441 protein-coding genes, 2 tRNA genes, 1 other RNA gene, 10 pseudogenes and 6 riboswitches (2 of these 460 only partly in view) are annotated in these 461,373 nt (G+C 42.5%); of the genes and pseudogenes, 338 read left to right on the top strand and 116 right to left on the bottom strand.

Features of this window, described 5'->3' with window-relative positions:
- Positions 1-926, bottom strand: the 5' portion of a protein-coding gene (gdhA, locus tag AC0VX1_RS26475) for an NADP-specific glutamate dehydrogenase (RefSeq protein WP_475469577.1). The gene continues 457 nt to the left of window position 1, outside the view; only the first 926 of its 1,383 coding nucleotides appear in the window; its start codon is at positions 924-926; the stop codon falls past the left edge of the window.
- 155 nt (positions 927-1,081) lie between these two features.
- On the opposite strand from gdhA, the gene gltC reads away from it, so the two are divergent.
- The 3 genes from gltC (at position 1,082) to AC0VX1_RS26460 (ending at position 4,696) form a co-directional block, all read left to right on the top strand.
- The gene (gltC, locus tag AC0VX1_RS26470; protein WP_057278254.1) at positions 1,082-1,987 is read left to right on the top strand and encodes a glutamate biosynthesis transcriptional regulator GltC; all 906 of its coding nucleotides are present in this window, start codon (positions 1,082-1,084) and stop codon (positions 1,985-1,987) included.
- A 406-nt stretch (positions 1,988-2,393) separates the two neighbouring features.
- Positions 2,394-3,386 (top strand): PTS sugar transporter subunit IIC, encoded by a 993-nt coding sequence (locus AC0VX1_RS26465; RefSeq protein WP_413008141.1) that lies wholly within the window; start codon positions 2,394-2,396, stop codon positions 3,384-3,386.
- Between the two features lie 110 nt (positions 3,387-3,496).
- On the top strand, positions 3,497-4,696 hold the full coding sequence (locus AC0VX1_RS26460) for a class I SAM-dependent rRNA methyltransferase (RefSeq protein WP_475469576.1): 1,200 nt from the start codon (positions 3,497-3,499) through the stop codon (positions 4,694-4,696).
- Between the two features lie 84 nt (positions 4,697-4,780).
- On the opposite strand, the gene AC0VX1_RS26455 is transcribed toward AC0VX1_RS26460, so the two are convergent.
- Positions 4,781-5,452 carry a lysoplasmalogenase gene (locus AC0VX1_RS26455; RefSeq protein ID WP_475469575.1) on the bottom strand — a complete coding sequence of 224 codons (672 nt, stop codon included), beginning with the start codon at positions 5,450-5,452 and terminating at the stop codon, positions 4,781-4,783.
- A 115-nt stretch (positions 5,453-5,567) separates the two neighbouring features.
- The gene (locus AC0VX1_RS26450; RefSeq protein WP_475469574.1) at positions 5,568-6,836 is read right to left on the bottom strand and encodes a dicarboxylate/amino acid:cation symporter; all 1,269 of its coding nucleotides are present in this window, start codon (positions 6,834-6,836) and stop codon (positions 5,568-5,570) included.
- Positions 6,837-7,002: 166 nt separating this feature from the next.
- Between AC0VX1_RS26450 and AC0VX1_RS26445 the strand changes: the two genes are divergently transcribed.
- The 3 genes from AC0VX1_RS26445 (at position 7,003) to AC0VX1_RS26435 (ending at position 9,311) form a co-directional block, all read left to right on the top strand.
- Positions 7,003-7,809 carry an alpha/beta fold hydrolase gene (locus AC0VX1_RS26445; RefSeq protein ID WP_475469573.1) on the top strand — a complete coding sequence of 269 codons (807 nt, stop codon included), beginning with the start codon at positions 7,003-7,005 and terminating at the stop codon, positions 7,807-7,809.
- 280 nt (positions 7,810-8,089) lie between these two features.
- A complete protein-coding gene (locus tag AC0VX1_RS26440; protein ID WP_475469572.1) occupies positions 8,090-8,845 on the top strand; it encodes a threonine/serine exporter family protein in 756 nt (251 codons plus the stop codon).
- 16 nt (positions 8,846-8,861) lie between these two features.
- Positions 8,862-9,311 carry a threonine/serine exporter family protein gene (locus AC0VX1_RS26435; RefSeq protein WP_413021670.1) on the top strand — a complete coding sequence of 150 codons (450 nt, stop codon included), beginning with the start codon at positions 8,862-8,864 and terminating at the stop codon, positions 9,309-9,311.
- A 105-nt stretch (positions 9,312-9,416) separates the two neighbouring features.
- On the opposite strand, the gene AC0VX1_RS26430 is transcribed toward AC0VX1_RS26435, so the two are convergent.
- Both AC0VX1_RS26430 and AC0VX1_RS26425 read right to left on the bottom strand, forming a co-directional pair.
- Positions 9,417-10,955 (bottom strand): solute symporter family protein, encoded by a 1,539-nt coding sequence (locus AC0VX1_RS26430; RefSeq protein ID WP_034316065.1) that lies wholly within the window; start codon positions 10,953-10,955, stop codon positions 9,417-9,419.
- 14 nt (positions 10,956-10,969) lie between these two features.
- Entirely contained in the window at positions 10,970-11,308 is a 339-nt protein-coding gene (locus AC0VX1_RS26425; protein WP_413021669.1) for a DUF485 domain-containing protein, read from the bottom strand.
- 225 nt (positions 11,309-11,533) lie between these two features.
- Between AC0VX1_RS26425 and AC0VX1_RS26420 the strand changes: the two genes are divergently transcribed.
- From AC0VX1_RS26420 to AC0VX1_RS26380, 9 genes are all read left to right on the top strand, one after another.
- A complete protein-coding gene (locus tag AC0VX1_RS26420; protein WP_413021667.1) occupies positions 11,534-12,502 on the top strand; it encodes an efflux RND transporter periplasmic adaptor subunit in 969 nt (322 codons plus the stop codon).
- Position 12,503: 1 nt separating this feature from the next.
- Entirely contained in the window at positions 12,504-13,244 is a 741-nt protein-coding gene (locus AC0VX1_RS26415; protein ID WP_413007709.1) for an ABC transporter ATP-binding protein, read from the top strand.
- Positions 13,192-14,361 (top strand): ABC transporter permease, encoded by a 1,170-nt coding sequence (locus AC0VX1_RS26410; RefSeq protein ID WP_475469571.1) that lies wholly within the window; start codon positions 13,192-13,194, stop codon positions 14,359-14,361. The genes AC0VX1_RS26415 and AC0VX1_RS26410 overlap by 53 nt, the downstream gene beginning before the upstream one ends.
- 108 nt (positions 14,362-14,469) lie before the next feature.
- Positions 14,470-15,141 carry a response regulator transcription factor gene (locus AC0VX1_RS26405; protein ID WP_034316054.1) on the top strand — a complete coding sequence of 224 codons (672 nt, stop codon included), beginning with the start codon at positions 14,470-14,472 and terminating at the stop codon, positions 15,139-15,141.
- 10 nt (positions 15,142-15,151) lie between these two features.
- On the top strand, positions 15,152-16,390 hold the full coding sequence (locus AC0VX1_RS26400; RefSeq protein ID WP_475469570.1) for a sensor histidine kinase: 1,239 nt from the start codon (positions 15,152-15,154) through the stop codon (positions 16,388-16,390).
- A gap of 115 nt (positions 16,391-16,505) precedes the next feature.
- The gene (locus AC0VX1_RS26395; protein ID WP_475469569.1) at positions 16,506-16,952 is read left to right on the top strand and encodes a hypothetical protein; all 447 of its coding nucleotides are present in this window, start codon (positions 16,506-16,508) and stop codon (positions 16,950-16,952) included.
- Between the two features lie 263 nt (positions 16,953-17,215).
- Entirely contained in the window at positions 17,216-18,400 is a 1,185-nt protein-coding gene (locus tag AC0VX1_RS26390; RefSeq protein WP_475469568.1) for a NupC/NupG family nucleoside CNT transporter, read from the top strand.
- Between the two features lie 149 nt (positions 18,401-18,549).
- Positions 18,550-19,509, top strand: a complete 960-nt coding sequence (gene msrB / locus AC0VX1_RS26385; RefSeq protein ID WP_413007717.1) for a peptide-methionine (R)-S-oxide reductase MsrB — start codon at positions 18,550-18,552, stop codon at positions 19,507-19,509.
- A gap of 22 nt (positions 19,510-19,531) precedes the next feature.
- Positions 19,532-20,386 carry an STAS domain-containing protein gene (locus AC0VX1_RS26380; protein ID WP_413007719.1) on the top strand — a complete coding sequence of 285 codons (855 nt, stop codon included), beginning with the start codon at positions 19,532-19,534 and terminating at the stop codon, positions 20,384-20,386.
- A gap of 49 nt (positions 20,387-20,435) precedes the next feature.
- Here AC0VX1_RS26380 and AC0VX1_RS26375 read toward each other — a convergent pair whose 3' ends face one another.
- From AC0VX1_RS26375 to AC0VX1_RS26360, 4 genes are all read right to left on the bottom strand, one after another.
- On the bottom strand, positions 20,436-22,088 hold the full coding sequence (locus AC0VX1_RS26375) for a glutamine--tRNA ligase/YqeY domain fusion protein (protein ID WP_053536958.1): 1,653 nt from the start codon (positions 22,086-22,088) through the stop codon (positions 20,436-20,438).
- 298 nt (positions 22,089-22,386) lie between these two features.
- Complete coding sequence (locus tag AC0VX1_RS26370) at positions 22,387-23,127, bottom strand: amino acid ABC transporter ATP-binding protein (protein WP_034316039.1); 741 nt, start codon at positions 23,125-23,127, stop codon at positions 22,387-22,389.
- Between the two features lie 11 nt (positions 23,128-23,138).
- Positions 23,139-23,804: an amino acid ABC transporter permease gene (locus AC0VX1_RS26365; protein ID WP_034316037.1), complete on the bottom strand. Its 666-nt coding sequence runs from the start codon at positions 23,802-23,804 to the stop codon at positions 23,139-23,141.
- Between the two features lie 26 nt (positions 23,805-23,830).
- The gene (locus AC0VX1_RS26360; RefSeq protein ID WP_053536955.1) at positions 23,831-24,610 is read right to left on the bottom strand and encodes a transporter substrate-binding domain-containing protein; all 780 of its coding nucleotides are present in this window, start codon (positions 24,608-24,610) and stop codon (positions 23,831-23,833) included.
- Positions 24,611-25,070: 460 nt separating this feature from the next.
- On the opposite strand from AC0VX1_RS26360, the gene purU reads away from it, so the two are divergent.
- Positions 25,071-25,973 (top strand): formyltetrahydrofolate deformylase, encoded by a 903-nt coding sequence (purU, locus tag AC0VX1_RS26355; RefSeq protein WP_034316032.1) that lies wholly within the window; start codon positions 25,071-25,073, stop codon positions 25,971-25,973.
- Positions 25,974-26,333: 360 nt separating this feature from the next.
- Here the strand turns inward: purU and AC0VX1_RS26350 are convergent, their stop codons facing one another.
- The 3 genes from AC0VX1_RS26350 to AC0VX1_RS26340 all read right to left on the bottom strand — a co-directional run bounded on the left by AC0VX1_RS26350 (position 26,334) and on the right by AC0VX1_RS26340 (position 28,962).
- On the bottom strand, positions 26,334-26,993 hold the full coding sequence (locus AC0VX1_RS26350; protein ID WP_475469567.1) for an SIMPL domain-containing protein: 660 nt from the start codon (positions 26,991-26,993) through the stop codon (positions 26,334-26,336).
- Between the two features lie 141 nt (positions 26,994-27,134).
- The gene (locus tag AC0VX1_RS26345) at positions 27,135-27,329 is read right to left on the bottom strand and encodes a YwbE family protein (protein ID WP_034316239.1); all 195 of its coding nucleotides are present in this window, start codon (positions 27,327-27,329) and stop codon (positions 27,135-27,137) included.
- Between the two features lie 112 nt (positions 27,330-27,441).
- Positions 27,442-28,962, bottom strand: a complete 1,521-nt coding sequence (locus AC0VX1_RS26340; RefSeq protein WP_475469566.1) for an FAD-dependent oxidoreductase — start codon at positions 28,960-28,962, stop codon at positions 27,442-27,444.
- A 706-nt stretch (positions 28,963-29,668) separates the two neighbouring features.
- Between AC0VX1_RS26340 and AC0VX1_RS26335 the strand changes: the two are divergent.
- The 3 genes and pseudogenes from AC0VX1_RS26335 to AC0VX1_RS26325 form a co-directional block, all read left to right on the top strand.
- Positions 29,669-29,867: pseudogene (locus AC0VX1_RS26335) on the top strand (ParB/RepB/Spo0J family partition protein); the annotation flags it as partial.
- Positions 29,868-30,337: 470 nt separating this feature from the next.
- Positions 30,338-31,534 carry an Alp7A family actin-like protein gene (locus tag AC0VX1_RS26330; protein WP_413021660.1) on the top strand — a complete coding sequence of 399 codons (1,197 nt, stop codon included), beginning with the start codon at positions 30,338-30,340 and terminating at the stop codon, positions 31,532-31,534.
- Positions 31,535-31,542: 8 nt separating this feature from the next.
- Entirely contained in the window at positions 31,543-32,085 is a 543-nt protein-coding gene (locus tag AC0VX1_RS26325) for a hypothetical protein (protein ID WP_413007725.1), read from the top strand.
- Positions 32,086-32,180: 95 nt separating this feature from the next.
- Here the strand turns inward: AC0VX1_RS26325 and AC0VX1_RS26320 are convergent, their stop codons facing one another.
- The gene (locus AC0VX1_RS26320; protein WP_057278233.1) at positions 32,181-33,473 is read right to left on the bottom strand and encodes an NCS2 family permease; all 1,293 of its coding nucleotides are present in this window, start codon (positions 33,471-33,473) and stop codon (positions 32,181-32,183) included.
- Positions 33,474-33,772: 299 nt separating this feature from the next.
- Between AC0VX1_RS26320 and AC0VX1_RS26315 the strand changes: the two genes are divergently transcribed.
- From AC0VX1_RS26315 to AC0VX1_RS26305, 3 genes are read left to right on the top strand one after another with little or no spacing between them, the layout of a single operon-like run.
- Positions 33,773-35,326 carry a DEAD/DEAH box helicase gene (locus tag AC0VX1_RS26315; RefSeq protein WP_475469565.1) on the top strand — a complete coding sequence of 518 codons (1,554 nt, stop codon included), beginning with the start codon at positions 33,773-33,775 and terminating at the stop codon, positions 35,324-35,326.
- A gap of 15 nt (positions 35,327-35,341) precedes the next feature.
- Complete coding sequence (locus AC0VX1_RS26310) at positions 35,342-36,256, top strand: phosphotransferase (RefSeq protein WP_475469564.1); 915 nt, start codon at positions 35,342-35,344, stop codon at positions 36,254-36,256.
- 33 nt (positions 36,257-36,289) lie between these two features.
- Complete coding sequence (locus tag AC0VX1_RS26305; RefSeq protein ID WP_475469563.1) at positions 36,290-37,477, top strand: class I SAM-dependent methyltransferase; 1,188 nt, start codon at positions 36,290-36,292, stop codon at positions 37,475-37,477.
- Between the two features lie 105 nt (positions 37,478-37,582).
- Here the strand turns inward: AC0VX1_RS26305 and AC0VX1_RS26300 are convergent, their stop codons facing one another.
- Positions 37,583-39,133 carry an ABC-F family ATP-binding cassette domain-containing protein gene (locus AC0VX1_RS26300; RefSeq protein WP_034316019.1) on the bottom strand — a complete coding sequence of 517 codons (1,551 nt, stop codon included), beginning with the start codon at positions 39,131-39,133 and terminating at the stop codon, positions 37,583-37,585.
- 216 nt (positions 39,134-39,349) lie between these two features.
- Between AC0VX1_RS26300 and AC0VX1_RS26295 the strand changes: the two genes are divergently transcribed.
- Positions 39,350-41,542, top strand: coding sequence for a DNA topoisomerase III (locus tag AC0VX1_RS26295; protein WP_475469562.1), 2,193 nt, complete (start codon positions 39,350-39,352; stop codon positions 41,540-41,542).
- 54 nt (positions 41,543-41,596) lie between these two features.
- Here the strand turns inward: AC0VX1_RS26295 and AC0VX1_RS26290 are convergent, their stop codons facing one another.
- The gene (locus AC0VX1_RS26290) at positions 41,597-41,761 is read right to left on the bottom strand and encodes a hypothetical protein (RefSeq protein ID WP_475469561.1); all 165 of its coding nucleotides are present in this window, start codon (positions 41,759-41,761) and stop codon (positions 41,597-41,599) included.
- A 562-nt stretch (positions 41,762-42,323) separates the two neighbouring features.
- Here AC0VX1_RS26290 and AC0VX1_RS26285 point away from each other — a divergent pair.
- Positions 42,324-42,842 carry a hypothetical protein gene (locus tag AC0VX1_RS26285; protein ID WP_475469560.1) on the top strand — a complete coding sequence of 173 codons (519 nt, stop codon included), beginning with the start codon at positions 42,324-42,326 and terminating at the stop codon, positions 42,840-42,842.
- Between the two features lie 448 nt (positions 42,843-43,290).
- Here the strand turns inward: AC0VX1_RS26285 and AC0VX1_RS26280 are convergent.
- A tRNA-Arg gene (locus tag AC0VX1_RS26280) sits at positions 43,291-43,364 on the bottom strand.
- Between the two features lie 229 nt (positions 43,365-43,593).
- Here AC0VX1_RS26280 and AC0VX1_RS26275 point away from each other — a divergent pair.
- The 20 genes and pseudogenes from AC0VX1_RS26275 to AC0VX1_RS26180 form a co-directional block, all read left to right on the top strand.
- A pseudogene (locus tag AC0VX1_RS26275) lies at positions 43,594-44,427 on the top strand (polysaccharide deacetylase family protein); the annotation flags it as partial.
- 98 nt (positions 44,428-44,525) lie between these two features.
- Positions 44,526-44,700: riboswitch (cobalamin riboswitch) on the top strand.
- A gap of 179 nt (positions 44,701-44,879) precedes the next feature.
- A complete protein-coding gene (locus tag AC0VX1_RS26270) occupies positions 44,880-45,845 on the top strand; it encodes an ABC transporter substrate-binding protein (RefSeq protein WP_098185042.1) in 966 nt (321 codons plus the stop codon).
- Positions 45,808-46,863: a FecCD family ABC transporter permease gene (locus AC0VX1_RS26265; RefSeq protein WP_283929708.1), complete on the top strand. Its 1,056-nt coding sequence runs from the start codon at positions 45,808-45,810 to the stop codon at positions 46,861-46,863. The genes AC0VX1_RS26270 and AC0VX1_RS26265 overlap by 38 nt, the downstream gene beginning before the upstream one ends.
- Before the next feature lie 6 nt (positions 46,864-46,869).
- Positions 46,870-47,619 (top strand): annotated as a pseudogene (locus AC0VX1_RS26260) (heme ABC transporter ATP-binding protein); the annotation flags it as partial.
- 6 nt (positions 47,620-47,625) lie between these two features.
- Positions 47,626-48,342 carry an adenosylcobinamide amidohydrolase gene (locus tag AC0VX1_RS26255; protein ID WP_413021684.1) on the top strand — a complete coding sequence of 239 codons (717 nt, stop codon included), beginning with the start codon at positions 47,626-47,628 and terminating at the stop codon, positions 48,340-48,342.
- Entirely contained in the window at positions 48,339-49,304 is a 966-nt protein-coding gene (cbiB, locus tag AC0VX1_RS26250; protein ID WP_413007737.1) for an adenosylcobinamide-phosphate synthase CbiB, read from the top strand. Before AC0VX1_RS26255 ends, cbiB begins: the two co-directional genes overlap by 4 nt.
- Positions 49,279-50,352, top strand: a complete 1,074-nt coding sequence (gene cobD, locus AC0VX1_RS26245) for a threonine-phosphate decarboxylase CobD (RefSeq protein ID WP_475469559.1) — start codon at positions 49,279-49,281, stop codon at positions 50,350-50,352. The genes cbiB and cobD overlap by 26 nt, the downstream gene beginning before the upstream one ends.
- Positions 50,325-50,900 carry a bifunctional adenosylcobinamide kinase/adenosylcobinamide-phosphate guanylyltransferase gene (locus AC0VX1_RS26240; RefSeq protein ID WP_475469558.1) on the top strand — a complete coding sequence of 192 codons (576 nt, stop codon included), beginning with the start codon at positions 50,325-50,327 and terminating at the stop codon, positions 50,898-50,900. Before cobD ends, AC0VX1_RS26240 begins: the two co-directional genes overlap by 28 nt.
- The gene (gene cobS, locus AC0VX1_RS26235) at positions 50,897-51,688 is read left to right on the top strand and encodes an adenosylcobinamide-GDP ribazoletransferase (RefSeq protein ID WP_475469557.1); all 792 of its coding nucleotides are present in this window, start codon (positions 50,897-50,899) and stop codon (positions 51,686-51,688) included. Before AC0VX1_RS26240 ends, cobS begins: the two co-directional genes overlap by 4 nt.
- Complete coding sequence (locus AC0VX1_RS26230) at positions 51,646-52,263, top strand: histidine phosphatase family protein (protein WP_475469556.1); 618 nt, start codon at positions 51,646-51,648, stop codon at positions 52,261-52,263. The genes cobS and AC0VX1_RS26230 overlap by 43 nt, the downstream gene beginning before the upstream one ends.
- A complete protein-coding gene (locus AC0VX1_RS26225; RefSeq protein WP_475469555.1) occupies positions 52,179-52,643 on the top strand; it encodes a bifunctional adenosylcobinamide kinase/adenosylcobinamide-phosphate guanylyltransferase in 465 nt (154 codons plus the stop codon). Before AC0VX1_RS26230 ends, AC0VX1_RS26225 begins: the two co-directional genes overlap by 85 nt.
- A gap of 14 nt (positions 52,644-52,657) precedes the next feature.
- Positions 52,658-53,242, top strand: coding sequence for a cob(I)yrinic acid a,c-diamide adenosyltransferase (locus AC0VX1_RS26220; protein ID WP_098864429.1), 585 nt, complete (start codon positions 52,658-52,660; stop codon positions 53,240-53,242).
- 2 nt (positions 53,243-53,244) lie between these two features.
- The gene (locus AC0VX1_RS26215) at positions 53,245-53,739 is read left to right on the top strand and encodes an ECF transporter S component (protein ID WP_413007747.1); all 495 of its coding nucleotides are present in this window, start codon (positions 53,245-53,247) and stop codon (positions 53,737-53,739) included.
- Positions 53,736-54,434, top strand: a complete 699-nt coding sequence (locus AC0VX1_RS26210) for an ATP-binding protein (protein WP_363929693.1) — start codon at positions 53,736-53,738, stop codon at positions 54,432-54,434. The genes AC0VX1_RS26215 and AC0VX1_RS26210 overlap by 4 nt, the downstream gene beginning before the upstream one ends.
- 185 nt (positions 54,435-54,619) lie before the next feature.
- Positions 54,620-54,889 carry a GntT/GntP/DsdX family permease gene (locus tag AC0VX1_RS26205; protein WP_413021682.1) on the top strand — a complete coding sequence of 90 codons (270 nt, stop codon included), beginning with the start codon at positions 54,620-54,622 and terminating at the stop codon, positions 54,887-54,889.
- 316 nt (positions 54,890-55,205) lie between these two features.
- Complete coding sequence (gene gntK, locus AC0VX1_RS26200; RefSeq protein ID WP_475469554.1) at positions 55,206-56,750, top strand: gluconokinase; 1,545 nt, start codon at positions 55,206-55,208, stop codon at positions 56,748-56,750.
- Between the two features lie 213 nt (positions 56,751-56,963).
- Positions 56,964-57,440 (top strand): Cys-tRNA(Pro) deacylase, encoded by a 477-nt coding sequence (gene ybaK, locus AC0VX1_RS26195; protein WP_034315977.1) that lies wholly within the window; start codon positions 56,964-56,966, stop codon positions 57,438-57,440.
- 89 nt (positions 57,441-57,529) lie between these two features.
- Positions 57,530-58,648 carry a PRK06851 family protein gene (locus tag AC0VX1_RS26190; RefSeq protein ID WP_057278215.1) on the top strand — a complete coding sequence of 373 codons (1,119 nt, stop codon included), beginning with the start codon at positions 57,530-57,532 and terminating at the stop codon, positions 58,646-58,648.
- A 166-nt stretch (positions 58,649-58,814) separates the two neighbouring features.
- Positions 58,815-59,681, top strand: a complete 867-nt coding sequence (locus AC0VX1_RS26185) for a Cof-type HAD-IIB family hydrolase (RefSeq protein ID WP_098185033.1) — start codon at positions 58,815-58,817, stop codon at positions 59,679-59,681.
- A gap of 27 nt (positions 59,682-59,708) precedes the next feature.
- Positions 59,709-60,797, top strand: a complete 1,089-nt coding sequence (locus AC0VX1_RS26180; RefSeq protein ID WP_475469553.1) for a PQQ-dependent sugar dehydrogenase — start codon at positions 59,709-59,711, stop codon at positions 60,795-60,797.
- 103 nt (positions 60,798-60,900) lie between these two features.
- On the opposite strand, the gene AC0VX1_RS26175 is transcribed toward AC0VX1_RS26180, so the two are convergent.
- A complete protein-coding gene (locus tag AC0VX1_RS26175; RefSeq protein ID WP_475469552.1) occupies positions 60,901-61,152 on the bottom strand; it encodes a hypothetical protein in 252 nt (83 codons plus the stop codon).
- 179 nt (positions 61,153-61,331) lie between these two features.
- Between AC0VX1_RS26175 and AC0VX1_RS26170 the strand changes: the two genes are divergently transcribed.
- Together AC0VX1_RS26170 and AC0VX1_RS26165 are read left to right on the top strand one after the other, a co-directional pair.
- Positions 61,332-61,751: a MarR family winged helix-turn-helix transcriptional regulator gene (locus AC0VX1_RS26170; RefSeq protein ID WP_053536927.1), complete on the top strand. Its 420-nt coding sequence runs from the start codon at positions 61,332-61,334 to the stop codon at positions 61,749-61,751.
- A gap of 18 nt (positions 61,752-61,769) precedes the next feature.
- Complete coding sequence (locus tag AC0VX1_RS26165) at positions 61,770-62,975, top strand: MFS transporter (protein WP_475469551.1); 1,206 nt, start codon at positions 61,770-61,772, stop codon at positions 62,973-62,975.
- Positions 62,976-63,126: 151 nt separating this feature from the next.
- Here AC0VX1_RS26165 and bshB2 read toward each other — a convergent pair whose 3' ends face one another.
- The 3 genes from bshB2 to pdxK all read right to left on the bottom strand — a co-directional run bounded on the left by bshB2 (position 63,127) and on the right by pdxK (position 65,192).
- Positions 63,127-63,792, bottom strand: a complete 666-nt coding sequence (gene bshB2 / locus AC0VX1_RS26160) for a bacillithiol biosynthesis deacetylase BshB2 (RefSeq protein WP_034315960.1) — start codon at positions 63,790-63,792, stop codon at positions 63,127-63,129.
- Positions 63,793-63,892: 100 nt separating this feature from the next.
- On the bottom strand, positions 63,893-64,240 hold the full coding sequence (locus tag AC0VX1_RS26155; RefSeq protein WP_034315946.1) for a YojF family protein: 348 nt from the start codon (positions 64,238-64,240) through the stop codon (positions 63,893-63,895).
- Between the two features lie 124 nt (positions 64,241-64,364).
- Positions 64,365-65,192, bottom strand: coding sequence for a pyridoxine/pyridoxal/pyridoxamine kinase (gene pdxK / locus AC0VX1_RS26150; RefSeq protein WP_170946897.1), 828 nt, complete (start codon positions 65,190-65,192; stop codon positions 64,365-64,367).
- Between the two features lie 370 nt (positions 65,193-65,562).
- Between pdxK and mobA the strand changes: the two genes are divergently transcribed.
- The 4 genes from mobA to AC0VX1_RS26130 are packed head-to-tail and all read left to right on the top strand — an operon-like array spanning position 65,563 to position 67,920.
- Positions 65,563-66,183, top strand: coding sequence for a molybdenum cofactor guanylyltransferase (mobA, locus tag AC0VX1_RS26145; protein WP_475469550.1), 621 nt, complete (start codon positions 65,563-65,565; stop codon positions 66,181-66,183).
- Positions 66,184-66,185: 2 nt separating this feature from the next.
- The gene (locus AC0VX1_RS26140) at positions 66,186-66,650 is read left to right on the top strand and encodes a molybdenum cofactor biosynthesis protein MoaE (protein ID WP_475469549.1); all 465 of its coding nucleotides are present in this window, start codon (positions 66,186-66,188) and stop codon (positions 66,648-66,650) included.
- Positions 66,643-66,876 carry a molybdopterin converting factor subunit 1 gene (gene moaD, locus AC0VX1_RS26135; RefSeq protein ID WP_034315925.1) on the top strand — a complete coding sequence of 78 codons (234 nt, stop codon included), beginning with the start codon at positions 66,643-66,645 and terminating at the stop codon, positions 66,874-66,876. Before AC0VX1_RS26140 ends, moaD begins: the two co-directional genes overlap by 8 nt.
- Before the next feature lie 24 nt (positions 66,877-66,900).
- Positions 66,901-67,920: a MoeB/ThiF family adenylyltransferase gene (locus AC0VX1_RS26130; RefSeq protein WP_053536922.1), complete on the top strand. Its 1,020-nt coding sequence runs from the start codon at positions 66,901-66,903 to the stop codon at positions 67,918-67,920.
- Positions 67,921-67,996: 76 nt separating this feature from the next.
- Here the strand turns inward: AC0VX1_RS26130 and AC0VX1_RS26125 are convergent, their stop codons facing one another.
- Positions 67,997-68,344 carry a YflT domain-containing protein gene (locus AC0VX1_RS26125; protein ID WP_475469548.1) on the bottom strand — a complete coding sequence of 116 codons (348 nt, stop codon included), beginning with the start codon at positions 68,342-68,344 and terminating at the stop codon, positions 67,997-67,999.
- Between the two features lie 135 nt (positions 68,345-68,479).
- Positions 68,480-69,913, bottom strand: a complete 1,434-nt coding sequence (locus tag AC0VX1_RS26120; protein ID WP_475469547.1) for a phospholipase D family protein — start codon at positions 69,911-69,913, stop codon at positions 68,480-68,482.
- 152 nt (positions 69,914-70,065) lie between these two features.
- Here AC0VX1_RS26120 and AC0VX1_RS26115 point away from each other — a divergent pair, with 152 nt between their 5' ends.
- From AC0VX1_RS26115 to AC0VX1_RS26105, 3 genes are all read left to right on the top strand, one after another.
- Positions 70,066-70,746, top strand: coding sequence for a uracil-DNA glycosylase (locus AC0VX1_RS26115; protein ID WP_057278207.1), 681 nt, complete (start codon positions 70,066-70,068; stop codon positions 70,744-70,746).
- A 270-nt stretch (positions 70,747-71,016) separates the two neighbouring features.
- Positions 71,017-71,274 carry a YwdI family protein gene (locus AC0VX1_RS26110; RefSeq protein WP_034315918.1) on the top strand — a complete coding sequence of 86 codons (258 nt, stop codon included), beginning with the start codon at positions 71,017-71,019 and terminating at the stop codon, positions 71,272-71,274.
- Between the two features lie 23 nt (positions 71,275-71,297).
- Positions 71,298-71,666 carry a DUF423 domain-containing protein gene (locus AC0VX1_RS26105; protein WP_475469546.1) on the top strand — a complete coding sequence of 123 codons (369 nt, stop codon included), beginning with the start codon at positions 71,298-71,300 and terminating at the stop codon, positions 71,664-71,666.
- Positions 71,667-71,971: 305 nt separating this feature from the next.
- Here the strand turns inward: AC0VX1_RS26105 and gerQ are convergent, their stop codons facing one another.
- The gene (gene gerQ / locus AC0VX1_RS26100) at positions 71,972-72,487 is read right to left on the bottom strand and encodes a spore coat protein GerQ (RefSeq protein WP_475469545.1); all 516 of its coding nucleotides are present in this window, start codon (positions 72,485-72,487) and stop codon (positions 71,972-71,974) included.
- A 415-nt stretch (positions 72,488-72,902) separates the two neighbouring features.
- Positions 72,903-73,652, bottom strand: coding sequence for a hydrogen peroxide-dependent heme synthase (gene hemQ / locus AC0VX1_RS26095; protein WP_053536913.1), 750 nt, complete (start codon positions 73,650-73,652; stop codon positions 72,903-72,905).
- A 236-nt stretch (positions 73,653-73,888) separates the two neighbouring features.
- Here hemQ and pta point away from each other — a divergent pair, with 236 nt between their 5' ends.
- Positions 73,889-74,875, top strand: coding sequence for a phosphate acetyltransferase (gene pta, locus AC0VX1_RS26090; protein ID WP_413021615.1), 987 nt, complete (start codon positions 73,889-73,891; stop codon positions 74,873-74,875).
- A 34-nt stretch (positions 74,876-74,909) separates the two neighbouring features.
- Positions 74,910-75,758 carry an octanoyl-[GcvH]:protein N-octanoyltransferase gene (lipL, locus tag AC0VX1_RS26085; RefSeq protein WP_057278205.1) on the top strand — a complete coding sequence of 283 codons (849 nt, stop codon included), beginning with the start codon at positions 74,910-74,912 and terminating at the stop codon, positions 75,756-75,758.
- A gap of 230 nt (positions 75,759-75,988) precedes the next feature.
- Here lipL and AC0VX1_RS26080 read toward each other — a convergent pair whose 3' ends face one another.
- Positions 75,989-76,735, bottom strand: coding sequence for an RsfA family transcriptional regulator (locus AC0VX1_RS26080; RefSeq protein WP_095390579.1), 747 nt, complete (start codon positions 76,733-76,735; stop codon positions 75,989-75,991).
- 269 nt (positions 76,736-77,004) lie between these two features.
- On the opposite strand from AC0VX1_RS26080, the gene AC0VX1_RS26075 reads away from it, so the two are divergent.
- The 3 genes from AC0VX1_RS26075 (at position 77,005) to AC0VX1_RS26065 (ending at position 79,311) form a co-directional block, all read left to right on the top strand.
- Positions 77,005-77,226 (top strand): YuzB family protein, encoded by a 222-nt coding sequence (locus tag AC0VX1_RS26075; RefSeq protein ID WP_048683566.1) that lies wholly within the window; start codon positions 77,005-77,007, stop codon positions 77,224-77,226.
- Between the two features lie 235 nt (positions 77,227-77,461).
- A complete protein-coding gene (locus AC0VX1_RS26070; RefSeq protein WP_034315900.1) occupies positions 77,462-78,769 on the top strand; it encodes an HD domain-containing protein in 1,308 nt (435 codons plus the stop codon).
- A gap of 32 nt (positions 78,770-78,801) precedes the next feature.
- Positions 78,802-79,311 carry a YwgA family protein gene (locus AC0VX1_RS26065; RefSeq protein ID WP_034315899.1) on the top strand — a complete coding sequence of 170 codons (510 nt, stop codon included), beginning with the start codon at positions 78,802-78,804 and terminating at the stop codon, positions 79,309-79,311.
- Positions 79,312-79,340: 29 nt separating this feature from the next.
- Here AC0VX1_RS26065 and AC0VX1_RS26060 read toward each other — a convergent pair whose 3' ends face one another.
- Positions 79,341-79,526, bottom strand: coding sequence for a 2-hydroxymuconate tautomerase (locus AC0VX1_RS26060; RefSeq protein WP_034315897.1), 186 nt, complete (start codon positions 79,524-79,526; stop codon positions 79,341-79,343).
- Between the two features lie 139 nt (positions 79,527-79,665).
- Here AC0VX1_RS26060 and AC0VX1_RS26055 point away from each other — a divergent pair, with 139 nt between their 5' ends.
- Both AC0VX1_RS26055 and AC0VX1_RS26050 read left to right on the top strand, forming a co-directional pair.
- The gene (locus tag AC0VX1_RS26055) at positions 79,666-80,340 is read left to right on the top strand and encodes a site-2 protease family protein (protein WP_194719487.1); all 675 of its coding nucleotides are present in this window, start codon (positions 79,666-79,668) and stop codon (positions 80,338-80,340) included.
- Between the two features lie 41 nt (positions 80,341-80,381).
- Positions 80,382-80,891, top strand: coding sequence for a YwhD family protein (locus tag AC0VX1_RS26050; protein WP_413021611.1), 510 nt, complete (start codon positions 80,382-80,384; stop codon positions 80,889-80,891).
- Between the two features lie 150 nt (positions 80,892-81,041).
- On the opposite strand, the gene AC0VX1_RS26045 is transcribed toward AC0VX1_RS26050, so the two are convergent.
- Positions 81,042-83,111 carry a transglycosylase domain-containing protein gene (locus AC0VX1_RS26045; RefSeq protein ID WP_413021609.1) on the bottom strand — a complete coding sequence of 690 codons (2,070 nt, stop codon included), beginning with the start codon at positions 83,109-83,111 and terminating at the stop codon, positions 81,042-81,044.
- Between the two features lie 207 nt (positions 83,112-83,318).
- On the opposite strand from AC0VX1_RS26045, the gene speE reads away from it, so the two are divergent.
- From speE to argS, 4 genes are all read left to right on the top strand, one after another.
- Positions 83,319-84,146: a spermidine synthase gene (speE, locus tag AC0VX1_RS26040; RefSeq protein ID WP_034315891.1), complete on the top strand. Its 828-nt coding sequence runs from the start codon at positions 83,319-83,321 to the stop codon at positions 84,144-84,146.
- Positions 84,147-84,160: 14 nt separating this feature from the next.
- Positions 84,161-85,039 (top strand): agmatinase, encoded by an 879-nt coding sequence (speB, locus tag AC0VX1_RS26035; protein WP_034315888.1) that lies wholly within the window; start codon positions 84,161-84,163, stop codon positions 85,037-85,039.
- Positions 85,040-85,291: 252 nt separating this feature from the next.
- Entirely contained in the window at positions 85,292-85,732 is a 441-nt protein-coding gene (locus tag AC0VX1_RS26030) for a YwiB family protein (protein WP_057278201.1), read from the top strand.
- A 3-nt stretch (positions 85,733-85,735) separates the two neighbouring features.
- Positions 85,736-87,406: an arginine--tRNA ligase gene (gene argS / locus AC0VX1_RS26025; RefSeq protein ID WP_475469544.1), complete on the top strand. Its 1,671-nt coding sequence runs from the start codon at positions 85,736-85,738 to the stop codon at positions 87,404-87,406.
- A gap of 49 nt (positions 87,407-87,455) precedes the next feature.
- On the opposite strand, the gene uvsE is transcribed toward argS, so the two are convergent.
- Complete coding sequence (uvsE, locus tag AC0VX1_RS26020) at positions 87,456-88,409, bottom strand: UV DNA damage repair endonuclease UvsE (protein ID WP_413021605.1); 954 nt, start codon at positions 88,407-88,409, stop codon at positions 87,456-87,458.
- A 28-nt stretch (positions 88,410-88,437) separates the two neighbouring features.
- Positions 88,438-89,640: a cardiolipin synthase gene (cls, locus tag AC0VX1_RS26015; RefSeq protein ID WP_413021604.1), complete on the bottom strand. Its 1,203-nt coding sequence runs from the start codon at positions 89,638-89,640 to the stop codon at positions 88,438-88,440.
- Between the two features lie 292 nt (positions 89,641-89,932).
- Between cls and AC0VX1_RS26010 the strand changes: the two genes are divergently transcribed.
- The 10 genes from AC0VX1_RS26010 to AC0VX1_RS25965 all read left to right on the top strand — a co-directional run bounded on the left by AC0VX1_RS26010 (position 89,933) and on the right by AC0VX1_RS25965 (position 103,836).
- Entirely contained in the window at positions 89,933-92,062 is a 2,130-nt protein-coding gene (locus AC0VX1_RS26010) for a (Fe-S)-binding protein (RefSeq protein WP_095678807.1), read from the top strand.
- A 198-nt stretch (positions 92,063-92,260) separates the two neighbouring features.
- Complete coding sequence (locus tag AC0VX1_RS26005) at positions 92,261-93,451, top strand: acetyl-CoA C-acetyltransferase (RefSeq protein ID WP_413021603.1); 1,191 nt, start codon at positions 92,261-92,263, stop codon at positions 93,449-93,451.
- A 33-nt stretch (positions 93,452-93,484) separates the two neighbouring features.
- Positions 93,485-94,336 (top strand): 3-hydroxybutyryl-CoA dehydrogenase, encoded by an 852-nt coding sequence (locus AC0VX1_RS26000; protein WP_048683542.1) that lies wholly within the window; start codon positions 93,485-93,487, stop codon positions 94,334-94,336.
- Between the two features lie 35 nt (positions 94,337-94,371).
- A complete protein-coding gene (locus AC0VX1_RS25995; RefSeq protein WP_063574644.1) occupies positions 94,372-95,508 on the top strand; it encodes an acyl-CoA dehydrogenase in 1,137 nt (378 codons plus the stop codon).
- Positions 95,509-95,534: 26 nt separating this feature from the next.
- Positions 95,535-96,674 (top strand): acyl-CoA dehydrogenase, encoded by a 1,140-nt coding sequence (locus AC0VX1_RS25990; RefSeq protein WP_034315870.1) that lies wholly within the window; start codon positions 95,535-95,537, stop codon positions 96,672-96,674.
- 108 nt (positions 96,675-96,782) lie between these two features.
- Complete coding sequence (locus AC0VX1_RS25985) at positions 96,783-97,415, top strand: TetR/AcrR family transcriptional regulator (RefSeq protein ID WP_034315867.1); 633 nt, start codon at positions 96,783-96,785, stop codon at positions 97,413-97,415.
- A 30-nt stretch (positions 97,416-97,445) separates the two neighbouring features.
- Positions 97,446-100,712, top strand: a complete 3,267-nt coding sequence (gene icmF / locus AC0VX1_RS25980) for a fused isobutyryl-CoA mutase/GTPase IcmF (RefSeq protein ID WP_475469543.1) — start codon at positions 97,446-97,448, stop codon at positions 100,710-100,712.
- A gap of 138 nt (positions 100,713-100,850) precedes the next feature.
- A complete protein-coding gene (locus tag AC0VX1_RS25975; RefSeq protein ID WP_475469542.1) occupies positions 100,851-101,021 on the top strand; it encodes a hypothetical protein in 171 nt (56 codons plus the stop codon).
- Between the two features lie 205 nt (positions 101,022-101,226).
- A complete protein-coding gene (gene rpoE, locus AC0VX1_RS25970; RefSeq protein ID WP_413007785.1) occupies positions 101,227-101,817 on the top strand; it encodes a DNA-directed RNA polymerase subunit delta in 591 nt (196 codons plus the stop codon).
- Positions 101,818-102,228: 411 nt separating this feature from the next.
- The gene (locus AC0VX1_RS25965; protein WP_048683527.1) at positions 102,229-103,836 is read left to right on the top strand and encodes a CTP synthase; all 1,608 of its coding nucleotides are present in this window, start codon (positions 102,229-102,231) and stop codon (positions 103,834-103,836) included.
- A 260-nt stretch (positions 103,837-104,096) separates the two neighbouring features.
- On the opposite strand, the gene AC0VX1_RS25960 is transcribed toward AC0VX1_RS25965, so the two are convergent.
- Positions 104,097-104,627 (bottom strand): DUF2529 domain-containing protein, encoded by a 531-nt coding sequence (locus AC0VX1_RS25960; protein WP_413007786.1) that lies wholly within the window; start codon positions 104,625-104,627, stop codon positions 104,097-104,099.
- A gap of 310 nt (positions 104,628-104,937) precedes the next feature.
- On the opposite strand from AC0VX1_RS25960, the gene AC0VX1_RS25955 reads away from it, so the two are divergent.
- The 45 genes from AC0VX1_RS25955 to spoIID all read left to right on the top strand — a co-directional run bounded on the left by AC0VX1_RS25955 (position 104,938) and on the right by spoIID (position 148,170).
- Complete coding sequence (locus AC0VX1_RS25955) at positions 104,938-105,309, top strand: response regulator (RefSeq protein WP_061465740.1); 372 nt, start codon at positions 104,938-104,940, stop codon at positions 105,307-105,309.
- 248 nt (positions 105,310-105,557) lie between these two features.
- Positions 105,558-106,415, top strand: a complete 858-nt coding sequence (locus tag AC0VX1_RS25950; protein ID WP_413021600.1) for a class II fructose-bisphosphate aldolase — start codon at positions 105,558-105,560, stop codon at positions 106,413-106,415.
- A gap of 162 nt (positions 106,416-106,577) precedes the next feature.
- The gene (fsa, locus tag AC0VX1_RS25945) at positions 106,578-107,228 is read left to right on the top strand and encodes a fructose-6-phosphate aldolase (RefSeq protein ID WP_413007787.1); all 651 of its coding nucleotides are present in this window, start codon (positions 106,578-106,580) and stop codon (positions 107,226-107,228) included.
- A 209-nt stretch (positions 107,229-107,437) separates the two neighbouring features.
- Positions 107,438-108,721: a UDP-N-acetylglucosamine 1-carboxyvinyltransferase gene (locus AC0VX1_RS25940; RefSeq protein ID WP_475469541.1), complete on the top strand. Its 1,284-nt coding sequence runs from the start codon at positions 107,438-107,440 to the stop codon at positions 108,719-108,721.
- A 98-nt stretch (positions 108,722-108,819) separates the two neighbouring features.
- Positions 108,820-109,782: a class II fructose-bisphosphatase gene (gene glpX / locus AC0VX1_RS25935; protein WP_034315852.1), complete on the top strand. Its 963-nt coding sequence runs from the start codon at positions 108,820-108,822 to the stop codon at positions 109,780-109,782.
- Between the two features lie 318 nt (positions 109,783-110,100).
- Positions 110,101-111,390 carry a transcription termination factor Rho gene (rho, locus tag AC0VX1_RS25930; RefSeq protein ID WP_034315849.1) on the top strand — a complete coding sequence of 430 codons (1,290 nt, stop codon included), beginning with the start codon at positions 110,101-110,103 and terminating at the stop codon, positions 111,388-111,390.
- A 148-nt stretch (positions 111,391-111,538) separates the two neighbouring features.
- Positions 111,539-111,739: a 50S ribosomal protein L31 gene (rpmE, locus tag AC0VX1_RS25925; protein ID WP_034315847.1), complete on the top strand. Its 201-nt coding sequence runs from the start codon at positions 111,539-111,541 to the stop codon at positions 111,737-111,739.
- A gap of 138 nt (positions 111,740-111,877) precedes the next feature.
- A complete protein-coding gene (locus AC0VX1_RS25920) occupies positions 111,878-112,483 on the top strand; it encodes a thymidine kinase (RefSeq protein WP_034315845.1) in 606 nt (201 codons plus the stop codon).
- Positions 112,484-112,672: 189 nt separating this feature from the next.
- Positions 112,673-113,122 (top strand): hypothetical protein, encoded by a 450-nt coding sequence (locus AC0VX1_RS25915; protein WP_475469540.1) that lies wholly within the window; start codon positions 112,673-112,675, stop codon positions 113,120-113,122.
- A 163-nt stretch (positions 113,123-113,285) separates the two neighbouring features.
- The gene (gene prfA / locus AC0VX1_RS25910; protein WP_048683507.1) at positions 113,286-114,356 is read left to right on the top strand and encodes a peptide chain release factor 1; all 1,071 of its coding nucleotides are present in this window, start codon (positions 113,286-113,288) and stop codon (positions 114,354-114,356) included.
- Positions 114,349-115,218, top strand: a complete 870-nt coding sequence (prmC, locus tag AC0VX1_RS25905) for a peptide chain release factor N(5)-glutamine methyltransferase (protein WP_475469539.1) — start codon at positions 114,349-114,351, stop codon at positions 115,216-115,218. Before prfA ends, prmC begins: the two co-directional genes overlap by 8 nt.
- Before the next feature lie 150 nt (positions 115,219-115,368).
- On the top strand, positions 115,369-116,301 hold the full coding sequence (gene spoIIR / locus AC0VX1_RS25900) for a stage II sporulation protein R (RefSeq protein ID WP_413021598.1): 933 nt from the start codon (positions 115,369-115,371) through the stop codon (positions 116,299-116,301).
- A 289-nt stretch (positions 116,302-116,590) separates the two neighbouring features.
- Positions 116,591-117,640 (top strand): L-threonylcarbamoyladenylate synthase, encoded by a 1,050-nt coding sequence (locus AC0VX1_RS25895; RefSeq protein ID WP_106027217.1) that lies wholly within the window; start codon positions 116,591-116,593, stop codon positions 117,638-117,640.
- A 74-nt stretch (positions 117,641-117,714) separates the two neighbouring features.
- On the top strand, positions 117,715-118,281 hold the full coding sequence (locus AC0VX1_RS25890) for a manganese efflux pump MntP (protein WP_048685870.1): 567 nt from the start codon (positions 117,715-117,717) through the stop codon (positions 118,279-118,281).
- 142 nt (positions 118,282-118,423) lie between these two features.
- On the top strand, positions 118,424-118,867 hold the full coding sequence (locus AC0VX1_RS25885) for a low molecular weight protein arginine phosphatase (RefSeq protein ID WP_034315834.1): 444 nt from the start codon (positions 118,424-118,426) through the stop codon (positions 118,865-118,867).
- 333 nt (positions 118,868-119,200) lie between these two features.
- Positions 119,201-119,647, top strand: a complete 447-nt coding sequence (rpiB, locus tag AC0VX1_RS25880) for a ribose 5-phosphate isomerase B (RefSeq protein ID WP_413007794.1) — start codon at positions 119,201-119,203, stop codon at positions 119,645-119,647.
- A gap of 59 nt (positions 119,648-119,706) precedes the next feature.
- Positions 119,707-120,300: a TIGR01440 family protein gene (locus AC0VX1_RS25875; RefSeq protein WP_413007795.1), complete on the top strand. Its 594-nt coding sequence runs from the start codon at positions 119,707-119,709 to the stop codon at positions 120,298-120,300.
- 371 nt (positions 120,301-120,671) lie between these two features.
- Complete coding sequence (locus AC0VX1_RS25870; RefSeq protein ID WP_053536892.1) at positions 120,672-121,913, top strand: serine hydroxymethyltransferase; 1,242 nt, start codon at positions 120,672-120,674, stop codon at positions 121,911-121,913.
- Positions 121,914-122,143: 230 nt separating this feature from the next.
- Positions 122,144-122,773, top strand: coding sequence for a uracil phosphoribosyltransferase (gene upp, locus AC0VX1_RS25865; protein WP_034315825.1), 630 nt, complete (start codon positions 122,144-122,146; stop codon positions 122,771-122,773).
- A 23-nt stretch (positions 122,774-122,796) separates the two neighbouring features.
- Entirely contained in the window at positions 122,797-123,939 is a 1,143-nt protein-coding gene (wecB, locus tag AC0VX1_RS25860; RefSeq protein WP_063574650.1) for a non-hydrolyzing UDP-N-acetylglucosamine 2-epimerase, read from the top strand.
- A gap of 83 nt (positions 123,940-124,022) precedes the next feature.
- The gene (locus tag AC0VX1_RS25855) at positions 124,023-126,251 is read left to right on the top strand and encodes a S8 family serine peptidase (RefSeq protein ID WP_475469538.1); all 2,229 of its coding nucleotides are present in this window, start codon (positions 124,023-124,025) and stop codon (positions 126,249-126,251) included.
- Between the two features lie 286 nt (positions 126,252-126,537).
- On the top strand, positions 126,538-126,906 hold the full coding sequence (locus AC0VX1_RS25850; protein WP_034315821.1) for an ATP synthase subunit I: 369 nt from the start codon (positions 126,538-126,540) through the stop codon (positions 126,904-126,906).
- 22 nt (positions 126,907-126,928) lie between these two features.
- On the top strand, positions 126,929-127,645 hold the full coding sequence (gene atpB / locus AC0VX1_RS25845) for a F0F1 ATP synthase subunit A (protein ID WP_034315819.1): 717 nt from the start codon (positions 126,929-126,931) through the stop codon (positions 127,643-127,645).
- A gap of 72 nt (positions 127,646-127,717) precedes the next feature.
- Entirely contained in the window at positions 127,718-127,942 is a 225-nt protein-coding gene (atpE, locus tag AC0VX1_RS25840) for a F0F1 ATP synthase subunit C (RefSeq protein ID WP_034315818.1), read from the top strand.
- Positions 127,943-128,092: 150 nt separating this feature from the next.
- Positions 128,093-128,608, top strand: a complete 516-nt coding sequence (gene atpF / locus AC0VX1_RS25835) for a F0F1 ATP synthase subunit B (RefSeq protein WP_034315815.1) — start codon at positions 128,093-128,095, stop codon at positions 128,606-128,608.
- Positions 128,605-129,141, top strand: a complete 537-nt coding sequence (locus tag AC0VX1_RS25830) for a F0F1 ATP synthase subunit delta (protein WP_034315814.1) — start codon at positions 128,605-128,607, stop codon at positions 129,139-129,141. The genes atpF and AC0VX1_RS25830 overlap by 4 nt, the downstream gene beginning before the upstream one ends.
- 24 nt (positions 129,142-129,165) lie before the next feature.
- Complete coding sequence (gene atpA / locus AC0VX1_RS25825; RefSeq protein ID WP_034315812.1) at positions 129,166-130,674, top strand: F0F1 ATP synthase subunit alpha; 1,509 nt, start codon at positions 129,166-129,168, stop codon at positions 130,672-130,674.
- Positions 130,675-130,711: 37 nt separating this feature from the next.
- Positions 130,712-131,572 (top strand): F0F1 ATP synthase subunit gamma, encoded by an 861-nt coding sequence (locus AC0VX1_RS25820; RefSeq protein ID WP_034315808.1) that lies wholly within the window; start codon positions 130,712-130,714, stop codon positions 131,570-131,572.
- A gap of 88 nt (positions 131,573-131,660) precedes the next feature.
- Complete coding sequence (gene atpD / locus AC0VX1_RS25815; protein ID WP_413007799.1) at positions 131,661-133,058, top strand: F0F1 ATP synthase subunit beta; 1,398 nt, start codon at positions 131,661-131,663, stop codon at positions 133,056-133,058.
- A 25-nt stretch (positions 133,059-133,083) separates the two neighbouring features.
- Entirely contained in the window at positions 133,084-133,485 is a 402-nt protein-coding gene (locus AC0VX1_RS25810; RefSeq protein ID WP_034315803.1) for a F0F1 ATP synthase subunit epsilon, read from the top strand.
- Positions 133,486-133,823: 338 nt separating this feature from the next.
- Entirely contained in the window at positions 133,824-134,198 is a 375-nt protein-coding gene (locus tag AC0VX1_RS25805) for an NADH-quinone oxidoreductase subunit A (RefSeq protein ID WP_475469537.1), read from the top strand.
- A 26-nt stretch (positions 134,199-134,224) separates the two neighbouring features.
- Complete coding sequence (locus AC0VX1_RS25800) at positions 134,225-134,701, top strand: NuoB/complex I 20 kDa subunit family protein (RefSeq protein WP_170946902.1); 477 nt, start codon at positions 134,225-134,227, stop codon at positions 134,699-134,701.
- Entirely contained in the window at positions 134,702-135,952 is a 1,251-nt protein-coding gene (locus AC0VX1_RS25795; RefSeq protein ID WP_475469536.1) for an NADH-quinone oxidoreductase subunit C, read from the top strand.
- Between the two features lie 5 nt (positions 135,953-135,957).
- Positions 135,958-137,055 carry an NADH-quinone oxidoreductase subunit D gene (locus AC0VX1_RS25790; RefSeq protein ID WP_034315793.1) on the top strand — a complete coding sequence of 366 codons (1,098 nt, stop codon included), beginning with the start codon at positions 135,958-135,960 and terminating at the stop codon, positions 137,053-137,055.
- A complete protein-coding gene (gene nuoH, locus AC0VX1_RS25785) occupies positions 137,056-138,063 on the top strand; it encodes an NADH-quinone oxidoreductase subunit NuoH (RefSeq protein WP_048685830.1) in 1,008 nt (335 codons plus the stop codon). It begins immediately after the preceding gene.
- A gap of 33 nt (positions 138,064-138,096) precedes the next feature.
- Positions 138,097-138,516: an NADH-quinone oxidoreductase subunit NuoI gene (gene nuoI, locus AC0VX1_RS25780; RefSeq protein ID WP_034315789.1), complete on the top strand. Its 420-nt coding sequence runs from the start codon at positions 138,097-138,099 to the stop codon at positions 138,514-138,516.
- Complete coding sequence (locus AC0VX1_RS25775) at positions 138,513-139,031, top strand: NADH-quinone oxidoreductase subunit J (protein WP_048685826.1); 519 nt, start codon at positions 138,513-138,515, stop codon at positions 139,029-139,031. The genes nuoI and AC0VX1_RS25775 overlap by 4 nt, the downstream gene beginning before the upstream one ends.
- Entirely contained in the window at positions 139,028-139,342 is a 315-nt protein-coding gene (nuoK, locus tag AC0VX1_RS25770) for an NADH-quinone oxidoreductase subunit NuoK (protein WP_034315785.1), read from the top strand. Before AC0VX1_RS25775 ends, nuoK begins: the two co-directional genes overlap by 4 nt.
- Before the next feature lie 34 nt (positions 139,343-139,376).
- Positions 139,377-141,248: an NADH-quinone oxidoreductase subunit L gene (gene nuoL / locus AC0VX1_RS25765; protein ID WP_475469535.1), complete on the top strand. Its 1,872-nt coding sequence runs from the start codon at positions 139,377-139,379 to the stop codon at positions 141,246-141,248.
- On the top strand, positions 141,245-142,768 hold the full coding sequence (locus tag AC0VX1_RS25760) for an NADH-quinone oxidoreductase subunit M (protein WP_413007806.1): 1,524 nt from the start codon (positions 141,245-141,247) through the stop codon (positions 142,766-142,768). The genes nuoL and AC0VX1_RS25760 overlap by 4 nt, the downstream gene beginning before the upstream one ends.
- A 3-nt stretch (positions 142,769-142,771) precedes the next feature.
- Entirely contained in the window at positions 142,772-144,298 is a 1,527-nt protein-coding gene (nuoN, locus tag AC0VX1_RS25755; protein ID WP_475469534.1) for an NADH-quinone oxidoreductase subunit NuoN, read from the top strand.
- 149 nt (positions 144,299-144,447) lie between these two features.
- A complete protein-coding gene (locus tag AC0VX1_RS25750) occupies positions 144,448-144,690 on the top strand; it encodes a DUF1146 family protein (RefSeq protein WP_034315776.1) in 243 nt (80 codons plus the stop codon).
- Positions 144,691-144,848: 158 nt separating this feature from the next.
- On the top strand, positions 144,849-145,598 hold the full coding sequence (locus tag AC0VX1_RS25745; protein ID WP_413021587.1) for a YwmB family TATA-box binding protein: 750 nt from the start codon (positions 144,849-144,851) through the stop codon (positions 145,596-145,598).
- Positions 145,599-145,630: 32 nt separating this feature from the next.
- The gene (gene murA, locus AC0VX1_RS25740; protein WP_034315774.1) at positions 145,631-146,932 is read left to right on the top strand and encodes a UDP-N-acetylglucosamine 1-carboxyvinyltransferase; all 1,302 of its coding nucleotides are present in this window, start codon (positions 145,631-145,633) and stop codon (positions 146,930-146,932) included.
- Between the two features lie 200 nt (positions 146,933-147,132).
- Positions 147,133-148,170: a stage II sporulation protein D gene (gene spoIID / locus AC0VX1_RS25735; RefSeq protein WP_223255874.1), complete on the top strand. Its 1,038-nt coding sequence runs from the start codon at positions 147,133-147,135 to the stop codon at positions 148,168-148,170.
- Between the two features lie 20 nt (positions 148,171-148,190).
- On the opposite strand, the gene AC0VX1_RS25730 is transcribed toward spoIID, so the two are convergent.
- Positions 148,191-148,616, bottom strand: coding sequence for a VanZ family protein (locus AC0VX1_RS25730; RefSeq protein ID WP_057278178.1), 426 nt, complete (start codon positions 148,614-148,616; stop codon positions 148,191-148,193).
- A 152-nt stretch (positions 148,617-148,768) separates the two neighbouring features.
- On the opposite strand from AC0VX1_RS25730, the gene AC0VX1_RS25725 reads away from it, so the two are divergent.
- The 8 genes from AC0VX1_RS25725 (at position 148,769) to AC0VX1_RS25690 (ending at position 155,341) form a co-directional block, all read left to right on the top strand.
- On the top strand, positions 148,769-149,752 hold the full coding sequence (locus tag AC0VX1_RS25725) for a peptidoglycan DD-metalloendopeptidase family protein (RefSeq protein WP_475469533.1): 984 nt from the start codon (positions 148,769-148,771) through the stop codon (positions 149,750-149,752).
- Between the two features lie 435 nt (positions 149,753-150,187).
- Positions 150,188-150,460 (top strand): sporulation transcriptional regulator SpoIIID, encoded by a 273-nt coding sequence (gene spoIIID / locus AC0VX1_RS25720; protein ID WP_034315767.1) that lies wholly within the window; start codon positions 150,188-150,190, stop codon positions 150,458-150,460.
- A 306-nt stretch (positions 150,461-150,766) separates the two neighbouring features.
- Positions 150,767-151,768, top strand: coding sequence for a rod shape-determining protein (mreB, locus tag AC0VX1_RS25715; protein ID WP_057278176.1), 1,002 nt, complete (start codon positions 150,767-150,769; stop codon positions 151,766-151,768).
- A 277-nt stretch (positions 151,769-152,045) separates the two neighbouring features.
- Complete coding sequence (locus AC0VX1_RS25710) at positions 152,046-152,885, top strand: flagellar hook-basal body protein (RefSeq protein ID WP_475469532.1); 840 nt, start codon at positions 152,046-152,048, stop codon at positions 152,883-152,885.
- 48 nt (positions 152,886-152,933) lie between these two features.
- A complete protein-coding gene (locus AC0VX1_RS25705; RefSeq protein WP_475469531.1) occupies positions 152,934-153,776 on the top strand; it encodes a flagellar hook-basal body protein in 843 nt (280 codons plus the stop codon).
- 168 nt (positions 153,777-153,944) lie between these two features.
- Positions 153,945-154,199 (top strand): DNA-directed RNA polymerase subunit beta, encoded by a 255-nt coding sequence (locus AC0VX1_RS25700; RefSeq protein ID WP_053087418.1) that lies wholly within the window; start codon positions 153,945-153,947, stop codon positions 154,197-154,199.
- Positions 154,200-154,327: 128 nt separating this feature from the next.
- Positions 154,328-154,756, top strand: a complete 429-nt coding sequence (gene fabZ, locus AC0VX1_RS25695; protein WP_034315755.1) for a 3-hydroxyacyl-ACP dehydratase FabZ — start codon at positions 154,328-154,330, stop codon at positions 154,754-154,756.
- Between the two features lie 270 nt (positions 154,757-155,026).
- Positions 155,027-155,341, top strand: coding sequence for a hypothetical protein (locus tag AC0VX1_RS25690; RefSeq protein ID WP_413021577.1), 315 nt, complete (start codon positions 155,027-155,029; stop codon positions 155,339-155,341).
- A gap of 113 nt (positions 155,342-155,454) precedes the next feature.
- Here AC0VX1_RS25690 and AC0VX1_RS25685 read toward each other — a convergent pair whose 3' ends face one another.
- Positions 155,455-155,889 carry a YwpF family protein gene (locus AC0VX1_RS25685; protein ID WP_413021575.1) on the bottom strand — a complete coding sequence of 145 codons (435 nt, stop codon included), beginning with the start codon at positions 155,887-155,889 and terminating at the stop codon, positions 155,455-155,457.
- 358 nt (positions 155,890-156,247) lie between these two features.
- Between AC0VX1_RS25685 and ssb the strand changes: the two genes are divergently transcribed.
- The 7 genes from ssb to AC0VX1_RS25650 all read left to right on the top strand — a co-directional run bounded on the left by ssb (position 156,248) and on the right by AC0VX1_RS25650 (position 166,647).
- Positions 156,248-156,610 (top strand): single-stranded DNA-binding protein, encoded by a 363-nt coding sequence (ssb, locus tag AC0VX1_RS25680; RefSeq protein ID WP_053536875.1) that lies wholly within the window; start codon positions 156,248-156,250, stop codon positions 156,608-156,610.
- Between the two features lie 445 nt (positions 156,611-157,055).
- The gene (locus AC0VX1_RS25675) at positions 157,056-158,060 is read left to right on the top strand and encodes an ABC transporter ATP-binding protein (RefSeq protein WP_475469530.1); all 1,005 of its coding nucleotides are present in this window, start codon (positions 157,056-157,058) and stop codon (positions 158,058-158,060) included.
- Positions 158,041-159,009: an ABC transporter ATP-binding protein gene (locus AC0VX1_RS25670; RefSeq protein ID WP_057278171.1), complete on the top strand. Its 969-nt coding sequence runs from the start codon at positions 158,041-158,043 to the stop codon at positions 159,007-159,009. Before AC0VX1_RS25675 ends, AC0VX1_RS25670 begins: the two co-directional genes overlap by 20 nt.
- Before the next feature lie 42 nt (positions 159,010-159,051).
- A complete protein-coding gene (locus tag AC0VX1_RS25665) occupies positions 159,052-160,668 on the top strand; it encodes an ABC transporter substrate-binding protein (protein WP_475469529.1) in 1,617 nt (538 codons plus the stop codon).
- 114 nt (positions 160,669-160,782) lie between these two features.
- Complete coding sequence (locus AC0VX1_RS25660) at positions 160,783-161,787, top strand: ABC transporter permease (protein ID WP_034316217.1); 1,005 nt, start codon at positions 160,783-160,785, stop codon at positions 161,785-161,787.
- A 12-nt stretch (positions 161,788-161,799) separates the two neighbouring features.
- The gene (locus AC0VX1_RS25655) at positions 161,800-162,702 is read left to right on the top strand and encodes an ABC transporter permease (protein ID WP_057278168.1); all 903 of its coding nucleotides are present in this window, start codon (positions 161,800-161,802) and stop codon (positions 162,700-162,702) included.
- A 207-nt stretch (positions 162,703-162,909) separates the two neighbouring features.
- Positions 162,910-166,647, top strand: a complete 3,738-nt coding sequence (locus AC0VX1_RS25650; RefSeq protein WP_440439337.1) for a S8 family serine peptidase — start codon at positions 162,910-162,912, stop codon at positions 166,645-166,647.
- A gap of 61 nt (positions 166,648-166,708) precedes the next feature.
- Here AC0VX1_RS25650 and AC0VX1_RS25645 read toward each other — a convergent pair.
- Positions 166,709-168,042, bottom strand: a protein-coding gene (locus AC0VX1_RS25645; RefSeq protein WP_475468889.1) for an IS3 family transposase whose coding sequence is annotated in 2 segments (ribosomal slippage) — positions 166,709-167,670 and positions 167,670-168,042 — 1,335 coding nt in all. Because the reading frame shifts where the segments join, the coding sequence is not laid out codon by codon here.
- Positions 168,043-168,764: 722 nt separating this feature from the next.
- Between AC0VX1_RS25645 and AC0VX1_RS25640 the strand changes: the two genes are divergently transcribed.
- Positions 168,765-169,181 carry a hypothetical protein gene (locus AC0VX1_RS25640; RefSeq protein ID WP_063574662.1) on the top strand — a complete coding sequence of 139 codons (417 nt, stop codon included), beginning with the start codon at positions 168,765-168,767 and terminating at the stop codon, positions 169,179-169,181.
- Positions 169,182-169,250: 69 nt separating this feature from the next.
- Here the strand turns inward: AC0VX1_RS25640 and AC0VX1_RS25635 are convergent, their stop codons facing one another.
- On the bottom strand, positions 169,251-170,696 hold the full coding sequence (locus AC0VX1_RS25635) for an aminotransferase-like domain-containing protein (RefSeq protein WP_475469528.1): 1,446 nt from the start codon (positions 170,694-170,696) through the stop codon (positions 169,251-169,253).
- A gap of 124 nt (positions 170,697-170,820) precedes the next feature.
- On the opposite strand from AC0VX1_RS25635, the gene AC0VX1_RS25630 reads away from it, so the two are divergent.
- Positions 170,821-171,429 (top strand): LysE/ArgO family amino acid transporter, encoded by a 609-nt coding sequence (locus AC0VX1_RS25630; RefSeq protein ID WP_413007825.1) that lies wholly within the window; start codon positions 170,821-170,823, stop codon positions 171,427-171,429.
- A 132-nt stretch (positions 171,430-171,561) separates the two neighbouring features.
- Here the strand turns inward: AC0VX1_RS25630 and AC0VX1_RS25625 are convergent, their stop codons facing one another.
- The 3 genes from AC0VX1_RS25625 to AC0VX1_RS25615 all read right to left on the bottom strand — a co-directional run bounded on the left by AC0VX1_RS25625 (position 171,562) and on the right by AC0VX1_RS25615 (position 177,531).
- Positions 171,562-174,534 (bottom strand): DEAD/DEAH box helicase, encoded by a 2,973-nt coding sequence (locus AC0VX1_RS25625; RefSeq protein WP_475469527.1) that lies wholly within the window; start codon positions 174,532-174,534, stop codon positions 171,562-171,564.
- Positions 174,527-176,152, bottom strand: a complete 1,626-nt coding sequence (locus tag AC0VX1_RS25620) for a hypothetical protein (protein WP_475469526.1) — start codon at positions 176,150-176,152, stop codon at positions 174,527-174,529. The genes AC0VX1_RS25625 and AC0VX1_RS25620 overlap by 8 nt, the downstream gene beginning before the upstream one ends.
- A gap of 485 nt (positions 176,153-176,637) precedes the next feature.
- Positions 176,638-177,531 (bottom strand): helix-turn-helix domain-containing protein, encoded by an 894-nt coding sequence (locus AC0VX1_RS25615; protein WP_057278160.1) that lies wholly within the window; start codon positions 177,529-177,531, stop codon positions 176,638-176,640.
- A gap of 547 nt (positions 177,532-178,078) precedes the next feature.
- On the opposite strand from AC0VX1_RS25615, the gene AC0VX1_RS25610 reads away from it, so the two are divergent.
- Positions 178,079-178,396, top strand: coding sequence for a hypothetical protein (locus AC0VX1_RS25610; protein WP_034315725.1), 318 nt, complete (start codon positions 178,079-178,081; stop codon positions 178,394-178,396).
- A gap of 28 nt (positions 178,397-178,424) precedes the next feature.
- Here the strand turns inward: AC0VX1_RS25610 and AC0VX1_RS25605 are convergent, their stop codons facing one another.
- Complete coding sequence (locus tag AC0VX1_RS25605) at positions 178,425-178,568, bottom strand: hypothetical protein (RefSeq protein ID WP_413007833.1); 144 nt, start codon at positions 178,566-178,568, stop codon at positions 178,425-178,427.
- Between the two features lie 468 nt (positions 178,569-179,036).
- Between AC0VX1_RS25605 and AC0VX1_RS25600 the strand changes: the two genes are divergently transcribed.
- The 3 genes from AC0VX1_RS25600 (at position 179,037) to AC0VX1_RS25590 (ending at position 185,022) form a co-directional block, all read left to right on the top strand.
- The gene (locus AC0VX1_RS25600) at positions 179,037-180,473 is read left to right on the top strand and encodes a hypothetical protein (protein ID WP_475469525.1); all 1,437 of its coding nucleotides are present in this window, start codon (positions 179,037-179,039) and stop codon (positions 180,471-180,473) included.
- A gap of 150 nt (positions 180,474-180,623) precedes the next feature.
- Positions 180,624-182,630, top strand: coding sequence for a penicillin-binding transpeptidase domain-containing protein (locus AC0VX1_RS25595; RefSeq protein WP_475469524.1), 2,007 nt, complete (start codon positions 180,624-180,626; stop codon positions 182,628-182,630).
- Positions 182,631-182,952: 322 nt separating this feature from the next.
- A complete protein-coding gene (locus tag AC0VX1_RS25590; RefSeq protein WP_475469523.1) occupies positions 182,953-185,022 on the top strand; it encodes a SpoIID/LytB domain-containing protein in 2,070 nt (689 codons plus the stop codon).
- 37 nt (positions 185,023-185,059) lie between these two features.
- On the opposite strand, the gene AC0VX1_RS25585 is transcribed toward AC0VX1_RS25590, so the two are convergent.
- Both AC0VX1_RS25585 and AC0VX1_RS25580 read right to left on the bottom strand, forming a co-directional pair.
- Positions 185,060-185,290, bottom strand: a complete 231-nt coding sequence (locus tag AC0VX1_RS25585; protein ID WP_475469522.1) for a hypothetical protein — start codon at positions 185,288-185,290, stop codon at positions 185,060-185,062.
- A 120-nt stretch (positions 185,291-185,410) separates the two neighbouring features.
- Positions 185,411-186,835, bottom strand: a complete 1,425-nt coding sequence (locus tag AC0VX1_RS25580) for an alkaline phosphatase (RefSeq protein WP_475469521.1) — start codon at positions 186,833-186,835, stop codon at positions 185,411-185,413.
- Positions 186,836-187,082: 247 nt separating this feature from the next.
- Here AC0VX1_RS25580 and secA (AC0VX1_RS25575) point away from each other — a divergent pair, with 247 nt between their 5' ends.
- The 3 genes from secA (AC0VX1_RS25575) (at position 187,083) to AC0VX1_RS25565 (ending at position 191,951) form a co-directional block, all read left to right on the top strand.
- Positions 187,083-189,461, top strand: a complete 2,379-nt coding sequence (gene secA / locus AC0VX1_RS25575) for a preprotein translocase subunit SecA (protein WP_475469520.1) — start codon at positions 187,083-187,085, stop codon at positions 189,459-189,461.
- On the top strand, positions 189,458-189,919 hold the full coding sequence (locus tag AC0VX1_RS25570) for an SLAP domain-containing protein (RefSeq protein WP_475469519.1): 462 nt from the start codon (positions 189,458-189,460) through the stop codon (positions 189,917-189,919). Before secA (AC0VX1_RS25575) ends, AC0VX1_RS25570 begins: the two co-directional genes overlap by 4 nt.
- 244 nt (positions 189,920-190,163) lie before the next feature.
- Positions 190,164-191,951 carry an LTA synthase family protein gene (locus tag AC0VX1_RS25565; RefSeq protein ID WP_475469518.1) on the top strand — a complete coding sequence of 596 codons (1,788 nt, stop codon included), beginning with the start codon at positions 190,164-190,166 and terminating at the stop codon, positions 191,949-191,951.
- A 20-nt stretch (positions 191,952-191,971) separates the two neighbouring features.
- Here the strand turns inward: AC0VX1_RS25565 and AC0VX1_RS25560 are convergent, their stop codons facing one another.
- The 4 genes from AC0VX1_RS25560 to tagD all read right to left on the bottom strand — a co-directional run bounded on the left by AC0VX1_RS25560 (position 191,972) and on the right by tagD (position 196,051).
- Complete coding sequence (locus tag AC0VX1_RS25560; protein ID WP_034315716.1) at positions 191,972-192,898, bottom strand: LCP family glycopolymer transferase; 927 nt, start codon at positions 192,896-192,898, stop codon at positions 191,972-191,974.
- Positions 192,899-193,162: 264 nt separating this feature from the next.
- Positions 193,163-194,203: a C40 family peptidase gene (locus tag AC0VX1_RS25555; protein WP_063574676.1), complete on the bottom strand. Its 1,041-nt coding sequence runs from the start codon at positions 194,201-194,203 to the stop codon at positions 193,163-193,165.
- A gap of 293 nt (positions 194,204-194,496) precedes the next feature.
- Positions 194,497-195,660, bottom strand: coding sequence for a CDP-glycerol glycerophosphotransferase family protein (locus AC0VX1_RS25550; RefSeq protein ID WP_475469517.1), 1,164 nt, complete (start codon positions 195,658-195,660; stop codon positions 194,497-194,499).
- Positions 195,653-196,051 (bottom strand): glycerol-3-phosphate cytidylyltransferase, encoded by a 399-nt coding sequence (gene tagD / locus AC0VX1_RS25545; RefSeq protein ID WP_034315711.1) that lies wholly within the window; start codon positions 196,049-196,051, stop codon positions 195,653-195,655. Before tagD ends, AC0VX1_RS25550 begins: the two co-directional genes overlap by 8 nt.
- 888 nt (positions 196,052-196,939) lie before the next feature.
- Here tagD and AC0VX1_RS25540 point away from each other — a divergent pair.
- The 5 genes and pseudogenes from AC0VX1_RS25540 to tagH all read left to right on the top strand — a co-directional run bounded on the left by AC0VX1_RS25540 (position 196,940) and on the right by tagH (position 204,849).
- Entirely contained in the window at positions 196,940-200,269 is a 3,330-nt protein-coding gene (locus tag AC0VX1_RS25540; protein WP_475469516.1) for a CDP-glycerol glycerophosphotransferase family protein, read from the top strand.
- Positions 200,270-200,365: 96 nt separating this feature from the next.
- Positions 200,366-201,904: a glycosyltransferase family 2 protein gene (locus tag AC0VX1_RS25535; protein WP_475469515.1), complete on the top strand. Its 1,539-nt coding sequence runs from the start codon at positions 200,366-200,368 to the stop codon at positions 201,902-201,904.
- 123 nt (positions 201,905-202,027) lie between these two features.
- Positions 202,028-203,233 (top strand): annotated as a pseudogene (locus AC0VX1_RS25530) (CDP-glycerol glycerophosphotransferase family protein); the annotation flags it as partial.
- Positions 203,234-203,236: 3 nt separating this feature from the next.
- Positions 203,237-204,034 carry an ABC transporter permease gene (locus AC0VX1_RS25525; protein ID WP_034315708.1) on the top strand — a complete coding sequence of 266 codons (798 nt, stop codon included), beginning with the start codon at positions 203,237-203,239 and terminating at the stop codon, positions 204,032-204,034.
- A gap of 17 nt (positions 204,035-204,051) precedes the next feature.
- Positions 204,052-204,849: a teichoic acids export ABC transporter ATP-binding subunit TagH gene (gene tagH, locus AC0VX1_RS25520; RefSeq protein WP_057278145.1), complete on the top strand. Its 798-nt coding sequence runs from the start codon at positions 204,052-204,054 to the stop codon at positions 204,847-204,849.
- A 38-nt stretch (positions 204,850-204,887) separates the two neighbouring features.
- Here tagH and AC0VX1_RS25515 read toward each other — a convergent pair whose 3' ends face one another.
- From AC0VX1_RS25515 to AC0VX1_RS25505, 3 genes are read right to left on the bottom strand one after another with little or no spacing between them, the layout of a single operon-like run.
- On the bottom strand, positions 204,888-206,054 hold the full coding sequence (locus tag AC0VX1_RS25515) for a glycosyltransferase family 4 protein (RefSeq protein WP_413021544.1): 1,167 nt from the start codon (positions 206,052-206,054) through the stop codon (positions 204,888-204,890).
- Positions 206,055-206,078: 24 nt separating this feature from the next.
- Complete coding sequence (murJ, locus tag AC0VX1_RS25510; RefSeq protein WP_413021543.1) at positions 206,079-207,605, bottom strand: murein biosynthesis integral membrane protein MurJ; 1,527 nt, start codon at positions 207,603-207,605, stop codon at positions 206,079-206,081.
- 4 nt (positions 207,606-207,609) lie between these two features.
- Positions 207,610-209,040 carry an O-antigen ligase family protein gene (locus AC0VX1_RS25505; RefSeq protein ID WP_475469514.1) on the bottom strand — a complete coding sequence of 477 codons (1,431 nt, stop codon included), beginning with the start codon at positions 209,038-209,040 and terminating at the stop codon, positions 207,610-207,612.
- Positions 209,041-209,151: 111 nt separating this feature from the next.
- Between AC0VX1_RS25505 and AC0VX1_RS25500 the strand changes: the two genes are divergently transcribed.
- The 3 genes from AC0VX1_RS25500 to AC0VX1_RS25490 all read left to right on the top strand — a co-directional run bounded on the left by AC0VX1_RS25500 (position 209,152) and on the right by AC0VX1_RS25490 (position 212,155).
- A complete protein-coding gene (locus AC0VX1_RS25500) occupies positions 209,152-209,895 on the top strand; it encodes a WecB/TagA/CpsF family glycosyltransferase (RefSeq protein WP_413021540.1) in 744 nt (247 codons plus the stop codon).
- Between the two features lie 18 nt (positions 209,896-209,913).
- Positions 209,914-211,017, top strand: coding sequence for a glycosyltransferase family 4 protein (locus AC0VX1_RS25495; RefSeq protein WP_475469513.1), 1,104 nt, complete (start codon positions 209,914-209,916; stop codon positions 211,015-211,017).
- A gap of 88 nt (positions 211,018-211,105) precedes the next feature.
- A complete protein-coding gene (locus tag AC0VX1_RS25490; RefSeq protein WP_475471894.1) occupies positions 211,106-212,155 on the top strand; it encodes a glycosyltransferase family 4 protein in 1,050 nt (349 codons plus the stop codon).
- A gap of 185 nt (positions 212,156-212,340) precedes the next feature.
- Here AC0VX1_RS25490 and AC0VX1_RS25485 read toward each other — a convergent pair whose 3' ends face one another.
- A complete protein-coding gene (locus AC0VX1_RS25485) occupies positions 212,341-213,363 on the bottom strand; it encodes an LCP family protein (protein ID WP_413007870.1) in 1,023 nt (340 codons plus the stop codon).
- A gap of 178 nt (positions 213,364-213,541) precedes the next feature.
- Complete coding sequence (locus tag AC0VX1_RS25480; protein ID WP_057278137.1) at positions 213,542-214,177, bottom strand: YigZ family protein; 636 nt, start codon at positions 214,175-214,177, stop codon at positions 213,542-213,544.
- A gap of 614 nt (positions 214,178-214,791) precedes the next feature.
- On the opposite strand from AC0VX1_RS25480, the gene AC0VX1_RS25475 reads away from it, so the two are divergent.
- The 21 genes from AC0VX1_RS25475 to sinI all read left to right on the top strand — a co-directional run bounded on the left by AC0VX1_RS25475 (position 214,792) and on the right by sinI (position 231,532).
- The gene (locus AC0VX1_RS25475; RefSeq protein WP_034315684.1) at positions 214,792-215,946 is read left to right on the top strand and encodes a sensor histidine kinase; all 1,155 of its coding nucleotides are present in this window, start codon (positions 214,792-214,794) and stop codon (positions 215,944-215,946) included.
- A gap of 33 nt (positions 215,947-215,979) precedes the next feature.
- Entirely contained in the window at positions 215,980-216,663 is a 684-nt protein-coding gene (locus AC0VX1_RS25470) for a response regulator (RefSeq protein WP_048687855.1), read from the top strand.
- A 186-nt stretch (positions 216,664-216,849) separates the two neighbouring features.
- Positions 216,850-217,692, top strand: a complete 843-nt coding sequence (locus AC0VX1_RS25465; protein ID WP_057278136.1) for a DegV family protein — start codon at positions 216,850-216,852, stop codon at positions 217,690-217,692.
- A gap of 113 nt (positions 217,693-217,805) precedes the next feature.
- Positions 217,806-219,206, top strand: coding sequence for an ATP-dependent helicase ComFA (locus AC0VX1_RS25460; RefSeq protein WP_413021538.1), 1,401 nt, complete (start codon positions 217,806-217,808; stop codon positions 219,204-219,206).
- Positions 219,199-219,891 (top strand): ComF family protein, encoded by a 693-nt coding sequence (locus AC0VX1_RS25455; RefSeq protein WP_413007874.1) that lies wholly within the window; start codon positions 219,199-219,201, stop codon positions 219,889-219,891. The genes AC0VX1_RS25460 and AC0VX1_RS25455 overlap by 8 nt, the downstream gene beginning before the upstream one ends.
- 99 nt (positions 219,892-219,990) lie before the next feature.
- Complete coding sequence (locus AC0VX1_RS25450) at positions 219,991-220,398, top strand: TIGR03826 family flagellar region protein (protein WP_057278134.1); 408 nt, start codon at positions 219,991-219,993, stop codon at positions 220,396-220,398.
- A gap of 236 nt (positions 220,399-220,634) precedes the next feature.
- The gene (flgM, locus tag AC0VX1_RS25445) at positions 220,635-220,898 is read left to right on the top strand and encodes a flagellar biosynthesis anti-sigma factor FlgM (protein WP_063595755.1); all 264 of its coding nucleotides are present in this window, start codon (positions 220,635-220,637) and stop codon (positions 220,896-220,898) included.
- Between the two features lie 80 nt (positions 220,899-220,978).
- Positions 220,979-221,467, top strand: coding sequence for a flagellar protein FlgN (locus AC0VX1_RS25440; protein ID WP_475469512.1), 489 nt, complete (start codon positions 220,979-220,981; stop codon positions 221,465-221,467).
- Between the two features lie 31 nt (positions 221,468-221,498).
- Positions 221,499-223,058 (top strand): flagellar hook-associated protein FlgK, encoded by a 1,560-nt coding sequence (gene flgK, locus AC0VX1_RS25435; RefSeq protein WP_475469511.1) that lies wholly within the window; start codon positions 221,499-221,501, stop codon positions 223,056-223,058.
- Between the two features lie 15 nt (positions 223,059-223,073).
- Positions 223,074-223,952, top strand: a complete 879-nt coding sequence (gene flgL, locus AC0VX1_RS25430; protein WP_475469510.1) for a flagellar hook-associated protein FlgL — start codon at positions 223,074-223,076, stop codon at positions 223,950-223,952.
- A gap of 44 nt (positions 223,953-223,996) precedes the next feature.
- The gene (locus tag AC0VX1_RS25425) at positions 223,997-224,575 is read left to right on the top strand and encodes a DUF6470 family protein (RefSeq protein ID WP_475469509.1); all 579 of its coding nucleotides are present in this window, start codon (positions 223,997-223,999) and stop codon (positions 224,573-224,575) included.
- Between the two features lie 8 nt (positions 224,576-224,583).
- A complete protein-coding gene (fliW, locus tag AC0VX1_RS25420) occupies positions 224,584-225,054 on the top strand; it encodes a flagellar assembly protein FliW (RefSeq protein WP_475469508.1) in 471 nt (156 codons plus the stop codon).
- Positions 225,026-225,259, top strand: a complete 234-nt coding sequence (gene csrA / locus AC0VX1_RS25415; RefSeq protein ID WP_034315661.1) for a carbon storage regulator CsrA — start codon at positions 225,026-225,028, stop codon at positions 225,257-225,259. The genes fliW and csrA overlap by 29 nt, the downstream gene beginning before the upstream one ends.
- Positions 225,260-225,397: 138 nt before the next feature.
- On the top strand, positions 225,398-226,327 hold the full coding sequence (gene hag, locus AC0VX1_RS25410; protein ID WP_413021531.1) for a flagellin Hag: 930 nt from the start codon (positions 225,398-225,400) through the stop codon (positions 226,325-226,327).
- Between the two features lie 854 nt (positions 226,328-227,181).
- The gene (gene flaG / locus AC0VX1_RS25405) at positions 227,182-227,544 is read left to right on the top strand and encodes a flagellar protein FlaG (RefSeq protein WP_413021690.1); all 363 of its coding nucleotides are present in this window, start codon (positions 227,182-227,184) and stop codon (positions 227,542-227,544) included.
- 14 nt (positions 227,545-227,558) lie between these two features.
- On the top strand, positions 227,559-229,070 hold the full coding sequence (locus AC0VX1_RS25400; RefSeq protein ID WP_475469507.1) for a flagellar hook-associated protein 2: 1,512 nt from the start codon (positions 227,559-227,561) through the stop codon (positions 229,068-229,070).
- A 24-nt stretch (positions 229,071-229,094) separates the two neighbouring features.
- Complete coding sequence (gene fliS, locus AC0VX1_RS25395; protein ID WP_283929631.1) at positions 229,095-229,496, top strand: flagellar export chaperone FliS; 402 nt, start codon at positions 229,095-229,097, stop codon at positions 229,494-229,496.
- Positions 229,496-229,840, top strand: a complete 345-nt coding sequence (gene fliT, locus AC0VX1_RS25390; protein WP_475469506.1) for a flagellar protein FliT — start codon at positions 229,496-229,498, stop codon at positions 229,838-229,840. The genes fliS and fliT overlap by 1 nt, the downstream gene beginning before the upstream one ends.
- A 252-nt stretch (positions 229,841-230,092) precedes the next feature.
- Positions 230,093-230,650 (top strand): ribosome hibernation-promoting factor, HPF/YfiA family, encoded by a 558-nt coding sequence (hpf, locus tag AC0VX1_RS25385; protein ID WP_475469505.1) that lies wholly within the window; start codon positions 230,093-230,095, stop codon positions 230,648-230,650.
- Positions 230,651-230,928: 278 nt separating this feature from the next.
- Complete coding sequence (locus tag AC0VX1_RS25380) at positions 230,929-231,111, top strand: hypothetical protein (protein WP_413021696.1); 183 nt, start codon at positions 230,929-230,931, stop codon at positions 231,109-231,111.
- 164 nt (positions 231,112-231,275) lie between these two features.
- Positions 231,276-231,361, top strand: a riboswitch (cyclic di-GMP riboswitch).
- Positions 231,362-231,391: 30 nt separating this feature from the next.
- A complete protein-coding gene (gene sinI / locus AC0VX1_RS25375; RefSeq protein ID WP_412996098.1) occupies positions 231,392-231,532 on the top strand; it encodes a DNA-binding anti-repressor SinI in 141 nt (46 codons plus the stop codon).
- 149 nt (positions 231,533-231,681) lie between these two features.
- Here the strand turns inward: sinI and AC0VX1_RS25370 are convergent, their stop codons facing one another.
- Entirely contained in the window at positions 231,682-232,005 is a 324-nt protein-coding gene (locus AC0VX1_RS25370) for a helix-turn-helix domain-containing protein (RefSeq protein WP_048684020.1), read from the bottom strand.
- A gap of 419 nt (positions 232,006-232,424) precedes the next feature.
- Here AC0VX1_RS25370 and secA (AC0VX1_RS25365) point away from each other — a divergent pair, with 419 nt between their 5' ends.
- The 9 genes from secA (AC0VX1_RS25365) (at position 232,425) to AC0VX1_RS25325 (ending at position 243,898) form a co-directional block, all read left to right on the top strand.
- The gene (gene secA, locus AC0VX1_RS25365) at positions 232,425-234,938 is read left to right on the top strand and encodes a preprotein translocase subunit SecA (protein WP_413021697.1); all 2,514 of its coding nucleotides are present in this window, start codon (positions 232,425-232,427) and stop codon (positions 234,936-234,938) included.
- 151 nt (positions 234,939-235,089) lie between these two features.
- A protein-coding gene (gene prfB, locus AC0VX1_RS25360; protein WP_413007897.1) for a peptide chain release factor 2 occupies positions 235,090-236,188 on the top strand; the annotation gives its coding sequence in 2 pieces (ribosomal slippage) (positions 235,090-235,152 and positions 235,154-236,188; 1,098 coding nt in all).
- A 156-nt stretch (positions 236,189-236,344) separates the two neighbouring features.
- Positions 236,345-237,208, top strand: a complete 864-nt coding sequence (locus AC0VX1_RS25355; protein ID WP_202313690.1) for a YitT family protein — start codon at positions 236,345-236,347, stop codon at positions 237,206-237,208.
- A 49-nt stretch (positions 237,209-237,257) separates the two neighbouring features.
- Positions 237,258-237,599 carry a cytochrome c551 gene (gene cccB, locus AC0VX1_RS25350; protein WP_098937340.1) on the top strand — a complete coding sequence of 114 codons (342 nt, stop codon included), beginning with the start codon at positions 237,258-237,260 and terminating at the stop codon, positions 237,597-237,599.
- Between the two features lie 292 nt (positions 237,600-237,891).
- The gene (gene ftsE / locus AC0VX1_RS25345; RefSeq protein WP_034309898.1) at positions 237,892-238,578 is read left to right on the top strand and encodes a cell division ATP-binding protein FtsE; all 687 of its coding nucleotides are present in this window, start codon (positions 237,892-237,894) and stop codon (positions 238,576-238,578) included.
- Positions 238,568-239,461, top strand: a complete 894-nt coding sequence (gene ftsX / locus AC0VX1_RS25340) for a permease-like cell division protein FtsX (protein WP_034309901.1) — start codon at positions 238,568-238,570, stop codon at positions 239,459-239,461. Before ftsE ends, ftsX begins: the two co-directional genes overlap by 11 nt.
- Before the next feature lie 93 nt (positions 239,462-239,554).
- On the top strand, positions 239,555-240,946 hold the full coding sequence (locus tag AC0VX1_RS25335) for a murein hydrolase activator EnvC family protein (protein ID WP_057278128.1): 1,392 nt from the start codon (positions 239,555-239,557) through the stop codon (positions 240,944-240,946).
- A 141-nt stretch (positions 240,947-241,087) separates the two neighbouring features.
- Positions 241,088-242,512 (top strand): S41 family peptidase, encoded by a 1,425-nt coding sequence (locus AC0VX1_RS25330; protein ID WP_475469504.1) that lies wholly within the window; start codon positions 241,088-241,090, stop codon positions 242,510-242,512.
- Positions 242,513-242,704: 192 nt separating this feature from the next.
- Positions 242,705-243,898 carry a PDZ domain-containing protein gene (locus AC0VX1_RS25325; protein ID WP_475469503.1) on the top strand — a complete coding sequence of 398 codons (1,194 nt, stop codon included), beginning with the start codon at positions 242,705-242,707 and terminating at the stop codon, positions 243,896-243,898.
- A 66-nt stretch (positions 243,899-243,964) separates the two neighbouring features.
- On the opposite strand, the gene AC0VX1_RS25320 is transcribed toward AC0VX1_RS25325, so the two are convergent.
- A complete protein-coding gene (locus AC0VX1_RS25320; protein ID WP_475469502.1) occupies positions 243,965-244,954 on the bottom strand; it encodes an ABC transporter substrate-binding protein in 990 nt (329 codons plus the stop codon).
- 190 nt (positions 244,955-245,144) lie between these two features.
- On the opposite strand from AC0VX1_RS25320, the gene AC0VX1_RS25315 reads away from it, so the two are divergent.
- Together AC0VX1_RS25315 and AC0VX1_RS25310 are read left to right on the top strand one after the other, a co-directional pair.
- Positions 245,145-246,149, top strand: coding sequence for a FecCD family ABC transporter permease (locus AC0VX1_RS25315; protein ID WP_106027015.1), 1,005 nt, complete (start codon positions 245,145-245,147; stop codon positions 246,147-246,149).
- Positions 246,146-247,201, top strand: coding sequence for a FecCD family ABC transporter permease (locus AC0VX1_RS25310; RefSeq protein WP_057278123.1), 1,056 nt, complete (start codon positions 246,146-246,148; stop codon positions 247,199-247,201). The genes AC0VX1_RS25315 and AC0VX1_RS25310 overlap by 4 nt, the downstream gene beginning before the upstream one ends.
- Before the next feature lie 56 nt (positions 247,202-247,257).
- Here AC0VX1_RS25310 and AC0VX1_RS25305 read toward each other — a convergent pair whose 3' ends face one another.
- Together AC0VX1_RS25305 and AC0VX1_RS25300 are read right to left on the bottom strand one after the other, a co-directional pair.
- Entirely contained in the window at positions 247,258-247,791 is a 534-nt protein-coding gene (locus AC0VX1_RS25305) for a YceI family protein (protein ID WP_053536834.1), read from the bottom strand.
- A 406-nt stretch (positions 247,792-248,197) separates the two neighbouring features.
- On the bottom strand, positions 248,198-250,456 hold the full coding sequence (locus AC0VX1_RS25300; protein ID WP_475471892.1) for an MMPL family transporter: 2,259 nt from the start codon (positions 250,454-250,456) through the stop codon (positions 248,198-248,200).
- 219 nt (positions 250,457-250,675) lie between these two features.
- Between AC0VX1_RS25300 and AC0VX1_RS25295 the strand changes: the two genes are divergently transcribed.
- From AC0VX1_RS25295 to AC0VX1_RS25250, 10 genes are all read left to right on the top strand, one after another.
- A complete protein-coding gene (locus AC0VX1_RS25295) occupies positions 250,676-252,259 on the top strand; it encodes a catalase (RefSeq protein ID WP_475471890.1) in 1,584 nt (527 codons plus the stop codon).
- 190 nt (positions 252,260-252,449) lie between these two features.
- Positions 252,450-252,680: a CsbA family protein gene (locus AC0VX1_RS25290; protein ID WP_034309928.1), complete on the top strand. Its 231-nt coding sequence runs from the start codon at positions 252,450-252,452 to the stop codon at positions 252,678-252,680.
- A 219-nt stretch (positions 252,681-252,899) separates the two neighbouring features.
- Positions 252,900-254,885, top strand: coding sequence for an excinuclease ABC subunit UvrB (gene uvrB / locus AC0VX1_RS25285; protein ID WP_413021704.1), 1,986 nt, complete (start codon positions 252,900-252,902; stop codon positions 254,883-254,885).
- Between the two features lie 6 nt (positions 254,886-254,891).
- Entirely contained in the window at positions 254,892-257,771 is a 2,880-nt protein-coding gene (uvrA, locus tag AC0VX1_RS25280) for an excinuclease ABC subunit UvrA (RefSeq protein WP_475469501.1), read from the top strand.
- Between the two features lie 530 nt (positions 257,772-258,301).
- Positions 258,302-259,402: a DUF4097 family beta strand repeat-containing protein gene (locus AC0VX1_RS25275; RefSeq protein ID WP_034311618.1), complete on the top strand. Its 1,101-nt coding sequence runs from the start codon at positions 258,302-258,304 to the stop codon at positions 259,400-259,402.
- Positions 259,403-259,919: 517 nt separating this feature from the next.
- Positions 259,920-260,855, top strand: coding sequence for an HPr(Ser) kinase/phosphatase (hprK, locus tag AC0VX1_RS25270; RefSeq protein ID WP_034309933.1), 936 nt, complete (start codon positions 259,920-259,922; stop codon positions 260,853-260,855).
- A 26-nt stretch (positions 260,856-260,881) separates the two neighbouring features.
- A complete protein-coding gene (gene lgt / locus AC0VX1_RS25265; protein ID WP_096339397.1) occupies positions 260,882-261,694 on the top strand; it encodes a prolipoprotein diacylglyceryl transferase in 813 nt (270 codons plus the stop codon).
- Positions 261,695-261,721: 27 nt separating this feature from the next.
- Complete coding sequence (locus tag AC0VX1_RS25260) at positions 261,722-262,666, top strand: nucleoside recognition domain-containing protein (RefSeq protein ID WP_475469500.1); 945 nt, start codon at positions 261,722-261,724, stop codon at positions 262,664-262,666.
- Positions 262,656-263,327 carry a pyrophosphatase PpaX gene (gene ppaX / locus AC0VX1_RS25255; RefSeq protein WP_057278119.1) on the top strand — a complete coding sequence of 224 codons (672 nt, stop codon included), beginning with the start codon at positions 262,656-262,658 and terminating at the stop codon, positions 263,325-263,327. Before AC0VX1_RS25260 ends, ppaX begins: the two co-directional genes overlap by 11 nt.
- Positions 263,324-263,842: an acyltransferase gene (locus AC0VX1_RS25250; protein ID WP_034309938.1), complete on the top strand. Its 519-nt coding sequence runs from the start codon at positions 263,324-263,326 to the stop codon at positions 263,840-263,842. The genes ppaX and AC0VX1_RS25250 overlap by 4 nt, the downstream gene beginning before the upstream one ends.
- Positions 263,843-263,882: 40 nt before the next feature.
- On the opposite strand, the gene AC0VX1_RS25245 is transcribed toward AC0VX1_RS25250, so the two are convergent.
- On the bottom strand, positions 263,883-264,026 hold the full coding sequence (locus AC0VX1_RS25245) for a YwzD family small protein (RefSeq protein ID WP_475469499.1): 144 nt from the start codon (positions 264,024-264,026) through the stop codon (positions 263,883-263,885).
- Positions 264,027-264,104: 78 nt separating this feature from the next.
- Complete coding sequence (locus AC0VX1_RS25240) at positions 264,105-264,653, bottom strand: class D sortase (protein ID WP_475471888.1); 549 nt, start codon at positions 264,651-264,653, stop codon at positions 264,105-264,107.
- A gap of 600 nt (positions 264,654-265,253) precedes the next feature.
- Here AC0VX1_RS25240 and AC0VX1_RS25235 point away from each other — a divergent pair.
- The 15 genes from AC0VX1_RS25235 to AC0VX1_RS25165 all read left to right on the top strand — a co-directional run bounded on the left by AC0VX1_RS25235 (position 265,254) and on the right by AC0VX1_RS25165 (position 278,827).
- Positions 265,254-266,438: an ATP phosphoribosyltransferase regulatory subunit gene (locus AC0VX1_RS25235; RefSeq protein ID WP_268591380.1), complete on the top strand. Its 1,185-nt coding sequence runs from the start codon at positions 265,254-265,256 to the stop codon at positions 266,436-266,438.
- Positions 266,431-267,060 (top strand): ATP phosphoribosyltransferase, encoded by a 630-nt coding sequence (gene hisG / locus AC0VX1_RS25230; RefSeq protein ID WP_034311625.1) that lies wholly within the window; start codon positions 266,431-266,433, stop codon positions 267,058-267,060. Before AC0VX1_RS25235 ends, hisG begins: the two co-directional genes overlap by 8 nt.
- Before the next feature lie 26 nt (positions 267,061-267,086).
- On the top strand, positions 267,087-268,376 hold the full coding sequence (gene hisD, locus AC0VX1_RS25225; protein WP_475469498.1) for a histidinol dehydrogenase: 1,290 nt from the start codon (positions 267,087-267,089) through the stop codon (positions 268,374-268,376).
- 89 nt (positions 268,377-268,465) lie between these two features.
- Positions 268,466-269,053, top strand: coding sequence for an imidazoleglycerol-phosphate dehydratase HisB (hisB, locus tag AC0VX1_RS25220; RefSeq protein WP_475469497.1), 588 nt, complete (start codon positions 268,466-268,468; stop codon positions 269,051-269,053).
- Positions 269,054-269,686, top strand: coding sequence for an imidazole glycerol phosphate synthase subunit HisH (gene hisH, locus AC0VX1_RS25215; protein ID WP_098185496.1), 633 nt, complete (start codon positions 269,054-269,056; stop codon positions 269,684-269,686).
- Positions 269,683-270,417: a 1-(5-phosphoribosyl)-5-[(5-phosphoribosylamino)methylideneamino]imidazole-4-carboxamide isomerase gene (gene hisA / locus AC0VX1_RS25210; RefSeq protein WP_034309946.1), complete on the top strand. Its 735-nt coding sequence runs from the start codon at positions 269,683-269,685 to the stop codon at positions 270,415-270,417. The genes hisH and hisA overlap by 4 nt, the downstream gene beginning before the upstream one ends.
- Positions 270,418-271,176 carry an imidazole glycerol phosphate synthase subunit HisF gene (gene hisF, locus AC0VX1_RS25205; protein ID WP_413021718.1) on the top strand — a complete coding sequence of 253 codons (759 nt, stop codon included), beginning with the start codon at positions 270,418-270,420 and terminating at the stop codon, positions 271,174-271,176.
- Positions 271,173-271,829: a bifunctional phosphoribosyl-AMP cyclohydrolase/phosphoribosyl-ATP diphosphatase HisIE gene (hisIE, locus tag AC0VX1_RS25200; RefSeq protein WP_057278112.1), complete on the top strand. Its 657-nt coding sequence runs from the start codon at positions 271,173-271,175 to the stop codon at positions 271,827-271,829. Before hisF ends, hisIE begins: the two co-directional genes overlap by 4 nt.
- A gap of 209 nt (positions 271,830-272,038) precedes the next feature.
- Positions 272,039-273,541, top strand: coding sequence for a tetratricopeptide repeat protein (locus AC0VX1_RS25195; RefSeq protein ID WP_053536816.1), 1,503 nt, complete (start codon positions 272,039-272,041; stop codon positions 273,539-273,541).
- 103 nt (positions 273,542-273,644) lie between these two features.
- Positions 273,645-274,592, top strand: coding sequence for a thioredoxin-disulfide reductase (trxB, locus tag AC0VX1_RS25190; RefSeq protein WP_475469496.1), 948 nt, complete (start codon positions 273,645-273,647; stop codon positions 274,590-274,592).
- Between the two features lie 557 nt (positions 274,593-275,149).
- Complete coding sequence (locus AC0VX1_RS25185; protein ID WP_053536815.1) at positions 275,150-275,608, top strand: NUDIX hydrolase; 459 nt, start codon at positions 275,150-275,152, stop codon at positions 275,606-275,608.
- 45 nt (positions 275,609-275,653) lie between these two features.
- Positions 275,654-276,553, top strand: a complete 900-nt coding sequence (rapZ, locus tag AC0VX1_RS25180; RefSeq protein WP_413000680.1) for an RNase adapter RapZ — start codon at positions 275,654-275,656, stop codon at positions 276,551-276,553.
- The gene (locus AC0VX1_RS25175; RefSeq protein WP_057278110.1) at positions 276,543-277,529 is read left to right on the top strand and encodes a gluconeogenesis factor YvcK family protein; all 987 of its coding nucleotides are present in this window, start codon (positions 276,543-276,545) and stop codon (positions 277,527-277,529) included. The genes rapZ and AC0VX1_RS25175 overlap by 11 nt, the downstream gene beginning before the upstream one ends.
- A gap of 66 nt (positions 277,530-277,595) precedes the next feature.
- Positions 277,596-278,549, top strand: a complete 954-nt coding sequence (gene whiA, locus AC0VX1_RS25170) for a DNA-binding protein WhiA (protein WP_034309971.1) — start codon at positions 277,596-277,598, stop codon at positions 278,547-278,549.
- Positions 278,550-278,569: 20 nt separating this feature from the next.
- Positions 278,570-278,827 (top strand): HPr family phosphocarrier protein, encoded by a 258-nt coding sequence (locus tag AC0VX1_RS25165; RefSeq protein WP_034309974.1) that lies wholly within the window; start codon positions 278,570-278,572, stop codon positions 278,825-278,827.
- 101 nt (positions 278,828-278,928) lie between these two features.
- On the opposite strand, the gene clpP is transcribed toward AC0VX1_RS25165, so the two are convergent.
- Entirely contained in the window at positions 278,929-279,534 is a 606-nt protein-coding gene (clpP, locus tag AC0VX1_RS25160) for an ATP-dependent Clp endopeptidase proteolytic subunit ClpP (RefSeq protein WP_034309977.1), read from the bottom strand.
- A 289-nt stretch (positions 279,535-279,823) separates the two neighbouring features.
- Here clpP and AC0VX1_RS25155 point away from each other — a divergent pair.
- The 9 genes from AC0VX1_RS25155 to eno all read left to right on the top strand — a co-directional run bounded on the left by AC0VX1_RS25155 (position 279,824) and on the right by eno (position 289,113).
- Positions 279,824-279,895, top strand: a tRNA-Arg gene (locus AC0VX1_RS25155).
- A gap of 314 nt (positions 279,896-280,209) precedes the next feature.
- Positions 280,210-281,547 (top strand): RNA polymerase factor sigma-54, encoded by a 1,338-nt coding sequence (gene rpoN / locus AC0VX1_RS25150; RefSeq protein WP_475469495.1) that lies wholly within the window; start codon positions 280,210-280,212, stop codon positions 281,545-281,547.
- 9 nt (positions 281,548-281,556) lie between these two features.
- Positions 281,557-281,805 carry a glutaredoxin family protein gene (locus tag AC0VX1_RS25145; protein ID WP_475469494.1) on the top strand — a complete coding sequence of 83 codons (249 nt, stop codon included), beginning with the start codon at positions 281,557-281,559 and terminating at the stop codon, positions 281,803-281,805.
- 139 nt (positions 281,806-281,944) lie between these two features.
- The gene (locus tag AC0VX1_RS25140) at positions 281,945-282,979 is read left to right on the top strand and encodes a sugar-binding transcriptional regulator (protein WP_034309980.1); all 1,035 of its coding nucleotides are present in this window, start codon (positions 281,945-281,947) and stop codon (positions 282,977-282,979) included.
- Positions 282,980-283,011: 32 nt separating this feature from the next.
- Complete coding sequence (gap, locus tag AC0VX1_RS25135) at positions 283,012-284,019, top strand: type I glyceraldehyde-3-phosphate dehydrogenase (RefSeq protein ID WP_034309982.1); 1,008 nt, start codon at positions 283,012-283,014, stop codon at positions 284,017-284,019.
- Positions 284,020-284,266: 247 nt separating this feature from the next.
- Positions 284,267-285,451: a phosphoglycerate kinase gene (locus AC0VX1_RS25130; protein ID WP_262870080.1), complete on the top strand. Its 1,185-nt coding sequence runs from the start codon at positions 284,267-284,269 to the stop codon at positions 285,449-285,451.
- Positions 285,452-285,497: 46 nt separating this feature from the next.
- On the top strand, positions 285,498-286,259 hold the full coding sequence (gene tpiA, locus AC0VX1_RS25125) for a triose-phosphate isomerase (protein WP_106027029.1): 762 nt from the start codon (positions 285,498-285,500) through the stop codon (positions 286,257-286,259).
- Positions 286,252-287,787 (top strand): 2,3-bisphosphoglycerate-independent phosphoglycerate mutase, encoded by a 1,536-nt coding sequence (gpmI, locus tag AC0VX1_RS25120; RefSeq protein WP_475469493.1) that lies wholly within the window; start codon positions 286,252-286,254, stop codon positions 287,785-287,787. The genes tpiA and gpmI overlap by 8 nt, the downstream gene beginning before the upstream one ends.
- 30 nt (positions 287,788-287,817) lie before the next feature.
- The gene (gene eno / locus AC0VX1_RS25115; RefSeq protein WP_034309992.1) at positions 287,818-289,113 is read left to right on the top strand and encodes a phosphopyruvate hydratase; all 1,296 of its coding nucleotides are present in this window, start codon (positions 287,818-287,820) and stop codon (positions 289,111-289,113) included.
- A 167-nt stretch (positions 289,114-289,280) separates the two neighbouring features.
- On the opposite strand, the gene AC0VX1_RS25110 is transcribed toward eno, so the two are convergent.
- Together AC0VX1_RS25110 and AC0VX1_RS25105 are read right to left on the bottom strand one after the other, a co-directional pair.
- Positions 289,281-290,111, bottom strand: coding sequence for a M15 family metallopeptidase (locus tag AC0VX1_RS25110; RefSeq protein WP_413021724.1), 831 nt, complete (start codon positions 290,109-290,111; stop codon positions 289,281-289,283).
- A 54-nt stretch (positions 290,112-290,165) separates the two neighbouring features.
- Positions 290,166-290,708, bottom strand: coding sequence for a hypothetical protein (locus AC0VX1_RS25105; protein WP_057278104.1), 543 nt, complete (start codon positions 290,706-290,708; stop codon positions 290,166-290,168).
- A gap of 177 nt (positions 290,709-290,885) precedes the next feature.
- Between AC0VX1_RS25105 and secG the strand changes: the two genes are divergently transcribed.
- The 6 genes from secG (at position 290,886) to AC0VX1_RS25075 (ending at position 296,581) form a co-directional block, all read left to right on the top strand.
- On the top strand, positions 290,886-291,119 hold the full coding sequence (gene secG, locus AC0VX1_RS25100; protein WP_034309999.1) for a preprotein translocase subunit SecG: 234 nt from the start codon (positions 290,886-290,888) through the stop codon (positions 291,117-291,119).
- A 141-nt stretch (positions 291,120-291,260) separates the two neighbouring features.
- The gene (locus AC0VX1_RS25095; RefSeq protein WP_098185506.1) at positions 291,261-292,007 is read left to right on the top strand and encodes an alpha/beta hydrolase; all 747 of its coding nucleotides are present in this window, start codon (positions 291,261-291,263) and stop codon (positions 292,005-292,007) included.
- Between the two features lie 30 nt (positions 292,008-292,037).
- Positions 292,038-294,395 (top strand): ribonuclease R, encoded by a 2,358-nt coding sequence (rnr, locus tag AC0VX1_RS25090; RefSeq protein ID WP_057278103.1) that lies wholly within the window; start codon positions 292,038-292,040, stop codon positions 294,393-294,395.
- Positions 294,396-294,463: 68 nt separating this feature from the next.
- Positions 294,464-294,931, top strand: a complete 468-nt coding sequence (gene smpB, locus AC0VX1_RS25085) for an SsrA-binding protein SmpB (protein ID WP_034310006.1) — start codon at positions 294,464-294,466, stop codon at positions 294,929-294,931.
- A 123-nt stretch (positions 294,932-295,054) separates the two neighbouring features.
- Positions 295,055-295,416: a transfer-messenger RNA gene (gene ssrA / locus AC0VX1_RS25080) on the top strand.
- A 190-nt stretch (positions 295,417-295,606) separates the two neighbouring features.
- A complete protein-coding gene (locus AC0VX1_RS25075) occupies positions 295,607-296,581 on the top strand; it encodes a nuclease-related domain-containing protein (protein WP_475469492.1) in 975 nt (324 codons plus the stop codon).
- A gap of 218 nt (positions 296,582-296,799) precedes the next feature.
- Here the strand turns inward: AC0VX1_RS25075 and AC0VX1_RS25070 are convergent, their stop codons facing one another.
- Together AC0VX1_RS25070 and fdhF are read right to left on the bottom strand one after the other, a co-directional pair.
- Positions 296,800-297,276, bottom strand: a complete 477-nt coding sequence (locus tag AC0VX1_RS25070) for a helical membrane plugin domain-containing protein (RefSeq protein ID WP_034310010.1) — start codon at positions 297,274-297,276, stop codon at positions 296,800-296,802.
- Between the two features lie 18 nt (positions 297,277-297,294).
- Positions 297,295-300,234, bottom strand: a complete 2,940-nt coding sequence (gene fdhF / locus AC0VX1_RS25065) for a formate dehydrogenase subunit alpha (RefSeq protein WP_475469491.1) — start codon at positions 300,232-300,234, stop codon at positions 297,295-297,297.
- A gap of 334 nt (positions 300,235-300,568) precedes the next feature.
- Here fdhF and AC0VX1_RS25060 point away from each other — a divergent pair, with 334 nt between their 5' ends.
- The 17 genes from AC0VX1_RS25060 to AC0VX1_RS24980 all read left to right on the top strand — a co-directional run bounded on the left by AC0VX1_RS25060 (position 300,569) and on the right by AC0VX1_RS24980 (position 316,861).
- Complete coding sequence (locus AC0VX1_RS25060) at positions 300,569-300,931, top strand: Na-translocating system protein MpsC family protein (RefSeq protein WP_096339376.1); 363 nt, start codon at positions 300,569-300,571, stop codon at positions 300,929-300,931.
- Positions 300,932-300,986: 55 nt separating this feature from the next.
- Positions 300,987-301,790: a formate dehydrogenase accessory sulfurtransferase FdhD gene (gene fdhD, locus AC0VX1_RS25055; RefSeq protein WP_377418919.1), complete on the top strand. Its 804-nt coding sequence runs from the start codon at positions 300,987-300,989 to the stop codon at positions 301,788-301,790.
- A 138-nt stretch (positions 301,791-301,928) separates the two neighbouring features.
- A complete protein-coding gene (locus AC0VX1_RS25050; RefSeq protein ID WP_413021734.1) occupies positions 301,929-302,801 on the top strand; it encodes a LysR family transcriptional regulator in 873 nt (290 codons plus the stop codon).
- A gap of 154 nt (positions 302,802-302,955) precedes the next feature.
- Positions 302,956-303,882 carry an AEC family transporter gene (locus AC0VX1_RS25045; RefSeq protein WP_413021736.1) on the top strand — a complete coding sequence of 309 codons (927 nt, stop codon included), beginning with the start codon at positions 302,956-302,958 and terminating at the stop codon, positions 303,880-303,882.
- Between the two features lie 159 nt (positions 303,883-304,041).
- Positions 304,042-305,067 carry a tripartite tricarboxylate transporter substrate binding protein gene (locus AC0VX1_RS25040; RefSeq protein ID WP_475469490.1) on the top strand — a complete coding sequence of 342 codons (1,026 nt, stop codon included), beginning with the start codon at positions 304,042-304,044 and terminating at the stop codon, positions 305,065-305,067.
- A 57-nt stretch (positions 305,068-305,124) separates the two neighbouring features.
- On the top strand, positions 305,125-305,580 hold the full coding sequence (locus AC0VX1_RS25035; RefSeq protein WP_475469489.1) for a tripartite tricarboxylate transporter TctB family protein: 456 nt from the start codon (positions 305,125-305,127) through the stop codon (positions 305,578-305,580).
- Between the two features lie 18 nt (positions 305,581-305,598).
- Positions 305,599-307,125: a tripartite tricarboxylate transporter permease gene (locus tag AC0VX1_RS25030; protein ID WP_413007943.1), complete on the top strand. Its 1,527-nt coding sequence runs from the start codon at positions 305,599-305,601 to the stop codon at positions 307,123-307,125.
- 79 nt (positions 307,126-307,204) lie between these two features.
- Entirely contained in the window at positions 307,205-308,797 is a 1,593-nt protein-coding gene (locus tag AC0VX1_RS25025) for an ATP-binding protein (RefSeq protein ID WP_377418925.1), read from the top strand.
- Positions 308,794-309,501, top strand: a complete 708-nt coding sequence (locus AC0VX1_RS25020) for a response regulator (RefSeq protein ID WP_459564391.1) — start codon at positions 308,794-308,796, stop codon at positions 309,499-309,501. The genes AC0VX1_RS25025 and AC0VX1_RS25020 overlap by 4 nt, the downstream gene beginning before the upstream one ends.
- A gap of 288 nt (positions 309,502-309,789) precedes the next feature.
- Positions 309,790-310,848 carry a Delta(5) desaturase DesA gene (gene desA, locus AC0VX1_RS25015; RefSeq protein ID WP_413007948.1) on the top strand — a complete coding sequence of 353 codons (1,059 nt, stop codon included), beginning with the start codon at positions 309,790-309,792 and terminating at the stop codon, positions 310,846-310,848.
- 93 nt (positions 310,849-310,941) lie between these two features.
- Positions 310,942-312,063 carry a sensor histidine kinase gene (locus AC0VX1_RS25010; protein WP_413007950.1) on the top strand — a complete coding sequence of 374 codons (1,122 nt, stop codon included), beginning with the start codon at positions 310,942-310,944 and terminating at the stop codon, positions 312,061-312,063.
- A gap of 12 nt (positions 312,064-312,075) precedes the next feature.
- Complete coding sequence (locus tag AC0VX1_RS25005; RefSeq protein ID WP_413007952.1) at positions 312,076-312,684, top strand: response regulator; 609 nt, start codon at positions 312,076-312,078, stop codon at positions 312,682-312,684.
- 105 nt (positions 312,685-312,789) lie between these two features.
- A complete protein-coding gene (gene msrA, locus AC0VX1_RS25000) occupies positions 312,790-313,311 on the top strand; it encodes a peptide-methionine (S)-S-oxide reductase MsrA (RefSeq protein ID WP_053536794.1) in 522 nt (173 codons plus the stop codon).
- Positions 313,312-313,469: 158 nt separating this feature from the next.
- Positions 313,470-314,165 carry a response regulator transcription factor gene (locus tag AC0VX1_RS24995; protein ID WP_413021746.1) on the top strand — a complete coding sequence of 232 codons (696 nt, stop codon included), beginning with the start codon at positions 313,470-313,472 and terminating at the stop codon, positions 314,163-314,165.
- A complete protein-coding gene (locus tag AC0VX1_RS24990) occupies positions 314,162-315,517 on the top strand; it encodes a sensor histidine kinase (protein WP_475469488.1) in 1,356 nt (451 codons plus the stop codon). Before AC0VX1_RS24995 ends, AC0VX1_RS24990 begins: the two co-directional genes overlap by 4 nt.
- A 64-nt stretch (positions 315,518-315,581) precedes the next feature.
- The gene (locus tag AC0VX1_RS24985; RefSeq protein WP_475469487.1) at positions 315,582-316,130 is read left to right on the top strand and encodes a PepSY domain-containing protein; all 549 of its coding nucleotides are present in this window, start codon (positions 315,582-315,584) and stop codon (positions 316,128-316,130) included.
- Between the two features lie 248 nt (positions 316,131-316,378).
- On the top strand, positions 316,379-316,861 hold the full coding sequence (locus AC0VX1_RS24980) for a tetratricopeptide repeat protein (RefSeq protein ID WP_475469486.1): 483 nt from the start codon (positions 316,379-316,381) through the stop codon (positions 316,859-316,861).
- A gap of 227 nt (positions 316,862-317,088) precedes the next feature.
- Here AC0VX1_RS24980 and shc read toward each other — a convergent pair whose 3' ends face one another.
- The 3 genes from shc to AC0VX1_RS24965 form a co-directional block, all read right to left on the bottom strand.
- Complete coding sequence (gene shc, locus AC0VX1_RS24975) at positions 317,089-318,984, bottom strand: squalene--hopene cyclase (RefSeq protein ID WP_475469485.1); 1,896 nt, start codon at positions 318,982-318,984, stop codon at positions 317,089-317,091.
- Between the two features lie 165 nt (positions 318,985-319,149).
- Positions 319,150-320,799, bottom strand: coding sequence for a M14 family metallopeptidase (locus AC0VX1_RS24970; RefSeq protein ID WP_475469484.1), 1,650 nt, complete (start codon positions 320,797-320,799; stop codon positions 319,150-319,152).
- A 218-nt stretch (positions 320,800-321,017) separates the two neighbouring features.
- Positions 321,018-321,359, bottom strand: coding sequence for a DUF1450 domain-containing protein (locus AC0VX1_RS24965; protein WP_231892147.1), 342 nt, complete (start codon positions 321,357-321,359; stop codon positions 321,018-321,020).
- A gap of 265 nt (positions 321,360-321,624) precedes the next feature.
- Here AC0VX1_RS24965 and AC0VX1_RS24960 point away from each other — a divergent pair, with 265 nt between their 5' ends.
- From AC0VX1_RS24960 to ltaS, 5 genes are all read left to right on the top strand, one after another.
- A complete protein-coding gene (locus AC0VX1_RS24960) occupies positions 321,625-322,575 on the top strand; it encodes an ABC transporter permease (RefSeq protein ID WP_053536781.1) in 951 nt (316 codons plus the stop codon).
- Positions 322,568-323,515, top strand: a complete 948-nt coding sequence (locus tag AC0VX1_RS24955) for an iron chelate uptake ABC transporter family permease subunit (RefSeq protein WP_048688138.1) — start codon at positions 322,568-322,570, stop codon at positions 323,513-323,515. The genes AC0VX1_RS24960 and AC0VX1_RS24955 overlap by 8 nt, the downstream gene beginning before the upstream one ends.
- A complete protein-coding gene (locus AC0VX1_RS24950; RefSeq protein WP_034310071.1) occupies positions 323,509-324,267 on the top strand; it encodes an iron ABC transporter ATP-binding protein in 759 nt (252 codons plus the stop codon). Before AC0VX1_RS24955 ends, AC0VX1_RS24950 begins: the two co-directional genes overlap by 7 nt.
- A gap of 210 nt (positions 324,268-324,477) precedes the next feature.
- Entirely contained in the window at positions 324,478-325,422 is a 945-nt protein-coding gene (locus tag AC0VX1_RS24945) for a siderophore ABC transporter substrate-binding protein (protein ID WP_475471886.1), read from the top strand.
- A 1,078-nt stretch (positions 325,423-326,500) separates the two neighbouring features.
- Positions 326,501-328,468 (top strand): lipoteichoic acid synthase, encoded by a 1,968-nt coding sequence (ltaS, locus tag AC0VX1_RS24940; RefSeq protein WP_475469483.1) that lies wholly within the window; start codon positions 326,501-326,503, stop codon positions 328,466-328,468.
- Positions 328,469-328,523: 55 nt separating this feature from the next.
- Here ltaS and AC0VX1_RS24935 read toward each other — a convergent pair whose 3' ends face one another.
- On the bottom strand, positions 328,524-329,144 hold the full coding sequence (locus AC0VX1_RS24935) for an RraA family protein (RefSeq protein ID WP_475469482.1): 621 nt from the start codon (positions 329,142-329,144) through the stop codon (positions 328,524-328,526).
- 198 nt (positions 329,145-329,342) lie between these two features.
- Here AC0VX1_RS24935 and AC0VX1_RS24930 point away from each other — a divergent pair.
- Positions 329,343-329,563, top strand: a pseudogene (locus tag AC0VX1_RS24930) (hypothetical protein).
- 637 nt (positions 329,564-330,200) lie between these two features.
- Here the strand turns inward: AC0VX1_RS24930 and AC0VX1_RS24925 are convergent.
- The gene (locus AC0VX1_RS24925) at positions 330,201-330,380 is read right to left on the bottom strand and encodes a hypothetical protein (RefSeq protein WP_034310080.1); all 180 of its coding nucleotides are present in this window, start codon (positions 330,378-330,380) and stop codon (positions 330,201-330,203) included.
- Between the two features lie 118 nt (positions 330,381-330,498).
- Between AC0VX1_RS24925 and AC0VX1_RS24920 the strand changes: the two genes are divergently transcribed.
- The 7 genes from AC0VX1_RS24920 to AC0VX1_RS24890 all read left to right on the top strand — a co-directional run bounded on the left by AC0VX1_RS24920 (position 330,499) and on the right by AC0VX1_RS24890 (position 337,537).
- Positions 330,499-330,828 (top strand): DUF948 domain-containing protein, encoded by a 330-nt coding sequence (locus AC0VX1_RS24920; RefSeq protein WP_413021759.1) that lies wholly within the window; start codon positions 330,499-330,501, stop codon positions 330,826-330,828.
- Positions 330,829-330,868: 40 nt separating this feature from the next.
- A riboswitch (guanidine-I (ykkC/yxkD leader) is annotated at positions 330,869-330,967 on the top strand.
- A 48-nt stretch (positions 330,968-331,015) separates the two neighbouring features.
- Positions 331,016-331,336, top strand: coding sequence for a quaternary ammonium compound efflux SMR transporter SugE (sugE, locus tag AC0VX1_RS24915; protein ID WP_034310082.1), 321 nt, complete (start codon positions 331,016-331,018; stop codon positions 331,334-331,336).
- Between the two features lie 54 nt (positions 331,337-331,390).
- Positions 331,391-331,915, top strand: coding sequence for a YhcN/YlaJ family sporulation lipoprotein (locus tag AC0VX1_RS24910; protein WP_475469481.1), 525 nt, complete (start codon positions 331,391-331,393; stop codon positions 331,913-331,915).
- Positions 331,916-332,060: 145 nt separating this feature from the next.
- The gene (locus tag AC0VX1_RS24905; RefSeq protein WP_278088640.1) at positions 332,061-333,569 is read left to right on the top strand and encodes a spore germination protein; all 1,509 of its coding nucleotides are present in this window, start codon (positions 332,061-332,063) and stop codon (positions 333,567-333,569) included.
- Between the two features lie 24 nt (positions 333,570-333,593).
- Positions 333,594-334,694, top strand: a complete 1,101-nt coding sequence (locus tag AC0VX1_RS24900; protein ID WP_063574737.1) for a GerAB/ArcD/ProY family transporter — start codon at positions 333,594-333,596, stop codon at positions 334,692-334,694.
- Complete coding sequence (locus tag AC0VX1_RS24895; RefSeq protein WP_475469480.1) at positions 334,691-335,773, top strand: Ger(x)C family spore germination protein; 1,083 nt, start codon at positions 334,691-334,693, stop codon at positions 335,771-335,773. Before AC0VX1_RS24900 ends, AC0VX1_RS24895 begins: the two co-directional genes overlap by 4 nt.
- Positions 335,774-335,857: 84 nt before the next feature.
- Entirely contained in the window at positions 335,858-337,537 is a 1,680-nt protein-coding gene (locus AC0VX1_RS24890) for a glycoside hydrolase family 13 protein (RefSeq protein WP_413007972.1), read from the top strand.
- A gap of 49 nt (positions 337,538-337,586) precedes the next feature.
- Here the strand turns inward: AC0VX1_RS24890 and AC0VX1_RS24885 are convergent, their stop codons facing one another.
- Positions 337,587-339,038 (bottom strand): amino acid permease, encoded by a 1,452-nt coding sequence (locus AC0VX1_RS24885; protein ID WP_413007974.1) that lies wholly within the window; start codon positions 339,036-339,038, stop codon positions 337,587-337,589.
- A gap of 96 nt (positions 339,039-339,134) precedes the next feature.
- Positions 339,135-339,318: riboswitch (Lysine riboswitch) on the bottom strand.
- Between the two features lie 257 nt (positions 339,319-339,575).
- Positions 339,576-340,538, bottom strand: a complete 963-nt coding sequence (locus AC0VX1_RS24880; protein WP_475469479.1) for a LacI family DNA-binding transcriptional regulator — start codon at positions 340,536-340,538, stop codon at positions 339,576-339,578.
- 630 nt (positions 340,539-341,168) lie between these two features.
- On the opposite strand from AC0VX1_RS24880, the gene AC0VX1_RS24875 reads away from it, so the two are divergent.
- The 5 genes from AC0VX1_RS24875 (at position 341,169) to AC0VX1_RS24855 (ending at position 345,991) form a co-directional block, all read left to right on the top strand.
- The gene (locus AC0VX1_RS24875; RefSeq protein ID WP_475469478.1) at positions 341,169-342,092 is read left to right on the top strand and encodes a metal ABC transporter solute-binding protein, Zn/Mn family; all 924 of its coding nucleotides are present in this window, start codon (positions 341,169-341,171) and stop codon (positions 342,090-342,092) included.
- Between the two features lie 12 nt (positions 342,093-342,104).
- Positions 342,105-342,860 carry a metal ABC transporter ATP-binding protein gene (locus AC0VX1_RS24870; protein WP_413007980.1) on the top strand — a complete coding sequence of 252 codons (756 nt, stop codon included), beginning with the start codon at positions 342,105-342,107 and terminating at the stop codon, positions 342,858-342,860.
- Between the two features lie 10 nt (positions 342,861-342,870).
- Complete coding sequence (locus tag AC0VX1_RS24865) at positions 342,871-343,794, top strand: metal ABC transporter permease (protein ID WP_475469476.1); 924 nt, start codon at positions 342,871-342,873, stop codon at positions 343,792-343,794.
- A complete protein-coding gene (locus AC0VX1_RS24860; protein ID WP_106027060.1) occupies positions 343,791-344,672 on the top strand; it encodes a metal ABC transporter permease in 882 nt (293 codons plus the stop codon). The genes AC0VX1_RS24865 and AC0VX1_RS24860 overlap by 4 nt, the downstream gene beginning before the upstream one ends.
- A 146-nt stretch (positions 344,673-344,818) precedes the next feature.
- Positions 344,819-345,991 carry an FtsW/RodA/SpoVE family cell cycle protein gene (locus AC0VX1_RS24855; RefSeq protein ID WP_063574744.1) on the top strand — a complete coding sequence of 391 codons (1,173 nt, stop codon included), beginning with the start codon at positions 344,819-344,821 and terminating at the stop codon, positions 345,989-345,991.
- Between the two features lie 82 nt (positions 345,992-346,073).
- Here AC0VX1_RS24855 and AC0VX1_RS24850 read toward each other — a convergent pair whose 3' ends face one another.
- The gene (locus AC0VX1_RS24850; protein WP_063574745.1) at positions 346,074-346,409 is read right to left on the bottom strand and encodes a spore coat protein; all 336 of its coding nucleotides are present in this window, start codon (positions 346,407-346,409) and stop codon (positions 346,074-346,076) included.
- A 13-nt stretch (positions 346,410-346,422) separates the two neighbouring features.
- Positions 346,423-346,701 carry a hypothetical protein gene (locus tag AC0VX1_RS24845; RefSeq protein ID WP_034310108.1) on the bottom strand — a complete coding sequence of 93 codons (279 nt, stop codon included), beginning with the start codon at positions 346,699-346,701 and terminating at the stop codon, positions 346,423-346,425.
- 148 nt (positions 346,702-346,849) lie between these two features.
- Here AC0VX1_RS24845 and AC0VX1_RS24840 point away from each other — a divergent pair, with 148 nt between their 5' ends.
- The gene (locus AC0VX1_RS24840) at positions 346,850-347,767 is read left to right on the top strand and encodes a proline dehydrogenase family protein (RefSeq protein ID WP_475469473.1); all 918 of its coding nucleotides are present in this window, start codon (positions 346,850-346,852) and stop codon (positions 347,765-347,767) included.
- A 49-nt stretch (positions 347,768-347,816) separates the two neighbouring features.
- On the opposite strand, the gene AC0VX1_RS24835 is transcribed toward AC0VX1_RS24840, so the two are convergent.
- Positions 347,817-347,951, bottom strand: coding sequence for a YuzL family protein (locus tag AC0VX1_RS24835; protein WP_072273724.1), 135 nt, complete (start codon positions 347,949-347,951; stop codon positions 347,817-347,819).
- Between the two features lie 209 nt (positions 347,952-348,160).
- Between AC0VX1_RS24835 and AC0VX1_RS24830 the strand changes: the two genes are divergently transcribed.
- The 22 genes from AC0VX1_RS24830 to AC0VX1_RS24725 all read left to right on the top strand — a co-directional run bounded on the left by AC0VX1_RS24830 (position 348,161) and on the right by AC0VX1_RS24725 (position 371,608).
- Positions 348,161-350,545 carry a 3-hydroxyacyl-CoA dehydrogenase/enoyl-CoA hydratase family protein gene (locus AC0VX1_RS24830; protein ID WP_475469471.1) on the top strand — a complete coding sequence of 795 codons (2,385 nt, stop codon included), beginning with the start codon at positions 348,161-348,163 and terminating at the stop codon, positions 350,543-350,545.
- A 71-nt stretch (positions 350,546-350,616) separates the two neighbouring features.
- On the top strand, positions 350,617-351,795 hold the full coding sequence (locus AC0VX1_RS24825) for an acetyl-CoA C-acetyltransferase (protein ID WP_048688201.1): 1,179 nt from the start codon (positions 350,617-350,619) through the stop codon (positions 351,793-351,795).
- 69 nt (positions 351,796-351,864) lie between these two features.
- The gene (locus AC0VX1_RS24820; RefSeq protein ID WP_057278067.1) at positions 351,865-353,652 is read left to right on the top strand and encodes an acyl-CoA dehydrogenase family protein; all 1,788 of its coding nucleotides are present in this window, start codon (positions 351,865-351,867) and stop codon (positions 353,650-353,652) included.
- A gap of 141 nt (positions 353,653-353,793) precedes the next feature.
- Complete coding sequence (locus tag AC0VX1_RS24815) at positions 353,794-354,150, top strand: arsenate reductase family protein (RefSeq protein WP_034310119.1); 357 nt, start codon at positions 353,794-353,796, stop codon at positions 354,148-354,150.
- A gap of 95 nt (positions 354,151-354,245) precedes the next feature.
- Entirely contained in the window at positions 354,246-354,629 is a 384-nt protein-coding gene (gcvH, locus tag AC0VX1_RS24810) for a glycine cleavage system protein GcvH (RefSeq protein WP_034310122.1), read from the top strand.
- A gap of 95 nt (positions 354,630-354,724) precedes the next feature.
- A complete protein-coding gene (locus tag AC0VX1_RS24805; RefSeq protein WP_057278065.1) occupies positions 354,725-355,090 on the top strand; it encodes a toprim domain-containing protein in 366 nt (121 codons plus the stop codon).
- Between the two features lie 3 nt (positions 355,091-355,093).
- Positions 355,094-355,402 carry a thioredoxin family protein gene (locus AC0VX1_RS24800; protein WP_053537408.1) on the top strand — a complete coding sequence of 103 codons (309 nt, stop codon included), beginning with the start codon at positions 355,094-355,096 and terminating at the stop codon, positions 355,400-355,402.
- A 145-nt stretch (positions 355,403-355,547) separates the two neighbouring features.
- Positions 355,548-355,655: riboswitch (SAM riboswitch) on the top strand.
- A gap of 99 nt (positions 355,656-355,754) precedes the next feature.
- A complete protein-coding gene (locus tag AC0VX1_RS24795) occupies positions 355,755-357,065 on the top strand; it encodes an O-acetylhomoserine aminocarboxypropyltransferase/cysteine synthase family protein (protein ID WP_475469468.1) in 1,311 nt (436 codons plus the stop codon).
- A 117-nt stretch (positions 357,066-357,182) separates the two neighbouring features.
- A riboswitch (SAM riboswitch) is annotated at positions 357,183-357,295 on the top strand.
- A 153-nt stretch (positions 357,296-357,448) separates the two neighbouring features.
- Entirely contained in the window at positions 357,449-358,483 is a 1,035-nt protein-coding gene (locus tag AC0VX1_RS24790; RefSeq protein ID WP_057278064.1) for a methionine ABC transporter ATP-binding protein, read from the top strand.
- Positions 358,476-359,144 (top strand): methionine ABC transporter permease, encoded by a 669-nt coding sequence (locus AC0VX1_RS24785; RefSeq protein WP_034310130.1) that lies wholly within the window; start codon positions 358,476-358,478, stop codon positions 359,142-359,144. Before AC0VX1_RS24790 ends, AC0VX1_RS24785 begins: the two co-directional genes overlap by 8 nt.
- A 15-nt stretch (positions 359,145-359,159) precedes the next feature.
- The gene (locus AC0VX1_RS24780; RefSeq protein WP_413007992.1) at positions 359,160-359,996 is read left to right on the top strand and encodes a MetQ/NlpA family ABC transporter substrate-binding protein; all 837 of its coding nucleotides are present in this window, start codon (positions 359,160-359,162) and stop codon (positions 359,994-359,996) included.
- A gap of 727 nt (positions 359,997-360,723) precedes the next feature.
- On the top strand, positions 360,724-360,954 hold the full coding sequence (locus tag AC0VX1_RS24775; RefSeq protein WP_096339331.1) for a YuzK family famiily protein: 231 nt from the start codon (positions 360,724-360,726) through the stop codon (positions 360,952-360,954).
- Between the two features lie 450 nt (positions 360,955-361,404).
- Positions 361,405-362,190 carry a Fe-S cluster assembly ATPase SufC gene (gene sufC / locus AC0VX1_RS24770; protein WP_148358289.1) on the top strand — a complete coding sequence of 262 codons (786 nt, stop codon included), beginning with the start codon at positions 361,405-361,407 and terminating at the stop codon, positions 362,188-362,190.
- A gap of 15 nt (positions 362,191-362,205) precedes the next feature.
- Positions 362,206-363,507, top strand: a complete 1,302-nt coding sequence (sufD, locus tag AC0VX1_RS24765; RefSeq protein ID WP_034310144.1) for a Fe-S cluster assembly protein SufD — start codon at positions 362,206-362,208, stop codon at positions 363,505-363,507.
- A complete protein-coding gene (locus tag AC0VX1_RS24760) occupies positions 363,507-364,736 on the top strand; it encodes a cysteine desulfurase (protein ID WP_048688225.1) in 1,230 nt (409 codons plus the stop codon). Before sufD ends, AC0VX1_RS24760 begins: the two co-directional genes overlap by 1 nt.
- Positions 364,726-365,154, top strand: a complete 429-nt coding sequence (sufU, locus tag AC0VX1_RS24755; RefSeq protein WP_034310148.1) for a Fe-S cluster assembly sulfur transfer protein SufU — start codon at positions 364,726-364,728, stop codon at positions 365,152-365,154. Before AC0VX1_RS24760 ends, sufU begins: the two co-directional genes overlap by 11 nt.
- 55 nt (positions 365,155-365,209) lie before the next feature.
- Positions 365,210-366,607: a Fe-S cluster assembly protein SufB gene (gene sufB / locus AC0VX1_RS24750; protein WP_053536753.1), complete on the top strand. Its 1,398-nt coding sequence runs from the start codon at positions 365,210-365,212 to the stop codon at positions 366,605-366,607.
- Between the two features lie 200 nt (positions 366,608-366,807).
- Positions 366,808-367,656 carry a DUF72 domain-containing protein gene (locus AC0VX1_RS24745; protein WP_475469462.1) on the top strand — a complete coding sequence of 283 codons (849 nt, stop codon included), beginning with the start codon at positions 366,808-366,810 and terminating at the stop codon, positions 367,654-367,656.
- 84 nt (positions 367,657-367,740) lie between these two features.
- The gene (locus AC0VX1_RS24740; RefSeq protein ID WP_475469460.1) at positions 367,741-368,568 is read left to right on the top strand and encodes a sulfite exporter TauE/SafE family protein; all 828 of its coding nucleotides are present in this window, start codon (positions 367,741-367,743) and stop codon (positions 368,566-368,568) included.
- Positions 368,569-368,584: 16 nt separating this feature from the next.
- Complete coding sequence (locus AC0VX1_RS24735) at positions 368,585-369,970, top strand: bifunctional metallophosphatase/5'-nucleotidase (protein ID WP_413021774.1); 1,386 nt, start codon at positions 368,585-368,587, stop codon at positions 369,968-369,970.
- Between the two features lie 61 nt (positions 369,971-370,031).
- Positions 370,032-370,334, top strand: a complete 303-nt coding sequence (locus AC0VX1_RS24730) for a YunC family protein (RefSeq protein WP_034310161.1) — start codon at positions 370,032-370,034, stop codon at positions 370,332-370,334.
- A 176-nt stretch (positions 370,335-370,510) separates the two neighbouring features.
- Positions 370,511-371,608 (top strand): HD-GYP domain-containing protein, encoded by a 1,098-nt coding sequence (locus tag AC0VX1_RS24725; RefSeq protein ID WP_475469458.1) that lies wholly within the window; start codon positions 370,511-370,513, stop codon positions 371,606-371,608.
- Positions 371,609-371,630: 22 nt separating this feature from the next.
- Here AC0VX1_RS24725 and yunB read toward each other — a convergent pair whose 3' ends face one another.
- Positions 371,631-372,380, bottom strand: a complete 750-nt coding sequence (gene yunB / locus AC0VX1_RS24720; protein ID WP_063574753.1) for a sporulation protein YunB — start codon at positions 372,378-372,380, stop codon at positions 371,631-371,633.
- An 86-nt stretch (positions 372,381-372,466) separates the two neighbouring features.
- Positions 372,467-373,450, bottom strand: coding sequence for a M23 family metallopeptidase (locus tag AC0VX1_RS24715; RefSeq protein WP_413021777.1), 984 nt, complete (start codon positions 373,448-373,450; stop codon positions 372,467-372,469).
- Positions 373,451-373,637: 187 nt separating this feature from the next.
- Here AC0VX1_RS24715 and lipA point away from each other — a divergent pair, with 187 nt between their 5' ends.
- On the top strand, positions 373,638-374,552 hold the full coding sequence (gene lipA, locus AC0VX1_RS24710) for a lipoyl synthase (RefSeq protein ID WP_034310172.1): 915 nt from the start codon (positions 373,638-373,640) through the stop codon (positions 374,550-374,552).
- A 39-nt stretch (positions 374,553-374,591) separates the two neighbouring features.
- Here lipA and AC0VX1_RS24705 read toward each other — a convergent pair whose 3' ends face one another.
- A complete protein-coding gene (locus AC0VX1_RS24705; protein ID WP_063574755.1) occupies positions 374,592-375,254 on the bottom strand; it encodes a YhcN/YlaJ family sporulation lipoprotein in 663 nt (220 codons plus the stop codon).
- A gap of 113 nt (positions 375,255-375,367) precedes the next feature.
- Here AC0VX1_RS24705 and AC0VX1_RS24700 point away from each other — a divergent pair, with 113 nt between their 5' ends.
- The gene (locus AC0VX1_RS24700) at positions 375,368-375,643 is read left to right on the top strand and encodes a YutD family protein (protein WP_034310177.1); all 276 of its coding nucleotides are present in this window, start codon (positions 375,368-375,370) and stop codon (positions 375,641-375,643) included.
- A 30-nt stretch (positions 375,644-375,673) separates the two neighbouring features.
- Here the strand turns inward: AC0VX1_RS24700 and AC0VX1_RS24695 are convergent, their stop codons facing one another.
- Both AC0VX1_RS24695 and AC0VX1_RS24690 read right to left on the bottom strand, forming a co-directional pair.
- A complete protein-coding gene (locus AC0VX1_RS24695; RefSeq protein ID WP_170946935.1) occupies positions 375,674-375,961 on the bottom strand; it encodes a cytosolic protein in 288 nt (95 codons plus the stop codon).
- Between the two features lie 70 nt (positions 375,962-376,031).
- Positions 376,032-376,298 (bottom strand): DUF3055 domain-containing protein, encoded by a 267-nt coding sequence (locus AC0VX1_RS24690; protein ID WP_413008005.1) that lies wholly within the window; start codon positions 376,296-376,298, stop codon positions 376,032-376,034.
- 343 nt (positions 376,299-376,641) lie between these two features.
- Here AC0VX1_RS24690 and AC0VX1_RS24685 point away from each other — a divergent pair, with 343 nt between their 5' ends.
- The gene (locus AC0VX1_RS24685) at positions 376,642-377,079 is read left to right on the top strand and encodes a DUF86 domain-containing protein (protein WP_048688255.1); all 438 of its coding nucleotides are present in this window, start codon (positions 376,642-376,644) and stop codon (positions 377,077-377,079) included.
- 24 nt (positions 377,080-377,103) lie between these two features.
- On the top strand, positions 377,104-377,871 hold the full coding sequence (locus AC0VX1_RS24680; RefSeq protein ID WP_034310188.1) for a TIGR01457 family HAD-type hydrolase: 768 nt from the start codon (positions 377,104-377,106) through the stop codon (positions 377,869-377,871).
- A 61-nt stretch (positions 377,872-377,932) separates the two neighbouring features.
- On the opposite strand, the gene AC0VX1_RS24675 is transcribed toward AC0VX1_RS24680, so the two are convergent.
- Complete coding sequence (locus AC0VX1_RS24675; protein ID WP_034311650.1) at positions 377,933-378,430, bottom strand: phosphatidylglycerophosphatase A family protein; 498 nt, start codon at positions 378,428-378,430, stop codon at positions 377,933-377,935.
- Between the two features lie 206 nt (positions 378,431-378,636).
- On the opposite strand from AC0VX1_RS24675, the gene yutH reads away from it, so the two are divergent.
- The 5 genes from yutH (at position 378,637) to thrB (ending at position 384,149) form a co-directional block, all read left to right on the top strand.
- On the top strand, positions 378,637-379,638 hold the full coding sequence (gene yutH, locus AC0VX1_RS24670; RefSeq protein WP_057278053.1) for a spore coat putative kinase YutH: 1,002 nt from the start codon (positions 378,637-378,639) through the stop codon (positions 379,636-379,638).
- Positions 379,639-379,743: 105 nt separating this feature from the next.
- Positions 379,744-380,658 carry a L,D-transpeptidase family protein gene (locus tag AC0VX1_RS24665; protein ID WP_475469453.1) on the top strand — a complete coding sequence of 305 codons (915 nt, stop codon included), beginning with the start codon at positions 379,744-379,746 and terminating at the stop codon, positions 380,656-380,658.
- A gap of 193 nt (positions 380,659-380,851) precedes the next feature.
- Entirely contained in the window at positions 380,852-382,150 is a 1,299-nt protein-coding gene (locus AC0VX1_RS24660) for a homoserine dehydrogenase (RefSeq protein WP_034310194.1), read from the top strand.
- The gene (gene thrC / locus AC0VX1_RS24655) at positions 382,147-383,208 is read left to right on the top strand and encodes a threonine synthase (RefSeq protein WP_057278052.1); all 1,062 of its coding nucleotides are present in this window, start codon (positions 382,147-382,149) and stop codon (positions 383,206-383,208) included. Before AC0VX1_RS24660 ends, thrC begins: the two co-directional genes overlap by 4 nt.
- Positions 383,205-384,149 carry a homoserine kinase gene (gene thrB / locus AC0VX1_RS24650; protein WP_475469451.1) on the top strand — a complete coding sequence of 315 codons (945 nt, stop codon included), beginning with the start codon at positions 383,205-383,207 and terminating at the stop codon, positions 384,147-384,149. Before thrC ends, thrB begins: the two co-directional genes overlap by 4 nt.
- Positions 384,150-384,341: 192 nt before the next feature.
- On the opposite strand, the gene AC0VX1_RS24645 is transcribed toward thrB, so the two are convergent.
- Complete coding sequence (locus tag AC0VX1_RS24645; RefSeq protein WP_034310199.1) at positions 384,342-384,578, bottom strand: NifU family protein; 237 nt, start codon at positions 384,576-384,578, stop codon at positions 384,342-384,344.
- 164 nt (positions 384,579-384,742) lie between these two features.
- Here AC0VX1_RS24645 and AC0VX1_RS24640 point away from each other — a divergent pair, with 164 nt between their 5' ends.
- Entirely contained in the window at positions 384,743-385,072 is a 330-nt protein-coding gene (locus AC0VX1_RS24640) for a YuzD family protein (protein ID WP_413021781.1), read from the top strand.
- Positions 385,073-385,143: 71 nt separating this feature from the next.
- Here AC0VX1_RS24640 and AC0VX1_RS24635 read toward each other — a convergent pair whose 3' ends face one another.
- Positions 385,144-386,211: an NAD(P)/FAD-dependent oxidoreductase gene (locus tag AC0VX1_RS24635; RefSeq protein WP_048687320.1), complete on the bottom strand. Its 1,068-nt coding sequence runs from the start codon at positions 386,209-386,211 to the stop codon at positions 385,144-385,146.
- Between the two features lie 289 nt (positions 386,212-386,500).
- On the opposite strand from AC0VX1_RS24635, the gene AC0VX1_RS24630 reads away from it, so the two are divergent.
- The 3 genes from AC0VX1_RS24630 (at position 386,501) to AC0VX1_RS24620 (ending at position 388,457) form a co-directional block, all read left to right on the top strand.
- Positions 386,501-386,737, top strand: coding sequence for a YuzB family protein (locus AC0VX1_RS24630; protein WP_034310204.1), 237 nt, complete (start codon positions 386,501-386,503; stop codon positions 386,735-386,737).
- A gap of 340 nt (positions 386,738-387,077) precedes the next feature.
- Entirely contained in the window at positions 387,078-387,440 is a 363-nt protein-coding gene (locus tag AC0VX1_RS24625; protein WP_063574759.1) for a HesB/IscA family protein, read from the top strand.
- 507 nt (positions 387,441-387,947) lie between these two features.
- Positions 387,948-388,457, top strand: coding sequence for a hypothetical protein (locus AC0VX1_RS24620; RefSeq protein WP_475469448.1), 510 nt, complete (start codon positions 387,948-387,950; stop codon positions 388,455-388,457).
- A 123-nt stretch (positions 388,458-388,580) separates the two neighbouring features.
- Here the strand turns inward: AC0VX1_RS24620 and AC0VX1_RS24615 are convergent, their stop codons facing one another.
- On the bottom strand, positions 388,581-388,766 hold the full coding sequence (locus AC0VX1_RS24615) for a hypothetical protein (RefSeq protein ID WP_475469447.1): 186 nt from the start codon (positions 388,764-388,766) through the stop codon (positions 388,581-388,583).
- Between the two features lie 674 nt (positions 388,767-389,440).
- On the opposite strand from AC0VX1_RS24615, the pseudogene AC0VX1_RS24610 reads away from it, so the two are divergent.
- The 4 genes and pseudogenes from AC0VX1_RS24610 to AC0VX1_RS24595 all read left to right on the top strand — a co-directional run.
- Positions 389,441-389,593 (top strand): annotated as a pseudogene (locus AC0VX1_RS24610) (SAP domain-containing protein); the annotation flags it as partial.
- A 60-nt stretch (positions 389,594-389,653) separates the two neighbouring features.
- On the top strand, positions 389,654-390,310 hold the full coding sequence (locus AC0VX1_RS24605; RefSeq protein ID WP_475469445.1) for a hypothetical protein: 657 nt from the start codon (positions 389,654-389,656) through the stop codon (positions 390,308-390,310).
- Between the two features lie 215 nt (positions 390,311-390,525).
- Positions 390,526-390,864, top strand: coding sequence for a YolD-like family protein (locus AC0VX1_RS24600; protein ID WP_475469443.1), 339 nt, complete (start codon positions 390,526-390,528; stop codon positions 390,862-390,864).
- A 152-nt stretch (positions 390,865-391,016) separates the two neighbouring features.
- A pseudogene (locus tag AC0VX1_RS24595) lies at positions 391,017-391,115 on the top strand (iron-sulfur cluster assembly accessory protein); the annotation flags it as partial.
- Between the two features lie 87 nt (positions 391,116-391,202).
- Here AC0VX1_RS24595 and AC0VX1_RS24590 read toward each other — a convergent pair.
- Together AC0VX1_RS24590 and AC0VX1_RS24585 are read right to left on the bottom strand one after the other, a co-directional pair.
- Positions 391,203-391,511 (bottom strand): hypothetical protein, encoded by a 309-nt coding sequence (locus AC0VX1_RS24590; protein ID WP_475469441.1) that lies wholly within the window; start codon positions 391,509-391,511, stop codon positions 391,203-391,205.
- A 133-nt stretch (positions 391,512-391,644) separates the two neighbouring features.
- Positions 391,645-392,637 (bottom strand): NAD(P)/FAD-dependent oxidoreductase, encoded by a 993-nt coding sequence (locus tag AC0VX1_RS24585; RefSeq protein ID WP_034310210.1) that lies wholly within the window; start codon positions 392,635-392,637, stop codon positions 391,645-391,647.
- Between the two features lie 474 nt (positions 392,638-393,111).
- Between AC0VX1_RS24585 and AC0VX1_RS24580 the strand changes: the two genes are divergently transcribed.
- The 4 genes from AC0VX1_RS24580 to AC0VX1_RS24565 all read left to right on the top strand — a co-directional run bounded on the left by AC0VX1_RS24580 (position 393,112) and on the right by AC0VX1_RS24565 (position 396,479).
- On the top strand, positions 393,112-394,326 hold the full coding sequence (locus AC0VX1_RS24580; protein WP_098864800.1) for an NAD(P)/FAD-dependent oxidoreductase: 1,215 nt from the start codon (positions 393,112-393,114) through the stop codon (positions 394,324-394,326).
- Between the two features lie 202 nt (positions 394,327-394,528).
- Positions 394,529-395,008, top strand: coding sequence for an NUDIX domain-containing protein (locus tag AC0VX1_RS24575; RefSeq protein WP_053537405.1), 480 nt, complete (start codon positions 394,529-394,531; stop codon positions 395,006-395,008).
- Between the two features lie 107 nt (positions 395,009-395,115).
- Positions 395,116-395,433 (top strand): YuiB family protein, encoded by a 318-nt coding sequence (locus AC0VX1_RS24570; RefSeq protein ID WP_034310217.1) that lies wholly within the window; start codon positions 395,116-395,118, stop codon positions 395,431-395,433.
- Positions 395,434-395,786: 353 nt separating this feature from the next.
- Positions 395,787-396,479 (top strand): 3D domain-containing protein, encoded by a 693-nt coding sequence (locus tag AC0VX1_RS24565; RefSeq protein WP_048687644.1) that lies wholly within the window; start codon positions 395,787-395,789, stop codon positions 396,477-396,479.
- A 60-nt stretch (positions 396,480-396,539) separates the two neighbouring features.
- On the opposite strand, the gene AC0VX1_RS24560 is transcribed toward AC0VX1_RS24565, so the two are convergent.
- Together AC0VX1_RS24560 and AC0VX1_RS24555 are read right to left on the bottom strand one after the other, a co-directional pair.
- Positions 396,540-397,328 (bottom strand): cobalamin-binding protein, encoded by a 789-nt coding sequence (locus AC0VX1_RS24560; protein ID WP_413021786.1) that lies wholly within the window; start codon positions 397,326-397,328, stop codon positions 396,540-396,542.
- 9 nt (positions 397,329-397,337) lie between these two features.
- Positions 397,338-397,820, bottom strand: coding sequence for a divergent PAP2 family protein (locus AC0VX1_RS24555; RefSeq protein ID WP_034310222.1), 483 nt, complete (start codon positions 397,818-397,820; stop codon positions 397,338-397,340).
- A gap of 268 nt (positions 397,821-398,088) precedes the next feature.
- Here AC0VX1_RS24555 and AC0VX1_RS24550 point away from each other — a divergent pair, with 268 nt between their 5' ends.
- Positions 398,089-399,594: a leucyl aminopeptidase gene (locus AC0VX1_RS24550; RefSeq protein WP_475469438.1), complete on the top strand. Its 1,506-nt coding sequence runs from the start codon at positions 398,089-398,091 to the stop codon at positions 399,592-399,594.
- Positions 399,595-399,647: 53 nt separating this feature from the next.
- On the opposite strand, the gene AC0VX1_RS24545 is transcribed toward AC0VX1_RS24550, so the two are convergent.
- A complete protein-coding gene (locus tag AC0VX1_RS24545) occupies positions 399,648-400,019 on the bottom strand; it encodes a YuzC family spore coat inner layer protein (RefSeq protein WP_413021790.1) in 372 nt (123 codons plus the stop codon).
- Between the two features lie 254 nt (positions 400,020-400,273).
- On the opposite strand from AC0VX1_RS24545, the gene AC0VX1_RS24540 reads away from it, so the two are divergent.
- The 6 genes from AC0VX1_RS24540 to AC0VX1_RS24515 all read left to right on the top strand — a co-directional run bounded on the left by AC0VX1_RS24540 (position 400,274) and on the right by AC0VX1_RS24515 (position 405,159).
- Positions 400,274-401,023: a GTP cyclohydrolase II gene (locus AC0VX1_RS24540; RefSeq protein ID WP_413008026.1), complete on the top strand. Its 750-nt coding sequence runs from the start codon at positions 400,274-400,276 to the stop codon at positions 401,021-401,023.
- Positions 401,024-401,036: 13 nt separating this feature from the next.
- Complete coding sequence (gene ribD, locus AC0VX1_RS24535) at positions 401,037-402,131, top strand: bifunctional diaminohydroxyphosphoribosylaminopyrimidine deaminase/5-amino-6-(5-phosphoribosylamino)uracil reductase RibD (RefSeq protein WP_413021792.1); 1,095 nt, start codon at positions 401,037-401,039, stop codon at positions 402,129-402,131.
- 23 nt (positions 402,132-402,154) lie between these two features.
- Entirely contained in the window at positions 402,155-403,252 is a 1,098-nt protein-coding gene (locus AC0VX1_RS24530; RefSeq protein ID WP_475469436.1) for an FAD-dependent monooxygenase, read from the top strand.
- Positions 403,253-403,267: 15 nt separating this feature from the next.
- Positions 403,268-403,831, top strand: a complete 564-nt coding sequence (locus AC0VX1_RS24525; RefSeq protein ID WP_413021794.1) for a 5' nucleotidase, NT5C type — start codon at positions 403,268-403,270, stop codon at positions 403,829-403,831.
- 115 nt (positions 403,832-403,946) lie between these two features.
- A complete protein-coding gene (locus AC0VX1_RS24520; protein ID WP_323596151.1) occupies positions 403,947-404,345 on the top strand; it encodes a hotdog fold thioesterase in 399 nt (132 codons plus the stop codon).
- Between the two features lie 94 nt (positions 404,346-404,439).
- Entirely contained in the window at positions 404,440-405,159 is a 720-nt protein-coding gene (locus AC0VX1_RS24515) for an MOSC domain-containing protein (RefSeq protein ID WP_413008032.1), read from the top strand.
- Positions 405,160-405,212: 53 nt separating this feature from the next.
- Here AC0VX1_RS24515 and mnhG read toward each other — a convergent pair whose 3' ends face one another.
- From mnhG to AC0VX1_RS24480, 7 genes are read right to left on the bottom strand one after another with little or no spacing between them, the layout of a single operon-like run.
- Entirely contained in the window at positions 405,213-405,551 is a 339-nt protein-coding gene (gene mnhG, locus AC0VX1_RS24510; protein ID WP_413021798.1) for a monovalent cation/H(+) antiporter subunit G, read from the bottom strand.
- Positions 405,535-405,807 carry a Na(+)/H(+) antiporter subunit F1 gene (locus AC0VX1_RS24505; protein WP_370023645.1) on the bottom strand — a complete coding sequence of 91 codons (273 nt, stop codon included), beginning with the start codon at positions 405,805-405,807 and terminating at the stop codon, positions 405,535-405,537. Before AC0VX1_RS24505 ends, mnhG begins: the two co-directional genes overlap by 17 nt.
- Positions 405,808-405,818: 11 nt before the next feature.
- Positions 405,819-406,295, bottom strand: coding sequence for a Na+/H+ antiporter subunit E (locus AC0VX1_RS24500; RefSeq protein WP_413000798.1), 477 nt, complete (start codon positions 406,293-406,295; stop codon positions 405,819-405,821).
- A gap of 6 nt (positions 406,296-406,301) precedes the next feature.
- Positions 406,302-407,783, bottom strand: a complete 1,482-nt coding sequence (locus tag AC0VX1_RS24495) for a Na+/H+ antiporter subunit D (protein ID WP_475469433.1) — start codon at positions 407,781-407,783, stop codon at positions 406,302-406,304.
- Positions 407,776-408,117, bottom strand: coding sequence for a Na(+)/H(+) antiporter subunit C (locus AC0VX1_RS24490; protein WP_095390925.1), 342 nt, complete (start codon positions 408,115-408,117; stop codon positions 407,776-407,778). Before AC0VX1_RS24490 ends, AC0VX1_RS24495 begins: the two co-directional genes overlap by 8 nt.
- The gene (locus AC0VX1_RS24485) at positions 408,117-408,539 is read right to left on the bottom strand and encodes a Na(+)/H(+) antiporter subunit B (protein WP_413021803.1); all 423 of its coding nucleotides are present in this window, start codon (positions 408,537-408,539) and stop codon (positions 408,117-408,119) included. The genes AC0VX1_RS24490 and AC0VX1_RS24485 overlap by 1 nt, the downstream gene beginning before the upstream one ends.
- Positions 408,536-410,941: a Na+/H+ antiporter subunit A gene (locus AC0VX1_RS24480; RefSeq protein WP_475469431.1), complete on the bottom strand. Its 2,406-nt coding sequence runs from the start codon at positions 410,939-410,941 to the stop codon at positions 408,536-408,538. Before AC0VX1_RS24480 ends, AC0VX1_RS24485 begins: the two co-directional genes overlap by 4 nt.
- A gap of 317 nt (positions 410,942-411,258) precedes the next feature.
- On the opposite strand from AC0VX1_RS24480, the pseudogene AC0VX1_RS24475 reads away from it, so the two are divergent.
- A pseudogene (locus AC0VX1_RS24475) lies at positions 411,259-411,830 on the top strand (DUF5366 family protein).
- A 35-nt stretch (positions 411,831-411,865) separates the two neighbouring features.
- Here AC0VX1_RS24475 and AC0VX1_RS24470 read toward each other — a convergent pair.
- The 5 genes and pseudogenes from AC0VX1_RS24470 to AC0VX1_RS24450 form a co-directional block, all read right to left on the bottom strand.
- The gene (locus tag AC0VX1_RS24470) at positions 411,866-412,069 is read right to left on the bottom strand and encodes a hypothetical protein (RefSeq protein WP_475469429.1); all 204 of its coding nucleotides are present in this window, start codon (positions 412,067-412,069) and stop codon (positions 411,866-411,868) included.
- Complete coding sequence (locus tag AC0VX1_RS24465) at positions 412,032-412,544, bottom strand: penicillin-binding transpeptidase domain-containing protein (protein ID WP_413021816.1); 513 nt, start codon at positions 412,542-412,544, stop codon at positions 412,032-412,034. Before AC0VX1_RS24465 ends, AC0VX1_RS24470 begins: the two co-directional genes overlap by 38 nt.
- A gap of 110 nt (positions 412,545-412,654) precedes the next feature.
- A complete protein-coding gene (locus tag AC0VX1_RS24460) occupies positions 412,655-412,942 on the bottom strand; it encodes a hypothetical protein (RefSeq protein WP_475469427.1) in 288 nt (95 codons plus the stop codon).
- Positions 412,926-413,057, bottom strand: coding sequence for a hypothetical protein (locus tag AC0VX1_RS24455; RefSeq protein WP_082609402.1), 132 nt, complete (start codon positions 413,055-413,057; stop codon positions 412,926-412,928). The genes AC0VX1_RS24460 and AC0VX1_RS24455 overlap by 17 nt, the downstream gene beginning before the upstream one ends.
- A gap of 46 nt (positions 413,058-413,103) precedes the next feature.
- Positions 413,104-413,414: pseudogene (locus AC0VX1_RS24450) on the bottom strand (transglycosylase domain-containing protein).
- Between the two features lie 525 nt (positions 413,415-413,939).
- Here AC0VX1_RS24450 and kapD point away from each other — a divergent pair.
- On the top strand, positions 413,940-414,563 hold the full coding sequence (kapD, locus tag AC0VX1_RS24445) for a 3'-5' exonuclease KapD (RefSeq protein WP_034310264.1): 624 nt from the start codon (positions 413,940-413,942) through the stop codon (positions 414,561-414,563).
- A 37-nt stretch (positions 414,564-414,600) separates the two neighbouring features.
- On the opposite strand, the gene kapB is transcribed toward kapD, so the two are convergent.
- Entirely contained in the window at positions 414,601-414,987 is a 387-nt protein-coding gene (gene kapB, locus AC0VX1_RS24440) for a kinase-associated lipoprotein KapB (protein WP_034310268.1), read from the bottom strand.
- A gap of 178 nt (positions 414,988-415,165) precedes the next feature.
- Here kapB and AC0VX1_RS24435 point away from each other — a divergent pair, with 178 nt between their 5' ends.
- The 4 genes from AC0VX1_RS24435 (at position 415,166) to AC0VX1_RS24420 (ending at position 417,617) form a co-directional block, all read left to right on the top strand.
- Complete coding sequence (locus AC0VX1_RS24435; RefSeq protein WP_034310270.1) at positions 415,166-415,756, top strand: peptidylprolyl isomerase; 591 nt, start codon at positions 415,166-415,168, stop codon at positions 415,754-415,756.
- 336 nt (positions 415,757-416,092) lie between these two features.
- Positions 416,093-416,317, top strand: a complete 225-nt coding sequence (locus AC0VX1_RS24430) for a hypothetical protein (protein WP_034310272.1) — start codon at positions 416,093-416,095, stop codon at positions 416,315-416,317.
- 168 nt (positions 416,318-416,485) lie between these two features.
- Positions 416,486-416,962 (top strand): GNAT family N-acetyltransferase, encoded by a 477-nt coding sequence (locus tag AC0VX1_RS24425; RefSeq protein ID WP_034310275.1) that lies wholly within the window; start codon positions 416,486-416,488, stop codon positions 416,960-416,962.
- Positions 416,963-417,002: 40 nt separating this feature from the next.
- Positions 417,003-417,617: a PH domain-containing protein gene (locus tag AC0VX1_RS24420; protein ID WP_095390929.1), complete on the top strand. Its 615-nt coding sequence runs from the start codon at positions 417,003-417,005 to the stop codon at positions 417,615-417,617.
- Between the two features lie 40 nt (positions 417,618-417,657).
- Here AC0VX1_RS24420 and AC0VX1_RS24415 read toward each other — a convergent pair whose 3' ends face one another.
- The gene (locus tag AC0VX1_RS24415) at positions 417,658-418,515 is read right to left on the bottom strand and encodes a manganese catalase family protein (RefSeq protein WP_475469424.1); all 858 of its coding nucleotides are present in this window, start codon (positions 418,513-418,515) and stop codon (positions 417,658-417,660) included.
- A gap of 143 nt (positions 418,516-418,658) precedes the next feature.
- Between AC0VX1_RS24415 and AC0VX1_RS24410 the strand changes: the two genes are divergently transcribed.
- Complete coding sequence (locus AC0VX1_RS24410; protein ID WP_034310284.1) at positions 418,659-419,414, top strand: TraR/DksA C4-type zinc finger protein; 756 nt, start codon at positions 418,659-418,661, stop codon at positions 419,412-419,414.
- A 40-nt stretch (positions 419,415-419,454) separates the two neighbouring features.
- On the opposite strand, the gene AC0VX1_RS24405 is transcribed toward AC0VX1_RS24410, so the two are convergent.
- Positions 419,455-420,639, bottom strand: coding sequence for a MalY/PatB family protein (locus tag AC0VX1_RS24405; protein WP_475471881.1), 1,185 nt, complete (start codon positions 420,637-420,639; stop codon positions 419,455-419,457).
- A gap of 94 nt (positions 420,640-420,733) precedes the next feature.
- On the opposite strand from AC0VX1_RS24405, the gene AC0VX1_RS24400 reads away from it, so the two are divergent.
- Positions 420,734-420,994 carry a DUF1871 family protein gene (locus AC0VX1_RS24400; RefSeq protein WP_048882924.1) on the top strand — a complete coding sequence of 87 codons (261 nt, stop codon included), beginning with the start codon at positions 420,734-420,736 and terminating at the stop codon, positions 420,992-420,994.
- A 277-nt stretch (positions 420,995-421,271) separates the two neighbouring features.
- On the opposite strand, the gene AC0VX1_RS24395 is transcribed toward AC0VX1_RS24400, so the two are convergent.
- Positions 421,272-422,114, bottom strand: coding sequence for an alpha/beta fold hydrolase (locus AC0VX1_RS24395; RefSeq protein ID WP_413024687.1), 843 nt, complete (start codon positions 422,112-422,114; stop codon positions 421,272-421,274).
- A gap of 304 nt (positions 422,115-422,418) precedes the next feature.
- Between AC0VX1_RS24395 and AC0VX1_RS24390 the strand changes: the two genes are divergently transcribed.
- Positions 422,419-422,919, top strand: a complete 501-nt coding sequence (locus AC0VX1_RS24390; RefSeq protein ID WP_034310292.1) for an Lrp/AsnC family transcriptional regulator — start codon at positions 422,419-422,421, stop codon at positions 422,917-422,919.
- Positions 422,916-424,085: an aminotransferase gene (locus tag AC0VX1_RS24385; protein ID WP_034310296.1), complete on the top strand. Its 1,170-nt coding sequence runs from the start codon at positions 422,916-422,918 to the stop codon at positions 424,083-424,085. The genes AC0VX1_RS24390 and AC0VX1_RS24385 overlap by 4 nt, the downstream gene beginning before the upstream one ends.
- 158 nt (positions 424,086-424,243) lie before the next feature.
- On the opposite strand, the gene AC0VX1_RS24380 is transcribed toward AC0VX1_RS24385, so the two are convergent.
- Positions 424,244-424,597 (bottom strand): helix-turn-helix domain-containing protein, encoded by a 354-nt coding sequence (locus AC0VX1_RS24380; protein WP_057278025.1) that lies wholly within the window; start codon positions 424,595-424,597, stop codon positions 424,244-424,246.
- 140 nt (positions 424,598-424,737) lie between these two features.
- Positions 424,738-426,081: a sodium-dependent transporter gene (locus tag AC0VX1_RS24375; RefSeq protein ID WP_053536716.1), complete on the bottom strand. Its 1,344-nt coding sequence runs from the start codon at positions 426,079-426,081 to the stop codon at positions 424,738-424,740.
- Positions 426,082-426,424: 343 nt separating this feature from the next.
- Here AC0VX1_RS24375 and yugI point away from each other — a divergent pair, with 343 nt between their 5' ends.
- Positions 426,425-426,829: a S1 domain-containing post-transcriptional regulator GSP13 gene (gene yugI, locus AC0VX1_RS24370; RefSeq protein WP_034310304.1), complete on the top strand. Its 405-nt coding sequence runs from the start codon at positions 426,425-426,427 to the stop codon at positions 426,827-426,829.
- A gap of 136 nt (positions 426,830-426,965) precedes the next feature.
- On the opposite strand, the gene AC0VX1_RS24365 is transcribed toward yugI, so the two are convergent.
- Positions 426,966-427,199 carry a DUF378 domain-containing protein gene (locus AC0VX1_RS24365; protein WP_034310308.1) on the bottom strand — a complete coding sequence of 78 codons (234 nt, stop codon included), beginning with the start codon at positions 427,197-427,199 and terminating at the stop codon, positions 426,966-426,968.
- A 203-nt stretch (positions 427,200-427,402) separates the two neighbouring features.
- On the opposite strand from AC0VX1_RS24365, the gene AC0VX1_RS24360 reads away from it, so the two are divergent.
- From AC0VX1_RS24360 to AC0VX1_RS24350, 3 genes and pseudogenes are all read left to right on the top strand, one after another.
- Positions 427,403-428,566, top strand: coding sequence for an iron-containing alcohol dehydrogenase (locus AC0VX1_RS24360; protein WP_095390937.1), 1,164 nt, complete (start codon positions 427,403-427,405; stop codon positions 428,564-428,566).
- 147 nt (positions 428,567-428,713) lie between these two features.
- Positions 428,714-430,060, top strand: coding sequence for a glucose-6-phosphate isomerase (locus AC0VX1_RS24355; protein ID WP_475469419.1), 1,347 nt, complete (start codon positions 428,714-428,716; stop codon positions 430,058-430,060).
- Between the two features lie 241 nt (positions 430,061-430,301).
- Positions 430,302-430,654, top strand: a pseudogene (locus AC0VX1_RS24350) (cytochrome c biogenesis CcdA family protein); the annotation flags it as partial.
- A gap of 203 nt (positions 430,655-430,857) precedes the next feature.
- On the opposite strand, the gene AC0VX1_RS24345 reads toward AC0VX1_RS24350, so the two are convergent.
- Both AC0VX1_RS24345 and AC0VX1_RS24340 read right to left on the bottom strand, forming a co-directional pair.
- Positions 430,858-432,191, bottom strand: a protein-coding gene (locus AC0VX1_RS24345) for an IS3 family transposase (protein ID WP_475468889.1) whose coding sequence is annotated in 2 segments (ribosomal slippage) — positions 430,858-431,819 and positions 431,819-432,191 — 1,335 coding nt in all. Because the reading frame shifts where the segments join, the coding sequence is not laid out codon by codon here.
- 319 nt (positions 432,192-432,510) lie between these two features.
- Positions 432,511-433,791, bottom strand: a complete 1,281-nt coding sequence (locus tag AC0VX1_RS24340) for a M20 family metallopeptidase (protein ID WP_475469417.1) — start codon at positions 433,789-433,791, stop codon at positions 432,511-432,513.
- 412 nt (positions 433,792-434,203) lie between these two features.
- Here AC0VX1_RS24340 and AC0VX1_RS24335 point away from each other — a divergent pair, with 412 nt between their 5' ends.
- Entirely contained in the window at positions 434,204-434,608 is a 405-nt protein-coding gene (locus AC0VX1_RS24335; RefSeq protein WP_057278022.1) for a YugN-like family protein, read from the top strand.
- Here AC0VX1_RS24335 and AC0VX1_RS24330 read toward each other — a convergent pair.
- Positions 434,605-435,597 (bottom strand): potassium channel family protein, encoded by a 993-nt coding sequence (locus tag AC0VX1_RS24330; protein WP_475469415.1) that lies wholly within the window; start codon positions 435,595-435,597, stop codon positions 434,605-434,607. The genes AC0VX1_RS24335 and AC0VX1_RS24330 overlap by 4 nt on opposite strands.
- Before the next feature lie 244 nt (positions 435,598-435,841).
- Positions 435,842-437,128 (bottom strand): glycoside hydrolase family 18 protein, encoded by a 1,287-nt coding sequence (locus AC0VX1_RS24325; RefSeq protein WP_145506576.1) that lies wholly within the window; start codon positions 437,126-437,128, stop codon positions 435,842-435,844.
- Between the two features lie 165 nt (positions 437,129-437,293).
- Here AC0VX1_RS24325 and AC0VX1_RS24320 point away from each other — a divergent pair, with 165 nt between their 5' ends.
- Positions 437,294-437,503, top strand: a complete 210-nt coding sequence (locus AC0VX1_RS24320; protein WP_034310322.1) for an alpha/beta-type small acid-soluble spore protein — start codon at positions 437,294-437,296, stop codon at positions 437,501-437,503.
- 60 nt (positions 437,504-437,563) lie between these two features.
- On the opposite strand, the gene AC0VX1_RS24315 is transcribed toward AC0VX1_RS24320, so the two are convergent.
- Complete coding sequence (locus AC0VX1_RS24315; RefSeq protein WP_475469412.1) at positions 437,564-438,307, bottom strand: glycerophosphodiester phosphodiesterase; 744 nt, start codon at positions 438,305-438,307, stop codon at positions 437,564-437,566.
- Between the two features lie 153 nt (positions 438,308-438,460).
- On the opposite strand from AC0VX1_RS24315, the gene AC0VX1_RS24310 reads away from it, so the two are divergent.
- The 4 genes from AC0VX1_RS24310 to AC0VX1_RS24295 all read left to right on the top strand — a co-directional run bounded on the left by AC0VX1_RS24310 (position 438,461) and on the right by AC0VX1_RS24295 (position 442,751).
- Positions 438,461-439,288, top strand: a complete 828-nt coding sequence (locus tag AC0VX1_RS24310) for an undecaprenyl-diphosphate phosphatase (protein ID WP_475469410.1) — start codon at positions 438,461-438,463, stop codon at positions 439,286-439,288.
- Positions 439,289-439,661: 373 nt separating this feature from the next.
- Entirely contained in the window at positions 439,662-440,984 is a 1,323-nt protein-coding gene (locus AC0VX1_RS24305) for an APC family permease (RefSeq protein WP_063574788.1), read from the top strand.
- Positions 440,985-441,128: 144 nt separating this feature from the next.
- Positions 441,129-442,322: an MFS transporter gene (locus AC0VX1_RS24300; protein WP_413022949.1), complete on the top strand. Its 1,194-nt coding sequence runs from the start codon at positions 441,129-441,131 to the stop codon at positions 442,320-442,322.
- A gap of 99 nt (positions 442,323-442,421) precedes the next feature.
- Positions 442,422-442,751: a hypothetical protein gene (locus AC0VX1_RS24295; protein ID WP_034310337.1), complete on the top strand. Its 330-nt coding sequence runs from the start codon at positions 442,422-442,424 to the stop codon at positions 442,749-442,751.
- 107 nt (positions 442,752-442,858) lie between these two features.
- Here the strand turns inward: AC0VX1_RS24295 and AC0VX1_RS24290 are convergent, their stop codons facing one another.
- The gene (locus AC0VX1_RS24290) at positions 442,859-443,002 is read right to left on the bottom strand and encodes a hypothetical protein (RefSeq protein WP_158226130.1); all 144 of its coding nucleotides are present in this window, start codon (positions 443,000-443,002) and stop codon (positions 442,859-442,861) included.
- 143 nt (positions 443,003-443,145) lie between these two features.
- On the opposite strand from AC0VX1_RS24290, the gene AC0VX1_RS24285 reads away from it, so the two are divergent.
- From AC0VX1_RS24285 to AC0VX1_RS24275, 3 genes are all read left to right on the top strand, one after another.
- Positions 443,146-444,009 (top strand): STAS domain-containing protein, encoded by an 864-nt coding sequence (locus tag AC0VX1_RS24285; protein ID WP_475469408.1) that lies wholly within the window; start codon positions 443,146-443,148, stop codon positions 444,007-444,009.
- 188 nt (positions 444,010-444,197) lie between these two features.
- Positions 444,198-444,635: a hypothetical protein gene (locus tag AC0VX1_RS24280; RefSeq protein WP_191929959.1), complete on the top strand. Its 438-nt coding sequence runs from the start codon at positions 444,198-444,200 to the stop codon at positions 444,633-444,635.
- A 263-nt stretch (positions 444,636-444,898) separates the two neighbouring features.
- On the top strand, positions 444,899-447,268 hold the full coding sequence (locus AC0VX1_RS24275; protein WP_475469406.1) for a penicillin acylase family protein: 2,370 nt from the start codon (positions 444,899-444,901) through the stop codon (positions 447,266-447,268).
- 54 nt (positions 447,269-447,322) lie between these two features.
- Here AC0VX1_RS24275 and AC0VX1_RS24270 read toward each other — a convergent pair whose 3' ends face one another.
- Entirely contained in the window at positions 447,323-447,538 is a 216-nt protein-coding gene (locus tag AC0VX1_RS24270; RefSeq protein WP_082196631.1) for a hypothetical protein, read from the bottom strand.
- On the bottom strand, positions 447,531-448,154 hold the full coding sequence (locus tag AC0VX1_RS24265) for a sigma-70 family RNA polymerase sigma factor (protein ID WP_413022956.1): 624 nt from the start codon (positions 448,152-448,154) through the stop codon (positions 447,531-447,533). The genes AC0VX1_RS24270 and AC0VX1_RS24265 overlap by 8 nt, the downstream gene beginning before the upstream one ends.
- 156 nt (positions 448,155-448,310) lie before the next feature.
- Between AC0VX1_RS24265 and AC0VX1_RS24260 the strand changes: the two genes are divergently transcribed.
- The 4 genes from AC0VX1_RS24260 to AC0VX1_RS24245 all read left to right on the top strand — a co-directional run bounded on the left by AC0VX1_RS24260 (position 448,311) and on the right by AC0VX1_RS24245 (position 454,339).
- Positions 448,311-448,475, top strand: coding sequence for a YvrJ family protein (locus AC0VX1_RS24260; RefSeq protein ID WP_081088496.1), 165 nt, complete (start codon positions 448,311-448,313; stop codon positions 448,473-448,475).
- 401 nt (positions 448,476-448,876) lie between these two features.
- Entirely contained in the window at positions 448,877-449,704 is an 828-nt protein-coding gene (locus tag AC0VX1_RS24255) for a GNAT family N-acetyltransferase (RefSeq protein ID WP_413022958.1), read from the top strand.
- A 42-nt stretch (positions 449,705-449,746) separates the two neighbouring features.
- Positions 449,747-450,205: a DinB family protein gene (locus AC0VX1_RS24250; protein ID WP_475469404.1), complete on the top strand. Its 459-nt coding sequence runs from the start codon at positions 449,747-449,749 to the stop codon at positions 450,203-450,205.
- Between the two features lie 315 nt (positions 450,206-450,520).
- Positions 450,521-454,339 carry a bifunctional 2',3'-cyclic-nucleotide 2'-phosphodiesterase/3'-nucleotidase gene (locus AC0VX1_RS24245; protein ID WP_475469402.1) on the top strand — a complete coding sequence of 1,273 codons (3,819 nt, stop codon included), beginning with the start codon at positions 450,521-450,523 and terminating at the stop codon, positions 454,337-454,339.
- Between the two features lie 149 nt (positions 454,340-454,488).
- Here AC0VX1_RS24245 and AC0VX1_RS24240 read toward each other — a convergent pair whose 3' ends face one another.
- Positions 454,489-454,773 (bottom strand): TspO/MBR family protein, encoded by a 285-nt coding sequence (locus AC0VX1_RS24240; protein WP_413022971.1) that lies wholly within the window; start codon positions 454,771-454,773, stop codon positions 454,489-454,491.
- A 158-nt stretch (positions 454,774-454,931) separates the two neighbouring features.
- Here AC0VX1_RS24240 and AC0VX1_RS24235 point away from each other — a divergent pair, with 158 nt between their 5' ends.
- Complete coding sequence (locus tag AC0VX1_RS24235) at positions 454,932-455,795, top strand: DUF4349 domain-containing protein (RefSeq protein ID WP_475469401.1); 864 nt, start codon at positions 454,932-454,934, stop codon at positions 455,793-455,795.
- 46 nt (positions 455,796-455,841) lie between these two features.
- Here AC0VX1_RS24235 and AC0VX1_RS24230 read toward each other — a convergent pair whose 3' ends face one another.
- From AC0VX1_RS24230 to AC0VX1_RS24215, 4 genes are all read right to left on the bottom strand, one after another.
- Positions 455,842-457,209 (bottom strand): amino acid permease, encoded by a 1,368-nt coding sequence (locus AC0VX1_RS24230; protein WP_057278004.1) that lies wholly within the window; start codon positions 457,207-457,209, stop codon positions 455,842-455,844.
- 265 nt (positions 457,210-457,474) lie between these two features.
- The gene (locus AC0VX1_RS24225) at positions 457,475-457,633 is read right to left on the bottom strand and encodes a hypothetical protein (protein WP_156500228.1); all 159 of its coding nucleotides are present in this window, start codon (positions 457,631-457,633) and stop codon (positions 457,475-457,477) included.
- A gap of 201 nt (positions 457,634-457,834) precedes the next feature.
- Positions 457,835-458,182, bottom strand: a complete 348-nt coding sequence (locus AC0VX1_RS24220) for a phage holin family protein (protein ID WP_057278003.1) — start codon at positions 458,180-458,182, stop codon at positions 457,835-457,837.
- Between the two features lie 1,106 nt (positions 458,183-459,288).
- The gene (locus AC0VX1_RS24215) at positions 459,289-460,179 is read right to left on the bottom strand and encodes a TetR/AcrR family transcriptional regulator (protein ID WP_057278002.1); all 891 of its coding nucleotides are present in this window, start codon (positions 460,177-460,179) and stop codon (positions 459,289-459,291) included.
- Positions 460,180-460,797: 618 nt separating this feature from the next.
- Between AC0VX1_RS24215 and katA the strand changes: the two genes are divergently transcribed.
- Positions 460,798-461,373: the start of a catalase KatA gene (gene katA, locus AC0VX1_RS24210; protein ID WP_413008080.1), read on the top strand. The gene runs 879 nt beyond the window's last position; the window shows 576 of its 1,455 coding nt (coding positions 1-576); the start codon lies at positions 460,798-460,800; the stop codon falls past the right edge of the window.

Raw genomic sequence — 461,373 nt, 5'->3', positions numbered from 1 at the left:
GCATCGACATACTCGCTTAAACGTTTTCGTTCCACTTCTTTTAGACGTCTGACTGTATCAAGATTCAGGCCATTTTCATCATATATGTAGCCATTGGAGTCGCTGCATGCAACAACTTTAGCGCCTAGCTGTGTAGCTTTTTCAATGGCATAAATGGATACATTGCCAGACCCAGAGATAACGACAGTGCTGCCATGGAATTGTAACCCTTTGTCTTTTAGCATTTCTTCGACAAAGTAAACCGTTCCATATCCAGTCGCCTCTGTACGGGCCAAACTTCCGCCGTAACTTATGCCTTTACCGGTTAAAACACCGGCATGATAGCTGCCTTGCATCTTTTTATACTGACCGAACAAGTAACCGATCTCCCTTGCACCGACTCCGATATCACCAGCCGGTACGTTTGTATCAGGGCCTATATAACGAGATAGTTCCGACATGAAGCTTTGGCAAAAACGCATGATTTCCGCATCCGATTTTCCTTTTGGATCGAAGTCCGATCCGCCTTTACCCCCACCGATCGGCTGGCCAGTAAGCGAGTTTTTAAAGATTTGCTCGAAACCAAGAAACTTTATGATGCTGGAATTGACAGTGGGGTGGAAACGGAGACCGCCTTTGAATGGTCCGATTGCACTGTTGAATTGCACACGAAAACCACGGTTGACTTGAACATTTCCCAGGTCATCAACCCAAGAGACACGGAAGGTGATCATTCTTTCGGGTTCTACAAGCCTCTCCAATATCCCGCTTTTCATATATTCTGGATGTTTTGCAAAAACCGGGACCAATGAAAGGAATATCTCCTTTACGGCTTGATGGAATTCACTTTCGTGAGGATTACGTTCCTTTACCTGCGCGTATACTTGACTTACGAACTCTCTGGCAACCTGCAATTCCTCATGTTCGACTTCCTGTGAAGTGGTCATTGTTTTCTCTCCTTTAGTTAAAGTCATAAAATATTAAATAGGGTAAGTCTATCGGTTTTTATATGATACTTTCATGATATAATTTAAGAATGAAACGAACAATCTGAATATTAGATAAATAACATGCTGTTTTGATATGAAAGAGGGAGCTTAGATTGGAATTAAGGCAAATTGAATATTTCATTGAAGTGGCAAAGCGTGAACATATGACGGAAGCAGCAGTGGATTTGCATGTTGCCCAGTCTGCTGTCAGTCGCCAAATATACAATTTAGAAGAAGAGCTGGGTGTGCCCTTATTTATCAGGGAAGGCCGAAAGATTAGATTGACGCCTATAGGCCATACATTTTTATCTCATATGGAACAAGCTATGGATATAATCAATCGTGCCAAGCGTGAGATGGCCGAAAGTCTGGATCCGGAAAAAGGGACAATCCGCATTGGCTTTCCCAGCAGTTTGGCTTCTTATGTATTGCCAAGGGTCATTTCCGACTTCAGGGAAAGTTACCCCCAGGCGAAATTCACATTGAAACAAGGTTCCTATCGCTACCTGATAGATTCTGTGATTAAAGGAAACATTAACATGGCCTTGATTGGCCCCCTGCCGGTGAATGAAAAGAAAATCAAAGGGGAAACGTTGTTTATTGAGAACTTAGTTGCCCTTCTGCCAGAAAGCCATCCTTTGGCCCTGAAGAAATCACTATCCTTGAATGAGCTTCAAGGAAATCCGTTCATCTTATCTCCAAAGGGTTATGTTTTAAGGGATCTCGTTATGAAAGCTTGCAAATTGCATGGCTTTGAACCGGAAGTGGCATTTGAAGGGAAAGATACTGATGCCATAAAAGGCCTGGTGGCGGCAGGTCTGGGTATAACTTTGATACCTGAGATTTCCTTAGTCGATAGCTTGCCGCGTTTTACGGTTAGATTGCCGCTGGAGGAACCTTCCGTTACCAGGGCTGTAGGAGTCATCGTTCCGACTGATAGGGAACTGATGCCAACGGAGAAATTATTTTACCAATATTTGAAGGACACTTTTGCCAAATTGGAAGGATTTCAAAAATAGGATGATATTTATTAGAAAAGGCATAAATACAGCTAATGAGAGAATCCTTAATCGGGTTCTTTTTTTTGTCGCAAATGCTCCAAAATATTTCCATGTAGGCATCCTTAAAAGGGGGTAACTTATTTTGAAATAATGAATTATTGATTTTTATTGAACAGTAATGTGTTAAACCTTTATTTTTGAAAGCGCTTTTATTTTTTTAGAATAAAAATATTACTTACATTATCAGAAAATTCATGTTATTATACGAACAGACATTAACAGACATTCAGGCAGCGGTACGATATACTTATTAGGCTTTTTAAAAGAAGACCTTTATTTTTTTTCGATTTTCCTAAATTGAATATTCTGATAATTTATAAGGAGTGGAGATATAGTGAGCAGGAAAGAATACATCAGCGATCGAATGTACAAGGCATCAACGGGGATAGCCAACGCTGTTTTGGTTACATTAGGGATCGGGTTATTGTTTGAATCCATAGGGGGATATTTAGGTTGGGAGGTCTTTCTGGCAATAGGCGGGGCCGCGAAGGTCTTGCTGGCACCAGCTTTAGGAGCAGGAATCGCCTATCAGCTAGGAGGAAATTCATTAATTATTTTTAGCGCCATGGCTTCAAGTGCTGTTGGAGGTGCTGCCATTCACAAAACGGCTGAGGGTGCCTTCACGATTGTTACGGGCCAGCCGCTAAGTGCTGTCTTGGCAGCGGTGATTGCAACATATATAGGTAAGCGCATAATCGGCAAAACGAAGTTGGACATCATGGCCATCCCAATGGGTGCCGTTCTTGTCGGTGGAGTTTCGGGATATGGCCTGGCTCTTGTCACCACTCCGCTCCTAACATGGATAAGCAGTCAAACTACTGCTGCGGTCGAGGGTTCTCCCTTAATCGGTTCCATGGTCATAGCCTTGGTATGGAGCATTTTATTGATGACACCGGCGTCTTCCGCCGCATTGGCGATCGCCCTGCAATTAGATCCTGTTTCCAGTGCTGCAGCCCTAATCGGATGTACGGTTCAGTTTGTCGGGTTCACTGTCATGTCTTATAAAGATAATGATATGGGCGGGTTCCTGGCGCAGATGGTCGTTACGCCAAAAGTTCAATTTCCTAACTTAATCAAAAAACCATTATATGTAGTTCCGCCTTTTGTGGCGGCAATCATCTGTGCACCTATCGCTACCTTGGCATTCGATTTTCAAGTGCCGTATGAGCTTGGAGGCATGGGGTTAAGTTCAATGATTGCCCCGATTGCCATCATAACAGGTCAGGGGTTATACACATTCTTGACTTATGTGGCAGTGGGGATGGTATTGCCAGCTGTGATCACACTTGCCTTACATCGCGTATTGAAGATGATGGGTAAAGTTAAGCCAGGCGATCTTCATTTGGAAGTTTCATAATCAAATTTTTCTTGGAAACCAGCCAGGTTAAGGAACCGGGCTGGTTTTTATTTATAAGGGGATTAGGGTAAAATGGGGAGGAAAGCATTTGCAAAGATAGGATGATATAGATGGGAAAAGAAATCGATATAAAAGTGAAAGCTAAGTTCGTGAGTAAAATCAGCAAGGGTTTGCCCTTGATTGTTAAAGAGTCGATAGCCAATCTTAATGACCTTCAGGAAGAGGGATCCTTGGTGCGCTTGGTGGATGAGAACAACCGCTTTCTGGCAAAAGGATATTATGGCATACAGAATAAGGGCTATGGCTGGATATTGACCCGAAGAGAGAATGAAAAGATCGATCAATCCTTCTTTAACGGAAAAATCCAGGCTGCATATGAATTCCGAAAGTCTTTTTTTGAAGATGGGGAGACTACAGCTTTCCGCTTGTTTAATGGGGAAGGTGATGGAATTGGCGGTTTAATCATTGATCATTATGATGGTCACTATGTCATTAGCTGGTATAGCAAAGGAATATATTCCTTTAAGGACTACATCATTAAGGCATTGCAGGAAACGGTCGAAGTCAAATCGATTTATCAGAAGAAACGCTTTGATACAAAGGGGCAGTACGTGGAAGAAGACGATTTTGTCATGGGCGAACAGCCGGAATTTCCGCTTATTGTAAAGGAGAATGGAGTCCATTTTGCTGTTTATCTGAATGATGGCGCAATGGTCGGTGTCTTCCTTGATCAACGCGATGTCAGAAGGAAAATCCGCGATGAATACGCAAAAGGGAAAACGGTGTTGAATATGTTCTCCTATACGGGGGCATTCTCCGTGTTTGCCGCTTTAGGCGGTGCTGTTAAAACAACGAGTGTCGACCTGGCGAATCGAAGTTTACCAAAGACGATCGAGCAGTTCAGTGTGAATGGCATAGATCCCGAAGCTCACAATATCGTGGTGATGGATGTTTTCAAGTATTTTAAATATGCGGTGAAGAAAGCCTTGAAATTTGAAATGGTCATCCTTGATCCGCCCAGCTTTGCCAAATCGAAGAAGTTTACTTTCAGTGCCGGAAAAGACTATACGAATCTACTGAAGGATACCATTTCCATTACGGAAGACAATGGTGTCATTATCGCCTCAACTAATTGCAGTACGTTCGACATGAAAAAATTCAAAAACTTCATTGATGTTGCTTTCAAGGAAATGAATGGAAAGTATGAGATCATGGAACAATTCTCATTGCCGGCTGATTTTAAAACAATTCCTGAGTATAAGGAAGGGAATTATTTAAAAGTAGTCTTCATTAAGAAAATTAAAGGATAAGATAAGGCGTCCACAGTTCAAGCAGAACTGTGAATGCCTTTTTTATAATGAAAATGTTTCATGTGGAACGATGGGACATTAGATTCACTGGATAGGCCGTTCACTTTTCAAACCTCTCGATACATGAAAGGAAGGTTTCCTGCGAATGCTGTTAGCGATGCAAAACTGTGCTGCATAGTAGGTAAGCATGATCAGTGGACCTGAAAAGGCAACATCATCGATAAACTTGTTCCAAGATAAAATGGAGTCTGAAATCATGAAGAGGAGCCCGCCGATGATTGCGGCCGCATTGCCGGTCATAAATGCTGCCCAGCCCATAAGGGAGATGACCGTTACATAGCAGATCACAGGGATGATGAGGTTATGTTCACCTTTTTCGATTAATGAATGTAGCATTTCACGGCTAATCCAAGTGGAGTAAATGCTAATCGGAAGAATCGTCGCAAATCGGAGCCATGAAAAGTTCCATCGTCCAAAGAATACCGAAATATAGAAAAGGTGGCCGATCAAGAAGGCGGAAAGCCCGATGACGAACCAAATCAACAAACCATCTCCAAACATGCAAAAGAATAAACCAAGAAGGATTAAGGATTGGTAATGACCCCGTCTTCCTACAGTAGTGCGGGCGTAGAGCAAAATCAATAACATGGGGAGTACCTTGAACAGTATTTTTATGATCAAAGGCTCTTCCGGTATAAGAAAAATATAGGATAGTCCCGTGATAAGGATTGCCGCAGGTAGGCATTTCATTAACATTCCATTCCCTCCTTCAATCTTTAATTCTATGCAAGGGGAAGGAACCCCTTGTCAAAAGTCGTGAAAATGAAAAAACTGGCCCCTGTTTTAACCAGGAGCCAGTCAGTCATAAGAATCATACGGCTGAGTTTTCTTTAACGAAAGCTTGTTTTAACCAGTTTTTCCCCTCAACAAGCCTTGTGACAAGCATGGCACAAACCGTGTTTCCTGTTGAGTTAAGCAATGTAGCGGGAGCATCGATGATTGTGGATATAACGGCAATGATAGGCAGGACTTCCACAGGGAAGCCGAATACGCTAAGAATCAACATTTCCCCAATCATGCCTCCCCCAGGAATGGCACCCATAACAGCTCCAACCAAAAAGGCAACAACAAGTATACTTAAAATGCTTGAAATGCTTGTCATATCCTTTCCAAATAAGCTGAATAGGAAAACGATTTTCAATACACCGCCGAATACCGAACCATCTTTATGAGTGTTGGCTCCGAGTGGGATGACAGTCTCCGCTATATCCTTAGGCACGCCCATTTTCTTGACTGATTCCAGGTTGACTGGAATGGACGCGGCACTTGAACAAGTTGCGATGGCTGTAATGGATGGTGTCAGGGCATTTTTCCAAAATAGTTTAACTCCATCTTTCCCGCCGGCGATAAAGGCATACAAAGTGAAGAAGCCGAAATAATAAATCAAGGCCAAGACTAGATAAAGAATGAAAGTGCGAGCATATCCTTCTAAAATCTGAGGCCCAAGCTGCCCGATAATCGCCGCAAAGTAAGCGCCAAGTCCAATTGGCGCATAGTACATGATGATTTTGACGACCTTCATCATGACAGCTGTACCTGCTGTCAAAAACTCAGTAATCGGTCTTGCTTTCTCACCAGCCAGTGCAGTGGAAAGTCCGATTAATACTGAGAAAACGATAAGCTGAAGCATATTGCTTCTGGAGAACAGTTCTGGAAAATCGGAAACGGTTACAGTGCTGACCAGTTGACTGAAGAAGGAAACTTCTTCGATGGTCTCTTCAGGGGAACTGTTTTCCATCAGTTCTTTAATGGCTGTCGTATCAGTGCCCTCCAACGGATTGACGATGGTTGTCCCAATAAATCCAATGACGGCAGCTAAAGCGGCTGTTGTCAGGAAAACGAGAACGATACTTCCCATGATTTTTCCGAGACGCTTCATTCCGCTCATATTGGCAATCGCTGAAGCAATGCTGAAAAATACCAATGGCACGATGATCGTGAACATCAGATTTAAGAATAAGTCCCCTAGCGGCTGTATGATCGAGGTTTTCTCCCCGAAAACCACGCCCGCTATCCCACCGATAATGATGGCAGTGAGCAGTATTAAAGAGGATCGATAGTTTTTGATAAAGCTCTTCATTTAAATTCCGTCCTTTCAGGATGAAGATATCAATAAAAATATACTTCATTATCAACTCTAAAATCGGGTTTGACAATATTTTTTTATAGGAAGGAATGTTAAAAGAATAAAGGCAATAAATAATAATGGGGGATGGATGGTGAAAATATCGAGAAGGAGGGATAGAATGGCATTTGTTGAGGTGGAAGAAGGCGTTCGGTTATTTTATGAAGAAAAGGGCCAGGGGAGACCGATTATCTTTATCCATGGTGTGTGGATGAGCAGCCGGTTCTTTAAAAGGCAGCTGCCGTACTTTTCTGGAAAATATAGAACGATATTGCTTGATTTAAGAAGTCATGGCCAGTCAAATCATATACATTACGGAAATACGGTCTCCGTTTATGCAAAAGATCTTCATGCGTTCATAGGTGAACTGGGATTAAAGGATGTCATACTTGTAGGCTGGTCGATGGGGGCATTTGTCGTTTGGGATTATCTTAAGCAATTCGGTGAGGGAAATGTTCATTCAACTGTGATTGTGGATGAATTGGCCTCTGATTTTAAGTGGCCCGATTTTCATATCGGTGCATTTGATATGGAAACGTTGATTGCCTTCATGACAGAAATTCAAACGAATCGTACCCCATTTTTGAATAAATTCCTTGATTCCATGTTCAACAATGAATTATCTTCAGAGGATGCAGGCTGGATGCTTGGGGAAGTGACCAAAATGCCGGAATCCATTGCTGGCAGCATTCTATTTGACCAATCGATTGTGGACTATCGTGACTTCTTGCCAGCAATCAATGTACCTACACTTCTCTGTTTTGGAAGGCATGAAAAAGTCATTCCTGTAGCAGCTGGGGAACATTTGCATAAAAACATTCCGAATTCCAAACTAGTAATCTTTGAAGATAGTTGCCATTGTCCGTTCATGGAAGAAAGCGATTTGTTTAATGAAACCGTGAATTGCTTCATTCAAAAGGGAGTATAGTCGTACAGGATAGGAAAAGGGGGATGCAGTGACCGTGTCTGCACTCTTTTAATTATGGATATAATTGAATTTTCTTCTAACTAAATGGTTTCGGCATGGAATAAGGGGAATACTGGTATTAGGGGATAGTAGTGAAGGTTAATGGAATTGATAAATTAAATAGGTAATATTTATATATCCTTTTCATAGGAATTGGGCTATTATGAGGTGGATTTAAATTGGTGTGATCATTTATCTGTTATTGAGCGAAACTCATGCAGGAAGTAATGGAGAGGATAAAATGGATGATCGTTTACCATACAATGAAATTATAGATGTATGTTTACTTGCGGGGAAAATCATGCTTCAGAACGGAGCGGAAACATCAAGGGTGGAAGATACGATGGTTAGAATCGCTGCAGCATTTGGGTGCGGTGAATCACACAGTTTTTCAACCCCTACAGGAATTATTTTTTCGCTGGATGGCATGCACCCAGCTTCAAAATTGATCCGGGTTTCCCAACGATCTACAGATTTACATAAGGTGACGCTGGTTAATAGTATATCCCGAAGCATTTCCAGCAAGGAAATGACACCGGAGGAAGCATATATACGGTTAAAACAAATCGAAAAGGCCGGGATGGGGTATCCCATGTGGGTGCAGATCTTTGCTGCATTTATAGCGAGCGGCTGCTTTTTAATCATGTTCCAAGGACAGTGGAGTGATTTCATCTGGTCCTGCATAGCTGGAGGAATGGGATTCTCATGCCTGCTTTATTTGCACAGGTTACTGGAAGTCCGTTTTTTTGCTGAATTCATCGCCTCTTTAGTCGTAGGATTAGTGGCTATGTTCTTTGTCCAGATTGGAGCAGGGAGTAATTTGGACACGATAATCATCGGAGCGGTGATGCCGCTTGTGCCAGGACTATTAATAACGAATGCAGCCAGGGATTTAATTGCAGGGCATTTGGTTTCGGGTCTATCCAAGGGTGCGGATGCTGGTTTGACTGCTTTAGCCATTGGGGCAGGAATATCGGCCGCGTTTGTTTTCTTATGATTTTAGGGGAGGAAGAATGATGATTGCACAGCTTATTACAAGTTTCATTGCCTCAGCCGCCTTTGGAGTCATCTTCAATGTACCAAAGAATTCATTGTTTCAATGTGGTTTCGTAGGGATGTTGGGGTGGATCTTATACTATGCTCTGGTTGAAAATGAGATAAACAGCATCATTGCAACATTAGCGTCTGCATTTATCGTTGCGGTCATCAGCCAGTATTTTGCTAAAAGATATAAAACGCCGATCACGATTTTCAATGTATCGGGAATCATCCCCCTCGTGCCTGGAGGTTTGTCGTATGATGCGATGAAGCACTTTGTCGGAAATGATTTTTATGTCGCCGTTCAGCTGGCAGCCAAAGTTTTCATGCTGGCTGGTTCCATTGCGATGGGACTGATCTTTGCAGAAGTCATGAACCAGTTAGTAACTAAGTACAATAGAAGGAAGGTAAGATTGAGAAGTTAACGGGAATCTTCCTGATGAGTATGTTCTGAATAAAGAGAAAGGAGAGCAGGCCGAAGCCTGATCTCCTTTCTCTTTTTGATATTTTAAAATAATAATGAATCTAGTTTATATAGGATCTTTCATCCCAGTGTTGGCAGTAACCAAAATTTCGTCGAATTTTTTGGCATCAGCTTTCTTGCTTGACAGAAGTGTTCCGGCGATGGCTGCGATAAAACCAATCGGGATGGAGATGATGCCTGGGTTGGCAAGCGGGAATAATGGTTCCCCAACGAATATTGCCGCTCCCTCCACCGGAGACCAGACATTGGGACTTAGGAATACAAGCAATAAAGAACTGACCAGTCCAACTAACATGCCTGTTACAGCCCCAGTCGTGTTAAAACGTTTCCAGAATACCGTGAAGACAATGATGGGCAGGTTGGCACTGGCAGCGACAGCAAAGGCGAGTGAAACAAGGAAGGCGACATTCATGTTTTGGGCAAATAAGGCCAGGATGATGGAAAGGATGGATACTCCGATGGATGCCCAACGAGCAGCAACGACTTGTTCTTTGTCGGTGGCTTGACCTTTCCGGATGATGTGGCCATAGAAGTCATGGGCAAAAGCAGATGCTGCCGATAGAACGAGACCTGCCACAACCGCTAAAATGGTAGCGAAAGCAACGGCAGAGACAAAGGCGAACAGGAAGTCTCCCCCAATGGCTTCTGCAAGCAGCGGAGCAGCCATATTGCCGGCCGCATTAGCGGCTATGATCTTGTCATAACCGACAAAGGCTGCCGCTCCAAAGCCGAGGAAAATGGTCATTATATAAAAGATGCCAATGATCCAAGTGGCATATACTACTGACTTTCGGGCTGTGATGGCGTCTTTCACCGTAAAGAAACGGATAAGAATGTGAGGTAGTCCAGCCGTACCGAGTACAAGCGCTAAATTAAGGGATAAAGTATCCAATGGATCCTTGAATTTGTTACCGGGGTTAAGGAAATCCCCGCCCAAAGGGGTGGCTGTTTTCATCTGCCTGAACATCTCGATCACGCTAAAGTCGAATTTCGCCAACACGATGATGGAGATGATGAATGTCCCTGCCATCAATAAAACGGCTTTAACGATTTGGACCCAACTGGTGGCCGTCATACCGCCGAAAACGACGTATACGGTCATTAAAATACCTACAATGATGACGGAGTAAAGATAATCAATTCCAAGTAAGAGTTTTATAAGGGCACCTGCACCGACTAATTGGGCGATCATATAAAAGGTTGAAATCGAAATGGTGTTAAGGGCAGCAACCCCGCGTACTTTCTTTTCATTGAAACGGGCAGCGATCATGTCCGCCAATGTATACTTGCCAAGGTTACGAAGCGGTTCGGCCACAATATAAAGAACGACCAGGTACGCAACCAGAAAACCTATGCTATAGAAAAAACCGTCAAATCCGGAGAGTGCGACCATGCCGGCTATTCCCAAAAATGAGGCGGCGGACATATAATCTCCCGCAATGGCCCAGCCATTCTGCCAGCCAGTGAGGCTGCTGTCCGCCGTATAAAAGTCCGCGGTCGTTTTGGTGCGCCGTGAAGCAAAATAGGTAATGACCAATGTTAGTCCGACAATGATAAGAAATAATATAAAAGCAAGAATATTCATTGTGAATTCACCTTTTATCCTTTCGCTTCTTTAACGATTTTTTCTACTAATTGGTCAAATGTCGCCGCTTTTCTGGAATAGAGGATGCATAATGTCCAGGTCATGATAAATTGGGCGAAGGCAAAAATCCAGGCCCAGCTGATTGCCCCGAAGGCAATTGAGTTAAGAACTTTAGAATAGGAAGTTAGTATGGGTAGGGTGAAATAAAAGACCATGAAAAAGATGGATAGCGGCACGATGAAATTGCGTTTTTTCCTTAAGAGTTCTTGAAAAGATTGTGATTGGACGATCTTGGTGTAGTCCGCGGAAGCGCTTGCCTCGGTTTCCTTAGCGATTGAATCGTTTGATGCCAAGTTGGTTCCCCCTTCATCATCATTGATTTGGTTTTCATTACCAATTTCCGATAACAGTATCAGTATATATTTTTCAGAATATATTGTAAATTTAAATGCTGAAATTAAAGTTTTTTTCGTTCGACATAGTTTTTTCTTTTTACGCACAAGCAAAACCATTAAGGAAAAGTTAAGCTTCTTTCACGATACTGGTTTCAACGAAGGAAACCTGAAAGGAGAAAAGTGATGAAAAAGTTGATAGTGATAGGTACGGTTTTAGTGCTGGCGATTGGGGGAAGCGTTTGGTTTTTCATGAAGGACAATGCTGAGCCTGTCATTGCGAAATCGGTGACGGCTACAGTTGAAAAGGGAGATCTTGAAGTGCAAATAAGCGGTTCCGGATCGGTCGCCGCAATCAATAGTGAGGACATTACATCTTCCGTAACGGGTGAAGTGGACGAAGTCCTTGTAGAGAAGAATGAATTGGTTGAGAAAGGTGATGAACTTATTACCTTCACGGATGGAAGTGACCCGATAACGGCCCCATTCGATGGTACCGTTACAACAATGGAAGTTGAAGAAGGGGATCGTGTATCGAGCAATGAAGTGTTGGCACATGTCACGGATTATAAAAAATTGAAAACCACGATCAGTGTTGATGAATTGGATGTTCCAAGTGTTAAAAAAGGACAAACGGTTGATATTAAAGCCAGTGCCTTTGAAGATGAAACGTTTACAGGGGAAGTAACCAGTGTAGCAAAGGAAGGTACATATGAGAATGGAGTTTCTTCATTCGATGTCACTATCAAAATTGACAAACCCGGCGATATAAAAATTGGGATGTCGACTGAAGTGAGCATTTTGACGAATAGTGTAAAAGATGCCTTATATGTTCCGATTGAAGCAGTCCAAATCGACGGGGAAGAGAAATATGTGAATATACAACAATCCGGTACAACTGAAGGAGCTGCCAGTACAAAGAAAGTGGTTGAGACTGGAATCAGCAACGATAGATATATTGAAATAACTTCAGGGCTTGAAGAGGGACAGTTTGTTTCCTTGCCTATCACCATCAATGAAAGCTCCACTGGCAGCGGCGGCGAAGGAATGAGGGGAGGCCAAGGAGGCGAGATAAGAATGCAGAGCGGCAGCGGAATGCCAAGCGGCGGGATGCCAAACGGTGGCGGAATGCCGAGTGGAAAGGGAGGTCAGTAAAATGGCGAAACCCATCATAAAAATTAAGAACATGTCTAAATCATATGAATTAGGCGGTGAAACGGTCAAGGCACTTCAGGATGTCTGTCTTACAATCGATAAAGGCGATTTCATTTCGATCATCGGTCCTTCTGGGTCAGGGAAATCGACGTTCATGAATATGATTGGCTGCCTTGATAAGCCTGACATAGGTGAATATCTTCTTGATGGTAAAGAAGTGGAAAAGATGAAGGATAATGAGTTAGCTGACATTCGTAATATTAAAATAGGGTTCATCTTTCAAAATTTCAACCTGCTGGCAAAACTGACAGCGTTGGAGAATGTCGAACTTCCCCTGGTTTATAGAGGGGCAAGCGTGAAGGAAAGAAGAGAAGTGGCCAATGCGTGCCTTGATATGGTGGGCCTTGGTGACCGGAAGAATCATCTGCCGACCCAACTGTCGGGTGGACAGCAGCAAAGAGTTGCGATTGCAAGGGCACTTGCCGGTAATCCTCCCGTTTTATTAGCGGATGAGCCGACGGGGGCGCTTGATAGTAAAACGAGTAAAGAAGTGCTGCAGATGCTGAAAGAATTGAACGGGAAGGGACAAACAATCATTCTTATAACCCATGACTTGGAAGTGGCTAAAGAAGCGACTCGTGTCGTCCGGATACAGGATGGTCAGCTATTTGAAAACGGGGGTGATTGGATTGAATCTGAGCGAATCAATGAAGATGGCAATACGCAGTATCAAAACCAATAAAGTCAGAGCATTTTTAACCATGCTTGGGATCATAATTGGAGTTGCCTCCGTAATCGTTCTGGTTTCGATTGGGCAGGGTTCTTCACAGTCCGTTCAGGAGGAAATCAATAGCCTGGGAACGAACCTGATAACGGTAAGTGTCACGGATACCGACTCCGTGGAGCTGACCGATGATACAATTGAACAGTTTAAAGAGCTGAGCGGGATATCGGAAGTGGCGTCTGTGGTCACTGGACGCGTTTATGCCAAGAACGGAGAAGCTACGGCGCAGGTTTCAATGACCGGTGCAACTTCTTCCTACTTATCAGTCAGGGATCTAGAGCTCAGTCAAGGCCGGTTTTTGACGGATATGGAAACGGAATTACGCTCCAAGGTCGTTGTCCTGGGGTCGGATACAGCCACCACGCTTTTTGAAAATCAAAAAGCCGTGGACCAGAACGTGCTTATCGGCGGTGTTTCCTATCGCGTGATCGGTGTCCTGAAATCGGTAGGCACCTCAATGGGATCGAGCGGGGATGATGTCATCATTGCACCTATCACCACTGCCGAAAGGGCTACAGGCAGCACGACAATCGGAACTGTCTATTTAAAAGCGGAGAACGAGAATATCATGGATTGGGCAATGTACCAGGTACAAGGTGCGATGACTACATCATTCCCAGAACAGAGTGATAACTACTCGGTGTCCAATCAAGAAGATCTGATGGATACAATGAGCTCTGTATCGGACACGTTCACACTTATGCTTGGCGGTATTGCCAGTATTTCGTTACTGGTAGGCGGAATCGGGATCATGAATATCATGTTGGTTTCCGTCTCGGAGAGGACAAAGGAAATCGGGATCAGGAAAGCAATTGGGGCAAATCGGAAGTCGATTCTTCTTCAGTTCTTAATTGAAGCGATGGTCCTGAGCTGCTTCGGGGGACTGTTGGGAGTTGGAATTGGCTTGGGAATCGCAAAATTGATTTCAGCTTTTTCAAGTTTAACGATTAGTTATTCATGGACGGTGACATTGTTTGCCTTTTTATTCTCCATTTTAATCGGGATAATGTTTGGTGTATTTCCCGCCAATAAGGCATCCAAATTAAATCCAATCCAGGCACTGCGTCACGAATGAACATACCATTTTGAAAGGAAGCAGGCATTAAAAGCCCGCTTTCTTTTGCATATGAAAAAGGATAAAATCAACATATATCACAATTGAGGCGGTTGGGAGGTACCCTGCATGAAGGTTTTGGTGGTAGAAGATAATGTTTCATTATTAGAGTCGATCCGACAGATTTTGACGGATGAATATGAAGTCGATACAGCGGATAATGGGGAAGATGGGCTATTCATGGCTCAACAAAGTATTTACGATATCATCATTTTGGATGTAATGCTTCCGGGAATCGATGGATTTGAAATCGTACGGAAAATCAGGGAAGCAAAAATAGATACAAGTGTCTTGTTTTTGACGGCAAAAGATGCACTTGAGGATCGTGTCAGAGGGTTGGAAATGGGTGGCGATGATTATTTAGTCAAGCCGTTTCAGGCACCGGAACTTAAGGCCAGGATTCGTGCCCTGCTTCGAAGGAGTGGCATTATTTCGCTAGAACAGCATGTGAAATACCGTAATATTGAACTGTTGGAAAAAGAAAAGGATATTTTGGTTGATGGAAAGGTCATTAAAATGACCTTGAAACAGTTTGAATTACTGGAATACCTGATTCAAAATAATGGTAAAATATTGACCCGTGAGCAGATTTTCGACCGCATTTGGGGGTTTGATTCAGATACGACGATTGCCATTGTGGAAGTGTTCATCCATCACCTTAGAAAAAAATTGGAACCTTTCAATTATCATAAAGATATTCAAACCGTTCGGGGTATTGGTTATATGCTAAAACAACCATAAGGGGATCATTATGTTCCAAAAAACAAGGCTTCAACTAACAATATTGAATTCTATCGTCTTTATTGTCTTAATAGCCATATTAAGCAGAACGATTTATTTCTATACGGAAGACCAGATCTATAAGGATGTCAATGATTCACTTATAAAGGATTACCGGGATTTCAATAATGGCGGCATGCCAGGCGGACGTCCGCAAGGTGAGTTTCTCTTAGGACCGGGGCCAAGCGTCATCGTTTGGGGGCCGGATGATACGATCATTGAGCCAAGACTGAGTGTAGATAATTTTTTTAAGGTCAATGAACAAAAATTTTTCCCTAAAACTTTTGATGACATTGAAGAAATTTCAGTGAATGGATATACGTATCGGGCCCTTTCCACCCAGGTCGATACAGGGTATGGAGAGATGGCCGTACAATTCATCAGGAATGTGGATACAGAAAAGGAAATGCTCGATCGCTTGCTGCTCATATTGTTTGTTGGTGGAGGAATTGGAAGTCTAGTGGCGGTGGGCGCTGGCTATCTTCTGGCAGGACGGGCCTTGATCCCGGTCAAGAAATCCTGGGATCAGCAGCAGCAGTTTGTCTCGGATGCTTCGCATGAAATTCGAACGCCGCTTGCTGTCATTCAATCGCGGGCTGATTTGCTATTTCAATCACCTAACGCGACAATCGAGGAAAAAGCCGTTGATATATCCATCATTTCGAAAGAAGTCCGCCGATTGAATAAGCTTGTTAACGGACTTTTGACCTTGACCAGAACGGATTCGAATCAAATGGAGGTTAAGAAATCGAACTTTTTCCTTGATGATCTACTTATGGATATCGTGGAACAGTATACGGATATAGCTTCTTTTCAAGAGAAATCAATCATTAGCCATGCTCCCGAACAGGTAGTGTTTCATGGGGATAAAGAGAGAATTCATCAGCTATTGGTGATCTTGGTGGATAATGCCATGAAATTCACCGAGGAAGGCGGGGAGATTTCCCTTTCCTGCATCAAGAATGCTTCATCCATCATTCTTACTGTAGAAGATAATGGAATAGGCATTCCACAGGAAGAACTCCCCTTGATTTTTAATCGTTTTTACCAAGTGGAGCAATCCCGTTCGGCAAATGAAGGCTCTGGCTTAGGTCTATCCATAGCCCAATGGATTGTAAACACACATCAAGGGAACATCAAGGTTACAAGTGAGCAGAATGAACGGACCCGTTTTGAAATCACTTTTCCGAGAAATCAAAGGAAAAATTAGCTGACATCCAATACGAAAAAGACCCTTACTTTCTTCCTTGCTGCTTAAGGAAAAATTAAGGGTCTTTTTAGATAATCATCTTATAAATACATTTATTTTCGGAGGAGAATCATTGATGAAAAGACTTGGTAGGTTACACTTTTTGGTTGGAATATTGGTTTCGGTCCTCTTAATGGCCCAAGCAGTCATCGGGATCATGATGTATGTGGATGGCAGCGGCAATGAGCCCATGAATCGACAGGCGGTGATGAGGCAGCCTGCCGACGGAAACACAACAGAATCGGATTCGGAGGAATCGGCTAATAGCAGTACGGAGACAGATGATTCATCGATGGAAACGGCAACTAATGATACGCAGGGCACTCCACAAGGGGGGCCTAATGGTTCCGGGACTCCAGGAGAAATGCCAAGCGGCGGAGGTTATCAAGGCAGAGACTCTTTTGCTGGGAAATTCATCGACTTTTATCAAGGGGCAGGTGGCTTGGCCGCATCCATCATCATCTTTGTAATCGGGGGGGCAGGATTAGCGACAACGGTGATTACAAGAAAAACAGCTGCCTGAATAGTCGATATTATTTAGGCAAGAGAAGGTTCCTTTCGAAGTGAGCCTTCTTTTTTAATTCACGAAACCCATTATTGTCACTAATTGTTATTTTAAAAAGGGAAATAATAATTGCACTAAAAAAAATATTAGTTTAATATAGACTTCTGGAGAGGTACGTACATGTATTTTGGATGAAAGAGAAAACGTTTGCATAAATTATTTGAGGGTATCCTACTATTAATGCACGAACATTAAATTCACCCTTAGTGGAGGCAGAATATATGAAATTTCTGATTGCAATTTTAGGACTGCTTATTGTTTTTGGACTAGCTATCTTAGTCAGCAGTGACCGGAAGAAAGTTAAAATAAAACCGATCATCCTCATGTTGGTCATTCAGCTTGTTTTAACTTATTTATTATTAAACACGAAGTTTGGCTTAGTGATCATCAATTCAATTGCCGATGGTTTCGGAAAACTTTTGGAATGGGCAAATGAAGGGATCACCTTTGTATTTGGCGGGATTGTAAATGAAGGAGCATCGCCCTTCTTTTTAAATGTCCTTCTTCCTATCGTATTCATCTCCGCATTAATCGGGATTTTACAGCACTTCAAGATCCTTCCGTTCATCATGAAGTGGATTGGATTCATTCTAAGTAAGGTGAATGGGATGGGTAAATTGGAATCTTACAATGCGGTTGCATCAGCAATAGTAGGCCAATCCGAGGTTTTCATAACCTTGAAAAAACAACTCGGTGCCATTCCGCCATCTCGCATGTATACGCTTTGTGCATCAGCCATGTCAACTGTATCGATGTCGATTGTCGGTGCTTATATGACGATGATTGAACCAAAGTACGTTGTGACGGCCATTGTTATTAACATGTTTGGTGGATTTATCATCGCATCCATTATCAATCCTTATACCGTAACGGATGCAGAGGATATTCTCCCTGTTGAAGAAGGGGCAGAGAAGCAGTCTTTCTTCGAAATGCTTGGGGAATATATCATGGATGGGTTCAAGGTTGCCATCACTGTAGCGGCGATGTTAATTGGTTTCGTTGCTTTAATCGCCGGGATCAACAGCATATTCGACATGATTTTCGGCATCAGCTTCCAAGACATCATGGGGTATATCTTTGCACCGTTTGCCTTTATCATGGGTATACCGATTTCAGAAACCGTGACTGCTGGCGGAATCATGGCGACGAAACTGGTAACCAATGAATTCGTTGCCATGCTGAGCTTAGGGGAAGCATCAGCTGCCTTGAGCGAAAGGACGATAGGGATCGTTTCGGTTTTCTTGGTTTCATTCGCCAATTTCTCATCAATTGGTATCATTGCCGGTGCAGTCAAAGGACTTCATGAAAAACAGGGAAATGTTGTAGCCCGTTTCGGCTTGAAGCTGTTATATGGCGCGACTCTTGTCAGCATCCTATCAGCGATCATTGTAAGTGTGATACTTTAAATAACGGATTTAACACAAAAGGGCACTTGGGTTTACTCCTAAGTGCCTCTTTTATATTTGTTACGCAAGGTAGAGTTTTTGAATTTGAAGGTGCTTGGCTTGCTGATATATAATACATAAAATGACAGGAGTGAAAGGGGAGTTTTAGGATGACGATGGATGGAAATGAAACAGCTATCTTTGCAGGAGGCTGCTTTTGGTGCATGGTTGCTCCCTTTGATGAAATGGACGGTATCATTTCAGTGACATCAGGTTATACAGGCGGTGATTTTGCCGCTCCAAGTTATAAACAAGTGATTACCGGTGCGACTGATCATGTTGAAGCGGTTCAAGTGGTATTCGATCCATCAATCATTTCCTATAAAACGTTATTAGAGATATTCTGGCAGCAAATCGATCCAACAGATGATAATGGACAGTTCTCGGATAGGGGAAAGCAATACAAGGCAGCCATTTTCTATCTTAATGAATGTCAGAAACTGGAGGCAGAACAATCGAGGGAAGATTTAATGATGAGCGGGCGGTTTAAGAAACCTATTGTTACGGGTATTCTACCCTCGGGGGAATTTTACGCCGCTGAGGAATATCATCAAGAATTCTATCGAAAAAACCAATTTCGCTATGCATTGTACCGTAAAGGCTCAGGACGGGATGCTTTCATTAAAGAAAATTGGCCTAAGGATAATGCACACCTTAGAAAGACCTTAACGGAGAGTCAGTTTCATGTCACCCAGGAAAATGGCACGGAGCCGCCTTTCGATAATGCTTATTGGGATCACTTTGAAGAAGGCATTTATGTGGATGTCGTTTCTGGGGAGCCCCTATTCAGTTCGCGGGATAAATATGATAGCGGTTGTGGGTGGCCAAGCTTCACGAAGCCCATCATGTCGGCAAGTGTTAATGAAAAAATGGATCTCAGCCACCGAATGACCCGGACCGAGGTGCGCAGCAGGGATGCCGATTCACACCTTGGACATGTTTTTCCTGATGGTCCAAGTCCTAAAGGCACGAGATATTGCATAAACTCTGCGGCCCTTCGATTCATCCCCAGAAATGAAATGGAGAAAGCGGGATATGGAGATTTAATAATACTATTCAAAATGAAATAACTAGGGAGACAGGGGAACACAAATGGATAAAATAGATGAAAATTTATATCGATATATCCTTGATAACTCGTCTAAGATTACGGAAAACTGGCTGGCTTTAAGGGAAAAGCAGTCTGGGTCGATCTATTCAATAGATTCTAATGAGGAAATCGAAAAACTGCTTAGGGAACAGAATACATGGACCATCAAGACAGTGACGAGTGCTTTACTTGATGATGAAACTGCTTTTATTGAAACGATGGAGCAGTGGGCCACACTTGTCGCGAAGAGCAGGGTTGAATCGGTTACCCCCATTTACGAAGTGTTGGAAGCGCTTAATAAGGTGCGTGAAACATATTGGGCATTCATCACTGATTATATGCTCATGGATACGAAGATAACGAAAGAAAAAATCATCCGGTGGAGCCGGCTTATTAATCGTGCCTTCGATCAATTGAACCGTGAGTTCACCGAGCAGTATTACCTTTTGACAAAAGAACGTTTGTCAGCTCAACAGGAGCTGATTAATGAACTGGGCGCACCTGTCATTCCCATTGTTGATGCCATTGCGGTATTGCCGTTAATCGGTGAAATCGATACCTATCGGGCAAAGGAAATTTTGAATGGGACTCCAAGCAAATGCATTAGCAAAAATATCACCCACTTATTCATCGATTTATCGGGAGTCTCCCTTTTGGATACGATGGTTGCCCAACAAATCTATCAATTGATAAGTACCCTGAACCTGTTAGGCATTCAATCGACCATTTCCGGGATTCGACCTGAAGTGGCCCAGACATCGATTCAGTTAGGCCTTGATTTCAGTCAGGTTTCGACACATAGTACTCTTAAACAAGCCCTTTCCAAACAAGGGATCAAGCTATACGAGAAAAAATGATAAATGAAAAGAACCAGATCCGCTAGGAATCTGGTTCTTTTTCGTGATTCTATAACTTGAATGAACTTTTCAATCCGACGATTTGGTTGAAGACCAAGTGATCGGCCGCAGTGAGTTTTGAATCAACATTATAATAGCCATGCCTGAAGAATTGGAATTTATCCTGAGGCTTAGCATCTTTCATGTTAGGCTCGACAAATCCTTGTAAAATTTCGATAGAATCAGGGTTTACCCGGTCCAGGAATGATTTTTCTTCCTCTTCATCATTTTCCTTATCCAAGATTAAAGGCTGAAAGTTGCGGAATTCTGCTGAAACCGCTTGTGAAGCTTCGACCCAGTGCAATGTACCTTTCACTTTACGGCCAGTGAAGCCCGATCCGCTTTTCGTTTCAATATCGTATGTGCAGCGAAGTTCAATGACGTTACCGGCTTCGTCCTTAATCACTTCTTCACATTTAATGAAATAAGCATGCTTCAAACGGACTTCATTGCCCGGGAAAAGTCGGAAATACTTTTTCGGCGGGTTTTCCATGAAATCGTCCTGTTCGATATATATTTCACGTGAAAACGGGATTTGGCGTGTACCCATTTCCGGTACTTCCGGATTGATCTCAGCATCCAGCCACTCTATCTCGCCTTCCGGATAGTTGGTGATGACCACTTTAAGCGGGTTCAGGATGGCCATAGTCCGTGGAGCCTTCAGCTTTAAGTCTTCCCGCACGAAATGATCAAGCATTTGAGAATCTACGATACCGCTTGTTTTGGCGACACCTATCTCTTGGCAGAATGCACGAATCGCTTCTGGTGTATACCCGCGTCTCCGCAAGCCTGAAACAGTAGGCATCCGCGGATCGTCCCAACCGTCCACGAAGCCCTCATCGACAAGCTGCTTCAGTTTTCGCTTGCTCATTACTGTGTTGGTCAGGTTAAGACGGCCAAATTCATATTGCTTTGGTTTGCTTTCCATTTCACAATTCTCAACGATCCAGTCATAAAGAGGGCGTTGATCTTCGAACTCAAGCGTACAAATGGAGTGTGTGACTCCCTCGATGGCATCTTCAATCGGGTGGGCAAAGGCATACATCGGGTAGATGCACCATTTGTTGCCGGTATTATGGTGTTCAGTATGGGAGATACGGTATATGACGGGATCACGCAAATTAATGTTAGGTGAGCTCATATCGATTTTTGCACGCAATACTTTTGCGCCGTTTTCGAATTCGCCGCTGCGCATCTTTTCAAATAGTTCAAGGTTTTCCTCGACGGTTCTATTGCGGTAGGGGCTGTCTTTTCCCGGCTCTGTCAGCGTTCCGCGATATTCACGGATTTGGTCGGCATTAAGGTCGTCCACATATGCCAGTCCTTTATTGATGAGCAGCACAGCTCTTTTATACATTTCATCAAAATAGTCGGAAGCGAAGAAAAGGTTATCCCAGTCGTAACCGAGCCATTTTACATCTTCCTTAATGGAGTTCACAAACTCAATATCCTCTTTCAATGGATTCGTATCATCGAAACGAAGGTTAGTTTTCCCATTGAAATCATCAGCCACCCCAAAATTCAAAATGATTGATTTGGCATGCCCGATATGTAAATATCCGTTCGGCTCAGGAGGGAAGCGGGTGATGACATGATCATGTTTTCCGGACTCTAGGTCATCTTTTATAATATTTTTAATAAAATTCGAAGAGTTATTTTCCAACTGAATTCGACCTCTTTCATTTATATACTTCTTTTAATTTTACCTGTATATATACCATAAATACAGATATTTTTCCATGTTCGAGCCGGAATCACGGTTTATCTGAAACAATTCATCAAGTATTTAGTTTGTACAATCCGAGCGGAAATATCCCTGAAACTTTGATCATGTAATTTAGGGAACGACCTAACTGGATATTAAAGAAACAAATTAGACCCTTTTCATCTAAAAAAGCAATACAGGAATTCATGCCTGTATTGCATATAAACTCGCTAGCAGTCAGATTTTAGAATTAAAATCAAAAGACTGTCGTTTGCAAAAATTCTTTTGTACGTTCTTCTTTTGGATTGGTGAAGAATTCTTTTGGCGGTCCGCTTTCGACAACCCTCCCATTATGCATGAAGACAATCCAATCCCCGACCTCACGTGCAAAGCTCATTTCATGTGTAACGACTACCATTGTCATCCCTTCCAAGGCAAGTTCCTTCATCGTGGCAAGAACTTCACCCACAAGTTCGGGATCCAGAGCCGAGGTAGGCTCATCAAAGAGCAGGATATCAGGTTTCATGGCAAGGGCGCGGGCGATGGCAACACGCTGTTTCTGCCCGCCTGAGAGCTTGCTTGGATAGACATCCGCTTTATCTGATAAACCGACTTTGGCAAGCAATGTCTTTGCTTCTTCAATCGCTTGGGCCTTAGGGACTTTTTTGACGTGTGTCGGTGCTTCGATGACATTTTCCAGTACGGTCATATGCGGGAAGAGGTAGAAATGCTGAAATACCATTCCGACTTTCTCGCGGATTTTATTAATATCATGGGTACCAGGATTGATTTCCGTTCCTTCAATGAGGATTTGGCCGCTGTCTTTCTTCTCTAAATAATTCAAACAGCGGAGCAGGGTGCTTTTTCCGGAACCGCTTGGTCCGATCAGACAGACAACATCGCTGTCGAGTACCTTCATATCGATATCTTTAAGTACATGCAGGTTTCCATACGATTTATTTAAATTCCTAATGCGAATCATTTCTTTTTGTTCCATTTCAATTCCCCCTATCGATCACTGATGGACAGTTTCTTTTCGAATAAATTGACGATAATGGTCAGGAAAGCCACTAGAATCAAGTAGTAGACCGCTACAATCAATAAATAAGTCATTTCATCGAAATTATTCGAGCCCAACGTAGTGGCTACATTAAACAGCTCATTCATGGATATGAAAGCTGCCAGTGATGAATCCTTCAGTCCGATGATGAATTGGTTGCCAAGCGGCGGCAATGCGCGGCGGAAGGCTTGAGGCAAGATGATTCTCCTTAAGGTGAGCGAATTGCTCATGCCAAGGGAGCGTCCGGCCTCCATTTGGCCTTTGTCGATGGATTGAATCGTACCACGTAAAATCTCTGAGATATAAGCTCCATTATGGAAAGCCAGGGCAAGTGAGGCCGCCCAGAAGTCCGGCAGTAAGAAGAGATTGCTGATACCGAAATAGAGTATGAATATCTGTACGATTAAAGGCGTTCCCCGTACCAGGAATACATATGTATCTGAAATCCATGCAAGAATTTTTATATTGGATATTTTTAATAGGGCAAATAGCAAACCGATGAAGATACCCACCAATATGGAGACTACCGTCAGTTCCAATGTAAGGAGCATGGCCCGGATGAATACGTCCGAGGAGCTAAATAATGTATCAAAAAAATGTGAAAAACTTGGCAATGTAATGACTCCCTTTCTATCAATCTTTATTCAGGCTTAGTTGTGATGTCTTCACCAAAATACTTTTTGCTGATTTCCGCAAGCGTTCCATCTTCACGGAGGTTTTCAAGAGCTTCGTTGATGCGTGCAAGCAGCTGAGGGTTGTCGTCAGGCAGTACGATGGCCTGTTCGCTTCGTTCGATCAATTGCCTTCCTTCGATGTCGAAACCTTCCTTGGTCGCTTCCTTGCCGGTTACGAAGTCGGTGATGACGGCATCATGACGTCCTCCGCTCAATGCCTTCAGGGCGGTGATATCACTGTCATAGGTTTTTACATTGGTTGTATATTTTTCTGCTGTCGTTGCGTACGTGGAGCCTTTAGAAGCCGCAACTTCCTTACCCTTTAAATCTTCAACCGTTTTAATATCACTATCCGGGCGAACGAAAATTTGAGGACCTGAGTAGTAATAAGGGGTGGAGAAGGCAACATGTTTACTTCGTTCTTCATTGATTGTATGGCTGGCAACCGCGGCATCTGCCCGACCGGTTTTAACACCTTCCACAATACCTTTGAACTTTATCCGTTTAGGCACAGGTTCTAGGTCGAGTTCCTTTGCAATTGCATCGCCAACTTCAATATCGAATCCGGTTACGGTCATGTCATCATTGACATAACTGAATGGCTTGAATTCACCTGAGGCAGCAAAAACAAACTGGTCCTCATTGATCAGCTTACTCCCGTCCTCCAGCTGGTCCTTTTCGGCACAGCCGGACAGAAGACCAAGGACAGCCAGAATGGATACAATGAATGTAACGGATGATTTCATGATAATTTCATTTCCCCCTTTGAAAAAAACTAATAGAATGGTCTATACCCTTATGAGGCAATGAATAACCTTATTAACTATGGAAAATAAAACTGAAACCAAATAGGCTGTCCAGCACATACCGACATTTCATCCAAGAATCCCCCTTTACTATGCATTTCATAAAGGTTCTCGGCCTTTGCCTTCATTTCCTTCCAAATTACATGTAATTTCCTGAAAAAGTGACAAAAAATACTTAATAGGAGAAGAAATTTTGAAACAATTCAGGCTGATGATGTATCTATCGAAAGCGAAAAACTGATGATAACCGTATCTAATGATGGGATGGGATAAAACTGTGGAGTATTTTAGGCAATGTTGATTTTGTCTACCAACAAAGTCCCGATTTGATTGACTGACTTTAATTTCGGACATGAATTGAAGTATAATATAGCAAAATAGAAGAAGGGCAGTTGGGAAAATGGTTAGCAACTTTGTGCAAGAGCAGTTACAGGAATATCGCGAAAGAAATCAAGATAGAGGCCGTTTAATTATAAAATGTCCGGACCAGCCGGGAATTGTTTCGACAGTTACGGCTTTTCTTAAAGAATATGATGCAAATATTGTTGAATTGAGTCAGTATTCGATGAATCCTGAGGGTGGTACCTTTTTCACCAGGATCGAGTTCGATTGTCCAGGATTGAATGACAAGGCAGCGGATATGCAACTGGCATTCCAGGAAGTTTCGACAGCATTCTCGATGCAATGGACATTTAATCATGTGAGTGATCTGAAGAGGACGGCAATCTTCGTTTCGAAGGAACCCCATTGCCTTCTGGAATTGCTATGGGAGTGGCAAAGCGGGGATTTATTGGCTGACATTGCACTGGTCATCAGCAATCATGAAGATACGAGGGAAATTGTCGAATCGATGGGCATCCCGTTTTATTACATTCCTGCAAATAAGGATATACGTAAGGAAGTGGAGACTAAACAGCTTGGACTTTTGGAAGAATTCAAAGTGGACCTTATTGTATTGGCCAGGTATATGCAGATATTGACGCCGGACTTCGTAGCGGCCCATCCGAACAGGATCATCAATATCCATCATTCATTTTTACCTGCCTTCATTGGAGCACGGCCTTATGAACGAGCTTATGACAGAGGTGTTAAGCTGATTGGGGCGACTTCCCATTATGTGACGAATGATTTGGATGAAGGTCCAATCATCGAGCAGGATATCGAACGTGTGGACCATCGTGATTCTGCCGGGGATATGAAGAAAATCGGTCGTTCTGCTGAACGCCGGGTGCTGGCACGTGCCGTTAAATGGCATTTGGAGGACCGCGTCATTGTTCATGAAAATAAAACGGTAGTCTTTTAAAATGAAAAACCCCCCTTTGGGTTGCCAAGGGGGGGTTCCGTTTGCACCCATCCTAGAACCATGATTTTAGTGGAATACTGAATTATCCTGCATGTTTTTAACTTGATTATAGGAATGAAACCCTTACTAGATTGAAGAAATTTGTAACACTCCTGCCGAATAACTGACTAGCTGAGACCCCGGGAACGCTTGCCGGCGAGGAGGCTTGGCAGACAGTCGGCGGAAAGGGAGCGGATTTTTGAAATCACCTGGAACCTTTTTAACCGAATTGAAAGTAAATTAGTTCTCCTCTAATTTGTCAGCAGTCTGAATCCCCCTTTAGGTTAAGGGGGGGGGTTTTAGGATGGAATTAAGTGAGTGCTAGTACGAGTATTCCACCCTTACTGAGGCAGTTATGTTCAATTCACCAGGCTGAATTGGGGTAGTCGCCATTTTTGAAAGAGTACTTGTTTGAAAAAGCATCGGAGTTGCCGTTTCAGATAGTTCTTCAACCCTATTAGGGACTGGGTTCAATGAGATTCTTAGCGTTCGAGCCATGGAAAGAGCCTTTTCGTATGCATTTTTTAAAGCGAGAGAAAGTGCCTGGTTATAGTATGCATCTGGATTGGATAAAGAGAAGCGGATGCTGGTGATTGAATTGGCGCCGCTTCTGACGGCCGTGTCGATTATGCTGCCTATTTTCTCGATGTCGGTCGTTTGGGCTTGTATAATGTGCTGGACTTTGTAGTTCTTGAACAATTCCTTTCCGTCAATATAATCATATTGTGGATCGATTCTGTAATCACTCGTTTTCAATTGCTCTTCGGGAATGCCTGCGGATTTAAGTGATGCGATGACATTTGCGATTGCTTGGGAATTGGCTTGCTGGGCCTTTTGCGGGTCCTCATCCTCCGTTATGACTCCAAGGGTGATCGTGGCTTGATCCGGAGCAGCAGATAGCGTCTCTGAGCCGGAAACTTTCAATATATGTTCATCGGTGCGGTAATGATCCCTAAAGGGGGCATTGTATTCTTGATTCATTTTGACACCAGCCTTTTTATAGAGATAATCTCACCCCTATTGTACGAATTATGAATGGGAAACATGATTGAAATATCCCCCTTTGTCATTAATCCATCGAACAATCACACAAAAAAACACTCGGCCTGGACCGAGTGCACATTACTTATGAATGACTTGAACCCTGCCTACCTGGCCATCAGTCAATCTTACTTTAATTCCATGAGGGTGGGTGCTGGAGTTGGTTAAAATATCCTTTACAGTGCCGCTTGTCAGCTTTCCGGTGCGTTGATCTGCTTTAAGTACAATATCCACAGAGGCACCTGGGGTAATATCTTTCCGGTTTTTACCGTTCATGTTCGATTCATTCCTTTTCAGAGTTATTTGCAGCCATTCAACCATGCAGTAACTTCAGTATAAGGAAAACGGCGGGCCCAGTCGACTATTAGATAAAATCACAAATTGGCAGTCAGCGAATTTTCTTCAATGGTTCGACAGCAGGGCCATTTAACACTTCACCAGCGATGGAGTAGCGGGAGCCATGGCATGGGCAATCCCAAGTACGGTCGCCGCTATTCCAGGCAACTTCACACCCCATGTGTGTACATGTGGAATCAACAATATGAAGCTGGCCATCATGGTCACGGTAACACCCAGCTTTGTCTCCATCCACCTTCACGATTGCTCCTTCATCAATTCCTATGTCTTCCGGCGTTTTATGATTGACAGCCAATTTGCCTTTGATCAGATGCTTCGCCACATCAGCATTATCTTGAAGAATATTCTTCACGCCTTTTAAACGGGCAGGATCATACAATTCCGCATACCGGTTATCTTTTTGCAAAATCCGGTCAGTTAAGATCCTGGCGGCAATCGATCCATTCGTCATTCCCCATTTCGCAAAGCCGGTAGCTATCAGAACGTTTTGTTGGTTGGCTGTCACTGGACCGACGAAGGGGATATTATCCGGTGTCACGATATCCTGTGCCGACCAGCGGTAGGGAATGTCTTTCACATCGAAATACTGGGCACTGAAGTCCTTCAGTGCTTCATAATGCTCGATCGTTGATATTCCCTGGCCTGTTTTATGGCCATCTCCGCCAACAAGTATAAGTTTTTCCCCATTGTCCAATTCCGTATAGCGAAGGGAGCGGCTAGGGCTGTCTGCACTGTAATACATCCCGCCTGGATACTCCTGTTCAGTCCTGATGCCAAGCACATAGGACCTACTTACATGAACACGGGCAAAGTATAAGCCCTTTTCATCATTGAAAGGGAAGTGGGAGGCCACGATAACCTGATTGCATTTGATGGAATGTCCCGTATCAGTCAGAACGGTTGGTGGATCGCCATCTTCAATTTTCATTGCCGTTGTCCGTTCATAAATGGTGCCTCCTGCATCGAGAATTGTCGAAATGAGGGCCGTTAAATATTTTAATGGGTGAAACTGTGCTTGATCTTTCATTATCACAGCAGCTTTACATGGAATGGAGAAAGGGATATTCTCCGCATAATCCCCCCGAATGCCAAGTTTTTGATAAGCTCTCAGTTCTTTTTGGATTTTGCTTATATATTCGTCCGTATTTGCGTACACATAGGCATCCTGTGCAGTCAAATTACATTCAATGGAATGTTCTTCTACCAAGTCTTTAATCAGCTTCATTCCATCTGTATTGGCTTCATAATAAAGCTTGGCATTCTCTTCGCCATGGTCAGTGATCAACTGGTCGTAAATCAGGCCATGCTGGGCCGTGATTTTTGCTGTAGTGTGTCCTGTCGTTCCAGTAAGGATTTGGCCTGCTTCAATCAGTGTGACTTTTACACCTTGTTTAGCAAGTAGGTAAGCAGATGTGATTCCGGTAATTCCGCCGCCTACTATTAAGACGTCAGTGGTTAGATCTGTATCTAGTTTAGAAAAAGAAGGGAATGTTAACGCACTGCGCCAATAAGGTTCCGGAAATCGGGGAAGGTCTGTATTTTTTTCAGTCATTTGAATACCTCCATACAGTTCATTAGTGAATCGTCCATTTATTACCATACCCAAATTCGCTATTTATACGCTTATTTTTGTAAGAAGAAAGACTAAAAAAATACATTATTTGGTTTGTTTACAATTATGTATACGTGTAAACAAAAATAGATACTTTGTACACAAATATGTATACATGTTTACAAATGTGTACACATGGCTATATATAAGGTGTATACATATTTGTTCCTATTGTAGACAATTTGAAAACAATTCGACAAATATAGCTACAACTTATGAAGGATTGACTATAGTGGAAACTTTTTCAACTTCCAGAATAGTGGAGAGGAGGGCCGTTAAATACTTTAAAGGGGTGAAACTGTGCTTGAATATGGAAGAATTACAGGGAAGGAGAAAGGGATTTTTTCTGCATAATCCCCGCGAATGGCTAGTTTCATAGGCTTTTGGTTCTTTTGGGATTTTCCATTTATATTTGCGTGAATATAGGTATCCATTGCAGTCAAATTACATTCAATGCAATGTTTTTCTTCATAAGCCCATTCTTTCTGCATTGGCTACATATTATAGTTTGGCTTTCTCTTCACCATGTTTTAGTGAACAAAAAAGTCGTAAACCAGTCATGCTGTGGTGTGTCCCGTTGTTCCGTTAAGGATTTCACCAGCATCTATCAGTGTAACTTTAATACCTTGTTCCCTGTAATTCCGCCGAAGGACTGACACCGATTGAAGAAGCTTTGGCTTATGGAAAACTATTGGAGCTGCATAGTTTAACGCAAGAAGCTCTGGCACAAAGACTGGGAATAGGTCAATCTACCGTGGCGAATAAGCTTCGGCTGCTTAAGCTGCCCCAGGAGGTTCAGGATGCACTTTCTTCAAAAGCAAATTACGGAACCCCATGCCCGCTCGCAGACGTCAGTGGTTATATCTGTATTTAGAAAATGAAGGGGGATTTAACGCACTGCGACAAATGTGTTCCCGAATTTGGGAAGTTTCTGTATTTTTTCAGCCATTTGAATACCTCTATACAGTTCATTATTGAATCGTCCAATTATTACCATATCTAATATCTGCTATTTATCCGCTGATTTTTGTAAGAAGAAATATTTTAAAAAATACATTATTTGGTTTGTTTACAAATGAGTATACATGTAAACAAAAATAGATACAATGCAAACAAAAAAGTATACATGTTTACAACCAAGTACACATAGCTATTTATAAGGTGTGTACATATTTGTTCCTATTGTAAACAATTTGAAAACAATTCGACAAATATAGCTACAACTAATGAAGGATTGACTAACGTGAAAACTTTTCCTATTCTTAAAGGGAATGCTTCACTTAAATTTTTTCCATGAAAAAGGGGATGTTTTTAGATGAGTTCTAGAATCGCAGCAGTAGACGTAGGAAATGATGCTATCAAGGCTATTTTTGGAAAGCTAGAGTCTGAACTATATATACCGAATGTCATTGCAAAAGACATAGAGGACCGTCCGGTCATTGGGATTGAGGAACTTGATGAAAAAAACCCATTGGAAGGGATTCATATCAGGGTCCATTCACCGGCTCTGCAAGACAATAATGCGATTTATCGCGTTGGGAACTTGGCGACAAAAAGTGATAATCCTACCGAATTGGATTTAGGAAGCAGTAAATCGGAAGAAGATCAAACATTAGTCATGCTTTTTGCGGCTCTTGCATTAGACGCTGCCAAGTTGGGGGACAACGATACATTCAAAAAAGTGAATAACGTTGTGGAAGCCAACTATACTCTTGGAACAGGGTTGCCACTTCGGGAGGTTAAAGAAGGGAAAGACGTCGGGTACCGCTCGAAATTACTTGGTTCAGTCCACCAGGTGGAATTTTTAATTACTCCTAAATACCAAGGCTTGAAGGTTAATATCAAATTTGATGAAGTGAAAGTCTATCCAGAGGGTTTTGCAGCATACATAAATTTGGTCATGGATAAAGATTTGAATATCATTAATCGTGAATTAATAGATAGAAGAATACTGATTCAGGATATCGGTGGATTATCGACGGATATCGCTGTCATTAAAAATCGTAAAGTTGACGATGACAAAGCGCAAGGATTCAATTTGGGAGTAGCTGAAGCCCTTGAATCGATTCGCGAAGAAATCAGGAAGAAACATGGTGTCGAGTTGGATAGCAGGCGCGACGTCGTTGAAATCATCACGAAGAAAAATGATCGCAATCATATTATGGTTCGCGGAAGCCGGACAAGCGTTCATGATATCGTTGACCGTATTTTGGGAGAACTGGCCAAAAAGCAATATCGCCACCTGCGAAATGTATGGCAAAAAAACTCACAAACGGAAATCTGCTATTTTGTAGGCGGGGGATCGATTGTCTTGAAAGATTACTTGAAAACCTTGAATCAAAATTTCGATGGCTACAATATAGACTTTTTCGAAGATGAGCGGGAAAGCGTTTGGATGATGGCAAACGCCTATTATAAATTGATTTCGGATTTTAATCGCCGCCGGAATGCAAAGGAACAGAATCAGTCCCAGCAAAAGAAGAAAGAACAAAGAACGGGTTCCATTAAATAGGTGAGAGAATGAAAAAAACAGCTTCTTCTGAAATTAAAAGAGGGCAAGCCATCACTTTTCGTATCCCTTCGGATGTCTCAGACTATACGTTAAGACAGCTGCAGAAATTGAAGGAAACGGAAAGAAGGAATTTTTCCAGTAAAATTGCTGAGTATGTTCTCGATGGAGTCGGGCAATCCACCCATCAGGATCGGGAAATGATTGCCCTGCCCATGCCGAACAAGTTAAGCAAATCTCAGCGTGATTGGCTCAAGCATTCCCACTCAGAAGCTATGCTTGGAACGATTATGTACCACCTTTTATCCGATCCTTTACGCGCTACGGCCTTGCTTGCCTCTTTGAATAATAATGTATTGAGTGAGGAATTGTATGTGCAGGCCGAGCCCGGGGAAAAGGAACCCGTGGAGGTCCAGGAGGACCTGCCTAAGAAAGATTTGGATGACTTTGATTGGAATTTGAATGAACCCTCACAACAAGAGGAAGAAACAGAACCTGAAGAGGAAAATCTTGACGATCTCCTGGGTGATTTTCTTGATCAAATGAACCAGTGAATATATAGGAGGATATCTGACGACAAGTTGGATATCCTCCTTTTTCTTTGCAGGGGATAAAAAAAGAGGAACCCCAAGGATTCCTCTTAAGATGATCAAGCCAGGAAAATCAGTTGGTAAAGGAATAAAACGGCAAACATGTACACGAACGGATGCACTTCACGGAATTTGCCTCTTGCCATTTTTAAAATGGGGTAGGCGATGAATCCGAGTGCTATCCCGTTGGCGATGCTTGATGTTAAAGGCATGGCGACAATGACCAAAAAGGCTGGAAATGATTCATCAAAGTGTGTCCAGTCAATTTCATTAATGCTTTTAATCATCATGCTTCCGACGATGATCAAGCTAGGTGCCGTGATTGCCGCTACATTTGAGACAGCTCCTATCAGCGGACTGAAAAAGGCGGTTATTAAGAATAGGATGGCCACCACCAACGCGGTTAAACCTGTCTTGCCGCCCGCTCCTACACCAGCTGATGATTCAACCGAGGCAGCGGTCGGGCTTGTGCCGAACATGGCGCCGACAGTAGTGCCGATCGAATCTGCAAAGAAGGCACTGCCTGATTTTTCAAGCTTGTTCTCCTTCAGCAATCCAGCTTGACGGACAATGCCCAATAAAGCACCGGTCGTATCGAAAAGCATGACAAGCAAAATGGAGAAGACGACGCCATAAAGCCCATAGTTAATCACATCGGCGATAGATGTGATTGGATTGGCAACTATTATCCCTTCAGGTAACGAAGGGGTGGAAACCAGGCCGTTAATTTCCAATTGGCCTGTAAAGAAAGCGATTATGGCAGTCACGATCATTCCGATGAATATCGCTCCCTGCACATTGCGAACGATCAGCACGATCGTTATGACCAAACCAACCAATGTAAGTGCCACACTGGGATCCCTGAAGCTTCCAAGAGTAACCAGGTTGGATTCATGCTGTGTGACGACACCTGACAAACGAAGTCCGATGAAGGTAATGAAGAGCCCGATTCCGGCACTGATTGCATGCTTTAAGTTATTAGGGATGGCCTCAATCAATTTTGAGCGGAAAGAGGTTAGGGATAAAAGGATAAAGATGATACCGGTAACAAAGACTGCAGAGAAGGCAACTGTGTATGAGATATCATGGGTTCCCAATACCGAGTATGCAAAATAAGCATTCAATCCCATTGCCGGGGCTATGACAATTGGGTAATTGGCTAAAAGGGCCATGCATAGTGTACCGACTATTATTGCGAGTATGGTTGCTGTGAATGCTTGGTCGAAGGGAACACCAGCATCAGAAAGGATCATGGGGTTTACAACGATGATATAAGCCAGTGTTAAAAAGGTTGTAAGCCCCGCAAGTACTTCCGTTTTAATATTTGAATTCCGTTCTTTTAATTTAAACATGCGGTCACTCCTTTTTTATATACAAAAAATCCTTGCAAAAATCTACAAGGAGGAGATGCTTACCCTTTTTCAAGTAAGTAGCTCGATAGATGGTAATAAATCTTATAAATTATATTAGAAAAATAACTAAAGTACAATAGGATGAAAAATTTTAAGGTACAGGTTTTCTCGAAAATAGATAATGATATACTAACAAATAGCTTAGACTAAGGATAATGACTTGAAATGAAGGAAGCTGTTACCATTTAAGTGGATTTATCAGTAAATTAAATGAAGAAATTCAGAAAGTAGGCCCATACATGACAGAATTCATCGACCTTGGCGTCAGCCCGGCGATTAACAACATATTAAAGCAAATCGGAATATCCGTCCCTACCCCGATTCAGGAGAAATCGATACCCGATATCCTTGCTGGTAGGGATGTCATCGCGAAGGCGCAGACAGGGACGGGGAAGACTTTGGCCTTTTTACTGCCAATCCTGGAAAAAGTCGATCCCGCCGCATCCCACATACAATCACTGATCGTCACGCCAACAAGGGAATTGGCATTGCAAATCACTGCTGAATTGAAAAAATTCGCTGATGAAATCGAAGGACTTCAAGTGCTTGCAGTTTATGGCGGACAGGATGTCGAGCAGCAAATGAAAAAGCTGAAAAGAAACATCTCCGTGGTGGTCGCCACGCCCGGCAGGTTATTAGATCATTTACGAAGAGGCACCATCGATCTCTCACAAACTGGAACGCTTGTGCTGGATGAAGCTGATCAAATGCTTCATATTGGGTTTTTACCAGAAGTGGAAGAGATCATGGAACAGCTTCCAGAGGAGCGCCAAACGCTGCTCTTTTCAGCGACGATGCCAGAACAGGTTCATCAATTGGCTAAACGCTATATGACTAAACCATTAACTGCCGCTGTGAAGGCTGAGCAAGTAACGGTCGAGAAAATCAGGCAGCTTGTCATCGAGACGACCGATCGTGCCAAACAATCTTCATTAATCAACATGATAAAAGAAGAACAGCCATACCTTGCAATCATATTTTGCCGTACAAAACGTCGCGTTTCGGTATTGAATGATGCCCTGAAGGCAGCTGGATTCAATTCTGAAGAGCTTCATGGTGACCTTTCACAGGCAAAGCGGGAACGTGTCATGAAAAACTTCAGAGACGCAAAGCTTCAATATTTAGTGGCGACGGATGTTGCTGCACGAGGGCTTGATGTAGAAGGCGTGACCCATGTGTTTAATTACGATGTTCCCGAGGATGCAGAAAGTTACATCCACCGAATCGGGCGGACGGGCCGTGCGGGTGAGAATGGCTTGGCTGTCACCTTCATAGCAACGAAGGATCTTCAGCTATTAAGCGATATTGAAAAAGGGATCTCCATGAAAATCGAAAGAAGGACGATTGAAGGAGTGAAAATGTTCCAACCCGATGAGGTGAGGCAAAAAAGGAAGCGTCATGAAGACCCTTCCGATGAGGGTACTCGCCGCCCGCGTTCGGGAGGGGGAAGGAAACATCGGGAACGGATTGATACGAGAGGACCGAATCGGGGCAGTCACCGTTCTGTAAATCAAGCGGACAATCGTGAAGTCGAGAGGGAGAAACCACGTGGAGGTCGGATGGAAAACAGCCGCGGGCCTATACGTGAGGATTCACGTGGAGTTCGTTCGGAAAACGGCCGCGGACCAAGGAGAGAGAATCCGCGGGGTGGCCGCTCGGAAGACGGCCGTGGACAAAAGCGTGACAATCCACGAGGAGGTCAAAGGGACAGCCGCAGATCAACTAGTACACAAGGGGCAAGCAATCGCAGAGGTGGATCTGGCAGCAGCCCCAATAGAGGGAGAAACCGGTAAAAGGGGGAGACGGGAGTGAACAAGCCTTGGTTGGCAGAATATCCAGTTTCTCTGGAACTGGCAGGGAAATTGATTATGCTGCAGTTTCCGGAAATTGAGATGAAAGAGATCAAGCAACTTGGGGAGGGTTTCGATAACACGGTCATACAAATCAATGGGCAATTTGTATTCCGTTTTCCCCGCCGCCCTATTGCAGTTACGTTGATTCAGGTGGAAAATCAGCTTTTGCCTTCCATTGCAGGCACTTTTCCGCTTGCTATCCCTGAACCTATCTTTTTTGGGAAACCAAGCACGTTGTATCCTTATCCTTTTACCGGTTATAAAATGGTGAAGGGACACTTGCCTGTAGAAGGAACAAAAGCAAAAAAGGTCGAATCGGCAAAAAGATTTGCCCGATTTTTGAAGGTTCTTCACAGTTTTCCTGTCGAAAAGGCTAAGCGTTTAGGTGTGCAGCCTGATGGGATGATGAGGCTTGATGTCCCCTATCGAAAGAAATCACTTATTGAAAATGTCTCGAATCTAATAAAGCTAGGATACTTTGAACAGGCGCATGCAGTTAAGGATTTTGTTGAAACCTTAGGTGAAGATGAATTGGATGTTCAGCATCCGATTTCGCTCGTTCACGGAGACATCCATATCCGGAATGTTTTACTTGATGACGAAGGCGTTCTCGCAGGTGTCATTGATTGGGGAGATGTCCATATCGGGAATCCAGCCATTGATTTCTCCTTTTTATACAGTTATTTCCCAAAAGAGGTGCGTAGTGCTTTTTTCGAAATCTATGGTGAAATCGAAAAGGAAACAGAGAGCCTAGCCCGGTTCAGAGCCATATATATGCTTGTTACATTACTCGTTTATGGCCTAGATCGCCACGATGAAGAGCTGATTGCCATTACGAGTACCGGTTTGAAATTTGCTATAGAAGAATAATTGTCACGTTCTTTTGATGTTTAGGAGGTACATATGAAGGCAAGTTATTATCATACAATCACATTAATGGCGAACATATTGGATCAAGCTAATATTCCCTACCAATATACAGGTCGATCTGCGCTTTTCGTACAAGGAGTGGATATCGATAAATATAAGAAAATCAGCATGGATGTACAATGGGATGTCTTTAATGAGGCTTTGGATCTTTTTTCCGAATACGCGCCAACAAGGCCTGAAAGAAGTCCTGAGACTGCATTCTTTCTAATGGATGTCGAGGGGATTTCTGTCACTGTTCGCTGCCGGTTTAACACGACCATTAAAACGGACCCTTATCGTTTATCCATAAAGATGGGGGATATGGAGGTTTGGTGCAGGTCGTTATACAGCTATTTATACGAAGAAGAAATGAGAAAGTTCAGTGCCGAGATTCATGCTTACTTATCAGCCGAGCAGAAGGGGTTCACAGCGGAAAATGAACAAGCCTGGAACCAGAATAATTATTTAGCGCTTGTCAATCGTTATGGAAATCCCGTTGAATTGGCATCAAAAATCAAACAAAACCCAAAATGGAGACTGCACCCTTTTTATAAATATATGGGGGAAATATCCGGCAAAAAAATCACACATTTGATGGGATCGAACGGTGTGAAGGCAGTTGCACTGGCCATATTGGGAGCAGAAGTGAAAGTTGTTGATTTTTCCCAGGAAAACGCAATGTTTGCAAATGAACTGGCAAGTGGCGCCAGTGTCTCCATCGAGTATATCGTTTCGGATGTCCTTTCGCTATCATCCGAGCATGAATCAGGGAATCAGGATTTGGTTTTAATGGAGCTAGGTGTACTTCATTACTTAATAGATCTGCAGCCGTTATTTGAAAAAATTAAAAAGATGCTGAAACCTGGAGGCCGATTCGTACTGCATGAATTTCATCCGATTTCAACAAAGCTCATTACTTCAAATGGTAAAAAACATAAAATAACAGGCAACTATTTCGCCCCGGCAATCGAAAACAATGAGGTCGCTTTTTCGAAGCATATGCCGGATGAAGAAAAAGGGAGCCTTTCAAGAGTTGTACAGCGTAAATGGACAATCGGGGAACTTATAACGTCAATTGGTCAATCAGGGCTCGTTATTAAAGTGCTCGAGGAAGAACCGAATCATAAATTCCATGATATCGGTCTTCCGAAAACATATACCTTGGTGGCGGAACGAATTTAAGCTGCGTGATGAGGGAATGAAAGCTGACTGAAGGAGCGTTTTCAGTCAGCTTTTTATTTATTCCACAATAAAGGGGATGCCGCTTCTGCAGCATCCCCGAAATAATTAATTTTGGGCCGACCATTCCTCTACATCCCATACTTTGGTTACCCAATCTTCATAGAAATCAGGTTCATGGCAAACAAGGACAATCGTTCCTTTATACTCTTTCAATGCACGTTTCAGTTCTTCTTTTGCAACGACATCCAAATGGTTTGTAGGTTCATCGAATAACAGCCAATTGCTTTCGGTAAGCATGAGTTTACAAAGGCGCACTTTTGCTTGTTCCCCACCGCTTAAATGGCTCATCGGACGTGTAATGTGCTCGTTTTTCAAACCGACACGGGCAAGAATCGCACGTACCTGCGGTTGGTCCAGATGCGGAAATGCATTCCATACTTCATCGATCGGCGTCGTATCGCCTGCTTTCACTTCTTGTTCAAAATAAGAAGAAAAAAGGAAATCGCCAAGTGATCTTTTACCGCCTAGAGGATCGATTTTACCCAAAATCGTTTTTAATAGAGTGGATTTACCAACTCCGTTACAGCCGACCACGGCAATTTTTTCTCCCCGCTCGATGGTCATGGACAACTTCGGAAGCAATGGGCGGTCATATCCGATTTCCAGATCTTCACCTTCAAAGACATAACGGCTGCTCGCACGTGATTCTTTAAAGTCAAAGGTAGGTTTCATTGCAGTTTCCGGACGATCGATGCGTTCCATGCGATTCAATTGCTTTTGACGGCTCTTTGCCCGTCCGGTCGTTGAATAGCGTGCTTTATTCTTTGCAATGAAATCTTCCTGCTTTTTAATGAATTCGCGCTGTTTTTCATAGGCGTTAATATGTTGGTTTTTATTCAATTCAGCCAGCTCAAGGAATTTTTCATAAGTTGCCGTGTAACGGGTCAGTTTAGAAAATTCAAGATGGAAGATGACGTCGACGACGCCGTTCATGAACTCGGTGTCATGCGAAATTAATAAGAATGCATTAGGATATTCCTTTAAGTAGCTGCTCAGCCAGCGGATATGCTCCACATCCAAGTAGTTCGTCGGTTCATCTAGGAGCAGTACTTCAGGCTGTTCCAAAAGTAGCTTGGCTAGTAAAACCTTTGTCCGTTGTCCGCCGCTCAGGGCAGAGACATCACGGTCCAAACCGATTGCATCCAACCCTAAACCGCGTGCCGCTTCTTCAATTTTAATATCCAGATTGTAAAAACCGCCGGCTTCCAGCTTGTCCTGGATTTCACCCATTTGTTCCAAGAGTTCTTCAAGTTCCTCCGGAGTGGCCGTACCCATTTTCTCTGTAACTTCATTCAGTGCTTTTTCCTGCTCGAATAAAGGTAAGTATGCATCCCGTAAGACGTCGCGAATCGATTTACCTTTTGAAAGTATCGTATGTTGATCAAGATAGCCATATTCGACACCAGGTGTCCATTCGACCCGGCCATCATCATGGATGAGTTGCCCTGTAATGATATTCATCATCGTTGATTTCCCGACACCATTTGCCCCGACCAGACCAACATGTTCACCTGCCATCAGGCGGAATGATACATCCTTGAATAAAGTACGGTCGCCAAAGCTGTGTGCTAATTTATCTATAGAAAGTAAGCTCATTTTATATTGAACCTCCCAATTAATTTGAAAAAATCCCTACGTTTCATCATACTAAAATCTGCACGGGAATGCTATCTAATCTATTAATTTACATATATGTGGGTACGGGGAATCCTTAAAGTGAACCAACCGATCCAATGCGATGGTGCATTATCGCCCTGTCATAAATTATATGAGATAATAGAGGAACCAGTTTAAAAGCGAAAGGATGTTAATATGAGTAAAACAGTCGTACTGGCCGAGAAACCTTCGGTCGGCAGAGATATAGCAAAAGTGTTGAATTGCGGGAAAAAGGGGAATGGCTTTTTTGAAGGCGATCAGTATATCGTCACTTGGGCACTGGGTCATTTGGTTACCCATGCAGATCCGGAATCTTATGATGAAAAATATAAAACGTGGCGCCTTGAGGACCTGCCCATGTTGCCGCCTGCTTTGAAATTGGTCGTGATCAAGCAATCAGGCAAACAGTTTCAATCGGTTAAAACACAATTGAATCGCAATGATGTCAAGGATGTCATCATTGCAACGGATGCAGGCCGTGAAGGGGAACTTGTTGCACGCTGGATTCTCGAAAAAGCGAATGTGAAGAAGCCGGTCAAGCGGCTTTGGATTTCCTCTGTAACGGATAAAGCGATCAAAGATGGATTTAAAAATTTGAAAGATGGCAAGGAGTATGAAAACCTATTTGCCTCTGCTGTAGCAAGGGCGGAAGCGGACTGGATCGTTGGGATGAACGCGACGCGTGCCCTAACGACCAAGCACAATGCCCAATTATCCTGCGGGAGGGTCCAAACGCCGACACTTGCGATGATTGCAAAAAAAGAAGAGGAAATAAAACAGTTCCAGCCTAAGAAATATTATGGCGTTTCGGCAATTGCAGAACCCAATTTGCGCCTCGTCTGGCAAAATGCCCAATCAAAAGATATCCGCACATTTGATAAAGACAAGGCAGAAAAGGTTCTTGCAGCCGTTAAGGGGAAAAGTGCAGAAGTGGTTGAAGTGAACAAGGCACATAAGAAAAGTTTTTCCCCTTCTTTATATGATTTAACAGAACTTCAACGGGACGCCAATAAGAAATTCGGCTATTCGGCGAAGGAGACGTTATCGATCATGCAGCGCTTATATGAAAGCCATAAGGTCTTGACTTATCCAAGGACGGATTCACGCTTTTTATCAACGGATTTGGTTGATACGCTAAAAGAAAGATTACAGGCTGTAAGCATTAAACCATATGCCCAGTATGCATCGAGGATCCTGCGCAGCCCGATTAAAACAAATAAATCGTTCGTGGACGATAGCAAGGTTTCTGATCACCATGCAATCATCCCCACTGAGCAAACGCCGCTGCCGGGAAAACTGAGCGACAAAGAATCGAAAATCTATGATTTGGTCGTTAAAAGGTTCCTTGCTGTATTGATGCCGCCTTTTGAATATGAACAAACGACCCTCACCGCAAAAATGGGGCAGGAGATGTTCATGGCAAAAGGGAAGGTCATCCTGAAGTCAGGTTGGAAGGAAGTTTATGATCACCAATTCGATGAGGAAGAAGCTAAAGAGGGCCTTGCGGAGCAACTGCTTCCGAACGTTCAAAAAGGTGACAGTTTAACCATTTCGACTGTGAAACAAACAGAGGGTGAAACGAAACCGCCGGAACCATTCAATGAGGGGTCGCTTCTTTCGGCAATGGAGAATCCCGCTCGTTTCATGGCAGGGGAAAGCAAAGAGCTCATCAAGACTCTTGGTGAAACTGGCGGGATTGGAACTGTTGCAACACGTGCGGATGTCATTGAAAAACTGTTCAATAGCTTCCTGATCGAGAAGAGAGGAAAGGGCCTTCATGTCACCTCGAAAGGAAAACAACTTCTTCAATTGGCACCTGAAGACTTGCGTTCTCCAGCTTTGACAGCTCAATGGGAGCAAAAGTTAACTGCGATAGCAAAAGGAAAGCTGCCAAAACAGGCTTTCATCGGCGATATGCGCTCCTACGCCAAAAATATCGTCCATGAAATCAAAAATAGTGACCAAAAATTCAAGCATGATAACGTGTCAGGAACGAAATGTCCTGATTGCGGCAAGCTGATGCTGGAAGTGAATAGTAAAAAGGGGAAAATGCTTGTCTGTCAAGATCGTGATTGCGGCCACAAAAAAAGTGTTTCACGTGTAACAAATGCCAGATGCCCGCAATGTCATAAAAAGATGGAAATGCGCGGTCAAGGAGAAGCACAGACATTCACCTGTAAATGCGGTTTTCACGAAAAACTATCTTCTTACAATAAACGAAGAGGGCAAAATAAAAATCAAAAAGTATCCAAAAATGAAGTATCCAATTATATGAAAAAGCAAAATAAAGATGAGCCGATCAATACTGCATTGGCAGATGCCTTGGCGAAACTGAAATTCGATAAATAAATGAAAAAGGATGGAGCAATCGCTCCATCCTTTTTCGGTATATTCCTGCTTCGACTAAATTTCATTCAGTACGGTGCCATGTAATTCATATTCAAGTGTTTTGTCATTGTGTGTGTGTTTATCCGAATCTATTCGTATGAGCGTACTGAATGGCTTCTGATCACCCGGACTGAAAATTGCTTCATCATTCTCTGGATTCCATAGGCTGTAAATACTCATGATCGTATCTTCCTCCTTTGGATGAGAAGACTAGTAATTCCCATACTTGATTATCTTCCAACTCTTCAATTGACTCTAACGCTGATCACCGGGACTAAACACCGCTGCGTCATTCTCTTTGTTCCATTGGCTTCTGATTGTACTCATCATGCACTATCATCTCCTTTGGTGAGAATGTCTTACAGTATTTGTATACCCGGATGGGACAGGTTAAAACATTTATTTTAAAAAAAGATATAATTTTATTCAGATAACGTAACGTTTCAATTGCAGCGTTTCTCTATGCAATCCTGCGTACCTACCCAGGTCCGGCAACGTTGAAAGAAGTTAAATTTTTTCTTTCTTACTCACCTTTCCACGATGTTACCTACAGTTAACATCAAAGCTTTTTTATCATTTCTCGCCAAAGTTTTCTATATAATCGTCGTCCTTTAACTGTCCTATAATTAAGGAGATTCAGTACACCAAAAAATGTTTAAAACACGAATCTTCATCTAAACAACAGGACATTAATGCTGAAATCAACCAGTTAGAAAAAACTTATGGTTTTGAAACAGTTGACTTGAATGATTCAACAGTAACTATTAATCCAACAGAATTAGAGTTTGATACAACAGAAGAATTTGAAGAATTCGTAAAAGGTCTTCAAGAAGAAGATGAAATTGAAGTTAATGAAGAAATTTCAGTTTCTGAAGATGAAGAAAACTCCGGTGGAATGCAAACTTTTGCTACTACAAAGAGTGGCTCAAAACTTTTGAACTGGTGGTCACCAGTTCAAAATGGGAAAATCGTACTAGGTTCATACAAGAATATTCGAATAAAATACAAATATAAATTGGTTAATAAAAAACCTCAGCTTGTATCAGTTTCTAATTACGATTCTTACTTAACTGGAATTAATTTGGAAGTTGACTGGTTACATAAAGGCGGGAAGGCATCCTTCAGTAAAAAGAACAGTACAAAAGATACTGCTAACATAACTGTTGATGGGGTTTATGTGCTAGGTGTTATAATTGCAGGACACCCTATTGGATTTAAATGGAATGGTTCGTGGAAACGCTCTTTAACATTAAAGAAATAGAAGTGATTAATTTTCAATAAAATGAATTTAGGGGTTTATCAGTCTGTATCACTGATAAACCCCTTTTACTATAGTCAAACAAGAATTTTCGAAAATATCCTTTTCACTTCACACATATTCGCCTAATGTTCGCTGTCGGACACCTTCAGCAACTTTTGCACGTAGAAAAATATCTAAGGCTTCATGCAGTGTGTATTCAATCGTGAAACTTTCCGTAGTCTTATTGGTCAATTTCCGTTCCTTTAACGCTGTTTAATAACGTGTTTTTTCATGAAAAAAAGCACCTCCAAACATAGAAAAATAATAGTGATATGGAATATCACTGTTTCCTACGTACAGAAATGCTTTTATCCTACATACAATTTCCGGCTTTTACGGTCATACCAACAGAAAAAAACCCTGCTACAACACGGAGAAACCGCATTATAACAGGGCTTATAAACTTTAGCGTCCCAGATAGGAATCGAACCTACGACCTACAGCTTAGGAGGCTGTCGCTCTATCCTGCTGAGCTACTGGGACATATTTTAAAGTCGACGACTTATTTATTATATTTCTTATAGGCAAACTTTTCAAGCTAATAGCACATACTTATGAAAAAAAATCCTCATAAATGTTTAGCGTGACGCTAAGCTTTCGTTTTCCCTCTTTTTTCATCAAATGGAATACTTTATTGTTCATTGGTTTTCTGGTACTATTATACTATAAAAAAATCAGGAGAATGATAGTGAAAAAATATAGAGTGTTAAGGATGGCGGCATTGCTGGGGGTTTTGATTTTACCTGGATGCTCACAAGGGATTTTAGAGGGGATAGGCACAAAGACGGCTGCACCGATTGCGGAAGATGACATTGAAGTGGCCGAAGCGGCTGAGAATGGGACAGGGCAGGATTCGGAGGGGCAAATCGATACGGGAGGCTGGTTAAAGGCCGAGTCCCCGGTCCAGCTTCCGATATTGATGTATCACAGTATTTCTGAAGGGAATGGCCTTCGGGTTCCAAGGGAGGAATTCCGATCACAGATGGCTTGGCTTCGGGAGAATGGTTACTATACATTATCCACTGAAGAAGCATTCCTCGTTTTAACCGAGAATCGGATGCCAAGTGAGAAGTGCGTCTGGATTACTTTTGATGATGGCTATACAGATAACTATACGGAGGCCTTCCCGATATTAAAAGAACATGATATGAAAGCAACTGTCTTCATGATCGGGAAGTCCATTGATAAAGGTCATCACCTGACTGAAAATCAAATGTTGGCGATGAGCAGGGATGGGATTTCAATTGAAAGCCATACCATCAACCATTTGGAGCTGAACCGCATGACGGCAGAGCAGCAAGAAGCGGAAATGGTTCAGTCGAAGGTGCTGTTCGACCATATCCTCGACCAGAACACGACAGTGCTTTCCTATCCGGTTGGCCGGTATAACGAAGAGAGTCTCAGGCTGTCAGAAGAAGCTGGATACAAGATGGCAGTCACTACCGAACCTGGGGGAGCTTCAAGCGACCAAGGGATGCATGCTCTGCATCGAGTTCGGATTTCACCAGGGTTATCGATCAATGGGTTTGCGTCGCTGATTGAAAATGCTTCAAAGCATTGGTGGAAGGGGCATTTCGCACTTGTTCAGAAAAATCATATAATAATCGATTCTTACATGGTGTATAATGAAGGCAGTGAAAATTATATACATATGAACGATTTGGTGTCTTAATGACTTAAAAGGGAAGTTGGTGAAATGCCAACGCGGTCCCGCCACTGTATATGGGAGCTGACGGCTGTGTACCACTGTATGAGATATGGGAAGGTGCCGTTGACGATGACCATGAGCCAGGAGACCTGCCAGAATTCGTACACCTGTAACCTACGCGGATGGGAAGGTGTGTGGCAGACCCTAAGAAAGAGTCCGTATTGATATTGTTGCCATGCAAGCATCTTCCGTTTAACGGGAGATGCTTTTTGTTTTGGGGAGTATCTTCCAGTATTGGTTTTCTCTGTTAGGTATGAAGAAATTAAATAAAAAGATTGTGGGGAATGAAAATGAAGAAGATTTTTGGTCTGATACTGTTAATGTTGCTTACTGCAGGTATGATGGTAGGCTGCGGTGGTGCTGCTGATGAAGGAAAAGAAAAAGAGCAAACGAACCATGCTCAACACGAAGCTTTCCCGATTACGATTAAAGATGCAAGTGGGGAAAAAGTTACGATAGAAAAAGAACCGAAGAAAATCGTTTCGTTGATACCAAGTAATACGGAAGTGGTCTTTGCACTTGGTTTGGGTAAAAAGGTCGTTGGTGTTTCCGACAATGATAATTACCCGGAAGAGACGAAAGAAATTGAAAAAGTTGGCGGAATGGAAATGAACACGGAGCTGATTGTCTCCATGAAGCCTGACCTTGTTCTTGCGCATGCATCAAGTGCCCATAATTCAAATGAGGGTTTACAGCAGCTTAAGGATGCTGGAATAGATGTGCTCGTAGTCAATGATGCACAAAGCTTTGACCAGGTCTATGAATCTATTGAAATGATTGGAAAGGCAACGGGAGAACATGATAAGGCAAACGAAATCGTTGCGGATATGAAAACGAAGCTCAAGGATATCCAGGAAAAAGCCAAATCCGTAAAGAAAGAGGATAGGAAGACCGTTTTAGTGGAAGTTTCGCCTTCACCGGAAATATACACACCTGGAAAAAATACTTTCATGAATGAGATGCTTCAGATTATTTCAGCGGATAATGCGGCTGCTGAATTGGATGGTTGGGCAAAAATTGATGAAGAGTCGATGATTGCTGCAAATCCTGATGTCATCATTACAACGTATGGTTATTATACGAAAGATGCAGTAAGTGAAGTGAAGGCCCGAAAAGGATGGCAAGACGTAAATGCTGTTAAGAATGGCCAAGTCTTTGATGTCCATTCTGATTTGGTGACCCGTTCCGGTCCACGCTTAATAGAAGGAGTAGAGGAACTTGCCAAAGCAGTCTATCCGAACCAATTTGACAACTAAATGGGCGTTTGCTTATTTGATTGCGTTGTTGATTTTGTTATTCGCAATGACGGTAGGCATTTCCTTTGGTTCGGTGCCAGTTCCGATTCCCGTACTTATACAAATAATCGGCAAGGAGATTTTCCACTTGCCGATTTCTGCCGATCCGGATGTGATGCTTACGAATATCGTGATGAACATCCGCTTGCCGCGGGTGCTGCTCGCTGGTTTGGTTGGGGCATCACTTGCGATTGCGGGTGCGGCTTTTCAAGGACTGCTCCGGAATCCGCTCGCTGATCCTTACACATTAGGTATTTCATCAGGAGCATCGGTCGGCGCCGTATTGACGATATTTTTGAATATATCACTGCCATTCATCGGTTTATATACTCTTCCGGCATTGAGCATCTTATGTTCAGTGCTCACGATGCTCTGCGTACTGACTTTTGCAAAAAGAATGGATCGGTCGATGAAAGTGGAAACGATCATTTTAACGGGAATCATTTTCAGCTCGTTTTTAAGTGCCTTCATTTCATTGATGATTGCGCTGACGGGTGATGAATTAAGACAAATCATCGGCTGGCTGATGGGAAGTGTCTCAATGCGCGGCTGGAATTATATCGTAATCATTTTGCCGTTTTTTATCATTGGTTCGTTGACCTTGATCATGAATACAAGTGAATTGAATGCGATGACTTTCGGGGAAGACCGGGCAAAACACTTAGGTGTGAACGTCAAGCGGCGGAAAATGTGGATCTTGATAGCCGGTTCGACATTGACAGGGGCAGCCGTTGCCGTTTCAGGGGCGATTGGTTTTGTAGGATTGGTCATTCCTCATTTTGTCCGAAAGATTTGGGGACCTGACCATAAACATTTGCTTCCGTTGTCATTGTTGATAGGAGGCGGATTCTTGATATTGGCCGATTTTGTAGCACGAACGATCATTGCCCCATCGGAACTGCCGATCGGGGTGATCACCTCACTTATCGGGGCACCTGCATTTGCGCTGATTTTATTAAAGAGACGGAGAGAAGGGTAAAAACGGATGCTTGAAGTAAAAGGGTTAACAGGTGGATATCACAACAAAGCTGTTTTGGACTCTGTCTCTTTTGATGTACATAAAGGGGAATTATTCGGGATTCTTGGTCCTAATGGCAGCGGGAAAACGACGCTTTTAAGTATGCTTAGCGGGGTGCTCGATTATAAAGGCGGAAGCGTACGGATAAGCGGCAGGGATTTGAAGGATTATTCGTCAAAGCAACTTGCACAGGTCATTGCCGTGCTCCCTCAACATTCCTCATTAGCTTTCTCCTATACAGTAAAAGAGACGGTCTCGCTTGGGCGATATGCCCATCAATCAGGTTGGTTCCATAGTTGGTCCGCAGAAGATGAATCGATTGTCCAGCGGGTGATGGAACAAACGGGAGTAGCTGATTTTCAGGATCTTCATTTTGATCGATTATCAGGGGGGGAAAGGCAGAGGGTCCTGCTGGCACAGGCCCTTGCCCAAGAGCCGGAAATCCTTTTTTTGGATGAACCTACGAACCATTTGGATCTTTCCTATCAAAAAGATCTTCTTGATCTAATGAGGAAAATGGCAAAAGAGCAGAAGTTGACCGTTATTTCAATTTTTCATGATTTGAATTTGGCTGGATTATATTGTGATCGGCTTATGCTGCTTGAGAAAGGGCAGATTCAGGTTGTTGATGTGCCGAATGAAGTGCTTCAACAGGAACGGATTCAGGGTGTATATCATACGACGATCGAAAAACATCCGCATCCCGCCCTTCCGAAACCGCAAATGTTCATCGTTCCGGAAAAGCATGGCCAGGATACCATCCCGTTGGAAATTGATGATTCTTATTTGACAGTCGGATCTGAGATGATTCAATTGAAGTCTCCGATTCCGCTTAGAACGATGTCTTCTGGAGTGACCGGTTCGGGGACGGGCTGGCATAAGTATTTTGTGAATAGGCACGTCCATCATGGTTATGATTGCGAGGATCATCATGTTGAAATGGCCGACTATTTAACAACTCATGGTTTTGAGCCTCAGGAAACGGTAGGGATGATGACAGCTGTCTTTCTCGATACGGTCGCATTCAAGCTATTAATAGCTGAAGACTTCTCGGTTTTTATCATTGTGACGGCCGGTGTAGGGAATGCCATCGACGCTTCATTAGCTGACCGGCATTCTTGGAGTTCCGATCCAGGAACGATAAATACATGGATATTCGTAAATGGGCATTTGGCAGAAGAGGCATATATCCACAGTATAGTGACTGCGACCGAGGCAAAAGTAAAAGCGCTTCATGATTTGCATGTCATGGATAAGGTGACAAATACTTGTGCAACAGGAACATCGACAGACAGCATTTTGATTGCGGCAACTCAAAGAGGGGCAAAGCTTCAATATGCAGGCACCATCACTCCGTTAGGGAAGCTGATCAGCCGAGGTGTATATGATTGTACAGTGGAAGCATTGACGAATAATCGGAAACGGATTGAGGAATTATGATTTATCATCATCTTTTTGCGGTTACGCTGGCGTTCTTCTTTGATTTATTAATTGGAGATCCGCCAAGTTGGCCGCATCCAGTCAAATGGATAGGAACGATGATTAGCAAGTTGGACCTGATATTCAATAAAGGGGCATATAAGAAACGGAAAGGGCTCTTCATGTTGATCATCGTCCTATCGGCGGTGTTATTGATTACAGTTCTTACCGTTTATTTGGCTTATCTAATCCATCCGCTTGCAGGTATCCTTTGGGAAGCTGTTGTCATTTCCACAACGATAGCTCAGAAGGGCTTGAAGCAAGCCGGGATGGATGTTTGCCTTCCGCTTAATGAACGGGATTTCCCTGAAGCGAGGGTAAAGCTTTCCTATATCGTTGGCCGTGATACGGCTGATCTTGATGAGTCAGAAATCGTCAGGGGAACCGTGGAAACCGTAGCGGAAAATACCAGTGATGGAATTACAGCGCCATTATTTTGGGCAGCTATCGGCGGTGCGCCGCTCGCGATGGTGTACAGGGCGATTAATACCTGCGATTCCATGGTAGGGTACAAGAATGATAAATATGGGCAATTCGGATGGGCTTCAGCCAAGCTCGATGATATCGTCAACTGGATACCCAGCCGCCTCACCGGATTCCTGATGTTGCTGAGCTCGAAATCCGCCTATCATGGATTCGGCGCCAGATGGAAGATATTATTCAATGACGCAAAAAAACATCCAAGCCCGAATAGCGGGTGGTGTGAAGCAGGCGTTGCGGCCACTTTGGGAATCCAGCTTGGAGGCAGGAACACGTACAAAGGAATTGTTTCCGACCGTGCGAGGATGGGAGTTCCGCTTGTTCGATTGGAAGCAAAACATATACCACAAACGATTACCATCATGCATCGGTCATCTTTTCTATTTCTGCTGATGCTATGGTTAGGGGGAATTATTCTTGACGTTACCTTCTCATGGCTCTAATCCTCATTATCTTTATGAAGCGCTGGCAATTGAAATGCCTGAATCGGTTCTCGACTTCAGTGCTAACATCAACCCATTGGGTCCGCCTTTACGCATAAAGGAACAGTGGTCTGGGTTTTTCGAAGGAATCCTTCAATATCCAGATCCGCATGCCATTGAACTGACAAAATCCATTGCAAAAAAAGAAGCTCTTCCTGAGCAATCCGTTTTGGTGGGGAACGGTGGTGCTGAAATCATCATGCTGGTAGCGAACGGATTAGCCAATCAAAGGGTGCTGATCATACAGCCGGCATTTGCGGAATATGCTGAAGCTTGTTTGGCAGCAGGTTGTAAGGTCGATTTTCACCAGCTTAATGCTCCTGGGTGGCAATTGGACCTGGAAAGATTGATTCCGCGATTACCCGAATATGATGCCATTTTCTTATGTACGCCTAATAATCCGACGGGAGTTTCATTTAAGCGGGATTCAGTTAGGGAATTGATCATTGAATGCCAAAAAGCGGATTGCCTGATTGTCCTGGATGAGGCTTTTTATGATTTCACGGAGGATGCCTTTAGTTATGCTTCTTTAATCAATGCATTTCCACATTTACTCATACTAAGATCAATGACTAAAATCTTTGCGATCCCAGGTTTGAGACTAGGCTATTTGCTTGCGTCACCTGACATCATAAAACGGGTAAGAAATTATAAACCGCATTGGAGTGTCAACCATGTGGCACTTGAAGTAGGGAAAATCTGTCTTGCAGAAGAAGCCTATATGAGAAAAACAAGAGACTATATTGCATGGCAAAAGCAAAAACTATTCCGGTTTTATGAGGAGCAGGGGTTGGATGTCTCCGATAGCACAGTTAATTTTTATTTGGTGAAAGATGAATCTTTATCCCTTTTACCCTTTTTGCTAAAAAAAGGAATCGTACCGCGCCATACCTATAATTTTCCGGGTTTGGATGGAAGGTGGCTTCGGTTTGCAGTGAAGAGTGAACATGATAACGAAGCACTGATGGAGGGGGTAAGACAGTGGAGAAAGCAAGGCTCTGTTTTATAACCGGAGGTGTCCGTTCTGGAAAAAGCAGCTTCGCGGAAAGAAAAGCCCTGGAGTATGCACTCCAGATGGATGGGAACTTGCATTACCTCGCCTGTGGCCGAGTCAGTGACGCTGAGATGGGTGAACGCATCCTTAGGCACCGGAAAGATAGGGAAAGCAGCCCGATTGCGTGGAAGACCTCCGAATACGCAACGGATATTACAAGAATAGGGGCGGATATTGATCAGGATTCCATAATTATGCTCGATTGTCTGACAACCCTGCTCGATAATGAACTATTTGGCCCTGGCCTTCCGCTTGAAGAAGAATTCTTAAATAGTGTTTTTTCAAAAATAATAACCGGGATCAATGAGATAAAAAAACAATCCAATTGTTTAATTGTCGTGAGCAATGAATTGGTGCAGGAACCGATTTTCCAGGATGATTTCCTTCATATATACGGAAAAACACTGGGATTGCTTCATCAAACGATCGTCGGGCTGGCCGATGAAGCCTATCTAGTGGAAGCGGGAATTCCATTGCAAAAGAAAGGGGGCATGCAGGAATGAGCGGAGTGATTGGATTTTTAATTAACCTGCAGTTCTTTACGGTCTTTCCAATAAAGAAGCAGCTTCCGATGGAGAAGAAATATATTCACCGTGCCATTCAAACCTTTCCATTAGTAGGTCTTTTGCTAGGCTTGATATTGGGCGGCGTTTTGTATGCACTTGTGGAATGGACCCCATTGTCATCGCTTTCGATTGCCTTTTTCCTTTGGTTTTTGACCATGGCATTAACGGGAGGTTTGCATCTCGATGGCTGGATCGATGCAAGTGATGCTTTTTTTTCCTATCAGGATAAAGAGCGGCGATTGGAAATCATGAAGGATTCCAGGACAGGTGCATTCGGTGTCATCTCCGTCATAGTCCTATTGGCCGCCCGGTTTCTATTTATCTATGAAATTGTCGAAAGGGTAAATGAATGGACATACTTCTTGATCATGGCCCTTCCGCTCTTAAGCAAATGTGTGATGGGTTATTTGCTCATCCGGATGCCGCTCGCTAAAAAAGAGGGGCTCGGTGCTTTTTTTCAAAGTGCAGTGATGAAAAGCAGTTTGCCCATTTATTGGCTGTACCTCCTTGTAAGTCTGGCGTTTGCCTGGATCATCGATTTTAAGCTTGTCCCCTTATTTTTCATCATGTGTCTGGCTGCGGTGTTTTTCCTGGTATATATGAAACGTAAAATCCTCAGTTGGTTCGGTGGGATAACGGGGGATGTACTGGGGGCATCCGTGGAAGGGGTTGAGCTTTGGTTATGGCTGATATTGTGGCTATTACACTACTTCGCCATGGGCTGACAGTAGCGAATGAGCGAAGGGCCTATTTAGGCTGGACGGATTCTCCATTAAGTACCGAAGGAGAAAAGGAAATATTGGACTTAAGGGGTTCTTACCCACAGTATGAAAAAATTCACAGCAGTGATTTGCCACGCTGTGTGGAAACTGCACGACTTCTGTTTCCAGATGCAGTTCCGCTCAAAAACCCTTCGTTCCGTGAGATGAACTTCGGCAATTGGGAAGGAAAGACGTATCAAGAGTTGAAGACAGATGGAGAGTATCTTAATTGGCTGGAACGTCCCATGGAGGCACTGGTGCCTGGGGGTGAAAGTTATCCGGCATTTTCCGAACGTGTGAATAATGGCTGGAAACAATTGATTGCCTGTAAGGAAAACCGCTTTGCCCTAATGACGCATGGAGGGGTAATCCGTGATTTATTGGCCCGCTATGCCCCGCAGGAAAAGTCTTTTTTTGATTGGGGAATTTCCCATGGCAGGGGATATGAGCTCATATGGGAAGACCGGAACAGCTTAAGGAGGGGAGAACGCTGCACTTTGTTACAGGAGGCGCCTATAATGGGAAAACTAAGTGGGTAAAGCAATTGTATGGTTTGGAAAATGATGTCCTTTGGTTATCCGGTTATCGACAAGAACAGCCGGAATTGATTGATTTCCAAGGCAAGACTGTTATATTGCAAGGATTGGATGCATGGATTCAACGCGATGCAGAAGAGCTGGATTCAGATTCGATTCGAAGAAGATGGAAGGAAATCATGGCTGATTGGCGAATATGGGAGAATGAAAGGGATGAACACCGCTGCATTGTGATAGGTTCTGATATTTCCAAGGGAATAGTCCCGATGGAAGCAAGAGACCGCAGATGGCGTGATGCCTGCGGATGGGTCTATCAAGATGTAGTATCCATATCAAAGCGCGTTGATATCATCTGGTATGGAATTAACCAGCGAATAAAGTAGAGGAGGTAATTGTGATGAAAATCTATACACGTACAGGGGATAAGGGACAAACCAGCGTAATCGGAGGTCGGCTTGACAAGGATGACATCCGTGTTGAATCTTATGGAACGGTGGATGAAGTGAATAGCTATATCGGTCTTGCGGTGACAGAATTGGATCCTGCGATATTTACGGATGTACTGGCCGATCTAGAGAAAATCCAGCATGAGTTATTTGACTGCGGCGGAGATTTGGCAACTGTTTCTGAGAAAGCCCCGCAAAAGCTGACGGATGAGGCCATTACCTATTTGGAAGAACGGATAGATGCCTTCATACTTGAAGCGCCGGAATTGGAAAAGTTTATCCTGCCTGGCGGTTCAAAAGCGGCTGCAACGATTCACATTGCCCGAACCGTGACAAGAAGAGCAGAACGGCTGGTCGTTTCATTGATCAAGTCGGGTGCGGCCGTTTCACCATTATCACTTCAATATTTAAATCGTTTGTCGGATTACTTCTTTGCTGTTGCACGTGTGATCAATTTCCGTCTTGGTGTAAAAGATGTGGAATATATCCGCAGCGCAAATGTGTTCCGGGGAGGGAAAAGAAAGGAAAAAGAGTAAACATGGATGTAAGAAAAATTAGTGCAATTGCTATATTCGTCGCCTTATCGGCGGTAGGGGCAATGATTAAAATCCCTTCACCGATCGGAAGCATCGCTTTGGATAGTTTTCCGGCCCTTTTGGCGGCTGTCATACTTGGCCCGGTATCGGGGGCTATAGTTGCTGGGCTTGGTCATATCATTTCAGCGTTCATCGGCGGCATGACACTTGGGCCATTCCACTTTTTGATCATGGTCGAAATGGCTGTCCTGACATGGATGTTTAGCATTTTATATATAAACGGGAAAAAAGTAGGCGCATTTTTCCTCTTCTTTATCAGTAATGCCTTCGTTTTGGCCCTGCCTTTCGCATTTCTGATCAGCCCTGGCTTTTACACGTTATTGGTTCCGGGCTTAACGGTGGCGACGGCGGTAAATGTAGTATTGGCAGTCCTTTTATTGCCGCGCTTGGAGCCTGTTTTGAAAAAACTCATTTTTAAAGATGGATTAGCAGAATGAGTGATTCATTGATTTTGCCATTTTCCGAATCAGATTCCTTGATCGTCTCAAGTGACAATAGCGGCGGGATCGGGCTGAAGGAAAAAGATCTTGTCCATGTCCCTTATGAGGTCGTTGGATATTATTCCTTTCGGGTTGCCGTCATGGAATGCCTGGGCGTTGGCGGAAGACCCGTATCCGTCGTACTAAATAATTTCTGCGGTGATGAAGCCTGGGAGGACTTGACCAGGGGTGTCAGGAAGGGGCTGTATGAATTGGGAATGGAGGATCTTCCCATCACTGGCAGCACAGAAAGTAACATGCCGCTTCTTCAGTCGGCACTTGGTCTTATGGTGATTGGTAAACGAGTGAATGAACGTGTTAAAAAGCAACAGCCCTTACGGAAAATCGCTCTGATCGGCAGGCCGCTCGTTGGAGAGGAAGTTATGGAACAGCAAGAATGGGTCGCACCATTATCTTTATATAAAAGCTTATGTGAAATGGTAGGTGTTCAGGCACTTCCAGTCGGCTCAAAAGGGATAGCGTATGAATGGGGACATCTTGATCAAAGTGGTGAAGGTGTTTCTATGCATATAAGCAATAAAGTCGATATTGAAAAATCATCAGGACCATCAACCTGCTTCCTCATTGCCTATCCTGAACAACTGGAGGAAGAAATCAAGCAAAGATCCGGTCCTCTTTTTATTGGCGGTTGATCGATCCAAGACTGAATCAGGCATCGAGTTTAGTTCATAATGAACGGGTTCGATGCTTTTTTCATTGAGATCTTACCTTGATGGATTCCTTTCCTATTTAGGGTGAATGCTTGAATAAGACGTTTGGTTTATTTGGATAGGTGGGCTTGTTGCCCGGTTTTATCATACCAAAGTAAAAAAAACCCATTATTGCCTTACTTCTCGCTTCCGTCACTTTAGGGATCATCACAGGTATGGATATTCGGGATGTTGCAGATGCTGTTCAGACAGGGGTAGGTATTACTCTTGGTAATGTTGATCGGAGCTTTGGTGAAGATTCAACATGGAATGATGGGTTGATTTCATTGGAAAACCAATCATTGCGCCTAATGGTTTCACTCTTTACATTAGGTTGCGCTAGAGGTTTTAATAAAGGGGAGCAAAACCAATTCATGTCCGCTGCCTCCATCATCTAGATTATTGGGGCGGGCGGTGCATTTAAAAATGTATGGCAAGAGCTGGTGAATGAAGCCATTGCAAGTCAGTCTAGCGACATCCTTTGATTTGTTGGGCTGGCTCGTTACAGCCATGATAAAATCTGCTGTCCTGGTGTTATAGTAAATTGCCGGTCCAATACTCCATCACATGTGAATGGAGCAGATTTTGGATGGTCAGCAGTCGCACATACGATAAAGACTTGAACGGTTATGGAAATGACTATATCAGTCGTTTCACTTATCCTAATCTTACTATTGAATTCAATTGTTTAAGAGAAAGGAGCATGATGTATATATGAAGCATTCAGGTTATATGATGGGGATCGATATTGGAACGACGAGTACGAAAGTTGTTCTTTTTTCAAAAGGGGGGGAAGTTGTCCAATCTTGTTCAAGGGGATATCCTCTGCACAGTCCAACTCCTTCCGTTGCGGAACAAGATCCCGAAGAAATTTATAAAGCGGTCATCATTGCTATAGGTGAGGTCATGATTGCAAGCGGAATAGAAAAGCAAGAACTGGGATTGATATCGTTCAGTTCGGCGATGCATAGCTTGATCGCCATGGGTAAGGACGGCAACCCGCTGACGAATAGCATTACATGGGCGGATAATCGAAGTGTTGCCTATGCGAGGAAACTGAAGGCTTCGGAACAGGGGATGCAATTGTATCACAGGACCGGAACGCCTGTTCACCCGATGTCCCCAATCACGAAAGTAATGTGGTTAAAAAATGAGCACCCCGGAATTTTTAACGAAACGGACAAATTTATAGGAATTAAAGAATACATCATCTATAAATTTTTCAATGAGTATGTAATGGATTATTCACTCGCTTCTGCAACGGGCATGTTCAACATGAATGACCTGAATTGGGATGAAGAGGCACTCACCATTGCTGGAATCGGGGATGATAAGCTGCCGATGCTTGTCCCTACAACGCATATCCTCTCAGGTTTAAGTGAGGAATTAGCTTCAAAAATGAACATTCATGCTGGTACACCGTTTGTGATTGGAGCGAGTGATGGCGTGCTTGCCAACTTAGGTCAAAACGCAATCAAGCCAGGCGTTCTGGCAGTGACAATCGGAACGAGCGGTGCGGTAAGAACCGTCAGTGACAGGCCGCTTACCGATCCCAAAGGCCGGACATTCTGCTATGCCCTTACTGAGAATCATTGGGTAATCGGCGGACCGGTCAACAATGGGGGAATCACCTTCCGATGGGCACGTGATCAATTGGGCCGTGTGGAAATCGAAAAAGCGAAGGCTTCGGGACAGGACTCCTATGAGATTCTGACGGATATGGCTTCTAATATTGCACCTGGTTCTGATGGGTTGATATTCCATCCGTATATGGCAGGGGAACGGGCACCATTATGGAGTGCCGATGCAAGGGGCTCCTTCTTTGGACTGGCGCTTCATCACACTCGTGACCATATGGTCCGGGCAGTACTGGAGGGTGTAATGTACAACTTGTACAGTGTCCTTATAGCCGTAAAGGAATTGACTGGTGCTCCCGAGAAGATTCATGCAAGCGGCGGATTTGTCCGTTCGAAGCTCTGGCGCCAAATCATGGCTGATATATTCAATCAAAACGTGACAATTCCAGAAAGCTTTGAGAGTTCGAGCTTAGGTGCCGCCGTTCTTGGATTATATGCTTTAGGCGAAATCGAAAGCCTTGATGAGGTTGAGGGTATGGTTGGTGAAACGAATGAACTTGTCCCGATCGAAGAGAACGTCAAAGTGTATGAAGAATTGATGTCAATTTATTTATCCGTAAGCAGGCAATTGGAAGGCGACTACAAGAGGATAGCGGATTTCCAAAGACGCCATTTAGAATGACTCTTAGGATGAATGAGCACTGTGCTTCAATTTGTCGAAAAGAGAGCGGACTTCAGCACACGACTGGAACTTTTTTTAATAAAAACTGAGGAAAACAGGCTTTTCCTCGAATATGTCTATAGTCTAAAAGCACAAATGCATAAGCACTGTGCTTTTCTTTTTGCCTGGTAATTAAAATGGTAAGATGGAATAAAACGATAAGGGGAATTTCTTATGGGAGCCAGTAAAACGAATGCAATGCGAATTCTTGATAACAAACGTATAGAGTATGGCATGATGAGTTATGATGCCCGCGATGGAAAAATTGATGGGATCACTGTTGCGGACAAGATTGGAAAAGCGCCAGAAACCGTTTTTAAAACGCTTGTCACCCATAACGGACCCCAGCAGCTTTACGTATTTGTCATTCCTGTAGCCACCGAACTAGACTTGAAAAAAGCAGCGAAGGCCGCAGGTGCAAAAAAAATTGAAATGCTTGCGGTTAAAGATCTGCAAAAATACACAGGGTACATTCGGGGAGGCTGTTCCCCGATCGGAATGAAAAAACAATACCCGACCTTTATCGATGAAAGTGCAGCAAACCTGACTGAAATCATCGTAAGTGGAGGGAAAATCGGTACACAGATCGTTTTAAAACCGTCAGAATTCCTGGAAGTCACACAAGCGGAATCTGCAGCCCTAATAAAATAAATTGTTTACCTTTAGGTATTCACCTATTAGGCACTTTTTTCATACGCTGTCTTGAAGATCACATCTTTATTGTGAGGGAGAGTGTGAAAGTGACAGGAAAAGTGATGAATTATTTTGCTGGAGGCAATACGGCTAAAGGTTTTTATAGTTTATATGATTCAAATTTAAAAGGTCTGGAAAGATTATTCATATTAAAAGGCGGACCTGGTTCCGGTAAATCGACCATTATGAAAAAAATCGGCCAAGAATGGCTGGATAAAGACTATGACATCGAGTATTTACATTGTTCGTCCGATAACGATTCCATTGATGGAGTAATCATACCGGCTTTGAAAATCGGTATCGTGGATGGGACTGCGCCGCATGTGATTGAGCCGAAGGCACCAGGGGCGATTGAGGAATATGTGAATCTTGGGGCTGCCTGGGATTCCCAGCAGCTGGCTTCTGAAAGAGCGGCCATCATAAAGTTGACGAATGCGAGAAGCAAGAGTTTCGAAAAAGCATATACCCTATTTGCTGAAGCATTAAAGATACATGATGAATGGGAAGACATTTACAAGTCAAATATTGATTTCGCAAAATTGAATGGGTTGACCAATAAATTGATTGAAAGCTTTTATAGAGATATCGTCCTTAATAAGAAGTCGGATGTTCGTCACCGATTCTTAGGTGCAGCTACACCAACGGGTGCAGTTGATTTCATACCCAATATTACTGAGGGAATACAAAAAAGGTACTTTTTAAAGGGGCGTCCAGGTTCAGGGAAATCAACGATGCTGAAGAAGATTGCAAAGGCTGCGGAGCAAAGGGGCTTTGATGTGGAAATATATCATTGTGGTTTCGATCCGCATAGCTTGGACATGGTAATCGTCCGGGAGGTGGGAATCGCCATCTTTGACAGCACATCGCCTCATGAATATTTCCCGAGTTGTGGAGGGGACGAAATCATTGATATATATAAAACGGCCATTTTGCCAGGAACAGATGAAATATATGCCGATCAATTAAAGGATGTTTCCACCAGGTATCGGACGAAAATGAATGAAGCGACAGCAAATCTGGCTAAGGCAAAAGAGCTGCATGACGAACTCGAAAAGATTTATGTAAAAGCAATGGATTTTACAGCCATCGATGATATTCAAAAAGACATCAATGAACAGATTACTGAACGGGCACAAGATGCCGATAGAAAAACGATTCTACATTAAGAAAATAAACTGCGCCTACCTTAAATAGGCGCAGTTTATTTATATACATAAAACGATTTTTTAACCCCTGAAGCCACATCAAGAATATATACGGGTTTGTTAAACGTGTTTATCCACGCCCTTTCGGTTAAAATAGGGATTATATTGAAAAAAGGGGCCGATTGAATTGATAAAGACGATTGCGATTGATATGGACGGAACATTGCTAAACAAAATGCAAAAGGTCAGTGAGGAAAATAAACAAGCAATCCTGAGGGCCCAAAGCGAGGGAGTGGAAGTGATCATTGCTACTGGAAGATCTTATGTGGAAGCAAGGTTCGCTTTAGATGAAGCAGGCATCGTTTGCCCTGTCATCTGTGTAAATGGTGCGGCCCTCTTCACGGAGGAAGGGGAGATTGCCGCTTCCAATCCAATGTCAGCAGCCACTGCTAAAATGGTCGCTGGATTCCTCGAAGAACAAGGGATTTATTTCGAAATATATACGAGTCAGGGGATTTATTCCAAAGACTATGAAAACGCAATATCCGTTTTGGTTGATGTATTCGTTACAGCCAATCCCGACATTGACCCTGAGGGTATGCGAAAATTTGCAGAGCAGCGTTTACAGCTGGGACAGGTAACTTCCATTTCCGATTATTCCGAGTTATTCAGCCGTTCGAATGAGGAATATTATAAAATTCTCAGCTTCTCAAAGGATTTAACTTTATTAAATCAAATTGCTTCGAAATTGGAAGGACAAGGAGTTACAGTCACATCATCAGGACGTGAAAATGTAGAAATCATGAGTGAAACGGCTCAAAAAGGTACGGCACTTGAAACATATGTGAATGGAAAATCTGGCTCGATGCAGGAAACCATGGCTATTGGGGATAATTATAATGATGTATCCATGTTTGAACGGGTAGGTTTGTCTGTCGCAATGGGAAATGCCCCACTCGAAATTAAAAAACTGTGTGATGAAGTAACAGGCAAGAATGATGAATCAGGCGTCGCAGAGGCCATTTTAAAGGTACTTAAACAGTCAGCCTATTAAACTCATGAATCAAAGGGGGAAAGAACATTGAAAAAAATGCTCTTATTTTTCCTTATGGCGACATTGTTTTTAACTGGTTGCAACATAAATGATGACGAAAGCAAAAACCAGCCGAATCCTGACAAGGAAGTGACAGGCACTTTAGGGGAAGATCCGGATGTGTTGGTAACGAAACTGCAGGCCCCGTGGTCGATTCAGAAGAATGGGGACATAATGTATGTGTCAGAGCGGACTGGTACAATCGTCGAATGGGACAAGGATAAGATGACACGGCAAAAGGTCAATCTTAAAAAGACATTGTCGGCTAAATCGGAAGCTGGATTGCTTGGATTTTTGCTAGCTCCCGATTTCTCTAAGAGCGGGCAAGCTTTCGCCTATTATACTTATGAAGAGGGCGGGAATTCCATCAATCGCATCGTCATTTTAGAAAAAAATGATGATATATGGCAGGAGATGGAGACCTTAATCGACGGAATACCAAGCGGGGACTTCCACCATGGCGGCAGGATCAAGATTGGACCGGATGATAAGCTATATGCAACAACAGGAGATGCAAGAAAGTCTGAAATTGCACAGGACATAGAATCTTTAGGCGGGAAAATTCTGCGCTTGAACCTGGATGGCACCATTCCTAAAGATAATCCTTTCGGGAATTCATATGTCTATTCATACGGTCACCGCAATCCACAAGGTCTGGCTTGGGATGAAGCAGGACAGTTGTATGAAAGTGAGCACGGAGATTCGGCCCACGATGAATTAAATAAAATTGACCCCGGTAAGAACTATGGCTGGCCAGAGATACAGGGCGATGAGCAGAAACCGGATATGGTAAAACCATTGCTTCATTCCGGTGAAAATACATGGGCTCCTTCAGGCATGGCCTATTTTGACGGAAAGCTTTATTTTGCAGCCTTAAGGGGAGAAGCGCTAAAGAGTTACGATGTAAAGAGCGGAAAACTGACCAATATCATAACGGGCTCAGGAAGGATACGTGATGTATTCGTTGATGAAGAATTCATATATTTCATAAGCAACAATACGGACGGCCGAGGAATTCCTGATGAAAAGGATGATAAGCTATATCGTCTGCCGCTATCTCGGTTAAATATGCCTTGATGTTATCAATGAGCAGAAAAGAAGCATATATTTGGGAAACCTCGCCAATAGCGGGGTTTCCTTTTTGTGTATGGCACCAAATTCACGAGTAAAAGCGCAAAATTCACGAATAACGCCCAAACTCAAGAGTAAAAGCATGAAACTCACGAGTAAAGGTGTGAAACTCAAGAGTAAAAGCATGAAACTCACGAGTAAAGGTGTGAAACTCACGAGTAAAAGCGTGAAACTCACGAGTAAAAGCATGAAATTCACGAGTAAAGGTGTGAAATTCACGAGTAAAAGCATGAAATTCACGAGTAAAAGCGTGAAACTCACGAGTAAAAGCGTGAAACTCACGAGTAACGCCCAATCTCACGGGTAAACTCACGAGTAAAAGCGCGAATCCCCTGAAAAGGGTATTTTTTTGTCTCGGAAGTGGTGTAGAAGCTGAGGATACTGTGTCCCTACGATTGTTTTCGTTCTTCCTGAGGGCTAGACATTTTTATTGAATAGGTGTATAGTTACCTAGGTAACTACTTTACAGGAGGAATACCTTTGTCCTTTCAAAATGGTTTTTTTCATCATAACTTACAATTTTCAAGGTCATTTACGAAAAAGTTAAATGAACAATTGGCCAAGGTTGATCTTTATCATTCCCAATGGTCAATTGTATATTATCTGAGTCAGTTCGGCTGTTCTACGCTTGTTGAAATAAGCACTTATTTAGATGTGGAGAAACCGACGGTAACTAGGACGGTAAACCGGCTGGAAGAGCTTGAGTTGATTGAACAAGTTCCAGGAAAAGATAAACGGGAACGGAGAATACAGTTAACGGAGTCAGGTTTAAGGACTTATCAAGAGGCCAAAAAGGTAGTTGAGGAATTTGAACTTCAATTAATGAGCGGTTTGGCTGAAGAAGACCGGGAGGCAACGTTACGTACGTTGATTTTCCTGAAGGAAAAATTAAAACAATAGTAAGGAAGAAGGATTGAAATGAATCACAAACCGAAATTGTGGACGAAAGACTTTCTGATTGTTTCGTCTGTGAACTTTTTTCTATTTTTAACTTTTTATGTCCTGATGGTGACATTGACCATTTATACGATGGATAATTTTAATGCGTCGCAAGCACAAGCAGGGCTTGCTTCAAGTATTTTTGTTCTGGGGGCTGTGCTTGTCAGACCGATTGCTGGGAAAAAAATTGACAAGATCGGCCGCAGAAAGATGTTGCTTGGCTCGTTGGTTCTATTCCTGATCGCATCCATCGGCTATTTCCTGGTGAATAGTTTATCCCTCTTATTGATCGATCGGTTTATTCAAGGTTTTGCTTTTGGCCTTGCCACTACGGCAACTGGAACGATTGCTGCGGATATCATTCCGAATGAAAGACGCGGGGAAGGTACGGGTTACTTTGCCATGAGTACCAACTTGGCAATGGCATTCGGTCCGTTCATTGGATTGCTGATAACACAGCATTTCAGTTATTCCATCATTTTCTATGCAGCCTCCTTATTTGCCGCATTTTCTTTAGTTGCATCATTATTCATGAATGTGCCTGAGGGGGATAAGGGCGGAGCTTCGCCACAAAAAGGATTTAAAATCAGCGATTACTTTGAAAAAAGGGCACTGCCCATTTCCATTTTTATCGGGTTTGCCGGATTTACCTATTCGAGCATCTTGTCCTATTTAACGTCTTTTGCAAAGGAAATGGATTTAATGGATGCGGCGAGCTTCTTCTTTGTCGTTTTTGCTGTTTTCCTTTTGGCGTCCCGTCCGTTTACAGGACGGATGTTTGATGTGAAGGGGGAAAATGCAGTTATTTACCCATCGCTCTTACTATTTGCCGTCGGTATGGTCATCCTCAGTCAATCCCATCATGGTATCACGCTTCTGATTGCCGGCGCCTTGATCGGAGTGGGGTACGGTACATTCCAATCAAGCTGTCAAGCGATTTCCATCAAGGAAGCCCTATCAAATCGTATGGGATTAGCCACATCCACATTTTTTACAATGTATGACTTCGGTATTGGTGTTGGTCCATTCCTATTGGGATTCCTTATTCCATTTACAGGGTTCAAAGGGTTATTCATAGGAATGTCGGTTTTTGCATTCGTACTTATTGGCATTTATTACTTGGCACATGGAAAAAAAGCCTCAGCAAGAGTGAAAATGCAGCATGAGGAACGCTTGTCTGCCTAAATTTTTTCAATAGGATTGTATAAAAAGAAGAATTTTGGGGATGCTTATATTATGATTGATTTTCCAAAGTATCCCCCTTTTCTCCGCCTGTAATCCAACAGGCGTTTTTTTTATGCCATAAACAAAGAAAACCGCCTTATTGGCGGTTTTCTTAAAATTTATAGGTCCATAATCTTTCTTTGCGGATCCAGTCCAGGAAATCTGCATCCTGATTTTCGAATTTCTCTTTCCAATCGATCACCATTGCTTCCGTTTGCGAACGGTGGGCAGTGAATGTGGCTACCTTTTTTTCTTCGACGGCAGTGATATCATGGACGATGTCGGGCTGTCCCAATTCGTCAATGCAGTTATTCGAGAAGGCGACACAATGAAGTTTAGGTCTCTCTTTCTCTTCCATTCTCTCCACGGCCCGAACTACAGCCCGTGCTGTCGCTTCATGGTCCGGATGGACACTGTATCCTGGGTAAAACGTAATGATCAATGAAGGATTCAATTCATTGATGGCATCGGTGAATAATGAAGTCAGCTTTTCATCGTCTTCGAATTCAATCGTCTTATCACGCAATCCAAGCATGCGTAAATCTTGGATGCCGATCGCATTTGCTGCATCGATTAATTCCTTTTTACGAATTTTAGGAAGCGATTCCCTTGTTGCGAATGGAGGGTTTCCTAAATTACGTCCCATTTCTCCTAAAGTTAAGCATAAATAGGTGACAGGAGTGCCCGCTTCTCTATGAAGGGCAAGCGTTCCGGAGACCGAGAAGGCTTCATCATCGGGATGTGGGAATATAACTAATACATGGCGTTCTTTTTCCAAGGTATATTTCTCCTTCCGTACTACTTACAGTAAGTATGTTTATCGGTGAATGGGAGTTTTCATCGGAATCATCATATGATATATATCAAGCAAGTTGTCATCATTCAAAGGGAGTGGGACTGAGCTGCATGGAGACAGCAAGCTTTCCGGAAAAATCAAGGCCTGCCAATAGCAATCTCCCCTGTTCATCCATTTCGAAGTGGTTAACGCCTTCTGCATATACCCAGCCAATATTGAGCTTCAAGCCGATGCGATAGGGTCCATCCCCAACTATCTTGCCATGTTCATACTGAATAAAAGCGTTACGAATATAAGCACCTGCCGAGAAGAAAGCTTCATCTACATGAGTGGCATAGGCGCCATTTGTCGTTTCAAGGTGAAGATATACATCTTGTCCGGCGAAAGAATCAATGGCATTTTGCACCTCTGTACGGTCTATAGGTTTCATTCGATAATTTCCTCCTTAACTGGGCGGCTAGATAAGCTTTTCCTTCTTTCTATTTTACTAGATAAAAACAAAAAAAGCGAAAAAGGCCGCTCGATGAATTTGAGCGGCCATTAAACTTGATGTTTTATTTTTGTGTTTTTTCCGCAACCCCATATTTATGGTATGCGCCATGATTGACGGGTCCGACATAGTCATTCATTTTCCAAGAATGGCGAACCGCTTCGGTGATGAAGTCTTTAGAAACGAGGATAGCTTCACGCGGGCTTTTCCCTTCAGCCAATTGAGCTGCAATGGCGGCAGAAGATGAACAGCCGGCACCATGTGTATTGGTCGTTTCGATTTTTTCCGATTCAAGGATTTCAAATTCTTGTCCATCATATAAAAGGTCGATGGCTTTATCATGATCAAGCTTATTACCGCCTTTGATCAAGACATATTTTGCACCAAGTGCATGAATCTTTTCAGCTGCAGCCCTCATATCATCAATCGTCTTGATAGGAGCAGTTCCCGCTAACTGAGCGGCCTCGAACAGGTTAGGTGTGACTACAGTTGCACGTGGAACAAGCAGTTCGCGCAGTGCTACAGCCGTTTCAGGGTGCAATACTTCATCTTCACCTTTACATACCATAACTGGATCGATTACGACTTTGTCCAGCTTCAACTCATCTATTTTACGGGCAACAAGTTCAATGATTTCCACTGATCCAAGCATTCCTGTCTTCATGGCATCAATGCCTATTGATAGAATCGTTTCGATTTGGGCTTCCAAAACTTCGACCGGTGTAGGGAATACATTATGGGCCCAGCCATTCTTCGGATCCATCGTCACGATTGTCGTTAAAGCGGACATACCGTAAACGCCGAATTCTTGGAATGTCTTTAAATCTGCTTGAAGACCTGCGCCGCCGCTCGAATCAGATCCGGCAACTGTCATAGCTCTTTTCATAGTCATTATGTGACCTCCTCAGGAGAATTAGATATCGATATTATCAGCATACCAGTTAATATCCTATTTTTAGAATATACCAAAATTTCTTTTATGTAAAACTTAGTTTTCAGCCTACTATGAGTGTCTTGGCGAAGGAAGGGCAATCGCCTCGTATAAGTCATTTTTCGAACCTGTAATTAAGGAAATTGGATGGATGTCAGCATGCACTTTTAGCTTTGGACCCTGCCTCCAACTTTTGATGGACAAAGCAAAGGTTGTGAAAGTGTCATTATTTTCAAATTTGATTTAAAATATTTAAATATAGTGGAGACACATTTAGTATAGCTTTTCCGTTCGATGCTGGATTAAACCCAAAAAAGGGAGGTTGATTTCTATGGAGTGGACCATGTTGCTTTTAGCTGGCGGGAAATCAAGCCGTATGGGAGTGAATAAGGCACTTTTGACCGTAGGCGGCGTTGTGAACATTTCAAGAGTGGCATCCGAGTTGAAAAAGGTGTCAGAAAACATTATGGTCATTACGAATACATTTGAAGAATATCATTTTCTGCAACTTCCGCTCATTCCGGATTTACATAAAGATCAAGGACCTCTTGGTGGATTGCATGCAGGGCTGACCTCATCGAAAACGGAGCTTCAGTTCCTTGCAGCGTGCGATATGCCGTTTGTGAGTGCAGCTGCCATAAAGGATATCATTACCCATTATGAACCTGGATTCGATGCTGTCATTCCAGAAATAAATGGCAGGCTCCAGCCGCTTTTTGCTGTTTACCATAAAAGGTGTCTTCCTGTACTGACGGAGTGTTTATTAAAACATGAATTAAAAATGAGTCTATTCTTGGAAAAGATCTCGGTGAAAATCATGAAAGAAACCGACTTTACGTTATACCGCGAAAATCCTGAACAATTTCACTACCTTTTTTTCAATATGAATACGAGGGAAGATTATCAAGAGGCAGATTATATTGATCAAACTGAATTATATAAAGGATGGTAGACATGAATTATAATATTTCAAAAGAGCCGATTGTCATCCAGGAAGTGATTGATAAAGTAGTCAGTCGAAATGCGGGTGCCGTCACGACTTTTATTGGTACAGTGAGGGAGATGACGAAAGGAAAAAAGACCCTCTTCTTAATTTACGAAGCGTATGTACCGATGGCCATCAAGAAATTGGAGCAAATCGGATCTGAGATCAAGGTGCGTTGGCCTGATGCAGAAACGGCGATCACCCATCGTGTAGGTAAACTTGAAATCACGGATATCGCAGTGGTTATTGCCGTTAGTACACCACACCGAAATGATGCATATGAGGCCAATAGGTATGCGATCGAAAGAATTAAAGAAATCGTCCCGATTTGGAAAAAAGAACATTGGGAAGATGGGGAAACCTGGGTAGGAAACCAGTTGGAAACCGTTCCATATCCATCAGGGAAACCGGAAGAGGGGGATATTGATGATTAATGTACTTTTATTTGCCCAATTGAAAGATGAGCTAGGCAAAGAGACTGTTTCAATAGAAGGAAATGGAATGAGTGTTGCCCAGCTAAAAGGAAAGATGAAGGTGGATTTTCAATTGGAAGGTCTTGAAACCGTGATGACAGCGGTCAATGAGGAATTTGCTGATGATGACACGATTTTATCTGATGGAGATACAGTTGCTTTCATTCCGCCAGTAAGTGGAGGGTGAAGCGTCCGGAAGGGAGGGCTCACGGTGAAAGAGCGATATTCAAGGCAAACTTTATTCGCCCCAGTTGGTGAAGGGGGCCAATTGAAAATTATGAAGAAGCATGTCTTGCTTCTTGGTGCAGGGGCTTTGGGATCTGCTAATGCCGAGGCCCTTACTCGTGCAGGAGTAGGGAAGCTTACCATTGTCGACAGGGATTATGTCGAGACCAGTAATTTACAGCGCCAACAAATGTATACGGAACGGGATGTCGCGGAGAAACTGCCAAAAGCAGAAGCGGCAAAGCGTCATTTATTGGATATCAACCATGAAGTTGAAGTGAATGCCATCATCATGGATGCAACTGCCCAGAATCTCGAACAGCTGCTTGGTGATGTTGATTTGATATTGGATGCAACCGACAACTTTGAGACACGGATGATTATTAATGATTTATCACAAAAGCTTCATATACCGTGGATTTATGGGGCATGTGTGGGGAGCGTGGGCATGACTTTGACGATCCTTCCCGGGCAGACTCCATGTTTGCACTGTTTGCTTAAAGCGATCCCGATTCAAGGAATGACCTGTGACACAGGAGGGATCATATCACCAGCTGTTACGATGGTAGTGGCACACCAAACTGCCGAGGCTTTGAAAATCCTTGTTGAAGATTGGGAATCGGTACGGCCTGCACTAGTTTCTTTTGATCTGTGGAGAAATCAATACCAAACCGTTAAATTGACAAAAGCGAAAAAGAAAGATTGTCTCTCATGCGGAGAGCAGAGGACATACCCCTTTTTAACAATGGAAAATGCAACGAAAACGGCTGTTCTTTGCGGGAGGGACACTGTACAGGTAAGACCGCCAAAACCTCTGGAACTGCAACTTGAAAAATTAGCCAAAGATCTGGACGGCAGCGGTTATTTGGTGAAATTCAATCCATTTCTTCTCTCCTGTGAAAAAGCTGGGGAACGTATCGTCATTTTCAAGGATGGCAGGGCGTTGATTCACGGTACGAAGGATATGGTCCATGCAAAGGCCGCGTACCAAAGCATCCTGGGATAATGCTCATAAAAAAACGAGGCCCCAGGTTTTGGGGCCTCGTTTTTTTATGAATCCATATAGGGTAATGGTACGGGTTTTAGTGTGTGACCCCGTCTTTGTTATCTTGTTTGGAAGCAACGATGACTACTTTTCCCTCGTCAAGAACTTCCTCGTAACGCTCTGCCTCCATATCACTAAGGCCAAGGTTGCTCATTCGATTACGAAGTTCATCTCCGCGAGATTTAAAGAGATTTCCGACGGTATCAAGGAAACCTTGTTCCTGCATGCCTACACCTTCTGTATTTGTATTCTCGGTAAGGTGTTTAGAACGGGTTTTATCATGGGCAAACAAATATACATCGTCTTTCGTATAACCTGATGTAACTAATTCATCGATTTTTTCCTTTGCTTGTAAACCGTTTTCTACTACATGTACTTGATACATATAAACTCCTCCTTGAATTTCATTAAGATTTTCTTGAAAATAGGTAAATAGAATCTTGCTTATTACAGTTTCTGATTGGCTATAGTAGTATATATCCTCATTTGGGCCCTGTTAAACATTTATCTCAACGAATATTTAGTAAGTGGTGAAGCGGAATACCTTCTGTATGCGGTAGGTCAAGTACTTGAAGACAGGCAGTTTCTTTTGGTATTCACTGTAATCCACCGTGTATGTTCCGTTTTGATTTGTCCAGAGTCTATGGAAATAGCTGTCGACATCCTTGGAAACGTCCGCATCATTTGGAGCATGGATTTCAACATTCGCTTCAAGGTTATAGTCATCTAGATTTCGTGAAGTATAATTAGCCGATCCTCCAAGAATGACCGTTTCATCAGCCTTTTGGATCATCATCAATTTTGTATGGAACTGTTCTTTATCTGTTTTATACCAGCGAATCGAGATGTTTTCATCCCCCAGTTTTTCGAATTCGGCGGCAACCGGAAGATTGGGCAGCCCGATTTTTTCACTTCCGAATGCGTTTTGATTCGGATCCAATATCATTTCAATCTTCACACCCCGTTTAGCTGCATCCGTTAATGCCTCGACAACCTCGCGATCGGCAATGTAGAACATGGCAAGATGGATCTTGTCACCATTTTTGGCATCCTTAATTGCCTTTAGGACATGTTCATTGATTTTTCCTTCCGTTAGCAGTTGTACTGATATTGGCCCTTTATCAGCTGGTTTCTCCTTGAACTCAGGAAATGACTTTGGTCCTCCCGAGAATTTCGAAGCGGCTTCTTCGGCTTTAACGAAATCGCCGATGATATTCCCGTCCATCTGGAAGGCAATATTGGAGTGGAAGGCGCTTGCGTCATGAGGATTGGCAGATGAGATGATGGCCGTTTTTTCAGTCGCGACCACTTTTCTGTGATTGGCTTTGATATTCATCAGTCTAAGATAAGAACGCAAGGTGACCTTTGGTGCGCTTTTAGCCATTGGATTGACAATCCAGCCTTTCCCGCTTTCACCGAACCATTGGAAAAAGGTCCGATACACACCTGAATAGAGAGGATTTGGATCCCGGAGGCGGTCTAAGTTGGTAACAATGACATCAATTTCATTTTTCTTCATCGTTTCCAATGCCTCTAACTGGTAGGCATTATAGGAAGTATTCACTTCATCAGTAATGAATATAATCTGGAGGTCAGGTTTCTTTTTCTTCTGTTCAATCAGATTATCCTTCAGCGTCTCGGTTAACTTCGGGAAGTTTATCTTTTCATCATAAAAAGCATTAAACAAAAACATATCGATTACGATATAAGAATCAGCCTCTTCTATGGCTTGATTTATGGTTTGGAAAATTCGCTGCTCATGTTGCAGATTCCCTTGTTCGTCGTGATAGGAAAGATTATAGATGAAATCGATTTCCTCGACATGATGAACCTTCCCTTCATAAGAAATGCCATCGGGAAGTGGCTTGTAGCTGTTATAGGCAATGACGATTGCAATGATGATCAAAATGCTGACAAGCAGATAAAATCGTTTTCTTTTGTACCACTTTTTCATAGGAAAGCCTCCAACATGGTTAAATTGCTTGCTAGCTTTCTATTTTCCCCTTTTTGGGGTATATAGAAACATAAATCGTAATCTATGGAAAAAGGCAAGGCGATGAAGTTTGATATAATATAGTTTCAAAAAGCGGAGAGGGGCTGTGGCAGATGGCAAAGCAGTTTTTAACAAATGATTGGTGGCCTCTATTGAAAGAGGAATTCAAAAAAGAATATTACCAGGAGCTATGGGAATTCATAAAGCAAGAGTACAGTCAGCAAGTCATTCATCCGGATCAGGACGATATTTTCAATGCGCTTCACTATACTCCTTTTGAAGATGTAAAGGTTGTCATCCTTGGACAAGACCCTTACCATGGCCAGGGTCAGGCGCATGGCCTTAGTTTTTCAGTCAAGCCGGAGGTGCGCATCCCGCCCTCTTTAAGAAATATCTTTAAAGAGTTACACACCGATCTTGGCTATGAGGTACCAGATAATGGTTACCTGGTCGAATGGGCAAAACAGGGAGTGCTTCTATTGAATACCGTCTTGACTGTCCGTGAGGGAGAGGCGCACTCACACCGCGGAAAAGGATGGGAAATCTTTACGAATCAAATTATTCGCCTATTGAATGACCGTCCGAAACCGGTTGTATTCATCCTGTGGGGGAAACCTGCTCAAACCAAAATCCCTTTGATTGATGAAGCCCGACATAAAATCATTAAGTCTGTACATCCGAGTCCGCTGTCGGCTTCCCGTGGTTTCTTTGGCACCAAACCATTTTCCAAAACAAATCAATTGCTGATGGAAATGGGGGAATCTCCAATTGATTGGAAAATCCCGAACCGATGATATCGGCAAGAGAACGAAACGGGTGAATTGTATGGCGTGCCGTCATTTCTATATAACTTGGGATCTCAGTTTTCCAAAAGGCTGCCGTGCTTTTCAATTCAAAACATCAAACCAGCCTTCTCTTGATGTCTTTCGTTCTTCAGGAGAGCCATGCTTGAAATTTCAAGCAAAGCCAATTAAAAGGTAGGAAATATGCAAGGTGTTTTCTTCTCTGATTTTTGCTATGCTAGTTATGATAGTTTTGACCTGTATATAGACGAGGTGGTAAAGTTGGATATTTCATCAAGACAAATGTTAGATAAAATCGAAGAGCTTGTTTTAAAAGCGAAACAGGCAAATTCAGAGGATAAGGTGCAAGGGTATGTAATGGCCATTAAGTCCCTTTGTGAAGTGATGGTTGATGAAAAAGCTGCGAACATCAGCATACAGAAGCCAATCACATTGACCCAGCCCGTCATGCCGGCTACACCGAATGTAGAACCGGTTAAAATGGATGAGGCCAATGGGGAGTCCTTGTTCGATTTTTAAATTAGGGAAGGGGAGCGAAATAATTGAAACTGTTCATCATTTTAGGTGCATTGAATGGGTTTATTGCTGTGGCACTTGGTGCATTCGGTGCACACGGCCTGGAAGGGAAAATTCCTGATAAATATTTGGAAACTTGGCAAACCGCTGTTCAATATCAAATGTTCCACGCGGTGGGTTTATTGGTGCTCGGTTTAATAGCTGGGAAAATTGATAGTCCGCTGATCAACTGGTCCGGCTGGCTTATGCTAATAGGAATTATCCTATTTTCCGGAAGCCTATTCGTTCTAAGCGTTACGCAAATCAAAGTCCTTGGTGCCATCACACCGCTTGGAGGAGTTTCTTTCTTGGTTGCTTGGGTCTTAATGATCATTGCTGCGTATAAATACTTGTAAGGTCAGCTGAGGCTGTAGACAAATTCGAAGAAATCGAGTTTGCCTGCAGTTTTTTTTATGGATTGTACAATTTGGACGTACATTACTGCTGCAGGCACTCGCTTATCCAGAGGCGGGCTCGCACCTTTTTCTCCAATCAACTTTGTTATTGCATATAGATAGAAACCATACCTGATGAGTTGAAGGTGGAATGTTTTCCGAACCTCTACAAACTGAGCTGATCGATCTTTTTGGAAAAAGTTTGCCTATATAAGAAGAGCCTCGGAATCAAATGGATTCCGAGGCTCTTCTTATATAGGATTTTTTTACCTTGGCGAATAGGTGGTAAGCCCAGTGCCTCCAAATGGATATTCATATTCGATTTCTTCATCGAACGTTATATAATCTAAGTATACCATCGGGATTAAGTATCGTTTTCCCGTTTGAGGATCGCTTATGATTAAGTGATCGCGTCCTGCAGCTTCGATGATTCCTTTGAAGATCTTGGCATTCCATTCCTTGTTGTTTTCAAACGTTGTATAAACAGTGGCCAATTTCCCTTTATTCAAACGCAAGATGTTCTCGATGTACGACTGTTCGACCGGAAGCATGCCAGGTATCTGAGGTCCGGAAGTGGCTGGACTCACCTGCATCGGCATTTGTTGTGGCGTGCCTCCCATAGTGGGCTGTTGTGGCTGGTATGGTGGTTGTTGGTATCCTTGCTGCGGGTAACCCTGCTGCTGGTTAGGATTCTGCTGTCTTAGTTCAGGCTCATTATTTTCATAGGGGTAATAAGGGCTTCCTCCGTACGGATAATTACCATAAGGATTATTTTGTGACATTGCATTCCCTCCTGAATTCAAGGTTTAGTTGATGCTTTGGAATTTGGATAATCCGAGAGTGTGGACTGGGAGAAACAGTGCGATTTATAGCGACCGGTAGTATTGTATATGTTTTCTGGACAATCCCCGGGTGGCTTAAAAAACCACAATGAATGTTAAGCGATACATAACGGCTGCCGTTCATGATATAAGCCATATCCTCTTGCCGGCTAATGAATAGAAGTAACGTTCCTTCACCTCGCTGGAGTCAGGAATTGCCTTGATCAATTTTCCTGAAGCTGAATGGGACTGTGAAAAAATAAATTCATCACTATTGAAAATGTATGGGGTGGGGATTGGATTTATTCCACAGCCGGGGAAAAAATAAAAAGGAGCGGACGCAAAAAAAGCTTCCGGAAACCGGAAGCCCTTCGTCTTAAACGTATAGGAATGAAGATACATTTTCTTCAGGCAGGATATTGCCTACAAAGAAAGAGCCAAATGCAGCGTATCGTGCACTCACTTCATCAAAACGCATTTCATAGATTAATTTTTTGAATTGAAGGACATCATCTGCGAATAGAGTCACGCCCCATTCATAATCGTCAAAACCGACAGAACCTGAAATGATTTGTTTTACTTTACCGGCATAACTACGGCCAATCAAGCCGTGGGAACGCATTAAGCCTTTGCGCTCTTCCATGGAAAGCATATACCAGTTATCATCGCCATCACGACGCTTGTCCATTGGATAGAAGCATACATGTTTCGCTTTTGGCAGTATCGGATAAAGTCTGGAACGAACATGAGGGTTCTGGTATGGGTCCTCACCATCTCCGCCAGCTAAGTAATTGCTTAATTCCACGACCGAAACGTATGAATAAGCGGGAATTGTATATTCGGCAAGCTTCGTTTTGTTGAATTCGTTTTCGATTGCATTCAATTCTTCCATGGTCGGGCGGGCAAACATAAGCATGAAGTCCGCTTTCTGACCAACGATGGAATATAGGGCATGGCTGCCTTCATTGTCGCTTTGTGTCATATTCCATTTATCCAGTAAACCTTGGAATTCCGAGATGGCCAATTGGCGTTCGTCACTTGATAGCGTTTTCCAGGAAGCCCAGTCGATCAGGCGGAAATCATGTAAACAATACCAGCCGTCCAGTGTTTGTGCTGCTTCACTCATTACAATCACTCCTAAGTCTTATTATAACTTTAATATAGCATAGTTTCAGTATAAGGATATTTATATCAACCCGCAAACACCACAGTTTTTCGGTGTTTCTGTAATTTTCAAATTTGCGGAGGGCTGGAATTTACCTGGCTGCTGGAGTATTCTTAAAAGAAGACGACAATGGATTTTACCGGATGGTTAAATATCGAAAAAATGGGGGAAACGTATCTAAAAAGGAGGAAGAGCCAATGAGTGATTTATTTGAAATATTGGAATCGAAAATTATGGGGCATAATTTAAAGATCGTTTTTCCGGAAGGGTTGGATGAACGGATTTTGGGAGCAGCAGGCAGGCTTGCCCAAGCTAAACTGGTGACACCGGTATTGATCGGGGATATCGGGTTTATTCAAGAGAAGGCAAAAGACTTAAAGATCTCCCTTGATGCAATCGAAATATATGATCCGAAGAATTATATCATGATGGATGAAATGGTTGAAGCGTTCGTGAAGGTCCGTGATGGTAAAGACACTGATGTACAAGCACGTGAAATCTTAATGGATGAGAACTATTTTGGAACCATGCTCGTCCATATGAAACTGGCACATGGAATGGTTAGTGGCGCAACACATTCTACTGCCGATACGGTTCGTCCGGCCTTAAAGATCATTAAAACAAAGCCGGGCGTCCAAAAGACCTCGGGAGTGTTCATCATGGTCCGGGAGGAAGAGAAATATGTATTCGCGGATTGTGCGATCAATATAAACCCGAGTTCCCAGGACCTGGCTGAAATTGCTATAGAAAGTGCGAAGACTGCATTAATGTTCGATATCGAACCGCGTGTGGCGATGCTGAGCTTTTCGACAAAGGGATCGGCAACATCCCCCGAGACCTTAAAAGTGGTTGATGCCGTCGATTTGGCAAAGGAAATGGACCCTGAAGTCATCCTTGATGGGGAATTTCAGTTTGACGCGGCCTTCGTCCCTTCTGTGGCAAGGAAGAAAGCACCGGATTCCCTTATACAGGGGGATGCGAATGTTTTTATTTTCCCAAGTCTCGAAGCAGGGAACATTAGCTATAAGATGGTACAGCGCTTGGGTGGCTTCGAAGCGGTTGGTCCGATCCTTCAGGGGCTGAATCGTCCGGTGAACGACCTTTCGAGGGGATGCAGTGAAGAGGATGTATATAAACTGGCTGTCATTACAGCTGCACAGGGATTTGTGGCGCAGTATCAATAGACAGCTTGAGGATTAAATGTAGAGGGAGATTCGTATGGGTGAGACAGATTCATTATTAATGCAGCAAGAGTGGAGGATTATTGATCAATCTTCCGTTGGACCTCAGTTTCCTGCTCTGGAGTCCTTTGCGATGGATGATACATTTTGCGCTTCCGTTGGGTCAGGTAAATCAGCGGCCGTAGCCAGGGCGTGGGTACACCACCGAACCATCGTCATGGGTATACAGGATACGAAGTTGCCTTTTCTTAAAAAGGGCTTGGATCATTTGGAGGAACATGGTTTCCGGGCCATCGTGAGGAATTCCGGAGGGCTTGCAGTCGTCCTGGATGAGGGGGTCCTTAATTTTTCGCTCATTTTTCCTGAAAACGAGCAGAAAATTGAAATCAATCGTGGATATGATGCGATGTGGGAGCTTGTCCAATTGATGTTTTCCGATTTCCCAGTCAAGATGGAGGCGCGGGAAATCGTCGGTTCCTATTGTCCTGGCAGTTATGATTTAAGTATAAATGGGCAAAAGTTTGCCGGTATATCCCAACGCAGGATCCGCAATGGTGTAGCGGTGCAAATCTATTTGTGTGTCAATGGAAGCGGGGCTGAACGTGCCAGTCTCGTGAAGGGTTTTTATGATGCAGCTAAAGGAAATGCAGAAACCAAATTCGCTTATCCTGATATCGTCCCTTCGGTGATGGCATCCCTAACCGAATTGTTGGGTGTTCAATTGAGCGTTCAAGACGTGATGCTCAGATTCCTTCAAGTACTGAAGGAACATAGCGAAAGGATATTTTCTGACACACTTTCCGCTGAGGAATGGCCGCTGTATGAGGCGTACTTGACGAGAGTGGTCGAACGCAATGATAAAGTGTTCGATGCATTAAAGGATTGATATGAAAAAAGCCGTTCCATTAAGTCAGGAATGGCTTCTTTCATTTAATACGACTTTAGCATTCACTGAAACTGTAAAAGGACTGTATGATAGGCGGGGATAGTATTCCTTCTTTCTTGAAACAATGAAAAAAAGAGCCTTGTTGGCTCCCTTTTTTCGGATAAAGAGGGGTGAAACGGCCTCTGGCATGTGGTTGATCTATATAACAGAACCCCACATTATCTTATTTATTACTCGGCCATTTTTTCCAAATTGCCATTCCGGTCCATCTTGAACTTCGTTGCCGGACGTTCCTCTTCCTCTAACAAGACCAGCTTTCTTGCTCGATTCATGATATTCATCAAAGTTTCATAATCTTCCTGCATCAAGCCGCTGTTTTGTTCTAGGTGGCTGATTTTATTCTCCAAATCTTCGTTTCGCTTTTTCAGTCCTTTAATTTCAAGCTTCAATCTTTCATTTTCGGTTTTTAATACTTCGGCTTGAAGCATGCGGCCGTTCATGGATTCCAAATAGGCGATGACGGCATCAAGGCTCATGGCCGATTCCAAAGTAACTGGTGTGTGCTGTGTCTTAGGAGTGAGGGCTTCTGCCACAACGAATTCCTCTGCTGCTTCATAATTGGCAGTATCGACTTCGGTATTCAACTCTAGTTCCTCCTCTTGTACATGGGGAACCATTATGTCGGAAATCGTTGGGGACGGCGGTGTATAAAGAAGCCGTTTTTTCCCTCCTTGATCTTTTCCGAGGATCCTTTGCCGCTGCTTACGCTGTTTCTTGGCAAGGGATAGCGCTTTATCATAATTATGGCGGACAACTGCATTCCAGCGGAATCCGCATGCTGCAGAGGTACGATTCAACTTATCTCCTACCTCTTCAAAAGCATTAAGCTGAGTGCTGCCTTCCCGCACATGGCGCAATACCGTTTCTGCCAAAAGCAAATCATCTTCTTCTGTCCAGGCGTCTTGACGAACCTTCATTTCTACATACTCCCTTTCTGGTAACTTTTAAAATAAATAACTATATAAAATATCGTGTGGCAGTGATTTATGGGTGTTCTACTAGCATTTTGGACAAAATATGGATTTTTTATACAAAAAGGTTAAAAGGATACTAGTTTTTTGATTAATTACATCATTTTTCACATCATTCAGCCCTCTTGATATTCATAAGTAGAAACGGTAAAATACCTTTTAGTCATATAAATGGATGAAATACAGTTTGTCATGGAAAGGATGGTGACCGGAGGATGTCCAATGAATTCAGAGTGTGCGATGACTGCTTGGCGGTAAACATAAAAACATTGATCCCGCGTCTTGAAAAGCTTGATCCCGACGCGAAAATTGAAGTGGGCTGCCAATCCTACTGCGGTCCTGGCAGAAAGAAGTCTTTTGCCTTTGTCAATAACCGTCCGGTTGCTGCACCGACAGAAGACGAGTTACTAGATAAAATCAATAAAAAACTAAAGTAGGATCCATGATATATAGGTAGAGTGGATTGTTTCTTATGATATATGGAACCAGTAATCATCACCCAGATTCGACACACTGCGGTGATTTTTTATTTCCTTATTTTCGAGACAAAACCAGACTGGAACTTCCGTTTTCTTACAAAATGCCCCCTCTTACTAGCGAGGTGGAAGTTAGGGTTTTTTGTCAAAACACGCTATAATGAGTGCATCGAGATTATGAAAAAGAGGGTAGTTCATGGGATATTCCGGCGAAAAATTACAAGAAGAAAAAGTATTCAAGGATCCGGTGCACCGATATATACATGTTCGTGACCGGGTTATATGGGATTTAATAGGGACGAAGGAATTCCAGCGGCTTCGTAGGATCAAACAGCTGGGTACGACTTATTTAACCTTTCATGGTGCGGAACATAGTCGGCTTAGCCATTCGCTTGGAGTATACGAGATTGTCCGGAGAATCGTGGATGATGTTTTCGAGGGCAGACCGGAATGGAAACCAGAGGAGCGGTTACTATCCTTGTGCGCAGCCCTCCTGCATGATTTGGGTCATGGTCCTTTCTCTCATTCTTTTGAAAAAGTGTTTGATCTGGATCATGAGCAATTCACGCAGCAGATAATCGTCGGCGATACGGAAGTGAATAAGATCCTCCTTAGAGTTGGGCGTGATTTTCCAAAAAAAGTGGCAGAAGTCATCGCGAAAACCTATAAAGGCAAATTAGTAGTCAGCCTGATTTCAAGTCAGATCGATGCTGATAGAATGGACTATTTACAGCGTGATGCTTATTTCACTGGCGTGAGTTATGGTCATTTCGATATGGAAAGGCTTTTGCGTGTGATGAGGCCAAGGGAAGAACATGCGGTCATAAAGCAGAGCGGGATGCATGCGGTTGAGGATTATATCATGAGTCGCTACCAAATGTATTGGCAGGTTTATTTCCATCCAGTTACGAGAAGTGCGGAGGTCATACTTACCAAGATCCTACATAGGGCGAAACATTTATATGAATCCGGTTATGAGTTTGCTCAAGAACCGCACCATTTTTATTCATTGTTCAAGGGAGAAGTGACTTTAACGGACTATTTGAAAATGGATGAATCGGTGATGCTCTATTATTTCGAAGCATGGGAAGAGGAAAACGATGCGATTTTAAAAGATTTATGCACTCGCTTCGTTAACCGTAAACTATTTAAATATGTGGAATTCCATCCGTCGAACAGTCAAATGAACAGATTGATGGAATTAAGGACGCTATTCAAGAAGGCAGGCATCGATCCGGATTATTATCTTGTCGTCGATTCCTCATCAGATCTGCCGTATGATTTTTACCGGCCAGGTGAGGAAGAGGAGAGACTTCCGATTCACTTGCTTAAAAATAATGGCGAAATTCGTGAATTATCACGTGAATCCGAAATTGTCGATGCAATTTCAGGGAAAAGAAGAACGGATCATAAGTTGTATTATCCAGCGGATTTATTGCGTGATGAATCTACGAAGAAAAATATTAAAAAACAGATCCGCAAGCTTTTGGAGCTATCGGATTAAAGTGGTACATTTTTGGTGAGGAGTGACGGGCCTTGTTTAAGGATCATGCAAACATTATCAATGCAATTTCTACTGCCGGTGAAATCTCGGGTCGGAAAAAATTACAAAAAATCGTTTATATCGCGAAGAAGCTGTCCTTCCCATTTCATGAAAAGTTTCAGTTTCACTTTTATGGACCGTATTCGGAGGAGTTGACCTTACGGATTGAAGAGCTCTGCGAAATGGGCTACTTGAATGAAGTAAGGGAAAAAAAAGCAGGCTATTATCAATATTGTTATTCGATAACGGATGCCGGCCAGGATTTCCTATCCATACAGGAAGTAGAGATGCCGGCACTTGAGGCATGCTTACAGGATATGAACGAACAGAATGCCAGGTTTTTGGAGCTGGTTTCAACGGTGCTATACTTCGACACGCTTGAAAAAGAGGAAGTCACCGAGAAAATTTTTACGCTGAAAAGCAAACAAAAATATACCCTTGAAGAAATTGATGAGGCATATGAATATATTGAGCAGTTAAAAACAAAAGCTAAGCCGAATTGATGGCTTAGCTTTTCCCCATTATGTAAATCTTATAGATCGCTTTTACGGACACCGGCTACTGCTAAATGATTTTTTGACATTTCTTCAATGAAAATCGTCACGGCTTCAGCTGGTGCTCCAGTTGTTTCCGTCACTGCTGCAGTCACCTTTTCGACTAAAGCCTTTTTTTGTTCGTCTGTACGGCCTTCAAGCATTTTGACTGTTACATATGGCATCTCTTTTCCCCCCTTCCTCTCTTATCTTGTAGTGTTTCACAATGGAAAAAGAATTGCAAGACACGGAAGTCAGAGTTTTTTCACTTCTTGAGCTTTTGATGTATACTAACGGTATTAAACATTGGGGGAGAAGCTATCGATGCAATTCTTGGAGCAAATAGAACGGTTTTTGGTTTATCCTTTGGAAAAGCTTCCATATGTCATTGTGTCACTGTTGATCGCATTTACGGTTCATGAATTTTCCCATGCGTATGTGGCCTATAAGTTCGGTGACCCGACAGCAAAGAATGAAGGGAGAGTCACGTTGAATCCGATTTCACACTTGGATCCGATCGGAACTCTGTTGATATTGATAGCCGGATTTGGTTGGGCGAGACCCGTACCGGTCAATCGTTTTCATTTCAAGAATCCAAAATTGGCAGGAGTGCTCGTCTCTTTTGCCGGTCCGTTCAGCAATTTGCTTGTTGCAATTTTGGGGTATTTGATTTTTTACGGGTTGCTGGCGGCAGGCGTTGGACCTGAGTTACCGTTTTTCGTCGAGCCCTTCTTAAATATACTCATAAATTTAAATGTCCTTTTATTTGTATTTAATCTGTTACCGCTGCCGCCTCTCGATGGTTATAGGATCGTTCAGGATCTTGTTTCAGCAGACTTGCGGGCAAAAATGACCCAGTATGAACAATATGGCTCCCTTATTTTTTTGATTCTGATCATCACACCGCTGAGTCAATATACAATTAGACCGATTTTGGATACTGGCATTAAATTTGTAGGAGGCACCTTGAGTCAATTTTTTTCACTTTTGTTTTTTTAACCAATAATAAGGAATGACAAACGATAAAGGGGGATATGAACATGGAAGAACAACCAAAGAAAAAGGTAGGCTTCAATATTATAAAAAACGACCCAACAGAAGGCCATGGCGGATATGGGGCAGGGGTATTAACACTCGATAATATTTCCCCGGTCATCATCGATGTGGATGCGGGTGAAGCAGAGGTCGATATCGGAGCGATGCATGCAAGAAGTGCAGTGGAAAAAGGGATCAAGTTCTTAAAGACTAAAGAGGAAGTCCCGAATGCCAAACCCTACTGGCTTGTTTGGGTGACCATTGAAGCCACTCAAAATGGTCCGCACTATGCAGGTGTGACAGCATGTGAAATGACGGTCGACAGATCAATTAGACGCGGTTACAAATCGCTCCCGGAGCATGTTAACCGGATGGATAAATCGCTAAAACGAAAGATCATCATTGAGGAAATGGACGATAAATCAAAACGTGTGCTTGCAGACTTCCTGAAAAACCATGATGCGGGAATGTGGGAGCGTTCTTCAGATCAGCTGAAGGATTCATTGACGGTTTGAATCTCGTTTGATGGATGAAATGTTAAGTTTAGTGAAAAATGCACTTGTAGGAAAGCGATAAAATCAGTAAACTTAAAGACAGCAGTTTAGTCACTGTGGAACTAGGACAGAAAAACCCCCGAAGCCTCTGCAGGCTTCGGGGGTTTTTCGTTATCCCCAAGGTTTTAAGATTTTCTTGTACCAAGGGGCCTTTTTAAGTTCTTCTTCTTTTGGGGCATGTTTCGGATTCTCACCCTTAAAGTGCTCGGCACAGTATTCGACAGGCTCGGTTCCTTTAACATAATAAGTCATTCTTGAGACGGGACAATCCTTTGTGGCCAATTTTCCGCTTACGGGATTCACGTTTACCCCGATTACGTTTTCGGTTTCCTTAAATGATTTTGCCGGTTTACCTTTTAGGCCCTTTTCCATATAGGAAGCCCAGATTTTCTTTGCATAGCCTTTTTCAGCAGGGATCTCGATCTTTTTGCCTTGGTCATATCCAGTCCATACTCCAGCTACGAGCTCCGGTGTGTAACCGATCATCCAGCTATCCGTCGGGGTGGATCCTGATTTGCCGGCATATGGGCGGGTCAGCTGGGAACTGATGGTGCTGCCGGTCACTTTCGTATAGCCATTTAACGTTTCATCGAAAACACCTGTAAGCATCTGGGTCATGACAAATGCCTTATCCTTATCCAGAATCTGTTCTGGTTTCTCCTTTTCATCAAAAATCACTTCACCTTTTTGATTTTCCACCTTTTTGATAAACACGGGTTCAACCTTCTTGCCGCCATTAGCCAGAATGCTGTATGCGTTCACCATTTCAATCGCCCTAACACCTGACGTACCGAGTGCCAGGGAAGGGACGGCATCCATCTTTGCTGTGATTCCGAATCGACGCGCCGTATCGACCAATGACTGTTCCCCAAGGAACAAATGCGTTTTTACGGCAAAGATATTATCGGAAAGAGCAATGGCCTGAGCCATCGTGATTTCGCCTTCCGCATACTGATGGTTATAATTATGCGGTGTGTAAGATGAGTGACCATCATCGAAAGAAAAGGTAGTTGTCTCGCTTTTCAAGGTGGTGGATGGTGTGAAACCATTCTCCAGCGCTGAATAGTATAGCAATGGCTTCATGGTTGAACCAGGCTGGCGAACGGCCTGTGTGGCCCGATTGAATGGAGACTCGGAATAATCTTTACCGCCGACCAGCGCACGGACCTCCCCGGTATCCGGATCCATTGCCACTATCGAGGCTTGAATGCCTGAAGACTTGGGTATGGTACTGGAAAGGACCTCTTCGGCAGCTCCCTGCTGGGTTTCGTCCAGTGTCGTATACACCTTAAGGCCGCCGAGCTCGATCGTCCGGTCATCTAAATGAAGCTGAGATTTTAAAGCCTGCTTGACGGCATCCTGGAAATAGGGAGCGGTCTTCTTGGTGACCGTTCCGTGTTCCCCTTTTAATGTAAGGGATGTTCGCAGCGCTTTCGCGATATCCTTGTCTGAAACGTAGTTTTTGCTTTTCATGGATTGCAGGACAACTTTCTGCCTAGATTTCGCTTTTTCAAAGTTATCCAATGGAGAATAATTTGACGGCCCTTTTGGTATTCCGGCCAGCATGCTCGCTTCAGGAAGAGTCAGATCCTTGGCATCCTTGCCAAAGTAATATTGACTTGCAGCTTGGGCTCCATATGCGCCATGGCCATAGTAAATCGTATTTAAATAGCCTTCTAGAATTTCCTTTTTGGAGTAGTTCATTTCTAAACGTATCGTATAAAAGGCCTCATTAAGTTTACGCGACCACGTTTTGTCATGCCCAAGAAACAGGTTCCGGGCATACTGCTGGGTAATGGTGCTTGCACCCTGGACCTTGGACATTGCCTTGATATCGGCAAGGATGGCACCGCCGATCCGCTTTATATCAAATCCATAATGAGTGTAAAATTGGCGATCTTCTACGGCGACAGTCGCTTTGATGAGCTGTGGTGAAATCGACTCCATTCCGGCCCAATAACGCTTCTGGCCATTATCTGTTTCACCGATCACATTTCCATCATCACTGTAATAGAGAGTGGACTGCGGCACGACCAAAGGAGGCGGACCTAATATTTTTGCGTAAATCAGTAAAGAGAGAAGCAATACAAAGAGTATTGTCAGCCCGATTGCGGCAAGGATAATGAAGGCCCGTACATATTTAGTTGTCCTTTTAAATCGTTCGCTTGGAATCAATTCCATTGCTTTCACCTCTCTTATCGGGTAAGAATCTAGTATCTATTACTATTATGGAAAAAAAAGAAAATTTTAAACATAAGAACTGCATTTAAGAAATTTATCTTGCAATTCTGCTAGATTCGTCTATAATTTTTCTAGCTAATGACTATACCGATTTTGGGGAACCTATAAGGTGACTGACAATATGAAATGGAAAAGGAGCGTTAATAAATGAGCATTTGGTTTACTGAAAAACAAACAGAGAACTTTGGTATTACGATGAAAGTGAATCGTACTTTACATACGGAGCAAACTGAGTTTCAAAAGCTTGATATGATTGAAACGGAAGAGTGGGGCAATATGCTATTGCTGGATGACATGGTAATGACTTCACAGCGCGATGAATTCGTTTACCATGAAATGGTAGCCCATGTTCCTTTATTTACCCATCCTAATCCAGAAAACGTTTTGGTTGTAGGTGGAGGGGACGGAGGAGTTATCCGTGAAATCCTTAAACACCCAAGCGTAAAAAAAGCTACATTGGTGGATATCGATGGGAAAGTCATCGAATACTCAAAGAAATACCTGCCGGAAATTGCAGGCATGCTTGAAGATCCGCGTGTAGACGTACAAGTTGGGGATGGCTTCATGCACATCGCCAAAAGTGAAAATGAATATGACGTGATCATGGTCGACTCAACTGAACCTGTCGGACCTGCTGTCAATTTATTCACAAAAGGTTTTTATGCCGGGATTTCCAAAGCTTTGAAAGAAGACGGGATTTTTGTGGCACAATCCGACAACCCTTGGTTTAAAGCGGACTTAATTCGCGATGTACAACGTGATGTGAAAGAGATATTCCCAATCACGAGCCTGTATTTAGCGAATATCCCGACGTATCCAAGCGGCCTTTGGGCGTTCACGATCGGATCGAAAAAATATAATCCATTAGAAGTGACTGAAGATCGTTTCCATGAAATGGAAACTAAATATTATACAAAAGAACTTCATAAAGCAGCATTCGTTCTGCCTAAATTCGTTCAAGATTTAGTGAAGTAAGGGAGGCATGGACCATGAAATTCGATGAAGCCTATTCAGGCAATGTATTCATTAAAAGCCACCCTGTTTTTGAGGAATCTGAAGCTGTGCTATACGGCATGCCGATGGACTGGACGGTAAGTTTCCGTCCGGGTTCTCGCTTCGGCCCTACCCGGATTCGTGAAGTTTCGATTGGTTTGGAAGAGTACAGCCCGTATTTAGATCGTGAATTAGAGGAAGTTAAATTCTTTGATGCCGGGGACATTCCATTACCATTCGGCAATCCGCAGCGCAGTATCGATATGATTGAAAAATTTGTCGACAGCTTGTTGGATGCAGGTAAGTTCCCGATGGGTATGGGAGGGGAACATCTTGTCACATGGCCTGTCATCAAAGCCATGTTCAAAAAGTATCCCGATATGGCCATCATCCATATGGATGCCCATACAGATTTACGTGAGGATTATGAGGGAGAGCCGCTTTCCCATGCGTCCATCATCCGTAAATCCGCAGAACTTATCGGCCCGAAAAATGTATACTCTTTCGGCATTCGTTCCGGTTTGAAGGAAGAATTCCAATGGGCAAAAGAAAATGGCATGCACATCTCTAAATTTGAAGTTCTTGAACCTTTGAAAGAAGTACTGCCGCAGTTAGCTGGCCGTCCTGTATATGTGACGATCGACATCGATGTTCTTGACCCTGCGCACGCGCCGGGAACAGGCACCGTTGATTGTGGAGGCATCACTTCCAAAGAGCTTTTAGCTTCGATTCATGAGATAGCACGGTCTGAAATAAATGTGGTCGGCTGCGATTTAGTAGAAGTCGCACCTATCTATGATCCATCCGAGCAAACTGCGAATACGGCGAGCAAGCTGATTCGCGAAATGATTCTAGGGTGGGTTCAAAAAGGTTAATGATGGAAGACTTGACTGTTCCTGTTTTTTAGCAGGAATGGTCTTTTTTTATCCATGGATAGAATTAAGGGCTCTTATCGAATAATTACGCCCAATGAGTCATTATTGCGTTAAAATCAAATGGATTGCAACAACTTGATTTCGACAGCACACTTTTGGTTTAACACTTTATTTTCCGCTCCAAGTTGAAACTTCCTTGAAGAATATTTATACTTATAAAGTTAAGAACGACATGATGAAGGAAGTGTAGCTTTGACTCTTCATGATATAGATAAGCATGCTATTAAAGTGACTTTACAGACAAAAATCAAGCACGGTTCAGAAACGGAAACGTATGAGCTGGTCACATTTGGTACAAAAATGTATAAAGGTGCAGATTTATATTTGCAATATAAAGAGGAAAATGAAACTGGTCAAACACAAACGACCATCAAGCACAAACCGGATGAAACGATCCTGCTTAGAAATGGTGCCATTAAAATGAGGCAGCTTTTCCGCCTGCAGGAAGCGACAAATGGGCATTACGAAAGTATATATGGCAGGTTAGGATTACGGACGACCGCGAAGAAGATCCATCATCAATGGGATGAGCAGTCCAAACAAGGGAAACTTGTCCTTAAATATACGTTACATATGCAGGGAAGCGAACCTGGTCAATATGAGATGACTATTTCCTACAAGGAGGAAGCATAACGCATGAATATAGTAAAAGAGGTACAGGAAAAACTGAAAGAAGAGATTAAAGCGGCAGTCATTAAAGCCGGTTTAGCAACGGAAGAGCAAATTCCGAATGTTGTATTGGAGCTGCCAAGAGATAAGACACACGGAGATTATTCCACGAATATGGCCATGCAATTAACGAAGATTGCAAAGAAAGCGCCAAAGATGATAGCAGAGGCAATCATCGAAAACTTTGACAATTCAAAAGCATCCATCGAAAAAATTGAAATTGCAGGACCGGGTTTTATCAATTTCTACATGAATAATGCTTATTTGACAGAACTGGTTCCTGTCATTTTGAAAGTGGATGAAGCATATGGGGAAAGTGACTTTGGTAAAGGCGAAAAAATCCAAGTGGAGTTCGTTTCCGCGAACCCGACCGGTGATCTCCATCTTGGTCATGCCCGTGGTGCAGCAGTAGGCGATACGCTATGTAATATCCTAGCTAAAGCAGGTTATGATGTTTCACGTGAATACTATATCAATGATGCAGGTAACCAAATCAATAATTTGGCCATTTCCATAGAAGCCCGTTATTTCCAGGCACTTGGCCTCGAAAAGGATATGCCTGAGGGCGGTTATCATGGCGAAGATATCATTGGCATCGGTAAGACGCTTGCAAGTGAGTATGGGGATAAATATGTAAATGCCGATGAGAAGGAACGTTTTGAATTTTTCCGTGAGTACGGCTTGAAATATGAAATGGAAAAACTGAAAACGGACTTGGGTAATTTCCGTGTCGGATTTGATGTATGGTACTCCGAGACATCCCTCTATCAAGACGGTAAAATTGATGAAGCACTTAAAGTGTTGAGGGAAAGGGGCCATGTTTACGAGGAAGATGGGGCTACATGGTTCCGCTCTACGGAATTAGGCGATGATAAAGACCGGGTGCTTATTAAGCAGGATGGGTCTTACACATATCTGACACCGGATATTGCCTATCACCGTAATAAATTGGAACGCGGCTTTGAAACGCTGATCAATATCTGGGGTGCAGATCACCACGGCTATATCCCTCGTATGAAAGCGGCGATCGAAGCATTAGGGTACAACCGCGAGCAGCTTGAAGTGGAAATCATCCAGCTTGTCCACCTGTACAAGGATGGCGAGAAAATGAAGATGAGTAAACGTACCGGTAAAGCAGTTACGATGCGTGACCTGATTGATGAAGTGGGTCTGGATGCAACACGTTATTTCTTTGCAATGAGAAGTGCGGATACCCATATGGACTTTGATTTGGATCTTGCCGTCTCACAATCCAATGAAAACCCGGTTTATTATGCACAGTATGCCCACGCCCGTATTTCCAGCATTTTGCGCCAAGGTGTGGAACAAGGGATCAGCTATGAAGGAGTCACTGATTTCTCTGCCCTATCTACTGAAAAAGAAGTGGAGCTTTTGAAGAAATTAGGAGAATTCCCGCAGGCAATAGCGGAAGCAGCCGAAAAACGGATGCCTCACCGTATGACGAACTATATATTCGACCTGGCCTCTACATTCCACAGTTTCTACAATGCAGATAAGGTTCTGGATGTTGAAGAAATGGTTAGAAGTAAGGCGCGTCTTGGACTGGTCAAATCCGTCCAAATTACGTTAAAGAATGCATTGGCCATCATCGGGGTTTCGGCACCGGAAAAAATGTAATGGGAAAAAGCGGCTGTTTCTAGCGAAACAGCCGCTTTTTTTAGGTTATTTAGCACTCAATGGCTCCGCCGCTCACCCTTTTTACACCTCGAATCTTAGCCATATCTTCAATCAGCTGCAACATTGCCCGATCCTTCATCTTGGCCTCGATCATGAAATCCGCGTCCTGTCCAAGATCCTTAAGCACTTTAAAAAGGGGCATGATGAAGTCCAAATCGATATAATCTGCATGCGAGCGAAATTCACCTGCCGATTTTGGGGATGAAATATGGATCTTTGGTACCGCCCCTGCTTGAATCCAAGTGGTGAACACCTCGGTGAGCAGCTCGTTAAGCGGCTCATCTGAAAGGTTTGCGAGATGATGGTGATAATCGAATACAAGCGGGATTCCCTCCCTTTTACATACGCCGAGGGTTTCAGATGCTGTATAGGTTTTATCATCATTCTCCAAAGTCATTCTTTCCTTGATGTGCATAGGCAGTGATTTAAGGTTGTCATGAACCCTTACAAGGGCGGACTCTTTATCACCATAGGCCCCACCGACATGGATATTGATGAAAGAGGTGTCAGCAATGCCCATTGCATCAAGCATTTTATAATGGAACTCCATATCTTTCACGGCATTTTGTGTGATCTCGGGCTTAGGGCTGGTGAACAGCGTAAACTGATTGGGATGAAAGCTGAGCCTCATCTTGTGTGCAGTGGCCCAATCGCCAAGCTGTTTCCACTCTTTCTTAAAAGGAGTGACGAAATCCCATTCGATTTCGGGATGTGTGGCTAAAGGAACAATGGAACTGGACATCCGGTATACTTCTATTTGGTGTGCCGTGTTATATTGAAGGACCCTTAAGGTATTTTCAATGTTCTGCCTTGTCACATCCAGGAGCTTTTCCATTCCTTTTTCTGCGCCAAGTGTGCTATATCGCTTGAAAGTAAGTGTCTTAGCCGGAGAAGCCTCCCATAAACAGGTGGCATTGGATACGAACCCAAATCTTATTTTCATTATATTTTTCTCCTTGAGCAAAGGGTTGTCAAAGAAAAGGAGAAAGGATGGAAGCCAGCGATTCTTTTGCTGATCGGACTACATTCATGCTGGAAAGAGCGTCCCCGTTCAGCGGCTTGGATTCGGCCAGGTCCACTGCCAATTCCTTTTCTACATCTTTTATAAATGTCCGGTCAAATACGGTGCAGTTCATTTCACTATTTAAAAAACAACTGCGTTTATCAAAATTAGCCGTACCGATATCACACATTATATCATCGATCAGCATCACTTTAGAATGATAGAACCCTCTTTGAAATTGCATGATTTCCGCCCCGTCTTTTATTAGTACCCGAAAATAGGGAAAAGAAGCTTCTTTTACAAGGGCGTGGTCTGAAATTTCAGGTACGATGACCGTAACGGAAACATTGCGTGCAAGGGCATCCCTCAATTCCTGAAATAAAGTTTCACTGGGAATGAAGTATGGAGTCCCGATAATGATTTTTTTAGTCGCTTGACGAATCATGTGTGTCAGTGACTGTTCAAGATCACTGCCATTCGAGACGACAAACTGATGGGCCTGCGTCCCGGGATTCAATGTCGGAAAATAGGCAGGCGTTCCTCTGTAATCCTCGTTTGTATCATAGAACCAATCCGAGAGGAAGACTTCCTGAAGGTCCTTTACACCTTCCCCGGTCATTTTTAAATGGTAATCCCTCCATGGGTTCAGCTTCTCCCCTTGGTTTATATACTCCTTACCGATATTAAAGCCGCCAAGATAGCCAATCTTTCCATCTATCACCGAGATCTTACGGTGATTTCTTTTTTGTATGGTATAGAAAAGGAAGGGGAGTTTCGGTTTAAAGCTGAAAGAAAAATGAACGCCGCTTTCAGTCAGCTCCTGAATGGTTTGGCGGGACATTTTTTTACTCCCTATCCAATCGACTAAAAGCCGCACTTCCACGCCCTCTTCCGCTTTTGACTGCAGTAACTTCAAAAAGTCCTTGCTGAATTTATCGTTTTTTACTATATAAAAAAGGATATGGATGGAATCCTGAGCTTGCCTGACTTCCTTGATATAATCTTCAAACAGGATTTTCCCTGATGTGAATACAGTTATTTCGCTATTCCGAGGCGGATATTTAATGTTGGTTGCGTGCTTCAAATAACGGCTATGCCCTACCTTAAGATCAACCCAGCACCAAGAGAAGATCAATAAAAATATAGAGGCAATCGTGGTGATTATCTTCAAAAAAAATCCCCCCTAAATGATTATATTTAGTTTGGCTCTAATTCCCTGTCAGTAACCATTAAAAAGGGGGAAAGGGTCTTCATTTTTTTTGAATGCGGAAGGGTAATGCATGGATTTGTCGAATTATATAATTAAGGGGCAGAAAAATTAAATGGTTTTTAAAAGAAAAAAGTTGACTGAATGCTCATTCATTATATAATGGAATTAATCAAATTTCAGAAAAATGCCAAATTTCCCATAATGGTACCTGGCATTTTGCAATTTACTAAAGAGGGGGAAAGACTGCATGGAAATGAATGGTTTACTGTGGATCAACTTAGTTGCATTCCTGCTTGTAACCGCTTACGCCGCCGGTTTGTTTATCTATTTGATAAAGACTCGTATTGCTTATATAAAACTTGGCAAAAAAGTGGAATTCGATAACCGTGTGAAAGATCGTCTTGTCAAAATAGGGGTGTATGTATTTGGACAGAAGAAGCTCTTTAAAGATAAAAAGAGCGGGATCATTCATGCCTTGTTATTTTATGGTTTCATATTAGTGCAATTTGGCGCACTTGATTTTTTCGTTAAAGGCTTAAGGCCGGGGTGGCATTTACCGTTCGGCCCTGTTTATCCGGCCTTTACTTTCTTCCAGGAAATTGTGACGCTTACCGTTCTTGTTGCAATCCTATGGGCGGCATACCGCCGTTATGTCGAAAAGCTTGTTCGCTTGAAAAGGGATTTCAAAGCAGGTTTGGTTGTCATCTTCATTACCGGTATCATGATCACTGTATTACTGGGGAATGGAATGGGAATGATCTGGCATGGACACGATGCAACCTGGTCAGAGCCAGTCGCATCGAGCATTGCATTTCTATTCGGCTGGATGGGGACAACAGCGGCAACCGTCGTTTTTTATGTAGCTTGGTGGCTGCATTTACTGATCATATTATCTTTCCTTGTTTATATCCCGCAATCTAAGCACGCTCATTTGATTGCCGGTCCAATAAATGTATTCCTTAATCGCCTGGACAATCCGGGGAAATTGAAACCGGTTGATTTGGAAGAAGAGATTCTCGACAAAGAAGGCAATCAATATTACGGTGCCAAATATATCGAGGACTTGACGCAATATCAAATGGTGGACCTCTATGCCTGTGTGGAGTGCGGCCGCTGTACGAATATGTGCCCGGCTACAGGTACCGGGAAAATGCTGTCCCCAATGGATATCATAATCAAGATGCGTGACCATTTAACTAATACAGGCGCTGCCGTTACAACGAAGCAGCCATGGGTGCCATCTTTTGTTTTTGGAAATACGAAGGGAAATAAGATCGCTCTGGCTGGTGCCGCGCAGGGGGTGCAGGAATCGGCTGCAGCAACAGAAGCATACAGTCCGAGCCTGATTGGCGAAGTCATTACGGAAGAAGAACTTTGGGCTTGCACCACATGCCGGAACTGTGAAGATCAATGCCCGGTAATGAATGAACATGTCGACAAAATCATTGATATGCGCCGTTATCTAGTGCTTACTGAGGGCAGACTTGATCCCGATGCACAGCGTGCCATGACGAATATCGAGCGTCAAGGGAACCCGTGGGGATTGAACCGTAAAGAGAGAGAAGATTGGCGAAGCCTTCGGGAAGATGTCAGCGTCCCAACCGTGAAGGAATTAAAAAAGGCAGACGAAGAATTCGAGTATTTATTTTGGGTGGGTTCAATGGGGTCTTACGATAACCGAAGCCAGAAGATTGCCCTTTCCTTTGCTAAATTATTGAATGAAGCGGGCGTCACATTTGCAATTCTCGGAAATAAGGAGAAAAACTCAGGGGATACTCCACGTCGATTGGGTAATGAGTTTGTTTTTCAGGAACTTGCCATGAAAAATATAGAAGAATTCCAGAAGAATGAAATAACGAAAATCGTGACGATCGATCCGCATGCATACAATATCTTTAAGAATGAGTATCCGGATTTTGGCTTGGAAGCGGAAGTGTATCACCATACTGAGCTGTTGGCCAAACTTGTCAGTGAAGGCAGGCTGGTGCCGCAGTATCCGGTGAATGAGACGATTACATTCCACGATTCCTGTTACTTGGGAAGGTACAATGAAGTATACAGCCCGCCGCGTGAAATCTTACAATCCATTGATGGAGTGAAACTTATTGAGATGGAGCGTAACCGTGAGAAGGGTATGTGCTGCGGAGCTGGAGGCGGTTTGATGTGGATGGAAGAAGAAACTGGAAACCGCATTAATGTCGCCCGTACCGAACAAGCGCTGGCCGTCAGTCCAACAGTGATCAGTTCAGGATGTCCTTATTGCCTGACCATGCTATCTGATGGGACGAAGGCAAAAGAAGTTGAGGAAAATGTTAAAACGTATGATGTAGCTGAACTACTCGAAAAAGCGGTCATTGGTGAAAATAAATCGATTGCCTCTTAATTTTAAATGGAATTGCCTGCTTCCTCTAAATGAGATTCAAATAGAAGCAGGCAATATTTTCAATATTTATAAACTAAATATTTTCATTTTTGAGAAAAATGTGTAATATAATTATAATATTAAGCGCTTACAACACTATTTTTTTAACTCCAAATTGAGCGAGCGTTCAATCAATGTTACTTATAGGGGGAAATAATGATGGCGAAAACAGTGATTATTAGCGGTGTGAGAACACCTTTTGGTAAATTCGGCGGTGGTCTTAGCAGTTTGACGGCATCACAGCTTGGTGGAATAGCAATCAAAGAGGCACTTGTTCGGGCAGGGATTGAAGGAAGCCAAGTGGACGAGGTCATCATGGGGAATGTGCTTCAAGCAGGCCAAGGCCAAATACCGTCCCGACAGGCAGCCCGTCATGCTGGATTGCCTTGGGAAGTGAAAACGGAAACCATTAATAAAGTATGCGCATCAGGACTTCGCAGTGTCACATTGGCTGATCAGATCATTCGCTTAGGTGAAGAAGAAATCATTGTTGCCGGCGGAATGGAATCGATGAGCAATGCACCTTATATCCTTCCAAAAGCAAGGTGGGGCCTAAGGATGGGTGATGGGGTACTGAAGGATACGATGATATCGGATGGACTTAGCTGCAGTTTTACGGGCGTCCATATGGGGACTTACGGTAACAGTACAGCCGAGGATCTTGAAATCACCCGTGAGGAACAAGATAACTGGGCTTATGAGAGTCACCAAAAAGCGATAAAAGCAATCGATGGCGGAATTCTTGCAGAAGAAATCATTTCCGTACAGGTGCCGGTCCGAAAAGGCGAACCAATTACCATCGAACATGATGAAGCCCCAAGAAAAGATACATCTGCCGGAAAGTTGGCTAAACTAGGTCCAGCTTTCAATAATGAGGGGACCATTACGGCTGGTAATGCACCAGGTGTCAATGACGGGGCGGGTGCTCTCGTATTGATGAGTGAGGAACGCGCTGAAAAAGAAGGGAAAACGCCTTTTGCCTATATTTTAGCTCATGCAGAAGTGGCAGTGGAAGCAAAGGACTTCCCTAAAACGCCAGGTCTGGTCATAAATGAACTTCTGAAGAAGACAGGTAAATCGATAGAGGAAATTGATTTATTTGAAGTGAATGAAGCATTTGCTACGGTTGCATTGGCCAGCGGGAAAATTGCCAACATCGAGCCAGGAAAAGTGAATGTAAACGGAGGGGCCGTAGCATTAGGTCACCCAATCGGGGCAAGTGGTGCCCGTATCATCATTACGCTGATGCATGAACTGAAACGCCGCGGAGGGGGATTGGGCATCGCAGCGATCTGTAGTGGCGGCGGTCAGGGAGATGCCATTTTAATAGAAGTGCCTAAGCAAGGATAATAGTTTCATAGATAAATGAGGAGGGATATTCCCATGGGCATTCAAAAAGTGATGGTCATTGGTGCGGGACAGATGGGATCTGGCATTGCCCAGGTCTGTGCAATGAGCGGTTATGAAGTTCTTTTACACGATTTAAAAGATGAGTATGTAGAAAAGGGTTTAGGGACTATTGCCAAAAACCTATCGCGGCAGGTTGAAAAAGGGAAAATGGAATCCGAGGAGAAGGATGCAATCCTTTCCCGGCTTACTTCCTCAACGAATTTGAAAAATGCAGCTGCAGTAGATTTGGTGATTGAAGCGGCAGTGGAAAACATGGAAATAAAAACAAGAATATTCGCCGAGTTGGATGAAATCACGCCCCGGCACGTCATTCTTGCATCCAATACTTCTTCGCTACCGATTACCGAGATAGCCGCTGCCACGAAAAGGCCGGAAAAGGTAATTGGCATGCACTTTATGAACCCGGTTCCAGTCATGAAGCTGGTTGAGGTCATCCGCGGCCTTGCTACAGCGGATGAAGTTTATCAAGAGGTTGAAAAGATGGCTGAATCCTTGAATAAGGTACCGGTGGAAGTCAATGATTTTCCAGGTTTTGTAGCGAATCGGATTTTGATGCCGATGATCAATGAGGCCATCTATACACTTTATGAGGGCGTCGCTACTAAAGAAGCGATCGACGACGTAATGAAACTGGGCATGAACCATCCGATGGGCCCGCTTACGCTAGCTGACTTCATCGGCCTGGATACATGCTTGTATATAATGGAAACCCTTCACCAAGGACTGGGAGACGATAAATACCGACCGTGTCCGCTGTTAAGGAAATATGTAAAGGCAGGGTGGTTAGGCAAGAAATCAGGACGGGGCTTTTATGAATATAACTAATCATGGAAAGATGTGCAGCCAGGGAGGGATGAAGGATGGATTTCAAATTTACCGAAGAACATGAAATGATGCGTAAAATGGTAAGCTCTTTTGCGGAGAATGAGATCACTCCTCATATCGAGGCAATGGAAACAGGCGTGTTTCCAAAAACGATTCTGCAAAAAATGGGTGAGCTTGGTTTGATGGGAATTCCGATTTCAGAAGAATACGGTGGCGCGGGTATGGACTTCATGTCTTATATCATTGCCATCAATGAGATTTCCAAAGTAAGTCCCACTCTCGGTGTCATACTGTCCGTTCATACATCTGTCGGCACAAATCCAATCGTTTATTTTGGAACGGAAGAGCAGAAGCGAAAGTATGTGCCTAAGTTAGCCGCTGGTAAAAATTTAGGGGCCTTTTGTTTGACTGAGCAAAGCTCAGGTTCCGATGCTGCGAGTTTGAAATCGAAGGCAGTGGCAGTAAAGGAAGGCGGACAATATCGAATAAATGGGTCCAAGGTTTTTATCACCAATGGCGGGGAAGCGGATGTGTTCATTGTTTTTGCCTCGACCGACCCACAGAAGGGAAGCAAGGGAATCTCTGCTTTTATTGTAGAAAAAGGGACGCCGGGCTTAATCATCGGTAAAGATGAACGTAAAATGGGCCTTCATGGTTCGAGCACCGTGCAGGTGACGTTCGAGGATATGAAAGTCCCTGCAGCCAATCTCCTAGGTAAGGAAGGGGAAGGTTTTAAGATCGCCATGGCCAACTTGGATGCTGGAAGGATCGGGATTGCCGCTCAAGCGCTAGGAATTGCTGAGGGTGCCATGGAACATGCTGTCCGATATGCAAAAAGCAGGGAGCAATTCGGAAAACCCATTGCAGAACAGCAAGGGATTGGTTTCAAACTGGCCGAAATGGCAACGAGCATAGAAGCTTCAAGGTTACTCGTCTATCGTGCGGCGTTTTTACGCTCACAGGGATTAAAGTCCGGTAAAGAGGCGGCAATGGCTAAGCTATTCGCTTCGAGGACGGCCGTTGAGGTGGCGATAGAAGCCGTCCAAGTGTTCGGGGGCTATGGATATACAACGGATTATCCGGTCGAACGATATTTCAGGGATGCAAAGGTAACTGAAATTTATGAGGGTACAAGCGAAATACAGAGAATGGTCATCAGTAAAAGTCTGTAATTACGAGAAATTTAGGAGGCATTGCCATGCAATTTAAACTAACTGAAGAACATGAAATGATCAGGAAAATGGTGCGCGACTTTGCCCAGAATGAAGTGGCTCCGACTGCTGCCGAGAGGGATGAAGAAGAACGATTCGACCGTGAAATCTTCGATAAAATGGCTGAACTTGGATTGACCGGGATTCCGTGGCCTGAGGAATACGGCGGAATTGGAAGTGATTACTTAGCGTATTGCATAGCGGTTGAGGAACTTTCCCGCGTTTGCGCTTCTACTGGGGTGACTTTATCAGCCCATACTTCGCTCGCAGGATGGCCAATATATAAGTTTGGCACTGAAGAACAAAAACAAAAATACCTTCGCCCGATGGCACAAGGTGAAAAAATCGGTGCATATGGCCTGACTGAGCCTAGCTCAGGCTCAGACGCCGGAGGGATGAGAACGACTGCAAAGCTTGTGGGTGATGAATATGTTATCAGCGGTTCCAAAATCTTCATTACGAACGGCGGGATTGCGGATACATATGTCGTCTTTGCATTGACGGATCCTGAATCGAAGCAAAAAGGAACGAGTGCTTTTATCATTGAAAAGGACTTCCCGGGCTTCAGTGTTGGTAAAAAAGAGAAGAAGCTTGGAATCCGTTCATCACCGACTACGGAAATCATCTTTGATGAGTGCCGTGTTCCTAAAGAAAATCTCCTTGGAAAAGAAGGGGAAGGCTTTAAAATCGCGATGATGACGCTTGATGGCGGCCGTAATGGAATTGCAGCCCAGGCTGTAGGGATAGCCCAAGGTGCATTGGATGCTGCGGTTGATTATGCAAAAGAGCGCGTCCAATTCGGCAAGCCAATTTCTGCACAGCAGGGAATCGGTTTTAAATTGGCGGATATGGCAACGGGTGTTGAGGCTTCAAGGCTATTAACCTATCAGGCAGCCTGGTTGGAATCAGTGGGTCTTCCTTATGGGAAAGAGTCGGCCATGTCCAAACTTTTTGCTGGAGATACAGCAATGAAAGTGACGACGGAGGCCGTACAGGTTTTCGGGGGCTATGGATATACAAAAGATTATCCAGTGGAGCGGTATATGCGTGATGCGAAAATAACCCAGATTTACGAAGGTACACAGGAAATTCAAAAGCTGGTCATCTCACGGATGGTTACTAAATAGGGTTGAAACTGTGGTTTTCCGATGAGGCTCTGCCTTTACCGGAATTCCCTTTTCAATTTCTTCAGAATATCAATGGTTGAATAATGGGCTTTCAAAAGGAGTTTGGAAATGGAAAAAAGAGAGGTTCTTGCATCTGTAAAGGATGAGCGGCTGGTTGAAAAAAGGCGTACTCAAATGATTAAAGGAGCGGTGACCCTTTTTAAAGAAAAGGGATTTCATCGTACGACTACCAGGGAAATTGCCAAAGCGGCAGGCTTTAGCATTGGTACATTATACGAGTATATCCGGACCAAGGAAGATATATTATATCTCGTTTGTGACTTTATTTATGATGAAGTCCAGGAAAAGCTTCAGAAGGAAATAGAACAGAGTGATGGGACACTTGAAAGCTTGAAGTTGACGATCGCCTATTTTTATAAAGTGATGGATGATATGCAGGACGAAGTGCTTGTCATGTATCAGGAAGTGAAGGCCCTGACGAAAGATGCTTTACCATATGTTCTGAATAAAGAACTTCGGATGGTGGGCATGTTCGAAAAAGTGATAACGAAATGTGTTGAGAATGGGGAGCTATCATTAACGGAAAAACAAATAAGCCTTGTTTCACATAACATTTTCGTACAGGGACAGATGTGGAGTTTTAGAAGATGGGCTTTGCATAAACAGTACACGCTTCAAGAGTATGTTGAACTGCAGACGCAATTATTGATTCAAAATGTATCGGGTTCCAAAGTGCACTGATATAAATAAGTTTCAATAAGGGGGAGCTAAATGAGTACAGTTGAGGTGTATAAACCGAAGAACCATATTAGATTCGTTACAGCTTCGAGTTTATTTGATGGACATGATGCATCCATCAATATAATGAGGAGAATCCTTCAGTCCAGCGGGGCGGAAGTAATTCACCTAGGCCATAATCGTTCGGTGGAAGAAATCGTGAATGCGGCCATCCAGGAAGATGTCCAGGGCATAGCCATGTCATCTTACCAAGGAGGACATGTGGAATATTTTAAATATATGTATGACCTGTTGATGGAAAAGGGAGCCGGGCACATTCGGATTTTTGCCGGCGGTGGCGGGGTCATCATCCCTAGGGAAATTAAAGAACTCCATGATTATGGGATTGCCCGTATCTTTTCACCTGATGAAGGGAGGGAATATGGTCTTCAAGGAATGATAAACGTTTTGATGGAGGAGTGTGATTTCTCGACAGTCAAACCATCCTTACAGGAACGTTTTGATGAATTGATTGCCGGGGGAACGAATGCCATTGCCCAATTCATTACCTTTGCCGAAAATAGACTCGATGTTTCACAGGAATCAGCGGCAGCGGTGGAGAGTCTTTTTGAGCAGATCAAGACTTCCGAAAAGAAGGTTCCTGTTCTGGGAATCACGGGGACTGGCGGAGCTGGAAAAAGTTCATTGACTGATGAATTGATACGAAGGTTCATTAACGAAATTCCGGACGAGAGAGTCGCCATTCTATCTGTAGACCCGACCAAACAGAAAACGGGCGGTGCCCTTCTTGGTGACAGGATCAGAATGAATTCGATCTTTTCAGAGCGTGTTTATATGCGGAGCCTAGCCACGCGCCATTCAAAAAGTGAGCTGTCTTTGGCGATAAAGGATGCCATTTCAGTCGTAAAGGCAGCAGGCTTCGATTTAATCATCGTTGAAACGAGCGGGATCGGTCAGGGTGATGCAGAAATTGCCGAAATATGCGATGTATCCATGTATGTAATGACGAGTGAATTCGGTGCTCCTTCGCAACTTGAAAAAATCGATATGATTGATTATGCAGACTTGATAGTCATTAACAAATACGAGCGCAAAGGTTCCGAAGATGCAAAAAACCAAGTTCAAAAGCAATACCAAAGAAGCCGTACGCTTTTTGATCAAGATCCATCTGAAATGCCAGTATACGGTACAATCGCTTCCCAATTCAATGACCCAGGCACCAATGCATTATTCGCTGCACTGATTGAAAAGCTTAATGAAAAATCAGGAACGGCTTGGAGTACGGCCTTTTCGAAAGAAGCGGATGTTTACAAGCAAAATGTCATCATTCCAACTGACCGCCGGTATTATTTACGTGAAATCAGTGATACGGTCAGATCGTATCATAAGCGTGCCGCTGAACAAGTGCGTATTGCCCGGAGGCTTTTCCAGCTTGAAGGAGCCATTGATGCAGTTAAGGAAAATGATAACAACGGCGATATGGTGGCTTCTTTAGAAAAACTGAAAAAGGAAACCGCCTCGAATTTATCACCTGAATCTAAAAAAATCCTTTCTGGATGGATGGATTTAAAAGAAAAGTATGCAGGAGAGCAGTTTGTAACGAAAGTAAGGGATAAAGAAATCGTGACAAAGCTGAAAACGAAAAGTTTATCAGGTTTAATGATCCCGAGAGTATCACTGCCGAAATATGTGGATTATGGAGAGATTTTGGGATGGGTATTCCGTGAGAACGTTCCGGGCTTCTTTCCTTACACAGCGGGAGTCTTTCCATTCAAGCGTGAAGGGGAAGACCCGAAGCGGCAATTTGCCGGTGAAGGATCGCCCGACCGTACCAACAGGCGTTTTCATTATTTATCAAAGGATGATACGGCTAAACGGCTAAGCACGGCTTTCGATTCTGTAACTTTATATGGCGAGGACCCTGATCACCGACCTGATATCTATGGAAAGGTAGGAGAAAGCGGAGTCAGCATCTGCACGTTGGATGACATGAAAAAGCTGTATGCAGGTTTTGATCTTTGCCACCCCTCAACCTCTGTATCCATGACCATCAATGGACCGGCACCAATCATTTTGGCCATGTACATGAATACGGCAGTCGATCAGCAGATTCAAAGGAAAGAAGAAGAGCTAGGCCGTCCCCTTACAAACACCGAAGCTGAAGAAGTGCAGGCTTATACGCTTCAGACGGTACGCGGAACTGTTCAGGCGGATATTTTGAAAGAGGACCAAGGCCAGAATACATGCATCTTCTCTACGGAATTTGCTCTAAGGTTAATGGGCGACATTCAAGCATATTTCATCGATCGGAAAGTCAGGAACTATTACTCTGTATCCATTTCTGGCTATCACATTGCAGAAGCGGGTGCCAACCCAATTTCACAGCTGGCTTTTACATTAGCGAATGGCTTTACTTACATCGAATATTATTTAAGCCGCGGAATGAATATTGATGACTTTGCCCCGAATTTGTCGTTCTTCTTCTCAAATGGGCTCGACCCGGAATATACGGTGATCGGGAGGGTGGCAAGAAGGATCTGGGCGACAGTCATGCGGGATAAATATGGTGCGAACGACCGCAGCCAGAAGCTCAAATATCATATACAGACTTCCGGGCGCTCGCTTCATGCCCAAGAAATTGATTTTAATGATATCAGAACGACACTTCAAGCTTTAATGGCACTGCAGGACAACTGTAATTCCCTGCATACTAATGCGTACGATGAAGCCATCACGACGCCTACAGAAGAATCCGTGCGCCGGGCAATGGCCATCCAAATGATCATTACGAAGGAGCATGGTCTCTCAAAAAATGAAAACCCGATGCAAGGTGCCTTCATCGTGGAGGAATTGACGGATCTGGTCGAAGAGGCCGTCCTGCAAGAGTTCGATCGCATCAATGATCGTGGCGGTGTGCTGGGTGCAATGGAGACGCAATATCAGCGCGGGAAAATCCAGGATGAATCGATGCATTACGAAATGAAAAAGCATACGGGAGAATTGCCGATCATCGGTGTAAATACGTATTTGAATCCAAATCCTCCTTCCGAAGAAGCGGTGAACAGCATGGAAATTGCCCGTGCAACCAAGGAAGAAAAGGAAGGGCAAATCATAAATCTCCGGGCATTCCAGGAAAGAAATAAGGAGTTCACGGATGAAGCGTTAACTAAACTGAAATTGGCAGCCATGAATGGGGAGAATATCTTTGCTGAGCTCATGAACTGCGTGAGGGTGGCCAGTCTGGGTCAGATAACGAGGGCGTTATATGATGTAGGCGGTCAATATCGAAGAAATATGTAAACTTAGAAGGGGGCTCCGAACGTTTAGGGGCCCTTTTTTTAAATAATTCCCGTCTTTTTTAACAAAATGAAGATTTTACCTTATAATTATTCGGAAAAGGGGCAAAAATGAAGAATCAGCCCTATTGGAGTTGAGAAAATGAACCTGAAAATGATTGGGTTGATCATAGGTTACATTCTTGCCATCATTTTTTTATTTGAGCTGTATGAGCATCAATTGGGAGCCATTTCTTTTTTTATCCTGACTGTTGTCTTTTTTACGGCAGCCTATCGTCAGAAATCGAAAAAGAAAAAAGGGAAAGATCTTTAGCTTTTGGTTTCCTGTGAATGATAGACAATAAGGTAAATCTGTGAAAGTATCATATAGAACTAGCATAAACCCATTTAGATTGTTTATAATGGAGTATATGTCTAGCAGGAATTGTCGTTATTTTATCGAACTACTGTTTTAGATTATTTTTTTATGTGAAAAAACACGGAATTCAGTGTTTGAATAGAGAAGGGAAGTGCGGAATTTGAGTTTAAAACAATACTCAAAAGAGCAATTATTGGAAATGTCCTTAATAGAGATGGCATATGATTTGTTAGTTGAAAGAAATGAACCGATTCCATTTAAAGACTTAATTAGTGAATTAGCTTCGCTGCACCATTTATCCAAAGCGGAAGTGGAAAAGAAAATTGCCCAATTCTATACGGATTTAAATGTGGATGGCCGTTTCACTTCACTTGGAGACAACCGCTGGGGATTGAAAACATGGTACCCGGTTGACCAAATCGAAGAAGAAGTCGTACATGTTGTAAAACCTAAAAAGAAAAAGAAAGCCAAAAAGGCTGCTGTCGTTATCGATGATTTCGATGAACTTGAAGACGAAGACCTTGACTTTGAAGAGGATATCGATGATCTGGACGAGGATGAAGATGACGACGATGATGATATTCTAGGTGCTCCAGTCATCGACGAAGTGCTTTTGGATGATGACGTGGATGATGACGACGACCTGGAAGAAGAAATAATCGAAGATGATGCATTTGTCCTGGAAGATGATGAGGACGAAGATGAAGACGAAGATGACTTGGATGACTTGAATAAAGAGGATGAGAAATAAATAATCGCCCTTGACTTTTTAAGGCGAAATTTGTAGAATCATTTTTGGGCTCCTTAAAAAAGGACACAATGATTAAATTATATCGCTCCCTTACTTTTTTGTAAGCGGAGCGTTTTTGTTTTTAATGATGGAATGAATAAATGACATCATTTTTTTATTTTTAAAAATGATTTCTCGTAGAATTGTAAAAACTATAGAGAACATATTTATGTTAACTGTCATTTAAGGAAATTTATTCTTGTTCATGTATCCTGCATGACTCTCACTAAAGACCTTTAAGTGATTAATGGTTTGTACTGGTTACGGTTTTTAGCTTTTAACCGCTCGTGTGGCGGAAGATTTGATTCAGGTTCCGATCTAATGAAGTGAAGAACTGAATTGGAAGAAAACATTCTATTAGGAGGATATAAGATGACAAAATATATTTTTGTGACAGGTGGAGTAGTTTCTTCCTTGGGAAAAGGGATTACGGCCGCTTCTTTAGGAAGATTATTAAAAAATAGGGGATTGAATGTTACGATCCAGAAGTTTGACCCTTATATCAACTTGGATCCTGGTACGATGAGTCCATATCAACATGGTGAAGTGTTTGTAACGGATGATGGTGCTGAAACGGATTTGGATTTGGGGCACTATGAGCGTTTCATCGATATCAACCTTGGTAAACACAGCAATGTGACTACAGGCAGAATTTATTCAACCGTCCTGAGAAAAGAACGCCGTGGCGATTATCTAGGTGGAACGGTTCAAGTTATTCCCCATATCACGAATGAAATTAAAGAACGGGTTTTCCGTTCAGGCAATGAAACGAATGCCGACATAGTCATCACTGAAATTGGCGGTACTGTAGGGGATATCGAGTCTCTTCCATTCCTTGAAGCGATTCGCCAAATCAAGAGTGATATCGGCATCAATAATGTTATGTATATCCACTGTACACTGGTTCCTTACATCAAAGCTGCAGGTGAAATGAAAACAAAACCGACACAGCACAGTGTAAAAGAATTACGCAGTCTTGGCATTCAGCCAAATATCATCGTTGCACGTACTGAAAGCCCGATTTCACAAGATATGAAGGATAAAATCGCTTTATTCTGCGATATCGATAAAAATTCTGTTATCGAATGTCTTGATGCGGATACACTTTACTCCATCCCTCTAGCGCTTCAAGCGCAAAATATGGACCAAATCGTTTGTGATCACTTGCAATTGGACTGTGGCGAAGCGGATATGGAAGATTGGAAGGAACTAGTCAAAAAGGTTACTTCTTTATCAAAGAAAACGAAAATCGCCTTAGTCGGAAAATATGTTGAATTGCAAGATGCTTATCTTTCTGTAGTGGAAGCACTTAAGCATGCTGGTTACGCATTTGATGCAGATGTTGAAATCGACTGGGTGAATTCCGAAGATGTAACTAAAGAAAATGTTGCAGAACTTCTTCAAGATGCAGATGGAATCCTTGTACCTGGAGGTTTTGGAGATCGTGGAATCGAAGGGAAAATTGCAGCGACTGAATTTGCCCGCACGACAAAAAAACCATTCTTCGGAATTTGTTTAGGCATGCAGTTGGCGTCCATTGAGTATGCACGCAACGTCTTGGGATTGCCAGAAGCACATTCAGCTGAAATTAAGGAGGATACTCCTGATCCAATCATCGATCTTCTTCCTGAGCAGAAGGATGTAGAAGATTTGGGCGGAACACTGCGTCTTGGTCTGTATCCATGTAAGCTTATCGAAGGTACTAAAGCATACGAAGCTTATAATGATGAGGTTGTTTATGAACGTCACCGTCACCGTTATGAATTCAATAACCACTACCGTCAAGCTATGGAAGAGGCAGGATTCGTGTTCTCCGGTACAAGTCCAGATGGCCGTCTAGTCGAAATCATTGAACTGAAAGATCATCCTTGGTTTGTGGCTTCCCAATTCCATCCGGAATTCACGTCACGTCCTAACCGTCCACAGCCGCTATTCCGCGACTTTGTCGGTATGTCATTAAAGAACGGCGAAAATCGTTAATAAACAAAAAAACAGCCCCTGTGGCTGTTTCAGACTGTAGGCAAACTTGAAGAAAATCGAGTTTGCCTACAGTTTTTTTATGGTTTGTACTTTGGGAGGTTGATGGCCACTCCAAGCACCGCTTAGACGTGCTTTCCCGCATGAGTCCCGCACACCCCCGCTCCAATCAAATTTGTTTTAACATTTAGAGGGTGGTCAGTGGGTTCGGGAACATCATTTGATGAAAGATATATTTTTCCGAACCTTTTTAGATGAATTCATCATTCTTCATCTTCATATTCTTTTATGATTTCTTCAAGAGTGAATTTAATTCCATGATAAGCGAAAAGAGCGGTTAGGAGGGTAGGGTACCCATATCGATTTCCGGTTTCATCGGGAATCAATCCCCGTTGGATGCGTAAATCAATATGTACGTCAGCCAACTCCAAAAGAGAATCTTCTTCAGAAGAGACGGATGTAGAAACCGCAACAAATGGGATATCTTTTTCCTTGAGTTGTTTTGCCAGCATCAATGCTTCTGAATCATCCGAATGGCGGCTGAATATAAGAAATCGATCTTCCTTGGAAATTGTTTCACTTAAATCATAGCTTTTTGCCTTAGGAAAGGGTTCTTCCCCATGCAATGCCTCGGCAGTGACGCCCTGCATTTCACTAAAACCGTGAATGAACACAGAACCGTCCCCAACCACAGCCTGAGCCAGCAGGCGTCCGGCATCCTCCATTTCAAAGGCTTCATTTTCAATCATTTTTTTAAATAAACCGCTTATCTGTGTCGAGAAAATTTTTAACATGATCAGGGACTCCTTTAAAAAATAATATACTTATTATAAATGACTTTCCTTTGCATTGACAGGTTTCAGGGTTTTTGGTCCAAAGGGCAGAATTAACTAAATCGGTCGAAAAAACAAAAAAATTAAAATTCCTTTTAGCCATACAGCAGGAATTTTGTTACAATTATCGAATATGAACATAGATGTCATGAATGAATAAATGCGTTGCTCAAGTAATTTGACGCAATCTATGTAACTACCCTTTTTCGGGTAATAGGCCGAATAGGCTAATATATTTAATGGATGAATCGGGAAGGGGAGAGGTGATAAAATGTCAGGGAAAATATTGATTGTTGATGATCAATTCGGGATTCGTATTTTATTGAACGAGGTGCTACATAAAGAAGGGTATGAAACATTTCAAGCAGCTAATGGCATTCAAGCCTTGGAAGTGCTAAATAATCATTCACCCGATCTTGTATTGCTGGATATGAAGATTCCGGGAATGGATGGCATTGAGATCTTGAAAAGGATGAAAGTCGTCGATCCGGACATCCGGGTCATAATCATGACGGCATATGGTGAACTTGATATGATTCAAGAAGCAAAGGATTTAGGGGCAATGACACACTTTGCAAAGCCGTTTGATATTGATGATATTAGAAAAGCCGTTCGTGAATACTTACCGATTCAATCGAGTTAACGGTCTTGAAAGTTTAATATTATTGACGGGGAAATTACCGCGGCTATCTTTTTTTTAGATGGGCCGTGTTTTTTTGGAATAAAATTTGAGACATGGTACAGTTGTAATTGTTGCTGTTTTTTTGATGTATTGATATGCTAAAAGAGGAGAGATATTCTGATTTATAAAGCGTATGCTACTTTGGTTTTAGGGAATATCTAGAAAGAATTAACTTTAAAAATAAACATCCACTAGTAGGAGGAAATCAAATGCCTTTAGTTTCTATGAAAGATATGCTGAATAAAGCCCTTGATGAAAAATATGCAGTAGGTCAATTCAATATCAACAACCTTGAATGGACTCAAGCTATCCTAGCTGCTGCAGAACAAGAAAAATCTCCAGTCATCCTTGGTGTTTCCGAAGGTGCTGCCCGCCATATGGGTGGTTTTAAAACGACTGTGATGATGGTTCAAGGATTGTTGGAAGACATGAAAATCACTGTTCCTGTGGCCATTCACCTTGACCATGGTTCAAGTTTTGATAAATGTAAAGAAGCTATCGAAGCTGGATTCACATCAGTAATGATCGATGCTTCACACCATCCGATCGAAGAAAATATCGAAACAACCAAGAAGGTTGTCGAATTCGCACACGCACGTAATGTTTCGGTTGAAGCGGAAGTGGGCACAGTTGGCGGACAAGAAGATGATATAATCGCTGATGGAGTCGTATATGCAGACCCACAAGAATGTGAACAGTTGGTTAAAGAAACGAATGTCGACTGTTTTGCTCCAGCATTGGGATCCGTTCACGGACCATACAAAGGTGAACCTGACCTAGGCTATAAAGAAATGGAAGAAGTTCGTGATTTAACGAACAAACCACTTGTTCTTCACGGCGGTACAGGCATTCCTACGAAAGATATCCAAAAAGCGATTTCTCTTGGAACATCAAAAATCAATGTGAATACGGAAAATCAAATTGTGTTCACAAAAGCTGTTCGTGAAGTTCTGAATAGCGATGCTGAAGTATACGATCCTCGTAAATTCATGGTTCCTGGCCGTGAAGCGATTAAAGAAACGGTCATCGGCAAAATACGTGAATTCGGTTCAAACGGCAAAGCATAATTTCAAAAGGGTTCCATCCCTTTTAATGTAAGGCAATATTCCCATTGGGGGGGCTCCCCCCTAATGGTTTCTTTTAGATGCAGGCTTAATCCGATCTCTATTTTTCGAACAATTAGAATTCAATAGGGAAATAAAAAATCGATTACATACGGAGGATATTTTATGAAATTCTTTATAGATACAGCAAATATGGAAGAAATCAAACAAGCGCATGAACTTGGCGTACTAGCAGGTGTTACGACTAACCCATCCCTTGTTGCTAGGGAAAAGGGAGTTTCTTTCCACGATCGGCTAAAAGAAATCACAAGCCTAGTTAAGGAATCCGTTTCTGCTGAAGTCATTGCTCTGGATTTTGAAGGAATGATGGCGGAAGCCAAGGAACTTGTTGCGATTGCACCTAATATCACGATTAAAGTCCCAATGACTCCAGACGGTTTGAAGGCTGTTGCAGCTCTAACAAAACAAGGTGTCAAAACAAATGTCACCCTTATTTTCAGTGCCAACCAAGCATTATTGGCAGCTAGGGCAGGAGCGACTTATGTATCGCCATTTTTAGGACGCTTGGATGACATCGGTCAAAATGGTTTGGATTTAATTTCGGATATTGCTGACATCTTTGCGATCCATGATATCAATGCTGAGATCATTGCAGCTTCCATCCGCCATCCGATGCATATTACGGAATCAGCTCTTAAAGGGGCACATATTGCAACGATCCCTTATAAAGTTTTAATGCAATTATTCCATCACCCATTAACGGACAAAGGAATTGAAGCTTTCTTGAAGGATTGGAATTCACGTACAGAAGCATAATGCCTTGCCGCTAAGTCGCTATAGATTGCACCGTTTAAATAAAATTAACATAAATTAGAAATTTTTCTCTTTTTTTACATGGATTTTCTACTTTTGTGTAAACTAAAGAACTAGATAGTGAATGTTGTCGGATTATGTAATTCCCCTGTGGTAAAATATTACTTTTTTGAAAGTAGCATCTAAGTGCTTAGCGTGGAAGGGAGTTTATTATGGAAAAACTTAAAATTGCCGGTGGCTATCCTTTAAAGGGAAGCATTCGTGTCAGCGGAGCAAAAAATAGTGCGGTCGCCCTTATCCCTGCAACAATTTTAGCGGACTCTCCCGTAACGATTGAAGGCCTGCCTGATATCTCGGATGTTCAGATGCTGAAAGAGTTAATGGAGGAAATTGGCGGTGAGGTATCCTTTGATGATGGGGAAATGACAGTGAATCCCAGCAGGATGATTTCAATGCCTCTTCCAAATGGAAGAGTTAAGAAGTTACGTGCCTCTTATTATTTAATGGGGGCAATGCTTGGTAAATTCAAAAAGGCAGTGATCGGCTTGCCTGGAGGCTGCCATTTGGGACCCCGTCCGATAGATCAGCATATTAAGGGGTTCGAAGCACTTGGCGCACAAGTGACGAATGAACAAGGAGCCATTTACCTTAGGGCGGACGAGCTAAGGGGAGCACGCATATATTTGGATGTCGTTAGTGTAGGGGCAACGATCAACATCATGCTTGCCGCTGTTTTGGCCAAAGGCCGCACTGTGATTGAAAATGCTGCGAAAGAACCTGAAATCATCGATGTTGCCACATTGTTGACCAATATGGGAGCGAAAATAAAGGGTGCAGGGACGGATATCATTCGTATTGATGGTGTGGAAAGTTTGCACGGGTGCAAGCATACGATCATACCGGATCGAATTGAAGCCGGCACTTTCATGATTCTAGCGGCTGCTGTCGGAGAAGGAATCCTGATTGATAATGTCATTCCCCAGCATTTGGAGTCATTGACTTCCAAGTTGAGGGAAATGGGGATTAATATTGAAGCCGGTGATGACCAGATATTTGTCTCACCGGGAGAACAATATAAATCCGTTGATATCAAGACATTGGTTTACCCTGGATTCCCAACGGATCTTCAGCAACCTTTCACTTCCCTCTTAACAAAAGCAACCGGTTCTAGCATGGTCACCGATACGATATACGGGGCCCGATTTAAGCATATTGATGAACTGCGACGCATGAATGCGAAGATCAAAGTCGAGGGCAGAGCGGGCATCGTCGATGGTCCTGTCCAACTTCATGGGGCAAAAGTGAAGGCAAGCGATTTACGTGCCGGAGCGGCTCTTGTAATTGCCGGTTTAATGGCTGAAGGGATTACAGAAGTGACCGGGCTTGAACATATAGATCGCGGATATAGCCATCTTGTTGAAAAACTTTCAGGTTTGGGAGCAACGATTTGGCGTGAAGAAATGACTCAAGAAGAAGTGGAGCAGCTTAAAAGCTGATCCCTTTCTTGTTACCTCATTGTGTTACTATATATGATATAATGTGTTATACTAATATATAAATAAATCATGCTAGTGTACATGAGGGGGAACCGGAAATGGAAAGAAGTTTATCGATGGAGCTTGTCCGCGTAACAGAAGCGGCGGCACTGAATTCAGCTCGTTGGATGGGAAGAGGAAAGAAAGACGAAGCAGATGATGCAGCAACAACTGCAATGCGGGATGTTTTCAATACTATTCCCATGCAAGGAACGGTTGTAATCGGTGAAGGGGAAATGGATGAAGCGCCAATGCTTTATATTGGCGAAAAACTTGGCACTGGTCTTGGGCCACTAGTGGATGTTGCGGTTGATCCATTAGAAGGAACGAACATCGTTGCATCTGGCGGCTGGAATGCATTGGCTGTATTGGCGATAGCCGATAAGGGGAACTTGCTTCATGCCCCGGATATGTATATGGATAAAATAGCAGTCGGACCCGAGGCGGTTGGTCAGATTGATATCAATGCTTCCGTGTTGGACAACCTGAAAGCGGTAGCCAAGGCAAAAAATAAAGATATCCAAGACGTGGTTGCAACAGTATTGAACCGCGATCGTCATTCGAAGATCATTCATGAACTTCGTGAGGCAGGGGCACGTATCAAGCTGATCAATGATGGAGATGTCGCAGGAGCGATAAATACGGCCTTCGATCTTACCGGTGTTGACATCTTATTCGGATCTGGCGGAGCTCCAGAGGGAGTCATTGCAGCCGTTGCCTTGAAATGCCTTGGAGGGGAAATTCAAGGTAAGCTCGTTCCACATACTGATGAAGAAGTGGAACGCTGTGGGAAAATGGGCCTTGAATTAGGAAAAGTCCTCAGAATGGAAGATCTTGTTCGCGGAGATGACGCAATTTTTGCTGCAACAGGTGTGACTGACGGAGAACTTTTACGCGGTGTACAATTTAAAGGGCATTACGGCGAAACGCAATCCGTAGTCATGCGTGCTAAATCTGGTACCGTTCGATTCATTGATGGGCGTCACAGTCTTAAGATTAAACCGAATGGTTTGATTGACTGATAGCGTTTTTTAGAAAAATCACTTTTAAAAAGCGAGCGGTTTCATCGCTCGCTTTCTCTTTAAAAAAATTTAAGTTGAATAATTAAAATAAAAAAAGTAAAATAAAGCTTGGTCTACTATTAATAATTTAAAATCTGCCCTTTCACTCCAAACTTCAAGAAGCCTTCAAATAATTTTCTTCTTTACATGTAAAAATGTATCATCCTTTCTAAGAAAACTCTGGTCGGGTACATGGATTGCGGTTTTTCTTCCATCTAACAAACCAATTCTTTTTCAGTATGGGTGAAAACGTTTAATTAATAAAAGTGTGGTGTCATAATGAATTTAACTATTTCTAATTTAGAAAACATGAAACTTAAGGATCTCTATGAGCACGCTCGTGAATATAAAGTTTCCTATTACAGCAAACTTTCCAAAAAGGAACTTATTTTCGCTATCCTGAAAGCGCAAGCTGAGCAGGACGGTCTCCTATTCATGGAGGGCGTTTTAGAGATCATCCCTTCAGAGGGCTTCGGTTTCCTGCGTCCAATTAATTATTCTCCTAGCTCGGAGGATATTTATATTTCGGCTTCACAGATCCGCAGATTCGATTTGCGAAATGGAGATAAAGTGTCCGGTAAGGTAAGGCCTCCAAAAGAAAACGAGCGCTATTATGGATTGCTGCATGTTGAAGCGGTCAATGGCGATAATCCGGAATCAGCTAAAGAGCGTGTCCACTTTCCAGGTTTAACACCGCTGTATCCTAACAGGCAAATTAAACTGGAAACGACACCGAAGAACTTATCGACCAGGATTATGGATGTCCTGGCACCGGTCGGTTTTGGACAGCGTGGTCTGATTGTTGCACCGCCAAAAGCCGGTAAAACGATGCTCATCAAGGAAATTGCCAATGCGATAACCACAAACCATCCCGAATCGGAATTGATTGTGCTGTTGATTGATGAACGCCCGGAAGAAGTGACAGACATTGAACGTTCCGTCGCAGGAGACGTGGTAAGTTCAACATTCGATGAAGTGCCGGAAAACCATATCAAGGTGGCTGAGCTGGTGTTGGAACGAGCCATGCGCCTTGTGGAGCATAAACGGGATGTCATCATTTTAATGGACAGCATCACTCGCCTAGCCCGTGCTTACAACCTTGTCATTCCGCCGAGCGGACGTACACTGTCAGGGGGTATTGACCCTGCTGCATTCCATCGTCCGAAACGCTTTTTCGGTGCGGCGAGGAATATCGAGGAAGGCGGCAGCCTGACGATCCTTGCTACAGCATTGGTAGATACGGGTTCAAGAATGGATGATGTCATTTATGAAGAATTTAAAGGTACGGGTAATATGGAGCTACATCTAGATCGTGCCCTTGCAGAAAGGCGGATCTTCCCGGCAATCGATATTCGTCGCTCAGGCACGCGTAAAGAAGAATTGCTAATTCCGAAAGATCGCCTGGATAAACTATGGGCCATTAGGAAAACGATGTCAGATTCGCCTGATTTCTCGGAGAAATTCCTTCGCCGTCTAAAACAGACAAAAGGCAATGAAGAATTTTTCAGTAAGCTGGATGAAGAGATGTCAGAAATGAAAAAGGGTCCAGCGAGCGTAAAACGTTCTTAACCCTGTAAGAAACAAACAGTTGCACAACTAGTCTTAAGTTGTTATAATGAGTTCATGTGTTTTTACAATAAATGTGAGGGTGCTTTTCCCTCAACTTGAAGTATATAACTCTGTTTCGAATGATTCAGGGCATAAGGAGATGAAAAGAATGAAAACTGGAATTCATCCAAATTATAAGCTTTCAAAAGTAATTTGCTCTTGCGGAAACACTTTTGAAACTGGTTCAGTTAAAGAAGAGATCAAAGTTGAGACTTGTTCAGAGTGCCATCCATTCTATACTGGTCGTCAAAAATTCGCTGAAGCTGGCGGACGTGTTGATCGTTTCAACAAAAAATACGGTATTAAATAAGCCGGACTTTTTAAAAAACAGGCAAGTATTTTTCTTGCCTGTTTTTTCTTTTCCATAAACAAGTAAGAATTTATACAAAGCCAGGTCGACTTCAATTATGGCCAATGGATCGACAGGTGGAAGGGAGTAGCTGTTTCCATGTATGTAATGAAACAAACAGGCTGGATTGAGCTTATTTGCGGAAGCATGTTTTCAGGTAAATCTGAAGAATTGATTAAACGAGTCAGCCGTGCTCAATTTGCTAAAGAGCAGATAGCTGTATTTAAACCAGCTATTGATAATCGCTATGCGGAAGAGGCTGTCGTATCACACAATGGCTCTTCTGTGATGGCAAAACCGATTGCCCATTCAACGGATATTTTTAAGTATTTGGACAAGCCCTTGGATATCATTGCAATAGATGAAGTGCAATTTTTTGATCATGAAATTATCGGGGTTGCCCAGCATCTTGCGGACAGCGGTTATCGAGTGATTATGGCTGGACTCGATCAAGATTTCAGAGGTGAACCATTCGGCCCTATGCCTGTTCTATTATCGCTTGCAGAATCGGTGACTAAGTTGCAGGCAGTGTGTGAAGTATGCGGATCACCTGCGAGCAGGACACAGCGCCTGATAGATGGGGAGCCGGCCTCCTATGATGAGCCGATCATCCTTGTGGGTGCATCGGAATCGTACGAGCCCCGCTGCCGCCATCATCATGAAGTTCCGGGTAAGCAGGCTGTTGGGATTAAAGAACATATTTGAATGATGGTGCCCTATGATCCAATGAGATCACAGGGTGCTTTTTTTATGCGGAAAAATGGAAAAACTGTCGAGTTATTCAGGTGGCCTGACCAATACATGGAAGGGAAATAAAAGATAAATATTGCCCCATTTTGGGTAGGCTAACGAGGAAATGTTCTTCTTAACCAGTCAAAATGGAGGGGAAAAATAATGAAATCAAAACTGCTTATCATGACGGCCTTTCTGCTTGCTACACTAACGGCATGCGGTCAAAATGACAATGCAATAAATAATGATTCGGAATATGGAGATCAATCCCGGGATGGCAGGGTGGGCAATGGTTTAAATCAAGTATCCAATAAAGATTGGGATAATGAAGCGGAACGACCATCAGATCAGGTCCTCAACACACCGCATCATACATCCAATAATTCTCCATCCATGGGTCAGCAAATTGATGAAATCCGCGGGGTGATCGAATCGGAAACTAATTATGAGGCCGGTTCCGTTTGGTTTAATGGAAATACCATACACGTTACGGTCCATGATAAAGGCAAAATCAAGACCGAAAAAGAAAGAAAAAAGGAAATGCAGCGAATACAAGGCATGATAAACAGGGTTGTGCCTCAATATAATGTAGATGTCAAATTAAACAAGTAACGGCAGACATTTTTGAATCTCTTTGACGTTGATTATTCACCTATACTATAATTAACCTAGAAGTGAACTGAGCTGGGGCACTGAGCTACTTATTTATAGTAATAAGAGATGGATTACTTCCAAATCGTTTAAGATGTTTTGGAAAATTTATGAGGTGAATAATTTGTTTGATCGTTTGCAAGCAGTAGAAGATAGATATGAAAGATTGAATGAACTATTAAGTGACCCGGAGATCATTAATGACTCCAAGAAGCTAAGGGAATATTCCAAGGAGCAATCCAGCATTCAAGAGACCGCGTCGACTTATAAAGAATATAAAGCGGTTCGTGAGCAACTTCAGGAAGCGAAGGCAATGCTGGAGGAGAAACTTGATGCGGAAATGCGTGAAATGGTAAAAGAAGAGATCAATGAACTTGATGAGACCATACAAGGCCTTGAGGATAAGCTGAAAATATTGCTTATTCCGAAAGACCCCAACGATGATAAAAACGTAATCATGGAGATCCGCGGTGCGGCTGGCGGAGATGAGGCGGCCTTATTTGCAGGCAGTCTATACCGGATGTATAGCCGTTTTGCCGAGGTGCAGGGCTGGCGGACTGAAGTCATTGAAGCAAATCCTACTGGGCTTGGCGGCTACAAGGAAATCATATTCATGATTAATGGCAATGGCGCTTATTCAAAGTTGAAATTCGAAAATGGAGCCCATCGCGTTCAGCGAGTACCTGAAACGGAATCAGGCGGTCGGATTCATACATCTACAGCCACGGTTGCCGTTTTACCTGAAGCTGAGGAAGTGGAAGTTGAAATCCATGATAAGGATATTCGTGTCGATACCTTTGCATCAAGCGGTCCTGGAGGGCAAAGTGTCAATACGACAATGTCAGCGGTGCGCTTGACTCATATTCCGACTAATACGGTTGTATCCTGTCAAGATGAAAAATCACAAATCAAGAACAAAGAAAAGGCAATGAAGGTTTTGCGTGCCAGGGTGTTCGATAAAATCAATCGCGAAATACAGGCGGAATATGATCAAAACAGGAAGCTGGCCGTTGGAACGGGCGATCGATCTGAAAGGATTCGGACTTATAACTTCCCGCAAAACCGGGTTACCGACCACCGCATTGGTTTAACGATTCAAAAACTGGATCAAATCATGGAAGGTAAACTGGATGAAGTCGTTGATGCATTAATCATGGAAGACCAATCTTCAAGGCTGGAAAATGCAGATGAGTAATTCTGCCGTGAAAGTTTTTGAAGCCCTTAAATGGGCTTCTTCTTTTTTAAAGGAAAATGATCGTGATGCCAATGCTGGGGAAATCCTGTTACAGCACTTTTTAAAACAAACTCGCTCCCAAATGCTGGCCAACCTTCATGATGAGCTTAGTGAAGCGGATTTTGGGCAATTTAAGGACGCTATCGAGCTGCATGCTGAGGGGACGCCCATCCAATATATAATCGGCAGTGAAGAATTTTATGGACGGACCTTTTTTGTGAATGAAGAAGTGCTCATACCGAGACCGGAAACAGAAGAATTGATTTATTATACATTACGTAAACTCCCGGCCATTTTTATGGAGGGACAGAGGCTCCGTTTAGTTGATATTGGGACTGGCAGCGGCGCAATTGCCATAACGATGAAACTTGAAAAATCAAACCTGATGGTGACGGCCACGGACATAGCTCAACCATCGCTTGAGGTGGCGAGGAAAAATGCCGAATCACTTGGTGCCGAAGTGGAGTTCATGCAAGGTGATTTGCTTTCGCCTTTCATGAATATAAACGAGAAGGTGGACATTCTTTTATCGAATCCGCCATATATACCAGAAGATGATCATAAATCCATGTCAGTGGTCGTGACTGGTCATGAACCACACCGTGCGTTGTTTGCCGGTATCGATGGGCTGGATTTTTACCGCCGCTTTATGGAACAGTTACCTTTGGTGATGAAGGTGCCTGGACTGATCGGTTTTGAAGTGGGTGCAGGACAGGGGGCGGCGGTTGCCGATTTATTGAAGCGAACCTTTCCTGCCGCGGAAGTATCCATCATAAATGACATTAATGAAAAAGATCGAATGGTCTTTGCTGAATTAAAATGATCCGTCTCCCTTATGTGAGACGGTTTTTTTAGGGAAAGCACCCTCATTATCCTTTGGAATCTATATTTCCAGCTATCAACTTTTTTTGTTTTTACTAGTTTAAGATAGCTGAAAAATGGTGAGACTGATTCATGTGAGGGGGCGAAGGCGATGAAAACTAAACATTTAGCCATTATTTATCTATTAATCTTAACTATAGGAACGATCGTAAGTATATATATGCCTAAAGCGGAGATGGTCGGTGCAGAAGATACAAAGGTAATCCCGGATGAGGCGATTCGGCTGCGGATACTCGCCAATAGTGATAAAGAAGAGGACCAAGCGGTTAAACGGCTGATTAGGGATAAGGTAAATGAAGATATCACAAAGTGGGTCGCTGAGCTTACTTCTTTGGATGAGGCGAGGGATGTGATCACCTCACATCTGCCGGATATCCAGGCGACGGCTGAGGCGGTAATAAAGGAACAGGGTTTGGAGCAGTCGGTGAAAGTGGATTTTGGACAAGCTGAATTTCCGACAAAGCTGTACGGGCAGTATTTATATCCGGCAGGGGAATATGAAGCAGTGATTATCACGCTTGGTGAAGGGGACGGTGCTAATTGGTGGTGTGTGTTATTTCCCCCATTGTGTTTCTTGGATTTTTCAAATGGGACGGCTGTAAGTCAAAGTCCGATTGTCGAGGATGAAGAGGAAGGTTCCTTGACTTCGGAAGGAACGGCGTATGCTGCAACGAATGAAGAGAGTGAACCTGTTGCGGAGGAAGTGGTTGAAGAAGAAGTGCTGGCTGAAAAGGAAAAAAGGCCGGAGGAAGTAGTTGAAGAAGAGGTAATCGAGGAGAGTGTAAAAGAGGAAGCACCGGAAGTAACGGTAAAAGAAGAGGTTGTAGAGCCAGAGGTAAAAGAAGAAGTGGCAGTGAAAGATAAGGAACAAGTGACAGAGGAAGTCATTGAAGGGAAAGCTAAAGAAAACAAGGTTGAACTTGCGGCATCCAATGAAAAAGGTCAACAATTATATGAAGGGGAAAAGGGGCCCGAGGTGGAAGTGAAGTCCTTGTTTGCAGAAATCTTCAATGATCTATTTTAAGGAGGGGGCAGAGTCCCTCTTCTTTAAATTCAGATAATTTTAAAAACATATCCACAGGGTTATTAACAAAAAATCAAAAAAGTCTGTCATTAATCATTAATATCCACAAAGTTATCCACGGATTCGATGTGGTTATCCCCAATTTGTGGATAACACTTGAAATATGTGTATACTTCTTTTATACTTTCAAAGTATCTTTTAAGTGGAATTCGTACGTTAAGTTGAAAATACCGTTCATATTAAAGCGATTATATAAAATAAGAAATGTTAAAAGGCGATGGTGTTCAAGATGAAAACGAAAATTTGGTCAGTGGATAAAAATGTGGATAATTTACAAAGTTATCCCCAGATTACACAATCAGCTGAATTATTAAAGGCTAATCAAGTGGTTGCTTTTCCTACAGAGACCGTTTATGGACTCGGCGCGAATGCCAAAAATGACGAGGCGGTCAAAAAAGTGTTCGAAGCAAAGGGGCGTCCAAGTGATAATCCTTTAATCGTTCATATAGCCTCCGATGACCAGTTGTCGGGTATTGTAGAAGAGATTCCGGAACAGGCCCGGAAGCTAATGGCAGAATTTTGGCCGGGTCCTTTGACTTTGATCATGAAACGGAAACCGGGCCAGCTATCGAATCTTGTGACAGCTGGATTGGACACGGTGGCTGTCAGGATGCCGGATCATCAGGTTGCCCTTGGCCTTATTCGTGCGAGTGGTTTGCCCATTGCGGCTCCAAGTGCAAATACTTCCGGGAAACCAAGCCCCACTTCAGCAAAACATGTTGAAGATGACTTGATGGGCCGGATTGCAGGTATAGTCGATGGCGGGAATACAGGTGTGGGCGTGGAATCCACAGTACTGGATTGCACTGTGGAAGTCCCTGTTATTTTAAGGCCTGGCGGAGTGACCCTGGAACAGCTGGAAGCGGTAATTGGGGAAGTCAGGCAAGATGTCGCTTTGAAGAATCAGGAAACGGCGCCAAAGGCTCCGGGCATGAAATATACCCACTATGCTCCGAAGGCCCCTCTATTTTTAGTCAAGGGTAATCAAGCTTTCCTTCAGAAGCTTGTGGATGAAAAAAGAAGTGACGGGTTAAAGGTGGGCATCATTACGGCTCATGAACATCAACAGGATTATAAGGCGGATTATGTAGTTGTCCCAGGTTCACTAGCCGATTTACATACAGTTGCGACAGGCTTATATGATGCCTTAAGACAGTTCGACGAGCTGGAGGTCGATGTCATTTTTAGTGAAATGTTTCCTGACCATGGAATAGGGGCTGCGGTCATGAACCGGCTTGAGAAGGCAGCAGGTCATCAAATCATCAAGGAACATGTGTAATAAGGACTGATTTATCCTTCTATTTCTTTTCGGACATGCATAACATGTAGTAGGCACGTCCGAGGGGGATTGGAATGAATACATTTGCTGGAGAAATCATCACCTTATTGCTAATGGCCTTCGCTTTGGGAATGGATGCCTTTTCAGTGGGCCTTGGAATGGGAATGTTTAAGCTAAGGTTGAGGCAAATTCTGTTTATAGGTTTGACAGTCGGCATTTTTCATATTTGGATGCCCTTGCTTGGAATGGGGGCAGGCCGTTTCATTTCAGAAAAATTCGGGACCTTCGCTACATACGCCGGCGGTCTATTGTTGATCATTCTTGGTATACAGATGTTTATTCCTGGTAAAAAGGATGGGGCTGGTGCCATGCAAAATAAGATGCTGGCTCCTGTCGGGAAAGGTTTAATCATTTTTGCTTTAGGGGTAAGCCTTGATAGCTTCTCGGTAGGGTTGACTCTGGGGATTTACGGTGCCAAAACGATTTTAACGGTTCTTTGTTTTGGGTTTGCCGCCACTCTATTAACGTGGGCGGGGCTTTTACTGGGTAGAAAAATGCAGGGTTTGCTTGGCGTGTATAGTGAGATTCTTGGCGGAAGCATCCTGTGTGCGTTTGGATTGAAACTATTGTTCTCTTTTTGATCCGCCTGAATTCATATCATTCCTACCTCAACTGTTCCGATTAACGGGGCGGTTTTTATTTTTCTTCGGACAAAATGACAGTGATTTTTTGACTATAATAAACGGGCGATAGCTTATAATGAATAAAAAAGGAGGCGTTAAAATGATCCGAGTATTATTTGTATGTACAGGTAACACATGCCGAAGCCCGATGGCAGAAGCGATATTGAAAAACAAGAATATTGCGGGTGTTGAAGTCAAGTCCGCAGGCGTGTATGCTTCGACAGGTCAGGATGCTTCAATGCATGCTAAAAATGTATTGGTTGAAAATGACATAGTGCATAATCATCATTCAGCGCCTTTATCCGCGAAGGAAATGGAGTGGGCGACTCATATCTTCACCATGACGGAAGGGCATAAATCGGCCATTACCCGTTCATATCCCCAAATGATCGATAAGACCTTTACTTTAAAAGAATTCATTCTCGGAGATAAATATGATAGAGATATAATGGATCCGTTCGGCGGTTCTGAAGGCATTTATCGGGAAACTTTCAGAGAGCTGCAGGAATTGATAGATGAATTAGTAAAAAGGCTTAAAAATTGAACTGGCGTACATAATGTGGCCGCTGGGGTAAAAGATATTACTAAGCTTGGTATAGGATCAAGGCAGCATTGGCTGCCATTGCAGAATAAGCATCTGCTGGAGCGGAAGAAGTGACGGCTGTCACAAGCGAACAAGGGGCAGTCATGGAAAATGTCGAAAAATCGGCAATGGAACTTAAAGCGAAAGCGGAAAAGTTGAACAGGACCATTACCCGCTAGCAGGAAACCGGAGTTGGTTTCCTGCTTCTTTGCGGGGAAAAGGATGGACATCCTTTATCTTTTCATAATTTTGTGACACAATAAAATCAAATGAAAAAGCTAGAGGAGGATTATGATGAAAGTTGCGATTGCTTCGGATCATGGTGGTATACATATCCGTGAAGAAATAAAGAATTTAATGAATGAATTACAGATTCCATTTGAGGACTTTGGCTGTGAATGCAGTACGTCGGTGGATTATCCTGATTATGCCTTGCCGGTTGCTGAAAAAGTGGCACGGGGTGAGTTCGATCGGGGCATTTTAATCTGTGGAACTGGAATCGGAATGAGCATTGCTGCCAATAAGGTCAAAGGGATCCGTTGTGCATTGGTTCATGATGTCTATAGTGCAAAGTTGACCCGTCAGCATAATGATACCAATATGTTAGCTATGGGGGAACGTGTCATTGGCCCGGGTCTAGCCAGGGAAATTGCCCAAACGTGGCTGACTTCGGAATTCGAGGGCGGGCGCCATCAAAACAGGATTGGTAAGATTGCGGAGTACGAAGGTAAGCATAGCTAATTCTTTTGGTTTTTGGAGAGTTCCGATAGCAAGTTTTCTTATTGAAAGGATGCGTTTTCATGACAAGTGATGCTACATTTTCAAATGAGCTTGAGATATGGGAAAACCAGTTTCGGGCACTTTTATACGAGTTCCAAGAACAGACGGCTTTAAAAGAGAAACAGCTACTGGTTATCGGCTGCAGTACAAGTGAAGTGATCGGGAAAAGGATCGGTACTGAAGGGACGCTCGATGTTGCTGGGATGATTTTTTCCGTAGTGAGGGATTTTCAAGGGAAAACGGGTGTTCAGGTTGCATATCAATGTTGTGAGCATCTAAACAGGGCCTTGGTTTTAAAAAGGGAAACCGCGATTCGTTATGGTTATGAAGAAGTTTCGGTCGTACCTGTAAGAACAGCTGGGGGATCGATGGCGACGTACGCCTATCAGCAATGGAAAGATGCAGTCGTCGTTGAACATATCAAAGCGGATGCGGGGATAGATATTGGAGACACATTCATTGGTATGCATCTGAAGCATGTTGCAGTTCCGATTCGCTCTGCCATTAAAGAAATAGGACATGCACATGTGACGATGGCAAAAACCCGCCCGAAGCTGATTGGCGGGGAGCGTGCAGTTTATCGGGAACTCTCTGAAAACAAAAGTTGTACTTAATGGGTAAGTAAGACAGCATTTCTCGGATGGGGAATGCTGTTTTTTAATTGAGGCGGGCAAAATCGTAACGCTCAAGGTAAAGGATCAAAAGAAAAAACTTTCCTTTATAGTGCTAATAGAATGGTGATTTCGCTCTTGTAATATAAGGTGAAAGAGCTATTTACCATAATTCTGATGTTAAATACGAACATTTTTAAATGAAAAAACATTTAATGTTCGATAAAATTAGACTATCACTTCTAAATTAGACATGTTAAAATGGAGTAGAATTTTCTAATAACTATTGATATGGCTTTTTCATGCTTTTTGAAGGCATGTTGCACATAAATACTAAAAAGCGAATCACGCACAATTTAAGGAGGAATTACGGAATGAATCGTTTAGCAAAGCAAGATGAGCAAGTGTTTAACGCAATTCAACTGGAATTAGGGCGTCAAAGAAGTAAAATTGAGCTTATTGCTTCTGAAAACTTCGTGAGTGAAGCTGTCATGGAAGCGCAAGGATCGGTCTTGACTAATAAGTATGCAGAAGGATACCCTGGAAAACGTTACTATGGCGGATGTGAGTATGTAGACATCGTTGAAGATCTAGCACGTGAGCGTGCGAAAGAAATTTTCGGAGGCGAGTATGTGAACGTACAGCCTCACTCTGGAGCTCAAGCCAATATGGCCGTTTACTTTACAGTGCTTCAAACTGGCGACACAGTGCTTGGGATGAACCTTTCGCATGGCGGTCACTTAACACATGGAAGTCCAGTAAACTTCAGTGGTGTTAACTACAACTTTGTTGAATATGGTGTAGACGAAAAAGATCACCGTATCGATTACAATGATGTATTGGAAAAAGCGCGTCAACACAAACCTAAATTGATCGTAGCGGGTGCAAGTGCATATCCACGGGAAATCGACTTCAAGCGATTCCGTGAAATTGCGGATGAAGTCGGGGCATATTTAATGGTCGACATGGCGCATATTGCAGGTTTAGTTGCGGCTGGATTACATCAAAGTCCAATTCCTTATGCTGACTTTGTAACGACAACTACTCATAAAACACTTCGCGGACCACGCGGCGGGATGATCATCTGTAAAGAAGAATTCGGTAAGAAGATCGATAAATCCATCTTCCCTGGAATTCAAGGCGGTCCTTTGATGCATGTTATATCAGCTAAGGCTGTTGCATTCGGCGAAGCGCTTCAAGATGATTTTAAAGTATATGCTCAACAAATCATCGACAATGCTAAACGTTTGGGTGAAGGTTTGAAGAAAGAAGGGTTCACTCTTGTTTCTGATGGAACGGACAATCACTTGATTCTTCTTGATGTACGCTCTACAGGGTTAACGGGAAAAATCGCAGAGCATGTTTTGGATGAAATCGGTATTACCGTGAACAAAAATGCGATTCCTTATGACCCGGAAAAACCATTCGTTACCAGCGGTATACGTATTGGGACTGCGGCAGTGACATCACGTGGCTTCGGATTGGAAGACATGGATGAAATAGCTGCTATCATCGGACTTGTATTGAAAAATAATGAAGACGCAGCTAAGCTTGAAGAAGCAAAACAGCGTGTTGAATCATTAGCGAACAAATTTGAATTATATCCTTCATTGTAATATCGGGCCGCTTCCTTTAAAGGGAGCGGTTTTTTCATTTATGGAAGTCGGTGTGTTAGAAGAATCCGAATAGTGAAAATAGGTCTGACAACTAAACCTTTATTGAAGATTGAAACGTTTTTCTGTAAAATAGGTTGAAGTGAAATTTAAAAGACACGAAAATTTTTCTATTCGATTAGGGAAATCATAAAAAAGCGCAAAACTAAGCAATGGAATTGGAGAGATGCCAAATGGGAAAAGTTTATGTTTTCGATCACCCGTTAATTCAACACAAATTAGCCTATATACGTGATATAAATACAGGAACAAAAGAATTCCGTGAACTAGTGGATGAAGTTGCATCATTGATGGCATTTGAAATCACGAGGGATATGCCGCTGGAAGAAGTGGAAATCCAAACGCCTGTAAGCACAGCGAAAGTGAAAATGCTTTCTGGTAAAAAAGTGGGGATCGTCCCGATTTTACGTGCGGGCATAGGGATGGTGGACGGAATCATTAAGCTGATTCCTGCTGCAAAGGTCGGACATGTTGGACTTTACCGTGATCCTGAAACATTGAAACCGGTTGAATATTATGCGAAGATGCCAAGTGACTTGGCAGAAAGGGAATGCATTGTCGTTGACCCGATGCTAGCCACTGGCGGATCAGCCATCGAAGCGATCCATTCCATTAAAAAACGCGGTGCAGTCAATATTAAATTCATGTGTTTGATTGCAGCTCCAGAGGGTGTGGAAGCTTTAAAAGAAGCTCATCCTGATGTTGATATCTATATTGCGGGTCTTGACGAAAAACTGAATGAACATGGTTATATCGTTCCGGGTCTTGGAGACGCAGGAGATCGTTTATTCGGCACAAAATAAAGAAAGAAACTGAGGTGTCACGAATGAACAAACCGATTAAAGTCATGACCATTTTCGGGACGAGACCAGAAGCAGTCAAAATGGCTCCCTTAGTACTCGAATTTCAAAAACACCCAGAATATTTCAAGCCGATCGTTGCTGTTACGGCTCAGCATCGCCAAATGTTAGATCAAGTTCTCGAACTATTTTCCATACAGCCGGATTATGACTTGGACATAATGAAGGAAAGGCAAACGCTTGCTGACATTACAACAAGAGCATTGAATGGTCTTGATTCCGTAATGAAGGAAGCTAAACCAGATATTGTTCTCGTTCATGGTGATACAACCACAACGTTTGTTGCCAGTCTGGCAGCTTTTTATAATCAAATTGTCATTGGGCATGTAGAAGCGGGGCTGCGCACATGGAATAAGTATTCCCCCTATCCGGAAGAGATGAATCGACAGCTTACGGGTACGATGGCGGATTTGCATTTTGCGCCGACTTCGAAAGCCGAGGAGAATCTGCTGAACGAGAACAAGAAGGATAATATCTTCGTGACGGGAAATACGGCAACGGATGCTTTAAAAACGACTGTAAGGTCGACATATTCCCATCCGGTTTTAAATGGACTTGGAGAAGACAGGCTCATTTTGCTTACCGCCCATCGCAGGGAAAATCTAGGGGAACCCATGAGGAATATCTTCAGGGCCGTTAAGAGAATCATTGTTGAGCATGATGATGTTCAAGTGGTATATCCTGTCCATTTAAATCCGCTTGTTCAAGAATTGGCAAACGAAGTTCTCGGGGACGATCCGCGGGTTCACTTGATCGAACCGCTGGATGTATTGGATTTCCATAACTTCGCTTCTAGAGCCTTTCTGATTTTGACTGATTCTGGAGGAATCCAGGAAGAGGCACCGTCACTTGGTGTACCCGTCCTGGTTTTAAGGGATACGACCGAACGTCCTGAGGGGATTACGGCTGGAACCTTAAGATTGGCTGGTACTGATGAACAAACCATATATGATTTGGCACATGAATTGCTCACCGATCAAGAGGTGCACGAAAAAATGTCCAAAGCTTCAAATCCATATGGGGACGGAAATGCTTCGGTCCGCATAGCTGAAGCCATCCGTTACTATTTTAAGCAAGTGAATATGCCGCCAACTAGATTTGAACCATAAAAGAGGAAAAGCCATGCGCTTTTCCTTTTTTTATTTGCATACTCCAAGGTTGTTGAGAAAAGCTAACTGCTAAGGGGATGATTATGTTGGGAAAGAAAACGTTCATAGTGTTTGTTTTCCTTTTTATATTTATTTATCAATATGAAAAGGGCTTTGCAAAAGTCATACTGCCGCCTTTACCAAAACTATCTGAATCTAAGGAAGTAACGGTTGTTGTCACGATGGATAAGGCGTTTAATCGAAAAAAGATCGAAAAACTGCTTGAAAAATATCCATCTCTTCAATTACGGAATGTTTATTCGGTTGCCCTGGATGGATTTTCCCTTCATGGGAAAATGAATGAAATAGAACAACTTAAAAAGGAGGGTGGAATTCATGCAGTAACGGAAGTATCCGTTTATCAAGCCGTGTTGGATAAAAGTGTCCCATACATAGGAGGAGACAGGGTCAGGGGTTTCTTTGATAAGGAGAACCACCGGATCACCGGGAAAGGGATAAAGGTAGGGATAATCGATACGGGCATCGATTATACACATCCAGATTTGCAACGAGCTTATAAAGGAGGTAAGGATCTGGTTGATGGTGATGCAGATCCGATGGAAACCAAAAATCAAGGCGACCTGGATACATTGCATGGCACTCATGTGGCGGGCATCATTGCAGCCAATGGAAAAATGAAAGGCGTCGCACCTGAAGCGGAGATTTACGCATATCGAGCATTGGGGCCAGGCGGTTCTGGAGATACAGATCAAGTGTTGACGGCCATTGAGTCAGCCATGAAGGATAAGGTGGATGTATTGAACCTCTCTCTAGGTAATAACGTCAATGGTCCTGATTTACCTATCTCCCTTGCGTTGAATAAAGCTGTGGAAAGCGGCATTGTTGCCGTGACATCAAACGGGAATTCCGGTCCGGCTGTATGGACCGTCGGTTCACCCGGTACAGCGGAAAAAGCGATTTCCGTTGGGGCTTCGACTCCGCCCTTAAGGGTGCCGTATATGATTTACGGACTTGGATCAAAAAAGCATCAATCGCATTTAACCTTGTTTCAAGGCTCTAAAAAATGGAACCTGACGTTTTCCGAGGATGTCATATATGGGGGACTGGGTAATGAAAAGAACCTAAAGAATGTTCGGGATAAGATTGTGTTGTTGGAACGTGGCACACTTACCTTCCAGCAGAAAGTATCCAATGCAGAAAAGGCGGGTGCGAAGGGGGTAATTGTTTTTAATAATACGAGCGGGACCTTTACTGGAAGCTTGGAAAAAGAAATGAACATCCCGGCTTCTTCTATTAATAGAAGAGATGGATTGCAGCTCAAGCGAATCATGGAGCAAGGGCAGAGCAAAACCGTTCAATTTGTTTATAAGAACGAGCAGGATAGGCTCGCGGATTTCAGCTCCAGGGGACCGGTAACCGTATCATGGGGAATAAAGCCTGACGTATTGGCACCGGGAGTGGAAATTGAAAGCACCATTCCTAAAGGATATATGTCCCTGGATGGAACAAGTATGTCCGCACCGCATGTTGCAGGAGCATGCGCCTTAATCCTGCAAAAACACCCGGAGTGGACTCCTGATCAAGTCAAATCTGCATTGATGAGCACTTCCAAGCCATTGAGGAAAACAGCAAATCAATTGTATCACACATATGAACAGGGGGCTGGGCGCATCCAGGTCGACGAAGCGTTAAAAGCGGACACGCTCTTGAACCCAAGCTCATTGTCATTTGGGATGTATACAAAAAAAGAAGGAATTGAAGAGCATCATGAAACCATAGTCATAGAAAATACCAGTACGGAAATGAGGAAGTACTCATTCATGGTCCCATTAAAAGAGACGGGACTCACTTGGGAATTGCCGAAATCCCTTACTTTGAAACCGAAGGAAAAGAAACGGATAAAAGTCGGATTGCAGGTCAACCCCGCCAAGCTTAAAAAGGGAGTCTTTGATGGATACCTCATTATAATGGAAGGAACCAAAAGAATATCCCTTCCTTATTTATATGTAAAAGAAGAGCCTGATTATCCAAGGATAATGGGATTTGATTTTGGTCAAGGGGACCAGGAAGGCACATATCGATACGAAATGTATCTTCCGCGCGGGGCTGAAGAATTCGGTATTGCCCTTTATGAGGAAGATAGCTTGAAATTCGCTGGATATTTGGATTGGTCCAGATCGGCTCCTTCCGGTTTGATCAAAAAAGATGTATTGAAAAAGGACTTGCCTCCTAAAGGAGTGTATAAAGCGATAATCTTTGCAAGAAGGGGCGGAAGGGAAGATCGGATAGAAAAGACGTTACTTATTGAGTGAACAGAGGCTAATAAGTAAAATAAAACGGATGTCAATAGAAGAAAAAAGATAATTTGTGAACAATTCGTTAATAATTACAAACCTGTGACAAATTTCACTAACCACTCATTGACAATGATTCTAGCCTATTGTATGCTAACTAAGGATGTAAAATGAGAGGGGTTTCATACGTTAATAACGTGTCAAATAGAAGTAAGTTTTTGACCTTCTATTTGGACTTGTTACGGGCAAATTCTCCTAAGCTAAACAAGATACTACAATATTTCTAGGGAGATTACATGACAAAATGCTAGAATTGGAAAAGATGTTCAATAGGCAGCTAAAATACATGTTGTATTTAATGGGTATTTATCTACTTGGGGTGGTTTTCACTTCCCATGATTCAGTCTTCCAAGGATTATTGCTTGGAACTGCCTTCAGCCTATTTATATTCTGGTCAATGGTCAAAAAGAACAAGAAGTTCGCCCAAGAGGTTGCCGAAGGAAAGAAAACGCGCTCCCTTGGTAGTTTAACTAGAATGTCTGTAGCGGGTTTAGCTGCAATTATTGCATTGAGATATCCTGGTGAATTTCAGGTTGTCTGCGTGGTTGTGGGATTAATGACAGTTTACTTTGTCATTATGATAGATTATTTTATGCAAAACATACGTAGGTAGTAAAGAAGAGAGGTGAATACTGTTGAATCATGAAGCTCCTATGTGGGAATTTATGAATACCGGAATACATTTCAACTTGGCTAATGTTCTTATGATGACCATCGCAAGTCTCATTGTCTTCATTATTGCTGTAGCAGCAACTCGAAAACTTGCGATGAAGCCAACAGGTATCCAAAACTTTATCGAATGGGTTATGGATTTTGTGAAAAATATCATCAACAGCAATATGGATTGGCGTACGGGTGGTCAGTTCCTAATGTTGGGAATGACGTTAATATTGTACGTATTTGTTTCAAACATGTTAGGGTTGCCGTTCTCGATTGTAATAGGACATGAACTTTGGTGGAAATCACCTACATCTGATCCGGCAATAACTTTAACTTTGGCAGTTATGGTAATGGGTTTAACTCATTATTATGGTATCAAGATGAGAGGCATGAAAAATTATGCCAAAACTTATGTTCAGCCAATGGGTTTCTTGTTTCCGTTAAAGATTATTGAGGAGTTCGCTAATACGTTAACTCTAGGGTTGCGGCTTTACGGGAATATTTATGCGGGTGAGTTACTATTAACTTTACTTGCTGGACTAGGAACAAGTGGTGTTGTGGGTGCAGCCACTGCTGCATTACCGATGTTAGCTTGGGAAGGGTTTAGTATCTTTGTCGGCTCCATTCAAGCTTTTATCTTTACTATGTTAACGATGGTTTATCTTTCCCATAAAGTAAGTGACGACCATTAATTATAAATATTGTTCATTTAGAACATTATATTGATGAAAAAATAAAACAACATTTCAAGGAGGAAATTTATCATGACAGGTTCTTTAGGTCTTATAGCTGCTGCTATCGCAGTTGGATTAGGTGCACTAGGTGCGGGTATTGGTAACGGTCTTATCGTTGGGCGTACAATTGAAGGAATGGCTCGTCAGCCAGAAGCTCGTGGTATGCTTCAAACTACAATGTTCGTTGGTATTGCATTAGTTGAGGCACTTCCAATCATCGCTGTAGTTATCGCGTTTATTGTAATGGGTAAATAAGATAACTTGAAAAAGTTCAATAATGGCGAAGATGATCCAAGGAGACCCTTCGCCATTGCTCTGTGTTAAAGTGAACATTTATGGCAGTGATACTGTCAATCGAAAATACAGAACTTCAATAGTGAATCTCATGAAGGGAGTGAACCGAGCGTGTTAACAAGCAATTTTGTTCTTGGTCAAGTCCACTTTAATGGTGGAGATATCATATACCAGCTTGTAATCTTTATTATTTTGTTAGCGTTGCTTAAGAAGTTTGCATGGGGTCCGCTAATGGGCATCATGAAAGAACGTGAAGAGCATGTTGCGAATGAAATTGAAGCAGCTGAAGTTAGCCGAAAAGAAGCACTGAAATATTTAGAAGAACAGCGTGAAATCGTAAAACAATCTCGCACTGAAGCGGGACAACTTATAGAGAATGCTAAGCAGCAAGGCGAAGCACAACGCGAAGATATTATTAATCAAGCGCGTGCAGAGGCTGAACGTGTTAAAGAATCAGCAAAACGTGAAATCGTTCAAGAGAGAGAAAAAGCAGTTGCCGCCTTACGCGAGCAAGTAGCTTCATTATCTGTCATGATCGCCTCTAAGGTGATTGAGAAAGAACTTTCATCAGCTGATCAAGAAAAACTAATCAATGAATATATTCAAGAGGCAGGAGAAGGTAAATGAGCGATATAACTGTAGCAGGACGTTATGCTGTAGCTCTTTTCCAAATTGCGAAAGAGCAAAATCTCATTAACCAACTTGAAGAAGAGCTTCGCATAGTGAATGAAGTTTTCACAAATGATAAAGATCTATTAAGCTTCTTGGCTCATCCTAAAATGACTAGAGATGCAAAAAATACAATGCTTGCAAATGCATTTGCAAGTCTTTCGTCTTCCGTTCGAAACACTGTAATGTTAATGGTGGAGCGTCATCGTACAGATGAAGTGATTCCTATGGCACAAGAGTTCATTGAACTTGCGAATGAAGAAAATTCAGTTGCGGATGCGACTGTTTATACAGTAAATCCATTAACTGAAGCTGAAGCGGAGGCTGTGTCTTCAGCTTTTGCTGCAAAGATCGGCAAACGTAATTTGCGTATCACTAATGTTACGGATAGCAATATTCTTGGCGGTATCAAACTTCAAATCGGTAACCGTATTTATGACGGAACGATACGTGGGAAGCTTGATCGCCTTAGCAAACAACTATTAGGTTAATATTCACAGATAGGGGTGAAATTCATGAGCATCAAAGCTGAAGAAATCAGTGCGCTGATTAAAAAGCAGATTGAAAACTATCAGTCGGAAATTAAAGTAAGCGATGTAGGTACAGTAATCACTGTTGGTGATGGTATCGCTCGCGTTCATGGTTTAGACAATGCAATGGCTGGGGAGCTCTTAGAATTTTCTAATGGTTCAATGGGATTGGCACAAAACCTTGAGCAAAATAACGTAGGTGTTGTTATTCTTGGACCATTCAGAGACATTCAAGAAGGCAGTGAAGTACGCCGTACTGGCCGTATCATGGAAGTACCAGTTGGAGAAGAATTAATCGGGCGTGTCGTGAATCCGTTAGGACAGCCATTAGATGGTCTTGGTCCGATCGCTACAACAAAAACTCGCCCAATCGAAAGCCCTGCTACAGGTGTTATGGACCGTAAATCTGTTCATGAACCATTACAAACAGGAATTAAAGCAATCGATGCGCTAGTACCTATCGGACGTGGACAACGTGAGTTAATCATCGGTGACCGTCAAACTGGTAAAACATCAGTTGCGATCGATACAATCCTTAACCAAGCTGACCAAGATATGATCTGTATCTATGTGGCTATCGGTCAAAAAGAATCAACTGTTCGTGGAACTGTTGAAACACTGCGTAAAAATGGCGCATTGGATTACACAATCGTTGTGTCTGCATCAGCTTCTCAACCAGCACCACTTTTATACCTAGCGCCATATGCTGGTGTGACTATGGGTGAAGAGTTCATGTTCGCTGGCAAGCACGTTCTTGTGGTTTATGATGATCTTTCTAAACAAGCATCTGCATACCGTGAACTTTCCTTGCTACTTCGCCGTCCTCCAGGTCGTGAAGCATTCCCAGGGGATGTATTCTACTTGCACTCCCGTTTACTTGAGCGTGCAGCTAAATTGAATGACACTTTAGGTGCCGGTTCAATCACTGCGCTTCCATTTGTTGAAACACAAGCAGGCGACATCTCTGCTTACATTCCAACAAACGTAATTTCCATCACTGATGGACAAATCTTCTTGCAATCCGATTTGTTCTTCTCGGGTGTACGTCCTGCGATTAACGCTGGTCTATCCGTATCCCGTGTTGGTGGATCTGCACAAATTAAAGCGATGAAGAAAGTTGCTGGTACTTTACGTCTAGACTTAGCTTCTTATCGTGAATTGGAAGCATTCTCTCAATTCGGTTCTGATCTTGATGCTGCAACTCAAGCAAAACTTAACCGTGGTGCTCGTACAGTTGAAGTTCTAAAACAAGATCTAAACAAACCGATCAAAGTAGAAAAACAAGTCATGATTTTCTATGCATTGACTAAAGGTCATTTAGATGATATTCCAGTATCGGATATCCTTCGTTTTGAAGAAGAATACTATGTATTCCTAGATCGTTCTCATCCGGAATTATTAGATCACATTCGCACAACGAAAGGTCTTCCTGAAGATGCTGCTATCGTTGCTGCAATTAACGAGTTCAAAAAGAACTTCGTTATTTCTGAATAATAAGGTCTAACTAATTTATAAAGGGTGGTGAGAATGAATGGCCTCTTTACGCGATATTAAGTCTCGGATTACTTCAACGAAAAAGACGAGTCAAATTACAAAAGCGATGCAGATGGTATCTGCTTCTAAAATGAACCGTGCTGAAGCTAATGCTAAAGCATATGTTCCATATATGGATAAAATTCAAGAAGTAGTATCAAGTATTGCGAACGGAAGTACGGGTGCATCTCATCCAATGCTTGTCTCGCGTCCAGTTAAGAAAACCGGTTACCTGGTAATCACATCGGACCGCGGATTGGCAGGAGCATACAATAGTAGTATCCTTCGCCACGTTCATAAAACCATTCTTGAACGCCATAAATCCAATGATGAGTTCGTCATTATCGCAATCGGAAGGGTTGGCCGTGATTTCTTTGTCAGCCGTAACATGCACGTAGAGCTTGAAGTAACTGGAGTTCCTGATCAGCCTTCTTTCGCTGACATTAGCTCCCTTGCAAAATCAACAGTGAATTTGTATCTAAATGAACTGTGTGATGAGCTTTACATGTACTATAACCATTATGTCAGCCCAATCCAGCAGGATGTAACGGAAACGCAAGTCCTTCCGTTAGCTGACTTTAATACTTCCAATGCAGCAATGACTTCTTATGAATTTGAACCGAATGCAGAAGAAATCCTTGAGGTATTACTGCCTCAGTACGCAGAAAGTTTAATTTATGGTGCTTTGCTAGATGGTAAAGCAAGTGAGCACTCTGCACGTATGACTGCAATGAAAAATGCGACCGATAATGCTAAAGAATTGATTGATTCACTTTCATTGCAATATAACCGTGCACGTCAGGCCGCAATTACTCAAGAAATAACGGAAATTGTCGGCGGTGCAGCAGCTTTAGAATAAAAATTATTAAAGGGACGGTCGGACCGGACGATGCTTGGCCGTTCCATAAACTAGATTGTCGTTACAAGCAACGTTAGGAGGGAAAACGATGAATATAGGACGCGTTACTCAAGTTATGGGTCCGGTTGTTGACGTGAAATTCGAAGACGGACAACTTCCTAAGATCTATAACGCGTTAAGAATCGAAAATACAGCGTCTGGTACAGGACTAACTCTTGAAGTAGCCCTTCAACTAGGTGATAATACAGTTCGTACTGTAGCAATGTCTTCCACTGATGGTTTAACCCGTGGTGCAGAGACTGTTGATACAGGAGCTCCAATTTCCGTTCCTGTAGGTGAAGTAACACTAGGCCGCGTTTTCAACGTATTAGGGGAAAACATTGACCTATTCGAACCACTTACAGCAGAGGTGCGCCGTGATCCAATTCACAGACAAGCACCAACTTTTGAGGACTTATCAACAACAGTTGAAATTCTTGAAACTGGTATTAAAGTAGTAGATTTACTTGCTCCTTACATCAAAGGTGGTAAAATCGGTCTCTTCGGTGGAGCCGGTGTTGGTAAAACTGTACTTATCCAAGAACTTATCAATAACATCGCACAAGAGCACGGCGGTATCTCGGTATTCGCTGGTGTAGGTGAGCGTACTCGTGAAGGTAATGACCTTTTCTACGAGATGACTGATTCCGGTGTTATCAAGAAAACGGCAATGGTATTCGGACAAATGAACGAGCCGCCAGGTGCACGTATGCGTGTAGCTCTTAGCGGTTTGACAATGGCTGAATATTTCCGTGACGAACAAGGACAAGACGTTCTATTCTTCATCGATAACATTTTCCGTTTCACACAAGCAGGTTCTGAGGTTTCCGCCCTACTAGGACGTATGCCTTCAGCGGTTGGTTACCAACCAACTCTTGCTACTGAAATGGGCCAATTGCAAGAACGTATCACTTCAACAAATAAAGGTTCAGTTACATCCATTCAAGCGATCTATGTACCTGCCGATGACTATACGGATCCGGCTCCAGCTACAACTTTCGCTCACTTGGATGCAACAACTAACCTTGAGCGTAAACTTTCTGAAATGGGTATCTACCCTGCAGTTGATCCATTGGCGTCTTCTTCTCGTGCCCTTAGCCCAGAAGTCGTTGGGGCTGAGCACTATAAAGTGGCTCGTCAAGTGCAATCGACTTTACAGAAATATAAAGAACTTCAAGATATTATTGCCATCTTAGGTATGGACGAATTAAGCGAAGACGAAAAAGTAATCGTTCAACGTGCTCGTAGAATTCAAAACTTCTTGTCACAAAACTTCCACGTGGCTGAACAATTCACTGGTCAAAAGGGATCTTATGTACCAGTTAAAGAAACAGTCCAAGGATTCAAAGATATCCTAGCTGGAAAATATGACGAACTTCCAGAAGATGCTTTCCGTCTAGTTGGCCGCATCGAAGAAGTTGTTGCTAAAGCAAAAGAAATGGCTTAATTAAAGGGACCTAGGAGGGAATGAAATGAAGACCATTAAAGTCAATGTTGTTACTCCCGATGGCCCAGTATATGATGCAGAAGTTGAAATGGTAAGCACTAAAGCTAAAAGCGGTGAGCTGGGAATCATGGCTGGACACGTTCCAACTGTAGCCCCGCTTACCATTGGTGCTGTCCGTCTTAAAAATGGAAGCAACACAGACTATGTAGCTGTAAATGGTGGCTTCTTAGAAGTTCGCCCTGATGTGGTAACCATTTTAGCTCAATCTGCTGAAAGAGCTGAAACTATCGATCTTGCACGTGCTCAAGCAGCAAAGGCCCGTGCTGAACAAAGATTGCAGAACAATGATGGATCAAATGATGCCAAAAGAGCTGATTTAGCGCTTAAACGTGCAATCAACCGAATCCAAATTGCAGAAATGCGATAACTTTAATTGATGAAAACACCTGATCAAACCATTCGTGGTAAGATCAGGTGTTTTTTTATCCAGTTGGTTTTTGAAGATCATTGACATGGAATATCAGAATTAGGAAAAAATGTCGAATTATAGAGTAAAGTATTTTCCATTTTAAACCTTAACTCGTCGACATGCTTTTATCCTAATGTTATAATGTATACGCTTACATTTATTGCTTCATACCCCTCCTTTCACGTAGCTTCTAAAAGAATGTTACCCTGCATAATATTTATAACGTATCCAAACTGAAGACAAGCAAACTTAAATTGTAGCCATTTAACATGATATATCCATAAAGGGAGATGAACATGGGACAGCTGCATATTTACCAAAATAATTATTTAATTGTATTTGTTTTCCTTTGTCTCGGAATTTTATTACCTGTGATCGCTTTATTTCTTGGTAGACTGCTAAGGCCTTATAAACCAACAGATATGAAGTATATGACTTATGAAAGCGGAATCGAACCTTTTCAGGATTCAAGGGTTCAATTCAATGTCAGGTATTATCTATTTGGATTGATGTTCGTCATATTTGATGTGGAAACGGTTTTTCTTTACCCATGGGCGGTTGCCTATGATGAACTCGGACTGTTTGCATTGATTGAAATGCTGTTTTTTGTCGTGATCCTTATGCTAGGGCTAATCTATGCTTGGAAAAAGAAGGTGTTAAAGTGGAATTGAAGTTGGATGAACTTACCCCTAAAGAAATGGAAGAAATGCGCCACAGTATTTTCTTATCCACACTTGAACAAATAAAAGGCTGGGCTAGAAGTAACTCACTCTGGCCAATGACTTTCGGTTTGGCATGTTGTGCAATTGAAATGATGGGTGTCGGCTCCTCTCATTATGATTTGGACCGATTTGGTTCTTTTTTTCGGACATCCCCCAGACAATCGGATGTCATGATTGTTTCAGGAACGGTAACGAAAAAAATGGCTCCAATAATAAGTAGATTATACGAACAAATGCCAGAACCGAAATGGGTTATTGCAATGGGCTCCTGTGCAACTGCTGGCGGGCCTTATGTTCACTCTTACTCAGTGGTCAAAGGGGTCGATCAAATTGTACCTGTCGATGTATATATACCGGGTTGTCCCCCAAACCCAGCTGCACTTATTTACGGGATCAATAAATTAAAAGAAAAAATCCGTTATGAGGCGAAAACCGGAAAGCGGGTGATATAGATGAGTGAAAAGGAAGACTTAGCGAAACAAAAGGCAGAGGCCGCGGCCAGGGCGAAGGCTGTAGCATTGGCCCGAAAACAGGCGAAAGAAGTAGCGGCAGAAAAGCCGGAAGTCGACATGGATATAGCGAAGCAGAAGGCGGCGGCAGCGGCCAAGGCGAAAGCAGCCGCGCTGGCCAAAAAACAGGCGAAAGAAGAAGAAGCGGCAGAAAAGCCGGAAGGTGAAATGGATATAGCGAAGCAAAAGGCGGCGGCAGCGGCCAAGGCAAAGGCAGCCGCGCTGGCCAAAAAACAGGCGAAAGAAGAAGCGGCAGAAAAGCCGGAAGGTGAAATGGATATAGCGAAGCAGAAGGCGGCGGCAGCGGCCAAGGCGAAAGCAGCCGCGCTGGCCAAAAAACAGGCGAAAGAAGAAGAAGCGGCAGAAAAGCCGGAAGGTGAAATGGATATAGCGAAGCAAAAGGCGGCGGCAGCGGCCAAGGCAAAGGCAGCCGCACTGGCCAAAAAACAGGCGAAAGAAGAAAAAGCGGGAGAAAAGCCGGAAGGTGAAATGGATATAGCGAAGCGAAAGGCTGCGGCAGCGGCATTGGCCCGGAAACAGGTGAAAGAAGAAGCGGGAGAAAAGCCGGAAGGCGAAATCGATGCAGCGAAGCAAAAGGCGGCGGCAGCGGCCAAGGCGAAGGCAGCAGCCGCTGCCAAAGCGAAAGCGGCTGCTGCTGCGAAGAACAGGACAGCTGCACAGGAAAGCGAGGAAGCTGACACCCCTAGCGAAATTTCCGCAAATCAGTCGAAACTCGGTCAAATTGTTTCTGCTATTGAAAGCCATGTAGGACAAGGGGCATTATTAGAGAACTATATTAATAGACTATCAAAAGATGTACCCACTTTAGTGGCTAATCCGGATACATATTTCTCAATAGCCAAATTTCTGCGGTATGATGAACGACTTGACTTTTCGTATTTATCGGAACTTCATGGTACGGATTTTGAATCCCATATGGAAATCTATGTACATTTACACTCATTCAAAATGAACCAATCAGTTGCCTTGAAGGTGAAGCTTGATAGGGATACTCCCGTTATCCCATCATTGGTCCCATTATGGTCAGGTGCAAATTGGCCAGAATGTGAGGCGTATGATTTATTGGGCATTAACTTTTATGAACACCCTGATTTAAAGCGGATTTTACTTGGGGAAGATTGGAAGGGATATCCCCTTAGAAAAGATTATGAGCCTTATGATGTGGAGGTGTAAGCCCTATGTTAAGGACGGAAGAAATGCTTCTCAATGTCGGGCCGCAGCATCCGAGTACACATGGTGTTTTTCGGCTTGTCATCAAGATTGACGGTGAGATTATCAAAGAGGCTACACCTGTCATCGGGTATCTGCATCGCGGTACGGAAAAACTAGCGGAAAATCTGCAATATACTCAAATAATCCCATATACTGACCGGCTCGATTATCTGGCGGCAATGACAAATAATTATGTACTTTGCCATGCTGTTGAGACAATGATGGGGGTTGAGATCCCTGAAAGGGCAGAATATTTGCGGGTCATCGCAATGGAATTGGGCAGAGTTGCAAGCCACCTCGTCTGGTGGGGTACATACTTGCTGGATATAGGTGCGACGAGTCCTTTCCTTTACGCATTCCGAGAACGTGAAATGATCGTTAATTTATTGACTGAATTGTCAGGGGCACGCCTAACATTCAATTATATGCGTGTCGGAGGTGTGAAATGGGATGCTCCTGAAGACTGGATTGCGAAGGTTGCCGAATTTGTCCCTTATATGAGGGAGCAGCTTGCCGGTTACCATGAGCTTGTGACAGGGAATGAAATCTTTGTTAATCGGGTTAAAGGGGTGGGCATCTATTCGAAGGAAGAAGCCTTGCAGTATTCGCTTAGCGGTGCCAACTTAAGGTGTACAGGTGTGAAGTGGGATTTACGAAAAAATGAACCATATTCCATTTATGACAGGTTCACATTCGATGTTCCTACAAGGGAAGAGGGTGATGCCTTTTCACGCTATCATTGTAGAATGGAAGAAATCGAAGAGTCACTGAAAATCATCGAGCAGGCGGTTGAGCAATTTCCAGAAGGGCCGGTCCTTGCTAAGGTCCCTAAAATAATAAAGGTTCCTAAGGGTGAGGCATTTGTCCGAATTGAATCACCAAGAGGGGAAATAGGCTGTTATATCGCGAGTGAAGGGAAAAAGGAGCCATACCGCTTGAAATTCCGCAGACCTTCGTTTTATAATCTGCAAATTCTTCCGAAATTATTGGAGGGGGAAAATATGGCGAACTTGATAACGATTTTAGGTGCAATCGATATCGTGTTAGGGGAGGTGGATGGATAAATGATCAAGGATCTTCTCCACTCCGCTCCAAGCCTACTGAATTTTGGCATTTTTTTCGGTTTGGCAGTCCTGCTCCTGTTTGTCGTATTAGGGTTTGTAACCTATGGAATCCTTTCAGAGCGTAAAATCATGGGATTCATGCAGATGCGTGTCGGCCCAAACCAAATTGGAGGGAAATGGGGTCTTTTACAGACCGTTGCTGATGTTTTGAAACTTCTGATCAAGGAAGATACGATACCCAAGAAAGCTGATAAGCCGTTATATATTTTAGCTCCGGTAATTGCTTTTGCTCCCGCTTTCATGGTCCTTGCCACCTTGCCGTTCACCGATGCCTTCCAATTTGCTGATATAGGTGTCGGACTGCTTTATTATATGGCGATTTCCGGCATATCGACCATCGGCATCGTCACTGCAGGTTGGGCATCCAATAATAAGTATTCTTTGATTGGCGGAATGAGGGCAGCCGCGCAAATGATATCTTATGAGATCCCTTTGGTGATGTCGCTAGTGGGCATCGTCCTCATAACAGGCAGTTTAAACTTGAATGATATAGTCGCAGCCCAGGAAAAGGTTTGGTTCATTTTTCTTCAGCCGGTTGCGTTCATCGTGTTTTTCATTGCATCGGTTGCCGAGTTGAACAGGGTTCCTTTTGACCTTCCGGAAGCGGAATCCGAACTTGTAGCAGGCTATCATGTTGAATACTCTGGATTTCGCTGGGCCTTCTTTATGTTATCCGAATATGTGTATATGTTTGCAATGGCAACGCTAACCACTGTATTATTTTTAGGGGGATGGAATTCTATTCCGTTTTTGGATTTTATTCCGGCGGCCATCTGGTTCGGTCTGAAGTTCAGTGCCGTATTCTATATATTGGTCTGGATCCGTGTAACCTTTCCTCGGATAAGGGCTGATCAATTGATGGAATTCGGATGGAAAGTGCTGCTTCCGGTTGCATTGGCAAATATATTTTTGACGGCACTAATAAAAGAATTGCTTAACCTTTTTTAGAAACTTAAGCTGGTCGGAAAGCGAGGGATTTATATGCTTGGTTTAGCAAAAGGTTTAACCTATACATTAAAGAACTTGACGAGGAAAAAAGTGACCTATGACTACCCAAATGAGCCGCTTCCGCTCCCTGACCGATTTCGCGGAATCCAAAAATTCTATCCTGAAAAGTGTATCGTATGCAATCAATGCGTGACGATTTGTCCAACGGATTGTATTCAATTAACTGGTAAGAAACATCCGGACCCGTCGAAAAAAGGGAAAATCATCGAGACGTATGACATCAATTTCGAGATTTGCATTTTATGTGATTTATGTACGGAGGTCTGCCCTACAGAAGCGATCGTGATGACGAATCAATTCGAGCTTGCCGAGTATAGCCGTGATCATCTATTTAAAAACCTGGAGTGGCTGGATGAAAATGATGAAAATATCCGGAAGGTGAATAAAGTATGAGTTTGTCGGGTGAATTAATTGCCTTTATTGGTTTGGCACTTGTCGCGATAGTAGGCGGGGTGTTGCTGATTACCTTAACAAAAGTGGTGCACATGGTTATCGCACTTGTTTTTACTTTCTTGGGCATTGCAGGCATTTATATGTTGCTCTCGGCAGAGTTTGTCGCCATTGTCCAAATCCTTATTTATTCAGGGGCAATTACGATCGTGATGCTATTCGGGATTATGCTGACAAAACACCAGGAAAATGATGCACCGGCTAAAGGGGGCTGGGGGAATTTCTCCTTGCTGGCAGCGATTGCCGGATTTGCCGTAGCGGTGTATCTGGGGATTTATAATCTAGATATACCTGTACAGCCAACGGCGTTGCATGAGGAAAATACAAAGCAAATAGGAATCGAACTTTTTTCAAAATATGTAATTCCATTTGAAGTGATGTCGGTACTCCTGCTTGTTGCTTTAGTCGGTGCCATCGTATTGGCTAAAAAAGATGATGAGGAGGGAGATCGATCATGACGGGAGTTCCTTTGTCGGCTTATCTTGTATTGGCTCTCGTTTTATTTTGTATAGGGCTGTATGGTGCCTTGACGAAAAGAAATGCGGTCATTGTTTTGATTTCAATCGAGCTGATGCTGAACGCTGCAAATATCAATTTAGTGGCCTTCAGTAAATTCGGGGTAACGCCATCCATTACGGGTCAAGTTTTTTCCTTATTCACGATTACGATTGCTGCAGCTGAGGCAGCTGTAGGGCTGGCCATTCTAATGTCCCTTTATCGCAATCGTAAGACGGTCAATGTCGATGAAATGGAAATGATGAAGAATTGAAGGTTTATATAATTGAAGAAGGGGATTTGATACGATGATGGAGCACGCATGGCTCATACCGATCTTTCCACTCGTCACGTTTCTGGTTCTGCTTCTATCAGGCGGGCGGTTGCGGGAACGAGGCGCTTTTATAGGAATAATATGTACAGTGGCTTCGTTCGTTTTATCGTTGCTTGTCCTGATCGAGCGATTTAAAGAACCTACTTATAATATATCGATAGATTGGCTTTCCTTCGGAGGGACGCAACTTTCAGCTGGGTTCGAAATCAATCAGCTCAATGCCTTGATGCTTGTGGTCGTTTCCCTTGTCAGCCTGCTTGTCCAGATATATTCGAAGGGGTATATGAAGGGTGAAGTGCGATTCTCCATTTTTTATGCTTATCTGGGCTTCTTCACCTTTGCCATGCTTGGACTAGTCATGGCCCCCAATTTATTACAACTTTATATCTTCTGGGAATTGGTCGGGGTGGGGTCTTTCCTGCTCATTGGTTTTTACTTTTATAAACTGGAAGCTAAGGCTGCGGCGAAGAAGGCATTCATCATGACCAGGATTGGGGATGTAGGGCTATTAATCGGCATCATTCTACTATTCTGGGAAACAGGCAGCTTTGAATATGGAGAGATCTTTCAAGCCGTTCAGTCGGGCATGATATCAAGTGAAAAATTGACATTAATTGCTATTTTGATTTTTATCGGTGCGGTTGGGAAGTCTGGACAATTTCCACTTCATACATGGCTTCCGGACGCAATGGAAGGCCCGACTCCGGTTTCCGCATTGATACACGCAGCAACCATGGTTGCTGCAGGGGTATACCTGGTGGCGGCCATGTTTCCGTTATTCATGGCTAGTTCTGCTGCGATGCAGGTAGTGGCCATAACAGGTGGGATTACAGCCATACTTGCTGCAAGTATGGCCATAGTGCAAAAGGATGTTAAACGTGTATTGGCCTATTCGACCATCTCTCAGCTTGGTTTTATGATGCTTGCTTTGGGTACTTCGGGATATGTGGCCGGGGTGTTTCATTTAATGACCCATGCCTTTTTTAAAGCTTTGCTGTTTTTGGCAGCAGGCAGTGTTATTCATGCTATACATACACAGGATATGGAAAAAATGGGCGGCTTATGGCGCAAGTTGAATTGGACCGGTCCGCTGTTCTTGACTGGCACGTTGGCGATATCGGGGTTTCCGTTGCTCTCGGGCTTTTTCAGTAAAGATGAAATTCTAATGGCAGCTTGGGAGAATGGTAGTTATATATTGTTTGGTCTAGCGGTGGTTACCTCCTTTTTAACTGCGTTTTATATGTTCCGGCTGTTTTTCATGATGTTTGCAGGCGATTCACGCAGTCAGGCAGAACAGGTCAAGGAATCACCTTTCATCATGCTAATTCCCATGCTCGCATTGGCATTGCTTGCTGTAATCGGTGGGTATATCCAAACACCGTGGTTTGGAACTTTTCTTGGGGAATGGCTTGTGGAGGGAAATGAATCTCTTCTAGGCGCCAGCCATAGTGAGGGGCCCGTATGGATAATGTTGATGGCCGTGCTTGTGTCGCTGGCCGGGATTTACCTTGCTTATATGATATACGTTAAAAAGAATTTATCTCGGGAATGGCTTGTCAAAGAAAACTCCGAGGTATATAGGATTTTGGAAAATAAGTATTACATTGATGAGATTTATCATTTTACTGCAGGCTATGCAATCAAAGGCTTAAGTATATTCCTATCTTATATTGAAAGGTTCATTGTCGGTGGACTTGTTTCCACTGTAACAAGTTCAATAGAAGGATTGGGGAAAATAGGGTCTAAACTGCAAACGGGACAGGTACAGCAATATGGCATGATAGCCTTTTTGGGACTTGCGGTACTGTTGGTGATTTTTGCAGTAACTGGGGGGTATCTAAGATGAATGTCTATTTGCTCTCGCTTTTAGTGTTTTCACCGCTGCTGGGCATCGTGATGGTTGCCCTCATGCCGAAAAAAGAGGAAAGGACGATTAAACAATTTGGTTTTTTCGGAACACTGCCTCCCCTTTTCCTATCATTCTTTCTTTGCAGCCAATATTATTCGGGTGTGGCCCTATCCATATTTGACATTAAGTTGAATTGGATCAGGTTTGGAAATTTGGAGATGTATGATCCCAAGCTCTTCACGGTTGATTTTGAGTTGGGGCTGGATGGCTTAAGTCTCATCTTCATATTACTGACAACAATCATTTCATCACTGGCCGCAATCGCATCCATTTATATAAAAAAAGAATGGAAAGGGTATTATTTATTATTTTTGATCCTGGAGATTGGAATGCTCGGTGTCTTCACGGCAGAAAATTTGATCCTTTTCTTCATCTTTTTCGAAATGACTTTGATTCCTGCTTTCTTTTTGATTGGCAGATGGGGCTTTCTGGAGAGGGAGAAAGCTTCTTATAGTTTTCTGATCTATAATGGCATTGGTTCGGCTGTTTTATTGGTGGCCATTTTGATTTTGTTTGCCAGGACAGGTACGACCAACATTACAGCATTGACACAGATGATGACAATGGGCGGCGTTTCGCTTTTTGCACCCATATCCGGTTCGATGAAATATGGTTTATGTCTTGCATTTCTCGTGGCATTTGCGATAAAGCTGCCGGTCTTTCCCTTTCATAGCTGGATGGTGCGGGTCCATGCAGAAGCACCTCCATCCATAGTCATGATACATGCCGGTGTCTTATTGAAAATTGGGGCGTACGGAATCATCAGGTTTGGAATGGGGATATTTCCTGAACAATATAAAAGCTTGGCCTTTACCATAGTCCTATTTGGGGTCCTCAGTTTTTTATATGGTGCTTTTCTGGCATTGGTACAAACGGATTTCAAGCTCGTTTTAGCCTACTCATCAATCTCGCATATGGGTATCGTCATGATGGGGCTGGGAGCCTTGAATGAAGCGGGCATTCAGGGAGCTGTTTTTCAAGTCATCTCACACGGGCTAATTGCTGCCTTGTTGTTTTTCTTGGTGGGGGCGTTGTATGAGCGTACAGGGACCACGATGCTTCCTAAGCTTGGAGGGCTGGCCAAATCGATGCCGATTTTTTCAGGGTTTATGTTAGCTTCTGGGATGGCTTCACTCGGTTTGCCTGGCATGTCCGGTTTCATCAGTGAATTCATGGTATTTCTTGGCTTATTCAAGAGTCAGCCGTTGCTTGCGGCAATAGGGGTGATCGGGCTGGTATTAACCGCTGTTTATGTACTGAGGGCGGTCATGCTTATGACTTTCGGGAAAAATGATAGCTTGATAGAAAAAGAGAATTGGGACCTAAGGGGCTGGGAGTTTTTGCCGGTGTTGGTTCTTCTCGGTTTGATAATATCTGTTGGGGTATACCCAAATTTGTTAGGCGGGCCTCTTCAAGGAACGATTGAAGCCATGATGCTTGCTCTAGGGGGGCGATGAAGGATGGATTGGAACACGATGCTTTCTTATGATTGGGGAGCGATGATGCCGGAATTCATCATTCTTGGAACGACCATGATTCTTTCGATACTGGATTTATTCTGGCCGAAGCACTTTAATCGGAGAAAACTGGCATGGCTCGCGCTAACCGGAATCATTTTGGCATGTTTGTCACTGATTAGCCTGCTGTCCTTTGAGACAGTCAGTATCTTATCCGATACGTTCCGTTTAGATTCATTTGCAAAAGCTTTTAAGCTGCTACTATTATTCGGAGCTGCCCTGATCATCCTTCTGGCTGAAGGATATGAACCGCAAGAGGGGCTGCGGGAGCACCGGGGGGAATTTTATTATCTGTTCCTGACCGCTTTGCTTGGAGCGATGGTCATGTCCTCAAGCGGTGATTTGATCACGCTGTTCGTTGGACTGGAACTTCTTTCACTTTCATCTTATATATTAGTCGGAATGCGCAAGCATGATCGGAAGTCCAACGAAGCGTCCATGAAGTATGTGATAAACGGAGGCATTTCCACAGCAATCACCTTATTCGGGATGAGCTATTTATATGGAGTGACCGGTTCCGTCAATCTAGGCGAAATGAGCAGGACGATGGCTGCGATGACGGACGGGCAGCTGCAATACATCATGGGGCTCGCTTTCTTCATGGTATTTGTCGGTGTATCCTTCAAGATAGCTGCCGCACCGTTTCATATGTGGGCGCCGGATGTCTATGAAGGGGCACCGACACCGGTCGCAGCCTTCTTGAGTGTAATTTCGAAAATGGCGGGTTTCGTCATCATCCTGCGCCTTTTTCTTTCGTTGTTCCTAACGGCTTCCGGTGATACGTTCGGGGCGCTAGATTTTTTGGATAAAAATAATATTTATATAGCTTCATTGGCGGGGCTGACGATCATCATTGGAAATGTGGTTGCGTTAAGGCAGCAAAATTTAAAACGAATGTTTGCCTATTCAAGCATCGCTCATGCGGGTTACCTGCTTGTGGCGGTGGCAACATTGGGCGGGGGATATTTCCTGCTTGATACTGTCTGGTTTTACCTAATGGCTTATGTATTAATGAATATCGGTGTATTTGCAGTCATTCAGCTGCTCTCCAGTCAAAGTGGGTCCGAAGATATCAGCATCCTTGCAGGAATGGGGAGGAAATCCCCGTATCTTGCCATGGCATTCACCGTATTCATCCTGTCGCTTGCTGGAATTCCCGGGACGACAGGTTTCATTGGCAAACTCAATATTTTTCTTGGGACATTCATAACGGAGCCTGGACATTTCGTCCTTGCGGGAATCATGATTGCAGGTACCATTGTGTCCTATGTGTATTATTTCGGATTATTGGTGCAGGTCTTTTTCCGACCGATTCATTCAGAGAAGGTCATTAAAATTCGTCCGAGTCTTCACATCGTATTGATCATATGCGTAATAGGCACCATACTTTTCGGGGTGGCGCCAAATATTGCCTTTGATTTTATTCATGATCAATTTGGTGATTTTACAGACTTTATTTCGAGTAAATGATATAATGCCTGTATCAGAGGCTTGTTCCATTGGATCAAGCCTCTATTTACAGTTTTAAAAAGATATTTTGCAATTCTTCCTTTTTAATTCCAAATATGAAGGGGTTTTGTGTTAGAATAGAACTCGGGTGTCTTTTAGGAGGTATGTACATGTTTTCAGCAATGGGACAGCAGGCTTTGACAGGAATAATTGCACACTTGTTTTTCATCGCAGTTACCTGGTGGGCTTTACAGGCATTACATTTTGATAAAATGTTAAGATCCAATTCGGTCATCAAGGCCAGGGTATTATATATTTTATTAACGGTTGCCATCGGTTCAGTTGTAAGTAATTTCTTCCTCGACTACCTGGGATTTGCAAACCAACTTCCGTATATGTTTAGTAATGACTGATAAGCTGTAAGAATATTCTTATAGCAAAATATGATTCTACTCTTGTATTCGCTATTGCTTCCTGCAAGTTTAAGGGGAAGGTGTCACCAATTGTCGGAAAACTCGAAGTATGATCTCTCTCCTTATGGAAAGAATGTGTAAAAGGGGAGGGATTTAACATGTATTTTTTAAATAAAAAAATGTTAACATACATAGTATTTCTCGGTTTGACGGTGATTTTAATTGGGAATAGTACGATTGTGGCAGAAAGTAAACCAGATATAGTTAAAATGGTGGGACTGTTACAGGAAGATAAAGATTTAGACATAGGGGATTGGTCTGTACTCACTAGAGAAATAAATAAAGAGATTACAACTAAACAAGAGTTTGAAAGCGAAGTTACAGCTTTAAAACGAAAATACCCTCAATTTCAATGGCATCGGAAAGATGATGCTTCCGGCTGGAAAGCTGAGGCATTAACTTACAATGTCGATTCAGGTCTAACCGAGTCTATCAAAGTAATGACAACGGAAGAGAAATTTGATAAAGTTACCTATGTTATTTACGAAGTGAAGGGGAAAAAGTGGAAGAAAGCCAATAATGCCTTTTTTACCGCTACGTTCCAAAACAGGGTGAATGACCTATTTATAGGAACTCCTACAATTTTTTCTTGTATTAAAGGGTCTATCAATGATAATATGGATTCGGTTTTAAACCCTAAAACTGAAGACCTGTTAGATATGTTCCAAGCAAGGGAAATTGAGAGTGTGCACGAAACAAACTTTACATCTATATCTGCACATTCAACTTTGTTTAAACAACCTTTGACAAAAGAAAAATTAAATTTGCAGTTTGGGCTACGGACAGAAGGATTGGGTGACCGAACGAACTTTGTAGTTGGCACACCAATCATAACGTTTGAATATTAATATAGAGAAAATGGACGCGGAGGGGAATACTTTTGGAAAAAATCATCGTCCGCGGCGGAAAAAGGCTTAGCGGGACAGTTAAAGTAGAAGGTGCTAAAAACGCCGTTTTGCCAGTTATCGCTGCAACATTATTAGCAAGTGATGGGAAAAGTATCATTAAAGATGTTCCTACGCTCTCCGATGTATATACAATCAATGAAGTATTGCGCAACTTAAATGCAGATGTTGCCTTTCATGACAATCAAGTAACTGTAGATGCATCAAGAGAGTTATTAGAAGAAGCACCATTTGAATATGTACGTAAAATGAGAGCTTCCGTTTTAGTGATGGGCTCATTACTAGCAAGGAATGGCCGGGCCCGCGTTGCTCTTCCTGGTGGCTGTGCCATCGGATCACGTCCTATCGACCAGCATTTAAAGGGCTTTGAAGCGATGGGAGCAAAAGTGAAGGTCGGCAATGGTTTCATTGATGCCGAGGTAGAAGGCAGACTTAAGGGTGCAAGAGTGTATCTTGACTTCCCAAGTGTTGGTGCCACCGAAAACATCATGATGGCTGCTACGCTTGCTGAAGGTATTACGATTCTTGAAAATGTGGCCAAAGAGCCTGAAATTGTAGATCTTGCGAATCTCCTTAATAAAATGGGTGCCAAAGTCAGAGGTGCCGGTACTGGTACGATGAGAATCGAAGGTGTCGATAAATTATATGGCACTGAACATACGATTATACCTGACCGTATCGAAGCTGGTACATTCATGACAGCGGCCGCTCTTACTGGCGGCAATGTTCTTGTTCAAGGAGCTGTACCTGAACACCTTACTTCCCTTATTGCTAAAATGGAGGAAATGGGCGTTAAAATTCTTGAAGAAGAAGATGGATTACGCGTTATCGGTCCAAAAACCTTGAAGGCCATTGACATCAAAACAATGCCGCATCCTGGTTTCCCGACTGATATGCAATCGCAAATGATGGCATTATTACTGCGTGCTGAAGGAACAAGTATGATTACGGAGACCGTTTTCGAAAACCGTTTCATGCATGTTGAAGAATTCCGTCGCATGAATGCCAATATTAAAATAGAAGGCCGTTCCGTTATCGTTAATGGTCCAACTAACATTCAAGGTGCTGAAGTAGCTGCAACAGATTTACGTGCCGCTGCAGCGCTCATCCTGACTGGATTGGTTGCAGATGGCATTACACGTGTTACAGAATTAAAGCATCTTGACAGAGGATACGTGAATTTCCATGGTAAATTGGCATCTCTAGGTGCTGATGTGGAACGTATTAACGAAGACGTGCCTGCTGAAACAAAAAAAATTGCAGATTTAAACGCATAAGTAGCTTATAAAACCATTCACGTTCGAGTCTCCGAACCGTGAATGGTTTTTTTTATCATGTTCCGTATTCTTGGCCGACAGTTAAATAGTTGTCGCTTTTCTATTCATAAATGCTTGTCCTTCGACATACATTTGTTATGTAAAGATACCTGCTGGATACGATAATACGGCAGAGAACAAGTGTAGGGAGGCTCAGGAATTTGAAAGCAATCAAACCGATGGTCGTACTATTCATAGCAGTAGCATTCGTAATTATCATGATTCCAGCAGTGCTTGTGCTTCCATTTTCAAATGATAAGACAAGTGGGCAGTTAACCGAGCAGTTGGAAAAGAAAGGGAAGAGTGAGGGCAAAGAGGTAGCGGCAAATGAAATGAGTTCCGTAGAAGTTGCCGTTTACCGCACATCAGCAAAAAGGATTGAAAAACTGCCGATTGAATCGTACTTGAGTGGTGTGGTTGCAGCTGAAATGCCAGCAGATTTTGAAGAAGAAGCGCTGAAAGCACAAGCGTTGACGGCGAGAACCTATATTGTCAATCAGCTCATAAGCGAAAGTCGATTAGGCTTGCCCGATGGTGCCGATGTAAGCGATACGGTCATGCACCAAGTTTATAAGAATAATGATGAGCTGAAAAAACAGTGGGGCTCTGATTATAAATGGAAAATGCAAAAAATTAACAAGGCCATAAAAGAAACGGCGGGTCAAATCTTAACCTATGAAGGAAAACCGATTACTGCCACTTTTTTTTCGACAAGCAATGGCTATACGGAGAATTCAGAGGACTATTGGCAAGCTGAATTCCCCTATTTAAAAAGTGTATCCAGTCCATGGGATAAAGAAGAATCACCAAAGTTTTATAATAAAGTAGTAGTCGCTACTGCAGATTTTGAGAGAAAATTGGGTGTAAGTCTTTCTTCGGGAACATCCATAGGAACTGTCATTGAAAGAACATCAGGTAATCGCGTAGGTGTAGTGGATATCGGAGGAAAGAAAATGACAGGAAAACAGATTCGTGAGAAGCTCGGGCTGACATCTTCCGATTTTGACTGGGAGCGTCAAGGCAACCGGATTGTGATTACGACAAAAGGATCTGGACACGGAGTTGGAATGAGCCAATACGGTGCTAATGGCATGGCCAGGGAAGGGAAAACCTATGAAGACATCGTGAAGTATTATTATAAAGGCGTCAAAGTTCAGTCTTCAAGTAAGTGGCTGAATACGATGACGGCAAAAAAATGAGAGATGGGAATTCCCATCTCTCATTTCTTTTCGTTTAATTTTTCTATAAAGGTCAAAAAGCCCCGTTTACGCTTGAAATAATGATATTGGACATGAAAATAAACTGCAGCTACCCCAATGATATCTTTAATGACATCTATTATGCTGGAGGAGCGGTACGGGACGAAAGATTGATGGTATTCATCGATCACTCCATAAAGGCAAGCTACAAGGGCAGCCAACAGGCTTAAACCAGGTCTCAGTTTTTGGTGTGCAGCAAGTGCCGAAACAAATAATATATACAAAAGGGCAAATTCGACCAAATGAAGTGCCTCTTTGATAAATCGGTCAAATGACGATGAGGGAAGATCAAGAATCATATCATCGGGGTTGCTCGACATTATCCAAATGGCAATCATATATAGAAAAGGCAATAACGTTAACACAAGTTTAAAAGCTTTTTTCATGATTTAAACATCCTTCAACAGTAAGATACCAAACATTTTACCATTCTACGAATAAAATCGGTTTCATTTCCACAAAATAAATCTAAAAAAATTTTTTCCTGAATGTATATAATTTTAACAAAATGTTCAGAATGATTGCTGAGGTGATTAATATGAGAGAGGAAGAAAAGAAACCAACTTCCACAATCCGACGTATACTAAAACAACGTTGGGCATTATCAGCAATCTATATCGCAAGTGCAGCCATAATCTTAGCCGCGGCCTTCTTATTACAAAATAGTTTTAATGATTCAGCTAAAGATGGCAAAGAGGAATCGGCTGAAACAGGAAAAAACTATGGTGAGCCTTCTGTAGAGGTTAATAGCAATCTTGAGACAATCAAGATGCCTGTGGCCGATGCAGACAAATCGGTTATCAAGAAACAGTTTTATGATGTGAATGCGGATGAAAAGGCACAAGAAGAAGCATTGGTTTTCTACAACAATAGATATGAGCAAAACAAAGGTATAGACATTGCAATGGAAGATGGAAAGTCTTTCGATGTAAAAGCTTCCTTAAGTGGAAATGTAACGAAAGTTCAAGACGATGCGTTACTTGGAAATTTAGTTGAAGTAGAGCATGAAGATGGTGTTGTTACTCGTTATCAATCTGTTAAAGACATTAAGGTTGCAGTCGGTGACAAAGTGAAACAAGGACAATCAATTGCTACAGCCGGAAAAAGCCAAATCAATGAAGAGGCTGGCGTACATGTCCACTTCGAAATCAGAAAAGATAACATTGCGTTAAACCCACTTGATTTTGTAGATAAACAAGCTTCTGCGATTCAATCTGCAACTGAAGCTGATAAAGAAGAAACACCTGCAGTCGAAGGATCAGAAGCTGACAAAGAAACACCTGCAGTCGAAGGGTCTGAAGCTGATAAAGAAGAAACACCTGCAGTCGAAGGATCAGAAGCTGACAAAGAAACACCTGCAGTCGAAGGATCAGAAGCTGACAAAGAAGAAACGCCTGCAGTTGACGAAACTGACGAGAGCACTGATTTAGAGAGTGGCACTGATGAGGAAGGCTCTGTCCCTGGTGAAGATACAACTGAAGAAAGCGATTCCTTAAAAGATTCGTTAAATCAATCTAATTAAGATTAAGATTTTTAATAAAATCAAAACAAAAACCTAGAGCGTTACGAATGACAACAACTGAAAATTTGGTAAAAGGAGGCCGTTCACTTTGAACGGCTTCTTTTTTTCTTTCGGGGAAATATTGGCCAATATGCTGAAACCTTCGAATTTCTGACAAATTTCTCGGGAAATAATTTACGTTTAATGAAAATAAACAGATGAAAAATCAGAAATAAATCCAAACCTCCTGTCCCATTAGGCATATATTCTTAACCAAGCTAATAAGATGTTATAAACCATGCAAAGAGAGTGTTTGAGGTGAGGAATCGTTTATTACAAATTATCTAATAGGTGAATAATTCTATCTTTCATTGTTTATAGGGCAGCGGTATTCGATTCGAAAAATACGAATCTCATTTCACACTTCTCACATCCAATTTGGGGAGGTCGAGTGGTGTGCACGATTACATCAAAGAAAGAACTATCAAGATAGGAAAGTATATCGTGGAAACTAGAAAAACAGTCCGCGTCATTGCAAAAGAGTTCGGAGTCTCTAAAAGCACAGTGCATAAAGACTTAACTGAGAGGCTGCCAGAAATTAATCCTGATTTGGCTAACGAAGTGAAGGATATATTGGATTATCATAAATCCATTCGTCACCTTAGAGGTGGAGAAGCGACAAAATTAAAATACAAACGTTCTGAAAGAGAAGAAGAAATCGTTAAATGATACTTGAATCATTCCGGCAATTGGAAGTGAATCGGGCTATCGGGGAATGAATAAGGGGACATGAAAGTGAGTGTCAGCTTTTTCTTAACCTTGATGCGGTTCCATGCCGGATTTTTTTAATGGGAAAATACGGTAAGGTAGTACATAAGGCATTGATTTTTTTTACATATTGTAAAAATAGGAAATAATAGTCTGTATTAGTGTTTATTTATAATTCATACTTACTTGTGTCAATGCAATATGGTAAAATAAACAATTAGGACAGAAGTAGGTTATATGTGAGGATATTCAAGGAGGATTTAAGAAATGTTTGCTAGAGATATTGGGATAGATCTTGGAACAGCCAATGTTCTTATACATGTCAAAGGTAAAGGAATTGTGTTAAATGAGCCTTCGGTAGTCGCGATTGATAAGAATACGAACCGTGTTCTTGCCGTCGGGGAAGAAGCTCGAAAAATGGTAGGCCGTACTCCAGGAAACATCATCGCAATCCGTCCTTTAAAAGACGGTGTCATTGCAGATTTCGATGTAACAGAATCGATGCTTAAGCATTTTATCAATACATTGAATGTGAAAGGCTTTCTTTCAAAGCCTAGAATTTTAATTTGCTGCCCGACCAACATAACAAGTGTCGAACAAAAGGCGATTAAAGAAGCTGCCGAAAAAAGCGGCGGGAAGAAAGTATACCTTGAAGAAGAGCCGAAAGTGGCCGCAATCGGTGCCGGTATGGATATTTTTCAACCAAGCGGCAATATGGTCGTAGACATTGGCGGGGGTACAACGGATATTGCCGTTCTTTCAATGGGGGATATCGTTACATCTTCATCCATTAAAATGGCCGGTGACAAATTCGATAATGAAATATTACATTATATCAAGCGGAAGTATAAGCTCCTGATTGGTGAACGTACAGCGGAGAACATTAAAATCCAGGTTGCAACCGTCTTCCCTGGATCTCGTAATGAAGTCATCGATATCCGTGGGCGTGATATGGTATCAGGATTGCCTAGAACCATTTCGGTCAATTCTGAAGAAATTGAGGAGGCACTTCGCGAGCAGGTTTCCATCATTGTACAAGCTGCAAAAAGCGTACTTGAGCGGACGCCGCCAGAGCTTTCTGCTGATATCATCGACCGCGGCGTCATTTTAACAGGCGGGGGAGCCTTGCTTCACGGGATTGATTTACTTCTTGCTGAAGAACTTAAGGTCCCGGTACTCGTTGCCGAGCGGCCAATGGATTGTGTAGCAATCGGAACAGGTATCATGCTTGATAATATGGATAAATTGCCACGGCACAAATTCAACTAAAAAGCGGGTGGAAATCCGCATCATAAGATAGGGGTCTAAGGTTCAGACAAACGTGAGGCATAGTGAAAGTGCGTGCAGTTCCAGTACTGATGAGCAATAGGCCCTCTTCTTTTAGTCGAGAATTTAACACCATTCCTTTAAATTTGACCTAGCCTACGATATGACAAATTCTTCTGCCTAATGCTTCTCCTTTTCCTTAAGATACTGATGTTCATGACCGATAAGATAGATATGAGATATTGAACGGATAAGTTATGTAGATTGGGGAGTGAAGAAGATGTTAAGAGGTTTTTATACGGCTGCTTCCGGGATGCTTGCACAGCAAAGGCGCACGGAATTACTCACAAACAATATGTCCAATTCGAATACAACAGGGTATAAAGCGGATCAATTGAGTGTAAGGTCTTTTCCGGAAATGCTCATAAGCAGCATGGGTGGTGAAACGGTTCCCACGGAGAGAAAATTGGGCATGTCCAGCTTTTCCCAGGTTGGGGGGCTAAGTACGGGTGTTTACGTACAGGAGGCGAATCCTTTATTTACCCAGGGAACATTGGAGGAAACCCAGCTTGATACGGATATTTCCCTTGTTGATGAAAACCTACCGATCAATGAGGAAACGGGTCGGCAAGGCTCGGTGTTTTTTACTGTCCAGGATGGCGATGGTGCTATCCGTTATACGCGTAACGGCAGTTTCACCCTGGATGGGCAAGGTTATCTGACTACGCCGTCCGGTCATTATGTATTGAACGAAAATAATGAAAAGATCCAGCTTGATAGCGATCGATTCACAGTAGCGGAAAACGGTGTTATTTTAGAAGGAAATGTTCAAACCGCACGTTTGGGGATCTGTTATTCGGATGATCCGTCATTACAGCTCATGAAAGATGGCGAAGGTCTATATAAGGCTGTGAATGATGGGGATTTACCTAGCGCATACGCGGCTGCGGATGTCGGTTTTTCTACTAAGCAGGGCTTTCTTGAAGGCTCCAATGTTGACCAATCGAGAACGATGACAGAAATGATGTCGGCATACCGCTCTTTTGAAGCGAGTCAGAAGGTGCTTCAAGCCTATGATAAAAGTTTGGATAAAGCGGTCAATGAAGTTGGCAGGCTTTAATTGAGCAGTAGGTGAAATTCGGAAATTTGAACTGTAAGGGGAAAAACCATGAACCGGACGATGATGACGGCGACGAATACGCTGAACCAACTTCAAAGTAAAATCGATCAAATAAGTAATAATATCGCGAATGTGGACACGACAGCCTTCAAAAAGACCCAAACGAGTTTCAATGACTTATTGACACAGAGTTTCAATAATCAACCGAGTGAGACCAAGGAAAAGGGAAGGTTGACCGCACCTGGCATCCGGCAGGGAACAGGTGCTATGTTAAGCCAATCTAAATTGGTGCTTTCACAGGGTGCCTTAAAGACGACGGACCGCAACCTTGATGCAGCATTCACCCGGGATGACCAATTCTTCACCGTAAGCGTTCAGGACGATAATGGGGTCAATACAAGGCTTACAAGGAATGGTGCCTTTTATTTATCCCCTAATGCTAACGATCAAATGATGCTTGTTACCTCTGCTGGACATAAAGTACTTGATGAAAATGGTGAACCGATCCTCATAGAGGGAAATATTAAAGGCATTAAGATTTCGGAAAATGGCTTATTGATAGTGGATACGGAAGAATATGGCGAGAAGAGTTTTGGGCTCGGAATAGTCTCGGTCAAGAAACCGCAATTTCTTGACCGGCTAGGCGGGAATTTACTTGGCCTGCCCAAAAACTTCAATGCCTTGGGTGTTACGGAAGACGATATCATGACTGCATTAACAGGGGATTCCCGCAACCAGGCAGCAGTCCGTCAAGGTACTCTGGAGTCCCCGAATGTCGATCTTTCCAAAGAAATGACGGATCTAATCAATGTTCAGCGGTCTTACCAATTTCAATCCCGGGCGGTAACGATGGCAGATCAAATGAGCGGATTAGTCAATGGAATCCGTTAAGGTACCTGGTAAATAAAATGTCTCCCTGCGGAATTAGAGCAAATCGGTTATAATGAATTCATAACAAGAGAAATCATTCGTGCCGACCATTTTGCATAGCTGCTGAATTTCTGGCGTATCGGGGAAATCAGTCGGCGAGTTTTCTTAAAAGGAGCTTTCACATTCTATATGGAACAAAATCGTGTAATGAGACAACAAATTGAAGAAGAGATAAAGGAAGTTGAGGCGAAACCGAATCGTAGGATCAAGGTCCGTCTTTTGCCAATTTGGCTTCGTTTACTCATTGTTATCGGATTGATTTTCATTGCTGTATTATCCGGGGCACTATTAGGATATAGTGTGATTGGCGGAGGACATGCAATGGATGTTTTCCAAAAATCCACATGGACCCATATTTTTGATATAGTGAACAAGGGCGCGTAGTTCCATGTTTTTTTGAAGTAGTTGCTGTCGTTAACGGATTTATATTTCATGGCAACTACGCCTCTGTCTAGATGACAGGGGCGAGTTTACGTTATGTTTGAAATATTTAAGTCATAGGAGGAACAAGTATGCTAGATATCACACAAATAAAGGAAATTATTCCGCATCGTTACCCATTCTTATTAGTCGACCGGATCATAGAAATTGATGAAGGGAAAAGAGCGGTTGGATTGAAGAATGTCTCGGCAAATGAAGAATTCTTTAATGGCCATTTCCCCGATTATCCAGTTATGCCTGGAGTTTTAATTGTAGAGGCCTTAGCGCAGGTTGGCGCTGTAGCCGTCTTGAAACAAGAAGAATATAAAGGCCGGCTTGCATTTTTCGCTGGGATTGATAATTGCCGCTTTAAAAAGCAAGTTAAACCAGGTGATCAGCTGCGTCTGGAAGTGGAAATAGTGCGTATGAGAGGTTCAATGGGTAAAGGGAAAGCAGTTGCAACGGTTGATGGGGAAACAGCATGTGAAGCCGATATCATGTTTGCTTTTGGTGACAAATAAGATTCTTTTTCCTTAACTATATATTTCAAAAAGAGGTTTAAGGAATCGTGAAGCGGTGTATATAAAAAGCACTGCATTGCTTTTTTAAAGCAAGAGCGGTTTTTAGATCTTTCTATTCTCCCTTTGAATGCCGGACATTTTTATGTCCGGCATTTTTTAATGTTTAATTCCAAATAGCAGATTTTCTTTTTAAATTTAAAATAGGACGCAAGTTATTTTCATATTCGGGCAAAATACCTAATGATAAAGAAAGAAGGGAGGTTGCCAAAAATGATGAAGAAAATTTTTGCACTACTTGGGGGATCTTTATTATCTATTATGTTCCTTGCTGGATGTGGAAATAATGATGATAATGATAAAAATCCCGCACCAGAAGATGATAACAACATCATAGAAGATGATAACAATGACAATGGTGTAAATGATAACAACGGTACAGATGATAACAACGATAACGATGATGGCGTGCTTGATAACGACAACGACAACGATGATGACATCCTTGATAACGACGATAATAACGTCGATGATGATGCAGATGACTTGATTAAAGACGATGATAAAAATGACGACAAAAATAAGTAATTAGCACAGAATGAGAAAGACTGCTTAGGCAAAAAAGGATTAATATCCTTATCCGTCTAAGTCAGTCTTTTTTATGTGCATTCGATTTGGGGATGGAAATTAAGGGAAGGGTTTTATTTATTAGTTGCTAATTTAGGCTTTGAGCGGATTTTTTGCTTGAACTCTTTTATAAGTTCATCGCCGACGAGACCTTTTTGGACCAAATCTTCAAGAAGGAGTTCTGCATATTTGCTCCGTGTTTTTTGGATGTGACCAACAAATAAAAGGCTATAATGAGTGCCCACTTTTCTTATTGTACGTAAAACAGTTTGAAACAAAGCCGGTTCATTGTCCTTTTTGGTAATGACTGCCTGGATATACACCTCTCCGTCTATATCGGGAAGTGAGGGTTCAAGCTCTTTGAAATGTTTTTCTTCTACAAAGGCTTCCAGTAACCATGATCTAGCATCGTTTTCTTTATTTATGATCAATCCATCTGTTAATGCAATATCAATCAAGTTTAAATTTTCAGTAACAATTTGCAACGAGATCAATTTGAATGATTTCATCTAATTCCTCCGTTTCTTGCAAGAAAGAGCGGCGATTACCTCTCTTATACGTAATTTTTAAAGGGTACATATCGATTAATCCTTTTAAAGGTAATTATATCATACTAAAAAAAAGTCTCTTAGAGAAATGAAAACCCAACATTTGTCTAAATTATGAAGGATGGAATAAAAATTTGCAAAATATTTAATTTTGTTAACTATTCGTTTTTTACCTGATTTTAATCACTAAAAAATGTTTTTGCACCAATCCAAACGACTTTTTATGAAGAAAAATGGTGTAATAAAATCATTTCCTCCATTTTTTAATCGGTGGAAGAAAGCGTATGATTAAAATAATTAAAGAGGAAGGAGTGAAACAATGATTAACCAAGTTACCCTCGTCGGCAGGCTTACGAAGGATCCAGAATTAAGATACACACCTGATGGCAAGGCTGTTTCCAATATCACATTAGCAGTCAACCGGAACTTCCGTAATACTGTCGGTAACTATGAGGCAGACTTTGTACAGTGTATCATATGGAAAAAGTCGGCTGAAAATACTGCTCAATATTGTAAAAAAGGAGCCATAATCGGCATAACTGGCAGAATACAAACAAGGAGATACGAAAATCAGGAGGGTAAATATGTATATGTAACTGAAGTGGTCTCCGAGAGGGTTCAATTCATCGGAACTAAACAAAATGATGGAAAGCCCAAGGATTTTGAACATATTGGTTTATAGTGTTACGTGAAGGTTGGGCATGCTAGCTTGCTTAACAAAGAATTGTGTTTCTAAGAAAATGTAAGATTTAAATTCGATACACAAAAAAGTATTTATATGACCATAATGAATAACCAATGCAAAGAATTACAGGGATTTTTTATGAAACTCGGCAGTAGCATATAGAATTTTTCTTCATCCATTCAATCCCCAAAGCTAATATAGCTTTTTCTCCGCAGTAAACCCCGATTTACCCTCAAAAAAATTGAGTTATATGATTTCCCCCTTGAAAAGACTGCAAATAAGCAGTCTTTTTTTTGTGCCAAAATGTGTGTAAATAGAAAAAAATAAAAAATAATTCTGTTAAATTAGAATTTTTAGAAAATATATTGTAATATTTTAATTTTGATGCAATAATAAACCCAATAATATAATGGAAAATAAGTTATATATAGGAAGTGATTTGATGGACGAACCAATTATTAAGGTTAATGGGCTTCGAACCAGTTTTCGTACGGACGATGGGGTGATCCCTGTCGTGAATTCAATCGATTTTCATGTCAATCCTGGTGAGGTTTTAGGGATTGTAGGAGAATCGGGATGCGGAAAAAGCGTAACTTCTCTGTCCATCATGGGTCTTGTTTCTTCACCGGCTGGTAAGGTGGAGGGGGAAATCCTTTTTAAAGGAGAAAACATCGCAAATGCCTCTGAAGCGAAAATGAGAAAAATTCGCGGAAATGATATAGCGATGATATTTCAGGAACCGATGACAAGCTTGAATCCCGTGTTCACTATTGGCGAGCAGTTGGTCGAGACGCTTCGGATACATAAAAAATGGAATAAAAGGCAGGCACGAAAAAGAGCGGTGGAAATGTTGAAGTTGGTTGGGCTTGGCCGTGCCGAGGAATTGCTCAAAGAGTATCCGCATCAGCTTTCTGGCGGAATGAGACAAAGGGTCATGATAGCAATGGCCATGATTTGTGAGCCTAAACTCCTTATAGCCGATGAACCGACAACGGCTTTGGATGTGACGATCCAGGCACAAATCCTGGAATTAATGAAGAATTTAAATAAAGAAACAGACACGGCAATCATGATGATTACCCATGATCTTGGGGTAGTGGCGCAAATGTGTGAACGTGTCATTGTCATGTATGCCGGCAAGGTGATAGAGGAAGGAAATGTGCAAACGATTTTCCAAAACCCTAAGCATCCTTATACGGTCGGTTTACTTCAGTCGATTCCCGATATGCGAATAAAGAAAGAGCGCCTTTACTCGATACCGGGTAATGTGCCAAAACCTGGGACAAGCAACCTCGGGTGCCAGTTTGCCCCCCGCTGCTCCCATGCCATGGAGCAATGTATAAATGAGACCCCGTCTCTACAGGAATTCGATGAGGGTCAGCATGTTCGCTGCTGGCTTTATGAAGATGGGAAAGGAGCTTCCTTGCATGAATCAAACATTGGTTAAGGTAGAAAATCTAAAGAAGCATTTTCCGATAAAAGGAGGGGTTCTGGGAAAGACCATTGGAGAGGTCAAGGCAGTTGATGGTTTGTCTTTTTCCATTTATAAAGGGGAAACCTTGGGGCTTGTCGGTGAAAGCGGTTGCGGAAAATCCACGACGGGAAGATTATTGCTTCGATTGCTTGAGCCGAGCGAGGGCAATGTTTATTTCGAAGGAAAGGACCTGACAGCTTTATCTTCCAGTGAAATGAGAAAGATGCGCCGTGAGATGCAGATGGTTTTCCAGGACCCATTCGCCTCCCTCAATCCCAGGCATACTATTGAGAAAATTTTGGAAGAACCGCTCATCGTCCACGGGGTTAAAGATAAAAAGGCGCGAAAGGCCCGTGTACAGGAACTTCTTAAGGTCGTTGGTCTAAGCAGTTACCACGCTAAAAGGTATCCGCATCAATTCAGCGGGGGCCAGAGGCAGCGTATTGGCATCGCGAGGGCACTTGCAGTCAATCCCAAACTGATCATTGCAGATGAGCCGGTATCTGCACTGGATGTGTCGATTCAGGCCCAGGTCTTGAATCTGTTGCAGGATTTGCAGGAAGATTTTGATTTGACCTACTTGTTCATTGCTCATGATCTTGGAGTGGTAAGGCATATCTCCGACCGTGTCGGTGTCATGTATCTTGGACATATTGTTGAATTGACGGAAAGTGAAGGGCTTTATGAAAATCCGCTTCACCCATATACACAGGCTTTATTATCGGCCGTGCCCATTCCGGATGTGGAATATAAGGGGGATAGGGTAATCCTGCAGGGAGATGTTCCAAGCCCATCAAACCCGCCCAGCGGCTGTCCATTCCATACGAGATGTCCGAAGGCGATGGCAGAATGCAATACGGACAAGCCAATCCTGACTGAACATAAACCTGGTCACTACGTTGCTTGTCATCTATACAATTGACACGACGTATACATAAATTCGCAAATAATAAGGGGGAAGAATATGAAGAAAACATTGGCATTGTTGCTGACTGGTATCCTGGCTCTTTCGCTGGCGCTTGCGGGATGCTCCTCGTCTACATCAAAAGAGAAAGATGATGGTAAAGGGGGATCGAGTGAAGCGAAGGGCGGCGTATTGATATACGGTAAAGGCGGAGATGCTGTCGGTCTTGACCCAGCTATCGTAACCGATGGGGAATCATTCATCGTCACTCAGCAGATTTTTGAAACGCTTGTGAAATATGGGGAAGATGATACGGAAATCAAACCGGGTCTTGCAAAGTCATGGGAAGTGTCCGATGACGCGAAAACATACACATTCAAATTGGAAACCGGAATCAAGTTCCATGATGGTACGGATTTCAATGCAGATGCGGTCGTAAAAAACTTTCAACGATGGGCAAAAAGTAAGGATGAAGGGAAATTTGCGTACTATGCCTCCATGTTCGGAGGATTTGAAGGCGATGAAGGTCATGTTATCAAAGAAGTAAAAGCGAAAGATGCCAGCACGGTGGAATTCACTTTGAACCGTCCGCAGGCGCCGTTCCTGAAAAACCTTGCCATGCCTACATTTGCTATAGCCAGTCCTGATGGAATTGAAAAAGAGGGTGACGACTTCACTAAAAATCCATCTGGTACAGGTCCTTTCAAGTTCAAATCATGGAAACCTGGCGATACGATTGAAGTGGTGAAAAACGATGACTATTGGCAAGATGGACTGCCTAAACTTGATGGAGTCACGTTTAAGGTCATTAAAGATAACTCTGCACGTTTAAATGCTGTAATCAAAGGTGAAATCGACCTAATGGACGGTTTGAACCCAAGCGATATCAGCAAAGTTACAGGAGATGACAAACTGCAGTTATTCGAACGTCCTTCCATGAATGTCGGCTACTTTGCATTCAATGTTGAAAAAGCACCATTCGACAATAAGGAAGTACGCCAAGCTATCTCTCACCTAATTAACAAAAAAGAAATCATTGATAACTTTTTCGAAGGCACGGCGGAGCCTGCCAAGAATCCAATGCCACCATCCGTTTCTGGATACAATGACAACATTGAAGACTATGATTACGATGTCGAAAAAGCGAAAGAACTTCTGAAAAAGGCCGGATATGAAAAAGGATTTAAAATGGATCTATGGGCAATGCCAGTACCACGCCCGTATATGCCAGATGGTCAAAAAGTGGCCGAGGCCATTCAAGCAAGCTTAAAGCAGGTTGGTATCGAGGCAAATATCGTTTCATACGAATGGGCTGCATATTTAGAGAAAGTGCAGGCTGGTGAGGCTCAATCCTTCATGCTAGGCTGGACAGGCGATAATGGAGATGCAGATAACTTCCTTTATGCCTTATTGGATAAAGATAATATCGGCTCAAATAATTATTCCCGTTATGCAAATGATGAAGTCCATGAACTGCTGATCGAAGCCCAGTCCACGGCAGATGAAGCCAAGCGTAATGAGTTATATGGAAAAGCCCAGGAAATCATCCATGATGAAGCACCATGGGTTCCACTTGTCCACTCATTACCGCAGCTAGCCGGATCCAAGACAGTCAAAGGGTTTGTTCCACATCCAACTGGTTCGCAATCCCTTATTAACGTTTCTTTAGAAAATTAACCGTAAGAACCGGGTAGTATGTAGTCTTGCATGCTTCCCGGTTTTGTTATGGAATGCATTTCAAAAGAATTGAGGGCGCTCAAAGGACCCTTATGCTAAAGGAGGGTGATTGTTATGTTTTCCTATACCGTACGACGTTTAGGATCTCTCATTCCAGTACTTCTCGGAATGGCATTTATTGTATTCATGATGATTCGGGCGATTCCTGGTAATCCAGCACAGGTGATTTTAGGGCAGCAAGCAACGGAAGAGGCAGTCGCTGCGATGACAAAGGAACTTGGCCTGGATAAACCTTGGTTCATTCAATTTTGGGATTACTTATCAGGCCTGTTAAAGGGGGACCTGGGTGTTTCGTTAAAAACGAATAGTCCGGTTTCGGAAGAAATTGGACCATACTTGATGGCCACGATAGAACTGGCCTTGATCGCGATGATCATCGCCGTGGTCATAGGCGTGAATGCAGGGATAGTATCAGCTTGGTTTCAAAACTCATGGTTTGATTATGTCGCCATGGTGATTGCGTTGATTGGTTTGTCCATGCCTATTTTCTGGCTGGGATTAATGGAGCAATACATCATTTCAATTCAATGGGATTTACTTCCGACGACAGGGCGGGACAATATCAGGGATCCTGTTGAGGCCATAACCGGCCTGTATTTGATAGATACACTCATGGCTGGCAGGGTTGATCAGTTTTTCGAGGTGATCAAGCATCTCATTTTGCCGGGGATAGCGCTTGCTACCATTCCGATGGCGATTATTGCAAGGATGACACGTTCGTCCATGTTGGAAGTCATGAGATCGGATTTCATTCGTACGGCTCGTGCTAAAGGAATGAAAATGTTTTGGGTTGTTTACAAGCATTCCTTTAAGAATGCCTTGATCCCAGTGGTGACGGTTATCGGTCTGCAGACAGGATTACTTTTAGGCGGCGCCATTTTAACGGAAAACATTTTTGGATGGCCAGGTATCGGTACATATATTTATGATGCAATCCTATCTCGGGATTATCCGGTGATACAGTCCGGAATTCTCGTCATCGCCTTTTTGTTTGTCATGATTAATCTAGTTGTGGACTTGTTGTACGCAGCGATCGATCCTAGGATTAAGTATAAATAGGGAGGGAAACTCATGCCTGAAATAGCAACGAATACTCCGCCAATCCTTCCTCCAAAAGAGGCAGAGGAAAAAGTCATCTCTCCCTGGAAGGAAGGCTGGAAAAGCTTTAGGAAAAACAAGGTAGCCATCGTGGGTCTGGGGATTGTTTCATTTTTCATCTTAATCGCCATCTTCGCGCCCGTTATAGCACCTTATTCATTTGAGGGGCAAAAGCTAAGTGATAAACATTTGGCCCCGTCTGCGGAGCATTGGTTCGGGACGGATGAATTTGGCCGGGATATTTTGAGCAGGGTCATTTATGGCTCGCGCATTTCAATAGGGGTCGGCTTCTTATCTGTTGCCGGATCTGTTGTGGTTGGGTCTTTTTTGGGAATCATTGCCGGTTATTACGGCAGGTGGATAGATACGATCATATCGAGGATCTTTGATATTATTCTGGCCTTTCCTAGTATCTTGCTTGCCATTGCTGTCGTTGCCGTTTTGGGGCCCTCCCTTCGCAACGCACTTATTGCCATCGCCATCGTCAATGTCCCGATATTCGGCCGGCTTTTACGGTCACGGGTCTTAACGGTGAAAGAAGAGGAATATGTAACGGCTGCAAAGGCAATTGGAATGGGGGATGGCCGCATTCTCCTTCACCACGTCCTTCCGAATAGCCTTGCACCGATTATCGTTCAAGGTACCTTGGCGATTGCAACAGCCATCATTGAGTGCGCAGCACTCGGCTTTCTCGGTCTCGGTGCACAGCCGCCAGCACCAGAGTGGGGGAAAATGCTCGCCGATTCCAGGGCGTTCATCATTCAAGCGCCATGGACGGTTCTCTTCCCTGGACTTGCGATCATGCTTACGGTACTCGGCTTTAACCTAATGGGGGATGGGCTGCGTGATGCCTTGGATCCAAGAATGAAAAACTAGAAGTAAGAGGGTGATGTTAGTTTAACATCACCATCTTTTTGCCGTTTATCTTGTAAATCTAGCAAAATATGAAAAATAATAAAAAAATCCTAGTTCTAAATAGGAAAATAGTGACTATTACCCCTTAAAATCACCCCAAAAGTTGTGATACTTTTATACTCAGTAAGAATATTCCAAAAATTTCTTATTTCAGAGGAGGAAAGTTCATTGATCAAACGTAGCTTGTCCATTCTAGCAATCTTTCTATTAGTATTTACTGCAAGCGTTTCCGCAGCCAAGCTCCCAGATCCCCCGACAGGCTCGGGCGGTGCAGGTAAGAAGAATCAGGAAAGCATTATAAAGCTGAAGAAAAATGACATGGGGAAGAAATACAAAAGCAATGAGAAGGTCAGGGTCATCGTAGAGATGAAGGAAGCCCCGGCAATAGAAACCGCTTCGAAAGAAGGAAAGCTTTTTAAACAATTATCAAAAAATAAGAAACAACAATTAAAGTCTGAAAAGCTAGCTACTCAGAAGAAATTGAAAAAAAAGGTGAAAGAGAAAAAAATAGCTTTCAAGGAACTTGAAAGTTTTACGACAGTCGTCAATGGATTCAGCGGTGAACTTCAGTATGGTGAGATCAAAAAGGTGGAAGCCATGCCTGAAGTTGCTGAAGTACATATAGCGAACGAATATGAACGTCCTGCAGAAAAACCCGACATGCTATATAGCAAAGAGCTTGTCCAAGCCCAGGAAGCATGGCGGGAATATGGATATAAAGGGGAAGGGATGGTCGTCGGGATTATTGATACTGGAATCGACCCATCTCACCGTGATATGGTCCTGAACGACGAGAATAAGGCTGAACTGACTGAAAGTGAAATCAGCGCGATGAAGGAATCCAGCCATCTATTAGGCAATTATTATACGGCCAAGGTTCCTTATGGATACAATTACATGGATGAAAATGAAGAAATCCTTGACCTTGGTGAAGAGGCTTCCATGCATGGAATGCATGTGGCAGGTACGGCCGGAGCCAATGGAGATGAAGAGAATGGCGGCATTAAAGGAGTTGCTCCTGAAGCCCAGCTGCTTGCATTAAAGGTCTTCGGAAATGATCCCGACATGCAGACAACATGGGGCGATATATATATTAAGGCGATTGACGATGCCATCATTCTTGGGGCGGATGTGCTGAATATGAGCCTTGGCTCCACTGCAGGCTTTGTATCGGCAGACGATCCGGAGCAGCAGGCGGTATCCAGAGCTGTTGATAATGGGATCCTCATGTCGATTTCAGCAGGAAACTCGGCACACTTTGGAAATGGATTTGCCAACCCATCAGCCTCGAACCCGGACATTGGCGTTTCAGGTTCACCTGGACTTGCTTACGATTCTGTACAAGTGGCATCGGTAGAGAATAATTATATGGATTTGGATGCAGCGACTTATGAAATAAACGGTCAAGCCGGAAAAGCTCCATTCATGTCGGCTTCAAGCGTGCATCCCAATGCCTTGAAGGATAAATCACATGAATTGGTGGCTGCTGGTCTTGGGACGCCAGAGGAGATTTCCAAAGTGGATGTTAAAGGCAAGTTCGCCCTCATCGAGCGCGGCACGCTTTCTTTTATAGAAAAGGCGCAAAATGCCCAGGCAGCAGGAGCGACAGGAGTCATAATTTACAATAATGCTGACGGATATATTTCCATGGCTACAGATCCAAGCATCACCATTCCCCAGCTGTTCATGTTGAAATCGGATGGTGCAAAGCTGAAAGCGGCCTTAGCGGATGGCGAAAAGGTGATGATTACCTTTAATGGTGATAAAACAAAAGCTGTAAATCCAGAAGCAGGGAAAATGAGCTCATTCAGTTCATGGGGAGTCGCACCGAACTTGGATTTCAAACCGGAAATCACCGCTCCGGGCGGACAAATTTATTCAACGCTGAACAATGATGAATATGGAATGATGAGTGGTACTTCGATGGCGGCGCCGCATGTTTCCGGCGGCTCGGCACTGGTTCTGGAAAGAGTGGATAAAGACTTTAAATTAGAAGGCTCGGCCCGGGCTAATTTAGCGAAGAACCTGATGATGAATACATCAAAACCATTAACGGATCAGGGGGTCGTCAATAAGGCACTTGACTGGAAAAATCCTTACTCGCCTCGCAGGCAGGGAGCCGGGGTCATGCAGCTGCAATCCGCATTGTCAACACCTGCTGTCGTGACCGAGGCATTCACGAAAGAAGCGAAGGTTGCCATGAAGGAGGTCGGCAATAAGTTCGCCTTTACTTTAAAGGTTGAAAACTTCAGCAACAAAGCAGTCAAGTATGATGTAAAAGGAAATATCCAAACAGACTATGCAATCCAGGGACAACTGGGCTATTCCGCTAACGTGCTGGAAGCACAGGAAATTAAGAACGCTACGATTAAAATCAATAATAAAAATACAAATAAGATTACCGTTCCTGCAAAAAAATCGATTACATTCGAAGTGAAAGTGGACATATCCGACGCAAAGGTACTTGGTGATGACCTTCAAACTCTTGTAGATATTGACAAGGTGTTTCCAAACGGCTATTTTGTTGAAGGGTTCATCTCATTGAAGGATCCAGCCGATTCGAATCCGGAACTGAATGTACCGTATGTAGGATTTAAAGGGGAATGGGACAAAGCCCCAATCCTGGATGGCACCAAATATGACAAAGAATCTTTCTATGGCATGGCAGGGGGAGTATCAACAGCAGGTGAAGATTTCACGTATCTTGGCTATGACCCTGCGGGGAAAACATTCAATGGCAAAAATATCGCGATTTCCCCAAATGGCGATGGTGCACAGGATGACTTCGTGCCTGTCCTATCATTCTTAAGGAATGCGAAAAAGGTAGAATACAATATATTGAATGGTGAAAACAAATCAGTCCGGAAACTTCGCACAGAGAATAATGTACGCAAGGACTATTATGATGGCGGACTAGGGACCGCATACACGCTGGATCCGGCCCGTAAATGGGACGGTAAAATCAATAATGCACTCGCTAAGGATGGGGTCTATTATTTTGAAATCAAAGCGATGATAGATTACGAGGGTGCAAAATGGCAGACGGTTAAAATGCCAATCAAAATCGATACGGTAAAGCCGACGGTCAAGATTTCGAAAAAAGGCAATGTTTTAACCATCCAAGGTAAGGATAATTTGAATGGTTCAGGGCTTGCTTATTACGATGTACAAGTCGATGGAGCATCCATCATGGAAGAGCCGCTCCCGGCGAATGCTAAACAATTCACCCTACCTGATGTAAAAGGGGAAAAGGTTCAGGTTGTGGCAATCGACTATGCAGGTAATGAGAAAACGGCTGAAACCGAATTGGCGGGTGATTCGGCTCCAATCGATAATCATGCACCAGCTGTAAAGATCAAGAGTCCTGAAGCCTTGAGCGTGAACAATAAAAATAAAATCAAAATAACAGGAGAAATTGAAGAAGCGTCGGAAATAAAGGAATTTAAAATCGACAATAAAACGGTACCTGCAACGTATAACAAAACGAATAAAAAATATGAATTCTCATATGAAAAGAAATTCGAAGATGGTGTCCAAAGCTTCACCGTTAAAGCAACCGATAAATGGGATAACACGGTTTCCTTTAAAAGGACGATAATGGTCGATGCAACAAAGCCGGGTTTAAAAGTTAAAGGCGTACCGGAAACTGTGGGATTCAAAGGCAAAAATCCAAAAGTGGACGTGACGGTAGAAGATAATTTCGATGAAATCCGCCTTTACCTGAACGGAAGTGAAATATTCTATCATGAATTCAAGGAACCATACAAAATGCGTTCCTATAAGAAAAAGATAGAGGATTTGGAACTGCCGCTTAAGACTGGCAACAACAAGATTGAATTTAAGGTGACCGATCTTGCAGGAAATGAATCGAAAAAATCCTTTAACATCAATAAAGCAAAAAAATAAACGAAACGCAGCCCTCTTATTCTGAACTGTGCCCCATTTTACGGACAGTATAAAAAAGTGCCTAAGCGGCTAATAAATGGTCCCGGTATTGTACCGGGGCCATTTTCTTTAGCCCCCATTGATAACGATGATCATTATATTCTTCAATAACTCGATCAACTTCTTCCTTCACATCCGTTAAATGAGTACATGTTTTATATTCTGCCAAATCCTTAAAGTGGCCAAAGAAACTTTCCATTGGCGCATTATCCCAACAGTTTCCCTTGCGGGACATGGATTGGGTTATCCCAAGTTCCTTCACTTTGCGCTGAAATAGCGGATGGGTGTAATGGAACCCCTGGTCAGAATGAAGGATTGCATTCGGATGGAACTTGTGACACACAGCCTGCTTTAGCTTACTTAAAGTCTCGTAAACGATATCCATTTCTAATGAAGTGGATAAATGGTACGTAACGATTTCTTTTGTCGCGGCATCTTTTACGCAGGATAAATACGCTTTTTGGCCTTTCCCATAATAAAGATAGGTAATGTCAGTAAGCAGGACCTTGCCTGGCTCCTCCTGATTGAATTCACGATCAAGGAGGTTTGGACAAGTAAGGTGCTCCTTGGTTGCTTTGGCCATCTTCCGATATGGGTTGGCCCTTCTGATTTTCGCTAGGAGATTATATTTTGTCATCAACCGCCTGATTTTTTTATGATTCATTACCGCTGAGTAGTCATTCTCCATAATCATTTTGATTTGGAGGGCGCCTACTTTTTCCTTTTTACTGATGAAAATATTTCTAATCAATTCTATGTCCAATTCATCCTGTTCTTCACGAAGCTCACGGTAAGGAGCTGCCTTTAACCAATCATAGTAGCCACTTCGACTTACACCAGCCAACTTGCATAGATAGGAAACAGCCTTCTTTAATTGGTGTATTCTGATTGTCCTTTCAATTAGATAGAACTTCTCAGCAACAGTTAGAATCATTTCTTTTTCAGAGCCTGCCTTTCTAGCTCTTCCAGCTTTTTTAGGAAGTCATTTTCTGCTTCAAGGAATTTGATTCTCGCCTCGGCCTTCCTAAGTTGGTCCTCTACAGACTGTGGCTTAGAAGTGGGGCGTCCTGTACTTCCTTTTCCACGGCGTTCCGTAAGGAAGCCTTCCTCACCAAACCTTTCAAAGGTACTACGCCAGCGCTGTAGACAACGTTTAGGTTGTTTCTTTCCAATTATTTCGAGATTAAATCCCTGGTCAATGAAAATTTGAGAGGGGGATTTCCCCTTTTTATAATCCTTAACAGCTTTTGTCTTAAATTCCGGACTATAGGAAATAGATCGCTCGGAAGCACTAATGATATTTGGATTCTTTTCAAGTTCTTTAATCTGAAATTCAGTATATATATTCTTACTCATAGAAACCCTCCGTCCATACTCATTACATCTATTGAAACATAAAAAAACCCGGATAAGGGACACTTTTTTATGTGTGTCCGTTATCCGGGGTATAGTTCAATTCAAGAGGGCCGTTTTTTGTGGACAAATACGAAGAAAGCGAGTTTGCCTACAGTTTTTTCTTAATAAGTTCCAGTTGATTTCTTCTATCTAATGAGGATTTCATTTCATATGAAAAGGTGAAAATTAATGGAGGATAAACAATTCTTCCTTTCTTCATGGTTCGGGTTAATCCATTCCGAAGCTCCTTTTGTACGAAGCCTACAGTATGCTTTAAAAAAACATACCAGTTGATTGAAACGAAAGGTACGGGACTCCTGCGGGAAAAGCGTGTCTAAGGGTGACCCCGCAGGCGCAAGCCGAGGAGGCTCCCCGACCGCCCGCGGAAAGCGAGTGCCTGGAGTGGAAATCAACGTTTCAATTGTACAAACTCTCAAAAAACTGTAGGCAAAATCAATTATTATCGAGTTGTTCTATAGTCTAAGCCCTCTTACCCAAGAGGGCCGTTTTTGCGTAATAAGATATCCGGATTTTGAATTTTTCGTGAAGCTGGAGTAGTTTACTGTAATTTCACCGTGTTAATATGGAAATCTCTTGGTGAGGAAGTTTTTTCATTATCCGGCAGGTATATCGAATAGGATAAAAGAATTAGGTATAAAGGGTTTATTAAAAGGAGGGTATCTATGAATTATAAGAAGAAATCTAGCAATAAAGTAACTAGTATTGCAATTACAGTGAAATTCGAAAGGAGAGGAAGCGACAGGTCATATCTTACAAAAACGAGTTTCTTTGATGCACTTCAGCACGTCCATTCTCCCTTTGAAAAGGATCCCCGCTCAGATTCACCCTATCAGGATTTTCCTCTATGTCAGGAGGTAACCCTTTCTTTTTTTGAAAGTGGTGCTAAAACATCTATTAATTATGATCCCCACCAAGGAAAAATCATCATTGAGGAAAGTTCAGAGACTTATCAGCTGAATAAGGGGGAGGCGCTTACTGCAATCCTCGATCATATCATGATCAATCATGGCTATCACCATTCTTTTTTCATCATCCAGCAAAAAGAGCGGAACGTAAAAATGAAAGCTGCCAATAAGTGATATGGATGGAGCTGCCACGGCAGCTCCATTAATGTTTCGCCATGATGAGCGTTCCTATCCTTGGAGATGTCAAACCAACCGCCGAATGATCTTTGAAAGGGTTTGGATGCCATAAGCTAATTGTTCCTCCGAGGCGTATGAATATGAAAGCCGTATATGTATATGGTTATTTGGTTCGTATATGTATCCCGGATTAAGAAGTATGTTTTCCTTTATCGCTTGCTTGAAAAGGTTTGGATTCACGATGGGTTTACATAATTTAAGCCATATATAAAATCCGCCTTGAGGTATTTGCCATTCGGCCAGCCCTTTAAAATGTTGATTGAGAAGAGTTAATGTAAAATCCCTGCGTTCCATCAACTCTTGCCTTAGCCACTCTATATGTTTTGAATATTGACCATTTGCTAACCATTCTGCCACTAGGTGTTGGGAAAGTGCACTGGAACCGTAATCCATTTGCATTTTGATGTCCGCTAAACGCTCAATCACAGTTATGGGGCCAGCAATCCAGCCGATGCGCAATCCTGGGCTTAAAGTTTTGGACATGCTGCCAATGTGCAATACAAGGCCATCTGCATCAAGGGATTTTAATGGCGGCGGCGGTTCCTCACAAAACCACAAATCACTATATACGTCATCTTCAATAATCGGGATCTGCTCTTTTTTGCATAATGATAGGAGGTTAAGTCTTTCTTCTTTTGACCATGTAGTATTCGTTGGATTGTTAAACGTTGGGACAGTATAAAACAGTGACGCTTTCTTCCGTCCATTGATGCGCTTCATTTGTGTCGGGATACTTTCACGTCCTTGTTTTGATAAACCTACTAAATGCATGCCCGCAGATTGAAAAGGGTGGACGGAATTTAAATAGGAAGGGGACTCATGTAAAATCATCGATCCCTTTTGAAGTAAACCAACTGAAATCAACTGGAGGGCCTGAAGCCCGCCAGAAACGACCATGAGGGAGCTGGGACTTGCGTTGATCCCTTTTGTTTCTAAATAAACACTTATACATTGGCGAAGTCTCTTGTCACCCTTGGGTTCGGAATATCCTAATGAGTGTGCATCAAAGGAGGTGGAGCGCAACGTCTTTTCGATTTGCTTTGTAGGCAATAGAGCTGGAGATAATTCACCAGTGCCTAGTCTGATGATGGCAGTGTCCGTTTCATACTGATTAATATCCTGAATCGTTTTTAAATTAGGTTCATGAAGGCCATTCCGGACATAGTTTTTCCAGTCGGGCTGTTTGCTGGAGACGAGCACATTCCATGTATTATTGGAAACGAATGTGCCAGAACCAAGCTTAGTTTCCAATAATCCGTCTGCAATCAACTCATCTATGGCTGTGATGATGGTACTTCGGTTTACGCCAAATGAGTCGGCCAATGAGCGTTGTGATGGAAGCTTAGTGCCAACTGGCCATTCCCCCCGTGTAATTTGTTGTTTGATCCAATCTACTATTTGTTGGTGAAGTGATTGCGCGGAAGACCGGTTTGGCCCCCATTCGATAAACATACGAAAACCACTCCTTTCATGTTCTATATTCATTATAAAGTGGTTGGTTTGAAGACCAACCAATTGGATGGTCAATTCCTTTGTTTAATTCATTATACTGAATATGAAGGAAGGGGGTATTCATATGGGGCCATTTTTTCATGGATTATTATTGGCATTAGGGCTGATACTTCCATTGGGAGTGCAAAATGTTTTCATTTTTAATCAAGGAGCAATCCAACCTACAATAAAAAAAGCATTGCCAGCAACGATCACGGCTGCAATTTGTGATACGGTGCTCATTCTGTTAGCTATTTTAGGTGTATCGTTGATTGTCATGCAATCCGATTGGTTGCGCCTTACATTAATCATAATCGGCGTTATATTTTTATTGTATATGGGCTTTCAGATTTGGTTTGCCAAATCAAACTCACAGTCAGGTGTCCAATCCATGCAGATGTCGACAAAAAAACAAATTGTATTTGCTCTATCCGTATCATTACTGAATCCGCATGCAATCCTGGATACGATAGGTGTAATCGGTTCGAGCTCACTTGTTTATTCAGGAAAAGATAAAATGATTTTCACCATGACGTGCATCTTTGTGTCATGGTGCTGGTTCCACGGATTATGTCTTGCGGGAAGATTGCTGAAAAAGGTTGATACATCTGGAAAATTCCTTGGAATATTAAATAAAATTTCTGCAATTATCATTTGGATCACAGCCCTCTATATGGTGAAGTCGCTTTTTTGAATCAGATAAACGTTTTCGAACCAAACGATGCCATGTATAATAGGACGTCTATGTATAAAAAAAGGGGAATGCATATCATATATGCATTCTCCCTTTTTTTGCCCTCAATCATCTTCATATCGTGAAATCTGGTTATTGAAGAGCGACCAAGTCCTTGATTTCCTCTGTGGAAAGTTCAGTGATCCAGTTGTCACTGCTGATGATTTCGTCGTTCAAGGCTTGCTTTTTATCAAGCATCTGGTCGATTTTTTCTTCCAGGGTCCCTGTGCAGATTAGCTTATGAACGTGAACGAAACGCTGTTGACCAATTCGGTAAGCACGGTCGGTTGCTTGATTTTCAACAGCTGGGTTCCACCAGCGATCATAGTGAATCACGTGGTTTGCTTCTGTAAGATTAAGACCCGTGCCGCCTGCTTTCAATGAGAGTATGAAAATAGGGAATTCCCCATCTTGGAATCGGGTGATCATTTCATCACGCTGCTTCTTGTTCGCACTCCCGTTCAGGAATGGCACTTCAAAGCCATATCGTTTTTCCAGCAATTCTTTAATCATATTGCCCATCCCGATATATTGTGTGAAAATGAGACAGCTTTCATCCTGTTCGCGGACCGCATCGATAAGCTCGGTCAGCTTCTCGAGTTTGCCTGATCGGTTAGGTGCCTTCATGATGTTTTCCTTTTCCGTCTCTTTTAAGTAAAGAGCTGGATGGTTGCATAGTTGCTTTAGCTTATTCAGCATCTGGAGGATGATGCCTTTTCTTTCAAAGGCAGACAGTTGTTCGATATCAGTGAATGTATCTTTAATCAGTTGTTCATACAACGATGCTTGCTCGGTGGTAAGCGGTACGAATTCCTTTTGTTCTTGCTTATCCGGAAGATTAAGAGCGACTTCCTTATCGCGTTTTGTACGGCGAAGCAAAAATGGCTGTATCAAACGCTGCAATTCCTTGATTTTATCCTTTTGTTCATCACGCTCAATGGTCGCCACATATTTTTCCTGAAACTGACCTAGCGTTCCGAGATAACCTTTGTTGATGAAGTCGAAAATCGCCCATAGCTCACTTAAACGGTTTTCCATCGGCGTACCCGATAAGGCGATATGATGTCTGCCATTTAGCTTTCGGACCGCCTTGGATTGCTTCGTTTGGGCATTCTTGATGTTTTGTGCTTCATCAAGGATAACGCTGCTCCAGTGGATCGAGGTCAGTTCAGCCACATCTTGGTGGGTCAGTCCATATGATGTTAAGACAATATCATGTTCGGCTGCCAGTTTAGTAAATGCTTCACCTTTAGCACGATTCGATCCATAGTGAAGGTGAACTTTAAGTGAAGGTGCGAATTTTTCCAATTCCTTTTGCCAGTTGCCAAGGACCGATGTCGGGCAGACGATGAGCGCCGATTGAACAGAGACGGATTCAGGGGCAGTGGCAATGACCTCAGCCTCATCACTGCTCTCTGTGCCGCGATCCTCTTCGACGATGATCGGTTCACTCTTTTGTTCGTCCCTGTGCGCAGCGGGCAGCTCATCACCAGCTCCTTCTTTGCCTTTCACATGAAGCAGGTAGGCAATCATCTGGACTGTTTTTCCAAGTCCCATATCGTCGGCTAGACAAGCACCAAAACCATGCTCCCTTAAAAAAAGGAGCCAGCTCATGCCCAGTTTTTGATAGGGGCGTAAATCTCCTTGAAGTGCATTAGGGACGGGCAGGACGGATATGTTCTTGGTTTCCCTGAGCCTTCCCACCATTTTACGGAGCTCCTGGTTCAATTCAAATTGAATCCGAAGCATTTCATCGTTTTCAGAATCGTCATCGCCATCTTCATTTACGCCATTCAACAGTTCCTGCTGCAGTAAGTCAGTCAGTTGGATGCCTTTTTCATTGGCTGTTTCCATAAGCTCCTGAATTTGTTTAATGAAAGCTGGGTCAAGCTTGACCCATTGGCCGCGGATGAAGACAAGCCGCCTTTTTTCATTGACGAGCTCCTCGAACTCCGCCTCAGTGAGCTCTTTGCCATTTAATGAGAATCGCCAATCAAAGTCCATCAAAGCTTTTAACCCTACATAAGACTGGCCACGATTCGATTGGCTCTTCACTTTCGCCTTGACCTTCAATGAGGATTCCTTCAAGGCAAGCCACCACGATGGAAGGAGAATTTCGACGCCAAGAAACAGGAGCTTTTCACTGGCATCGGTCAAGAACTCCCATGCGTCCGTTTCCGAAATCTCCCTTTTCAGACGGCCATTCTCCCCAAGCCATGGCACGACGAGTTGCCAGCGTTTCGTGGCCCGAACCACATCACTTGCATACTTGTTCCAGCCCCGCGGCAGTTTTTTTCCTGTATATGTTTCAATGATATTCTCATCCCTTTTGGAACGAAGGGTAACATCGAGTATCCAAGGCCCATTACCCTCAGGAGGCTCAGTTAAACGGAGACCTATGGTGAATGGTTTTGGGTCGGGCTGGGTACCGAGCCATTCCTGCCAGCTGTCTTTGTCAAAAAAGGCCTGTAATTCTTCGGGGGAAAGTCGTGTATCCTTTAACGCCCCGACGGCTTCACTCCATTTATGCTGCATGGGTGAATAGTTTTTTAAATACATGTTAGCGGCACCGTTATACCACTTTTCGATAAAAGTACGGTTGGTTTCCGGTTCAGGTGAAGGAAGATCCAAAGATATTTCTTCTTCCCAAAAGGACGGGACGAATTCCTCTTCCACTTCTTCCGGCAGTTTCCAGCCGATGGAGTCCAATTGAAGATTAGTGAAATCCGGTACGGGGATCCCAGCTTCTATGGATTCATGAAGAACGGGCGCTGCTGACAGGCAAAGGGAGGATATTTCGGACCATTCCCATTCTATGAAGGAGTTAAAGCTTTCCCTCGCAAAAAAGTTGAGAAGTCCCCAAGCGTCAAGAATGAATACTTGATTTCCATCCACTATATCCGTAGTCATTTTAGTTCCATAAAAGCTTGCGTCATCCCAGTTGAATAACAGCCTGCGTATATGATTCGTGGTGAGGAAGGTATTCTCTTCATTGACGACACCAAGGGCGTAAGTTCCGTTTTCGAGAGCGGCTATTTTGATTTTTAATTTCCCTGGATTAAACATCGATAAGCTTACCCCTTTTTAATTCTTCTTGGAAAGCGCGAAGCCGTTTGGTCGAATCTGCTACATAAAGTATATACCGTTCGAATACGTCTTCCTTTTTGCTCTTTTTATAGATGGTGCGCATCCTTTTCAAATAACGGACAGCTTGCTTATAAGCAGGCCTGTTTTTCAAAGAAACTTTTTCCTGGACCGCATGATAATAAAGGGGAAGGATTAGTTCCGGTTCTTTTGATACCACTTCTTTGATGGATTCACTGCTGATTAAGTCAATGCTGATTTCCGAGTAAATATGCATCTCCACCCATTTTTTGTATTGTCCTTGTTCAAAAAGGAAATTTGCATAGTTCCAATAGCTGTGCGGAAGGGTGGCCCTGTAAAATTTCTCAAGCAAATCAGTTCGTTTTAATTTATAACAGCAACTGTTAATTAAAGTCGTAAAGGTCCGGACGAAATCTACCCGTTTATAATAATCGGATAGACCGGCAAGGAATTCCTGAACATTATTATTGATGAATTCAATGAAAGGAATGGCCCGTGCCCGGTTTTCAGATTCAGCCAGGAGATTCAGCCAATAAAAAATGTATGGACAGGCATCCTTCTTCAATTCAAGTAGAAGCTCAATCGCTTGTTTATCATGGTTTTCCAAAAGGGATAGGTGAATGGCTGCGAGGGTATAGGACGTCCTCTCAGTGGTGCCCATATACTTCTCGGGAAGTTCTTTATTGATTCGTTCAAGTTCCTCTTTACGCCATGAGGAGTTGGAGAATAAGTAGCTCCATATCTCCCGGTAGAGGTCGATCTTTTCATATTCGAGGCCTTCCCCTCCATCCAGCAGTTTAGCTACATCTTCCTTGATGCTGAAAACGAAGGGGTCAAAGGCGAAGGGCCGCGCTTGCCTGCTTAGCGGCTGTACCGTTTCATGCAGATCTTCTGCCAAGTCGACGGCAAGTGCATAAAAGACCCTGATCGTTTGCGTCTCACTTTTATGCAGCTGAATCATTCTCAGTGTCTGCTGCATTGTGCAAAATTGCGTAACGAAATGATAAAGCAACTTCCATTCCCTTTCCATTGGAGCTTTTGAGCTAAGGCGTTTAAAGTAAGTTTGTATATGATTTTCAATCATGTAATTAGCCTCGCCTATATGGGGCTCGACATGTTCCGCAAAGGCATCATTCACGAATTGCTTCCATGATGGATAGCTTTTATCTAAGGTGATGGATCTACCCGCCGCCTGTTTAAGTAATTCACTTGCCGGTTTCACCTGCTGAAGTGCTTGGGCGGCTGAGGCGTTTTTAGGTGCTTTCCAATCGCCCAGCCATTCGGAAACACTAGCGTGTTCGGAATATGCAGAAAAGAAAACGGCCATTTGATGCCGGCAAATGAACCTTGAATCACATGTACAGCTTCCATCCTGTGGGGAGAGCAGATTCAGCCTGGCCTTAAATCGTGTCTCTTCCTGTACCTCAGCCGCAATCGTATCTACCGCTTCTTCTTTAATATCAACGAGCCCCTGACGGTATAACTGGAGCCCTTGATTCACCACATCCGAATCTTCCGGATCCCCGGCCTCCAAAAATTCCGCCAGCCGCTCCCCAACTAACAACAACTCCCGCTCCATACTCTCCTCCTTCAGGGACCAGCCCTAGTTATATATTTTTGTATGATCATGAACCATCAGTTCTTAACTTTTCGTAATTCCCATCCCGGCTTTGTGTAATATGATTGAATGCCGGAACCATTCTCTTTACGTTCTATTCAATTTAATCACTGCTTCTTGCCGTTATATTCATAAATACCCTGTAAAAGTCAATATCGTCAAAAATCCGCTTGAATATAAGCAGTTCGGATATAAACAGGAATAACCGGCATTCACGATGAACATGCCTGGAATCCTTCATCCTCATTAGCTTCACAAAACTAAGGGATGAGGGGCCGGAACCCTTTTTTAATGTGCTTTTTTTGAAGCATCTCTTTATTATACTTCATTTTGGCTTGGAATTTAAAATGTAGAATAGAGGTTTTGAAAATGATGAGTGTGAGATTATGCATATTCTTGGTTAATGGGAAGAGCCATTCCAGCGGGAATGGCTCTAAAATATGAAATTAGTTAACTTTCATTTCATTCTTCCAACTGTCCAACTTTTTGTTGATGAATGTAACAAAGGTATGATTTTTTTGTAAATTGAATAGAAACGCTGACTTTTCCAAGTACTCTTTTGCCTCTTCAAAGTTACCTACGAGTTCAAAATTATACCCTAAATGGTAATGCAAATCCGCTAAAGCATATAATTGGTCGTGTTCGAGGCACCACTTTATGGCATCTTGGCAGCAGGCAATGGACTCTTCGTATCGGACCAGGCGTGTTAACACTCTGCCGAAGTTATAGGATAGACGTGTCTTAAGCGTTTTATCCGTCAAAAAGGGCAGGGCTTTCAAGTGATCTAAAGCTTTCCGTAACAAGGCGAATGCATTTTCGTACTGTTCTTCGGCAACATACATTACACCAAGGCTGCTTAAGATTTCAAGCTCCCGTTCCGAATAAATTTTGTCTGTCGTATGAGTAATGGCTATGGCCTGATTAATGAAATCGATGGCTTTATCTAAATCTTTATTTTTTTCATATTCGTATATTCCCTTGTGCCAAAGAATCAATTGATGATTCTTTTTATTCTGAAGAAAGAGGGGACTGTTTTCCTCAGCCTTTACAATTTGCTGCATTTCCTCATAATTTCGGGTTCTTCTGGCTATTTTTAATTGATAAATCACTTCTTCCACGTAATCCAGCCTAGGGGTCATTCCAATATCGAAAAAATAGTTTACATCAACGCCTAAACGTTGGGAAATTAAATAAAGAGTGGATGCATATGGATAGACATCGCCCTTTTCAATCTTACTGATCTGTGCTTGTGTACAAATACCGGTTGCCAACTCTTCCTGGGAAAGCCCGATTTGTTTACGTAGTTCTTTGATCTTTTGTCCAACTGCAAAAAAATCCATTTTGATTCTCCTTAAAATATGCCTAGAGTTATATTTTGTTATGAAAAATCGGTGAAAGCGGTATGTACAGGTCCTGAACGGTTTAAATAGATTCTTTAGTCGAAATATATGGTTTTAAGAAGTGTGGTTAAATATAACTATAGAATTTATTTCTATTTTAACCAATATTTTTTTAAAAGAAAAGGAGGAATGACCTATGAAAAAAAGTACTAAAGCATTAGTCGTATCTTTTCTTATCATCGCTGCTTTTGTTATTGTCCCAAGCGAATTACCAGGCCTTTACGCAGAACTTCCAGGTTTATATAAATAAGTAAATGAAGCTTACTATTACTGATTCAAGCATCTTCAATTGAAGATGTTTTTTTATTATCATTTTTGAATGATTATTCTTTTGCGCATATTCCTGTAGTTATAATTATCTATGAATGGGGAGAGTAAGGTCCATTTGGTAGGCGTGGAAGAAACGTGAGGGTAGTTTGTAACGCCTATTTCCTTTTAATGATTTTGTTATAGTGTAAATAACAAAACGGAGAGAGGTGTAAGGTTAATGATTGATATTAATATGAAAGTTCAACCCTCTTTTTACGATGATGAATGTGCCATTGTGTTTTCTTTTTATTTTGATAAGGCAACAAGGAATATTGGTGAAGCTGTGGTGTACACTTGCCAAAAATCAGATGAAAAAGAATACAGCCAAGATCATATAGATACAGATGTACAAGAAAAAATCGCCTATATTAAAGAGTTTTCCATTGCGGATGAATATCAGGCAACCTCAATGAAGAAAATTAAACATTTTTTGAATGTAATCGGTATCAAAAAATGTGTGAAGCATAACCTTCAGGGAAATGAAATCGCATTTTAAACGATAAAAACTCATGACATCCCATATGTCATGAGTTTTTACCATTTAAATGAGTGTTTTGAGCATTCATTTTCTTTTTGATGAAATCGCTCAATTGTTTCCTTTCACTTGGTTTAGCGTTATTTGCTCTTTCAAAAAATTTAAAGTGTTGTTTAATTCTATCGGATTTCATGATGTCTCTCCTTTGTATTTTTTATTTACCCATTTTTTTTTAATTAAAACGTGATTTCCTCATAAAGGGATAAGAATAATGAGCCAATAGATCACGTAATTATTCCTATAGTTATATTTTCATCTGTCAATCCCTGCATATAAGGATTAATTAGATGATAATAAGTGGTAAAGCCTAAATATGGGAGAATTTCGAGTTTTATCATACTTAAAAAAAATGCTAAAATGGTCCGAATATCGGATTTTTCATTAGAAACATCAGTTTCTAGTACCCTAAAGTGAAGAGGGTTGAAGAACTCTTTTCGATGGCCCCCGAGCACTTGCTTGGGGGATCTTTTTGTTTTTTGGATAATTTGTCCACTTTATTTCTATATTATGTTTCGTTTTGTTTGTATATACATGGGTAAATATAAGAAACAAGATGAATTAAACCTGTGTTTATAGCAGTTTAATCGGAGGAATATATTTTATGGATGTGAAAGTGAAGAATGATCCCACGAAGCGAACTTTCCAGCAGTTCATTTTTCCATTTACGCTTGAAGGAAAAATGATTGAAAAGTTTGTGGGAAAATTGCTTGAGGACAATTTCGTTTTTTTGAACTTGAAAGATATGGAACAACAAAATCAATTTTACGGCGGCCATAAAGTTTCGCACCGTAAATTGGAAAAGTATTTCATGCCATACATCGAGCCGATTTTATTTCCGGGTCATGCAAAACAGAAGGAAGGCTTGCGGCGTTTCACGAAAAAACTGGATATTGATTGTACCTTCGAATCACCCTATCTAAATACCCCATTTATTATTAACTCTATAGATATTTTCATATGCCCATTTCATATTGGCATGATGAATCTACGTGTTACTTTACCTGAAGGGCTTTCACATAATGATGTGCTCTATTTTGGCGATACATTTAGAATCCTCGAACCGATTGCTGATGATGAAGAAAAAACGAAAGTTGGCTGCCGTGAAAATCAGTATGAACAGGTGAAGGATTTCATCTTCAATGAACTGTTGCCGCCTATTGAGGAATATATAGATGAGGAACAAGCGGATCCGACCTATTTTGGGAGTTTGCCCTTTTTCATCGATGAAAGAATGTATGTGATCAGTTATACGGCATTCCCTGAGAATCGTGATATTTCTAAAAATGATTTATTCCGGATCAGTGAGCTGAACGGGTATGACAATGATGGTGAGCCATATATAGGCGCATTAAACCCTGATTATATAGAAAAGTATTATCAAGAAAGGGTATATGACAGGTGGGGCAAGGAAACCTATTATGTAACTAGCATGTATCATTTCGCGTGTGTCACGAAAGCGACAGGTAAACTGGAACAAGAACTGGCAAGTCAAATGTACGGCCAGCATTTTTATACATTGTTGCTTTTCTTCTATTATAAGATCGTACTGCTTAAATTGGCTCATGAACATTCCCAGATTGATGTGGAAAAAGATCAATCGGATACAGAACAGCTGATTTTCATGATCACTCAGTTTTCTGCAAAGTACTTATTCACTGAAGTGAATAGTACGGCAATCGGTAAAGAGCTTTTCAAAAAAACGGATGAAACCTTCAGGATTGCCCCTCTCTACAGAGAAGTGAAGGAAACACTTTCCTACCTTTATCAAAATCAGGATAAACTGTCTGGGAAAAGCAGTAATTATCTTTTGCAAATACTAACGATTTATACGGTGGTCTCCGGTATATTCGGAATGAATCTATACATTGAAGATTGGAAAGGGAAATTACCATGGAAAGCGTATATGGATTACACCTTATACGAATGGATAGCTGTCATTGTAACGACAAGCGGACTCATCATTTCAGCCATCCTGGGCTTTTTCTTCCTGAAAAAATGGCTGCAAGAGAAAAAAAGCCGAAAAAAAAGAATGCTTTAAAGTCCTGTACACGATGTACAGGACTTTTGTTTTAGAAAAAACATGGTTAAATTAGAAAAATGAAGAAATTCGGCATACGAAATCCCCCATTCCCCTAATATTTTGCTAAACTATAGGTATATCACTCTAACTATTCATTAGGAGGAAATCATGAAGAAACTAGCTTTAGTTTCCAGCTTATTGTTGATGAGCGTATTGTTCCTGGCCGGTTGCTCGGACGAGCCAAGTCCGGAAGAGCGCTTTGCGGCATACACGAAGCTTTGGAATAAACAAGATTTTACGAAGATGTACGAGTATCTGTCACCTGAGACAAGGAAAGAAATCAGTGCGGATGAATTTGAGAAGCGTTATGAAAAAATCTATACGGGCATTGAAGCCGACCAATTAAAGGTGGACTATAAACAGCCAAAAGAAGAAAAAAATCATAAAGATGGAGAAAAGGTAAGCCTTGCATATACCGTTGATATGTCCACTATGGCGGGCGCAGTCAGCTCTGACCATAAAGCGACACTTGTCAAGGAAGGGGAAGGCGAGGAAGAAAATTGGTACATCGAGTGGGATGAGAGCTACATATTCCCTCAATTGGAAGCTGGTGAGAAGGTATCGGTTGAATCGTATCCAGCCATTCGCGGGGAAATTGTCGATCGAAATGAACGCGGCCTCGCCATGAATGGAACGGTGGCAGAAGTGGGAATCGTGCCAGAGAAAATGGCCAACGAATCCGAAACAGTTAAAAAGGTCGCTGGAATCCTCAACATGTCCACTGACGAAGTGAATCAGAAATTAAAACAAACATGGGTAAAGCCAAGCTATTTCGTGCCCATCAAGAAAATGTCAAATGATAATAGCGCAACTTTGGAAAAGCTATTGAGCATTGCCGGGGTATCTGTCAATAATACGGAAGAGCGCATATATCCGTATAAAGAGGCCACTGCCCACCTAATCGGATATGTCGGTGAGGCATCGGCCGAGGACCTGGAGAAATTGAAAGGAAAAGGATATACCGCAAGTGATGTTATTGGCAAGCGAGGTCTTGAGGAAGTGTTGGAAGCGCGGCTTAAAGGCAAACCTGGCGGTAAAATCTTCATTAAAACCGAAGATGGCGAAGAAAAGGTGATTGCTGAAAAGCCTGCTGAAGAGGGAGAAACAATTATATTGACCATCGACGCCGAGCTTCAAAAGGATATCTTCAAGCAATATAAGAACGAAACTGGATCGGCATCGGCAATTGATCCGAAGACAGGCGAAACGCTTGCACTTGTTTCAAGTCCGTCATTCGATCCTAATAAATATATTTTCGGAATAACGAAAGCAGAACAAAAAGCGCTTGAAGAAGACCCGAAAAAACCACTTCTGAACCGCTTCAGTTCGACGTTTGCACCTGGTTCAACCATTAAGGCCCTCACTGCGGCGATCGCCTTGGAAAATGGTGTGGATCCGAAAGAGTCGATCAATATCCAAGGGAAAACGTGGGCCAAATCGACATGGAAAGATCATTCCATTACAAGGGTTTCGGACCCTGGAGTTCCAATCGATATGGAGAAGGCATTAATTTATTCAGACAACATTTACTTTGCCCAAAAAGCTCTCGGGCTTGGAAAGGAAAAATTCACGAATGGACTCAAGGCTTTCGGATTTGATGAGTCTTTGAATTATGATTATCCGATCAAAGCATCGAGCATTGGCAAGATCGACAGTGAGGGAAGATTGGCAGATGCCGGATATGGTCAAGCGCAAGTTCAAATGAGCACGCTCCACCTCGCCATGACCTATTCAGCCTTCTTGAATGAAGGAAACATTCCTGCACCTTTCTTAATAACTGGAGATAAAATAGAAATGAAAATATGGAAAGAAAATGCGATATCAGCAGACCAAGCGAATCAGGTCACCAAGATGTTGACACAAGTGGTGGAGCATCCTAAGGGAAGCGGACATGGAATAGCTGATCTTGGCATCAAAATCGCTGCCAAAACGGGAACTGCTGAAATCAAGGCATCCAAAAACGCGGACGGAACAGAAAACGGCTGGTTTGTTGCCATGGACACAGAAGACCCGGAACTTCTCATGGCATGGATGATGGAAGATGTAAAAGGACGAGGCGGCAGCCATGTCGTTGTTGACCAAATGAAACCGGTGTTGAAGAAGTATTTAAAGTAAAGAAAAAAGTCACCCATCAGAACTGGGCAAGCATTTAACATTAAAAAGCAGGACATTGGCTTCTTCCATGTCCTGCTTTATTTTGGTTGTGGATTCTAATTTGTGGCGGCAATGAAGCTGGATTTGAAGGAGAATGAATCGTGCATACAGAATGTAAAAAGGGAGTTCAATAACTTGCTAGTATACTAGGGACGTCCTGAAACCATGATGTTTACAGAGTGACATCATCCAGGCCGTTATGTTACCACATGCCGATGGATTGAATGGGATTAATTCAAAAATCCTTGAAAGATGAATAGAATGGGAATGAGGATGAAAAGGAATGAAAAGATTAAAGTATTTGTTTATCGCTTTCTTTATCACTTTTTTTGCATTTCCTTCTCATGAAGCGACGGCAGCAGAAGAAAACTCAACGATGGAAGTGAAACTGAAGAATTATTTGGGCAATAGAACCAGTGCCGAAATAACGGCAACCGGGGACTACCGTACATCAAGGGGAGAGATATTCATAAAGGCGGGGGAAAATCTGACTTTGAAAGTGGAGTCGGCTAAACTTGCCGTATACAAAGGATCTAAGAAAAAGGGATCTTATGCTTCTTTTAAGGTAATACCAGTTAAACCTGATTCTTCATTATCCATAAACGGCCGTCCGTACCAAGGCTCATTTTCATTTACAGCGGAGGACGGTTACATCCGTCCGATCAATACTGTTTATATGGAAGATTACCTAAAGGGCGTCGTACCGCTGGAGATGCCTGCACTATGGCACTCCGAAGCCTTAAAAGCACAGGCGATTGCCGCCCGGACCTATGCACTTCGCCATCAATCCACAATAATTGATGATACGGTTTCTTACCAAGTATATGGCGGGGCTGCCGGTCACTATCGAACTAATTCAGCCATTGAGCAGACGAAGGGCATGGTAATCAAGCATGATGGCGAAATAATCGAAGCGTTCTTTTCCTCAAGCAATGGAGGAATGACCGAATCGAATTCAAATGTTTGGTCAAGTGGCAACCCCCTTGCATATTTATCTATAAAAGAAGATTTCTATGATCCGAAAACCAGTTGGGAGATAACGCTGGACAAGCAGCAAATCGACCTTTCAAAAATGGACTTAGCTAAACCGGAAGAATGGTGGACAAGTGTAGAGGAAAAAGATAAAACGGTTGTGCCGAAGCTTAAGGCTTGGCTGAAGAATAATGGATATGCGCAGAAAGATATTAAAATAACGGAGATTCCCTTGTTAACATTTTCAGATGAGAAAACGGGAGGCCGTGTAACGAAAGGCTCCATCCAATTGAATTTCTATGTAAGGGACCTCGTTGATGACCGGGGAAAGCTTCTGCCGCAAACGGTTAGGCTTACTAATGTATCAGCTTCCAAAATCAGGGGCATGGTGGGGCAAGAGGTGATGAAAAGCTATCTGGTTGACCATTCATCCTCCGATCACTCTAAAATTTCTATTAAAGGATCAGGATATGGGCATGGTGTCGGGCTAAGTCAGTTTGGGGCGAAAAACAGAGCGGAAGCAGGACAATCCTATCTAGATATTTTGGGATTTTATTATCCTGACACAACTATAGAAAGGGAATATGGACCAGGCACTGGATATAAAACGGATCTTGTCGCCAAGTCAGAACCGAATTCAGTAAGCATGAAAGCGCAAACGGATCATGTCAATGATGAGGTTGGAATCACATACTCCCTAAAAGAAAATACTGTGGTTACACTTACGATTAAAGATGGTAAAGGGAAATCCATAGCTACCCCAGTCCGTGACCAAACAATGAAAAAGGGTACCCATTCAGCAATCTGGAACACAAAAGCGGTGAGTAACGGTACATATAAAGCAGAAATATCAGCAATGGACCGCAACGGGAATGAAGGTTTGGCAACAATGCCGATTAAGATCAGTAAAGATACGTCGGCACCGAAAATCACCGAAGTCAAAACATCGGGTGACTATAGTACCGAAAAAGCGAACATAACATATATAATTAATGAAAACGCTAATGTAACAGTGGAAATCAAGAACAGTAAAGGGAAGGTTGTCGGTATCCTTTCTGAAAGGCCGTTCAGTAAAGGCAGGCAATCCGCAACATGGGATTTCAAAAATATGTCCAGCGGCATATTTACGGTGACAATCTCAGCTAAGGATAAGAGTGACAATCAGAAAACCATTTCAACGAAAATCTCGATCAGGAAGACGACGGGAATAGTGACAGCAAGCGAATTATATATTAAAGAAAATAGAAATGCATCTTCTGAAACGGTTGGGAATCTATACAGGGACCAATCTGTAACGATCTTGGCGCAACAAGATGAGTGGTACAAAGTGAAAAAGGGAAGCCAAATTGGGTATGTATTAAAAAAACATATAAAAAAATGAATGAGCAGGACGCCAATCATGGCGTCTTTTTTTGACATCATGACTCTTCATCAAACGCACGAGTATACGGAACAAATTCACGAGTAAAAGGCGGAAACTCACGAGTAAATGCCCCAAACTCACGAGTAAAAGGCGGAAACTCACGAGTAAATGCCCCAAACTCACGAGTAAAAGGAGTAAACTCACGAGTAAATGCTGCAAAATCACGAGTAAAGCACGGATTCACGAGTATACGCACCAAACTCACGAGTAAAAGGAGTAAACTCACGAGTAAATGCCCCAAACTCACGAGTAAATGCATTAAACTCGTGAGTAATGCCCGCAAACTTCGCCATAACTTGAGTTAACGGACCTTAATCAAAATAAAAATGAGAATCTTAAAATGCATTCATTCCTCTTTTGTTTTATGCTGACCGGGTGTAAACGGAACGCCAGCGGCTTTTGTGATGATTTTTGAAATATCGGTATTTTCAATGACTCCATCAAAGGCTTCACTGCCTGGGCCCGAGGCGAAAACGGGAATCATATTGGCTGTGTGTCCTCCTGTGGAACTGGCTGCCCGTATGCTTCGATCAGCTACGCCCGCCTTATGGTGCCTGGCGATGGTGCTACCGATTTCCCAATCGATTTGATGCTTTGGATAGACAAGCGTTTTATTCTTTCTCACGTTATCAATGAATTGATCGACTTCCTGATCCGTAAGAGATATATGTGCATACTTCTTGAATGTGGAAACGACACTTTCTGGATTGATTTCATTATTTTTATCGAATGTAAGCTGTTTGGACATATATTCGGATGAAACCCTGATTTTTTTCAATGCCTTGATATCCATTGTTTCAGAAGCGGAGGTCCCCATTGTTTCGTGGTCTGCAAGTACAACGATCAACGTATCATTTCGATTTTTTGCCCAATCTACAACCTCTTTCACGGTTTGGTCAAATTCGATGGTTTCTTTCCATATTCCAGTGATGTCGGCTGCATGCTCCATATGGTCAATACGCGCACCCTCGGCCATCAAGAAGAATCCCTTATCACCATGGGATAAAATATTCAACGCTTTGGATGTCATTTCGGGGAGGGATGGCTCTTGGGAATGTAATACTTCTTTATCCAGTTTGAAATTCATATAGGTAGGGTGAAATAATCCTAAAAGTTTTGCCGGAGTATTAATGGAACTAAGTTCTTCTTTAGTCGTAGTAATCCCATAGCCAGCTTGTTTAAATTTGGCGATTAAATCCTCGCCATTCTGCTTATCCGCATTGAAATAGCTGGCACCACCGCCAAGAATGACATCGATCCGGTTATCAAAGAGCTGCCTCGCGATATTTGCGCCACCTGTCCAGCGGTTAGGCACACTTGCACCAAAGGCAGCGGGTGTGGCATCGACTACCATATTGGTTGAGATGATCCCGACTTTTTTGCCATTGTTCTGAAAGGCATCCAATACACTATCCACCTCGGAACCATTGGCATCGACACCGATTGATTCATTGTTGGTTTTTATACCAGTGGCAATCGCCGACCCCCCTGCTGCCGAGTCAGTGACGTAATTATTGGCGGAATAGGTGCGCATCAGGGCGACATGCTCCAGTTTTTCCAAATGTAGTACACCTGTCTTTCCATATTCCAATTGCCGGGCAATTTCTATTGCCCCTAGCCCCATGCCGTCGCCAATCAGCAATATGACATTCTTGGGGGTGTTTCTTGTTTCTGCTTGAATAGGGGAGCCCATGCTAATAATGAAAATTATAAGAACGAATAATCCAAAGCGATGCGGCTGTACGAGTTTATATCTGGATGTCTTATTCATCTGAAATCCTCCATTGGGTGAAAGTCTTCCTATTATTTGTTTAAATCGATAAAAAAACCCCTCCCTGATATTCAGTATGGAGCTAATCTTTTTAGCATGGTTAGCGGCATCAAGTCGGTTTTTGTATAATTTGTCTTTCAAAAAAATAAAGAATTTCTATATAATTACAATAAATTTTATAAACAGTAAATACATAACTGATATAATTTCACTAAAGGTCAATTGAATTAATAGGAGAGAAAACCCTATGCTATCCAGTATGAAAAAGTTCTTCAAAGAAGGTTCTAAAGACTTGAAGAGAATTTATAAGTTAGTAGAAGAAGTGAATCGGCTAGAGGGTAAATATGAAAAATATTCAGATCTGGAATTAAGCGGAATGAAGGATAGATTTAAAAGCATTTTGGATGCTGGTGATAATGTTTTGGATATACAAGCCGAAGCTTTTGCGGTCGTGAGGGAGGCTTCCAAGCGAGTATTGAATCTTAGGCACCATGATGTTCAGCTTGCAGGCGGTTTTGTCCTGAGTGAAGGGGGCATTGCCCAAATGAATACGGGCGAGGGGAAGACGCTTGTCTCTACATTGCCTAGCTATTTACATGCACTGTTCGGTAATGGTGTCCATATAATAACGGCCAATGAATATTTGGCCAAACGTGATAAAGAGTTAATGGGACAAATTCATGAATTTCTAGGATTGACGATCGGTTTGAACATTTCCCAAATGGGACCTTCCGCGAAACGTGAAGCATATGCGGCAGATATCACGTATGGGACGGCAACAGAGTTCGGTTTTGATTATTTGCGTGATAATCTGGTTTATCGAAGGGAAGACAAGGTACAAAGAGGACACCGATTTGCCATTGTCGATGAGGTTGACAGCATCTTGATAGATGAAGCGAGGACACCATTAATCATTGCGGGCAGGGCAAACGACGGAACCGAGCTTCACCAGATCACGGCGCAAATCATGAAGACATTTATAGAAAAGGATGATTACGAGATTTCCATCGAGTCAAGGTCCGCCTTCTTCACGGATCAAGGTGCTTCCAAGATTGAAGAGGCCTTTGGCATCGACAATCTGTATGGAATGGAGCATCAAGAGTTATTACATAATGTTACACAGGCGCTGAAAGCGCGGGCAATCATGAAGTTGGATGTGGACTACATTGTCATCGATGGAAAGATTGCAATCATCGATAAATTCACAGGCAGGATGATGGAAGGGCGAAGCTTCAGTGACGGGCTGCATCAAGCCATTGAGGCAAAAGAGGGATTGGAGATTTCCGAAGAGAATGAAACACAGGCTATGATTTCCGTCCAAAATTATTTTCAATTATATCATTCAATGTCTGGGATGACAGGGAGTGCCATACCATCAAAGTCTGAATTCCAGGAAATATATCAGCTCCCCGTCATTGAAATTCCAACTAATGAGCCTATTATTCGAGTGGATGAGGTTGATTTGCTTTATAAAGATGAAACATGCAAAATCAACAAAATCATCACGGAAGTAAAACGGATCCATGATGAAGGCAGACCTATCCTGATCGGGACGACCTCCATTGAGCAATCTGAAAAAATTTCGGTTCAACTGGATAATCGGAAAATTAAACATCAAATCCTTAATGCGAAGACGGAAGAGGATGAAGCGGAGATCATTGCGAATGCCGGGCAAAAAAAACAAGTGATGCTGGCTACGAACATGGCTGGGAGAGGAACGGATATATTACTTGGGAATGATGTCAAGGAATTGGGCGGCCTTCATATTATCGGGACGGAGCGTCACGAAAGCCGTCGGATCGATATGCAGTTAAGAGGACGTTCCGGGCGGCAGGGTGATCCTGGTTCAACACAATTCATCATTTCTTTGGAAGATGATTTGTTTCATTACTATGATGAAGCAGAATTGGGACGTTATATCAAGAAAATCAAAACGGATGAAAATGGGTTGGTGCTGGGCCCTGCACCCGATAAATTCGTTAAAATGGTTCAGGAAACGGTAGAGCAGATGCATCAATCAAGCCGATATCACATATTGAAGTTGGAACATGCATTAAATGAGCAGAGTAAAATCATCTATGCAATGAGAGCTCGGATTCTTGATATGGAGCTTGAACGGATGTCGGCCATTTTACTTGACTGCATCGTAAAATACATTACTCGGCTCACAGTGAAATATGACCGTGAACATATAGCGGAGCCTGACTCCTCTGCCTTAATTGAAGAGCTAACCTTTGTTTTGCTTTCGTTAGGTTGGCAGGAAAGTGATTTGAAGGATATAGAAGGCCAAATTGAAGGAAGGGTGTTGGAGGCTTTAGGTGAATGGGAATCGAGACTGGTGATCTTTCAAGACGATGCAGAATGGGGAAACCAGTTGCGCGCTTTCATGCTGCAGCACATCGATACAAATTGGATGAACCATTTAGATGAAATGAACAGTTTGAAGGAAGGCATTGGTTTAAGCGAACATGGTCAGCAGGACCCATATGCGTTGTTTGAAAAAGCAGCTCTCAGTCAATTCAACCTTCTATTAAGTAAAATTGAGGCGGAGATAAGCATCCGTTTTATGGAATATATGAAAAGCAATCAGCAAGATGCAGCTTCTTTCGAGGGGGAGGAACGATGAGTTTATTTGGAAAAAGGGATAATGCAGCTTCAGATGTACCTAAGTTAGCAAATCATGATGACACCGTTCATACTGTCCTGATGTTTCACAAGGGGTGGGATATTTCCAAGCAAGAGGAATATGTATATAAATTCCACCATCAAAGGCTGCCTGCATTAAAACCGAACCAAATTTCTATATCCGGCATCAAGCTGACTAGGGTGGAAGATGATGTCATCATAGAGGCTTTTCTGCGAAGTTCAATAGAGAAAGCTGTCATTTTTGATATCGTGGATTTACTGTTAGTTGATGGAGATGGAAAATTCCTCGCGAAAAAGACATTCGATCTCACAGAGCTTGGTGAGCTTCCGGCACTTTCAAGCATGCCATGGCATTTCTTGTTCGAGGAAGGGGATATTTTGGCGGAATCGATTCCTGATGAAGGTTGGAAGATTGCTTTTGAATGGAAGAGAAAGTAGAAAAACAACTGCATGAGTCTAACGGCAATCGGCAGCTTTTTTGCCGGAGCGCCAAAGCAAAGCCCTCATCCTTTTAGTGATGAAGGTTTTTTGTTTATAAGGGAGGTCAGTAGCACCAAATATTTATGCCATTTTCTGTGTGCAATTTCTCATAAATGGCAACGCTGAGTAATATTTATAAGTAATCTTCCGCAATCTAGCCTAACCAAGGCTTGGAAATAATGAAGAGGAAAGTGGCAGGAACATGAAGAATAACCGTAATCAACGCTTGAAGGAGAGGCTATTTGAGTTATTGTCATTCTCAATCGTGGCCATACTTTTCATTTATACGAATGATAGGATGGGTAACGATCTTTCTATTGGAATAATTACGATAATCATCGGTGCTGCCGGTTTTGTTGTTTATCTGAAGGAATGGATATCGAATCGAATCGTAAAGGGCTTCATTTTTTCAGTTTTCCTTCTTTCGATCATGGTCTTTTTCCTTGGGGACATCTGGTTTTATCGTTATTATTCGACACCTATAACATCCTATATGTGGATGCAAAAAAGCAATCTGAATGGGCTAGGTGAAAGTATATTCAGTATGATGGAAATCAAGGATGCAATCTTTCTTCTGGCAGGCATTCCAATTGCTGAATCTTTTGTGAAGAAAAAATACCCCCTCAAGCATATGGCACTTGTGCCGGCCGTAATATTCCTGATGATAGCAGGATTAAAACCGGTCAAGAATATCTTTATCGACAAAGTAGATATAACCCGGCGTTATGAGGCAAATACCTTCTTGCGAACCTGGGGCCCTATCGGTCATCATGCATTGGATACGTATGCCTACTTTACTGACTCGGGAAGGGATGAAATGTCTTCGGAAGAAAAGAAGGCCGTTTCTGATTACTTCAATAAAAAGAAAAGAAAGGAAAATGCCCATTCAGGATCCTTGGAAGGGAAGAATCTCATTATCATCCAGGTGGAATCTTTACAGTCGTTTCCGCTCTTTCAAACCAGTGCCGGGCAGGAGGTCACGCCATTCATGAATGGGCTGGCGAAAGGGGGATTGTATTTCCCGCATGTATATCCGCAGACGGTATTTGGAAATTCATCTGATGGAGAGCTTATCGTGAATACCGGACTATTTCCTTTAAAGCAAGGTGCGACCTTTTTTCGGTTCCCTTATAATGATTTTCCTGGTCTTGCCAAGGAATTAAAGAAGTCGGATTATCAAAGTATTGCTTTCCACGGAGATGAAGAAGACTTTTGGAATAGGCAGCATGCATATCCCTCGCTAGGTTTTGATGACTATCTTTCCATAGAGGATATGAAGCAGGACGAGATGATTTCGATGGGCTTGGGAGACCGCAGTTTCTTTAATCAAAGCTATGATTTCTTAAAAGATAAACAAAACCCCTATTACGCTTTTTTCGTTACTTTGACCAGCCATGTACCTTTTTCACTGCCGAAGGAACAGATAACAATGAAGCATGAAGTTGGAAAAGAAAATAATTACCTGACTAAATATTTCGAAGCCATTCATTATACAGATTCCGCAATCGGGGATTTCGTGAAGAAGTTGAAGGATGACGGGAAGTTGAAAGACAGCGTAATTGTCATTTACGGAGATCATGATGGGCTATTCTTAAAAGATAAACACGAGGTTGAAGCGTATTATGGTAGTAAAATTAGCAATGAAGAGTGGATTGAAAAATATATGCCCATTCCCGTGATCATTTATCAGGAGGATATGGAAGGGAGAACGATTGATAAGGTGGCGGGCCAAATCGATATTCTGCCCACTCTATATGATTTGTTCAATATAAAGAGTTCTTCATACTTTGGAGAGAGCATGCTGGATGGCGAAGAGGGTGATGCCTTGATATTAAAAGGGGATTATGGTTCTCAAATGAAAATAAATGGGGAAGGCAAGGTCGAAGGATTTTCACCAGAAGATCAAAAGGAGATTGATCTGAGTGATCAGGTGATACGCTCCGATTACTTAAAAAAAATTGAGAAGGAGGTAAAAAAAGAGGATGACTGATAAAAGTCATCCTCCTTACATTATAATCCCAAATGTGTTTTAACACGATTTTGGGCTTCAAGCTTTGTATCTTCTGGAACGATGTTGTACCAAACGCCATCTACCCGTTGATTGTCACCTTCAAGTGTATATTGTTCAATATTTTTGAGGGATGATTTGTAGTTATTTTGAATGCTCAGCATTTCATTGAAACTTAAATTGGTTTCCACGTTTTTACCTAAAGCTTCGAATATATCGTCATAATTGGTAAGTGTTGATAGGCTTGCCCCTTTTTTCATGACAGCTTGGATAACTTGGCGTTGCCGCATTTGCCGTCCATAATCCCCGCGGGGATCTTCTTTACGGATTCGGGAATAAATCAAGGCCTCTTTACCATTTAAGTCGATTGTACCTTTGTTGAAGGTATACCCTTTATAGGCAAGGTCCATATCATTATCGACCGTGACACCGCCAACGGCATTCACGATATCCTGAAAGCCTTCCATATTCATTTTGACGTAATAGTCAATCGGAATATCCAAATAGGATTCCACTGTATTTATCGACATGGCGACTCCGCCATATGCATAGGCATGGTTCATTTTATCATTTATACCTTTACCGACGATCTCTGTACGCGTATCTCTCGGTAAACTCAATAACTCAATTGATTCTTTTTTAGGATTAACGGTCATGACAATCATCGTATCTGATCGACCTGAGTCATTTTTTCTTTCATCCACACCAAGAATTAGTAATGAAAATGGATCTTGGCTTTTGAACTTGATGTCCTCCACACGTTTATCCGTTTTATGGGCTGTGCCCTGCATAGTGCTGATCGCACCGGCTAATGATTGATATACTGAAGCGCCATAAACACCTGCGCCAATGATAAGGATAAGAAGGGTGAAGCCGATTATTTTAAACGTTTTGCGTTTCTTTTTCTTTTTTTTATGTTCGGATCTCATTTAATATTCCTCCCTTAACCATCCCACAAAATGGAAGGTGTGAAAAAGTACCTAGTCGGTATTTTTAACTATACCTTTTTTTTGTCAAAAATAGAATAGTTTCTTTTTGTAGTTAGAGTGCATATTTACCTTTTTTCATTCAAAAAAACGAAGGATTCTGAATTCCTTCGTTTACACAGCATTCATTTTTTTCCAAAAGTTATAGAAGTTATGAATATTTTCATAAATTTGCCAGACTTTAAGAGAAAGTCTGGCAAGTAAATCTTATAAACTTCTATAACCGATGATTTTACTTTTGAAATAAGAGTTTGAAGTAGTACTGATCGTTACTCCCTTACTTGATGAGGCATGAATGAATTCCCCGCCGCCCAAGTAAATTCCCATATGGCTTATGACTGATTTATTGGAACCCGTTGCAAAGAAGATAAGATCGCCGCTTTTCGGTGAAGTAACTTTTTTACCCATATCATAATAGGTGGACGATGAAAGCCTTGGAACATCATACCCAGCCTTCTTGAACGTATAGTAAATGAATCCGCTGCAATCGAATCCTGATGGGGAGGAACCCGCCCACGAATAAGGTGTGCCAATCAATTTCTTTGCTTCGGAAACGAGCTTGGCCACTTTGTTTCCTGAACTTGGGGCTTCCACTTTTCCACCATCGTTTTTATCTGCAGGGGCTGTGCTTGCCGATGTACTTAATTTCAGTTTTTGCCCTACTCTGATTAAATCGGACTTTAACGAGTTGATTGATTTAAGCTGGGCTACAGTCAAGTTTGTTTTTCTGGAAATCTTGGAAAGAGTATCACCTTTTACCACAATGTATGTAGACGAATTGGCTGGGGTCTGTGTACCACTGGATGGTTTGGAGCTGCCGGGTAAATCAATGGTAGTGGTGGTGGTTGATTTGGATACGATAAGTTTGGCGCCTGCATAAATTCTGTCGGATTTTAAGTTATTCAGTTTCATCAATTCAGCAAGTGTAAGGTTATGCTTGTTTGCTATCCTGGTTAAGGTATCACCTGAAACAATGGTATATGTGGTTTTCTTTGTTGTTTTCACGGAAACTGAAGGAGCATTTGATGTTGTTTTGGAGTTGGGTGTAATTAATTTTTGATTGATTCTCAAAAAGTCTGATTTTAAGTTATTAAGCTGTTTTAAGTCTTTTACCGTCGTATTATGATTTTGGGCGATTTTACTTAGGTTATCACCGCTTTTGACTGTATATGTACCGGCAAGGGCAGGAGAAACAAAAGTCGAAGATAAAATGGCTAATGTCGAAAATGCGACAACACTTTTTTTCACGGTTTTCCACCTCGAATATGTCTTTTTCCCTATTCTAACAAAATAAATGGGTTTAAACATATTACATTTTTGTTACAAGGGGGAAATAGTAGTATTTTACTGGTTTATATTGGTGGCGTTTGAGCATTGTAATCTACAATATTTTCTATATTGTGAGTCTTTTTTCATATTTCGGAGCGTGGTGTTTCCCTTTGTCACTTTATGAAAAAAATGTACCTTTTTGTAGGGCGTGCATTCCGCTCAGTGGTTATGGAAAAATAGAAAACCCACTTCGTTTTACGAAGTGGGTGGTTTTATTTATAAAGGAAATCAACTAAGTTCCTGCTTGAATTTCCCGTGGAGTATTCATTCCATTTTTGGTTAAAGGAAGCGATCTTCATTAATGAATGATCGGCGGTACGGATTTTCCTCAAGAGCTCTTTCGTGGTGGATACCACGGGTCCGGGCATGGAAGAAGAGTAATCCTCCCAGAATCCCCGTTCCTGCACATACTTTTCTAAGTCATATGCAAAGAATATCATGGGTCTTCCCAAAAAAGAGAATTCAAATGGAATCGATGAGTAATCGGTTATTAAAAGATCCGTACTGATCAGCAGTTGATTAACGTGAAAGTCACTATTGACAGGGAAAATGAATCCCGGGAATTTATCTTGTAAATCATGCTCTGCTTTTACAGCTGGATGCAGCTTTAGCAATAACGCATAATTTTCGCCCTTAAGTTCCTTGTAGAGCAATTCCAAATCAAGAGCAATCTCTCCGTTGTTCAAGCCGTCATTACGAAATGTAGGGGCATATAACATGATTTTCTTATGCTCAAGTTCCGGATACTTGGCCAGCAAAGCATTACGGGCAGTCCTTTTTGATTCATCATTAAAAAAGAAATCGGTCCGAGGGATCCCGGTCCTTAGGATATGGGATGCCGGCAGTTGGAAACTTTCTTGATAAATCTCGGCCATTCTCTCTGAACCTGCCGTAACATAATCGAATTTACCATATACCTCAAAAAATCTTTTCCTTGCACCGGCTGAACGGTTTTTAATGGAAGGATCTTTTGCTCCGAATTGCTTTACGGCACCGGCCGCATGCCACACTTGCACGCATGTCACTTGCTTTTTGAATGAAATGGCTGAAAGAAAGCCAAAATAATTATCGATGATAATCCATTTTGATGTAGCCAGATGATAAATCGATCGGATCATGGCACTGATATTTTTTGATTCAAACGGAAGGACGATGGTTTCCCCATCGTCCTTAACTTGTATAGAACTGCTTGATTTCATTAAAAATACCTTTTGAACGGAAATGTCCTGCTTGTCCATTTCATCTGCGATATATTGGCAATTGTCCCCAAATGATGTGACAAAGGTCGTTTTGTCATATAAAGGGAAAAGTTTAAAGATAGAGAATAAAACTTTGAAACAAAAAAGATAAATCCCTATCGCGAATTCTTTAGCCATTAGTAACTTGTAGAAGGTCATCTTTAATTTGGGAAGTCGAAATGCCGATTGTCCTTGGAAGGTAGACCACTTCACAAACTTCGGATAATTCATCGAATTGGCCTTTCCAGTCATCACCCATTACAAAGATATCCACACCTTCGCGAACGATGTCTTCCTTCTTTTGTTCCCAATTGTCTTCAGGTATGACTTCATCCACATAACGAATTGATTCTAGGATCATTTTTCTGTTTTCAAAGCTGTGATAAGCTTTTTTATCTTTTAAAGCATTGAATTCATCCGTAGAAATGGCAACGATCAGATAATCCCCTAAATCTTTAGCACGTTTTAATAGATTGATATGACCCCAATGAAGCAAATCAAAGGTTCCGTAAGTGATTACTTTTTTCATTTTTATTCCTCCTTTAAGACTCTTGAACTGTTATTCAATCAAATTAATATATATTTGGTCTATTAGAATATGAAATGGAACAATAAAACAGGCAACCGGCTCTTTAATTCTGCTTGTTGTTTTCCTATATTTTTTAGGCAATGACAATCTCTAACTAATTATAACTTAATAGCTTTACAAATAAACCACAATTTTTTTACAATTAAACCACAATTTTTTACATTGATGATTCTTGTAAATATTATTTTTTAAGTTAAAATTAAATGTTGACTAATTTGTATGACTCTGAAGGGCATAATAAAGTGTCCATAATTAATGTAAGGATTTATACTTAATGGTATTTAAAAATAATTCCCCTCACATTAATGAATGAAAAAAGATTTCATCATTCTTGCTGCAATCAGAAAAGCCATTCACAATTTTACCACGTTTAGGAGAGAACAACTAGAGGAGCTTCATAAATCCTGTTTTCTAAAAGTGGAAGGTGAAAGACAGAGGATGGGTATCTATCGGCCATAAATCTATCGCTTAACTTTTATGGAACCATTTAATGAGGGGAAAATATAAACGGTTGTCCTGTTTTGAAAGCGTTCACTTTGATAGTAAGAAGATTTTTTTTAATTGAAAGACATGTTTTTGCTATTCCCTTTCCATTCTGGCAACATGGAAGGACATGCATTTGATTTTTGCGGTTTTTTTGTTTTGGTACGACAGCGAATCACCTGGATATTTTCTTTTTTGTTCATAGGTGGAATTTAAGGGGAATTAAGGGAAATTCACCGGTCTGTTTAATGATATTGAGGAAAAACCAAAAAAAGTTTATGATTTTAAAGTACAATGAATGATTCATTTTTATTTAAATAAATAATTTGTTATAGGTGGTCTAAAATGATTAAAAAGCTTCTTGGAAAAGGGAAAGCAAAAAAAGCGCCTAAAATTAAGCTAAAACAAGTTCTGACCATTGCGCAAGAGGAAAATATGCTATTGATTAAAGGAGAATTTTCAATAGAACATTATTGCGCAAAAGAACTATGGCTATATTCTAGGGATAACGAAGATCAGAAAATAAAAATAGCTGAATCGGTGAGCTCGTCTAAATTTGATTTTAAAGTAGATATGAAAGATTTAATGCGGAAATTAGCAGATGATGAACCGACTGTTTATGACTGTTATATAAAGGTAACCGTCCCGATTGAAAAGCTGAGCAAGAAAACAATACTTAATATCGAACATAAAGCTGAATATGTAGAAGAGAACGAACAGGTTCATATTGAATTTCCAATTCGTCTAGGGCGTTTTCAGGAGACGTACACGAACAATTTAAGTATTTACACCTATGAAGATAAACAAAGTATATTCTCGATAACGAATAAAGGAAATATATCTCTTTACATCAATAAAACCCCTAAAATACAGATTAAGTCTCAAATTGAAAAAATGAAAAACAATTCGAAGACCATGCATGTTAATGGTCAAATCTTCACCAAGCATTCCGCGATCATAAAAGGTGAGGGCCTAGTTAGAGGAAGACAAAGTGGCAAAGAATATCAGGCCAATCTATCTTTTATTCATAATAAGGAAATGAATATTAAGAAATTTGGACTGAATCGATATATATATGATTTGAAATTGGATTTAGAACAATTGGTCAGTGTGGATTTGGAAGATGATGTCTATGATATTTACATGAAATTACATTTACATGATCAGGAAGAGCCGAAAATGGTACGCGTCGGAAGACCGACCACGAGAACTAAATTATTTACAAAAAAGACCGATGTGAGCTCGAATAATGGAGTGGCCATCATCAATCCATATTATACCTTTAAAGCATCCAATTTATCTTTGGAAGTGTTTAACTTCTCTACGGAAAGTTATCGATATTTAAAAAAGATGATGGGATGGAGGCGTTTTTTGGCCCTATTTAAAAAGAAAAAGGATGTTTGGCTAATTGGCGAAAGAACTTATAAAGCCCAAGATACCGGATATCACTTCTTTAAATATATGAGGGAAAACCACCCTGAAAAAGAAGTCTATTATGTAATAGAAGAAAATTCCGTGGAAGCCAAGAACGTCGAGCCCTTTGGAAATATCCTTTATTTCAAGTCAAAGGATCATATTAAAAAGACAATGGAATCGACACGTATCATTTCATCACATCATCCGGATTATTTATATCCTTTAAGAACATCTGAATTTAAAAATCGTGTTAAGGGAGTTAAGGTATTTCTTCAACATGGTGTTATGGGCACTAAGAACATGGTTGCAAACTACGGGAAAAATGCATCCTCCGGTTTTAGTACGGATGTTTTTCTAGTTAGTTCAGACTTCGAAAAGGATATGATCGTAACGGATTTTGGGTACAACGAAAAGGAAGTATTCACGACCGGACTTTCTAGGTTCGACTCACTGTTTAAGGATGATGTTTTAACAAAGCGGCAATTACTCATCATTCCGACATGGCGAGATTGGATTACATCCGATGAAATATTTTTGGAAAGCGAGTATTTCGAAAGGTATCAGAACTTGGTGAATCACCCGGTTTTACATGAGTTATCTAAAAATAATGGGTTTGAAATCATATTTTGCCTTCACCCTAATATGCAGAAATTCACGTCTTATTTTAAAGATGCCCCTGTTCGGGTGATTAGTCAGGGTGAAGTGGATGTCCAAAGGTTAATTAAGGAAAGCGCGATTATGATCACGGACTATTCAAGTGTTGCTTTCGACTTTAGTTTCCTGCATAAACCGGTTATTTACTATCAATTTGATAGAGATCGTTTCATAGGGAAAAGACCGTCACATTTGGATTTGGATAACGATCTTCCTGGTGAAATCGTTGATGAATTGGATGGATTGTTGGGTGTATTAGCCGAATACGCCAACACTGATTTTGTCATGAAGAAAAAGTATATCGATAAGGCCAACCGTTTTATTAAATATCGCGATGTCCATTCTAATTCAAGGATATTCGAAGTGATTAAACATGCAGAAAAAGATCAGAATTCACTTATTAAATTATATAACCACCCGATATCAAAACTCATTATGAATCGATTTAGGAAAAGTGAACAGTATTTCCCTGTCATGAAAAAAGTTTATAAAATCATGTCCAGGATCCTACCGGTTGACCGGAACCTTATTCTTTTTGAAAGTGGGATAGGGAAGCAATTCTCCGATAGCCCCAAATATATTTATGAAGAACTGGTCAAAAGGGATAATAAATATAAAAAAGTCTGGGTGTATAATGGTAATTTACCGATAAAAGGAAAGAATACGAAGCTGATCAAACGCCTAAGCCCGGAATATTATTATTATTTGGCCAAAGCAGGTTATTGGATAAATAATCAAAACTTCCCTACTTATTTAAGTAAAAGGAAGGAAACGACATACATTCAGACTTGGCATGGAACCCCTTTGAAAAAAATGCTGTTTGATATCGATAATATTCAAGGAAGAGACGAGGGGTACTTGAATCGGGTGCATAGTGCAACGAGAACGTGGGATTATTTAATATCACCAAGTCCATACGCATCCAAAGCCTTCAGAAGTGCTTTCAAATATGAGGGGGAAATATTGGAAACGGGATATCCGAGAAATGATTTGTTTTACAAGGAAGATGCTTCACTGGTTGCCGACTCAGTGATGGAAAAACTGAAGATACCAAAAGGAAAAAAAGTCATCTTATACGCTCCTACATTCCGGGATAATCAAACTTCGAAAAACAATAAATTCATTTTCGAGCTGAAATTTGATTTGGAAAGAATGAAGGAAGAACTAGGGGATGAATATATCCTGTTGTTAAGGATGCATGTTGTTATAAGTAATAATCTCAGCATTCCGAGCGAATTCGAGGATTTCGTGATAAATGTATCCAATTATTCAGATATCCAGGAACTTTACCTGATTTCTGATATATTGATTACGGATTATTCTTCCGTAATGTTCGATTTTGCTAATACTGCCCGGCCGATTTTGTACTACACGTATGACTTGGAAGATTACAGAGATAACATCCGCGGATTCTATATGGACTTTGAAAAGGAAGCACCAGGTCCATTTTTAAAAACGACTGAGGAGATTATCGATACTATTACCAATATTGATGAAATAAACATGCAATACAAAGAGAGATATGGTTTATTTAGAGAGAAGTATTGTGGAATAGAGGATGGTAAAGCTACACAGAGAATCGTGGATGAATTTTTTAATGATTGATTCCTGAAATAAAGGGTATTGTTGCTTTTAAGTAACTGGTAACTGGCTGCCTGATAGAAACATCTATGTTACCTCTACATAAAAGGAGGGAATCGTATGAATTTCTTGGTACGTCAAAAGGCGAGGGAACTTTTAAAGAGCGGTAAAATTTCAATAAAAAATAACCCTGTAGGCTTAAGGAATAAATTTTTAGGAAAAGAAAAAAAGGTCACTGTAGTCACGGCTGCTTATAATGCTGAAAAATTCATCAGAAAAACGATTGAATCAGTAATAAATCAGACAATGGGTATGGATCAGATAGAATATATCATTATTGATGATTGTTCGACGGATGCTACCAATAAAATCATTCAGGAGTATACAGCTAAATATAAAAATATCTGTTCAGTTACTCTTCAAGAAAATAATGGTTCACCTGGGACCCCTAGAAACATTGGAATTGAATTGGGAACATCCAAATATATAACTTTTTTAGACGCGGATGACTGGCTTGCTCATGATGGGCTGGAAAGCCTCTATAATATCCTGGAGGAAACCGGTGATGATTATGTAGTGGGCAAAACGGTAAAAGTCGAATCTGAGGCAGAGAGTGTCATCGGTGAGTTTGCTTCCATTAAAGAAAGAAGAAGCATCACCCCAATGGATGTTCCGCACTTTTTTTATCATATGGGTCCAACGGCCAGGATGATGAATCTGCCTATGGTTAAAGAACATGAAATTGGTTTTCCGAATATGAAATTCGGTGAAGATAAATGGTTTTTTAATGATGTTTTCTTTAAAGTCAGAGCAGTATCAACTACTAAAAAACCTATTTATTATGTCAATAGGACTTCAGAAAATCCCTCTTCTTTAACACGTGTTACGAATGTGCTGGAAAAAAGAAAAGCGGATATCGACATAATAAAGTATATTCAATCCAAAGACATTGCCATTGAATTGAAAAAGGTGGCCCTTAACCGGATTTATGAGTACGATATTGTAAAAACGTTCGACAGCCAAACTTTTGTGAAATCCAAGAATAAAGAAGATTTTATAGAAATATTAAGGGAAGCTGTCGAAACTGCAAAAAACTTGTCATATGATTTTAAGAATGAATTTAAGGTGCCTATTTATAAATTGGCTCTTGAATTATTTATGGGGGATCGCATTGAGGATTTCGTAAAGTTATTTGAATGGTTAAAGCGAGATTCCAATAAAAAGTATCACATTAAAGACGGTTTACCATATTATGAACTGCCATTTCTGGAGGACGAATATCGTTTTGTCAGGATACCGATGCTTGCCCGTGCAATGGATTCCTTTATCATGGATAATGTCTACCACCAAAGTTTTGAGATTTATGGTGATGATATAGACAACATAGATTCAGTATTGATACGTGATCGAAAAAGAATGGACAATGAAATCAATTGCAGAGTTCAAATAGAAGGTAATAGAGGTCAGTTTACTGTTTCTTTAGAAGAAATTGATAAAATGGAAATGTCATTATTTACAGTGTTCATTCGCTACAATGATTATCAATTGGTGAATATTAAAAGGATCTTGAAAAATAAGATGACGTATAATAAGAAAAATGTGGAGTTTTATACAACAGTGGCAAATAATTTGGGACTGGCAATTAAGTCTTTGGAGTAGCTGTTAGAAGTACGCCAAAAATAAGCTCTCCCTTTTATTGGGTGAGCTTATTTTTAGTTTGAAATGATCATTAATCAATAAAAAGGGAGATCGGATATGTCAAATGAAAATGTACAAACCTCAAAGAGACCTTCCTTTCTATCGTTAGTTAAAAATAAGTCTAAAGCAATTATTTTAAGAGGATATAAAATGGCTTTTGCATTGGCGGGCACAGTGTTGCCAGTGGACCAGAAGCTTGTCATTTTTGAGAGCTTTTTGGGCAAGCAGTATAGCTGTAATCCCCGGGCGATTTATGAATACTTGCAGAGTAACCATCCTGAATATAAAATGTATTGGAGCGTGGATAAAAGATATGCAGCTCTTTTCGAAGAGGCAGGCATTCCATATCTCGATCGTTTTTCATTCAGTTGGCTGCTCAAAATGACAAGGGCCCGTTATTGGGTGACGAACAGCAGGCTTCCGCTTTGGATTCCGAAGCCGAAGCACACGATCTATTTGCAAACGTGGCATGGTACTCCACTAAAGAAGCTTGCGGCGGATATGAATGAAGTTCATATGCCTGGAACGACGACGGATAAATATAAAGAAAATTTCCATGCCGAATCAAGTAAATGGGATTATTTAATCTCACCGAATGCTTATTCAAGTGAAATCTTTGCCCGGGCCTTCAATGTCGATGCCTCTAAAATTCTGGAAACCGGTTATCCACGTAATGATATCCTTTACAACGGGAATAATCGTGATACAATCGACTCATTGAAACAGAAGTTGGGTATACCAATAGAGAAAAAGATCGTTTTATATGCCCCGACTTGGAGGGATGATGAGTTTTATAGCAAGGGAAAATATAAGTTCGAAATAAAACTGGATCTGGATCGAATGAAACGGGAATTGGGGGAGGAGTATGTCATTTTGCTCCGTCTTCATTATTTGGTTTCTGAGAACTTGGATTTATCGGCGCATGAAGGATTCGCCTATGATTTATCCAGTTACGAAGATATTAGTCATTTGTATCTTATTTCGGATTTATTAATAACCGATTATTCATCCGTATTCTTTGATTACGCAAATTTACAGCGTCCGATGCTTTTCTATGTATATGATATTGAAAATTACAGGGATAAGCTTCGCGGATTTTACTTTGATTTCGAAAAGAATGCACCAGGTTTGTTAGTCAAAACATCTGATGCGGTCATTGATAGTATCAAGACGATGAAATATGAAAATACCAATGATATCAATCATTTTCACGAGCGGTTTTGTGCACTCGAGGATGGCCAGGCTTCACGCCGTGTCGTAGAAAAAGTGTTTTTAGGAAGGTCTGTGTAATTTATGAGTTCAGCTTTGACCGTTTTAAAAGAACAAATCAAACATTTTTATTTGGTAAGGCGTTTATCTGTTTATGAGGTGAAAAGTGCCAACAGCAGCAACTACCTGGGAGTCCTATGGGAAATCATCAATCCGATGATACAGATTGCGATTTATTGGTTTGTATTTGGATTTATCATCTTGAATCGCGGGGATGATTTCCTTCCATGGCTGATGGCAGGGATCGTTGTCTGGTTCTTTGTGAACCCGGCCATAACCCAAACGTCCAAATCCGTCTATTCCCGAATGAATATGGTATCCAAGATGAGCTTTCCGATGAGTGTGATTCCATCGTATGTCATCTTTGCTAAGTTGTATCAGCATCTCATGCTGCTGGGAGTCATCATCATCCTATTAGGGTTTACAGGTTACCTCCCTACACTCTACATCTTGCAACTGCCGTATTATGTTGCAGCGACGGTCTTGCTGTTATTTTCATTGGGTTTAATCACTTCAACATTATCAACCATCATTCGTGACGTTCATAATATCATCGTGTCCTTAATGAAAGTCATGTTTTATTTAACACCAATCCTTTGGGTAATGGATGCTAAGGAACATCCTACCATAGTCAACATCATGAAGCTGAATCCACTATATTATATTGTGGAAGGGTATCGAGCTTCGTTGTTGGGGGAATCATGGTATCTGATAGCGCATTGGGAGTATACGCTTTATTTCTGGGCAGTCGTTATCATCTTGTTTATGATAGGTTCCTCGCTGCATGTCAGGTTCAGAGATCGCTTTGTTGACTTTAAGTAAACTGGAAGTGAGAAAATTTGGAAAAATCGGTGGTAGTCAAAGATATAACGAAAAAGTATAAATTATATAATAAAAACTCGGAAAAATTATTGGATCTCCTTTTGCCTAAAAGCTATGGGGAAGAGTACTTCGCTCTGAGGAATGTTAGTTTTGAAGCAGAAAAAGGCGATGTAATAGGATTTGTCGGGGTCAACGGATCAGGTAAATCCACATTGTCCAATATTATTGCAGGCATTGTCCCGCCTACGGACGGAAATGTCCAAACTAATGGGAAAACGGCCTTGATTGCCGTTTCATCGGGCCTGAATAATCAGTTGACGGGCAGGGAAAACATCGAACTGAAAATGCTGATGCTCGGATTCGATAAAAATCGCATCAAAGAACTTGAGCCTGAGATCATTGAGTTTTCGGAGCTTGGTAAGTTCATTGACCAACCGGTGAAATCCTACTCAAGCGGCATGAAGTCCAGGCTTGGTTTTTCCATTTCCGTGCATATCGATCCAGATATCCTGATTATTGATGAGGCCTTATCTGTCGGGGATAAAAACTTTGCTGAAAAGTGTTTAGAGAAAATGAACGAATTTAAGGCAAAGGGCAAAACGATGTTCTTTGTCAGCCATTCAATCGGTCAGATGAAGAAATTTTGCCAAAAGGCATTATGGCTTGAATATGGAGAGTTAAAGGCATACGGTGACATGAAGGAAGTAATGCCGCAATATGAGGCATTCTTAAAAGAATATAACGCCATGTCTAAACAAGAACAGAAAAAATACCGTGAAGAGCAAATGAAAAGGCGTAGTTCCGCACTGGTATGAATGTGAAAAGCAGACCCGGGCTTCGGGTCTGCCTTTTTTTAGTTAAGCACTTCAACATAAGCTTTCTCAAACCTCTCAGCTGCTGAAAGGTGGGAGTATTCGCTTTCCATTTTATACCTTGCTTTCGAAGCTAACTTTGCTGCATATTCAGAGTCTTTAAGCAGAAGGGAGATGGCTTGTGCAAGTGCTTCTTTATTTTTTTCCTCTACTAAAAGGCCATCTTCGCCATCAATGAGAATCTCCTTTAAACCCCCGATTGCGCTTGCAATGACGGGTGAGCGGCAACTCATCGCTTCTAAAGCGGAAATGGAAGTCGCTTCTTCCACCCCATGGGAATGAACGCTAGGGATGAGTACGATGTCCGATGCTTCATAGAGGTTATGCATTTTCTCGAACGGCACAGAACCCAGGAAAAGTACGGAAGCGGATATATTGAGACTGGCTGCGGTTTCCTCTAGCCGGCTCCGCTGTTCCCCTGTACCTGCATAGACCAAAATCGTTTCAGGATGGTTTTCCAGCACCTCCGGCAAAGCAAGGAGCGGGTAGATGACACCGTTCTTTTCCGTCATTCTTCTCGGAACGAAAAGCATCTTTTTATGTAGCGGTATTTGAAAGTCCCGGCGAGTTTGCTCCCGCTTTGCCATCTCCGGTTTAAAAGCAGACACGTCAATGAAGTTCTTGATCGTATCCGCCTCTATATGTGCCAAATGATTTATATAGTCTTTGATCCTTTGATCGACCGTCACAACTTTTGCAGCGGACTGATAAGCTTTTCTTTCTAGCTCGCGAATGATCAAATCTTCTTCACTGTCCGGAAGAAGGGCGCCCCTGCTGACTGCCTCGAATGAATAATATCCATGGACGGTTTGCACCGTTGGTATCCCGGATTCGATGGAAGCGAGGGTTGCGAAAATGTCTTGGGCATTAATGACATCATAGTCCTTTTTCAAGGCGTTAATAGATGAAGCCAATAATTTTTGGCGTTGCCGATCATTGAAAAGCTGGCCGCTCCCCTGTTTTACTTTATTTAATAAAAATCCTGGAGCCTGGGCGAGCATCTTCCTCTTGAAAGCTGGTAATTGAGAGAAAGATAATATGTCCACATTATGGCCCCGTGACATTAACCCCTTTTTTAACGTTGTGATATGGCTCGATAGCCCTCCTTCATGAGGGTAGTTGAAAATCGTTGTGACTAAAATGTTCATATTGGCACTCCTTCTTCTAATGGATTACTTTGATGATCTGATCTTTTTCAGCCCTTGCAGGCTGCCTACTTTAAAAAGCATCGATAGTGCGAGATATAATCCGAATACCAGCAGCGTGATGATCACCAATTCCATGATGATGGGCAACGATAGGGTAAGCGGATGGATCCAGAGAGCGATTCCGTAAAGGATGGCTCCGATGATGGTAAGCTTGCCGCTTTCCTGAAAAACATCCCTGAAAGCGGCCTTGTCCGTTTTACCTGTCTTCAGCCATAGGTAGCCGAAAAGGTAGAGGGATTGCAGGAGCATGGAAATCCCCGATGCTAAAGCAATGCCACCGACGCCGAGATAACGTGATAGAACCCAGCTGAGCAGCACGTTAAGCAAAACGGCAATCAGGCAGGAATACATGGCCACTTTCGTTTTCTTCAAGGCGTAAAAGGCGTTCATCAAATAATCCCTCAGTGCAAAGAACGGGAGGCAAGCTGAATAAAAGAGGAATGCCCTATAAGTCATATCAGTTGCTGAAGCATCGAAAGCCCCGCGTTGGAAAGCAAGAGTGATTAGGCTGTTTCCGCTGATTAACATGACGACCATGAACGGAATCGCTAGAAATAACAGCGACTTCAACCCTTTTAAGGTCAAATTAAGGAAAGATTGATAGCTTATAAGCGCGCGCTCGACGATTGAAGGGTACAATACGGTAATCAGCGGCGTAAGGACAATGCTCAATGGCAGCCACAGCAGGCGATTCGCATAATTAAGGGCAGATACGCTCCCAGTTTCGAGCGAAGTCGCAATGATCCGATCGACGACACTATTCAACTGGATCGCCAAGGCGGCGATAATGATTGGATAAAAGGTGAGCAGTGTTTGTGCAATCTGCCTTTTATGAGGCAGGAAAGAGACGATGGGCCGGATTCCGTATTTCTTCAATGATGGGTATTGAATAAGGAACTGGCTTGCTGCACCGAACACAAACCCCCAAGCCAGTCCTTCAATCCCAAAGGGAGCAGCGAATAATACGGTGGCTGCTATAATGACCGTGTTTTGTGCAGTTGAAGTGAGTGCCGGCAGAATAAAGCGCTTATTCGCATTCAGGACCCCCGTCGCCATGTATGAAAGCGTGAAAAATAGTAAACTGGGCAGCATGATCCGGGTCAGTGACTCCGTCAGGGCAAGCTCTGAATCGGAGAAACCCGGGGCTGTCATCATGACGAGCGGCTTTATGAAAATCATGCAGGCAATGGTCAGGACTCCGGCAACCAGCATGAAGAAAGAACCTAAAACACTGATGAATTCGTCCGCCTTCTTTGGGTTATCCGCTTTCTTTTCCAAGTAAATAGGAATAACGCCGGCCTGAAGACCGCTGCCGAGAGCCGTAAAAAGAATGGTTGGTATGAGGCTTGCCACGAAAAAAACATCCGCCATGGATGATGCCCCGAAATAGGCGGCTATGATCGATTCCCGCCCGAATCCGAGGACTTTTCCAATGGCTGCAATAATGGTGACGAGCCCGACCGATTTAATGACATTTGAAAGAGTAGGCATATTTTCAATCCTTTAAAATGATGTCCTTCCGTAAACAGAATCCCAAACAACTATAAAATATCAGCGTAAACGTTTTATCTTCGAGAATATTGTAGAAAAGTCCTGCTAGTAATGCGGCCAACATCAGGCAGATGTTGAACGCCGCGAATGTGCCTTTTCCCGACTTCAGGATTTGCCGGCAGGTGGAAAAGATGAATGCAAGAACTGCAAGGAAGCCCAGCACACCAGTTTGGACCAGAATCTGGATATATTGATTATCGGTATACATCCTTTCACCAATTTGGTACTCCTGATAGATTGGTGAGGAGAAGGAAAGTGTGGCAGAATCTCCGAAGGTTGCTAGCCCGGTGCCGATTATCGGGTGATCTTTGAAAATTTCAATTCCCTTGATTAGGACATATAACCGGCCCCATTCCGTACTTTGGTGCAGGGTCTTATCAGAGAACATTTCTGAAAATCGATTGGAGAGGGCATGTTCGTGTTCGGAAGAGGGGGTGCTGCCGATCACCACGTTTTCCATGGGAATCGATGCGGATACCTCCACTTTGCTTGATGCAAATAAAACTGGGTAATAAATAAGAAGCAGGCCGAGACAAAATGCTCCTACAGCATATTTGAGAAATGGTTTATTTCTAGTCCAAATTATAAAGACAAGCGCAGCGAACCCGAATGCGATCATCGTGCCCCGCGAATAGGTAAGCAGTAACGTTCCGGAAATCAGGATGGCTGCCAGAAAGACGATCCATTTATATTTTTTCAGCGACTGAAACAGAAAGAAACCAAGGAATAACTGGATGCTTAAGAATAAGGCAAATACATTAGGATTGGCTGGTGCTCCATATATCCTCATCCGATTTGTTGGAGAAAGATTCCATACTTCCCATGCGTGGGGAAGCAGGATGGTACGTGAAAAGATTTTCTCCACTATGCCATGCAGGCAAAGTAAGATAGTAAATATTAGGATTACCTTCAAAAAGCGAAAGATATCCTTTCTTTCTAGATTTAATTCACCGATAATGTAAAGAAGCAAGAATGTAATAAGTAATGCACGGAGTTCAAACAAGATGGGGAGGATTCCCACCCCGTTTATGAGTGCAGCACCGGCACCAATTAAACAAAACAACCAAAATGGCGCAGTGAAATGATATTTCGAAAATGGCCATTCGTTCTTTTTGAATTTTTCAATAAGCAAAGAAATGAATAAGGTGAGGATGATCAGGTCACCTGTATAAGTCAAGCCGCTATTCAGTTCCATCAATAGGGGACGGGCAGGGAAATAAATGAATAGAATTAATAACAGGTTTTTTTTATTTATACCTATAAAAACGAGCATCAACGCCGTTGCCATGTAACCGGCGATAGGGTGAGGCACTGCCGATGGGATGAGCAGGCACAGAAATAGAATGGGTAACGATTGTTTTTCTATAAACTTCAATTGATTAACCACCTTTGAATCAAAAATCATGTTCTATGATGTGTATGAAAAAAATTCTTGAATAATACCCCACCCTTTAGATGTATAGTACATATGAAAGGCTGAAGTGAAATGACAGAGAAGTTTGTTGAGATACTAACCATACCATTCATTGATAGCAATATGGATGAGTTCATGAATAGAATGATTTATCCGAGATTGATGAATCAGGAAAAAACGTTTGTCGTTACGGCAAATCCCGAAATAGTCGAGTATGCAAATGAACATAAGGACTATAAAGACATCATTATATCGGCTGATTACATCACTCCGGATGGCGTTGGTATTATTATGGCCTCTAAATGGCTAAATCAACCTTTACAAGAGCGGATTACAGGATTCGACTTGATGAATGAATTATTTCGGGTCGCTGATGAAAAAGCGTTGAAGGTATATATGCTTGGAGCGGAGGAAAACGTGATTGAAGCAGCGGCCCTGAAAGTGAAAGAATTATACCCGGGTCTCGAGTTGGTGGGATACAACCATGGTTACATCGATATCAAGGATGATGCCCTGCCGAAGTCGATAGCGGAACTTGAACCTGACATCATCTTGACTGCATTAGGGTTCCCCAGGCAGGAGAAATGGGTATCCAGACACTATGCGTTATTCAATAAAGGGTTATTCATGGGAGTAGGGGGAAGCTTTGATGTCCTTGCGGGAAAGGTGAACCGCGCCCCGGTTTTCTGGCAAAAAATGCGTCTTGAATGGTTGTACCGACTGATCCAGCAACCTTCACGGTGGAAACGGATGCTTGCGCTGCCAAGATTCGTATTAAAGGTTAGGCGGTTAAGGAAAACGGTGCAGCGTTCCTGAACATAAGGAGTGGACTGGATGAGAATCTTGCACTTAAACGCTGGGAATGAAACCGGCGGCGGTATGTTTCATATTATGTCCTTACTGAACCAATTGAATAAAGAGGAGTGTTTGCTTGGTGTATTTGAAAAAGGTGAACTATACCGGCGGGCCATGTCCTCCGGGATACAAACTGAACTTTTCAAGCAACATTCCAAATATGACCTTTCAATTTTGAAACCTTTAAGGGACTTTATCCGTCTAAATAATATAGACATCATCCATACACATGGTCCGCGGGCGAATATATATGGTGCTTTTATAAAGCGCCTCATTAAATGCCCATGGCTCCTTACTGTTCACAGTTCGCCTCATCATGATTTTTTAGGGCAGGGTGTAAAAGGGAAATTGTTTACGGGCCTTCATGTAAGGTCATTCCAATATGCCGATCATATACTGGCGGTTTCCGACCGCTTTAAGCAGGACTTGATTGACCAAGGAATCCATTCGACCAAAATAACAAAGATCCTGAACGGAATTGACTTTGAAAAGGAACTGCCTTTCCCGTTTCAAAGAGAAGATTTCGGGTTCGGGAAAGATGACTTCATCATCATCATGCCTGCAAGGCTTGAACCGGTGAAAGGTCATGAATTTGCTTTAGCGGCATTAAGTGAAGTGATATCGGAATTCCCCCATGTGAAGCTGTTACTTGCAGGGGACGGAAGCAGGAGAACCGCTCTGGAAGAGATGGTCTCGGAAAAGGGATTATCCGATCATGTGTACTTTTTAGGGTATCGTGAAGATTTAGATCGAATCTACCCGTTGGGGGACATCACATTATTGACTTCCTTAAGCGAAAGTTTTCCACTCGTTTTACTTGAAGGAGCAAGATCCGGTCTTCCGGCAATCACTAGTGATGTCGGCGGTGTACAGGAATTGATTCCCGATCGGAGCAAGGGTTGGATAACGGATATCGGCAATGTCGAACAGCTGAAACTGGCCATCTGCAATGCTTTAGAATTAAAAAAATCCGGGAACCTGACAAAGATAGGGGCGGATTTACAAAAATTTGCAAAAAACAACTTTTCTATAGAGATTTTAGCCAATAACGTATATAATGTTTATTTGAGGATGAAAAATTAAAATAAGCATTTATATATAGGTTTTCTTATAGATCGTTACGGGTATTAGATTTTTAGTTGAATTGAGGTGGTTTTTGATGTCGTTCCTGATGTTAATAGGGGCCTTGTTGGTATCCTTTTTATTATCCATTTTTTTGACTCCTTTTGTCGGAAAGCTGGCCTTTAAATTAGGAGCTACCGATAAACCGAATGAGCGAAAAGTGCATAGTAAAGTTATGCCGCGCATGGGCGGTTTAGCTATATTTTTGAGTTTTTTCATTACCTTCTTGCTTTTCATGGATGATTTTGGGGAGCAGCTGCCCCTTCTGGTGGGAGCCCTTGTCATCATATTGATCGGGATGGCTGATGATATTTTTGAATTAAGAGCTGCACCCAAATTCCTGGGCCAGGTTTTGGCTGCCCTGATTATCGTATTATGGGGCGGTCTTGAAGTGGAATTCATCAACTTGCCGTTCTTTACCGATACACTTGAGTTTGGTGTTTTCAGTATACCGATCACCATTTTGTGGATCGTCAGCATCATTAATGCAATCAACCTAATAGATGGACTGGATGGTCTTGCAGGCGGTGTCTCGACGATCGCATTAGTGACAATCGCAACTATGGCCCTTATTAAAGGGGATCTATTTGTTGCCATGGTCGCATTGATCGTGATTGGAAGCACCCTTGGTTTCTTGAAATATAACTTCCATCCGGCAAAGATTTTCATGGGGGATACAGGTGCCTTATTCTTAGGTTACATCATTGCCGTTCTTTCCCTTCTAGGGTTTAAAAACGTAACGATGATTTCCTTGATCGTACCGATCATCATTTTGGGTGTTCCCATTTCGGATACATTTTTCGCGATTATCCGCAGGGTCGTCAATAAACAGCCGATCTCGGCTGCTGATAAATCACATTTACATCACTGTTTGATAAACTTGGGATTTACCCATAAGCAAACTGTCTTGCTCATTTATGCTTTAGCTGCTTGCTTTGGTTTAGCGGCCATAATCTTTTCATTTGCCACGATGTGGGGGGCTTTGATCCTTGTAACGGGACTTCTGCTGATCATAGAGATTTTCGTGGAGAAAATTGGCTTGGTCAATTCAAACTACCAGCCGTTGCTTAAGATGCTCAACTTTAAAAACAAGCCATGATCATTTAGGAATAGATTACTAGATTCGCTAGTTTTATTGGAAAGCCACCAATCGTTTGAAAGTAACGGTTGGTGGCTTTTTTTGTAATGCGTGCTTGATCTTATTAGGGCCATTCTTGCGGCAGTATGTGATTTCAAATGGAATGCATTAAAAACCCCCCACTCATGACGAGTGGGGGGTTCGCTTTATTCTTGTATTTGTGATTGAACTGCTTCAGTTTGATTGCCTTCAGCTGGTCCCAGGTTCAAGTGGGATTGAAGCAACAGCTTAGTGTTCGCTAATGATGTATCGTTCAGCTGATAATAATAGGTTCCGTTAATGGTAGAATCCTGACCTTCAAGTTTGATGGTTTCAAGATTGATGCCTTTATCGGTAGTCACATAATTTATGAAACCTCTCATTTGCGAGAATTTCAGGTTCGTTGTCATATTGTCGCCGACAGCTTCCATTACGTCTGTATATTTCGTCAGTGATCCAGCAGAGGTTGCTTTGGCAATGATGGCTTTCAGCACTTCCTGCTGACGCTCGCCGCGTTGGATATCACTGTCTTTTTTACGTGTCCGTGCAAATGCTAATGCTTCTTCCCCATCAACGGTCTGTAATCCTTCTTCGAGGTGGATGGCATTCTTTTTGTCATGTGAATCGATTTCATTCATTTCATAAGGGACGTCGACTTCGATGCCATCCAATGAATCTACGACATCGATGAAAGCATTGAAGTTCATGCGAACATAATAATCGACAGGGACATCGAGTAACTCCTCTACGGTGTCCATGGTTGCTTTCGGACCGCCGGCTGCATGGGCCGCGTTGATTTTCGTGGTTACGCCTTTAGCTGGCACGTAAACATATGAATCACGCGGAATGCTTAATAGCTTTATAGATTTTTGATCTTTATTGAATGTGGCCAGCATTAAAGCATCCGACCGGGAGTTTCCTTTTAAGTCACGGTCCTTGCTATCATCGATTCCTATGAAAAGGATCGAGAAATTATCTTCGAGCGGGTCGATCGCTGCATCCCGCTTTGCTGAAGCTTCCACAGGGTCATAGGAATCATTGAATACATTCTGGGCTTTCATATACAGGGTTGCAGCATACGTAGAAGCCCCCAGACCAAGTACCAGAAGGGGAACAAGCAATAACCAAAGCCTCTTTCGCCTTTTTTTCTTTGTTTTTTTAATTTTATAAACACGCCTAGTAGTAGACATCTTTTTCTTCTCCTTTTAAATAACGAACATCAGACATATATCGCTATTTTTCGAATCCTGCAGTTTATATTTCGTCATATATTACACCTAATTTTACAATGATTTAATAATTTCGTAAAATAAATATTTCTTTTCAATTATATTACAGCAAAAAAAAGGGAAAATATGCAGGAGTATATCAGGAGAATTCCTCTTCCAAATAAAGCATTTCTTCCTCGGTGATATGGCCCTGACCATTTGTCAGCTCTGTAATCCAAGCGATATATGTCTCTTTTTGTGTTTCCTCAACATATACAAGGATATTGACCTGATCAAGGTATTGAATTTCCTTTATTTGATAAATGGAAGAGCGCAATTCGTTTTCCAATTTTCCAAGCCAGGTATAGTCGACGGTTGTCGAAATGACCCGCATCAGTTTCCTAATGACGACACCAGTGGCATTTATCCCTTCTGAAGTCGCTTTGCTGTAAGCGCGAATGAGACCGCCAGCACCAAGTTTGATGCCGCCAAAATACCGAGTGACCACAACAGCTGTGTCTTTCAGTTCTTTCTTCTTAAGCACTTCTAGGATAGGGACGCCTGCCGTTCCGCTCGGTTCCCCATCGTCGAGGGCTTTTTGGATTTGATTTTGTTCCCCGATCATATAAGCTGAACAATTATGTGTAGCATCTTTGTGCTTTTTCTTGATTTCCTGGATAAAGGCCTGTGCGGCATCTTCGGTTTCGACCCGGGCGATGTGGGAAATAAAACGGGATTTTTCAATGACGATTTCATGTTCGCCGCGACCAGCCACCGTTAAATATTGAGTGAGCATATTATTCCACCTTCGTGCTTCCTATTAGTTGATTTATTATAAGGCTTTGCGGAAAAAGTGGCAATCACGATTCATTTACATACTGCATGTGTAAAGAAACTTTAATATAAGATAAAGATGTACGTGTTATAATTAATTTCATTGCCTGTTATTGTTATTAGCTGGTCATATATGCTTAAAAGAATAACATTATAGGAAAAACATGAGTTCTGTGCCATTATCCTGGCTTTACCTTAACGTGTCCTCTCATTTCAAGGATTTTGCCATTTAATAAATGCATCTGTTTCATATGATAATCAATGGAGCGGAATATCCCATTTGATTGAAAAGGATATTTTGCATTAGGATAATTGATATGGCTTTCGGCCTTTAATAGGCAGACTTAATGGCCGGATTATGAGATGTATAGTAGGTATGTACATTTTATGGAAATCAAAAAGGGAATTAACGTATTTTTAAACTTTTTTTGGTACAATATGTTCATGAAGGTTACTTCATACAAATGTTTCCTGAAATTTAACCATTCATGAAAAAGGGAAAGAACTTTTTTCCATATACATAGTCTTTAAGACAATAAATTGTTTAAGTCTTTTGATTTAAGTGGAGGGATCTTAATGTCCATAAAAAAGGTTGATGCTAAAGCATTGGACAAGATCTTAGAAACAATGGTGAGCACTGTTAGTGAAAGTAAGGATGAAGTCTTTGATATCGGCGAACAATGCCGAAAGGACTTCGAGACATTATCAAAAGAGCTTGATGATGTGAAAATCAGGGTTGCCATTGTGATAACCGACAGCGATGCACTGGATTCAAAAGCCAGGTTTGCTCGAAAAAGGCTTTCAGAAGTCAGTATGCACTTCAACCATTTTTCTGAAGAACAAGTGCGCGATGCTTATGAAAGGGCACATAAGCTGCAAGTCGATTTACAAATTAACCGGCAATTGGAGAAAGAGCTCCGTAATCGCCGGGATGAACTTGAGTTAAGGTTAAGGGGTTTGCAGCAGACGATCGATAAAGCGGTGCATCTCGTCTCGCAAATATCGGTGGTGCAGAATTATTTGACACAAGATCTTAAATTTGTGGGGGAAGCCCTTCAAGAAGCGAAACGCAAGCAGGACTTCGGACTGAAAATAATCGAAGCCCAGGAGCAGGAACGTAAAAAGCTCTCACGTGAAATCCATGACGGTCCGGCGCAAATGCTGGCAAACGTCATGATGCGCTCAGACCTGATAGAACGAGTGCAGCGGGAGAGAGGTCCTGATGAAGCGTTAGTGGAAATCCGCAGTTTAAAGGTCATGGTAAGGAATGCTTTATATGAAGTGCGAAGAATCATCTATGACCTTCGGCCTATGGCGCTTGATGATTTAGGACTTGTTCCTACCCTCAGAAAGTACCTGCAAACGACCGAAGACTATAATAATGGCGTGAATCTGAATTTCGTCAACCTTGGGCAGGTCAAAAGGCTCCCTTCCGATATGGAGGTCGCATTATTCAGGCTGGTTCAAGAGGCTGTACAAAATTCATTGAAGCACGCGGACCCAAAACAGATTCAAGTTAAACTGTCCATTTCCAAGGAGATGGTGACCGTCGTCGTCAAAGATGATGGAAAGGGGTTTGACTCTTCGATTCAAAAAGAAGGCTCATTTGGCTTGGTTGGAATGAGAGAAAGAGTCGAGCTGCTGGAAGGTGAAATGACTATCGATTCACAACCGGGAGCAGGCACTTTGGTATTTATCCAAATTCCCTACCATTTAAATAATAGAGAATAGACATATTAAATAGAAACTAGGAGGAAGAAGCCGTTGAAGACTAGTATCGTCATAATCGATGACCATCAGCTTTTCCGTGAAGGCGTAAAGCGCATATTAGATTTTGAATCATCCTTTGATGTTGTTGCCGAGGGTGATGACGGAAGCGAAGCTATGGATCTTGTTGAAACACATAAACCTGATGTTGTTATCATGGATATCAACATGCCGAACATGAATGGGGTCGAAGCTACAAAAATGCTCGTGAGCCGTTACCCTGAAACAAAAGTCATCATCCTTTCCATTCATGATGATGAAAACTACGTGCAGCACGCATTGAAAACAGGAGCACAAGGTTATCTGTTGAAAGAGATGGACGCAGACGCGTTGATCGATGCTGTGCGTGTAGTCGCTGAAGGCGGCTCATACCTTCATCCGAAGGTCACCCATAACTTAGTTAAAGAATATCGCCGTTTAGCAGCTGAAGAGGGTGCTGATCGTGATTCCGTACATACGATAGAAATCAGGAGGCCGCTTCACCTATTGACTCGACGTGAATGTGAAGTGCTTCAGCTTTTAGCTGACGGGAAAAGCAACCGGGCCATCGGCGAAACTCTATATATCAGTGAAAAAACAGTCAAGAACCATGTGAGTAACATTCTTCAGAAGATGAATGTGAATGACCGTACACAAGCGGTTGTCCTAGCTATTAAAAACGGCTGGGTAGAAGTGAAGTAATCAAAGCGTTCGATAAGTCCGGCCCTTCAGATTCCGCAATGCGTGCTGAAGGGCTGGATTTTTTTGTTTGATGTGATCATATTCAAATTTTTGGTAATTAAAAAGGCTATTTAATGCAAATAAAGGCATTTTCAGATAGAATGTTGAATATGGTACGAAGTAAATTTTTATAAGGATGGTACTAATATGAAAACCGCAGTCGTAACAGATAGCACTGCATATATACCAAAGGAAATGCGTGATCGTTTACATATACATATGATGCCGCTTAATGTCATTTTTTCCAATGAAGCTTACCGGGAGGAAATTGATATTACTGCGGATGAGTTTTATGAGGAAGTAAAGAGGCAGGAGAAATTGCCGACCACTTCACAACCTCCAATCGGGAAGTTTGTCGAGAAGTTCGAGGAACTGCAAAAAGAATATGATGATGTTATTTCCATTCATTTATCGAGCGGCATCAGCGGCACGTATCAAGGAGCGGCATCTGCAGGTGAAATGGTCGAGGGAATCAGGGTTCATGCGTTTGATTCGGAAATCAGCTGCATGGTACAGGGGTTTTACGTGATCGAGGCGGCAAAGATGGCACTTGATGGCAAAGGTGCAGAAGAAATCATGGCCAGGCTTGAAGAAATGAAACCATCGGTCAAGGCATACTTCATGGCAGATGACCTATCCCATCTCCAGCGCGGCGGCCGCTTAAGCAGTGCCCAAGCTTTGATCGGCAGTCTGCTTCAAGTGAAGCCGGTGCTCCATTTTGTTGATAAAGTCATCGTCCCATTCGAAAAAATCCGTACAAGGAAAAAAGCGATGAAACGGATTGCCGATTTACTTGGAGAAGAGGCGGCGAGCGGCGAGAAATATAAGGCCGTCATCATTCATGCAAAACGGGAAAGTGAAGCCAAAGACTGGAAAGCGGAACTTGAAGCACGGTTCCCGAATGTCGAATTCGACATCAGCTACTTCGGCCCAGTAATCGGAACGCATCTGGGCGAAGGCTCGATGGGGATGGGCTGGTATAAAATTTAAGCTTTGACGCCTTTACTAAGTGAAAGGCGTTTTTTTATGAACAAAAAGGAATCCGGGAGTTAAAAGCGAATGATAAGGGGGAGTGTAATTTATCAAGAAATGGAGGTTGCAGTTTGAAAAAAACGAGCATTTCCCCGCCTTATTCCCCTGAACTTCAGAACCATCTCACCGGAAAACATCTTTTGGCCTTCGAAATCCCCTTCTCCCAAGAAATCCTCACAGAGCACCTCAAGAATGGGTATGTCTCGGAAACTTGCGGCGTGCAATCCGGGAACGGCAGTTATCACTGTGTACGCTGCGGTAACAAAGATCAAACCTTGTTTTATACTTTCCCTTGCAAGATTTGCAATCAAGATTGCACTTATTGCCGCTCATGCATCATGATGGGACGGGTCAGTGAATGTGCAAAGCTTTATAGGTGGACCGGTCCCGGCATTCAATATACGATTCCTGACAATGTGATGAGGTGGATGGGCACCTTATCGGCAGGTCAACAGAATGCGTCCGACTGTGTCGTTGAAGCCGTAAACGGAAAAGATGAATTCCTAGTATGGGCTGTATGCGGGGCAGGGAAGACGGAGGTGTTATTTCCAGCGATTGAGGCAGCCTTGCTTGCCGGGAAACGGATTTGTTTGGCAACACCGCGTACCGATGTCGTTCTCGAACTCTCCCCAAGGTTAAAAAAAGCTTTTCCTGCCATTGAAGTCACTACCCTCCATGCCGGCAGTGAAGATCGACATGGTTTTTCGCCACTGACCGTTTCCACGACCCATCAGCTTTTCCGTTTTATTGAAGCTTTCGATGTCATCATCGTTGATGAAGTCGATGCGTTTCCCTACTCAATGGATGATTCGCTGCATTATGCGGTTAATAAGTCGAAAAAGGTATCCGCGGCAACCATCTACTTGACCGCCACACCTTCGAAGAGCATGCGGCGGCTATACCGAAGCGGCAAATTGAAAGCCTTCATAATCCCGGCCCGTTATCATCGCCAGCCAATCCCCGTTCCTGAAATGAAGTGGGGCGGCAATTGGCAAAAACTATTCCTTCAACAAAAGATTCCATCGAAAATCAACGCATGGGTAAGTGAGCGCCTTAACCAGAATATCCCCTTCCTATTGTTTTTTCCAAGCATCAGAGTGATGGAGCAAGTCCTTCCGCTGTTTCAAAGGCTGTCCCCTGAATTATCGATTGTCCACTCCCGGCACCCTGATCGAAAGGAAAAAGTAATGGCCTTAAGGAATGGACTCGTTCCGGGATTACTGACCACGACCATCCTGGAACGGGGCGTGACAATCGAGCGGTTGGACGTAGCCGTGATCGGTGCTGAACATGAAGTGTTTTCTGAAAGTGCTCTCGTTCAGATTGCCGGCAGGGTAGGGAGAAGCTTTGCGAATCCTTCCGGGACGGTCACCTTTTTCCATTACGGTAAAAGTGAAGCGATGGCCGAGGCGGTCCGCCATATACAGATGATGAATAAAAATGCCATGAAAAGGGGGCTGCTGGATGAATAGATGTCTAGTTTGTGATGAAGGAATGCGGCAAGCTTTGACATGGGGGAGCCTGCTTAAGCAGGCCGAGGCAAGGGCAATCTGTGAAGGATGTGAGGGGAAACTTAATAGGATAACCGGAGATACATGTACAATGTGCTCAAGGGAGCTGGGATGGGACAATATGACCGGTGACCTCTGTCCCGATTGTTCAAGATGGGAAAGGAATAGGGAATGGGGAGGCTATTTGTCGAAGAACATAGCGCTATTTCATTATAATGAATACTTAAAAGATCTGATTGCTAAATATAAGTACCGGGGTGATTATGCGTTAGCTGAGATTTTCGTCCCTTTTTTGAAAGAAAGGTTAAAGGAGGTGGAGTTTGACCTGGTAACCGCCATCCCGCTTAGCGATGAACGGCTTAAGGAGCGGGGGTTCAACCAGGGAAAGGCTTTGGCAGATCTAGTTGGACTTCATACGGTTGAGACCTTGACAAGAATCCATACCGAAAAACAATCAAAAAAATCTCGTAAAGAGAGAATGTCATTACCGCAGGTTTTTCAGGTCATGCAATCTGATATGCTGGAGCATAAATCCATTTTGATCATCGATGACATTTACACAACTGGCACAACTCTCAGGCATGCAGCAAAGGCATTGATAACGGCTGGGGCCAAAGAAGTATCATCGATCACCCTGGCTAGGTGAAAAAGCTTATTTTAATAAAACTTCCTAAAGTATCGCCGGGATTATTCGATATATACAGTACTGAAGAATAATCGCCGTGATGTTGAAGGAGGGGCCTCGATGGATGTATTCAACTGTCCAAACTGTAATTCGTTATTCGTTATGACGAAATTCCGTGATGTGTGCGATGCCTGTTATAAAGAAGAAGAAGCCCAATATGATAAAGTGTATGCATATATTCGCAAGAAAACAAATAGAACGGCGTCCATGATGCAGGTGGTTATGGAAACCGGCGTTGAAGAAAGGTTAATTATTAAATTTGTAAGAACCGGAAAGCTGAGAATTTCACAGTTTCCCAATCTCGGAATTCCTTGTGAAAAGTGCGGCGCCAACATCAAGAGCGGAAGGTTATGCGGCAAATGCACCAATTCGCTCGTTACGGATTTGCAGGCATTTGAAAATGAAGAAAAGCGCCTGACTGAAATTCAAGGAAATGATAAAAAAAATACGTACTACATGAAAGATTAGCAAAAAGGGTAATTCATTCATGGAAACATGATGCCGTTTTTGTTAGAATATTCGATATTGAGAACAATATTCGACAATGGGTGTCGAAGGAAAGATTACAGCAAACAATTAAAGAAATCAGTTCCTTGTCGATAATAAAGATAGGGAGAATAACACAGTCCAGAGCCATTTTCATGTGTTAAGGAATCGAAACATAATGGGATTTATAAAATCGACCGAAGGAGAGGATCTGGAATATGAAAATCAATAACGTCGGTATGACAGGTGTTAACCCTTATAATCTTCAAGCCAATAAAACGGGGAATATCAAGGAATCCAAGGTCAAATCCTCGGATAAAGTTGAAATTTCTTCAGCGGCAAAAGAAATGCAGCAATCATCTCCGATTCTTGCTGCAAGACAAGCAAAAGTGGATGAACTGAAAATCCAGGTTGAAAAAGGAAATTATAAATTGAATGCACAAGCAACGGCTAAGGGTCTCATTGATTTTTACCGGAAATGAATTTTCCAAGAAAAAGAAGCTTGAATGAAGTGGACGGAGCAAGTTTCCGTCCTTCATTTTTGAGCGGAGGAGGCAGCGAAATGACTGCACGGAACATCATCGGATCGCTTGAAAAAATGATCAAGCTTCATAAAAGCTTCAATCAATTGGCGATAAGAAAAACGGCCATTTTGAAAGCGAATGATACCGAGGCGATTACTGCCCTGCTGATTTCGGAACAAAAGCATATTAAAGCGATCAGCCAGACGGATAAGGAAAGAGAAAGGGCAGTCGAGGAATTTCTTGCAGCCAATGGAACGGCGGGACAGCCTGCCTCCATCCATACCGTGACGGAACTGACAGGACCAGAAGAAACGGAAGTCCTTGAAATGCTAAAAGCGGCATTGATCGATGAAGTGGGAAAGCTGAAGGAGCGGAACGGTTTAAATCAGCAACTGATCTATCAGTCCCTTCAATTCATCAATGTCTCTTTGGATATGCTGAAACCTCAACACCAGAACCTGAATTATGGGGATTCGGTTGGGAAAACGGCGAAAATAGGCATGGGAATGTTTGATTCCAAAGCATAAGAAGCAGAAAAAAAGATGGAGGTGCGAGCAAATGATTTCAACCTTTATGGGTCTTGAGACCGCCAAACGCGGATTATCCACCTCTCAAGGGGCCTTGTATACAACAGGAAATAACGTGGCCAATGCCAATACATTAGGATATTCAAGGCAGCGGGTCAACCTGGTCCAGACGTCGGGCTTTCCTACTGTCGGTTTGAACAGTCCGCGTGTTGCCGGCCAAATCGGGACAGGGGTGGCAGCTGAAACGGTTCAGCGGATCCGCGACAGTTTCCTGGACGCACAATACAGGACACAAAGTAATAAAATCGGTTATTACGGGGCCATGAGTGAATCCCTGACGAAAGTGGAAGGCGTCATGAACGAACCGACCGACAGCGGGTTGGCCGCCACGATGGAGAAGTTCTGGAATTCGCTGCAGGGGCTGACGGCGAATACGGAAAACTCCGGGGCGCGTGAAGTCGTTGCCTCGACGGGCGTCATGGTCGCGGATACCCTAAACTACTACTATAACTCGCTAACGAACGTTCAAACGGATATCGGCAATCAGATAAACGTCAAAACGAACGAAATCAATACGCTCATCAGCAGTATTGATCACCTTAACCAACAGATCAGCAAAGTGGAACCGCATGGTTATATCCCCAATGACCTTTATGATAAACGTGATGTGCTCGTGGACAATCTCTCACAGCTTGTCAGCATTAAAGTGAATAACGTCATTCCGACGGATTACGGCAGAGCCAGCGATGTGGCCACAGGGCTATATAACATCGAATTGATGCAAGAAGACGGTTCGTCTTTTGTGCCGCCCATCAATCTGGTAAGTGTTAACCAAACCGGGATGGTGGGAACTTCGAAAGTTGAAGTTAGCCAGGATAAAACGACAGGCATGGTGGACGGATTGAAGTTTGGTTCGAAAACCTTGACCGATTACAATTTCTCGGGGGAACTGTCCGGTTTGATCAAAAGCTTCGGCTATAAGAAGGCTGATGGCACGACCGGCGGCGCTTATCCTGATATGCTGGAAAAGCTCGATAATATGACGGCGGCTTTCGTGAATGAGTTCAATGCCATCCATAAACAAGGGTATGCTTTAGGTGATGGCAACACTTCAACTTTGAACTTCTTTGAACTTGAACCTGGTAAAAGTGCTGCCCAAAGCATCAAGGTGAATGGTGAAATCGTGAAGGATCCCACAAAAATTGCCGCAGGCGGAAAAAGCGGAGGGGCATCCGGGGATAATGAAAATGCCAAACTCCTGGCTGACCTGAAAAAGAAGGCGTTCAGTGAGTACTCGACCAAAGACCAAAACTCTGATGAATTGACGGGAAGCTTCGACACCTATTATTCCGGTATCATCGGAAAGCTTGGTGTGGATTCCAAAAGCGCCCAAAAGAACCTTTCCAACTCTGTCGTCCTTGCTGCATCGGTTGACCGAAATAGGGATTCCGTCAGTTCCGTATCTCTTGATGAAGAAATGACGGACATGATCAAATTCCAGCAGGCATATAACGCATCTGCAAGGATGATGACGATGATGGATGAAATGCTGGACAAAATCATAAACGGAATGGGTACAGTAGGCCGATGATAGGAGGGGACGAATATGCGGGTAACACAATCGATGCTAACCAATAATATGCTGAGCAATTTAAGCAGAAGTTACGAAAAGATGTCCAAGCTGCAAGAACAGGTTTCTTCTCAAAAGAAGTTCTCCAAGCCATCCGATAACCCTGTTGCGGCAATGATGGGAATGGGGTACAGGACAAACCTCAATCAAATAGGGCAGTATCAAAGTAACATTGCCGAAGCGACCAATTGGATCGACAGCACGGATGATGCCATTACTGAAAGTGTTTCCGCCATGCAGCGGATTCGTGAATTAACCGTTCAAGGCAGCAATGGCACGTATGAAGGTGAACAACTGAAAACCATTACTGAAGAAATTAAACAATTAAAAGAACATCTTATTACTCTTGGCGACACACAGATTGGCGGGAAGTACATTTTCAACGGCCAGGATACGAATGTAAGACCATCGTCTGTTAAAGATGCTAATGGAAATACCGTGTATGGCACAGGGGACATAAACCTTGAAGTGTTTTCCGGGATTTCCCTTAAAATCAATACGGACGGTTCCAAGATTTTTGGTGATGCACTAGCGTCCGGCGGAAGCATCGACCAGACAATCGAGGCACTGGAAACCGGCGGGGACGTGAGCGGCACACTGGAAGGACTTGACGCAACGATAAATACGTTTTTAGGCATGCAGGCACAGGTTGGCGCAAGGCAAAATCGGATTGAGCTAATGACGGACCGTCTCAAGCAGCAGGAGGTTTTTGCCACTGAAATCCTTTCAAAAAACGAGGATGTCGATATCGAAAAGGCGATCATGGATTTGACGACCCAGGAAAGTGTCCATAGTGCGGCATTAAGTATCGGCGCAAAAATCATGCAGCCGAGTTTATTGGATTTTCTTCGCTAAGCTATTCTTAAATGGATAGCTTTTTTCTATAAGGAGTGTTGATGATGCAGATTCCGCAAATTAGATTGCAAACCAACCCAATGAAGATTGGATTGAATATAGAGCAGCCTGTGCAGCAAATCGAACAGAAGGCGGCTGTCCAATCCATTCAACAGCCGCAAGCGATCATGGAGATTCAAACGACCCCAGGCAAGCTGACGATCGATCAGTCACAAGCAAGGGAAGACATGGATTTGAAAAGCCTTTCAAGAAGAGTTGATGAATTTGCGCAGCAGGGATATCAAGATTGGCTGGCGGGTATGGCAAGACGTGCCCAGCAGGGGACCGAGCTGAGGCATATTGAAAAAGGCGGAAATGCACTCGCTGAACAGGCCAGGAAAAACAGCAAGGGACCGGAGATGCAGTTCAATCTCGGCTGGATTCCCTCGCATTTCAGCGTGAAGCTCGACTACCAGCCAGCGGAAGTGAAGATTGAAGCAACCGCCCAAAAACCGATCATTGATGCTCAAATCAATAAAATGAACCATATATACACACAAGGCAGTGTGAATGTCGATATTCTGCAAAAAAATGCGCTGGATATAGATTTCATCAATTTATATCCGGATGGGAAAGGAAAGTGAAAACATAGATGATCCTACAAACAAAATTTCATGGCGAACTCGATTTGGCAGAGAAAGAGATTTATGTATTTGAAAGCGGGATACCAGGATTTTCAGAAGAAAAAAAGTTTTGCTTGCTAGCTTTGGATGACACACCCTTTTTCGTCCTGCAATCGATAGAAACAAAAGAGCTTGCCTTTATTGTGACAGATCCTTTTGAAGTGTTTCCTGATTATGAAGTGAAGCTTACGGATGAGGTGTTATCTTCTTTACAAATAGAAACGGAACTGGAAGTCATTACTTTCGTCATCTTGACGATTCAGGACCCCTTCAATGAAACGACGGCGAATCTCCAGGCCCCAATCATCATAAACGGCCCTAAAAAAGTCGGAAAGCAATTCATCATGAATGCTAGTGAATACCGTACAAAGCACAAACTGTTTGAACCTCCAGCAGAACAGGGGGGGAATGATGCTCGTATTGACCAGAAAACCGAATGAAGCGATCATGATTGGCGATGATATCGAAATTACGATCCTTTCCATTGAAGGGGATCAGATCAAACTCGGGATCGATGCCCCGAAAAACGTCGATATCCATAGGAAGGAAATCTACCTGTCCATTCAGCAAGAAAATAGAAAAGCCTCCAAAACAGAAACCAATTTTCTGGAAGGCATAAATGAGTATTTCAAGAAAAAATCGTAAAATCCGCTAAATATGTTTCCGTGCAGGTCGATATTAAGTATACAACGATTGGCAGTGAAATAGGCGACCGACTTATTCACTGCCCAACGTAAACAACCACATGGACGTGGGGACTTAAGACTCAAGGAGGAAACATAAATGATCATCAATCACAATATCTCAGCTCTAAACACGCACCGTCAATTATCAAGTGCAACGAATGCACAATCAAAATCAATGGAGAAACTAGCTTCAGGCATGCGGATCAACCGTGCAGGCGATGACGCAGCTGGTCTAGCAATTTCTGAAAAAATGCGTGGACAAATCCGCGGATTGGACCAAGCTTCCCGTAACTCACAAGATGCCATCTCTTTAATCCAAACTGCTGAAGGTGCATTAAACGAAACGACTGACATCCTTCAACGTATGCGTGAACTTGCTACACAAGCAGCAACGGACACTAATACAACAAACGACCGTGGAGAAATCCAAAAGGAAATGGATTCATTAACATCAGAAATCAACCGTATCGGTAATACTACTGAATTCAATACTCAGAAACTATTGAATGGTTCAAAGGATTCAGCAAATCCAGATGGTACTAGTGCAGGTGTTGCAGGTGTTGGCTTACAATTCCAAATTGGAGCAAATGAAAACCAAAGCCTGACACTTGAAATTGGTGATATGCGTGCTGCTGCTCTTGGATTAACCGGTACTGCTGGTGATCCAGGATTCACGGCTGCTAATGGCGTAAGTGACGGTACTAATTCTACCGCTGAAGAAGCTGGTCTTGATGTTTCTAATGCTGCTAACGCATCAAAAGCTATTACAAGCATCCAGAATGCGATCGATACTGTATCAGCTGAACGTTCTAAACTAGGTGCTAACCAAAACCGTTTAGAGCATACGATCAACAACTTAGGCACTTCTTCTGAAAATCTGACGGCTGCGGAATCACGGATTCGTGACACGGATATGGCCAAGACTATGATGGAGCAAACTAAAAACTCTATCCTGGCTCAAGCTTCTCAAGCAATGCTCGCTCAAGCAAACCAGGCACCACAGGGAGTTCTACAGTTACTTCGTTAATTGAATAGTTAACTTAAAAATAAAAGGGCCTGACACTTTGTGTCAGGCCCTTTTATTTTTACTGATGGAAGTGTGTTAGGAACACTGCGATGTAGAAAAAAAAAGAGATTACTACCCTTAAAAAGGAAGGGATCATTCGTTTATGTCACCAAGGAATCTTATGGCTACAACCTAATAGAGTATGATGGTACTGCAAAATACATAGCTGAAGATATCAGTAATGTGTATGGTGAAATGACTGGGGAACACAGCTATCAATCCCAAGCTGGATGGGATATATCAATTTTTAGTATGTTCGCTGATTATTTGAATAAAAAGGGAAGTCCTAAACAAGATTGTAGGTAAAGGGCTTTCTATCTAATATTAAAACAAAGTTGATTGGAACGGAAGGTACGAGACTCCTGCGGGAATACGCGTCCAAGGGAGACCCCGCAGGCGCAAAGCGCCGAGGAGGCTCACCGGACCGCCCGCGGAAAGCGAGTGCCTGGAGAGGAAATCAACGGTCACAGTATAAATTCCTCAAAACGTGTGGGCAATTGGGTTCCATCTTAGATTTCATGGAGATCTGATTGGAACGGAAGGTACGAGACTCCTGCGGGAATACGCGTCCAAGGGAGACCCCGCAGGCGCAAAGCGCCGAAGAGGCTCCCGGAACGCCCGCGGAAAGCCGATTGCCTGGAGTGGAAATCAACTAGACCCCAAATATTTTTCTGGAGTTTTTTTAGTAGAATCTCTTTTATAGCAAAGGATCATTAATGAGTATTTGCAGGTGCAACCAAAATCTATGAGTGACTAAAAATAAAACCTTAATTACCGATATAAAAAGTAAAGATATCCTATTGGGGGCTATTTAGATGCTGGAGAGTTTGTCCACGAATATTCTTTCCTCACACCTTAGAACAGCAATCTCGGAAGGAATCAGTTCTTATTATCAGCGGGAAATGAATACACTTGCCTATTCGGAACAAAGAGTGGAATCTACTGTTGAGCCTTCACAAGAAAAGGTGCGGGAAATGGTGGATAGTTTGAACACCTTCCTGAATCCGACACATACGGCCGTTCGTTTTGAATATCATGAGAAGCTGAATGAGTATTATGTCAAGGTAGTGGATGATGTGACGGATGAGACGATCAGGGAAATTCCCCCGAAGAAGTTATTGGATTTCTATGCGGCAATGACGGAGTTTGTCGGCATAATGGTGGATGAAAAAATATAAGCGGGTGATCAATTTTGGTACGAATCAGTGGTTTAGCAAGCGGGATGGACATTGATGAATTAGTTAAGAGCATGATGCAGGCAGAACGGGTGCCATTGGATAAACTGACACAGAAAAAGCAGTATTCCGAGTGGCAGCGGGATGATTACCGTTCGATGAATACAGCTTTATCAGAATTGGATACGCTCATTCGTGATGGAATTGGAAAGCAGTCTTCCTTCATTAAAAAGAAGGTAATGGTATCGAATCCAGATGCTGTATCAGTGAAAAATGTGAATTCGACCAGCGATTTTTCCGGGAATATAAAAGTGAATGGGCTTGCCAAGGCAGCAACCATGACAAGTACGGAAAAATCTGCTGTTACCGATCCCAAAAAGAAACTATCTGAATTGGGAATCGCGACCCCTCAAGATATTACGATACTGGCCATCAATAAGGATGGCGGTTTTGATTCGGAAGTAAAAGATGGAGCAACAGTGGAAAAACCGTATACACTTACCCTTAATGCGGACGATACATTAGAGAGTGTCATAAATAAAATTAATGCCAGCTCGGGGGTGACTCTATTTTTCGATGGGACGTCCCAGAAATTTTCCATCACTGCTAAAAATACCGGTGATGCAAAAAATCGGCCTGAAATTGAGTTAGGGGGTACTGGAGATTTCTTCAATGTGCTAAAAATGAGCAGTGACAATGAAGGGGCTGGCGGCACAATAGGAGAAAATGCATCGATTACTTATAATGGCCTGGACATTTCCCGGCCTTCGAATACGTTTCAGATTAATGGAGCGGAAATAACGGTAAAGCAAAAAACGGAGGATACAGTCACATTCTCATCAACAGCTGATGTCGATGCCATCCTGGACACGATCACTCAGTTTGTGAATAAATACAATGAAGTCATTAAAAAGGTTCAAGATAAAACGGGTGAAGCGAAATATCGCTCCTTTACCCCGCTTACCTCTGAGCAAAAAAAGGCAATGACAGAGGATGAAGTGAAGCTGTGGGAAGAAAGAGCGAAGAGCGGAACGTTAAAAAGCGATTCTACCTTAAAAGGTCTCCTGACCACAATGAGGACATCCCTATACACTTCGGTGGACGGAATCACTGGAAAAAACAATCTCAGCAGTTTGGGAATCACCACCACCAAGAATTATTTGGAAGGCGGTAAATTAACGATTGATGAGGACAAGCTCCGGGCAGCCATTAGTGAGGATCCGAATGCGATTTATGATATGTTCATGGCCAATGGGTTGGAAAAGAGCGACAAAGGGCTCGCGCGCCGGTTAAGGGATGATATAGAATCATCCATTAAGGCGATTACTGAAAAAGCCGGGAAGGCCGGATATGTTAATAACAATTTTACAATCGGAAAATTGGTTGATGGGCTGGATAAGAAGATTTCAACATTTGAAGCCAAGTTAACGAAATTGGAATCGCGCTATTACAACCAGTTCACGGCGATGGAAAAAGCAATTCAAAAGGCAAACAGCCAAAGTGCATCGTTAGCTTCTTATTTTAGTTAAGGTATGTCGGAAAGGAAGTTAAATATGGCAATGAATAACCCATATCAATCGTATCAGCAAAATTCAGTCAATACAGCATCACCTGGAGAGCTTACATTAATGCTTTATAATGGCTGTTTGAAGTTCATCATGCTTGGGAAGAAAGCCATTGAAGCAGGAAATACCGAAGTGAAGAATACGAACATCATCAAGGCGCAAACCATTATCCGTGAATTGATGGTGACGCTGAATATGGATGCGGATGTATCCAAAGATATGATGAGTCTGTATGATTTCATGAACCGCCGTCTGATCGAAGCGAATATGAAAAATGACGTTTCTGCTTTGGAAGAAGTGGAAGGACTTGTTACGGAGTTCCGGAATACGTGGAAGGAAGTAATTCAGATCAACCGGAAAAAACAATTCACCCAAAGCGGTCAGGTGTAATGGTGATTAGAGCCTTTCATGATTTGACTGCTGAATTACTTGCCGTACTGGAAGATCGCACGATCACAGAGCGTGATGTTAAAATAGAAAGGGTTACAAAGCTGATCAATCGGCGGGATGGACTCCTTTCTCAAATCAAACCGCCTTTTACTGGTGAGGAGCAGCGGCTGGGACGTGCAGTCCTGTTGCTCAACCAACAGGTCGATCACTTGCTGAAGCTCCAAAAGCAGGAGATACAGAGGGATATCCAGGAAATGAATAAGAAGAAAAAATCCTCCAATAAATACACGAATCCGTATGAAAGTCTATCAGTGGATGGCGTGTTCTATGATAAAAGAAATTGATTTCCTTACCTTTTGGAGTCCAAACGGTTTCCATGTTAAATATTTTTAAATTTTCTGTAAATAAAATAGGCTTAATTTTTTCTTTCTAGCATAGCATTTGATATAATGAAGCTAGGGCAGACATCAACCCTTTCCAAACCTTCCGACAATTGTTTCATTATTTCGACATATTTCATGATGTGTTTCTAAAAGGAACCGGAGGGGTATTGTAGAATCTAACTGTATAGTCTTAATTTAAGGAGGACTCACTTTATGAATTACAACGTACGCGGTGAAAACATTGAGGTAACTCCAGCAATTCGAGAATACGTCGAAAAGAAAATTGGCAAGTTAGAACGATATTTTAACAATACACCAGATGCAAATGTGTTAGTCAATTTAAAAGTGAACAATAATACATCAAAGGTCGAAGTGACGATTCCCATGCAGAATTTGGTTCTTCGCGCTGAAGAGGAAAATGCGGATATGTATGCTGCCATTGATTTGATCAATGATAAGCTTGAACGCCAAATTCGTAAACATAAAACGAATGTCAATCGCAAGTTCCGAAACAATCTATCGACTACACCCGATGCATTCGCCTTCAATACGGAAGCTGACGAAGTGGTGGATGAATTCGAAGACGATAATGATATTGAAGTGGTCCGCAATAAACGCTTTGATTTAAAGCCAATGGACAGTGAAGAAGCGATTTTACAAATGAATATGCTTGGTCACAGTTTCTTCGTTTACACGAATGCGGATACTAATACAACAAACGTAGTGTACCGCCGAAAGGATGGACGCTATGGATTGATTGAACCTAGTTAATTATTATTCTAATATTAAAAGCACAGCCCAGCCTCTGGGTTGTGCTTTTTTGCATGTTGGTAGAATCCGTTAGAACGTAAAAATGCTTTTGGCTCTCTAAAAAACACAAAGTTCACTTAAAAGAACGAAAATTGTTCTTCATTAAGATAAAAGGTTAATTTTACCTATTCAAATACCTCTATCTTTTTGCACTATACTCGAATTGTCAGTTCTTTAAAAAGAACAATGAGTTATTTGTAGAAAACAATTTGATCAAGGTGCAGAGGGGGCTGGATTATTTGTATCGAAAGAATTGCCATACACATACATGCCATAGGGCTTCTTTTAGCAGTGCGGAATATGGAAAGTGGCTTTGCCCGACCTGCGGTGAGGATTTAACTGCGCAAAAAGCCCACGATGCACTTACAATCGAGAGAATCAATACACCCCAAAGAAATTTTAAGAAGAGCAAAACGAAATAGAATTAGTCTATGAAAAATCACCTGAACTTCAAATTTTCTTAATATTGTAATATTTTGTCGGATGAAAGTTTTTGCATTTATGTGGATTACCGACATAAAATAGCAATATATGGAGTGCGTATCCGTTATAATATGATTAAAGGTAATGTATTTGGTAATAAATACCACGACAAAGGCAAACTCCTTGAAAAATGAGGGCGCAAAGGCACAGGTCTAAGGTCCTTTTGACTATGATGGCTGGTCTGCCTGAAATACAAGAGTATTTTAGGAGGTAGAAGAGGTGGCTAATGTGGAACTGGATCAAGAATGGGTGAAATTGATTTCTGAAGCAAGAAGCTTGGGTTTCAAAAAAGAGGAAATCATTGCTTTTTTTAAACGGGAAAGCCTTGAGGCAATATTTGAGGAGAACGATGGAAAATAGGTTCCGAACAAATTCGAGAACATCCCTATAAACAGTGGTTCGATTCATTAGCTGTTTATAGGGTTTATTCTTCCTGGGGATTCTTGTGAGTCTAGCTTATCCAAACTGTATTCTTCAGGATTATGTAGGTAAACTAGTGCACTACCACTCTACTCTTCTTTATCTTTTCTCCATTTATTAAACTCGATGAATTCCCTGAATTGTTGTTTTGAGACACCCGAATTCATGGCTTCCTCAACGATTTTCATCCAGTCATTGTCCAAGGTTTCCTTATTTGGTGCATCGTAAAGCAGGGCATCAACAGGGATGTTAAGTACGGAGGAAATTTTTTCAAGAAATTGAATAGAAGGATTCGTTTGTAAGTTCCGCTCGAGCGAACTTAAATAAGACTTTGCAACACCTGCTTTATCGGCAAGTTCAGTCATCGACATTTTCTTTTCTTCTCGCAGTTTTTTTACACGTTCACCAATCATCAATACCACCTCGAAACATGTTCTATTTATCTTCCGGTAATAAGTTTCGGCAGCCCACCTTATCATTCAAAACAAGACGCCTGTAAGGTTGGATTACCTTGACATGCTATCTCTAGAGAGGACACAGCATCTAGTGATGGAAGGTTATGGATAATTCACATTTGCATATGGAATAGTGGGGAGTTTGCAACATATTTTTTATACTTTCTCCTATTTTAACAGTTTTACTCCTCATTTATCCATTGTTTTTCGCAAGAATTGCATTCAGGTCTATACCAGCGAAGTGACATGAAGTTGTACCTCTATGATAGAAGTGGTAAAATTAAGCGTACATTAGTAATAATAGAAGGTGTGTTTCTTCTTACTTATATGAATTTTATCATTGAACGATCATTACCATAATAGAGGAGCGTTATTGAATGCTTAATATATTAAATAAAGTTTTTGATCCGAATAAGCGAGAAATCAAACGTTTAGAAAAAATCGCCGATCAGGTCGAAGCGCTGGCTGATGAGACTGCTGCGCTATCGGATGAACAGTTACGTGCCAAAACGGATGAGTTTAAAGAGCGTTATCAAAATGGGGAAACCGTTGATGATTTGCTTGTCGAGGCTTTTGCGGTTGCGCGTGAAGGGGCAAAGCGTGCTCTGGGCTTATATCCTTACCGTGTTCAAATCATGGGTGGGGCATCCCTTCATGATGGAAATATCTCCGAGATGAAAACAGGGGAAGGTAAAACCTTAACATCCACGATGCCGGTTTATTTAAACGCGCTTACCGGTAAAGGTGTACATGTCGTTACCGTCAATGAATACTTGGCACACCGTGATGCCACCGAAATGGGTGTATTGTATGATTTCCTCGGTTTGACCGTCGGGTTGAATTTGAACAGTCATTCTAAAGAAGAAAAGCAGGCAGCGTATAATGCTGACATTACGTACAGTACGAATAATGAGTTAGGTTTTGATTATCTTCGTGACAATATGGTGTTATATAAAGAACAAATGGTACAGCGTCCGCTGCACTTCGCTGTCATCGATGAGGTCGATTCGATTTTGATTGATGAGGCGAGAACGCCATTGATCATTTCCGGTTCGGCACAGAAATCGGCTCAGCTTTATATCCAGGCCAATGCGTTTGTGAGAACCTTAAAGAAAGATACGGACTACACATATGATGAAAAGACAAAAGGTGTTCAGCTGACGGAAGATGGGATGAATCGAGCTGAAAAAGCGTTTAATATCGATAATTTATTCGATATTAGTCACGTTACTTTGAATCATCATATCAATCAGGCGTTAAAGGCTCATGTTTCGATGCATTTGGATGTGGATTATGTCGTCCAGGAAGGCGAGATAGTCATCGTTGACCAATTCACTGGCCGTTTGATGAAAGGCCGCCGTTATAGTGAAGGTCTCCACCAGGCGATCGAAGCGAAAGAAGGACTTGAAATTCAAAATGAAAGCATGACTCTTGCGACGATTACATTCCAGAACTATTTCAGGATGTATGAAAAACTTTCAGGTATGACCGGTACAGCCAAAACGGAAGAAGAGGAATTCCGCAATATTTATAATATGAATGTCATTGCGATTCCGACAAACAGGAATATCATCAGGGATGACAGGGCAGATCTTATATATGCGACAACTGATGGGAAATTCAAGGCTGTTGTGGAAGACATCGCCGAACGTTATACAAAGGGTCAGCCTGTGCTTGTCGGTACGGTTGCCATCGAAACATCTGAGGTCATATCTGCCTATTTATCCAAAAAAGGCATCCCTCACGATGTTTTGAATGCAAAGAACCATGAGCGTGAAGCGGAAATCATTGCGAATGCGGGTAATCAAGGCTCAGTTACGATCGCTACTAACATGGCAGGTCGCGGTACGGATATCAAGCTTGGTGAAGGTGTCAGGGAGCTTGGGGGCCTTGCTGTCATCGGCACGGAACGTCATGAAAGCAGGCGTATAGATAACCAGCTGCGTGGCCGGTCCGGCCGTCAGGGAGATCCAGGGGTCACTCAATTCTATTTATCAATGGAAGATGAATTGATGCGCCGCTTCGGTTCGGATAACATGAAAAACATGATGGCACGCTTAGGTATGGATGATTCCCAGCCAATTCAAAGTAAAATGGTGACAAGGGCCGTTGAATCCGCACAGAAACGGGTCGAAGGCAATAACTTCGATTCACGTAAGCAATTACTGCAGTATGATGATGTTCTCCGTCAACAACGGGAAATTATCTATAAACAGCGTTTCGATGTCATGGAAAGTGAAAACTTACGTGAAATCGTCGAAACGATGATCACGGCATCCATCCAGCGAAATGTTGTCGCGTTTGCACCAATGGGCGACGAGGAAGGCTGGAATTTACAAGGCCTTGTCGACTACCTGAATGGTAACCTATTCAATGAAGGTTCAATCACTGTGGCTGATTTGGAAGGGAAAAACGAATCGGAATTGGTTGAGTTCATTTTAGCAAAAGTGAAAGAAGGCTATGACCAAAAAGAAGAAGAGCTATCTGAAGAACAAATGCGTGAATTCGAAAAAGTAATCGTTCTTCGTGCAGTCGATAGTAAGTGGATGGACCATATTGATGCTATGGAGCAGCTGCGCCAAGGCATCCACCTTCGTGCTTATGGCCAAATCGATCCGCTTCGTGAATATCAATCTGAAGGTTTTGCGATGTTTGAAGCGATGATTGCTTCAATGGAAGATGAAGTCGCGAAATACATCATGAAGGCTGAAATCCGCAACAATTTGGAACGCAAGGAAGTCATAAAAGGACAAGCGGTCAATCCGAAGGAAGAAGACGGGGGAAAAGTGAAAAAGGCCCCTGCCCGTAAAAAGGAAGACGTTGGAAGAAACGCGTTATGCCCATGCGGCAGCGGTAAAAAATATAAGAATTGCCATGGCAATTTAGGCTAAAGTTAGGTGTATAATGAAGATGAGACGGTTAAGTCCAAGGCTAGCCGCCTCTTTTCATGTTTAGTTTGCATATAGTTTGAAGAGGTTTATTGTAATGAAGGGAATCCCTCTGCAGGGATTTTTTTTAACATACTTAATGAGGTGAAGAGAAATGGAATTAGCAGAAATAAGAAATGAACTTGAACGGACAGCGCAACGATTAACGGACTTTAGGGGGTCTCTTTGACTTAGATGAAAAAGAGGCACGAATCGCACAGCTAGAAAATGAGATGACACATCCCGATTTTTGGAATGATCAGCAAAAAGCACAAGCTGTCATCAATGAAACGAATGCTTTGAAAGAACAAGTCAATCAATTGTCCGACCTGAATGAATCATATGAAAATCTGGATTTGACATATGAATTAGTGAAAGAGGAGAATGATCAAGAACTTTTAGCGGAGCTGGAAGAAGAAATCACGGTTCTTGCACAAAAGATGAATGACTTTGAACTTCAACTTTTATTAAGTGAAGAATATGACTCGAAAAATGCCATTCTTGAACTGCATCCTGGTGCAGGCGGTACGGAGTCCCAGGATTGGGGTTCCATGCTGTTGCGCATGTATACAAGATGGGGTGAAAAAAGAGGCTTTAAAGTGGAAACCCTTGATTACCTTCCAGGTGATGAAGCTGGGATCAAGAGTGTCACTTTAATTTTCAAGGGCCATAACGCCTATGGTTATTTGAAAGCGGAAAAAGGGGTACACCGTCTTGTCCGTATTTCTCCTTTCGATTCCTCAGGACGACGCCACACTTCATTCGTTTCATGTGAAGTCATGCCGGAATTCGATGAGACGATCAATATAGAAGTACGCACGGAAGATTTGAAAATCGATACGTACCGGGCAAGTGGTGCAGGTGGTCAGCATATCAATACAACGGACTCGGCGGTCCGGATCACCCATTTACCTACGAACACCGTGGTAACGTGCCAAAACGAGAGATCTCAAATCAAAAACAAGGCCCAGGCCATGAATATGCTGAAAGCCAAATTGTATCAACGTGAAATTGAACAGCAACAAGCGGAATTGGATGAAATCCGCGGGGAGCAAAAGGAAATTGGCTGGGGAAGCCAAATTCGTTCTTATGTTTTCCATCCGTATTCCATGGTTAAAGATCACCGTACCAGTGCGGAGACCGGAAACTTGGGAGCTGTCATGGATGGGGATATCGATATGTTCATTGATGCTTACTTGCGTTCAAAATTATAAGATCAGCCAGTCGGACCGGTTTCCCCGGTCCGGCTTTTTTTATGATTTCCTTTTTTAATGAATTTTCTGGCTGACATTTACAGGATTGAAAAGGGATGCTCTACCTCGTTCGGCCAATACTAGATAATAATGATGGTTCGAGGAGACTTATGCAAAATGAAGAGAAGATACAGGGAGCAGAGGCACCCTTTCATTCAAAAGTTAACGGAGTATGGATTGGTGATTGTCGGTTCGTCCATAATTGCCATTGGTTTTAATGTGTTTTTACTGCCTAACCAGGTCGCATCCGGAGGGGTCAGCGGGATTAGCACGATTCTCAGGTCAACTCTCGGTTGGGAGCCGGCTTATGTTCTTTGGGGTTTTAATATCCCTTTGTTCATTGCGGGGCTTATTATCCTCGGAAGGCATTTCGGAGCCAAAAGCCTGATTGGGACCCTGTTTCTGCCTTTGGTGGTATTTCTGACAAAGGATTGGGAGGCATGGACGAATGATGCATTGCTTGGTTCGATTTGCGGGGGAATGATGGTCGGGCTTGGGCTGGGGATCGTCTTTCGCGGCAAGGGTTCCACTGGGGGGACCGATTTGGCGGCACAGATTTTCCATAAATATACCCATTTGTCATTGGGGACCTGTGTGGCTGTCATTGATGGAATCATCGTTTTAAGTGCTGCCATCGTTTTTGATATTGAAAAAGGCCTCTATGCATTGATTGGACTATATGTGACAAGCAAGACGATCGACCTTGTCCAGATTGGATTGAACCGTTCGAAGATGTCACTGATCATCACGAATAAAGAAATGGAAGTAAGGGATGCTATCATACATGAGCTCGACCGGGGTGTAACAGGCATATCCGGGTATGGCGGCTATACGGATGATACTCGTCCAATTTTGATGTGTGTAATAGACCAGTCGGAATTCACCAAATTGAAACAATTGGTGAAACTCGTTGACCCTAAAGCGTTTGTAATTGTAATGGACGCTTCGGAGGTACTTGGGGAGGGTTTTAAACTGGATTGAAATTGGTATAATGTTCTTGTGCTGGTATAAATCAGAGGGGGTAAGTTCAATGAAAATGAAGTGGTTAGCCTTAGTTCTGGGTACTTCTTTGGCCTTGGCTGCATGCGGTGGGAACGATGATGCTGCAGATAAAGAGCCTGCAAGTGAAAATAACGAAACGACTACGGCAGGTGCCGGTGATGCCGCAAAAATTTATGAAAACAAATGTTCAAGCTGCCATGCAGTGAATCTTGAAGGCGGCGTGGGACCCAACTTGACGAAGGTAGGTTCCAAGCTATCAAAAGAAGACATTGAAAAAGTCATTGCGAATGGTCAAGGCGGAATGCCAAAAGGTATAATTAAGGGCAAGGAAGCAAGCATGGTCGCTGAATGGCTTGCTGGACATAAATAATGATAATGAAACGTTCTGCTTAGCGGGACGTTTCATTTAGCCTCCATTAAACCCTCGAAACAACTCACGAATCAACCACTTATCAAGCAATCAAATCCTGGAATTATTACATAGATGTTGATATATGTCTAACTGAAATGAAACTGTAATATTTTTTATGCTTAATTTGACAAAATATGATGTTATAATGTTTCTGTGCTCAAGTAAGGGAGATTCCTGTCAGATTTCAGTGAAAATTGTCGAAAAGCTGTAGATACATAGTGATAATCCAAGCAAATTAGGTGGTTTTAGAATGATAGAAATGATAGATGTGAAAAAGACATACCCAAATGGCGTAATTGCCATTAATGGAATCAATGTGAAAATAAAGCCAGGCGAATTCGTTTATGTAGTGGGTCCGAGCGGTGCCGGAAAATCGACCTTCATCAAAATGATGTATAGGGAAGAAAAGCCTACAAGCGGTAATATTTTGGTCAATGGTGTAAGCCTGCCAAGTATCCGCAATTCGAAAGTTCCTCTATTCCGCCGTAATATCGGTATGGTATTCCAAGATTTTAAACTCCTTCAAACATTCACTGCATATGAAAATGTTGCTTTTGCCATGGAAGTTATTGAAAAGGAACCAGAAGAAATCAAAAAGAGAGTCATGGAAGTTCTTGATCTGGTTGGCATTAAACATAAAGCGAGAATGCTTCCTTCCGAGTTATCTGGTGGGGAACAGCAAAGGGTTGCAATAGCCCGTTCGATCGTCAATGATCCCAAGGTAGTCATAGCCGACGAGCCTACAGGTAACCTTGATCCCGAAACATCATGGGAAATCATGAACATATTCGAAGAAATTAATAAACGCGGAACTACACTGGTCATGGCCACACATAATAGGGACATCGTCAACAATATTAAACGACGTGTCATTGCCATTGAAAGTGGAAAAATAGTTCGCGATGAACATCGAGGTGATTACGGATATGAAATTTAGAACATTGCTCCGTCACTTCCGTGAAAGTTTTAAAAATATTGGCCGTAATGGATGGATGACGTTTGCTTCTGTCAGTGCAGTAACGGTCACTCTAACTTTGGTTGGCGTCTTTTTAGTGCTCATGATGAATTTAAATCATATCGCGGGAAATGTGGAGAAAGATGTCGAAGTTCGTGCACATATTGATAATGCGGCGAATGATGACGATATAAAAGCTATCGGTAAGCAAATTACGGAGATAAACGGTATCGAATCAGTGATTTTCTCTCCAAAAGATGAAGAGCTTACTAATTTAATAGATGATTTAGGAGATAATGGTGAGGCTTTTAAACCATTTGAACAGGATAACCCATTAAGGGACGTTTATGTTATCAAAACGAAATCTCCGCAAGATGTCATCAAGGTGGCAAAGAAAATCGAAGGTATGGAATATATCCAAAGTGTAAAATATGGACAAGGCTACGTCGAGAAGCTATTCAGCTTTGTTAATATTGCTAGAAACATAGGGATCGTTCTTATTGTAGGCTTACTATTTACTGCAATGTTCCTGATTTCGAATACGATTAAAATTACCATTGTAGCCAGAAGAAAAGAAATTGAGATCATGAGATTGGTAGGAGCGACGAATACATTCATCCGTTGGCCATTCTTCTTGGAAGGACTTTGGTTGGGAGTCCTCGGTTCCATCATTCCGATAGGACTGATTGCAGTACTCTACTATAATCTTTATAAATATGCAGCACCGCAGATTACTTTCAAATTCATAGATTTCCTGCCTGCAAATCCGTTTATTTATCAAGTATCGGCCATCCTCATCGTAATTGGTGCGGTTATCGGAATATGGGGCAGCTTGATGTCAGTCAGGAAGTTCTTGAAAGTTTAAATTGTATCTTTACTCGAAAGCCAAAAGTAGCCAGACATAAATAGAGAGACGTTACAAAGCAAGGATGTAACGGGTTGAAAGGGGAAATGAAACGTGAAAAAAAATATCATTGCCATGAATGCCTCCATCATGATCGGGTTGGGAAGCATTCTGGCGGCACCTTCGGTTTATGCTGAGTCTATATCGGATTTAGAGAAACAGAAAGAATCCATCCAGGAAAAACGTTCAGGTGTTGAATCGAATATTTCCGACACGGAAAAGAAAATCGATAGCCTGCAGGATAAGCAAATGACAGCAGAAGACCAAATAGCTGCCATTGAAGCGAAAATCGCAGAGTCCGCAAAAAAAATCGATGCTAAAAATGCTGAAATTACACAAACGAAAAAAGAAATCGAGGCATTGAAAGAAGAGATTAAAGTATTAAAAGAGCGGATCGCGAAACGTAATGAAGTATTGAAGGAAAGGGCACTTTCTTTCCAGGAGACTGGCGGGGACGTGAACTACCTTGAAGTATTATTCGGATCATCCAGTTTTGGGGATTTAGTTGACCGTGTCGGAGCTGTAGCGACAATCGCTGAAGCCGACCGCGATATTTTAAAGCAGCATGAGCTGGATAAAAAGGATCTCGAAGAAAAGCAAAAAGCCGTTGAAACGAAGCTTGCCAGTTTAGAAGTGGCAAAAGCTGAACTATTGGAAATTCAAAAGCAACAAAAACAGCAGAAGCAAGAAAAGGATGCATTGGTTAAAAAATTAAAGCAACAAACTGAAAAGCATGAACATGAGAAGATGGGTCTAGAGGAAGAAAAAGCGAATCTTGCTGCTCAAGAAAAAGCCATCAAATCAGCCATCAGCTTGGAACATCAACGTCTTGCCGAATTGGAAGCAGCTCGTAAAAAAGCGGCAGCCGAAGCGAAAAAACGTGCAGAGCAAGAAGCTGCACAAGCGGCTGCACAAGCAGCATCACAAGCATCACAGGCAACCGAAACAAAAAAACAATCCACTTCTTCAGGATATAGTGCAAAAAGCAACAGTTCATCATCATCTTCACCCGCTTCGTCTAATGTAAGTCAAGCGCCAGCCGTATCATCGGGTACTTTCACTAGACCTAGTGCAGGATATGTATCTTCAACAATGGGTGAACGCTGGAATAAACAGCATGCCGGCATCGATATAGCTGCTAGCGGAACGGTTCCGGTTGTAGCGGCAGCCGACGGGGTCGTAAGCCGTTCTTACTTCTCAAGTACATACGGTAATGTCGTCTTCGTTACCCACTCGATCAGCGGTCAGCAATGGACTACTGTGTATGCACACTTAAGTTCTAGACAAGTAGGCGAAGGTGCTGTAGTTGCCAAAGGTCAACAAGTGGGCATCATGGGTAACACAGGCCATTCCTTCGGTCAGCATTTACACTTTGAGCTACATAAAGGCCCATGGAATTATAGCAAGTCAAATGCTGTTAATCCATTAAACTATGTAAATATCTAATACCCAATATATCAATTGAAAAACAGACAAGGATAAATTCCTTGTCTGTTTTTTTATGTAGTGTCACCATTTTCTATAAGCATATTCTTTTCATTCCCCTCATATAGTGAAATACATATCAGGTCAGAAATGGGGATAAATATGGTCAAAAAATGGGTACTTCCTCTAGCAATCATCATGTCACTAGCCATTGGAGCAGTGGGGGGCATATATTGGACAAGCCTTCCGGCCAAGAATGAAGCAAAGGATGAAAGCCAAGAAATATCGAAGGATAAGGAATGGGCAAAAGTGGAACAAGCTTACGGCTTAATCGTAAGTCAGTATGTAGAGCAGGTGGATGGCTCCAACCTGGTTGAGGGTGCCATCCAAGGCATGCTGTCAGCGCTGAAAGATCCTTATTCCGTATATATGGACAAGGAGACCGCTAAGCAATTCAATGAAACCCTGGACTCCTCTTTTGAAGGGATCGGGACTGAAATCGGAATGGAAGATGGTAAGGTCATCATTGTTTCTCCTTACAAAGACTCGCCTGCAGAAAAAGCTGGATTAAAGCCGAAAGATCAAATCCTGAAGGTGAATGGTGAAAGTGTAGAAGGGCTGGATCTGTATGAAACACGCCTGAAAATCCGCGGCGAAAAAGGGTCACCCGTCAAAATGGAAATAAAGCGGGAAGGGATTGATAATCCACTTGAATTCAGCATGGTGCGCGCCGAAATTCCATTGGATACCGTATTTTCATCAATTAAGGAAGTCGGCGGAGAACAAATCGGTTATATCGAGTTGACCACATTCTCGGAAAATACTGCAAGTGATTTCAAAAAGCAGATTAAGAAGCTGGAAAAGACGGGAATCAAGGGCTTGGTCATAGATGTACGCGGCAATCCAGGCGGCCTTCTTTCCAGTGTGGAAACGATTCTTGGCGAGTTCATCACAAAAGACAAGCCCTATTTGCAAATTGCCGAAAGAACGGGGGAAACACAATCGTTTTTCACAAGCCTTAAGAAAGCGAAAAGTTATCCCATTGCCGTCTTGACGGATAAAGGGAGCGCATCTGCCTCGGAAATCCTGGCTGGCGCCATGCAAGAGGCGGGAGGCTATCCATTGGTTGGCGAGAAGACTTTCGGTAAAGGCACAGTACAGCAAGCTGTACCAATGGGTGATGGCAGTAAGATTAAACTTACGTTATATAAGTGGCTGACTCCTTCAGGGAACTGGATCCATAAAAAAGGGATCGAACCGACGATCAAAGTTAAACAACCGGAGTATTTTAATGCCCATCAGCTGGCGATTGAGAAGGTGTTGGAGCGGGATATGAATGATGAACAAATCCAGTATGCCCAAAGCATTCTGAAAGGACTCGGATTTGAACCGGGTCGTGAGGATGGATATTATGATTGGAGTACAGAAATCGCAGTAAAGGCATTCCAAAAACAATTCGGCCTGGAAGTGACCGGTAAGCTGGATGCTAAAACAGCAGCGCATCTGGAATCCGCCATTCTGGAAAAGATCCAGGATGAAGATAATGATATCCAGTTACGCACGGCTTTGAATTATTTAGTGAAGTAACTTGATGGCATCGTTCCCCTTGGAGCGGTGCCTCTTTTGCATTTAATCGTTCCTTGCCTGCCAACTTGAGATAAACCTAATTTTTCTGCATCTTAATAGGCATGGAGGCTACATTTTTGATAGAATAGGAGGTAACTGACCAGAACGAAGTTTGACAAAATTTTGATTACTTTTGAGGATGGTGGAAAGAAATTGACAACGGATTGGCTGATTGCATGCTTAATGGGATTGGGAAAACTTTTCCTTCACCCTTTGCTTTATGTTTCGATTGCCTATTGCTTATTCATCGGCTATCTTCGCGTTAAACGGGAACGCCATGATTTTAATACGAAGATCTACAGTTTTTCCATGGAGCTGCGTTCCATGCTGCCTCTAGGATTGATAGGGGGATTGATCCTTTCCTTCCTCACGCTGGCCACCGGACTCGCCATTCCTTTGGCGGCAATGTCCATCATGGCAGTGGTTACGGTTTTGGCGATGCTATCCATGAAAAAGAGGTTTGTTTCCCCCGTTTATACAATGGGGCTCACTTTCTTTATCCTGTTCTTTCTATATGATAGAGATATCGAGCTGACGTTATTTCAGGATTCCCTTAATCAGCTAGATCGGTCCGTATATCCGACACTTGTTATTTTAATGGGGTTATTACTGATTGCTGAAGGGTTTTTGATTGTTGCTAATGGAAGTAAAAAGGTCTCTCCTCACTTGGAGGTATCCAAAAGGGGGCAGCCGATAGGTGTGTATGTTTCACAGCGGGTCTGGCTAATTCCCATGTTCGTTATGATTCCTGGAGGACAACTTCCAGCGCCTTTCGAATGGTATCCGGTTTTTACAATCGGGGACATGTACCTGTCGCCGATCGTACTGCCCATTTTAATCGGCTTTGAGCAAAAAGTTCATGGGACGCTCCCGGAACTGGCAATTAAGGCGCAAGGCAAAAAGGTAGGGGCATTGGGAATTGTGATTACGGTATTGGCTGCAGCTGGTTACTGGTACCCTCCATTGGCAATCATAACGGTTGTTTTGGCAATCCTTTGCCGTGAATTCCTGCATCATTCCCAAAAGGCAATGGATCAAAAGCTTCCTTTTTATTTTTCGAAAAGTAAGCTGGGTGTCCAGATCTTAGGCGTTATCCCTCAATCTCCGGCAGATAAAATGGGGTTGCAAAAAGGCGAGGTCATTTCGAAAATAAATGGGGTCGTCGTCAGGGAAGAAGAAGAGCTATACAGGGCGCTACAAATAAACCGGGCACATTGCAAGCTCGAGGTCATCGATAATAATGAACAGATTCGTTTTGTGCAAAGAGCTCTATTTGACGGGGAGCATTACGAACTGGGCCTCTTGTTCGTTGACGATCAATTGAAGGAAAGCGGACAAGTGGGTTAATGATATAAAATAAAAGGCCTTTCTCGAATTATATCGAGAAAGGCCTTTTTCGATGGAAACGTGTTATTACTTTTCAAGCATGATTTTTTCTATATCTTCCAGCATTTTATTAGCTGCAATTACTCCGCCAGCTGTATTCCATGTTGCGTCGCTGACCTCATGGGCATTTCCGTTTTTGACTGCATCAAGGTTTTTCCAAAGTGGATCATTCGTCCATTCTTTTGCTGTGCTTAGGGCTTGTTTGTCGCCTTCAGGAGCGTAGGTGAAGTAGAAGAGAATATCTCCATCCATTTTAGGGATGACTTCTTTTCCAACCTCAATGGCAAGGTTGCCTAATTTATTATCTGCAGTGAAAAGTTCCTTCTGTTGTTCTGCACGTTTAAATCCTAATTGATCGAAAATCACTCCAGAGAATGAATCTGTGTAATAAATACGAGTAGTTCCAGCCATGAAACGAACAATGGAAACTTCTTGATTTACTTTATCACCCAATTTAGCTTTAAGATCTTCAGTATTTTTATCGAATTCCGCAATTACATCGTTACCTTTTTCTTCAAGGTTCAAGGCTTTTGCATAAAGTTTGAAGTTCTCTTTCCAATCTCCTCTTAGCGTTTCCGAGAAAACGGTAGGGGCGATTGCATTTAATTTATCATAAACAGCTTCTTGGCGTATCTTGCTTCCGATAATCAAGTCAGGCTTCAGTGATGCGATTTTCTCTAAGTTAACTTCATGTTCAACACCAACGACTTCGACCCCATCCATATCATCTTTAATATGGTCGTACCAAGGGTCACCAAGCCATGATTGAACGGCACCAACAGGTTTAATTCCTAAAGCGATCAATGCTTCAGTACCTTCATTTGTTAAAACGACGACTCTTTTAGGCGTTTCTTTCAACTCGGCAGTGCCCATGGCATGCTTAATTGTGTAGCTTTTATCCTCTTTCTTGTCTTCAGCTTTATTTCCATCGGCCTTTTCATCCGAATTCCCGCAAGCTGCTAGAAGGAAGACTGCAAATATTGTAAAAAGCGTTAATAAAGACTTAAATCTAAACATCTATGTATCCCTCCCAATTTGTCAGCAAATGATAATCATTCGCACTTAACAGCATCATCATAAAATGAATATACTTTTCTGTCAATATATAATTGAAAATGATTCTCAAATTCGTTGACATAATCCTGTTAACGCCAGTACAATTGAATTAAATACTGATATACAAACGTGATTGGAAAGGTAACTGGATATGTTATTAAAAAATTCATGGCAGAAATGGATGGGGCTGCTCATTACCATTCTTTTGCTGCTGTTTTTACTGTGCTCAAGCATTGTATACGGTTATACGGATACAACATGGAAAATGGCCATCGATGCTTTTACCGATTTCAATGGGACGAATGAGCACATTGTCATTCAATCAGTCAGACTTCCGCGTGCCCTGATTGCTTCGGCCATCGGTGCAAGTTTAGCCATCTCCGGGGTTTTGATGCAAACGCTAACTAAAAACCCCCTCGCCTCCCCGGATATATTCGGAGTCAACGCCGGTGCGGGATTGGCGGTGGTCACTGGTGTCACCGTTTTTGGGATAAGCAATCTTCAAGTATTCACATGGCTGTCATTCCTAGGGGCCGCCATAGCCGCGATAAGCATATTTATGATTGGAAGCATGGGACGCGGCGGCTTGACACCGATGAAGCTGACATTGGCAGGTGCAGCCATGACAGCGATGGTAGCCTCACTTACACAAGGTCTTCTTGTTTCTAATGAGGCTCTTTTAGAGCAAGTCCTATTCTGGCTTGCCGGATCCGTTTCCGGTAGAAGCCTGGACAATTTAGTTGCCGTCCTGCCTTATCTTGCCGCAGGCTGGGTCCTTGCCTTGATCATGTCCGGTAAAATGAATGTGTTATCCATGGGTGAAGATGTTGCAAAGGGTCTTGGACTGAATATAGTATTCCTTAAACTGGTCCTGGGGCTGGCAATCATCCTGCTCTCTGGCGGATCAGTAGCGGTTGCGGGTCCGATTGGCTTTATAGGAATCGTCGTTCCGCATCTTACCCGTTCTATAGTTGGCATCGATCATCGCTGGTTGATTCCCTTCTCTGGACTTTTCGGGGCGGTGCTTTTGATTGCAGCCGATGTCATATCCAGGTATATCCTGATGCCTCGCGAAGTTCCGGTTGGAGTCATGACAGCCATAATCGGGACCCCATTCTTTATTTATATAGCTAGAAAGGGGTTCAGCGGTCGATGAAGTCATATAAGAGCTTTCGTTTGTTTAATGAAAAAATATCATTCTTGATGGATAAAAAAGCCATGATCGTGATTTTCATATTATTTTTAGTCACTTCACTAGTGTTTGTGATCAGTACTGGAGTGGGTGAAATGAATATAAATCCGCTAAGCGTTCTCCAGGTCTTTATCGGAGGGGGGACGGAGAGCGACCGGCTTATTATCCAATCTTTCCGCCTGCCTAGAATAATTGTTGCCCTGTTGGTAGGGATGGGCCTTGCTGTAGCTGGGGGTATCCTTCAAGGGATGATTAGAAACCCACTTGCTTCTCCTGATATCTTGGGGATTACGGGAGGAGCGACTGTAGCGGTCGTTGGATTCTTGGCCATTTTTAGCGATAAGAACCATTCATTAACGGTGAGCATCAATTGGCTGCCGGTAGCTGCATTCATTGGGGCGACAGTCGTGGCCTTACTCGTTTATTCATTAGCCTGGAAAAATGGGGTTCCCCCGATCAGGCTTGTGTTGATCGGGATTGGGGTGATGGCTTTAATGAAGGCGCTCACCACGATGATGATGATTCTTGGTCCAGTCTATCAAGCGAGCCAGGCAAACCTTTGGATCACCGGGTCAGTGTCCACCTCCACTTGGAATAATATCGCTGTACTGGCACCATGGACGATTCTATTCCTGTTAATTGCCTTCCTGTATGCCAGGAATATTAATTTACAGGAGCTAGGCGATGACCTGGCAACGGGGCTTGGGGGGCATGTCCAAAAACAGCGGTTTACATTATTGATGATCAGTACGGCCTTGATTGGCGGTTCCACAGCTTTTGCTGGGGGAATAGGGTTTGTGGGATTAATGGCACCGCACATGGCCAGAAGGCTGGTTGGTTCTAGTTTTGGAGTGTTACTGCCGACTTCGGCTTTGCTTGGCGGCATCCTGGTTATGGTGGCGGATTTGATTGGACGGACTTTATTCTCACCTTTGGAAATACCGGCTGGTGTCTTCACAGCGAGCATCGGGGCACCATACTTCATTTATTTACTATATAAAACGAGGAATTCGTAATTCCAGTAAATGCAAAAAGAAGCAGCCATCCTAGGGATGGCTGCTTCTTTATTTCTTTAAGCTTCTTTAGCTGCTTCGATTTCGATGGTAAGCGTGATTTGATCGCCGATCAGTACGCCGCCTGTTTCTAATGCCGCGTTATAGGTTAGACCATAATCACTGCGTTTGACTTTCCCTTTTCCGCTGAAGCCTGCTTTTTCATTTCCCCATGGATCTTTCCCTTGGCCTTCGAAGGTGATGCTGAAAGTTTCTTCTTGTGTAACTCCATTAAGAGTCACATTTCCAGTTACATCGTATTCATCTTCATCCGTTTTCACGATTTTCGTTGATTTGAATGTTAATGTAGGGTTTTTTTCTACATCAAAGAAGTCAGCGGAACGTAAGTGATTGTCCCTGTCTGCATTGCGTGTGTCGATACTGGCCACATCAACGGTAAAATCAATCTCTGCAGTCGTTAGATCCGATGGGTTTGCTAGAATGCTTGCCTCGAACTTATTAAAACTTCCTTTTACTTTGGCGATCATCATATGTTTTACGGAAAATTCAATAGCGCTGTGAGTCGGGTCGACTATCCATTTTGTATTTGTCATATTTATTCCTCCTGATTATTAATCTTGAATTTATATATCTTTAATTTGAGATATCTTAACTTAATGTAATTATAAGAGCTGAAAGCAATAGTGTCAACTGAAAGTTTTCCTTAATTTTGAAAACATGAAAAACCCTGTGCATTTATGGGGCACAGGGTTTTCAGACTATAGACAAACTCGAATGATGATTTCAACTCCAGGCACTCGCTTTCCGCGGGCGGTCAGGAAGCCTCCTCGGCGCCTTGCGCCTGTGGGGTCTCCCCTCGACGCGCTTTTCCCGCAGGAGTCTCGCACCTTCCGTTACAAACGACTTTGTTTTGAAATTTCAAGTAAAAACCCTTTTGTAACCCTGTGCATTTATGGGGCACAGGGTTTTTAATGAAGAAGGGTAAAGCGGACATCTTTATTAATTGGCCTGTTCTTTCTCTTCTTGATTGGTCACTTTACCCGGCCAAAAAGCACGGCGGCCAAGGAGGGAGGTGATTGCAGGAACAAGGAACGGGCGCACAATGAATGTGTCCATTAACACACCAAGGGCGGTAATGAGCCCGAATTGGACCAATACTTGAATCGGAAGTGTGGCTAGAACGGAAAAAGTGGCTGCCAGGATTATTCCGGCGGAGGTGATGACACCGCTAGTTTCGGCAACGCCCTTTCTGATGGCCTGCTTGATTGGCATCGTTTCTTTCTTACGCCAAATGCTTGAAACCATGAAAATATTATAATCTTCTCCAAGTGCGACCAGGAATACGAAAGAATAAAGTGGAATTGTCCCCTCTATCGCATCGACACCCATGAAATAGTGCAGGATAATCCAACCTAACCCCATAGCTGCAAAGAATGATAGAATGACTGTCCCCATTAAATACACCATGGCTGTCACAGATCGCAAGTAGGCTAAAAGGAGCAGGGAAATCAGGACGATGATGATCGGGATGATCAAGAATTCATCGGATTTGACGGTATCCCTTTTATCGAATTGAGTCGCAGTCTGCCCGCCAACCCAAACCTTTTCATCTACGGAAGATATATTGGCGGCTTTCAATTCTTTCTCCGCCATTGTGCGGATTTCCGGAATGGAATCTATGGCCTCGATATCATATGGGTTGATGTTGAATGTGACCTCATAGGATTGCAGATCTTTATTTGATTTACTTGAGACTGGATCGGCAACAGTTTCCACAATATCCATCCCTTTTAATGCCGGTGCTAAATCAATATCTTCACCATCCGTATCGACAACCACTGTCGCCGGTGCCAGTTCGCCTGGTGAATACGAGTCGGAAATGACAGAATAGCCTTCACGGGAGTTCATATCTTCAGGGAAGGAAGAGAGAATATCATATGAATATTTTATTTGTGAAGAATATCCAGCTAAAACACTGAAGATGATCAGGCATGTAAGAATGACGGTCCATGGCTTGGTTGTGACGATATGGCCAATCCAGTTACCGATGCGGCCTTCTTTATGCTTTTTGACGGCTTTTTCCTTTTTCTTGGCCCGTGCTTCTGCCATTTCAGGTGTACGCGGGACGATTGGGAAGAAGGAAGCCCTTCCGAATACAGAAAGCAATGCAGGTACAAGTGTTAAAGCTGCCAGCATCATGATTAAAATCGACAAGCTGAATGGTACAGCGAAACGGTGGTAGGCTCCGTATTTGGCTACAAGCAATGTTAGCAGGGAGATGACAATCGTTAGGCCGCTCATCGCAATGGCGCCTGATGAATCTTTAAATGCGGCGATCATGGCTTCCCGTTTGCTTTCATGATTCCTTAATTCACTTCTGTAGTGAGAAATTAAAAATAGGCAATAGTCCGTTCCGGCACCGAATAATAATACGGTCATGATTGAAATGGCCTGTGAATCGACTGTAATCCAACCATGATCTGCCATGAAGCCAAGGATCGGGCTTGTGACAATATAGGCGAAGCCTACTCCGATTAAAGGAATTATGGCTAAAAGCGGAGAGCGGTAAATGAGTAATAATACGACAAGTACAAGTATTACTGTCGCTAAAAGCAATTTGAAATCAGCACCTGAAAATAAACCCGTCGCATCGACTGATATCCCTACAGGGCCTGTCACTCGAAGGGATAATTCATCTGAATCGGTCGGGACCTTGAATGGGTCCGTTCCAATGCGCTCCGTTACTGCTTCATTAATGCTTTCAAGATTTTTTCTGAGAATTTCAGTCTCGGTCTTTTCTTTAAAGAAAAGCGGCTGTACGAAAGTCGTTCCATCTTCTGAAACCGATCCTTTAAGAGCAGGCAACGGAATTTCATGAAGCGGCGGTAAGAAAGATTGCTGTGTTAATGGATTATCTGTCAGTTCCTTTGAAAGATACTGGATTTCAGCCAAGTCGGCCTCTGTCAGTCCACCTTCCCGATGCCATGTAAGCAGGGCAGGTATTCCAGAGGAATTTGGAAACTCTTCTTTAATAAGTTCATCAGCCACGACAGAAGGCGAGTCTTCAGGCAAGTCTGAAGCATTATTTGCTGTTCGATCATTAACGGCAGGCAATGTGAAGGTTAATGCGATTGCTGCAATTATCCATGCGGCAATGACAACCCAACGACTGGTTTTTCCTGTCATCACCCTGCCAAGTCTTCCTATTATTGATTCGTCCAATGAAGGCACCCCGCTTTTTAAATTTTTTATCCTCATTTCATTATAGTGGTGTGATGTTGACTTATACAAAAATGGGTATGCTCACTCCAACTACTAAACTCTTCAAGTCGTTGATGGCATGAAAATAGGCTCATCGATATATAGGGGAAAAGTACTTATTTACCTAATTTCAATTAAATTTTGAAGACCGAAGAGTTAAATATAGGAAATGGGGGAAAGTATAGTAGTATTGTGGCCTTTATTAACAAAGGAGGGATTTTTTTGTCTGATAAATCAAAAAAAACAAATGATGAAACGAATGAAACATTAACGAACAGGCAAGGGCACCCGGTTACGAATAACCAAAGTCTAAGAACTGTAGGGAACAGAGGTCCTAGTACACTTGAGAACTATGATTTCCTGGAAAAGATCAGCCACTTCGATAGGGAGCGCATCCCTGAACGTGTTGTGCATGCCCGCGGTGCAGGTGCGCATGGTTATTTCGTTCCGACAGGTAAAGCGGGGGACGAGCCGATTTCAAAATATACGAGAGCGAAGGTTTTTCAGGAAGAAGGTAAAAAAACCCCGGTATTCGTGAGATTTTCATCTGTTATTCATGGAGGGACGTCCCCGGAAACGTTACGTGACCCAAGGGGATTTGCCGTTAAATTTTATACGGAAGATGGAAACTGGGATCTTGTAGGCAATAACCTGAAAATTTTCTTTATCCGTGATGCCATGAAATTCCCGGATTTGATTCATGCATTCAAACCGGATCCGGTCACGAATATTCAGGACGGCAGGAGAATTTTCGATTTTTGCTCGAGTTCGCCTGAAACATTCCATATGGTTACCTTTGTGTTTTCCCCATGGGGCATCCCAGCTAACTACCGCATGATGCAAGGATCAGGGGTCAATACTTATAAATGGGTGAATGAGGAAGGGAAGGCGGTGCTCGTCAAGTATCATTGGGAACCGAAACAAGGGATCAAGAACCTGACGCAGCAAGAGGCCAATGAAATTCAAGCTACGAATTTCAATCATGCCACACAGGATCTATATGAAGCGATCGAACGCGGGGACTATCCGGAATGGGATCTCAACGTACAGATCATGAGTGATGATGATCATCCTGAATTGGATTTCGATCCGCTGGATGATACGAAGATCTGGCCGAAAGATGAGTTCCCATGGCTGCATGTCGGTACGATGGTATTGAATAAAAACCCTGAAGACTATTTCACTGAAGTCGAACAGGCTGCATTCGGAACCGGTGTCCTAGTGGATGGACTGGATTTTTCTGATGACAAGATGTTACAGGGACGTACATTCTCTTATTCCGATACACAGCGTCACCGTGTTGGCGCTAATTATTTGCAACTGCCGATCAATGCTCCAAAGAAACGAACTGCCACGAATCAGACTGGCGGACAGATGCAATATGAAGTTGGCAGAGGCAGCCAAAGCCCCCACATCAACTACGAACCATCCACTGTCGGCGGCTTGAAGGAAGCCAATCAAACGGGCAAAGAGTATACACCTATGGTGGAAGGGAAACTTGTCCGTGAGACAATCGATCGCCAAAACAATACGAAACAGGCCGGGGAAACGTACCGGGAATTCGAGGATTGGGAAAAAGACGATTTAATTTCCAATTTAGTGGCGGCATTGGCTCCTGCCGACAAACGCATTCAGGAAAAAATGATAGCACTTGCCGAAGAGGCCGATGAGGAGTATGGCCGCAGGTTGAAAGAGGGACTGGCCGCGGCCTCCGAACATACGGAATCTTCAAAACCACTGGGTGGGACGGATAACCCTGAGGAAGCCGTTAGAAAAGGACATGGAGCGGATCCATATTGATTGAACTGAAAAGAAGCAAACTTCCTTATAAAGGGGTTTGCCTCTTTTTTTTATGGGCATAATTAATGGATGTGTGGATGCTCTTCCAAGGATGCCTTTTTAAAATCAAGCAGGAAATTGATTGGCAAAAAACTTCATAATCATTTAAACTGAAACTACTCTATTTTTCTCTTATAAAGGAGATGAAAAAATGATTAAAATTCTTTCTGCCCTTTTCCTTCCTTGTCTACTTGTCATGCTATTTTCAAGAGTCACCTATAACAATGTCGTAGGCCTTGTTTTAACTGTTGCCTTGATTACAGCTTCCGCATATAAAGGTTATACGCATACAAACTTATTGATCATCGTCGATGCCTTATCCCTGACAGTGGGATTTTGGTTATCAAAAAGAATGATGAAACGTACATCCAAGAGCGCCTGACATCAAAGGTGCTTTTTTTGTACTCATACTTGTCATTCCCCTCAACACATCATGAAGTTCATTAAAACAAAAATCGAATGGATGTTCGCTTATTGCTGGTTTGTTTTAAGGCTATTGTGGTAGAATGTGTATATATGCTTTATTAAACCGGAATAAATAGAAGGGATATAGGCATGTCCCGTTTTCATATAAAAATATTTCAATAGGAGGCCATGCTTGGTGAAGGATAAGTTTGAGTTAGTCTCAAAATACTCTCCTCAAGGAGATCAGCCGGCAGCAATTGAAATGCTGGTCGAAGGGATTAAGGAAGGCAAGGAAATGCAGACGCTATTGGGGGCAACGGGTACAGGGAAAACGTTCACCGTTTCCAATGTGATCCAAAAGATCAATAAACCGACTCTTGTCATTGCCCACAATAAAACGTTGGCAGGGCAGCTTTACAGTGAGTTCAAAGAGTTCTTCCCTAATAATGCCGTCGAATACTTCGTTAGCTATTATGATTACTACCAGCCAGAGGCTTATGTTCCATCCACGGATACATTCATCGAAAAAGATGCAAGCATCAATGATGAAATCGATAAACTGCGTCACTCGGCCACATCATCTTTGTTCGAAAGGAAAGATGTCATTATCATTGCCAGTGTTTCGTGCATATATGGACTCGGTTCTCCTGAAGAGTACCGGGAGATGGTCGTTTCCCTCCGAACTGGCATGGAAATAGACCGGAATGCCTTGCTGCACAGACTCGTGGATATTCAATATGAGAGGAATGATATTGCTTTCCAACGGGGGACCTTCCGCGTTCGCGGCGACGTCGTCGAAATTTTCCCGGCCTCTCGTGATGAACATTGTGTACGGGTCGAGTTTTTCGGGGATGAGATCGACCGTATCCGTGAAGTCGATGCCCTGACCGGTGAAATTACCGGTGAACGGGAACATATCGCCATTTTCCCGGCTTCCCACTTCGTAACCCGCGAAGAGAAAATGCGGATAGCCATTCAAAATATCGAAACGGAACTGGAAGAGAGACTGAAGGAATTAAGGGAAGATGAAAAGCTCCTTGAAGCACAGCGCTTGGAGCAGCGGACCCGCTATGATTTGGAAATGATGCGGGAAATGGGCTTTTGTTCTGGGATCGAGAACTATTCCCGCCATTTGACGCTTCGTCCCTCAGGTGCGACACCATACACTTTAATAGATTACTTTCCAGAGGATTTCCTATTGGTCGTGGATGAATCACATGTAACCCTTTCGCAAATCCGCGGAATGTTCAATGGAGATCAGGCGCGGAAGCAAGTGCTCGTCGACCATGGCTTCCGTCTGCCGTCTGCGAAAGATAACCGCCCGCTAAGATTTGAAGAATTTGAAAAAAAGGTCCATCAATCCATATTCGTTTCGGCAACTCCGGGACCATATGAACTCGAACATACACCAGAAATGGTTCAGCAAATCATCCGTCCTACCGGATTGCTGGATCCGACGGTAGAAGTGCGGCCGATTGAAGGGCAGATAGATGACCTGATCGGTGAAATACAGGAGCGCGTCAAAAATAACGAGCGTGTACTCATAACGACCTTGACGAAAAAGATGTCTGAAGATTTAACTGATTATTTAAAGGAAATCGGCATCAAGGTCCAATATCTTCATTCGGAAGTGAAGACCTTGGAAAGGATAGAAATCATCCGGGAACTCCGAATGGGCAAATATGATGTACTCGTTGGGATCAACCTTTTAAGGGAAGGCCTGGATATTCCGGAAGTGTCGTTAGTGACCATTCTGGATGCCGATAAGGAAGGGTTCCTTCGCTCGGAACGTTCGCTTATTCAAACGATGGGCCGTGCAGCCCGTAATGCCAACGGCCATGTCATCATGTATGCAGACCGCATCACGAATTCGATGGAAATTGCCATCAATGAAACGAGGCGGCGCCGTGAAATCCAGGAGAAGTATAATGAAGAGCATGGAATAATGCCTCAAACCATTCAAAAGGATATCCGTGACTCCATAAGGGCGACGCATGTAGCCGAAGAAGGCGAAGAGTATAAGGAAGATCTTGCACCAAGCCTTGCGAAGCTCCCTAAAAAAGAGCGTTTAAAAGTGATGGCAAGCATGGAAAAAGAAATGAAGGAAGCGGCAAAGGCACTGGACTTCGAGCGAGCTGCCGAGCTGCGTGATTTATTACTAGAGTTAAAAGCGGAAGGGTGACGAAACATGGCAATGGATAAAATTGTGATAAAAGGCGCCAGGGCCAACAATTTAAAGAATATTGATATCACGATACCGAGAGACAAACTTGTTGTGCTTACCGGATTATCCGGATCTGGAAAGTCTTCCTTGGCTTTTGATACGATTTATGCAGAAGGGCAAAGACGTTATGTGGAATCACTGTCCGCTTATGCTCGTCAATTCTTAGGCCAAGTGGATAAACCGGATGTCGATGCGATCGAAGGCTTGTCACCAGCCATTTCCATAGACCAGAAAACGACCAGTCGGAATCCTCGTTCAACTGTAGGGACTGTTACGGAGATCTATGATTATTTAAGGCTGTTATTTGCACGGGTCGGCAGGCCGACCTGTCCGATCCATAATATTGAAATCACCTCACAAACGATCGAACAGATGGTGGACCGCATTCTTGATTACCCTGAGAGAACCAAGCTTCAAGTATTGGCACCGCTCGTCTCAGGCAGAAAAGGGACGCATGCGAAGGTTTTGGAGGATGTTAAGAAACAAGGTTATGTCCGCATTCGTGTGAACGGGGAAATGCATGATCTCAGTGAGGAAATCACTCTCGAAAAAAATAAGAAACATTCGATTGAAGTCATCATTGACCGGATCGTCATTAAAGAGGGGATCATGGCCAGGCTTGCAGATTCATTGGAAAGTGCTTTACAGCTTGGCGAAGGCAAAGTCATCATTGACGTAATGGGTGAGGAAGAGCTGCTTTTCAGTGAACATCATGCTTGTCCATACTGCGGATTTTCGATTGAAGAGTTAGAGCCGAGGATGTTTTCCTTCAATAGCCCGTTCGGGGCCTGTCCGGATTGTGATGGCTTGGGGGCGAGGCTTGAGGTGGACCGTGATCTCGTCATCCCGAATAACGAATTAAGCCTCCGTCAACATGCGATTGCGCCATGGGAGCCGACGAGTTCTCAATATTATCCTCAGCTCCTTGAAGCGGTAGCCAACCATTATGGAATAGATATGGATGTGCCCGTTAAAGATTTACCGGAAGAGAAGATGGATAAGGTCTTGCTTGGTTCAGGTAAAGATAAGATATATTTCCGTTATAAAAATGATTTTGGAAGAGTGCAAGAAGGATATATTCCATTTGAAGGAGTTTTAAGAAACATCGAAAGGCGCTTCAGGGAGACGAGTTCAGACTATATTCGTGAGCAAATGCAGAAATACATGTCAGAACATCACTGTCCAACCTGTAAGGGTCACCGTTTGAAGAAAGAGAGTCTTTCCGTGCTCATTCAAGGGGTCCATATAAGTGAAACGACAGCTTTATCAGTGGAAGATGCGTTAGTATTTTTCGATGAGCTTGATTTGACTGAAAAGGAAGCGGCAATTGCGAGATTGATTTTACGTGAAATTCGTGAGCGGCTCGGTTTCCTGGCTAATGTAGGTTTGGAATATTTGACGTTGAGCAGGGCAGCGGGAACATTATCCGGCGGTGAAGCGCAGCGTATAAGATTGGCGACGCAGATTGGTTCCCGTTTAACTGGAGTCCTCTATATTTTGGATGAACCTTCAATAGGGCTGCATCAGAGGGATAACGACCGTTTGATCGAAACATTGAAGAATATGCGCGAAATCGGGAACACCCTGATTGTTGTCGAGCATGATGAAGATACGATGATTGCTGCGGATTATTTGATTGATGTTGGTCCAGGAGCCGGAGCGCATGGAGGGGAAATAGTGGCCGCCGGTACTCCGGAAGAGGTCATGAATGATCCTAAATCCTTAACGGGTCAATATTTGGCAGGGAAGAAATTCATTCCATTGCCATTGGAACGCCGGAAAAATGATGGCCGTGTCATTGAGATAAAAGGTGCTAAGGAAAATAATCTGAAAAACGTTAATGTGAAATTCCCACTTGGGGTCTTTACAGCCGTTACAGGAGTATCTGGATCAGGGAAAAGTACATTAGTGAATGAAATCCTCCATAAATCTTTGGCTCAAAAGCTGAATCGGGCAAAAGCCAGACCAGGTGATTTCCGCGAGATTAAGGGAGTTGAGCATTTAGATAAAGTCATTGATATTGACCAATCACCAATTGGCAGGACCCCACGATCGAATCCAGCAACCTATACGGGTGTATTCGATGATGTTCGTGACGTATTTGCCTCGACTAATGAAGCGAAGATACGCGGTTATAAAAAAGGCAGGTTCAGTTTCAATGTGAAGGGCGGCCGCTGTGAAGCATGCCGAGGTGATGGCATTATCAAGATTGAAATGCATTTTCTCCCAGATGTATATGTCCCATGTGAAATCTGTCATGGTAAGCGTTATAACCGGGAAACACTTGAAGTGAAATATAAAGGGAAAAATATATCCGACATCCTCGATATGACAGTCGAGGAAGGCGTAAGTTTCTTTGAAAATATCCCAAAAATCAAACGGAAGCTGCAAACGATTTATGACGTTGGTTTGGGTTACATCAAGCTTGGACAGCCTGCCACCACTTTATCAGGCGGTGAAGCGCAAAGGGTGAAACTCGCTTCTGAATTGCATCGCCGTTCCACTGGGCGCTCATTTTATATCTTGGATGAACCGACTACCGGACTTCATGTCCACGATATAGCAAGGCTGCTCCAGGTGCTTCAGCGGCTGGTTGACAATGGGGATACAGTTTTGGTGATCGAACATAATCTGGATGTCATCAAGACGGCGGACCATATTATTGACCTGGGACCGGAAGGCGGAGATAAGGGCGGTACGATCGTCACTTATGGAACACCTGAAAAGATATGTGAAGTTTCCGAATCGTATACGGGAAAATACTTAAAACCTGTACTTACCCGTGATCAAATTCGTATGGAAAATTGGATTGAAGAAAAAGAAATAGAGCATGAACATGCTTAAAAGAACAAGCCATCAGGCTTATTAAGGTTTTAGACAAAAAGGGTTCGGAACGGTCTAATGCCGAACCATGATTTTAAACCAAGACTAGATTTTCCTTAATGGTTTTTTACAGTAATCCTTATTGGATTGAAGAAATTTGCGACACTCCTGCCGAATAACTGGCTAGCCAATACCCCACAGCCGCTTGCGGTGAGGTGGCCTGGCAGACTGTCGGCGGGGAGCGGATTTCTGAAATCAATTGGAACGTTTTTAAATAAAAACTGCAGGCAAACTGGCTTTTCTTCGAGTTTATCTACAGTCTTGAACAAGCCATCAGGCTTGTTTTTTTGTAGAAAAATGACGGTGTGCATTTAATCAATCATTTGATTAAAGAATGGGAAAACAAGATATTTCCGGGGAAATCAAACATCTTCCTTTTCGAAAATTGTCATTTTCGTTTGTCGAATGATGGGAAAAACGGTATTTATGAAACTTTTTAGATATCTAGGCGTATGTATGAATAAAATGATAGAAGAAAGCGAGGAATGTTCATGCAGGAGGAAAGAAAGAAAATTTTAGAAATGATTCAGGATGGAAAGTTATCAGCGGAAGAAGCCATGGGCCTATTGGAAGAATTAGATAAAGCCAGTCAGGAAAGTGAAGCTAAAGAGCAGAAATTGCAAAATGAATTATCGACAGTAGTCGTGGATAAGAAAAGCGAAGGAAGCAATCAGGATACGTTTAAGAAGAATATCCAGTCATCGAAAGAAAAGATTATGGATTTCGTTGAAAGTGCTTTTAAGAAAATCAAAGAAACGGATCTTGATTTCAATTTCGGGAAATCTGTGGAGGTCAGTCATATTTTCCAGCATGATCAAGATTTCCTGAATGTAGTTGATGTAGATATAGCAAATGGGAAAATGAAAATCGCCGCATGGGACCATGATGATGTCCGGGTGGAATGCCAAGCTAAGGTATACCGTGTGGAAGATATAGAAGAAGCCAGGAAAAACTTTTTGGAAGAAGTCGATTTCACGATTGAAAATGGAAAATTGAAGTTCAAGGTTCGTGAAAAATCCATTAAGGTTGATACGACCATGTACATTCCAAGAAAGGAATATGAGGACATTCATGTAAGGATGTTCAATGGCGCAATCACGGCTGAATCATTGAAATCAGAGAACTTTAAAGCGAAAACGGCGAATGGTGCCATTCATATCATGCAGGGTACGGGTGATTTCTGTGAGCTTGAAACTGGTAACGGGATGATCACCATTTCAGATACCAATTTTAATGACTTGGAAGCCGAGACTTTGAATGGAGCAATTAATGCCGATGGGTACTTCAAGAAATTGGATGTTCAAACGTTCAATGGTGAAGTCATCTGTACGAATTCAGGAATGGATTGCGATTCGATCCATGCTAAGTCAGTCACTGGAAAAGTCCAGCTGACCCTGCCTCCAGGCAAGGCGATCGAAGGAGAGTTGAAATCCAATTTAGGAAGCTTTAATGTAACTTTGGAAGGGATGACCATCATCGAAGAGAAAAGTGATGTGGTTCAGAAGGTCCTTAAGTTCAAGACGGTTAAAGAAGAGGTTCCTGTGCTTCATGTTTTTGCAGAAACGAAGACTGCAGCAATAACGGTTTCCTGAAAAGGGAAGTTCACTGGCGGCGCAAAATGCAGGCAAACTCGATGGAAAACGAGTTTGCCTGCATTTTTTTATGGATTGTTCAAAATTTAATAATAAGGTTGATTGGAGAGGGAGGTACGAGACTCCTGCGGGAAAAGTGCGTCTAGGGGAGACCCCGCAGGCGCAAGCCGAGCAGGCTCCACGACCGCCTCTGGATAAGCGAGTGACTGGAGCGGAAATCAACATGCAATTTTTAGCGAAACCACACCTAAGGGGGTGCTTGGATTGGGTTCGGGAATATCATTTGATGAAAGATACGTTTTCCTATCCCTTTCGTCTCCAAAGTGAGCCGGCCAATATAAAAGGGCTTTCTTTTATTTATGTTCATCCTCATCTCTTTCCTGTTCACGTGCCAATCCGTGCGTAGTGAATAAAAAAACGATAAATCGATAATGCATTGTTTGGTTATTAACAGAAAAATGCTAAAATAGAAAAAGTATCTCAAAAAATAGCATCGCTCCAGAAGGAGGAAAGATATATGGCAAAAGTCCGTACAAAGGATATAGTAGAAGCGTTCGGTCTAGAACTTATCAGTGGGGAAGAAGGAATTAACCGACCGATCGTCACGAGTGATTTATCTCGTCCCGGACTTGAAATAGCCGGTTTTTTTGATTATTATCCAGCAGATCGAGTACAGCTTTTAGGTATGACGGAGATGTCCTTTTTTAATCGGTTGAATGAACCGGATCGAATACAGAGGATGGAAGAGTTGTGCCGGGACTTCACTCCAGGCATCATCATTACGCGTGGTCAGGAAGTGCCGATAGAATTGATCGAAGCTTCTGAGCGGGAATCCGTTCCTGTGATGAGATCCAATATGAAGACGACAAGGTTATACAGCCGTCTGACCAATTTCCTTGAAAGCAGGTTGGCGCCAACCACTGCCGTTCATGGTGTATTGGTGGATATCTATGGTTTAGGTGTGTTGATCACCGGTAAAAGCGGAGTCGGTAAAAGTGAGACAGCCCTGGAATTAGTGAAACGGGGTCATCGTCTCGTAGCCGATGACTGCGTCGAAATCAGGCAGGAAGATCAAGATACACTGGTCGGGAATGCCCCGGATTTAATCGAACATCTTCTTGAAATTAGGGGATTGGGAATCATAAATGTAATGACACTTTTTGGAGCTGGTGCAGTCCGCAGCAATAAAAAGATCTCAATCGTCATCAATCTGGAACTATGGGAAAAAAATAAGCAGTATGACCGGGTTGGCCTTGATGAAGAGAAAATGAAAATCATCGATACGGAAGTGACGAAAATTACCGTACCTGTCCGTCCAGGGCGAAATTTAGCTGTTATCATTGAAGTGGCAGCCATGAATTACCGTCTGAAACGAATGGGAGTAAATGCTGCAGAACAGTTTTCGGATCGCTTGAACCATGCCATTGCAGATCCGGAACATGATGAATTTTAAAAGGTTATAGGAAAAGAGGGGACAAAATGGAACAAGGAATACAGCCGCTGAATCCGATAGCGATTGATCTAGGGCCCATCCAGGTACATTGGTATGGGCTAATCATCGGTTTTGGTGTGTTATTGGGACTTATTATCGCATTAAGGGAGTCTGAGCGAAGAGGTCTTGATAAGGAAATATTTACTGATTTGATTTTGTTTGCTGTCCCGATCGCGATTATTAGTGCCCGTATTTATTATGTGATCTTCCAATGGGAGTACTATTCACAAAACCCGGGGGATATCATAAAAATATGGAATGGCGGAATTGCCATACATGGTGCGTTGATCGGATCTGTGCTGACTGCAATCGTTTTTGCAAAGGTCAAGAAGGTCTCATTTTGGAAGCTGGTGGATATTGCTGCACCGAGCTTATTGTTGGGGCAGGCGATTGGCCGTTGGGGTAATTTCATGAATCAGGAAGCGCATGGGGGAGAAGTAACAAGGTCATTCCTTGAAAATATGCATTTGCCTGAATTCATCATAAATCAAATGTACATAAACGGTACGTATTATCACCCGACCTTCTTGTATGAATCGATTTGGAATATCCTCGGAGTCATAATTCTCTTAAGTTTACGGAAAGTGAACTTGCGCAGGGGGGAACTGTTTTTAACCTATGTAATATGGTATTCCATTGGACGTTATTTCATCGAAGGATTGCGGACGGACAGTTTGATGCTGACGGAGTCACTGCGTATCGCACAAGTGATTTCGATAGTGTTGATAGCTGTAGCCATTGCTTTAGTAATCTATAGAAGGGTCCGCGGGCATGCAGACAAAAGATATTTAGATGCATAGGTAATATGTGAAAAGGGAGAGGGCATAGTGATAGTGGATTCGGTTAAAAAGGGACTTCTTTCAGGCTTGAATACAACCTGGTCTTTGGGGAAAGTGATATTTCCGGTTACTCTGATCGTCACTGTGCTTCAATATACGCCTGTATTGCCGTTCATCATCAACTTGATAGCGCCTTTGATGAATCTCATCGGTCTTCCAGGGGATGCTGCAATTCCTCTTGTATTAGGGAATTTCCTGAATTTATACGCAGCGATTGCTGGCATATTAACGCTTGATTTGACTGTGAAAGAAGTTTTTATCATCGCTATGATGCTATCTTTTTCACATAATTTATTGATTGAGTCAGGTGTGGCGATGAAAACCGGTGTCAAGCTGTGGGTCATTCTAACAGTACGGATCGGGCTTGCGCTTTTGTCCGCGGTCGTCATCAATCTTGTTTGGCAGGGCGGATCTGAAATGGCCCAAGGAACGGCTATCGGGGAGGCAGCAGAGATTAACGGAACGGGAGCAATCCTTTTGCGTGGGGTCATCCAGGCCCTTTCAGGAATTGGCCAGCTGGCGGTCATCGTTATTCCGCTCATGGTGGCGGTTCAAATCATGAAGGATTTAAAGTGGCTGGAAGCCTTCTCGAAGACCCTTGCTCCCTTCATGAAGGTCCTGGGGATGAAGCCGAATGCTTCCATGCCTTTCGTTACAGGCCTGACTCTCGGTTTGGCATATGGCGCAGGCGTAATGATTCAAGCGGCTAAAGAGGATAATGTTTCGAAGAAGGATATGACGATTGCATTCATCTTTTTAGTTGCCTGCCATGCTGTTGTAGAAGACACACTGATTTTTATTCCGCTGGGGATTCCGGTCTTGCCGCTGTTACTTATTCGGCTGCTCACTGCCATTGTTTTAACGATGGTCGTTGGGTATATATGGAATCGGACTGATAGGGTACAGAGAAAGGAAGCTGTATATGAACAGTAACATAACTACATTATTATTTGATCTTGATGGTACGTTGATTAATACAAATGAATTGATCATCGCCTCTTTTACAGAAACTTTAAACCACTTTTGTCCTGGAAAGTACAAGCGGGAAGATATCATTCCATTTATCGGACCGACTTTGGTCGATACGTTTTCTTCCATTGATCCAAAACGTGTGGATGAAATGATCGCATACTATCGGGAGCATAATTGGAGGAACCATGATTTGCTTGTCACACAATTTGACGGGGTGTTCGAAACCGTTCAAACGCTGAAGCAGAGCGGTTATAAATTGGCAGTCGTTACGACAAAGAAGCGTGATGTCGTCGAAAAGGGCCTGCGTTTAAGCAAACTGGATCAGTTCTTTGAAGTGGTGGTCACACTGGATGAGGTGGAAAAGGCAAAGCCGGACCCAGAGCCTTTGGTAAAAGCTTTACATCAACTCGGTTCGGTCCCTGAAGAAGCGATCATGATTGGCGACAGTTATCATGATATCATGGGCGGGAAAAATACAGGTACAAAAACGGCAGGGGTCTCCTGGTCCATTAAAGGCCGTGAATTCCTGGAAAGCTATCACCCTGATTATATGCTTGAGCAGATGGCGGATTTATTGAATATCGTTGAGGTTGAAAAACTCACGGAGGCTAGAAAAAAATGAGGCGCACGTCCCGCTATCCAGTTGAAGGGGCCAATTCACTATGGCATGTATTTAAGACCGTTCCATTCTGGAAAGTCGTCAAGAATTTTGTGGTGATACAGATAGCGCGTTACACGCCTTTTCTGGGCATGAAGAATTGGCTATACAGGACTTTTTTACATATGAAGGTCGGGAAGCATACTTCGTTTGCCTTGATGGTCATGCCGGATGTGATGTTTCCGGAAAAAATATCGGTCGGAATAAATACTGTCATTGGCTATAATACGACGATCCTTGCTCATGAATATTTGATTCATGAATATCGTTTAGGAGAAGTGGTCATTGGCGATGAAGTATTGATTGGCGCGAATTCGACCATTCTTCCAGGACTTTCAATTGGTAATGGGGCGATTGTCTCTGCGGGGACGCTTGTCCATAAGGATGTTCCGGAGGGAGCTTTCGTTGGGGGGAATCCAATGAAAATCATATATACCAAAGAGGAAATGCTTGAGAGAGAGCAGCAAACTTCCTTATGATAAAAGAAAGGACTTGCCCCAATATGCGGCAGGTCCTTTTTTAATGGCATTTTGGGTATAACGGAGTCAGTTCATTCTTTAGATGCTCTATCACTTCGTTGATTGATATATTTTCCTTGTTCACCGTCGCTTCATACGTTTCTTTTAAAATTTGAAAAAACCTTTCCTGTGCCTGTTTTTCCATATTGAGCTTGTCCTCCTACCATCTAGTAAAGATTTATGAAGAGGGAGCTGAACGACTTCAGCCCCGCATCTCATTTATCTATTCCGGTTTCAATAAATCGGCAACCAATACGTACCGTTCCGGTGCACTACCAATATATGAAAAAGGGTAGCAGGTTGTTACTGTAAGTGTGGCTTTAGGCTTGGGAACGATCACGGTACGGTCATCCGCATCGACGATACGGACCTTCCTCACTTTATATGTAAACGAACCTGCTTCTGTCTTGGCAATCAGCAAGTCACCGTCGCCGACATCACCTAGATCTCTGAAAATTGTATCTCGATGACCGGATAAAACGGAATTATCCTTTTCACCGGGAAGGACGGACCCCGCATAGTGACCGACGCCCTTTTCGAGTTCATCTTCGTCCGTTCCGTGATAAATTGGGAGTGTTGCCTCGATTTTTGGGATATAAAGCTCACCCATCAAATCACCTGTCTCCGGTCGTTCTTCATATAGTTCAAGCCCATCGGGACTATTTGCTTTCGTCTTCGGTTCGGGGAGCTTAGCCGTTGCTTCCGTCGTGTCAGATTCATTCAATGTTAAGTCATAATAGGATAAATACTCTTCCAATTCTTCTTGCGTCATTCTAACTTCAGAAAGGTATGCACTAAGCTCATCCTGGTTGATCTGAGTTGCCGCAAAACCCTTCGTTCCGCTTGAACCCAGTGAAAAAAGAACGATAAGTGCCACAAAAAACGAAAAATATCTCTTCATTCCCATATCCCCCTAAATTTCTCTAATATTGCCAAACGCCTATGTATTATAAAACAGCTAAACCAAAAGGTACACATTAATAACAATGAATGGCTAAAGATAGGAAGAAGTATCCGGGGAAAAGGGCTTAAACCGATCATGAAGAATATCCAAGACCGACGTGGTATGGAAGGAATGGGATTAGGCATATTTTCCTTGACGTGAGGTGGGGGCAGGGGTAAACTATTAATAACTTCAACCTGCTACCATATTAGCGAACTAAAGTGATTTAATAGATTATTGCGATTATTTATAGGATTATGTCATTTTATTTGATACTATTTTTATATGTTATCCGAAATATGGATTTAAGCGTGAAAACCTTGGAAAGATAAAGGATAAATAAAATAGGGAATGGGTGCATCGGTTTTTGCCTATAGGCGGACCGATTGGATATAGATAGTAATCAATATTGCAAAAGGATGTGCAGTCGTGACAAAGCCATTTATGTTTGAAAAACCATTAGGCATGAGAGATACATTGCCGGTGCTGTATGAAACGAAAGTGTCGGCCAGAAATAAAATGAGTGATGAAATCAAGAAGTGGGGCTATCAATTTATTGAAACGCCAGCTTTGGAATATTATGAAACAATTGGCGAGGCTTCAGCAATATTGGATCAACAGTTGTTTAAACTTCTTGATTCCCAGGGGCATACGCTCGTCCTCCGTCCCGAGATGACAGCGCCCATTGCACGGGTCGCAGCATCCAAACTGCTAAAACAGCAAATTCCGCTTCGCCTGGCCTATTCCGCGAATGTATACCGGGCACAGCAGCGTGAAGGAGGCAAGCCGGCAGAATTCGAACAGATTGGCATTGAATGTATCGGAAATAAGTCAATAAGTGCCGATGCTGAAATGATTGCCCTGCTTGCGGATGCTCTAAAGGCTGCAGGGCTTCAGGAATTTAAAATTTCCATTGGACATATCGGATTTCTGCAAGAGTTTTTCTTGAGCATTCTAGGTACGGAGGAAAGGGCCTCTATATTAAGGAAGTTTTTGTATGAAAAAAATTATGTTGGTTTTCGTGAGCATGTTAAATCACTTCCGCTTTCATCCATTGATAAACAACGGCTTATCGAATTTACCTCCTTACGTGGCAGTGAAGGAACCATGGAAAAGGCGCTAGGGTTGGTTGAAAATAATAAAGGGCAAGATTCTTTGGCTGAACTGAAGGAATTGTCTGCACAGCTAAAAGAGTTTGACGTTGAACAATATGTGAGCTTCGACCTAACATTGGTCAGTCATATGAGTTATTACACGGGAACTTTATTTGAAGTGTATGCCGGACAAGTCGGTTCTCCAATCGGCAATGGAGGCCGGTATGATAATCTGCTTGAGAAGTTCGGCTGGAATGCTTCAGCCACAGGTTTTGCAATCCGGGTGGATCGTCTTGCAGAAGCTCTTGGAGAGCCGATTCAGCCTGTTGCGCCAGAATGTATTTTATTCAGTCCCGAACGAAGATTGGAAGCGATCGGTTTTGCAAGGGAAAAACGCTCCGAAGGGAAATCGGTAACGATCCAAGATATTACAGTCGTCCAAAATGTCGATGCTTTTACACGGACATTTTCTGAAGTTCATTTATTCGTGGGGAACGGGGGGAATGGAAAAGATGAATAATAGCTTTTTAACGATTGCCATGCCGAAAGGGAGAATATTTGAAGAAGCGGCAGAGCTATTAAGAAGGGCCGGTTTTCGCCTCCCTCCGGAGTTTGATGATTCCCGAAAATTGATCCTTGAGGTGGAAGAAGAGAATCTGCGGTTCATTTTAGCTAAACCGATGGATGTCGTAACCTATGTGGAACACGGCGTCGCTGACATTGGAATTGCAGGGAAGGATGTCATGCTTGAGGAAGAACGTGATGTCTATGAGTTACTTGATTTGAAAATCAGTGCCTGCTACTTGGCTGTAGCTGGACTGCCTGGTACGAAAATAAGTGACATCGCCCCCAAAATAGCCAGTAAATACCCGAATGTTGCTTCCAGTTATTTTCGCGAGCAGGGGGAGCAAGTCGAGATTATAAAGTTGAATGGGTCTATTGAGTTAGCACCTTTAATTGGTTTAGCTGAACGAATCGTCGATATCGTTTCAACCGGGAGGACATTGAAGGAAAACGGTCTTGTGGAATATGCGAAAATCGCCAATGTGACTTCGAGGCTGGTAGCAAACCCTGTCAGCTATCGAATTAAAGAAGCAAGGATTACCGAAATCGTGGAACGGCTAGCAGAAATTATTGAATAGTAAAGAATCGCTAATGAGGTGAAGGTATGAAAATAGAACGGTTTGCTGAAGGGATTTCCCTGAAACGCTCGGTTGAAGCAGGTACTGCCGATCAAAGAAAAGCGGTTCAGGATATTATTTATGATGTCAGGAAACGCGGAAACGCGGCTTTACATACCTATACCGAACGTTTCGATGGTGTCAGTCCAGGAGAATTGCTTGTATCGGAGCAGGAAATGGAAGAAGCGACAGCGGCATTGACTGCTGAGCAGCTTGATATTATTCAAGAAGCTGCGAATAATATCCGAATGTTTCACGAGAAACAAATTCGAAATTCATGGTTTACGACTGATGATACAGGAACGATGCTAGGACAAAAATTGACACCTCTTGATGCTGTAGGTGTTTATGTACCTGGAGGCACAGCGGCCTATCCTTCGTCAGTATTGATGAATGCACTGCCTGCGAAGGCTGCGGGGGTGGAACGGATCGTTATGGTATCTCCTCCGGGGAAAGATGGGAAATTATCGCCAGCGGTTTTGGCAGCCGCCAAAATTGCCGGAGTTAAGGAAATCTATAAAGTTGGCGGGGCTCAGGCCATAGCTGCCCTCGCTTATGGGACGGAAACAATTAAGAAAGTGGATAAAATAGTGGGTCCGGGAAATATATATGTGGCGTTAGCGAAGCGCGAAGTATTCGGGGATGTCGCCATTGATATGATAGCAGGTCCAAGTGAAATAGCGGTCTTGGCGGACGAAACGGCCTTCGCTGCAGAAGTAGCGGCAGACTTGTTATCACAGGCGGAGCATGATGCCCGGGCTTGCAGTGTTTTGGTCACGACTTCTGCGTCTCTAGCAGAAGAAGTGGCATCAGAAGTGACCAAGCAGGTGGCGTTGCTTCCACGTCATGATATTGCTGCAGCATCGATAAGGGATTATGGAAGAATCGTTGTATGCGGGAATATGGCAGAAGCTGTTGAAGCGATTAATGAACTTGCACCGGAACATTTGGAAATTGTGACCAAAGATGCACTTGGAATCATGGCTAAAATCCGTCATGCCGGTGCAATCTTCATTGGCCGCTTTAGCTCGGAGCCCGTCGGGGATTACTTTGCAGGCCCCAATCATGTGTTGCCTACCAATGGAACCGCCCGTTTTTCCAGCCCGCTGAATGTGGATGATTTCCAAAAGAAATCGAGCATCATCATGTATAGTGAAACGGCCTTCCGCAAAAATGCAGAAAAAATCGCAGCATTTGCCCGAATGGAAGGACTTGAGGGCCATGCCCGTGCCATCGAATCACGTGGTGTGAATGAATCGGGAAAAGGTCCTGAATGATTAAATAAGTGAAATCAGTGATATAAAGACTTTAGACATGCTTTTACATCTTGGGAAAAGGGGTCGTACCCCGTTGAGGAGGAGCTGTAATGGAACGTTTTGCTAGTGTGGAGCGAAAGACGAATGAAACGGAAATAAGTTTGAAGTTTGATGTGGATGGGGAAGGTAATTCCTCCATTAAGACCGGCGTTCCGTTTATGACGCATATGCTGGATTTGTTCACGAAACACGGGAAGTTTGATTTGACTGTAGATGCAAATGGGGATACAGACGTGGATGATCACCATACAACTGAAGATATTGGCATTTGCTTGGGTCAGACGTTATTGGAGGCCCTTGGAGACAAGCGCGGGATAAAGCGTTACGGAAATGCTTTCGTACCAATGGATGAAGCACTCGCACAGGTTGTCATCGATTTAAGCAACCGTCCGCATCTGGAGTTCCGGGCTGAGTTTCCTTCGAAAAAGGTCGGTACTTTCGATACTGAACTGGTGCACGAGTTTCTTTGGAAATTCGCTCTTGAAGCCAGGATGAACCTTCATGTAGTCGTTCATTACGGTCACAACACACATCATATGATCGAAGCAATATTCAAAGCGCTTGGCCGTGCATTGGATGAAGCTACGACAATCGATCCACGTGTCAAAGGCATCCCTTCGACGAAAGGAATGTTGTAAATGATCGGGATCGTCGATTATGGCATGGGGAATTTATTTTCTGTAAGTAAAGGTCTTGAGCGCCTTGGTGCCGATTCATTCATTTCCGATGACCCAAAAGAACTTTCAAAGTCGAAAGGGATCATACTTCCCGGCGTTGGCTCTTTCAGGGATGCCATGAGTCTTTTGGAAAAACAAAAGCTTGATGAATTCCTGCGGGGATATGTAGCGGATGGGGGATACCTATTAGGCATCTGCCTTGGTATGCAGCTTCTCTTTGATGAAAGTGAGGAAAATGGACCGGCAAAAGGATTATCCCTCATCCCGGGAAAAGTCGTTCGTTTTAAGGGAGTGGATGCGAATGACCAGGTTTATAAAGTGCCGCACATGGGCTGGAATCGACTTGAATTCAAACAAGCATCACCAGTGAATGAGGGGCTGGAAGAGGAACATGTTTATTTCGTCCATTCATACTACGTCGATACAGATGAATCATTCGTTACCGCTTCGGCGACGTATGATGTGGAAGTTCCGGCGATCGTCGGTAAAGGGAATGTGTTCGGCATGCAGTTCCATCCGGAAAAAAGCGGGAATATGGGCATGTCACTCTTGAGAAATTATCTGTCATTAGTAGAAGGGAAGGAAGAAGCATGAGCAACTTTACTATTTACCCGGCGATTGATATGCGCGGAGGCAAATGCGTCCGCTTAATCCAGGGAGATTACAATCAGGAAACCGTTTATGGTGATTCCCCCTTCGATATGGCTAAAAGCTTTGCAGACCAAGGAGCCGGTTGGATACATATGGTCGACCTTGACGGAGCTAAAGAGGGAGTAAGAATCAATGATTCATACGTAATTAAAGCGGCAAGTGAGTTAGGCGCCCGCATTCAAATCGGCGGCGGCATCCGAACGGAACGGGATATAGCCCATTATCTGGATAATGGAGTGGAACGTGTCATTCTAGGCAGCTCGGCCGTCTCAGACCCTGATTTCACTAAAGATATGATTAGGAAATATGGAAGCCATATCGCTATCGGGATCGATGCGAAGGATGGCAAGGTTGCCACTCATGGCTGGCTTCAAACGTCTGGAACCCTTGCGGTAGATCTTGGCAAACTACTGGCCGATGCTGGTGCCGAGACCTTTATCGTGACTGATATCGCGACGGATGGCATGCTTTCAGGGCCGAATGTGAAAGGTATATTGGCCATGGCGGAGGCAACTGGTAAAAACGTGATTGCTTCAGGAGGCATTAGTTCACTCGAAGACCTTATCACCCTCAAGGAGTTTGAAGCCCAAGGCATTGCAGGGGCTATCATCGGCAAGGCACTTTATACCAACCGCTTTACTGTAGAAGAAGCACTAGAAAAGGTGCGTGGTTAAATGCTCACTAAACGAATTATTCCATGTCTCGATGTAAAAGATGGGCGCGTAGTCAAGGGCATACAATTTGTTTCCCTTAGGGATGCTGGAGATCCGGTCGAACTTGCAGCCTTTTACGATCAAGAAGGTGCCGATGAGCTTGTCTTCCTGGATATTTCCGCATCACATGAAGGCAGGGAAACGATCGTCGACGTCGTTCAAGCGGTAGCGGGCAGCTTGGCAATCCCGTTCACGGTGGGCGGCGGCATTAATTCATTGGCGGATATGAAGAAGATCCTGCGGGCTGGTGCCGATAAAGTTTCCCTAAATACAGCAGCCATCCTGCGTCCGGAGTTAATTAATGAAGGTGCTGATTATTTTGGTTCCCAATGTATCGTGGTTGCCATAGACGCCCGATATGATGAAGGGCTTGGGTCATGGCGCGTATATACCCACGGCGGCCGGAAACCGACTGAATGGGAAGTGACCGAGTGGGCGAAGGAAGCCGTATCCCGCGGTGCTGGGGAAATTTTATTGACAAGCATGGATTGTGACGGCGAGAAACAAGGGTTTAATATCGCTTTGACAAAAACGGTATCTGAAGCCGTTTCAGTTCCGGTCATCGCCTCTGGCGGGGCAGGCAACGCTGAACATTTCCAGGAAGCCTTCCAAGAAGGTAAAGCCGACGCAGCATTAGCGGCATCGATTTTTCATTATAAAGAAACATCCGTTAAAGAAGTCAAAGTGTTTCTCAAACAACAAGGAGTGGTTGTACGATGAATCTTGAAACTATTAAATATGACGAAAAAGGTCTGGTACCGGCAATTATTCAAGATGCAGGAACAGGCGAAGTGCTGACACTTGCTTACATGAATCAAGAATCTCTGCAATTGTCGATTGAAAAAGGAGAAACGGTTTTCTTCAGCCGTTCGCGCAATGAATTATGGCATAAAGGAGCAACCAGCGGCAATATCCAGAAAATCACCGAAATGAAGTATGACTGCGATCAAGATGCATTGGTCGTGCGGGTCGTGCCTGCAGGACCTGCGTGCCATACTGGGGCAACAAGCTGTTTTAGCGAAACGATATACCAAAACGGTGAAGCCGGACAAGGCGTGAAGGCGAATGTGACTTTCTTGACGGAATTAGAAAGATTGATTGAAAAAAGAAAATCGGAAATGCCTGAAGGTTCATATACGACCTACCTATTCGATAAGGGCGTTGATAAGATCCTGAAGAAAGTCGGTGAAGAAGCGGCAGAAGTGATCATTGCTGCTAAGAACCGTGATGCAGAGGAACTTTCGATGGAAAGTGCCGATCTCCTCTATCACTTATTCGTTCTTCTTCAAGAGCAGGAGCTGCCTTTCCAAGCGGTGCTTGATGTATTGAAGGCTAGACATGCCGATAAGGACGAACCGAAAGAAACCGAATGAATGGTGATTGCCCTCCGTCAATAGGAGGGCTTTTGTGTGTGTTTACGATGGCGGGCAGTGATCCTGAATCAACAAATGACAGGGGAAATGCTTCAATTTTTCTTGAAGAAGCATGATGATTCCCGTTTTCCATTTTCTTGAATTGTTCGGCAAATTTTCTCCAATATGTTATAATACTATGGTTAATCAACTTGTAGATGGAGGATTACATGAGTAAAGACTCTAAATTTGGCCAACAGGCAAAAATTCTAACCTTTCACCCAACAGGTGAGTATTATTTCACCAAGGGTTTAAAAGCTTATCATAGACGGGAATTACCTAAATCAAAGAAATACCTGGAACGTGCGCTGGAACTTGAACCTGCTGAACCGATGATAGCTTGTCAATTGGCTATCACTTGCTCGGAAATCGGTGAATATAATTATTCAAACAACCTTTTGGAAAACATCTTGGATGTGATGGATCCTTATATGTCGGAATGTCATTACTTCCTGGCGAATAATTATGCCCACTTAGGCATGTTCAAGGAGGCTTACCGTCACGCCAGTGCTTATCTTGATAAAGAAGAAGACGGGGAGTTCAGCGATGACGCAGAGGATTTGCTTGAATTGATAACTTTTGAGTCGGATGAGTCAGAAGAAAATCCCTTTAAGCATGATGGGCTCATTACCAAACAGGAACAAGCCCGCGAGTACCTGGAATCAGGCAATTTCCCGAAGGCGATCGAAGTGCTGAAAGAAACGATTGCCGAGTACGAGGATTACTGGTCCGCTTATAATAACCTGGCACTTGCCTATTTCTATCTTGGTCAAGTGAATGAAGCTTTTGCAACACTTGATGAGGTACTGGAAAAAAGTCCGGGAAACCTGCATGCCCTTTGTAACCTTGTTGTATTTCATCATTATCAACAGGATGAGGCAAAGGTTGAAGAGCTCATACAGATGCTGGAGAAAATTAGGCCCATGCTATCCGAACACCGTTTCAAGCTTGGAGCGACCTTCGCTCTGATCGGAAATTATGCTTCTGCATATAATTGGCTTAAAGGACTTCAAAAGCAAGGGTTCGAAGGAGATGGAACCTTCTACTATTGGCTTACCATTTCCGCTTACCACTTAGGCCACGAACAGGCTGCCAAAAAGGCATGGAAAAAGGTCGTGGAAATGAATCCGGAAAAGGAAGGCATGGAGCCTTGGGGAGATATGAATGCAACTTCAGATGGTTTTGAACATCATTTTCCTTCTATTATAAAAAGGCTGGAAAGTGAATTCATCGAAGAAAGGCTTTTTGCCATTTTCCTTCTGAAACATTCGGTTCATAAACAGAAGCTATTGAAAAACCAGGTCCTCAACCTAAACCAGAATTTCACTGAATTGGAACGTGATTATGCCGAACTTGTTCAAGGTCCTGCTAAAGATCGCCAATTAACACCGATTGATTTTGCCGATCGCACAGCTGAGTTATTATATCAGCATTTCCAACCGATACAATTAAATGAAGCCGGGCTCTATTTAATGTGGTTTTCCGTTTTCATCGAAGCGGTGAAATCCGAGCAGAAGCTAAATAATCCTGCAGGATGGGCATCTGCGGTGGAGTACGTGTGGATTCAGCTTAAAAGTGAGAAGGCGAGCAAACAGGCAATCGCAGACAAACATTTCATTTCGGTGTCCACCTTATCTAAGTACGTGAAGTTGGTTCAAAACTTACTCGGATGAGCAGATATTTGGACGAAAAATTATTTGTTATATAGGATAATAGGTAGGGAACACTAACCGTAGTGAAGGTTCCATTTGTAATGGAATATGGAGGAGTGAAAACATGTCTGAAAAAATTTATGACGTTGTTATTATTGGAGCTGGTCCTGCAGGGATGACGGCGGCTGTCTATACATCACGTGCGAACCTTTCAACATTGATGTTAGAACGCGGGGTACCGGGCGGGCAAATGGCCAATACGGAGGAAGTTGAAAATTATCCTGGATTCGACACTATACTCGGACCTGAACTTTCAACGAAAATGTTTGACCATGCAAAGAAATTCGGTGCGGAGTATGCCTATGGGGATGTTAAGGAAATCATCGACGGTGAAGAGTATAAAACGATCAAAGCCGGTTCAAAGGAATTCAAAGCACGTTCAATCATCATTTCATCTGGTGCCGAATACAAGAAAATCGGCGTTCCTGGCGAAAAAGAATTGGGCGGCCGCGGTGTATCGTATTGTGCAGTTTGTGATGGTGCATTCTTCAAGCAAAAGGAACTGTTCGTTATCGGCGGCGGAGACTCTGCTGTTGAAGAGGGTGTGTACTTAACCCGCTTTGCTTCGAAAGTGACAATCGTTCACAGACGTGACGAACTTCGTGCTCAAAAGATTCTTCAAGATCGTGCATTTGCCAATGAGAAAATTAACTTCATCTGGAATCACACTTTGAAGGAAATCAATGAAAAAGGCGGCAAGGTCGGCGGTGTCACACTAGTTTCCACTGAAAACGGAGAAGAGAAAGTGATGGACGCAGACGGTGTATTCATTTATATCGGAATGCTTCCGCTAACGAAACCATTTGAAAACTTGGGCATCTTGAACTCAACAGGCTATATTGAAACGAATGATCGGATGGAAACACGCGTACCTGGTATTTTCGCTGCAGGTGATGTTCGTGAAAAAACATTGCGCCAAATCGTTACAGCTACAGGCGATGGAAGCATTGCCGCCCAATCCGCTCAGCATTTTGTTGAGGAACTTCAAGAAAAATTGCAGCCAAAGGCTTGATTTCACAAGAATATACAATCGTAATTCCGTTTTAACGATGTTGTAACATGCGTGAAATAATGATTCGGTATAGTAGGGGATAGAAGTTGACCCCCTTTAATTATAAACGTTTAAGGACACAGAATAAGTTTCTGTGTCTTTTTTTTGTTTTCCTGCTTTGAGACTATATCTTTAGTTCCAATTTTTAGGATGTACCCAGCGTTTTTTAATGTGAAACAAGTCGTTCCTTTGCATTTAGGAAGCGAAAGTGGAGAAGAATAGGAGGTAAGCAGGATAAAGGCTTACCTATATGATTCCTTGCGATTGAAGATTCCCCCAATGCAGGAAGTTTACTTTATTGTTAGCTTATTTTAAAAATAGTATAATGATAAGATATACTAAACATATATATATCTTTCATAATGGTAAGAAGATGAAAAATACAACTTGTTTGAACTATTAGCATTTGTAGATCGCCAAATGGATATCTAGCGGCGGTTTAAGGATATAAACTGAATCTCTTCAACACGGGGGGGAAGGTTTCTATTAGTCGAGCAGAGCCAATCGAGGTGAAGAACGTGCAACGTGTCACAAACTGTGTATTGATCAGAGATAACCAAATCCTCTTATTGAAAAAGCCTAGACGCGGATGGTGGGTAGCTCCAGGCGGCAAGATGGAACCTGGGGAATCTGTTCGCGATGCTTGCATTAGGGAATATCGTGAAGAAACGGGCGTTTATTTAAAAAACCCTTCCATCAAAGGTATTTTCACCTTCATCATGAAGGACGGAGATAAAGTTTTATCAGAATGGATGATGTTCACTTTCTTTGCAACGGATTCCGATGGTATAAATGTGGATGTTTGTGAAGAAGGGGAACTTAGCTGGCATCCGGTTGAAGATGTTAAAAAGCTGATGATGGCTGAAGGTGATTTTCACATCCTGGATTATATGGTTCATGGCAGTGGGATCATCTATGGAACCTTTACCTACACGCCTGAGTTCAAGCTGCTTTCTTACCGGTTGGATCCAGGTTAATTTTTAGAGATAAAAAAGATTGCTATACATGGGGGCGGAGAAACTATGAGTACAGGGCAGATGAGTGAAACGCAATTGGTCATCATTACCGGAATGTCCGGAGCAGGTAAGACAGTGGCGGTTCAAAGTTTTGAAGACCTCGGCTTTTTTTGCGTCGATAATTTGCCGCCCACGCTGTTGCCAAAGTTTTTGGAGTTAATGAAGGACTCCGGGAATAAGATGAATAAAGTGGCTCTTGTCATGGATTTAAGGGGAAGGGAATTTTTTGATTCCTTGTTTCTTGCACTGGATAATTTATCGGATGCAGCTGCAGTATCACCAAGAATCCTTTTTCTTGAAGCTGATGATGATTCCTTGGTACGCAGATATAAGGAAACGAGAAGGACCCATCCCCTTGCTCCATTAGGCCGGCCATTGGAAGGCATTAAAATGGAACGGGAACTTTTGGACGAATTGAAGGGAAGGGCCCAGTTGATCTTTAATACTTCCCAACTGAAACCGCGCGAATTGAGGGAGAAAATCGCTTCGGAGTTTTCTGCTGATAAAAGTGTCGGTTTTACAGTCAATGTCATGTCGTTCGGGTTCAAGCATGGTCTGCCGATAGATGCCGACCTTGTGTTTGATGTACGGTTCCTGCCAAATCCATATTATATTGACCATATGAGGCCAAAGACTGGCTTGGAACAGGAAGTGTCTAGTTACGTTTTAAAATGGAGTGAAACGCAAAAATTCTTGGAAAAAGTGACCGATCTGCTCGCTTTCATGCTTCCGTATTATAAACGTGAAGGGAAAGCGCAGCTTGTTGTTGCGATTGGGTGTACAGGCGGCCAGCATCGTTCTGTAGCATTGACGGAGTATATTTCAAACCACTTCAAAAAGGATTACAGGGTTCAAGTATCACATCGCGATATCGAAAAAAGTAAGGGGAAAGCAGATGTTAGATAAAAAGAAACAGCCTAAGGTTGTGATCATCGGTGGAGGAACCGGCCTTCCTGTTTTGTTGAGAGGGTTAAAGAAGCATCCGGTGGATATAACGGCAATCGTAACGGTAGCTGATGATGGTGGAAGTTCAGGCCGCCTTCGCGAAGATATGGATATTCCCGCTCCGGGTGATATTCGTAACGTGCTGGCTGCGTTATCGGATGTAGAGCCCCTTGTTGAACAAATGTTTCAGCATCGCTTTCAAAGTAAAAATGAGTTGTCCGGGCATTCGCTGGGGAATTTGATACTTGCGGCAATGACTTCGCTGACCGGGGATTTCGTCCATGCGATCCAGGAAATGAGTAAATTCCTTAATGTCCGCGGTAAAGTGCTTCCGGCTGCGAATCAAAGTGTGGTTCTCCATGCAGAGATGGATGACGGCACGATTGTTACAGGAGAGTCCAAGATTCCCTTCTCAGGAAAGAAAATAAAAAAAGTGTTCCTGTCTCCTCATCATATAAAGCCGCTTAGTGAAACTCTCCAGGAAATCAAGCAGGCAGATCTTATAGTCATAGGTCCAGGAAGCCTATATACTAGCATTCTGCCTAACTTACTTGTCCCTGGTTTAGGAGAAGAGGTTGCCCGTTCCAAGGCGAAGAAGGTGTACATTTGCAATTTGATGACACAAGCCGGCGAGACTCTGGATTATAGCGCGAGTGATCATATAAAAGCGATATATGACCATATGGGAAATGCATATATTGACAGGATACTTGTTAATAATGAGGAAATACCAACCGAGATTCAGCAGCGCTATCAAGCTGAATATGCCAAACCGGTCATGTATGATGTGGAAAGCTTAAAAATGATGGGTCTTGAAATCATACAAGAACGCATTTTCAGCTATGAAGGGAATGTAATACGCCATGATACGAAAAAAGTGGCGGATTTGCTTTATAATATGCTTGTAAATGAAACAAAAAGCCACATAGAACCGTAGATATAAGCGGGGACGGCTTTTTGATTGTAAAAATAGATTACCTGCGTTCGATTGGGGGTGAAATGGATGTCTTTTGCTTCAGAAACAAAAAAAGAGCTTACAACATTAGAGGGAAAGGATTGCTGCGGTAAAGCGGAATTGTGTGCGCTTATCCGGATGAACGGATCCCTTTCATTTTCTAATCGGAAGCTTGTTGTGGATATTCAAACTGAGAATGCTGCGATTGCCAGAAGGATTTATACGCTGCTTAAAAAAAGTTATGAGGTCCAGGTCGAGCTGTTGGTCCGTAAGAAGATGAAGCTTAAAAAGAACAATGTATATATTGTCAGGATGTCATCCGGAGGGCAGCGGGTTTTAACCGATTTGGAAATTTTAGGCGATGGCTTTGAAATTCTCCATGATATATCCGATACTATTGTTGGGAAGAAATGCTGTAAGCGTTCTTATCTAAGAGGTGCATTTCTTGCAGGGGGTTCGGTAAACAATCCGGAAACGTCTTCCTATCACCTTGAGATTTTCTCACTTTATAAAGAGCACAATGATGCACTTTGTGAGCTAATGAATAAGTTTGGCTTGAAGGCCAAGACACTTGAACGCAAGAAGGGGTACATCATTTATTTGAAAGAAGCCGAAAAGATTGCCGAGTTTTTAAGTATAGTTGGCGCCCATTCAGCTTTATTAAGGTTCGAGGATGTACGGATTGTCCGTGATATGCGTAATTCAGTGAATCGGCTTGTGAATTGTGAAACAGCCAATTTGAACAAAACGATCGGGGCATCATTGCGACAGGTTGAAAATATCCATTATATCGAGGATACGGTAGGACTTAGCATTTTACCGGATAAGCTTCGGGAAATTGCGGAGCTTAGGATAGCGTTTCAGGATATAACCTTAAAGGAACTTGGGGAAATGGTATCCGGGGGAACCATCAGTAAGTCCGGGATTAATCACCGATTGCGAAAGATTGATGAAATAGCTGACAGGCTCCGTGGGGGAGAGGCTATTGCTGCGAAAAAATAAAGCTAACAGGGGAGATCAAGATGGTGGAGAAACAAGTTGAGGTAAAATTGAAAACGGGTTTGCAAGCTCGGCCGGCGGCTCTTTTTGTACAAGAAGCTAACCGCTTTCATTCAGATGTATTTCTTGAAAAAGAAGGAAAGAAAGTGAATGCGAAAAGTATAATGGGATTAATGAGCCTTGCCATCAGTTCTGGTGTGTCCGTCAAGTTAATCATCGAAGGACGCGATGAAAAGGAAGCATTGGAAGCATTGGAAGAGTTCGTACAGCAAGAGGGTTAAAAAAGGGGATGCCTAAATGTGCATCCTTTTCTTTTATCATGGAAAAAAAGGCTCCGGAAGTCGCTTAAGGCGATCTCCGGAGCCTTTCTTTTGTTGCAGGATTACTTAGAGTTTTTATCATCAAGAACGCTTCGCGTGATGACTTTGTCAATCAAGCCATATTCAAGAGCTCTTTCGGAAGTCATGAAGTTATCACGTTCCGTATCTCTTTGAAGGACTTCGATAGGTTGTCCCGTACGTTCTGCCAAGATTTGGTTCAGTTTATCTTTCAAGTGAAGGATACGGCGGGCAGCAATTTCAATTTCCGTAGCTTGACCTTGAGCTCCTCCAAGTGGTTGGTGAATCATGACTTCACTGTTTGGCAATGCATAACGTTTGCCTTTTTCGCCAGCGGCCAATAGGAAAGCACCCATGGAAGCGGCCATACCGATGCATACTGTCGAAACATTAGGTTTGATATATTGCATAGTATCGTAAATGGCCATACCGGAAGTGATGCTTCCGCCAGGGCTGTTGATGTATAGAGTGATATCCTTTTCAGGATTTTCCGCTTCTAAAAATAGTAATTGAGCAACAATGGAGTTGGAAACATTATCGTCAATTGCACTTCCTAGCATAATGATCCGGTCTTTTAATAAACGGGAGTAAATATCGTAGGCACGCTCCCCACGACTTGTTTGTTCGATAACTGTAGGAATTAAATTCATGTTCATTTCCTCCTTCGATTAAGAGAATCATTTAAATTCTTTATGTATGTATGATACACTTTTTGGTCAATTTAGGTCAAACAAAACAAACCCTATTATGGATAATTTGTTCGACAATTTTCTGGCTAAGGCTCCTTCCTGATAGAATGTTTTATATATTATGCCGCACAGGGATGAATTTCCACATTACCCATAATACCCAAATGATAAAGTTTTAAACCTGATAACCCTTGCAAAGGAGGGGATTCTATCATATAATGAACTCTGTTGAAAAAATATTTTCTATTACGCCCTCGTAGTGCAACGGATAGAACGCAAGCCTCCGAAGCTTGAAATGCAGGTTCGATTCCTGCCGAGGGCATTACCAATCTTCTGCTTAATAAAGTGGGGGATTTTTTATTGGTCATTTTTAGGAGAGTTAAAATTTTTGCCGAATTTTCTCGTTTTCCGTAATATTCCATCTAATCCTGTAATGTCGGTCCTGTCTTGAAAATATTCGCCCACACTATTGAAAAATGGTGATTTTTCAATAAAAGTAGTTGTTAAATTTGCGTTTCTAACATATAGTATTTAAAACAAATAAACTATTCAGAAAAAAATCGTAAGCGTTTTCATGGGTTTTTGTGTAGAATTTTCTCCTGATAATGTAAAATGGAGTGGGGGAGGGATGAATCGATGAGTATGAATATGAAAGCAGGACTTTTTCAACAGCAAACATTAAAGATGGCAATGACCCAGGAGCTCATGCAAGCTATTACATTGCTGCAATACTCCTCGCAGGAGCTATCGGCTTTTTTAGAAAATAAAATGGTGGAGAACCCATTACTGTCAATAGATCAGCCAACATCTTCTTTATTTCAGCCAACTTTTGACCGCAAAAAAGGTAAACGGACTATTAAAAATACGTATGATGCCAACTATTGGATTGAACAGATCAGTGAAGATACCATATCGCTGGAACAGCATATCATGTCCCAAGTGAATCACCAGCAGTTTTCCGGTGAGCAGCAAAAGGCAATGCTTCTATTAATTCATAACCTTGATGAAAACGGTTACTTAAGGACTCAGCTGGATGATATATGCATCCCAGGCATATATCCGGCCGTTTTGGAAGAGTGTCTCTTGATTTTACAGGAACTCGAACCGCATGGCATCGGAGCGAGGAATCTTCAAGAGTGCCTTTTGCTTCAAGTGAAAGCAGAAGGGGAGAGTCTGCTGGCAGAATCGATCATAGAAAACCATTTCCTCGATTTTGCTGAAAAGCGCTGGAAAGACCTAAGTAAGAAAATCGGTGTTACACTGAAGGAGATTCAAGAGGTCTTTGATTATGTCCAGACGTTGAACCCGCGTCCGGCATCACTCTTTTTTCAGGAAAAACCTTCTTATATAGTGCCGGATGTGGTCGTGGAAGTTCGGGATGGCATGCTGCTTGTCGGGAATTATGATGGTAACACACCCAACCTTAATGTGGATAAAGGGTATTTAAACCGAATGAAGAGCCATAAGGATCAGGGAGTTCAGCGGTTTATCCAGGATAAGTGGCAGGAATACCAATGGATCTCCAGGGGAATCCAACAGAGAAAAGAAACGATATTGAAGGTTATTCAGTGCATCGTCGAAAAACAGCCGGCGTGCTTTCATCATGGCCTGAACTATTTGAAGCCGATGACGATGAAAGAAATCGCAGACGAACTTGGCATACATGAGTCCACAGTGAGCCGGGCGGTTAAGGGGAAGTATGTACAGACACCATTTGGCACGATAGAAATGCGGATATTTTTCACTACTTCTTTACAGTCGGTCGGCCTTGATGAGGATATGTCGGGCATGCAAGCGAAAAAGAGCCTCCAGGCAGCCATCAATGGGGAAAATAAACAAAAGCCGCTTTCGGATCAAGACTTGGCAGAACGGCTGAAGGAAGAGCATGGAATTATCCTGGCACGCCGAACCGTTGCCAAGTACCGGGAACAATTAGGGATCCCTTCTTCATCTAAACGAAAAAGATATGACTGAAAAGGATGAGTGGTTTTGGAAACGAACGCGTTTGTTTTATATAGTAGGGATAAATGCCCGTTATGTGATAAAGCCAAGCTGGTACTCGAAGAAGTGAAAGTGGAGTCAGGCATAGGCTATAAGGAAATCGATATCCATACCGATGATGATTTGCTTGAGAGATTCGGGCTGATGATTCCTGTCGTTGAATGGAAAGATGAAATCGTTCAGTTCGGAAACGTTGATAAATCAGCTCTAAATAGGCTTTTGGAAAAATAATTTTTCAAATCATTTGAAGAAACATTCCGTTCCTGCTAGAATAAAATATGTAGCAGGAATATTTTTTTGTTTTAAGTGGGACAGAAAATGACTACGCGGGACGTTAAATGTCCAACTTAACTTTTTAGGAGTTTTAAATATGCGTACATTACTCGAGGTACAAAGAAAATTATTGCCCGATTTCCTTTTGGTTATGCAAAAAAGATATGATATCCTGCGTTATATCAAAATGATGCAGCCGGTTGGAAGGCGCAGTCTGTCCGTGAGCCTTAATTTGACAGAGCGGACGCTTAGAGGCGAGGTTGATTTTCTGAAAAGTCAGAACCTGGTTAACATCTTCAGTTCTGGCATGACGCTGACTGATGAAGGGATTGAAATCCTGGATAAGTTAGAAGGAATAATGCGTGAAGTAATGGGTATAGACATAATGGAAAAGCAATTGCAGGATTTGTTACAAGTGGATGAAGTCATAATTGTCTCAGGAAATTGTGATGAAACCCCATGGGTGAAAAAAGAATTGGGTAAAGCTTGTGCAAACCGTATGAAACGAGAATGGAACTCAAAGAATATCATTGCGGTTACTGGCGGATCGACAATGGCCGAAGTGGCTAATTCGTTGTCACCTGATGAAGCATCCAGGAAATTGACATTTGTCCCAGCCCGCGGGGGAATTGGTGAAGCGGTGCAGAATCAGGCCAATACGATTGTCGAAAAAATGGCACAGAAGGCACAAGCCTCCTACAGAGTGTTATATGTACCCGATCAATTAAGCGGTGAGGTTTATGCATCATTTCAGAAGGAACCAGCAATTAAAGAAGTGATTTCCCAAATCAAGTCTGCCGATATGATCATTCATGGAATCGGTGATGCCATGGCGATGGCAGAGAGAAGAAATTCTTCGCCAGAAATGTTAAAGAAGCTGTTAGATGGAAATGCTGTAGGAGAGGCATTCGGTTATTATTACGATGAAAACGGCAAAGTTGTTCATAAAGTTTTGACAGTCGGCATCCAGTTAGATGATCTTAGCCCTGAAAAGCGAGTGATAACTGTGGCAGGTGGCAAAACTAAAGCAAAGGCTATCCGTTCCTACATGAAAGGCGCACCTTCATCGACCGTTTTGATCACGGATGAAGCTGCGGCACAAGAGTTAATTCAGGGGAATTACACCCCTTAATATATTTGCGAACTTAAAAGGAGGAATTTTTCATGGCAGTAAAAGTTGGTATTAATGGTTTTGGACGTATTGGACGTAATGTATTTCGTGCAGCATTGAGTAATCCTGGGGTAGAGATTGTTGCTATTAACGACTTAACGGATGCTAATATGTTAGCGCACCTTCTTCAATACGATACAATTCATGGATCTCTTAATGAAAAAGTAGCAGTTGATGGGGATTACCTTGTTGTTGATGGTCACAAAGTAAAAGTATTGGCTGAACGTGATCCTGCACAATTAGCATGGGGTGAACTGGGAGTAGAAGTAGTTGTGGAATCTACTGGACGTTTCACAAAACGTGCGGATGCAGCTAAGCATTTAGAAGCTGGCGCGAAAAAAGTAATCATCTCTGCTCCTGCATCTGATGAAGATATCACGATCGTCATGGGTGTAAACGAAGACAAATATGATGCAGCAAACCACCATGTAATCTCTAATGCTTCTTGTACAACGAACTGCTTAGCTCCATTTGCTAAAGTGCTTCATGAACAATTCGGAATCAAACGCGGTATGATGACTACTGTTCACTCTTATACAAATGATCAGCAAATCCTTGATTTGCCTCATAAAGATTACCGTCGTGCACGTGCAGCTGCCGAGAATATCATTCCTACAACAACTGGGGCAGCAAAAGCTGTTGCACTTGTCCTTCCTGAACTTAAAGGGAAATTGAATGGTATGGCTATGCGTGTACCTACTCCAAACGTGTCTGTTGTCGACCTTGTTGCTGAACTTGAAAAAGACACAACAGTTGAAGAAGTTAATGCAGCATTCAAAAAGGCTTCTGAAGGTGAATTAAAAGGAATCCTTGAGTACAGCGAACTTCCGCTAGTATCAACTGACTATAACGGTAACCCATCATCATCTACAATCGATGCCCTTTCCACAATGGTAATGGAAGGAAACATGGTTAAAGTATTATCTTGGTATGATAATGAAACAGGATATTCAAGCCGTGTTGTTGATTTGATTGACTATTTGGCTAAAAAAGGATTGTAATTAGAATAATAAAAAAACCTCACCAAGGTGAGGTTTTTTTTATCACAGCTCTAAAAAAACTTGGCAGAAGATGATATTATTAGTAAGTCATTAATCAGTCAAGCGTTTACATTTCTTGTTTTTGGATAATTTCCTGGAAACCGACTATAATGAAAAAGAGAAAAGGGGAGTTGGGAAATTTACCCTCTCCCTTTTTGGCTAAAAGAATCAAAAATATGATAACAATATCTAAGGAGGTTCTTGGATTATGAATAAAAAGTCAATTAAAGATATTGAATTAAAGGGGAAACGCGTATTTTGCCGTGTTGATTTCAACGTGCCGATGCAGGACGGAAAGATCTCGGATGATACGAGAATCAAGGCTGCACTGCCGACGATTTCCTATTTGACAGAACAAGGCGCAAAAGTCATCTTAGCCAGCCATCTTGGCCGTCCTAAAGGACAAGTCGTAGAAGAATTGCGTTTAGCACCTGTTGCGGAAAGACTAAGCGAACTTAGCGGCAAAGATGTGCAAAAGGCAGAAGAAGCATACGGCGAGACCGTTCAATCAATCATTGAAAACATGCAAAATGGCGAGATCCTGTTGTTGGAAAACGTTCGTTTCTATCCAGGAGAAGAGAAGAACGATCAAGAATTGGCGAAGTCATTTGCGGCACTGGCTGATGTTTATGTTAACGATGCATTCGGAGCTGCGCACCGTGCACATGCTTCAACTGAAGGAATAGCTCACCATCTCCCGGCCGTTGCTGGATTGCTGATGGAAAAAGAGCTTTCTGTACTTGGAAAAGCCCTATCCAACCCAGAACGTCCTTTTACAGCTATAATTGGCGGAGCTAAAGTAAAGGATAAGATAGGCGTTATCGAAAACCTTTTGGAAAAAGTCGATCACTTGATCATTGGTGGTGGATTGGGTTACACATTCATTAAAGCGCAAGGTCATGAAATCGGTAATTCTTTATTGGAAGAAGACAAAATAGAATTGGCCAAATCTTTCATCGAAAGTGCGAAAGAAAAAGGCGTAAAACTTCATTTGCCTATCGATGCAGTCGTAACTGCTGAATTTTCACCTGATGCTGAGACGGATAATGTCGATATCGATGCTATTCCAAATGATAAAATGGCTCTTGATATCGGACCAAAAACAAGTGAATTATTTGCGGATGTAATCAAAGGTTCCAAGCTTGTCATTTGGAATGGACCAATGGGTGTATTCGAGTTCGATAAATTTGCGAATGGAACGAGAACCGTTGCTCAAGCCTTGGCGGAAGCAAATGATACGTACAGCATTGTTGGCGGAGGGGATTCGGCCGCAGCTGCAGAAAAGTTTGGACTGGCAGAAAAGATGTCCCATATTTCAACTGGCGGCGGTGCATCTCTTGAGTTCATGGAAGGCAAAGAGTTGCCTGGCGTTGTAGCCTTGAACGATAAATAAGATTGAACCGTTACATATTTCAACATTAGAAGGGATGAGAAACCAAATGCGTAAACCGATTATTGCAGGAAACTGGAAAATGAATAAAACACTATCTGAAGCGACTGCCTTTTTAGAAGAAGTGAGCAATTTGATTCCGAAGCAAGATGTAATCGATACGGTTGTATGTGCTCCAGCTTTATTTTTGGATCAGCTCGTTCAAGCAGCAAAAGGAACCGATGTGAAAATCGGGGCACAGAACATGCACTTTGAAGAAAGCGGTGCTTTCACAGGAGAAATCAGCCCAATCGCCTTGGCTGATCTTGGAGTATCCTACGTCATACTTGGTCATTCTGAGCGCAGGGAAATGTTCAATGAAACGGATGAAGCCGTTAATAAAAAAGCTCATGCCGCTTTTGCCCACAAGTTGACCCCGATCGTTTGCTGCGGTGAAACACTTGAGCAAAGGGAAGCTGGCGAAACGAATGATTTCGTAGGCAGCCAGATTGAGAAAGGCTTAGCAGGATTATCTGACGATCAATTGAAACAAGCCGTTATTGCTTATGAGCCGATTTGGGCGATTGGAACAGGAAAATCGTCATCTGCTCAAGATGCTAATGAAGTTTGTGCGCATATCCGCTCAGTCGTTGCCGACAAATTTTCAAATGAAGCAGCTGCAGCCATCCGCATTCAGTACGGTGGCAGTGTAAAACCTGAGAATATTAAAGAGTACATGGCACAACCTGATATAGACGGTGCATTGGTTGGCGGTGCTAGCTTGAAATCCGATTCATTTTTACAATTGCTGGAGGCTGGTCACTATGAGTAAGTCGCCTGTGGCACTTATCATCTTAGACGGCTTTGGCTGCCGTAACGAAGAAAAGGGTAATGCTGTTTTTCATGCGAAAAAACCGAACTTTGACCGATATTGGGAACAGTATCCGCACTCCCATTTAACTGCAAGCGGGGAAGCGGTCGGCTTGCCTGCCGGTCAAATGGGGAACTCGGAAGTGGGCCATTTGAATATCGGGGCAGGAAGGATCGTTTATCAAAGCCTGACCCGTGTGAACCTGGCAATACGTGAAGGTGAGTTTGCACAAAACCCAACTTTGGTCGATGCCATGAGCCATACCAAGAAAAAAGGCACGGACCTTCATCTTTTCGGTCTTCTTTCAGATGGCGGCGTGCATAGTCATATCGATCATATGTATGCCCTTTTGAAATTGGCCGCTAAAGAAGGAGTTAAAAATGTATATGTACATGCATTTTTAGATGGCCGTGATGTTGGACCGAAAACGGCACAGGGTTATATTAAGGAAGCGGAAGCGAAAATGAAGGAAATCGGTGTTGGTCAGTTTGCGACCATTTCCGGAAGATATTATTCGATGGACCGTGATAAGCGCTGGGAACGTGTGGAGAAATCCTACCGTTCGATGGTGTATGGTGATGGCCCTGCATACTCTTCTGCGATGGAATGTGTCGAGGATTCGTATGAACATGGAATTTTCGACGAGTTCGTGATACCTTCAGTCATAACGGCGGAAGACGGTAAACCGGTGGCAACGATTAAAGATGATGATGCCGTAATCTTTTATAACTTCCGTCCAGACCGGGCGATCCAGATTTCCAATACGTTCACGAATGAGGATTTCCGCTCATTTGACCGCGGTCCTGGACATCCGAAGCATCTCCATTTTGTCTGCTTGACACATTTTTCAGAAACAGTTGACGGATATGTTGCATTTAATCCGACAAATCTTGATAATACATTAGGGGAAGTACTTTCCCAAAACCAGCTTACCCAGCTTCGTATCGCCGAAACTGAAAAATATCCGCATGTGACGTTTTTCATGAGCGGCGGACGTGAAGAGAAGTTTCCTGGTGAAGAGAGAATTTTAATTAATTCTCCGAAAGTCGCTACATATGATTTACAACCGGAAATGAGTGCTTATGAAGTGACGGATGCATTGGTGGAACAAATTGAGGCTGACCGTTTTGATACCATTCTCTTGAATTTTGCCAACCCGGATATGGTCGGTCATTCAGGGATGCTTGAGCCTACCATTAAAGCGATTGAAACAGTGGATGAATGCCTAGGCAGGATTGTCGATTTAATCGTCTCAAAAGGCGGTACAGCGATCATCACCGCCGACCATGGGAATGCTGATGAAGTGGTAACGCTAGAAGGCAACCCGATGACAGCCCATACTACGAATCCCGTTCCTGTCATTATCACTAAAAATCAGGTAACATTAAGAACAGGTGGTATCTTAGGCGATTTAGCTCCAACGATACTTGATTTGCTTGGAGTCGAAAAACCTGTTGAAATGACAGGGGAATCCCTATTATCTAAATAAAATTGTGAATAGGAAAAGGAGAGATTTATAATGCCGTACATCGAACATGTATATGCACGCGAAGTGCTAGATTCACGTGGTAACCCAACAATAGAAGTAGAAATCCAAACAGAGTCCGGATACTTCGGACGTGCAATCGTACCATCAGGTGCTTCAACAGGAGAACACGAAGCGGTTGAGCTTCGTGACGGGGATAAATCTCGCTACCTGGGTAAAGGGGTACAAAAAGCAGTCGATAATGTAAATGATATCATTGCTGAAGCTGTCATCGGTTTGGATGTAACGAACCAAGCAGGCCTTGACCTTACTATGATTGAATTGGATGGCACTGAAAACAAAGGGAACTTGGGAGCCAATGCAATCCTTGGCGTATCAATGGCTGCTGCCCATGCCGCTGCGGAATTTTCTGGATTACCATTGTATCGTTACCTTGGTGGGTTCAATGCGAAACAACTTCCGACTCCAATGATGAACATCATTAACGGCGGATCACATGCCGATAACAATGTTGACTTCCAGGAATTCATGATCCTTCCTGTAGGAGCTCCTAGCTTCAAAGAAGCAGTTCGTATGGGTGCAGAAGTATTCCATGCCTTGAAATCTGTCCTTTCAGCCAAAGGCTTGAATACGGCAGTCGGCGATGAAGGCGGCTTTGCGCCAAACCTTGGTTCAAACCGTGAAGCGCTTCAAGTCATCATCGAGGCAATTGAAAAAGCTGGCTACAAAGCAGGCGAAGATATCTACCTTGGCATGGACGTGGCTTCATCTGAATTCTATAACAAAGAAACAGGCAAATATGATCTTGCAGGCGAAGGCCGCAATGGTGTTACATCCGAAGAAATGGTTGCTTTCTATGAAGAGCTAGTGAATGAATTCCCTATTATCTCCATCGAAGACGGCCTGGATGAAAATGACTGGGATGGCCACAAGCTTCTAACGGAACGCATCGGTTCTAAAGTTCAGCTTGTTGGTGACGATCTTTTCGTAACGAACACGAAAAAATTGGCTGAAGGCATCGAAAAAGGCATCGGTAACTCCATCCTGATCAAAGTGAACCAAATTGGTACACTGACCGAAACGTTTGATGCAATCGAAATGGCTAAACGCGCAGGCTACACTGCAGTCGTTTCCCACCGTTCAGGTGAAACGGAAGATGCAACGATCGCTGATATCGCCGTTGCAACAAACGCAGGACAAATCAAAACCGGTTCCATGTCCCGTACGGACCGTATCGCTAAATACAACCAACTTCTTCGCATTGAAGACCAGCTTGGTGACTTGGCTGTATATGGCGGCTTGAAATCTTTCTATAACTTGAAGAAGTAATCTTTGCTAGAAGATGGATTACAGAAATTTTCCCTCCTATTCAATGTGGCCATCCACATTGAATAGGAGGTTTTTTATGCTCATAAACCATTGACTGCTTCCAGCTTGAAGGGATTTAATCAAACGTTTGATTAATAAAAAAAGGTGCCGCATCAGGGCACCTTTTTTCATTTATCCGATACAGCTTCCACTGGTACGGCATTATAGTATTCTTCTAATGTAATCTTCGCTTCAAAGATTTCAGTTGCGGCATCGACACCAACATAGCGGATATGCCATGGTTCGTATTTATAACCCGTGATGTTTTCCTTGCCTTCAGGGTAACGGATGATAAATCCGTATTCATGTGCATGTTCAGCAAGCCAGGCCGCTTCATTCGTATCACCGAAGCAGTCTTGGGCAGCGCATGCCCCATCGTGGGTCGTGACATCGATCGCCAGGCCCGTTTCATGCTCGCTTGTCCCAGGCATTGCACTGTAGGTTTTCGCCTTTTCTTCCCCGTCCTTAGCCACATAGTTATTGAAGACCGTGATTTGTGTTTGGTGTGAGCGGTAAGCGGAAACGCCGGCAAAGTGCATATTGTCTTTTTCGGCAGCTTGGAACATTAATTCAAGAGCCTTTCCCGCTTCTTCGCGCATCATTCTTTTTTCGATTTTATCTTCAAAGATGAAATCCACATTTGGGTAGATAAGGTCAGCAGGTTTGTAATCTTCAGGCAGGCTGTATTGTTTATTGACAAGTACAGGTATGCTTTCCGGATGGGCCAACGTCTGAAGGCCAGCCTGTGCGGGTATAGCCGCTTCATCAATCTCCACCTGGCGCTGGGCCGATTCTTTTGAATCATTATTCTTGTCGGTCTCAGTCTCCTTCTCAGTCTCCTGGGAGCTCGGTTGTTCTTCTTTTTGCTCTTTTTCATGCTCACTGGTCAGGTCGGATGAACAGCCAGCCATCAGAATGAAAGATGATAGAGCGGTTGCTGCAAATATAGGTTTTAACATATGAAAGGCCCCTTGCTTTTAATATAAGATTTCCAATAAAAGTAGTTTTGAAAATTATCGTGATAAGTAATCCCTTGTTAATTCACTTTGATATTTATCAAGAAATAAGCCAATCCAGACGACCATCAGTAAAAATGGATAATCGTTACGGATTGCGGTTTCCACGACGGGATCAGACCAAAAGCTCGAAAGGAAACCGGATGACATCCTGATTGTCTCGAATGTGACAAGGGCATGAAGCGATAACCAAAGAATCGTAAGGGTATTGGTCCCGAACCCAATGACCGCCGCTATGACGCTCAGCAAGGCGGCTGCTGCCCCGATCAGGAGGACATGGAAGCTTGATTGGAAAAAGTCGATACCGCTATTGGAAAGTCCATTATAAATAATAGCAGTAAAATAAACGGTTGTCGTGATATATGCAGCAAATAATAAGTATCGATTTCCGTGATACTTTGCCAGCAGCAATAGAAGCGGTGATAGGATGATTAATAGGACGCTGATGAAATTGCTTCCGCCTGCCCATAAAGAATAGCCGGCAACCGCCGAGAATAGGATGGTCAGGAGATCAAGAATCCGTAGTATGGACTTAAACATGTTGACACCTCTTTCTCTATTTATGCAAATTATCTCAAACTTTGATTCAAAAAGAAATTAAATGACTATGGGTTTTTAGGAATTCTTACCATCATAGTATAACAAAGATTGTGGATATTTATTGGGTGTGGTAAAGTTAAAGTAATTGTTTATTGGTTCTTCAGGAGGTGTAATTGCATGCATGCATTTCTCATAACGCTTTTAGTGATTGTCAGTATCGCCCTCATTGTGACGGTATTGCTTCAATCAGGTAAGAGTGCAGGTTTATCAGGTGCGATTGCCGGCGGTGCTGAGCAGTTATTCGGAAAGCAAAAGGCACGCGGTTTGGACCTGGTTTTACATCGTGCGACAATAGTATTGGCGATTCTATTCTTTGCTTTAACTTTACTTGTTGCATACTTTGATGTGTAATGGATCAAAAATGAGTCTAGCTAAATAGCTAGGCTTTTTTCTTTGCACAATAGTTGCATGAATAGATATAGTGATTTTAGTACTTAATTATAGGATAGGGATTTTTTAAAATTCTATTTACTGATAAAGGAGTTTAAGGTCATGAAAATCAAGCTGCAGCAGCCCTTTACTTTTGAAGGCGGAAAAAGGGCTGTCTTACTTTTACATGGGTTCACGGGGAATTCAGCGGATGTACGGATGCTGGGCCGTTACTTGGAGAAACAGGGATACACCTGCCATGCCCCGCACTATGAAGGGCATGGCGTTCCCCCAGAGGAGCTGGTGAAAACAGGTCCGGAAGATTGGTGGAAAGATGTCATGATGGGCTATGATTTCCTGAAAAGCAAAGGTCATGAAGAAATTGCTGTTGCCGGACTCTCATTAGGAGGCGTATTTTCTCTTAAATTAGGTTACACTGTACCTATAAAGGGTATCGTAACAATGTGTGCGCCTATGTATATCAAAAGTGAAGAAATGATGTTTAAAGGAGTATTGGAGTACGCCAGAGAATTTAAGAAGTATGAAGGAAAAACTCAAGAGCAAATAGAGCTTGAAATGGACCTCCTTGCCGATAAACCGATGAATACATTGAAAGCCCTTCAGGAATTGATAACGGATGTACGGGAGCACGTCGATCTTATTTATGCTCCGACATTTGTCGTGCAGGGCCGGCATGATGATGTTATCAATCCAAAAAGTGCCGATATTATTATTGATTCCGTAGAATCACCGGTCAAAAAAATCAAGTGGTATGAAGAATCCGGTCATGTCATAACCCTTGATAAAGAAAAAGACGAGCTGCATGAAGATGTATTGGAATTTTTAGAAAGCCTGGATTGGTCCGAATAACAAAAATATACCCTGAATAGGAGGGTTTTCATGGAAGATAACATTCAAGAACATATTAATAAGCTTCTGACATACATGACGGATGAAGCGTATAAGCCGCTAACGGTACAAGAACTGGAAGAGGCTTTGAAAATCGAAGACTCGGCAGATTTCAAGAATTTCGTTAAGGCTTTAGTAAAAATGGAAGAAAAGGGATTGGTGGTCAGGACGAGGAGCAATCGTTACGGCCTGCCGCAAAAAATGAATTTGTTCCGCGGCAAATTAACGGGGCACGCAAAGGGGTTTGCCTTTGTCACACCTGAAGACAACCCGGGAATGGATGATATTTTCATTCCGCCAAATGAAACGGGCACAGCGATGCATGGAGATGTCGTCATGGTACGGGTATCTTCGGAAACATCGGGCTCAAGGCAAGAAGGCACGGTCATCAGAATACTTGAACGCGGAATTACACAAGTGGTCGGTACATACTCCGAAAGTAAAAGTTTTGGTTTCGTCATCCCTGATGATAAAAAGATCGCAAACGATATCTTCATTCCACAGCATGCTTCACATGGAGCGGTAGAGGGACATAAGGTTGTCGTCAAGCTTACTTCTTATCCTGAGGGACGCATAAGTGCCGAAGGTGAAGTCATTGAGATTCTTGGCCATAAAAATGATCCTGGTGTGGATATTCTTTCCGTGATCCATAAGTATGGTTTGCCGATGGAGTTCCCGGATGACGTCATGGAGCAGGCCAATGCCGTTTCCGATACCATTCAAGAAAGTGAAATTGGCAACCGCAGGGACTTGCGTAATGATGTTTTGGTTACGATTGATGGAGCGGATGCAAAGGATCTGGATGATGCCGTCACTGTTTCCAAGCTTGAGAATGGCAATTACAAGCTGGGCGTTCATATTGCTGATGTCAGTCATTACGTGAAGGAAGGTTCTCCAATCGATAAGGAAGCCCTGGAAAGAGGGACGAGCGTGTATTTGGTGGACAGGGTCATCCCGATGATCCCGCATCGTTTATCGAATGGCATTTGTTCCTTGAACCCACAAGTCGATCGTTTTACACTCTCATGTGAAATGGAAATCACGCCGGATGGCAAAGTCGTCAACCATGATATTTTTGAAAGTGTCATTAAGACGACGGAACGTATGACATATGGCAATGTGAACAAAATCCTTGTCGATAAAGATGAAGAACAGCTTGAACGCTATGAAGCGTTGGTGCCGATGTTCCAGGACATGGAGAAGCTAGCGGCCATCCTTCGCAAGAACCGGATGAACCGCGGTGCGATCGACTTTGATTTCAATGAAGCAAGAGTCATCGTTGATGAAGAGGGCCATCCGACTGATGTGGTTTTACGTGAAAGGTCGGTTGCGGAAAAGCTGATTGAAGAGTTCATGCTTGCAGCTAATGAAACCGTTGCTGAGCATTTCCACCGTCTTGACCTACCGTTCATTTACCGTATTCATGAAGATCCCAAGCCGGAAAAACTGCAGCGATTCTTCGAATTCATTACGAACTTCGGATACATTGTAAGGGGATCGGCCAATGACGTCCATCCTAAGGCGTTACAGGAAATCATTGAGGCGGTTGCCGGTAAGCCGGAAGAAACAGTCATATCCACCGTCATGCTTCGTTCCATGCAACAGGCGAAATATGATCCGGAGAGCTTAGGACACTTTGGTTTATCTGCTGAGTTTTATACACATTTCACATCGCCGATTCGCCGTTACCCGGATTTGATCGTGCACAGGTTGATCAGGACCTACTTGGTGGAAGGTAAAATGGATGAAGCTACCAAGGAGAAATGGAATGCCAATTTACCTGAGATTGCCGATCATACATCGAAACGTGAACGTCGCTCAGTCGATGCCGAGCGGGAAACGGATGATCTGAAAAAAGCGGAATACATGCTGGATAAAATCGGCGAGGAATATACCGGGATCATTGGTTCAGTCACCAATTTCGGGATGTTCGTCGAGCTGCCGAACACGATTGAAGGACTTGTCCATGTCAGCTTCATGACGGATGATTATTATCGCTTCGATGAGCGTCAGCTAGCAATGATCGGGGAACGTACCGGTAATGTGTTCAGGATTGGCGATGAAATCGACGTACGGGTTTCCAACGTCAATAAAGAGGAACGCGCCATCGACTTTGAAATTATCGGCATGAAGGTAAGCCGTCCGCGTCCATCCGGCGAGAAGAAAATATTCAAAGCCAATTCAGGTGAACGCAAACGCGGCCGAGGCGGCAATGGGGGACGTAAGGAAGGAAAAGGCGGCGACCGTAATGGAGATTCGACTTCTTCTGGAAGAAAATCGAAAAAGAAGAAAAAATTCTTTGAAAATGCGCCAGCTGCCAAGCGCAAGAGAAAACCAAAAAAGAGATAAAGATTCAGGCGGGGGGATGATCATTACATCCTCTCGCTGCGATTGGATGTAAAAAAGGGGAGAGTTAGATGCCAAAAGGCTCAGGTAAACAACTAGCACAAAATAAAAAAGCGTATCATGATTTCTTTATTGAACAAACGTTTGAAGCAGGAATCGTTTTAAAAGGGACCGAAATCAAAGCAATCCGTGCGGCCCGAGTGAATTTGAAGGATGCCTTTGCTAAAATAGAAAATGGTGAAGTTTATCTTCATAATATGCATGTCAGCCCTTATGAACAGGGAAACCAGTTTAACCATGATCCGTTACGGACACGGAAGCTTCTTTTGCATAAGAAAGAAATCAGTAAACTGATCGGGGAAACAAAGGTAACAGGTTACACCATCGTCCCGTTGAAAATGTATTTAAAGAATGGCTTTGCCAAAGTTTTAATCGGACTTGGAAAAGGGAAGAAACAATATGACAAGCGTGATGACCTGAAGAAGAAGGAAGCGAAGCGTGATATTGAACGTGCTTTCCGTGATCGTCAGAAGATGTAAAACTGCCAAGACCTTACAATTGATTTTTTGAACCAATCTGTTATAATTAATCCTGTACCGATGACAATTGAATATCAGCCAACTTGCTGACTATTCTTCTCTCGTACGCTCCATTTCTATCATGGGGACGTTACGGATTCGACAGGGATAGTTCGAGCTTAAGTTGCGAGTCGAGGGGATCGGCCTCGTTAAAACGTCAACGCCTATAACTGGCAAACAAAACAACAACCTAGCTTTCGCTGCTTAATAACAGTCGATAGCTGTTCCTCCCTCCATGGCCCACGTGGTAGGGTAAGGGACTCACTCTAAGTGGGATACGCCGGAATCCACCGTCTGAGGATGAAGGAAGAGACCAATCAGACTAGCTGCTCTGCCGCCTGTCGATAGGCTAATGAGTTCGCGAAATGCGAATATATCGACTACACTCGTAGAAGCTTAAGTGCCGTTATGTCTGGACGTGGGTTCGACTCCCACCGTCTCCACCAATACATATATTGGTGGTTTTTTATTTGGTTTTTTTGTCGAAAAATCGATAAATCGAATAATTCGCAGATATATCAGGATTTTTCGTTGATATATCTCCAAATTCGAAGATATATTCCCGATTTCGCAGATAAACTGTACAGTTTCCATCATTTGCTGTAGAATCCTTTTGAAAAAAATAGGATTGGAGCGATGAAATTGATTGTAAAAAAACGAAAAGTTCCTCTTGCCGTCCGCAAATTACGTGCATTAGCGTGCAGGCTTCCTCCGAATCACCCTAAAGTTCCCTTACTCATGAACGATCTCAAAAAAAGGGAAGCGGGCTATAAAGGGGAATGTTCCATTGATTTTCCATTAAGCTTTCTTGAACCGAAAAGCCATTTCATCTTCCACGATTTATGGCTGCAGGATCAATCCCGATTCTTTCAGCTGGATACCTTATTAATCTCCAAGAAATATGCGCTTATCATTGAAGTGAAGAACATGGCAGGGTCGATCTATTTTGATCCGTATTTCAATCAGCTCATTCGAACGATAGAAGGAAAAGAAACGGCCTTTCCAGATCCCATCATACAAGTCAGCCGCCAGGAATCACAATTGACCAATTGGTTCTTGAAAAACGGTTTTCCCTCACTGCCCATCCTTTCATTGATTGTCATCAGTAATCCCCAAACCATCATCCGTACAGCTCTTGAAAACCATGAACTCCACTATAAGGTTATCCATCGCGATGCACTTCCCGCTAAAATTAATCAAATGGAGCATTCCATAACAGAATCCAGTTTTAGTGAGAAAGATTTGAAGAAAGCAATTCGCGTAATGAATAAACACCACATCGATGCGGACTTTTCCATTCTGGAACGATACAATCTTACCGAAAAGGACCTAATTAAAGGAGTGATTTGTGAGAATTGTAAGGGCAATAAATTATTTAGAAGGCATGGCACATGGCTTTGCAATCAATGCCAACTCTCCAGTAAAAAAGCACATATCCCGGCTTTACGAGATTATTTTTATCTATTAGGCTCGACCATAACGAATCGGCAGTTGAGGAACTTTTTAAACATTTCCTCTTCATCCAGTGCAACGAGGATCTTGCAATCATTGAATCTGACAAGCAGTGGTGCGAATAAGGGGAGGGTGTACAGCCTGTATTTTGATGAGTGACTTTAACTCATTTCTTTATATTCACATCAACATTTTGAAAATTTTTACTGAGCCTAGATGTAATTGTTTTGCTCTAATTTTTTCTTCTTGATTCATTACACATCCACTCCAATGCTAATCTTATCCAACGCTGCACTTTCAGCATTTTTTGCAGGAACTAAGAGCCCTATGATAGAAAAAGACTCAAAAGAAGCTTCTCTTGAGTCTTTGTTCCGTTTCTATTCTTTTAATTCCTTGCCCATTCCCTTGAGGAAGTGGACGCCAAAGCCGATCGCTCTGTTTATGTCTGGGTCATTCAATGTTTTCATTAATTCCAGAACACCGATCTTCTTATCGGCCTGAAGGAATTTGTTTCCTTCATCGATTCCTGCAAGTGCACTGTTCAGCAGTTTCGTGGATTGTGCGGCATCGGCGTTCATCAAGGCTCCTGTTGCACCCATAAGGGTATTGATCAGGTTTGTTACAGGTTGCCTTGTGATTTGTTGAAGTGCGATTTTCGCAATTTGTTCTTTTCCTTGAAGCATGGAGGTCGCGGCTTCGAATACTCCCGAGTCATTCAGTTCATTGACGATTTTAAACATATTGTTCAAGGCATCTTCATTATCGGTGATCAGCGTTTTCAGTTCCTCCAGTTTTTGTAGCTTTATCTCTTCCTCAGTAATGGGATTATGGATTTCCGTTATAGGAGCTGCCATGATCTTCACCCTCCTTGTTTAATTATCCGTTAAGTGAACATACCCTGGACGGGCCCACTTACGTTCAACCTCGACACCATTTTGAGGATGACGTTTTTTGTTCCGTGGATTGGTACCCGGTAATGGAACGTCTCCGCTTGCGCTTAATACTTCCATGCGGACCATCGTCTGTTTGTAAGCAGGCGTGCTTGTGCGTCGATCATAGATGGGACCGGTCAGGAAGTTGATGGCAGAGTCTTTATCGACGGAGTTCATCGGTAAAAATAGCTCATTATTTTTAACACGGTCTGTGATCAATGCTTTTAACTTAACGGCCCCGAATGGAGACACCAAGCGAACGAGTCCGCCATCACTGACTTTACGTTCTTTGGCAAGTTCTGGTGAAACCTCGACGAAAATATCAGGTACTTTCGATTGGATTCCATTGGACTTGTTCGTCATATTGCCTTCATGGAAATGCTCCAGCATGCGTCCATTATTGATATGAAGGTCATATTCTTCCGGGAATTTATGAGGTTCCACCCAGTCAGCCAGTGCAAAGCGCGCTTTTTTATCAGGGAAGTTGAAGCCATCTACATAAAGAAGGGGCGTGCTTGATCCATCATGGCTCCCCCAGAGGAAGCTATTCCATCCTTCCAGCACTTCGTAATTCGCTTGGCTGAATATCGGTGACAGGCTTGCCATTTCGTCATAGATTTCACTAGGGTGAGAGTAATTCCAATTCGCACCTAAGCGATTGGCGATCTCTTGGGTGATTTCCCAGTCCGCCTTAGAATCTCCCATAGTGGGAAGGGCTTTATATAATCGCTGTACACGGCGCTCCGTATTGGTGAACGTTCCGTCTTTTTCAAGAGATGGAGCTCCGGGCAATACCACGTCGGCATATTGGGCTGTCCTTGAAAGGAAAATATCCTGGACAACAAAGAAGTCCAATCCGGATAACACTTTATCAACATGGTTGGCATCCGCGTCAACAAGTGCCATATCTTCACCTACAAGATACATCGCCTTCATGTCGCCTTTTTCTATCGCTTTAAGCATTTCAATATTGTTCAAGCCTGGTTGGCCAGCGATTTTCACTCCATAAGCTTTTTCAAATTTAGCACGTGCCACGTCATCGGTAACATGCTGATATCCCGGAAGCCATGTTGGAAGGGTACCCATATCGCAAGCGCCCTGTACATTGTTATGGCCGCGAAGCGGATAGGCTCCCGCTCCTGGACGACGGTAGTTACCCGTAGCCAATAGCAGGTTGGAAATTGCCGCCGAAGTATCGGAGGCACCGGTGTTTTGTGTTACGCCCATACCCCAAAGAATGCATGTACCGTCTGCATCGCGAATGGCCTCAGCTATTTGGATCAATGTTTCTTTAGAAATACCTGTATGTGTTTCTGCATATTCCAGGGTATATTTCTCAAGTACTTCTTTATAATCGTCGAAGAAGTTAACATTTTCTTTGATGAATTCTTGATCATGCCAGCCTTGATCGATCATATATTTTGTAACCGCCATCAACCAGACTTGATCCGTTCCTTGTTTTGGGCTGATATGGATGTCGGAACGTTCGGCCATTTCATTTTTGCGGATGTCAGCTACAATCAGTTTTTGTCCGTGAAGCTTGTGTGCCCGTTTAACGCGTGTCGCCAGTACGGGATGTCCTTCTGCCGGGTTGGCCCCAACGATGATGACAAGTCCTGCTGCGGCGATATCCTTGATCGTACCAGCATCTCCGCCCATGCCGACTGTACGGAACAGTCCGTCTGTTGCCGGGGATTGACAGTAACGCGAGCAGTTGTCGACGTTATTCGTTTCAAACATTTGCCGTGCCAGTTTTTGAATGACATAGTTTTCTTCATTCGTGATCTTGGATGAGGAAATGAAGCCAACTGAATTTCCGCCGTATTGCTGTTTGATCGAACCCAGTCTGGACGCAACCAAATCAAGTGCTTCATCCCAGCTTGATTCAACGAATCTTCCGTTTTTCCGAATCAGGGGCTTTGTCAAACGTTCTTCCGAATTTACGAAGTCCCAACCGAATTTCCCTTTGACACATGTGGATATCGCATTGACGGGTGCTTCATGAGTAGGTTGGACTTTAAGGATTTTACGGCCTTTTGTCCAGACTTCGAATGTGCATCCTACCCCACAGAACGTACAGACCGTTTTTGTCTTCTTCGTCCGTGTCTCTCGCATTGCCGCTTCAATCTCCGAAATGGCAAAAATCCCGCTGTATCCAGGTTCCACTTCTTTGACAAGGTCGATCATCGGTTCCAGCATATCGTTTTTCAAGCCTGACATGAAACCAGCTTCGCCAAGCATCGATTTTTCCATTAATGCATTACATGGACAAATCGTTACACACTGTCCGCAGCCTACACAAGATGAGTTATTGATTTCCGTTCCTTCATCCCATATTACCCGAGGGCGTTCTGCTTCCCAGTCGATGGACAGCGTCTCGTTGACCTGAAGGTTTTGGCACACTTCAACACATTGCCCGCATGCGATGCATTGATTGGCATCATAGCGGTAAAATGGATGGGACATATCGACGGCACCCAATTCCACTTTCGGTGTATAAGGATATTTTTGGTGTTCAATTTCCATTAATTCTGCTGTGTTATGTAGTTTGCAATTTCCGTTATTATTATCACATACAGTACAGTATAAAGAATGGTTTTCCAGTATCCGGTCCATGGCCTCGGTTTGGGCTTCTTTTGCCTTGCTAGAGTCCAAGGCTATATCCATGCCGCTCACTGCTTTTGTCGAACATGACCGGACGAGTTTCCCATTAACTTCGACGATGCATGTGTCGCATGTTTGGATCGGATCCACCTCAGGAACATAACAAATCTGTGGATGGGCCATCTCATTTTGGTTGATGACCTCCAGTATTGTCGCACCTTCATTAGCGGTATAAGCCTTCCCGTTGATTGTGATGGTGATGTTTGAATCGATCATTATATTTCCCCCTTTTATAGCCAAAAGACGCAAAAAAACCACCATGATTACACCTCCGTCTCTAAAACGGAAATGTAGGTCATGGTGGAATAGTTTAATAGCAAAGCTTGCCAATATACCAATCCATACCATAATGGATAATTTTTAAAAAAGATAGGACACAACAGTACACTATCATGCTCCCAACTTTCCTCTTGGATATTATACCTTTAATTATAACAAGAAACAATCCTGGAAAGAGGTTATCATTCCCAAATTCCTTTCGTTTTTCTTCGCGTTGATTTATGATAAGAAAATTGAGAACTTAATTTTCTTGAATTGGAGTGACGTAACGGTGTCAAAAGTTATCCATGAATTCAATGATATGATTCGTAAGCTGCGCAAGGAACTATTCGGTAAAGGACCAGAACGCATACACACGGTTTTCGTGGAAAATATGGCCGTTTCTACGTTATATGGGAATTTGACTCCTACGGAAATGTTCATATCAAGATCGGAGGAAGGAAGGGACATGGTCCATTCAGCACGTACCAAAATGGTTCAGGATGTGTATTCGGAGAGTCCTCCTGATGGAATGGAAGAACTGGTTGGAGCTAAACTGGTCCATTTGTTTTCAGATATCAAAATTAAAGAGAACATAGCGATTTCCGTATTCGTATTTGATAAGCATATAGCGGACAAACTCAACGGGCATTGACCATGTTCCTTACATATTGGTCAATTGGCTCCTGGATAGTAAAAGGAGTGGGATCATGAAAGCGATTGAAAGCAAGAGGGACATCATCCGGATAACCAAAGGCAACATCGATCGGACGGAAGATACGATCGTAACGGAGTATCCCGTTACTGTCAAAATAAATGGCCAGGAATTCGTCACGATGGTTTGTACACCTGAATACATCGAGGATATGGTGATTGGTTATTTGGCTTCGGAAGGCATCATCAAAAAATATGATGAGATAAAAGAAATCTGGTTCCAGGAAAAAGAGGGCTTTGTTCATGTGAAGACAGATAAAGTGAATCCCTACTTCCAGGACTTTCAAAATAAGCGGTATATTACATCATGCTGCGGAATGAGCAGACAAGGGTTCGTCTTTGTGAATGATGCATTGACTGCCAAGAAAATGGATAATGTTTCGGTGAGGCTGACTCCCGATGACTGCTTCCGCTTGATGAAGGATTTACAAAATTCCGCTGTCACCTTCCAGAACACAGGCGGAGTCCACAATGCTGCTTTATGCGATGTCGATGGCCTTGTATTAAGCAGGATGGACATCGGACGGCATAATGCCTTGGACAAGATATACGGCCATTGCTTGAAGAATGGTATTTCGATAGAAGGGAAAGCCATCGTGTTCAGCGGCCGGATTTCATCGGAAATTCTCTTGAAAGTGGCGAAAATCGGCTGTGAACTGATACTCTCGAAATCCGCTCCAACCGAATTGGCTTTGGAGTTGGCTGAAGGATTGGGAATCACCACGGTCGGGTTCATTCGTAATGATTCACTGAATATCTATACATGCCCTGAAAGAATTCAATTGAATGACCGAGCGTGAAAGATGCCGCTCCTAAGGCGGGCTGGAGAATGCGCTTTGGGAAAGTCCTTGCCGTCATTGCCTGGATATATCAACAGGCCTTTTATGGTACAGTTTGGATAAGACATTCAAGGAAAAAGCGGTATCGGGGGAAGGGTTATGAATGAGAGGGATTGGCATATTTTAAAGGTGTTGCATGAGCACAAGAATATTACTAAAACGGCGCAAAGTTTATATATCTCGCAACCTTCTTTAACGAAACGAATTCAACAAATAGAGAAGGAGTTCAATCTAAAGATTGTGGAGCGGGGAACAAGGGGAGTGCAGTTCACCCCTCAAGGAGAATATTTGGCCAACTGTGCAGATGAGATGCTGATCAGGCTCCGGCAGATAAAAGAGACAGCGTTCAATATGGGTCAGGAAATCAGTGGAACATTACGGCTGGGTGTTTCCAATTATATCACGCTGCATAAATTGCCTGGCCTGTTGAGATTATTTCGTGAGCGGTATCCTAAAGTGGATTTCCATGTAACCACTGGTTGGAGTAAAGAAGTACTGAACCTCATTTACAAGGAAGAAGTGCATGTAGGGATCGTTCGGGGGGACTATCAATGGGCAGGATCAAGGCATCATCTTTTTGAGGAAACGATTTGTATTGCTTCCAAGGAAGAAATCGAAGTCCGGGACCTGCCTTTCTTGCCGAGGATCGATTATGGGACAGATGCCCTTTTAAAAACAATGATCGATAATTGGTGGAGAGACAATTTTTCCGGACCGCCTTTGGTGGGAATGGAAGTGGACAAAGGTGATACATGCAAGGAAATGGTCAGGAATGGCCTGGGATATGGCATCCTCCCCAGTGTTTTATTGGAGAATGACCAAAACCTCCGTCAAATGGACCTTAAGGACAAGCAAGGTAATCCCCTTATCAGGAATACATGGATGTTATATCATGAAAAGTCGTTGGAATTAAAACTGGTCAAAGCGTTTGTCGAATTTGTCAAAGGCGTCGATTTCATGAGGGATATTTAACTGGAAGCGCAGAAACCTCTGTGCTTTTTTATCATTCCTTTTTTGAATGGATAACGATAATTTATTGGTATTTTAATTATGGCCATCCCGGCATTATGATAGATGGGAGATGTAAATCATCAGGAATTTGCCTAAGGAATGGAGAGGAAGTCAAGTGAGTGTCCTGTTTCTGATTGTATTGAATGTGATTGTACCGGTTTTTTTCCTTATAGGGGCGGGGGCCATTCTGCATCGTAAATTCAAGTTGGATATGAATACGCTGTCTAAATTGAATCACTTCCTGCTCATGCCCGCCATTAGCTTTGTCAATATCTATCAAAGCAAATTGGGCGGGGGGATGATCGTCCAGATATTCAGCTTCCTTGCTCTTCAAGCAGTAAGCCTCATCATCGTGAGTACAGTGATTGCTAAACTTGCCAGGTTTGATCAAAGCCTTTCTGCCACGTTTAAAAATAGTGTAGTCCTGAATAACTCGGCCAATTTCGGGTTACCTGTCAGTCAGATGGTTTTTAATGGAAACCCCCTTGGCCTGTCGATCCAAGTCATCGTGATCATTTTTCAAAACCTGTTGACCTATACCTATGGATTGATGAATTCTGTTTCCGTCCATACAAAAAGTGCAAAGGGTGCCATTCGCGAGTTCTTGAAGAACCCCGTCATTTATGCTTTATTGCTTGGTTTAATATTACATTCCGTTTCTTTTGAAATCCCTCTGTTCTTATGGACCCCGATTGATAATATCGCGAGTGCCTTCATAGCCATTGCATTGATTACATTAGGTGCACAGAGTGCCTATTTGAAAATAACGCATTTCCCGCTTCCGCTTATCCTTAGCTTGGCGGGGCGTTTAATACTCTCACCATCCATCGCCTTCCTGATCATTCTCATGCTGGGCTTGGAAGGGACTGTCGCCCAAGGGTTGTTTATCGCAAGCTCATTTCCAACATCCAGAAACAGCGCATTATTCGCTTTGGAATATGACAACCATCCGGAGTATGCGGCACAGGCGGTTTTGATGTCGACTTTATTCAGCAGCATAACGGTAACGATGGTGGTGTATCTATCAAAAATACTATTCTAGCAGGGCTGCTCTTAATGGGCGGGCCTTTTTCCAATGTCTCCCGATAAAACTTTATGAACAATATAGAGGTTATGGAATTTATGTATCTTAGGTTAATAATCAAAGAAAAGGAAGATATTTTTGTAGAATTAAGAAAACGCTTTCAAAAGGAGGGTTATTATGTTTTCTCGTAAAAAGATTTCTACGGTATTATTGGCAAGTTCGTTAGCTTTAACTTTAGGTGCATGTGGCAGCAGTTCGGATACATCAGGAGAAAAGAAAGAAAGCACAGGCTATCCGAAAAAAGCCATAACGGTCGTTGCCCCATCGGGCGCAGGCGGTGGATGGGATTTAACCGCCCGTTCATTTACAAAGGTCTTGAGTGAGACAAAACTGGTGAACCAGCCATTGACCGTCGAAAACAAACCCGGTGGCGGGGGCGCAGTCTTCATGGCGGATTATGCAACACAGCAAGCGGATAATAATGACATGCTGTTCGTGAATTCACCGCCTGTCATCATCAATAACCTTAAAAAAGAAGGCAACAGTCCTTATGGATATAAAAATACGACTCCTTTGGCACAGCTGACAAAAGATTATGGGGCGATAGTAGTAAAGGCGGATTCTGAATTCAAGGATTTGAAATCAGTGCTGGAAGCGGTGAAGAAAGATCCGCGTAAGTTGACCTTTGCAGGAGGATCGGCACCGGGATCCATGGATCATTTGATTTCCATTCTTCCAGCCTATGAATATGGCTTGAATCCAACCGAACTTAAATACGTTTCGTACGACGGCGGGGGGGAAGCGATTACGGCATTGCTTGGCGGTAATGCAGATGTGATCGGAACGGATGCATCCAGTGTCAGGGAATTTTTAAAAGCAGGAAAGATCAGAGTGTTGGCCGTAACCTCGACTGAACGTTTGGGTGGAGATCTGAAAGACATACCGACGGCAAAGGAACAGGGTGTTGATGCTGAATTCACGATTTGGAGAGGTGTTTTTGGACCTCAGAATATGTCTGATGAAGCGAAAACATTTTGGGGCAAATCCATTGCGAAGTTAGTTGAAACTTCTGAATGGAAAAAAGAAGTGGAAGTTCAAGGATGGGAACAGGAATATAAAAATAGTGAAGAATTCAGCAAGTTTTTAGAAGAACAGGAGAAACAGGTGCAGCAATTATTAGAAGCGTTAGGCATGGAAAAATAATCGGGGAGAAGGAGGTGCTTTCACCTTCTTCTTGTTTTCTGAAATGGAGGGATTAGGATGGACGTGAAATTTGATCGCTTTGCATCTGCAGCCTTTCTGGCTGTCGGGGTGCTGTTCATGATAGGAAGCAGGAAACTGGCCAGTTCTTCTTATGGAAGTTCGGTAGGACCGGACATTTTCCCTTTTGTATTGGGGCTTGTTCTTGCTGTTTTAAGTATTCGCCTGTTCTATGAGGCATTTCGGAGCAAGGTGCAGGAATCGGGTAAGGGAAAGCTGGAATATAAACCCTTTATCATCATTCTGCTCTCCACCTTGATTTATATTTTGACATTGGAAACGATAGGATATGTCATTACGACCTTTCTCTTTTTGTTTGTTTGCTTTCAAACGATGGAACGGAATAAGTGGGTGACATCGCTCATCATTTCCGCAGGTTTTTCCGGAATCATCTATTATTTATTCGTGAATGTGTTAAAGGGAACACTTCCGGGTTGGCCAATCTGGTTTTCATAAAAGGAAGGGGGATGTGAAGTGGGCACTTTTGATTATTTAATGCACGGATTTGAAACGGCACTAACTTGGTATAACATACTATTTGCATTTGTCGGAGTATTGATCGGTACGGCGGTCGGCGTTTTGCCGGGGATCGGGCCGATGAGCGGTGTGGCTCTTTTAATTCCGGTAACCGCTTCGATTACAGGTGGACTTCCTCCAGAGCAAGCGGCAACAAGCGCCATCATTTTACTTGCAGGTGTTTATTATGGAGCGATGTATGGAGGGTCGACAACTTCAATCCTATTGAATACACCTGGAGAATCTTCTTCTGTCGTCACCACATTGGATGGCTATCAAATGGCCAAGAAGGGAAGAGCCGGGAGTGCTTTATCCATTTCGGCGATCGGTTCCTTCGTAGGAGGGATCGTCACCCTTATCGCCATGATTGCCTTGGCTCAGCCATTATCGACGATTGCCATTAAATTCGGTCCTGCGGAGTATTTTTCACTCATGCTTCTAGGGTTGGCGGCAGTCAGCGGCCTTGCGGGAAAATCCGTAACCAAGGCACTGATCATGACGGTTTGCGGTTTGTTGATCGGGACGATAGGCATTGATAATGTATCCGGGATCGCCCGTTTTACATTCGACTTTCCTTGGCTGTATCAAGGGATCGAATTCCTGACGATCGCAGTCGGTCTATTCGCACTTGGAGAAGTATTCAAGACAATCTTGGAAAAGGACGAGGATGATGGGGAAATTGCAAAGATCAATAATTTGCTTCCTTCCAAAGAAGAATTCAAGGAATCTGCGGGGCCGATTGCGAGGGGATCGCTCTTAGGTTTCTTTGTAGGGATCTTGCCGGGTGCAGGGGCAACGCTTGCTTCTTTCTTCTCATATCTTATGGAAAAACGGATTTCAAAAAAACCCTGGAGATTTGGTACAGGGGCGATCGCTGGGGTGGCTGGACCTGAAACGGCCAATAATGCGGCATCTGGCGGAGCGATGATTCCATTATTGACACTGGGAATTCCGGGTTCCGGTACAACGGCGATTTTAATGGGTGCGCTCATGATGTACAATGTTCAGCCAGGTCCATTATTATTCGAGGACCATCCCCAGGTGGCTTGGGGACTTATCGCCAGTATGTTCATCGGGAATCTGATGCTGCTGATCCTTAATCTCCCGCTCGTTAAGGTTTTTGCGAAAATCATTGAAACGCCAAAGAAATATTTGATTCCGATCATTATCGCGATTTCCATTTTTGGCGTTTATGCTGTACAAGTATCGACTTATGACTTATTGCTATTATTAGGATGCGGGGTCTTGGGATATTTCTTAAGTAAAAATGATTATCCAATCGCCCCATTGGTATTAGGACTGGTTTTAGGACCGATGATAGAAAACAATATGCGCAGGGCACTGACGATATCCGATGGGGATTACAGTTTGTTTTTCACTCGGCCGCTTTCGCTGTCCTTCCTGATCGTAACGGCATTATGGCTGCTCATTCCGGTTTTACTTAAGAAGAGAGGGAAGGATGTTGTCATCAATATTGAAGGTTAATCGATATTTTCTGAATGTTGTGAAATAACCCCTTTTTTAAAGGGGTTATTTTTTATATGATGTAAGTAGAGGTGATTGAATGCGTTTACACACCAAGTTGATGCTGGGCATCTGTACGTTAATCATTTTAATGGGTGGAATCTTTGAAGTTATTTTTATAAATATCCTGGAAAATAACCTGAAGCAGGAAACAGGGGAAAAAGCATTGTCTGTTGCCCAGACCATTTCTTTGCTGCCTGAAATTAAACAAGCTTTTCGAACGGATAATCCCTCTGTAATCATCCAGCCCATCGCGGAAAGGATTCGCAGGCAAATCGATGCGGAATTCATAGTAATAGGCGATAAGAATGAAACACGGCTGTCCCATCCAAATCCCGACATGATCGGGAGGAAAATGGTAGGGGGAGATAACGCCGAAGTGTGGGATGGGAAATCCATCATCACGGAGTCCACTGGGACATTGGGTCCTTCCATAAGGGGGAAATCCCCGATAATCGCAAATGAAAAAGTCATTGGCGTCGTCTCTGTTGGCTACCTTCAGGATGATATTGAAAAAGAAGTGTCCAGTATACAAAGAAAGATCGTCTGGATCATCTCTTTTATATTAATCGGCGGTTTATTGATAGCCTTTTTCATTTCATTCAATATCAAAAAGGCGATATTAGGGCTGGAGCCGAAAGAGATTGCTTGGATGTTTCAAGAGAAACATGCCATTTTGGAGTCGATTCATGAAGGAATCATCGCCATTGATGTTCATGGGAAAATTACGGTTGTCAATGAGACGGCGCATAAATTCCTTCATATTCCTAAAGATGTTGAGCTTCGCGGGAGAAAAATTGAAGAAGTCATTACACATACACATCTGCTTGATGTAGTCAGCACAGCACAGGCAGAATATGATCAGGAATTTATGATTGACGGTGAGATTTTTTTGGCTAGCCGCATTCCCATTTTAAATAAACACGGAGAAGTCATCGGCGCTGTTGCAAGTTTGAGGAATAAATCCGAACTATCCAATCTCCTACAGGAACTGTCACATGTAAAGGCATATGCAGAAGGGCTGAGGGCCCAGACACATGAATATTCGAATCGGCTCTATACTTTGCTTGGCCTGATTCAACTCGGTTCATATAAAGAAGCGATGGATTTCATATCGAAGGAAGTCGATGTCACCCAAGGTTTCATTCACTTTCTAATGAAGGAAATACCTGATCCGATTATTGCTGGGTTCATCTTAGGGAAGGTAAGTTTAGCGAGCGAGCTGAAAATTGATTTTACAATTGATAGAGAGAGCAGTTTTAAAGATATTCCGTCCGAAATAGATCGGGATTTATTAGTGACGATCATCGGCAACCTCATCAATAATGCCTTCGATGCTGTACGGGAAAACGATAGGGAGGAAAAAAGGGTATCGTTGTTCGTCACGGACTTGGGTAAAGAGTTGATCATAGAGGTTGAAGATAATGGAAAAGGGATGAATTCAGATGTTACCGAACTGATTTTCCAGAACGGCTTTACGACGAAAAGCCATCAAACCAATTCAGGTATAGGTTTGAGCCTTGTTCAGGAAGCGATAGAAGGATTAGGGGGGTATATCACTTTTTCGACGAAAGAAGGGGAATATACGATTTTTACTGTAGCACTGCCAAAAAACAGAGGGGTGATTTCATGATGGCGAATCGCGATATAGAAGTTTTAATCGTAGAAGATGACCTGCGGATTGCTGAGATACAAAAGCTATTCATCGAAAAGCTTGAGGGTTTTCAAACGATCGGGATCGCCTCAAGCTATGACGAAGCTAAAAGCTTCATTGAAATCATGAAGCCGGATCTATTGCTGCTCGACATGTATTTCCCGGATATGAATGGGCTCGATATCCTGAAAGAAATCAAGCAGCAAAGCAAACAAATGGATGTCATCATGATAACGGCGGCTAAAGAAATCGAAAAAGTCCAGGAAGCCATCAAGATCGGCATATTTGATTATATTATCAAGCCTGTCGCATTTGAACGTTTCAAGCAGTCCTTACACAGATATCAAGATTATCACATTAAACTATCAGAATTGGAAAAGGGCAATTTTCCCGTAACGCAGCAACAGGTTGATAAGCTTTTGCGAAAGGAAATGAAAGAAAAAGAGAGGGAACAGTCTTCACTGCCAAAAGGGATCGATCGGATGACTTTGGAGAAGGTGATGGCTGTGTTGGGGAAATCCTCCCCTGGGTTAACGGCCGAAATAGTGGCGAAGGAAATCGGGGTGAGCAGGACAACGGCAAGGCGTTATCTGGAGCACTTGATGTCAGAGGAAAAAATTGATGCCGATTTAACATATGGCACGGTAGGACGACCTGAACGGGTTTATGCCATCAAGATATAATGGGTTCGCCAAAGGCGGATCTTTTTTTATTTGATCGAATGAATGTCAGGCATTTTCTTGGAATCAGATTGATTGGAATTCATCGTTTTTTTTGAAGCGTAAAAATGATGAAAGAGGAAAAAATAGGTGTGAAAGTGTTGAAGCAGACAAGTATATGACAAGTGTCATGGCAGGGAATTGACGTTTATGACTATAGAAAATCGGTTATTATTCCTATAATTAAAGAAGAAATGGAAGCATAACCAATCCATTTAAACACCCATTCCTATATATTATGAGGAGGAAATCATGAGTCATCATAATCATAATCAAAAACAATTGAGAAAAGATATTGCCCCTTTTGAAAAATCCAATACTAAATCAAGCGTGAAACAGCTCATAAATACATTTCCGCCATTTTTCCTGTTATGGTTTTTAGCTTATCAAAGCTTAACCATTTCATACTGGCTGACACTTGCATTGGCCGTTCTTGCTTCAGGATTCGTAGTCAGGATTTTCATCATTTTCCATGATTGCTGTCATCAATCGTTTTTCAAAAGCAGGAAAGCGAATAGCATCCTGGGTACAATCAGTGGAATCGTTACATTATTTCCGTATGAGCAATGGAAGCATAGCCACTCCATACATCATGCAACAAGCAGTAATTTAAACAAACGCGGCACAGGGGATATTTGGATCATGACCGTTGATGAATATATCGCCGCTTCATTCTGGGGGCGTCTTGCTTACCGTTTATATAGAAATCCGATCGTCATGTTTGGATTGGGTCCATTTTATCTATTTCTTGTATCGAACCGTCTGAATAAAAAGGGCGCAAAAAAGAAAGAACGGATGAATACGTATTTGACAAATGCTGCAATCGTGGCAATTTATGGTCTTTTATGCTTGGCTATCGGATGGCAGGCATTCCTGATGATTCAGGTACCTATGCTTTTTGTAACGGGATCGCTGGGCATCTGGCTGTTTTATGTACAGCATCAGTTCGAAGATTCTTATTTCGAAGAGGAATCTGAATGGGATTACGTGAAGGCTGCCATTGATGGAAGTTCTTATTATAAACTTCCAAAGGTTTTGCAATGGGTAACCGGTAATATCGGTTTTCACCACGTGCATCACCTTAGTCCAAGAGTGCCAAACTATAACTTGGAAAAAGTCCATGACTCAACCCTGCCATTGCAGCAGGCAACGACAATCACCATTAGTTCAAGTTTAAAATCGCTTCGCTTCCGCCTATATGATGAAGAAAACAAGACGTTTGTAAGTTTTAAAGAGATTAAGGAACGTCTAAATGAAACAAAAACTAAGGTGGAAATCAATACTAAACGTTCAAGTCTTCAAGAAAAATAAATCGTTCATCAAAAACCATTCAATTTCCATTGGGTGGTTTTTTGATGAAACTCCTTAGTATATACTAGAGTAAAAAGAAATAGAGGCGGCGCCATGCAAAGTTGGTATCATATCTTTCCGAAAAACACAGGGCTGAGCCCTTATGTCTGGATCATTTTTTGTATCCTTCCTTTTTATTTCATCTTCAAATCCTCTTCGATGTTGGAGATAGTCTTTGGAATCGTCATGATCATTTTGTTTTTCATATCATATGGTCTCTCATTCGTTTCGAAGGGATGGCCCGTATACGTATGGACGGCGATACAAATAATCATTTCCATATCGATGACCATATTTTTCAGCTACATTTACTTTTCACTCTTTTTGGCATTCTTTATTGGGAATGTTCAAAATAAGGTTGGCTTTTTCGTATTATATTCAATCCAGCTATTGGCTACCATCGTGTCTGTCAATATTGGCTTCATCATGAAAGACCCTACCTTCTTTTCGCAATTTCCCTTTATGCTCATTTGTGTGGTAGGCGTGATCCTTCTCCCTTTCAACACGTATAATCGGAACAAACGGGGTATGCTGGAAGAACAATTGGAGGACGCCCATAAACGAATATCAGAGCTTGGCAAAATGGAAGAACGTCAGCGGATTGCCCGTGACTTACATGATACACTTGGACAAAAGCTATCTTTGATTGGCTTGAAAAGTGACCTTGCAGGGAAATTGATCGATTTGAATCCAGAGACGGCCAAGAAGGAAATCAAGGATATCCGGCAAACGGCGAGGACGGCACTCAAGGAAGTTCGTGAAATGGTGTCGGAAATGCGTGGGGCCAAGCTAAGCGATGAAATCATCCGGGTCAAGCAAATATTGAAAGCGGCAGAGATAGAATTCAATTTGGAAGGCACCGCGGAATTGCGAGATACCCCTTTGCTTGTTGAAACGGTTTTGAGCATGTGCTTGAAGGAAGCTGTGACCAATATCGTCAAGCATAGCGGTGCGGACTGCTGTAATATCGTCATCGAAGAATTACAAACAGGGGTGACGATCACAGTACAGGATAATGGAGTGGGACTTTCACATCGATCAGAGTATATTAAAGGAAATGGGCTTCAAGGAATGAAAGAAAGGCTCGAATTCGTTAATGGCAGCCTGGATATTAGATCAACAGATGGAACGACACTGTATATAAGGGTTCCGAATGCTATAAAAAATAATGGATAGGTGGGATTAACCTTGATTCGAATCGTAATTGCCGAAGATCAGCGGATGCTGCTTGGCGCACTAGGTTCCATCCTTGATTTGGAAAGTGACATGGAAGTTGTCGGGAAAGCGAGCAATGGGGAAGAAGCAATGAATCTCGTCAATCAATTAAAGCCGGATATCTGCATAACCGATATTGAAATGCCAGTTAAAACCGGGCTCGATGTAGCGGAGGAGATCAAGGTTCAGGGCCACCAATGCAAAGTCATCATTTTGACCACCTTTGCACGTCCTGGGTATTTTGAAAGAGCAAGAAAGGCCGAGGTAGGCGGATATCTTCTCAAGGATAGCCCTAGTGAGGAACTGGCGAACTCGATCCGTGTCATCATGGATGGGCGGCGCATTTATGCTCCCGAGCTGGTGGATATGGCTTTCGAAGAAGAAAACCCTTTGACTGAAAGAGAGTGCCAAGTGCTCAAATTGATCGCAGATGGTAAGACCACAAAGGAAATCGCAAGCCAGCTTTATCTGACCAATGGAACGGTCCGTAATTATATATCAGTCATCCTTGATAAATTGGATGTAAGCAACCGCGTTGAAGCGATCGTAAAATTCAAGGAAAAGGGCTGGTCAAAGGATTGAACAAAGCGTAAATCCCCTGGAGGCTTTGCAAATCAAAATAGCAAAGTGTCAGGATTGAATTATGGTATATTAATTTCTATTACATAAGGAAAGAGGATGACCATTATGCAAAAGGCTACATTTGCTGGAGGCTGTTTCTGGTGCATGGTGACACCATTTGAAGAACAACCGGGGATTGGGGGAATCGTATCCGGTTATACGGGAGGACATGTTGAAAACCCGACTTACGAGGAAGTGAAGACGGGAACTACGGGGCATTATGAAGTCGTGGAAATCACTTTCGATCCTCAGTTATTTCCTTATGAAAGATTGCTGGAACTATATTGGCAGCAAATCGATCCAACCGACGATGGCGGTCAATTCCATGACAGAGGAAGCCAATATCGGACGGCCATCTTTTATCATGATGAAGCTCAAGAAAAACTGGCCCTTGAAGCGAAAGAAAAGGTAGCGGCCAGCGGGAAGTTCCAGAAACCAATCGTAACGGAAATCCTTCCGGCCCAAACCTTTTACCCTGCCGAAGAGTACCATCAGGGCTATCATAAAAAAAACAAAGATGATTATAAAGCGGACCGTGCGAAATCGGGACGCGATGAATTCATTGGCCAGCATTGGAACGGTGAATGAAATGGATCGGGTGTGTTTTCACATCCGGTTCTTTTTATTGTCTTTTTAAAGGTACAAAAATTAAATTCATCAATTCAGCGGATTTTTATGCGGAGGGGTCAATTTCTCATGATATTTTCATATTTCTTCAGTACACTAAGGGGTAGGTGGTGATGATCATGAATAAGAGAATTTTAATAATAGAAGATGAAGAAAAAATAGCGAGGGTCCTTCAGCTGGAACTTAATCATGAGGGTTATCAAACAGAATCGGCATTTACGGGAAAGGCAGGTCTGGAAAGGGCAGAAGCCGAAGAGTGGGATTTAATCTTATTGGATGTGATGCTGCCCGAGTTGAATGGTATAGAGGTACTAAGGCGTTACCGGAAAAAGAATGGATCGACACCTGTCATCCTTCTGACCGCTAGGGATGCTGTGCCAGACAAGGTCAATGGCCTGGACCATGGCGCGAATGATTATGTAACGAAGCCGTTTGAAATTGAAGAGCTGCTGGCACGAATCCGTGCTTGTTTTCGTACCAATGTAAGGGAGAGCCAATCAGAAGGGGAAGCGGATGAACTGAATATCCACGATCTGAAGCTGAACCTTGGGACTAGGGACATTCACAGGCAAGGCAATAGGATTGAGCTGACTTCACGCGAGTTCGATTTGCTGGTTTATCTTTTGCAAAATAAAAATCAAGTACTTTCAAGGGAGCAAATCCTGACACATGTATGGGGATATGACTTCGCAGGGGATACGAATGTGGTTGATGTGTATATCCGTTATTTGCGCAAAAAGATAGATTATCCCTTTGAGCTGCAGCTCATCCATACTTACCGCGGGGTAGGTTACAGCCTGAAGGAGCCAGTATGAAGATTCGGACGAAAATCCAATCGTATTCCAGTCTTTTTTTAAGCGTCATGCTCATATTGCTGAGTACCATCGTTTTAATCGCCTTCCTTTGGATATCGTTAGAGAGGGAACGGGATCTGCTTGAAGATCAAGCTTCATTAATCGAAGAAAATATCCTGACGAAAGATTTGATTTCCGGTGATTCCGATTTAATGGAGCCGTATATCCCGGACGATGGAATGGTGAGGATATTCGACACGGATGGAAGGCTGGTTAAATCATTTACGGATGAAGAGGACCTCAAGGGGCTTGCGGTTAAATCCATTAACGAGAAAGGATATGATTTTGCCAAAGCTGACGGTGAATATGTATTGACCTACCGTTATCCTTATCCTGATGAGGGGAAGAGACTGGGGATGATCGAGGTCACACAGCCGCAGGATACCCTCCTTGATAATTTATCGACGCTTGCCCTCGTTTTGGGCGGTGCATCCCTTTTTGTCATTCTGTTATCGATTCTTGCCGGTAAGTGGCTGGCCAACCTGATCCTCAAACCGATATCGGTCATGAGCGGAACGATGAAGGATATTGAGAAAAGCGGGGAATTCAAACGAATACCGCTATCGGATCAATCGAAGGACGAGCTGCAGGTGATGGGAGCGGCATTCAACAGGATGATGGAAAGACTGGAGCGGAATTATAACCAACAGCAGCAATTCCTTTCAGATGCTTCGCATGAATTGAAAACCCCGATTACGGTCATCGAAAGCTACTCCTCTCTATTGAAACGCTGGGGAATGAAGGATCAGGCGATTCAGGAAGAGGCAGTGGAGGCAATCCATCATGAAGCCGTCCGGATGAAAAAACTGACGGAACATCTTCTGCAGTCAGCTTCCCAGACGGAACCTTCAGAAGATGTGGAAGGGAAAATAGAACTCATTTCGTTTTGTGAAGGGATTGCCCAAACATTCAGAAGGACGGGAAATCGTGAAATAACGATAGAGTCAGAGTTTAAGGAAATCTATGCAATGACCATTTCCAGTAAGCTTGAACAGGTGATAGTCATCCTATTGGACAATGCAATGAAATATAGTGAATCAAGTATACAGATCATGATAAAACGGCAGGATAATGAAATTGTCATCGGTGTGAAAGATCACGGCGGAGGGATATCACCAGAACATCTCCCACATGTATTTGACCGTTTTTATCGCGTTGATTCATCAAGGGCAAGGAAAACGGGAGGCAATGGGCTCGGGCTATCCATCGCCCGGACGCTTGTCGAGTCATTCGACGGTAAATTGGAGATTCAAAGCGAGGTGGGGGAGGGAACGTTGGTGACTCTTACTCTTTCTCATCAAATTCTAATCTAACGCTCATGTTCATTTCATGAAGGGTGCTTATTATAAGGGTAACAACTTAAAGGAGGAATCATTCATGAAAAAACAGTGGAGTACGATTAAAGAAGGTATCATTCAAAGGAAAAAGGTAATCATGACAGTGTCCATAGCGTCCGTATTGCTTTTCGGCGGTGCTGCTGGAACGGCGGTATATGCAGTCAATAAGGGGAACCTTTCCGAGGATGAGGCTATTAAAATGATTTCAGAAAAACTAGGCGGGGAAGTTACTCAATTTGAAAAGGATTGGGACCAGCCGATGACCTATGAAATGACCGTAAAAACGAAGGAAGGCTATCAAGACGTTGACGTTGATGCTGAAAAAGGAGAGATTCTTTCTCAGGAGATGGAAGACAGTGACGATGAGGATATGAGCACTCAACAAGCCGTGGAAACTGCAAAAGTCAGCAGTGATCAAGCTGAAAAGATTGCCTTGAAAGCGGTGGATGGTCAAGTAACGGATATGGAGCTGGATTCAGAGAATGGCACCCTTGTGTACGAGCTGGAAATAAAACAAGGACTAAAGGAATATGATGTAGTGGTGGATGCCACCACGGGAAAAGTATTGAAAAACCAATTGGATGATTAATCATATGTCATGTCGACAGTAATCCATGATATATGGAGATTGAAATGTATGAAAGGATTTGCCGGGAGGCAGATCCTTTTTTTATTTGCCAAGACAGTCGGGGAAGTGAAGCTTCCAAATCCTTAACAACATATTAGTTCCTGGCTGCAGCATTGTTTGGAGATGGGCTGTTTATACATATAAGAAGGAATTGAAAAGAAGAATCGCGAATAGGGCATTAAGGAATCATATACAATGGAGGAATGACAATGGGAAATTTGGAGAGGGCCCTGTTCTTAAGGGAAAAGAAGGAATTCGAAAAATCCAATCGTATATTGATGGATATGGCAAAGCAAAATCCCGGTGATGCAGTCATACAGTATCAGTGTGCCTGGAGTTTGGATATTCTCGGACTTGAGGGAAAGGCGGTGCCCTATTATGAAGCGGCACTCGAATTAGGTTTGCCGGAGGAGGATGCAAAAGGGGCCTACCTCGGGTTGGGGAGCACATATCGCACCATAGGGGAATATGAAAAATCAAGACGGACATTGGAATCCGGACTGGAGAAGTTTCCTGGGGATAAGGCTTTATTGGTATTCAGGACCATGGCATTTTATAATTTGGGCCAACATGATCTTGCGATGGAATCTCTTTTGAAGATCATTGCCGAAACCTCGAGGGATCAAGAAATACAATCTTATGCTAAGGCGATAGAATTTTATAGTGATAAACTGGATAAAGTTTTCACATAAAATCGTGCTCATCCCCAAACTATCCACAAACCTGTATAAAACCAGTCATTTTTACATAGCCGAAATGAATGAATCAACAAATTTGATGGGGAAATTCTTGCTTTTGCCACTTTTACGGATAAATGAATGTGGATAACCTCGGATTGTGGATAACTTTCCGGTGTTATTCACTACTTTTCCACAGGTAATCCACATATTCACCTTTAATATGAAAAAAACACTGGCGATTAAGTCTCCAGGAATTTTTTATTGTAATGACTTAAGGCTAAAAGGGGATAAATATAGCGATAGCTATGATAATGGATATACAAAAAATCCGCCATTCCCTGGCCTGCAGGATAATCATTGGTCCAGCTTTCTTGTTGACCTGCACGGATGAGGTAGGCAATGCCTTTATCAATCGCGGCTGTCGGCTTTTCTGATGCCGATATCAACGCATCCACAGCCCAGGCTGTATGTGTCAGTGTGCTTGTTCCGAGGGGGATATATCGTTGCTTGATATCACTGTAACAAGATTCACCCCAGCCGCCATCTTCATTTTGAATTTTCTTCAACCAAGTTAAGGCTTTTTGGATGGATGGATGTCCAGTGGCTTGCCCTGCTGCCTTCATGCCGGTCAGTGCAGACCATGTGCCATATAGATAGCAGATGCCCCAGCGCCCATACCAGGAGCCATCACGCTTCTGGTCTTCCAATAGCCAATCCACCGCTCTTTTACTGACTTCTTCCGGCTTTTTCATATTTGTATAGTTCCCCAGGAATTCCAGCGTCCTTCCTGTCAGATCAGCGGTGGAAGGGTCAGTCAGGAGATATTTCGAACCCTCTATAGGAAGAAGCTGCAGCCATTTATGGTCGTTATTCCGTTCGAAGGCTGGAAATCCACCGTCATCATTTTGCATGGAAATCGTGAAGGTGACACCGCGCTGCCAGCTGTCCCGATTATCCGGTTTCTCTTGCAATTGCTTAGCCAGCGCCCTCAGTGAGGCGGTCGTATCATCGACATCCGGATTCATGGTATTCAAATCGGAGAACCCCCAGCCGCCAGGAATTGCATCAGGATTATGGATCAGCCAATCTCCATACATATAATGCTGGCGTGACAGTAAGTACTGATTGGCGGCCTTGACCGTTTTGTCTTTGAAAGGCATTCCCGCTTCTTGAAGGGCGTAGCTTATTAAGGAGGTATTCCAAACATGGGGCGTCGTGAACTGGATATGTGTGTGTCCCTCAATGGAGCAGGCCATCCCCTTCAGACCGGCAATGGCCCTTAGAATCACTGGATCTCTTTTCGAATATCCAATTGAAAGGAGGGCAAAGATCATGAAAAAGGTAGAGCCGAAATAATTGTACAGTGTCCCGTCTGGTTCCAGCCTATCAAGCATGAACCTTTTCGTTGAATCCAAGGCCAAGGAATGCAAATAATCCGGATAACCAATCAAGGTTTTGACGCCTGTTTGAAGTTTGGAAAAGAAGGAACGATATTCTTCGGTACGGTATTCTTCCCACACTTGCTCTTCGGAACTGTCCTCCCTTGTTTGAAATAAATCTTTTAAACTTGGCGTGTCCGGGGTCGTGATCTGAAACTTTTTATGGCCAAGCAATAGCAATGGAATCATATTGACCCGGCCATATACGGAAAGGTCATAAATGCTGACGAAAAAGGTCGGAGGCAGTAAGACCACTTCGAGTGGAATGGGGAATAGGCGCGGCCATTGATATTGACCGGTGACAGTAAGCATCATTTTCGTTAACATTTTGGCCTGTTTGATGCCGCCCTTGGAAAGAATGAAATGTTTGGCTTTCCTCATATGCGGATGATTCTTATTGCGGAGTCCGCTAAAAAGAAGGCCATAGTAAGCCTCGATCGTAACCGTAACATTGCCGTCCTTCTCATCTTGGAATAGTTTCCATGACCCGTTTTCCGTTTGCTTGCTTTCGATTCTTTTTACTAAAGCCTCTATAAGAGGAGTATCTTCCATATCTAGAATTTTCAATAATATGATCATATAGGCATCTGCTGTTATCCCGGTGTCAAAGGGATAATTCCACGAACCATCAGCGGATTGGTCTTGTTTCAAGCGATGAACAAGGCGATTGATTTCCGATTGTACATCTTGGTTCAATGACTTTCCTCCTCTAAAAACACATTTCCGTTTATATGTATATTCAAAACTTGTCGTTGCATTCAAGAAATCATGTCAGGTGCATCGTCCCACAAGAATAAAGGAGGGGGAACTAAAAACGCTTTGGCAATGAAAGCTGCCAAAGCGTCATTTGGATCCTATGCATCATTTAACTGGTAAGGAAGATGACCGCATATAGCGGTAAATCGGCAGTTCTTTTCCTTTGGCAGCCGGGATGAAATTGAATGTCACGTAGCTGTCTATGCCCTCAGGTTCGAGGGCAAGGGAGATGAAGTTGGCATCAGGCTGAGCCATGTCGAAAACATAGCTTCCTTTTGGGAAATCCCGAGTTTTTGAAGTGACGTTGGTCGTGACTTCCCTTGTGGAATGTCCGCTTTCCAGTTCAGCGGAAACTATTAAATCATTGACCCTATAGCTTTCAACAGCTACCTTCATGGGGCTTTTTAATCTTTTCACTTCTACTCCCAATAGCTGAAGTTTCTTGGCGATATTTTTATATTCGGGAGGAAGGATATAGGCTGTCGGACGATCTCTGACAAGGGTAGGGTAGGCATCGGTTGAATCCAGCCAATCGATGGAGGCATCGACCATTTTCGCTTTCGCTAAATCAACTACCGTCAATTTTTGATCCTTAACCAATTTATTTTCGCTGGTGATGACGATTTTATCGTTATCATTTGCTCTTCGCCCTTTTTGCACGATTTCAGTTTCTGCCTGTTTAACGGCCTTTTTAACTTTACTTGCCTGTTCGGCTGTCGTTTTGATAAAGGCTGCCTGTGCTGTAGCTTGTGCAAAAACACGTCGTTTAAAATCGGTACGGCCGATATTGATTCCCCTTGTTTCGATTAAATAGGTCATTGTATTTTTCAAACCGAGGGCGTTTCGGCCAATCCGGGCTTCGGTGCTTCCTTCTGTGGCGGTAAGGACCCCATCATCAGAAGTGGCCAGTGTATAGTAATCGTGATAGGAAAGCTTTTCTTTTTCCAATGTTTTAAAAACATTGGGTAAAAGAAGTTGATCGGAAGCTTTTCGAAGCTGTTCGGGAATATTTAAATTCTTGGCTGAGGAGATGAGTAAATCATAGGAAGCGATCGATCCATTTGCTCCCACCTTTTTCAGGGGGGCGGGATTCACTGTATATTCATGTACATCCAGAATGACTTCCGGTTCATAATCATCGATTGATTGATGAATCGTCTGTACTTCAGGATATTCCACTTTTAAGTAGTCCCTATTCGCATCCATGTCATTTGCGGTAAATCGTTTGAAATAATAAGAGCCATCGGGATTGACCCGTGGAACGATGGCAACATTGACTTTATCGAGGACATCACCAAGCTTGCCTTCAGCCAGCCATTGTGCAAGGACTAATGTTGATTCACCCGATGCGGGTTCATTGCCATGGATCTGACCTTGAATCCAAATCAATGGTTTATGGGAACCCTTAATCGTTCTTTTTGAATCCTTGCTGAAAAGAAGCATCGGGATGTCGCGTCCTTCTGTGGATTTACCTATCGTCTTGACCTGGATGTTCTTGTTTTTATGGGCGAGGGACTTGATATGATCAAACATTTCTTCCTGGCTCGTAAAGGCGATCTTGTTTTGTTTAAAGGCAGGGGTCTTGAAAGAAACATTAGGGTCAGGGAAAAGGTGGGAGAGGTTATCTGGTTGAATGTAGCTTGGACCATTTCCATAATAAGGGGTGAATTCTTCGGCTTCGGCTAAGGGGCCAGGCAATCCAGTGACGAGACCTAGTGTTACGACTGATACAATAGTAGGAATGATTTTTTTCATGGACGTCCTCCTGTCTATCTTTTTCCATAAATTATCATATATTAAACTATTTATACAGTGAAAACGTATGAAATAGTGAAAAATAGGAAGTAACGACTAGATTAATGATTCCATGGTAAAATTCGCAATCCTTTTAATAGATGTTCATCACCTGTATTCTATATAATTACAGGTGGAAAGTCATAATGATACAGATTAAGCTATTTGCTTAACCCGTATCATTTCAATTCATCATATAACTTATTTAAAAGATCCTGTGAATCTTCGCCACTCATTATCTGGCCGTTCACTTTCGCATAGGGGGTTTTCTTACAAAGTTTACACTCACTCAAACATTCATATTCCTTATATTGAATCCTTGGATTCTCTAAGAACTTACCATAATCGGCAATTGTTTGTTCATTAAGGAAGCGGTCAAGATTATTTTGGCAAAATTCAATCTGGATTTTCGCCTTTTTTGAGAACACTTTGGATAACAAGTTTTTCATCATATCGCTTCTTTCATTATAAGAGTAAATATTTGTTATTTTGATTTTATCACTTCCTGAAATGAAATGCATGGTTGGTTCATCCGAATTCATTACAATTGGACTATCGGGAGAATATCAAGTAATTCCCTTGTATATATTGACACATGTCCCAGAAATGATAGAATAAGAATAGATGATAATGAATCTCATTATCACGAATGGAAGATCCTTGTAACTATTGCAACTTAATGAGTCCCATTTCAATAGGTGACTTAATGATAGTCTTTATTCAAATATATTTAATTAAAAATATTATCGCTGTATTAAAGTGAGATAGGAAGAGTAGGAAATGTAGATGAAGATAAGATATTTAGTCATGGCGTTAATTGTTCTATCGTTTACGTCATTATTCATTGGTGTAAAAGATATTACCCCCCTGGATTTATTGAATCTAAGTGATGATAAAGTGCAAATCATGCTGCAAAGCCGTTTCCCTAGAATGGTGACCATAGTCATTGCCGGTATCGTAATGAGTATAAGCGGTCTGATCATGCAGCAATTGAGCCGCAATAAATTTGTGTCCCCGACGACTGCCGGTACTATGGACTCTGCAAGGCTGGGACTTCTTCTTGCCATTATCATTTTTCCATCGGCAGCACTTATTGAGAAAATGGCATTCGCTTTCATATTCGCTTTGGCAGGTACATTCTTGTTCATGAAAATTCTTGATCAAGTGAAATATAAGGATACGATCTTCATTCCATTGGTTGGTTTGATGTTTGGTAATATCGTAGGATCGATCTCGACTTTCTTTGCCTATAAATATGATTTGATTCAAAGCCTCAACACATGGATGAATGGTGATTTCTCGATGATCATGTCGGGAAGGTACGAACTTATATATCTGAGTATCCCGCTAGTCATTCTCGCATACTTCTTTGCCAATAAATTCACTGTGGCAGGGATGGGAGAGGAGTTTGCTATCAATCTAGGACTCAATTATAAGTTTATAGTCAATTTTGGATTGATCATCGTGGCATTATCCTCCACTGTCGTTTTGTTAACGGTGGGAACGATTCCTTTCATAGGATTGATCGTACCAAATATTGTATCCCTTTACCTTGGTGACAATTTGAAAAAGAGTCTTTCTCATACAGCATTGCTAGGGGCAGTCTTCCTATTGATTTGCGATATTCTGGGCAGGATCCTTATATATCCATTTGAAATCCCGATCGGACTCGTGGTTGGTGTGATAGGAAGCGCCGTATTTATCTATCTGATACTGAGGAGAAAGGCATATGAATAATAAAAGTAGGATCATTATATTGGCTGTTCTTGCAGCTGCTTTAACGGCAGGTTATATCTTTTGGGACCTTGGCCCGAATTGGGATTATGCACTGCCGAGAAGGGTCATAAAAATCATCGCCATCATCGTGGTTGGCTGTGCAATTGCTTTTTCAACAGTGATTTTCCAGACGGTCACGAATAATAAAATCCTGACGCCAAGCATTTTAGGGTTGGACTCCATGTATATGCTGATTCAAACGGGAGTCATTTTCATCTTCGGTTCAACACATATCATGATCATGAATAAAAATCTCAATTTCCTGATTACACTAGCGGCCATGCTCATTTTTGCAAGCCTGCTGTTCAAGTTCATGTTCAAGAAAAACCGCAATATTTACTTCCTATTGCTGATCGGTATCATCTTCGGAACCTTATTCGGCAGCATGTCTTCATTCATGCAGGTATTGATTGACCCGAATGAATTCCAAATCATTCAAAATAAAATGTTCGCCAGCTTCAATAATGTCAACACGGACCTGTTAACGTTAGCTATTATCCTCATGATTGCGGCAATGATATATTTCATGAGATTTTTGAAGTATTTAGATGTCATGTCCCTAGGGAGGGACCAAGCCATAAACTTGGGTGTGGATTATGATTTTGTCACGAAGCGGGTTTTAATCGTCGTTACGGTTTTAATTTCCATTTCGACTGCCTTGATCGGTCCAATCACGTTCCTTGGATTGCTTGTTGCAAATGTGGCTTATCAATTCATTAAGTCCTATCAGCATAAACATATCCTCCCGGGTGCAATGCTGATCAGTGTGATTGCCTTGGTCGGCGGCCAATTCATTGTAGAGAGGATCTTTACGTTTTCCACGACCTTAAGTGTCATCATCAACTTTGTCGGCGGTGTCTATTTCATCTATCTTCTATTAAAGGAGAATAAATCATGGTAGAAGTGAAAAATTTATTCAAAAAATATAATAATAAAACGGTTGTCGAGGATGTTTCCATCGAAATAATGAAAGGGAAAATCACATCCTTCATCGGTCCCAATGGAGCGGGTAAAAGTACCGTCCTTTCGATGATCAGCCGTCTCATTACCCGGGATTCAGGAGAAGTCCTTATCGAGGGTAAGGATATGGGGAAATTCAATAGCAATGAACTTGCGAAAAAGATTGCCATCTTAAAGCAGGCTAACCACATCAATATCCGTTTAACGATTCGTGAACTGGTCGCCTTTGGCCGTTTTCCTTATTCACAAGGAAAGCTGACGAAAGAGGATTGGAAATACGTCGATGAAGCGATTGAATATATGGAACTTGCTGACATGCAGGATAAGTTTCTTGACCAGCTGAGCGGCGGGCAGCAACAGCGGGCCTTCATTGCCATGGTCATTGCTCAAAACACGGAGTATGTGCTTCTTGATGAACCCCTGAACAATCTTGATATGAAGCATTCCGTCCAAATCATGAAGGTATTGAGGAGATTGGCCGATGAATTGGGGAAAACGGTCATCATCGTCATTCATGACATTAATTTTGCATCCTGTTATTCCGACTATATCGTCGCATTGAAGGATGGCAAGGTTGTTCATAATGGACCTACCGAACAAGTCATCAATTCCAATGTATTAAAGGAAATTTATGATATGGATATTGAAATCCAAAGTATCAATGACAATAAGATCTGTGTGTACTTCACGTAAGACAATTCCATTCGGTTTTAAATTACTTCAGTATTCGTAGCCGTCCAGAAATCACCTCGTACGCTTCTTAGGCAGCTAAGAGTTGGCGGGCGCCCAAGACCTTAGCCGCCTCCTGTTCATCTGGCAGGGAAAGTGTTGAAGGTGAACTATGTGATGGTGAGGATTCAATATGTAATTTTAAATAAAAATTTTTTTGAGGTGACCATAATGATTAAGAAATTATCCTTGCTGCTTTTGGTTGCAATGCTGGCTGTAGTGGCTGCTGCTTGTGGATCAGATAAGGAAAAAGAAGAATCAAGCGCGAAAAAAGAAAGTGCTAAAAGCGAAGAAATTACAGTTAAGCATCAACTAGGCGAAACGAAAGTAAAAACAAACCCTGAAAAAGTAGTTGTATTCGATATGGGTGCTCTTGATACTCTTGATAAATTGAATGTGGAAGTGGCAGCTGTTCCTCATGATGGCCTTCCAAAATACCTTTCTAAATATAAAGGTACAACTGAAAATGCCGGCGGATTAAAAGAACCTGACTTCGAAAAAATCAACGAAATCGCTCCTGATTTAATCCTTATTTCTGGCCGTCAATCTGAAGCATATAAAGAATTAAGCAAAATTGCCCCTACTGTTTTTGTGGGTGTAGATACAACAAAGTATATGGAATCATTTGAAGAGAACGTAACACTTTTAGGCAAAATCTTCGATAAAAAAGACGAAGCAGCTAAAGAATTGGCAAGTGTTGAAGAAAACATTAACGCTTTGAAAGAAAAAGCCCCGACTGACAAAAATGGTTTAATCGTTCTTGCCAGCGGTGGAAAAGTAAGTGCTTACGGACCGGATTCAAGATTTGGAATCATCCATGATGTATTCGGAGTACCTGCAGTAGATGATAAATTGGAAGTATCGACACATGGTCAAAGTATTTCTTTCGAATATATTGCTGAAAAGAATCCTGACTACCTATTCGTTGTAGACAGAGATGCGGTTGCCGGTGATGGAGCTGCAGCAAAAGAAACGATTGAAAATGACATTGTAAAAAATACAAAGGCATTTAAAGAAGGTAACATCATTTATCTAGACCCTAACTACTGGTACTTATCAGGCGGCGGTTTAGAATCTGTTGACGCAATGGTTAAAGAAGTTTCAGAAGGCATTAAGTAATGTAAATATGATGAAAGAAAATCCTGTCCTCGATCGAGGGGCAGGATTTTTTATTTTTTATAATAAAGCTGGATGAAACAAATATACTAACAAAGGGGAAGAAAAGAATTTTTGCAAAACACAGGTAAGCTTATAATAAGGCGCCCACAACCCATTTAAGGGGGAATGGAAAGGACAAAGGTCTATATTCCGCCTGTTGCCGCTGCTATAGCTTATATGGGCTGCAATCGTCAGAAATTGACCCTTTAGCCAAAATGAAGAATTCAGTTTCTTCCTATTATACTGTCTTTTGCATCCTTTCCGGTTCCCGGAGGGATTTTAAATCATAATTTATGTTAAATTTGGGAAATTGCATCTATTATGGATGATAAAAATAATATGATCTCCACTTCAAATTATTGGGGAGAATTCGGTGGATTAATATTTTTCAGGAAAAATTATTTGAAAAGCTTAATAAAAAAGCCGGGGGGGAATGATGTCGATACTTCGTGCAATCCATTTGTTATTTTATGGAATTTAAGGGTGACTGGACGCTTATAATTAAAAGGTTAAACTTTTACAGGCACGGGGTATCAAAAGTGCGGATGAGAAAAGCATCCATGTATCCGGCAATCCATTTTAAACTGTCGAATTATCGGGAAAAAAATCCTTGGATATAAGCATAGCTTCAATAATTGAAGGTTTATATCTTTACATATTTTGTAATGTGCTGGTTTTTTTATAAAGAGTCGTTTATAATGGTAAAAGCCTGAAGGACGTTAAAATATTTAGTGACTGCCATCCGAAGTCACACCAAAAAATTACGGTAATATTTATTGGATTAAGACGTGCAGTTCCTATATATTTGTTATAGGTGCGCTGAACATTCGAGACGGGCGAAACTCTGTTATTTTTTCAAAGGCTTGTTCATAAGCTAAAGAAGTGTTCTGGATAATAGTTATGGATGTGACAAAAGGTGGTTTTCACAATCTTGACTATCCAAGTGAAAGAATGCTATTATAAGGTTTCCGATTTTCCGTCTTTTGTAAGTTTGTAAAAATTTATATAAATAAACCACTAGATTAATAGAGGTGAAAGCATGAATAATTTTCTTAAAAAAAGCCGGCATTTATTTGCAAATAACATACTAGGCTTTTTCTTTATTGCGGTAGTCTTGTTTTGGATAAAAACGTATATTGGATATCGAGTTGAATTTAACTTAGGTATTGAAAATGGCCTGCAACAGTTCTTACTGTTTATAAATCCGATTAGTTCAGCCATTTTATTCTTTGGCTTGGCACTATTGGCTAGAGGCAAAAAATCGTTTAAATGGATCATCAGGTTGAACCTATTGATGTCCTTATGGTTATTCTTCAATATTGTATACTACCGGTCATTTACCGATTTCATTACATTGCCAACCTTGACGCAAGTGCAAAACGCCGGGGATTTGGGGCCGAGTATTTTAGAATTATTTAAAGGCCATGATGTATTTTATTTCCTTGATACGGTTCTTTTGATCCTGTTGTACAGATTCAAAGACTTTAAAGTGGAAGACTTTAAAGTCAAACGCCGTACAGTTGGAATGGTTTACCTAGCGGGACTTGCAATTTTCGCCATCAATTTGGGACTTGCTGAAAAGGATCGCCCGCAATTGTTATCAAGAACATTCGACCGGAACTATATCGTCAAATACTTGGGCATGTTCAACTATACGGTTTATGATGCCGTTCAGAATACTAAAACATACGCCCAGCGTGCGACTGCAAACAGCACGGATATCGCCGAAGTCGTCAACTATACGAAGGCAACAAGCGCTGAGCCGAATCCTAAGTATTTTGGTGCAGCCAAAGGCAAGAATGTCATCTACCTGCATTTGGAATCGATGCAGAATTTTCTTATCGATTATAAGTTGAATGGGGAAGAAGTAACTCCATTTTTGAACTCACTTGCACATGATAAATCAGATTTCATGCACTTTGATAATTTCTTCCATCAAGTAGGCCAAGGGAAAACGGCGGATGCCGAATTCATGCTTGAAAATTCCCTGTTCGGCTTACCACAGGGGGCAGCATTCACAAACCGTTCCCAAAATACGTATCAAGCAGCGCCAGCTATTTTAGGAGAACAAGGATACACATCCGCTGTGTTCCATGGTAATTACAAATCTTTCTGGAACCGGGATAATATGTATAAGTCTCTAGGTTTTAATCAGTTCTTCGATGCAAACCATTATAATATGGAAAATAAAGAGGAAGTACTAAGTTATGGATTAATGGATAAGCCGTTCTTTAAGGAATCGATTCCAATGTTAGAAACGCTTAAACAGCCTTTCTATACAAAATTCATAACGGTATCCCATCATTTCCCATATGCGATGGACCAGGAAAAAGCAACAATCGGTAAGCATACGACAGGCGATGCTTCCGTTGATAGTTACTTCCAAACTGCACGCTATGCCGATGAGGCGCTTAAAGAGTTTTTCGATTATCTGAAGGAATCCGGTCTATATGATAACTCGGTAATCGTTATGTATGGTGATCATTATGGTATTTCCGAAAACCATAAAGAAGCCATGTCAAAAGTGCTTGGCAAGGATGTTGGCGCATTTGAGAATGCCCAATTGCAACGTGTACCATTATTGATTCATGTTCCAGGTGTTGAAGGCGGGGAAATGCACCAATACGGTGGACAGATTGACCTTCTCCCGACTTTATTGCATCTGTTAGGAATTGAATCTAAGGATTATGTACAATTCGGTTCCGATTTATTGTCAAAAGATCATAATGAAGTGGTGCCTTTCAGGAATGGTGATTTTGTAACACCGGATGTCACTTCCATTAAAGGGAAATACTACGATACTAAAACGGGAGAATTGGTCGAGGAAAATGATGCCATCCTCAATTATAAAACGAGAGCTGAAACGATGCTCAATTTATCCGACCAAGTAGTGAATGGCGACTTACTTCGTTTCTATACTCCAAACGGCTTTAAACCGATTGATCCAGCTGATTATGATTACACATATGATGAAGAAGGTTCTAAGGAAGAAAAGTCCGATAAATAAGGCTAATGAAAGAACAGGCAGGAAGCCATCGCTTCCTGCCTGTTTTTTTTATGCGTCATCCTTTATTGGTCATCATGGCAATATACTTTCTGATTTCATCAGGCTTCCCTGCATATTTTTCAGCACGCTGATCGTCTTTCATGATTTTATCCTTGGCTTTGACCAGGATTTCTTCACCCTTATCTTTGGGCACGACCACTACTCCATCTATGTCCCCTATGATGATGTCCCCTGGATATACGGTGACACCTCCACATGATATGGGCACATTGGTTTCTCCTACCCCTGCCTTGCCGCTTGAGGCAACCGTCGCCCCTTTGCTGAATACAGGGAAATTCAATTCTTTAATGGCTTCAAGGTCGCGAATGACCCCATCGACTACGAGGCCGCCTATTTCCATGGTCTGCATCATGCCGACAACAAAGTCTCCTGCTATTGCCCGGTATGTATCACCCTTGCTGTCAACGACAATTATATCCCCAGGCTTGGCTTCACCGATCGCTTTTAACACAGCAGAATTATCACCGACGGGAATCTTTACGGTCAAAGCTCGTCCGGCCAAACGAAATTCTTCCTTTAAGGGTTTTATTGCCGAATCAAGATTGCTTAACCCTTCCATTGCATCTGAAATCGCCGTGGTGGGCAAATTCCTGAACTGTTGAATAAGATTATCCATGACTATGATTCCTCCTTTAGAGTAAATGAATATCGCCTAATTATACACAAATTTCTTAATTTTCTAATAGTTTTCAGCTTGATAAAATGGTAAGTGTTGTTCTGTCTGTTCACCGGTTCATAACCGAACTGCGAATTTTTAAGAAATGAAGGCACCATTTTTCATTTTTAATAGGATGTGCTTGAAGGAGTGATGAATATGCCATGGCAACAAAAAATAAGCTATTTAATAGGTCAGCCTGTTGGGATTTCATTAACGAATGGACAAGGGACGTCAGGTGTTTAGTGTGGTACTTCAGGTGAAAAGCTTCTTGTGAATATATGTATCAAGCACAATTCGCCTTAAAACAATACGATTTTTATATGATTCAGGATATAAATGCATTTCCACCCTGTCAGAACACACAACCATTAAATTAATGAAAAGACCGATGGGGCTTCAGGCTTTTGATAAACTCGATGAAAATCGAATTTGTCTAAAGTTATTTTACGGTTTGTACAATTTGAACGTTGAACTTCTGGTAGCCTCCTCTGCGGCTTCTGTGCCTGCCGGTTCTTTCTGGACGCGCATTTCCGCAGGAGTCTCGCACACCTGCACCAATTGTTTTAACTCTTTGACAGAACCCTTTTGCCTACAGTCTTGATTGGTTGATTAAAACTTAAGGTGATTGCTCAACCCTTCCATTGCATCAGAAATCGCCGTAGTGGGCAAATTCCTGAACTGTTTTGTAAACTAATAGTTTTCTGTAGTATGGTAAATGTAGTGTAATTAACATCTGAAGGGGGAGGGAAGCTCAGCTGTCACAAGGGGGTTAAAGGCAAATTCCGTTTTAATCAATCGATTGATTAAACTTTGAAGAGATTGAAATCCAGGATAGGAACAGTCCTAGCAATATTAATGGTCGGGCTTCCATGGCAGTTTGATCCGTACAGGAGAACATTCTTCTGAAGCAAGGGTAGAATGCTGGTGCATATCCTCGGTTTTTATCTGATCTGGATGGGGGTGTCAGCGAAGAAATCCATAACACAGCCAGTGTGCAGGGGATACTTGCAATCTTCAAAGCAGGAGCAGAATCAAGACAGATGTTGCCAATGTAAGCCAAAGGGGGCTGAAAACTTCTGGATGAATGATTAAAAAAATGATTCCTGCAATCGTGGCAGCCTGCTGTATGGTCATATGTCTAATGAAGTGGATTCCAGCTTTAAAACAGGCTTTAAGAAGAGGCATTTGATTCATTTTCATTCCTCCTTTTACTTTCAATAATATGACCAGGCATAAAAGAAAATACATGGGGATTCGTTTTCTGCTCAATTATTACGGGTATAGTAAAGGTAAAATAAAAGGAGGAATCTAGGTGATCATTGTATATATTAGTCTTGCCCTCTTTATCGGATCGATTATTTATTTAGCGTTTTTTGCTTTTAAAACATTTAAGGATTCCAAACCGACAATTGAAAATGTGACTCAAACCGTTACACGCATCCAGGCCAAAGCGGACCAGATTAAATCGGAAACGGACCAACTCGCCATGACACAGCAGGAAATCACTGAAGATGTTGAATATAAAAAAGAGGCTGTCCAATATACGGTTGAGGCGGCTAAAGAAATACCTGAACCCTTTAAGAATATTTGGTTTTCAATAAAAGGTGACAAGTGGAAGCTTAGAAACAGAAGCGATGCATAAGTGTTTGACCGATCTGAAATGTACATGATATAGTATGGAAATACTATGTTTCTAGGGTTCCTCGGTTGAATGTTACCGGAATGGTCCAAGAGAAACGCGCAGGAATCTGCGTACACGGAGGGAAAAAAGCCCGGGAGGTTATGAAAGATGACCTCCCGGGCTTTTTCTGTAATTGGAGGGGAAAAAGATGGCTTGGATTCAATTGGTGATTGCAGGATTATTTGAAGTGGTATGGGCGACAAGTCTAAAGTATACCGAGGGTTTTACGAAATTATTACCTTCTATCATAACGATTGCTGGCATGGTTATTAGTTTTTATTTTTTGTCATCGGCGATAAAAACTCTGCCTATGGGAACAGCGTATGCAATCTGGACGGGAATAGGGGCTCTTGGGGCTGTTCTGGTAGGCATCATCGTTTTTAACGAGCCTAAGGATGCGATGCGATTGGTATTCGCCGGTTTTATTTTGGTTGGAATTATCGGCTTGAAGGTCACCTCTTCTGAATAATCTGCCCACTCCTCGCAAATAGTAATGTTAAATGAATTTTTGAGGAGTGAAGATATGAATTATAAAGCGATAGTATCAAGTGTAATGATGGCTTTAGTGATTACAGGTTGTGGAACGAATGATAAAGAAGGTGCCAGTGAAAATCTTGGCCTGAATCGTACTCATCAGGATAATTTGGATAATCCGATGAATGTAAGCGACACAAGGCAAAATGTCAATAATGACAATAATGATAATGGCGTAAACGGTATGAGGGTCTCCGAGGAAATCTCAAATCGAGTCGAAGCTTTGAAGGAAGTAAGTAACGCAAAGGTCATCGTGACTGAAAATAATGCCTATGTAGGCGCAGTATTAAAAGACGGCGGAGATAAGGATATCTCGAATGACCTTAAAGAAAGGGTTGCTGATGCAGTAAGGGGAGCGGATCCATCTGTAGACCAAGTTTATGTGTCGGCAAATCCGGACTTTGTTCAAAGAATGGATAGGTATGCGAATGATATCGAGAATGGAAAACCTGTTGAAGGATTTGCTGAAGAGTTCCGTGAACTTGTAACACGGATCTTTCCAAGTTCAAGATAATTGGGAAATTAAGGAGTGGAGACTTATCCGGTGGATCCCGGATAGGTCTTTTCCTATTTTTAAGATATCTGTGGAACATGACTAACTTTAAATAGGGTGGTTACAATAATCGAATGAACGAAAAACTTGTATGGGGGGTGGGGTGGTGAGGTTATTTAAGGGCAAGAGGGAAATGGATTCAGGATCCTTTCAGGTTACTTCCAAGGATTTTCAGGAACTCCTTAAAAAGTTTAAAGCATCTGATGATTTCCTTACCTTCCAATTCCCGAATGATGATGGCTATATCATCTCCTACTTCAATTCACTGGTCAGTGTACAACAGCTCCATGAACAAGTATTGGCGGTCATGTCGAATCAGCCAAAGAAGGTCCTTAAGCAACTAAAAGGCGATATTCCGATGGAAGATATGAAATTGACGGCTGATTTAAAAGACATTCAAAGATTGGTTTTGGCAGGATCGATCATGATTCAATACAAGCAAGATGATGAAATGTGTTTGCTCATTCCGTGTGTTCACAGTGTGAAAAGGCAAATTTCCACACCTGAGTCAGAGTATACGGTCGTTGGATCCAAGGAGGCGTTTGTTGAATCGCTTGATTCGAATTTGAATCTGATTCGTAACCGGTTGCCCACTCCTGAATTGCAGTCCAAGGAATTTAGGGTCGGGAGCATTTCGCAAACAAGGGTAGCGGTACTTTACATAGATGGGGTGGTAAATCAACAGAACATCAAGACGGTCATACAGAGAATAGAAGATATAGAATATGATACAATCGTCGATATTTCGTTCGTAAGCCAGATGATCACGGATAATCGGAATTCGATGTTCCCGCAATTGATTGATACGGAGCGGCCTGATCATCTGGCCAGTGTATTATCGGAAGGGAAAATAGGGATCATGCTGGATGGATCTCCTCATGCATTGGTTGGTCCCAATACCATCATTTCATTCTTCTCGTCATTTGAAGATTATTTTCAAATTTGGAATCTCGGCACTTCATTCCGTTTGATTCGGCTTTTCGCCGTTCTGTTTTCCGTTTTGTCATCACCTTTGTATGTGGCCGTTTTAACCTATCATTATCAAGTGATCCCAACGGATTTGCTGCCAATCTTAATATCATCCAGGGGAGTGATCCCTTTTCCGCCGATCTTGGAAGCGATCGTGCTGGAAGGGACGATCGAATTGCTGAGGGAAGCGGCGGTCAGGCTGCCTGCCAAGGTTGGCTCCACCATCGGTATTGTTGGCGGTATAGTCATCGGTACAGCCGCTGTGGAAGCGGGATTTGTCAGTAATGTCTTGTTGATGCTTGTCGCTTTGGCTGCCTTGGCTTCATTTACGGTGCCGATTTACCAAATCAGCAATACGATTCGCCTTATCCGCTTTCCCTTTCTAATTGCTGCCCAGTTATACGGACTGTTTGGAATAGCTTTATGCAGTGCATTCATTTTAAGTCATTTATTGAAATTGACTTCGCTTGGCAGTCCTTATTTAGACCCGCTGTACCCGTTAAGAATTCATGACTTTAAAGATAGTCTGATTCGCCTCCCTTTTTCAAAGCAGAAAAAACGCCCGCAGTTTCTACGGACGGAAAATCCACTAAGGATAAGGAAAGAGGCGGAAAAACGAAACACCCGTAATGATATCGATGAATAAGGAAGTAGAAAGCGGTGAGAAGGAATGGAAGTCAAACCAAATGAAACAAAACAAATATCTCCATTTTTTGTTTTTTTCCTCATGCCCGGCATGCAGATTGGAGTAGGGATATTGGGGTTTGAACGGATCATAGCGAAAGAGGCTGGCCAAGACGCATGGATATCGGTCCTGATATCAGGGTTAATCATAAATGTTCTGCTTTGGATGTGTTTCAAGCTTTTGGGCAGGGGCCCCCAAACTCTTGATTTGGTTGCCATCCACAAGGATTTGTTCGGTAAATGGGTCGGAAATGCTTTCAATATTTTATTCATCTTCTACTTTATCATGATTTCCATCATTCTTATCAGGACTTATTTAGAAGTCATTCAGGTTTGGATGTTCCCTGGTGTCAATGTCCTGATGCTGATAACCATCATCCTTATTCTCGTGTATAACTTTGTGGAGGGAGGTTTCAGGGTCATTACCGGTTTTTGCATAATCGGCCTTATTATCGCATCGCCATTATTCCTTTTGAATTATTTCCCTTTGAAGTACGCCCACTTTGAAAATTTGGGTCCTTTGCTTGACCATTCTTTTTTGGAAATCATGAAGGCATGTAAGAAAATGACCCTGAATTACCTTGGTTTTGAATTAATCCTCATTTATTATCCTTTCATTAAAAATCGTGAAAAATCTCAAAAGTGGGCCCACTTAGGGGCGTTGTTCACTATGGTGATATATGTAGTATCCATACTTGTCTCATTAGCCTACTATCATCAAGATCAGCTGAAAGATGTAATTTGGGCAACTTTGACGTTATGGAAAATTGTAGACCTTCCATTCATTGAAAGGTTCGAATACATAGGGATTTCCGTTTGGCTGTTCATGGTGCTGCCGAATGTTTGCCTAGGGGTTTGGGCAGCAAGCAGGACAGCGAAAAGAGTATTCGGATTTAGACAAAAAAAGATGATGGTTCTCATTCTGATCATCATCTTGGTTTTCTGCATTTTTTTGGATAACCGCTATAGGATCGATAAGTTTAACACGATCAGTTCGCAAATTGGTTTTTATATCGTTTATTTGTATCTTCCCCTCTTATTCATATGGCAGTCGATCGTCTATAAAGTCAGGGGGCATAAATCATGAAAATCAAACTTCTCTTATTAACATTAGCGAGCTTTTTGATGACGGCCTGCGGCGTGGAAAAGCAAATATTAGAAGATATATTAATTGCTGAAGTCGTAGGTTATGATGATGCCGGAGACAAGAAAATCAAAGGTACGGTCGTGGTCAGCGTTCCCCAGCCTGGGGAGGAAGCAGATCTGGGAAAAGAAGTATATGAAGCGGACTCCCATGATATAAAGGCGGCCCGCCAGCAGGAAAATGCAAAAACACCATACCCGATTGTCGGCGGGAGACTGACAGTCACTCTATATGGTGAGGAATTGGCAAGTAAGGGATTGAATGATTATGTCGATACATATAGGCGTGACCCAATGGTGGGAAGGGATTTGTATTTAGCGGTCGTTCATGGCAAAGCGGAGGATGTAGTTAAAATGGAGCCGAAGTTGATTAAAACTCCAGGGGTTCAAGTGAAGGAGCTGATCGAACAGAATGTAAGGACCAATTTGCCTGATGTAGATCTTCACAGGTATTTATATGCGTGTCATGGTAACGGGATCGATCCGGTCTTGCCCTTATTGGAAACTACAGGAGATCAAATACGGGTAAGGGGAATCGCCTTGTTTAAAAAGGATCGTTATATTGGTAAATATATACCTTATGAAGAAGGCTTCTTATATAAGGTCCTTAGTGAAAATTTTAAGCTGGGGAGTTATGGAATTAAATGGAAGGAAAATGACTTTACCGATATCAATAACGTGGAGTCACGTGTCCATTATCATATTTCGAATGCCAATCAAGACCCTAAGGTCAGGATTGAAGTGAAAATGAAAGCGAGTCTGCTAGAGGTCCAAGGCTATGATTTGGGCAAAGAGGTCGACCTGAATAAAATAGAGGCCAGGGCCGAGCGGGTCATTGGTAAAAAATTAAATGAGATGGTAACCATGTTTCAGGAGAACCATATAGATCCGCTTGCACTCGGTGATCATGCTAAAAGTAAAACAAGAAATTTTGATCAAAAGCATTGGGAGGAGACATATCCCGATGTTCCAATCGAGGTCGATCTGGATATTGAAATGATTCAAACGGGAATAGCTGAATAAAAGTAGAATATTCTGGAGTTCCCCCCTTTATAATAGGGTATTGGTGTAAGGGTTGTGTCAATGCGGCTAAAAAGGGGGAAAAGCATGGACAAAGCATGGTGGAAAGAGGCAGTTGTGTATCAAGTGTATCCAAGGAGTTTTATGGATAGTGATGGCGATGGTATTGGTGATATAAACGGGATTTTGATGAAGCTCGATTATTTACAAGAGCTGGGTGTGAACGTGATATGGCTATCACCAGTTTATCAATCTCCCAATGATGACAATGGGTACGATATCAGTGATTATAAAGCAATCATGGCTGAATTCGGGACCATGGCTGATTTCGATAGGTTGTTGAAGGCCGTTCATGAACGTGGAATGAAGATCATGATGGACCTCGTGGTCAATCATTCTTCAGATGAACATCCATGGTTCGAGGAATCCCGATCCTCAAAGGATAATCCGAAACGTGATTATTATATTTGGAAACCTGGCAGGAATGGAAAAGAGCCAAATAATTGGGAGTCGATTTTCAAAGGTTCAGCATGGGAATATGATGAAAGAACCGATGAATATTATTTACATTTATTCAGCAGGAAACAACCGGATTTAAACTGGGAGAATCCTAAGCTCCGTGAAGAAGTCTACAGCATCATGACTTGGTGGCTGGATAAGGGTGTCGATGGCTTCCGGATGGATGTCATCAATTTCCTTTCAAAAGATCAAAGCTACTCAGATGGATCCGTTCATCATGAGAAGCAGTATGGTGATGGAAGCCCCTTTTTCCTGAATGGCCCGCGCATACATGAGTTTCTGCAGGAAATCAATCAACGGGCCCTTTCTGGGCATGACGTGATTACGGTTGGGGAGATGCCAGGCGTCACGCCGGAGGAAGCGCAATTGTTCACAGGTAAAGATCGTGGTGAGCTACATATGGTCTTTCAATTCGAACATATGGATTTGGGGAAGGGACCAGAAGGGAAATGGAGTAACGATAAATGGAAGCTAACCGATTTAAAGCGAATCCTCTCCAAGTGGCAGACTGGTTTGGAGAGGGATGGCTGGAACAGTTTATACTGGAACAACCATGATCAGCCCCGGGTTGTCTCGAGGTTTGGTAATGATGGAAAATATCGTATTGAAAGCGCAAAGATGCTTGCCGCTTGTCTTCATATGCTGCAAGGTACACCTTATATATATCAAGGGGAAGAGCTGGGCATGACCAATGTTGCATTTGAAAGCATCGATGAATACAGGGATATCGAAACATTGAATTCATATGACGAACTCGTCCATTCACATGGATGGTCAAAAGAGCGGATGATGTCAGCCATCCACGCCCGCAGCCGGGATAATGCGAGGACACCGATTCAGTGGAATGACTCCCGGAACGCAGGATTCACGAACGGGACCCCTTGGATTAAGGTTAATCCCAATTTTCCCGAGATTAATGCAGAAAAGGCTTACAATGATCCGAATTCCATTTTTCACTTTTATAAAAAGCTTATCCAACTGCGCAAGGAACATGATATCGTCGTTTATGGCCGTTTTGAACTGCTGTTGCCGGATGATGAACGAATATTTGCCTACACGAGATCGTTTGAGGAAGAGAAGTTATTGGTGCTATGCAACTTTAAAGAAGAGCAGGCCTCTTATACTTTGCCTGAAGAGCTGCATGCACATTCTGCCACAAAGCTGATCGGCAATTATGGTCAGGAGGAAGAAGGAATCTCCAGCAAACCCCTGCAACCATATGAATGCCGTGTTTATCATTTGAAATGAAAAAAGGACCTGTCCTTCTCCGGTTAGGGAAGAACAGGTCCTTTGCGTATTATTTTGATTTAAGGTCACATTCCTCTAGCGGAATGATTTTCGTTTTATGCTTAATTTTATAGCCGAACCATAGGACGAAAAATAGAATCAAGCCAATGTAGGAAACGAACATTGAATTCCAGTCGATCCCATCGCTGCTGAAAGCCTGATAGCCTTGTCCGATGATAATGATAATACAAAGGACAAGTGCGAATATAGGCCCGAATGGGAAGCCTTTTGCCCGGAATGGTAGAGCATTCATATCAAGGCCTTGAGCTGCGTAAGCTTTGCGGAACCGATAATGGGCAATCGCAATCCCTACCCAAGTGACGAATCCTGCCATGCCTGAAGCGTTCAATAACCAGATATAAACGACGCCATCCCCGAAAAATGAAGCTAAGAATGCAACGCACCCAACTAATGAAGTCACGATAAGTGCATTCACGGGCACTCCTCTTTTATCTAACTTACCTAGGAATTTCGGTGCTTTCCCATCACGTGCCAAGTCCCATAACATACGGGTTGAAGCATACATGCCAGAGTTACCGGCAGAGAGTACGGATGATAAAATGATCGCGTTCATGATGGATGCAGCAAATGCAAGGCCGGCCCGTTCAAATACAAGCGTGAATGGACTTACGGCAACATCTTGACTCAATAAACGTGAATCCGTAAACGGAATGATCATTCCAATAACGAAAATTGCAAGGATATAGAACAAGAGGATGCGCCAGAAAACGGATCTGATTGCTTTAGGGATATTTTTTTCTGGATCTTCACTTTCCCCAGCAGTCACTCCAAGCAATTCCGTTCCTTGGAATGAAAAGCCGGCAGCCATGAATACGCCTAGAATCGTGAAGAACCCTCCGTTAAAGGGACCTTCGCCCATTGTGAAATTGGAAAAACCGATTGGGTCATTTCCACCCATGATTCCGAGAATGATCAGAACACCCGTAATCAAGAAAATGACGACTGTCACGACCTTGATCATGGCAAACCAGAATTCTGTTTCCCCGAAACCTTTAACGGACATGTAATTGATAAGAAACATAATGATTAACGCAATGGCACTCCAGATAAATGAAGGGCTATCCGGGAACCAGAACTTCATAATTAAGACAACGGCTGCCAATTCGGCGGCAATGGTGATTGCCCAGTTATACCAGTAGTTCCAACCAATCGCAAAACCGAAGGACGGATCGACGAATTTGGATGCATAGACACGGAACGAACCGGCCACTGGCATGAACGCCGCCATTTCTGCAAGACTTGTCATTAAGTAATAAACCATGATGCCGATGACCGCATATGCCACCAAGGCACCGCCGGGACCGGCTGAATGAATGGCACCGCCACTTGCTAAAAATAAACCTGTTCCAATCGTTCCACCTAATGAAATCATCATTAAATGACGCGCTTTCAGGCTCCTTTTCAATTCAGTAGGGCTTGATGCTGATTGTGAATTTGACAATTGATGTTACACTCCTTTTTATTGGAAGGGAACGAAAAATAAAAAAACAGCAGTCGAAAAAGATCGACGGCTGTTTATAATAAACCCGTTTATCCTTCCGAAGATAGCTCCCCACGCTTTTTTAAAAACGTGACAGTGGTGTTCCTATTCGGTTACACCGCCAGCAAGAATATACATGGAATATACCCTAACTTCGGCAACTTATCCTTTCAAACGGAGTCTTTAATTTTCCAGAATCTCGTCCGTTTTACTTTTATAAGCTGCAGCCTCTAACTCATCGGTAAATGAGGAAGTATTCAATTTTCTAAAATCGTTGGCGTCAGTTTGTAGGTGACGTCTGACGATTTCACTCATGAAATTCATGCAATCGCTAATAGATTGCTAGTAATTGAGTAAACTTTACTATATCAAAATTATAAAATAACTTCTGGGATATCGCAATGATTATTTTATGTGGTTATTTTTTCCTAGTTAATGAATGATGGCAGTAAGGAAGAATCAAGTGACGATGTACTAAAATATAGCACATCCTGATAACTAAACGGTTTTCCTTTTTATTAGGGCATAGTCCAGTTTTACATGTTTGACCTCTTCAGGATTCTCAAAGAGATCCACTGCCATTTTCCCGATCCATTCCAGCGGTAAGGAAATGGTCGTGATGTCGAGCATTTCGCCAAGGCTATCATTATTGAAGCCGAGAATGGCCACATCTTCCGGTACCCTAATACCCAATTTCTTAGCGGTAAGAATGAAGCCCGCCGCCGTGTCATCATTCGTGATGATGATGGCTTCAGGTTTATCCATAATCGAATTCCATTCCTGAAACAATTGTTCACCGTCCTTAATGTGATAACTGCCTTCAAACAGCCATTCTTTATTGTTTATCAGTTGATGTTTACTCATGATATCGTTAAAGGCCTTTGTACGATGGGAACTGTTTCTGCTCTTTTTACGGCCGAGGCTGTATCCGATTTTCTTATATCCTTTAGCAATCACGTACTCAAGGGCACAGGAGAAAGCTGCATAATGATCAATGCTGATGGATGAGAATTCAGCCTGGGCGGTATCTTCACATAAAATAATCGGTCCGTATTTTTGATAATCCAAGAGGATTTTCATTTCCGAAATCCTTGAACAAACGATAATGCCATCGAGCTGCTTCATTTGCAGCATATTAAAAGCCTGGATCTCTTTCTCCCTGTCATAATTTGTTTGAAAGATGACGATATGACAGCCAATTGCATTTGCCTGTTTTGTGATTCCGTTAACGATTGCCCCGTAATATGGGTGATTGTTGAAGGGGATGATGACGCCGATAAGGTTGGTTTTTCCTTTTGAAAGATGGATGGCGTTGATGTTTCTCGTATAATTCAAACGATTGATCGCTTCTAGGACGCTCTTTCTTTTATCGGGGCTTACATAAGGATGATCATTCAATACACGAGACACTGTTGAGACAGATACACCAGCACATTGAGCTATTTCTTTAATATTTGTCATGGTATCACCGTTTTTCTTTTTTTATATTGTACAGTATGAAACCCATTTCATGGCAAGGGAACAGTGGGGACTGCTGAAGATTTCTGCAAATAGGGTCTTGTTATGGTATTGGTTTCATCCTTTAAGATTGGTCTAAGTCTTAGAGGAGGAGGAAAACATGATGTTCCAAACTTTAATCACCCTGTTTTTGCTTTGCGGAATCGAATTGGGATTTGCGTACTTGGCCATTTCCTTGAAACAGGAGAAATGAGTGGCAATGCCCGTCAAGAAGTCCGCGGCTTTACGCGTGGAAATCGCGTTTATTCGTGAATTTCACGTCGTTCAGAAATAGCTCCCCCTAGTTATGTTCACCAGTAAAACTCCACAATATAAATATAATTTCATCATACGGAATGACTGACTGTCAGGAAGCTGCCTAGTGGGGCCTCCTGACAGTTTTTGCTGTGTGTAAAAGTCATTCGCCTTTTTGAAATGTTTAAAAATAGTTGCACTTTTTTTGTATATTTGTGTATAGTATAAAATAAGTTGTGTAGAGGAAACTTTTTAGCGTTTGCGACAATGAAAAAAATTTACACTTAATTTTGCACATGGCAAACTATTTTAGAAAGATGAAAAAGGGAGGGAATATGGATGGGTTTTCTTAAATCTATTGGAGGCGTGATTGCTGCATTGCTGGTTTTAACGGGGTGCGGCAATGATACGGCCGAAAGCGATAATGACAATGGCAAGCTGGATGTCGTTACAACAACGGGAATGATTGGGGATTTGGTTGAGAATATCGGCGGTAAACATGTCGAGGTCACAAGTTTAATGGGACCGGGAGTCGACCCCCATCTATATAAAGCGACGCAGGGTGATGTGAAGACATTGGATTCGGCTGATATGATTTTTTATAACGGATTGCATCTTGAGGGGAAAATGACGGATATATTTGAAATGATGAGCAAGGATAAACCGACGATTGCCGTAACGGAAGACTTCAAGGAGAACCAACTTCGCAAAGTGGGTGCAAAGGAGCATGATCCCCACGTATGGTTTGATGTAAAGCTTTGGATCGTTGCGGCGGAGGCAGTTAAGAAAGAATTGATTGCCAAGGACCCGGACCATGAAGCGGAGTATCGTGAAAATTATGAGGAGTACATTCTGCAATTGGAGGAACTTGATAAATATGTCCATGAGGAAATCAATAAAGTACCAGAAGACCAACGGGTGCTCGTTACGGCACATGATGCTTTTGGGTACTACGGGCAGTCATATGGCCTGGACGTAAGAGGGCTCCAAGGGATCAATACATTATCGGAATATGGATCGAAAGATGTGACGGATATGCGGAACTATCTTGTGGAGAACAAAATAAAAGCGATTTTTATAGAGTCAAGCGTACCGAGGAAGGCTATCGAGGCTGTCATTCAAGGAGCAGGTAAGCAGGGCCACAAAGTGGAAATCGGCGGTGAATTGTTCTCGGATGCCATGGGTGAAAGAGGGACGGAAGAAGGAACGTATATCGGAATGGTCCGTCATAACACGGACACCATCGTCCGTGCTTTGAAATAGGGGGGAGAAACTATGAATCAAGCAGCTTTGAAGGTCGAGAATTTAACGATTGCTTATCATAAGAAGCCGGTTGTCGAAGATGTCTCATTTGAGGTGCCGGAGGGGAATTTAATCGGAATCATAGGCCCCAATGGAGCAGGGAAGTCCACTTTGATAAAGGGGATACTCGAATTGATCCCGAAAATATCGGGGCACATCACGATCAAGGGCTCTACTTATAAATCGATGAGGAAGAGCATCGGCTATGTACCACAGCGGGAGTCAGTGGATTGGGATTTTCCGACCAACGCACTTGATGTCGTGATGATGGGCAGATATGGTCATCTCGGATGGCTGAGGCGACCAGGGAAGTCCGAAAGGCATAAGGGGATGGAGTGCCTGGAGAAGGTGGGGATGGCTGAATACGCAAACCGCCAGATCAGCCAGCTATCAGGCGGACAGCAGCAACGGATATTCCTGGCCCGGGCATTGGCACAGGAAGCGGATATTTATTTTATGGATGAACCGTTCGTAGGGGTGGATGCCGCAACAGAGAAAGCGATCATACAATTGCTGATGGAATTGAAGGAAAAAGGCAAAACCGTTCTGGTTGTGCACCATGACCTATCCACCGTGAAGGAATATTTCGACTGGACGATGTTATTGAATAAGAAGGTGATGAAAATAGGTCCGACAGAAGAAGTGTTCATTCCCGAATACCTACAGGCAACATATGGAGGCCGCCTAGCGATACTATCAGACACAAAGTCCGGCCTTTTATTAAAATGAGGTGTACACGATGAATATAATGGACATTATCACCGATCCAAATACAAGGTGGATATTGCTTGGCACGATGCTCCTCGGATTAAGCAGCGGGGTCATCGGCAGCTTTGCCTACCTCAGAAAGCAGTCTTTGCTTGGTGACACGCTCGCACATGCAGCGTTACCCGGTATCTGTGTCGCCTTCATGTTAACTGGAGTGAAATCCACTTCTTACTTTTTGATAGGTGCCGCCCTGGCTGGCTTAGTCGCTGTCTTCTTGATCAGTATGCTTACGAGATACAGTAAGATCAAGCAGGATGCGGCCTTGGGAATCGTCTTATCTTCTTTCTTTGGTTTCGGAATTGTGATGCTTACGCAAATCCAGCAGAGCGAGTATGGAAACCAGAGTGGATTGGACACCTTTTTATTCGGACAGACGGCGTCAATGGTCATGTCCGATGTATATATGATGATGACGGTTTCCTTCATTCTCATTTTCACTTGTACCGTATTTTTTAAAGAATTCAAATTACTGTCCTTTGATTCCGGGTTTGCTAAGGGGCTGGGATTGCCGGTGGTTTTTCTGGATTATTTCATCATGATGCTGATCGTGGCGGCTGTAGTGATCGGTATCCAGGCTGTAGGCGTCGTATTGATGGCATCTTTACTGATAACACCAGCGGTATCCGCAAGATATTGGACGGAGCGCCTGCACATCATGGTCATCCTGTCTGGTATATTCGGAATGTTGAGCGGTGTGTCTGGAACGTTGATCAGTACATCTGTCAATGATTTGCCGACAGGACCGTTAATTGTCTTATCCGCGACGGTATGGTTTTTCTTTTCCATGCTTTTTGCACCTAAACGCGGAGTGCTTTCATCTATATGGAGAAGGGTTTCGACAAAAAAGAAATATTCTCTCGAACAGGATAGAAGGAAAGGGAGCCACTCATCATGAATGATTTTTGGATTATCTTAGTCGGAGCATTAGTGGCGGGTTCTTGCAGTGTATTAGGGTGTTTTTTGATAGTCAGGAAAATGACGTTGATTGGGGATGCAATCAGTCATTCCGTTTTGCCGGGAATCGTATTGGCATTTTTAATAACCGGAACCCGTGATTCGGTTCCAATGCTGATCGGGGCTGCTGCGCTCGGCTTGCTTACCGTGTTCTTGATCCAGCTTTTCCAATCGTCGGGCGTTCAATCCGACGCTGCTATCGGGATTGTATTCACTTCCCTTTTTGCAACGGGGATCGTACTTGTGAGCTTGTACACGCAACAAATAGATTTTGACCTGGAACATGTCCTTTATGGGGAAATAGCCTATACTCCGTGGAACACGATGACAATCGGGGGAATCGAGGCTGGACCAAAAGCTGTTTGGATAGTCGGCAGTTGTTTTATCCTGAACCTCATACTGATTTTCCTTTTCTTCAAACAGTTTAAACTCGTTTCATTTGATCCAGCACTTGCTGCCGCGATGGGAATTCCTGTACTGTTCTTTCATTACTTATTGATGAGCCTCATTTCACTGACAACTGTTGCTTCTTTTGATAGTGTAGGTTCCATTTTAGTAGTTGGAATGCTCATCATACCTGCGGCAACGGCCTATCTGCTGTCAGACCGTTTAAGCCGCATGATATTGGTCAGTATCGGGGTCGGGGGGCTGAGTTCCGTCATCGGCTACTATTCAGCCACCATTTTGGATGCCTCGATATCAGGTTGCATGGTGGGGTCGGCCGCCATATTATTCGGATTGGCCTTTCTCTTCTCCCCAGGCAATGGATTGGTCAGCCTATTGCTGAAACGGAGAAAATCAAAGGAATCACACGCATAGCTCCCATGCCTGCAGGCTTCATGGAAATAACTCCATGAAGCCTGTAAACTATTCTTCTATATAGTTGTGATTTTATTTGTTTAAAGTATAATGAATAAGTGTATTTATAGATGTATCGCAGGAGCCTTTTTAAGGGAGAGTTAAGTATGGAAGAACAAAATAAATTTTCATCGCGAATAGATTTTTCTTTGGTCACAATATTGCTGTTATTATGCGTTGGAAGCTGCCTGGCAATCTATAGTGCCCAAACGACTGGACAGTACGCTGAAAACTTCTTAATTAAACAAATTTTTTGGTATATAGTGGGGATTGGAATCGTATTAGGGTTCATTACACTGGATTCGGACCAACTGAAAAAAATCTCTTGGTACGCCTATGGATTCGGATTGTTTTTGCTATTTTTGCTGATCATTATGCCGGAAAGCATCGTTCCTGTTCGGAATGGTGCGAAAAGTTGGTTCATCATTCCGGGAATCGGTTCGATTCAGCCATCGGAGTTCATGAAGGTTTTCCTGATTTTGGCTCTAGCCAATGTCATATCGAACCATCATCTAAAAAACACGCTGAAAACGATTCAAACGGATATTTGGCTGCTTATTAAAATCGGTCTTGTGACCGGTGCGCCCTTAATGTTAATCATGCAACAGCCGGATTTGGGCACCTCGCTTGTCATCATGTCAATCATGCTCGGAATGATTTTCATATCAGGGATATCATGGAAGATCCTGCTGCCAATCGTTTCGGGAGGAATTGTCGTCGCTTCAACGGTCCTTTACTTTGTTATTTGGAAGCCGGAGATCCTGGTAAAATACTTAGGGGTAAAAACCTATCAATTCGGACGTATCTATTCTTGGCTGGATCCATATAATTATGCCAGCTCCGAAGGGTATCACCTAACAAGATCCTTACTGGCCATTGGCTCCGGTCAGACAACGGGCAAGGGAATCGGTTCGAGGGAAGTGTATTTGCCTGAGAGTCATTCGGATTTCATTTTTAGCATCATCGGTGAAGAATTCGGCTTCATCGGATCAAGTATCATCATTTCCTTGTTTTTCCTATTGATTTACCACATAACAAAAACGGGAATGGACACGAAAAATAACTTCTATACATATATCTGTGTTGGCGTTATAAGCATGTTGACGTTCCACGTTTTTCAAAATATCGGCATGACTGTAGGCCTTTTGCCGATTACGGGGATTCCGCTTCCATTTGTCAGTTATGGAGGAAGCTCGCTCATGGGGAACATGATGGCGATGGGCTTAATATTCAGCATTCGGTATCACTATAAGAAGTATATGTTTTCCACGGATATCTAATAATAAAGCCGGCCCCCGATGGGCCGGCTTTATTTGTAGCAAAAAAACAAAAGGAGCAGAATCCACCCCCCTGAATGTTTGTTTATTGAATGTTCGTTCCAGATGGAAATTGATTTTTATAACCGGAAAATTGTTGATGCGATTGGCTTAAGCTGGAAGCTTGCGCCTTTTCTAAACTATACCAGCCTTTTTCGAACATAAGGTTATAGAGTTCACGCTGCATCTCCTGATTTTCTTTGGAAATGGAGAAAATGTCTTGGAATAATGCTTGATTGCTCATTTCATGCAGGGCAACGGAAAGGGAGTTACAAAAGTACTTTTCAGTTGTGAGCATATCATTTATAAAATCCCTGTCATTCATTTGCGGTGTTTTTGCCACGGGAGATTCAGGGTTTTGGACTTTGTTTTCATTGGGCATCAAGAACCCTCCTTTATTGATATTGTTGTTGACTCTGATTTTGGTCCGGGTTCAAATGTTTCAAAATGGTATCGTAATGGCGTTGATGCATGAGTCCGCACCGATTTAACGCATCAATGATTTGCGGGTCCTTACATTGTGTGGCAAAAAAATGTGCTTTTTTAACCGCATTCAGATTCCATGCAAGCATATCGGTCAAGTATAAGCTATCTTTCACCGAAACCATCTCCGGCGGCTGTTTCATAAAGCCGGTCGACTGCTGTTGGCTATTAAACGAATTTTGCTGTTCCATCATTCTACCTCCTCATGTGTTCTTTAATCGGGCTTAATTTTCCCTTCATGAAATTTTTTATTCTTGATTCTAAATATCTGAAAAATGAATTAAATGGTAAAATAATCTTGTGCATCTATTTTCCAAAATGATTTGGAGGGGAATGCAGATGGAAAGGATTTTGAAAAATCTATTCCTTTTTTTATCAAAGAATAAAGCTATGACACAGGCAGCGAAAAAATACGGGCTGCGGTTTGGTGCATCTCGCTTCGTGGCAGGAGAATCCTTGGATATGGCATGTGATGTGATTGCTGAACTTAACCGGAAGGGGCTTGCTGTCACCATTGATTATTTGGGTGAATTCATTGAAGATGAACAAGAAGCAGGGAAGATGGCAGAAGAGTGCATCGAAGCCATCCGGATGATTGGCACAAATGAACTGGACTCACAGTTATCCCTGAAGCTGACCTCGATGGGCTTGGATGTGTCCGAACAAGTCGTAATGAATAACATGCGGAGAATCTTGGATGAAGCTAGAGCCCATCGAGTTTTCGTGACGCTTGATATGGAAGATTTTCCGCGCTGTCAGCCGACTTTGGATGTATTCAAAACCCTTAAGACTGAATATAATGAATTGGGGACTGTCATTCAAGCTTATCTGTATCGTACTGAGAGGGATATTGAAGAGCTGGATGCATACCAACCGAATTTAAGGCTTGTTAAAGGGGCTTATAAAGAACCAAGGGACGTGGCTTTTCCTGAAAAAAAAGATGTGGATGGGAATTTCAAGAAAATCATCAAGAAGCATATGCAAAATGGAAATTACACAGCCGTTGCCACACATGATGATAGTATCATTGATTATACGAGGGACCTAGTCAAAGATCAGGGAATACCCCGGGATTCATTTGAATTTCAAATGTTATATGGCATCCGCACTGAAAAGCAGCTTGAACTTGCTAAAGAAGGATATAAGGTAAGGGTGTATGTTCCTTATGGTACGGATTGGTATGGATATTTCATGCGCCGCCTTGCGGAGAGGCCAGCCAATATTGCTTTCGTTTTAAAAGGCCTATTCAAGAAATAGGAAGCGAGAGCCGCCCCGGAAAAGGGACGGCTGCTCAAATCAAGAAGGATTATCTTTTGAACTGATTGTTCTGGCTGTTCACTTTATTGATTCCATGTTGACGTTCAGCGCCAGGGCCGGCATTGCCTTTAACACTTGCTGCGCTCACGGCTGCTTTAGAAGGATTATCTTTACGCTTCATTATATAAGTCACCTCCTGCCCGGTTATTTTTTACTGAACGGAGGAGAAATAACCGAAAGAACGCGGAGAAAAAAAAATATTTTTTCCTGTTTAATCATTGCGGAATTTCCAAATATATTCTATATTAGTAATAAGAAAAAATATTCAAAATTTTTTTTGAATTAAAAATGAATGAACATTCATTCAATAAATTGTGTAAGGGGGATATAAACTTGGTTCGACAAATACGAAAGGCTGCTGTTCTAGGGTCAGGAGTTATGGGATCAGGGATTGCTGCACACCTTGCTAACATCGGCATTCCGACTTTATTATTGGATATTGTACCTCGTGAACTCACTGAGGATGAAAAGAAAAAGGGACTGACATTAGATAATAAACAAGTGCGTAACCGCATCAGCCAAACGGCGATTACGAAACTTTTAAAACAGAAACCAGCTCCGCTTTCGGCTAAGGGAAACATCGCGTTGATCGAGGCTGGAAACCTGGAAGATGATATAAGTCGTTTAAAGGATGTCGATTGGATCATCGAAGTGGTCGTTGAAAAGCTTGAGGTTAAGCAAAGCGTATTCGCCCAGGTTGATCAGCATCGTAAACCAGGAAGCATCGTTTCATCGAATACATCCGGAATTTCAATCGAAGCGATGGCAGAAGGACGTTCGGAGGACTTTCAAAAGCACTTCCTGGGAACTCACTTCTTCAATCCGCCGCGTTATCTTAAATTGTTGGAAATCATCCCTACTAAGGCAACTTCACCAGAAGTGCTCGAATATATGAAACGATTTGGCGAAGATGTTCTTGGAAAAGGTGTTGTCGAAGCCAAGGATACCCCCAACTTCATCGCAAACCGCATTGGAACTTATGGTTTATTGGTCACTTTGCGGGAAATGCAAAAAGGCGGATACAGTGTCGGTGAGGTCGATTCGGTTACAGGTCCGTTGATCGGAAGGGCAACTAGCGCCACTTTCCGGACACTTGATGTCGTTGGATTGGACACCTTTGCACATGTTGCCAGAAACGTTTATGACCAGGTGGACGGAGAAGAAAAAGAAGTTTTCAAGATACCTGATTTCATGAATGAAATGCTTAAGAATGGGTGGCTTGGAAGCAAGTCAGGACAAGGATTCTTCTTGAAAAAAGGCAAGGAAATCCTTGAACTGAATCCCGAAACCCTTGAATATGCTGCACGAAAAAGATTAAAAACGCCTTCCATCGAAATGGCTAAACAGGCCAAGGGCTTGGATAATAAAATGAAAGCGCTTGTTTATAGTGAAGACCGTGCCGGCCAATTGCTATGGAATGTCCTGAATCCGGCGCTTGTGTATTCTGCCCAGCTGCTTGGGGATATCGCGGATGACATCGTGGCGATCGATCAAGCGATGAAATGGGGATTTGGATGGTCCACAGGCCCATTTGAAACCTGGGATGCGATAGGTGTAGAAAAATCGGCAGCCCGAATGGAAGCGGAAGGCATCACCGTTCCGCAATGGGTTAAGGATATGCTCGCTAAAGGCATCTCATCATTCTATAAAGAAGAAAATGGCATAGTTCACTATTATGATAATGGTGAATATAAAGAGCTTGTCGAAAATCCTAAAGTGATCAATCTTAAAGCGATCAAGAAGCAAAAAGGCGTAATCAAGAAAAACAGTGGCGCAAGCTTGATCGATATCGGCGATGGAGTGGCTCTGCTTGAATTCACTTCGCCGAATAATGCAATCGGTCTGGATATCATACAAATGATCAATGCCGCGGTTGACGAAGCGGAAACGAATTTTAAAGGCCTGGTCATCGGAAACCAAGGAAAGAATTTCTGTGTTGGAGCTAATATTGCAATGATGCTGATGGAAGCGCAGGATGACAATATTTTTGAACTCGATATGGTCATCAGCCAATTCCAACAGGCGATGCTTAAAATTAAGTACAGTGCAGTTCCTGTAGTGGTTGCCCCGTTTAATATGACACTTGGCGGGGGTGCTGAAGTGTCCCTTCCGGCAGCGCGCATCCAGGCAACGACTGAAGCGTATATGGGACTGGTGGAACCTGGTGTCGGCTTGATCCCAGGCGGCGGCGGGACTAAAGAACTTTATGTGAAGACGTTGAGGAATATGCCGAAGGGCGTTGACTTCGACTTACAGAAAGTGGCCAACCAAGTATTTGAAACGGTCGCCATGGCAAAAGTTTCGACCTCCGCCGAGGAAGCGAGAGGGAATAATTTCCTTGATTCAGCTGATGGAATAAGCGTGAATGCAGATCATCAGCTATATGATGCGAAACAGGCGGTACTTTCCATGCATGAACAAGGCTATACCGCTCCAGCCCGCACAAAGATCCCTGTCGTAGGTGAAACTGGATATGCCGCACTGCTATTAGGGGCGGAATCCATGCGCCTTTCAGGATTCTTATCTGAACATGACCTTGTCATAGCCAAAGAGCTGGCATACGTCCTGGCAGGGGGGAAACTCCCATTTGGCACGGAAGTAGATGAACAGTATATCTTGAACCTGGAAAAACAGGCATTCCTAAAACTGATTTCGACTCCGAAATCCCAGGCAAGGATGCAGCACATGCTCGTTAAAGGTAAACCACTCCGTAATTGATGAATAGATGAAGATATGGCCAAAACGAGATCAATAGATCGATAGCTTAAAAATGAGTAAGGGGGATCCTCATGAAAGAAGCGGTAATAGTAGCTGGAGCAAGGACTCCGGTAGGAAGAGCGAAAAAAGGTTCTCTTGCTAGTGTACGCCCTGATGATTTAGGGGCTCTTGTCGTAAAGGAAACGTTAAAGCGTGCAGGGAATTATGAAGGAACGATAGATGACCTGATTATCGGTTGTGCAATGCCTGAAGCGGAACAAGGCTTGAACATGGCGCGTAACATTGGAGCATTGGCGGGATTGCCTTATACAGTACCGGCCATAACGATTAATCGTTACTGTTCAAGCGGGCTGCAAAGTATCGCATATGGAGCGGAAAGGATCATGCTCGGCCAAAGTGATACAGTCATTGCAGGCGGAGCGGAATCCATGAGCCTTTTGCCAATGATGGGCCATGTAACACGTCCGAACGCGAGACTAGCGGAAACGGCACCGGAATATTATATGGGTATGGGGCACACTGCTGAAGCCGTTGCCAAAAAATACGGCATTTCCCGTGACGATCAAGATGCATTTTCTGTTAGAAGTCATCAGAAGGCGGCTAAGGCCATTGCAGAAGGAAAGTTTTCCGATGAAATCGTACCGGTTGACGTTACCCTTCGTTCAGTGGGGCCAGATCTTAAGTTGAAGGAAAAATCATTTACTTTTACACAGGATGAGGGCGTTCGTCCAGGAACGACTGCTGAAGTGCTGAAAAAATTAAGACCTGCATTCTCCGTTACGGGATCCGTAACAGCAGGGAATTCATCACAGACGAGTGATGGTGCAGCCGCGGTCATGGTCATGGACGGGGAAAAGGCTTCTTCCTTGGGGATGAAACCGATGGGTAAGTTCCGTTCCTTTGCTGTAGCAGGAGTACCGCCTGAAATTATGGGCATCGGACCGATTGCAGCCATACCTAAAGCTTTGAAGCTAGCGGGTCTTGAATTATCGGATATTGGTTTATTTGAATTGAATGAAGCCTTTGCTTCCCAATCCATTCAAATCATTCGTGAGCTCGGATTGAATGAAGAGATTGTCAATGTAAATGGCGGAGCCATCGCCCTAGGCCATCCACTAGGATGTTCGGGAGCAAAATTGACATTAAGCCTGCTTCATGAAATGAAGCGCAGAAACCAACAGTTCGGAGTCGTGACAATGTGTATCGGCGGCGGGATGGGTGCTGCCGGAGTGTTTGAATTAATGGCGTAATCCGACCCCTTCCGGAAGCTGTCATGCTTCCGGCGGGTTTACTATCTTAAACACATAGGAGGAAATAACATGTCCAATCAAACTACAGATAACCTCATTAAAGGCGGGGCCTTCTTAATAGAAGATATTACGTATGATCAAGTGTTTACACCGGAAGATTATTCTGATGAGCATAAAATGATTGCCAAAACTTCCGAGGAATTCGTAGTGAATGAAATTCTGCCGCAGGTTGAACATTTAGAAAACCATGAGTTTGACCGTTCCGTTAAATTACTGAAGCATGCAGGTGAAATCGGTTTACTTGGTGCTGATGTTCCTGAGGAATACAGCGGATTGGGTCTCGATAAAATCAGTTCTGCATTGATTACGGAAAAAATGGCACTTGCAGGCGGTTTCGGAATTACGCATGGTGCACATGTAGGTATCGGCTCTTTGCCAATCGTATTATTCGGGAATGAAGACCAAAAGAAAAAATACCTTCCTTTACTTGCAACGGGTGAGAAGATTGCTGCGTATGCCTTAACGGAACCAAGCTCAGGTTCAGATGCCTTGGGAGCAAAAACGACAGCGAAATTGAATGCAGAAGGAACACACTATATTTTAAATGGTGAAAAACAATGGATTACAAATGCAGGTTTTGCAGATGTCTTCTGTGTATACGCCAAAATCGACGGCGAACAATTCTCCGCTTTCATTGTTGAGCGTGATTATAAAGGCGTATCAACTGGGGCTGAAGAAAAGAAAATGGGGATCAAAAGCTCATCTACACGTACTTTAATCCTCGAAGATGTTCATGTACCAGTCGAAAACCTTTTGGGTGTAGCCGGAAAAGGTCATATCATCGCTTTCAATATCCTGAATATCGGCCGCTATAAATTAGGCGTCGGTGCTGTCGGCGGATCTAAACGTGCCCTTGAGATTACAGCTGCTTATACGAATCAACGTCAACAGTTCAAAACGAAAATTTCCGATTTTAACTTGACGAAAGAAAAACTTGCAACAATGGCAGCTAAAATTTATGCAGCAGAAAGTTCTGTATATCGTACGGTTGGCCTTTATGATCAAAGACAAAGCAAATTGACGGATGAGCAAGTGAAAGATGGGAAATCAATGGCGGCTGCAATCGCTGAGTATGCCATTGAATGTTCATTGAATAAATTCTTTGCTTCCGAAGTATTGGATTACGTTACGGACGAAGGCGTACAGCTTCATGGCGGTTATGGTTTCATGCAGGAGTATGAAATTGAAAAAGCATATCGCGATTCCCGTATTAACCGAATCTTTGAAGGTACAAATGAAATCAATAGATTGCTTGTCCCGGGAACATTCCTGAAGAAAGCACTTAAAGGGGAATTGCCGCTACTTCAAAAAGCTCAGGGCCTGCAAGAGGAATTAATGATGATGATGCCGGAAGAACCTGGCGATGAGCCACTGGCACAAGAAAAAATGCTTGTTAGGAACGCTAAGAAAATCGGTATTCTGGCAGCTGGGCTTGCGGCACAGAAATATGGCAAAAATCTTGATCAAGAACAAGAAATCCTCTCCAACATTGCTGATATCGCATCCCTTGCCTATGCAGCTGAATCCGTGGTATTGCGTACGGAAAAAGCAATTGCAGCTACAGGTCTTGAGAAGAACAAACAAAAAGTGCTGTACACTGAAATCTTCGTTCAGGAAGCTTTCAATGAAATAGAACAGCATGCAAAGGAAACGTTAATTGCGGTGGAAACAGGCGATACTCTTCGCATCATGCTTTCGTCGCTCCGTAAGCTGACAAGACACACTCCGATCAATGTCATTGCGAAAAAACGCGAAGCATCCGTCAAAGTAATCGAAACGGAAAAATATGCTCTTTAAGCAATGAGTCAGAATCCGTAAAGGGAATGCCCGTAAAGGCATTCCCTTTATTTCCTTTGATGAAATCGCATTGGAAATTCAAAAGACATTTCGTTGTATTGCGTGGTAAAAACGGGTATTCTATTGATAGGTGGTGAAATGATGGGCTTAACATTATATTGGTACCCAAAATGCGGTACATGCCGTAATGCGAAGAAGTGGCTGGATAATCATGAACTGCAATATGAAGCGATCCATATAGCGGATAATCCCCCTTCGCGAACTGAAATAGAACAACTATATAAAAACAGCAATTTGGAGTTGAAGAAGTTTTTCAATACTAGCGGTCAAAAATATCGGGAGCTGGGCTTAAAGGATAAGCTGAAAGAAGCTTCTGAAGCAGAGATGCTTGATATATTGTCCACAGATGGAATGCTTCTGAAAAGGCCGATTGTTACGGATGGCACCAAAGTGACGGTAGGATTCAAAGAAGAGCAATTCGAACAGGTTTGGAACTGAAATTTCACAAAATATTTGGTTAATTCCTTACTTAAACAAACAATCTACCTTATAATGGAATAGATAAAATAAGATGTACATATGGAGGGTTAATTATGACAACTACACCAAAAGAACTTCGTTACACTAAAGAACATGAATGGGTCAAAACGGAAGATGGAACAGTGCGCATTGGAATTACGGCATTCGCACAGTCCGAGCTAGGGGACATCGTATTCGTTGAGCTTCCGGAAATCGGCGATGAATTGAAAGCGAACGAACCATTTGGAAGCGTTGAATCCGTTAAGACCGTTTCTGAGCTTTATGCACCTATCAGTGGCAAGGTTGTTGAAGTGAACGAAGATTTAAGTGACAACCCTGAATATGTAAATGAGTCTCCTTATGAAAAGGCATGGATGGTCGTGCTTGAACCATCTAATAGCAGTGATATTGAAAACTTGATGAGCGCTGAAGAGTATGAGAGTTTAATCAACGGTTAAAAAAGAAAGGAGAGGGGGGACTGAAAAGGCCTGCTCTCTTTTTCATTTGTACAGTGGGTGAGTTGCGCACATAATTCGTGAGATGGAGTGATGACATGGAGTGGGGCGAATTCGATAAAGTGATCATTGTAGAAGGCAGTTCCGATAAAAGAAAAGTTGCCTCCGTTTTAAATGAAGATGTGGAAATAAGATGTACGAATGGGACCATATCATTAACTAAGCTGGATGAATTAGTGGATGAATTGATGGACCGTGATGTTTATCTCCTTTTTGACGCAGATGAATCAGGAGAAAAGCTGCGGAAGCAGTTCCGAAGGGAAATGCCGGAAGCGAACCACCTGTATATTAATAAAATGTACAAAGAAGTGGAGAGCTCACCCGAACATCATATCGCAACTGTGCTCCTATCTGCCAATATGAATGTGAAAATGAAATTTTTAAGTCAAAGGGTGAACGACTAATTGATGCAGGAATGGAAAGAAGAAGAGTGTAAGCTTGCTGTTGAAAATGGGGAAACCTTTTGCTTATATTTATATACACCTTTATGCGGAACCTGTCAGGTGGCCTCCAAGATGCTGACGATATCCTTGGAGCTTTTCCCCGAATTGAAGGCAGGCAAAATGAATATGAACTATATCCAAGCAATTGCCGAATCATATGAAATCGAAAGTGTTCCTTGCTTATTGCTTTTCAAAGAAGGGCAGCTGCACAAAAAAATATATGCCTTTCAATCCGTTCCTTATTTGTACGGATTGCTTAAGGAAATCAGTTAGGAAACCAATCAGAACCGCGGTTGGTTTTCTTTGTTGCTGACATTTGAATGAGAGCAGGAAATAAACAAAGAATATTCTAACAATTCATTGACTGATTTAATCTAAAATGCTATATTTTGAATTAAGTAATGGCAGAATTTAATAGTTCTTATCAAGAGTGGCGGAGGGACTGGCCCGACGAAGCCCGGCAACCGGTATAAATTTTTATATACGGTGCTAATTCCAGCAGAGTGTTGGCTCTGGTAGATGAGGTGTGTTCTTGAAACCTCTTCTTATTGAAGTGGTTTTTTTGTTTATAAAAAGCCAGATTTCATATAAATCCAACTAAATCCATAGAAAAAGGTGAAATTAAATGTCAGAGAAAAAGTTACGTTTTGAAACATTGAGTGTTCATGGCGGTCTGCAAGCTGATGAAACAGGTGTCCGTGCCGTTCCTATCTACCAAAGCAATGCATACTTGTTCAAGGACACCAACCATGCAGCAAATTTATTTGGCCTGAAGGAGAATGGCTATATATATTCACGGCTTCATAATCCCACGGTCAGCGTTTTTGAGGAAAGAATGGCCTTATTGGAAGGCGGTATCGGCGGATTGGCAACGGCAAGCGGAATGGCCGCCATCTCACTTTCAATCCTGAATATTGCTGCTGCAGGGGATGAGATTGTTTCAGCCTCTACATTATATGGCGGTACGTATAACCTTTTCGAAAACACTCTTCCTAAATATGGGATCAAAGTGAAGTTCGTTTCTCCCGATGACCCTGAGAATTTCAAAAGGGCGATTACACCAAGAACTAAAGCCATTTTTGCTGAAACGATCGGAAATCCAAGTTTGAGGGTGCTCGATATTGAAGCGGTAGCGGAAATCGCCCACGAAGCCGGCATACCTTTAATCATTGATAATACCTTCGCGACACCATATCTTTGCAGACCAATTGATTTTGGAGCGGATATTGTCATCCATTCCGCTACAAAATGGCTTCTTGGAAATGGAACGACGCTAGGCGGTGTCATCGTGGATGGAGGGAAATTCGATTGGAACTCGCCGAACTATCCTGGCTTCACGGAGCCTGACCCAAGTTACGACGGTCTGGTATACGCCGAGGCAGTTGGCCCTGCCGCATTCATAACGAAAGCCCGGGTCCAGTTACTCCGTGATTTGGGCCCTGCGCTAAGTGCCCAAAGTGCATTCCAGTTTACGCTTGGACTTGAAACGCTGCATGTAAGAATGAAAGAGCATCTATCAAACACCAAGTCTGTCATTCAATATTTAAAAAACCATCCTGCCGTGACCTGGGTTTCACATCCTGGTGATGAGGAACATCCCGATAAAGCCCTTGCGGATAAATATTTGCCAAAGGGAGCTGGATCTGTCGTCACATTTGGGATTCAAGGTAATCGCGAAGCTGGGGCAAAACTTATCAATTCGGTGGAATTATGGTCCCATGTGGCGAATGTAGGGGATGCGAAGAGCTTGATCATCCACCCAGCAAGTACGACCCATCAACAATTGAATGAGGCGGGTCTTGCGAAAGCGGGTGTAAGTGCCGATCAAGTCCGTTTATCGATTGGGATTGAAAATGTAGACGACTTAATAGAAGATTTGGAGCAGGCAATTGAAAAGGCGACGAACATCGTCTCCTTGACTTCCAAAACGCTTTAAGCAAAGTTCCTGTTCATTCTTGTACTAGAAATAATATACATTGCGCTCCTTTTTTATCTATGTTAAAATTTCTCCATACTAAAGAACTTAATGATGTACAAATATTCTATATATTAGCTCTTATCAAGAGAGGTGGAGGGATGTGCCCGATGAAACCCGGCAACCGACAAGGAGATTTCCTTGGAAAGGTGCCAATTCACACAAAGTTTAATCACTTTGGAAGATGAGAGGAAGGCCTGTTTCTTCACCTGCCTTTCTGCTCATGCAGAAAGGTTTTTTCTATTTTAATTGGGAAAACATTTACATGATAGGAGAAACAGACTAATAATGTAGAGAAATCAACTAAGTTCATAGGTTTTATTGGATAAAAGAGGTGAGGGTTAATGATTACTTTGACGAAAGTCAGTAAGCTGTTCCGAACAGGAAAAGGAAACAGTGAGACGATCAAGGCTGTAAATAATGTGAATGTTGAAATAAATAAAGGCGAGATTTTCGGGATCATCGGTTACAGTGGAGCGGGGAAAAGTACTTTGATCAGAATGCTCAATGGATTGGAAACACCGACAGAGGGATCCGTTGTGGTGGCTGAAAAGGAAATTTCAAAAATTAAAGGGGCTCAGCTCCGTAAGGCCCGTCAAGAAATCAGCATGATTTTCCAGCATTTCAATCTATTATGGTCAAGGACCGTTCAGGAGAATATATCTTTCCCGTTGGAAATTGCAGGTATTTCTAAACCTGAACGCACCAAGCGTGTGAACGAATTGATCAAGTTAGTCGGACTTGAAGGCAGGGAAAAGGCCTATCCTTCGCAATTAAGCGGAGGGCAAAAGCAAAGGGTGGGAATAGCCAGGGCTCTTGCAAATGACCCTAAAGTGCTGCTGTGTGATGAAGCGACTTCTGCATTGGATCCGCAGACTACCGACTCCATACTCGAATTGCTTGTTGACATCAATCAGCGTTTGGGATTGACGATCGTCTTGATTACGCATGAAATGCATGTAATACGTAAAATCTGCCATCGCGTCGCCGTGATGGAAAGCGGGCAGGTTGTTGAACAGGGTCCTGTCCTGGATGTCTTCAAGAATCCTAAAGAACAAATGACGAAGCGTTTCGTGCAACAGGTAACGGAACCGGAAGAAACGAAAGAAACGATGGACCATTTGCTCGAACGCTACCCAGCCGGCAAAGTGATTCAATTGACCTTTGTAGGTGATCATGCAGAAAGCCCATTGATCACCAAGCTTGTACGTAACTTCGAGTTGGATGTCAATATCGTTCAAGGTAAGATATCCCAAACAAGAAGCGGTTCATATGGAACATTGTTTATCCATCTAGATGGCAAAGAGGATGAAATGCTCCGCGCAATCGAATTCATTAGAGCACAGCAGGTAGGCGTGGAGGTGATTACTCATGCTTGAAGAATTATTGCCGAATGTTGATTGGGAAGACATCATTGAAGCTACGAAAGAAACGCTTTACATGACAAGCGTCTCTGTAGTGGCAACCTTTTTTATAGGCATAATACTAGGATTGATCCTTTTCCTGACAGGGAAGGGTAATATGTGGCAAAACCGGGCTGTTAACGGAGTCATGAGTGCTGTCGTCAATATATTCCGTTCCATTCCATTTCTTATTTTGATCGTGCTGCTCATTCCTTTCACTAAAGCGCTTGTCGGTTCCATGATCGGTGAGAACGCTGCACTGCCGGCACTTATTATCGGTGCTGCCCCATTTTATGCGCGTATGGTTGAAATCGGCCTTCGTGAAATCGATAAAGGTGTAATTGAAGCCGCTAAATCGATGGGGGCAAAAACGAGCACGATCATTTGGAAGGTCCTTCTTCCAGAGTCGATGCCTGCCCTTATTTCCGGGATTACGGTAACATCGATTGCATTGGTTGGATATACCGCAATGGCCGGGGTCATCGGCGCTGGCGGGCTTGGTAACCTAGCCTATTTGGACGGCTATCAAAGAAATCAAAATGACGTTACGCTTGTAGCGACAATCGTTATTCTAATTATCGTCTTCATAATTCAAATTATTGGAGATGTGATTACATCTAAATTGGACAAAAGATAAAGGGAGATGAATAGGATGAAAAAGTTTTTAGGATTTGCATTAATCTTAGTGTTATCTATCGCTTTGGCTGCTTGTGGAAGTGAAAAGGATAAAAGCGGCAGCGATACGGATAAAGAATCGAAGAAAATAGTTGTAGGGGCATCCAATGTTCCTCATGCAGAAATCCTTGAGAAAGCTAAACCGCTTCTTAAAGAAAAAGGAATCGATTTGGAAATTGAAACGTTCCAGGACTATGTTTTACCGAATAAGGCGTTGAATGATAAGGAATTGGATGCTAACTACTTTCAACACATTCCATATTTAGAGGGGCAAATTAAAGAAAATGGATATGACTTCGTCAATGCTGGCGGAATCCATATCGAGCCGATTGCTCTATATTCACAAAAATATAAAAGCATTGATAAACTTCCGGAAGGCGCAACAATTATTATGAGCAGCTCTGTTGCTGATCATGGACGCGCTTTATCCCTTTTGGAAAAGAATGGCCTGATCACTTTGAAAGAAGGCATCGATAAAACGACGGCTACAACGAAAGACATCGTTGAAAATAAGAAAAACCTTAAATTCGATGCAGATTATGAAGCGGCCCTGCTTCCTAAAATTTATGAGAGCGGCGAAGGCGATGCAGTCTTGATCAACTCCAACTATGCAATTGACGCCGGTTTGAATCCGCTTGAAGATTCAATTGCGATTGAAGATTCCGAATCACCTTATGTGAATGTCATTGCCGTAAACAAAGGTGACGAAAATAAAGAAGCAATCAAAGCGCTTGTAGAAGTATTGCATTCTAAAAAAATTCAAGATTTCATTCTTAAAGAATACAAAGGTGCAGTTGTACCGGCGGATAAATAATTCGAGAATGGCGACCTGATTTAATTCAGGTCGCAGTTTAAAAAGGTTTCGGAATGGTCTCATTCCGAAACCTTTTTTTTTATTGGATTTGAATCATAATAGCCCTCTACATTTGTTATTGAGTGCCGATGGGCAGGGATAACAACCAAAACGCTCATATTACACATAGCCATGGTTGCGGAATCTGCGTCAACAGCTTCAGGTTTTATTCATGTATGCTTCAGCAGACAGTAACGGATTTGTGTTGGGACGATAGTAACACCCGGAAATACTCGATTAAGAGCCTCTGATTGAACAAATGATTAATAAAGCTGCCGAACTTAGTGAAGTGAAGCACTTTATCACGGAAATCCTAACCGGCATTGAACGGAATATAGAATGTAGGTGAAAGTGATTCTATCTGATTGTGTAGTCTTAGTGGATTGGAGCGGGTGTTCGAGACTCCTGCGGGAAAAGCGAGTCAAGGGGAGACCCGCAGGCGCAAAAGCGCCGAGGAGGCTTCCGGACCGCCCGCGGAAAGCGAGTGCCTGAAGTGGAAAGTAACGTTCAAATTTGGAAAACCTAAAAATCTAAAAAACTGTAGACAAACTAAAAATTATGAGCGACGCATTATGTAAAAGCTGAACGGACAAACCAGCTCGCTATAATGATGATCCAGGTTGTTTCAGTCTGGGGCTTAATTTAATTCCTTTCATGTTTAATCAGGAAAGGAGAGGGTATAGAGATAATGAAGGTAAAAAAAAGATACACAAATTTGAAAGGATGGTTCACTATCAATACTCTGGATTTAAATGTAACAAGCGAAATGGAAAAGGCGATGCAGTCTTCACATGGGATTGGCTACAGTGAGTACAGTAGAGACTTAGACCTCCGTATCGAGGTTGAGAAAGAACGGGATAGGGAACATGTAAAGTGCAACAAAATGGTCCAGGACCTACAACGCAAAATTCACGGCTAAGCATATAAAAGAATTCTTTAAAAGATCGGCCTGTAGAGGTAAAATGGAAAGTGGTCCATAAAATAAGGGTTTCCTTATTGGATAAACTTACATAATACCTGACAGTCCGATTTTTTTCTTTTTAAGCGGAACGTTCGTACCTTGCAATCGAATCCTTTGAACATATAGTAATAAGGACGAAGATTTGCCGAATAATAAGATAATTTTAACAAAAGCTAAAATAAGTATGAATATGCAGTAAACAGGCCATATCTGTTAGTATTGTAAGAATAGGACAGGTTTTTAACATGGCCGAAGTGGAAACCCCTATCTATTTAGTTGATTCCAAATTGGATTTGTTATAAAATTGGAATGAGAATAAAGTGAGAATGCTTTTACGGAAATTATAGTAATGAAAGTAATCTTTACTTTCTGGTAATAAAATTGGAATTAGTTCACGGAGGTATTATTATGTCAGCTTCTACATTAACGGTTAAAGATCTGCACGTATCAATTGAAGGCAAAGAGATTTTAAAAGGGGTAAACCTTGAAGTTAAAGGTGGGGAAATCCATGCGATCATGGGACCAAATGGAACTGGTAAATCAACTTTATCATCAGCAATCATGGGTCACCCTAAATATGAGGTAACTAGCGGAAGCATCACATTCGATGGTGAAGATGTATTGGAGATGGAAGTAGACGAGCGCGCTCGTGTCGGTCTATTCCTTGCTATGCAATATCCAAGTGAAATCAGCGGTGTTACAAATGCAGACTTCTTACGTTCTTCCATTAACGCACGCCGTGAAGAAGGCGATGAAATTTCATTGATGAAATTCATCCGTCAAATGGACAAAAAAATGGAATTCCTTGAAATGGATGAAGATATGGCGCAACGCTATTTAAATGAAGGTTTCTCAGGCGGAGAGAAAAAACGCAACGAGATTCTTCAATTAATGATGATCCAACCTAAAATTGCAATCTTGGATGAGATTGATTCAGGTCTAGATATCGATGCACTTAAAGTCGTTTCAAAAGGAATCAACGAAATGCGCGGAGAAGACTTTGGGTGCTTGATCATCACTCACTACCAACGTCTATTAAATTACATCACTCCTGATTTTGTACATGTAATGATGCAAGGGCGTGTCGTAAAATCAGGCGGTCCTGAACTTGCTGCCCGCTTGGAAGCGGAAGGTTATGACTGGATTAAACAAGAATTGGGCATTGAAGACGAAACTGTTGGCGAAGAAGCGTAAGTAGGAGGATTTGCAATGACTACAGAAACGAAATTACCGTTTGAACAAGAGGATATAAGCTCCTATTCAACTAAAAATAATGATCCAGCTTGGCTATCCGAGCTTCGGATTCAAGCGTTTTCTGAATTAGAAAAGCTCCCGATGCCAAAGCCGGATAAAACGAAAATCGATAAATGGAATTTCACTTCTTTCCAAACTCATACGGTTGAGAGTGAAGCTTTTGCCTCTTTAGAGGAGCTTCCGGAAGAAATTAAGTCCATCATTGAAGAAAATGAAAACTTATACATCCAACGCAATAATACGCCGGCACATATCAATCTGTCAGCAAATGTGAAAGAACAAGGCGTCATTTTTACGGATATTTTATCAGCGGCTCGCGATCATGCTGAGCTTGTGCAAAAATATTTCATGAAAGACGGCGTTAAAATAGATGAGCATCGTTTAACGGCGCTTCATGCTGCATTGGTTAATGGGGGAGCATTCCTTTATGTTCCGAAAAATGTAGAAATCAAAGAGCCGATTCAATCGGTATTCCTTCTGGATAATCCGGATACTACACTTTTCAACCATGTCTTGATCGTAGCTGAAGATAATAGCTCTGTCACATATGTAGAGAACTATTTCTCAACCGTTGAGTCTAACGAAGGTGTTGCCAACATCGTAACTGAAGTATTTGCAAATGCGAATGCCAAAGTCCAATATGGTGCGGTCGATACCCTTTCAAAAGGCTTCACGACATATGTTAACCGCCGTGGAGTGGCAGGACGTGACGCACGTATTGAGTGGGCGCTTGGCCTGATGAACGACGGAAATACGATTTCAGATAATACAACATATCTAATGGGCGATGGCTCTCACGGTGATACAAAAACCGTTGTAGTCGGACGCGGGGAACAAAAGCAGAACTTCACGACAGCCATCATTCATTATGGCAAACGCTCTGAGGGTTATATCCTTAAGCACGGTGTCATGAAAGAATCCGCATCCTCCATTTTTAATGGCATTGGGAAAATAGAGTATGGTGCTACAAAGGCCAATGCGGAACAAGAGTCACGTGTATTGATGTTAAGTGAAAAAGCACGCGGAGACGCCAATCCGATCCTCTTGATCGATGAAGATGATGTAACGGCTGGTCATGCTGCTTCAGTCGGCCGTGTCGACCCGCTTCAACTGTATTATTTAATGAGCCGTGGTATTACAAAGAAAGAAGCAGAAAGACTTGTCATTCACGGATTCTTGGCCCCTGTTGTTAACGAGCTTCCAATTGAGGGAGTCAAAAAACAATTAGTAGCGGTCATTGAAAGGAAAGTACAGTAATGAACCCATACGAAATTCGTAAGCTTTTTCCAATATTAGATCAAGAAGTCAATGGTCAGCCATTAGTTTATTTAGATAGTGCTGCAACCTCTCAAAAACCGGCTGCAGTGATTGAAGCGATTGAGCAATATTACCGCGGCTATAACTCGAATGTTCACCGCGGGGTGCATACACTAGGAACAAAAGCTACGGATGCGTATGAAGGTGCTCGTGAAAAGGTACGTAAATTCATTAATGCTTCTTCTACAGAAGAAATCATCTTTACCAGAGGCACAACGACTGCTTTAAATACTGTAGCAAGAAGTTACGGTGGTGCAAATATTAAAGAGGGTGACGAAATCGTCATCTCTTACATGGAGCATCACAGTAATATCATTCCGTGGCAGCAGCTTGCCAAAGAAAAAGGCGCTGTATTGAAGTATATTCCGCTTCAGGAAGATGGCACGATTTCCGTTGACGATGCGAGGGCTACAATTACGGAAGCAACGAAAATCGTGTCCATCATGCAGGTTTCGAATGTGCTTGGCGTTATCAATCCTGTGAAGGAAATCGCCCAAATTGCCCATGATCACAATGCTGTGATGGTAGTCGACGGGGCACAAAGCACGCCGCATCTAAAAGTGGATGTCCGTGATTTGGATTGTGATTTCTTTGCCTTCTCAGGTCATAAAATGGTCGGTCCAACAGGCATCGGCGCATTATATGGCAAGAAAGATCTTCTGGAAAAAATGGAACCGATCGAATTCGGCGGAGAGATGATTGATTTTGTAGGTTTGTATGAGTCTACATGGAAAGAACTCCCGTGGAAATTCGAAGGCGGTACCCCAATCATCGCCGGCGCCATCGGCATGGGGGCTGCCATTGATTTCTTGGAGGAAATCGGTTTGGATAATATTGAACGGCATGAACATAAGCTCGCCGCTTATGCAATGGAGAAAATGTCAGCAGTTGAAGGGCTGACCATTTACGGTCCTAAAGATGCAGAAAAGCGTGCTGGTGTAATAACCTTTAATATTGATGACGTACATCCACATGATGTCGCTACCGTTCTTGATGCAGATGGAATTGCTGTCCGTGCCGGTCACCACTGCGCACAGCCATTAATGAAATGGCTTGACGTATCAGCGACAGCAAGAGCAAGTTTCTATCTATATAACACGGAAGAAGATATTGATAAGCTTGTGTCCGGGCTTGTTAAAACGAAGGAGTATTTCAGTAATGTCTTTTGATAACCTTGATACACTTTACCGTCAAGTCATTATGGATCACTATAAGAAACCTCGTAATAAGGGCATGCTAGAAGATGGAAGCATGACAATCGATATGAATAATCCAACTTGCGGCGATCGGATTCGTTTAACGATGAAGATTGAAGACGGCAAGGTCAGCGATGTTAAATTCGATGGTGATGGTTGTTCGATATCGATGAGTTCGGCTTCCATGATGACGCAAGCCATTAAGGGCAAAGACGTTGATACTGCCCTAGCGATGTCCGAGACTTTTTCCTTAATGATTCAGGGAAAAGAATACGACGATGAGATGGACCTTGGGGATATTGAAGCCCTTCAGGGTGTTTCTAAATTTCCTGCCCGAATCAAGTGTGCTACCCTAGCTTGGAAAGCCATGGAAAAGGGATTGAAGGAATAATTAAATTAAAATGAGCTGTTGTAATTCAGCCATTTGAAATGGAGGAATACGAGCTATGGCAAAGAAAATGCCTGATATCGGCGATTATAAATATGGCTTTGCGGATAAAGATGTTTCCATCTTCCGTTCAAAGCGTGGTCTGACAAAAGAAATCGTGGAAGAAATTTCTCGAATGAAGGATGAACCGCAATGGATGCTTGATTTCCGTTTGAAATCATTGGAGCATTTCTACAACATGCCAATGCCTCAATGGGGCGGCGACATGCAGAGCCTGAACTTCGATGAAATCACATACTATGTTAAGCCATCAGAGAAATCAGAGAAGTCTTGGGATGAAGTTCCTGATGAAATCAAACAGACTTTTGATAAATTGGGAATTCCTGAAGCCGAACAAAAATACCTTGCCGGTGTATCTGCCCAATATGAATCTGAAGTGGTTTACCATAGCATGAAAGTAGAATTGGAAGACTTGGGTATCGTGTTTAAAGATACGGACTCAGCACTTCGTGAAAATGAAGATATCTTCCGTGAGCATTTCGGGAAAACGATCCCGCCTACTGACAATAAATTCTCTGCATTGAACTCGGCAGTTTGGTCAGGTGGATCATTCATCTATGTACCAAAAGGCGTTAAAGTGGATACTCCGCTCCAAGCTTATTTCCGGATCAACTCTGAAAACATGGGGCAATTCGAACGTACGCTAATCATTGTTGATGAAGGCGCATCCGTTCACTATGTAGAAGGTTGTACAGCTCCTGTTTATACAACTAACTCCCTTCATAGTGCGGTTGTTGAGATTGTTATCAAGAAAGATGCTTACTGCCGTTACACGACGATCCAAAACTGGGCAAACAACGTGTTTAACCTGGTTACGAAACGTGCGGTTTGTGATGCTAATGCAACAATGGAATGGATTGATGGTAATATCGGTTCGAAATTGACAATGAAATATCCTGCTGTCATCTTAAAAGGTGAAGGCGCTCGCGGTATGACATTATCGATTGCCATAGCAGGTAAAGGCCAACACCAAGACGCGGGAGCGAAAATGATTCACCTAGCGCCAAATACATCTTCAACGATTGTATCTAAATCAATTTCTAAACAGGGCGGTAAAGTAACATACCGTGGTATCGTTCATTTTGGACGTAAAGCGGATGGAGCTCGTTCCAACATTGAATGTGATACATTAATCATGGATAATCAGTCTACATCTGATACGATCCCTTACAATGAAATCTTGAATGATAATATTTCCCTTGAACACGAAGCGAAGGTTTCCAAAGTATCTGAAGAACAATTGTTCTACTTGATGAGCCGCGGAATTTCTGAGCAAGAAGCAACGGAAATGATCGTAATGGGCTTCATCGAACCATTTACAAAAGAACTTCCAATGGAATATGCGGTTGAAATGAACCGTCTGATCAAGTTCGAAATGGAAGGCTCCATCGGATAATAACCGACTGGCCTGCCTGTAAGGCGATTTAGAATAATCATTCATACAAAAGCCTGCCGGGTTTGACTGGCAGGCTTTTTGTTTTGATATTATGATATTCCACCCCCTTATACGAAAGATTAAATATGGCTCAATGAGGGTAAAAAAAAATAAAAGAAGAAGTCAGGAAATGGTCCTGTCCCAAAGGAGTGGTGATGCAGATGATTTATGTTGGTGTGACCGGTTGGGGTGATCATGATAGTTTATATCATGGAGGTGTTTCCCAACGTGATAAACTCAAAGAGTACGGCGCTCATTTTCCCATTGTGGAGGTGGATGCCTCATTCTATGCAGTCCAGCCAAAGAGGAACAGTGAAAAGTGGGTATCCGAGACGCCAGCATCATTCCGGTTTGTCGTTAAAGCCTACCAAGGGATGACAGGACATCAACGTGGGGAAATCCCATTTGAAAGTAAGAAGGAGATGTTCAAGGCGTTTTGCGACTCACTGGAAGCATATTGGAAGTCCGGCAAGCTCGCGATGGTCTTATTTCAGTTTCCGCCATGGTTTGATTGTAAACGCGAAAATGTGAATTACCTGCGATGGTGCAAAGCTGAAATGGGCGATATCCCAGTTGCCATAGAGTTCCGGAATCAAAGCTGGTACAGGCCCAACGTAGTCCAGCAAACTTTGGATTTTATCGAAAAGGAAGGCTGGATCCATACTGTATGCGATGAGCCGCAGGCTGGTGAGGGATCCATTCCTGTCGTTCTGCATGCCACCGATAAAGATAAAACCCTGGTACGCTTTCATGGCCGTAACCTGCATGGTTGGCAAAGGCCTGCGTCGGGGGATAATTGGCGTGAGGTCAGGTACCTATATCGATATAATCATCAGGAATTGACTGAATGGGTGGAGAAAATCAGGGTATTGGAAAAGGAATCCAAGGAGTTATATGTCCTGTTCAATAATAACTCAGGCGGGGATGCAGCTGATAATGCCAAACAAATGATCGAGCTGCTTGGTATAGAATATGAAGGACTGGCTCCTAAGCAGCTTGGTTTGTTTTAAGAGGGATTATATAATGAATAATGAGATGATGTGACAAGCTAGTAGAGGTAATATCCTCACAAACAGGTAAAGGCGGATTTTTTCATGGTATGGTTAGTATTAGTGGGTATTGGATTATTAGCGGGATCAATCGGCGCTCTTGTCGGTCTGGGAGGCGGCATCATCATTGTGCCTTCCCTTTTATATTTAGGAACATCTACAAATATTATCGAAGAGCTGACTCCACAGGTCGCCGTTGGTGTTTCAACCGTAATCATGATTTTTACCGGCTTATCTTCCACTCTATCTTATTTAAAACATAAGGTGGTGGATTATAAGGCCGGCTTAATCTTTTTTATTGGCGGTGCACCTGGGGGAATAATGGGGGCCCATGTGAATAAAAACCTTAACGCCGAAGCTTTTTCATTGTACTTTGGAATTTTCATGGTTTTCATGGCCATCGTGTTATTAGTGAAAAATCGTTTGAAGCCCATGCTTTTCAAGCCTGGAAAAGGGAAAATAGTGAAAACGTATAAAACCGAAAATGGACATTCATTTTCCTATGGTTACCACCCGCTTTTAGCTGTATTTATTTCTTTTGTCGTGGGATTCAGCTCCGGGTTATTTGGAATTGGCGGCGGAGCCTTAATGGTACCCGTCATGATGCTTCTTTTCTTCTTTCCTCCGCATATGGCTGTAGCGACTTCGATGTTCATGGTATTCCTATCTTCCATCACTAATTCGATTACGCATATTTCCCTTGGAAATGTAAATTGGCCATATGCTTTTGCCCTGATTCCGGGTGCGTGGTTCGGTGCTAAATTGGGCGCATTCATAAATACGCGCCTAAAGAGTGCATCGCTGGAGAATATGTTGAAAATAGTGCTGATAATCATTGGTTTACGTCTTATATACCAAGGCATTACAGGATAAACGAGGAGGAAAAATGATGTCAGAAATCATTCATTTATATCACACCAATGATCTCCATAGTCATTTTGAGAATTGGCCTCGTATTGATAAGTTTCTTAAAGAAAGAAGACAACTTCATCAAGAAACGGGAGAAGAAGCGATCATACTGGATATAGGCGATCATGTGGACCGCTGGCATCCATATACAGAAGGTACGTTGGGTAAAGGAAATATTGAACTGCTTAATGAAGCGGGCTACCAATATGTGACCATCGGCAATAATGAAGGGATCACTTTACCTCATGATGCATTGGATTCCTTATATGATCATGCAAGGTTCAAGGTCTTGGCAGCCAATATTTATTACGGTGATAATGAAAGGCCGGAATGGGCGCTTCCATTTTGGATACATACAACGGCAAAAGGCACCAAAATCGCGATGATAGGTTTGACAGCCTTTTTTCAAAAGTTTTATTCTGCGATGGGCTGGGAAATAAAGGAACCATTCGTGGAGTTAAAGGCGCAGCTCGAAAGGGTCAAAACAGAGGCGGATGTAATCATCATCCTTTCCCACCTGGGCATCCATGATGATGAGAGGATGGCAAGGGACTTTCCGGAAATTGACATTATACTTGGCGCGCATACCCACCACATCCTCCACCAAGGTAAATTGATCAATGACACACTCCTTTGCGGGGCAGGGAAATATGGTTTTTTTGTTGGACAGGTGGAAATGACCGTCAATCAGGAAAAGAAAATTAGCCAGAAGAGAGCCATTCTTTATGATACCAATGACTTTTTGGAATTGGAGAATGAACGGTCATGGATTGAAGAAATATACCAGGCCGGAGGAAAAACGCTAAAACAGGTTGCTGTGGATTTACCGGTGGCACTGGATAATGATTGGTTCAAACGAAGTCCTTTGACGGAAATCCTTGTGGAGGCCCTAAGGGAGTGGAGTCAGGCGGATTGTTCCTTTTTGAATGCAGGTCTTCTGCTCGAGGGGCTTCCGAAGGGACCTGTCACAAAAGGGGATATTCACAGAATCTGCCCACATCCCATCAATCCTTGCGTCGTTGAAGTAGATGGGAATGAGTTAAAGGAAATCTTGATGCAATCGAGAAATGAAGAGTGGCCTCATATTCAGGTGAAAGGTTTCGGTTTCCGCGGAAAAATCATGGGAGTCATGCATTATGATCAAATTGAATTTAACGAAATGGAGAATGGAATCGTAAAAGGGATCCTTATAAAAGGAGAGAAACTGGAGGCGGATAAGTCCTATAAATTGGCAATACCTGATATGTTCACGTTCGGGCACTTCTTTCCAAGTATCCATCGCTCCAATCGCAAGGAATACTTACTGCCGGAATTCTTACGGGATATCCTTTTATGGAAGCTGAAAAAAATATACACGAAACCCTGATACAAAATCACGGTTTCGCCCTTTTTTTCATAAAGTATGGGGAAGGAAGGGGAGAAACCAATTGATTAACATGATCCCAATAATTCTTGATAATCATACATTCCTAGCCATTTCTGTCCGACTGCCGAAAACGAATTTACTTGCTGTCGCGTCCGAAAAAGGGTATATAATGTGCGGTGCGTTAGATGTTGGACTGCTGAACGATAAATTGAGAGATCGTAAAATCCTTGCAGGGAGGGCCACAGGAGTTAAATCGATTGAAGAGTTATTGGAAGCGCCGCTGGAATCAGTCACCTGGGAGGCTGTGGAAAAGGGCATACATCCAGGAATGATTGGTAAAGAGGCATTAATCAAAATGATTTGAAAAGGTGGGCTTTCTTTCTTCCGAAGGGGGCCTTATTTTTTTATCAAAGTAATGCTAATATTTTTTCAATAAATATGTTCTAACAGATTCATTTATAAAAATATGCTCCGATAAAACTTATAAAAGAAAGAATCGGTTTGAATTGCAAATATTGAATGGGGAAACGGAGTAAAAGTATGAGGCTAGCTATTACAAAGTCCCTAAGACCTGGAGCAAGGCTCGGTAAAAACATTTATAATGATCGGGGCCATATCCTATTGTGCGAGGGTCTTAGATTAACGCAGAAGATGATCAATCGACTGGTTTCCCTTAATATTCCCTATGTTTACATTCAAGATTCCAGGACGGATGACATTATTCCGAAGCCCCCAGTTTCCGGGAAACTTAGAAGAGAAGCCATTAATATGATTGAAACCACTTTCCTGGACATGAAAAATAAAATGAACCTGCATGGATCATTCACGATAGAGCATGCTAACGTCAAATTAACTCAAATAGTCCGGAACATCATGGGCGAGCTGAAAAGGAATAAAGAGCTAATGACTTTATTGGCCGACGTTTATACATACGATGACTATATCTTCACACATTCCTTCAATGTGACCTTATATACCTTGGCGATCGGGGTGGAATTGAATATCAATGATAAGAATCTCGAAATTCTTGGGCTTGGAGCGATTTTACATGATGTCGGCAAAATGCTCGTGCCTTTGGAAGTCCTCCGTAAACCCGGTAAGCTGACGGAAAAGGAGTTTGAACAAATCCAAAAACATGCCGATTACGGATTTCATCTAATTAAAAATGTTCATACCGTTTCACTTTTAGTTGCGAATTGTGCCTATCAGCATCATGAAAGGTTAGATGGATCTGGATATCCCCGTGGGATAAAAGGGGATGAAATCCATTATTTCGGCAAGATCATTGCCGTTGCCGATGTGTTTGATGCCGTTACTTCCAATCGGGTTTACCGTAAGGCCATGCTGCCGCATCAAGGATTGGAAGTCCTTTATGCCGGAGTCGGGAAAAAGTTCGACAATACGATCATCGAGGCTTTCCGCAGGGCGGTTGCCATTTATCCCAATGGTCTATCCGTCGAATTGAATGATGGGAGGAAAGGGGTAGTATCCTCTCAAAATGAAGGGATAGGAGACCGCCCCATGATATGGATACTTGAAGAAGATGGAGAGCAGATAAAAGAGCCCTACGAAGTGGACTTGAATAAAAACCTGCATTTGCTCATCATGAAATGTCTCGATATACAAGAACCAGCCTAACCTCAAGGATAAGCTGGTTTTTTCATTCCTTGTTTTCCTTCATGATGGCAGGTGCAACCGAGCCGTTTCCGTTACTGAAATAACTTGGAACATCACCTTCGATCAGCAGGCTTCCGACTGTCACTTCCTGGCTTACCTTGGTCTCCTTCGTGAAAGAGGGGATGACGATTTGAATATTGACATCAAAGTCCACAATTAATTCATAATAAACATTATTGATGCCTGCGTTTGTCAGTTTTGTCCTCAAATCCGATTCAACATTCCCGATGACTGACATTTTCACTGGGATTTCAGGTCCGTAATTGGAAAGGAGGTTATTCCCGGTTACGACACCAAATGGTATATAATACACCACACTTTTATATTGTTCATCATTTATTTTGGAAGATCCTGTTTTAAAAGGGTTTCCCTGTTTGATGCCAAGCTTCTTTTGAATATCCTTCGTGATGTTAGCCCGCAATTCACTATATATGACTGGATTGAAGCTATAGGAAGAACTGGAGTCCTCACCACCCTTGGTGTTGGTGATGATTTTGTTCATGTCAATCTTGGCTATATTCTCATCAACCGATTCATGAATCGTTTCGGTTGCAATCCGTTTGATTTCATATTCGGCTACACTCATGATCACGGGTTCGATCGATTTGTCCACGTACCAAAGAGTCATGATGCTTGATATGATGAACAGGATAAATGAATAGAGAAATACTTTTCGGGTGGGAAGAGGCCCTTTTTTTCGGAATTTCTTCGTTCGAAATCTTTTTCGGAACACGCTTTAGCCCCCTTTACTAATAACTATGCATCAAGTTCAGGGGTTTATGTTCGAATCAAAAAAAAGCAGCGTAAAATTCACGCCGCTCACCATTTCTTTTTGGCTAGATCTTTCCTTTCCCACAATTTTAAATAGGGGTAAGGGTCAAAGCTCCATTCTGTGATTCCGTTGTCTTTGTACATTCCGTAATGAAGATGAGGAGGGAATTTTCCGGAAGTTCCTGGAGGACCGTAGCCCGTACTGCCGACACCCCCGATGACTTGTCCGGGCTCAACGATTTGACCGACTTTCAACCCTTTGGCGAAGCCGCTTAAATGGGCAAAGTAATGATAGGTATTATTTAAATCCCGTATCCCAATCCTCCAACCGCCGAATTTATTCCAGCCTTTCATTTCTATGATTCCATAGCTCGTGGAACGAACGGGAAGGCTATAATCCGCAAAAATATCAGTGCCCTCATGGATTCTCCTTCCGCCCCATCCGCGAGCGCTTCCCCATGTATTCAAGTACGTATAATGAGTCCGTACTGGAACCGGGAAGGCTTTTTCATGTAGATCCAACCGGTCGTATTTCTTATAAATCTCGGCATTGCCCATAATGATGCTGACGGCTTTATCGCGTTTATAATAATCCCACAAGCCGATCCGGATATTATCTTCATCTGCACCATATGCTTGGAGATGCTTAGAAAAAGCATACAATCGATCGGTATCATTAGTGATATCCGCTTTGCCATCACCATTGCCATCCTGGCCCAACCCATCAAAAAATGTGATCGTGAGCGGGTTCGCATCGTTTAAGTCAGGATTGAGAGCCCCGCTCCACTTTGAAGGCTCGATGTGGATGCCTATAAAACCCTTTGCCGGCTCTAAATCCCTTCTTGCGGCCCTTAGGCTGTGCTCATATTGATCTGCTCCAGCAAGGTAATACCACGGGATTTGGAGGGCAGCCTCCATATTTTTATATAGCGCCATTCTCCCGGCATAAACATCAGGGGTATCGGCAGCATTGGCGACTTGGCCTGGTGCCAAGATAAACAAACAAGTTATCGTTAGAAGTAATTTTTTCAACGGGGCAGGCTCCTTTCATGATATTCTCCGTTATTAAAAGACATCAGTCCATCCATCTTTTATAGTTTTGCTGATTTGGCAATAAACATGAAAAATAAATAATGGGAAACCAACTATAACTTGTATAAATGCTTTTTTATTGTTAAAGTAGGGTGTGTTAATTTCTATAGAATGGAGTGGCATTTTCATGTCTTCTAGAAATAAAGAAATTCTTCGAAAACCAGATTGGTTGAAAATAAAGCTTAATACTAACGAAAATTACCTCGGTTTAAAAAATATGATGCGCGAGAAAAATCTTCATACAGTCTGTGAAGAGGCAAAATGTCCGAATATTCACGAATGCTGGGCAGTGAGAAGGACGGCTACTTTCATGATTCTAGGTGAAATCTGTACAAGGGCTTGCCGTTTTTGTGCAGTAACAACCGGACGTCCGAATGAATTGGACTGGGCTGAACCGGAGCGTGTTGCCGATTCCGTTGTTTTGATGAATTTAAAGCATGTCGTCATTACAGCTGTTGCCCGTGATGATTTAAAGGATGGAGGCGCTGAAGTTTTCGCTGAAACGGTCCGTGCCATCCGTCGCAAAAATCCATTTACATCAATTGAAGTATTGCCGTCTGATATGGGCGGGGTGTTTGAAAATATCAAGACTTTGATGGATGCTAAACCGGATATCCTGAACCATAATATAGAGACTGTCAGAAGTTTATCCGACCGTGTACGGGCTCAGGCCAAGTATGATCGTTCATTGGAGCTTTTAAGAAGAGCCAAGGAACTGTATCCGGAAATACCGACAAAGTCCAGTTTAATGGTGGGGCTGGGTGAAACGCGTGAGGAAATCCTTGAGACAATGGATGACCTTAGGGCCAATAATGTGGATATCATGACGATCGGCCAGTATTTGCAGCCAACTAAAAAGCATTTAAAAGTGCTGAAATACTACACGCCTGAAGAATTTGCCGAACTGAAAGAACGTGCATTGGAAAAAGGATTCAGCCATTGTGAATCAGGTCCGCTTGTCCGTTCGTCCTACCATGCGGATGAACAGGTTAATGCTGCGGCAAAACATAAGCAGAGCAAAGGTGAAGAATTATTGAAATAGAGTGAAATAAAGGACCGAAAAAATTCGGTCCTTTTGTATTCAACGGTTATCCATTTTTTGATGGATGTTATCGTGATGATCTCTTTTATCGTTAACCATTTCACCGTTTTCATTTTCACCGTCACTCATTTTGTATCCTTGAGGCGACTTCAGCATTCTTTTGATGGTCTGTTCAATCGTATAGTCAATCCCTCTGCTGCCGGATTTCACTGTAGCGAAGTTCTCGACATCTTGGGCAAGGGTTTGATAATCATCACTGACATAGACATGATAGTAGCGAGGCACGACGGACATGGCAGTACGTTTTACCTGGTCTGCGGTTTCCGTCCGATCCTTTGCATTGGTATCATATACGACAAGCACTTCCTCATCAGTAACGAGGGTAGCGGCATCATTGACATTTGGAATCTGAACACTCAGTTTAGAGATGACATCAGAAAGTTGTTCACGGTCAATGGAAGCAGCTTTGTTGGAAATGTTACGGCCGTCAATGGTTGCACTATTTGTGCGGGTAAAACCGAAATCATCACTTTTATTGTCATTATTACGATAATCCTCGTCATAATATTGAGTTGGATTATTTACGTTTGTTGGGTTACCGGCATTGTTTTTTGCCCCGAGACCCTGATCTTTATCTTTATCAGCACATCCGGTTAGTGCAATAATCGAGCTTAAACCTATCGTTATTATCGTTTTTTTCATCAATAACACCCCCATAACTTTAGGATGAACATATTTCTCTATTTTTCGCTTAGTAATTGATGGGGAATCAGTTATAATTTAAAGAAGGAATGTATATATGAGAGGTGAAAACAATGATTAACATCAATAACATGACCTATGAAATAATTGAGGATGAAAGGGAAGGCTATAACGAAGAAGCGTTTAAGGCCAGATACAGTGAGATTTTAACGAAGTATGATTATATAGTGGGCGATTGGGGTTACGGGCAATTGAGGCTGCGTGGATTTTTTGATGATTCCAATCAGAAAGCCACCTTTGATACGAAAATAAGCACGCTTAGTGAATATTTATATGAATACTGCAATTTTGGCTGTCCTTATTTCGTCGTGAAGAAAATAAAGAAATAAAAAGGCCAGAATTCACTCTGGCCTTCCATGTTAAGAGTTACCATATCCTTTATATGGAGGCTGTTCGTCTTTTTCTGAATCATCATGTGTCGGATGTGCCCCAGGATATTGTCGAGGCATACCCTCATGTAACGATTTATTTTCATAATTAAAGGCACTTTGATATCGTTGCCCTTCCTGCCACGGGGTATTTTTATTCTGAACTGGTTCATCTTTTGCTATGGCTGATCCAAAAGGTCCTTCGGGAAATTCTTCAGGAATTAAATAATCCCTCTGTTTTTCGACATTGGAAAAATCGTGGTATTCTTCTTTGTCCAAGATAATCCCCCCTCATGTAATCGGTCTTACACTCAGTAGGTTTCCCGTTTAAGCTAAAAAACTTCAGCACTCAGACGATTTCCATTAAAAAGTGACGAAGTTCTTCGGCTTCCGCTTCCGACAATTGAAAGGCATGCTCAAGATAGCCTTCCTCTTCCAAATCATCAGGCCCAATAATCGCGAAACGGTTACTCTGCATATTTAAAACAAGCTTCTTTCCATAGAAACGATCGGTTGCCGTAATGGCCAGATCGAATCTTGATTCCTCTCCCATGAAGCTTATGAACCGGGTTTTTGAATCAACGATGTCATTATATAAATAAAAGCGATCTTCCATAGTATCATTCCCTTCGTATCTTCACATTTGTAGTTCCATCATAACAAAGTGGCTTCAATAGGGGAACAGACATTTTTCGGGGCTTCCGGCTGAAGAACTTCGCTCAAGCAATAATGGCATTCATCGATTAATGAAAATGGCAAGAATATAAATGGAATCGGGGAGTGTAGGTCTGGAAATGCACCCCCGTAGAAAAGCAATGTGTGGTTGAAGGAATTGAGAGTAAGGGAGAAGCTATGGTATTATCAAGGAATAAGGTTGGTTCGGTACAGCGTTTTTGACTATGCCGCTCATTCAACCAATGATTCCCTATATCATCTTAGATCAGAAAGGATCTGGAAAAATGTACTTTGTAGACCGCCAAAAGATTGAACAAATATTAGGTTTTCTTGAAAAGCAGCTTGGACTTTTTGAGGGGCAGGATAATTGGGATGGAGACCATTCGGAACTTATCGCTGAAAGGCTTATACAAACTTCCATCGATTCCGTGTTGGATGTAGGAAATGCGGTAATTGATGGTTTCATTATGCGTGATCCGGGAAGTTATGAGGATATTATCGATATCCTTCAAGATGAAAAAGTGATTTCAGAAGAAAAAGCGATGCAATTCAAAAAGGTTTTGCCATTAAGGAAAATGCTGGTTCAAGACTTCATTGAAGTGGATCACAAAGAACTGCATGCCGTATTTTCGGAAAATATCGAGGCATTCAAGCAATTCCCTGATTTGGTGAGGAACTATTTAACGAATGAATTGGGACCTGTTTCAGCTTTTAAAAACTAGCAGCGTTAGGAAGGCGAATTTCAAATGAAGTCGTATAAAGGATATTTAATTGACTTAGATGGCACCATGTATCGAGGAACGGAACAAATTGCGGAAGCGGCAGGGTTTATTAATGACTTAAGGAAAAGGGATATCCCTTATTTATTCGTCACCAATAATTCATCCCGTACTCCGGCACAGGTAGCGGATAAATTGAGAAGCATCGGTATATCGACGGAGGATGACCAGGTTTTCACGACAAGCATGGCCACTGCCAATTACATAGCTGAACAAAAGAAAGGTGCATCGGTCTATGTGGTGGGTGAAGAAGGCATAATCGAGGCTCTTAAGGAAAAAGGAATGAAGCTTGTTGAAGAGCATCCCGATTATTTGGTCATGGGCATCGACCGCGGCATCAATTATGAAAAGCTGTCAAAAGCCTGTCTTGCTGTAAGAAATGGTGCTGTTTTCATTTCGACCAATGGTGATATTGCCATTCCTACCGAGCAAGGCCTTTTGCCTGGGAATGGTTCCTTGACTTCCGTTGTTTCCGTTTCGACCCAGGTACAGCCGATTTTCATTGGAAAGCCAGAATCCGTCATAGTGGAGCAAGCCCTAAGAGTATTGGGGGTTCCTAAAGAAGAGACAATCATGGTTGGAGATAACTATGATACGGATATCCTTGCCGGCATTAATGCTGGGATCGATACACTGCTTGTACATACTGGCGTAACGACAAAAGAACGTTTAAAGCAATATAAGGAGCAGCCTACGCATGTGGTGGACACCCTTGACTTATGGCGCTTTGAATGAAAAAAACCAGGTCTGCGAATGCAGCCCTGGTTTTTTTCATGTCGTCAATATCATTCGTTTACTATTCCGCATTTTCGGTTCTATGGGCAAGCCGGCTTGAAGCGGCAGCGGCAATTGCCCCAACGATATCATCTAAAAAGGTGTTCACCTTACCTGTGCTTTTATCATTTAAATATTTTAAGATACCCGGCTTTTGTTTATCGATGAAACCATAATTGGTAAAGCCGATGGAGCCATAAACATTCACAATTGAAAAAGCCAATATTTCATCGACCCCATATAGGCCTTCATCTATTTCAATGATGCTCAGCAGAGGCTCCTCGAGGAGTTTTTTCTCAGCCAGAATATCCAACTGTATGCCGGTAAGGATGGCATTTTGGACCTCGCGTTTTGAAAGGACCCGTTCGACATTGTGAAGGCAATCGGACATTTGGAGATTTTCATGGTAGCCGGATTGTAAATACATGACAAGCTCAGCGATATCCTCCAATTTCACTCCTCGTTCAATTAGCCATTTCCGAGCTGTTTTTTCAGACATTGATTGTTCAATATTAGCCATTTCATCACCCATTTCTCTATATTTTAAAGGGATAGTTCTAATGCAGGTAGTTTGATTTGATTAAACTGAAAACCTATGGAGGATGTTTTGATTGGAATTTCTAATAAGGTTTCGATAATCATTCAGAAAACGGGTTATTCCACATATATATAAGTATATGATGTCCAATATTTCTATTATATCCATTTGATGAAGGAGGCCATTCCATGATAGAAGAAATCATTTTTAATAATTATGGCATACAGGTGGAGCTTGAAGAGGCCAATGTCAGGTTTCCAAGCTTCCGCTCAGGAAATATGGTGTACAGTATTGTTCCCATTGAAAATATGGAGCAGGAGGAATTAGTGGAACGGTATAAAATGTCTCAACATCTGATTTCACAAGGTGATCGTCACGTATCCGCCTTTGTCCTTGCCAATCATGGAAGTTATGTTTCGGAAGCGGATGAACAATTATTCATCCTTCTCGCCAATCAGGCATTGGAAGGTCCGAGAAATTTCAATCCGGGAAGACGTCTGGCAAGATTCCATCAGCGTGGGAGAACGATTAATGAAACGATTCGAACTTGTTCAAGGATCGGTAAATGGAAAGAACTCTGGGAACAAAGGATCGATCAGTTAGAAAAGATTTGGCGGGATAAGCTCAACGCCCATCCTGATAACCAGTTTGAAAAATTATTTATAGAAACCTTTCCCTATTATATGGTCCTAGGTGAAAATGCGATTCAATATTTAGTCGACACGGAAATTGATGATACTCCGCAAATTGTCGATAGCGGAACGGTATGTTATGAACGTTTTTTACATGATACCTGGAAAAGCAATAAGTGGATGAAAAATCCGTTCGATTGGGTATTCGACCACGGAACCAGGGATGTCGCGGAATGGGTGAGGGAACATTATTTTCAAAATGTGCATACCCATCAGCGGGGCATTGGCCATTTCTTTCACGAATATCAGTCCATAGAACCCTTATCCAGTTTTTCAGCCCGGTTGTTATATTCGAGGATGCTGTTTCCCATTCATTATTTTGAAACGGTGGAAGAGTATTTTTCAAAAACGACGGAATCAAGGTCGAATGAATTGGAGGATAAAATAGCTTCGATCACGAAATCCTCCCAACAATATGAGTCCTTCCTCAAACATTTTTATGAATTGGCAGAGGTCCCTGCCAAGCATTATGATTTGCCTAAAATTGACTGGATTTAGATAAAAACGGGAAAGAAATATGATTCATTCTTACTTACTATGTTATGATAATAACAAGATTTTTTAGAATAATTAGATATTTAATCACTGCGGAAGGATGGGATCATGAAAAGATTGATGATGGCCGCCGTTATAGCCTTTTTAATCATCCAAACGGCGAATCTTGCGAAAGCTGAATCGAAAACAAGTTGCGAATCGACTCAATTCAAGATTGTCATGAAGTCTGAAGCGGATGTGAAAGAAAAGGCGTCGGCTGCAAGTAAAACGTTAAAAAAGTATAAGAAAAATAAAGAATTATCGGCAAGCGGGAGAACTGGAAACTGGTATGAAATCTGTCACGCAAATAAGTCCGCATATATCAATATGGCAGATGTAAAAGAGGTTTTCAGTACTGATGAAAAGGCTCTTCTGAAGAAATTCGATAGGAGGAAAGGCGTTAACCAAGTTGTATCGGCGACAGGTAAATCGATGAGTGATACGAAGGTAACGATCCAAACTTATGAGAAGAAACAAGGGGAATGGCGCCGGGCATTGAAGAAGATGGAGGGTGTCATTGGGAAGAACGGCTTCACGAAGAGCAAAAAAGAGGGGGATGGGAAATCCCCGGTTGGAATTTATTCCTTTGGTACGGCCTTTGGAAGCGAAACGAAGCCGTCCGGAATGAAAATGGGTTATAAGAAAACGACCAAATATGACTACTGGATTGATGATCAGACATCCAAGGATTATAACAAGTGGAAAACCTATAAAGGAAATCCTGCAGTTAAATGGAAGTCTTTTGAAAGGATGAATCATGAACTGTATAGGTATGGAGCGGTCATCAATTATAATACGGATCCCATCATAAAAGGAAAAGGCAGTGCAATCTTTCTCCATATATGGAGAGGGGGTACAAAACCGACGGCGGGATGTACAGCCACGGCCGAAAGGAATGTCCTCAGTTTACTGAAATGGATGGATCCCGTGCAAAAGCCACATATTGTAATGGGTACAAATGATTCATTGAAGAGCGTTAAGTAATAATCATCAAAATGGTTTTCCCATAAAAAAAAATAAACGTTACCCGTTCTTACTCGTTCAAGGGATGGACGAAAAAAGTTCGTGCATCCATCTTTTCTAACTATTGATAATTATGTGAATTAAACTTATAATGTCTACTATACAAATACAAATGTTTTCTACAGGCAAACAGTTTTTAAGGGGGAACCAAAATATGAAAGCCATCTCGATCGGTTTATTGGGGTTAGGTACAGTCGGATCAGGAGTCGTACAAATCATTGAAAGCCACCAGGACAAGCTCATGCATCAAGTGGGCTGTTCCATATCCATTAAGAAGATACTAGTGAAAGACACGACGAAGGAGCGGCTTGTCGCGGTCGAAAAAGGAATGTTAACGGACAATCCTGAGGATATCCTTTCGAATCCCGAGATTGATGTTGTAATAGAAGTGATGGGCGGAATCGAAGAAACACGCGGCTATCTAATAGAAGCGATAAAAAATAAAAAGCATATCGTTACAGCCAACAAAGACCTAATGGCTTTACATGGACCGGAACTGTTGGAATTGGCCACCGATAATCAATGTGACTTGTTCTATGAAGCAAGTGTTGCAGGGGGAATTCCGATTTTACGCGGTCTTGTCGATGGGTTATCTTCTGACCGCATCACGAAAATGATGGGAATCGTCAATGGAACGACAAACTTCATTTTAACGAAAATGAGCAAGGAAGGCAGAGCTTATGATGACGTATTGAAGGAAGCCCAGGAGCTGGGATTTGCTGAAGCCGATCCGACAGCCGATGTAGGCGGATTGGATGCGGCCCGTAAAATGGCGATCCTTTCAACACTCGGGTTCTCAATGAACATTGGCTTGAATGATGTTGAGGTACAGGGCATTACCGAGATATCCGAAGAGGATTTGAGATATAGCAAGAAGCTTGGTTATACAATGAAATTGATCGGGGTCGCTTCCAGGGCAGGGGATAGGGTCGACGTAAGTGTCCAGCCTGCACTTCTTCCGGAAGCACATCCGTTGGCATCGGTAAATAATGAGTATAATGCTGTATACGTTTATGGGGAAGCCGTAGGGGAAACGATGTTTTACGGACCGGGGGCTGGCAGTCTTCCTACTGCGACTGCAGTCGTTTCGGATATGGTGACGGTCATCAAGAATATGAGGCTGGGCGTAAATGGCCGCAGTGCCGTTGCACCTCAATACCCGAAACAATTAAAAGATGCCACTGAAATTTTCGCTAAATTCTTCATTCGGTTACATGTTCAGGATGAAGTTGGCGTTTTAGCCAAAATCACGAATTTATTTGCCGAGCACGGGGTAGGATTCGATAAAATCCTTCAATTGCCGCTGGATGAAAAGGAATCTTCCGAAATCGTATTAGTTACGCATACTGCCACAAAGGCTGCATTTGAGCAAATAATACAGAAATTACATGATTACAATATGGTAAGAGAAGTGAAAAGCACATACAGAGTTGAAGGAGAGGACATCAAATGAGCTGGCAAGGACTTATAAGCACGTATAAAGATTTATTACCCGTCAATGAAAACACGCCTGCACTAACCCTTTTGGAGGGCAATACACCTTTAATCAGACTGAATCGATTATCCGAAGAGTGGGGAATCGACTTACATGTAAAATATGAAGGGGCAAATCCAACTGGGTCATTTAAGGACCGCGGAATGGTCATGGCCGTCGCCAAAGCGATAGAAGAGGGCAGCGACACGATCATCTGTGCTTCCACAGGGAATACATCAGCAGCTGCAGCAGCTTATGCGGCCCGTGCCAACCTGCGCTGTATCGTCGTCATCCCGGAAGGTAAAATAGCCATGGGCAAACTTGCTCAAGCCGTTATGTATGGAGCGGAAATCATCTCGATCGAAGGCAATTTCGACCAAGCTTTAAAGATCGTCCGTTCGCTTAGTGAGAGTTCACCGATAACTCTTGTGAATTCAGTCAACCCATACCGGATTGAAGGGCAGAAGACAGCCGCTTTCGAAATTTGTGATGCTCTCGGCTCCGCACCGGATATTTTGGCGCTGCCAGTCGGGAATGCAGGAAATATAACGGCTTACTGGAAAGGCTTTAAGGAATATAACGAATCGAAACAAACGGGCCTTCCTGAAATGAGAGGGTTCGAAGCTGAAGGAGCGGCTGCAATTGTCCGGGATAGCATTATTGAAAATCCAGAAACGATCGCAACGGCCATCCGGATTGGAAATCCTGCAAGTTGGAAGTTTGCTGTGGAAGCGGCAAATGAATCCAAAGGCAAAATTGATGAGGTGACAGACGAAGAAATTCTGGAAGCCTACCATTTCCTTGCTAAAAAAGAAGGGGTATTTGCAGAGCCGGCATCATGTGCTTCCATTGCAGGTATCTATAAACAATTAAAAAGCGGTGAAATCAAAAAAGGAAGTAAGATTGTTGCTGTATTGACTGGAAATGGATTGAAGGATCCGAATGTGGCAGTCAATACAAGTACGATTCAACCTACATTGCTGCCAATGGATGAAGAAGTCATTTTAGAACATCTGCAAGGTGTGAAACAGGCATGAGTGCGGAATCAGAGATGTTCTTGATCCGTGTACCAGCAAGTACGGCAAACTTAGGGCCAGGTTTCGATTCCATCGGCTTGGCGCTAGGACTTTACTTGGAAATACACGGATCTTCATCAGATCATTGGGAAGTCGTCCCGCTTTCAGAGGAAATGTCTGTTTTTCCAAGGGATGACCGTAATTATATCGTCCAAATTGCCAAGGAAACGGCGGCCTCCTATGGAAAGGAACTATCCCCATGCCGGCTTTTCGTATCTAGCGAAATTCCACTGGCGCGAGGGCTTGGAAGCAGTGCCTCTGCCATTGTGGCGGGAATTGAATTGGCGAACATCGTTGGTGAGCTTCATTTATCAAATGAGGAGAAGAATAGGCATGCTTCCCTCTTTGAAGGGCATCCCGATAATGCGGGGGCATCTGTGTATGGTGGATTGGTTGTGGGCCTTCATACGGAGGAAAGGACGGATGTCGTGTCATTTCCGATCGGGGGAGTTAAGGTGATCGCTGTCATTCCCCATTTTGAATTGCTTACTGAGGATTCAAGAAATGTCCTTCCGAATTCGCTTTCCTATAAAGATGCGATAAGCGGGAGCGCAGCCGCAAATGTAATGCTTGCAGGAGTTCTATCGAAAGATTGGAAACTTGTTGGTGAAATGATGCAAAGTGATCGTTTCCATCAGCCATTTCGAGCGGAGTTGGTCCCTCATTTAGCGCTTATTGAAGAAGTCGTCCACAATGAAGGCGGATTTGGTGCGGCACTAAGCGGAGCAGGACCAACTGTTTTATGCTTGGCATCTCCAGAAAAAAGTGAAGGTTTGCTCACTGGATTGAAGGATAGATTTCCGGAATTCCATGTGAGGGAATTGGAAATCGATAATGATGGAAGTTATACGGCAATCCTTTCTGAACAGGAAAAAAAGGAATTGAAGTTTTTGAAATCGTGAGCCGTGTTCATTTGCCATATAAAAAAAGCTGACCCGTGTCAAGCCGTATCAATTCATTTGATAGGGCAAAAGCCGAGTCAGCTTTATTTTTATTACAGTCCGCAAAAAGATTCCGGCCTGCATGAAAAAAGGTTGAACGTGTATAGATGAAGTGATCCTTCATCCATACGCTGCATGTTATTTAAAGGGCTATTAGAAAACTTGTTCAACTTCCACTACACCAGGAACTTCTTCAAGAAGGGCACGCTCAATCCCAGCTTTTAGCGTAATGGTCGAACTAGGACAGCTTCCGCAAGCTCCTAGTAATCGTAATTTTACAATTCCATCTTCTACGTCAACTAGTTCACAGTCACCGCCATCACGAAGAAGAAACGGACGAAGCTTATCTAGGACTTCTTGAACTTGAACTTCCATTGTTTGTTCAGACATTGCAATCGACTCCTTTCCTAATCATATTATAATGCGAAGGTAATAAAAAATCCAACTGTAACTTTGCGGAAATATAATCTATATTATTCTGGTATGATGGAAACAGGTGAAGTTTTAAACATTATTCAAATGAAGCAACTATAATAAACTGAAGGAGGAAGAGTATGGTAAGGAAAGATATTGAGATAGAAGTGTATGGAGCGGAGCAAATTTGCGCCAGTTGTGTGAATCTCCCCTCTTCGAAAGATACCTGCGAGTGGCTTGAAGCCGCTTTAACGAGAAAATTTCCTGAGCAGCCATTCAAAATATCCTATATAGATATGTATAACCCACCAGAAACATTGAAGCAAAAGAGCTTTGCCGAGAAAATGATCGAGGAAGATTTATTTTATCCACTGGTCCTCATCGAAGGTGAAATCATTGCGGAAGGAAATGTCCGCCTCAAAAAAGTGGTGGAAGCGATGGAGAAATATGGATACTCAGTGCGAGTGTGATATATAATGGAAGAAATAAGAAAAACTGACCCATGAATGGGCTGCATGCAGCTCATTGGGCCAGTTTATAATCAACCGTTATGGTATTTATACATCCACAGAATGCCTGATTTCATTAGGCGTGCCACTCTGCCGGTGATTGGGCGATTTGCAACAAGACCAAAACCTTGTTTCTTCCCAAGGGAACCTAATGTTCCTTTTAATTTCATGGTAGGGAAGCTTTCAGGAAGTGGTTCATTTGCCCATTTCTTCACAAGGACTTGGACGATTTGCTCAGCTTGGGACTCCGCTAATTGAGCACTAGGTGCATGAGGCAGGCTCGCGCAGTCGCCGACTACAAAGATGCTGTCATCATTAGGAAGGAAATGCTGAGGAGTCAGAACGGCTCTTCCTTGACGATCTTTTTCAATATCCATATCGCGGATGATCTTGCTTGGCTGAATTCCAGCTGTCCATACGATGACGTCGCTTTGAACGGCTTCGTCGCCATTGTAAAGAAGGTTTGGTTCAACTTTCGTAATATTTGAATGATGGACGATTTCGATGGTATGTTTATCGAACCATGATTCGACAAAAGTACTTAATCTTTCTGGGAAAGCAGATAGAATATGCGGTCCACGGTCAAATAGCTTAACGTTTAAATCTGAACGGCTTTCAATCAATTCACTTGCAAGCTCAACACCGCTCAGTCCGCCACCAACGATAGAAACGGTTGCACCGGCACCTAAATTATTCAAAGCTGAATATGTGCGGCGTGATTTATCGATTGTTTGGATACTGTAAGTGTGTATGTCTGCACCAGGAATATCGTGGTATTTGTCTTCGCAGCCAAGGCCAATGACTAAATCATCATAAACCACAGGATCTTGATTTTCTATAATGACCTGTTTATTTTCCATGTCGATGGAAAGTACTTCTCCGTATACGTTCTTCAAGCGAGGATGTTCAGGAAATGCAACACGGATGTGCTGATCTGGAATGGTACCTGCTGCTAAAGCATAATATTCCGTTTTTAAGCAGTGATAAGGATTACGGTCGATAAGCGTGATGCTCACATTTTCAGGAAGCTGATTAGGCAGCAATCTTTGCAACATGCGCATACCACCATACCCGCCACCAAGTATGACTAGATTCTTCATATGATTTTTTCCCCTTTATTTGATCTCTTGAAAAATTTGATTAGCACTTAACTATAGGATTCCCCCAAATGGTCCCCTTAAAAGTTTAATTAAATATATATACCCCAATTTTGTAGTAAGAATAAAAAATTAGATAATTTTCTTTTTTTACGTACCCCGACAAAAGTATAACGAATATAAAAGGAAATCACAACCGATATCTTGAAATAGGCTTATTTTTTATGCGTAAATATTGACTGTTAATGGGAAAAGTAATAAGATGGGTTGTTAGTAACTGTGAGGTGAAACAATGTACCCGATTATTGAATTTTGCGTAAGCAATCTAGCCAGCGGGGCTCAGGAGGCTCTCGAAAGATTGGAGCGGGATCCGAATTTGGATATCATAGAATATGGTTGCCTGGGATATTGCGGCAGATGCTCCAGTAACTTATATGCACTTGTAAACGGTGAAGTGGTTTTTGGTGACACAACGGATGAATTGGTAGATAAAATATATAAGTACATTGATGAATTTGAAATGTCTTAATCATCAACGGCGGATAAAAGGCTGTTCCTGGAAGGGACAGCCCTTTTTTTTATCAGTGCTGCAATAAAGGGTGGGTTGTTTCCTGGGTCCGCTTGAATTCCTGGCCATCTGGATGAGGAAGGCTTACCGGGCATTTTTTTGGACACGAATTTTAGGATTGGGTTCAATGAATTAATCCATTATACCTATACCTATTGTAATAGACTAATTTTAGTTGGTAAAATAGGTGGGGGAATATGAATTTTTCCAAGCTGGAAAATTGAGCGCGGGAATTTCTTTGGTATATACTATAAAGAGAAATGGTTCTATCTCACATATTCAGAAGAAGGAGGGATTTATTGTGAGTGAAGTTGTTCAAATAACGGAAGCTGCCGCTTTTCAGATAAAAGAAATGATGAAACATAATGGTGAAGAGGGTTCCTTTTTAAGAGTGGCCGTTAAAGGCGGAGGCTGCAGTGGATTATCCTACGGAATGGGCTTTGAACAAGAGCCCGGAGAAAAAGATAGCCAGTTGGAACAGTTTGAAATTAAGATCCTTGTTAATGCCGAGGATGCAGATATATTGAATGGAACGGTAATTGATTATAAGCAAACGATGATGGGCGGAGGCTTTACGATCGAAAACCCAAATGCCATTGCATCATGCGGTTGCGGGTCTTCCTTCAAAACGGCAAAAAATGCCGGTACGCCGGAGAACTGCTAAGTTTGGCTGACGGTCAGTGATCGGTAAGTTAAGCGATGGGGATTACGTATTTACTCTTAGGAGGGTAACGTACTAAACCCCTAGCTAATTCGATATCAACTCATATATTTGACGCTTCTTGACGTATTTAACGATACGTTGGGAGGCGTCTTTTTTATGTCCGAAGAAAGGAGGAAATACGATGGCAGGAGCAGCAAACGCATGAACGGCCAGGGCTCGATTAACGCTTGAAAATAGCGACTGGAAATCTCGCATGAACGAAGTGAATAAAGATATGCGAGGGCATTCGAAAGAAGCCCAAAAGCTTAAAAAAGCTCAAGGCAATAAGAAAGGTTCTCTTATGTGAGCTTGAGTCGAGTAGCAGCATATCAATCTCGAAGATATGCTCTTAATTAGCTTATATCTTATTAGGGAAAACTATCCTTTGTAGAAAAAATAAGTAATTTTAGTATAATTATGTTAATATATAATTGTATACATAATTCAATAGGGAAAGCAGAGGGAATAATGAAAAAAATTTTAAGAAACATTTCGTTACTAGCACTTACACTTGTTTTATTTACAACTTCTTTTTCTGGTTTTGCAAGCGCTAAAGTAAAAACAGATCAGGAGAGTAAAAAAGTCGAAGAATTAGCTAAACACCTAGAATTTATTTTTGAAGAAGCAGCATTAAAAGATGATAACGGGAATGTAATTGGATTTGATGCTAATAAAATTGAAGAAAAATTTGGTCCAATTCCGGAAATAGAAAAGTTAAAAACTATTTCAAACCCCGACGAGGTTACTATAAAACCTATGAATGCAGCAGTAGATCGTTGCGTAGAAAAAAAGATTAAAAGCGAATATGGAGATATTATTACTGGAGCAGCTATTGGTGCAATTGTCGATTATATTAGTGAAAGAAATTATAAAATGGCAGCCAAAAAGGCTATAGCTCTAGGCTTAAGAGGTAGTGTAGTAGGTATTGCAATAGATCTCAGTATACTTCTTGGAAAATGTATTGCTTCTGAAACATAATAAAAAATCAATCACAAAAAATAGTTTCATATCTTTAAAACATCGTATTTATTGGTCTATTTGAAAGAAGGACACACTATTGTTACTACATTTGATAAAAAAAGAAATTAAGCACTAAAAAATTTAGTGCTTAATTTCTTTTTTTCTATTAGTTGTTAACCATGAGATAAGTGTAATAAATATAGCGAAAATTAATGACTCTAAAATATTTTCAGTCCATTTAAATACATTATATCTAGAATAATCCAAAATACTTTTAATAATAAACCCTACTATCCAAACCCCTATGCCTGTATAAATAAATCTCATAATGCCCCTCCTTTTAGTCTAATTAGACTAAACAAAAATGATAACGGAAATTATTTTTGCTAAAGTGAATTACATGCTATGCTCGGTTCTTGTTTAGGTCCATATTTTGTTATCTATTTATTTTAACGTTATGAACTACCTAACGCAACAACAAATGTAAATTATAACCTAAAATGGATGGTTATGCAAACTTTATCTTGCGCAAAATTCAAAAGCGACAATCAGAAATTATGTTATATGTATTTATACTCATATGCGAATATTTCAAAAATATTTCTGAGTATTGATACATTCGCACAAGCTGTCTTAAATTCACACCTATATCCCACGCGAAAAAGAAGGGATCATCAAAGATAGTCTTTTTTTAGTTATCAGAAACAGATAGTATGATATAATATTATTACATATTATGGAAATTAAAGGAGGGGTCTCATGGGCTTCTTTAATATTATTAAGAAAGTCATTTCGGGGAATGGTTCTCAGCAGAGCACAAAAAGTTACAAGGAAGCATCTTCGAAAATATCTTCAAAAGTTTCATATTCTTACGAGATTGATCCAATTCTAACAAAAAAGTTTTCGAACGGGCTAGTACCGGGAGAAATACTGTTAATTAATTGGATAGCAGGAAAAAATAAGGACGCGCAGTTCCCTCGTTATTTCGAAAAACATATGGAATCGACGCTCAACGTTCGTTATATAAGTTATTAAAAGAAGGTTATGTAGCAGAAGCGTCGGCTATCGAATCACTATCATCATTAAAGCTTCCAGAATTAAAAGAAATTTTGAAATCGAAAGAGTTAAAAGTAAGCGGGAACAAAGCTGAATTAATCTCGAGAATCGGAGATAATTGCATAAATGAAGAAATAGATACGTTTATAGATAGTCCAATGCTCAAAGTAACCGAAAAAGGCGATAAAGTCCTGGAGGAGTATTATTATATCGTTCCTGCACATCGAAACGACTCAAAAGACGGAGTGTATAACGTAGCGAGTACCATTAGACACGTCAACAAACTAAGCTATAAACCGAAGAACGGGGATGTTTCGTGGGCTTTATTTCAAAAAGCGTACATGAAACATGCGGAAGAATTTAAATACGGTTTAATGCGTAATGATATACTTAATATGGCAAGGCAGTTAGAAAGCGAGAGAAAATATAAGGACTCGTTATTTCACTATTTAAGAGTATACATAATCGACGTAAGCGGATTGAGTAATAGTTCTCGTTTAGATCACCCCAAATTGATGATGTACGAGGTACCTTCGAAGCATCAGATTAAAAAGTTAATTGAGATTTTAGAATACGATGAATCGGATATCCAAGACTTTTTTGTTGATACGTGGGATAAAACAAGCCCAGGTTTAAAGTATCACTATTTAACGTCAGAAGAGTGTTTACGTTGTCTTACTTACTCATTAAAAGATGAAGATGATAATGTAGAAAAGGCGTTGTTTAACGCATACGATCGATTAAATAAAACTATGAACGAAAAGTCCTTTCGCAATAAATATGGACTAGAGTTCCCGATTGATTACAAGGGATAATACGGATAAATCGGTGGTATCGCCCGGCTTGACAAGAGTGGTTCCATAATTGAGCTTTCAGATTTATGTCGATTCATTCGTACTCCCTGAACTTGGACAAGTCTTTGCTCTTGAAGTACGCTAAGCCTCGAATTATTTCGAGGTTTTCTTTTGTACGTTTATAGAACGTTTGTTCGTGTTATGATATCGTTATCCATACGAAGGGAATGACGGATATGACGTTACGTGACCGCGGAAAATTAAAGTGGGCGCCTGCTGCCTTTCTTCCGGAATATACGAAGATGCTACGGGACTTAGATACTGATTATCACCGACAACAAAAACCGATTATTGACGAGTTTCAATATGAAGAGTTCGACCAACGTATCTGCTACGCGATGGAACATAATTTTGCGGTGAAGATTACTAAGTGGGTGGACGGCTTTAATCACGAAATAGTTGGACGCATACATTACGTCGATCCGATAAAAAAGGAGGTACGGGTTAAGACGGAAGGGGACGAAGTGGAACGCGTAAAGATGGCGGAGATAATTGCGGTAGAGGTTAAGGAATAAATTTCCCCTTCGGACTTGTACACCGGTTAGCCAGCCGTTATAATAATAGAAAATACACGTTACGGTAAATACGTAAGTGCGAAAAAGTATACGAGTGTGATATATCGTTCAGTGACCGACTAAGTTACCGTTGGGGCAGCGTCTCCCATTACGGAGGCTTTACGATCGAAAACCCAAATGCCATCGCATCATGCGGTTGCGGGTCTTCCTTCAAAACGGCAAAAAATGCCGGTACGCCGGAGAACTGCTAAGTAAACTCCAATACATCGGAAAAAGGGGACACTTTAATAAGTGCCCCCTTTTTTGTTTTTTACAAGAGGGATTAGGATGGTCTCATCCTAACACGAGACCAGTTTAATGGCTCCATTCTTATCCACAGCTGTCGTTTTATCCGGCCCTGTTTTGGGTCCGGATCCGGCGGCAAAAATGATGGCTTCCATGTTATCCACTGCTTTATCCACATTTCCCTCTAAATCTGCAAGGATTGGATGCCCGCCGACTTCTTTTATCGTTTGAGCCTGTTTCTCTTTCCTGGTCATCCCGTATACGGTCATTTGCAATTTTTTGATAATTCCCCAATGATCTGCTTTCCGTTCGTTCCGTTGGCCCCTGCAATTAAAATATTCTTGGATGCATTCCCCTTTCATGGCTTCTTCTACTCTTTACCCATAGAATGAAAAGGGTAAGCACTGTGGATAACTAATTGAAAAAACTTATCCACAATCATCGAATTGGGGACAAAAAAAACCGGCCATGAAAGCCGGTTTTTGCGTACTATAATTAAAACATGGAAGAACTGTGCATCGGCTGAACTTTTGCTTTTGGGTCAATATATTGTTTGGCGTGATTGACGGCAGTGGGTGCCTCACCAAAACCACTGGCAATCAATTTTACTTTGCCATCATAGGTTGCAATATCGCCTGCTGCATAAATTCCCGGGATATTTGTTTCCATTCTGGAATTCACCAAAATGCTGTTCTTCTGGATATCAAGTCCCCATTCCTTAATGGGACCAAGAGAAGAAACGAATCCGTAATTGACGATGACTGCATCTACATCCATGGTCTCTGTATCGTCACCATTTGTATCCTTGATGACAATTGTATGGATACGTCCGTCTGTACCAATCAACTCTGCAGGTATGTATGGAGTCTTTATTTCCACTTTTGAATTTTTAAGTGTTTCTACACTATGTTCGTGGGCACGGAACTTATCTCTTCTGTGAATGATGCTCACTTTCTCGGCGATCGGCTCCAGCATTAAGGCCCAGTCAACTGCTGAATCCCCACCGCCGAAGACGACCACTTTTTTGCCGGCGAAGTGATTGAGGTCATCGATGAAATAGTGAAGGTTGCCGTTTTCATATTTTTTTGCATCTTCAATTTCGATGCGGCGGGGTTGGAAAGCCCCATTTCCAGCTGTGATGATAATCGTTTTGGAGTAATGGATTTCTTTATCAGTCGTTAACTTGAACACTCCATCGGCTTGCTTTTCCACTTCTTGAACGGCTTGCTCCAGGACGACATCCTGTTCGAACTTTGCCATTTGTTCTTTCAAATTATTCACTAGCTCCTGAGCTCGCACTTTGGGGAAACCGGCGATATCATAGATGTATTTCTCAGGATAAAGGGCCGACAATTGTCCGCCTAATTGTGGCAGGCTCTCGATGATTTTTACGGATGCCTGTCTCATTCCTCCATAAAATGCAGTGAATAATCCAACCGGGCCTCCGCCAATGATTGTAATATCATAAACTTTTTCATTAACTTCCAACGTTATCCCTCCGATATACTAGGTTTGCTGAAATTTATTCTCTTATTTTAACATAGATGATCTTTTAAAAAACGGAGAAAGTTAGAAAAGTGGGAAAGTTTTGACTATATTTGTGCAGTTTCCTGATGAATGCTCTGTATCCGCTTTCAAATCCGGGTGAAATTACCCTTTGCCAATGTTGAGCATATCGTATAAATATGGTCGCAACTGGGTGAAAAGTAATGTTTTTCGGCTATATTTTAACCTGAAAAAGTTCGGTTTGTTACTTGAAAAAGGTAAGGAAAAAGACTAATATTTACTTAGATATCATTTGGTAAATTTTTTATGAATTTTTTATGACATTTATGAAGTGTTACGTGAAATACGTCACAAATGTATAAGAGTGCTTTTTATAATGGAAATTATAAAGATAGACAATATATTTTAGTTATGGAAAGCATCACAAGAAAATATCGTAAAGGTGGAAGAATACTTTTGAAAAAGCCAACAATCGTTGTTTTAGGAGCAGGTTATGGTGGATTGATGACTGTTACTCGCTTACAGAAGGCGTTAGGTCAAAATGAAGCAGAAATCGTATTAGTTAACAAAAATGATTACCACTATGAAACAACATGGCTGCATGAAGCATCAGCTGGAACGCTTCATCATGATCGTGTGCGCTATCCAATCAAAAGTGTCATTAACAGCAAAGTTAAATTCATCCAGGATTCCGTTTTGGAAGTGAAAACGGAGAACAAAAAAGTCATCCTTCAAAACGGCGAAATTTCTTATGATTACTTAGTGATTGGTCTTGGGCCTGAATCGGAAACATTCGGAATCCAGGGGCTAAAAGAATATGCTTTCTCTATCTCTAACGTGAACACGGCACGTAAAATCCGTGACCATATCCAATTGCAATTCGCGACGTACAGTACTGAGGCTGAAAAGAATGAAGACCGCTTGACGATCGTTGTTGGAGGAGCAGGATTTACGGGTATCGAATTCCTTGGCGAATTGGCTAACCGTGTCCCTGAACTTTGTAAAGAATACGACATCGATTTCCAAAAGGTCCGCATGTACTGTGTGGAGGCAGCCCCAGCCGTCCTTCCTGGCTTCGATCCGGAATTGGTGGATTATGCAGTATCTTACCTTGAGAAAAAAGGTGTGGAATTCAAAATCGGCACACCGATCAAGGGGGCGACTCCTGAAGGCATCATCGTGGCAAAAGGCGAAGATGAAGTGGAAGAAATCAAAGCGGGCACCGTTGTATGGGCAGCTGGCGTACGTGGAAACTCCGTGATAGAGGCTTCCGGTTTTGAAGCTATGCGCGGACGAATTAAAGTGAACCTTGACATGCGGGCACCGGGGCATGACGATATCTTCATCGTAGGGGATTGCGCTTTGATCATCAACGAGGAAATTAATCGTCCATATCCACCTACTGCACAAATAGCGATGCAGCAAGGTGAGGTCATTGCAAAGAACCTGACTAAATTGGTTCGTAACGAAAGCGACCTGGAAACGTTCACCTTCGAAAACAAAGGAACGGTATGTTCACTCGGTGAAGATAATGCGATTGGTGTTGTCTTCGGCAAGAAAGTTACAGGTAAGACTGCATCATTCATGAAGAAAATGGTTGATAACAGGGCATTGTTAATGATTGGCGGAGCCTCACTTGTTGCTAAAAAAGGTAAATTCAACGTTCTTTAATTTTTTTGATAGATCAATAATGGCCATTTGGGGATTGTCCCTGAATGGCTTTTTCATTGGCATCCCATCCATCGATGAGTGTGTCATAGCGGAGTATGCAATTTTTTTGTGTGGAATATAATGGGGATGACGAAGTTTGATCAAGGAAATTATCTTTGGCATCATCTTTACTAAATAATGATTGTAGGGGAAGTGGGTTTTGGTGGAACGTTGCAAAAATGTTTGGCTGGCAGTGTCCGGCCTTGTGATATCGGATAAAGGTGAGTGGCTTGTCGTGAACAAAAGGTATGGCGGATTGAAAGGGCAATGGTCGCTTCCGGCAGGTTTTGTCAAAAATGATGAAACCGTCGATGAAGCTGTCGTAAGGGAAGTGCTGGAGGAGACGGGCATTCATACAGAAATCGAAGGCATCGTAGGAGTGAGAAGCGGAGTCATCAAAGGGGATATAAGTGATAATATGTTGATATTTTTACTTAAACCGCTCAGTTTTGAAGTAAATGCTCAATTGGATGAATTATATGAAGCTAAATTTTATCACCCTGATTTACTCATGAAGGAAGGGAAGCAATCGTTACTATTGGAACAGCTTTTAGCTTTTAAAAAGGAAAGAATGCAGACGATGCTTGACGGGTTGAATCCGGGAGATCAATTTGGATATACATCATATAAACTATTCTTGTAATTTGGGTAATTATCTTTTCTTCGGTATTATTTGGTATAAGTCGTTGACGCAGCAATTATTTTTTCAGTAAACTAAAGGTGTCGCTTTTAAGGAGGGTCAAGAATAACATGCCATTGCCTGTTTTAATTATCTCAATACTCTTATTTTTCATATTGTTTTTCGGAATTGGCTTTTTGCTGAATATGCTCTTTCGTTCTTCGTGGATCATGGTCTTCTTATTTCCAATCGTCTTCATCATCATTGTCAATGAAACAAAGCTAATAGAATATTTTAGGAATCCGGGAATATCTTTTTCCAATCTTGGTACGAACCTTACATCCCTGCATACGGCAGACATCATTATTTTATCAAGCGGGCTGCTTGGTGCGGTTTTAGCTGGTGTGGTCATCAGGATTCTAAGGAATAAAGGATATCAAATGTTTTAATAAGGGAAGGGCCGTCATTTATGGACGGTCCTTTTTTTGTAGGCTGTTTTCGCATACTTTGTTGCTATTTACCAAGGAGTGCGGTGTGGTTGATTTCCCCTCCAGATGCTCGCTTTCCGCGGGGCGGTGAGCATCCTCGGCGTAAACCCTGTGGGGTCTTCACCTGTCCCGCTGCTCCCGCGGGCAGTCTGGCACTTCCGCTCCAATCAACCTTAAATAGTTATGTTTTAAAAACAACGATCTTAACGAAAAGAGCCTTTTTGTATGAAAAATTGGTTCTTTCCATGCTTTATGAATACTTTCACTCCGTAAAGGGAACAAATATCCTTGTGAGAGGAGTGGAATTGATACATATGAAGATTGTAAAGGCATTATTTTTGAGGGTTGCTATTATCATATTATTTATCTTGGCCATCGAATCGACCTTGAATCATGTTTTTGGGGCAGTTCCTGAAGATCATCCTTTTGAAGAGGCAATGAGACAACATCGAATGCTTGGTCTCGAATATAAAGCGATCCATAGTGGGGGGCAAGTGGCAACGCTAATGGCATCGGCATCTGCGAGCAATGGTCCCACGACGATAGCGGAGGCAATCGAGCTTTCGAAATACCCGAAGCATGAAGTTTTGGCTACAGGATATACAGCAGGGTATGAATCAACCGGAAAGTACCCGGAAAGCCCATCTTATGGAATCACATATTCAGGGGTGAAGGTGAAACGGGATTTGTTTTCCACCATTGCCGCCGATCTTGCCATATTCCCTCTCGGAACCATCCTTTGGATTCCGGGCTATGGATATGGGGTTGTAGCGGACAAGGGTGGTGCGATCAAAGGGAATCATCTGGATCTATACTACGAAACGGTACAGGATGTGTACGAGAACTGGGGAAAGAAAACCCTTGAAGTATATGTTGTCCAAAAAGGGAACGGCGAATTATCCGAACAACAGTTAAGCAGGTTGAATGAAACCAAGATCAAGCAGGTATTCAAGCCGAAAATCGCTGAGAAAACATTGAATGAGAATGTAGCTTCTTTTGCTTTTTAAAGAGGAAAGTGAAAGGCTGCCTCAATTGAGGCAGCCTTTTCTGTTTCATTTGGGACGCCCTTAGGGCATGCCTTTGTAGGCTTCAGGATGCAGAGTCTTTGCCAATATGGACAGCCCATCCAGCAAACGCGGGGAAGGCCGGCAGAATAAAGGTTCTTCCATGATGTGAATATGGTTATTCCGGACGGCCTTCATATCAGTCCACCCTTGCCGTTTCCTGACAAGCGCAGGGTTTACTTTACGTAAAGGGACACCGACCCAAGCTAAGCAAATATGGTCGGGATCCTTTTTTTGGACCTCTTCGGAAGTGACTTGAATGCTTGCCATGTCGACATCCTCGAAAAGGTTATATCCTCCCGCAAGCGTACTGATTTCGGATAACCAATTAACTCCCCCGGGGCTGAATAAGGGATTAGGCCACCATTCCCAATACAGGGACGGCTTTGTTTCGATTTTATCGGCGATGTTTTTATATTGAAGGATGGCATCACGGAATTTGGCTGCCTGTTCCTCTGCTTTTTCCTTAAGATCCATCGCCTCGCCCAAGGTCAGTAAATCTTTTGCGATATCTTCAAGCGATTGCGGGTTGAAGATGATATGGGGGATGTTCCGTTCTTTTAGCCCCACAATGTTTTTTTCCATGCCCGGTACACTCAGTGAAGCCAGCACCAAATCGGGTTTTAGTGATTCCACATGATCGATATCGATCGATAAGTCGGGCCCCACCTTAGGAAGATGCTGTAGGGTTTCAGGCCAATCAGAGTAGTCATCGATGGCGATCAGCTGATCTTCGATTCCTAGATATGTGCATAGTTCCGTATTGCTGGGGCAAAGAGAGATTATTTTCAAATTGAACACCTACCCTTGAAAGATGAAAAAGTGAAGTGCCAATGCAATGAATACTCCGGTCAAGGCTCCGAAAAATACCTCGATTGGCTTATGGCCCAACAGTTCCTTTAATTGCTGCTGTTTCTGTTTATCTGCTTTTTTCTGCCAGTTCTTTGCTTGCTCGACAAAGGTATTGAAGTCGGTAACGAGCTGGTTCAAGACGGCTGCCTGTTCTCCTGCCTGCCGTCTCACTCCTGTCGCGTCGAACATCGTGATGATTGCAAAGATCGCGGCAACGGCAAATACAGGGGAATCCATTCCGGTTTCGATCCCTACCGCCACGGTCAGGGCTGACACGGCCGCAGAGTGGGAGCTTGGCATACCGCCTGTGGAGTTAATGAGTGACCAGTTCACTTTGCGAAATGCTATGAAGTGGATGGGCACTTTGATGAATTGAGCAAAGAAAATGGCAATCAATGCTGCGATTAAAGGGAAGTTGAGTAATAATTCCAAGAGTATCAGCCTTCTTTCTGGTTATAAGTAAAGATGAAATCCATATATGGGTAAATGCATCCTGTTCGGAATAAGGCCCTTATTATTAGTTCCATTCAGTCCTGTCGATTCCCTGCCGGCATAAGTATAAATATAATCTTTCTTATACTATTACTCTAAAGTCACCCATTCTAAACAATATCCCTTGTTATTATTATTTTCGCGGCTTATTCGAAAATTTTTGAAGATTTCGTTATAATGAATGTAATAGAATGGAGGAGGTATCAGAATGTTCACAGTAAAAAATTCCTTAAATATAGATTTGATTGACGAATGCCTGATTCTAGGCGTATTTGACAGACCCGTAAAGTTCACAGGGATAGGAAAAGAAGCGGATGAACGATTGGATGGCCAGCTGACAGAGTTGGTGAAAGCCGGGGAAATCTCTTCCAAGAAAAAATCAGTGGTCAAAATACATACATTAGGTAAATTAAGCGTAAAGAGATTGATTTTTGTAGGGTTGGGCAAGGAAAAGGAGCTATCTTTTGAAACGCTCCGCGAAGCGTTGGGAAAAGCGCGTAAGACGATTAAAGAATCAAAGATTACGACACTTTCAATCGCGTTGGATACATTCACGACTGAAAATCTGGATGCATTGGATGCAGCGCATGCTTGTTCCGAAGCTTTTGAACTTGCATCCTATAAATTTGACGGATACAAGCAAAAATCGAACCAGGTCGAAAAAAGCCTTGAATCGATTACGGTTTACAGTGAATTTGATCAAGAAGAGGTCGGTGCCGCGCTGCATGTAGGGAGGATCTTCGGAAGGGCGACGAACTCAGCCAGAACATTGGTCAATACACCGGGCAATTTGCTGACTTCCACGGATTTGGCGGATTATTCATCTTCCTTGGGCGAACGTTATGGGTTTGAAGTGGAGATCCTCGAGAAGGAAGACATGCTCAAGTTGGGAATGGGCGCACTCCTTGCTGTCAATAAAGGTTCGGTCGAGCCTCCGAAAATGATCGTCCTGAAGTATCAAGGTAAGGATGAATGGAAGGATGTTATCGGGTTGGTCGGTAAAGGGATCACGTTCGATACGGGTGGATACTCATTGAAAACGAAGGCTGGTATCGTTGGAATGAAGACGGATATGGGCGGTGCGGCAGCCGTTTTAGGTGCAATGGAAATCATCGGCGAATTGGGACCGGACCAAAATGTCGTGGCGGTCATTCCTTCCACTGATAACATGATCAGCGGTGATGCATTCAAGCCCGATGACGTGATCACTGCCATGAGCGGCAAGACGATAGAGGTATTGAACACGGATGCGGAAGGCCGTCTGGTTTTGGCGGATGCCATGACTTACGCTAAACATCATGGTGCCGACTATCTTATTGACGTTGCCACTTTAACGGGTGGTGTCATAACGGCGCTGGGCATGGATATGACGGGTGCAATGACAAATGACACGGAATTCTATGAACAAGTGGTCAAAGCCTCAGAGGAGGCCGGGGAGCCCATTTGGAGATTGCCGATTACGGAAAAGGATAAAGAGCGGGTACGCAATAGTAAAATAGCGGATTTGAATAATTCACCTGGAGGGGCGGGACATGCAATCATGGGCGGCGCCTTCATCGGTGAATTTGCCGAAGAAACTCCGTGGGTCCATCTGGATATTGCCGGAACTTCCACAACCTCGAGCAACTCCGAATTGTGCACATCGGGGGCTACCGGTGTCATGGCACGCACGCTTGCACTATTGGTTGAAACCTTTGAAACGAAAACAAGATGAGCCAAAATAGCCGAAGCCGAAAATAGGCTTCGGTTTTTTTACCAAGACGGACGTTATGTCTCCCTCCATTTCAAGCTGACGATGATATGGCAATTTTCTTCTCCTGCTTTAGGATAGAAATCAAAACGGATCCCATCGGGGTTATACGTGATATCAGGTTCGTTCTTAATTCCTATCTTTCGGATCATATCGATCACGACATTTTTTTGCGATGCTTGGGCAGCAGTCATCAACCGGTTCGAGAAAGGCTTGGATGTGGCTATGGTATCCATGACCTTTTTTACATCAAGCATCAAAGATTGCGAGGTATTTGCCGATTTGACTAGCAGATCTGGATTGGTTGCCAAGTAGGGACGGAATGTCCGATTCCTGGCGTGAGGCGGAAATAGGATGGGATCATATAAAAAATAAGGGAAATCCTCCAAAAGGTTTCCTTCCTTTCATTAGGTCTGTCTATAGACACGTTTTCGTTATACGTTAAAATATGTATAAAGGCCAGCCGATATGATAGAGGTTTGTGAATGACCTTTTTCTGCAAAAAAACTTCTTGAAAATTATGATCAAAGACACACTATTATTTGTAAACTGCTTCATTGACAGGTATAGTGTATAGTAATATACTTACTTACCTAAAGTAAGGAGAAGGCACACTATAAATTATAAAATAGGTGATGTTAACATGAAAATAACCCAGGAAACAAAAGACCTTTTAATAGATAAAATGAATATCATCCAAACCCCCGGTAAAGCTGATATATGCCTTGTGGGACCTGTGAACCTGCCGGTTGAACAAGGAGATTTCTCAACGGTTTTCCAATGGTATACATGGCTTCAGCTTGACGGTGCGGATAATGACAAGGATACGGTGCTTGATTCGCTTTCGGAAGCGAACCTCGCTTTTGGACAGCAATCCTCCGTATTGGTTTATGGTGATTTTAAAAAGTCGGAGGATGCACTTGTCCGGATGCATAGCATCTGCCACACAGGTGATATCTTCGGAAGTAAACGCTGTGATTGCGGCTACCAGCTCCACCAATCGATGAAGATGATAGCCGAGCATGGGTGCGGGGCCATTTTTTACCTTGCGGACCATGAAGGAAGAGGGATTGGCCTGTTTTCCAAATCTCTTGCCTATTTGCTTCAGCAGGAAGGTTATGACACGGTCGAGGCGAATGAGGCTTTAGGATTCGAAGACGATACGCGATCTTACGAGGGAGCCATTCGCGTATTGAGGGAACTGCGTAAGGATCCGGTTACTTTAATCACGAACAACCCCAAAAAGCTGGATGCCCTCATGAAGCATGGACTTGCGGCAAAGGACCATATTCCGCTTTGGGGAGGTTTGACGGAAGATAATAGTTTCTATCTCGATACTAAGGTCAAGAAGTCTGGACATATACCCACAAAGAAGCCAACTTTGATTGTATAAGGAGAGCTATAGAATGAATGATGATCAATATTACATGAAGCTGGCACTGGATTTGGCAGCCAGTGCTAAAGGAAAGACGAATCCAAATCCAGTGGTCGGGGCAGTCATAGTGAAAGACGGTGTGATAGCCGGGACAGGGATCCACCGTAAAGCGGGTGAACCGCATGCGGAAGTACATGCTTTTAAAATGGCGGGTGAGTATGCAGAAGGTGCAACGCTTTATGTGACTCTTGAGCCTTGTTCCCATTATGGAAAGACGCCTCCTTGTGCAAATTTGGTGAAAGAATCAGGTGTCCGGCGAGTTGTGGTTGCGACTCAAGATCCGAATCCGGAAGTGGCCGGCAGAGGAATATCGATCATAAAGGATGCAGGCATTGAAGTTGAAGTCGGCGTCCTGGAAAAGGAAGCTCAAAGGCTGAATGAGCGTTTTATTCACAATATGCTGACGGATCGTCCATTTGTCATATCGAAGTATGCGATGACGCTCGATGGAAAACTTGCAACCCACACAGGCCATTCAAAGTGGATAACAGGGGAAGAGTCACGTCATTCCGTTCATTTGCTCCGTGATGAGGTGGATGCCATCCTAGTTGGTATCGGGACTGTGTTGGCCGATGATCCATCACTGACGACCAGACTTCCGGAGGGCGGAGGGAAAAATCCGATCCGGATCATTTTAGACAGTGAATTACGGGTTCCATTGGATGCCAAAGTTGTAGAAGTATCAAATGCGAAGACCTTGATCGTAACGCAGGAAAATGCACCTGCGGATAAAATGGACCTTTTACGTGAAAAAGGGATCGAATTCATTTTCGTCCCCAAAAACGAGACGGGACTGAATCTAACGGCATTAATGGAAGAGCTGTATAAAAAGGGGATTACGGATGTCTTGCTGGAAGGCGGAAGCGAAGTGAATGCCTCATTCCTTAGGGAAGGGCTCATCGATAAATACTTGATTTATATAGCCCCTAAACTATTGGGCGGCAGAAACTCACTGACACCGTATACTGGCATGAATGTGGATACGATGGATGAAGCGATGGATGTTTCCTTCTCTGGCGTGGAAACGTTTGGTGAGGACATGCGCATCACGGCTTATCCTAAATAAAAATAGACAACAGGTGAAGAGGCATGATGGTTAAATCAGATGTATGCATAGTCGGTTCAGGTCCTGGAGGTGCCCTGCTGGCTTACCTATTGGCCAAGCAGGACATTTCAGTCGTATTGCTTGAAAGGCATTCTGAAGTTTCAAGGGAGTTCAGGGGCGAGTTCTTGAACGATGAAGGAGAGGGCATTCTTAAAAAGCACGGTTTATTCAATAGTGTGGAAAAACTTGGCTTGCTTAGGATGGAACAAATTGAATATTGGCATGACGGCCAAATATTCAAAAGCATTATCCCGGAATGGCCTGTCGATCATGTTGGGATCCATGTCCCTCAAAACCATCTGCTTAAAGTCATATTGAATGAAGCCGAAAAGCTGGACTCCTTTCAATTGATGATGAATACGAGGGTTACCGACTTGATGCAGAATGAAATGGGCCGTTTTACGGGTGTCAAGGCCCGTAATGGCGGAAATGACCTTGAAGTGCAAAGTCCATTGATAATCGGAGCGGACGGAAGGTTTTCCATCGTTCGAAAAAAAGCGGGAATACCAGTCGAGATTAAAGATCATGGCTATGATTTACTGTGGGCAAAAATTCCTGCTCCGGAGGGGTGGAAGCCTTCGATCAAGATGGCATTGGTCAATGGCTCCCAGGTTGCCCTCTTCACCCAGGCCGGAGGTTTCATCCAAATTGGCTGGAATATAGAGCATGGTTCATTTCCCCATTTGCGAAAACAGCATTTTGAACCATTCATTGAAGATTTGCTTCTTGCCTTTCCTGAATTAAAAAAGGTAGTATGTGAAAATATCCGCTCTTGGCAGGACTTCATTTTATTGGATGTTTACAGCAGCTATTGTGAAACGTGGACAAAGGATGGCGTTGCTTTATTAGGTGATGCAGCCCATACGATGACGCCTACGGGTGCGTTCGGACTCAATTGTGCCATGAAGGATGCCGACATATTGGCCGAGCTTATTTCTGGATGCACCATGCAGGGGGATACTGGCTTCCTTGGACTTAAAATGGCTGAGCCAAAAAGAAAAGCCGAGATTGAAAGATTACAGGCCATTCAGGTGGACAAGGAGATGTCCTTCGCATCACAGTTTGCCGCCGCTTATGTTTGAATAGGAGTGAAGGATATGAAATTCGGTTTTGATATTGACGATACCCTTATTAACTTGAGGGAGTTCGCGTTCCATCTTTATAATGAAAAGCTTAATACGAACATAGAGTTAACGAAATTCAGGGCTTTAAAGACGTTGGAGATCCATGAAGCTTTCGGGCTTGATAAAGAGGCTGGGGGCAAGATGTGGAACAGCCTGGCCGATGAAGTGTATTATTCATCCTGTCCAGCCTTCGAGGGCGCAGTGGAAACGCTGCAGGAGCTTGAACGCGATGGCCACGAAATCTATTACATCACCGCCAGAAAAGCGGAGCATGGTGAACGGACGAAAAAATGGCTGATCGAAAACGGCTTTCCGGTTAAGGATGACCATTTTTACTGCGGGATGAGGGATCATGAAAAAATTGATACGATCCGCAAATTGGAATTGGATTATTATTTTGATGATAAACCGGCAGTGCTGGAAACGTTATTGGATATTCCAACGAAAGTGTATGCAATGGATAACTCCTATAACAGGGAATTGGATATTCCAAGACTGACAAGCTGGTTTGAATTAAAAGAAATCCTCTCCAAATAATACATTTACATTATTGACGGATGACTTGATAGACTTGAGTCATCCTTTTTTTGTATACTAATATGAATAACGGTTCATTTTTTGCTAAAAAAACAAGAGAGTCGGGGGTAATGGGATGGAGAGAAATATTGAAAATTCATTGATAGGCACGCTTGGGATTGAAATGAAAGAAGTGGGCGAGGGGAAAGTCATTGCGACGATGCCTGTGGATGAACGCACTAGGCAGCCGTATGGTTTATTGCATGGGGGAGCGTCCGTTGCGCTTGCGGAATCCGTTGCAAGCTTTGGAGGGATGATGCTGGTAGATCGTACAAAACAAGCTGTCGTCGGCCTTGAAATCAATGCCAATCATGTTAGGGGCGTCCGTTCAGGTGTTGTTACCGCAGAGGGGAACATCATCCATCGCGGGAAGACGACGATGGTGTGGGACGTGAAGATTCGTGATGAAGAGGATCATCTTATCTGCATTTCACGCTGTACATTGGCAGTTATCGACTTACCGAAGTCAAAGTGAATCAAAAGAACAACGTAAATTGGCGCAATGATTCTACATTATCCGGTTTACGTATAATATGGCAGTAGACTATTGTATGAAAAGAGGTTTTTTTATGCTGGTGGGTCATATAAAAGAAATCACCCGTCATCCTGTAAAATCATTCACTGGTGAACAGGTACAGAAAACGAAGGTGATGGACTATGGACTATATGGAGATCGCAGCCATGCCTTTAAAGGAAAAAATGGGAAGTTCCTGACGATAACCCAAGTCCCGGAAATGGTCCGTTATCAAGCTGCTTTTTCTGGTGAGGAAGCACTTGACCAATATCCGGAAATCCAAGTGAAGACCCCTTCAGGAAACGTTTTGACATGGGGAGAGGGAGCCTTTCAGGAGGAAATGGAACGGTTGTTGAAACAGGAGGCAGAACCAGCTGTTTATCATCCTGCACATATTCCGTTAGGTGCGATTGAAGAAGAAAACATCCTGCTTGTCAGTGATGCCTCGATTGGCGAATTGACCAAGCTTTGGGGAAAAGAACTGGATGGCAGGAGATTCAGGCAAAATTTGATTATATCCTTAGTGAATAAAACCCCCTTTTTAGAAGAGCAATGGTTCGGAAAAAGGATTCTAATCGGAAATGAAGTGGAATTGGAGATCAAAAGGCATTGTGAGCGCTGTATGATCATAACTGTCGATCCAAGCGATTCACATAGAGATCCATCACTGCTGAAAACTGTCGTCAAGGAAAGGGAAAATCATTTTGGCGTATATGCCTCGGTCATGCAAACAGGTGAAATCAGAGTGGGCGATGAGGTATTTTTAAAAGATTGAAACAGAAAAGAGCTGCTCCTGTAATCAGGGCAGCTCTTTTTCAATAGCAGGAATCACCGGGTTTTCTTTAAATCATCCTGGACACTCCGATCCCACATTTTTACGCCAGTATGATAAGCCGAGCGCATGATTAAATGTCCGGCAACAGGACTGGTCATGAAGATGAAGATGATCGCGAGCACGACCCGGAAATCGAAATGGCTATGTTTATAATAAAAATATAACAAGGTGCCGATCAGGATGAACATGATTCCAAGTGTCGAGCTTTTTGAGGCAGCGTGATTTCTTGTATAGACGTCGGGCAGCCGGATGGTGCCGAAAGCCGAGACTAAAAAGAGAAAGACTCCCATTAATAGGAATAGGGCCGATAGGATTTCAACGATTGCGGTCATCTTCGATTATCTCCCCTTTCTCAAGGAATTTGGCGAAAGCGACCGTTCCGATGAAAGATAGGATTCCGAGCAGAAGAATGGCTTCCAGATATGCGCTTGTATCCATGACAATGGAGGCAAGTGCAACGATTGCAATAAGATTGATTCCCATTGCATCGAGTGCGATGACCCGATCCGGCACGGAAGGCCCTTTGATTAAACGGTATAAGAATCCAATCATGGAAAGCGAAACACCGAGCAACGCGATTTTAAGCATTAGATCGAACATTATTTGCCCACCTCCATAATCGCTTTTTCAAATGTATTTTTAATGCTGTTCACAGCCTCTTCCTTGTCGGCAATATCCATCGCGTGGATATAAAGAATCCGATTATCTTCCGAAACTTCAACGACAAGTGTTCCTGGTGTAAGTGTAATTAAATTCGATAGTATCGTAATTTCCCAATCCTTGGTCAGCACGGTTTCAAATGCGAATATGCCAGGTTTCATATCCAGGCTCGGTTTAAGCACGGCCTTAAGGACGCTAATGTTGGAAAGTATGAGTTCCCTTGCGAATATGAGCAGCAATAGAACGACGGCATTCACCCTTTTCAAGTAAAAACGATCATTGAAAAAATGACGGAAGACGAACATGATGCCGAGCCCCAATATATATCCGATGATAAAAGTGCTCCCGTTAAACTCATTTTTTAAAAACATCCAGATAAACGCAAGGAACACATTCAGTAAAATTTGGAATGACATCAGGCACTACTCCTTTAAAACCGCTTTGTTATAGATTTCGGGATTCATTAATGAATCTACAGCTTGTGTAATGTATGGGTAAACCGATTCTGTCCCTATTCCGAATAAAACGGAAATGATGACGAGGAGGACCGCCGGAACCAGCATTTTATTGACCTTTCCATTAGTTAAGGCATAATCAGCTTTTGGAGTTCCCCAAAAGCCATTCATGAATATTTTCATGACGGAATAGAGGACCATCAAGCTTGAAATTAAGACAACGGCCATTCCCAAGTAGGCCCCTTTTTCTGCAGCTCCCTGAAGAATAAGGAGCTTGCCGGCAAAACCGCTGAACGGCGGGATTCCCGCCAATGATATGGCCGCTATGAAGAAGGTCCATGCAACGGTCGGGTATTGCTTGATCAAGCCGCCCATGTCCCGTAAATCATCCGATCCGCTGATTTTGATCATGATGCCTACCAGCAGGAAGAGTGCAGCCTTGATCAGCATGTCATGAATGATATATAGAATGGAACCCGATAAGGCCTGTTCATTCATGACGGAGATGCCGAATAGAATAACCCCGACGGCGATGATGATATTGTAAATGATGATTTTTTTTACATCCCAATAAGCTATCGCACCAATGACACCGATGATGATGGTCAAGATTGCAAGTATCGCAAGGAATGTATGGGTGAAATCCTGGTCATGATAAAACATCAGTGTATAGGTCCGGAAAATGGAATAGATCCCGACCTTTGTCAGCAATGCCCCGAATAGAGCCATCACTGGAATGGGCGGAGCATAATAAGAACCAGGCAGCCATTGGAAAAGCGGGAAAATGGCTCCCTTCAAACCGAAGACGATCAGAAAGCCAATCGCTATCACCGAGATGATTCCAGGCTGGTTGACTTCCGTTATCCTTTGACTGATGTCCGCCATGTTCAATGTTCCTAGAACTGAATAAAGATAAGCCACCATGATGACGAAAAAGGAAGAGGATAGTACATTGACGATGATATACTTCAATGATTCCCTCAGCTGGATTTTCGTACCGCCGAGTACAAGCAGCACGTAGGAAGCCATCAGCATGACTTCAAAGAATACGAATAGATTGAAAAGATCCCCCGTAAGGAAGGCACCGTTTACCCCGATCAGCAAAAATTGAAATACAGGATAGTAATAATGTCTTTCCCGTTCTTCCCCTATGGAGTAAAACGAATAAAGCAGTATGGCAAATCCAATGATATTCGTGGTCAGTACGAGCAGCGAAGATAGCATATCTGCGACGATCACGATCCCGAATGGCGCATCCCAGCTGCCGACGCCTAAAGTCAAGATGCCTTGATTATGGACCGTAAACACTAGATAAAGGGAAATTACAATTCCAATAAGTGAAGAAGTAAAGGATATCCCTCTTTGCAGTTTGATTTTTTTTGCAAAGAAAATGAGCAGGATACCTGTGAAAAGCGGCCATAAAACAGGTATGAGAGTAAGATTATTCATTCGCTTCCGTACCTCTCATTTCTTCCATGTCATCCGTACCGAGTTCCTGGTAGGTCCGATAAGCAAGTACCAGCAGAAATGATGTGACTCCGAAACTGATGACGATCGCCGTCAAGATAAGCGCTTGCGGAAGCGGATCGACATAGGATGCAGCTTCATCACTTAGCAATGGAACGGAATCGCCTTTCAAACCGCCCATCGTCAAAATCAAAAGGTGGGCGCCGTGACTGAGCAGCCCTGTCCCGATTATGATTCTTAAAATGCTTTTTGAAAGCATTAAATAGGTCGCACACATAAATAGTATTCCAATTACAATGGCCATTAAAAGTTCCATTATTCACTCTCCCCTATCGTTTGAATAATGGTCATCGTTACACCAACAACCACAAGATAAACACCCAGATCAAAAAGTACCGCAGTATGAAGCGAGATGTGCCCAAGAAGCGGTAAATCAACATATTGATAAACATGTGTCATGAGGGGCACCCCGAAAAATAGACCGCCGGCTACGGTCAGGCTTGATATGAACAAGCCTGACCCGATCATTAATTTATAGTCAATCGGCAGGATGCCGGTGACGGTTTTAATGTCGAAAGCGAGCAACAGCAGGACAATGGCGGCTGAAGTCATTAAACCGCCAACAAACCCGCCTCCCGGGGAATAATGCCCTCCTAAAAAGATGGCTATCGCAAACAGCAAGATAACAAAGGCGGCGACTTTCGTAACCGTTTGGAGAATCAGATCATTTTGCTTCATGATTTATCTTTCCCCCCTGTCAAACGCAATTTGATCATCGCGAATATTCCGAGCGCAGCGATGGAAAGGACACAGATTTCAAACATCGTATCAAGTCCGCGGAAGTCAACAAGAATGACATTTACGACGTTTTTCCCGCCTGCTTCCTTATAAGCATTTTCAAGATAGTAATTGGAGATGGAATCAAACAGTTTATTGCTATGTGCCGATAAGGCAATCAATGTGACGATGACTCCTACACCAATGGATATCATGGCATTATTCAACTTGAACGTCATCCGTTCTTCCTTTCTGCTTGCCATTAACGGAAGGTGGAAGAAACAGAGCAAAAATAGCGATACCGAAATCGTTTCGATGACTAGTTGAGTCAAGGCTAAATCCGGTGCCCGCAGCAAAACGAAAAATAGGGAAATCGTATAACCGACGGCTCCTAAGATGATAATGGAAGTTAAACGGGATCTTGCAAACAGAATGGCGATCGAGCCAATCACGATGATCGCAGCCAATACCAATTCATATATGCCGATCGGGGCAAAATTACCTGTATCCAATTTAAATGCATCCTTCCAATAGAGCGTAAAGCCCAACGAGAGAATGAAGAAAAGGAAGATTGAAAGCAGATACGTCCGAATCGAACCTGACATTAATACTTTCATGACGGAGGAAGCTGAGCGTTCGAGCCCTCTTACCCCGTTATCATACAAAGCATTCAGGGAGAGGCGTTCAGGAATCCACTGAGTGATCTTCTGCCACTTCGGGAGCATCATGTATAAAAGAATCCCAAATGCTATGATGCCGATGGTCATCCATACCTCAGGTTTGAATCCATGCCAAAAGTCGATATGGACTTGGAAATCCGGTCCCGCCAAGCTTGGCTGTATGCCGGCTACAGCAGGTTTAATGATGGATGAAGATAGCAAGTTTGGAAAAATACCGAAAACGATGACCAACGAAGCAAGGATGATCGGGGATATCAGCATCCCAATCGGTGCCTCATGGGGCTTCTTTTCCAATAGTTGTAACTGAAGTTTGCCTGTAAAGGGTTTGAGCACGACAATCATGCTATAAATAAAAGTGAATACACTGGCTACCCATGCAACCACAGGGAACAGGACCCCCCATGTCTCCATATTGAAGATATCCAATTGCAATACATTCACCATGCTGGCCAGGAACATTTCCTTGCTCAAAAAACCATTGAAGGGCGGAAGTCCAGCCATTGAAAAAGCACCTATCACAGCGACGGTGAAAGTGATCGGCATCAACTGCATCAATCCGCCAAGCTTTCTGATATCACGCGTACCGGTTTCATGATCAATGATGCCTGCAACCATGAATAGGCTCCCTTTAAAGGTCGCATGATTAATCAAGTGGAATACTGCTGCAACCGTGGCTGCCAAGTATATATTTTCCCCCAATGTTTCATAGTGGAGTGCCGCAGCACCAAGTCCCAAAAGCGACATGATCAATCCGAGCTGACTGATGGTGGAAAAAGCGAGAATCCCCTTTAAATCAGTCTGCTTGATTGCAGAGAATGAGCCCCAGAACAGGGTGATCAATCCGGCGATCGAAACGAGCCAGAACCATAATCCTGATTCTGCAAAAACAGGGCTTAATCGGGCAACCAAATAAATGCCAGCCTTGACCATTGTGGCGGAATGAAGGTAAGCACTGACCGGAGTAGGGGCTTCCATCGCGTCAGGAAGCCAAATATGGAACGGGAACTGTGCGGATTTAGTGAACGCGCCAAGCAGCACAAGCAAAAGTGCAGGAACGAAAAGCGAGTGGTCCATAAGTTCCCCGCTTTGGGCAATCAATTCACGTATGCTGAATGTGTCCCCCATAATGGAAAGGAGAATGATGCCTCCAAGCATGCTTAAGCCTCCAAGCACAGTGATCAGCAGCGATTTCTGCGCGCCATAACGTGAACGCTCCCTCTCATTCCAATATCCTATCAATAGAAAAGATGATAAACTCGTGAATTCCCAAAACGAATAAAGAACTATTAGATTATCGGAAAGGACGACACCAAGCATTGCCCCCATGAAAAGCAAAAGGAAGACGTAAAATTGGTTCAGCTTTTCTTTCTCCTTCGATAAATAGAAAATTGAATAAAGAACGACGAGTGAACCAATACCTGTAATGAGCAAGGCAAACAAAAGCCCTAGTCCATCCACATAGAAATCAACATCAATTCCGAGAGAAGGAATCCATGTTGCGCTTTCCATGATGATATCCCCTTGTTTGGTCAAGGAAATGAACCTTGAAAAATAGGTGAAAAGGAGAATCGGTAAAATCAATACAAACCATCCTGTATGTATTTGTCGAAATAGTTTATACAATATCGGTACAATAATTGCTAATAGAAACGGTGATAATACCGCCCAATGAAGTAAAGACATAAACTCCCCCCTTTTTTTAAAACGAAGTCAGTCGTCTTATTATGCTTTTTTCGCGCAATTCTAGACGTTAGGAAACTTCGTTGAATATGTATTTTTTTATCGAATGCTTGCCTCGCTTAAAAGTATAACGCAATTTATGTGGGTTTGCATGGCTTTAAAAACGGTGAAGGCCAACTTGAATGATGTTTTATATATAGGTAGAAAAGGAGGGGGAACCGCCCTGAAAAAATTATTAAAAAAAGTTTTTCAACGGTGAATGAGTAGGGTATCCATTTTGAAATCATGGATTATCTTGCATAATATAGGATAAAAGACACATGGATGGAGAAATCATGAAAAACACCTATTTATTTAGTTATTTACCAATCATTTCAATCCTATTATTCAGCCTCTCCTTTGCCATTTATGGGGAAATGCAAATGCTCAAGTTATTTGGAAATTTGGGAATCTACCAAGGGATGCTGGAGTTCTTTTCTGAAGCCGGCATCAAGCTGGCGCTTCCGATCGTATTGCTCCTTTTATTCTTCATGGTTTTTGCTACATTGAAGCTGATCTCCGATACGATATTGGACCTGTCTTTATTATTCTTTTCCAAGGATTCGGAGGATAAAGCCCTGAACAGTGTAAGAAAGGGGTCTGACATTTATGTGATTGGCGGTGCCTGTTCATTGTTCAGCGTTCAATTCATCTTCGGGCTTGGGTCGATCTTTATCGCGACGGATGTCGTGGCTTTAATTTATTTTGTCAATAAGTTGAGCCCGAGCCTGAATTTGTTTAGGCTAGTGGATTGGTCTTCTTTCCAATCTTCGTTTGGACGGCACTGATTTCAATAATCGCTTATGCTGGATTGAAGCTCTATAACAGCGTCATTGCAAGTCTTCCCATATAGCGAAAAAGAAGGTGCCATTGCGGCACCTTCTTTTTTCACTCGGCAGTCTGGCTGATATCTTTCCAAATCAATAGATGGGGTGAATGTGAATAAATGGATTGTAGATTGGATGGCTTGTCCCTTCCAATCCAAACCCCTGTTGTATAGTTTGCTGTCAGACTGACAAACCACATGTCTTTGACATCATTGGTCGTACCAGTTTTACCGCCGACATAATCTGTAGGAAAGCATTGTTTCATGGAGCAGCTGCCGCATCTTTGCTACGGTGCGTTTGTTCCATATCTCCTTGGAGCGGTCTTTCCATTTATAAAGGACTTTACCTTCTTGGTCGGTGACTTTTGTAATGGCTCGTGCTGGCTGATAGTTTCCGTCATGGAAGGAAGTATAAGCATTTGTGAGTTCAAGGGGACTCATGCCATATTCGAATCCGCCTATGGCCGAACTCGTATGGTGGTCTTTTTTGCTGACTTTTCTAAAGCCAAAAGCATCCAGGTACTTGAAACTCGTTTCCACCCCCGTCTTTTCAAAGAGTCTTATGGCGGGTGTGTTATAGGACTGAGCAAAGGCAGTTCTTAGTGTGACCATCCCATAGCTGTCGCCGCTATAATTTTTTGGACAATAGCTATTGCTGCAATAGCTTGCTCCGCTAACGAGCTGATTAATGTCAGCATCCGTTTCTTCTAAATAGGGAGCATAATCAAGAAGCGGCTTAATCGCAAACCCTGGCTGCCTATAGCTTTGGTATGCCCGATTGAAAGAATTTTTTTTTTAATCTTTTCCCCCAATCAAAGAGACAAGCTCGTGCGTATGATGCTGTATAACCACTAAAGCTCCCTCGATATCATTGACACCGATTTTTGATGTACAGCAGTCTTTGATTGTGTTTGCAGTTTAGTATCGAGTGCGGTATGGATGGTTACACCGGAATTCAAAAGCTTTTTGACCTTTTTATCCAACTCGGCTTCCGCGTTCTTACGTATATATTTGTCTAGACCCTCGGAGGATGCCACCCGGTTTTTCAATTCCTGATGAACAGATGTCACGTAATCGGGATATAAGTCGACCGGGATGGACAAGTCTAATTTAATCGTACTTTTAATTAAGACTTTCATACTCGGCCTGTTCTAATGCACCATTGGCAACCATTTGTTCCAGCATTCTCTCCTGACGCTTCTTCGTCGCATCGAAATGTTCAAGGGGATTATAGTATTCCGGATTATTAGGGATTGCGGCAAGGAAGGCAAGTTCCGCCTTGGTTAACTCTCCAGTCGGTTTACTTTAAATAATATTGGGAAGCAGCTTCGATTCCATAAGCTCCATTACTGAAATAGATGGCATTCAAATATAGCTCCATGATTTCCGGTTTTGATTTTTTCGCTCTATCTGATAGGCATAAATGAGTTCACTGAGTTTTCGGTTATATGTCCTATCATGTGATAGATAAACATACCTGGCCAGTTGCTGGGTAATGGTACTGCCGCCTTGTTCGATCGTTTTATTTTGTGAATTGATAAGAAGCGCCCTGCTTATGCCGGATAGGTCGACTCCTGCATGATCATGAAATTTCTGGTCCTCTGTAACGATGAACAGATTTTCCAGGAAAAGGGGGATGTCTTCAAGTTTTAAGTAAGTCCGTTTCTCTTACCAGTGGAAATTTCACTGATGACCTTTCCAATTGCGGCCTTCATGTAACTATTCTGAGCCAGTTTCTTTCGATTCAACAGGAATTCGCTCGTCGAGTACATGATAGGGAGATTGCGCTAAGGACCACTCCTGAGGGGAAAGGAAAATGAAAAGGATCAATACCGGAACTAAGAGGGAAATCGTGATATAGCCAGATACGTGCGCATAGTTCAACTTCCTAACTAATATATTTTTAGTATGTCCTTGGAATGAAGGAATGAAAAAATGGTACTTTTGGTTCATTCAAACATCGTGATCCAAAAAAGGTAGACAATAAAGGATTTTGGGTAAATTAGGTAATGACGGCGAGCGCGGTATCCGAATGGCAAAGAAATAACTTTCTAAATCTTCTGTTATAATAATCTCGTGAGAAAAAACCATGTTTGTTTATATGTTGATGTCAGGAATATGAAGGGGGTCATAAAAATGGAGGAACAACAGCAATATGTATTCATAGATTTTGAATTTACGATGCCGGAAGGAAAAGCCAATCCAACGGGATTTTATCCGGAAATCATTGAGGTTGGTTTAGTCACCGTCATTAATGAGACCATTGAGGAACAATTCTCATCTTTTGTTAACCCATTGAAATTTCCAGTTTTAACGGGAAGATGCAAGAAGTTCTTGAACATTACCCAGGATCAGGTGGACCGGGGGATTTCATTTGAAGAGCTGGTTGCGTTATTGAAGAAAATAGATGAACAGCACCCGACGACGATTGTTACTTGGGGAAATATGGACATGAAGGTGCTTCGCCAGAATTGTCAGAAGGCAGGATTGGATTTCCCTTTTTCAGGGAAGGAAAATGATCTATGCCTGGAGTATAAACGCTTTTTCGGGGATCAAAATCAAACCGGACTTTGGAAAGCTGTACAGGCCTATGGCAAAGAAGGGACAGGCAAGCATCATAGGGCGCTGGATGATGCGATTACGACATATAATATCTTTAAGTTAGTGGAGAAAGATAAAAGTTATATGAAAAATCATGAACCGACGACAATTGGCGACCGCATTGATTTATCAAAGGTATTGAATCATTTAGCGTTATAAAAGCCAAATCATATACTACTGATTTGGCTTTTAAGCTTTATTTGAAATAATCCGCCGCTAGATCTTCAAGCAACTGTAAGCTTTTATCATTCCACTCTGTTTGGGCTTCGCTTAAAGTGCCTTTCATTTTATCAACAGCTTCTCTTAAGGATTCCTTATACTCCGGAATCTCCTCATCGAAAGTCCTTACCATATTCTTTGGTACATTGGTTTGTTCCCGGAATGCAAGAGCACGCCGCTGATGGAACATGGACACTTCCGTTTGCTTCGGGTTATGAAGATCTCCCTGCATGGGATGCTTCAAAACAGCCAACACTTTAACAAGATATGCAGCAGGTCTGATATCGGTGACTTCCCCGATGTATTTTCCAGTTTTATATATGGCGGTAACCTTATCGCCGATTTTAAAATCCTGTTCTGACATTTCCCTACCACCTTTCTTTTAACTTCCTTCATGATACATAAGAACAACGATTTTTCACAGCGAATTTGTTCAATTTCGTAAAGATGCTTTTTTTTTGAAAATCGTGTAAAGTGTACAAATGAAGATGAAAAATGGTGTTTCATGCCATTTTATTTTAAAAAGAAAGAGGTTATGTACAATGACAAACTTTCCGCAATTAACAAGTGAAGTTTTGGAAAATGAAAAAGCGGTCATCATGCAAACGACGATGGGCGATATTAAAATTAAACTATTCCCTGAACTGGCTCCAAAGACAGTGGAGAATTTCTTGACACATGCTGAAAACGGTTATTACGAAGGAATCATCTTCCACCGTGTCATCAAGGATTTCATGCTTCAAGGCGGAGATCCGACAGGGACTGGAATGGGTGGAGAAAGTATTTGGGGAGCTCCATTTGAGGACGAGTTTTCCATGCAATTATTCAATTTGCGCGGAGCTCTTTCCATGGCTAATGCAGGCCCGGGAACAAACGGCAGCCAATTCTTCGTCGTACAAGCCCAGCATGTGGACAGCAGGATGGGTGAGCAAATGAAGCAAGCCGGTTATCCGGAAGAAATCATCAGTGCTTATATGGAACAAGGAGGCACACCTTGGCTGGATCATAAACACTCTGTTTTTGGACAAGTGGTCGAAGGCATGGACGTTGTTGATACGATTGCTAACGTAGAGACAGTTGCGGGAGACAAGCCAGCAGTTGACGTTGTCATTAAAGGGATCACCATTCTATAAATAAAGGCTGTTTTCACATACTTTGTTGCTATTTACCAGGTAGTGAGTTGTGGTTGATTTCCCCTCCAGATGCTTGCTTTCCTTGGTGCGGGCGGTGAGCCTCCTCGGCGTAAACGCCTGTGGGGTCTCACCTATCCCGCTGCTCCTGCAGGAGTCTAAATAGTTTCGTTTTAAAAACAACAATCTTTACGAAATGAGCCTAAATAAAAGATAAGCGAGGGGCTCAGTGCCTCTCGTTTTTTATGTTTTAGTGGATTAGGCCCACTAGTGGATTGTTCTGGTAATTGATATAATGAGAGAATGCAGTTTAATTCCCTATCAGGAAGGATGTAACGGATGGACTTTCTCAATCATGCTTTACTAGGTTTGTTTCTTTACTTTCCGGAAGACAAGACTGAATATATCTCAGCTGGTATAACTTGCTTCATTTTTTTAGTGGCGGCCGTTTTTACGATGAGGGCAATTATAAGATATTCAAAGAAGGAAGAATTGAAAACGAAGCAATTCGAAGATGAGGTCACCAGAAGGAACCAGCGTATAAAGGATGATACCATTTCCTGATCCCGGAAGATGCCTGCATCTCGAGCCCCTTTTTTTTGATATTGATTATCTGAATATGAATGGTATTATGTTTTGTTAGAAGGTCGTAAAGAATTAAATGTTCCTTTCTCAGCATAAGCATTTTATACTATAAGCATAGAGATAGAAATTTTGGGGGCGTAATTGGTTATGCAAATCGTAGCTAAAAGAATGATTGCGGCAGATACGGTCAAGGATTTTTTCATTCAGCACTGGGAGACGACTCAAGTCGTTTTTTCAAGAGGCTTGTTTCATTATGCGGAACTTGAGGGTGTTGGGGTGATGGACGAGAATGGAAAAATCACGGGGTTGGGAACATACAAATTATCCGACCATGTATGTCAGATCATCTCTTTGAACAGTGAGCATGAGAATCAAGGTGTGGGCTCATCATTGCTTTATGTGATGGAAAATATCGCTAAGGAAAAAAATTGCCATACTATTAAAGCGATTACAACGAACGATAATCTACAGGCGTTGAAGTTTTTTCAAAAGCGTGGTTATGTCATTTCGGAAATCGTTAAAAATGCCGTGGAAGAATCACGGAAAATCAAGCCGGAAATACCATTCTACAGTTTTGATGGAATTCCGATCCGAGACGAGATCATACTGGAGAAATGCTTATAATAAGGTGAAATTCACCTGGATATTGATAGGGGGAATGGTTATGTTTAAGAAAATGGCGGCTGATGCCCTTGGTCTTAGTGATATTGGAAGTGTGATTAGTCCTGCAGATTATGACAAGGTGGATGCAGATGATTATATCATGCATGAAGATGGGGAGAAAATTTATTTCCTGATTAAATCGAAAACCGATGAGTACTGTTTCACGAATCAAGCGTTCATACATTTGGACGGCACAAGTGCAATCAGCAAAAAGCGAACACTTACGAGATATAGCTACAGCCAGTATACGATTTCCAATGCCACGCTTGAAACCGCAGGGACAGTGGATTTGGATGCGGAAATTAAATTTTCGATCGGTGCAAAGACTTTCTCCATTGATGTCCATAAGAAATTCATTGAAGAATTAAAGGACTTGTTCAAATCACTCGTGAAAATATCGGAAATTAGCCATGAGAATGAGTTTGCCCTTCAATATGCCCAGCAAAGCGTAAACCTTGCTTCTTCCACTTTGAACCAGGTTCGAACTGATGGAAGCCAAATGGCGGCAAGTTTCAAGGAAATTAATTCGGCCGCTTTCGAATGGTTGATGGACAGCCGGAAAAAGTACCATGTGAAAGATTTTGGCTTTGTTTTTGAAAAATATATGAATAATTAAAAAAGAAGGCGAACACAGAACGATGTGTCCGCCTTCTTTTTTAATTATTCAAATCACTCAATCCCGGGCTATGCTCATTTGGCATATCCGGCATTTCAGGGACCGGGAATCCTTTTGGCGGCTCGGTAACAGCAAGGTTTCCGCCATTTCGGCTCGGTGTCTCCCCTTGGAAAATCTGGCTGATCCGCGTATGATCCATCCTGAAATTGAATTGGGCATTATGGTAGCCTAAATCCACATATTTGCGGCATTCAGGATATTTGTTCAAATCATAATTAGGCACAGGGAAGATTTTTCCCCAGTCGACCCCAAGCGTTTCCAATGCCTTGGCAAATGCATTTTGGTGGGCATTGTCGCGAACCATTAAAAATGCCAGTGTTTCGCGCATTGTTTTATTGGAACTCATTTCATAAATCCTCGACTTTTGCAGGACTCCCGTAGATTCAAGCATGACATTATTCAAAAGGTTGGCCACAAGATTACCGTGATCATAAACCCATGATCCGTTCCATGGATTGCCGCCAGCATCGACGGGCAGGGATGCTTTCGCACCGATGATGAAATGGTGGGGGTTTGCGCCGCCTTTAATGACTTCATCCAATGGGGCGCCATCGATACCGGAATCTCCAGGCATATCCCCGCCAGCATCATTCAGCAGCTGATTGATGGTAGATTGGACAAGTTCTACATGGCTCAGTTCCTCCAAGAAAACCCCGCGAATTAAATCACGATATTGTTTAGCCTTGCCGCGGAAGTTGGCGCTTTGGAAAGAATATTGCATCATCGTCCGCATTTCACCGAATTGCCCTCCAAGCGTTTCCTGGAGCACTTTTGCTGCATTTGGATCAGGCTTATCGGGAACGATCATATTGATTAAGTCTTCTTTATAGAAGTACAAATGGAAGTCCTCCTTAAAATAAATATTTCTAAGTTAGCTTCTGTTATCTGAATTAAATTATTCCTAAGGTAAAAAGTACCTTTATGGAATGACCGAAAGAGAGAAATACTAGAGGGAAGAACGATTTTGAAAGGATGTTGCACATGCTATCCAATCAGCAGCTAAAAGAATTTCAACAGCAATTGCAGCAAACGAAGCAAGAGTTGGAAGACCGATTAAATGATTCAGGCAACTACGATTTAAGAAGAAGCATGGAGGATTCGACTGGTGAGTTATCGAGTTACGATAATCATCCCGGAGATGAAGGAACCGAGTTATATGAACGGGAAAAGGATTTGGCCCTTTCCGAGCATGATCGGGATGAAATAAGGGATATTGAACGAGCGCTTTCTGCCATCGAGGCAGGTGGGTATGGAAAATGCGAGGTTTGTTCAAAGGAAATACCTCTTGAACGTTTGAAAGCGATCCCTACTACGACTTATTGTGTCGAGCATACCCCCTCACAGGAAACTTCGGACAATCGGCCGGTGGAAGAGGAAGTGCTCGGACCCCCATTTGGGAGGTTTGATTATGATGACCGGCATGAATCGGTTGCGTACGATGCGGAAGATTCTTGGCAGGATGTTGCCAGTTATGGAACATCTGAATCGCCTTCCGATTTCGTAAATCCGCCAAACGATTACGAAGATATGTATGTCGAGTCCGAAGAAAATGTCGGCTATGTCGAAAATTATGAAAATTTCGTTGGTGTGGATATATACGGTAAAGAGGTAACGGTTTATCCGAACTCCCAATATGAAGAATTGAAGGAAGAACTTTTTGAAGAAAATATTCAAACCCCATTTGGGGATTTGCCCCGATATGAGCATGATCCATATGTGGATGAAGAAAAAGATTGAAAAAGAAGAACCAGGATTCTAAGCCTGGTTCTTTTTTTATTTAAGAAAAAGCCAATTTCAACCGGTTTAGCCCATCCATCAGGACGCTGCGTGAACAACCGAGATTCATGCGGACGAAACCTTCTCCGCCAGGTCCGTATTTAGAACCAGGCTCCAATGCGAGCTTCCCTTGATGGATCAGTCGATCCTTTATTTCCTTGTCGGTCAATCCAAGGTCACGGCAGTCAATCCATAAAAGGTAAGAGGCTTCCGGATGCATGACATGGAGTGAAGGAATTTCGGCTGCAATGAATTCCTCTGCCACTTTTATATTCTCCTCAATGTAGCCAATCATGTCTTCAAGCCATTCCAAGCCCTCCCGATACGCGGCTTCCATTGCTGTTAAGGCAAAGATGTTAAGGCCATGAAAGGCCAGTTTCGTTTGCGCCATTTGCAGTTTCTTCTGCAATCTTTCATTACTGGTGATCAGGAATGAAGCCTGAAGGCCGGCAATATTGAATGTTTTGCTTGGCGCCATCAATGTAACGGTCCTATCCGCTAATTTTCGTGAAAGGGAGCCGATCGGATAATGCTTGGATGTTGTAAGGAATAAGTCAGCATGTATCTCATCACTGACGATGACTACATCATATTTTTCACATAGCTCCCCGATCCGTAGGAGTTCATCCTTTGTCCAAACGCGTCCGCCAGGGTTATGGGGACTGCAAAAAAGGAATAGTTTCACTCCGCTTTTCAGCTTGTCCTCAAAATCGTTGAAATCAATCTCGAAGCGGTCCTTTTCTATGATAAGGGGACTATTGACCACTTCCCGGTCATTATTTTTGATCATATCAAAAAATGGGGTATAGACGGGAGATTGTAACAGTATTTTATCGCCCGGGTTCGTGAATGCCTGGATCGTTGTACCGATTGCGGAAACGACGCCGGAGCTGAATGAAATCCACTTCTTATCGATTTGCCAGGAGTGCCGGTCTTTAAGCCAGCTTTGAATTTCAGTGAAAACCGTTTCAGAAGGGACGGTATAGCCGAAAATTGGATGATTCAAGCGTTCCATCAATGCCTTTTGAATGCCCTCAGGAGATGGGAAGTCCATATCGGCAACCCACATTGGCAGAACATCCTCGCGCCCATATAAGGATGTGAGGGAGTTTTTATCCCATTTTGCAGACCCTGAATTTTCCCTGTTGATTTGTTCTTCAAATATTGATTTGTTCAAAATATCCACCACCGAATAAAAATTTGTCGTCTTCGCGAAAAGCCTGTTGTTATGATACTATGATATCATGTTCTTTGAAAATATTGAGCAGGTGATAAATTAGATGGATACACAGCAAATGAATTTAGCGTTGGTTGCCGTTTTACAAGAATGGGACCCTTTCAAGATAGGTTGGGATCTATATGAGCCGGAAATTGCAGATACGGTCGTAGCGATCCGGGATATAGATGACCCGAAGGAACTGGCGGAAAAAATAAAATCCATTTACGAGTTCGCATTCGATGAATCCATTCAGATGGAAAAGTGCCTGGACGTTGCACGAAAGCTGCTCATCATAAAAAATGATGCCAGCTGTTCGATATAAAGGTGAAAAAGGTGTACCCGGAAATCAGGGGCACCTTTTTTACGTTGTTTTTTTGCTCTATACCCATAGTTTGTTCAGTTAACTGATGGTTTGTGCAGTATACTCGTGAATTTCAGTGATTTACCCGTGAGATTCGGCGATTTATTGGTGAATTGTGCTTTTAATCGTAAGTTTGTGCAGTATACTCGTGAGTTTTGGCTATTTACTCGTGAATTACAGCCATTTACTCGTGAGTTTCGCCCATTTACTCGTGAATTACAGCGATTTACTCGTGAATTTACGTTAGGGTGGCTACTCCAATAAACCCCTTAATTAGTTGATACACTTCTTCAGGTTTCTCCTCTGGAAGAAGGTGACCGGAATCCTCAATGACAACAAGCTCGGAATTAGGCAGGTCTTCATGGAGCCTTTCGCCGATACTCAATGGCACCACTCGATCATGTCTTCCCCAAATAAGCAGGCATGGTGTATGTATATCACTAAGGTCCTCCTTCAGCAAATCGATTTCCTTATCTCGAAGCATCCTTCCCAATGCCCGGAAAATATCATGCTTCTTTATGAATGGCCCGAGATATCCCTGCCGCATTTCATCGTCAATCATCGCCGTGTCATGGACGACATTTTTCAAGTTCTTTTCGATACCTGATTTTTGCAGATACCGTTTTATCCCGTATGAAAAGAAAGGCAGGTAACTGACCATCTTCATTTTTTCCGAGTAGCCGGGCTGATAGCCTGAGCCGGCAAGTAGAATGGCATGGTCGACAAGATCAGGATATGACTTGATGAGCTGCAGGGAAATCTGCCCGCCCATGGAATGGCCGATGATACTGAATTTCCTGATTCCTTTTCCCTCCAGGAACATAACGACGGATTTAGCGATGTTTCGGAATGAATATGTATATCGATAATCTTTTCCGCTTTGCCCGAATGGCGGGAGGTCTATGGAGATCACATTGTATTCCTTGATTAAATGGGGGACTAATTTACGGAAACTGAAGCTCGATGACAAAAATCCGTGAAGCAGGACAAGGGTGGGGAGAGAATCATCGATTCGGTCATATTCAAAATAGATTTCGATATCCCCTACCCGTTCGAGACCTTTGATTGTATGACTTTCCATATAAGCTCCTCCTCCGTTATTGTTCCATGATAAAAACATATGTTACCCTGAATATTCCAAAAAAGGTCCTATAATACTGTTGCATAACAGTAATTGTAATAATAACGATGAAAAAAGACAATTACTATAACAGGTCACCAGCCAATTTTGATATAATAGTGTAAGTTTATCCTGACAGCATAGGACTTATTAAATTATATTGTCATATAGGTTTTTTAAAAAGTCTAATAAGGTAATTCGTGAGACTATCTGCCAGCCAAACCATCACAGCTAAATTAGTGAATTCCAAAAGGGGGGTTTTCCAATGCACTTGAATGAAGAGGAATTGGAAGTCTTGAGAATCATTGAAAATAACAGCCGGATTGATCTGAAGGATTTGGCTAAAATGACCGATCAATCAGATTCGGACATTGAAATAACATTGAAGAAATTAGAAGATATGCGGGTCATTGTACGTTACTTAACAGTCATTAACTGGGCTAAAGTGGATGAATACCATGGTGTCACAGCGATGATCGATGTAAAGGTCACTCCAAAACGCGGCGTCGGTTTCGATGATGTTGCAAAAAGGATTTACAAGTTCAAAGAAGTCGAGTCCGTTTATTTAATGTCTGGGGCATATGATCTTTCAGTCATTGTCGAAGGACGTTCGATGAACGAAGTGGCAAGCTTCGTTTCGGAAAAACTTTCGACACTGGATTCCGTCATTTCTACGACGACTCACTTCATAATGAAAAAATACAAGCATGATGGCACCATTTTTGATCAAACTGAAGAAGATAAGCGGATAGTGGTGTCACCATGATTAAAACGAGTTATGTTTCAAAAACGATTGCAGAGCTTAAGCCATCAGGCATCCGCCGCTTTTTCGACTTGGCAGCCAATTTGGAAGGGGTCGTTTCGCTTGGTGTAGGTGAACCGGATTTCGTTACATCTTGGGCGGTAAGGGAAGCGGCGATCAACTCCCTGGAGGAAGGATATACCTCATATACGGCCAATGCCGGATTATTTGAATTAAGGTCGGAAATCAGCCGGTATATGGAGAAGCAGTTCCATGTTTCGTATAGACCGGATGATCAAATCATTGTCACGGTCGGTGCAAGCCAGGCCCTCGATATTGCCCTGAGGACCATCTTGAATCCAGGTGAAGAAGTCATTGTCGTCGAACCTTGTTTCGTCGCCTATGCACCGCTTGTGACCATGGCAGGGGGAATACCGGTCACGGTCCAAACATCCAAGGAAGAAGACTTTAAGTTGACTCCCCAACAACTCGAAGCGGCGATCACGCCTAAAACGAAGGCCGTTTTAATCTGTTCACCGAATAACCCGACGGGAACCCAGCTTGGGCAGGAAGAATTAGTGATGCTTGCTGACATCGTTAAAAAGCATGACTTGCTGGTGATTTCCGATGAAATCTATGCCGAACTTGCTTATGATGAGGAATTCACTTCTTTTGCTGCCGTTGACGGCATGCTTGAGCGGACGATTGTCATCAATGGGTTTTCGAAAGGGTTTGCGATGACAGGGTGGCGTCTTGGGTTCGTTTGTGCACCTAAGGAAATTTCCGAAGCGATGCTTAAGCTTCACCAATATGCGATGATGTGCGCGCCGACCGTTGCGCAGCATGCTGCATTGGAAGCTTTAAAGAACGGTATGCAGGATGTGGAAGAAATGCGTCGGAGTTATCGGAGAAGACGAAATTATATCGTGAAATCATTTAACGATATGGGGCTGGATTGCCATAATCCCGGCGGGGCTTTTTATGCTTTTCCATCAATCGAGAGAACGGGGATGACTTCGATGGAATTTGCTGAAAAACTTCTGACGGAAGAACTTGTTGCCGTTGTACCGGGAGATGTGTTCGGGGAAAGCGGTGAAGGTCATATCCGCTGTTCTTATGCATCCTCCATGGAACAGCTTCAGGAGGCGCTCAGGAGAATGGAACGTTTCATGAAGAATCATTGCCAATAAAAGCAAAAAAATAGGGATCCGGCCATTAGCAGCCGGATCCCTTTCCATAGGGGGAATTAGAAAAAAGAGTTAATCTAATGGATTAACATAGAAAGTGTTAATCATAGTATATCCAGTACCCAGAAAAAAAATACACATACTACGACCCATTTTTTGAATTAAGCTTGTGTTTTATATAAAGTATGCATAACTTTCAGAATTTTTTCTTCGCTAAAGTCCTTGGCTGTCCTTAGAATGAGCTCAGCTTTTTTGGTTCCGATTTCTTCAATCAATTTTTTTAAGTCCTCGTCGATACCAGCAGCGTTACCGGTCTGGGCATCCTTCAGGAATTCTGAAGCCGGAATGTCAAGAACGGTGGAAAGACGTAAAATGGTTTGTGTATCAGGAACCGATTCACCCGATTCATACTTTTCGATTTTCTTTGTGCCGATTCGTAATTTCAAAGCCAGTTCCTGTTGAGTTAGGTTGTGATCTTCTCGGTATTGACGGATATTCTTCGCGATATTTGACATGGTCAGACACTCCTTTTTCAGGAAATATATTTTTATTAAGTAATTATTTTACCATATTATTACTTAAGTGAAGGAACGGAATATGTAGGTTTTGTGAAAAAAATGCCGCATCGAGAAATATCGAAACGGCACGTTGAATGTTAAATGAGATTAGTTGACTTAAGGAATACGAGTATGATCATGATCGGCACGATGTAGCGAATCAGGAAGTACCAAAGTTTAAAAAGTGATCGGCCGGGATCAGCGCCAGTTTCGAACTCCTTTTGTACCTCGATCCTTTTCATTTGATAACCGATGAAAAGGGATATGAACAAGGCGCCGACTGGAAGCGCGATATTGCTTGTCAGATAATCAGCGAAATCGAATATGGATAAATTGAAAATCTTCACATCCGAAAGCACCCCAAAGGACAATGCGCTAGGAATCCCAATCAGGAAAACGGTGATACCAGCTATCCAAGAGGCCTTCTTCCGTTTTGCGGAATCCCCCTTGATCATGGCTGCAACGACGATTTCGAGAATGGAGAATGCCGTCGTAAGGGTGGCAAATAATAATAATATGAAGAAAATGAACATGAAGATCCCGCCAAGCGCCATTTCATTGAAGACGGCAGGCAACACGACAAATACCAGTCCAGGCCCGCTTGAAGGACTGAAACCCAGTGCGAAAACAGCCGGGAAGATGACCAAACCTGCCAGCAAGGAAATGAAGATATTCAGTCCAACTACCGAAAAGGCCGATTTTGTAATATCTTCTTTTTTACTTAAATAGGATGCGTAGGTTACCATCACGGAAACACCGACACTTAGTGCAAAGAAGGATTGGCCGAGTGCCAATAGGATCGTTTCCCCTGTTAATGCGGAAAAGTCCGGTTTCAAGAAGAATTTAACACCTTCCATTGCCCCATCCAGGGTCAAGGAGCGGATAAGAAGGATGATGAAAAGAATGAACAATGAAGGCATCATATATTTATTAGCCTTTTCAATTCCCTTGGAAACGCCGCCTTGCACGACCCAAATGGTAAAGACCATGAATAATAACTGAGCGATGACCGTTTCATAAGGATTACTGATTATCGTATTGAAGAAGTTCCCATATTCCTCTTGCGTCAAGTTTGAGAGGGAACCTGTAAAGCTCCTTGCTAAATAGGAGATGATCCAGCCTCCAACAACACTGAAGAAGGAAAGAAGGATGATTGAAGCGACTACACCGCCATATCCAATCAATGCCCAAGGCTTTCCAGGGGCGATATGTTTATATGCGCTAATGGCATCTTTCTGTGCATTGCGGCCAATCGTGAATTCCGCTATTAATATCGGTGCCCCGATAAGCAGGGTGAATATAATGAAGAGCAGGAAAAAGACCCCACCGCCATTTTCCCCAGTCATATACGGGAGCTTCCAGATGGCGCCCAATCCAATAGCGGATCCCGCGGCTGCCAGGATGAACCCAAGTTTTGAAGTCCATTGATCTTGTTTTGACATGATGGAAAAACTCCTTTAGATGTAAAGAATATCTAGCTGTATATTATTTTTTTAAAACATTTTCTCATCTTACTATGATTAGGGGCAATTGGATAGGTTTAATATTACAATCTTTAGAAAAATGAGTAAATATCTTAAGGGAAATAGGGGTTATTTGCAAATTTTTAGGTTAAGTTATATACAAAGATCTTATAATATTTATTATTTCCAAAAAACAAACATTTTTAATGAGTAAAATCCCAAAAAGTATGGTATACTTAACTTTGATTATTTTCCAATTATGTGATATAATTTTTTATTGCGTGAAAAGACGAAAAAATATATATAAAATAGGAGTGTTACCATGTCTGAAAAATTCGAAATTGGTGCGGTAGTTGCTGGTAAAGTTACTGGTATTCAACCATACGGTGCATTTGTTGCTTTAGATGAATCAACTCAAGGTTTAGTTCATATTTCTGAAATCACTCACGGCTTCGTTAAAGATATTAACGAACATTTAAAAGTGGGCGATGAAGTGAAAGTTAAAGTTCTTTCCATCGATTCAGCTGCTGGAAAAATCGGCTTATCGATCCGCGCTACAGAAGAAGCTCCTGAGCGTACTGAAGCTCCGAAAAAAGCTCCGAAAAAACGCCAAGCATCTGTTAAAGCGACATCTCACATCGAATCTACTGAAGGTTTCAACACATTGAAAGACAAACTTCAAGAGTGGATTGAACAATCTCAACGCGAAGACTTAATCAAAAAATAATTTTTTAGAACCGGCAGATCCTCGATCAGCCGGTTTTTTTTGTCCTGGGGCACATGAATGAAATAAAGCCGGGTCATGTGTTTATCCATGGTCCGGCTTTATTTTATAGAACATAACATTGTCGATGATCAAGATCTCAGCGAGTCGGTTTGGTTTCAGGCTCCCTGGAAATTTCAGGACTTGGTTTAAAGAGAAGACCAAGATTAATGAGACCGGCAATTCCAACCAATCCATAAACGATACGGGCCATTCCAGCATCTTGCCCTCCGAAAATCGAAGCGACCAAGTCAAATTGGAAAAACCCTATTAATCCCCAGTTGATTGCCCCGATTATAGTAAGAACAAGTGCAATTCTTTGTATTCCACTCATTGTACAGCCTCCTTTTTTTGAAAAAATCAGTTCTTTACTTATCATGCATTTTCAGCATGTAAATATACATCCACTCAAAAGTTACGGGCGGATGTTTTGTATTTAAATGGAACATTGGTCATAATAAATAAAAGAAAAACTAACGCTTGGCCCTGTCGTTCATTCGAAAACGGAGTCAATGTGGCATTAAAGGAGAGATACCATTGGAGAATTTCACATATAAAAATCCTACAAAAGTAATTTTCGGGAAAGGTCAGCTTGAAAGCTTAAAAACTGAAATTCCCGCCTATGGCGATAGAGTTTTACTTGTATATGGCGGGGGAAGCATAAAGAAGAATGGCTTATATGAAAAAGTGATCAATGCCTTGAAAGAGATCGATGCAGAGGTGCACGAACTTTCCGGAGTTGAACCGAATCCACGCATCTCAACAGTCCGGAAGGGTGTTGACCTTTGTAAAGAACATGGGATCGACTTTGTCCTTGCGGTTGGAGGGGGAAGCGTTATAGACGCTACAAAGGCCATCGTTGCAGGTGCTAAATATGAGGGTGATCCATGGGATCTTGTCATTAAGAAGGCACCAGTCGAAGAGGCCCTTCCATTCGGAACGGTGCTGACTTTAGCTGCAACAGGCTCTGAGGCGAATTCCGGATCTGTCATAACAAACTGGGAAACGAAAGAGAAATATGGATGGGGAAGTCCATTGGTATTTCCGCAATTCTCCATTTTGGACCCTGAAAATACTTTTTCAGTACCAAAAGACCAGACGGTATACGGAATGGTCGATATGATGTCACATGTATTCGAAACGTACTTCCACCCGGAAACGCATGCACCGCTGCAAGACCGTTTTTGTGAATCGTTGTTATCGACGGTGATTGAAACGGCACCTAAACTATTGGAAGACCTGGAGGATTATGAGCATCGGGCCACTATCCTGTATGCCGGAAACCTAGCCTTGAATGGGTCGCTTGGTGTTGGTTACAGCGGTGATTGGGCAACGCATAACATTGAACATGCCGTTTCAGCTGTTTATGACATCCCGCATGCAGGGGGATTGGCCATCTTATTCCCGAATTGGATGAAGCATGTGCTCCATGAAAATGTCGCACGCTTTAAACAAGTTGCAGTCCGTGTATTCCATGTAGATCCGGAAGGTAAAACGGATGAGGAAGCGGCCCTTGAAGGCATTGAAAGACTTAGGTCATTTTGGAGCAGCTTAGGGGCGCCGACCAATCTTTCGGATTATGGCATCGATGACTCACAATTGGAAGTCATGGCTGATAAAGCGATGAGCAGAGGGGAATTTGGACGATTCAAAGTCCTGAACCGTGAAGATGTCCTTGCCATTTTACGGGCTTCCTTATAAACAAGTGATATGATCCGATCTCCCTCCTTGCCAGGTGGGAGATTGCTTTATATGCATAATTCGTTATTTACTTGATCGATTTCTTGATTATGAGAATTACATCAGATAAAGTGAAAGGGAAACTAAAGAATTCAAGGAGGAATTTGAATGGCCCATATTCGTTTCGATTATTCAAAAGCCCTGCCGTTTTTCGGGGAGCATGAAATTACCTATCTACAGGATGCTGTAAAAGTGGCGCACCATTCCCTGCATGAGCAGACAGGGGCAGGCAATGAATATCTTGGCTGGCTTGATTTACCCGTCAATTATGATAAAGAAGAATTCTCAAGAATCAAAAAAGCGGCCGCGAAAATAAAAGAAGATTCAGAAGTGCTGCTGGTTATCGGAATCGGTGGATCATATCTGGGAGCACGGGCAGCAGTTGAGATGCTTCAACATAGTTTTTATAACATTCTACCTTCGGATAAAAGGAAAGCACCGCAAATTTTATTTGTCGGTAATAATATAAGCTCTACATATATGCAGGACGTGATGGACCTATTGGAAAATAGGGATTTCTCGATCAACGTCATCTCTAAATCCGGTACGACCACGGAGCCTGCACTGGCCTTCAGGATTTTCAGGAAACTGCTTGAACAAAAATACGGCGTTGAAGAAGCTAAGAGCCGCATTTATGCTACGACTGATAAAGAGAAGGGCGCATTAAAAACGGTAGCAACGGAGGAAGGTTTCCAAACATTCGTCATTCCTGATGATGTTGGCGGACGTTACTCGGTCTTAACGGCTGTAGGGCTGCTTCCGATTGCTGTCAGCGGGGCGGATATCGATCAAATCATGGGGGGAGCCGAGCGTGCCAGGGCCGACTTCAGTTCTTCCGAGCTAGGAGAGAATCAGGCATACCAATATGCGGCGGTTCGGAATATCCTTTACAATAAAGGGAAAACGATTGAAATGCTGATAAACTATGAGCCTGGACTTCAATACTTCTCTGAGTGGTGGAAACAGTTATTTGGAGAAAGTGAAGGAAAGGATCAAAAAGGGATATTCCCTTCATCGGCTAACTTCTCGACCGACCTGCACTCATTAGGGCAGTATGTCCAGGAAGGACGGCGTGATCTTTTTGAAACGGTCATCAAAGTCGATAAGGCCCGTCATGAAATCGTGATTGAAGAAGCGGCCAATGACTTGGACGGCCTGAATTACCTAGCAGGTGAAACGGTGCAATTCGTGAATAATAAAGCATTTGAGGGTACGCTGTTAGCCCATACGGACGGTGGCGTTCCCAACCTGATCGTAACGGTTCCTCAGCTCGATGCTTATACTTTTGGCTACCTTGTATATTTCTTCGAGAAAGCTTGTGCAATGAGCGGTTACTTACTGGGTGTAAATCCATTTGATCAGCCTGGAGTGGAAGCCTATAAGGTGAACATGTTTGCTCTTTTAGGCAAGCCGGGTTATGAAAAGAAAAAAGCGGAGCTTGAACAGCGCTTATAATATAAAAGGCAACAAGCCGGAATAACATCCGGCTTGTTGCCTTTTTTTGGTTTCAACGCCAAAGGGTAAGAATAAACATATTCGATACTGGTATCGAAAATGAAAGTGGGGGGTGATTAGTATCAAGGAGCCAGAGAAACTGAGAACGGTTCCCCGGTCCGCAAGAAGCCTGCCTGCCGGATGGAAAGAAGAAGATGTAAGATGCTAAAACAAGAGAAAATCAAAACTGGAGGAAATCATATTGGGAGACTTAAATATTTTTATATCTTTTGGTGCTGGGGTTTTATTCTTTATCTCTCCTTGCTGTTTACCCTTATATCCTGCCTTTTTATCTTATATTACAGGATTATCAGTTACAGAATTAAAAGAAATTAAATAGCAGGCCAATTTTATTTACGATCTCTTTTATGAATACATTGATTTAATTAGACAAGTAGGTGCTATTTTGATAATTGTTTTTGGTTTAATGATTATTGGGGTTTTTCAACCAAAATTCTTAATGATGGATAAAAATCGCCCATCCGTTAGATAGGTTCTATTTTAATTGGGATAGGATATGCTGCTGGTTGGACTCCTTGCATAGGACCCATATTAGGGGCCGTTGTAACCCTTGGTTTGTCTACAGGTCAGATGTTAATAATACAAAAAGTGAACCTGACTAAAAAAGAAGGCAAAGAATTATTAAAAAAATCCTAGTTCATTCAGAGAAAAAAGGAATCCCCACTTTTCCCAAAAAGAAAAAAGCCTGAAGCGATTTTTGAACTGTGCCCCATTTTACGGACAGTATAAAAAAGTGCCTAAGCGGCTAATAAATGGTCCCGGTATTGTACCGGGGCCATTTTCTTTAGCCCCCATTGATAACGATGATCATTATATTCTTCAATAACTCGATCAACTTCTTCCTTCACATCCGTTAAATGAGTACATGTTTTATATTCTGCCAAATCCTTAAAGTGGCCAAAGAAACTTTCCATTGGCGCATTATCCCAACAGTTTCCCTTGCGGGACATGGATTGGGTTATCCCAAGTTCCTTCACTTTGCGCTGAAATAGCGGATGGGTGTAATGGAACCCCTGGTCAGAATGAAGGATTGCATTCGGATGGAACTTGTGACACACAGCCTGCTTTAGCTTACTTAAAGTCTCGTAAACGATATCCATTTCTAATGAAGTGGATAAATGGTACGTAACGATTTCTTTTGTCGCGGCATCTTTTACGCAGGATAAATACGCTTTTTGGCCTTTCCCATAATAAAGATAGGTAATGTCAGTAAGCAGGACCTTGCCTGGCTCCTCCTGATTGAATTCACGATCAAGGAGGTTTGGACAAGTAAGGTGCTCCTTGGTTGCTTTGGCCATCTTCCGATATGGGTTGGCCCTTCTGATTTTCGCTAGGAGATTATATTTTGTCATCAACCGCCTGATTTTTTTATGATTCATTACCGCTGAGTAGTCATTCTCCATAATCATTTTGATTTGGAGGGCGCCTACTTTTTCCTTTTTACTGATGAAAATATTTCTAATCAATTCTATGTCCAATTCATCCTGTTCTTCACGAAGCTCACGGTAAGGAGCTGCCTTTAACCAATCATAGTAGCCACTTCGACTTACACCAGCCAACTTGCATAGATAGGAAACAGCCTTCTTTAATTGGTGTATTCTGATTGTCCTTTCAATTAGATAGAACTTCTCAGCAACAGTTAGAATCATTTCTTTTTCAGAGCCTGCCTTTCTAGCTCTTCCAGCTTTTTTAGGAAGTCATTTTCTGCTTCAAGGAATTTGATTCTCGCCTCGGCCTTCCTAAGTTGGTCCTCTACAGACTGTGGCTTAGAAGTGGGGCGTCCTGTACTTCCTTTTCCACGGCGTTCCGTAAGGAAGCCTTCCTCACCAAACCTTTCAAAGGTACTACGCCAGCGCTGTAGACAACGTTTAGGTTGTTTCTTTCCAATTATTTCGAGATTAAATCCCTGGTCAATGAAAATTTGAGAGGGGGATTTCCCCTTTTTATAATCCTTAACAGCTTTTGTCTTAAATTCCGGACTATAGGAAATAGATCGCTCGGAAGCACTAATGATATTTGGATTCTTTTCAAGTTCTTTAATCTGAAATTCAGTATATATATTCTTACTCATAGAAACCCTCCGTCCATACTCATTACATCTATTGAAACATAAAAAAACCCGGATAAGGGACACTTTTTTATGTGTGTCCGTTATCCGGGGTATAGTTCATTTTCTGCTCCAGGCTCTTTTTTTAGCTTTTGGTCTTCATGTAAATTTGATCAAAACAAGCAATAAATATATCTAGTTTAGCATTGAATTAAAGAATTAATACCAACGAGTATATAAATATTCCCACCAATGACCACCACCATATACACCTTGAAAGAGAACATTAGCAGTAGCGCGTGCAGTATACCCTGCACCTGCATAAAGTTTAGTGAAAATAGATTTAAAATGACCTAAGATACTTGACTGCAGTCTCAGCATATATCTCGGCAGATTCTATTAAGTTCTCCACTGAAACCCGCTCATCGTACCCATGGATAGTGTGTTCAAGCCCAGGACCGTAAAGGACGGTTTCAATGCCATGGCGCCGGAAGTGACTGGCATCACTTGAACCAAGCAGAAGTACGCTGAAGACGGGTTCCTCCATTCCAAGGACACGCTGGATTCCCAGTTCCATGGCCCTCACAATTGGACGATCCTCTAAGGTCCAGTTCGGGTTAGTACAGGGTACCATTGGCTCTACAACCGCACCTGGCGCTACAGCACTAACTAGATTCCTAGCGATATCAAGTACAAACTCGGGCTGCATACCGAATGGAACCCGGGTATCCACTTTAATGATACACTTGTCTGCGACGACGTTCACATTTGTTCCGCCCTGGATTATACCTGGATTGTAAGAGGGACGATAAAGTAACTGTGACAGTAAGGGATTTCCTAGAATCTGAGATAGGAGCCACTCAGTATTGTACAAAAGTTGACAAGGCTCTGGCGGAGGCGTTGCCTTGAGCTCCCATAGCTTGGTTAGTGCTTCGACCGCGGCTGCCCCTCTTCGTACGGCGGAGATTCCATAAAGCGGTTGTAGGCTGCCATGATCTGTCTGACCTGGTATGATCACCTGCATCCATGCCTTGCCCTTTTCACCGGCATTCGGATGGTAGCGGTCCGTTGGTTCACCAATCAGACAAGCATCACCCTTAATCAATCCTTGATCCAGGAGCGAGGCCACCTCAATGCCGCCAGTCTCTTCATCCGGAGAGGCAATAACTCCTAGGCTACCTTTCAAATTAAGAGTGGGGGCGAACTCCTGAAGTAGTCCAGCCACAAAAATCAGTGCTGCCAAGCCTCCTTTCATATCGGAGGCTCCCCTACCCAAAAGCATACCTGCTCTGACTTCTCCTGAGAAAGGATCGAAGGTCCAATGTGAACAATCGCCTGCAGGTACGACATCTGTATGTCCACAAAATAGGAGCCGTGGACCAGGTACCCTGGTTAAGGGAGCATCACAGACCACGGTAACCAGCGCATTTTCGCTACGGCGGTGCTCGGTAATCAAGAACCCTTTTGCTGCTAGGTATCGGCTAATATGGCGTCCCATTTCTGCTGACCGCTTCTTAAACTCGGGCGATGGATTTTCAGATGGAATTCGAATAAATGAAGCAGCAAGTTCGACTAATTCCTGTTGCCTTGACCTTATCAGTTGCCGGATCATTCTGGTACTCATATAAATACATCCCCTCCATGTCCAGCATTAGCCGCAGTATTTCTATACTATTCTATGTGCTGTTCCTAGTTGATATTTCTGAGGTTAAAAGTGGGGAATTTAAAGTCTCGTTCAATGCTATAGTTAAACTTAATGAGCCAAAGAGCCAAAGTTATATATGGGTAGCGTCAGGAAAATGTGCTTAACGTTGTAAATCCTCATTTTCCTGACGCTACCAGCAGAAGATCCAGTAATTACGAATGGAGGAGGAGGGAGCGACGAAGCTGAAATAAAAGCGTAAGGAAAGCTTGGAAATCAGTGAGGAAGCCAATCTTCCTTTATGCCTGATCAAGGGGACAATAGAGTCATTCCAGGTTTTTTTTTAGGCGCTTTGGTTAAGCTAATAGAAAATTAGCGAAAGAGGTTTTATACAATGATTAAAATTTCTTCTCAGTTGGAAGGGAAAACATTCGGGTTGTTCGATTTGGAGACAAAGTTAAAACCGGAAGGATATGCGATAGGCGGAGGATGGGATTATGACCACGGGTCTTTTGATTATAAGATTGATGACAGTGATGGCTACCAATTCTTGCGGGTCCCTTTCAAGGCTGTTGATGGTTCACTCGATCAGGACGGGGTAATGGTCGAACTCTTACAACCGTTCTTGTTATCTCATAAGTACGAGGACGGGAATGACGATGAAGGAAATATCGGAAACCTTTCCGCCTCCTTCAATCAGTTTGCCGAGCCTGAAAATCCGGATGCCGAATTTCCGGAAAACTATATCTCTTTAGGAAAAGCGCTTGTCCGTAATCTGGAAAAGCTTTTATTACATTAATCATCAATAATGATTAGAGTGTCATCACGATGGATGATTACATCTCCGGGGGGCTTGATTAAGGTCTTGCCTCCTGAAATGATGCCAACCAATAAAATGTTTTGATCGAATAGCTTAACGTTCAGCTGTTTGAACGTCAATTCCGCCCAGTCATCCTGGATGGGCAGCTGTTTGAGGCTCAATCCATCCAGCTCATTATGTTCTCTGGCTTCCGTTATGATCCCCTTCGATAAGCAATCCTGCATATATTCACTCGCGAATTTATTCGTTTCGACTATACCGTCCGCCCCAGCCCGTAAAGCATTTTCCTTTTGTTCATGCGTCAATATTTCCACAAGACAATACACATGCGGATTCAGCCCTTTGACGGCCAGTAACGTTAAAATCGAGAACATATCCGTTTGCAGCTCGTCCTGCTTAAGGTCAGCCGTAATAAGGACGCGTATGGCTTGTTTAATATTGGCTTTCTGCAAAACGGAATCCAATGTAGCCTTTCCTTGGATAAAGTGGATATTCGTTCGTGGAAGCGGGTGCTTTTGCAGTGTATCATCGATAAGGACAATGGATTGATGGTGCTTACGATCATGGATGTTTTGGATGATTCTCTTGGAACGGCCATTCCAGCCCACAATGATAATATGTCCGCCGCCGCCGAATACTTTCTTTCCTGTTAGAAATTGCTGTTCATTGGATATGGAAATTTTAGCGATGTACGCAAAATAAGAAGTAATCAGGCCGGCCCCTGACAAAATGAGGACCATCCCAATAATTTTGCCAAGATTGGTCACGGGAGTGAAATCTCCATAGCCGACCGTTGACATCGTCACGATTGCCCACCAGATGCCATCAAGCAAGGTGGGGAATCTCTTCGGCTCCACAATGTGGATCAAGACCCCGAATGAAAGTAAAAATAATGCGATGATGGAAAGCAATCTGATGAAACGCGGAAATCTGGGAACGGTACTCATGTATGGACCGATTCGAATCATTATTTTCACACCCTTTGAGCTGATCCTTATAGTATGGTCAAAAAAGGCATGGCTCATAAGGTTCCGAACAGACAAACTTTGAATGATGAATATCGGCATATTGCCTGATCGAATTACGGTAAATGATAAAAGCCCTCCGGAAGATGTCGGAAGGCTTTTAGTGCTGAGTCACGTATCCTGAATGGACTTCATGCTCGATGGTTGATTATATGCCCATTTCAGCTTCGGTATTCTATATCTTTTGTTAAACCCTTCTCCGTACATTGAAGTTATCACTGATGAGCAGCCAGTTTTGGGGGAAGGCTAAGCCGAGCTTCCAATAACTCATTCCCCTTAAGTTCAATTCTTTGAGTAAATCGAATTTTGCCTGAATCGATCTGGCATCTTCAAACCACACCTCATGCTGCCTATCCTCAATATCGGTATAATTGAAGTGAGGGGCCTGTGCGGTTTCATCATACTCGATTGAAACATCATTGTCCGCCGCAATTTGGATGGCCTGCTGCGGACTCACGGCCTTGGCAATGGATCCCTGTACAAAAGGCAGGGTCCAATCATAGCCATATAGGTTTTGCCCCATCAGGATCTTGTTGGAAGGAATATCGGTGACGGCATATTCGAGGACATCCCGAACAGGTCCGATAGGTGACACTGCCATTGGCGGTCCGCCGCTATACCCCCATTCATATGTCATGATGATGACGAAGTCGACGATTTCACCATGTGCTTTATAGTCATGCGCCTCATACCATCGGCCTTTTTGCTCAGCACTTGTTTTAGGGGCCAGTGCCGTGGAAATGAACCATCCTTCCTTCTTGAAGCGATCCCTGGCTTTTCGGAGAAATTGATTATAGGCTTCTCTGTCGGCCGGCCGTAAATACTCAAAGTCAAAGTGGATATCCCGGAAACCATATTTCTTTGCCGTTGTAACGATATTGTTCAGGAACTTATTCTGAACGGAAGTATTCGTTAAGATGATCCGCCCGAGCTCATCGCTGAACTGGTCATTCTCCTGATTTGTGATCACCATCATCAGGACATTTTTATTTTCCCTGGCGATGGCAGGGAAGTCATCGAGTAATGGCTCTTTTAAGGAGCCGTCTCGCAGCGCCTGGAAGCTGAAAGGGGCTAAGTAGGTTAAATAGGGCGCAGCTTCCCTGGCGGCCGTCACAAGGGCCGGTGCAACCGTCGTACCCCTCGGCTCGACATAGCCGTTGAATTCGGCGGTCCTTTTCCTCCGTGCCGGAATATAAAGCCGGTATCCAACGGATAGGATTTGACTTTCGGAAATGCCATTTATATTTGCCAATTCTTGAACAGGGACATCAACCCTTTGGGAAATGGAATAAAGACTATCACCCGGTTGAACGAAATAATAACTGCCGACGATTGGAATGACAAGGGCCTGCCCCGAAACAAGATTATTTGGGTTAGGGATCTTATTTGATTCAACGAGCCTGTCGACGGTTACGCTGTACGTCTGGGCGATGCCATATAACGTCTGGCCTGGCCTAACCACATGAATTTGCAATTCTTTTCCCTCCTACTGAAAGTTTCCTAACAGTTTATGAGCATAAAAAGAATTTCATGATAAAGAGCTTAGGATTGAGAGAAACGCAAACAAAAAAATACAATAAATTGGCAATAATAATTTAAGCTTAAAATGCTAATTAATATTAGTAGGAGGTGAAAACACATGGCAAACAACAATAACAGCAATCAACTTCTAGTATCTGGTGCAGAACAAGCTCTACAACAAATGAAAAATGAAATCGCTAGTGAATTTGGTGTAAACCTAGGTGCTGACACTACTTCTCGCGCTAACGGATCTGTTGGTGGGGAAATCACAAAACGTTTGGTTCAAATGGCTGAACAACAACTAGGCGGTTCAAACTTTTCTCGTTAATTAATTGAATAAATATGGATTAGAAAGAGAAGGAGCATCGCTCCTTCTCTTTCGCATGGCTCAGCCATGTGACTGCCAAGCTTTCAAAATCTTGATTGCCCTTTCAGGGAAATCGGTCATGATGACGTCGACTCCCAACTCTGCCAGCCTGACGATGTCGGCTTCTTCATTGGCGACCCAAGGCCGGATTTTATATCCGAGTTTTTTCGCTTTTTCTTTAACTGCTGGAGTCAGGCTGTTTTTATCTGGATGAAAACCCGATTCCTTTTTATCACGTAAGATTTCTTCGAAGTTTTCAGGAAGCCCCTCGAACAATAATGCCCGTTCAAGATCTGGGGCAAGCATCTTCACTTTTTCAATGGATTGATGGTTGAAGGAAGAGAGGATCACCCGGTTTTCCATTCCATTTTGACGAATTGCATCAATGATCTTCTGTTCGATTCCTTCATAAGCGAGTTTATCCGTCTTGATTTCGATATTCATCAATAAAGCATTTCCCTTAGCCCAGTCGAAAACGTCCATTAAAAAAGGAATCCGCTCCCCAAGGAATTCATTGGAAAATTTGCTCCCGGCATCAGCCGTTTTCAGATTTTGTGCCGAATGATCTTTTACATAACCAGTAAGGGTGGTCGTTCGATCAAGTGTTTCGTCATGGATGATGACCAATTCCCCGTCAGAACTGAGGTGGACATCGAACTCGATCCCCACGGCCCCGATTTCTGCCGCCTTTTGAAAGGCTGCCATGGTATTTTCAGGATGCGTCCCCTTGGATCCTCTATGGGCGAAAATCAGTATGTTTTGCAAAATCATCACTTCCCCTTTAAACTTTATCTTGAACCCTATCATACATGTACGCTTGAATTGTTTCAGCAATGTTTAATAGACAATATTTTAAACAACGAGTAAAATACATATGGTATTTCCATAAATAGGTGTTCGAAATATGAGGTGAATAAAATGAATATGTGGGAAATTTTTGTTGCAGTTATCCTTGGTCTTGTAGAAGGATTAACTGAGTTTGCTCCTGTATCGTCAACAGGGCATATGATTATCGTCGATGATTTATGGCTGAATTCGAAAGAGCTTTTCGGGAGTGAAGTGGCTAATGCCTTTAAGGTGGTCATCCAGCTTGGTTCGATACTCGCCGTTGTGGTGCTCTTCTGGGGGCGATTCATGGACTTGCTTGGTTTAAGGAAGCTGAAAGGCACATCCGCTGGGAACGGCCAAAAGCTTAACCTATTGCAGATCATTGTCGGATTGTTGCCGGCGGGCGTTTTAGGTCTATTATTCGAAGATTATATTGATGATCATTTATTTACGATGAAGACGGTTATCGTCGGATTGTTCCTAGGCGCATTTTTGATGATTGCTGCGGATAAATTCCGTCCAAGGCTGACTGCAGAGACGGTTGACCAAATCACTTATAAACAAGCCTTTGGTGTAGGATTAATTCAATGTTTGTCACTATGGCCGGGATTTTCCCGTTCAGGTTCAACGATATCAGGCGGTGTACTATTAGGGATGAGCTATCGGGCTGCTTCCGATTTCACGTTCATCATGGCAGTGCCGATCATGGCTGGTGCCAGTCTCTTGAAAATCGTGAAATACTGGGATAGCTTCACGCCTGAAGTCCTGCCATTCTTTATTGCAGGTTTCATCAGTGCATTTATCTTTGCATTATTCTGTATCCGCTTTTTCTTGATTTTAATCAATAAAGTTAAATTGACTCCTTTTGCCATTTACCGGATCGTCTTGGCGGTTGTGCTTCTATTCATTATTTGGTAATACGAAATGAAGCTTGAAAGAGGAGAGGAACCACCCCGTTGATTCGGGGTGGTTTTTTGTGCGTCCGAAAATGAGCAGGATTCCCATGAAATTAATAACGAATGATAATTTAGTTTTTAAGTTTTTAATTCGTCATTATTGAGTAAAAACTCAATAAATCTTTTTATAATAAAAAAATATTCGGTTTTCAGTGCAGTTTCAGTCATAATTAGTAAAAAAATATAAATAAAATAAAACTGCCTGAGCGTAATGATACCAACGTGTTTGAGTATTTTCCCGAATATTCAAATGATTACATAAACTATTTCCATATAATTTATATGATATAATTTTAGTATAAATAAAGTACATGTGTACACCTGGGGAGGACAACATGAGAAATGACCAATTGAAGAAAACGATTGGCTTTTGGGTTGGAACATCTATTGTAGTTGGTACAGTTATCGGTTCTGGTATTTTCATGAGACCTGGTGACGTGCTTGAATTGAGCGGTAATTCAACCATGGCCTTGTTAGCTTGGCTGATAGGCGGTCTGATTACCCTTGCAAGCGGGTTGACGATTGCGGAAGTGAGTACACGGATTCCTAAAACGGGCGGCTTATATGTCTATATGGAAGAAGTGTACGGTAAAGCATGGGGATTCCTATGCGGCTGGGTTCAGACATTGGTATACGGACCTGCAGTCATGGGCGCACTCAGTTTATACTTCGGGTTATTAGTTGCAGGAATATTTAAGATCGCTTCAAGCTACTCTTTGGCGATAGGGATTCTTACGATTGTATTCATAGCAGGCATGAACTTGCTGGGGACAAAATACGGCGGTATCATCCAAACCTTATCGACCGTTGCTAAATTGATCCCGATCATTTTCATAGCGGTATTCGGTATCGCACAAGGTGATATGCCTGTATTCAATATCGATAGTGAAAGTTCAATGAAAATCAGTATGGCCGGTGCGATTTTGGCAACGCTCTGGGCGTATGATGGCTGGATGAATGTCGGCTTCATGGCAGGGGAAATGAAAAACCCGCAGAAAACGTTGCCGCGGGCAATCATAACGGGATTGGTCGTCGTCATGGTCGCTTACTTGGGTGTGAATCTTGCCATGCTTCATGTATTGGGGGCGGAGGGAGTCATAGCCCATGGTACGAATGCAGCGAATGTTGCAGCAACACTTCTATTCGGTGAATTGGGCGGGAAATTGATATCGATCGGAATTGCGATTTCAATCTTCGGTTGCTTGAACGGAAAGCTTTTGACCTTCCCGCGCATTACCTTGGCGATGGCGACTGATAAAATGATGCCAGGCCATAAACAAATCGGAAAAATATCGCCCAAGTTCAAAACGCCTATAAATGCCACGGTATTGCAAGTGTTCATTGCAATCATCATGATGGTTGCAACAGACCCTGACAAACTTACCAATATGGCTGTTTTCTCTGTCTTCTGTTTTTATGGATTAGCCTTCTTTGCGGTCTTCATCTTACGCAGAAAAGATCCGGATGCAAAAACGTATAAAGTGCCGTTTTACCCATTCATCCCCATCGTGGCGATTGCTGGTGCAATATACATTGTTTTAAGCACGTTAATCCAAACACCTTTAAATGCCCTGTACTCAGTGATCATCCTCATTATCGGTATGCCAGTGTACTGGCTCCTTAAGAAAAGCGAGCGGGATGGTAAACGTTCAAATTAATGAAAAACCTTCACTGCATGCAGTGAAGGTTTTTTTAGTTGCTTGAATGAAATTTTCCCGTTGGATAGAAGTGGTGAAATAGACAACTCGGGAAGTTCGTATTAACATAGGGGGAAAGTTAAATAGTGAAGGGTCTGAACAAAAGTGAATTATATCGAGCCTGCTGGTAAATCATTCAGGAAAACGATCTTGGCTTTATTTCTCGGTAGCTTTGTAACGTTTGCGGATCTGTATAGTACCCAACCGGTCATTCCGGTTTTCGCAAAGCAATTTGGAGTCTCTCCTGCAATGGCAAGCCTTACATTATCTTTCGCGACTGGAACGCTTGCACTCTGTTTATTGCTTGTTTCTTTTTTCTCAGAAAATATCGATAGGAAAAAAATAATGGGGACGGCGCTCACTCTGTCTGCATTGTTATCCATATGTGTCAGCTTCATCCAGGATGATCTATACATCCTGATCGCAATTCGGGCGATTCAAGGAGCGGTGCTTGCAGGTTTCCCGGCCATTGCGATGGCCTATATCAATGAAGAATTTCATCCGAAAAGCCTTGGCTATGTGATGGGGATCTATGTGAGCGGCTCGAGTATCGGAGGATTGGCTGGCAGGCTGATTGTCGGGGTGCTGACCGACCATTTCTCATGGAACATAGCGATTGGAAGCCTTGGAGCTTTAAGTTTGATCATCAGTCTGGCTTTTTGGTGGATGCTACCGCCTTCTCAGCATGCTGTCCGCGTACGGGTCTCATTATCGAGAATCAAAACCTCCCTTATCAATAACTTAAGGAATAGCAGACTAGTACTCTTATTCGGCATGGCCTTCCTATTAATGGGCTCGTTCGTTACCGTTTATAACTTTGTGGGTATACCTTTAATGGGACCGCCATATCATTTATCACAGACATTGATTGGCTTCATATTCATAATCTATCTTGTGGGGACGTTTAGTTCAACATGGATGGGGAAGCTTGCCGATCAATATGGTCGGAGTGTTGTACTTCTTATCGGAATCGCAATCATGCTTATGGGCGCCCTGTTAACTTTATTGGACCCGCTTTTGCTGAAAATAATGGGGCTTGCCCTGTTTACATTTGGCTTTTTTGGAGCGCATTCCATTGCGAGCAGCTGGGTCGGCAGTTTGGCAGATAAGAGTGAAAAGGCACAAGCATCCGCATTATATCTCCTGTTTTACTATGCAGGATCAAGTATAGTTGGGGCATCAGGCGGTTTATTCCTGATGAAGTTCGGCTGGGGAGGGGTCATCTCGGCTGTTTCCATTCTGATCCTCCTTGCTGCCGCTTGTGCGATGATGGTTGAAAAAGTGAAAATCGTTAAATAAAATGATCTTTTCTATCATGTTTTTCCGGAATCCTGAATATAATCTAGTGAAAATGGATATTGAATAATAGATTGATAAGAGAAGAGGGTATTAGATAGAGTGAAACGAAAAGCAGTAATTCTCATTGGGTTAATAGCCGTTTTAATTATATTATTCGTTGTATACTTAACAAGTCCGGGCAGATTGCATAAGGTGCAGATTGTTGAAAAATACTATCCGCATTTCTCCGATGGCAAGGCAGTCGGTTTTAAGACGAACGAAGTCATTGATGTGACGGAAACCGAAGAGGGATCCAATTGCGCAATGAAATTCGACAATGGGAAAACGTTTGAAATTGATTGTGACCGTTATTTAACATACAAAATTGATGAAACAGTCTATATTACTACTGAAGGGAACCATGTGGAAGAGATCCGGAGAAAAAGGTAGTGGCTTATCGATTTTTAATGACGAAAGAGCTGGGTTTGCTTAATGAACAGCTCAGCTCTTTTATTTGATCCCATTCAAAAACCCAGGCCATTTTGGACTGGGCTTTTTCATTTTTTATCTTTGCCTTTACTTTTATCCTTTTTATTACGCCGAAGTACATCCAAGATTCTGCGGCTGTTATTTTTACTGTTTATGAGCTCGACTAAATCGCTCATGTTTTCAGATTCGAAGTCTTGTTGATCTTTTTTCATGTTATCCCTCCAAGTCATATATCATAATACCCTTATCAAGAAAGGGTAAACGTCTATTAGCATATTGGTAATAGAAGGATTTTATATCCTTAACCCTCGTTTATTTGCTAAAATATGATAAAAGCCCTGTATGGGAGGTCCATATGGAAGAATTAAGAATGATCGGCGAAAAAATTGAAAAATTTAAATATATCTTAGTGGAGCATATCGAGTTGTTTGAAGAAGAGGAACCGCTCTATGATTTAGAAACGAGTAAAGAGGTACGGTCAAAACTTATTCAAATTCATGCAGATGCCTTGATTCATGGAAAGGCACAAGCGATAGAAAGCATGAAAATAACGGGTATGGAGATAGGTAAGCGAATCGTGGATATGGGCATTCCTTTAGATAAGAATATTGAGGAAGCTCAAGCGATGCGTAACCTTTTCTGGAGTTTCATTGAAGAAGAGGTGAGCAACCGATATTACTCCATTGAAATTCTGTTAAAGGCAAGCTCGATAATTGATGCAATCCTGGACCAGTTCATACACTGTGTGAGTATCAGTTACGTGAATCATTATAAAGAAATGGCGAAAATGGCAAACGATTCGTTGCAGAAGATAAAAGAAAACCAAGAAGTCATGGAAGAATTATCCACCCCGATTGTTCAGACCGTATTAAAGGATGTGCTGCTCTTACCATTGATCGGACGCATTGACGATTGGAGAATGGAGTCGATTCAATCGACGGTGCTGCAAAAATGTGCAGATCTGCATGCGGAAGTATTGATCATGGATTTCTCGGGAATTATCTTTACGAAGGAAAGTGATATGCTCTCCCTGCTGGATCAATTAGTGGGGGCATTGGCCATGATGGGAACGGAAACGATGTTTGTCGGTTTTACCCCTGATGTCGTGAAAGAGATCGTCAAACTTGATTTTGCAAATCAGGTAAAAGCCTTTCTATCGTTCAGGCTGGCCCTGGAATATCTGTTTGACCAAAGAGGGCTGGCTCTTCAGCCAGTATGATGGAGGTATCCTTTTTAGGGTATCTTTTTTTCTATGTCAGGCTAACATTCCCGCTGCTCCCATATTTAATCGCCCATCGATATTTCTCCATGTTATAGTGAAGTGACGTGGACGGACATGTTTTTTTTGATTTAAATTAAATTAAATTAAATAGGACATGTAAAGCGTGTAAGGAAGGTGGTTGAATAGTGTTTTTTAAGAAAAATGAAGAACCTGAACATTACGAAAAATGGTATTGTGTAGGAATCATGACGGATAATGGGCTGGAGGATGAAGAATATGATGTTTTGTCCAAACGCATCCTCGACTCGGTTCAAAATGTCTCGGTCATATCGGACTTGGTAAGGGTGGAATGGGATCGGGACAAATTGCAAGCCTTGAATGAACGTTTTGGGGACCCCTCACTTTCCGACCCATGGTTTATCATTAATGAATTCATACCAGAGGATATAAAAAAGGAAAGAAAACTTCTGGAGAAAACTCATAAATGGAAGAGGATCTTTGGTCTCCTTTCCCCGATTGAATATATGGAAGCCGAGACGAAGGCTGCCCATGACTTTGATAAAGCTCTCTTTTATACAGACGATGCTGATAAAGTGATTGAATACATTATTGCAAATAGCTAGCATTCCCTTCCACATCGATACATTGTATCGGTGTTTTTATATTTGATTTACTGTTTATCGGAGTAATTTCACGGTGAAAATTCGACCTTGAGCGAGTTGATTCGACCTTGTGTGTAATAATTCGACGTTGCTCGGAATAATCCGTACTTGCACCTTGAAATAAAAAGAGACAATGTGGGGAGGGTGGTAGGAAAGATGGAGTTAAACGCGGAATATCTTAAATAGAAAGAAAGAGAGTTTTAAGGGGAGAGGAAGATGAATCGATGGAAGTTGCCGTACCTCAGCAAAAGCCAAAACGGAAGTGGAGAAAGCGGGCGCTATGGAGTTTTGGAATCCTGATCATACTTTCGCTGTCTGTCTTGATTGCCGCAAATGTATTCCTTTCAAGAGCCTTACCGGAAACGAAGGGGGAAATATCGCTTCCAGGTCTTTTGAAACCGGTTACGGTGGTGAGGGATTCAAGTGGGGTCCCGCATATCAACGCAGCGGGTGAACATGATTTGTATTTAGCACAAGGATATATCCAAGCACAGGACCGTTTATTTCAAATGGATTTAAGCAGGCGTCAGGCATCAGGTAGATTAAGTGAAGTGATTGGTGAGAAAACCGTCAAAAATGATAAGTATTTCCGCACACTTGGTTTGAGGCGGGCGGCCGAAGCTTCTTATGCTGCATATTCAAGTGACGGAAAAGAAGCCTTGGATATGTTTGCCGAGGGGGTAAATCTTTATATCGATGAATTGAGGGAGAATGGGAAATGGCCGGCGGAGTTCACTCTGCTTGGATACGAACCGGAGCCTTGGACACCCGTCGATTCGCTGACCATCGGTAAATATATGGCCTTTGATTTAGGCGGGAACTGGGAAGATCAGGCGTTTAGGCAGTATTTGCTGCAAACGTTCCCCAAGGAAAAGGCATATGATTTATTTCCTGATTATCCAAAGAACGCCCCATACATCATCAGCAAGGAAGAACTGGATATTGAAAAAAGTTTTGCAGGGGCCGTTATTCCTTATGAATTCAACGGCAGCAATAACTGGGTCGTTTCAGGCAAGAAAACGCAATCCGGTCAGCCGTTATTGGCGGATGATCCCCACCTGGGATTGGCTACACCGTCGGTTTGGTATCAAATGCATTTGGAGGCCCCGTCAGTCAATGTGAGCGGTGTCATTTTTGCCGGGATTCCGGGAATCATATTAGGCCATAACGAAGAGGTCGCTTGGGGTGTGACCAATACCGGTCCGGATGTTCAGGATCTGTATATTGAGAGGAGAAACCCGGAAAACGAGAAAGAATTCTCCTACAAAGGTAAATGGGAAAAAGCTGAAATCTTGGACGAACCCATCAAGGTGAAGGATGGGGAAACAATTGACTATCAAGTGACGGTTACCCGCCACGGACCCGTTGTCTCCGAGTTTGCCGGGAAAAGCGGAAAAGATACCGTGCTTGCCTTAAGGTGGACGGCACTTGATCCATCTGCCGAGCTTGAAGCGGTACTGAATATGAATAAGGCGGGAAGCTGGAAAGAATTCGAAAAGGCCCTTTTGAAATTCGAAACGCCGGCACAGAATTTCGTCTTTGCCTCAGCCGATGGGACCATTGCCTATAAGGCGAATGGGAGAATCCCAATCCGGAAAAAAGGTGATAGTATGCTGCCTGTACCTGGCTGGACGGATGAATTTGAGTGGAAAGGCTATATTCCCTTTGATGAACTTCCAAAAACGGTGAATCCAAAAGAGGGATTCATTTCGACAGCGAATAATAAAGTCATCTCGGATGATTACCCTTACCATATCAGCAATAACTGGGCACAGCCATACCGCCAGATGAGGATACGGGAGTTTTTAAAGGCGAATAAAAAGCTTACGGCCGAGGATATGCAAAGCCTGCAGATGGATAAAGTGAATTTGCAAGCTAAGGAGTTTGTTCCTCGATTCGTGGAGGTATTGAAGGGTCCATCTGGGAAACAGGAAGCCCAGGCACTGACGATTCTGAAGAAATGGAATCATATCGATTCCGCTGATGAAGCGGCACCTATGATTTTTAATGTCTGGATGCGAAATATAGGGGATGTCCTGCTTAAAGAAGAAATACCGGAAGAAACCCTCAACCTTTTTAATGGAAGGCGTTCGGCCATTGATGAACTGCTAAGGCGGGCACTGGACGGTAAGCCGGGCCCTTGGATTGAAGAGGCAGGCGGACTTGAGCAGGTGCTTGCCAAGTCGTTACAGGTGACGTTAACGGAACTGGCAGAATCACAAGGTGACGATATAGCTGATTGGGAATGGGGAGACTATCATCAGGTCAGGTTTAACCACCCGCTATCAAGTGTCGCCCCGTTACATTATTTATTTAACGGCGGCGGCGGCATTCCGGTAGGCGGCAGCAGTGTCACCGTACAGGCCGCGGCATTTTTAGATGATGGAACCGTTAATCACGGTGGCTCCTGGCGATTCGTCATCGACCTAGCCGACATGAAACAAGGATATCACCTTGTTGGACCGGGTCAATCAGGTAACGTTAAAAGTGAGTGGTATCACGATCAGCTTGATGATTGGGCAGAGGGCACTTATCACAAAACTACGATGGACGATCCAAAAGGGGATAAGCTGATATTGAAACCATCAAACTGAGATTCAAAAAAAGTACCAAGTCCAGCAGCTTTCTCTGGACTTGGTACTTTTTCATTATCTTTGCTTAGTCAGGAATTCTGCAAGGAACTCCTCAAAATTAGGGGCTTCGATTGCTGCGATTTTTTCATATGATTCAATGATCTTGAGTTTAATTTCTTGCTCCAGATCATTCCGGTCTTGATAGTTCGTATTTTTTAATGATTTTTTTATTTTAGGATTCAAAGAGTCGATCAGGTCCAACAATTCTTCTTTTGACAGTTTTTTATCCACAATGGCTTTTCTCCTTTCTAACATATACCTCATCCATATAGTGCTTTCGAAGTTTTTTTAGAGCTTGTTTACGGATGCTTGAGATATTCTGTGGCGACTCCTGGAAATAGGCAGCGATTTCCTTGTTGGATAGGCCGTAGGAAAAGACCATGGTCAGCACCAGGCTTTGTTTGGCTGTTAACTTCTTCAAGGCTTTTATCATCTCTTCATCACTTATGTGTGAAGCGAGTTCATTCGATTCCCCCATCTTTTCAAGTTGAACATCCAAGGTGCCGATTCGATCGATCAATCCGCCAGTATCCCCTGGTGTCGCATCAAGTACCATTCGATAACGTTCCCGCTGCTTCCGTGCCCTTTTATCAAAATCAACAGAGAAGAAGTAAATTAAGGAGCACATGTATTTGTATACTTTAGCCCGGTAATAGAAAATTTTGAAAGTCTCGTTGAGATGATCAATGTTGTGGGAAGAAGGGGAATCAAGAGTTTCAGTGAAAATCTTTAAATGCTCTGGGTTCTGTAAGAATAATTGAATGATCGGTTGTGCAAAGAAAGATGAGTACTGTTGCTGCAGAAACTCCAATGAATGAGAAAAAAAATGAGAAGTTAATTGGTTCATTGTTATCCCTCCTTTTATTAATAAAGTGATAGGCAAGGGGAATAAATCAATTATATAGGAACATTCGTTCTTTTTTCCATAAATCAATAGTGCTAGATTGATTTTTTTTGACAAGTTTCACTTTAGATATCAGATACAAGAAAAGGGGTGAAGAGGATGATGATTGAGGATGCTACTATGTGGGTTTCATTAGTTAGCGAATTTGGCTATCCATTCGTCGTTTCTATGTTTTTGCTCTTCCGCTTCGGTAAACAATTAAAAGAACTGACAACGGACGTAGAGAACTTAAAAAAGTCCGCTCATAAAACGAAAAAACGATAACCTCAGGACGTAAGTGCCGGATGGTAAACACCGAATTTCGGATTCTATACTAAAAAGGGTCCGGAATTCGGGTATAAAGAAATGGGTACTAACTGATTCAAGCTTTTGTTAAATCCCTCCCTTAACCTAAAATAAAATAATAATAAACCATTATTTGGAATATAGCACAAAATAGGTAAAAAATAATCGTCATTTGGAATCATTTTACTGCTATAATTCATCCGTCAATGGAATTAGATAGGAAATCCTCCCCTCGTAGGATTTTAGTTTTATGGATTAAAGTGAAAATACTTTTAAAAAAACAACATTCATCAATAAACTTCTGAATAGTTTGCGGCACCCAAGTAAAAGGGTGCTGCTTTTCTTATTTTTTGGTAATAAACTGATAATATGGAAAAGGGGTGGCAAATTTGAAAAGTGAACAGCTGGAAGATATTCGGATCCTGCAGCAAGAATGTGAACGGGAAGGTTTTACGTTAAAACTGAATTGGGAAACGCTTCGCAGTCGAAATGGTGTTCATAAGAATGATTTTCTCCACTATGATGGATTGAAGCTTGTTGGTTTTCTTGGTCTTTACGATTTTGGAAACAAAGCGGAGATGTGCGGGATGGTGCACCCCGACTACCGGAGGCAAGGCATTTTTACTAAGCTGCTGGAAGAGGCGATAAGGAGTGCCGTGGAGCGCAACTATAAGGTGATTCTCTTGAACTCACCTGCTCAATCACATTCTGGGACAGAATTTTTGAAACAGCTCCCATGTGAGTTTGCTTTTTCAGAGTTTCAAATGAAGTGGTCCGAAACGGAGCTTGATGATTATGATGATGCAGTCGTTCGCCCTTCACGGAGAGATGATGAGGAAACGGAAATTCAGCTGGATATTCAATGTTTCCGATTTACGAAACGAGAGGCGAAGGATTATTATCAGCGCATCCTTTATGAGGATACTCTGAAAACCATGATGATTGAAAAGGGCGGCCGCGCAGTCGGTAAGATACGTGTTGATCACTCAGGCCGGGAAGCGTGGATTTATGGATTTTCCATTTTGCCAAAATACCAGGGAAAAGGACTTGGAAGAAAGGCATTGAAAAAGGTTGTAGCCGAACAATGCCAGCTGGGATATGATATTTTTCTCGAGGTCGAGGCGACTAATGAGCATGCGTTAAGACTCTATGAATCTTGTGGCTTCAAAACGATTCAAAGACAGGATTATTATCAATACAAAGGCTGAAGGGAATTTGACGACAAAGAGTGTTAGGGGGGGCTGGGAAGGATGTTGACATTATTCCATTATAACTGGCAGGTGAGAAGGGAATGGTTCAAGTGGTGCCGGTCCTTACCGAATGAGGAGCTGAAACGGCAGCGTACGGGAGGGGTGGGCAATATATTGCGGACACTTGCCCATATTATCGATGTCGAATGCAGCTGGATCAGGGCCATACAAGGGAGGCCTGATGTCGCGATCGATTTGGACGCTTATGATACGATCGGAAAAGTAGAGGATTTATCTAACCAATATCACTCGGAGGTCATGGACTATTTGAACTCGCATGCAAATGAAGAGGGGCATGGAATGGTTCAGCCATCCTGGATGGAGGGGACATATGAAAAAGGCAGGATATTGCGCCATCTCATAGCGCACGAAATTCACCATATAGGCCAGCTGTCCATCTGGTCGAGGGAGATGGGCATCGAACCGGTATCCGCCAGTTTAATAGATCGGGATTTATAGGTTTGCCGTTTCAAAGGGTTTCCCTGAAAAAAGAGCGTAAGGAACATATTTGATATCCATACGATGTTAGCAGGCTGGTTCATTTTCATGGGCCAGCTTTCTCTATCAGGGGAGATTCTCCCTAAGGATACAAAGGGTTTCTATGATGATTTATAAACATGATTGAAGGTATATCGAGCTAGGCGCTCTGGATGAAAATGAGTAAAAAGTATCATTTATTCAAAATTCATAATATTACGGTAAATTTTGGCGATAATTCGACAAAATCATGATATATTATTCTAGCATTTTACAAAACTAGAAGGGTTGTGAAGTATGTCGTACAAGTTGCATGTTAAGAAGATGCTCGCCCCGATTCTTGCTGTGAGTTTAATTACAGCGCCATTTACCGTACCGGGGGAGGCATCCGCCAAAGAGTCTAATAAGAAACCTGCCACGACTGAACCATTTATCATTTCAGCTCCTACTGTTCATTACTCAAAAGGCACCAAAGCGACTGTAACGGTCACACCGAAAAAGGGGAACAAAGGAAATGAAACCGTTGTCTTTCAATTAATGAATGGGACGAAGGTCATTTCACAATCAGCCGTTGAGGCGGATATTAAGTCGGCCCAAAAGTTCTCGGCGTACTTCAACTCATACAAATCGGGTTATTGGGTTAACGTGTCGGTCGTCTCCAATTATAACGGCCATACGAGTGACTTCGGCAAAAGCCTGGCAGCCTCCGTTTCAGATGCACCATTTGAACTAAGGGTCATGGAAACGACTGATATACACACCAATCTGGTGAGCTATGATTATTATAAGGATGCCGTATCGGAATCCGTCGGCTTTTCCCGCACGGCATCTTTAATCAAACAGGCACGAAAAGAAGTGAAAAATAGTGTTTTAGTGGATAACGGCGACCTTATTCAAGGGACCCCCCTAGGTACGTACAAAGCGAAAATAGCGCCTCTGAAAAAGGGTGAAGTCCATCCCGTTTATAAAGCGATGAACTTGCTTGATTATGATGTGGCCACATTCGGCAATCATGAATTCAATTATGGTTTATCTTTTTTGGACGAGGCCATCAACGATGCGAACTTCCCTTACGTCAATGCCAATGTTTATAAAAAGGATAAAGACAATAATCCAAAGAATGATAAAAATAAATATGCTCCTTATAAAATCGTCACGAAGAAAGTAGAGGACATCAATGGAAAGGAAAAAACAGTAAAAATAGGATACATTGGATTTGCCCCTCCGCAAATCATGGATTGGGATAAAGCGAATCTAGACGGTAAGGTCATGACAAAGGAAATCGTCACGACCGCAAAAAAATATGTACCTGAAATGAAGAAAAAAGGCGCGGATGTCATCGTGGCCCTCACACATTCCGGGTTTAATGGCGATACCAAGAATACCGAGGATGTCATCTATTCATTAAGCAAGGTATCCGGCATCGATGCCATCACGTTCTCCCACACGCATAAAGTCTTCCCGGCACAAGATGAGGCTTCTTTAGACAGCCTATTCAAAGATAGCCAAGGAAAGGTTCTTGAAGGCGTGGATAATAAAAAGGGTACCATCAATGGTGTACCAGCCGTTCAAGCAGGATATGGCGGCAGTCATCTCGGGATCATCGATCTTGATATCCAAAATATCAAGGGAAAATGGAAAGTCGTCGATTCCGATTCATCAACACGGGCAATCAACGACAAAATAACAGGAAAAAAAGCGGCTGAAGATGCATCTGTCGTCAAAGCCGTGAAGAAGGATCACGAAGGAACGATCAAGTATGTTAACACGCCAATCGGAACGACTACAGCTCCAATTCATAGTTATTTCGCCCTTGTGCAAGACGATCCTTCCGTACAGGTCGTGACGAGCGCACAGAAATGGTATGTAGAAAAATACATTCAAAGCAACCGCCCTGAATACAAAGACTTGCCCATCCTCTCTGTAGGAGCACCATTCAAAGCGGGTCGCAATGGCGTAGAGGAATTCACGGAAATCAAGGAAGGCGGACTGACCATCCGCAGCGCCGGTGATTTATATTTATACGATAATACCTTAAAGGCAATCAAGATCAAAGGGTCAGTGGTTAAAGAGTGGCTTGAGATGTCTGCCGGGGAATATAATACGATCGATCCTGCCAAGTCTGAGGAACAGGAGCTGCTTAATGGAAAGTTCGCCGTTTATAATTTTGATGTAATTGACGGTGTCACGTACCAAATCGATGTCACCAAGGCTCCGCGCTATGATGAAAAAGGGATAAAAGTGTCGGATTCAAGCAGGATTGCAGATTTGAAATATAATGGTGAACCAGTGGACCCGAATCAAGATTTCATCGTCGTGACGAATAATTACCGTGCTTCGGGCGGGGGGAACTTCCCGGGAGTCAAGGGCAGCGAGTATGTGGTTGACTCTGCGGATGAAAATCGCCAAATCTTGATGGATTACATCACACAAGAGGGTGAGATCAATCCAACCGCTGATAATAACTGGTCGATAGCCCCGATTTCAGGCAAGGTGAACGTTACTTTCACCTCATCGCCAAAAGGTGCGGAATATTTAAAGGAAGACAGCCCGATTTCCTATACAGGCAAAAAGGATGATAAAGGCTTTGGCATTTACAAATACAATTTGGGAAAAGAAAACGTTAAGGTGCAACTGCTCGGGATCAATGATCTTCACGGCCAGCTTGATACCACCTCCGATTTTGGCGGCATCAAACAAGGGCGTGCCGATTATTTAGCCGCGCACTTGAAGCAGCGTAAAGCCGAAAACCCTGAAAATACACTTTTACTTTCGGCAGGGGATGCCGTTGGGGCAAGTGCACCCGTTTCTTCTTTGATCCAGGATAAACCGACGCTTCAGTTTTTGAATGATATGAAATTCGATGTCGGAACTGTCGGGAACCATGAGTTCGACAAAGGGGTAGAAACCTTGATGGCTCAGATCAATGGCGGAAAGTCGCCAACATCCGATGTGGTATTCGATAAATTGAACTTTCCATATGTAGTGGCCAATGTCGTATATAAAGACACGAAAAAACCGATTTTGGACCCTTACGTCATAAAAAATGTCGGCGGGGTTGACATTGGGTTCATAGGTGTAGTCACGAATGCCACACCTCAAAAAGTAAGTCCGGATGGCATTAAGAATGTGGAATTCATAGAACAGGCACCTGCCGTAAATAAGGCGGTTAGTGAGTTGAAAGGTAAAGGCGTCAAATCGATCGTGATCATCTCACATGACCCAGGCACGGAAAAGGAAGGGGTCATCACAGGCGAAGTGGCTGATCTTGCCAATGCCGTGGATGATGAAGTGGATGTGATCTTAGCCGGAGATAATCATGCAAAGGTCAATAACTATGTCGATAATAAATTGATCGTACAAGCTTACTCTTATGGAACGGCTTTTGAAGATGTGGATTTGGAAATCGATCCAAGCACAAAGGATATTGTCAAAAAGTCAGCTGAGATTGTAACGGTAACACAAGATGGCATCACACCGGATGCCGGGACGACGAAATTCATCAACGACTACCTGGACATGTTCCCCGAGCTGAAAGCTCCGCTTGGGACAACGGACGAGAAAATTTTAAGAACCAATGCCTATACGCAGGAAACGGGCCTTGGAAATTTAATTGCTGATTCAATGAAGGCCGATTTGAACTCCGATTTTGCCTTCATGAATCCAGGCGGAATCCGTGCAGATATTCCAAAGGGGGAAGTCACTTTTTCCGATTTAGCGAAAATCCAGCCGTTCGGAAACGTATTGGTTAAGCTGGAACTGACTGGAGCGGAAGTGAAAACGCTGCTTCAACAGCAATGGGTAGTGGTAGGATCTCCGAAAACTTTGCAAATTTCTGGACTGAGCTATACAGCCGATTTCAGTAAACCTGTCACGGAGCGTGTCACCTTATTGAAGAAAGCGGACGGAACACCGATCAAGGATACCGAAACATACACGGTGGCCGTCAATGATTTCATGGCAAGCGGCGGTGATAACTATACCGTCCTGAAAGGAAAAGAGCGTGTGTTTGGACATGCAGACCTGGAAGCATTCGTTAACTATGTGAAAGAGACCTTTAAAGGCGGAAAGATCACGGCAGGAATTGAAGGCAGAATTACGAATATCAATAATTAGTTGAGGTTTACTCGTAAAAATTGTACATTTACTCGTGAGTTTAGCGGGTTTACTCGTGAAAATTGAGCAATTACTCGTGAGTTTTCAACTTTTACTCGTGAAACTCTAAAGGGAGCGCTCCTTAATAGAAGGGGCGCTCTTTTTTGTGATTAATAGTTTCTGAAAATGGAACAGTTCAATCTAAATAGTAAGGTGACCCATGCTATATAGGGAATCATTGCTAAACCTGATGTACGGTCTATTTTATAAAACTCGAATGCCGTCAATGTTATCAAGGTCAGCAGTCCCATAATCGTATAAAGGCTGGTCGAAGCAACGGGGAAAGTCCAGGAAGGAGGAGCAAAAGCAGGTTTCTTGAGTTTGTCATAAATTTTTTTGAATTCCTTGTGGCGAATATCCCCACAAATGAACCTCGACGACAGGTACCAATACACTTTTAGCCAATTTTCCGTAGTTCATAATGCAATCCTCTTCTCTCTTCATTTCTTATACCTTTAATTTCGCACCTGAAAATAAAACATCCCCTTTAATCAAGAAGTGTAACTTTCTTCCAAACTTTACGTCGGTACTATTAAGAAAAGGGGGAATACCGATGAATCGTAAAACAATGATGCTAATGTTCAGTTTGTTCCTTTTACTTGCTGGATGCAGCAGTAACGAAAAAGATGATTCAGTATCGGAATTACAGGATGAAAAGGCGGAAAGTAAAATGGACGCTTCCATTTCCGGGAATAAGGTGCAGGAAGAAGCAGCGGAAAAGGAAGGGATGACGGATGAAAGAAAGGTCATCCATCAGGCCCAGCTTGAGTTGAAGGTGAAGAACCTTGAAAAGGCACAAATGAAGATTGAGAATAAGGCGGCAGGATATGGCGGATATGTTGTTGAGTCCAATGTATACAGGGAAGATGAAGAACTGGTGGAAGGAACGATCACTGTTCGGGTCCCTGAAGCCCATTTTCAGGATTTTCTAACCGATAGCGAGGGCGAGGCTTCAGAAGTGGTCGGAAGGAATGTGACAGGACAGGATGTAACGGAGCAATATGTGGATTTAAAAGCAAGATTGAAGTCAAAGAGGGCAGTGGAGGAAAGGTTACTTGCATTCATGAAGGATGCTGAGAAGACGGAAGATTTGCTGAAAATATCATCCGATCTTGCCGTGGTGCAAGAAGAAATAGAGCAGCTGACCGGGCAAATGAAGTATCTTGAAAACCAGACCTCATATTCGGCGGTCACCATCACGTTATCACAGGACAGGATAGTTGTGCCGGGCATTGATAATAAGGAATTGAATACATGGGAGAGGACAAAGAAACAACTTGCAACGAGTGCGAATCTATTACTTAAAGCGGGTTCAGGAATCATTGTTTTTATAATCGGAAACTTGCCGATCCTCATTATTTTAGGCGGAGCTGGAGCGGTGGTCCATTGGGTGATCAAAAGAAGGGGTAAAAGGTGAAGGAATGAAATAGAGGGTGCCAATTAGATTGGGCACCCTCTGGCATTTATCTTTTCCGTTTATGCAAGCCGGTCACATAATAAAGGACTACCAACAGTAAGATCCAAATCGGACCAACGATTAGAGCGATTCTTGTATCTGCTGAAAAACCGAGTACGATCATTACGAATACTAAAAAGGCTAAAGTGAAATAAGAAGTCAATGGGAAAAGAGGCATCTTGTAAGATAAGCCTTGTTTTTCTCCCTGACTCATTTTTCGTCTAGACATAATCTGTGTGACAAGTATCGTTCCCCATGTCCAGAGGGCGCCGAATGTAGCGACACTTGTGACGTAAGTGAAAACTTTATCGGCTTCCATGTAGTTAAGGTAAACGCCGAAAAGAAGTACGATAGCCGAAACGATAATGGCAACGCCAGGAACGCCTGACTTTGTTGTACGTTCGAAACTTTTTGGTGATTCACCTTGCTGTGCCAGGTTGAATAACATTCTTCCTGTACTGAAGATCCCGCTGTTACAAGATGAAAGGGCTGCTGTCAGTACGACAAACTGAATGATTCCTGCTGCGCCTGGTATACCGATTTTATCAAACATCATAACGAATGGACTGTTTTCTCCATTCATTTCATCCCATGGAGTGATTGATAAAATGACCGTCAGAGCTAAAACGTAAAAAAGTAAAATCCGATAAAAAACGGTATCGATGGCTCTTTTTAAAGATTTTTCAGGGTTTTTAACTTCACCTGCGGTTACACCGAGCATTTCAATTCCCAAATAGGCGAACATGACCATTTGGAACGAGAGGATGACTCCAGAAATCCCATTAGGGAAAAATCCGCCATTTTCAACAAGGTTGCCGAAACCGACCGCGATTCCGCCGTTCCCCAAACCAAAGATGATCATTCCGAAGCCAAGGACAATCATCAGGATGATCGTTACGATTTTAATGAGGGCGAACCAAAACTCCAATTCACCGTAAGCTTTTACAGCAAGAAAGTTAATCGTTGTCATGATGGCTAGTGCGGCTAACGCCCAAGCCCATTGCGGAGTATCAGGGAACCAAAATTGCATGTAGATTCCGACTGCCGTAATTTCAGCCATACAGGTGGCGATCCAAACGAACCAGTAATTCCATCCGGTAATATATCCGGCAAGAGGACCGACAAATTCGCTTGCGTAGCGGCTGAAGGAGCCTGCGACTGGATTTTTTATTGCCATTTCACCTAGTGCACGCATGATAAGATAGATCATAAGTCCGCCAATGGCATAAGAAATGATGATTGCTGGACCGGCTAATTTAATCGCAGATGCCGAGCCGAGAAATAAACCGACTCCAATGGCTGCGCCAAGAGACATTAATGCGATATGTCTTTCTTCCAAACCTCTATGTAGTTGAGATTCTTTGGAGTTTTGCATAATTTTCCCCTTTTCTATGTTGGAGTTTAATTTTCTCTATCTAGCATTTTATCACTAGTAGAGGAGAATACATATTATTTATTGATTTTTCACATAATATTACAACTAAATAATATATTTTAATAGGATGAATGTAAAGCAAAAAATGAAAACGCTTACCACAGGAGTGATCCCATGTTTTTTCTCGTATAATAATTATTCGAAACTATTTATAATGCTATACAAACAAAATATAATTATGTGATTTTTCAAAAAATTTAGACATTTAAAAGTGAAAAAGCTGTCCCAAAGATAAGGAACAGCTTGGTTTAGTTTCATCATTGCCAGCCGTTGCTAGTGATGGAGTAATGAAAAGAGAGGGAATAAAGAAAGCGAGCGCGAGTAATATGGACTGGGCAAATCTTGATTCATGTTTTGTGAACATGTGATTCCTCCATAATTCTATTCATACTCATTTCCAGAGAAATTGGCATGTATATGTAAAGTTTATGGATATTAGCCGCTTTTTCCTTCTGGATTGTCAAAAATGAGAGAAAACAGCTAGTGATGCTTAGCGGAATTTAGTGAAATAGCCCGGGAAATATCGAAGGATGTCATGGAAATGACACGAAAAACCGTCAGCATGCTACTGACGGTTTTTTTTACTCTGTTTTAAAAGAAGACTTTGAATGAAACTCAATAACAATGATCCGATTAAAGCCCCCCAAAAAGAATCTATTACAAAGCCACTGACAATATAGGAAGTGATTTGGAATGTGAAGGCATTGATAATGAAAGAAAACAACCCGAACGTCAGGATGGTGATTGGCAATGTGATAAGTTGGAGGATGGGTCTAACCAGCAAGTTCATGATCGATAATATAAAAACCGCCAGCAAGGCAGTTCCGTAAGATTTGATCGTGATGGAGTCGAGAAGCCAGTCAATAACGAGCAATACCAGCCCGTTGATAAGAAAACGCATGATTATGTTCATGAAAAACTCCTCCTGAAGACACTTTCTACAAGTCATTATACTAAAATTTAATGAATTTCAGTTATATGTTTGCAGAATTGTCACAAAAAAAAGAGGATACGATATGCATTCCCAGAATGGAATAGACGCTTTTTATTTAAAATGTCCGTCGATTTCAGAAATCCGCTCCCTTTCCGCCGACCGTCTGCCAAACCTCCTCGGCGCGAGTGCCTGTGGGGTCTCGGCTAGCCAGTTATTCGGCAGGAGTGTCGCAATTTTCTTCAATCCAATATAGGGTTTCATCAATATAAAAGTAAACCATGAAGGTAAGCAAGCCTTGTTTTAAAAACACGGTTTGGCTACAGTCTTTTTATTTAAAAGGTCTGTCGATTTCAGAAATCCGCTCCCTTTCCGCCGACCGTCTGCCAAGCCTCCTCGGCGCAAGCGCCTGTGGGGTCTCGGCTAGCCAGTTATTCGGCAGGAGTGTCGCAAATATCTTCAATCCAATATAGGTTTTATCAATATAAAAGTAAACCATGAAGGTAAGCAAGCCTTGTTTTAAAAACACGGTTTGGCTACAGTCTTTTTATTTAAAAGGTCTGTCGATTTCAGAAATCCGCTCCCTTTCCGCCGACCGTCTGCCAAACCTCCTCGGCGCGAGTGCCTGTGGGGTCTCGGCTAGCCAGTTATTCGGCAGGAGTGTCGCAATTTTCTTCCATCCAATGAGGATTACCGGTGAAAAAAACTTAAAGGATAAACTAGTTTTAAACTTGGTTCCGAATAGATATCTGCCTGCAGTTTTTATTTTAAAAAACATTTCGGTTGATTGGAACGGAAGGTACGAGACTCCTGCGGGAAAAGCGTGGCCAAGGGAGACCCCGCAGGCGACGCCGAGGAGGCTCCCGCCCGCCCGCGGAAAGCGAGTGCCTGTAGTGGAAATCAACGAACGTTCCCATTTTACAAACCCTCAAAAAATGACGTTTTAGCTAGTTTTCTTCAATCCGTTGCGGATTTTATAAAACAGTAAAAAACCATGAAGCATAACTTGGTTTTTTGTAAAATCAGGGTTGGTGATAAGGCCATTCCGAACCCTATTTGTCTACAAAATGGGATTCATTAGGTTCTCTTTAGTTGTTGGCAATGATCTTTTCGAATTCACTTAATTCCAAAGTGTTTTTTAATTTGGGATTGGTGTTTAAGGAAAGAAGGGCACTTTCAATAAGAAAGGTTCGCGGTTCAACGTTTTGTAATAATTCCTCTTGGATAAAGTGAATCAATTTTAAGTTTTTAACCCGTTCCGCTTCATCATCTTGGCAAAGCCTCAAGATCATCTTTTTTAGGTCATTTGCAGAGTGCAGGAGTGCTGTATGAAAATCCTGCTGGTTATGGAAGCACTCAGGCAGCCATTGCTTGATGAGATCGGGTTCCAAAAGCTGTGCATTTGACTTGCTGACATCTTCGAAAATCGATTTAATCCTATCGACACAATAACGGATAATTTCAGTAGGGTTGAACTCGGGCTCTTTAGCCAAGGCATTAAAATGAATCGTTTGATGCATCATTCCCGAGTAAAGAATGGCACAGTCCAAAATATAAGGTTTTTTATCAGCACCGAAAATATCCAGAAACCGTTTTGATAACCAATGGATATGCTGGAATTTAGCATGTGTTATGAAGTTCTTAAGTTCGTTATCATTTGAAATCATTACTTCTTCATATAAGAAAAAGATTTTGTTGTTTTTGTTTGAGTGCATTTGTAATTCTGATTGTTTGATGAATATTTCAATATCTGCAAGGTTTTGCCCAATCAGCAATTCATTCCGCTCTTTTTCGAATTTTTCTTGCGAAGTTAGGAAGACTGCCTTAAGCAATTCGCTTTTAGAAGAAAAATAGTTGTAAAATGTTCCTTTTGAAATGCCGCTATAATCTAAAATATCCTGAATGGAAGTTGCTTGGTAACCCTTTTCAATAAATAATTGGTGCGCATATTTAACTACCATTTGTTTGCGCTCATTCATATATATCACCCTTACTCTTATTGGACGGTCATTTTAACGTAATAGTATCTTATTTTCTATATGAACACAAACCAGTATGTTTACAAATTCCCTAGCAAAATAAGGGGGAGGGCCTTTTGTTTCAGCAGATTCAGGAAGGGCTCTGTTGAAAGATAGGATTCACAAAAACAATGAAAAATTCAGTTTCTATGCATCCGGCTATTCGTCATTCTGTAAATAAAGTCTGCCGAAGTGAACAAAGTCACAGGAGAACAATTCGGTTTGTTATAAGATGAATAGAAGGAAGAGGTAAAGTAGTTCAAAGTATCTATGATTATTCGTCAACCATTCTCGATTGCTATCCCATTGGTAGGAGAAATGATAAAATCACTCGTCATGAAGGAAAATCGCCTATAAGGGTCGTATACCATTATTAGGAATGGAACTATGTGAATAGGCTGTTCCTCCAGCGTTTATACCTTTTATGCTATCCATATTATGGATGTGTTTGGTGTTATATCATCAACGAATGAATAATGAATTGATTATTATATTAAAATTATTATAAATAAGTATTGATTTTTTTCTGAGAAGCTTTATCATTATATACATAAATAATAATGAAAAGGTGGTTCAATTATGTCGAATAAGAAAAACCTTACTACAAGCTGGGGAGCACCAGTTGGAGACAATCAAAACTCTATCACTGCCGGCGAACGCGGCCCTGTGCTCATTCAAGATGTACACTTATTGGAAAAGCTAGCCCACTTCAACCGTGAACGTGTCCCTGAACGTGTGGTTCATGCGAAGGGTGCCGGTGCATACGGCACTTTCGAAGTAACGAACGACCTTTCTCAGTACACGAAAGCTAAACTTTTCAATGGTGTGGGCAAGAAGACAGATCTTTTTATCCGTTTCTCCACAGTTGCAGGTGAATTGGGTTCTGCAGATACAGTCCGTGATCCGCGTGGATTTGCCGTTAAATTCTACACCGAAGAAGGAAACTACGATATTGTCGGAAATAATACGCCAGTATTCTTTATTCGCGATGCGATTAAATTCCCCGACTTCATTCATACACAAAAGAGAGATCCTAAAACACATTTGAAAAATCCTACGGCTGTTTGGGATTTCTGGTCACATTCACCGGAATCTCTGCACCAAGTGACGATCCTGATGTCCGATCGGGGCATTCCTGCTACACTTCGCCATACA

This window comes from Peribacillus sp. QJM3NY_7, assembly GCF_056173225.1.
This window is presented reverse-complemented; position numbering and strand designations above follow the sequence as displayed.

Excerpts from the sequence above, each read along its gene's own strand:
- AC0VX1_RS26465 (WP_413008141.1), top strand. The coding sequence starts at position 2,394 with ATGTACAAGGCATCAACGGGGATAGCCAACGCTGTTTTGGTTACATTA.
- AC0VX1_RS26460 (WP_475469576.1), top strand. The coding sequence starts at position 3,497 with ATGGGAAAAGAAATCGATATAAAAGTGAAAGCTAAGTTCGTGAGTAAA.
- AC0VX1_RS26455 (WP_475469575.1), bottom strand. The coding sequence starts at position 5,452 with ATGTTAATGAAATGCCTACCTGCGGCAATCCTTATCACGGGACTATCC.
- AC0VX1_RS26450 (WP_475469574.1), bottom strand. The coding sequence starts at position 6,836 with ATGAAGAGCTTTATCAAAAACTATCGATCCTCTTTAATACTGCTCACT.
- AC0VX1_RS26445 (WP_475469573.1), top strand. The coding sequence starts at position 7,003 with ATGGCATTTGTTGAGGTGGAAGAAGGCGTTCGGTTATTTTATGAAGAA.
- AC0VX1_RS26440 (WP_475469572.1), top strand. The coding sequence starts at position 8,090 with ATGGATGATCGTTTACCATACAATGAAATTATAGATGTATGTTTACTT.
- AC0VX1_RS26435 (WP_413021670.1), top strand. The coding sequence starts at position 8,862 with ATGATGATTGCACAGCTTATTACAAGTTTCATTGCCTCAGCCGCCTTT.
- AC0VX1_RS26430 (WP_034316065.1), bottom strand. The coding sequence starts at position 10,955 with ATGAATATTCTTGCTTTTATATTATTTCTTATCATTGTCGGACTAACA.
- AC0VX1_RS26420 (WP_413021667.1), top strand. The coding sequence starts at position 11,534 with ATGAAAAAGTTGATAGTGATAGGTACGGTTTTAGTGCTGGCGATTGGG.
- AC0VX1_RS26415 (WP_413007709.1), top strand. The coding sequence starts at position 12,504 with ATGGCGAAACCCATCATAAAAATTAAGAACATGTCTAAATCATATGAA.
- AC0VX1_RS26405 (WP_034316054.1), top strand. The coding sequence starts at position 14,470 with ATGAAGGTTTTGGTGGTAGAAGATAATGTTTCATTATTAGAGTCGATC.
- AC0VX1_RS26400 (WP_475469570.1), top strand. The coding sequence starts at position 15,152 with ATGTTCCAAAAAACAAGGCTTCAACTAACAATATTGAATTCTATCGTC.
- AC0VX1_RS26395 (WP_475469569.1), top strand. The coding sequence starts at position 16,506 with ATGAAAAGACTTGGTAGGTTACACTTTTTGGTTGGAATATTGGTTTCG.
- AC0VX1_RS26390 (WP_475469568.1), top strand. The coding sequence starts at position 17,216 with ATGAAATTTCTGATTGCAATTTTAGGACTGCTTATTGTTTTTGGACTA.
- msrB (WP_413007717.1), top strand. The coding sequence starts at position 18,550 with ATGACGATGGATGGAAATGAAACAGCTATCTTTGCAGGAGGCTGCTTT.
- AC0VX1_RS26380 (WP_413007719.1), top strand. The coding sequence starts at position 19,532 with ATGGATAAAATAGATGAAAATTTATATCGATATATCCTTGATAACTCG.
- AC0VX1_RS26370 (WP_034316039.1), bottom strand. The coding sequence starts at position 23,127 with ATGGAACAAAAAGAAATGATTCGCATTAGGAATTTAAATAAATCGTAT.
- AC0VX1_RS26360 (WP_053536955.1), bottom strand. The coding sequence starts at position 24,610 with ATGAAATCATCCGTTACATTCATTGTATCCATTCTGGCTGTCCTTGGT.
- purU (WP_034316032.1), top strand. The coding sequence starts at position 25,071 with ATGGTTAGCAACTTTGTGCAAGAGCAGTTACAGGAATATCGCGAAAGA.
- AC0VX1_RS26350 (WP_475469567.1), bottom strand. The coding sequence starts at position 26,993 with ATGAATCAAGAATACAATGCCCCCTTTAGGGATCATTACCGCACCGAT.
- AC0VX1_RS26345 (WP_034316239.1), bottom strand. The coding sequence starts at position 27,329 with ATGAACGGTAAAAACCGGAAAGATATTACCCCAGGTGCCTCTGTGGAT.
- AC0VX1_RS26340 (WP_475469566.1), bottom strand. The coding sequence starts at position 28,962 with ATGACTGAAAAAAATACAGACCTTCCCCGATTTCCGGAACCTTATTGG.
- AC0VX1_RS26330 (WP_413021660.1), top strand. The coding sequence starts at position 30,338 with ATGAGTTCTAGAATCGCAGCAGTAGACGTAGGAAATGATGCTATCAAG.
- AC0VX1_RS26325 (WP_413007725.1), top strand. The coding sequence starts at position 31,543 with ATGAAAAAAACAGCTTCTTCTGAAATTAAAAGAGGGCAAGCCATCACT.
- AC0VX1_RS26320 (WP_057278233.1), bottom strand. The coding sequence starts at position 33,473 with ATGTTTAAATTAAAAGAACGGAATTCAAATATTAAAACGGAAGTACTT.
- AC0VX1_RS26315 (WP_475469565.1), top strand. The coding sequence starts at position 33,773 with ATGACAGAATTCATCGACCTTGGCGTCAGCCCGGCGATTAACAACATA.
- AC0VX1_RS26305 (WP_475469563.1), top strand. The coding sequence starts at position 36,290 with ATGAAGGCAAGTTATTATCATACAATCACATTAATGGCGAACATATTG.
- AC0VX1_RS26300 (WP_034316019.1), bottom strand. The coding sequence starts at position 39,133 with ATGAGCTTACTTTCTATAGATAAATTAGCACACAGCTTTGGCGACCGT.
- AC0VX1_RS26295 (WP_475469562.1), top strand. The coding sequence starts at position 39,350 with ATGAGTAAAACAGTCGTACTGGCCGAGAAACCTTCGGTCGGCAGAGAT.
- AC0VX1_RS26290 (WP_475469561.1), bottom strand. The coding sequence starts at position 41,761 with ATGAGTATTTACAGCCTATGGAATCCAGAGAATGATGAAGCAATTTTC.
- AC0VX1_RS26270 (WP_098185042.1), top strand. The coding sequence starts at position 44,880 with ATGAAGAAGATTTTTGGTCTGATACTGTTAATGTTGCTTACTGCAGGT.
- AC0VX1_RS26255 (WP_413021684.1), top strand. The coding sequence starts at position 47,626 with ATGTTCATCGTTCCGGAAAAGCATGGCCAGGATACCATCCCGTTGGAA.
- cbiB (WP_413007737.1), top strand. The coding sequence starts at position 48,339 with ATGATTTATCATCATCTTTTTGCGGTTACGCTGGCGTTCTTCTTTGAT.
- cobS (WP_475469557.1), top strand. The coding sequence starts at position 50,897 with ATGAGCGGAGTGATTGGATTTTTAATTAACCTGCAGTTCTTTACGGTC.
- AC0VX1_RS26230 (WP_475469556.1), top strand. The coding sequence starts at position 51,646 with ATGGCTGATATTGTGGCTATTACACTACTTCGCCATGGGCTGACAGTA.
- AC0VX1_RS26225 (WP_475469555.1), top strand. The coding sequence starts at position 52,179 with ATGGGAAGACCGGAACAGCTTAAGGAGGGGAGAACGCTGCACTTTGTT.
- AC0VX1_RS26220 (WP_098864429.1), top strand. The coding sequence starts at position 52,658 with ATGAAAATCTATACACGTACAGGGGATAAGGGACAAACCAGCGTAATC.
- AC0VX1_RS26215 (WP_413007747.1), top strand. The coding sequence starts at position 53,245 with ATGGATGTAAGAAAAATTAGTGCAATTGCTATATTCGTCGCCTTATCG.
- AC0VX1_RS26210 (WP_363929693.1), top strand. The coding sequence starts at position 53,736 with ATGAGTGATTCATTGATTTTGCCATTTTCCGAATCAGATTCCTTGATC.
- gntK (WP_475469554.1), top strand. The coding sequence starts at position 55,206 with ATGAAGCATTCAGGTTATATGATGGGGATCGATATTGGAACGACGAGT.
- ybaK (WP_034315977.1), top strand. The coding sequence starts at position 56,964 with ATGGGAGCCAGTAAAACGAATGCAATGCGAATTCTTGATAACAAACGT.
- AC0VX1_RS26165 (WP_475469551.1), top strand. The coding sequence starts at position 61,770 with ATGAATCACAAACCGAAATTGTGGACGAAAGACTTTCTGATTGTTTCG.
- AC0VX1_RS26155 (WP_034315946.1), bottom strand. The coding sequence starts at position 64,240 with ATGAAACCTATAGACCGTACAGAGGTGCAAAATGCCATTGATTCTTTC.
- pdxK (WP_170946897.1), bottom strand. The coding sequence starts at position 65,192 with ATGACTATGAAAAGAGCTATGACAGTTGCCGGATCTGATTCGAGCGGC.
- mobA (WP_475469550.1), top strand. The coding sequence starts at position 65,563 with ATGGAGTGGACCATGTTGCTTTTAGCTGGCGGGAAATCAAGCCGTATG.
- AC0VX1_RS26140 (WP_475469549.1), top strand. The coding sequence starts at position 66,186 with ATGAATTATAATATTTCAAAAGAGCCGATTGTCATCCAGGAAGTGATT.
- moaD (WP_034315925.1), top strand. The coding sequence starts at position 66,643 with ATGATTAATGTACTTTTATTTGCCCAATTGAAAGATGAGCTAGGCAAA.
- AC0VX1_RS26125 (WP_475469548.1), bottom strand. The coding sequence starts at position 68,344 with ATGTATCAAGTACATGTAGTAGAAAACGGTTTACAAGCAAAGGAAAAA.
- AC0VX1_RS26120 (WP_475469547.1), bottom strand. The coding sequence starts at position 69,913 with ATGAAAAAGTGGTACAAAAGAAAACGATTTTATCTGCTTGTCAGCATT.
- AC0VX1_RS26115 (WP_057278207.1), top strand. The coding sequence starts at position 70,066 with ATGGCAAAGCAGTTTTTAACAAATGATTGGTGGCCTCTATTGAAAGAG.
- gerQ (WP_475469545.1), bottom strand. The coding sequence starts at position 72,487 with ATGTCACAAAATAATCCTTATGGTAATTATCCGTACGGAGGAAGCCCT.
- hemQ (WP_053536913.1), bottom strand. The coding sequence starts at position 73,652 with ATGAGTGAAGCAGCACAAACACTGGACGGCTGGTATTGTTTACATGAT.
- pta (WP_413021615.1), top strand. The coding sequence starts at position 73,889 with ATGAGTGATTTATTTGAAATATTGGAATCGAAAATTATGGGGCATAAT.
- lipL (WP_057278205.1), top strand. The coding sequence starts at position 74,910 with ATGGGTGAGACAGATTCATTATTAATGCAGCAAGAGTGGAGGATTATT.
- AC0VX1_RS26080 (WP_095390579.1), bottom strand. The coding sequence starts at position 76,735 with ATGAAGGTTCGTCAAGACGCCTGGACAGAAGAAGATGATTTGCTTTTG.
- AC0VX1_RS26075 (WP_048683566.1), top strand. The coding sequence starts at position 77,005 with ATGTCCAATGAATTCAGAGTGTGCGATGACTGCTTGGCGGTAAACATA.
- AC0VX1_RS26070 (WP_034315900.1), top strand. The coding sequence starts at position 77,462 with ATGGGATATTCCGGCGAAAAATTACAAGAAGAAAAAGTATTCAAGGAT.
- AC0VX1_RS26060 (WP_034315897.1), bottom strand. The coding sequence starts at position 79,526 with ATGCCATATGTAACAGTCAAAATGCTTGAAGGCCGTACAGACGAACAA.
- AC0VX1_RS26055 (WP_194719487.1), top strand. The coding sequence starts at position 79,666 with ATGCAATTCTTGGAGCAAATAGAACGGTTTTTGGTTTATCCTTTGGAA.
- AC0VX1_RS26050 (WP_413021611.1), top strand. The coding sequence starts at position 80,382 with ATGGAAGAACAACCAAAGAAAAAGGTAGGCTTCAATATTATAAAAAAC.
- AC0VX1_RS26045 (WP_413021609.1), bottom strand. The coding sequence starts at position 83,111 with ATGGAATTGATTCCAAGCGAACGATTTAAAAGGACAACTAAATATGTA.
- speE (WP_034315891.1), top strand. The coding sequence starts at position 83,319 with ATGAGCATTTGGTTTACTGAAAAACAAACAGAGAACTTTGGTATTACG.
- speB (WP_034315888.1), top strand. The coding sequence starts at position 84,161 with ATGAAATTCGATGAAGCCTATTCAGGCAATGTATTCATTAAAAGCCAC.
- argS (WP_475469544.1), top strand. The coding sequence starts at position 85,736 with ATGAATATAGTAAAAGAGGTACAGGAAAAACTGAAAGAAGAGATTAAA.
- uvsE (WP_413021605.1), bottom strand. The coding sequence starts at position 88,409 with ATGAAAATAAGATTTGGGTTCGTATCCAATGCCACCTGTTTATGGGAG.
- AC0VX1_RS26010 (WP_095678807.1), top strand. The coding sequence starts at position 89,933 with ATGAATGGTTTACTGTGGATCAACTTAGTTGCATTCCTGCTTGTAACC.
- AC0VX1_RS26005 (WP_413021603.1), top strand. The coding sequence starts at position 92,261 with ATGGCGAAAACAGTGATTATTAGCGGTGTGAGAACACCTTTTGGTAAA.
- AC0VX1_RS26000 (WP_048683542.1), top strand. The coding sequence starts at position 93,485 with ATGGGCATTCAAAAAGTGATGGTCATTGGTGCGGGACAGATGGGATCT.
- AC0VX1_RS25995 (WP_063574644.1), top strand. The coding sequence starts at position 94,372 with ATGGATTTCAAATTTACCGAAGAACATGAAATGATGCGTAAAATGGTA.
- AC0VX1_RS25990 (WP_034315870.1), top strand. The coding sequence starts at position 95,535 with ATGCAATTTAAACTAACTGAAGAACATGAAATGATCAGGAAAATGGTG.
- AC0VX1_RS25985 (WP_034315867.1), top strand. The coding sequence starts at position 96,783 with ATGGAAAAAAGAGAGGTTCTTGCATCTGTAAAGGATGAGCGGCTGGTT.
- icmF (WP_475469543.1), top strand. The coding sequence starts at position 97,446 with ATGAGTACAGTTGAGGTGTATAAACCGAAGAACCATATTAGATTCGTT.
- AC0VX1_RS25975 (WP_475469542.1), top strand. The coding sequence starts at position 100,851 with ATGAACCTGAAAATGATTGGGTTGATCATAGGTTACATTCTTGCCATC.
- AC0VX1_RS25965 (WP_048683527.1), top strand. The coding sequence starts at position 102,229 with ATGACAAAATATATTTTTGTGACAGGTGGAGTAGTTTCTTCCTTGGGA.
- AC0VX1_RS25960 (WP_413007786.1), bottom strand. The coding sequence starts at position 104,627 with ATGTTAAAAATTTTCTCGACACAGATAAGCGGTTTATTTAAAAAAATG.
- AC0VX1_RS25955 (WP_061465740.1), top strand. The coding sequence starts at position 104,938 with ATGTCAGGGAAAATATTGATTGTTGATGATCAATTCGGGATTCGTATT.
- AC0VX1_RS25950 (WP_413021600.1), top strand. The coding sequence starts at position 105,558 with ATGCCTTTAGTTTCTATGAAAGATATGCTGAATAAAGCCCTTGATGAA.
- fsa (WP_413007787.1), top strand. The coding sequence starts at position 106,578 with ATGAAATTCTTTATAGATACAGCAAATATGGAAGAAATCAAACAAGCG.
- AC0VX1_RS25940 (WP_475469541.1), top strand. The coding sequence starts at position 107,438 with ATGGAAAAACTTAAAATTGCCGGTGGCTATCCTTTAAAGGGAAGCATT.
- glpX (WP_034315852.1), top strand. The coding sequence starts at position 108,820 with ATGGAAAGAAGTTTATCGATGGAGCTTGTCCGCGTAACAGAAGCGGCG.
- rho (WP_034315849.1), top strand. The coding sequence starts at position 110,101 with ATGAATTTAACTATTTCTAATTTAGAAAACATGAAACTTAAGGATCTC.
- rpmE (WP_034315847.1), top strand. The coding sequence starts at position 111,539 with ATGAAAACTGGAATTCATCCAAATTATAAGCTTTCAAAAGTAATTTGC.
- AC0VX1_RS25920 (WP_034315845.1), top strand. The coding sequence starts at position 111,878 with ATGTATGTAATGAAACAAACAGGCTGGATTGAGCTTATTTGCGGAAGC.
- AC0VX1_RS25915 (WP_475469540.1), top strand. The coding sequence starts at position 112,673 with ATGAAATCAAAACTGCTTATCATGACGGCCTTTCTGCTTGCTACACTA.
- prmC (WP_475469539.1), top strand. The coding sequence starts at position 114,349 with ATGAGTAATTCTGCCGTGAAAGTTTTTGAAGCCCTTAAATGGGCTTCT.
- spoIIR (WP_413021598.1), top strand. The coding sequence starts at position 115,369 with ATGAAAACTAAACATTTAGCCATTATTTATCTATTAATCTTAACTATA.
- AC0VX1_RS25895 (WP_106027217.1), top strand. The coding sequence starts at position 116,591 with ATGAAAACGAAAATTTGGTCAGTGGATAAAAATGTGGATAATTTACAA.
- AC0VX1_RS25890 (WP_048685870.1), top strand. The coding sequence starts at position 117,715 with ATGAATACATTTGCTGGAGAAATCATCACCTTATTGCTAATGGCCTTC.
- AC0VX1_RS25885 (WP_034315834.1), top strand. The coding sequence starts at position 118,424 with ATGATCCGAGTATTATTTGTATGTACAGGTAACACATGCCGAAGCCCG.
- rpiB (WP_413007794.1), top strand. The coding sequence starts at position 119,201 with ATGAAAGTTGCGATTGCTTCGGATCATGGTGGTATACATATCCGTGAA.
- AC0VX1_RS25875 (WP_413007795.1), top strand. The coding sequence starts at position 119,707 with ATGACAAGTGATGCTACATTTTCAAATGAGCTTGAGATATGGGAAAAC.
- AC0VX1_RS25870 (WP_053536892.1), top strand. The coding sequence starts at position 120,672 with ATGAATCGTTTAGCAAAGCAAGATGAGCAAGTGTTTAACGCAATTCAA.
- upp (WP_034315825.1), top strand. The coding sequence starts at position 122,144 with ATGGGAAAAGTTTATGTTTTCGATCACCCGTTAATTCAACACAAATTA.
- wecB (WP_063574650.1), top strand. The coding sequence starts at position 122,797 with ATGAACAAACCGATTAAAGTCATGACCATTTTCGGGACGAGACCAGAA.
- AC0VX1_RS25855 (WP_475469538.1), top strand. The coding sequence starts at position 124,023 with ATGTTGGGAAAGAAAACGTTCATAGTGTTTGTTTTCCTTTTTATATTT.
- AC0VX1_RS25850 (WP_034315821.1), top strand. The coding sequence starts at position 126,538 with ATGCTAGAATTGGAAAAGATGTTCAATAGGCAGCTAAAATACATGTTG.
- atpE (WP_034315818.1), top strand. The coding sequence starts at position 127,718 with ATGACAGGTTCTTTAGGTCTTATAGCTGCTGCTATCGCAGTTGGATTA.
- AC0VX1_RS25830 (WP_034315814.1), top strand. The coding sequence starts at position 128,605 with ATGAGCGATATAACTGTAGCAGGACGTTATGCTGTAGCTCTTTTCCAA.
- atpA (WP_034315812.1), top strand. The coding sequence starts at position 129,166 with ATGAGCATCAAAGCTGAAGAAATCAGTGCGCTGATTAAAAAGCAGATT.
- AC0VX1_RS25820 (WP_034315808.1), top strand. The coding sequence starts at position 130,712 with ATGGCCTCTTTACGCGATATTAAGTCTCGGATTACTTCAACGAAAAAG.
- atpD (WP_413007799.1), top strand. The coding sequence starts at position 131,661 with ATGAATATAGGACGCGTTACTCAAGTTATGGGTCCGGTTGTTGACGTG.
- AC0VX1_RS25810 (WP_034315803.1), top strand. The coding sequence starts at position 133,084 with ATGAAGACCATTAAAGTCAATGTTGTTACTCCCGATGGCCCAGTATAT.
- AC0VX1_RS25805 (WP_475469537.1), top strand. The coding sequence starts at position 133,824 with ATGGGACAGCTGCATATTTACCAAAATAATTATTTAATTGTATTTGTT.
- AC0VX1_RS25800 (WP_170946902.1), top strand. The coding sequence starts at position 134,225 with ATGGAAGAAATGCGCCACAGTATTTTCTTATCCACACTTGAACAAATA.
- AC0VX1_RS25795 (WP_475469536.1), top strand. The coding sequence starts at position 134,702 with ATGAGTGAAAAGGAAGACTTAGCGAAACAAAAGGCAGAGGCCGCGGCC.
- AC0VX1_RS25790 (WP_034315793.1), top strand. The coding sequence starts at position 135,958 with ATGTTAAGGACGGAAGAAATGCTTCTCAATGTCGGGCCGCAGCATCCG.
- nuoH (WP_048685830.1), top strand. The coding sequence starts at position 137,056 with ATGATCAAGGATCTTCTCCACTCCGCTCCAAGCCTACTGAATTTTGGC.
- nuoI (WP_034315789.1), top strand. The coding sequence starts at position 138,097 with ATGCTTGGTTTAGCAAAAGGTTTAACCTATACATTAAAGAACTTGACG.
- AC0VX1_RS25775 (WP_048685826.1), top strand. The coding sequence starts at position 138,513 with ATGAGTTTGTCGGGTGAATTAATTGCCTTTATTGGTTTGGCACTTGTC.
- nuoK (WP_034315785.1), top strand. The coding sequence starts at position 139,028 with ATGACGGGAGTTCCTTTGTCGGCTTATCTTGTATTGGCTCTCGTTTTA.
- nuoL (WP_475469535.1), top strand. The coding sequence starts at position 139,377 with ATGATGGAGCACGCATGGCTCATACCGATCTTTCCACTCGTCACGTTT.
- AC0VX1_RS25760 (WP_413007806.1), top strand. The coding sequence starts at position 141,245 with ATGAATGTCTATTTGCTCTCGCTTTTAGTGTTTTCACCGCTGCTGGGC.
- nuoN (WP_475469534.1), top strand. The coding sequence starts at position 142,772 with ATGGATTGGAACACGATGCTTTCTTATGATTGGGGAGCGATGATGCCG.
- AC0VX1_RS25750 (WP_034315776.1), top strand. The coding sequence starts at position 144,448 with ATGTTTTCAGCAATGGGACAGCAGGCTTTGACAGGAATAATTGCACAC.
- AC0VX1_RS25745 (WP_413021587.1), top strand. The coding sequence starts at position 144,849 with ATGTATTTTTTAAATAAAAAAATGTTAACATACATAGTATTTCTCGGT.
- AC0VX1_RS25730 (WP_057278178.1), bottom strand. The coding sequence starts at position 148,616 with ATGAAAAAAGCTTTTAAACTTGTGTTAACGTTATTGCCTTTTCTATAT.
- AC0VX1_RS25725 (WP_475469533.1), top strand. The coding sequence starts at position 148,769 with ATGAGAGAGGAAGAAAAGAAACCAACTTCCACAATCCGACGTATACTA.
- mreB (WP_057278176.1), top strand. The coding sequence starts at position 150,767 with ATGTTTGCTAGAGATATTGGGATAGATCTTGGAACAGCCAATGTTCTT.
- AC0VX1_RS25710 (WP_475469532.1), top strand. The coding sequence starts at position 152,046 with ATGTTAAGAGGTTTTTATACGGCTGCTTCCGGGATGCTTGCACAGCAA.
- AC0VX1_RS25705 (WP_475469531.1), top strand. The coding sequence starts at position 152,934 with ATGAACCGGACGATGATGACGGCGACGAATACGCTGAACCAACTTCAA.
- AC0VX1_RS25700 (WP_053087418.1), top strand. The coding sequence starts at position 153,945 with ATGGAACAAAATCGTGTAATGAGACAACAAATTGAAGAAGAGATAAAG.
- fabZ (WP_034315755.1), top strand. The coding sequence starts at position 154,328 with ATGCTAGATATCACACAAATAAAGGAAATTATTCCGCATCGTTACCCA.
- AC0VX1_RS25690 (WP_413021577.1), top strand. The coding sequence starts at position 155,027 with ATGATGAAGAAAATTTTTGCACTACTTGGGGGATCTTTATTATCTATT.
- AC0VX1_RS25685 (WP_413021575.1), bottom strand. The coding sequence starts at position 155,889 with ATGAAATCATTCAAATTGATCTCGTTGCAAATTGTTACTGAAAATTTA.
- ssb (WP_053536875.1), top strand. The coding sequence starts at position 156,248 with ATGATTAACCAAGTTACCCTCGTCGGCAGGCTTACGAAGGATCCAGAA.
- AC0VX1_RS25675 (WP_475469530.1), top strand. The coding sequence starts at position 157,056 with ATGGACGAACCAATTATTAAGGTTAATGGGCTTCGAACCAGTTTTCGT.
- AC0VX1_RS25670 (WP_057278171.1), top strand. The coding sequence starts at position 158,041 with ATGAATCAAACATTGGTTAAGGTAGAAAATCTAAAGAAGCATTTTCCG.
- AC0VX1_RS25665 (WP_475469529.1), top strand. The coding sequence starts at position 159,052 with ATGAAGAAAACATTGGCATTGTTGCTGACTGGTATCCTGGCTCTTTCG.
- AC0VX1_RS25660 (WP_034316217.1), top strand. The coding sequence starts at position 160,783 with ATGTTTTCCTATACCGTACGACGTTTAGGATCTCTCATTCCAGTACTT.
- AC0VX1_RS25655 (WP_057278168.1), top strand. The coding sequence starts at position 161,800 with ATGCCTGAAATAGCAACGAATACTCCGCCAATCCTTCCTCCAAAAGAG.
- AC0VX1_RS25640 (WP_063574662.1), top strand. The coding sequence starts at position 168,765 with ATGAATTATAAGAAGAAATCTAGCAATAAAGTAACTAGTATTGCAATT.
- AC0VX1_RS25635 (WP_475469528.1), bottom strand. The coding sequence starts at position 170,696 with ATGTTTATCGAATGGGGGCCAAACCGGTCTTCCGCGCAATCACTTCAC.
- AC0VX1_RS25630 (WP_413007825.1), top strand. The coding sequence starts at position 170,821 with ATGGGGCCATTTTTTCATGGATTATTATTGGCATTAGGGCTGATACTT.
- AC0VX1_RS25625 (WP_475469527.1), bottom strand. The coding sequence starts at position 174,534 with ATGTTTAATCCAGGGAAATTAAAAATCAAAATAGCCGCTCTCGAAAAC.
- AC0VX1_RS25620 (WP_475469526.1), bottom strand. The coding sequence starts at position 176,152 with ATGGAGCGGGAGTTGTTGTTAGTTGGGGAGCGGCTGGCGGAATTTTTG.
- AC0VX1_RS25615 (WP_057278160.1), bottom strand. The coding sequence starts at position 177,531 with ATGGATTTTTTTGCAGTTGGACAAAAGATCAAAGAACTACGTAAACAA.
- AC0VX1_RS25610 (WP_034315725.1), top strand. The coding sequence starts at position 178,079 with ATGATTGATATTAATATGAAAGTTCAACCCTCTTTTTACGATGATGAA.
- AC0VX1_RS25605 (WP_413007833.1), bottom strand. The coding sequence starts at position 178,568 with ATGAAATCCGATAGAATTAAACAACACTTTAAATTTTTTGAAAGAGCA.
- AC0VX1_RS25600 (WP_475469525.1), top strand. The coding sequence starts at position 179,037 with ATGGATGTGAAAGTGAAGAATGATCCCACGAAGCGAACTTTCCAGCAG.
- AC0VX1_RS25595 (WP_475469524.1), top strand. The coding sequence starts at position 180,624 with ATGAAGAAACTAGCTTTAGTTTCCAGCTTATTGTTGATGAGCGTATTG.
- AC0VX1_RS25590 (WP_475469523.1), top strand. The coding sequence starts at position 182,953 with ATGAAAAGATTAAAGTATTTGTTTATCGCTTTCTTTATCACTTTTTTT.
- AC0VX1_RS25580 (WP_475469521.1), bottom strand. The coding sequence starts at position 186,835 with ATGAATAAGACATCCAGATATAAACTCGTACAGCCGCATCGCTTTGGA.
- secA (WP_475469520.1), top strand. The coding sequence starts at position 187,083 with ATGCTATCCAGTATGAAAAAGTTCTTCAAAGAAGGTTCTAAAGACTTG.
- AC0VX1_RS25570 (WP_475469519.1), top strand. The coding sequence starts at position 189,458 with ATGAGTTTATTTGGAAAAAGGGATAATGCAGCTTCAGATGTACCTAAG.
- AC0VX1_RS25565 (WP_475469518.1), top strand. The coding sequence starts at position 190,164 with ATGAAGAATAACCGTAATCAACGCTTGAAGGAGAGGCTATTTGAGTTA.
- AC0VX1_RS25560 (WP_034315716.1), bottom strand. The coding sequence starts at position 192,898 with ATGAGATCCGAACATAAAAAAAAGAAAAAGAAACGCAAAACGTTTAAA.
- AC0VX1_RS25550 (WP_475469517.1), bottom strand. The coding sequence starts at position 195,660 with ATGGCTAAAGAATTCGCGATAGGGATTTATCTTTTTTGTTTCAAAGTT.
- tagD (WP_034315711.1), bottom strand. The coding sequence starts at position 196,051 with ATGAAAAAAGTAATCACTTACGGAACCTTTGATTTGCTTCATTGGGGT.
- AC0VX1_RS25540 (WP_475469516.1), top strand. The coding sequence starts at position 196,940 with ATGATTAAAAAGCTTCTTGGAAAAGGGAAAGCAAAAAAAGCGCCTAAA.
- AC0VX1_RS25535 (WP_475469515.1), top strand. The coding sequence starts at position 200,366 with ATGAATTTCTTGGTACGTCAAAAGGCGAGGGAACTTTTAAAGAGCGGT.
- AC0VX1_RS25525 (WP_034315708.1), top strand. The coding sequence starts at position 203,237 with ATGAGTTCAGCTTTGACCGTTTTAAAAGAACAAATCAAACATTTTTAT.
- AC0VX1_RS25515 (WP_413021544.1), bottom strand. The coding sequence starts at position 206,054 with ATGAACATTTTAGTCACAACGATTTTCAACTACCCTCATGAAGGAGGG.
- murJ (WP_413021543.1), bottom strand. The coding sequence starts at position 207,605 with ATGCCTACTCTTTCAAATGTCATTAAATCGGTCGGGCTCGTCACCATT.
- AC0VX1_RS25500 (WP_413021540.1), top strand. The coding sequence starts at position 209,152 with ATGACAGAGAAGTTTGTTGAGATACTAACCATACCATTCATTGATAGC.
- AC0VX1_RS25495 (WP_475469513.1), top strand. The coding sequence starts at position 209,914 with ATGAGAATCTTGCACTTAAACGCTGGGAATGAAACCGGCGGCGGTATG.
- AC0VX1_RS25490 (WP_475471894.1), top strand. The coding sequence starts at position 211,106 with ATGTTAATAGGGGCCTTGTTGGTATCCTTTTTATTATCCATTTTTTTG.
- AC0VX1_RS25485 (WP_413007870.1), bottom strand. The coding sequence starts at position 213,363 with ATGTCTACTACTAGGCGTGTTTATAAAATTAAAAAAACAAAGAAAAAA.
- AC0VX1_RS25480 (WP_057278137.1), bottom strand. The coding sequence starts at position 214,177 with ATGCTCACTCAATATTTAACGGTGGCTGGTCGCGGCGAACATGAAATC.
- AC0VX1_RS25475 (WP_034315684.1), top strand. The coding sequence starts at position 214,792 with ATGTCCATAAAAAAGGTTGATGCTAAAGCATTGGACAAGATCTTAGAA.
- AC0VX1_RS25465 (WP_057278136.1), top strand. The coding sequence starts at position 216,850 with ATGAAAACCGCAGTCGTAACAGATAGCACTGCATATATACCAAAGGAA.
- AC0VX1_RS25455 (WP_413007874.1), top strand. The coding sequence starts at position 219,199 with ATGAATAGATGTCTAGTTTGTGATGAAGGAATGCGGCAAGCTTTGACA.
- AC0VX1_RS25450 (WP_057278134.1), top strand. The coding sequence starts at position 219,991 with ATGGATGTATTCAACTGTCCAAACTGTAATTCGTTATTCGTTATGACG.
- flgM (WP_063595755.1), top strand. The coding sequence starts at position 220,635 with ATGAAAATCAATAACGTCGGTATGACAGGTGTTAACCCTTATAATCTT.
- AC0VX1_RS25440 (WP_475469512.1), top strand. The coding sequence starts at position 220,979 with ATGACTGCACGGAACATCATCGGATCGCTTGAAAAAATGATCAAGCTT.
- flgK (WP_475469511.1), top strand. The coding sequence starts at position 221,499 with ATGATTTCAACCTTTATGGGTCTTGAGACCGCCAAACGCGGATTATCC.
- flgL (WP_475469510.1), top strand. The coding sequence starts at position 223,074 with ATGCGGGTAACACAATCGATGCTAACCAATAATATGCTGAGCAATTTA.
- AC0VX1_RS25425 (WP_475469509.1), top strand. The coding sequence starts at position 223,997 with ATGCAGATTCCGCAAATTAGATTGCAAACCAACCCAATGAAGATTGGA.
- fliW (WP_475469508.1), top strand. The coding sequence starts at position 224,584 with ATGATCCTACAAACAAAATTTCATGGCGAACTCGATTTGGCAGAGAAA.
- csrA (WP_034315661.1), top strand. The coding sequence starts at position 225,026 with ATGCTCGTATTGACCAGAAAACCGAATGAAGCGATCATGATTGGCGAT.
- hag (WP_413021531.1), top strand. The coding sequence starts at position 225,398 with ATGATCATCAATCACAATATCTCAGCTCTAAACACGCACCGTCAATTA.
- flaG (WP_413021690.1), top strand. The coding sequence starts at position 227,182 with ATGCTGGAGAGTTTGTCCACGAATATTCTTTCCTCACACCTTAGAACA.
- fliS (WP_283929631.1), top strand. The coding sequence starts at position 229,095 with ATGGCAATGAATAACCCATATCAATCGTATCAGCAAAATTCAGTCAAT.
- fliT (WP_475469506.1), top strand. The coding sequence starts at position 229,496 with ATGGTGATTAGAGCCTTTCATGATTTGACTGCTGAATTACTTGCCGTA.
- hpf (WP_475469505.1), top strand. The coding sequence starts at position 230,093 with ATGAATTACAACGTACGCGGTGAAAACATTGAGGTAACTCCAGCAATT.
- AC0VX1_RS25370 (WP_048684020.1), bottom strand. The coding sequence starts at position 232,005 with ATGATTGGTGAACGTGTAAAAAAACTGCGAGAAGAAAAGAAAATGTCG.
- secA (WP_413021697.1), top strand. The coding sequence starts at position 232,425 with ATGCTTAATATATTAAATAAAGTTTTTGATCCGAATAAGCGAGAAATC.
- AC0VX1_RS25355 (WP_202313690.1), top strand. The coding sequence starts at position 236,345 with ATGAAGAGAAGATACAGGGAGCAGAGGCACCCTTTCATTCAAAAGTTA.
- cccB (WP_098937340.1), top strand. The coding sequence starts at position 237,258 with ATGAAAATGAAGTGGTTAGCCTTAGTTCTGGGTACTTCTTTGGCCTTG.
- ftsE (WP_034309898.1), top strand. The coding sequence starts at position 237,892 with ATGATAGAAATGATAGATGTGAAAAAGACATACCCAAATGGCGTAATT.
- ftsX (WP_034309901.1), top strand. The coding sequence starts at position 238,568 with ATGAAATTTAGAACATTGCTCCGTCACTTCCGTGAAAGTTTTAAAAAT.
- AC0VX1_RS25330 (WP_475469504.1), top strand. The coding sequence starts at position 241,088 with ATGGTCAAAAAATGGGTACTTCCTCTAGCAATCATCATGTCACTAGCC.
- AC0VX1_RS25320 (WP_475469502.1), bottom strand. The coding sequence starts at position 244,954 with ATGTTTAGATTTAAGTCTTTATTAACGCTTTTTACAATATTTGCAGTC.
- AC0VX1_RS25315 (WP_106027015.1), top strand. The coding sequence starts at position 245,145 with ATGTTATTAAAAAATTCATGGCAGAAATGGATGGGGCTGCTCATTACC.
- AC0VX1_RS25310 (WP_057278123.1), top strand. The coding sequence starts at position 246,146 with ATGAAGTCATATAAGAGCTTTCGTTTGTTTAATGAAAAAATATCATTC.
- AC0VX1_RS25305 (WP_053536834.1), bottom strand. The coding sequence starts at position 247,791 with ATGACAAATACAAAATGGATAGTCGACCCGACTCACAGCGCTATTGAA.
- AC0VX1_RS25300 (WP_475471892.1), bottom strand. The coding sequence starts at position 250,456 with ATGAGGATAAAAAATTTAAAAAGCGGGGTGCCTTCATTGGACGAATCA.
- AC0VX1_RS25290 (WP_034309928.1), top strand. The coding sequence starts at position 252,450 with ATGATTAAAATTCTTTCTGCCCTTTTCCTTCCTTGTCTACTTGTCATG.
- uvrA (WP_475469501.1), top strand. The coding sequence starts at position 254,892 with ATGGCAATGGATAAAATTGTGATAAAAGGCGCCAGGGCCAACAATTTA.
- AC0VX1_RS25275 (WP_034311618.1), top strand. The coding sequence starts at position 258,302 with ATGCAGGAGGAAAGAAAGAAAATTTTAGAAATGATTCAGGATGGAAAG.
- hprK (WP_034309933.1), top strand. The coding sequence starts at position 259,920 with ATGGCAAAAGTCCGTACAAAGGATATAGTAGAAGCGTTCGGTCTAGAA.
- lgt (WP_096339397.1), top strand. The coding sequence starts at position 260,882 with ATGGAACAAGGAATACAGCCGCTGAATCCGATAGCGATTGATCTAGGG.
- ppaX (WP_057278119.1), top strand. The coding sequence starts at position 262,656 with ATGAACAGTAACATAACTACATTATTATTTGATCTTGATGGTACGTTG.
- AC0VX1_RS25250 (WP_034309938.1), top strand. The coding sequence starts at position 263,324 with ATGAGGCGCACGTCCCGCTATCCAGTTGAAGGGGCCAATTCACTATGG.
- AC0VX1_RS25245 (WP_475469499.1), bottom strand. The coding sequence starts at position 264,026 with ATGGAAAAACAGGCACAGGAAAGGTTTTTTCAAATTTTAAAAGAAACG.
- AC0VX1_RS25240 (WP_475471888.1), bottom strand. The coding sequence starts at position 264,653 with ATGACGCAAGAAGAATTGGAAGAGTATTTATCCTATTATGACTTAACA.
- hisG (WP_034311625.1), top strand. The coding sequence starts at position 266,431 with ATGAATAATAGCTTTTTAACGATTGCCATGCCGAAAGGGAGAATATTT.
- hisD (WP_475469498.1), top strand. The coding sequence starts at position 267,087 with ATGAAAATAGAACGGTTTGCTGAAGGGATTTCCCTGAAACGCTCGGTT.
- hisB (WP_475469497.1), top strand. The coding sequence starts at position 268,466 with ATGGAACGTTTTGCTAGTGTGGAGCGAAAGACGAATGAAACGGAAATA.
- hisH (WP_098185496.1), top strand. The coding sequence starts at position 269,054 with ATGATCGGGATCGTCGATTATGGCATGGGGAATTTATTTTCTGTAAGT.
- hisA (WP_034309946.1), top strand. The coding sequence starts at position 269,683 with ATGAGCAACTTTACTATTTACCCGGCGATTGATATGCGCGGAGGCAAA.
- hisF (WP_413021718.1), top strand. The coding sequence starts at position 270,418 with ATGCTCACTAAACGAATTATTCCATGTCTCGATGTAAAAGATGGGCGC.
- hisIE (WP_057278112.1), top strand. The coding sequence starts at position 271,173 with ATGAATCTTGAAACTATTAAATATGACGAAAAAGGTCTGGTACCGGCA.
- AC0VX1_RS25195 (WP_053536816.1), top strand. The coding sequence starts at position 272,039 with ATGAGTAAAGACTCTAAATTTGGCCAACAGGCAAAAATTCTAACCTTT.
- trxB (WP_475469496.1), top strand. The coding sequence starts at position 273,645 with ATGTCTGAAAAAATTTATGACGTTGTTATTATTGGAGCTGGTCCTGCA.
- rapZ (WP_413000680.1), top strand. The coding sequence starts at position 275,654 with ATGAGTACAGGGCAGATGAGTGAAACGCAATTGGTCATCATTACCGGA.
- AC0VX1_RS25175 (WP_057278110.1), top strand. The coding sequence starts at position 276,543 with ATGTTAGATAAAAAGAAACAGCCTAAGGTTGTGATCATCGGTGGAGGA.
- whiA (WP_034309971.1), top strand. The coding sequence starts at position 277,596 with ATGTCTTTTGCTTCAGAAACAAAAAAAGAGCTTACAACATTAGAGGGA.
- AC0VX1_RS25165 (WP_034309974.1), top strand. The coding sequence starts at position 278,570 with ATGGTGGAGAAACAAGTTGAGGTAAAATTGAAAACGGGTTTGCAAGCT.
- clpP (WP_034309977.1), bottom strand. The coding sequence starts at position 279,534 with ATGAATTTAATTCCTACAGTTATCGAACAAACAAGTCGTGGGGAGCGT.
- rpoN (WP_475469495.1), top strand. The coding sequence starts at position 280,210 with ATGAGTATGAATATGAAAGCAGGACTTTTTCAACAGCAAACATTAAAG.
- AC0VX1_RS25140 (WP_034309980.1), top strand. The coding sequence starts at position 281,945 with ATGCGTACATTACTCGAGGTACAAAGAAAATTATTGCCCGATTTCCTT.
- gap (WP_034309982.1), top strand. The coding sequence starts at position 283,012 with ATGGCAGTAAAAGTTGGTATTAATGGTTTTGGACGTATTGGACGTAAT.
- AC0VX1_RS25130 (WP_262870080.1), top strand. The coding sequence starts at position 284,267 with ATGAATAAAAAGTCAATTAAAGATATTGAATTAAAGGGGAAACGCGTA.
- tpiA (WP_106027029.1), top strand. The coding sequence starts at position 285,498 with ATGCGTAAACCGATTATTGCAGGAAACTGGAAAATGAATAAAACACTA.
- gpmI (WP_475469493.1), top strand. The coding sequence starts at position 286,252 with ATGAGTAAGTCGCCTGTGGCACTTATCATCTTAGACGGCTTTGGCTGC.
- eno (WP_034309992.1), top strand. The coding sequence starts at position 287,818 with ATGCCGTACATCGAACATGTATATGCACGCGAAGTGCTAGATTCACGT.
- AC0VX1_RS25110 (WP_413021724.1), bottom strand. The coding sequence starts at position 290,111 with ATGTTAAAACCTATATTTGCAGCAACCGCTCTATCATCTTTCATTCTG.
- AC0VX1_RS25105 (WP_057278104.1), bottom strand. The coding sequence starts at position 290,708 with ATGTTTAAGTCCATACTACGGATTCTTGATCTCCTGACCATCCTATTC.
- secG (WP_034309999.1), top strand. The coding sequence starts at position 290,886 with ATGCATGCATTTCTCATAACGCTTTTAGTGATTGTCAGTATCGCCCTC.
- AC0VX1_RS25095 (WP_098185506.1), top strand. The coding sequence starts at position 291,261 with ATGAAAATCAAGCTGCAGCAGCCCTTTACTTTTGAAGGCGGAAAAAGG.
- rnr (WP_057278103.1), top strand. The coding sequence starts at position 292,038 with ATGGAAGATAACATTCAAGAACATATTAATAAGCTTCTGACATACATG.
- smpB (WP_034310006.1), top strand. The coding sequence starts at position 294,464 with ATGCCAAAAGGCTCAGGTAAACAACTAGCACAAAATAAAAAAGCGTAT.
- AC0VX1_RS25075 (WP_475469492.1), top strand. The coding sequence starts at position 295,607 with ATGAAATTGATTGTAAAAAAACGAAAAGTTCCTCTTGCCGTCCGCAAA.
- AC0VX1_RS25070 (WP_034310010.1), bottom strand. The coding sequence starts at position 297,276 with ATGGCAGCTCCTATAACGGAAATCCATAATCCCATTACTGAGGAAGAG.
- fdhF (WP_475469491.1), bottom strand. The coding sequence starts at position 300,234 with ATGATCGATTCAAACATCACCATCACAATCAACGGGAAGGCTTATACC.
- fdhD (WP_377418919.1), top strand. The coding sequence starts at position 300,987 with ATGAAAGCGATTGAAAGCAAGAGGGACATCATCCGGATAACCAAAGGC.
- AC0VX1_RS25050 (WP_413021734.1), top strand. The coding sequence starts at position 301,929 with ATGAATGAGAGGGATTGGCATATTTTAAAGGTGTTGCATGAGCACAAG.
- AC0VX1_RS25040 (WP_475469490.1), top strand. The coding sequence starts at position 304,042 with ATGTTTTCTCGTAAAAAGATTTCTACGGTATTATTGGCAAGTTCGTTA.
- AC0VX1_RS25035 (WP_475469489.1), top strand. The coding sequence starts at position 305,125 with ATGGACGTGAAATTTGATCGCTTTGCATCTGCAGCCTTTCTGGCTGTC.
- AC0VX1_RS25025 (WP_377418925.1), top strand. The coding sequence starts at position 307,205 with ATGCGTTTACACACCAAGTTGATGCTGGGCATCTGTACGTTAATCATT.
- AC0VX1_RS25020 (WP_459564391.1), top strand. The coding sequence starts at position 308,794 with ATGATGGCGAATCGCGATATAGAAGTTTTAATCGTAGAAGATGACCTG.
- desA (WP_413007948.1), top strand. The coding sequence starts at position 309,790 with ATGAGTCATCATAATCATAATCAAAAACAATTGAGAAAAGATATTGCC.
- AC0VX1_RS25010 (WP_413007950.1), top strand. The coding sequence starts at position 310,942 with ATGCAAAGTTGGTATCATATCTTTCCGAAAAACACAGGGCTGAGCCCT.
- msrA (WP_053536794.1), top strand. The coding sequence starts at position 312,790 with ATGCAAAAGGCTACATTTGCTGGAGGCTGTTTCTGGTGCATGGTGACA.
- AC0VX1_RS24995 (WP_413021746.1), top strand. The coding sequence starts at position 313,470 with ATGAATAAGAGAATTTTAATAATAGAAGATGAAGAAAAAATAGCGAGG.
- AC0VX1_RS24990 (WP_475469488.1), top strand. The coding sequence starts at position 314,162 with ATGAAGATTCGGACGAAAATCCAATCGTATTCCAGTCTTTTTTTAAGC.
- AC0VX1_RS24985 (WP_475469487.1), top strand. The coding sequence starts at position 315,582 with ATGAAAAAACAGTGGAGTACGATTAAAGAAGGTATCATTCAAAGGAAA.
- AC0VX1_RS24980 (WP_475469486.1), top strand. The coding sequence starts at position 316,379 with ATGGGAAATTTGGAGAGGGCCCTGTTCTTAAGGGAAAAGAAGGAATTC.
- AC0VX1_RS24970 (WP_475469484.1), bottom strand. The coding sequence starts at position 320,799 with ATGAAAAAAATCATTCCTACTATTGTATCAGTCGTAACACTAGGTCTC.
- AC0VX1_RS24965 (WP_231892147.1), bottom strand. The coding sequence starts at position 321,359 with ATGCATTTCATTTCAGGAAGTGATAAAATCAAAATAACAAATATTTAC.
- AC0VX1_RS24960 (WP_053536781.1), top strand. The coding sequence starts at position 321,625 with ATGAAGATAAGATATTTAGTCATGGCGTTAATTGTTCTATCGTTTACG.
- AC0VX1_RS24955 (WP_048688138.1), top strand. The coding sequence starts at position 322,568 with ATGAATAATAAAAGTAGGATCATTATATTGGCTGTTCTTGCAGCTGCT.
- AC0VX1_RS24950 (WP_034310071.1), top strand. The coding sequence starts at position 323,509 with ATGGTAGAAGTGAAAAATTTATTCAAAAAATATAATAATAAAACGGTT.
- ltaS (WP_475469483.1), top strand. The coding sequence starts at position 326,501 with ATGAATAATTTTCTTAAAAAAAGCCGGCATTTATTTGCAAATAACATA.
- AC0VX1_RS24935 (WP_475469482.1), bottom strand. The coding sequence starts at position 329,144 with ATGGATAATCTTATTCAACAGTTCAGGAATTTGCCCACCACGGCGATT.
- AC0VX1_RS24925 (WP_034310080.1), bottom strand. The coding sequence starts at position 330,380 with ATGAATCAAATGCCTCTTCTTAAAGCCTGTTTTAAAGCTGGAATCCAC.
- sugE (WP_034310082.1), top strand. The coding sequence starts at position 331,016 with ATGGCTTGGATTCAATTGGTGATTGCAGGATTATTTGAAGTGGTATGG.
- AC0VX1_RS24910 (WP_475469481.1), top strand. The coding sequence starts at position 331,391 with ATGAATTATAAAGCGATAGTATCAAGTGTAATGATGGCTTTAGTGATT.
- AC0VX1_RS24900 (WP_063574737.1), top strand. The coding sequence starts at position 333,594 with ATGGAAGTCAAACCAAATGAAACAAAACAAATATCTCCATTTTTTGTT.
- AC0VX1_RS24895 (WP_475469480.1), top strand. The coding sequence starts at position 334,691 with ATGAAAATCAAACTTCTCTTATTAACATTAGCGAGCTTTTTGATGACG.
- AC0VX1_RS24890 (WP_413007972.1), top strand. The coding sequence starts at position 335,858 with ATGGACAAAGCATGGTGGAAAGAGGCAGTTGTGTATCAAGTGTATCCA.
- AC0VX1_RS24880 (WP_475469479.1), bottom strand. The coding sequence starts at position 340,538 with ATGACAAATATTAAAGAAATAGCTCAATGTGCTGGTGTATCTGTCTCA.
- AC0VX1_RS24875 (WP_475469478.1), top strand. The coding sequence starts at position 341,169 with ATGGGTTTTCTTAAATCTATTGGAGGCGTGATTGCTGCATTGCTGGTT.
- AC0VX1_RS24870 (WP_413007980.1), top strand. The coding sequence starts at position 342,105 with ATGAATCAAGCAGCTTTGAAGGTCGAGAATTTAACGATTGCTTATCAT.
- AC0VX1_RS24865 (WP_475469476.1), top strand. The coding sequence starts at position 342,871 with ATGAATATAATGGACATTATCACCGATCCAAATACAAGGTGGATATTG.
- AC0VX1_RS24860 (WP_106027060.1), top strand. The coding sequence starts at position 343,791 with ATGAATGATTTTTGGATTATCTTAGTCGGAGCATTAGTGGCGGGTTCT.
- AC0VX1_RS24855 (WP_063574744.1), top strand. The coding sequence starts at position 344,819 with ATGGAAGAACAAAATAAATTTTCATCGCGAATAGATTTTTCTTTGGTC.
- AC0VX1_RS24850 (WP_063574745.1), bottom strand. The coding sequence starts at position 346,409 with ATGCCCAATGAAAACAAAGTCCAAAACCCTGAATCTCCCGTGGCAAAA.
- AC0VX1_RS24845 (WP_034310108.1), bottom strand. The coding sequence starts at position 346,701 with ATGGAACAGCAAAATTCGTTTAATAGCCAACAGCAGTCGACCGGCTTT.
- AC0VX1_RS24840 (WP_475469473.1), top strand. The coding sequence starts at position 346,850 with ATGGAAAGGATTTTGAAAAATCTATTCCTTTTTTTATCAAAGAATAAA.
- AC0VX1_RS24825 (WP_048688201.1), top strand. The coding sequence starts at position 350,617 with ATGAAAGAAGCGGTAATAGTAGCTGGAGCAAGGACTCCGGTAGGAAGA.
- AC0VX1_RS24820 (WP_057278067.1), top strand. The coding sequence starts at position 351,865 with ATGTCCAATCAAACTACAGATAACCTCATTAAAGGCGGGGCCTTCTTA.
- AC0VX1_RS24815 (WP_034310119.1), top strand. The coding sequence starts at position 353,794 with ATGGGCTTAACATTATATTGGTACCCAAAATGCGGTACATGCCGTAAT.
- gcvH (WP_034310122.1), top strand. The coding sequence starts at position 354,246 with ATGACAACTACACCAAAAGAACTTCGTTACACTAAAGAACATGAATGG.
- AC0VX1_RS24805 (WP_057278065.1), top strand. The coding sequence starts at position 354,725 with ATGGAGTGGGGCGAATTCGATAAAGTGATCATTGTAGAAGGCAGTTCC.
- AC0VX1_RS24800 (WP_053537408.1), top strand. The coding sequence starts at position 355,094 with ATGCAGGAATGGAAAGAAGAAGAGTGTAAGCTTGCTGTTGAAAATGGG.
- AC0VX1_RS24795 (WP_475469468.1), top strand. The coding sequence starts at position 355,755 with ATGTCAGAGAAAAAGTTACGTTTTGAAACATTGAGTGTTCATGGCGGT.
- AC0VX1_RS24790 (WP_057278064.1), top strand. The coding sequence starts at position 357,449 with ATGATTACTTTGACGAAAGTCAGTAAGCTGTTCCGAACAGGAAAAGGA.
- AC0VX1_RS24785 (WP_034310130.1), top strand. The coding sequence starts at position 358,476 with ATGCTTGAAGAATTATTGCCGAATGTTGATTGGGAAGACATCATTGAA.
- AC0VX1_RS24780 (WP_413007992.1), top strand. The coding sequence starts at position 359,160 with ATGAAAAAGTTTTTAGGATTTGCATTAATCTTAGTGTTATCTATCGCT.
- AC0VX1_RS24775 (WP_096339331.1), top strand. The coding sequence starts at position 360,724 with ATGAAGGTAAAAAAAAGATACACAAATTTGAAAGGATGGTTCACTATC.
- sufC (WP_148358289.1), top strand. The coding sequence starts at position 361,405 with ATGTCAGCTTCTACATTAACGGTTAAAGATCTGCACGTATCAATTGAA.
- sufD (WP_034310144.1), top strand. The coding sequence starts at position 362,206 with ATGACTACAGAAACGAAATTACCGTTTGAACAAGAGGATATAAGCTCC.
- AC0VX1_RS24760 (WP_048688225.1), top strand. The coding sequence starts at position 363,507 with ATGAACCCATACGAAATTCGTAAGCTTTTTCCAATATTAGATCAAGAA.
- sufU (WP_034310148.1), top strand. The coding sequence starts at position 364,726 with ATGTCTTTTGATAACCTTGATACACTTTACCGTCAAGTCATTATGGAT.
- sufB (WP_053536753.1), top strand. The coding sequence starts at position 365,210 with ATGGCAAAGAAAATGCCTGATATCGGCGATTATAAATATGGCTTTGCG.
- AC0VX1_RS24745 (WP_475469462.1), top strand. The coding sequence starts at position 366,808 with ATGATTTATGTTGGTGTGACCGGTTGGGGTGATCATGATAGTTTATAT.
- AC0VX1_RS24740 (WP_475469460.1), top strand. The coding sequence starts at position 367,741 with ATGGTATGGTTAGTATTAGTGGGTATTGGATTATTAGCGGGATCAATC.
- AC0VX1_RS24735 (WP_413021774.1), top strand. The coding sequence starts at position 368,585 with ATGTCAGAAATCATTCATTTATATCACACCAATGATCTCCATAGTCAT.
- AC0VX1_RS24725 (WP_475469458.1), top strand. The coding sequence starts at position 370,511 with ATGAGGCTAGCTATTACAAAGTCCCTAAGACCTGGAGCAAGGCTCGGT.
- lipA (WP_034310172.1), top strand. The coding sequence starts at position 373,638 with ATGTCTTCTAGAAATAAAGAAATTCTTCGAAAACCAGATTGGTTGAAA.
- AC0VX1_RS24705 (WP_063574755.1), bottom strand. The coding sequence starts at position 375,254 with ATGAAAAAAACGATAATAACGATAGGTTTAAGCTCGATTATTGCACTA.
- AC0VX1_RS24700 (WP_034310177.1), top strand. The coding sequence starts at position 375,368 with ATGATTAACATCAATAACATGACCTATGAAATAATTGAGGATGAAAGG.
- AC0VX1_RS24690 (WP_413008005.1), bottom strand. The coding sequence starts at position 376,298 with ATGGAAGATCGCTTTTATTTATATAATGACATCGTTGATTCAAAAACC.
- AC0VX1_RS24685 (WP_048688255.1), top strand. The coding sequence starts at position 376,642 with ATGTACTTTGTAGACCGCCAAAAGATTGAACAAATATTAGGTTTTCTT.
- AC0VX1_RS24680 (WP_034310188.1), top strand. The coding sequence starts at position 377,104 with ATGAAGTCGTATAAAGGATATTTAATTGACTTAGATGGCACCATGTAT.
- AC0VX1_RS24675 (WP_034311650.1), bottom strand. The coding sequence starts at position 378,430 with ATGGCTAATATTGAACAATCAATGTCTGAAAAAACAGCTCGGAAATGG.
- yutH (WP_057278053.1), top strand. The coding sequence starts at position 378,637 with ATGATAGAAGAAATCATTTTTAATAATTATGGCATACAGGTGGAGCTT.
- AC0VX1_RS24665 (WP_475469453.1), top strand. The coding sequence starts at position 379,744 with ATGAAAAGATTGATGATGGCCGCCGTTATAGCCTTTTTAATCATCCAA.
- AC0VX1_RS24660 (WP_034310194.1), top strand. The coding sequence starts at position 380,852 with ATGAAAGCCATCTCGATCGGTTTATTGGGGTTAGGTACAGTCGGATCA.
- thrC (WP_057278052.1), top strand. The coding sequence starts at position 382,147 with ATGAGCTGGCAAGGACTTATAAGCACGTATAAAGATTTATTACCCGTC.
- thrB (WP_475469451.1), top strand. The coding sequence starts at position 383,205 with ATGAGTGCGGAATCAGAGATGTTCTTGATCCGTGTACCAGCAAGTACG.
- AC0VX1_RS24645 (WP_034310199.1), bottom strand. The coding sequence starts at position 384,578 with ATGTCTGAACAAACAATGGAAGTTCAAGTTCAAGAAGTCCTAGATAAG.
- AC0VX1_RS24640 (WP_413021781.1), top strand. The coding sequence starts at position 384,743 with ATGGTAAGGAAAGATATTGAGATAGAAGTGTATGGAGCGGAGCAAATT.
- AC0VX1_RS24635 (WP_048687320.1), bottom strand. The coding sequence starts at position 386,211 with ATGAAGAATCTAGTCATACTTGGTGGCGGGTATGGTGGTATGCGCATG.
- AC0VX1_RS24630 (WP_034310204.1), top strand. The coding sequence starts at position 386,501 with ATGTACCCGATTATTGAATTTTGCGTAAGCAATCTAGCCAGCGGGGCT.
- AC0VX1_RS24620 (WP_475469448.1), top strand. The coding sequence starts at position 387,948 with ATGAAAAAAATTTTAAGAAACATTTCGTTACTAGCACTTACACTTGTT.
- AC0VX1_RS24615 (WP_475469447.1), bottom strand. The coding sequence starts at position 388,766 with ATGAGATTTATTTATACAGGCATAGGGGTTTGGATAGTAGGGTTTATT.
- AC0VX1_RS24605 (WP_475469445.1), top strand. The coding sequence starts at position 389,654 with ATGCTCAAAGTAACCGAAAAAGGCGATAAAGTCCTGGAGGAGTATTAT.
- AC0VX1_RS24600 (WP_475469443.1), top strand. The coding sequence starts at position 390,526 with ATGACGTTACGTGACCGCGGAAAATTAAAGTGGGCGCCTGCTGCCTTT.
- AC0VX1_RS24590 (WP_475469441.1), bottom strand. The coding sequence starts at position 391,511 with ATGAAAGGGGAATGCATCCAAGAATATTTTAATTGCAGGGGCCAACGG.
- AC0VX1_RS24570 (WP_034310217.1), top strand. The coding sequence starts at position 395,116 with ATGCCATTGCCTGTTTTAATTATCTCAATACTCTTATTTTTCATATTG.
- AC0VX1_RS24565 (WP_048687644.1), top strand. The coding sequence starts at position 395,787 with ATGAAGATTGTAAAGGCATTATTTTTGAGGGTTGCTATTATCATATTA.
- AC0VX1_RS24550 (WP_475469438.1), top strand. The coding sequence starts at position 398,089 with ATGTTCACAGTAAAAAATTCCTTAAATATAGATTTGATTGACGAATGC.
- AC0VX1_RS24540 (WP_413008026.1), top strand. The coding sequence starts at position 400,274 with ATGAAAATAACCCAGGAAACAAAAGACCTTTTAATAGATAAAATGAAT.
- ribD (WP_413021792.1), top strand. The coding sequence starts at position 401,037 with ATGAATGATGATCAATATTACATGAAGCTGGCACTGGATTTGGCAGCC.
- AC0VX1_RS24530 (WP_475469436.1), top strand. The coding sequence starts at position 402,155 with ATGATGGTTAAATCAGATGTATGCATAGTCGGTTCAGGTCCTGGAGGT.
- AC0VX1_RS24525 (WP_413021794.1), top strand. The coding sequence starts at position 403,268 with ATGAAATTCGGTTTTGATATTGACGATACCCTTATTAACTTGAGGGAG.
- AC0VX1_RS24520 (WP_323596151.1), top strand. The coding sequence starts at position 403,947 with ATGGAGAGAAATATTGAAAATTCATTGATAGGCACGCTTGGGATTGAA.
- AC0VX1_RS24515 (WP_413008032.1), top strand. The coding sequence starts at position 404,440 with ATGCTGGTGGGTCATATAAAAGAAATCACCCGTCATCCTGTAAAATCA.
- mnhG (WP_413021798.1), bottom strand. The coding sequence starts at position 405,551 with ATGACCGCAATCGTTGAAATCCTATCGGCCCTATTCCTATTAATGGGA.
- AC0VX1_RS24505 (WP_370023645.1), bottom strand. The coding sequence starts at position 405,807 with ATGCTTAAAATCGCGTTGCTCGGTGTTTCGCTTTCCATGATTGGATTC.
- AC0VX1_RS24500 (WP_413000798.1), bottom strand. The coding sequence starts at position 406,295 with ATGTCATTCCAAATTTTACTGAATGTGTTCCTTGCGTTTATCTGGATG.
- AC0VX1_RS24495 (WP_475469433.1), bottom strand. The coding sequence starts at position 407,783 with ATGAATAATCTTACTCTCATACCTGTTTTATGGCCGCTTTTCACAGGT.
- AC0VX1_RS24490 (WP_095390925.1), bottom strand. The coding sequence starts at position 408,117 with ATGGAACTTTTAATGGCCATTGTAATTGGAATACTATTTATGTGTGCG.
- AC0VX1_RS24485 (WP_413021803.1), bottom strand. The coding sequence starts at position 408,539 with ATGAAGCAAAATGATCTGATTCTCCAAACGGTTACGAAAGTCGCCGCC.
- AC0VX1_RS24480 (WP_475469431.1), bottom strand. The coding sequence starts at position 410,941 with ATGTCTTTACTTCATTGGGCGGTATTATCACCGTTTCTATTAGCAATT.
- AC0VX1_RS24470 (WP_475469429.1), bottom strand. The coding sequence starts at position 412,069 with ATGAAACAATGCTTTCCTACAGATTATGTCGGCGGTAAAACTGGTACG.
- AC0VX1_RS24460 (WP_475469427.1), bottom strand. The coding sequence starts at position 412,942 with ATGAAAGTCTTAATTAAAAGTACGATTAAATTAGACTTGTCCATCCCG.
- kapD (WP_034310264.1), top strand. The coding sequence starts at position 413,940 with ATGGAGGAACAACAGCAATATGTATTCATAGATTTTGAATTTACGATG.
- kapB (WP_034310268.1), bottom strand. The coding sequence starts at position 414,987 with ATGTCAGAACAGGATTTTAAAATCGGCGATAAGGTTACCGCCATATAT.
- AC0VX1_RS24435 (WP_034310270.1), top strand. The coding sequence starts at position 415,166 with ATGACAAACTTTCCGCAATTAACAAGTGAAGTTTTGGAAAATGAAAAA.
- AC0VX1_RS24430 (WP_034310272.1), top strand. The coding sequence starts at position 416,093 with ATGGACTTTCTCAATCATGCTTTACTAGGTTTGTTTCTTTACTTTCCG.
- AC0VX1_RS24425 (WP_034310275.1), top strand. The coding sequence starts at position 416,486 with ATGCAAATCGTAGCTAAAAGAATGATTGCGGCAGATACGGTCAAGGAT.
- AC0VX1_RS24420 (WP_095390929.1), top strand. The coding sequence starts at position 417,003 with ATGTTTAAGAAAATGGCGGCTGATGCCCTTGGTCTTAGTGATATTGGA.
- AC0VX1_RS24410 (WP_034310284.1), top strand. The coding sequence starts at position 418,659 with ATGCTATCCAATCAGCAGCTAAAAGAATTTCAACAGCAATTGCAGCAA.
- AC0VX1_RS24400 (WP_048882924.1), top strand. The coding sequence starts at position 420,734 with ATGGATACACAGCAAATGAATTTAGCGTTGGTTGCCGTTTTACAAGAA.
- AC0VX1_RS24395 (WP_413024687.1), bottom strand. The coding sequence starts at position 422,114 with ATGGAAAGTCATACAATCAAAGGTCTCGAACGGGTAGGGGATATCGAA.
- AC0VX1_RS24390 (WP_034310292.1), top strand. The coding sequence starts at position 422,419 with ATGCACTTGAATGAAGAGGAATTGGAAGTCTTGAGAATCATTGAAAAT.
- AC0VX1_RS24385 (WP_034310296.1), top strand. The coding sequence starts at position 422,916 with ATGATTAAAACGAGTTATGTTTCAAAAACGATTGCAGAGCTTAAGCCA.
- AC0VX1_RS24380 (WP_057278025.1), bottom strand. The coding sequence starts at position 424,597 with ATGTCAAATATCGCGAAGAATATCCGTCAATACCGAGAAGATCACAAC.
- AC0VX1_RS24375 (WP_053536716.1), bottom strand. The coding sequence starts at position 426,081 with ATGTCAAAACAAGATCAATGGACTTCAAAACTTGGGTTCATCCTGGCA.
- yugI (WP_034310304.1), top strand. The coding sequence starts at position 426,425 with ATGTCTGAAAAATTCGAAATTGGTGCGGTAGTTGCTGGTAAAGTTACT.
- AC0VX1_RS24365 (WP_034310308.1), bottom strand. The coding sequence starts at position 427,199 with ATGAGTGGAATACAAAGAATTGCACTTGTTCTTACTATAATCGGGGCA.
- AC0VX1_RS24355 (WP_475469419.1), top strand. The coding sequence starts at position 428,714 with ATGGCCCATATTCGTTTCGATTATTCAAAAGCCCTGCCGTTTTTCGGG.
- AC0VX1_RS24340 (WP_475469417.1), bottom strand. The coding sequence starts at position 433,791 with ATGAGTACCAGAATGATCCGGCAACTGATAAGGTCAAGGCAACAGGAA.
- AC0VX1_RS24335 (WP_057278022.1), top strand. The coding sequence starts at position 434,204 with ATGATTAAAATTTCTTCTCAGTTGGAAGGGAAAACATTCGGGTTGTTC.
- AC0VX1_RS24330 (WP_475469415.1), bottom strand. The coding sequence starts at position 435,597 with ATGATTCGAATCGGTCCATACATGAGTACCGTTCCCAGATTTCCGCGT.
- AC0VX1_RS24320 (WP_034310322.1), top strand. The coding sequence starts at position 437,294 with ATGGCAAACAACAATAACAGCAATCAACTTCTAGTATCTGGTGCAGAA.
- AC0VX1_RS24310 (WP_475469410.1), top strand. The coding sequence starts at position 438,461 with ATGAATATGTGGGAAATTTTTGTTGCAGTTATCCTTGGTCTTGTAGAA.
- AC0VX1_RS24305 (WP_063574788.1), top strand. The coding sequence starts at position 439,662 with ATGAGAAATGACCAATTGAAGAAAACGATTGGCTTTTGGGTTGGAACA.
- AC0VX1_RS24290 (WP_158226130.1), bottom strand. The coding sequence starts at position 443,002 with ATGAAAAAAGATCAACAAGACTTCGAATCTGAAAACATGAGCGATTTA.
- AC0VX1_RS24285 (WP_475469408.1), top strand. The coding sequence starts at position 443,146 with ATGGAAGAATTAAGAATGATCGGCGAAAAAATTGAAAAATTTAAATAT.
- AC0VX1_RS24275 (WP_475469406.1), top strand. The coding sequence starts at position 444,899 with ATGGAAGTTGCCGTACCTCAGCAAAAGCCAAAACGGAAGTGGAGAAAG.
- AC0VX1_RS24265 (WP_413022956.1), bottom strand. The coding sequence starts at position 448,154 with ATGAACCAATTAACTTCTCATTTTTTTTCTCATTCATTGGAGTTTCTG.
- AC0VX1_RS24260 (WP_081088496.1), top strand. The coding sequence starts at position 448,311 with ATGATGATTGAGGATGCTACTATGTGGGTTTCATTAGTTAGCGAATTT.
- AC0VX1_RS24250 (WP_475469404.1), top strand. The coding sequence starts at position 449,747 with ATGTTGACATTATTCCATTATAACTGGCAGGTGAGAAGGGAATGGTTC.
- AC0VX1_RS24245 (WP_475469402.1), top strand. The coding sequence starts at position 450,521 with ATGTCGTACAAGTTGCATGTTAAGAAGATGCTCGCCCCGATTCTTGCT.
- AC0VX1_RS24235 (WP_475469401.1), top strand. The coding sequence starts at position 454,932 with ATGAATCGTAAAACAATGATGCTAATGTTCAGTTTGTTCCTTTTACTT.
- AC0VX1_RS24230 (WP_057278004.1), bottom strand. The coding sequence starts at position 457,209 with ATGCAAAACTCCAAAGAATCTCAACTACATAGAGGTTTGGAAGAAAGA.
- AC0VX1_RS24225 (WP_156500228.1), bottom strand. The coding sequence starts at position 457,633 with ATGTTCACAAAACATGAATCAAGATTTGCCCAGTCCATATTACTCGCG.
- AC0VX1_RS24220 (WP_057278003.1), bottom strand. The coding sequence starts at position 458,182 with ATGAACATAATCATGCGTTTTCTTATCAACGGGCTGGTATTGCTCGTT.
- AC0VX1_RS24215 (WP_057278002.1), bottom strand. The coding sequence starts at position 460,179 with ATGAATGAGCGCAAACAAATGGTAGTTAAATATGCGCACCAATTATTT.